Origin of the sequence: Pseudomonas sp. GD04058, from assembly GCF_029836855.1 — a bacterium.
Classification (GTDB): Bacteria; Pseudomonadota; Gammaproteobacteria; order Pseudomonadales; family Pseudomonadaceae; genus Aquipseudomonas; species Aquipseudomonas bharatica.
Genome location: NZ_JAOECN010000001.1, coordinates 56,628 through 405,836 on the forward strand (window position 1 = coordinate 56,628; position 349,209 = coordinate 405,836).

Below are 349,209 nucleotides of genomic sequence, written 5' to 3' on the forward strand. Positions count from 1 at the left end.
TAGGGCGGAGAATGACGAGGCTTTCTTGGCCACTTTTGATCCTCACGTTTGAGGACAAAAAACTGGTCGCCGGCCCGGGCGGGCCACGACCGCGAAGCCCCACTCTGGCAGGGGCAGCGCACCTGCCGGGAAGGACGCCCCCGGCAGGGTAAAAAGGCCGCGCAGTGTAACGGCAAATGTGCCGCTTGCTAAGTACAGAACTGCGCCAATTTGGACAAATTTCGCGACGTCAGGATTGGCGGTCGAGCGCCCTGGCGAGCGCGGCCAGGGAGTCAGGACAATACGGCAGCCTCAGGGACTCTTCCCAGACCACTTCCGGGTTGACGAAACGGGCTTCGCTGACCTCTTCGGGCTGCAGGTGCAAGGGGCCGTCCCACACCGCCGAGAACACCGCGCACCATAGGCGGTTGCCCGGTACATCGAAGAAGAAACGGTCGTGCGCACGCAGTGCAACGCCGCTGACGCCCAACTCCTCCGCCAACTCCCGCGCCGCCGATTCGGCGTACGCTTCTCCGGCCGCGACCATGCCACCCGCGGCGACGTCCCAGTAGCCGGGATACAGCGCCTTGCTCAGGGTGCGCTTGTGGATGCACAACTGCCCGGCGCTGTTGAACAGGAGGATGAAGGTGCAGCGCCCGATCAGGCCGCGCTCGCGCAGCTCGGCGCGCGGCAAGGCGCCGAGGAGGGTGTCGTCGGCATCGACCCAGGCGACCTGTTCCCGGTCGGAGGCCGCGCGATGCGCCGCCTCCTTCGCGCTGATGGTCATATCAGCCCTGCGACAGCAACTGGCGCAGGTCGATGACCGCCGCGTTGGCCCGGGAGATGTAGTTGGCCATGACCAGCGAGTGGTTGGCCCACATGCCGAAGCCGCTGCCGTTCAGCACCATCGGGCTCCACAGCGGCTCCTGGGAGGCTTCCAGTTCGCGAATGATCTGGCGCACGCTGACGGTGGCGTTCTTTTTCGCCAGCACGTCGGCGAAGTCCACCTCGATGGCGCGCAGCAGGTGCGACAGGGCCCAGGCCTGGCCACGGGCTTCATAGAAGACGTTGTCGATCTGCAGCCATGGGGTTTCCACCAGTTCCTCGTCGACCTGCGGCGCCTGGCCCGGTACCACCACTTCGGTCTTCAGGTTGCTGTTCAGCTTGACCCGGCCGACGCTGGCCGACAGCCGCTGCGACAACGAACCCAGGCGGGTGGCGACGTCGCCCAGCCAGTTGTTCAGGTTGTCGGCACGGGTGTAGAAAATGGCGCCCGAGTCGCCGGCGGCCAGGCGGGTCTGGTAGCGGTTGAGCGACTTGATGCCTTCCTCGAACTCGGATTCGCTCGATGGCAGGATCCAGCTCTTGTTGTCGAAGTTGAAGCGCGGCTCGGCCTTGGCCAGGTCGGCATCCTCGGTGGACTGCGACTGGGAACGGGCGAAGTCCTTGCGCAAGGCGCGGGACAGGTCACGGACCTGGACCAGCACGCCGTATTCCCAGCTCGGCATGTTGTCCATCCACAGGCCCGGCGGGAAACGGTCGTTGGAAATGTAGCCACCCGGCTTGTTGAGCAGGGTACCGGCGACGGTCTTGAGGGTTTCGATAGTGGTGTAGCCGACCACCATCTGCTGGCCGTTGCGCTCGGCGGCGGACTGGGCGTTCTGCTGGACCGGGAACAGGTCCGGCTCCTCGCTCCAGTACCAGCCCAGGGCGATGGTGACCACCAGGTAAAGGCCGACCAGCGCGCCCAGCGAACGGCTGAGCAGGCCACGGAAGTAACTGCCGCTCGCCGATTCGCGTTTGGCGCTGCGTTCCTCGCGCGCCTCGGCGCCGCCTTTACGGTTTTTCCAGTCCAGCATGGCGTTGTCCTTATTCAGTCAGGGGCATGTGCAGGGTTCGACCGCAGCGGCCGGGCATTGGTGCCAGCGCATCGCGAAACTCGGCGGATGCACTGCTGCCAGGGGCTGTCCGGGTGTCGGCCACTATAAAGCAAGGGCGCAGGATCGCATAAGCGACCATCGGGTCACGAACTGAATGAATCTCCGGCGTCAAAAAATTGATGCAGGGCACTCGATTGCTTCAAAAGTGGTGCTAGCATAGAGCCATCACTCGAACTGCCTCACCTTTTAATAAGAAGTAGTCAGGACATGACCGAGCCAGAAGACCCCAATCGTGAGCGACTGAAGCAACACTTTGCCCAGCGGGTCATCCATCAGGCCCGGCAGATCCTGGAAATCTGGCAACGCCTGCAGCGTAGCGAGTGGTCCACCGGCGACCTGGGCGAACTGTGCGAGGCCAACCTGCGCCTGCAGCGCTACGCCGAGCGCTTCGAGCAACCGGAACACACACAACTGGCCGAAGCCATCGGCCAGACCCTGGACGCGGTCGAGGCCAACAGCGCGCGCCTGAGCAGCAACCTGATCAGCGAACTCAACCGCTTGATGCAGCGCCTGTCGCGCACCGGCCTGCGCCAGGGCGACCGCCTGGAACAGACCACCCTGCCGCCGTTGCGCAAACCGGTCTACATCATGCTCCAGGACCACGACCGCGCCGAACGCCTGGCCAAGCAACTGGAGTTCTTCGGGCTGGGCGTCGAAGCGCTGCACACCGCCGATGCCTTCCGCGCCTCGATGGGCGAGCGCCTGCCGTCGGCCATCGTCATGGACGTGGACTTTGGCGGCCAGGGCCAGGGCCTGCTGCTCGCCGGACAGGCGCAACAGGGCCTGGAGCAGCGGGTACCGCTGCTGTTCTTCAGCCTCCATGAAACCGACACCCCGACCCGCCTGGCCGCCGTGCGCGCCGGCGGCCAGGAATTCCTCACCGGAACCCTGGAAGCCTCGAGCCTGCTGGAAAAGGTCGAACTGCTGACCAGCGTCACCCAGTACGAGCCCTTTCGCGTACTGATCATCGACGACTCCCGGGCCCAGGCACTGCACACCGAGCGCCTGCTGAACAATGCCGGGATCGTCACCCGCACCCTTACCGATCCGATCCAGACCATGGTCGAGCTGGCGGATTTCCAGCCCGACCTGATCATCCTCGACATGTACATGCCGGCCTGCACCGGCACCGAACTGGCCAAGGTGATCCGCCACAACGACCGCTATGTCAGCGTGCCGATCATCTACCTGTCCGCCGAGGACGACCTGGACAAGCAACTGGACGCCATGAGCGAAGGCGGCGACGACTTCCTGACCAAGCCGATCCGCTCGCGCCACCTCATCACCACCGTGCGCAATCGCGCCGCCAGGGCGCGCAACCTCAAGGCACGGATGGTCCGCGACAGCCTGACAGGGCTGTACAACCACACCCATATCCTTCAGTTGCTCGAGGATTGCAGCTTTCGCGCCCGCCGCGAGAACCGGCCGCTGAGCTTCGCCATGCTCGATATCGACCATTTCAAGAAGGTCAACGACAGCCACGGCCACCCCATGGGCGACCGGGTGATCAAGAGCCTGGCGCTGTTTCTCAAGCAGCGCCTGCGCAAGACCGACTTCATCGGGCGCTACGGCGGCGAGGAGTTCGCCATCGTCATGCCCAACACCGATCTGGACGCCGCGCACAAGGTCCTCGACGAGATCCGCAAGCGCTTTGCCGAAATCCACTATCCGGCCCAGCCGCAGGACCTGTTCTGCACCTTCAGCGCCGGGGTCGTGGCCCTTAGCGAGGCGCTCGACGCCCTGAGCATGGCCACCGCTGCCGACGAAGCGCTGTACCGCGCAAAAGGTGCCGGACGCAATCGGGTGGTGCGGGTCGAGCCGTGAAGTCAAATGGCCACTTTTTTTTGACCTGACCGACCGCGTCGTCATAACCGCGTCATAAAATCGCAATAACTTCAGTGCCTTGCCTTCCAGCCGTCGGTAGTCAAGCACATGCGCCTGAAGCTGCTCACCAATCTCAATACCCTGTTACTGGTCCTGGTCTGCCTGGCCCTCGGCGCCACCCTCTGGTGGTCGCAACAGGCTCTGGAGCGCCCCTACCTGTTGATGGAGCGCTACCTGGGCCTGTCCCAGCAATTCCAGAACCAGGTGGCACGCAACATCCAGACCTACCTCGGCAGTGGCGATGCACTGCAGCACGCTACCGCGCTGCAGGCCACCCAGGCTCTTCAGGAAGAGCTCAAGCACATGCCGGAAGACCTGGCCCAGCGCGTACGCCCGAGCCTGGACAGCCTGGCCTCCTTCACCAGCAACGAGTTGCTGGCCGCCGGCAAACTGGCGGGCGACCCGCAGGCCCTGCTGCTACAGGCCGAGCGCGAGCTGGGCGCCAACCTGGAGCAATGGCTGCGCTACGCGCAGAGCGGCAACAACCCGGAAGGGGCGCGCTACACCACCCCGCTGTTCGAAGCCGGGCTGCACCTGAGCCGGTTGTCCCTGGCCCGCGACAAGCTGGTCAGCAGCGGTCGTGCGGAACTGGCCGAGGAAGTCGAGCGCGAGCTGAACCTCATGGCCGAACAGGCCAGGATCCTCGATGCCCTGCCGTTGCTGGGGGTCAAACAGGCCAGCGCCTCCGGCTCCGACGATTTCGCCGCGATGATGGGCCTGGAAAGCCAAACCAAGAGCGAGGCCGAAGACACCGCCATCGGCCTGCGCCGCGAACTTAACAGCCTGATCGGCCGCTACCCGGCCGAGCTGCAACGCACCCGTGAACTGATCCAGCGTCGTGGCGAACTGGCGGCGACCACCAGTTCGCGCATTGCCGCCGTACAGCAGGCCATCGCCGACCTTGAGCCCGGCGTGCGCAGCCAGCATGGCCAGATCCAGAGCGAGGTGCGCCTGATGCAGGGGGTAATGATTGCCTTGATCCTGCTGATCGCGCTGCTGATCGATCGCCTGCAACGACGTCTGGCGCGGGTCCTTACGGCCCTCGACCCGGCGCTGTCGGCCTGGGCGGGCGGTGACTTCAGCAGCGCGATCGACCTGCCACCGAGCAACCGCGAAATGCACGATATCCAAAACTCGCTCAACCGCCTGCGCGATTACCTGGTGGAACTGGTCGGGACCATCCGCCACAACGCCGAGCAGGTTGCCGGCAGCAGCCACGCCCTGGCCGGCATGAGCAGTGCCCTGCACGATGGCGCCGAGCGCCAGGCCGGGGATACCGCGCAGATCCGCGATGCCCTTGGCGAACTGGAGGCCACCATCGTCCAGGTCGCCGGCGACGCCAGCCAGGCCGCCGACGCCAGCCGCCAGGCCGGTGAAGCGGTGCAACAAGGCCAGGCGGTGATCGGCCAAAGCCTGACCGGGCTGCGCAAGCTGGTGGACGAGGTACAGGGCAACGCCCAGGTGGTCGAGGAACTGGCCCGGGAGTCGGCGACCATTGGCGGGGTACTGACGGTGATCCGCGCGATTGCCGAGCAGACCAACCTGCTGGCCCTCAACGCGGCGATCGAGGCCGCGCGAGCCGGGGAAATGGGCCGCGGCTTCGCCGTGGTGGCCGAGGAAGTGCGCTCCCTGGCGCAACGCACCACCGGCGCCACGGGCGAGATCCAGACCCTGATCAGCCGCCTGCAACAAGCCGCCCAGGAGTCGGTGGAAGGCATGCGCGCCCAGCTGGAGCACGCCGAAGCCACGGCCAGCCAGGCCCAGGCAGCGGATGGTGCGCTGGATGAAATCGTCATGGCGATCCAGACCATCGCCGACACGGCGGAGCGCATCGCCGATGTCACGGCGCAGCAGAGCGGCGCAGTCAGCGAGATTCGCGACCACAGCGAACGGATTCATGGCCTGGGCGAGGACAACCTGCAGCGCATCGGCGAAGGGCGCGACCAGGGCGAGCAGTTGTTGCGCTTGGGTGGGGAACTGAATACAGCGGTTCGGGCTTTCCGTCTGTAGGTGCTCTTTCCGGCCTCATCGCTGGCAAGCCAGCTCCCACAGGGTCCGAGTCGCTGCAGAACCCTGTGGGAGCTGGCTTGCCAGCGATGAGGCCATCAGCAACGCAGCAAATCCCCGAGTCGGCTATGATGCGGGAATTTCCGCCCCACCCCGCGAGCCCACCATGCGTCGTCTGCTTTGCCTCCTGCTGCTGGCCCTTGCCCTGCCCGCCATGGGCGCCGGCCTGTTCGACAGCCGCCCCAGCGCCACCCTCGGCGCACCGTCCCTGAACAACAGCGCCGATTTCCTGCCGGTGCGCGAAGCCTTCAAGCTCAACCTGATCGACGGCGACAGCAAGACCATCAAGCTGCGCTTCGTCCCCGCCGAAGGCTATTACCTCTACCGCCACCGCTTCCAGTTCCGCACCGAGCCGGCCGATATCGCCCTGGGCGCACCGCAGTTGCCGCCCGGCGAAGCCAAGCACGACGAGTTCTTCGGTGATGTCGAGGTGTACCACGGCATCCTCGATATCGACCTGCCACGCACCGACGATCAACGCCCCTTCACCCTGGTGGTGACCTACCAGGGCTGCGCCGACAAGGGCCTTTGCTACCCACCGGAAACCGAACGGCTGAGCATTGCCGGCAGCGAAACCGCAACCCCACCGGCAGCGACCACCAAGCAAGCCTGGACCTGGAACAGCCTGCTGCTGTTCTTCCTTGCCGGGGTCGGCCTGACCTTCACCCCCTGCGTACTGCCGATGCTGCCGATCCTCTCCGGGGTGGTCCTGCGTGGCCAGGTCGGTGGCCTGCGCGGCCTGGCCCTGTCGCTGGCCTACGTGCTGCCGATGGCCGCGTGCTTCGCCCTGCTCGGTGCATTGATGGGCCTGTTCGGCGCCAGCCTGAACCTGCAGGCACGCCTGCAATCTGCCTGGGTGCTGGTGCCGTTCGCGATGTTCTTCGCCATCTTCGCCCTGGCCATGTTCGGCCTGTTCGAACTGAAACTGCCGCGCGCCCTAAACGACCGCCTGGACCGCGTCGCCGGTAACACCAAGGGCGGTTCGCTGCTCGGCGCCGCGATCCTTGGCGTGGTGTCCAGCCTACTGGTTTCGCCTTGCGTATCCGCGCCGCTGGCCGGGGCCCTGCTGTATATCAGCGCCAGCGGCGATGCCCTGGGCGGCGCGTTGAAGCTGTTCGCCCTGGGCCTGGGCATGGGCGCGCCGTTGCTGCTGGTGGCAACGGGCGGCGCAGCCTGGCTGCCGAAAAGCGGGCCATGGCTGGTAACGGTGAAGAACGCCATCGGCGTACTGCTGCTGGGCCTGGCCATCGGCCTGCTCAGCCGGGTGCTGCCGGGGCAGGTCACCCTGCTGCTGGTCGGCTTGCTGGCCGCCGGGGTGGCGCTGTTCCTCGGCGCCCTGGAATTCGGTTACAAGGCGCCGCGCCAGCGCCTGGCCCAGTTGCTCGGCCTGTTCCTGCTGGTCTACGCCGTGGCCTGCTGGTATGGCGCGCTGAGCGGGCAAAGCGATCCGCTGCGTCCCCTGCCCGCCGCAGGCAACGCCGGAGTCGCCAGCCAGGTGAAGAGCGACACCTGGCAGACCATCGACAGCCCTGCCGAACTCGACCGCGTCCTCGCCGAAGCCAAGGCTGCCGGCCAACCGCTGGTGCTCGACTGGTATGCCGACTGGTGCATCAGTTGCAAGGTAATCGAACGCGAGGTGCTTAATGCACCGAACGTGCTGCCATTGCTCGGGGAATACCGGCTGGTACGCTTCGATATCACCCGCAGCAGCGCCGAACAGCGTGCCCTGCTGGACCGCTACCAGCTGTTTGGCCCGCCGGCGCTGCTGTTCTTTGCCTCGAACGGCAGCGAAAACACCGCCGCACGCGTGGTAGGCGAGACCAACGCCGGCGAATTCGCCGAACATCTGCAGCGCATCCGTGGCGATCTGCGTCTATAACTTCCCGGGGCCGCGCAAACATGCGGCCAATGACCGGGATTAACAAAATAGTCACATATTTCGCGCGAACCTCGGACATCGTGCTGGCTATTGCAGTTAACTGGACAGTGCTCCGCTCTTTGCGGCATAGTCGCCGCGCTTGTATTCATGTCCTACAAAAATCAAAGGATGCGCAGATGGCGACCCTACTGGTGCTGCACGGCCCCAACCTGAACTTGCTCGGCACGCGCGAGCCCGGCGTCTACGGCGCCGTGACCCTGGCGCAGATCAACCAGGACCTGGAGCAGCGTGCCCGCGCCGCCGGCCACCATCTGCAGTACCTGCAAAGCAATGCCGAGTACGAACTGATCGACCGGATCCACGCCGCGCGTAACGAAGGCGTGGACTTCATCCTGATCAATCCGGCGGCTTTCACCCATACCAGCGTCGCATTACGTGACGCATTGCTGGCGGTGAGCATCCCATTCATCGAAGTGCACCTGTCCAACGTGCACAAGCGCGAGCCGTTCCGTCACCACTCCTACTTTTCCGATGTCGCGGTAGGAGTGATCTGCGGCCTGGGCGCCAGCGGTTATCGCCTGGCCCTGGAGTCCGCCCTGGAACACCTGGCCGCCAAATCCGAATAACGCGAGCCCGGCCATCGCCGGGCTTACCGGAACGTTTGAATCACGTTCATACGACCCTGACCAAATATTGGGAGTTGATGATTAATGGATATTCGTAAAGTCAAGAAACTGATCGAACTGCTGGAAGAGTCCGGCATCGACGAGCTGGAGATCAAGGAAGGCGAAGAGTCGGTGCGCATCAGCCGCCACAGCAAGACTCCAGCCCAGCAGTACTACGCGCCGGCCCCGGTTGCCGCCGCCGTCGCTCCAGCTGCCGCACCGGCTCCAGCCGCTGCTGCTGCCGCTGCTCCGGCTGCCGCTGCTGCTCCTGCGCTCAAAGGCACCGTGATCCGTTCGCCAATGGTCGGTACCTTCTACCGCAAGGCTTCGCCAACCTCGCCAGCCTTCGTCGAAGTCGGCCAGGCGGTGAAGAAGGGCGACACCCTGTGCATCGTCGAAGCCATGAAGATGATGAACCACATCGAAGCCGATATCGGCGGCGTCATCGACGCCATCCTGGTGGAAGACGGTCAGCCGGTTGAGTTCGACCAGCCGCTGTTCACCATCGTTTGAACCGCGGAGAGCCTGCGATGTTGGAAAAAGTTCTGATCGCCAACCGCGGCGAAATTGCCCTGCGTATCCTGCGTGCCTGCAAGGAACTGGGTATCAAGACCGTCGCCGTACACTCCACGGCCGACCGCGAGCTGATGCACCTGGGCCTGGCTGACGAGTCCGTGTGCATCGGCCCGGCCTCGTCGAAGGATTCCTATCTGCATATCCCGGCGATCATCGCCGCTGCCGAAGTCACCGGCGCCACGGCCATTCATCCTGGCTATGGCTTCCTCGCGGAAAACGCCGACTTCGCCGAGCAGGTCGAGAAATCCGGCTTCGCCTTCATCGGCCCGAACGCCGACACCATCCGCCTGATGGGCGACAAGGTGTCGGCCAAGGACGCCATGATCAAGGCCGGCGTACCAACCGTACCGGGCTCCGACGGCCCGCTGCCGGAAGACGAGGAAACCGCGCTGGCCATCGCCCGCGAGGTGGGCTACCCGGTGATCATCAAGGCCGCCGGTGGCGGCGGTGGTCGCGGCATGCGCGTGGTGCACAAGGAAGAGGACCTGATTTCCTCGGCCAAGCTGACCCGTACCGAAGCCGGTGCTGCGTTCGGCAACCCGATGGTGTACCTGGAGAAGTTCCTGACCAACCCACGCCACGTGGAAGTCCAGGTGCTCTCTGATGGCCAGGGCAACGCCGTGCACCTGGGCGACCGTGACTGCTCGCTGCAGCGCCGTCACCAGAAAGTGCTGGAAGAAGCCCCGGCCCCGGGCATCGATGAGAAGGCCCGCCAGGAAGTCTTCGCCCGTTGCGTCCAGGCGTGCGTCGAAATCGGCTACCGTGGCGCCGGTACCTTCGAGTTCCTCTACGAGAACGGTCGTTTCTACTTCATCGAGATGAACACTCGCGTGCAGGTAGAGCACCCGGTTTCGGAAATGGTCACCGGTATCGACATCGTCAAGGAGATGCTCAGCATCGCCGCAGGCAACAAGCTGTCGTTCACCCAGGACGACGTGGTGATCCGCGGTCACTCCCTGGAGTGCCGGATCAACGCCGAGGACCCGAAGAAGTTCATTCCGAGCCCTGGCACGGTCAAGCACTTCCACGCGCCGGGCGGCAACGGCGTTCGCGTCGATTCGCACCTGTACAGCGGCTACGCGGTTCCACCGAACTACGACTCGCTGATCGGCAAGCTGATCACCTACGGCAAGGACCGCGACGAAGCCATGGCACGCATGCGCAATGCCCTGGATGAAATCGTCGTCGACGGGATCAAGACCAACATCCCGCTGCACCGCGAGCTGGTCCGTGACGAAGCCTTCTGCAAGGGCGGCGTCAACATTCACTACCTGGAGCACAAGCTGGCCTCGGAGTAATCCGGACGGTTTTGCTTCACGGTGAATGCGAAAAGCCCCTAACCCAGGTTCGGGGCTTTTTTATTGGCCGCAAGACCGACTCCCACAGGGGCTTTGGGCCTGTGTGTCCGACGCGAACCCTGTGGGAGCTGGCTTGCCAGCGATGAGGCCGGCACGGGCAATGATGTTGTCTAGTCGGGCCAAATCGCTGGCAAGCCAGCTCCCACAGGGATCAGCGCCGCTTGCTAGAGGTTGGTTAATTGCAATGCCTGCGCCTCGATCTGCTGCGCTGTCGCCGGCCGGCCGGCCAGGGTGGTGACCTGCCCGTCACGCCGCTGCACCAGCACCTCCTGGCGGAACCGCTGCATGAAGCGCCGGGCACGCACGGCGATATCGCTGCTGCCGCCCAGCGAAGCCTCCAGCAGGATCGGATCGAGCACCTTCTGCACACTGGACCGGGTCGAGGTAAACACGCTGGTCGCGCCGTCCGCCAGGTCGAACCGTACGCCGTAGATATTGCCCAGGCACGACGAGTACGACCAATGATCCCACTGCGGCTGGATCCCCCGGCGCGCCAGGGCCGAACGCAGCGGTCCGCCGATATCCGACGCCGTGGACAACCAGTCACCGCCCACCAGCACCGCACTGATCCGCCCTTCTTCCCCGCCACGACGAATGCCGTGCAAGGCGGAATCCAGTGCGTCCTCAACCAGCCGGCCAATATTGTGGTCGACATGGATGAGTGCCCCGCCTCGGGTCGCCGGGTTGTACAGGCAGACCGCGACGCAGGACTCGATATTCAGCGAGTACAGGTAATTGTCGCTGCCCGTCGGATTGAACCGCGCGATCAGCCCCTCGCCCTGCAAGACGCCACGTTGCGGCAGTGGATTGGTCCGCGCGGCAAAGGCATCCGCCACGTCCCAGACTCGCCCGAGATACTGGCTCGGCGCCCCGCCGCGCAGCCCGACCCGCTCGTTGAACTGCCAGCGGTTGCCCGGCCCGAGGCGGATCGGCACGCGGTACTGGGCCCGCGGGTAGCGGGGATCGAGCAAACGCAGGGTATCCAGGTCGGAGTCGTGGATCACCTGGAAGTAGCGTCCGCGGTCATTGACGTAGAACGCTTCCCGTCCGTCTTCGCCGCCCCGGCTGTAGACCCCGCGCCAGATGCCGCCCCGCTCCATGCTGCGCAGGTTGTCCGGGACCTTCCTCAAGGCTCGTTGCTCGTCCATGACGCTGACCGCCGCCCGCTCGCCCTGGCGGATACCCGGCCGGGCCTGGTCGGTCAGTTGAGCCCAGCGGCTAGCCTCGCTGGCCTTGCGCAGGCCCGCCCGCGAGGCATGGGTCAGCGCTCCCCAGGCCCCCGGCAAGGCAATGCCCCACAAGGCGATCGCCACCCCCACCCAGTGGTTCAGTGCCGCCGAATCGTCATCGGCGATATGACTGGCAATAGCCTTGTAGCTGCCGATGGCGATGAATACGGCATCGAGGGCGAAGCCCAGCGGCGGAAACGCCAGGCTCAGGGGAAAGGCCGCGTATAGCAGGCCTTTTGTCACCTGTTCGACGATCACCTCGTGGCGACTGCGGGTCACCGCCTCGACATCGCTGGCATGACTCTCGAGGAACGCGTCGTACTCGGCCATGAAATCGACGATCCGGTTGCCCTCGCGCAGGGTGTCGCGGGTCCGCTCGCCCTTCGCCAGCTGCATCAGCCATTCGGAAACCTTTGGCCGGTCGACGAAGCGTACGTGCTGCAGGTACCAGTCGTGCAAAGCGCCGCGGCCGGCACCGACGAAGCCCCGGTACTTGCGCAAGGTCAGGCCGTCGGGTGCCTGCGGCGTATACAGCCAGTCCTGGGCCACGCCACCGACGATACGCCGGAACACATACAACCCGGTGCTCCTGCGCCCGTTGAGCGTGAAGCGGAACACCCCGCTGCCGGCAATATTGTCCGCCGACTCGCCCTGTGGCTCGCGCACCTCGCCCAGTTGCTCGACGACCTCGAGCAACCAGTCACGCTCGCCGTCATTGATCATTCGCTTGCCATGGGTGGCATGCACATCGCGCCGCAAGGTGGTCTGCGCCAGGGCGAAATGCAGGGCCCGCCTCTTGGCATATTCAGGATCGGCAGGGTCGAGGAACCGCGCACGAATCGAGTCTGCATAAGCCTGGCCGATATAGGCTCTGCGCACATAAGCCACCAGCTCGGCGGCGCGCACCCTGCCCAGGTCCTGGCCGACGGACGAGCGCACCGGCATCCGCGGATTGTCCAGGCCCCAATTGTCGTCATAGCCATAAATGGCCAGATCGAGCAGGGTGCGTGTGGTCTTTCCCGAGGCGATGAGCCCCGGGAAGAAATCGAAGAGGATGGTTTCCGGGTCGACCTCACCGGTGACGCCACATTGACGGAGGTAATCGGCGATCGCCGCCTTGACCGTGCGCCGGGAAAACGCCAGCAGGCTTTCCTGCTCGGAGACCTGCTGCTGCATCGCCAGGTCGAGCAGGCGCAGGTCCTCGTTGAGCCCGGCGATGACTTGGCGCTCTTTCAGCGTCAGCTCGGCGAACCAACGCGGCGCCTCGTACCAGGCGACCTGCTCCAGATGGTTGTCCCGCCCCAGCTCGATCAGGTAACGGCAGCATTGGGCATAGCCATGCTGCGGGCCACGATGGTCGCGGGTCAGGTCCCAGGCATCCGGCCGCTCACGCACCCCGGCGTAGAACTGCTCGGCCTTGCGCTGCCCGCGTACGTTGATCCGGTCCAGCAGGTAACGGGTTCCGGCCTCATCAGCCAGCCATTGCCCCAACTCCACGGCAAGGGCACGCAGCGAGGCCAGTTCTATCCATTCCTGGCCATCGGGCTTGCCGGGCGCATACAACACCAGCCCGGACAACTGGCCAGCGTCGTCCTGGTGATAGAACAGCATCAGTTGTGCCAGCGGTTCATCGGGAAACTGGGAGACCCCGGTAACCTTGTCACCGGGCTCGTCCCGCCCCACACCGTTTCCGGCACGCACCCGCAGCACCCGCGCATAGCTGTCGGCCCCCAGGTGGCCCTTGCACCGCGCGATGAAAGCGCTCTGCTGGAGACGCATGTCGTTCAGGTCGAGCAGGGCCGAGAACACGTCCGGATTGGCATAACGCTCGGCCAGTGCCTGGTGATAACCGGCGCGCGGATCGACATTCAGCAGCAACTCGTCGAGGAAACCGGCTGGCAGTACCTGGTTGAGCGCGCCGGGATCGCGCAGCAGGGTGCGGACCTTGTCCGGGCTGGCGGCGAAGGGACCTTCCGCCACCAGTGCGGCGAGACGCAGGGTGCGTGCCACCGGGTACCGGCGGTGCTCCACGCTGGTGCGGACCTGCATTTCGTCGGGGTCGATATCCAGGCCGTGGGCAAGCCGGCAGTAGTCGATGATCGCCAGGCGGGCATGGGCTTCCAGGGAGTCCACTCCGTACAGCAACAACCTGAGCTGCTCCCGCAGCAGGCCATGGTGGCGCTGGAAATGGCGCAGCACTTCCAACTCTTCAGCGCTCAGGGCGCCGAACCAATCGCCAAGCGCTACACGCACCAGCGCATCGATCTGCTGCCGCTCGGCCTCGGGCAGGCTGCCAGTACCGTCGAACAGCGAGCGCCAGCGGGCGTCCAGGTCCTGGATGTACTGCAGCAGGCTGTCGCCATCGAAGCGCTTGAGGGTTTCGGCACAGAACAGCGTCTTCAGCGCCGAGCAATGCGCTTCCAGTCGATCCAGGAAACGCTCGCCCACCGCACTGGCACCGTCCAGGCCGGCGGGGCGCTGCGTCCATTGCCGGCGCAATGCCTGGCAATAATCCTCCAGCACACCGGTCGCCGCACCTTCGATGATCTGCGCCACGGTCTGCTGGCGTTCGTTCCAGCCCTCCTGCGCGTCCTCAGGGTCCGCTTGCGCGAGCCAGCGCAAGGGACCGTGCAGGTCGGCGTCGAAATCCGGCAAATGCCCGTCGATCAGGCGCTGCAACAATGCTCGCAGCAGCGCCTGGGGGAAGCCGGGCGCGATATCACCTTCCGGGTAATAGGTGCGCAGGTGAACCATCAGCCGCTCAAGGGCGAAGTCTGCGAAATACGGCCGCCGGTCAAAAAAACCGTCGATCCATAGCTCCCAGCGTGTCAGTTGCAGCAGCGACAAGCGTGCCGCGCCATCCTCCAGCTTCATGCTCATCATCTGACTCCTTGTTGAATGAGGCAGCTCAGGTTGCACGAGCCTTGGCACGACGGGGTGATAGATAGTTAGCCGGGTTGTTATCCACTTTGCCGTGCGCCTGGCGTAAACTGGCGGGCTTTCGCAGCACTGCGCTGAATCCCCTGGTGAAGGTACCCCCATGCCCTGGTTACAAGTTCGTCTGGCCATCACTCCGGAACAGGCCGAAACCTATGAAGACGCCCTGCTGGAAGTGGGCGCGGTTTCCGTGACCTTCATGGACGCCGAAGACCAGCCGATCTTCGAGCCGGACCTGAACACCACGCCGTTGTGGTCCAATACCCACCTGCTGGCCCTGTTCGAGGCCGATGCCGAGCCCGAGGCGGTGTTCGCCCACCTGCAACTGCTGACCGGCGCCGAGCTGCCCGAGCACCATGCAGAAGTGATCGCCGACCAGGACTGGGAGCGCAGCTGGATGGACAACTTCCAGCCCATGCGCTTTGGCCAGCGCCTGTGGATCGTGCCGAGCTGGCACGCGGCGCCGGAGCCGGACGCCGTCAACCTGCTGCTCGACCCGGGCCTGGCCTTCGGCACCGGCACCCACCCGACCACCGCCCTGTGCCTGGAATGGCTGGACGGCCAGGACCTGAAGGGCGTCAACCTGCTGGACTTCGGCTGCGGCTCGGGCATCCTCGCCATCGCCGCCCTGCTGCTGGGCGCGCGCCGTGCCACCGGCACCGACATCGATGTCCAGGCCCTCGAAGCCTCCCGCGACAACGCCGGGCGCAATGGCATCGCCGAGGCTGACTTCGACCTGTACCTACCGGAGCAGATGCCAGCGATGCAGGCCGACGTGCTGGTCGCCAACATCCTCGCCGGCCCGCTGGTCTCGCTGGCACCGCAACTCAGCGGCCTGGTTCGCCCGGGCGGCCTGCTGGCGCTTTCGGGCATCCTTGCCGAGCAGGGCGAGGAAGTGGCTGCGGCCTACGCGGCGGACTTCGATCTGGACCCGATCGTTGTGCGCGATGGCTGGGTTCGCATCAGTGGTCGCCGCCGCTAACAGCACCTAGACTTCACCTCAGCCCACCCCGGATCTCCGCATGACCGACAGTTTCGTCACCCAGTGCCCGCATTGCCAGACCAGCTTTCGCGTCAGCCATAACCAGTTGAGCGTGGCGCGAGGGGTCGTGCGCTGCGGCAATTGCCTGCAGGTCTTCAATGCTGCCAAGCAATTGCTGGAGCAGAACGCGTCGCTGCAATCGGTGCTGATGCCGCCTGCCGGGACAGCACCGGCCGCGCCGCCCATCGAGACACCCGCGAGCGATCCGGTGCCCGCTGAAAAAGGCCCGGCGCTGCCGGCCTGGGGCGAGGTCGACCTGGACCAGCTCGACCTGGACAGCGAACTGGCCCGCCTGGAACAGCGCGAGATCCAGCCGAGCCTGTCGTTCAATGCCTCCCCGCGTCGTGACGACAGCCTCAGCGCCAAGCGCGACGAAGCCGACCCCGACGAGCGCCTGGAAGATGGCCTGTCCACCACCGAGGAGCACGATCCCCTGGCGCCGACGCTCGACGAACCGCCGCTGGAAGCGGAGGGTGACGATGTCGAGGAGCGGCAGGCCCGCACCGAACCTTCATTGTCCCTGGACCTGCCGGGGCCCGATGACACCCCGCCGGTGCGCTCGCTGGCGATCGAAGAAGAGCGCGACGAGCCTCTCGACAGCGGCGCCGGCCTGTCGGCCCGCGACGACGAGCCGGAAGAGGCAGGCCAGGACAGCAGCGACCGTCGCGAGCCGGAACTGGGCGCCCTGCCCCCGGCTGGCAGTACGCCACGCAAGGAATCCCTGGTCGACCTGGTCGACGACCCGATCCAGCTCGACTGGCAGAAACCGCAGGGCACCCTGGGCCGCAAACTGCTGTGGAGCCTGTTGATCCTGCTGGCTGCCGCAGGCCTGGCGGGCCAGTACATCTGGTATCACTTCGACGAGTTGGCCCGTCAGGACCAATACCGTCCGTGGTTCCAGCAGCTGTGCCCGAGCCTTGGATGCGAGGTGCCGTCCAAGGTGGATATCGCCCGGATCAAGAGCAGCAACCTGGTGGTACGCAGCCATCCGGACTTCAAGGGCGCATTGGTAGTGGACGCGATCATCTACAATCGTGCGCCGTTCTCCCAGCCTTTCCCTCTGCTGGAGCTGCGCTTCGCCGACCTCAACGGCCAGTTGATCGCCAGCCGGCGCTTCAAGCCCGCCGAGTATCTCGGCGGCGAGCTGGCGGGCAAGGACGAGATGCCCAGCCAGACGCCGATCCACATCGCCCTGGACATCCTCGATCCGGGCCCGAAAGCGGTCAACTACAGCCTGAGCTTCCGCTCTCCCGAGTGATTCCCGGCCTTCGGCGCCAGTGTTGTGGCGTCGGCGGCGGGTTGCCCGCGTCCCGTCCTCGCGTCGTAACTGTTCAGATTTTATCCAGATTCATCTTTATCCGGTCATCGAGAGCGGGTATCATGCCCACCCTTTTTCGAACTCTAATGATCCGGCCCCACAACAGGGAACTCCTATGTCGGCGGTACGCATCGGCCCTTACGAACTGCAGAACAACCTGATCCTGGCCCCCATGGCCGGCGTCACGGACCAGCCTTTTCGCCAGCTTTGCCGACGAATGGGCGCTGGCCTGGTGGTGTCCGAGATGGTCAGCAGCGACATGAGCCTGTGGAACAGTCGCAAGTCGCGCCTGCGCATGATCCACGCAGGCGATCCCGAGCCACGCTCGGTACAGATCGCCGGCGGCGACGCGCAGATGCTCGCGGCGGCGGCACGTGCCAACGTCGAGCTGGGCGCCCAGATCATCGACATCAACATGGGCTGCCCGGCAAAAAAAGTCTGCAACAAGGCCGCAGGCTCTGCTTTATTGAAAGATGAAGCGCTGGTCAGTGAAATCCTCCACGCGGTGGTCGCCGCGGTGGAGGTGCCGGTGACCCTGAAGATCCGTACCGGCTGGGACCGGGACAACAAGAACGGCCTGACCGTGGCGAAGATCGCCGAGCAGGCCGGGATCCAGGCCCTGGCCGTGCATGGCCGGACCCGCGCTGACCTGTACACCGGCGAAGCCGAGTACGAAACCATCGCGATGATCAAGCAAGCGGTGTCGATCCCGGTGTTCGCCAACGGTGACATCACTTCGCCGCAGAAGGCCCGCCAGGTACTCGACAGCACCGGCGCCGACGGCCTGCTGATCGGTCGGGCCGCCCAGGGGCGACCTTGGATCTTTCGCGAGATCGAGCATTACCTGCGCACCGGCGAAACCTTGCCGGCGCCACAGCTGGGCGAAGTGGAAGGGATTCTGCTGCAACACCTGGCAGCGCTGCATGCCTTCTACGGCGATGTAATGGGCGTGCGAATCGCCCGCAAGCACGTTGGCTGGTACCTGGCAACGTTACCGGGAGCCCGTGAATTCCGTGCCCGGTTCAATCGTTTGGAAGACACGCACGCGCAATGCGCCGACGTTCGCCAGTTCTTCCGCGAACGCGAACAGAGCCTTGAGACAGAGGACGGACAAGGGGTGGCCGCATGACGATGATGACCGAGACTTTAGTGAGTGGAACAACGCCCGTGAGCGACAACGTCAACCTGAAACAGCACCTCAATACCCCGAGCGAAGAGGGCCAGACCCTTCGCGGAAGCGTGGAGAAGGCGCTGCACAACTACTTCGCCCACCTCGAGGGCGCGGCCGTCACGGACGTGTACAACCTGGTGCTCTCGGAAGTCGAGGCGCCCCTGCTCGAAAGCGTGATGAACTACGTCAAGGGCAACCAGACCAAGGCCAGCGAGCTGCTTGGACTGAACCGCGGCACCTTGCGCAAGAAACTCAAGCAGTACGACCTGTTGTAAGCATGAACCCCAACCAGAAAAGGCGACTCCTCGTGAGGTCGCCTTTTTTGCTGACTCCACCGCGTTATGGAATCTGAAATGACCGACCAGACTACCCGCCTGCCGATCCGCCGTGCCTTGATCAGCGTTTCCGACAAGACCGGGATCATCGAATTCGCCCGTGAGCTGCAAGGCCTGGGCGTCGAGATCCTGTCTACCGGCGGCACCTTCAAGCTGCTCCAGGACAACGGCATCGCCGCGGTCGAAGTCGCCGACTACACCGGCTTCGCGGAAATGATGGACGGCCGGGTCAAGACCCTGCACCCGAAAATCCACGGTGGCATCCTCGGCCGTCGCGGCACCGACGACGCCATCATGCAGGAGCACGGGATCAAGCCGATCGACCTGGTCGCCGTCAACCTGTACCCGTTCGAAGCCACCATCTCCAAGCCGGGCTGCGACCTGCCGACCGCCATCGAGAATATCGACATCGGCGGCCCGACCATGGTCCGTTCCGCTGCGAAGAACCACAAGGACGTGGCCATCGTGGTCAACGCCAGCGACTACGCCAGCGTCCTGGAAAACCTCAAGGCCGGTGGCCTGACCTACGCCCAGCGCTTCGACCTGATGCTCAAGGCATTCGAGCACACCGCAGCCTACGACGGCATGATCGCCAACTACATGGGCACCGTGAACCAGGCCGCCGAAACCCTGGGCACCGAAGGCCGCAGCGAGTTCCCGCGCACCTTCAACAGCCAGTTCATCAAGGCCCAGGAAATGCGCTACGGCGAGAACCCGCACCAGAGCGCGGCGTTCTATGTCGAGGCCAAGCCGTCGGAAGCCGGCATTGCCACCGCCGTGCAACTGCAAGGCAAGGAACTGTCGTACAACAACGTGGCCGACACCGATGCTGCGCTGGAATGCGTGAAGAGCTTCGTCAAGCCGGCCTGCGTCATCGTCAAGCACGCCAACCCGTGCGGCGTTGCGGTCAGCCCTGAAGGCGGCATCCGCCAGGCTTACGAACTGGCCTACGCCACTGACACCGAATCGGCCTTCGGCGGCATCATCGCCTTCAACCGCGAGCTGGACGGCGAAACCGCCCGCGCCATCGTCGAGCGCCAGTTCGTCGAGGTCATCATCGCTCCGAGCGTCAGCGAGGAAGCCCGTGCCGTGGTCGCGGCCAAGGCCAACGTGCGCCTGCTGGCCTGCGGCGAATGGTCGGCCGAACGTGCCGCTGCCTGGGACTACAAGCGCGTCACCGGCGGCCTGCTGGTACAGAGCCGCGATATCGGCATGATCACCGAGGGCGACCTCAAGGTCGTGACCCGCCGCGCCCCGAGCGAGCAGGAAATCAACGACCTGATCTTCGCCTGGAAAGTGGCCAAGTTCGTCAAGTCCAACGCCATCGTCTACGCCAAGAACCGCCAGACCATCGGCGTCGGCGCCGGCCAGATGAGCCGCGTCAACTCCGCCCGCATCGCCGCGATCAAGGCCGAGCACGCCGGCCTGCAGGTGCAGGGTGCGGTCATGGCCTCGGATGCGTTCTTCCCGTTCCGTGACGGCATCGACAATGCCGCGAAAGTGGGCATTACCGCCGTGATCCAGCCAGGCGGCTCGATGCGCGACGCCGAAGTGATCGCAGCAGCCGACGAAGCCGGCATCGCCATGGTCTTCACCGGAATGCGCCATTTCCGCCATTGATTCGCCCCCTGTGGGAGCTGGCTTGCCAGCGATGAGGCCGGAGCAGACACCCTGCCCTCCGGCCTTTCCCATGAAAGCCAACAGCATTAGCGTCATCGAGGTTTGCACATGAACGTTTTGATCATCGGCAGCGGCGGCCGTGAGCACGCCCTGGCCTGGAAAGTCGCCCAGGACCAACGGGTCGAGAAAGTCTTCGTCGCCCCCGGCAACGCCGGCACCGCCACCGAAGCCAAGTGCGAGAACGTCGCTATCGACGTGCTGGCCCTGGAGCAACTGGCCGACTTCGCCGAGAAGAACGTCGCGCTGACCATCGTCGGCCCCGAGGCACCACTGGTCGCTGGTGTCGTCGACCTGTTCCGCAAGCGTGGCCTGGACTGCTTCGGCCCGACCGCCGGCGCCGCCCAGCTGGAAGGCTCGAAGGCCTTTACCAAGGACTTCCTGGCCCGCCACAGGATTCCGACCGCCGACTACCAGAACTTCACCGAGATCGAGCCGGCCCTGGCCTACCTGCGCGAAAAAGGCGCACCGATCGTGATCAAGGCCGACGGCCTGGCCGCCGGCAAGGGCGTGATCGTCGCCATGACCCTGGCCGAAGCCGAAGACGCCGTGCGCGACATGCTCGCCGGCAATGCCTTCGGTGAAGCCGGCTCGCGCGTGGTCATCGAGGAATTCCTCGACGGCGAGGAAGCCAGCTTCATCGTCATGGTCGACGGCGCCAACGTGCTGCCAATGGCCACCAGCCAGGACCACAAACGTGTCGGCGACGCCGATACCGGCCCGAACACCGGCGGCATGGGTGCCTACTCCCCTGCGCCGGTGGTCACCGCCGAGGTGCACCAGCGCGTCATGGACCAGGTGATCTACCCGACCGTGCGCGGCATGGCTGCCGAAGGCAACGTCTACACTGGCTTCCTTTATGCAGGCCTGATGATCGACAAAGCCGGCAACCCGAAGGTCATCGAGTTCAACTGCCGCTTCGGCGACCCGGAAACCCAACCGGTGATGCTGCGCCTGGAGTCGAGCCTGGTGCTGCTGGTCGAGGCCGCGCTGGCCAAGGCCCTGGACAAGGTCGAAGCGGTCTGGGATCCGCGTCCGAGCCTGGGCATCGTCCTGGCGGCCGGCGGCTATCCTGGCGATTACGCCAAGGGCGCGCCAATCAAGGGCCTGGGTGCCGCCGCCGCGCTGCAAGGCAAGGTGTTCCATGCCGGTACCGCCCTGAAGGACGGCCAGGTCGTCACCAGCGGCGGCCGCGTGCTCTGCGCTACCGCCCTGGGTGATACCGTCGAGGCCGCCCAGCAACAGGCTTACCGCCTGGCTGCGGAACTCGACTGGGAAGGCGCTTTCTACCGCAAGGACATTGGCTACCGTGCCATTGCCCGCGAGCGGGGCGAGCATCAGGAGTAATCCGTCGGCACGCAGGCGCAGCGCCTCTCTGGCGCGCCTTGCGGCCGGTCGGCAGGGCCCCGCCGGGGGCCTTGCCTTGGACTTGGCACGCCGCGCATAGTTGTGCACCGGCATCACGCTAGGAAGGGATATTTCGTGCGTTGGCTCAGGACTGCCATTGGAATCGTCGTCAGCTTGCTGACCCTGCTCTGCCTGCCACCGGCGTCCGCCGATTCCGGCAGCGGCTGGGCCGTTCTGCTCGATACCCAAGGCAATCTGCAACTTGGCGATATCCGCTCCGAGCGCTACCGCAACCAGTTCAGCCCCATAGAGCCCGCCCAGCTCAACGCCGCCGCGCCCAACCAGGCCCTGTGGCTGCACCTGCGCCTGCCCCCCGGGCAGCAGGAACAGGTCATTCGCATCTTCGCCCCCGATCTTTCCCGTCTGGATCTTTATGTCCTGGACGGCAACAACCTGCTCCAGCAAAGCCATGACGGCCGGCGCAGCGACAGCGGCCTGCTGACCCTGGGCAGCAGCGACCACCTGCTGTCCCTGCCCGCCAGCCCGGTGGCCCTGGACGTCTACCTGCGACTGGTTTCCGAACACCAGTTGCGCCCTGGCATCACCCTGCTGCCTGCCGTCGAAGCCGCCGCCGACCAGCGCCGGCCGCTACTGTTCGGCCTTCTGATCGGCTGCCTGGGCATGCTGGTCCTGCACAACCTGGCCCGCTTTGCCTATTCGCGCTCGGCCACCAGCCTGTGGCTGGCCGGCTACCATCTGCTGATGCTGCTCAGCGCCCTGATCCTGCTCAACCTGAGCGGCCCGTGGAGTCTCTGGCACAGCGCGCGGACCCCGGCGGCCTACCTTACGGTGATGCTCGCCACCCTCTGCGGCCTGGCCTTTACCCAGCGCTTCTTCGCCCCGCTGGGGCCGTCACCGGTCAATCGCCTGCTGCACGGCCAGATGTTGCTGGTGGTGTTCTGCGGCCTGTTGCTGCTGTTCGTCGATACCCTGCCGCTGAACCTGATGACCTATGTCCTGGTCGCCCTTGGCTGCCTGAGCATGCTGGTCATCGCCGCGTGGCATTGGTACAAGGGCTTCGCCCCGGCACGGCTGTTCGCCCTGGCCATGCTGATCTTCAATCTTGGCTGCCTGGTGGTGCTGCCGGCCCTGCTCGGCCTCACCCGCACACCGACCCAATGGTTGATGTTCATTCTCCTGGGCCTGAACGTGGTCAGCGGCCTGCTGCTCAACCTGTCGGTCAGCGAGCGCCTGCGCAGCATCAACGAGCAACGGGTCAGCGCGAGTCGCGAACAGGCGGCGAGCAACGCCGAGATCAACGCCAAGGCCGAGTTCCTGGCCAAGATCAGCCATGAAATCCGTACCCCGATGAACGGCGTGCTGGGCATGACCGAACTGCTCCTGGGCACGCCGTTGTCGGTCAAGCAGCGCGACTACGTGCAAACCATCCACAGCGCCGGCAACGAGTTGCTGACGCTGATCAACGAGATCCTCGACATCTCCAAGCTGGAGTCCGGGCAGATCGAGCTGGACGACGTGCAGTTCGATCTCAATGCGCTGATCGAAGACTGCCTGGGCATCTTCCGGGCCAAGGCCGAGCAGCAGAACATCGAGCTGATCAGCTTCACCCAGCCCCAGGTGCCGCGGGTCATCAGCGGCGACCCGACGCGCCTGCGCCAGGCCATGCTCAGCCTGCTGGACAACGCCCTGAAGAAGACCGACCACGGCGAGATCCTTCTGGTGGTGGCCCTCGACCAGCGCGGCGACAGCCCGCGCCTGCGCATTGCCGTACAGGACAACGGCGAAGCCATGCAGGCCGCCGAGCGCGATGCCTTGCTACAGGCCGAGCTGCACAGCAAGCATTTCCTTTCCAGCAACAAGCTGGGCGGTCATCTCGGCCTGGTCATCGCCAAGCAACTGGTCAACCTGATGCATGGCGAATTCGGCATCAAGACCAGCCACAACCAGGGCAACACCCTGTGGCTGACCCTGCCCCTCGACGCCCAGCGCCTGGAACAGCCGGCCACCGACCTGGACGCCTCGCTGCGTGGCGCGCGGGTGCTGGTAGTGGACGACAACGACACCTGCCGCAAGGTCCTGGTCCAGCAATGCGGCGCCTGGGGCATGAACGTCAGTGCCGTGCCCTCGGGCAAGGAAGCCCTGGCCCTGCTGCGCACCAAGGCGCACCTGCGCGACTACTTCGACGCGGTCCTGCTCGACCAGAACATGCCGGGCATGACCGGCATGCAACTGGCAGCGAAGATCAAGGAAGACCCGAGTCTCAACCACGACATCCTGCTGGTGATGCTCACCGGCATCAGCAACGCGCCGAGCAAGATCATCGCGCGCAATGCCGGGGTCAAGCGGATCCTCGCCAAGCCGGTGGCCGGCTACACCCTCAAGACCACCCTGGCCGAAGAACTGGCCCAGCGCAGCCTGGCCCCGCCGCCGAGCCTGGCGCCGCCGCCCAAGCCGATGCCGATCGAATTGCCAGCGGATTTCCGCATCCTTGTTGCCGAGGACAACAGCATCTCCACCAAGGTCATCCGCGGCATGCTCGGCAAGCTCAGCATCGAACCGGACACCGCCAGCAACGGCGAGGAAGCGCTGAAAGCGATGAAAGCCCGCCAATACGACCTGGTGCTGATGGATTGCGAGATGCCGATACTCGACGGTTTCTCGGCAACCCAGCAACTGCGTGCCTGGGAGGCGGCGAGCGGGCGGCCGCACACGCCGGTGGTAGCACTGACCGCCCACATCCTCGCCGAACACAAGGAGCGTGCACGCCAGGCGGGAATGGACGGGCACATGTCCAAGCCGGTGGAACTGTCGCAATTGCGCGAGCAGATCGAATACTGGGTGGCCCGTCGCGAACAGACACACCCACCGGCGGATGCGCCGCTGTCACACTGATACACTTGCCCGCCTCTGCCCTTTCGCGAGCCCCGACCATGCTCCATGAGTTGTTCAGCGTTTATCTGAAGATGCTCGTGCTCTACAGCCCGTTCTTCGTGCTGTCCTGCTTCATCAGCCTGACCCGCGGGTATTCCAGCAAGGAGCGCAAGCACCTGGCCTGGAAAGTGGCGATGGGCGTGCTGATCGCCAGCGTGTTGCTGTACCTGTTCGGGCGAGTGATCTTCGGCGTGTTCGGCATCACCCCGGACGCCTTCCGCATCGGCGCCGGCAGCGTACTGTTCATTTCGGCGCTGGGCATGGCCCAGGGCAAGTCGGCGGTGCAGACCGACAACGTGCAGCAGGATGTGACCATCGTGCCGCTGACCATTCCCCTCACGGTCGGCCCGGGTACCATCGGGGCCCTGCTGGTAATGGGGGTTAGCCAGCCGCACTGGGATGACAAGGCGCTGGCCATCGTCAGTATCGCCCTGGCCAGTGCCACCGTCGGCCTGGTGCTGTACCTCTCCAACCGCATCGAGAAGATCCTCGGCGACCAGGGCCTGCAGATCGTCAGCCGGTTGATGGGCCTGTTCGTCTGCGCCCTTGCGGCCCAGATCATCTTCACCGGGATCAAGGGTTACCTGGTGTCCTGATCACAGTTCGTAGATCTCTTCCTGCAAGGTCTTGAGCAGGCGTTGCCGGACCTTGTCGCCGAACTGCTGCTCGAAGAGCCTGGCATTGAACCGTACCAGTTCGGCACGTACCCGGCGGCTGGTGCGCTCGCGATAGAGAAAGCCGTTGCCCAGTTCCTCACGGTTGAGGTCCTCGTGGTACAGGACCATGTCGACGTATCCCGGCCGGTTCACCCGGCACGGCAGCAACTGGAACGAGGTCACCTCAAGCGAGCGCTGTTCGAAGCGGAAAAGCGCCGGCTGGACCAGCCCCAGAGCATCGATGGACCAGCGGGTGATCTCGGAGTACTCGGGGCCAGCGGCAGCGCCGATGCGTCCGAGCATGGCCTCGCGTACCGAGCGCCGCTCCAGGTCGGGGTCGAACGGCTCGCGCGGCGAGGTCGCGTCCCAACCCAGGAATTTCAGTTGCTGGCGATAGTAGTCATAGCCGTCGCTGACCTGCCCGCTGCCGACCACCTCCCGGGTTGCCCGCTGGGCGAATAGCATGGCGGTCTGCACACGTTCACGCATGTCTTTGTCGATATCCGGGAAAAAGGACATCAGGGCATTGCCGACCACGGCCGCCCGAAGTTGTTCTGTCATGCTTGGTATCCTCAATGAAGGGTATGGCCGGCCGACAGCCGGGCATAGCCGTCGCGCTCGCTGTCGCGCATCTCGGGTGCAGGCTCGGCCAGCAGGCTTTGGAAATAAAGGTCGCCGCGCAGGGTCGCACCGGCCAGCGGCGCCTTCAGCCACTGCTGGTCGAGGGTCGCACTGGTTTCCAGGGCGATGCTGCATAGGCTGAGCTGCGAACCGGGACGTAGCACGCCCAGTTCCAGCACCATCCGTGTGATACCGCCGCGCGCCTGCAAGGCGCTGCACGAAAGCTGTGCCAGCCCCGGCGGGTTCAGCAGCAGCGAATCGATGCCAAGTTCCAGCAACTCGCCCAATTCGCCATGCTGGCTGCCCAGCCACAGCAACAAGGGTTGGGTCGGCGACAGCAGGGTGCGGCCGCCGGCAGTTTCCACGCTCTGGCAACTGTGCGTAACCCGCCAGCCGCGTCGCCCGAAAGCATTGCGATAGGCGCGGTACCAGCGCCGATACTGGTCGAAACGCGATGCCATGACCCCGTCGGCAAGCAGTTGCGCGTGACGCAATGAGCCGAGTGCGTGGTTGCACTCCAGCTCGCTGACCTGCGGGGCGACCAAAACCAGGCTGCCCCCGGTGATCCACATCGTATAGCCGTCGACATCCATGTCCGTTCACTCCATAAAATCGCCGGGGGCAAGCCGGCCGGGTTAGATGTCGTAGTCCATGATCCGCGACACCGCCCGCTCACCCAGACGCTGCTCCACCAGGTCCCGTGCCTTGGCGTAGATCTGGGTGTTGAACGACAGGGCCGCCGTGCTGCGGTAGGTTGCCGAGGTGTTGCTGTCCCAGTCGAACAGCACGGTATCGAGGTCTTCCTTGCGTACGGTGCGCTGGATCGCACCCAGGGCCATGACTACCTCGCCATCCTTGGTCTCGATGCACGAGGCCACACCGACCATCACGTTGGATTGACGGTACAGGCTGCGCTTGAACAGGGTCAGCGCCTCTTCGTTCTTGCCCAGCCCGTCGATGGCCTTCTCCGCGAAAAGCCCCAGGGCCTGGACCACCGGCCCGCCGCCCAGCAGGCTGGAAGCCGCCACTTGCACGGCCTGGACCGCCACGTTGGAGAGCTTTAAGGACTGAGCGGTATCACTGGCCTTTTCGTGGGTGCGCCGGGCCACGGCCCAGCCGCAGTCGGTCATGGCTTCGAGGAAATAATCGAACCAGGCTTCGCTCAGGGTGAGCTGGTTATGTCGTTTATTGGCGACCAGGGAGGCGAACAGGTAGCTGTTCTTCACGTCCTGGCGGTTCTGCGCGGTCATGCCGGCGCCGAAGGCCAGCAGGGAACTTTCCACCACGGCGGCGGAGCTGAGGTCGAGGGGTTGGTTGGTGTCTTGGGTCATTGCAAAGTCCTTCTTGGCTGTGCCCTCCAGGTGGAGGGAAGGCCAAGGTACGTTGCAACGGGCGGGGGGTCAGGAACGAAGTCTTTCCCCTAAAGGCCTGGTCGCCGGGTCAATGAGCCAGCTCGTGCGACAGCTCGGGATGCCTGACGATAAGACGCATCAAGCAAAGCACTCCACCTGGCGGAACATGGCGCCCTTGCTCCCAGTCACGGAGCGTCGCTACCGGCGTAGCGATGCGCTTGGCGAACATAGCCTGCGTCAAGCCAGAACGCTCTCGCGCCTGACGCACCAGCATCTGTTCGGGAGTCGTGACTCGCCCTGCTCCGGCCTTGGCTTCCTGAAGGGCTTGGCGAAGGTCTGGAATGAGCTCGCCAGCATCGGCCTCGATGGCCTTGGCAACCGCCTCGATATCAATGTCACGCATATCACACCACCTTGCCGATTTCAGCGGGGCTCATGTTGGAACGCTCAGCCTTTGCATAGAGGGTGACCAGCAAAACGATTTCATCATCAGTCAGGTTGAAATAGATCACTCGGGTACCGCCAGACTTGCCGGAACCGTTCCTGGACCAGCGAACCTTGCGTGCGCCATCTGCTCCGGGAACGACATCACCAGCTAATGGATTCAGTGCTATCCAGTCGATGAATGCCACCCGCTCATCGTCAGACCACAGCTTGGCGGCATTTTTCTGAAACGTGGGTGTTTCTATGACTGTTCGCATCGCCGGAGAGTACGGGAGTCCCGTACTTTGCGGGAGTATGGCTGGCCCGGTCGTTCGTTTCAAGATGCGTCTGACCGGCACTCTTAATTGTCCACCGTAAGCAGACAGTCATACCGTTTCCACGTGATTTATCCCTTTTCGAGAAACCCCTAATCTGGCCACACCTAGCGGCAACCACCCAAAACACACTTCTCAAACAAAAGGATTTCCACCATGACCAACGCCACCTACAACCGCCTGAACAAAGACGACGCCGTAGTCCTGCTGGTTGACCACCAGACCGGCCTGATTTCCCTGGTGCAGGACTTCTCGCCGAACGAGTTCAAGAACAACGTGCTGGCGCTGGCCGACCTGGCGAAATTCTTCGAGCTGCCGACCATCCTCACCACCAGTTTCGAGCAGGGCCCGAACGGTCCGCTGGTGCCAGAGCTGAAAGAAATGTTCCCGGACGCCCCGTACATCCCGCGCCCAGGCCAGATCAACGCCTGGGACAACGAAGACTTCGTCAAGGCGATCAAGGCCACCGGCCGCAAGCAGCTGATCATTGCCGGCGTGGTAACCGATGTGTGCGTGGCTTTCCCGACCCTGTCGGCGCTGGCCGAAGGCTTCGACGTGTTCGTGGTGACCGACGCTTCCGGCACCTTCAACACCACCGTGCAACAAGCCGCATGGAACCGCATGACCCAGGCCGGTGCGCAGATGATGAACTGGTTCTCGGTGGCCTGTGAGCTGCACCGCGACTGGCGCAACGACATCGAAGGGCTGGGCAACCTGCTGTCGCAGCGGATTCCCAACTACCGCAACCTGATGAACAGCTACGCGGCATTGACTGCCAAGTGATCGCTGAATGAAGAAAGCCCGCTCGGTCAGAGCGGGCTTCTTCGTTTTTAGAGCAATTACGGTCAAGGAGCTGTTCTCGATTCCAGATCCATATCGGCAGGCCACTCGACCTTTGGTGCCAGCCGCATGGCGATGTTGCACCACAGCACATCGTTGTGATCCCAAGGCGGGCCGGGGGGCGGCAGCGCCTCGGGGCCTTGTTGCATGTAGGTGCAGACGTAGGCCCAGGCATGGGCGTCGGCGCCCATGGCGGTAAGGGGGAAGCGGTCGATTACTTCGTTGGTGCCGGGCTTGACGATGGAAAGCTCGACGCCCCACTGGAAGATGATGCCGCCTTGGGCGGTGGCATGACGCCTGCTCCAGCGTTCGGCGCGGACTTGGGACCAGTCGTAGGCTACTGGGGTTACTTGCCAGCGTTTGAAGGGATTCCACCAGCGGTATTTGAAGTTGTAGGCGTAGAGGCGCTGGCGGGTGCGGTTGAAGCGAAGGGGGAGATCTCGGGGAGGAGACACATCGAATTTCACGCATAAAAATAGTGACCAAACCGCTACAAAAATTCCCAAGCTCAATATGAACCATTCCTCAAGTTTGAGAGCACTCCAGTCCGATAAGAAGAGCCAAAGCAAGCTAAGTAGATTTATACATATGACTGGCGCAAACAAGATCACAACGCCCCTCAATAGACCTGACTTACGCGGCAACTCCAAAAAAATATCGTCTTGGTGGTTGGGCGTATCAAGCCCGAGGGCTGGAGCTAGATTTGGCGCCTCGTCAGGGCCAGGTAGATCCTCCTGCCATCCAAGGCAGGGAGGGGTGAGTCTGGGCTTCGTCATAAGAGGCTCCATACCCGCCAGATACTGTTCATGCGCTCCTTCACAATCAGCCGTACGAACTCAGCCCGATCCTGGTGCGTAAAACCAGTCAAGGTGCCGTCCTCGATTCAAGATCCATATCGGCCGGCCACTCGACCTGTGGTGCCAGCCGCATCGCTAGATTGCACCACAGCACATCGTTGTGGTCCCAAGGCGGGCCGGGGGGCGGCAGCGCCTCGGGACCTTGTTGCATGTAGGTGCAGACGTAGGCCCAGGCATGGGCGTCGGCGCCCATGGCGGTAAGGGGAAAACGGTCGATGACTTCGTTGGTGCCGGGCTTGACGATGGAAAGCTCGACGCCCCACTGGAAGATGATGCCGCCTTGGGCGGTGGCATGACGCCTGCTCCAGCGCTCGGCGCGGACTTGGGACCAGTCGTAGGCTACTGGGGTTACTTGCCAGCGTTCGAAGGGATTCCACCAGCGGTATTTGAAGTTGTAGGCGTAAATACGTTGACGGATACGGTTAAAGCGCAATGGCAAATCCCGGGGGGGAGAAACATCGAACTTCCAAAAGAACAAGATTGCACACACTGCTAATGGGCTGTAGAGCATCAATATCGCCCACTCTTCAAAGCTCACTACGCGCCTGTCCGATAACAAAAGCCACCACATGACAACCAAGTGAACAACCAGAATCGGCGTGAACCAAATCACAACACCTCTAATAAGCGCCGATGCCCTCGGCAACTCTAGAAAGACATTATCCTGATGATTGGGTGTATCCAACCCGAGCGCCGGGGCCAGAATAGGTGCCTCTTCAGGTCCAGGTAGATCCTCCTGCCAGCCGGGACATGGGGGGGCGAGCTTGGGTACTTTCATACTAGGCCCCATCCCCGCCAGGTACTGATCTTGTCTTCTTTTACAATCAGCCTAGCAACACCTGCTTCATCACTCTTGTCGGGCCAGTAAGACACTTCAAGCTCGAGAGCGCGAATACTGAGAGATCCGAAAAAGCTGATGGAGCCTTTGATTTCCAGGGTTTCAGCTTCCGCATCGTATCGAATGACCGGAGCCGAAGTTTCCGGGTGATAGTCCGGATGCTTCCACGAAGCCGGAGCCGGCAAGGGCTCATTCCCCCCTCCTTCTCGACCGCATGCGATGACTGCGCCCGAGGGGACTCCAATTGGAAATACCTGTAACGTCCACTCGTAGTTCGACGCGTCTGATTTGTAGCCAGGCAGGACTATTTTGTAGTCCAGGAAAATTCCGGCAGGAACTACATCTCCGACGGGAATTCCGCCGGTCTGCTCCGCATTGATGTTCAGCGCGGCGTCTGCGGTCAGTCCCAGTAATGCTGCATTCAGTGCTCCAGTCGCTGTGTCCATGTCCTCCGGTTTCATCCAGCGTCGGTGCTCGCCTGGAAGCCCCCACAGCGAGTGCCGTGCCCATAGCTCCATGGAGTCTGACTCCAGCTTTTTAGCCCAAACAGCTAGGCCATACGCTGCAAAACCAAACAATACGGCTATTGAAAGGGGGAGAAGAGCCGCTCCTGCCGGGGCAAGAGAGCCCACAACTCCACCTGCTGCCGATAGCATCGCTACGCCTGACGCGATGCCATAAAAAGTTCGCGCCGATTTGTCCCCAACCTTCCCCGCCCGCCCAGCCGCCAACGCATACTGCACCCCCTCCACCGCACTCGCCATCGCCACCAACGCCCCGCCGTACTGCACGATCCGCGCGCCCACCGCGAGCTGTTCCACCGTCCCTGTCACTCCAGTCACCCGGGTGGTCAGGTCAGGCCGCAGGATATGAACCGTTGCCCCGACAACCTCCACCCCGGCCCCCATCACTCCGACCGAAGCCGACATCACCGCCGCCGCGGCCTCGGCATCACCATCGCCCACCGACTTGAGCAGGCCTTCGTAACTTCTGAGCAGGGCATCCTGCTGGAACCACAGGCTGCCCAGGGCCAGGGCCAGATTCATCTTGCCGTTGCCGGTGGCTTTCGCGGCGTTGCGCAGGCTGTGCATCGAATCCCGCGCCAGCAAGCGGGCGACCTCGGCATTGACGGTCAGGTTGCGCGCCAGGTCATCCATCGTTCCGCTGAGTGCAGTGGTGCCAATGCTGACGTGGCGCAGGGCGTCGCCGATGCCATCACCCAGGCCGACCCGCACTGTATCCAGCCGCGATTGCAGCGACTCTGCGCTCTCCAGCGTCCAGACCTTGATATCGATCAGCCTGGAATGGCTGCTCGCCAGCGCTGGCGTGAACTGCCCTTTCAGCAGCATCGCCCGCACCTTGCGCTCGGCCGGCTTGCGGAATTGCCGGTCGAGCTGCGCGATGACACGCTCGGTCCCTTCGTACAACACCTCATTGAGCAAGGTGAGGTATTCGCCCACCTTGAGCGAAATGGTCAATTGCGTGACCTGCACACCGTTGAAACGCAGCAAGGCCTCCCGATGCAAGTGTCCCACCAGTGCCCTGGCCTCCTTCGACAGTTTCTCGCCGAGGGCATAGCTGGCCGTGGCACCGGCCGCGAGCAAGTCGCCGATGGCGTTCTGCACGGGCTCGACCATGAGCTGCCTGCCCTGCGGGGTGTCGATGTAGGTCTTGATGCTGTGGTAGATGCGGGTCCGCTCGTCCTTGAGCAAATCATCGGTCAGTTGCTCGAGCAGCACCGTGTCCTTGGCAAGCAGCGCCTGGTAGTAAAGGCTGTCGCGGTTCTCCAGCTGATTCTTCCACAGGCCCTGGGTGGGGCCGATCCTGCCATCTTCGACCAGATCGGTCGGGCCGCCGACCTGGCACGTGGCCAACATGCGGGTAAAGGCCTTGACCGATTCCTGGGTGGAAATGCTGTAGTCGTTGACCGCAGCCAGTTGGAAGGCGGCGCCATCGTGATGCTCGGCATAGGGCCGGCCGACGTCGTCGATGATTCGTTGCCAGTCCGCCAGGGTCTTTTGGTAGTGGTCCTGGAAATGCTTGCGGGCCGGTTCGTCGTAGCGGTCCCCGAGCCGCTCGCCTGCATCGGTCTGCGCCTCGGCGATCCGGTGTTGCTTTTCCTGCTCGAGATCGAGGGTCGGCAAGGGTGCCCTGTAGGACTGGGGCGAGGCGTTGTAGTGGTTACGTGCCTCGACGGCTGCTGTTGCCTCCTCGATGGCCCGCTCTTTAGCCCTTTCAAGCTGTACGTCACGGATCCCGAGCAACGCCTGGGAGGTGAAGAACTCCAGGTTGCGCTGCGGCTCGGCGCGCCACTCCTGCATGGCCTGGCAGCGGGCCAGGCGCTGGGCATTGAGCTCCTGCACCATGCCGACAGGATCGGGCAGGACCAGGGCCAGCACGCCGTTGGGCAGTTTCTCCCGCTGGATCAGCGTACGGATATAGCCCCTGAAGGCCCGCAGCCGTTGGTTGCGTCCGTAAAAGCCGTGCACGCTGCGAAAGTCCCCGGCTATCGACTGGGCGTATTCGAGGATCTTCTCGGTCTGCAGGTTGAGCTCGGTCATGGCGAAACCGACGCTGGCAGGGTCGTCCCGTGCGGTCTTGAGGTCGAGCTTGTAGAAGCGCTCGCCGAACTTCCTGCCGCCGGCCGCACCATCGCGCAAGTAGGCATCCAGCACCGTCTCGGGCCAGGGATCGTTGGCGATGGCGAGCCAGGCGGTGGAAAACTTGTCGGTGTCGATATTGATGAAGGCGGCGGGCATATCGTGGTCGGCCCGGATGCAGCGCAACGGAATCGGGGCTGGCTCCTCCCGGGGGATCTCGTACGGAGGGAATTGACGCAGCATGCCCTCCGGGGTGATCTGGTAGGCCTGCCACTCCCGTCGGTCGAGCAGCACATAGAGAAAACCGCGACGCAGGGTACGAGGCTGGCCGATATGCATGCGTACGGCCTTGACCTCGGAACCGCGGGTCAGCAGCAGTGCCTGGGTATGCCAAGGTTCCGGAGCATAGGCCGCACGCAGGGGCAGGATTGGCAGGCCCTGCCGCTCGCAGAGGCGGCAGCCCCCGCTGGACAAGGGATCGGCTTCCCGGGTCGATGCATCGAGATCGAGGCCGAAATTGAATTGAAGATCGAAACTCATGTGTAGTCCTCCGCACGGGGCAGGTCATAGACGATGCGCCGCCAGGTGGCCTCGCTGTAGCTTGCAAAATGACTTTGCAGGCCCAGGGTCCCGGCTCGCGCCTGGGCGATGTCGTGCTGGATGTCCGGGTGCTGGGGCAGATTCGGGTGGAAGAACACCCGGTGCAGGCTGAGGGAGATGAGATCGCTGCTGGCTTCAAGGCCAAGCCGGCGGGCGTCGCGGATCAGGCGAAAGCCATGAATGGCAGCCTGGGGTGGCAGGAGGCTGGGACCTTTCCAGAGCCAGGGGGCAAAGCGTGGAGGCTTGCGCAGGGCATGACGCCAGACGGCGAGGAACCTGTTGACCACCGGGGCCAGTTGCTGGCTTTGCCTGGCCGTTGGCGAGAGCTCCGGTTCGCCGCAACAGGCTCTCCCGGCGAGTGGGGTAAAACCACCCCAACTGAGCGGGAGCAGCCAGAATCCCACCGGGCTCAGCAGCTCACCGGCCCGGGTGTTCATGGCCGCAAACAGCAGTTCCAGTCTCAGCGGTTCGAACCAAGGTGAGGGGTCTTGATCGTCGCCAGCGGTAGTGTCGCAGCGGGTCGCGATATGCTTTGCGATGACGTCGAGAGGCTGGGGGCTGAGCAGCCAGCCACAGATGTAACGCTTGCGGTAAACGAGATCCCACTCGGCATAGTCGGCGCTGAGTTCAAGATAGCGCCGTGCCGCAGCCTCACCGGGTTTCGCCAGTTGGACAAGCGCGGGACAGTAGTCCGGGCTATGGGCCAGGTCGGGGCGCAGAACGCGCGTGACAGCGTCGGCACCCAGCGACTCGATCAGGGACGGGACACTGAGCGGATGATCCAGTGCGCACTCAGCCTGTCCGTCCACCAGCAAGTAAAGGTAGTCGTCCTGGGTACGGTACTGCTCGGCAAAATTGGCGACGAGTTCGATGCCGCTGGCCATGCGGATCTCCTGAGGAAGAAATTCCGTTGGGATCCTGAATGCTGGTCAACAGTGACGGATATAGGAAAAGTCCCAGGGCAAGGTGTGAAACTGCTGAGCATTTGCTGGTGGACTTTTCCGCAGAAGCCACGCCTCGAATTTGTTCCCGGACACCCCTACATCCCACGTCCAGAACTGATCATCGCCGGCGTGGTAACCGATGTGTGCGTGGCCTTCCCGACCCTGTTGTTGCTACTGACCTCATCGCTGGCAAGCCAGCTCCCACAAGTTCCACGGTGCATGCGGTTCCTGTGGGAGCTGGCTTGCCAGCGATGAGGCCGGAGCAGGCGACATCAATCCTGTGGATACCACCGCGGCGTATACACCCACTCGCCACCGTCAGCCCGGGCAAAAGTCCGGGTCGTCGAAGACCCCACCAGCACCATCGTGCGCATGTCCACCATCTCCGGCACAAGCTCGCCCAGGGACACCACCTTCAGCGACTGTCCCGGCCGGGCGATATCGCGGCCGAGCACCACCGGCGTGGCGGGGTCGCGATGCCGACGGACGATATCCAGCGCCTGCCCCAACTGCCACGGACGGGAACGGGAGATCGGGTTGTAGAAGGCCATCGCGAGGTCGGCCTGGGCGGCAAGGTCGAGGCGTTTCTCGATGATCGACCAGGGCTTGAGGTTGTCCGACAGCGAGATCACGCAGAAGTCATGCCCCAGCGGCGCTCCGGCCTGGGCTGCGGTCGCCAGCGACGCCGAGATCCCTGGCAGCATTTCCAGCTCGACCCGGTGCCAGGCCGGATCGTCCGACGCTTCCAGCGCTTCCAGCACCGCCGCGGCCATGGCGAACACGCCCGGGTCGCCGGACGACACCACCACCACCGAACGCCCTTGCGCCGCCAGTTCGAAGGCGTGGCGGGCACGCAGCAGTTCTTCGCGGTTGTCGGTGCAGTGCAGCACCTGGTCCTCACGAAACGGCCCGGCCATGCGCACGTAGGTTTCATAGCCCAGCACATCGTTGGCCCGGGCCAGTTCGGCCTTGACCGCCGGCGCCATCAGTTCGGCAGCGCCAGGGCCGAGGCCGATCACCGCCACCCGGCCACGGGCGCGGCCGATAGTCGCCGGATCGATGGGCTCGGCCGCCACGGCAAGCGCCAGGCCGTCGCCGATCACCTGCGGCGCGAGCAATTGCGGCAGGGCCCGGGCGGCCAGGTCGCTGGTCGAAGCCCCGGCAGCGAAACGCAACGGCACGCCCAGTTCGGCAGCCGCAGCGTGCAACGCCGCGTCGGCCATCTCCTCCTCGTTGGCCAGCAGGCAAGCCAACGACGCCTCGGCGATCTTCGCCTTGTGCAAGGCAGCCCGCACCGCGGCCGCCAGTTCCGGCACCACCGCCGATACTGCGACCAGCACGCAGCGCGGGTGGATCAGCAGTTCATTGGCCGCTGCCTCACGTTCGCCACATCCCACATGGATGGTTAACTGCGCCGCGTCGCTCTGCGGCAGACGGGCCTCGTCCAGCCAAGGTGCGGCACCTTCGATCCGCACGCTTTCCCCGGCCAGCAGGTCGGAGACAAAGCGCTTGCCCAGCTCCAGGTCCGCCAGCGCATAACCGCTCGGTGGATTGAGCAGGCAAGTGCCGAAACGCAGCTCGCCGCTGGTGGTGATCGCCGCGGCGACGCCCAGCCCGGCCGCGATCTCCCGCGCCATCACGTTCACTCCGCCCAGCCCGCCGAGCAGCGGCACCACCGCGCTGCCATCCTCAGCCACGGCCAGCACCGGCGGCTCGGCGCCTTTCTCCAGCAATACGCTGGCGAGGCTGCGGATGACGATGCCAGCAGCGCACAAGGCAATGATCGGCGTGTCCTGTTGGTAGAGCTGGCGCAGGGTCGTGCCGAACTTCTGGTAGCTACGGTCGACTTCCTCGACCCGGCCGGCCAGGCCATGGATCAGGGCGTCGGGATAGAAGCGCTGGATCTTCCGGGCGGTGCCCAGGCTGCCCTTGCCGAGCACGACAATGGCGGGTGCGCGTCGGGTCATCAGCCTTGCCACCTTTCACCGGGAACGATGATCAGCGAGAAGTAGGGCGAAGACTGCGGATCGACTTCATCCAGCGCGACGATCTTCTGGTTGGCCATGGTCGCCCGCTCGACGTACAGCGCGCGCCGGTCCAGCCCCAGTTCGGCAAGCACCGAGCGGACCTTGGGGAAATTGCGTCCCAGCTTCATGATCACTGCCGCATCGGCATCGGCCAGGCGGCGCTTGAGCTCGTTGTGCGGCAGCACGCCGGAAAGCACCGACAGGCTCTGGTTGCGATACACCAGCGGCGCGCCGAGCACCGAGGCGCCACCGAGCATCGAGCACACGCCCGGGATCACCTCGGCCTGGTAGCGCTCGGCGAGCCGGTCGTGCAGGTACATGTAGGAGCCGTAGAAGAACGGATCGCCCTCGCAGATCACCGCCACGTCGCGCCCGGCATCCAGGTGCGCGGCCACGGTCACGCTGGCTTCGTCGTAGAAATCGCTGATCACCTGCTCGTAGGACAGCGGCGCCGGCAGGGCTTCGGTCGTCACCGGGTAGACCAGCGGCAGCAGGGTCTGCTGGCTTTGCAGGTGCTGTTCGATGATGCCGAAGGCATTGCCGCGCTTGCCCTTGGCGACGAAGTACGCCACCACTGGCGACTCGCGCAGCAAGCGCAAGGCCTTGAGGGTGATGAGCTCGGGATCGCCGGGGCCGACGCCCAGGCCGAGCAGACGTCCGCGGGCCTGCATCATTCCACCTCCGTGGCGAGGGCGTTGACTGCGGCAGCGGCCATGGCGCTGCCACCCAGACGGCCTTCGACGATCACGAACGGCACGCCACGGCTGTCCGCTGCAAGCATCGCCTTGGATTCGGCGGCGCCGACGAAGCCCACCGGGAAGCCAAGGATGAGCGCCGGTTTCGGCGCGCCGGCATCGATCATTTCCAGCAGGTAGAACAGCGCGGTCGGGGCGTTGCCGATCACCACCACGCTGCCTTCCAGGTGTGGCCGCCACAGTTCGAGGGCCACGGCGGAACGGGTGTTGCCCAGCTCCCGGGCGAGGTCCGGCACGCTTTCGTCACGCAGGGTGCAGATCACTTCGTTGTTGGCCGGCAGGCGCGCGCGGGTAATGCCTTCGGCGACCATCCGTGCGTCGCAAAGAATCGGTGCGCCCTTGGCCAGGGCTTCGCGTCCGGCCTTGCCGGCGCCTTCGGAGAAGCGCAGCGAGTCCACCACCTCGACCATGCCGCAGGCATGGATCACCCGTACCGCGAGTTTTTCCAGGTCGGCCGGAATCCGCTCCAGGCGGGCCTCCTGGCGAATGATGGCGAAGGAGTTGCGATAGATCTCCTGGCCGTCGCGGATGTAATCAATCATCGAGGGTTGCTCCGTGGCGGGCGTCCAGGGTGGCGCCCGCTTCTTCCAATGTCAGGTTGCGCCCGGCAAGGGTGCCGGGGCCCGGCTGGGCCGGGTCGTGAAAATACAGGTCGTAGCGCCCGGGACCGACCGCCAGCAAGGTGCTCGGCGCAGTGTGGGCCATGGCGCAGGAACGTTTGCAGCCGCTCAGGTGGACGCCACCCACCGGGCCGCGCCGATGCAGCGCGTGGGCAAGCTGCACGGCATCCGCCTTGGTATCGGCCAGGCCCCTGGCGCAGCCGGCCGAGCCGGTGCAGGCGACCACCCCGGCCATCGGCGCGGCAGGATCGCCGACCAGCCCAAGGCAAGCCAGGTCTGCCAGAACCCGCTCGGCCTGCGCCGCTGCCACATTGGGCAGCAGCACGCTTTGCCACGGGGTCATGCGCAGGCTGCCGTCGCCCAGCTCGCGGGCCAGCGCGGCGATCCCACGCAGTTGTACGGCGTCCAGGCGTCCGAGTGGCGCCAGGGCACCGACGGCGACACGCCCGGGCTGTCGCTGCGGATAAATTCCCAGGTGCAGGGCACGGTCAAGCCCTTGGCGGCGCCAGCTGGTCACGGCGCTATCGCGGCGCAGCTCCAGCGCCAGGCCATCGAGGAATGGCTCCACGCCCAGGCTCGAAAGCAGCTGGCGCATTCGCGACTGCCCGGCGTCGGCCAGGTCGAGAAAACGCTCCAGCACCGCCCGCACCAGCGCAAGGCCATCGTCCAGGGGCACCGCCGCCAGCGGTGCGTCATGCCCGGGACAGCCAGCGAGGCCGAAGGCCAGCCACAACTGATCGTCCAGGAGCAGCGGCGATAGCCAGAGGTCGTGGGGATGCCAGAGCATCGCCAGGTTCTCGCCGCCGTCGAGCTGCACGGCGAACTTGGCCGACAGCTCATGGAAACGCGGCGTGGTCTGCAGCAGATCGAGGATCCGCGCCCCCAGCGGCCGGGTGTCCAGCAGCATCGCCGGGTCCAGGCCGGCGGCGGGGCTGAGCATCAGGTTGCGCACATCGTCGCCAGCCGCCTCCCGCGGGCCGAGGCCGGCGTCCAGCAAGCGGGCGACCAGGCCCTGATGATCGTGACCTACGCCGCGAATCTGCAGGTTGCTGCGGTTGGTCACCTCGATCACCCCACCAGCGAAGCGCTCGGCAGCTGCAGCGACGGCCTCGGCCTGGTCGGCCTCGAGGTGCCCGGCATCGAGCTTGATCCGCGAGATGCCGCCATCGAGCGCCTGGACGATGCGCCACAACCCCGGACAGGCCGAGGGGCGAAGGGCTGGGGTTGGGCTGGATGGGTTCAAGGGGTGGTCCGTCAATCGTGGAAAAGGCGCCGGGTGCCGGAAGGCGCGGTATTATGCCTGCTTTGCCCGGCGGCGGGCCAAGCCTGCCGGTCGGATTGCCCCGCAAACGAGGATCGGCATGGCGCCCTGGTTAACCGTAGTAGGAATTGGCGAAGACGGCTTCGGCGGCCTCGGCAAGCAGGCCCGACGGGCGTTGCTGGGCGCCGTGAAGGTGTTCGGCAGTGCGCGCCAGCTGGAACTGCTGCCGCACTGCCTGAAAGCCGAGCGCCTGCCGTGGCCCAGCCCGTTTTCCCTGACGCCGGTCCTGGCCCTGCGCGGCGAGCCGGTATGCGTACTGGCCAGTGGCGACCCGATGTTCTACGGTGTCGGCGCCAGCCTGGCGCGGCAGGTGCCGGCCGAAGAGCTGGACGTGATCAGCGCGCCTTCCTCCTGTTCCATCGCCGCCGCCCGGCTTGGCTGGCCGTTGCAGGAGGTGGTGATCGTCTCGGTGGTGGCCCGTCCACTCGCCCGGCTTGCCGCCCATCTCTACAGCGGCCAGCGCCTGCTGGTGCTGTGCAACGATGGCAGCAGCCCCGCCGCCATCGCCGCCTTGCTACGCGAACGGGGTTTCGGCCCGAGCCGGCTGACGGTGCTGGAACACCTGGGCGGCCCCGCCGAACGCCAGTTGCATGGCAGTGCCAACGACTGGAACCACGGACCGGTTGCCGACCTCAACCTCCTTGCCATCGAATGCCTGGCCGATGCCCGCGCGCCTCGCCTGTCGCCACTGGCCGGGCTGCCCGACAGCGCCTTCCGCCATGATGGCCAGATTACCAAGCGCGATGTCCGTGCCATCACCCTGGCCCGCCTCGCCCCGCGTCCGGGCGAACTGCTCTGGGATGTCGGTGCCGGCAGCGGCTCCATCGGCATCGAGTGGATGCGCGCCCACCCAGCGTGCCGGGCATTGGCCATCGAAGCCGACGAGGGCCGCCAGCAACTGATCGAACTCAACCGCGACGCCCTCGGCGTGCCTGGCCTGCAACTGATCCGCGGCCGCGCGCCGCAGGCGCTGCAGGGGCTGGAACAGCCGGACGCGATCTTCATCGGCGGCGGCGTCACCCTTCCCGGCGTGCTGGAACATTGCTGGGAGCAACTGCGCCCGGGCGGTCGCCTGGTAGCCAACGCCGTGACCCTGCAAAGCGAGGTACGCCTGATGGACTGGCGCGAGCGCCACGGCGGCGAGCTGACCCGCATCCACGTAGCCCAGGCCCAGCCCCTCGGCGCCTTCGATACCTGGCGCCAGGCCCTGCCGATCACCCTGCTCGAAGCCATCAAGGATGCGTGAAGAAAGCGCCGAACAACCGGCCCCGCTGCGCAGCGGACTGACCACCGGCAGCTGCGCAACCGCCACCAGCCTTGCCGCCGCGCGCCTGCTGCTGACCGGACAGGCCCACGATGCCGTGCAGATCACCTTGCCGAAGGGCAAGCAGGTGCAGATGCGCCTGGAGTTCTGCCGCCTGCATGACGATGGCGCCGAAGCAGGGACCTTGAAGGATGCCGGTGACGACCCGGACGTTACCCACGGTGCCCTGCTCTACAGCCGCGTGCGCCTGCTCGACCAGCCTGGCGTGCGCTTCGTCGCCGGCACGGGCGTCGGCACCGTGACCCGCCCCGGCCTGGTGCTGGCGGTGGGTGAGCCGGCGATCAATCCGGTGCCGCGCAGCATGATGAGCGGGCACCTGCAGCAGCTTGCCGATGAATGTGGCTACGCCGGTGGATTCGAGGTGACGGTGAACGTGCAGGACGGCGAAAGCCTGGCCCTGAAGACCATGAACCCGCGCCTGGGCATTCTCGGCGGGCTATCGATCCTCGGCACCAGCGGCATCGTCCGGCCCTTCTCCTGCGCGGCCTATATCGCCTCGATCCACCAGGGCATCGATGTGGCCAAGACCAACGGCTACGAACACATCGCCGCCTGTACCGGCAACGCCAGCGAAGACACCATGCGCCGGGTCTACAACCTGCCGGAAATCGCCCTGATCGAGATGGGCGACTTCGTCGGTGCGGTGCTCAAGCACCTGCGCAAGGTACCGGTGGCGCGGCTCAGCCTGTGCGGCGGCTTCGGCAAGATCAGCAAGCTGGCCGCCGGGCATATGGACCTGCACAGCCGGCATTCCAGCATCGACCTGCCGCAACTGGCCGGATGGGCCGCTGCGGTGGGCGCCGATGACCACCTGCAGGCTGCCATCATCCAGGCCAACACCAGCCAGCAGGCCCTGGCCCTGGCCCATGCCGCCGGAATAGCACTGGGCGATGCGGTCTGCGCCCACGCCCTGGCCTTCGCCCGCAGCGTAGTGCCGGCGCAGGTGCAGGTGGAAGTCTTCGCCATCGACCGCCAGGGCGGCATCGTCGGCAAGGCGGGCGTGCAATGAGCCGGCGCTTGCTGTTGCTGGGCGGCGTGGCCGAGGCGCTGCGGATCGCTCGTCGCCTGGGGCCACGGCATGTCTACAGCCTCGCCGGGATCGGCCGGGTACCAGACGATCTGGCCTGCCAGGTGCGGGTGGGTGGTTTTGGTGGAGCCGAGGGGCTGGCGGATTACCTGCGCAACGAGGGCATCGATCTGCTGGTCGACGCAACCCATCCCTACGCCGCGCAGATCAGCACCAATGCCGCCCGGGCGGCAACCCTCGCCGGGATTCCCTGCTGGGCCCTGCGCCGTCCGGCCTGGGAGGCGCAGCCGGGCGACGACTGGCGCGAAGTGCACGACTGGGCCGGACTGATCGACGCCCTGCGCCCGTTCCAACGTCCGCTGTTCACCCTCGGTCGCGAGCCACTGCAACACCTGGACGAAATCCCGCCGGAGCAGTTCTGGACCCTGCGTGCCCTGGACGCCTGCCCCGGCAACGAACGCTGCGAGGTGATCGGCGCCCGCGGGCCGTTCCACCTGGAGGACGAGCGAGCGCTGTTCGAGCGCCGTCGGATCGACGTGCTGATCAGCAAGAACAGCGGCAGCGGCGCCACCGAGCCGAAGTTGCAGGTGGCCCGGGAACGCGGGGTCCCGGTGCTGATCCTGGCCCGCCCGGCACTGCCCGTGGTCGACCGGCACTTTTCCGATCCCGCCAGCCTGCTGGCGGCGCTCGGCACAGAACACTTGCTGTAATCGCCCGGCTATTGCCAATACCCGGGCAAGCGTTTCCAATGCGGCATCCCCTCACAACGCAAGGCTGCGGACTATGGAATTGCAATGGTGGATCTGGCTGGTACTGGGCTTCGGCCTGATCCTGCTGGAACTGGTGCTGCCCACCTTCTTCATCATCTGGTTCGGCATCGGCGCGGTGGCCGTCGGGGTGATCGCCGGCCTGGTGCCGGGGCTGTCGCTGGCCAGCGAACTGGTGATCTGGGTGGTGCTCTCGTCGCTGACCGTGGCCCTCTGGTTCAAGGTGTTCAAGCCGCGCCGGGCCGACAGGCGCTGGACCGCCGACGAAGTGCTCGGCGAAGTCGGCCTGCTGACCACGGCGGTATCCGAGTTCCACAAGGGCCGCGTGCGCTTCCAGAAACCGATCCTGGGCAACGAGGAGTGGACATGCGTCGCCAGCAGCGACATTGCTGCCGGCGAGCGGGTGCGCATCGTCGCCATCGAGGGCAATACCGTGCGGGTCGCCAGGGCCTGACAGGGTTCAAGGACATCATCAAGGAGCAAGAATCGACATGACCAGCCTGATCATCACCGCAACCATCGCCCTGTTCGTGCTCGTCACGGTGTTCAAGGGCGTGCGCATCGTGCCACAGGGCGAGGAATGGATCGTCGAGCGCCTGGGGCGCTACCACACCACCCTCAAGCCCGGCCTGAACATCCTCGTTCCGTACATGGACGTGGTCGCCTACCGCCTGCCGACCAAGGACATCATCCTCGACGTGCAGCAGCAGGAAATCATCACCCGCGACAACGCGGTGATCGTCGCCAACGCCCTGTGCTTCGCCAAGGTGGTCGATCCCCAGAAAGCCTCCTACGGCGTGGTGAACTACGCCTATGCCGTCACCAGCCTGACCATGACCTCGCTGCGGGCCATCGTCGGGGCCATGGACCTGGACGAAGCGCTGTCCAGCCGCGAGCAGATCAAGGCGCGGCTGCGCGAAGCGATGTCGGAGCAGACAGAAGACTGGGGCATCACCGTGCGCTCGGTAGAAATCCAGGACATCAAGCCGTCGCCAAGCATGCAGGCGGCGATGGAACGCCAGGCGGCCGCCGAGCGTGAGCGAAAGGCCGACGTGACCCGTGCCGAAGGTGCCAAGCAGGCGGCGATCCTCGAAGCCCAGGCCCGCCAGGAATCGGCCAAGCTCGATGCCGCGGCCCAGGTTAACCTGGCGGAGGCTTCGGCCCAGGCCATCACCTTGGTGAAGAATGCCGTCGGCTCGGATGTGACCCCGGCCATGTACCTGCTGGGCGAGCGCTACATCAATGCCATGGAGAACCTGGCGGCAAGCGACAACGCCAAGATGGTGGTGCTGCCGGCGGATCTGCAGGAGGCTGTGCGAGGGATGCTCGGCCGGACCAAGTCCTGAGCCTCAATGGCCTCATCGCTGGCAAGCCAGCTCCCACAGGGTTTTGTGGTGCATCCAGACCTGTGGGAGCTGGCTTGCCAGCGATAGGGCCCTCAAGATCCACACCAAAGTGCGGCACTTCATCGCACCCCCGTTTTTTACTTCCCCCGGATCTTCTGGCTAAATAGCCATCATCCAAATCCAACCGGATCAACCCCATGCCCGCACACCGGCTTGCCCATGCCTGGATCGCCTGCTTCGCAGTGCTGTTCAATCTGCTGGCCATGCCGCTGTCCGCATCCGCCGCCAGGGCACCCGCCGAGCAATTGTTGTGGGGCGCCTTCTGTTCCACCGGTGGCACCAAGCTGGTCGCCGTGTCAATCGGCCAGCTCGACCCCAGCCAGAGCAACGATGACCACGCTGCCATGCAGCATTGCTGGTGCTGCTCCGGCGCCGCCCCGGCCCTGGCCCTGCCCGGTACCCCCGCCCAGCTGACGCTGCCCGAACATGCCGTGGCCAGCGCCCTCGATTCACGCCCTCCGGCCCAGCCAACGCCCCGCGAACGCTGGCCGTCGCTCAATCCCCGCGCCTCTCCTTCGGTCTGATTCACCTACGCTCTTTACGCGCACAATCTGAATCGACCGGAGAAGTCCCATGTTCAAGAACGCCCTGCTGCTGGCCGCCCTGTTGCTGCCCGCAGGTTTTGCCAGTGCCCACGAATACAACGTCGGCAACCTGCATATCGCCCATCCGTGGTCCCTGGCGCTGCCGCCGAACGCGCCCAATGTCGCGGCCTATTTCGTCATCGACAACAAGGGTGCCGAGGCCGACCGCCTGCTCAGCGTCGATACGCCGGTGAGCGACCGTTCCGAACTGCATGAGCACGTGATGAACGGCGATGTGATGCGCATGCAGCAGGTACCGAACGTCGCCGTGCCGGCCCACGGCCAGGTGACCTTCAGCCCCAGCGCCTATCACGTGATGATCATGCAGCCCAAGGATCGCAGCCTGCTGACCGACGGCAAGCGCTTCCCGCTGACCCTGCACTTCGAGAAGGCCGGCGACGTCACCGTGGAAGTCGCGGTGCAGAAACAGCCACCGGAAGGGGCTTCCGCGCACCAGCACTGATCGCTGATTGCCGCTCGCCATGAGCCTCGCCCGTAGCGAACAGCACCGGCCACTGCGCCCTGGAAACAGGCGCGCGGGCTGGCTGAGCCTGTTCGCCATGCTGATGATCTTCGTCGGTCCGCTGGTCTCCCAGTCGATGCCGATGGAGCACGGCACGTCCATGCCTATGGAAATGGATATGGGCGCGGGCATGCACATGGACGCCGGGCACCACGGCGACAGCCACGACGGCAGCGCCTCGCTGCATGTGATGTGGGAGAAATGCGGCTATTGCAGCCTGTTCTTCCACTGCCCGGCCTTGCCGCAGCAACTCAGCCTGCTCAACAGCGAACCTCTCGCGACCGGCAGTCTCCTGGTCGTCCAGCCGCGCCAGGGCCACCCGCGCCCGGCTTTCTTCCCCGGCGCCCGCAGCCGCGCGCCACCCGCCACATCGATCGCCTGACCCCCGACAACAACGTGCTTCGCGGACGGCAGCCTGCCGTGCCCGTGTGCACCTTCATGACCGATCGATGTTGGAAAACCTATGTCCAGCTCCACCCCTGTCTATCGTTTGTCCCTGCGCGGGACCATCGCGCTGCTCTGCGGCAGCCTGCTCGCCCCTGTCGCCCTGGCTGCGGAAACCGGCCATGAGGGCCATGACCACGAGCCGGCCGAACTCGGCCCCACCGTCATCACCGCCGTGGCGCCCAGCTCGCCGCTGACCATCGTCACCAACCCCAAGGACCCGCGCCAGCCGGTCCCGGCCAGCGATGGCGCCGATTACCTCAAGACCATCCCCGGCTTCTCGGCGATCCGCTCCGGCGGCACCAACGGCGACCCGGTGCTGCGCGGCATGTTCGGCTCGCGCCTGAACATCCTCACCAACGGCGGCGTGATGCTCGGTGCCTGCCCGAATCGCATGGACGCGCCGACCTCCTATATCTCCCCGGAAACCTACGATCGCCTGACCGTGATCAAGGGGCCGCAAACGGTGCAGTGGGGCCCGGGCGCATCGGCCGGGACCATCCTCTTCGAGCGAGAGCCGGAAAAGTTCGGTGAACTCGGCACCCGGGTCAACGCCAGCCTGCTGGCCGGCTCCAACGGGCGCTTCGACAAGGTGCTGGATGCGGCTGCAGGCGGCCAGGAAGGCTATGTACGCTTCGTCGGCAACCAGTCGCGCTCCGACGACTACGAGGACGGTCATGGCGACACCGTGCCGTCGAAGTGGGACAAGTGGAACGGCGATGTCGCCATCGGCTGGACCCCGGACAGCGACACCCTGCTCGAACTCACCGCCGGCCGCGGCGATGGTGAGGCCCGCTACGCCGGACGCGGCATGGATGGCTCGCAGTTCAAACGGGAGAGCCTCGGCCTGCGCTTCGAGAAGTCGAACATCGGCGAGGTCTTCGACAAGATCGAGGCCCAGGTCTACTACAACTACGCCGACCATGTGATGGACAACTACAGCCTGCGCACGCCGTCCGGCACCGGGATGATGGCCGGCCCGATGGCGGCCAACGTCGACCGCCGCACCCTGGGCGCACGGATCAAGGGCACCTGGCGCTGGGAGGACGTGACCCTGGTCAGCGGCATCGACGCGCAGACCAACGAGCACCGCCAGCGCAGCAGCATGGGGGTCAACACCTACGGCAACCTGCCCTGGACCAAGGACGCCGATTTCCACAACTACGGCGTGTTCGGCGAGCTGACCTGGGAGCTGAATAGCCAGGATCGCCTGGTCAGCGGTGCCCGCCTGGACCGCGCCTCGGCGAAGGACTTCCGCCAGCGCACCGGCTCGGGAATGATGAGCATGCCCAACCCGACCGCCGGCGATACCCGCGCCGATACCCTGCCCAGCGGATTCCTGCGCTACGAACATGACCTGGTCGATATTCCCGCCACCACCTATGTCGGCCTGGGGCATGCCCAGCGCTTCCCGGACTACTGGGAGCTGTTCTCGCCGACCTACGGCCCGACGGGTTCGGTCAATGCCTTCGATGCAATCAAGCCGGAGAAAACCACCCAGCTAGACTTCGGCATCCAGTACAAGACCGAGGTCCTCGAAGCCTGGGCCTCCGGCTACATCGGCCAGGTTCGCGATTACATCCTCTACGACTACAGCGGCGGCGCCAATGTCTCGCGTGCCGACAATATCGACGCGCGGATCATGGGCGGCGAGATGGGCGTGGCTTACCAGCTGACTTCCAACTGGAAGGCCGACGCCACCCTCGCCTACGCCTGGGGCAAGAACAGCAGCGACGGCTCGGCCCTGCCGCAGATGCCGCCCCTGGAAAGCCGCCTCGGCCTGACCTACAGCGAAAGCGCCTGGAGCGCCGGAGCCCTGTGGCGCCTGGTGTCGGCGCAGAACCGGGTGTCGGAGAACCAGGGCAACATCGTCGGCAAGGACTTCGACAAGTCCGGCGGCTTTGGCGTGTTCTCGCTCAACGGTGCCTACCGCGTGAGCAAGAACCTCAAGCTCAGTGCCGGTGTCGACAACCTGTTCGACAAGGCCTATGCCGAGCACCTGAACCTGGCGGGCAACGCCGGCTTCGGCTACTCCGGCACGGAAACGGTGAACGAGCCGGGACGCACCTTCTGGACCAATGTCGACCTGAGTTTCTGATCCAGCCCGGGCGCGGCCGCGTGCCGCGTCCCTCATTCGGGAGCGTTCCATGAGCAAGCCATCGTTTTCCTTCTACAACCTGGCGTGGCGCTGGCACTTCTATGCCGGCCTGTTCGTTGCGCCAGTGATGATCCTGCTGGCGATCACCGGGATCATCTACCTATTCAAGCCACAACTTGATCCGCTGATGTACCGCTCGCTGATGGTGGTCGAGGCCGGCCATCACCGGCATCCGGCCGATCACCTGCTGCAGCAGGTGCAGGCGGCCTACCCGGGCGGCCAGGTCAGCCAGTACCTGCCGGCACCCGCGGCCGACCGCAGCGCGCAGTTCGTGGTCAAGCGCGAAGGGCAGGAACTCAACGTGTTCGTCGATCCGTACAGCGGCCGGGTACTTGGCGAGCAGGACGCCAAAAGCAACCTGCAGGCCGTGGCCCGGGCCCTGCACGGCGAACTGATGGTCGGTACCGTCGGCGACCGGGTAGTGGAACTGGCGGCCGGCTGGGGCATCGTCCTGGTGGTGTCCGGCCTTTACCTATGGTGGCCACGCGGCGGACGCTTCGCCGGAGTCTTCTGGCCGCGGATGAATGCCCGCGGGCGGCTGCTGTGGCGCGACCTGCATGCGGTCAGCGGCTTCTGGGGTTCGCTGGTCCTGTTGCTGATGCTGCTCAGCGGCATGACCTGGACCGGGTTCTGGGGCAAGCAGTACGCCGACTTGTGGAACCGCTTTCCGGCAGCGATGTGGAATGACGTGCCGAAGTCCGACCAGGAAGCCCGCACGCTCAATACCGCTGCGCGGCAGACCGTGCCCTGGGCGGTGGAAAACACGCCGATGCCGCAGTCTGGCGGCGCCCATGCCGAACACCAGGGCCATATGCACATGGACAGCGGGCCGGCGGCGCCCGAGGTCAGCCTGCAGAAGGTCGAGGACATCGCCACTGAACGCGGCGTCGAGCCGGGCTACAGCATCACCCTGCCAAGCACCGGCAGCGGCGTGTTCACCATTGCCGTGTTCGCCGACGACCCGCGCAACGATGCCACCCTGCATATCGACCAGTACACCGGCAAGGTCCTGGTGGATGTGCGCTGGCAGGACTACAGCACCGTCGCCCGGGCCACGGAGCTGGGGGTGATGCTGCATGAAGGGAAGATGTTCGGTTGGCTCAACCAGATGCTGATCCTGCTGATCTGCGTGATGGTCCTGCTCGGCTCGGTGAGCGGGCTGGTCATGTGGTGGAAGCGTCGGCCCGAAGGTGGCCTCGGTGTTCCGCCGCTGCGTCATGACCTGCCGCGCTGGAAGGTGGCGACGGTGGTGATGATCGTGCTGGGCGTAGCGTTCCCGCTGGTGGGGCTGTCGATGCTGGTGGTGTGGGGACTGGACCGGGTGTTCGGCAAGCGCCTGCTGGTAGCCAGGGCCTGAACGCGGTGACCATGGGAGCTGGCTTGCCAGCGATTACTGTAGTGAATTCACCATGGCTATCGCTGGCAAGCCAGCTCCCACAAGGCGTCCGCCTAAAGTCGAGTCATCTTGTCGCGGCTGCCCCGCAGGCTAGCGTGTTAGCCTAGCCGCCGCTTCACATACAAGAAGACTGCGATTTATGGAATGCACGCAATGAATCAAGACATTACAAAGGACGCGCAGGAACATCACCTGCAACGCAACCTGACCAATCGACACATCCAGTTGATTGCCATCGGCGGTGCCATCGGGACCGGTCTGTTCATGGGCTCGGGCAAGACCATCAGTCTGGCCGGACCTTCGATCATCTTCGTCTACATGATCATCGGCTTCATGCTGTTCTTCGTCATGCGGGCAATGGGCGAGCTGCTGCTGTCGAACCTCAACTACAAATCCTTCATCGACTTCTCCGCCGACCTGCTGGGCCCCTGGGCCGGGTATTTCACCGGCTGGACCTACTGGTTCTGCTGGGTCATCACCGGCATCGCCGATGTGATCGCCATCGCCTCCTACTCGCAGTTCTGGTTTCCCGACCTGCCGCAGTGGATACCGGCGATCCTCTGCGTCGGCGTGCTGCTGTCGCTGAACCTGATCACCGTGAAGCTGTTCGGCGAGATCGAGTTCTGGTTCGCGATGATCAAGATCGTTGCCATTCTCAGCCTGATCGGCACCGGCCTGTATATGGTGGTCAGCGGCTTCCAGTCGCCCAATGGCGATACCGCCAGCCTGGGCAACCTGTGGAACGACCAGGGCATGTTCCCCCACGGCCTGATGGGCTTCTTCGCCGGCTTCCAGATCGCCGTGTTCGCCTTCGTCGGCATCGAGCTGGTCGGCACCACCGCCGCCGAAGCCAAGGACCCGGAGCGCACCCTGCCCCGGGCGATCAATTCGATCCCGCTGCGCATCATCATGTTCTACGTCTTCGCCCTGATCGCCATCATGGCCGTCACCCCGTGGCGCGACGTGGTACCGAACAAGAGCCCGTTCGTCGAGCTATTCGTCCTGGCCGGGCTGCCGGCTGCGGCGGCGGTGATCAACTTCGTGGTGCTGACCTCGGCCGCGTCCTCGGCCAACAGCGGCGTGTTCTCCACCAGCCGCATGCTCTTCGGCCTGGCCCAGGAAGGCGATGCACCGAAAGCCTTCGAGAAGCTGTCGAACCGTGACGTGCCGGCCAACGGCCTGTACTTCTCCTGCACCTGCCTGCTGCTGGGCGCGGCGTTGATGTACCTGATCCCCGACCTGGTCGAAGCCTTTACCCTGGTCACCACCGTGTCGGCGGTGCTGTTCATGTTCGTCTGGTCGCTGATCCTGCTGTCCTGGCTGACCTACCGCAAACAGCGCGCAGCACTGCACGCGGCGTCGAAGTACAAGATGCCCGGCGGCCGCTTCATGTGCTGGGCATGCCTGGTGTTCTTCGCCTTCATCCTGGTGCTGCTGAGCTTCGAGACCGACACCCGCCAGGCGCTGATGGTCACCCCGATCTGGTTCCTGATCCTCACCGTGACCTATCAGTTCGTCCGCAGCCGCCGCCACCCGCGCGGCCAGATCGACGCTCCCCGGGGTTGATCCTTCCCTTGCTGGCTATTGCGCACCATCTGGGCGCAACAGCCTGCACCGTGCCACCGCCTTGGGCTCCAGGGCGGTGCACCACTAGCGCACAATCCGCCGAAACCCTTGCTCCAGAGCCTGTACACAATCCGGCATAGCCTTTGCTATCGCTCTATCCGCGCAGTCGCCATTTGCCTTACCGCCAATACGAACTCAACGGAGAGAGCACCCATGAAGCGTCGCAGTCTGATCAAGGCCTTTACCCTCAGCGCATCCATCGCCGCGATGGGCCTGAGCTGGAGCATCCAGGCCGCCGAGACCATCAAGGTCGGCATCCTGCATTCCCTGTCCGGGACCATGGCGATTTCCGAGACCTCGCTCAAGGACATGGCGCTGATGACCATCGAGCAGATCAACGCCAAGGGCGGGGTCAACGGCAAGCTGCTGGAGCCGGTGGTGGTGGACCCGGCGTCGAACTGGCCGCTGTTCGCCGAGAAAAGCCGCCAGCTGCTGACCCAGGACAAGGTCGCGGTGGTGTTCGGCTGCTGGACCTCGGTGTCGCGCAAGTCGGTGCTGCCAGTGTTCGAGGAGCTCAACGGCCTGCTGTTCTACCCGGTGCAGTATGAAGGCGAGGAAATGTCGCCGAACGTGTTCTACACCGGTGCGGCGCCGAACCAGCAGGCGATCCCGGCCGTTGAGTACCTGATGAGCGAGGAAGGCGGCGCGGCCAAGCGCTACTTCCTGCTCGGTACCGACTACGTCTATCCGCGCACCACCAACAAGATCCTGCGCGCCTTCCTGCATTCGAAGGGCGTGGCGGACAAGGACATCGAAGAGGTCTACACCCCGTTCGGCCACAGCGACTACCAGACCATCGTCGCCAACATCAAGAAATTCTCCGCAGGCGGCAAGACCGCGGTCATCTCCACGGTCAACGGCGACTCCAACGTGCCGTTCTACAAGGAACTGGCCAACCAGGGCCTGAAGGCCACCGACGTACCGGTCGTGGCCTTCTCGGTGGGTGAAGAAGAGCTGCGCGGCATCGATACCAAGCCGCTGGTGGGTCACCTTGCCGCCTGGAACTACTTCGAGTCGGTAGACAACCCGGTCAACACCCAATTCGTTTCCGACTGGAAGGCCTACGCCAAGGCGAAGAACCTGCCAGGCGCCGACAAGGCGGTGACCAACGACCCGATGGAAGCTACCTACGTCGGCATCCACATGTGGGCGCAGGCCGTGGAGAAGGCCGGCAGCACCGATGTCGACAAGGTCCGCGAAGCCCTCGCCGGGCAGACCTTCAAGGCGCCGTCCGGCTTCACCCTGACCATGGACAAGACCAACCACCACCTGCACAAGCCGGTGATGATCGGCGAAATCCAGGATGACGGGCAGTTCAACGTGGTCTGGGAGACCGAGCAGCCACTGCGGGCGCAGCCGTGGAGTCCGTTCATCCAGGGCAATGACAAGCGGCCGGATTATGCCGTGAAGGGCAACTGATCCCCTGAGGTCCAATCGCTGGCAAGCCAGCTCCCACAGGGTCCTGCATGCACCGGACCTGTGGGAGCTGGCTTGCCAGCGATGAGGCCCGGAAGAACACCGCACCTCCCCCTACCAGAAAAGGGACCCCGCTCCATGCCCAAGGCCCTCTACCGACTCCTGCTTTCCCTGTGCCTGCTGCTGCCCTTGGCCGCGCACGCCAGCGAAGCCGAATACTTCGCCGCCGCCAAGCCCAACGACCAGGCCCGCCTGCTCCAGGACTGGGCGGCGCAACCCGATCCTGCCCGGCTGACCCTGCTTACCTCCCTGCAGCAAGGCCGCATCAGCCCCGACGACAACCGCAAGCTGCGCCTGAACAATCGCCTGCGCGGCCTGGTGGACAACGCCCTGGCCAGCCATCAGTTGCTCAGCGGCGACCCGGCTACCCGCCTGCAGGCCGCGCAGCAGCTGCAAAAAACCGCGCAACCGGCGCAGGTCGCCTTCCTCGACCGCCAGTACGCCACGGAAAAGGACGACAGCGTCCACGCCGCTCTCGGCCTGGCCCTGGCCAACCTGCAACTGGCCGCCGCCGAGCCTTCGGTGCGCCTCGCCGCCGTGCGCCTGCTCGGCGAGACCGGCGACCCCATGGCCCGCACCCGCCTCGAAGCCCTGCTCGACCCAGCCGTGGAAAGTGACGCCGGAGTGCGCACCGCCGCGGAAACCAGCCTGGCCCAGGTCAAGCGCAAGCTGCTGGTCGGCGAGATCCTCGGCCAGGCCTTCAGCGGGCTGTCCCTTGGTTCGATCCTGCTCCTCGCGGCCCTTGGCCTGGCGATCACCTTCGGCCTGCTCGGCGTGATCAACATGGCCCACGGCGAGATGCTGATGCTCGGTGCCTACACCACCTATGTGGTGCAGATCATGGTCCAGCGCTATGCCCCCGGCGCGCTGGAGTTCTATCCGCTGCTGGCGCTGCCGGTGGCCTTCGCCGTCAGCGCCGGGGTCGGCATGGCCCTTGAGCGCACGGTGATCCGCCATCTGTATGGCCGACCGCTGGAAACCCTGCTCGCCACCTGGGGCATCAGCCTGATCCTGATCCAGGCCATCCGCCTGGTCTTCGGCGCACAGAACGTGGAAGTCGCCAACCCGGCCTGGCTGTCCGGCGGCATTCAGGTGCTGCCGAACCTGGTCCTGCCGTGGAGCCGCATCGTCATCATCGGCTTCGCCCTGTTCGTGGTGCTGCTGACCTGGTTGCTGCTCAACCGCACGCGCCTGGGCCTCAACGTGCGTGCCGTGACCCAGAACCGCAACATGGCCGCCTGCTGCGGCGTACCGACCGGGCGCGTCGATATGCTCGCCTTCGGCCTCGGCTCGGGCATCGCCGGCCTGGGTGGCGTGGCCCTGAGCCAGATCGGCAACGTCGGCCCTGACCTCGGCCAGAGCTACATCATCGACTCCTTCCTGGTGGTGGTGCTCGGCGGCGTCGGGCAACTGGCGGGCAGCCTCTGGGCCGCATTCGGCCTGGGCATCGCCAACAAGCTGCTGGAACCGCAGATCGGTGCGGTGCTCGGCAAGATCCTCATCCTTGCGCTGATCATTCTGTTCATTCAGAAACGCCCGCAAGGCCTGTTCGCCCTCAAGGGACGGGTAATCGACTGATGAACCAGCCTCTGCTTGTCACCGCCACGCAAAAAGCCGGACCGAAACTGTCCCTGGCCATCGGCGCCGTCGTCCTGCTGGTACTGGTCGCGTTGCCGCTGCTTTCGCTGCTGCCGGACGGCCACACCCTGCAGGTCTCGGCCTACACCTTGACCCTGGTGGGCAAGATCCTCTGCTACGCCATCGTCGCCCTGGCCCTGGACCTGGTCTGGGGCTACGCCGGGCTGCTGTCCCTCGGCCACGGCCTGTTCTTCGCCCTCGGCGGCTACGCCATGGGCATGTACCTGATGCGCGAAGCCGCCGGCGACGGGCTGCCGGCGTTCATGAGCTTCCTGTCGTGGAGCGAGCTGCCCTGGTACTGGGCCGGCACCCAGCACTTCGCCTGGGCCATGTGCCTGGTGGTGCTGGCACCCGGGCTGCTGGCCCTGGTGTTCGGCTACTTCGCCTTCCGCTCGCGGATCAAGGGCGTGTACTTCTCGATCATGACCCAGGCCCTGACCTTCGCCGGGATGCTCCTGTTCTTCCGCAACGAGACCGGCTTCGGCGGCAACAACGGTTTCACCAACTTCCGTACCCTGCTCGGCTTCGATATCACCGCGCAGGGCACCCGGGCGGTGCTGTTCCTGCTTACCGTGGCGCTGCTGGTCGCCAGCCTCTACCTGGGCTGGCGCCTGGCCCGGAGCAAGTTCGGGCGGGTGCTGACCGCCCTGCGCGACGCCGAAAACCGCCTGATGTTCTGCGGCTACGATCCGCGCGGCTTCAAGCTGTTCATCTGGGTGCTGAGCGCCGTGCTTTGCGGCCTGGCCGGTGCGTTGTACGTGCCGCAGGTGGGCATCATCAACCCGAGCGAAATGTCGCCGACCAACTCCATCGAAGCGGCCGTATGGGTCGCGCTCGGCGGACGCGGCACCCTGATCGGCCCGCTGCTCGGCGCCGGCCTGGTCAATGGCATGAAGAGCTGGTTCACCGTGGCGTTTCCGGAATTCTGGCTGTTCTTCCTGGGTGCGCTGTTCATCCTGGTCACCCTGTACCTGCCCAAGGGCGTGGTCGGCCTGTTGAAGAAAAGGGGCGAACAATGAGATTCCCGTCGATCCATCCCGAATTCATGCTGGAGCCGATCATTGACGAAGGCAGCGGCCGCGACGCCATCGGCCTTGGCCAGGTGGTTTCGCCGGGCCTCGATGCCCGCCATGGCACGGTACTGACCCTGGAAGACATCAACGTCAGCTTCGACGGTTTCAAGGCCATCAACGGCCTCAACCTGTACATCGGCGTCGGTGAGCTGCGCTGCATCATCGGCCCCAATGGCGCCGGCAAGACCACCATGATGGACGTGATCACCGGCAAGACCCGCCCCACCAGCGGCAAGGCCTGGTTCGGCGACACCCTCGACCTGACCCGCATGAGCGAAGTGCAGATCGCCCAGGCGGGGATCGGCCGCAAGTTCCAGAAGCCCACGGTATTCGAGGCGCTGACGGTGTTCGAGAACCTGGAGCTGGCACAGAAGACCGACAAGTCGGTATGGGCCTGCCTCGGCGCGCGGCTCAGCGGCGAGCAGCGCACGCGGATCGACGAGGTGCTGGCCACCATTCGCCTGGAGCCTTCGCGCAATCGCCCGGCGGGGCTGCTGTCCCACGGGCAGAAGCAGTTCCTCGAGATCGGCATGCTGCTGATGCAGGACCCGCAATTGCTGCTGCTCGATGAGCCGGTGGCCGGCATGACCGACGCCGAGACCGAGTTCACCGCCGAACTGTTCAAGAGCCTTGCCGGCAAGCACTCGCTGATGGTGGTGGAGCACGACATGGGCTTCGTCGGCAGCATCGCCGACCACGTCACCGTGCTGCACCAGGGCAGTGTGCTGGCGGAAGGGTCGCTGGCACAGGTGCAGGCGGATGATCGGGTGATCGAGGTTTATCTAGGGCGGTGACCGGCTTTGGACCGAGTTGCCCCCAATCGCTGGCAAGCCAGCTCCCACAGGGTCCTGCATGCACCGGACCTGTGGGAGCTGGCTTGTCGGACCGCCGAACCGCAGCGATGGGTTCCACACAGTTCCCAAGGAATAACACATGCTGAAAATCGATTCCCTGCACCAGTACTACGGCGGCAGCCATATCCTGCGCGGCCTGTCGTTCGAGGCCAAGGTCGGTGAAGTCACCTGCCTGCTCGGGCGCAACGGCGTGGGCAAGACCACCCTGCTGCGCTGCCTGATGGGCCTGGTGCCGGCCCGCGACGGCAGCGTCAGCTGGGAAGGCCAGGCTATCACCCAGCTCAAGCCGCACCAGCGGGTCCAGGCCGGGATCGCCTACGTGCCCCAGGGCCGCGAGATCTTCCCGCGCCTCACCGTCGAGGAAAACCTGCTGATGGGCCTGTCGCGCTTCGGCGCCAGCGAGGCGAAGAAAGTGCCCGAGTTCATTTATGAGCTGTTCCCGGTGCTGCTGCAGATGAAACACCGGCGCGGCGGCGACCTCTCCGGCGGCCAGCAGCAACAGTTGGCCATCGGCCGGGCGCTGGCCAGTCGTCCGCGGCTGTTGATCCTCGACGAACCCACCGAAGGCATCCAGCCCTCGGTGATCAAGGAAATCGGCGCGGTGATCAGCAAACTGGCGGCCCGCGGCGACATGGCGATCCTGCTGGTGGAGCAGTTCTACGACTTCGCCGCCGAGCTGGCCGACCAGTACCTGGTGATGTCGCGGGGCGAGATCGTCCAGCAGGGCCGTGGCGAAAACATGGAAGCCGAAGGTGTGCGCGGGCTGGTAACCATTTAATCTGGCGCCCTGCCCTACCCTGTGGACAACTGCCATGCCTCACACCTTCCGCGACGCCAGCCCCGCCGATTTGCCGGGTATCCGCGCCATCTACAACGACGCCGTGCTCAACACCACGGCGATCTGGAACGAACAGCCGGTGGACCTGGCGAACCGGCAGGCCTGGTTCGACGGGCGACAGGCGCAGGGATACCCGGTCATCGTCGCCGTGGACGACGCGGGAGAAGTTGCTGGCTACGCCTCGTTCGGCGATTGGCGGCCTTTCGAAGGGTTCCGGCATACCGTGGAACATTCGGTGTATATCCGCGCCGACCAGCGTGGGCACGGATTGGGGCCGACGTTGATGGAAGCCCTGATCGAGCGGGCGCGCCAGTGTGGCAAGCATGTGATGGTGGCGGCGATCGAGAGCGGCAATGCTGCTTCGATCCGGCTGCATGAGCGGCTGGGATTCCGGGTGACCGGCGAGATGCCGCAGGTGGGGGTGAAGTTCGGGCGGTGGCTGGATCTGACCTTTATGCAGCTGGTGTTGAATCCGGGGGCTTTGCCGCCCAATTGATGGTGTTCTTCAGGGCCTCATCGCTGCGGTGCGGCGATCCGACAAGCCAGCTCCCACAGGGACCGCGTGCACCGCTGAACCTGTGGGAGCTGGCTTGCCAGCGATGAGGCCCGAAAGATCACTGCACGAACCGCCCCAGACGCTGGCGCAACATGACGTTCTCGCTGCGCAGTTGCTGCACTTCCTCCAGCAGCTCCAGCGCCAGCGCAACGCCTTCCCATTCCAGTTCCAGCTCCGCGTGCAACCGCGCGGCGCGCTTGGCCAGAACCGGCGAGCGGTCGTCGAACAGCCATTCCTCAGGCGTTCGCCCCGATGGTTCAACGATGCCGTGTTCGACGATTTGCATCACGCAATCGGCCGTAAGGTCGGCCTCCTGGCAAAAGGTACGCATGTCCAGCTGAACGATCAGGGTGCTACTCATGGTCACTTACTCCATTGAGTTCGCGGGTTGAACCCGGCCTTCTCCGACAGTTTGTTCCACAGTTCACGGGTGGCGGCATCCGATTGCGCCGGCATCACCACCTTGAGCTGCGCGTAAAGGTCGCCGCGCTGGCCCTGCTTGTTGGCCAGGCCCATGCCCTTGATCCGCAGGCGCTGGCCGCTTTGGCTGTCCGGGCGGATGGTGAGGTTGACCTTGCCGGTGAGGGTCGGCATTTCCACCTTGGTGCCCAGAGCCGCTTCCCACGGCGCCAGGGGCACGGTGATGATCAGGTCATGACCTTCGACATCGAACAGCGGGTGAGGTGCGAAGCGGATGACCAGGTACAGGTCGCCATTCGCCCCGCCTCCAACACCCGGCGCGCCCTGGCCCTTGAGGCGGATGCGCTCGCCGTCGGTCACCCCGGCGGGGATCTTGACGTTGAGGGTCTTGGTGGTGTCGGCGGTGCGCTGGCCCATGGCGTTGTACTGGGGCACCTGGAAGCTGATCTTCTTCGATTCGTTGGCCAGGGTTTCCTCAAGGAACACTGCAAGTTCCATTTCCACGTCCTGACCTCGCCGACCGCTGCTGCGCTGCTGTTGACCACGGCCGAACGGATTGCCGTTGCCACGACCGGCCGATCCGAAGATCGAGCTGAAGAAATCCGAGAAATCGCCACCACCGAAGCCACCGCCACCGGCGCCGCCACGGCTTTCCCAGCCGGGCGGGGCCTGGAACGGCCGGCCGTGCTGGCCGCCGTACTTGCGGATCTCGTCGTATTCGGCGCGCTTGTCCGGGCTGCCGAGCACTTCGTAGGCCTCGTTGGCCTCCTTGAACTTCTCTTCGGCGTCACGCTCTTTGCTGACGTCCGGGTGATACTTGCGGGCCAGCTTGCGGTAGGCGGTCTTGATCGCCTTGTCGTCCGCCGTCGGCTCGACGCCCAGTATCTTGTAATAGTCTTTGAAATCCATCGAAGGAATCACCGTCGGTTAAATGCACTGCCTCTGAAGATTGGGGTCAAGCATAGCCTTTCAAGGTGCCCGGGGTGTTGTCGCGCGGCAGATAATCGGTCTTGATTCTGTGCGCAACTGGCATACACTGCGCGGCCGTTTTTCCCCCGGAACCGTTTCCATGAATCACGCATCCCCGGCCCGTGCCTGTGGTATCGACTTCGGCACGTCAAACTCCACCGTCGGCTGGCATCGTCCCGGCGAAGAGACGCTGATCGTTCTCGAGGACGGCAAGATCACCCTGCCTTCGGTGGTGTTCTTCAATATCGAGGAACGCCGCCCGGTCTATGGTCGCCTGGCCCTGCACGAATACCTGGAAGGCTACGAGGGTCGTCTTATGCGATCGCTGAAGAGCCTGCTCGGTTCAAAGCTGATCAAGCATGACACCAGCGTGCTGGGCACCGCCCTGCCGTTCAAGGACCTGCTGGGGATGTTCATCGGCGAGCTGAAAAAGCGCGCCGAAGCCAATGCCGGCCGCGCGTTCGAGCAGGTGGTGCTGGGCCGTCCGGTGCATTTCGTCGATGACGATCAGGCTGCAGACCAGGAGGCCGAGGACACCCTGGCCGAAGTGGCACGCAAGATCGGCTTCAAGGACGTGTCCTTCCAGTACGAGCCCATCGCGGCGGCCTACGACTACGAGTCGGGGATCGAGCGCGAGGAACTGGTGCTGATCGTCGACATCGGCGGTGGTACCTCGGACTTTTCCTTGATTCGCCTGGCCCCTGAGCGTCATATGCTCGACGATCGCCACGACGACATCCTCGCTACCGGCGGCGTGCACATCGGCGGTACCGACTTCGACAAGCAGCTCAGCCTGCAAGGCGTGATGCCGCTGTTCGGCTATGGCAGCCGGATGAAAAGCCAGGCGCTGATGCCCACCAGCTACCACCTCAACCTGGCCACCTGGCACACCATCAACTCGGTGTACTCGCAGAAATCGCAACTGGCCCTGGGCAGCATGCGCTATGACATCGAGGACACCCTGGGCATCGATCGCCTGTTCAAGCTGATCGACCAGCGCGCCGGGCACTGGCTGGCAATGGAAGTGGAAGCGACCAAGATCGAGCTGACCCATGCCGACAATCGCTTGGTGGACCTGAGCCGGATCGAGAAGGACCTGCACGTGGACCTGACCCGGGCACTGTTCGAAGCATCGATCGACAACCTGCTGGAGCGCGTACGCGGCAGCGTCGACGAGCTGCTGCTCAAGGCCGGCGTGAGCGTGGGCCAGGTGGACACGGTGTTCTTCACCGGCGGTTCCAGCGGCATCCCGGCACTGCGCCAGAGCGTGGCGGCGATGCTGCCGAACGCGCGGCATGTGGAAGGCAACATCTTCGGCAGCATCGGCAGCGGGCTGGCGATCGAGGCGCGCAAGCGCTACGGCGCCTGACTCGAGGGCCTCATCGCTGGCAAGCCAGCTCCCACAGGCTGTGGGAGCTGGCTTGCCAGCGATAGGGCCGGGTCAGTCAGCACAAGGCTTCAGACCAGCTCCACCCGCTTCAACTCACTCTTCAGGTAGGCATAGTAGATCGGCCCCGCAACCACTCCGGGCAACCCGAACGCCGCCTCGAACACCAGCATCGCCAGCAGCAGCTCCCACGACTTGGCACTGATCTGCCCTCCGACGATCCGCGCGTTGAGGAAGTACTCGACCTTGTGGATGACGATCAGGTAGCCCAGCGCCGCCACCGCCACCCAGACCGACAGCGACAGGCCGACGATGGTGATCAGGGTGTTGGACATCAGGTTGCCGATCACCGGCAGCAGGCCAAGCAGGAAGGTCAGCACGATCAGGGTCTTGGTCAGCGGCAGATGCACGCCGAACAGTGGCAGCACCACGGCAAGGAACACCCCGGTGAATGCCGTGTTGAGCAAGGAAATCTTGATCTGCGCGAAGACGATGTTGCGAAACGCCTGCACCAGCAGCGCCAGGCGCTCGAACAGCGCCGCCGCCAGCGGTTTGCGCCGGGAGATATCGGGAATCCGCTGCAAGGCGACGATGGCGCCGAGGATCATGCCGATCAGCAGGGTGACGAACATATGCGCCGCCCCCTTGCCCACCAGTTGCAGTTCGCCCAGGTGAGTCTTGAGCCAGTCGCCGATGGCGACCTTGAACTCTGCGGCGCTCGCCGGCAGATAGGCGTCGATGAACGGCGGCAACTGGCCGCGAGCCTGGTCTACCAGGAGCATGAAGCGGTCCAGGGAGGCCCCGGGGTTTTCCGCCTCGTGCAAAAGGAAGCTGATGGCCCCGGCGAAGATCAGCGTAAGGGTGCTGACTACCAAGGTGCCAAGCAGGGCCACCGCCAGCCAGCGCGCACGCGGCCCGGCGATCACGTGCTGGAGCTTGGGCGTGAGCATGTTGACCAGCTCGAACACCAGCAATCCGGCCAGCAGGCTCGGCAATAACTTGAGTGGCAATACCAGCAGCAAGCCGGTGAATATGATGATCCAACTGGCCAGCACGACCTGACGCTGGGTAAAAGTCATACAACCTCAGACAGCCGAAGACGACAAAGGCGGCAGTCTGCCAGCCTTCTGTGAACAGGCATAGGGGGTGGGCGACGGCGAGCAGCGCGCCATTGCTCCAGAGCAATGGCGCGCGGGCGGGTCAGGTCATTTCTTTTTCAGGCAGTCGCTCATGTAGGTCTTGCGCTCATCGCCCTTGAGTGCCTTGGCGGTGGCGTCAGCGTTGCAGGTCTTCATCTTTTCCTGCTGGGTCGCAGGAGCCTTGGCCTTGAGGCAGTCGCTCATGAACGCCTTGCGTTCATCGCCCTTGAGCGCCTTGGCGGTCGCGTCGGCGTTGCAGGTCTTCATCTTTTCCTGCTGGGCGGTAGCGGCGAAGCCCTGTGACGCCATGAGCAGGCCCAGCAACAGCAACGGCACACGCAACATCTTCATGGTGACTCTCCTGATCGCCGCGATGGAGGCGCGGCCGTCAGTGGAGTTTAGACAAGATTTTTTACATCTCTCGCCAGGCCTAGCAGCCCGCCGCCTTGAGCCGTGCGGCGTGCTCAAGGAACAGCTTCACCGGCTGCGCGCCCTTGCCCACCGCACCGAGGGACTGGTTGACGATGTCCAGGTGGTCGAGGGGATAGTCGTCACCGATCACCTGCCCCAGATGTGAACTGAAGCGCCCGACCATACCGTCGCACTGCCCTCGTTCACGGACGAAGGTACGTGAGAACAGGCGGCAGAAACGGTTGCTGCCATCCAGGCGGTTCAGCCCGCGATCGGTGATGCCTGGCTTGAGTACCCCGGACCAGGAGTAATAACGCACGCCATTGACCTCGGCCGCGCCTTCGCCGCCCCAGCTATCCGGCAAACCCTGTGGATAAAGCTGGTTGAAACGGGCCACGCCGCTGGATGTCAGGGACAGGTGCGAGGCATGTACGTCGATGGGCAACCTGGGGCCCCTCCAGCCGGTTTCCAGGACGCCCATCAAGCAGGCCAGGCCATGCAGCACGGCCTTGAGCATGCGTCCTCGCGGCGAATCGCCCGGGTACTCGCGCTCGATATGGTCGGCCAGTTCCGAGCCATGGTTGGGCCCGGCGATGGAGGTCACCGAGGCCACCCACTCCGGGCGTTTCGCCGCTACATAGCGAGCAGTCAGGGCGCCCTGGCTGTGGCCGAGCAGATTAACCTTGTCCACCCCGGTACGCTGGCGTAGGTCCTCGATGATCGGCAGCAACTGCTCGCCGCGCACCTCGGTGCTGTGCAGCGGCGACACCTGGACCGGGTAGACCTGCGCCCCGCCGCGGCGCAAGGCCCTGACGATGCCGAACCAGTACGGATACAGCAGCAGGCGAACGAAGCCGAGCATGCCCGGCACCAGCACCAGGGGATAACGCGTGGCGAGCGCTTGCGACATGACGGCTCCCGGTTCGTGAAGTGATCGGCCAACCCTACAGGCGAAACGATGGCAATCGCAATCGAACTCCCGTCGCCGCTTGCGGTTCCAAACCGATATCGGCCCACGACGGCCCACCACGAGGATGCACGACCATGTACAAGCACGCCCTGGCAGCACTTCTGGCAAGCGCCACCCTGATCGGTTGCAGCAGCAATCCGGAAAATCCGGTGGATCACGTCACCTACCGTGACCAGCCGCTGGTCAAGCAAGTGGAAAACGGCATGACCATGCAGAAGGTCATCGCTATCGGCGGCAGCCCGTCCACGGTCATCGACCTGCCCAACGGCGGTACCTGCAATAACTACATCCTCAACAAGGAAGGTCATCAGCAGCCCTACTACGTGCGCTTCGACGCCACCGGGCATGTCGACGACAAGGGTTTCAAAACCTGCGAACAACGCGAACAAGACCGACGCGAAGGCCGCGGCTGATAAAACTTTTGCCGCTTCGCCGTACTCGTACCTGATGTAGCGACCGCGCCCCCAGAGCGCGGCGCGCCCGTTTTCCAGCCTGGAGAAAATCATGAGCACCGTAGAACTGACCGATGTCCAAACCCTTCGCGAACGCGCCCGCCAGCATGTGGAACAAGGCGCCGTGACCGAGGGCTACACCGCCGACCGCCAGACCATCCTGCGCCTGCTGAACGAATCATTGGCCACCGAGTGGGTCTGCACCTTGCGCTACAAGCGCCACTACTACATGGCCAGCGGGATCAAGGCGAGCGTCGCGGCGGCGGAGTTCCTGGAGCATGCCAACCAGGAGCAGGAGCATGCCGACAAGCTGGCCGAGCGCATCGTGCAACTGGGCGGCGAGCCGGACCTGAACCCGGACAACCTAAGCAAGAATTCCCATGCCCAGTACGTGGCGGGAACCACCCTGAAGGAAATGGTGCTGGAGGACCTGGTGGCCGAGCGGATCGCCATCGACAGCTACCGTGAGATCGTGCGCTTCATTGGCGACAGCGATCCGACTACGCGGCGCATCTTCGAGGACATCCTGGCTCAGGAAGAAGAGCATGCGGATGACATGGCGGACCTGCTGCAAGGCCTCTGATTCTCTATTGCCCTTGAGGGCCTCATCGCTGGCAAGCCAGCTCCCACAGGTACTGCATACACCGGACCTGTGGGAGCTGGCTTGCCAGCGATAGGGCCCTCGGTTACTTCACCGTCTTGGGCGCTTTCCCGGCGCGCATCTGCTCCAGCAACGGCGTACAACGGTTCGGCTCATCGCCACTGCTCGGGGCGATCAGCGCCAGCAACCCGGCCGCCGGCCCCGCCGCCACGCCCAGCGCCACCATTCCTGCCCCGCGCAAGGCCAGCGGCACGGCCTGCACGCCGGCCGATGGATTGGCGAACGAACCGCGTACGTACAGCGGCGAACGCAGCGAAAACAGGCGCAGGCCCTTGGATTCCGGATTGATCTTCAGGTCCAGTTGCTCGGTGGCGAAGTTGGCCGTGCCGGTGACGTAGATCACCGCGTTCTCGGTGTCGAATACGAATAGCCGGGTAGTCGCCAGGCCGTTCTTGATCCCCACATCGGTAGCGGCGCAGTTGATCTTCACTTCGTTATCACCGAACAGCTTGCCAACCACGTAATTGCCAACGTTAAGGCCGGCAATCTCCATCAGGCTGCGGCTCACCGCACCGTCGTTGATCAGCAGTTTCAGGTCACCATTCGCGGTACCCAGCAGGGCCGCCACCGAGTTGCCGCGACCACTGATATCGGCATCGCCATTCAGTGCACCGAAGCTGGTCTTCATGGGTTCGAAGGTCGGGAACAGTTGCTTGAGCTTGAGATCCCGCGCCGTGAGTTTCGCCCGGCCCTGCATGGGCGTGGTGCGTCCGTCGAGGCGCACCTGCATCGCCAGCTTGCCACCGGCAACACCGAACGACAGCGGCTCCAGGCGCAACAGGCCGTCGTCGAGGATTACATGGGTGTCGAGGTCGGTGAACGGCAGTTCCTCGGTCTGCACGATGCGCTTGCCGGTGAAGGCCACGTCGGCATCCATCGTCCGCCAGCGCTCGGTGCGGAATTCCTCGACCGGCAGCACCTTGTCACCCGGCTGCTTCGCCGCGCCGCCACGGGCTTTCTGCTGGGCGTTGGAATCGGCACCGATCAACGGCGCGAGATCCTTGAACAGCAGTTGATTCGACACCAGCTTGCCACTGAGCTTGGGCCGCGGCTGGCTGGAAACGAAGGCCAGATCACCATGGATGTCGCTGTCGCCGATCTTGCCATTGAAGCCTTCATAGCGGAACAGCGCTCCGCCCGGCTCGTGCAGCTTGGCAATCAGGTGCCCGTCGGTCTGGTACGGCGGGGTGTCCGGCAGGGTCACGCCGGTCAACGGATAGAGATTGGCGAGGCTGGCGCCGGAGAGCTTCAGGCGGAGATCGAGCGCCCCGAGATTACGTGGATCGGTCAGGGTACCGGCCACGATAGCGCGGGTTTTGGCGATGCTGACGTCCACCTGCACCGGGAACGGCTGGGTCGCATCCTGCAGGGCCAGCAGGCCGCCGATCTTGCCTTCGCCGGTCAACGCCTCGCCCTTGTAGGTGCCCTTGGCCTTGAAACCGAAGGCGTAGTCCTGGGCATTGCCGTGCTCCTTGGCGGTCTTCTCGGCGGCGCTTTTGCCGACGATGTCGCCGAACGGGATCGGCTTGCCCAAGGGATCGACCTGCACCTGGACATTGGTCTTCAAGGTGGCGTCATCGAAGGCCACCTGGCCCTTGTCGAAACCGATGGCACCGATATCCAGCACCCAACTGGATGGCTCGGCGTTTTCATCCTTGGGCCCGAAATCGAAGGTCCAGTTGGCCCGGCCATCAGCCAGGCGCTTGAGGCTGGCGGTGGGCAGCTTGAGGTCGATGCGCGGAATGACGATGCGCTGCGCCAGCAGCGGTAGCGGCGAGAGACGGAAATCCACCTGCTGCAGACCGACCATCTGCGGCTCCTTGAGCCACTCCGGGTTGCCCAGGGTCAGGTCCTGGGCAGTGAATTGCGGCCACGGCACCCAGGCCCGCCAGCCGTCCTCCTCGGGCTGGCGGCGCCAGTGCACGGAGAGATCGCCATTGATAGCGAAGGGCCTGTGCAAGGCCTCCGAGACCTTTTCGTTGAGAAACGGCTTGACCCGGTTCCAGTCGAAAGTGGCGATGAAGATCACCAGCAGCACCAGGATCAGCGCAAGGCTGGCCAGGATCCAGGTGGCGATTTTGGCGGGGCGCGTCATTGCACGGTTCTCCTGTGACAGCAAGGCAGGGGTGCGTGAACCACGCACTTGTACTTGGGACTGACGAAACGGCGAGGGGTTTCGCCCGAATGGCCTGGTCAATTCCTACTAACACACTCGGGAAAGGCGCGGGCTAGAGCGGCCGGGGGAATATATCAATGCCGTTGATTGTTACCATTATCTTTATGAACTTTTCTATCCAATTTCCAAGAGTAGCATTGGCCCCGTACCCACTTAGTTGCCCTCCCCAAGGAGATCCGAACCATGAAACGCCAATTGCTGCTCAGCCTTGCTCTCTCTGTCCTGGCCACCAGTGCCTTCGCCGTACCGGCCGCCGATCAACACCTGTCCGCCGAAGCCCGTTCCAGTTCGGCCACTGTTTCCCAGCCGTTGAACACCTTAGCTGAAGGCGGTTCGGACCGTGTGATCGAGCGTGCCAACCGGGTTGCCGAAGGCGGCTCCGACCGCGCCATCGAACGTGCCAACCGGGTTGCCGAAGGTGGTGGTGACCGTGTGATCGACCGCGCCAACCGTGTCGCCGAAGGCGGTTCCGACCGTGCCATCGAACGTGCCAACCGCGTTGCCGAAGGCGGTTCCGACCGAGTGATCGAACGCAACAACCGGGTGAGCTGATGCCTATGCGCGAAAACAACAGCTACCCGCGCGCAGTCCTCTCCCCTCCGAGGCCCGGTCAATTGACCGGGCTTTGTTTTTCCGGCCCCGGCCTTTAGAGTGCAGGGCCCGTTTCACACGAACGAACCCGCCATGCTGCCGCGCGCCGAACAGAAGCAACAGACCCGCCACGCACTGCTGGACGCAGCCCGCCAGTTGATGGAGAGCGGCCGTGGTTTCGGCAGCCTCAGCCTGCGCGAAGTGGCCCGCACCGCCGGCATCGTGCCCACCGGCTTCTACCGGCACTTCGAGGATATGGACCAACTGGGCCTGGCACTGGTCCGCGAGGTCAACGAAACCTTCCGCCAGACCATCCGCCGGGTTCGCTACAACGAAATCGAGCTGGGCGGCATCACCGATGCCTCGGTGCGCATCTTCCTCGACGTGGTCGCGGCCAACCGCGCGCAATTCCTGTTTCTCGCCCGTGAGCAGTACGGCGGTTCGCAGCCCGTACGCCAGGCCATTGCCCGCCTGCGCGAAGGCATCGCCTCCGACCTTGCCGCCGACCTCGGCAGCATGCAGCGCTGGCAGCACCTGGATGCGCCGGCCCTGGCCGTCATGGCTGACCTGGTGGTGAAAACCGTGTTCGCCACCCTGCCGGAGCTGATCGATCCACCTGCGGTCCTGGATGAGGGCCAGCTCAGCGCAGAGGCCAAGATCGTCCAGCAATTGCGCTTCATCTTCGTTGGCGCACGACACTGGCAAGGCCTGGGCAACCCGGCCTGACCCCGGCGCCACGGGGAAATTTCCTGCTACCATGCGCGCCAACGCAATGACGGCGACGAGCCTTTTCCATGTCCGAACTTTCCCCCGCCCTGTCTTCCCTGCTCGCTGAAGCCCAGCAACACTTCGACCGGCACATCGTGCCGCTTTGGGAAGGCCCGGGCTGGAACCCGGACATGGCCCTGCCCTTCGAGGCGCTCGACCCCGCACACCGGCCGATGCCGGTGCAGCGCTATCGGGCCATGGCCTGCGCCCGCCAGCTGTACCTGTTCAGCAGCCGTATCGACCAGCCCGGCGCCAGTGAACGCGCTGCGGCGCTGTTCCGTTCGCTGAACCGGCATTTCCACGACGCCGAGCATGGCGGCTGGTTCTATAGCGTCGATGCCCAGGGCAAGCCGCTGGACCGGCGCAAGGACCTGTACACCCACGCGTTCATCGTCTTCGCCTGTGCCCACTACTGGGACAAAAGCCGTGACAGCCTGGCGGAATCGACCCTGAACGCCGCCCTCAGTGTCGTGACCGAGCGCTTCACCAATAACGACGGGTTGTATGAGGCAAGCCTCGGCGAAGACTGGTCTGGCCTGGGCAGCGGCCCGTTGCAGAACCCGTTGATGCATCTGGCCGAGGCGTTCCTTGCCACCCTGGCCGTGCGTGAGGATGCGCAAGTGCAGGCCGCGCTGCTGGCCCTGGCCGATGGCATGCAGGCGCAGTTCATCGACCCGTCGCACGGGGTGATGCTAGAAAAGCCGCGCGGGGCTGTGGATAACTGGTTCGAACCGGGGCATCAGTTCGAATGGTACTGGTTGCTGGAAACTTCACCTTTGCTCAAGGGCACGGCGTTGCATGCTTCGCTGGAGCGGGCGTTTGCCTTTGCCGAGGAGCGTGGGGTGAAGGACGGTGCGGTGCTGGCGATGCTCGATGCGCAGGGCGAGGTGCGCGATGCCACCCAGCGGATCTGGGCCCAGGCTGAATATCTGCGGGCGCTGACCCTACGGGGCGACGCAGAGAAGCTGGTGGCCCAACTGGAGGTACTGCGCCAGCGGTTCCTGCATGAGGGGGGGTGGTATGAGTGTCGGGATGCCCGGGGTGAGGTGAGTCGGGAGGATATGCCTTCTACTACGCCCTATCATTTGGTGACTTGTCTGGAAGGCCTGCGTCGCCTGGGCTGACGCTATCGCTGGCAAGCCAGCTCCCACAGGGTTGGGGGAGCTGGCTTGCCAGCGATGAGGCCCTCAAGGGCAACTCAGTCCTTGCGGGTAATCGAGAACCCGGCCCAGTCCTGGCTCACTGGCATCAGCTCGAGGTTGTTGATGTTGATATGCGCCGGCTGGTTGAGAATCCAGAAGATGGTTTCGGCAATGTCCTGCGGCTGGATCGCTTCGGCGCCGGCGTAGGTGGCGTCGTAACGGCTCTGGTCGCCACCGAAGCGCACCAGCGAGAATTCGCTCTCGCACAGTCCCGGCTCGATATTGGTCACTCGCACCCCGGTGCCGCGCAGGTCGCAGCGCAGGCTCAACGAGAACTGCCCGACGAAAGCCTTGGTCCCGCCATACACATGGCTGCCCGGATACGGGTAATTGCCCGCCACCGAACCGACGTTGAGGATGGTCGCGCCACGGCCATGGGCGATCAGCCGCGGCAGCAGCAGGCGGGTGCTGTACATCAGGCCCTTGATGTTGGTGTCGACCATGGTTTCCCAGTCGTCCAGGTTGCACTGCGGCGCAGGGTCGGCGCCGAGGGCCAGGCCGGCGTTGTTGATAAGTCCGCGCAGCTTGGCGAAGGCCGGTGGCAGGCCGGCAATCGCCTCTTCCATGGCCTTGCGGTCACGCACATCCACGACCAGGCCATGCACCTGGGTCTTTTTCGAGAGCTCTGCGCACAGGGCGTCGAGACGCTCCTGGCGGCGACCGGTCAGCACCAGCGACCAGCCGGCCTCGGCGAAACGGCGGGCGCAGGCTTCGCCGAAGCCGGAAGTGGCACCGGTGATGAATACGGTGGAAGTCATGGGTATCTCCTTGGATCACGGCAAGAGGACGGCAGGCCATGCAGCATGCCCGGCCAATGGCCATGGAGCAAGTGATCCTGCCACTGCTCAAAAACTGAACAACGCCCGCAAAACCTTATGCCAGAAGGGTCCGGCGCGGCTATGCGCACCTTATCCACAGGGCCTTCCACACAGATTGGGGGCAACTGTGCAGCACTGCATCATCAGCGCGCATGGGAAACGCTGCTGCTGTGGGCAAAACCCTTCAGCGCTGGGACCCGGATGGGTCTTTCCAAGGCTTGTTCACAGAGTTATCCACAGGCTTTGGATAATAGCGAAATGCTCCTTCAATCTTCTGAAAACGCCTTGACAAAAGCCTGTTCAAGGTCTTGTCGCGCAACTGTACAAAAAACGAGCAATGCCGCACAGGCCTCGTTTTACAAGGCCTCCAGACGATCATCACCAAGTTACCCACAAGCACTTCCACACGAATCGTGGACAACTTCAATTGCAGTGAAAACAAGGGTTTGCCGCGCAGTTATGGCGTATCGCCACCCTCTGTCAGAGGGACTTTTCCACATTCCTTGGAAACCCTATTGCACCTTGCGGTTGGTGTCTTCCAGGCGCCGTTGCAGCTCGCCGATCTGCCGGGTCTGCTCGTCCACGGTGCGGCGCAGGTCCTGCAGGTCACTGGCGTTCTGGTTGAGGGTGTCGCGCATCTTCTTCAGGTCGGCCACGCTGACCCCGGAGTCGTGCAGTGAATGGGTCATGCCGGATTCGCGGTGGATCGCGGCGAGGTTGTCGGAAGACGAAGCGGAAGAATCGATCTGGACCTTGGCCGCTTCCTCGGCCTGCGCCGCCAGGCTGCCGAACAGCAGGCCGCAGGCGAGGATCGCGGGGAAAATCGGGGAACGGTGGGACATCGCATGGGTTCCTTGTGCAGCGTCGAAACGGTACACGGGGTACGACTGTCCGGGTTTGCCTTGAGTTCCTTGCATAACCTGAAGGCCCCATCGCCGGCAACGCCGGCTCCCACGAGGTTTGCGGTGCAGTCCAACCTGTGGGAGCCGGCGTTGCCGGCGATGGGGCCATCAAGAACGACACAGCACTATCAGTGCCCGCCGAGATAGGCGTTCCTCACCTCCTCGTTGACCAGCAACTCTTGTCCCGTGCCGCTCAGGCGGATCTGCCCGTTGACCATCACATAGGCCCGGTCCGACAGCTTCAGCGCATGGTTGGCGTTCTGCTCGACAAGGAAGATGGTCATGCCGCTCTTCGCCAGCTCGCGCAGGGTCGAGAAGATCTGCTTGACCACGATCGGCGCCAGCCCCAGCGATGGTTCGTCCAGCAACAAGAGCTTCGGCCGGCTCATCAGCGCCCGGGCGATGGCGAGCATTTGCTGCTCGCCGCCGGACATGGTCATGGCCCTCTGGTTGCGCCGCTCCTTGAGCCGCGGGAACAGTTCGTACATGCGCTGCATGTCTTCGTCGGCATGCTTGTCGCCGATGGGGATGGTGCCCATCATCAGGTTTTCCTCGACGGTCATGTCGGGGAACACCCGCCGTCCTTCCGGCGACTGGGCGATGCCATTGGACGCGATGTAGTGCGAAGACTTGTGGGTGATGTCGGTGCCGCGATAGAGGATCTTGCCGGCCGCCGCCCGCGGCTGGCCGAAGATCGACATCAGCAGGGTCGATTTGCCGGCGCCGTTGGAACCGATCAGGCTGACCGTCTCGCCCTCGTCGATGTGCAGCGAGACCTTTTTCAGGGCCTGGATCGGCCCGTAGAACACGTCCAGTTCCTGCAGTTCGAGAATGGGTGCACTCATACCAGCTCCTCTTCGTCAGCACCCAGGTAGGCGGCGATCACGGTCGGATTGTTGCGGATGTCATTCGGCTTGCCTTCGGCGATGACGTTGCCGTGGTCGAGCACGACGATATGGTCGGAAATGCTCATGACCATGCCCATGTCGTGTTCGATCAGCACCACGGTGATGTCATGTTCGTCGCGCAACACCCGGATCATCCGGCTTAGGGCCTCGGTTTCCTGCGGGTTGAGGCCGGCAGCCGGCTCGTCCAGGCAGATGATCTTCGGCCGCGTGCACATGGCCCGGGCGATTTCCAGGCGGCGCTGCTGGCCGTAGGACAGTTCGCCGGCGAGCCGGTTGGCGCAATCCACCAGGTCCACCACTTCCAGCCAGTAGAAGGCATGGTCGAGGGCGTCGCTTTCCGCCTTGCGATAGGCCTTGGTGTTGAGCACGCCGGCCAGCAGGTTGCGGTTGACCCACATGTGCTGCGCCACCAGCAGGTTTTCCACCACCGACATTTCCCGGAACAGGCGAATGTTCTGGAAGGTCCGCGCCAGGCCGGCGCGGTTGACCAGGTGGGTTCCGCCGAACATCTTGTAGCGCAGCCGGGTGAGGAAGCGGCTCGGCGAGACGAAGTCGCCCAACTGGAAACGCTCGCCAAGCAACTGGATCACGTTGGTGTGCGAGCCGCGCACGTTCAGTTCGATCCTGCCGCCACTGGCCTTGTAGAACCCGGTCAGGCAGTTGAACACGGTGGTCTTGCCCGCGCCGTTGGGGCCGATCAGGGCGAAGATATCGTTGCGCTTGACCTTCAGGCTGACATCGCTCAGCGCCTTGATCCCGCCGAACTGCATCATCAGGTTATCGACCGAGAGAATCACGTCGTCGCTCATGGCGCCACTCCTTTACGCGGGACCACACCGGTGCGGCTGATGCGGATCAGTCCGCGCGGTCGCCAGATCATCATCAGCACCATCAGTACGCCGAACAGCAGCACCCGGTATTCGGAGAAACTGCGCAGCAGTTCCGGGGCCACGGTCAGGACGAAGGCGGCGATCACCACGCCGACCGTCGAACCCATGCCGCCAAGCACCACGATCGCGAGGATCAGCGCCGACTCGAAGAAGGTGAACGAGGACGGGTTGACGAAGCCCTGGTAACTGGCGAAGAACACCCCGGCCAGCCCGGCGGTGGAGGCGCCGAGGGTGAAGGCCGAGAGCTTGACCAGCACATGGTTCAAGCCCATGGAACGGCAGGCGATTTCGTCTTCGCGCAGGGCTTCCCAGGCGCGGCCGACCGGCATGCGCGTCAGGCGGTGCTTGATGTACAGCACGGCCAGCACGACCATGAACAGCACGGCATAGATAAAGATGAACTTGAGGTTGGCGTTGTATTCGATACCGAGGAACTCGTGGATCGGTACTCCGCCATCCTTGGCCCGGCGCCCGAACTCCAGGCCGAGGAAGGTCGGCGAAGGCACCGGCATGCCGTTCGGGCCGCCGGTGAAGGACAGCCAGTTGTTCAGCACCAGCCGGATGATTTCGCCGAAGCCCAGGGTCACGATCGCCAGGTAGTCACCGTGCATCCGTAGCACCGGGAAGCCCAATATGCAGCCCGCCAGTGCCGCGGCAATGGCCGCCAGCGGCAACACGCTCCAGAAGCCCAGGCCGAGGTATTGATAGCCGAGGGCCAGGCCGTAGGCGCCGATGGCATAGAACGCCACGTAACCCAGGTCGAGCAGGCCGGCGAGGCCTACCACGATGTTCAACCCGAGCCCCAGCAGCACGTAGATCAGGCCGAGGATGACCACGGTCAGCAGGTACTTGTTGGCGAAGATCGGGAAGACAATGGCGATGACGATCAGCGCCGGGATGATGTAGCGCAGGCGCGACTTGTAGTCCGGCGCCAGCACATGCACCCCCGAGCCACCGCTTTCGAAGCCATGGGCCATGCGCTTGCCGGCGTCGGTCTGGAGGAACAGGCTGATCAGCAGGCGACCTGCCATCACTCCACCTACCAGCCAGGCCACGCGGCTCGGCTCGGCGTTGAAGCTGTAGCCATCGAGGACCACGCCCACCACCGGACCGAAGACGATCAGGGCAAGCAGGCCGGCAACGATGGTGTCGATCAAGGTGCGTTTGATATCGAAACCGGAAGAAGCAGTCTTGGCAGTGGACATGTTCACACCTTAGCCACGAGCGGGCGACCCAGCAGGCCCTGGGGACGGAAGATCAGGATCAGCACCAGCAGGGAGAAGCTGAACACATCCTTGTAGTCGGAGTTGACCAGGCCGGCGAACAGCGATTCCGAGATGCCCAGCACGATGCCGCCGAGCATGGCGCCTGGCAGCGAGCCGATACCGCCGAGTACCGCGGCGGTGAACGCCTTGATGCCGATGATGAAGCCGGCATAGAAGTCGAAGGTGCCGTAGTTCATGGTGATCAGCACCCCGGCCAGGGCAGCCATCACCGCACCGATGACGAATACGTAGGAAATCACCCGGTCGGTGTTGATCCCCAGGATCGAGGCCATCTTGCGATCCTGCTGGGTGGCACGGCACATGCGGCCGAGCTTGGTGTACTTGATCACATAGGTGAGCAGGGCCATGCCGGCGAACGCGGCGATGAGAATGAAGATCTTGGTGTAGGTCAGTTGCACGAAGCCGGTACCGACCTCGAAACGCCAGGCACCTTCGAGCAGGGTCGGCACGCCTTGCTGGCGGGCGCCCTGGCTGATCTGCGCGTAGTTCTGCAGGATCAGCGAGATACCGATGGCGCTGATCAGCGGCGCCAGCCGGGTGGAGTTGCGCAGGGGTTTGTAGGCGATGCGTTCGATGGTGAAGCCGTAGACCCCGGTGACGACGATGGTGAACAACAGCGTTCCCAGCATCAGCAGCGGGAAGGACTCGATACCGAAATAGGCCAGCAATGCCAGGCTGATCGCCGCCAGGTAGGCGGAAATCATATACACCTCGCCGTGCGCGAAGTTGATCATGCCGATGATGCCATAGACCATTGTGTAGCCGATGGCGATCAGACCATAGACGGACCCGAGGGTCAGTCCATTGATCAGTTGCTGCAGGAAAATTCCATCCATAACGCAATCTCACGTATTTGAGATTGCACAAGCGCCGACTACGGCGGGCCCCGGGCGAAGCGGCCCTCGCAGCGCAGGTTTGTGCAGATCTACGAGAAAAGACAGGTACGGCGCTGAACCGGGCAGCGGCCCGGGCAGGAGGCGCCCGGGCCGGTTGCCATTGTTATTTTTGTTTTTCCAGCTGGTGGTATTTGCCGTTGGCGTCCCACTGGTAGACCACGTAGTCGGAGACGGTCAGGTCGCCCTTGCTGTCCCACTTCTTCTCGCCCATCACGGTTTTCACCGGATTGGCCTTGAGCCATTTGGCGGCGTCTTCGCCCTTGTTCGACTTGGCGCCCTCGAAGCCGGCGGCCAGGGCCTGGATCGAGGCATAGGCGTACAGCGTGTAGCCTTCCGGCTCGGTGCCACCCTTGCGGAACTGCTCCACCACTTCCTTGCTGTCGGGCAGCAGGCGCGGGTCGGCGCCGAAGGTCATGTACACGCCGTTGGTGTATTGCGCGCCGCCGGCGGTGGCGACCAGTTCGTCGGTGACGATGCCGTCGTCGGACATGAACGCCACGTCTTTCAGACCCTGCTCACGCAGTTGGCGGACCAGCGGACCGGCTTCAGGGTGCAGGCCGCCGAAGTAGACGACATCGGCACCGGCGGCGCGGATCTTGGTGACCACGGCGCTGAAGTCTTTCTCGCCACGGGTCAGGCCTTCGTACAGCACGGGCTTGACGCCGCGTTTCTCCAGCTGTGCCTTGGTGGCATCGGCGAGGCCCTGGCCGTAGGTGTCCTTGTCGTGCAGGACCACGACTTTCTTGCCCTTGAGCACATCGATGATGTAGTCGCCGGCAACGATACCCTGCTGGTCGTCACGGCCGCACATGCGGAACATGGCACCCAGGCCGCGCTCGGTGACCTGCGGGTTGGTGGAGCCCGGGGTGATGGCGATCACGCCCGCTTCGTCGTAGACCTCCGAGGCCGGGATGGTCGAGGACGAGCAGAAGTGACCCACTACGCCAGCTACCTTGTCCTGGTCTACCAGACGGTTGGCCACGGCCACGGCCTGCTTGGGTTCGCAAGCATCGTCGCCCTTGACCAGGACGATCTTCTCGCCGTTGACGCCGCCCTTGGCATTGATTGCATCGGCCGCAGCCTGGGCACCTTTCATGTACTGCTCGCCGAAGGCTGCGTTGGCACCGGTCATGGGACCTGCGACACCAATCTTCAGATCGGCCTGGACATACGAAGAAACGCCCAGCGCCGCGGCCACGGCTAGGGCAAGAAAGCCTTTCTTGTAAAACGTCTGCGACATGTGGTGGTGCTCCTGATGTTTTTTTTGATTGGCGTGACTCTTTTCAAAGCAGACTTCAGCAACTTGTTTCAGCAATTTGCGTAGAGCAAGGGCCGTGCCATCGGTTTTTTATTCGAATAAAACGCGCAGTGCGGTTTTCCGGCTCGCGATCGCGTGCCTTCTTTCCGGGTCGTGCAACCGCTTGCCAGACACAAAGAGCTACCTTCCGGACAAGTAAGGCGCAACCACTTGATGCCATCATCGCAACCCCTGTGCGTGTTTACGTGCAACCGCCCTGTAACAGCCTGCGTAACGGAACTGCACATTCGTGGTGCGCAACTGCTACAGCAAGCACCATAAGAGGCTAGACCGCCCCGGGAAAAACGCTGCTATAGGTAGTGTGCTACCGAACGACCCGCGAATACGCAGCCACGCCCGACCCGATTCACTGGCACAATGGACAGCCTTGATGGCACCTGCCGGAACTGGAGCAAACCATGAGCGATAGCGCTTTCGCCGACCGTATCGTGCAAAGCCTGCTGGACACCGACTTCTACAAGCTGACCATGATGCAGGCAGTGCTGCACAACTACCCCAACGTCGATGTGGAATGGGAGTTCCGCTGCCGCAACGGCGAGGACCTGCGCCCTTATCTGGGGCAGATACGCGAACAGGTCGAGCGCCTCAGCGACCTGAGCATCAGCGACGCTCAGCTCGGCTTTCTCGAACAGATCAGCTTCATGAAGCCGGATTTCCTGCGTTTTCTCGGCCTGTTCCGCTTCAACCTGCGCTACCTGAAGATGGGCGTCGAAAACGACCAGTTCTTCCTTCGCCTCAAGGGCCCATGGCTGCATGTGATCCTCTTCGAGGTGCCGCTGCTGGCGATCATCAGCGAGGTGCGCAACCGCAACCGTTATCCACAGGTCCGGCTGGGCGAGGCCCGCGAGCAGTTGCTGCGCAAGTTCGACTGGCTGCGGGCCAATGCCGACGAGGACGAACTGGCCGAACTGCAGGTTGCCGACTTCGGCACCCGGCGGCGCTTCTCCTTCGGCGTGCAGGAGGAAGTGGTCAAGGTGCTCAAGGACGCGTTTCCGGCACGCTTCGTCGGCACCAGCAACGTTCACCTGGCATGGAAACTGGATATCAAGCCGCTGGGCACCATGGCCCATGAATGGATCATGGCCCACCAGCAACTGGGGCCGCGCCTGATCGACAGCCAGATCGCCGCCCTCGACTGCTGGGTCCGCGAATACCGTGGCCTGCTCGGCATCGCGCTGACCGACTGCATCACCATGGATGCCTTCCTGCGCGATTTCGACCTGTACTTCGCCAAGCTGTTCGACGGCCTGCGCCACGACTCCGGCGACCCGGTGCTCTGGGCGGAAAAGGCCATCGCCCACTATCGCAAGCTCGGGATCGATCCGATGACCAAGACCCTGGTGTTTTCCGATGGTCTGAACCTGCCCCGCTCCCTGGAAATCTTCCGGGCGCTGCGTGGACGAATAAATGTCAGCTTCGGCATCGGCACCAACCTGACCTGCGATATCCCCGGCGTCGCACCGATGAGCATCGTGCTGAAGATGACCGACTGCAACGGCCAGCCCGTCGCGAAGATTTCCGACGAAGCCGCCAAGACCCAGTGCCGCGACGCCAATTTCGTTTCCTACCTGCGTCACGTTTTCCAAGTTCCCAGCGAGGAGTAACCCATGCAAGCCGTCCAGCGAGAGATCGCGCAGCAGCTCAAGGTCCAGCCACCATTCGCCGACCGCGCCGCACTCGACGCCGAAGTCGCCCGGCGCGTCGCCTTCATCCAGCAATGCCTGAAGAACGCCGGGCTGAAAGTCCTGGTGCTGGGCATCAGCGGTGGCGTCGATTCGCTCACTGCCGCCCTGCTCGCCCAGCGTGCGGTCAATGAACTGCGCGAACAGACCGGCGACACGGCCTACCGCTTCATCGCCGTGCGCCTGCCTTACCATGTGCAGCACGACGAGCACGACGCCCAGGCCTGCCTCGACTTCATCAAGCCCGACGAACTGCACACGGTGGATATCGCACCGGCGGTGCGCGCCCTGGCGGCGGAGGTCAAGGCGCTGGAAGGTGGCAAGCCGGCCATGGTGGACTTCGTGGTGGGCAATACCAAGGCGCGGATGCGCATGGTCGCCCAGTACACCATCGCCGGTGCCCGTGGTGGCCTGGTGATCGGTACCGACCATGCCGCCGAGGCAGTGATGGGCTTCTTTACCAAGTTCGGCGATGGCTCCTGCGACCTGGCGCCGCTCAGCGGCCTGGTAAAGAACCAGGTGCGCTCCATCGCGCGCAGCTTTGGCGCGCCGGAATCACTGGTGGAGAAGGTCCCGACTGCGGACCTGGAAGATCTTGAGCCGGGCAAGCCGGACGAGGCTGCGCACGGCGTCACCTATGCGCAGATCGACGCCTTCCTGCACGGCGAGCCGGTAAGCGAGGAAGCGTTCGAAATCATCAAGCGGACGTACGAGAAGACGCAGCACAAGCGGGAAATGCCGTTCGCGCCCTGAAGAGAGCATCGCTGCGGTGCGGCGGTCCGACAAGCCAGCTCCCACAGGTTAGCGGTGCACGCGGACCTTGTGGGAGCTGGCTTGCCAGCGATGGGGCCCTGGAGGCCCCTGAATGAATTACTTCAGTACAACAGCGCCCTTCATCATGCTGATATGGCCTGGGAAGGTGCAGAAGAACTGATAGTCCTGGCCCGCTTCCAGCTTGGACACATCGAAGGTCACGGAGCTGGTTTCACCGGCGCCGATCAGCTTGGTGTGGGCAACGATGCGCGCATCGCTTTCATCCAGGTAACCGCCGTCCAGGCCCTTGCCCATGCTGGCAGTGGCGATGGCCTGGGCATCGGCAGTCTTGCTGATTACCAGGTTGTGGCCCATGACGTTCTTCGGCAGGTTGCCGGAGTGGGTCAGCTCGACGGTGAACTGCTTGCAGCTCTTGTCGATGGTGATTTCCTTGGTGTTATAGGACATCTGGTCGGTGGAATCGACGGTGACCTTGCAATCAGCGGCCATTACCTGGGCACTGGCGGCGAGGGTCAGCAGGGATACCGCAACGAACTTGGCAAACATCGTGAATCTCCATGGCAGGTTTTTTATTGAAATCAGACTGCCCCATCCAGCGCAACGGACCGGTGACATGGGTCAAGGGTTAAGACCCTGAATCGGCAGTGAAATTCTCTATGGTGTCCATCAAGACAATCAACGTGCGCCATCATGCCCCTATGACCGAGGATGGGACAACCTCTCATTTAGGAGTAGTCCGCCATGTCCCTCGGTAATTTCATGCAAAGTCTTCTGGCCGCCTACGCCTGCGGCGCTGCCGGCACCGCCTGCGAATTCTCCCGTCCGGAGTAGCTGCAAGGCTTGGAACCGCCGCTGCATGACCGTACCCTGTGGCCGTTTTCGACCCGGAGAAAGTCATGTCCCTACGTTCCGTTTGTGTTTTCTGTGGCGCCAGCACCGGGGCCAGCCCGGTCTATCGTGAAGCCGCCATCGCCCTCGGCCAGGCGATCGCCGGGCGCGGCCTGACGCTGGTCTACGGTGGTGGTGCGGTGGGCCTGATGGGGATCGTTGCCGATGCCGCCATGGCCGCCGGAGGCGAGGTGATCGGGATCATCCCGGTGAGCCTGCAACGCGCCGAAATCGCCCACCCTGGCCTCACGCGCCTGGAGGTTGTCGACGGCATGCACGCGCGCAAGGCGCGCATGGCCGAGCTGAGCGACGCCTTCATCGCCCTACCTGGCGGGCTCGGCACCTTCGAGGAGCTGTTCGAAGTCTGGACCTGGGGCCAGCTCGGCTACCACGGCAAACCGTTGGGCCTGCTCGAAGTCAACGGGTTCTACGAGAAGCTCAGCGGCTTCCTCGATCATGTCGTCGAACAGGGCTTCGTGCGCCCGCAGCACCGCTCGATGCTGCAGATGAACGAGGCACCGGACGCCCTGCTCGATGCGTTGGACGCCTGGGAGCCGGTGGTGCAGCCGAAGTGGGTCGATCAGCCGCCGAGCTGATCCTCCACGGGCAGCACCGTTACCCGGACCTCGGGGTCATGGCTGCCGCCGCCGAGAATCACTCCGCGCAACGGCGAGACATCGGCAAAGTCCCGGCCCCAGCCAAGAGTGATGTGCTCCAGCGCCGGCAGCAGGTTGTTGGTGGGATCGAAATCCACCCAGCCATTGGTCGGGCAGTACACCGAGACCCAGGCATGGGAAGCGTCGGCACCGATCAGCCGGGCCTGCCCGGGCGGCGGCCGGGTCAGCAGGTAACCACTGACGTAGCGCGCCGCCAGCCCCCGCGAGCGCAGGCAGGCAAGCATCAGGTGGGCGAAGTCCTGGCAGACCCCGCGACGTCGCGCCAGCACCTCCACCAGCGGCGTGGCGACCTGGGTAGCGCCGGCATCGAAGGTGAATTCCCGGTAGATCTTTTCCATCAGCGCCCGTACCGCCTCCAGCAGCGGTACGCCGGCGCCGAAGCAGGGTTCGGAGAATTCAACGAAGCGCCTTTTCAGGCGCACGAACGGTGACTCGAAGCGATAGCGGCTGGCCTCGAGAAACGCCGGCGATAGCGCCCTGCGCGAATAGGCCAGGGCATCCCGGGCCTGCTCCCAGGCGGGTGAGGCACACAGCGATGGCACCTTGCGCGGCAGCACTTCGATGCGCACGCGAGTGCTGACCTGCAACTCGTCATGCTGGTATTCCAGGCCGAGTCGGGTCAGCGGATTGCCGAACACATCCAGCTCGTCGCGGCGCCGTGTCGGCACCGGCGTCACCTCCAGAATACGTTCCTGGCAACGTTGCCAGGCACAGTCCCTCGGCCAGAGGTGCACCAATTGCTGGGCCAGGGAGACCGGGCTGGCATAGCGGTAATGGGTGTCGTGAAGAATCTGGTAATGCGCACTCATCAGGCGGACACCGTCTGCTGGCGGACATCGACATGGGCGAAATGGCGCAGGGCCAGGCGCTCGGCCGCCGCTTCGGCGCCTGCCGCGATCCGTTCGAGCATCGCCGCCAGCCCTTCCAGTACCGCAGTCAGGCTGGCTTCCCCGAACAACGACGCCTCCAGGCTGCGCAGATCGAAATGCTTCAGGCGCTCGGCCAGCTCGCCCAACTCGGCCTCTGCCGGGCTGCGCAGGCGTTCCAGCGACCGCAGCAGCGAACGCAACTGGAACAGCACGCCATGGGGGTTCTGCTCGTCCAACAGAAGCAGGTCCAGCGCCGGAACCAGCTGCGCCACCGCCAGATAGCGCGAACGGTAAGTGATGCTGCTGTTGGCCAGTTCCAGCAACCACTCCAGACCAGCCTGGTCGCTGGGCGCCGGCCCGCGCAGGAAGCCTGCAAGGCTGCTGCTCAACGCGTGCAGGCGCTCGATGCGGCGCCCGGTAAGCAGGAAGCGCCAGCCTTCGTCGCGGGTCATGTCGTCCATGGCGAAGCCGGACAATGCCGCCATGGACAGGATCAGGCGGTTGAGAAAGTCCAGCAGTTCGGTGAAATCGGCCGAGAGATCGTCAAGGCGCTGCGCCTCTCGTTGCAGTTCGCTCAGCGCCTGCCAGTTTTCCCGCGACAGCGTGCCACGCACCTGCGCGGCCGCCCATTGCAGACGCTGCAGATTGGCCCGCAGGCTGAAGCCCCAGTTGGGGTCCAGCAGTGCAGTGCGAAGACGGGTGTCGAGGGTGCCCTGCTTCGGCAGCAGCTCCAGCTCTTCGGCCAGTTGCACCGCCGCTTCCAGCGCTTGCGGCGAGTCGCCATCCAGGTAACGCCCCAGCAGGATCCGCAGCAGGCGCGCGCTGGTATCGCAACGCTCGCAATAACGGCCGAACCAGAACAGGTTTTCCACCACCCGCGATGGCAGGTAGGGGTCGGCGCGGACCAGGTCGGCGACGCCCAGGCTGCGGCTGACCTGCCATTGTTCGCCCCGGGCCGGGCGCTCGCCCAGGACCCAGGTGTCCTTGCTGGCACCGCCGCGCTGCATCGACACCACCTCGGCATCGGCCTGCGCCGCCACCCGTGTCAGCCCGCCCGGCAGGACCCGCCAGCCGTCGGCGTCGGCCACGGCGTAGACGCGCATGCCCACGGGCCGGTCTTCCAGCCTTGCACCCTGCCAGACCGGAGCCTGGGACAGCTGCGCCAGTTCCTGGGCAACATAGGCATAGGGCCGCGCGCGCAGGCGCTTGGCCAATGCCTGGCGCTGGGCGTCGTCGAGGTCGCGCCCCAGCAAGGGCTGGAAGCTTTGCGAGGGAAAGGCGGGCTTGAACAGCAGATCGGGCATCTTTTCCAGCGCCTGCTCCAGGGCGGCCGGTTCGCCGCACCACCAACTGGCGATGGACGGCAGGATCAATGGCTCACCCAGCAGCCGCTCACTGATCGCCGGCAGGAAGCCCGGCAGACCGGGAGATTCCAGCACGCCGCTGCCCAGGGCGTTGGCTACCAGGACCCGTCCCTGGCGCACGGCGTCCAGCAGGCCGGGGACGCCCAGCGCCGAGTCGGTGCGCAATTCCAGGGGGTCGCAGAAATCGTCGTCGAGCCGACGCAGGATCGCGTGGACCCGGCGCAGGCCGCTCAAGGTCTTCAGGTAGACCGTACCGTCGCGCACGGTCAGGTCGCTGCCCTCCACCAGCGGGTAGTCCAGCTGGCGGGCAAGGAACAGGTGTTCGAACCAGCTTTCGTTGAAGCGCCCGGGGGTCAGCAGCACCACCAGCGGCGTTTCCCGACCACTGGGAGCCAGGCGCGCCAGGCTCTGCTGGAGGGTACGGAAGAAGCCGGCCAGGTGTTGCACGTGCAGATCGCGATACAGCTCGGGGAAGGCGCGGGAGACCACGGTGCGGTTTTCCAGGGCGTATCCCGCACCGGAGGGAGCCTGGGTGCGGTCGGCAGTCACCCACCAGCGGCCGTCCGGGCCGCGGGCCAGGTCGGCGGCGTAGACATGCAGCCAGGTCTGTTGCGGCACTTCGATGCCTTGGCAAGGCCACAGGAAGTTGTTGTGGCCGAAGACCAGCTCGGCCGGCAGCAGACCCTCGGCGATCAGTTGCTGCGGCCCGTAGATATCCGCCAGCACGCCATTGAGCACCTGCGCGCGCTGGGCGATGCCCCGGGCCAGCAGGTCCCACTCGGCGGCGGGAATGACCTGGGGCAGCAGGTCCAGTTCCCAGGGGCGATCGGCACCGTCGGGATCGGCGTAAATGTTGTAGGTGACGCCGTTTTCCCGCAATTGTCGGTTAAGCAGGGCCTGGCGCTGGGTCAGTTGCTGCGGACCACTGCGTTGCAGGTGGGCCAGCAGTTCCTGCCAGTGCGGACGCACGCTGCCATCGACGGCGAGCATTTCATGCCAGGTCGCGGGGCTTGGGGTCAGGGCATCCAGCAGGTCGGGCATCGGGGCGCTCACAGGGGAGTGGTGGGCGGGATGCGGCAAGAGTTATGCCAGTGGCTTTCTGGTAGGAAATGATGGCGCCTGGTCTGGCCTCATCGCTGCGGTGCGGCGATCCGACAAGCCAGCTCCCACAGGGATCGGGTGCACCGCAAAACCTATGGGAGCTGGCTTGCCAGCGATGAGGGCCTCGGCTTCTTGCACCGAGGAGGTGCAACCAGGGGCTTCATGACGGGGCGCAAGCCCCGTCATGGGGCTTAGCGCGGCAGGACCGGCTGGCGCTTGGTCTTGCCCTTGCCCTTGCCACCCTTGGCCGCGTCCTTGCGTGCCTTGGCCGCCTCCTGGTTGCGGGCGAACGCGGCGGCCTTGGCCTCTTCGCGCTTGTCCCAGGGCTTGGCACCATTGCTGGCGCGCGGCGGCAGGCCGGTGTGCTGGGTGAGAATCTTCTGTTCCTTGGCCACCTTGTGGCTACCCGCAGGGGTGGAGTTCTTGCGTCGGGCGCTCTGGTAGCTGTCGGTCGCCGGCTGGTGCGCCGGAATCAGCTGATGCTTGCCCGGGCCGATCAGGTCGGCACGGCCCATGCGCTCAAGGGCCTCGCGCAGCATCGGCCAGCCCTTCGGATCGTGGTAGCGCAGGAAAGCCTTGTGCAGGCGGCGCTGCTCCTCGCTCTTGACGATGGTCACCCCTTCGCTCTTGTAGGTGACCTTGCGCAGCGGGTTCTTGCCCGAGTGGTACATGGCAGTGGCCGAGGCCATCGGCGACGGGTAGAACGCCTGCACCTGGTCGGCGCGGAAGCCGTTGCCCTTGAGCCACAGGGCCAGGTTCATCATGTCTTCGTCGGTGGTGCCCGGGTGCGCGGCGATGAAGTACGGAATCAGGTACTGCTCCTTGCCCGCTTCCTTCGAATATTTCTCGAACATGCGCTTGAAGCGGTCGTAGGTGCCGATACCAGGCTTCATCATCTGGTTAAGCGGGCCTTCCTCGGTGTGCTCCGGGGCGATCTTCAGGTAGCCACCAACGTGGTGGGTCACCAGCTCGCGCACGTACTCGGGCGACTCCACGGCAAGGTCGTAGCGCAGGCCGGAAGCAATCAGGATCTTCTTCACCCCCGGCAGGGCGCGGGCACTGCGGTATAGCTTGATCAGCGACGAGTGGTCGGTGTTCAGGTTCGGGCAGATCCCCGGGAACACACAGGACGGCTTGCGGCAGTGGGTCTCGATCTCGGTGCTCTTGCAGGCGATCCGGTACATGTTCGCGGTCGGGCCGCCGAGGTCGGAAATAACGCCGGTGAAGCCGGGGACCTTGTCGCGGATCTCCTCGATCTCGCGAATGATCGACTCGTGGGAACGGTTCTGGATGATCCGCCCTTCATGCTCGGTGATGGAGCAGAAGGTGCAGCCACCAAAGCAGCCGCGCATGATGTTCACCGAGAAACGGATCATTTCATACGCAGGGATGCGCTCCTTGCCGTAGGCCGGATGCGGGATCCGCGCGTAGGGCATGCCGAATACGTAGTCCATTTCCTCGGTGGTCATCGGAATGGGCGGCGGGTTGAACCAGACATCGACTTCACCGTGCTTCTGCACCATGGCCCGGGCGTTACCAGGGTTGGTTTCCAGGTGCAGCACGCGGTTGGCGTGGGCGTAGAGCACCGCGTCATTGCGCACCTTCTCGAAAGACGGCAGGCGGATCACGGTCTTTTCCCGGGTCATCCGCGGGCTGTCGAGCAGTTGCACGACCTTCGGCTCGTTCGGATCTTCCACCTCGCCCTTCTGCTGCTCGATGGCGCAGGCCTGGGTGTCCTGGGTGTTGACATAGGGGTTGATGATCTTGTCGACCTTGCCCGGACGGTCGATGCGGGTCGAGTCGATCTCGTACCAGCCCTGCGGGGTATCGCGGCGGACGAAGGCGGTACCGCGGATATCGGTGATGTCCTCGATGCGTTCGCCGGCAGCAAGGCGCTGGGCTATGTCGACCACGGCGCGTTCGGCGTTGCCGTACAGGAGGATGTCGGCGCAGGCGTCGATCAGGATCGAGTGGCGGACCTTGTCCTGCCAGTAGTCGTAGTGCGCGATGCGGCGCAACGACGCCTCGATGCCGCCGAGAACGATCGGCACGTGCTTGTAGGCTTCCTTGCAGCGCTGGCTGTAGACCAGGCTCGCACGGTCCGGGCGCTTGCCGGCCAGGCCACCCGGGGTATAGGCGTCATCGGAGCGGATCTTCTTGTCGGCGGTGTAGCGGTTGATCATCGAGTCCATGTTGCCGGCGGCGACGCCGAAGAACAGGTTGGGCTCGCCGAGCTTCATGAAGTCGTCCTTCGACTGCCAGTTCGGCTGGGCGATGATCCCGACGCGGAAGCCCTGGGCCTCCAACAGGCGGCCGATGATGGCCATGCCGAACGACGGATGGTCGACGTAGGCGTCGCCGGTCACGATGATGATGTCGCAGGAATCCCAGCCGAGCTGATCCATCTCCTCCCTGCTCATCGGCAGGAACGGCGCTGGTCCGAAGCATTCGGCCCAGTACTTGGGATAGTCGAAGAGTGGTTTGGCTGCTTGCATGTCAGTGACCGGTTTTTTTGAGTGCAGGAAAATCGCGGGCGCGGAATATAGCACAAAATTTAACCAATTCCGACGGCGAAGGTCGGAATTGGTCGGGCGCGGGCATTACTCGTCGTCGTCGAAGTTGTAGCTGCCCGGGGCAAGGTTCTCGAAGCGCGTGTACTTGCCGATGAAGGCCAGGCGGATAAAGCCGATCGGGCCGTTCCGCTGCTTGCCGATGATGATCTCGGCAATGCCCTTGTGCTCGGTCTCGGGGTGATACACCTCGTCGCGGTACACGAACATGATCACGTCGGCGTCCTGCTCGATCGCTCCCGATTCCCGCAAGTCGGAGTTCACCGGGCGCTTGTTCGGACGCTGCTCCAGGGAGCGGTTGAGCTGCGACAGGGCGATGACCGGGCAGTTGAATTCCTTGGCCAGGGCCTTGAGGGACCGGGAGATCTCGGAGATCTCGTTGGTCCGGTTGTCGCCGCTGGAACCGGGGATCTGCATCAGCTGGAGGTAGTCGATCATGATCATGGCGATATCGCCATGCTCGCGGACCAGGCGACGGGTCCGTGCACGCATTTCCGACGGGCTGATGCCGGCGGTATCGTCGATGAACAGCTTGCGGTCGTTGAGCAGGTTGACCGCCGAGGTCAGGCGCGGCCAGTCATCGTCGTCCAGCTGGCCGGAGCGTACCTTGGTCTGGTCGATGCGACCGAGGGACGAAAGCATACGCATGATCAGCGATTCGCCTGGCATCTCGAGGGAGTACACCAGCACCGCCTTGTCGCTGCGCAACACAGCGTTTTCCACCAGGTTCATGGCGAATGTGGTCTTGCCCATGGATGGACGGCCGGCGACGATGATCAGGTCGGCCGGCTGCAGGCCGCTGGTCTTCTCGTCGAGGTCGGTATAGCCGGTGGACAGGCCGGTGATCTCGCTGTCGGAGTTGAACAGCGTGTCGATGCGGTCGATGGCCTTGGTCAGCAGTTCATTGACGCCTACCGGGCCGCCGGTCTTCGGGCGAGCCTCGGCGATCTGGAAGATCTGCCGCTCGGCTTCGTCGAGGATCTCCTCGGCATTGCGGCCCTGCGGGTTGAAGGCGCTGTCGGCGATGTCGTTGCTGATGCTGATCAGCTGGCGCAAGGTCGCGCGCTCGCGAATGATCTGCGCATAGGCCTTGATGTTGGCCACCGACGGGGTGTTCTTCGCCAGCTCGCCGAGGTAGCCGAGGCCGCCGATCTGCGAGCTCAGGCCTTCCTTGTCCAGCTGTTCGTGCAGGGTGACCACGTCGAACGGGATGTTCAGGTCAACCAGCTTGTGGATGGCGCGGAAGATCAGGCGGTGGTCATGCCGGTAGAAGTCGCCGTCGGAGACTTGATCGAGCACACGCTCCCAGGCGTTGTTGTCCAGCATCAGGCCACCGAGCACGGCCTGTTCGGCCTCGATGGAATGTGGCGGCACCTTCAGCGCGGCAGTTTGCAGATCATATTGCTCGGGGGCGGTTATCTCGTTCATGGCCACCTGGGAAATCTGGAGGGTGAAAAAGACAAAGGGCACGACCTGCGATGCAGGATCGTGCCCGATGTTAACCGGCTGTTTCCAAAGGAACCAGCCGATCGATACAGCTTAGGCTGCTACGACGACCACGCGTACGGTGGCTTCGACGTCGCTGTGCAGGTGCACGGCTACGTCGTATTCGCCAACCTGACGGATGGTGCCGTTCGGCAGACGAACTTCAGCCTTGGCAACTTCAACGCCGGAGGCGGTCAGTGCGTCAGCGATGTCGTGGGTGCCGATCGAACCGAACAGTTTGCCTTCATCACCAGCGGTAGCGGTGATGGTGACTTCCAGTTCAGCCAGTTGGGCAGCGCGGCTTTCAGCCGAAGCTTTCTTGTCGGCAGCAGCTTTTTCCAGCTCGGCACGACGCTCTTCGAACGCAGCCAGGTTGGCGGCGTTGGCAACGGTGGCCTTGCCGAATGGCAGCAGGAAGTTACGACCGTAACCAGCCTTGACTTTAACTTTGTCGCCCAGGTTGCCCAGGTTGGCGACTTTTTCCAGCAGGATCAGTTCCATTTGGTATAAACCTCTTAACTTTTAACCTTCACCGTTCGCGGAGCCGTTACCGGCGTCCTTGGACGCCCCGCGTCCGCGAAAATCAATCAGGCTGTCGACAATGGCCAGGACCACGAGCAACGGATAAATCAGCTGCATGAACAGCAGCAGCGTTACGTACAACCCGACCAGCCAGAACTTCGCCAGTCGCTTCTGCGCCACCAGGCCATGGATCACGGCCAGTCCGGCGAAGACCAGCGGCACGGTGCACAGCGGTGTCAGCATGCCCAGCTCGGTACCGAAATTCGGCCCCACCAGCATCAACACCAGCAGCACCAGCGCCGCCGCCAACGGCAGTCTTACGGCACGAAACTCGTTGCCGAAGCCTCCCGGGTTATACAAGGCTGCCTGCCAGTAGCGCCCCAACATCAGGGACAACACACTGACCGCCTGCAGCAAGGCCGCAATCAGGCCGGTAAGCACCGGTGAGATCAGCCCTTCCAGCCGGCCCCGCTCTTCTACCGACAATTGTTGGTAGATCCCGTCGAGCATCTGCGGAAGGATCTTGGCGATCTCTTGCGCGAGGGTGTCGATCGGTTCGCGGAACACCGAACCCAGAACGGCGCCATACACCAGGCCCAGGGCGATGCTGGACAACAGCACCCGGTTCCAGGATTGTCCGGCGCGCAACAGCGCTGCCAGACCCAGCGTCCCCAGCAACACCATCAAGGTGCGCGGCTCGCCGAAGTACCACCAGGCCAACGCCGGCAGTACAGCCCAGGCAAGAACGCCGGAGGCGTCCTTGAAACCGCGCCGCAGGAACACCAGGCTCCCGGCGGCGGCACTCAACCAGAACAGCAGCGGCAATGCCGCACAACCCACCACTACCAGAGTGGCCTGCACGCGACCGCGCATGATGAAATCAGCCAGGGCCCGCATGCATTTTATCCTTTGCTACTTGTCGACGACCCGGTCTCAGCGGCCGTGGCTGTCGGTGTAGGGCAGCAGGGCCAGGAAGCGGGCGCGCTTGATAGCGGTAGCCAGCTGACGCTGATAACGAGCTTTGGTACCAGTGATACGGCTTGGAACGATCTTGCCGGTTTCGGATACGTAAGCTTTCAGGGTGTTGAGATCTTTGTAATCGATCTCTTTCACGTCTTCAGCAGTGAAGCGGCAGAATTTACGACGACGGAAGAAACGTGCCATGTAATAGGCTCCTCAAAAGATCCGTGGATTACTCGTCAGCGTTATCGCTGTTGTCGCTGTCATTGCTGTCGTCGCCTTCGGCGCTGTCAGCATGCTCAGGACGGTCACGACGCTCACGGCGCTCGCTGCGGTTTTCTTCAGCCTTGAGCATCTCGGACTGGCCAGTGACGGCTTCGTCGCGACGGATGACCAGGTTACGGATCACGGCATCGTTGTAACGGAAGTTGTCTTCCAGCTCGGCCAGGGCCTTGCCGGTGCACTCAACGTTCAGCATCACGTAGTGAGCCTTGTGAACATTGTTGATTGCGTAGGCCAGTTGACGACGGCCCCAGTCTTCCAGACGGTGGATCTTGCCGCCGTCTTCTTCGATCAGCTTGGTGTAACGCTCAACCATGCCGCCGACTTGCTCGCTCTGGTCCGGGTGAACCAAGAAGATGATTTCGTAATGACGCATGAATGCTCCTTACGGGTTGTAGTCTGCCGACAATGCGGTCAGACAAGGAGTGAATGACTCTTGTATGTCCTGTCCTGGATCGGGCACGCATGCCCGGGACAAGGCGCGCAATTGTAGAGAAGCGCGGTGGGACAAGCAAGGTAATTGGTGAAATATTGAGCAGTGCCGCTAAAAGCATCGCTGGCAAGCCAGCTCCCACAGGGTCAGCGGTGTGGGAGCTGGCTTGCCAGCGATTGGGTCCACCATTTACTTGCTGACGGAACGCTGCCGCACCACCTCGAACAGGCAAACGCCGGTTGCCACCGAGACGTTCAGGCTGCTGACGCTCCCCGCCATCGGCAATTTCACCAGGAAATCGCAGTGTTCGCGGGTCAGGCGGCGCATGCCCTTGCCTTCGGCGCCCATCACCAGCACGGTCGGCCCGGTCATGTCCTGCTGGTACAGCTCCTGCTCGGCTTCGCCGGCCGTGCCGACCACCCACAGGCCACGCTGCTGCAGCTTTTCCAGGGTCCGCGCCAGGTTGGTCACGGCCACCAGCGGAATCACCTCGGCAGCACCGCAGGCCACCTTACGCACCGCAGCGGTCAGCGTCGCCGACTTGTCCTTGGGCACGATCACCGCCAGCGCGCCGGCAGCATCGGCAGTACGCAGGCAGGCCCCGAGGTTGTGCGGGTCGGTGACGCCATCGAGAACCAGCAGCAGCGGAACCTTCTCGGTCCGCTCCAGCAGTTCCTCGAGCATTGCCTCGCCCCAGACCTGGCTCGGGCTGACCTCGGCGACCACGCCCTGGTGCACGCCTTCGACCCAGGCGTCCATTTCGCGGCGCTCGGCCTGGCCAACGCTGACCCGGTATTCCGCGGCCAGCGCCAACAGCGCCTGGACCCGCGGCTCGCTACGACCTTCCGACAGCCAGATCTGCTTCACCCGCTTGGGGTGAAAGCGCAACAGGGCTTCCACGGCATGCACGCCGTAGATCTTTTCCAACTGACTCATGACTTGCCTTTCGGTTTACGCGAAGTGGAACCGGACTTTGGCGGCCCCTTGCGGTGTTTGCTCGGTTTCTCCGATTTGCCCGCGGACTTGCCCGCCGGCTTGCCACTGGCATGGGCGTGCCGCGCCTCGGAAAGCAGGGCCTTCTTCATTTCCCGACTCTTGCGCACTTCGGCGTTGTTCGTCGCGGCATGGGAGGAGAAATAGGCTTCGGAGGTTTCGTCCTTCTTGCTGCGACGGGCAGGACGCTCTGCCTTGGCCGGAGCAGGTGCAGGATCTGCCGCCTTGCCTTTGGCATTCGGGCCGACGCCGATCTTCGCGCCGGTCGCCGCTGCCGGCTCGGCCGAACGCTGTTTGCGCCCGATCGGCGCCTTCAGGGCGTTCTCCGACATTTCGAAGTCGATCTTGCGCTGCTCCAGGTCGACGCGCATCACCCGCACTTCGACGGTGTCGCCGAGACGGAAGCTGCGGCCGGTGCGCTCGCCGGTCAGGCGGTGGTGCACCGGGTCGAAGTGGTAGTAGTCGCCTGGCAGCGCACTGACGTGGACCATGCCCTCGACATAGATGTCGGTCAGCTCGACGAACAGGCCGAAGCCGGTCACCGCGGTGATCACACCCGGGAAGGATTCGCCGACGCGGTCCTTCATGTATTCGCATTTGAGCCAGTTGACCACGTCGCGGGTCGCCTCGTCGGCGCGCCGTTCGCTCATCGAGCACTGTTCGCCCAGTTGCTCCAGGGTGTTCTCGTCGTACGGGTAGATCCGTGCCTTGGGAATGCTCATCGCCCCGGCACGCTTGACGTGCGGGGTTTCCACGCGGGAACGGATCACGCTGCGGATGGCGCGGTGTACCAGCAGGTCCGGATAACGACGGATCGGCGAAGTGAAGTGGGTGTAGGCCTCGTAGTTCAGGCCGAAGTGGCCGTTGTTCTCGGCGCTGTACACTGCCTGGCTCAGAGAACGCAGCATCACGGTCTGGATCAGGTGGAAGTCCGGGCGCCCGGCGATGCTCGCCAGCAGGGCCTGGTAGTCCTTCGGCGACGGGTCCTTGCCTTTATGCAGCGACAAGCCCAGTTCACCAAGGAAGGCGCGCAGTTTTTCCAGGCGCTCCGGCGGCGGACCGTCGTGAACCCGGTACAGGGCCGGAACCTCATGCTTCTTGAGGAATTCGGCGGTGGCCACGTTGGCCGCCAGCATGCATTCCTCGATCAGCTTGTGCGCGTCGTTGCGCACGGTCGGGCGGATCTCCGCGATCTTGCGCTCGGCGCCGAAGATGATGCGGGTTTCCTGGGTCTCGAAGTCAATCGCGCCGCGGGTGTGGCGGGCATCGAGCAGCACCTTGTACAGCGCATAGAGCTGCTTGAGGTGCGGCAGCACTTCGCTGTATTCCTCGCGCAGGGCACGGCCTTCGCGGGTGCGGGCATGTTCCAGCATGCTGCTGACCTTGTTGTAGGTCAGGCGCGCGTGGGAGTGGATCACCGCTTCATAGAACTGGTAATCGACCATCTGCCCGGACTTGTTGATGGTCATTTCGCAGACCATGGCCAGGCGATCGACGTGCGGGTTCAGCGAGCACAGGCCGTTGGACAGCTCTTCCGGCAGCATCGGGATCACCCGCTCGGGGAAATACACCGAGTTGCCACGGACCAGGGCTTCGGCATCGAGTGCCGAACCAAGACGGACATAGCTGGATACGTCGGCGATCGCCACGTACAGGCGCCAGCCACCGGAGAACAGGCGCAGCTTGCCAAGGCTTTCGCAATACACGGCATCGTCGAAGTCGCGGGCGTCTTCGCCGTCGATGGTGACGAACGGCAGGTGGCGCAGGTCGATGCGCTTTTCCTTGTCCTTCTCTTCCACGTCCGGCTTGAGCTTGCGGGCTTCCTTGATGACCGCTTCGGGCCATACATGCGGAATGTCGTAGCTGCGCAGGGCCACGTCGATTTCCATGCCCGGCGCCATGTAGTTGCCGATCACTTCGACCACATCGCCCTGCGGCTGGAAACGCGGGGTCGGCCAGTGGGTGATCTTCACCTCGACGAACTGGCCGATCTTGGCCCCGGCGTTGCGGCCCGGGGTCACCAGCACTTCCTGCTGGATCTTCGGGTTGTCGGCGGTGACGAAGCCGATGCCGCCTTCCTCGAAGTAGCGACCGACGATGCTCTCGTGGGCGCGGGAAATGATCTCTACCAGCACACCTTCCCGACGGCCACGGCGGTCGACGCCGGAAACCCGGGCCAGGGCGCGGTCGCCGTCGAACACCAGGCGCATCTGCGACGGGCTGAGGAACAGGTCTTCCGTGCCATCGTCGGGGATCAGGAAGCCGAAACCGTCGCGGTGGCCCGAGACACGGCCGAGGATGAGGTCCAGCTTGTCTACCGGGGCATAGGTGCCGCGCCGGGTGTAGATCAGCTGACCATCGCGCTCCATTGCCCGCAGGCGGCGGCGCAGGGCCTCGATCTGATCCTCGGTGTGCAAACCGAACTCCTCAACCAGTTGCTCGCGCGCAGCCGGCGAGCCTCGTTCGGCGAGGTGCTGGAGGATCAGCTCACGGCTAGGGATGGGGTTTTCGTATTTTTCCGCTTCACGAGCGGCCTCGGGATCGAGGGACTGCCAATCGGCCATTAGGAGGGGTTCACCTTGTCTATATAAGGGTTAGTTTGGCATAGCCGTATTGAAACCGGAAATTTCAACCTTGGACAGCCCCACCCGGGACGGCCTGTAAACGGGTTCTGGGCTTCGGTCGATCAACGGCTTGAATTTTTTAAGATTTTTTTCGAACGGGGGTTTACAGCCCCGGGGGCCATCCGTATAGTGCGCACCACAGCGACGGACACCGTCGTTATAGTTGAGAAGCCGCACGATGTAAAACACTACGTCGAAGCGCAATCAGCGAAATGCCCAGATGGTGAAATTGGTAGACACGCCAGCTTCAGGTGCTGGTGACCTTACGGTCGTGGAAGTTCGAGTCTTCTTCTGGGCACCAATTTCAAATTTCAGCCAACGAGTGACAAGGCTGGAATTTACGCGACACGCTACACCGAATTTGTTACAAATGCTTCAACCTTTGCCCAGATGGTGAAATTGGTAGACACGCCAGCTTCAGGTGCTGGTGACCTTACGGTCGTGGAAGTTCGAGTCTTCTTCTGGGCACCATATTTCTAAAGAAACCCGCGAAAGCGGGTTTTTTTATGCCTGGGATTCGGCAAATCCAGCCAATTGGGGCCGCTTCGCGACCCTGCCCCACTCTAGAAAGTCTTTTCGAACTTCAACGCCACCTCGGTCTGCCGGTACGAATAAGCCCAGTCGATGCTGCTGTCGGTCACCGTGCGCTTGGCATACAGGCTCGGCACGATGCCGGCGAAGGCCAGGCGCGGCACGCTCAGGTTGGCGATGTAGATCTGCTGGCGATCCTTGCGCAGGCCACCGAGAAAAACGTCCGGCGCGTCATAACGGGTGGTGCGATACAGACCGATCAGGCTCAGGTTCACCCCCGCATTGAAACCGTGATACGCCCCGAGGCTGCCCATGTACTCGCGATTGCTCGCGGTATCGGCTTCCTGGCTGCGCCGGGTGTAGGTCACGCCGCCAAATATCAGGGTCTGTGGATCAAGCAGATACGACAGCGACGTACCCACCTGACGCTCGTCGTAATCATCGAAATAGTCACGCTGATCGCCCTGGAAACGGAAATGCTTGTGCTGCGCCTGCAAGCCGACCTGCAAGCGATTGCTCAGGTTGTGCTTCCATTCCCCGCGCACGCCGCTGGCCTGGTACTTGGTGTGGTGGTCGCTGTAGTAGTTCTCGAACAGCGGGGTCAGCGACACATCGTCGAGCGCACTCTGGAAGCTGTAGCCGGCGTACAGCACGCTGGTGTTGTCGTCGTACCAGGTCTCGACGTCATCCTCCTCGCTGTGCCGGCTGTAGTCGTTGCCATAGCTGAGGCCACGCACCAGCACGTTGTGATTGCCGGCGATCTGGAAACGCCGCTCGGCCGCGACATCGTAGACCAGGCTTGAAGCGCTGATCTTCTTCGGCATCTGCCGCGTGTAGTCGAAGCAATCGAAGAACACCGAACACACCTGGGTCACCGTGGTCATGCCGTTGGCCTGGTTGATATTGCTGTTGTAGCCGAAGCCCAGGGATGCCGAGCCATGCCACTGGCGGCGCACATCGATGGCGTGGTGGTACTCGTCCAGCACGCTCAGCACCTGCTCGGGCACATCGGCGGCGGCGACCTCGCGGAACAGCGTTTCGGCCTCGCGGGTCTGGTTGTCCTCGAACAGGGTCCGCGCCAGCTCCAGGCGCGCTCGCACGAAACCCGGTTGCAACCTGTCGGCCCGACGCAGATGAGCAATCGCCTGCGTGTAGCGGCGCTCGCTGCGGTCGATTAGGCCCTCGGCCATTTCCACCAGCGCCGGCTCATGCCCGGGCAACCGCCGGTAGCGCTCGACGAACTGCCGCACCTTGCCCCACTGCCGCAGGTTGGTGGACACATAGATCGCCGGCCCGAGGTCTTCGAGGGTGTTCTGCACGTTGTACGTCTGCCCCTGGATGGTGATCAGCCCGTCGTTGTGCTCGGCCGGGTCCGGCGCGCCCAGGTTGGCCCGCTCGCGCGCTTCGGCGCCGCGCTCGATCCTGTTCAGGAGCAGGCGGGTGTCGTCATCGTCGGCCAGCAACACGTTGGACAACAGGGTCGAGCAACACAGCAGGGCGATGCGCACCCGCAGGAACGGCAGCATGGTGATCGGTCCGGGACAGAAAGGTACTGGAGGTCGGAAGGGGGAGCCGATGCTCCCTCCTCCAGTGACACACGTGTGTTATTGCTTGGCGCCGCCGAAGGCGACCTTGGTGGTGCTGGTGGTGTAGATACCTGCCAGGGCCTCGGCGTTGGCGCCGTAGAACTGCCCCTTGATGTTGGTGCCGCGAGCGAAGGAACCGTTCGAGGCGATGGTGGTGCCAGCGAAGCTAAGCCCGCCAACCGAACCGGCCAAGGTGCCGCTGCCGGCACCATAGTTGGCGGTCAGCACGCCCGAAGTGACGCCCGCGGCAGTGCCCGGGTTGTACTGGTTGACACCGACGACGTTGTACTTGGCATTGACCAGGGTCGGCATGCTGGTGGTCGGGTTTTCGCCGACGAACCAGACGGTGCGGTTGGCACTGGACAGGTTCAGGTCGGTGCTGTTGGTTGGCTGGGTGCCGGTTTTGGCCGGTGCCCATTCACCAAAGTACACCTCGGCGCCCGAGACCTTGGCAATTACCTCGCCACCGAATTGTGGATAGCCCGGCGAAGGCGCGGCGATCTGGCGATAGGCATGGATCTCGGTGTTGTAGGTAGCCAGGTTCTTCCAGGTTTCCGACGTGGTGACGCCATTGAGCGGGTTGACGATATGTGCCGAGGTGGTGCCATAACCGCTCAGCACCGCGCTGGTCTGGGCGATCGGGCCAGCCTTGAAACTGACGACTGCTGCCGAATTGGCAATGCCACCCGTGGTCGTCGGCATGACGATTCCCGCAGTACCTACCGCCATCATGTTCGAGGCAGCAGCCTGGACATAGGCGGAAGAGGAACCGCCGCTGACGGTGGCGGCAAATGCACCGGAAGTAACCAGCGACAACGCTGTCAATGCAAAGAGTTTCTTCACAACAAGCTCCTTATCATGAGTTGGAAACAACACTGTTTTTACGAAAACAGCAAAAAACTAGAAACGCGCAGTCAGTCCCAACTTCAGCGTGCGGCCAGGTGCAGGCATTACTGTTCGGGACAACGGATCGAGGTAGTAGCGGTTGGTGATGTTATTCACGCCAAGATCGACATCGACATGGTCGTTGACATGCAACGTCGCATAACTGTCGAACACCCAGATGGGATGCCACTCATAGGGCTGATTCACCCCTTGGACAAAGAGCAGGCCCTGGTCGATCCACTTCTGCTCTTCCTTGTTCCTGGCGCTGCTGTGGTAGACCATGCGCCCTCCGAGCTCGAGCTTTTCATCGAACAGCCGCATACCACCGTCAAGGTTGATGGAATATTGAGGCTGGAGGCTGGTGCGGGAAAACGTGGTCGGGAAACCGCCGGTGACGCACTCGTCGACAGCTTTCCCGTAATACGGATCCAGCGTGTTGGCCATGTCCTTGTCACAAAGTTTCTGATCGAGACGATAGCTGACGCCGAAGTTCGAGTAATAACGACCGGTATCGAACCTGGCCTGAAGTTCGATACCTGAAAGCATTTTCTTGTCGTATTGAATAATGTTGTAGGCGAAGTCCCTGTCTATGTAATCGTGGATCTCGTTCTTGTAGTAGTTGATCCGGAAGTCTGCATTGCGCCACTCCGGAACCCGGGAGTGCAGATCATGCACATAACCGAACTCCCAGTTATACGCGTGCTCCGGTCGCGGTGAACTTTGGATCATCCCGATTCCCGTAGCAGAAAAGGTCTGTGCCTCTTCATAAATGGTGGGAAAGCGTACGAACTCGGTGTACCGGGCGTAGACACGGGCATTATCCGTGACGCGCAAGGTAACGCCGGCCATCGGAGCCCATGCGCTGTCCTTGCTTTTCCTGGGCTTGGCCCATCGTTCAGCGTCGGTCGGCTGTTGGTAGATCGGCAGCGCTACGGTCTGGCCAATCAGGTAGCGCGGAGCGGTCGTGCCGGTACCCTGAGCATTGGCCACCTGCTCGCTCATGTTGATGGTGCCGTTGGTGAACGGGTTCTGCGAACTCACCAGGCGCTGGCCATTGGTAGCAATGTCCACGCTTTCCGAGGTGTAGCGAATACCGTTGACCAGCCCTTCTTGCAGATAGTCATTAATGAGGAACTCTGTCGTCTCCTCATCCAGGCCCCAGCTTTCAACCAACTCCCGCGCGCCAGCGATGTAGGCCTGGTTCTCAGCATCGGTCAGCATTCGCGAATAACTGTAGCGCTTGGCAACCACAGCGGCCTTGGCATCCCAGCCCGTTGCCTGCTCCTTCCTGTACTCATCCAGCGTCGTATCGAACGAGCTGTAGTCGCTGTAGCGAGCTCCCGCGTTGAACGTCAGCCAAGAGGTTGCCGCCCACTCGTTGTTGAAGGTGAAGTTGTACTGCTCACGGCGCCCGCCGCGAGGCCCCAGGTAGTTGGAGGCGAAAACGTAGGTACTGCCGATATCGTCGCTGGCGTTGTCGGTCTGCTTGAGCTTTTCCTTGCTGAAGTCCCCGGACAGGGTCAGCGCCCAGACATCGCTCAGCTCCATGCGGTTGGACAGGTTCAGCCCCCAGCGATCGTGGTCGGTCATCTGCAGGGCGCGGGAGAACAGGTTGAAGCGGCCATCGGTGTTGGGCAGCTTGTCCGGCATGGCCGTGTTGCCATTGCACTGGCCGACGTTGTACTTGCAGCGGACATAGTTGTCCCATGCTTTGTCGCTCAAGGTGGCGTCTGCAATGGAGAAGACCTGCTCGCCATTCTGGTAGCGCTTGGCGTCACTGCGGGTCATCCAGAACCCGGCCTGCATATCGACCCAGCGGTTGTCCTGCGGATTCCAGTTGTAGGTCAGCGACAGCGTGTCCTGGTCGACCTCGCTGTAGGGCAGCTGGAAGCCGATATTGCTGCCAGCGGCCACCAGCTTGGTGGTTTCGTTGATCAGGTACGGCATGGTTTCGCCGAACTCGAGATCACTGTGCATGTAGCTCAGCTTCAGGCTCTGGTCGTCCGCCAGATAGAAGGTGCCCTTGAGCAGCGTGGTGCGCATCTCGTTGGAGGTGCCGGATACCTCGGCCCCCGGCTTGTAGAAACTGGCCAGGTAGTTGCCGCTGGTGTCGCCAATGGTCGGCGAATTCACTTCCGCCGCCTGGGCCTTGTCGTACCAGCTCTCGGTCTCGTAGCGCTCGCTGCCCTGCTTGCCGCTGTAGTAATTGCCTTTCTTGCGGTAGCTGTAGGCGGCCAGCAGATCGAAGTTCTCCTGGCGGGTCGCCGCCGCGATACGGAAGGCGTTGTCCTCGAAGTCGAAATCGTTGGAACGGGAAGACTCGTGGGGGGTGTACATCGCTCCGCCACCGTTGGCGAAATAGACGTACTGGCCCGAGACGTAGGCCCCCTCGATGTCCCGGTAATCCCGCCCCAGGTTGTTCATCCCGTCTTCATTGGGCGCCACCGCGTTGCTGGCGGTCTCGGTCTTGATCTCCAGGCCGTAGCTCTCGCCCGGCCTGACGATATCCTCCGCGTCCAGGGTGCGGATCTCCACCGAGCCGCCGATGCCGCTCTTGACTCCCGGGGTCATGGACGGCCCCTTCTCCACCGAAATGCTGCCGATCATGTTGGGATCGACATAGTTGCGGTTGGAAACCCCGGCCGACCCGAGCCAGACCGAAGTGGCCTGCTCGGTGCCGTCGACGGTCACCGGTATTCGCCCTTCGCCCTGGATACCGCGGATATTGGGATCGAGCGCGCCGCTGTTGCGTGCTTCGCCGCTGTAGACGCCATTCATGCCCTTGAACAGGTCGGCTGCGTTGGCGCCTTTGTAGCGTTCGATATCGTCCTTGCCGGCGTAGACGTTGGACACATCCTTGCGATAGACGTCGCTGCGTCCCTTGTCGTCCTTCTCTTCCCACTCTTCTGCCGTGATCTCCTGGGCCTGGAGTTCCTGCGGCTGGTTGCCCGTTTTTTCCTCATAACCCGCCGGCAGTTCGATCTCCAGCGGTTCCATGTTCGGCGTTGAAGACTGCCGCGCCGGGCTTTCGTCTTCGGCCAGGGCGGTGGAGCTGAACAGCGCCAGCAGAATCGACCAGGCCAGCGGCTTGAGGCGCATCGGCTTGGGAGGGGTGATGAAGAAGGACATGGCGAGACTCGTGTTTATCGATGCATGGCAGTTTCATGACCGCTCTGCGGCGGCGGAGTGATACTATCGATAAACGCAAATGAATCTCGTTTGGATTAATATGCAGAAGGGTGAAAAATGTATGCGGTGAGGAGAACACCACAAACCCTGTGGGAGCTGGCTTTCCAGCTCCCACAGGGTTTTGTGTTGCAGCGCAGGAAGTGCGCTCAGCGTTTCCTGCCAAAGATCGACTTCGGCGCCCGCCCGAAATACCGGGTAAAGGCCACGGTGAAGTTGTTCGGGTATTTGTACCCCACCTGCCACGCTGCCTGGGCGACCTGCTGGCCGGATTCGAGCAGGGTCATGGCCTTGCGCATGCGCAAATCCAGCAGCATCCGCGCCGGAGTCGTGTCGTACAGATAGCGGAAACCTTCCTTGAGCTTGTGCTCGTTCATGCCGACGCAGGTGGCGAGATATTCCACGGTCAGCGGCGTATGCAACTGCTCGCAAAGAATGTTGCGCGCGCGCTCGATCCGTTCGATCTCGCTGGTACTCAAAGGCGATGCGCTGCCGTCCTGGGGCGCCAGCAAGTTGAACTGCTCGGACAGCAGGCTGAGGGTATGAATATGCAGGTCCAGTCGATTCGACGGATTCAGCCCCCCCGGTTGCAGATAGCGTAACAGTGCCGCCGCATGGGCCTGGGCCGCTTTCGAGCTGGCGCGAAAATCGATGCGTTGCAAGCGCCCGCTGCCCAGTACCTGGGCTGCGCGCGCCTCGCCGACGTACTTGCACAGGGTCGCCTGGTCGATCACCACCCGCAGTTGCGACGCTGTCTCGTTGGCCTGGTAACGCCGTTCGCCAGGCGTCGCGCGAAACGCGGTGATGGTGGTCTGCCCAGCCTCGAAGGCGAGGCTGCAGCCGTCCTTGCCAAGGAAGCCCGATTTCCCCTGCAAGCCGATGGTCACCACCATCACATGCCCGTCATGGGGCCCACAGGTTTCTTCGATCAGCGTGCGCGTCGGGTGATAGTGCAGACGCCCCAGCGACAACCCTTGCTCCAGTTGCAACAGCTCGGAGTAGCAATTGCCGACATCCTCGGCCAGTTGCATACGCAAACGCCCGTCGGCCTGTACCGACCGTTGCCGGGGGTGATCGAGGCCGATACGGCAGCTCCCTTTCATTGTGCTCATGACGACATCCCTGCGTGCGCGCGCCGTGCTTCGCATAGGAATGGCTCCGGCTCGCATACTTAACATAAATGATTCTCATTTAATGTATATCACTCTTTTCAGTGATTCGGCCACGGCTTGTTTCGTTAGGAACAAGGCAGCCAAGTACAGGGAGTTACCGTGCCTCATCGTGAAAATCTCCAGGACCTGACCAGCATCCACCCCCTGCAAGCCTGCTGGGACCTGCAATTGGCCGGGCTCGGCGCCGATGCCCTGCAGGTCGCCCTCGAATGTGCGCTGTTCGATCATCTCGGCACGCCCGCCAGTGCTGCCGCCCTCGCCAGGGTACTGCGACTGGATCCCGCCAGCACCGGCTACCTGCTGGAGCTGCTGTGGAGCCTCGGCCTGCTCGAACGCGATCAGCAGCGGCCACCGCACTACCGCAACCTTCCCCTGGCTGACCTTTATCTGCGCGCCGAGGCCCGCGCCTATTGCGGCGACGCCCTGCTGTTCCGCCACAAGGTACTGCGCCAGACCGGCACCCAGCTCGGCGACTACTTGCGCAACGGCGTACCGCGCACGCCCGTGACCAGCGCCTCGATCGCCAACGCATGGGCCAACGCCGCGCGCCTGCAGATCGCCCAGGAGCAACGCGCCGTGACCCGCGAAGTCGCCTGCGCTCTGCTCGACCGCTTGCCCGAGGCGCCTCATCTGAGGCGCATCCTCGATCTCGGCGGCGGCCCCGGCCTGGTCGCCATTGCCCTGGCCGAACATCTGCCCGCCATCGAAGGCGCCGTCTTCGAATACCCGCTGGCCGCCGAAGTAGCCCGGGAAAACATCGCCGCAGCCGGGCTCGGCAAACGCCTGCACGCCATCGGTGGCGATCTTGACCACGACGATATCGGCAGCGGCTACGACCTGATCTGGTGCTCCTCCGTTTTGCATTTCGTCCACGACCTGCCCGCCACCCTGCAGCGCCTGTACACCGCCCTGCGCCCGGGCGGCGTGCTGCTGGTGTGCCAGGCCGAAGTGCCGGAAGAGCGCGAGGCCGCCGCCCGGGTCGTGCCTTATTACCTGCACATGCGCCTGCAAGGCCGCCACGTGCTGGCCCAGGGCGAACTCGCCGGCAGGCTCGCAGCCCTCGGTTTCCGCACCGTGGAGCAGATCAACGGACTGCATTTTCCGGTTACCCCGGTCAACGCCGTCATCGCCCGCAAACCCAAGGGATGACTCGATGGAGCGCACGCGGATCGCCGGCCTGCAAATGCTGTTCGGCTGGCTCAACCTGGTGCTGGCGGTGCCCAGCATCTACCTGATGTTCGGCATGCCGCTGGTGATGCGCCAATACGGCTGGAGCGGCACCGAGATCGGACTGTTCCAGCTCGCCGGGCTGCCGGCGGTGTTCAAGTTCCTGCTCGCCGTGCCGGTGCAGCGGATACGCCTGGGCCGTGCTCACCTTGTGTCCTGGATGCTGCTGCTGAGCGCAGCGCTGCTGCTCCTGTACTGGTTGATCGGCCGGCAGAACCTGATCGAACAGCGCCTGCCGCTGTTCGCCATGACCTTCGCCATCAGCATCGTCGCCACCTGGATGGACATCCCGCTCAATGCCCTCGCGGTGCAGTGGCTGCCGCGCAGCCAGCAACTGCGCGCCGGCAGCATCCGCTCGGCGGCGCTGTTCCTCGGTGCCATCGTCGGCGGCGGGGCGATGCTGCTGATCCAGGCGCGCCTGGGTTGGCAGGCGCCGTTCCTGATCATGGGTGCCGGCCTGCTGCTCGGCGTATTGCCGCTTCTCGCCCTGCGCCGCACGGCCCGGCCGATCGAGACCGAACACACCGCACCAGGCGGGTTCGTTGCCGACTGGACGAGCTTCTTCAACCAGCCCGGCGCCCGGCAATGGACCGGGCTGCTGCTCACCGCCTTCCCGTTCATCGGCGCAGCCTGGCTGTACCTCAAGCCGCTGCTGCTCGACCAGGGCATGCCGATGCAGGACGTGGCGTGGATCGTCGGTATCGCCGGCGGCGTCACCGGCGTGGTGTCCAGCCTGATTGGCGGGCGCCTGATCGGCGTGCTCGGCACCTCCCGGGCGATCCTGGCCTACCTGCTCGCCGCCCTGCTTGCGTTGCTCCTGCTCACCCTCAGCGTGTGGCTGCAACTGGGCACCATCTGGTTGGTCGCCAGCGCCCTGTACCTGGCCGCGAGCATGGGCGCCGTCTCGGCGCTGATGTTCGGCCTGACCCTGTTCTTCAGCCGGCGCCAGCGCACCGCCAGCGACTACGGCCTGCAATCGAGTCTCTTCGTCGTCACCCGCCTGGCCGCCCCGGTGGCGGCCGGGTTGCTGCTCGATCGTCTCGGCCAGGCCGGCATGCTCGCCTGTCTCAGCACCGGCCTGTTGCTGGCCCTGCTGTTGGCCTGGCGAGTGCGCCACAGCATCGCCGGCAGCGCTGAAGCCCTGCTGAACCACGAACGTCACGCCGCTGCCGGAGTGACCCCCATCACTACCGAGGGCAAAGCATGAAGCCTCGTACCGTCGGCATCTGCCTGGTCAGCCGCGACAGCACGCTGCAGGAGGATGTGCAAGCCGTGCTCGACCGGCTCAATCACTGGCTGGGCCATGAAACCGCGATCGCCAGCCTGCACTGGCCGGACAGCGACTCACGCTGCCTGTACCGCCAGGTTGCCGGACAGGCCGAGGCCTATGTCCGCGAGCATGCCGGCAATCACCACCTGTACCTGGACATGCGCTGTTTCGACGACGCGGCTGCTGCCCGTGAAGCACTGGCCAGCGCCGACAGCGAAAGCGACTACGTGCTGTTCGACACCCGCCACCTGGCCGATCAACCCGAGAGCGACCCGCTGGTGGAACTGCTCGCCGCGCAACCCGAAGCCAAGCGCTCGCCCAGTTCCGCCCTGCTGCTCTGCAACGAAGAACACCTGCAGCACTGGCTCGGCCGCCTCGGCGGCAACCGCCTGGTACGGGTGCCCCACGAGCGCCAGCCACTGCGCCGCGCCGACCTGCTGCGGCTGTTCATCGATCATCTGGAACACGCCTACTTCAACCGCCTGCTGGCCCGCACCACCCTGCAATCCAGCGAACCGGTGGCCCTGGCCCGGGATATCGAGCAGCGCATGAACGCGCGCTGGGGCGAGCAGTGGGACTGCCACTTCTTCACCGGTTCCATGGTCGCCGGCTTCCTCGACTCCATGGGCGACCTGCTGCGCGACAGCGGCCGCGGCTTCCACACCGCCAGCAACGAGCACGCCCTGGCGGTCAGCGCCCTGGCCGGCTGGCAGCTGTATCGCCGGGCCTATGTGATCGTGATGACCTCGGGCATGCTCGACGAACTGCGCGGCACCCTGGCCAACCTCAAGCGCGCCGGCGCGCCGGGCCTGGTGATCTGCGCCGACTCGCCGGAGTCGGTGTGGTTCGCCTTCCAGGGCAGCCTCGACTGCGATAACGACGGCCATCAGGTGATCGCCGCACGCGGGCTCTGGCAGCACTTCATCCGTCGCCCGGAAGACGCCCGCGCCAGCGTCGAATCGGCCTTTGCCGCGCTGGACCAACGTCCGGCACCCACCTTCCTGTTCGCTACCCAGGCGGTGCTCGAGTCACGGGTGCAAGATCAAACGCCAGGCTCGGTGGCGCCTGCCCCGGCCACCGCCAGCGACCTCGACGACCGCCAGCGCGCCGCCCTCGACACCGTGGTGCAGGTGCTCAACAGCGAGCCTTCGCGGATCCTCTGGCAATGCGGCCGCCTCAGCGAGGAAGAACGCCAGCGCGTGCTGGCCCTGGCCCGCCGCAGCGGCATCGCCCTGGCCGACAGCATCATCGCCCCGGGCAGCGTTTGCGCCTACCAGGACCAGGAGCCGGTACTCAACTACCTCGGCCCGCTGTCCATGTACGGCTTCAGCCGGCGCATCCATGCCTTCCTCGAACAGCCGCAGGACGATGAAGGCAAGCCCTGGCTGTTCTTCGTCAAGAGCAAGATCGACCAGTCGGCCACGCCCTACTCCGAGGGCCGCCTCAAGCGCCTGTTCCATATCGTCCAGGTCAATCGCCAGCGCGCGCATATCGCGCCGTTCACCGAGGTGGCGGTAGAGCTTCCCTTGGGCAAGGTGCTCGACTACCTGGAGCCGCGCCTGGACGTGCCGCCCGCTTTGCTGCACGCCCGCCGCGAACGCCTGCAACGCCTGCAGCGTACCCGCGAGGCGCTGCCCAGCGACCAGATCGAAACCCTGCCGATGACCCCGAACTTCTTCTTCCATCGCCTCGGCCAGTTGCTTGGCGAACTGATCGAGCGCGATGGTTATCGCTACACCGGGGTCTACGATGTCGGCCGTTGCAGCATTTCGGCGATGCGCAACCTGCCACGCACCGATGCCGGGTTCTCCGGCTGGTATGGCCGGGCACTGATGGGCGATGCGCTGATGTCGCTGCCCTACATCGCCTTGAACAACTGCCGCCATGTGCTGGCGTTTATCGGCGACGGCGCCCGGGCACTGGTCCCGGATATCGAGCAGCGCCTGGCCATGAGCCTGGCCAGCGCCCAGGACGCCGCCTCCCGCAACGTCACCGTGCTCTACCTCTCCAACGGCGTGCTGTCGATGATCCAGACCTACCTGGACAAGCGCTACGCCTGCCACGGCGCAGCCCAGGTCAATGTGCCGCTGAACGACCGGCCGCAGCATGCCGAGCAACGCTTCGGGCCGATCAGCATCTGCCGCGCGCGCCTGCTCGCCTTCTGCCCCGACACCCTGCGCCAGGCCCTTACCGCCCCTGGCCGCCTCAACTTCTTCGACGTCTGGCTGGGCCACAACTCGGAAGGCGATGGCTTGAGCCTCGTTTCCGAAACGGCCTGGAGCCGCCTCAACGCAGAGAACCACTGATGAAATTCGGATTCATTGCCCACCCCACCTCCATCGGCCTGCTGCACCAGGTCAAATTGATCGACCTGCTCGACCGCACCCTGGAAGAACAGGCCTGGGGCTACGACCGCGAACGCTGGCGCCAGCGCAACCTGGTGCCCTTCGTCGATTTCGGGCGCATCGTCAGCGCCAGCGGCGCGGAGTGCTCGGGTGTCCTGCAATTCATGCCACTGACCGCCGAACAGATGCTGCGCCAGCCACGGGCCATCGCCGAACGCGTGCTCCAGGGTGTCAACGCGCTCAAGGCCGAAGGCGCCGAACTGGTCGGCCTAGGAGGCTTCACCGCCATCGTCGGCAACCGCGGGCTGGCGACCATGGAACAGGCCGAGGTCGCCGTGACCACCGGCAATTCCCTCACCGCCTTCGCCGCCTACGCCAACCTGCTGGACAGCCTCAGCCTGCTTGGCGTGGCGCCGGGGAATGCCGAAGTCGCCGTGCTCGGCTACCCCGGTTCGATCGCCCTGGCCGTCGCCCGCCTACTCGCCGAACAGGGCTGCCGCCTGCGCCTGGTCCATCGCGGCAACCAGCGCCAGGCCGAGGCGCAGCTGGAATACCTGCCGACGCAGTACCACCGCCAGGTCAGCCTGCACGACACCATCGAGGACTGTTACGCCAGCGTGCGTTTCTATGTCGCCGCCACTTCCAGCGGCGGCCTGATCGACCCGCGCCGCCTGCTGCCCGGCAGCGTGGTCATCGATGCGGCGCTGCCCAAGGATGTGATGGAGGTACCGCATACCCGCCGCGACATCCTGCTGGTGGACGGCGGCCTGGTCTCGGCCAGCCCGGCGGTGCACCTGGGCCTGCGCACCATGGGCCTGGAGCCCAAGCGCAGCATGAACGGCTGCCTCGCCGAAACCATGATCCTGGCCCTGGAGGGCCGCGCCGAACCCTTCTCCATCGGCCGCGAGTTGCCGGCGGACAAGGTCCTCGAAATCGGCGCCATCGCTGCTCGCCACGGCTTCACCCCTTCGCCCATGGCCAGCGCCGGCGAAACCCTCGGTGCCGATGATTTCGGCCGCCTGCACCGGCACCACCACGGCCAGCGCCCGGTGCAGGCCAGCGATGCGAGAAAGGCCCCGCAGGACCTGCGCCGCGAAGTGCTCAACAGCTTCGGCGAGCACATCAACCCGGTGCTGCGCGAGTTCTACCGGTTCAACCATATCGAGCGGGTCTTCAGCCATGGCGAAGGCTGCTGGCTGACCGACCTCGACGGGCGCCGCTACCTGGACTTCGTCGCCGGCTACGGCTGCCTCAACACCGGGCACAACCACCCGGCGATCAGCCAGGCCCTGCAACGCTACCTGCAAGAGCAGTTCCCGACCTTCATCCAGTACCTCTCCGCACCGCTGCACGCCAGCCTGCTGGCCAAGCGCCTGGCGGACCTGGCGCCGGGTGGATTGTCGCGGGTGTTTTTCAGCAACTCCGGGACCGAGGCGGTGGAAGCGGCGCTCAAGCTAGCCCTGGCCGCCAGCGACAAGACTAGTGTGCTGTACTGCGATAACGGTTACCACGGCAAGACCCTCGGCGCCCTTTCGGTGACCGGCCGGGCCAAGCACCGCAAGCCGTTCGAACCGCTGCTGCCGCGCTGCGACAGCCTGCCTTTCGGCGACCTCGATGCGCTGCGCCAGCGTCTGGAGAAGAACGATGTGGCAGCGCTGATCATCGAGCCGATCCAGGGCGAAGGCGGGGTGATCCTGCCGCCGCCGGGCTACCTCGCCGGAGTCCGGGCCCTGTGCGACGAATTCGATTGCCTGTGGATCCTCGACGAGATCCAGACCGGCCTGGGACGCACCGGCAAGTTGTTCGCCTGCGAATGGGACGACACCGCGCCAGACATCATGGTCTTGTCCAAATCGCTGTCTGGCGGACTGGTGCCGATTGGCGCGACGCTGTCCAAGGAGGCGGTGTGGCACCGTGCCTATGGCGATATCGACAGCTTCGCCCTGCACACCTCGACCTTCGGCGGTGGCAACTTCGCGGCGGCGGCGGCCCTCGCGGCACTGGACGTGCTGGAGCAGGATGGCCTGATGGACAACGCCGCGCGGGTCGGTGCGCACCTGCAGGAGGGCCTCCAGGCGATTGCCGCGCGCTACCCGTTCATCAAGGCAGTGCGCGGGCGCGGGCTGATGCTGGCGATCGAGTTCAGCAACAGCATGGCCGGGGGCATCGAGGCGCTGGTGCGAGAGATGGCCGGGCGCATTCCGGGACAGGCGGCGGCGACCTATCGCATGTTGTCGGGCAAGGCGCGGCGGCATCTGGAAGCGGCCATGGAAGAGCTGGAGCAGAGCCTGGAGGACATGTTCGTGCTGCGGCTGATGACCAAGCTGTCGGAGGAGCACGGGATCCTGACGTTCGTGACGGCCAACAACAACAGGGTGATGCGCATCCAGCCGCCGCTGGTATTGGGGATCGAGGAGGCTGATCGATTCCTCGGGGCGTTTGCGGCGGTCTGCGAGGATCTGGCCACTTTTGAATCCTGATTGACAGTTCCGGCCTCATCGCTGGCAAGCCAGCTCCCACAGGGATCGCGTGTACCGCTGAATCTGTGGGAGCTGGCTTGCCAGCGATGAGGCCGGTACAGCCACAACACTTCTCATACCTTTTCCACGCTTTCCCATACGAATCCCCTGCCCCACCCCATTGAATCCCCGCCCGTCACATTTGAAAATAATTCCAGTTCGTATCTACTGAATGGAAGAAAGCGATATGACCTTACCGCCGCTGGTTGAACCCGGTGCCGAGCTGAGTCGCGAGGAAGTGAACCGCTACAGCCGTCACCTGTTGATCCCGAACATGGGCGTAACCGGACAACGCCGCCTGAAGAACGCCAGGGTGCTGGTGATCGGCGCTGGCGGCCTGGGCTCGCCGACCCTGCTCTACCTCGCCGCCGCCGGCGTCGGCACCCTTGGGGTGATCGACTTCGACCGGGTCGACGAGTCCAATCTGCAACGCCAGGTGATCCACACCGTCGACAGCGTCGGCGAACTCAAGGTGGAAAGCGCCCGCCAGGCCATCGCCCGGCTAAACCCGCTGGTCAAGGTGATCACCCATAGCGATCGCCTGGAACCCGGAATCGCCGTGGAGCTGTTCTCGCGCTACGACCTGATCCTCGACGGCACCGACAACTTCGCCACCCGCTACCTGGTCAACGACGCCTGCATCCTTGCCAACAAGCCCTATGTCTGGGGCTCGATCTTCCGCTTCGAAGGCCAGGCCTCGGTGTTCTGGGAAAACGCTCCGGACGGACGCGGCCTCAACTACCGCGACCTGTATCCCGAGCCACCACCGCCGGAGCTGGCCCCGTCCTGCGCCGAAGGCGGCGTGCTGGGCGTGCTCTGCGCCGCCATCGCGTCGATCATGGCCACCGAGGCGATCAAGCTGCTGGTCGGTATCGGCGATCCGCTTCTTGGCCGCCTGATGGTCTACGACGCCCTGGACATGAATTACCGCGAGCTGCCGATCCGCCGCCTGCCGAAACGCGCGGCGATCACTGCGCTGTCCGACTACCAGAGCTTCTGCGGCCTCAACCGTCCTTCGCTGGCCGACGACAGCAGCGTGCCGCTGATCAGCGCGCTGCAACTGAAGTCGCTCAGGGACGGCGGCAAAGCCCCGGTGATCATCGATGTCCGCGAGCAGACCGAATGGGACATCGTGCGCATCGAAGGCGCGCTGCTGATGCCCAGGTCCGCCGATGTCGCGCAGCAGATTCTCGAACGCTTCGGCCACGACACCGAACTGGTCATCACCTGCAAGTCGGGCATGCGCTCCCAGGCCGTGTCCAGCGACCTGCGCAAGCTCGGCCTGGACAAGGTGCGCAACCTCGACGGCGGCGTGCTGGCCTGGGTCCGCGACGTCGAACCGGCGTTGCCGACCTACTGAGGACGCGGCCATGACCCTGCGCATCACCCGCGCGGCGCTGGAGCAGATCCAGCGCCAGGCGGCCCGGGAGCATCCCCTCGAAGCCTGCGGCGTGATCGCCGCGCCCTGTGCGCAGAAGCTCGCCAGCCGGGTGATCCCGATGCGCAACCAGGCTGCGTCGCCAATCTGGTTCAGCTTCGATCCGCGCGAGCAATTGGAAGTGTGGAACGAACTGGACGAGCGCGACGAGGAGTGCCGCGTGCTCTACCACTCGCACACCACGAGCGAGGCCTGGCCCAGTCGCGAGGACATCGCCCACGCCCAGGATCCGCAGGTGCATTACCTGATCCTGTCGACCTGGGCCGAGGCCAGGCACCGGGCCCGCAGCTTCCGCATCGTCGAAGGCCGGGTGTTCGAAGAACAGCTGTCCATCCAGGAATGAGACATCAACCAAAGGAGATTCACATGTCGGTTTCAGTCATGGTTCCAACCCTGCTGCGTCCACTCACCGACGGGCAGAAGAAAGTCGAGGCCCAGGGCGAGACGGTGCGCCACATCATCGACCACCTCGACAGCCGCTACCCGGGGATCAAGGCGCGACTGGTGCACCAGGACGAGGTGCACCGCTTCGTCAATATCTACGTCAACGACGATGACATCCGCTTCGCCGCCGGCCTCGCTACCAGCGTTGCTCCCGGCGCGAAGCTGACCGTACTGCCGGCCGTCGCTGGCGGCTGAGTCCCGCTAGACCGTGTCGCCGGCTCGCCTGCGACACGGTAGCACCGGTTTTCCGATTCACTGTTCCACCCAAGGTGCTTCCCCATGTCCCGACTCCTGGATGACGCCGGCCTGAGCTGGCGCAGCGGCCCCTGCCTGCCCGCGTGGCAGAGCCTGAGCGCCGCCCTGCAACGCCAGGGCGACTGCCTCGGCCTGCGCCATGCCGACGGCGCGCCCGATGGTCCGGCGCTGCAACTCATGCACCCCGATCTGCAACCGCTCCAGACCCGCTTCACCGGCTTGCCGGCGCTGCCCCTGGAGCTGTCCACCGAATTCACGCTCCAGGCCGCCTGCGGTCTCATGTCGGTGCACGGCCGCGCCAGTGGCAGGCTCCAGGCCCTGGGCGTGAACTATCTCGCCACCCTCAACGCCGCCCTCGCCTGGCAAGGCAGCCTCGCCGCTGCCGTCGGCCAATTGCGCGGCGGGCGCTTCCATGAGGTGGCCCTGCAACCCGCCGCCGGCGCGCTGCTGAGCATTGGCCAGTACCTGGCCGGGGCCACTGCGCCAGAAGATCCCGAACACCTGCTGCCCGGGGCTGACGATGCCCTGGCCCGGCCGCCATTCCTCTCTGCCGATGGCGTGTTGTTCGAGCTGGAAACCCTCGACAGTCACCCGTGGCGACAATTCTGGAATGCACTCGGGGTCAGCGACGCGATTGCCGGCAAGGCCTGGCAACGCTTCCTGCTGCGCTATGCCCGCGCCGTCGCCCCCATGCCTGCCGAGTGCCTCGACGCCCTGGCCGGCCTGCCGCTGGCGCGGATCCAGGCCATTGCCGCCGAGTGCGGCGTGGCCCTGGTGCCGGTGCGGGATGCGGCGCAGCGGCAAGGCGACAGCGACTACCCGGCCAGCGCTGCCAGCCCGTGGCAAATCCGCCGTGGCGTCGCCGCCCCTGCGCCGCACCGTGCAGCGCCCGTGCGCCTGCCGCTGGAAGGCATCCGCGTGCTGGAATCCTGCCGTCGCATCCAGGGCCCCCTGGCCGGGCACCTGTTGTCGTTGCTCGGTGCCGAAGTGATCCGCCTGGAGCCCCCGGGCGGCGACCCGCTGCGCAATATGCCGCCCTGCGCCGGCGGCTGCTCGGTGCGCTTCGATGCACTCAATCACCTGAAGGACGTGCGCGAGGTGGATATCAAGTCTGCCGCCGGTCGCGCCGAGATCCACGCGCTGTGCCGCGACGCCGATGTGTTCCTGCACAACTGGGCGCCAGGCAAGGCCGCCGAGCTGCACCTGGATGCCGCCGACCTGCACGCCACCCAGCCCTCGCTGATCCATGCCTATGCCAGCGGCTGGGGCGATGCCCGGGTCGCTGCGCCGGGGACCGATTTCACCGTGCAGGCCTGGTCCGGTGTCGCCTCGCGCATTGCCGCCGCGTCCGGTACTCGCGGCGGCACCCTGTTCACCGCCCTCGACGTACTCGGCGGCGTGGTCAGCACCCAGGGCATCTGCGCCGCCCTGCTCGACCGCGAGCTGCACGGCCACGGCGCGGCAGTGCACAGCTCGCTGCTGGGCGCCGCCGACCTGCTTCTCGACCGCCGTTGCGACGAGCCTTCGCCGTCCCTGCTGCAAGGCCTGTTCAGCACCGCCGACGGCGTCCTCGCCCTCGACTGCCAGACCCGCCAGCAGCACCAGGCCCTGATGCGCCTGCTCGGCGGCGAAGCCGACGCGACCAGCCTCGCCCGACAACCCAGCGCGCACTGGCTGGACGCCTGTCGCGCAGCCGGCATTCCCGCCAGCACCGCCCATGCAGACCTCGCCCTGCTCGCCGCCGATCCGCGCCTGGCCCCGAGCCTGTCCAAACGCGCCTACCGCGCTGTTCAATCTCCGTGGAGTTTCCTATGAATACTGCCGGCATCATTGACCTCGTCCCGCTGCATATCCGTCGTCGCTGGAGCGAAGACGGCAGCTATCCCAACCAGGATGTGTTCAGCCTGTTCCGCCAGCGCGCCGCCGAATCCCCGGACAAGGCCGCGGTGCTGTCGCCGGAAGGCAACGTCAGCTACGCCGGACTGCTCGACGCAGCCCTGCGCATGGCCGCCAGCCTGCGCCAGGCCGGTATCGTCGCCGGCGATGTGGTGGCCTACCAGTTGAGCAATACCTGGCGCTGCTGCGCCATCGACCTGGCAGTGGCAGCCCTCGGCGCCATCGTCGCGCCCTTCCCGCCGGGTCGCGGCAAGCTGGATATCCAGTCGCTGGTGCGGCGCTGCGATGCCCGGGCGGTGATCGTGCCGCAGGAGTACGCCGGCATCGACCTGTGCGAGGTGATCGAATCGCTGCGCCCGACCCTGCTGTCGCTGCGCATCCTCATCGTCGACGGCGAGCCCCGCGCCGGCTGGTCGACCCTCGACAGCCTGCTCGACGCTGCCCCCATCGATGCCGCCAGCCTGCCGCAGGTGTGCCCGGATTCGCCGGTACGTCTGCTGGTGTCCTCGGGTACCGAGTCCGAACCCAAGCTGGTGGCTTACTCGCATAACGCCCTGGTTGGCGGCCGCGGCCGCTTCCTGCAACGCATCAGCAACGACGGCGCCGAATTCCGCGGCCTGTACCTGGTGCCGCTGGGCTCGTCGTTCGGTTCCACCGCCACCTTCGGCGTGCTGTGCTGGCTCGGCGGCTCGCTGGTGGTGCTGCCGCGCTTCGACGTGGGCGAGGCGATCAAGGCCATCGAGACCCTGCGCCCGAGCTTCATCCTCGGCGTGCCGACCATGCTCCAGCGCATCGCCGCCGATCCGGCCCTGGCCGATGTCGACAAGTCCAGCCTGCGCGGCCTGATCTGCGGCGGTTCGCTGATCGACGAAGCCACCGTGCTGCGCTGCACCGAGCACTTCGGTTGCGGCTTCATCAGCCTCTACGGTTCGGCCGACGGGGTGAACTGCCACAACACACTGGACGATCCGCTCGACGTGGTGCTCAACAGCGTTGGCAAGCCGAACCCGGCGGTATGCGAAATCCGCATCGTCGACGACCTGGGCCGCGAGCTCCCCCATGGCGATGTCGGCGAGATCACCGCACGCGGGCCGTTGAGCCCGATGCAGTATGTCAACGCACCGGAGCTGGACGAGCGCTACCGCGACGGCGAAGGCTGGGTGAAGACCGGCGACCTCGGTTTCATCGACCCGCAGGGCTACCTGGTGCTGGCCGGACGCAAGAAGGACATCATCATTCGCGGCGGCGCCAATATCAGCCCGGTGCAGATCGAAGGCCTGATGATGGGCCACCCGGACGTGGTCACCGTGGCCTGCGTGCCGGTGCCGGATGCCGACCTCGGCCAGCGCGTATGCCTGTGCGTGACCCTGCGCGAAGGCGCGGCGAAGCTCGCCCTGGCGGATATCACCGCGTTCCTGCGCGAGCAGGGCCTGGAGGTCAACAAGCTGCCGGAATACCTGCGCTATTACCGTCACCTGCCGCTGACCCCGGCGGGCAAGATCGACAAGCGCGCCCTCGCCGCCGATGCCGCCGGGCTCGGTGAAACCGTACGCCAGGTGGGCTGAGCCATGAGCAACGCATCTCCTGAGGCAATCGACCTGGCATGGCGCGTTCGCGTCTTCGTCGACGACCACATCCTGCCCCATGAACTGGCGCTGGGCGCCTATGACCAGGCGGCCGCCGTGCTGGCCGCCGGGTTGCAGGCAAAGGCCCGGGCGGCCGGGCTGTTCGGCAGTTTCTATCCCGGCAGCCCGATCACCCGCCTGAGCGATTACCTGGCGGTGGCCGCCGAGGAAGGCCGCAGCGAATTCGCCCCGGCGATCCTCGGCTGCGACGCCACCCTCGACACCTGGATGCTGGATCGCCATGCCAGTCCGGAGCAGCGCGAGGCATTCCTGTTGCCGCTGCTGCGTGGCGAGTCGGTGCCCTGCTACGCCATGTCCGAGCCGGACAGCATCGGCTCGATCCCGGCGACCCTGCAGTGTCGTGCCGACTGGCAGGGCGATCACTGGTGCCTGAACGGGCGCAAGTGGTTTATCTGCCGCGCCGCCCGGGCCGACTTCGCCACGGTGATCACCCGCACCGGCGACGGCGCAGTCGGTGAAGCGCTGTCGATGCTGCTGGTGCCCACCGACAGCCCAGGCTTGCGCTTCATTCGGCCACTGGCCCTGCTGGGGCGCCAACAGGGCCAGGGCGAACTGCATTTCGATAATGTGCGGGTCGAGGCCTCGCAGGTGCTCGGCGAGCCCGGTCAGGGCATCGCCTTGATGCAGCGCCGTCTCGGCCTTGGCCGCCTGCTGCGGGCTGCGCACTGGCTAGGGCTGGCGCAGCGCTGCTTCGATGATCTGTGCGCGCGGGTGCATTCGCCTCGCGGCCAGCTGGCGCGGCTGGCCGACAAGCAACTGGTGCGCGGGCGGGTCTATCAGGTATATCGCGATATCGCCGCCGCCCGTGGCCTGCTGCGGGATGCGGCGGAGAAGTTCGACCTGGGCCTGCCCAACGCCATCGAGGTCAACCTGGCCAAGCTGGCGGCCTCGGATGCGCTGTCCGGCGCGGTGGACTCGGCGATGCAGATCATGGGCGCCGAGGGCCTGAGCGAGCTGTCGCCGCTGTCGGGCATCTACCGGCATGCGCGCACCACGCACATTCTCGACGGCACCGACGATGCGCTGATCAGCACCCTGGGTCGCGATCTGCTGGCCGCCACGGCACCGGGCAAGGTGAACCCATGAAAAAGCACGCCGCCCTGGCCGCCCTGCTGACCTGCGCGATGGGCCTGCCGATGATGATCTTCTACGCCCTCGGCGTGCTCGGCCCGCAACTGATCGCCGACCTCGGCATCGACCGCGAACACCTTGGCTGGCTGACCACCAGCGCCTTCGGCCTGGCGGCGCTGCTGTCGCCTTGGGCCGGCGCGCTGGTGGCGCGGATCGGCTCGCGCAACGGGCTCCTCGCGCTGTTTTTGCTGGTAGCGCTGTCGTTCAGCTTGATGGCGGTGCTGCCCGGCTTCGTCGGGGTGGTGATCGCCCTGTCGTTCTGCGGCGTGGCCCAGGCTCTGGCCAATCCGGCGACCAACCAGGCCATCGCGCAAACGGCCGATGCACCGAAGGCAGCATTGGTGGGGTTGAAGCAGGCGGGCGTGCAACTGTCGGCGTTGATTGCAGGGTTGGCGCTGCCTGCCTTGAGCGCGTGGCTGGGCTGGCGTCTGGCGCTGGCCTGCTGGGTGCCGGTGGCGCTAGTGCTGGCGCTGTGGGTGCCGGGGCGGGTCGCCGCGCCAGCGGCAGGCACCCGTGCGCCGCTGCGCGTGGTCTCGGCCAATGGCTGGCTGCGGCGGCTGATGGCAATCCAGGCTTGCGCCGGGTTGTGCCTGTCGTCGTTCATCACCTTCTTCGGCGTGTATGCCAGCAGCCTTGGGGCCAGCCCTTCCAGAATCGGCTTGATGGTCAGTTGCTTCGGCCTGATGGGCATCGCTTCGCGCCTGGTGCTGACCCCGCTGGGTGCGCGCCTGAAAGATGAAACCGTGCTGCTTGGCGGGCTGTTCCTGTTTGCCCTCGGGACCCTGCTGGTGATGCAGCAGGCGTCGGGCAGCAACCACTTGCCGTTGTGGCTGGGGGTGAGCGGCATGGGCCTGAGCCTGGTGGCGAGCAACGCCGTGGCCATGAGCATGCTGCTGCGCGATGCGCGGTTCGGTGGTGTTGCCGGCAGTGCGGGCATGCTGTCGCTGGGCTTCTTCGGCGGTATCGCCGTGGGGCCACCATTGTTCGGCGTGCTGCTGCGCCAGCCCGGCGGATTCGCAGTGGCCTGGACCCTGCTGCTGGTCGCCCTGTTGGTCGGCGCCGTGCTGTGCCGCAACCTGTATCGCACCCGTCGTACCGAGGAGGGCCGTTCCCATGCCGGCACAGCGTAAGCGCAAGGCGGTGGTCGACGCTCTGTTCAAGCAGCTCGACAGCATTTCCCGGCAGTGCGGCGAACAGTTCCCGCTCTACCGCCTGCCCCGCGAACGCAAATGGAAACTCTCGCGGCGCGGCTCGTGGCTGGGTGGTTTCTGGGCCGGGCTGTGGTGGCGGCGGGCGGCGTACACCGAGCTCAGCGAAGATCTGGACCAGGCCGCGTTCTGGAGTCGCCAACTGGTAGCGCAGCTGGACGAGCCGAGCCTGAACCGCAGTTTCGTGTTCTGGTACGGCGCCGCCTTTGGCGGGCGCCTGGCCCAGGATCAACCGGCACGGGAGCTTGCCTTGCGTGCTGCCGACACCCTGGCCCGGGATTACCGCCCGGATATCGGCGGCTGGCCGCTGGGCCCCGGCATGGGGGGTGGCGACCGCGGGGATGCGACCCTGAATATCGATGCGCTGGCGCCAACGTTGGCGTTGATGCATCTGCAGGCGGACAAGCGCGAGATGGCACGCAGTCATCTGGAGCTGTGTCTTCGCACCTTGCGCGGGGAAGGCGGGGCGTGGGCGAGCCATGCGCAGTTCAATGAAGACGGTCGCGTCAGCCGTGGTCCGGCTGGCCAATGGGCACGGGGGCAGGCCTGGGCAATGCTCGGGCTGGCTGAAGCGGTGAAGCTGTATGGCGGCGTCTATGCGGCGCCGGCCCGTGAAGCGTGTGCCTATTGGCTGGAACGCTGGGGCAAGGACATGGGCGATGCCGATCCCTGTGCCATGGCCATCGCCTCGCTGGCGTTGCTGCGCCTATGGCAATGCCTGCCGGGGATGAATGAATGGCGGGACCTCGCGTTCAAACAGCTTGAAGGGTTGATGTCGCTGGAGGTGCAGCAGGGGTGCTTTGTCGGGCATTACTACCGGACCGGGGCGGATCAGGAGCAAATGGTGGAATCGGCTTGTGCGACGTTCTTCCTGGTGGAGGCGTTGTTGACCCAGGACCAGGTGATGGCGGCGCAGGGCGGGATCGCCGGGTGGTAACACTCCCAAGACACCACAAAAACCCTGTGGAGCTGGCTTGCCGGCGATAAGGCCAGCAGGGGCAAAAGCGTTGTCAGATCCGGCCACATCGCTGGCAAGCCAGCTCCCACAGGGTATTGGGCACGCCTATATCACCTTGGATTGCCTCTACAGAATTTCCGCCAACCACTGAAACCAAGCCTGACCTGGACATTGTGGGAGCTGGCTTGCCAGCGATGAGGCCGGCAAGGGCAATGAGGTTTGCAGACCTGGCCAAATCGCTGGCAAGCCAGCTCCCACAGGGTATTGGGCACGCCTGTATCACCTTGGATTGCCCCTACAGAATTTCGGCCAACCACTGAAACCAAGCCTGACCTAAACATTGTGGGAGCTGGCTTGCCAGCGATGAGGCCGGCAAGGGCAATGAGGTTGGCAGACCTGGCCAAATCGCTGGCAAGCCAGCTCCCACAGGGTATTGGGCACGCCTATATCACCTTGGATTGCCTCTACAGAATTTCAGCCAACCACTGAAACCAAGCCTGACGTGGACATTGTGGGAGCTGGCTTGCCAGCGATGAGGCCGGCCAGGGCTATGAGGTTGGCAGACCTGGCCAAATCGCTGGCAAGCCAGCTCCCACAAGGGCCAGCAGTGTGCTTTCGATAAAGCGGAAATCCGATAGTCAGCTCATGAAATTCCCGCCATGCAGCCACTTGAGAAACGATTTCGTTTACCATTGTTTCCAAATATGTAGCCGCAAGCGAGGATTGACCCGCATGACGATTCGCAGTAACCCGATTTTGCGCGGCCTGGCCGTTTCCCTTCTCGGCCTGGTGCTCGCCGCACCCGCCGCGATGGCCGCTGATCCGGTGACCCTGACGCTCTACAACGGCCAGCACAAGGAAATCGGCGAAGCCATCGCCAAGGCCTACGAGGCCAAGACCGGCATCCATATCAAAATCCGCAAGGGCAGCAGCAACCAGCTGGCCAGCCAGATCATCGAGGAAGGCGAGCGTTCTCCAGCCGATGTGATCTACACCGAGGAATCCCCGCCGCTGAACAACCTCGGCGAGCTGGGCCTGCTGGCAACCATCGATCAATCGACCCTGGACGTCCTGCCCAAGGAATTCGTCGCCGCCAACGGTACCTGGATGGGCGTAACCGCACGCACCCGGGTCGTGGCCTTCAATCCCAAGGAAATCGACGAGAAGGACCTGCCGCAATCGGTGATGGACTTCGCCGATCCGGAGTGGGACGGCAAGATCGGCTTCGTGCCAACCAGCGGTGCCTTCCAGGAGCAGGCCGTGGCCATCCTGAAAATGCACGGCCGCGAAGCCGCCGAGGAATGGCTGACCGGCCTCAAGGCCTTCGGCAAGACCTACACCAACAACATGGTCGCCCTGAAGGCAGTGGAAAACGGTGAAGTGGCTGCGGTGCTGGTCAACAACTACTACTGGTATGCGCTGAAGAAGGAGCGCGGCCAGCTGGATTCCAAACTGTATTACCTGGCGGACGGCGATGTCGGTGGCCTGATGACCATTTCCGGCGCCGCCGCGGTCAAGGCCAGCAAGCATCCGAAGGAAGCCCAGGCCCTGCTCGCCTGGATGGCCAGTGAAGAAGGCCAGCGCGTCATCACCCAGACCACCGCCGAGTACCCGCTGCACAAGGGCATGGTCTCCGACCAGGGCCTGAAGCCGTTCGAAGACCTGCGTCCGCCGAAGATCACCCCGGCCGACCTGGGTAATGCCGAGGAAGCGCTGGAACTCGAACGCGAAGTCGGCCTGCTCTGATGAGCGCCGCGCTTCCCGTGGAGCTGAACAGCGGCTTCGTGCCGCGGCGCAAGCGCCCGTCGGTGTGGGTGGTGCTGCCGGTCCTGCTGCTGGTGGGGCTGAGCCTGCTGCCGCTGCTGTACGTAGCGATGAAGACCTGGGAAGCCGGCTGGCACGAGGCCCTGCGCCTGATCTGGCGGCCCTTCGTCTGGGGCCTGATGCGCAATACCTTGCTGCTGATGGTCGGGGTGACCGTCACCTGTGCGGTGGTCGGCCTGTCCCTGGCCTGGCTGCTGGAACGCAGCGACCTGCCCGGGCGGCGCCTGTGGGGCGTGGTGTTGTGCCTGCCGTTCGCCGTGCCGTCCTTCGTCAGTGGCTTTACCTGGGTGTCCCTGAGCCCGAAATTCGAAGGGCTGTGGGGCGCGATCCTGGTGATGAGCCTGTCCAAGTATCCCCTGGTGTTCCTGCCGGTGGCAGCGACCCTGCGCAACCTCGACACCTCGCTGGAAGAGTCGGCACGGACCATGGGCTGCAACCGCCGGGAGGTGTTCCGCCGGGTCACCCTGCCGCTGCTGTGGCCGTCGATCCTTGGCGGCTGCCTGCTGATCGCCCTGCACATGCTGGTGGAGTTCGGCGCCCTGTCGATCCTCAACCTGCAGACCTTCACCACGGCGATCTACCAGCAATTCGAGCTGGAGTTCAGCAATGCCAATGCGGCAATGCTGTCCGCCGCGCTGCTGCTGATGTGCCTGCTGATGTTGTGGCTGGAACTGCGAGTGCGCGGCAAGGCGCGGCATGTGCGGATCGGCCAGGGCGTGGCCCGGCGCGGTGCGCCGATCCGCCTGCGCGGCTGGATGCCGCTGGGCCAGGCTTATTGCCTGGGCCTGGCGATCCTCGGCAGCGGCATTCCACTGGGGATGCTGGCCTACTGGTTGAGCGTGGGTTCGTCGGCGGCCTTCCCGGTGGCGGACATCAGCCGCGCACTGCTGTCGTCGCTGTCGATCTCCTTGGGTGGTGCCGGCGTGAGCCTGCTGCTGGCCCTGCCGGTCAGCTTCCTGGTGGTGCGCTACAAGGGCCGGCTGGCGATCTGGGCCGAGCGCCTGCCGTACCTGTTGCACGCCCTGCCGGGGCTGGTGATTGCCCTGACCCTGGTGTATTTCGCCCTGCACTATGTGCCGGCGCTGTACCAGACCACCGGGCTGTTGCTGCTGGCCTATGCCTTGCTGTTCCTGCCGCTGGCCCAGGCGCCGGTGCGCACGGCCTTGACCAAGGCCGCACCACAGCTGGAAGAGGCGGCACGCACACTCGGCGCGACGCCGTTCATGGCGTTTTGCCGGATCACCCTGCCGATCATCTTCCCGGCCCTGGCCGCCGCCTTCGCCCTGGTGTTCCTCGACGCCATGAAGGAACTCACCGCGACCCTGCTGCTCAGCCCAACCGGCATGACCACCCTGGCCACCGAGGTGTGGGCGCATACCGCCAACGTCGAGTTCGCCGCGGCGGCGCCCTATGCGGCGCTGCTGATCCTGGTGTCCGGGTTGCCGGTGTACCTGCTGACCACCCGGATGTACCTGAACCGCGCCTGATCAGGCGCGGAACTGGCCCAGGCTGGCCTTGAGCTGGGCCGCCAGTTCATCGAGCACCTTGCTGCTGGCGGTGGTCTGCATGACTACCTGGGCCGCGCGTTCGGCCTGGGCATGGATGTTTTCCACCCTTCCTCTTACCGCCTGCGCGCCCTGGGCCTGTTGCTCGGCAGCGCGGGTGGCCAGGCCGATGGCCGCGTGCACCTGCTCCACCGAAGCCTGCACCGACTGTTGCAGACGGGCGTTGTCACGCAGCACCAGCAAACCTTCACTGGCCTGGCGCCCCGCCTGGCTGATCGCCGCCACGGCTTCCTTGGCGCCTTGCTGTAGCGCGCCGATATGGGCCTGGATATCGCCCGTCGAGCTTTGCGTCTTGCTCGCCAGTGCCCGCACTTCGTCGGCCACCACGGCAAAGCCGCGCCCGGTCTCCCCGGCCCGCGCCGCCTCGATCGCCGCGTTGAGCGCCAGCAGGTTGGTCTGCTCGGCGATGCCATGGATCACAGTCAGCACCACTTCGATCTGCTCGCTCTGCTCGGCCAGGCGCTCGATCACCTTGGAGCCGGTATCCACCTGGCCGGCCAGCGCCTCGATCAACTTGGCGACCTGGGCCGAGCTGCGGCTGTTCTCGTCGGTGGCCTGGCGGATATCCACCACCTGCTGCAAGGCCTCCTGCATGGCACGACTTTCCGCCTGGGCCTCATCGGCCATGCTCGACAGGGCACGCAGGCTTTCCGCCACCTCGTCACGCTGCAATGCGGCAGCAGAGTCGGCGCCGGCGCTGCGCTGGGCCATGCTGCTGATCTCCACACCGGTGCGCTGCGCCACTTCGCCGGCCTCGCGGACAATGGGTTGCAACTTGTCGACGAAGCGGTTGACCGCTGCGGCCATGTCGCCGATCTCGTCGCGGCTGTCGATGGCTACGCGCTTGGTCAGATCGCCGTCGCCGGCGGCCAGGTCATCGAGCGCGGCGATCAGCAGGCGCAGTTTGTTGACCACGCGCCGACCCAGAACGATCGCTACCACCAGCAGCACACCGCAACCGACCAGCGCCAGACCCGCACCGATGCGCCAACGCAGGGTGGCTGCGGCATCCTGCACGCTTTGCGAAGTGTTGGCCTTCATTTGCAAAGCGCTGCCCTGGGCGGTCTGCAGGCGGCTTTGCAGGGCCTTGGTGCTGTCGGCAGCGGCGCTGGTCAGGCTGTCGGCCACCAGCTGGTCGCCGCTGGCGATCAGGGCGGAGAAGCGCTTGTCCAGGGCTTGCAGTTCGGCGTCCACCGAGGCGGTGGAGATCCCCATCAGGACTTTGCCGATCTCGGCGCCATTGGGGTTGATCGAGGCCTCGACGAAGTACACCGACGGGTCGTTGCGCGCGGCATCCAGCACCTTGTCGAGGGCGCGCTCGCCCTTGCCCTTGTCGAGCAGGGCCTGGTTGATCGGGTTCTGGCGGTTCAGGTAGCGCGTAAGGTGCTCGCCCTGGGCGTCGTCATAGACGACGAAAAGCACGTTGGGATTGCGCTGGGCACGACGGGCGAACTCCGACAGGGTCGGCACGTCCACGTCCCAGATGGCCCGGGGTGCCACCGAGGCGAGCAGTTCGGCCATGTCGTTGGCCGAGTCGCGCAGGTTCTTCTCCAGGGTGGCGCGCAGTTGCGCCTGCTCTTCCTCCAGGCGCGACGACAAACCGGCGGTAAGACGCTGGCGGGTACTTTCGGAAAGGCTGCTCAGCCCCGAGCTGACTTCCTTGGCCGCCTGGTCGAGTTCGGTTGCCAGTTTCTGGCTGTCGGCGCCCAGGCGATCGCCCAGATCGGCCTCCAATGCCGTGACCGTGCTGCGGGTCAACACCACAGCGACGACCACCTGCACCAAAAGAGCGATACCAAGCGCCACAAAGACAGGCCGCAAGAGGCGGCTTCGTAACAATGAGATAACGGCAGACACAATGAATCCCTCTGCTATTTGGAGCCATTACAGTGATGGCAATCCTGAAGGCAATTTCACAGCAAGGCTTGTGCCGCAGCAGAGGGTCAAAAACGCCAAAGGCCCCTAAAAAGGGGCCTTTGGCTTTATCGCTTGGCTAAATCAGGCGAAAGGATGACGCAGGACAATAGTCTCGTTGCGGTCAGGACCGGTCGAGATGATGTCGATCGGCGCACCGACCAGCTCTTCCACGCGCTTGATGTAGGCACGGGCGTTGGCTGGCAGCTCGTCCAGGGTCTTGGCGCCCACGGTCGATTCGCTCCAGCCCGGCATTTCTTCGTACACCGGCTCCAGGCCGATGTAGCTGTCGGCGTCGGTCGGGGCGTCGATGACGGCACCGTTTTCGTTCTTGTAGCCCACGCAGATGCGGATGGTTTCCAGGCCGTCCAGCACGTCCAGCTTGGTCAGGCACAGGCCCGAGATGCTGTTGACGTCGATGGCGCGACGCAGGATGACGGCGTCGAACCAGCCGCAACGACGGGCACGGCCGGTAGTGGCACCGAACTCGTGGCCGCGCTTGGCCAGGTAGGCACCGACGTCATCGAACAGTTCGGTCGGGAACGGGCCGGAACCGACGCGGGTGGTGTAGGCCTTGGTGATGCCGAGGATGTAGTCGATGTACATCGGGCCAACGCCGGAACCGGTGGCGATGCCGCCAGCGGTGGTATTGGAGCTGGTGACGTACGGGTAGGTACCGTGGTCGATGTCCAGCAGCGAGCCTTGGGCGCCTTCGAACATGATGTCCTTGCCGGCGCGGCGCAGGGCATGCAGTTCGGCGGTGACGTCGAGCATCATCGGCTTCAGTTGCTCGGCGTAGGCCATGCACTGGTCCAGGGTTTCCTGGAAGTCGATGGCCGGCTCCTTGTAGTAATTGACCAGCTGGAAGTTGTGGTAGTCCAGCAGCTCGCCCAGCTTGGCGGCGAAACGCTCGCGGTGGAACAGGTCGCCGACACGCAGGCCACGACGGGCGACCTTGTCTTCGTAGGCCGGGCCGATGCCACGACCGGTGGTGCCGATCTTCTGCTCGCCACGGGCCTTCTCGCGTGCCTGGTCGAGAGCCACGTGGTAGGACAGGATCAGCGGGCAGGCCGGGCTGATACGCAGGCGATCGCGAACCGGGACGCCTTTTTCTTCCAGCTTGGTGATTTCACGCAGCAGGGCGTCGGGAGCGACGACCACGCCGTTGCCGATCAGGCACTGCACGCCTTCGCGCAGGACGCCCGAAGGAATCAGGTGCAGCACGGTTTTCTCACCGTCGATCACCAAGGTGTGACCTGCGTTGTGGCCACCCTGGTAGCGCACTACGGCGGCGGCATGTTCGGTCAGCAGATCGACGATCTTGCCTTTGCCCTCATCACCCCATTGGGTGCCCAGGACTACGACATTCTTACCCATAACACTTGTCCTCATTCGCGCAAACTTGGCGCCGGCGAGAAGGCCGGCGGCTAATCTCAGATGGCCAGTGGCAGAACCTGCCAGAGCCCGTTTTGCAGAATCAATTGCCGGTCGCAGTCCGCCTCGATGGCGGCAGCCAGCGGCTGGCCAGGCAATGCCTGCACAACCCGCTGACCGTCACTGCGCAACTGGCAGACCAACTGCCACAGAGCCGCATCCACACTGTCGGGCATCCAGATCCCGCCAGTGGGCAACACGACCTCTGCCCGCCCCAGTGTTACCAGGGTCTTCAAATCCGTGGAGAAACCGGTGGCCGGACGTGCCCGGCCGAAGTCAGCTCCGATATCGTCGTAGCGACCGCCCTGGGCGATCGACTGGCCGACACCCGGGACGAACGCGGCGAACACCACACCGGTGTGGTAGTGGTAGCCGCGCAGCTCGCCCAGGTCGAAATACAACGGCAGATCCGGATAACGCGCGGTCAGCCGGTCGGCGATGCTCATCAGGTCATCCAGCGCTGCCAGCACCGCGGCAGGGGCACGGCCCAGGCGCACGCGGGCGGCCTCCAGCACTTCGCGGCCGCCGCACAGCTCGGCCAGGGCGCGGAGCATTCCAGCCAGGTCGGCCGGCAGGTTGGCGGTCAGGGCGATGACTTCGTCGATGGCCTTGCGTTGCAGGGCATCGAACAGCTGTTGCTCGACCGCGCCGGACAGGCCGGCGGCACGGGCCAGGCCGCGGTAGATACCGACATGGCCGAGGTCCATGTGCACATCCGGCACGTCGGCCAGTTGCAGCATGGCCAGCATCAGGCTGATCACTTCCACGTCGCTGACCGGGCTGGCGTCGCCGTACAGCTCGGCACCGAGCTGGATCGGGCTGCGCGAGGTCGACAGGGCCCGTGGCTGAGCGTGCAGGACGCTGCCGGCGTAGCACAGGCGGCTCGGGCCTTCGCGGCGCAGGGTATGCGCATCGATGCGCGCGACCTGCGGCGTGATGTCGGCACGGAAGCCCATCTGCCGGCCGGATTGTGGATCGACCACCTTGAAGGTCCGCAGGTCCAGGTCCTGACCGGCACCGGTGAGCAGCGATTCCAGGTACTCGATATGGGGAGTCACGACGAACTCGTAACCCCAGCTCTGGAACAGATCCAACACCTGACGACGCGCGATCTCGATGCGTGTCGCTTCAGGTGGCAGTACTTCTTCGATGCCATCTGGCAGCAGCCAGCGGTCTACCGTTGCCATTACGCCATTTCCCCTGTGGTCCGGGCGGCCAGCCCGCGGGCGCGGCCGTGAGTGAAGCAGGTTCCGGCAAATCACGCGCGCAGCGCCGATTCCAGCGTTGCCGCAGTGCCGAGACCCTCGTGAATCATTGGTCGCGCCCCGGATCGCGGGCCTGTTCCGGCATTCGATCTCGCAGACGCAAAAAAGCCGGGAATTTCCCGGCTGCCGCATCATACACCCGTTGTCTTGCAGAAATCACCCCGCCCGACGCATTAGCCGCCCAGCGGGGTGATTCGACTTCAAGGTTTCGCTTTGTTCATGAAGCGGAAGAACTCGCTGCTCGGGTCAAGGACCAGAACATCGTCCTTGCTGCTGAAGCTCTCGCGGTAGGCATTCAGGCTACGGTAGAACGCGTAGAACTCCTGGTCCTGGCCGTAGGCCTTGGCGTAGATCGCCGCCGCCTGGGCATCACCGTCACCGCGGGTCTCTTCCGACTCGCGATAGGCTTCCGCCAGCAGTACCCGGCGCTGACGATCGGCGTCGGCACGGATGCCTTCGGCCAGCTCGTTACCCTTGGCGCGGTGCTCGCGGGCTTCACGCTCACGCTCGGTGCTCATCCGCTCGAACACGCTGCGGTTCACTTCCTTCGGCAGGTCGATGGCCTTGACGCGAACGTCCACCACCTCGATGCCCAGCTCCTTCTCCGCCATGCGGTTCAGGGAAGCGGTGATATCGGCCATCAGCGCATCGCGCTCACCGGAAACCACTTCATGCAGGGTGCGCTTGCCGAACTGGTCGCGCAGGCCGCTTTCCAGACGACGGGACAGCCGCTCGTCGGCGATCTGCTTCATGCCGGAGGTCGCGGTGTAGAAGCGCTCGGCGTCCTTGACCCGCCATTTGGCGTAGGCATCGACCATCACCGCTTTCTTCTCCAGGGTCAGGAACCGCTGGGTCGGAGCGTCGAGGGTCATCAGACGGGCGTCGAACTTGCGCACCTGGTTGACGTACGGGATCTTCAGTTGCAGGCCGGGCTGGACATCCGCCTGGACCACCTTGCCGAAGCGCAGGAGCACCGCGCGTTCGGTCTGGGCCACGATGTAGAAGCTGTTCCAGGCCACGATGGCCAGGACCACGCCGACAATCAGGGCGATCAGCGATTTATTGCTCATCAGCGGCTCTCCCTGGTGCGCACTTGCTGTTGCTGTTGCAGGTCCACGGCACGGGCGGCGTCGTTGACCGAAGTCGCAGGCGCGCTATTTACCGGTGCACCGGCACTGCGGCTACCACCGACCATCTTGTCCAGCGGCAGGTAGAGCAGGTTGTTCTGCCCGTCCTTGCCGGTGACGAGCACCTTGCTGGTGTTGCTGTAGACCTCTTGCATGGTCTCCAGGTACAGACGCTCGCGGGTGACCTCCGGTGCCTTGCGGTACTCGGCGACCAGCTTGGTGAAGCGGTCGGCCTCACCCTTGGCACGGGAGATGACTTCATCGCGGTAGCCGTTGGCATCCTCGATGATGCGCTGTGCCTGACCACGGGCTTCCGGCACCACGCCATTGGCGTAGGACTCGGCCTGGTTGCGGGCACGCTGCTCGTCTTCACGGGCACGGATCACGTCGTCGAAGGCTTCCTGTACTTCACGCGGGGCTGCCGCGCTCTGCACGTTGACCTGGGTGACGGTGATGCCGGTACGGTAGGTGTCGAGGAAGCGTTGCAGACGCTCCTTGATCTCCACGGCCATCTGCTCGCGGCCTTCGGTCAGCACCTTGTCCATCGCGGTCGAGCCGACCACGTGGCGCAGGGCGCTGTCGGTCGCGTGCTGCAGGCTGACTTCAGGCTGGTCGACGTTCAGGACGAAGTCCTGCAGGTTGCTGATCTTGTACTGCACGGTCAGCGGCACCTCGACGATGTTCTCGTCCTCGGTCAGCATCTGGCCCTGCTTGGTGTACGCACGCTCGCGCGTGACGTTTTCCATGTACTTGCGGTCCATCGGCGGGAAGTAGATGTTCAGGCCCGGCCCTACGGTCTCGTAGTACTTGCCGAAGCGCAGCACCACGGCCTGCTCCTGCTCGTCCACGACGTAGACCGCGCTGTACAGCCAGATGGCCGCCAGTACGGCAAGGCCGACGCCGAGCAGACCGAAGCCGCCACCTTTGGGAAGGCTGTCGCCACCACCACGTTTCTTGCCGCTGCCAAACATGCCGTTCAGGCTGTCCTGCAGCTTGCGGAAGGCCTCGTCGAGATCCGGAGGGCCTTTCTTGTCGCCGCCGCCGCCACCACTACCGCCGCGACGCCCACCCCAGGGATCCTGATTGTTCGAGTTGCCACCCGGCTCATTCCAAGCCATAGCGCTCTCCATCTGATAAAGCAAAGACGCGCCAAACGGCGCGCCGTCCAATGCTACAGAATGCCTGTGACGGCTGCCTGACCGCGTCGCCAGGCATTTATTGCAAAGTATGTTGTTCGATGAACTCGACCGGCTCCAGCCCTTCGCGCGCCACCAGGCGGTTGAAGTCGGCCCGCGGCAAACGCACGGCCAACAGGCTGCTGCCCTCCTCGTCGTGTTCTTCGTTCTGCACGGCCCCCGCCGCAAAGAATTGCGCACGCAAACGCGCGTAGCGCTGTTCCAGGCGAAGGGTGCCGATGAACAGGTCATCCCCCAGCAATTCGGCAATCGCCTGCCCCACCAACTCCAGACCGCGACCCTCGCGGGCCGAGACCCACACCCTTTCAGGCTTGCCGTCGGCATTGCGCTGGATATGTGGCTCAATGCCTTCAAGCAGGTCGAGTTTGTTATACACCTCGAGGATCGGCAAGCCTTCGGCACCGATCTCGCCGAGCACCGCCATCACCTGCTCGATCTGCGCCATGCGTTCGGGCTCGTGGGCATCGATCACATGCAGCAGCAGGTCGGAGTTGCTCGACTCTTCGAGCGTAGCCCGAAAAGCCTCGACCAGCTTGTGCGGCAGGTGACGAATGAAGCCCACGGTGTCCGCCAGCACGATCGGCCCGATGTCGCCCAGTTCGAGACGGCGCAAGGTCGGGTCGAGGGTGGCGAAGAGCTGGTCGGCGGCATAGACCTCGGACGAGGTCAGGGCATTGAACAGGGTCGATTTGCCGGCGTTGGTATAGCCCACCAGTGAAACCGAAGGTACGTCGGCCCGCTTGCGCCCGCGCCGCGCCTGTTCGCGCTGGCTGCGCACCTTCTCCAGGCGCGCCTTGATCTGGCGCAGGCGCACCCGCAGCAGGCGGCGGTCGGTTTCCAGCTGGGTTTCACCCGGACCGCGCAGACCGATACCGCCTTTCTGCCGTTCAAGGTGGGTCCAGCCGCGAACCAGGCGCGTGCTCATGTGCTCAAGCTGCGCCAGTTCGACCTGCAGCTTGCCTTCGTGGGTACGGGCACGCTGGGCGAAGATGTCGAGGATCAGCCCGGTACGGTCCAGCACGCGACACTCGAAGACACGCTCGAGGTTACGTTCCTGGCTGGGCGTAAGGGTGTGGTTGAAGATGACCAGGTCGGCCTCTTCGGCCTTGACCAGGTCGCGCAGTTCCTCGACCTTGCCGCTGCCGATCAGGAACTTGGCAGTTGGCTGGTGTCGCGCCACATTGGCAAGCGCAACGATATCGGCGCCGGCCGACAAGGCCAGCTCCTGGAACTCCTGCGGGTCTTCGCGCGCCTCAGGGCTCTGACCTTCCAGATGAACGAGAACGGCCCGTTCACCACCACCGTGGCGCTCAAAGAACAAAGCAGGCTCCTATCAGGCGTTACCTGGCTCAGCGTCGCCGTGATCGGCATCAGCTGCGCTAGGCAGACGAATCGGACGGACCGGAACGACGGTCGAGATTGCGTGTTTGTACACCATCTGGCTGACGGTGTTCTTCAGCAGGATAACGAATTGGTCGAAGGACTCGATGGTGCCTTGCAGCTTGATGCCGTTGACCAGATAGATCGAAACCCCGACTTTTTCCTTTCTCAAAGTATTCAAGTAAGGGTCTTGTAGCGAATGCCCTTTTGACATATGCCGCACTCCTGTAAGGATCAATAGTAAAAAAACAAGAAAACTGATGGCTCAAGCCGCCCCACCCCCAAGGATAGACGGCAATTTGCGGGATTCAGCCCAATATGGAGGCGCTCCCGAGGTATTTCAAGGTGCGAGACAGATTGTCGCAAGCCAGGCTGTCCAACCAATGAAGGCCGGCCCAACTGCGCAACCAGGTAAATTGCCGCTTCGCCAACTGGCGGGTGGCAATGATGCCGCGCTCCTGCATTTCAACTGAAGTCAGCTTGCCATCAAGGTGATCCCAGACCTGGCGATAACCAACTGCCCGTATAGACGGCAGTCCCGCGTGCAAGTCACTTCTCGCACGCAGCAATCGGACCTCGTCAATGAAGCCCTGTTCCAGCATTTGCGTGAATCTTGCTGCAATTCGCTCATGCAGAACCTGTCGGTCCTGCGGGGCGATGGCCAGGCTGGCGACAGTATAGGGCAATTGCCCTTGCCCAGAAGGGTCAGTGCTATTACTTTGCTCAGCTTGACGCAAACGATGTGACGTCATCGTTGAACCGCTCACCCGGTACACTTCGAGCGCACGGATCAGGCGCTGCGGATCATTCGGATGGATACGCGCCGCCGAGGCCGGATCGACCGCTGCCAGCTCGTCATGGAGTGCCTGCCAGCCCTGCCGCTGCGCCTGGGCTTCCAGGTCGGCGCGCACCTGCGGGTCGGCCGCCGGCATATCCGCCAGGCCTTCCAGCAGGGCCTTGTAATAAAGCATGGTGCCGCCCACCAGCAACGGAATCTTGCCCCTCGCGGTGATATCGGCCATGGCGTCGAGGGCATCGCGGCGGAAATCCGCAGCGGAATAGCTTTCTGCCGGGTCGAGGATGTCGATCAGACGATGGGGATGGGCCGCGAGGATGTCCTTCGACGGCTTGGCCGTGCCGATATCCATGCCGCGATAGATCAACGCCGAGTCGACGCTGATCAGTTCGCAGGGCAGCACCTTGGTCAGTTCGATGGCCAGGTCGGTCTTGCCCGCCGCGGTCGGGCCCATCAGGAATATCGCAGGAGGTTTCGACAACGCCATTCTTTCAACGACCGCGCAGGAACAGTTTGTCCAGGTCGTCCAGGCCCATCTGGGTCCAGGTCGGGCGACCATGGTTGCATTGGCCGCTGCGCTCGGTGTTTTCCATGTCGCGCAGCAGGCCGTTCATTTCCGGGATGGCCAGGCGCCGGTTGGCCCGCACCGCGCCGTGGCAGGCCATGGTGCCAAGCAATTCGTTCAGGTGCGCCTGGATCCGGTCGCTGGTGCCATATTCCATCAGGTCGGCGAGAACGTCCTGCACCAGGCGATTGGCCTCGGCCTGCTTGAGCAGCGCCGGGATCTGCCGGATCGCCAGGCTTTCCGGGCCCAGGCGCTGCAGTTCGAAGCCCAGGCGCTGGAACCACTGCGCATGCTCTTCGGCGCAATCCGCCTCGCGCTGGCTCAGGGCCAGGGACTCCGGCACCAGCAGCGGCTGGCCGCTCAGGCCTTCGCTGGCCATGGCGATCTTCAGGCGCTCGTACATGATCCGCTCATGGGCCGCGTGCATGTCCACCAGCACCAGGCCATGGGCGTTTTCGGCCAGGATATAGATGCCTTTCAGTTGCGCCAGGGCGTAGCCCAGCGGGGGAATGTCGCGCTCGCTTTCCGGCAGCGGCGTCGGTTGCGCGTTGGCCAGCGGCGAATAGAACTCGCGATAGACCTCGCGCGCCTCTTCGACCGGCACGCTGGCAGTCGGCCGCGGCGTGTAGTTGTATTGGTAACCGCTGCCGGCAGGGCTCGCCGAGGGCGCCGCGAGCGGCTGCTCCAGCACGGCAGCGGAAAGCCGCATCTCGCCCTGCGGCCCGAACTCCCCGGCCTGCAAGCCGGTAGCCCGGATGATTTCCTCGGTCGCCGCCGGTGCCGCCACCTGGTCGTCCGGCCGCACATCGGCCAGTGCTCGGTGCAGCGTGCCGTAGAGGAAGTCATGGACCATGCGTCCGTCGCGGAAGCGCACCTCATGCTTGGTCGGATGAACGTTGACATCGACGCCGGTCGGATCGAGTTCGAGGAACAGCACGAAAGTCGGGTGCCGACCATTGAACAGCACATCGCGGTACGCCTGGCGCACCGCGTGGGCGACCAGTTTGTCGCGCACCGCGCGGCCGTTCACGAAGAAATATTGCAGGTCCGCCTGGCTGCGCGAAAAGGTCGGCAACCCGACCCAGCCCCACAGGCGCAGGCCATTGCGTTCGATCTCGATCGGCAGCGCCTGCTCCAGGAACCCCGGCCCGCAGATCGCCCCGACACGCCGCGCCCGGGACAATTCGTCCGGCGCCTCGTGCAGGCTGAGAATGCTCTTGCCGTTATGACGCAGGTGGAACCCGACATCGAAGCGCGCCAGCGCCAGGCGCCGGATCACTTCCTGAAGATGGTCGAATTCGGTCTTCTCGGTCTTGAGGAACTTGCGTCGCGCCGGCGTATTGAAGAACAGGTCGCGCACTTCCACCGACGTGCCTACCGGATGGGCCGCGGGCTGCACCCGGGGCGCCATGTCGCGGCCTTCGGTTTCCACCTGCCAGGCTTGCTGGGCGTCGCGGGTGCGCGACGTCAGGGTCAGGCGCGCCACGGAACTGATCGACGCCAGGGCCTCGCCACGGAAGCCAAGGCTCATTACCCGCTCCAGGTCCTCGAGATCACGGATCTTGCTGGTGGCGTGACGCGCCAGTGCCAGCGGCAGGTCGTCGGAGGCGATACCGCTGCCGTCGTCGCGTACCTTGAGCAGCTTGACGCCGCCCTGCTCCACCTCGACATCGATGCGCCGGGCGCCGGAGTCGAGGCTGTTTTCCAGCAGTTCCTTGATCACCGAAGCCGGCCGCTCGACCACCTCGCCCGCGGCGATCTGGTTGGCAAGGCGCGGGCTGAGCAGCTCTATTCGCGAAGCGGAACTCATGGCTGGCCCGCCAGGGTAGTGGCGGGAATGTCGAGGTTCTGGCCGACCTTCAGCTCATCGCTCTTGAGGCTGTTGCTGCTGCGCAGGCTGGCGACGCTGACCTGGTAGCGCACGGCGATCATCGCCAGGGTCTCGCCCGGACGTACCGTGTGCTCGCGCGGGCCCTGGGCGATCTTGCCGTTGTCACGCAACCAGGCGATGTAGGTGCCTGGCGGCGGGTTCTGCTGGAAGAACTGCTTCACACCGCTGTGGATCGAGCGCGCCAGCGACTGCTGGTGGCTCGGCGTGGCCAGCTTGGCTGCTTCGGCGGCGTTGGAAATGAAGCCGGTTTCCACCAGGATCGACGGGATATCCGGCGACTTCAGCACCATGAATCCGGCCTGCTCGACCCGGCGCTTGTGCAGCGAGGTCACCCGGCCGATATTGCCCAGCACCTTCTGCCCCACGTTCAGGCTGGAGCTGAGGGACGCGGTCATCGACAGGTCGAGAAGCACGCCTGCGAGCATGCGGTCCTTGTCGTCGAGGCTGACGTTGCCGGCACCACCGATCAGGTCGGAGCGGTTCTCGCTGTCCGCCAGCCAGCGCGCGGTCTCGGACGTTGCGCCGCGATCGGACAGGGCGAATACCGACGCACCGAAGGCGGCCTTGGACGGCGCCGCATCGGCATGGATCGAGATGAACAGGTCGGCGCCCTTCTTGCGGGCGATCTCGGTGCGCTTGCGCAACGGGATGAAGTAGTCGCCGGTGCGGGTCAGTTCGGCGCGGAAGCCCTTCTCGGTATTGATCTGGCGCTGCAGTTCCTTGGCGATCTGCAGCACGATGTCTTTTTCGTGCTGGCCGCGGGAGCCCGAGGCACCCGGGTCTTCACCACCGTGACCGGCGTCGATGGCGATGACGATATCGCGCTTGCCGTTCGGCACGGGCGGCAGCTTGATCGCAGGCTGCGCCGGGGTAACCGGCACCGCAGGCGGCGTGGCGGCCGTGGCCGCCGGGGTCGGCGGCGTTGCCGGCGCCGACGCGGCGATGGCGTCGGCTTCCTGGTCGTACAGGTCTACCACCAGGCGGTTGCCATACTGTGCATTGGGCGCGAGCGTGAAGCTCTTCGGGGTGACCGCCTTGTTCAGGTCGATGACCACGCGCAGGTCGGTAGGCGTGCGCTGGGCCGAACGAACGGAAGTGATGGGGGTATTGGAAGTGGACGCGGTCAGCGGTGCGGCCAGGGTGGCGCCGTTGATATCGATGACCAGGCGATCCGGCGCGGTCAGGGTGAAGACGCTGTGTTCCACCGGACCGGACAGGTCGAAGACCAGCCGGGTGTTATCCGGCGCCCGCCACAGACGCATGCTCTTGACCTGCGAGGCCGCGAACGCCTCGGCGGTCACTGCCGTAAGCAGCAGTCCTACGACGGCAACCAGTGCGCGAAAGCGCATACCTTTCCCCATTTCTATTTGAATTCCACGGCCAGAGCGGCACACCAGGCTTCACCGCGAGCACCTTGCGGCGACAGGCTCAAGCACCGGCCGCCCGCTTGGGGGCTTATGGTAATGGTCAGGTCCGGCTTTGGCAAAATGCCCTCACCCTTGCCAGGCCACTCGAACAGGCACAGCGCGTCGCCCTCGAAATAGTCGCGAATCCCCATGAATTCCAGCTCTTCCGGATCGACCAGACGATAAAGGTCGAAGTGAAAAGCTCGGACTTCGCCAATCTCGTAGGGTTCCACAACTGTAAATGTAGGACTTTTCACCGCACCGGTATGTCCGAGGCCGCGAATGATGCCCCGGGACAGGGTGGTCTTGCCTGCGCCGAGGTCCCCTTCGAGAAAGATCACGCCATGACCTTGGGTCACCTGGGCGATACGCGCGCCGAAGTCGACCATGGCCTGCTCATCGGCCAGAAAAAGGGTTATGCCTGACACGCTGAATGCTCCTCCAACAACTGACGAATAGATGGCACCAGGTCGTGGGCCGCCAGCCCGCGCCCCTGGTCGCCAAGGCGCTCCCCGGCGCAAGCGTGCAACCAGACACCGAGGCAGGTGGCATCCCAGGCGCTCATTTCCTGGGCCAGCAGGGCACCGAGCACACCGCTCAGCACATCGCCCAGCCCCGCCCCTGCCATTGCCGGATGCCCGCGCTTGCACACGGCCAATTGGCCGTGTGGCTCGGCGATCAGGGTGCCGGCGCCCTTGAGCACGCACACCGCCGCATATTTGCGCGCCAGCTTGCGCGCCGCGCCGGGGCGGTCGGCCTGCACCGCCTCGGTGGAAATGCCCAGCAGGCGCGCGGCCTCGCCGGGATGCGGCGTGATGATGCTTCCGCGGACCAGGGCCATCGGCGACGAGGCCAACAGGTTCAGGGCATCGGCATCCCAGATCTGCGGCAGGCTCGAACTGGCTGCTGCCGACAGCAGGCTCCGCCCCCAGGCCGCCTGGCCGAGCCCGGGGCCGACCACCAGTACCGAAGCGCGCTCGATCGGTGCCATCAGTTGGTTCGCGGAATGCACGCCCAGGCTCATGACTTCGGGCAAACGGGCCAGGGCTGCCGGCACGTGTTCAGGACGGCTGGCCACGGAAACCAGCCCGGCACCGCAGCGCAACGCCGCTTCGGCGCCCAGCAGCACGGCGCCACCGGTGCCACGATCACCGCCAATCAGCAGGACATGGCCGAACTGCCCCTTGTGGGCATTGAAAGGGCGTGCAGGCAGGCTCGCCAGGACGTCTCGCGTCAGTACAAGCGGCTCGTGCGGGGGGTGTTTGGTCTGAGGCATGCGTCGTAGGGCTCCGATGTCTGGCAGAATTATACGCACCTGTCCTTTTATTGCCCTATTTCGCATGTCTGTCTCCTCCCTCGACCTCCCCGCCCTCGCCCGTTCGATCAAGGATTGGGGGCGTGAACTGGGCTTCGCCCACGTCGGCATCGCCGGCGTGGACCTGGCCGAGCACGAACAGCACCTCGAGCGCTGGCTGGCGGCCGGTTATCAGGGCGAAATGGACTACATGGGCGCACACGGCAGCAAGCGCTCCCATCCCGACGAACTGGTACCCGGCACCGTGCGGGTAGTCTCGCTACGCATGGACTACCTGCCCGGCGACACGCAGATGGCCCAGCGCCTGGCCCAGCCGGAACGGGCCTACATTTCCCGCTACGCCCTGGGCCGCGACTACCACAAGCTGGTGCGCAAGCGCGTGCAGCAACTGGCCGAGCGCATCCAGACGGCCATCGGCCCGTTCGGCTTCCGTGCCTTCGTCGACAGCGCGCCGGTACTGGAAAAGGCCATCGCCGAGCAGGCCGGCCTGGGCTGGATAGGCAAGAACACCCTGCTGCTCAACCGCAAGGCAGGCAGTTACTTCTTCCTCGCCGAGCTGTTCGTCGACCTCCCGCTGCCGGTGGACGAAGCCCAGGCCACCGAGCATTGCGGACGCTGCAGCGCCTGCCTGGACATCTGCCCGACCAACGCCTTCGTCGGCCCCTACGTGCTGGACGCGCGGCGCTGCATTTCCTACCTGACCATCGAGCTGAAAAACGCCATCCCCGAAGAACTGCGGTCGATGATCGGCAACCGTGTATTCGGTTGCGATGACTGCCAGATCGTCTGCCCCTGGAACCGCTTCGCCAAGGACACCGCGGAAAACGACTTCAAGCCGCGCCACGGCCTGGATAACGCCGGCCTGGCCGAGCTGTTCATGTGGGATGAGGAACGCTTCCTCGCCAGTACCGAGGGCTCGCCGCTCAGGCGCGCCGGCTACGAGCGCTGGCTACGCAACCTGGCGGTGGGCCTGGGCAATGCACCTTCGACCATACCGGTGCTGGAGGCCCTGAATGCACGCCGCGAGCATCCCTCGGAGCTGGTTCGCGAGCACGTGGAATGGGCGCTAAGGCAGCACGCCGAGCGTCAATGCTCGTCGTTGTAGTGGAACTTGGGCATTTCCCAGTGGAAGCGGATCGCCAGCAGGCGCAGGAGGAAGCCGCCGAAAAGGGTAATCAGGATCGATTGCTCGGCGGGCAGTTTCAGCCAGATGCAGCCCATGTAGCACCAGGCGGCAGCGAAGGAAACGCTGGCGTATAGCTCACGGCGGAACACCAGAGGGATGTCGTTGCAGAAAATGTCGCGCAGGATGCCGCCGAATACCCCGGTGACCACGCCACTGATGGACGCCACCAGCATGCCGTGCCCCAGCTCCAGGGCGGTCATGCAACCGATCAGGGTGAACGCCACCAGGCCCAGGGCGTCGAGTACCAGGAACAGCGAACGCAGATGGCGCATCAGCGGCGCGATGAAGATGGTCAGCAACGCGGCGACGCTGGTCAGCACCAGGTATTCCGGGTGCTTGACCCACGTCAGCGGATAATGGCCCAGCAACACATCGCGGACCGAACCACCGCCCAGCGCGGTAACGCAGGCAATCAGCACCACCCCGAACCAGTCCATACCGCGGCGGCCGGCGGACAGCGCGCCGGTCATGGCTTCGGCGGTGATCGCAATGAGGTAGAGCATCAGCAGCATGGTGCGGGTCCTGGCAGAAAGGCGCGCAGTCTAACCAGTTGCTGCTGGCACCAAAAGAGGGCACAAGACTTCTGTTGTTGCTGATGGCCTCATCGCTGGCAAGCCAGCTCCCACAGACACTGTGGGAGCTGGCTTGCCAGCGATGAGGCCGGATGCCACTACTCAGAACTTGATGAAGTGCTTGCGATAGTGCTGCAGCTCCGCAATCGACTCGCGAATATCATCCAGCGCCAGGTGCGTGCTGCCCTTCTTGAAGCCGTCCTTCACTTCCGGCGCCCAGCGGCCAGCCAGTTCCTTCAGGGTCGAGACATCCAGGTTGCGGTAGTGGAAGTAGTTTTCCAGCCCGCGCATATGGCGATACAGGAAGCGCCGATCCTGGCAGATGCTGTTGCCGCAGATCGGCGATTTGCCCTTCGGCACCCATTGTTCGAGGAAGGCGATGGTCCGGGCCTCGGCCTCGGCCATGTCGATCGTGCTCTCGCGCACGCGCTGAGTCAGGCCGGAAGCGCCGTGGGTCCGGGTATTCCAGTCGTCCATGCGTGCCAGGACTTCGTCGCTGTGGTGAATGGCGATCACCGGGCCTTCGGCCAGGGTGTTGAGATCGCTGTCGGTGACGATGGTCGCCATCTCGATGATGACGTCATGATCCGGGTCAAGACCGGTCATTTCCAAGTCGATCCAGATCAGGTTCTGTGGGTTTTGCATAAGTCGGGCTCCTCGGTAGCTGCGCAGTTTAGCCTAGTGGAGCGTGCTAAACTCGACGCCGTTTCAACATCCCCGCTTTAAATCGACGAGACCTTCATGGCCAAACGCCAGCTCAACCGTCGCCAGAATTGGCGCATCGAAAAAATCCAGGAAGAACGTGCCGCCCGCGCGGCCAAACGTGAGGAGCGCGCCCTGGAGGTGCTCGAAGGCGGGGATCTGGGGCCTGAACAGACGGGGCTGGTGATCGCCCACTTCGGTGTGCAGGTGGAGGTCGAGGCCGACGACGGCGCGGAGGCCGGCCAGGTCTTTCGCTGCCATCTGCGCGCCAACCTGCCAGCACTGGTGACCGGCGACCGCGTGGTCTGGCGCGCCGGCAACCAGGGTATCGGGGTGATCGTCGCGCAACTGCCGCGCAGCACCGAGCTGTGCCGCCCCGATAGCCGCGGCCAGCTCAAGCCGGTGGCGGCCAACGTCGATCTGATCGTTATCGTCTTCGCTCCGGCGCCGGAACCCCACGCCAACCTGATCGACCGCTACCTGGTGGCTGCCGAGCATGCCGGCATCCGGCCCCTGTTGCTGCTCAACAAGGCCGACCTGATCGATGAGCAGAATGCGCCGGCGCTCAACGCCCTGCTGGCCGTGTATCGCCAGTTGGGCTATCCGCTGCTGGAGGTTTCGGCCCATCACGGCAACGGCATGCAGCAGTTGCAGACGATGCTCGATAGCCATATCAGCGTGTTCGTCGGCCAGTCAGGGGTCGGCAAGTCGTCCTTGGTCAACAGCTTGCTGCCGGACGTGCAGACCCGGGTGGGCGAGCTCTCTGAATGGTCGGGCCAGGGCCAGCACACAACTACCACCGCGCGCCTGTACCACTTCCCCGGTGGTGGCGAATTGATCGACTCCCCTGGCATCCGTGAATTCGGCCTGGTGCACGTCAGCCGTGACGATGTCGAAGCGGGCTTCATCGAGTTCGCCGACCTGCTTGGCACCTGCCGCTTCCGCGACTGCAAGCACGACCGCGAACCTGGCTGTGCCCTGCTCAAGGCCCTGGAGGACGGGCGCATCCAGCAGCAGCGAATGAACAGCTACCGCTCGATCATCGCCAGTCTGCCCCAGGACACGTACTGATCGAACAAACGGCTTGTAGGCTTGATCTGTAGGACCGTTCATATGGAAACGTAGGACGGTTCTTTGTTTCAAGCCGTCTATTGCCGGGCTGAATGAATTCACTGATCGTCGCCGCTTTCACCAGAAAGGACGCCTCGTGATGCCTGTATTCATCAGCTACCGCCACCCGGATCGCCTCGACGCGTTCGTGATCAACGAACGGCTCAAGCTCGAAGGCATCAACACCTGCCTTGAATTGTTCGATCCGCAGGCCCGGCAGACCACCGATGACATCTGCACCCTGTTCAACACCAACATCAATGCCTGCACCCATATGATCACGGTCCTCGGCCAGGGCGGTACGGATGAGTGGTGGATCCCGTTCAGCCTCGGCAGCGCCACCCAGTTGAACCGGCGGCTGGCCTTCTACCAATGCGAAGGCAGCCTGCCAGGCTATCTGGAACGCTGGCCGATCCTGACGCGGCGCGAGCATATCGACCTGTTCGTCAGCGCCTACCACGACGAGCAGACGTTCCGCCGGGCCATCAGCAAGGATGCGGCCGAGACCAATCGCAACAATGCCGAGTTTTTCCATACCGACCTCAAGGCCCGCCTGCGCCGCGGTTTCTAAGGCAAACCGTGGCCGCTGCAAGAATTGGGCAACGATGGTGTCTGGACGGACCAATCGCTGGCAACGCCAGCTCCCACAAGGTCAGTGTCGAACACAAAATCTGCGGCTGGCTCGGAACCTGTGGGAGCTGGCTTGCCAGCGATGAGGCCGTCAGCCACTGCACCATGGAAAAGCCCGCCAGGATCGCTCCGGGCGGGCTTTTCATTACGGCCGGCCTACTGCTGCTTGCCGGGCTCATCCATCTTCAAGGTACCGTCCTCGAAAATGTTCAGCTTCTGCCGCAGTTCCTGCGGCTGCATCGGCTCCGGTTCAGCTGGCGCAGCAGCGCCCGGTGCCGTCGGCGTACCGTCCGGATTGGTCGCGGGGGCCTGCTGGCCATCAGGCGCCGACTGCTCACCCTCGATGGCGCGCTGGGCCTTCTTGGTCAGCACGACAATATCGATACGACGGTTCACCGGGTTCAGCGGGTGCTCGCGGTCGAACAGCGAGGACGAGGCATACCCCACCACCCGCGCCACCTGGCCGTCCGGGTAACCACCGGCGACCAGCGCGCGGCGGGCGGCATTGGCGCGGTTGGCCGAGAGTTCCCAGTTGCCGAACTCGCCGCTGCCGGAATAGGGCTTGGCATCGGTGTGGCCGCTGACACTGATCTTGTTCGGTACCGTCTTGATGGTGTCGGCCATGGCCAGCAGGATGTCCTCGAAATACGGTTTCAGCCGCGCACTGCCCAGGTCGAACATCGGCCGGTTCTCGGCATCGACGATCTGGATGCGCAAGCCGTCCTGGGTAATCTCGAAGAGAATCTGATCCTTGAACTTCTGCAATTCCGGGCTTTGCTCGACCTTGTTCTGCAGTTCCTGCAGGACCAGTTCGAGACGCTCGCGCTCCACCTGCTCGGCGAGGGTCTCGGCCTGTTCGGGGCTGACGATGCTGCTTTCAGGCGTCGTCTCGGCTTTTTGTTCCGGATTGATGGTCTTTTCCGGGGCCAGCTCGGGCGAGCCGCCCAGGTCGATGATGTAAGGCGTACCGCTCTCGGAGAACCCGATCGGATCCTTGAAGTAGCCGGCGATGGCTATCTTCTGTTCCGGCGTGGCCGTGGACAGCAGCCAGAGCACCAGGAAGAACGCCATCATCGCCGTGGCGAAGTCGGCGAAGGCGATCTTCCACGCACCGCCATGATGGCCGCCGCCGAAGCGCTTGACGCGCTTGATGATAATCGGCTGATTATTTTCCATGGATCAACGACCGCGGACCGCTTGTTCCAGCTCGACGAAGCTCGGGCGGTGCTTCGGATAGAGCACCTTGCGTCCGAACTCCACCGCCAGCGAAGGCGGCATGCCCGAGGCCGAAGCCACCAGGGAAGCCTTGATCGCTTCGTAGGTGTTCAACTCTTCCTTGGCATCGTGGGCCAGGGAGTTGGCCAGCGGGCCGAAGAAGCCGTAGGCCGCGAGAATACCGAAGAAGGTACCGACCAGCGCCGCACCTACGTGCAGGCCGATGGATTTCTGGTCGCCGTCACCAAGGGACGCCATGGTCACCACGATACCCAGTACCGCCGCCACGATACCGAAGCCGGGCATGCCGTCGGCGATGCCGGTCACGGCATGGGACGGGTGCTCCAGTTCTTCCTTCAGGCTCAGCAGTTCCATGTCGAACAGGCCTTCCAGCTCATGGGGTGCCATGTTGCCGGTGGACATGATGCGCAGGTAATCGCAGATGAACGCGGTCATGCGCTCGTCCTTCAGCACCGCCGGGTACTTGGCGAAGATCGGGCTGGCCGCGGCGTCCTCGATATCGCCCTCGATCGCCATCATGCCTTCGCGACGGCTCTTGTTGAGGATCTCGTAGACCAGGCCGAGCACTTCTATATAGAAGGCGTGGGAAAAGCGGCTGCTGAACATGCTCAGCGACTTTTTCACCACGTGCATGGTCATATAGCCAGGGTTGGCCTGCAGGAACGCACCGAAGGCAGCACCGCCGATGATCAGCACCTCGAAGGGCTGGATCAGGGCTGCGATCTTGCCGTGGGAGAGCACATATCCGCCTAGCACGCTCGCGAATACGACAATGATGCCGATAATTTTAGCCATAGATAGAAAGCACTTACTGTCGGGGTCTTGGGTGAGGACGGAAGTTAGTAAATCTCTTCTTCTACTTATCGGCAGTTCTGCGCCAGACTATAGCCAGTCAAGGCGAAAAGCCAGCTTGGCCCACTTCCAGCATGCTTAGTGAAACCATCGTGCCAACTACGAATCCGAAGACCCTCGACGCCTGGATCAAACTACTGGACGGTACCCATCTACCGGTCCCCTTCCACAACCATGACCGGGTGAAAACCGCCGTAGCGGACAGCCGCCGTTCGCTGCGCGATATTGCCGAAGTCATGCAGGATAGCCCGGCCCTGGTCCTTGGGGTGATGCGCGAGGCCAACCGGCACACCCACGCCACCATCGCCGAGCCGGCGGAGAACCTCGAGGTGGCCCTCAACCGCCTTGGCCTGGCCCGGGTCGATGCGTTGATGCAGCGCCTGACCGTCGCTCCCGTCGAGGAGATTCCCCTGGCCTTGCGCCAATTGCAGATGATCAGCCAGCACGCCAGCCAGCAGGCCAGTGGCCTGTTCGCCAGCCGTCTGGCGCGGCTCTGGCAGGACATCCACTGGGGCAGCCTGCTGTTTCTCTCGCCGTTGTGGCCGCTGGCCCTGACCCACCCGCAGTTGCTGGAAGAATGGGAAGTGCGCGTGGTCCATCGCGGCGAGTCGGCGCCGAAAGTCGAACGCGAGCTGTTCGGCGTGCGCCTGCTCGGCCTGTGCCAGGCACTCGCCGAATTCTGGCGCCTGCCCACCTGGGTCACCCAGGGCTATCGCCTGTTGCAGCAAGAGCGCCGCTCGCTGGCCAGGGTCATGCACATCGCCCGCGATCATAAAAGCCCGCTGCGCCAGCAACAGAAACTGGACGCCGACCCGGAGCTGCGCCGCTGGCTGAACCATCCGGCCAATACGGTGATGCTGGCCAACGGCGTGGCACTGGCAGCCCAGCACGCCTGGACCGGCGTACATATCCAGCGCTGGCAGCAGTTGATCAGCCTGTACCTGCAAGCGCCCGTGGAAGATGTCCAGGCGCAGAACCACCAGCAGGCCGCCGCCAGCGCGCGCAAGCACGCCCTGGAAGGGGTGTTCCATCCCGCGCAGATGCTGCTCTGGCCTGCCAATGCGCGCTACATTCCCCGTGGCATGCAGCAGGCAGCGACCCCGGACACCAAGGCCCTCGGCGATTGGCGCAAATACTGTGCCGAGCTGCTGACCGAACCGAGCCCGTTTTCCAACGCCATGCACCTGACCGGCTACGCCCGCGAAGCACTGCAGGCCTGCGGGATGAAGCGGGTGCTGCTGTTGATGAGCGACAAGACGCAAAGTTACCTGCGCGTCCATCAACTGGCCGGGCTGCCACAACAGGCGTCCAACCTCACCGTGGCGGTAGAACAGAGCAAATTGTTGCAACGCTTGCTGACCCGCTCGGCACAGTTGCGCCTGACTCCGCAGAACCATGCGCAATTCTCCGCCCTGCTCCCGGGTAGCCTGCGCGCGCTGTTCCGCGGCGAGCACCTGTTGCTGCGTTCGCTGTCGAACAACGGCAGGGTCATCATGGTGCTGATAGCCGACCAGGGCGGCGGCCCGTTCTCGGAAGTCAGCGTCGAGGCCTTCGCCAAAACCGCGCAATGCCTGGAGCGCGCCCTCGCCACCTTCAGCAACCGCAGCGCCTGACCCTGCGCTACAATCGCCACCCTCTGTTCCGCTCTGGAGTTCCTGGATGACTGACTTTTCCGGCTTGCCCCTGGTGATCGAACCGGCAGACCTGCAGCCGCGCCTCGCTTCGCCGGAGTTGATCCTGGTCGACCTGACCAGCGCCAACCGCTACGGCAGCGGCCATCTTCCCGGTGCCCGTTTCGTCGATCCCAAGCGCACGCAATTGGGTCAGCCACCGGCACCCGGCCTGGCTCCGGCCAAGGCCGAGCTGGAAAAGCTCTTTGCCGAGCTGGGCCATCGCGCCGACGCTACCTACGTGGTCTACGACGATGAAGGCGGCGGCTGGGCCGGGCGCTTCATCTGGCTGCTGGATGTGATCGGCCACAAGCGCTACCACTACCTCAATGGTGGCGTGCAGGCCTGGCCGGCCAATCTGCTCAGCACCGATGTCCCGGCCCCTGGCACCGCGCCGGTCAGCCTGGAACTGCACGACGAGCCCACCGCCACCCGCGAATACCTGCAAAGCCGCCTGGGCGCCGCCGACCTGGCGATCTGGGATGCGCGCAGCCCCGGCGAGTACCGCGGCGAGAAAGTCCTCGCCGCCAAGGGCGGGCACATCCCCGGCGCGGTCAACTTCGAGTGGACCGCCGGCATGGACCTGAACGACGCCCTGCGCATCCGCAAGGACATGCCGCAGATCCTCGAGCAGCTGGGTATCAGCAAGGACAAGGAAGTGGTCACCCACTGCCAGACTCACCACCGCTCGGGCTTCACCTACCTGGTGGCCAAGCACCTGGGCTACCCGAGGGTCAAGGCGTATGCCGGATCCTGGGGCGAATGGGGCAATCACCCGGACACGCCCGTCGAAGTTTAAGGAATCCCAATGAAATCCCGTTTGTTCATCATCAGCCAGTACCTGCTGCCCCACCACCTGCTCTCGCACCTGGCCGGCTGCGTCGCCGAGTGCCGCGTGCGCTGGTTCAAGAACGCCTTCACCGCCTGGTTCGCCAAGCGCTACCAGGTGGACATGTCCCAGGCCCTGGTGGAAGACCTCACCGCCTACGAGCACTTCAATGACTTCTTCACCCGCGCCCTGAAGCCTGGCGCGCGCCCGCTGGACCAAACCCCGGGGGCGATCCTCTGCCCCGCCGACGGCGCCATCAGCCAACTGGGCCCGATCGAGCACGGCCGCATCTTCCAGGCCAAGGGCCACAGCTACAGCGCCCAGGAACTGCTCGGCGGCGACCCGGCCAATGCCGCGCCGTTCATGGGTGGCGAGTTCGCCACCGTGTACCTGTCGCCGAAGGACTATCATCGCGTGCACATGCCGCTGGCCGGCACCCTGCGCGAGATGATCTACGTCCCCGGCCGCCTGTTCTCGGTGAACCAGACCACGGCGGAAAACGTCCCGGAACTGTTCGCCCGCAACGAGCGCGTGGTCTGCCTGTTCGATACCGAGCGCGGTCCGATGGCCGTGGTATTGGTGGGTGCGATGATCGTTGCCTCGATCGAAACGGTCTGGGCCGGCCTGGTAACGCCGCCGAAGCGCGAGCTGAAGACCTTCCGCTACGACGAGGCCTCGCGTACCCCGATCCACTTGGAGAAAGGTGCCGAACTGGGCCGCTTCAAACTGGGTTCGACCGCCATCGTGCTGTTCGGCCCCGATCAGGTGAAGTGGGCCGAGGGCCTTGGCGCCGGCTCGCCGGTGAGCATGGGCCAGGGCCTGGCCCTGCCGGCGGCTTCGCAAGCCTGAGACGCGTAACGCAAACCGCCCCCGATCAAGGGGGCGGTTGCTTTTAGGCTCTGTACGAAAAACCTTGAGACGAAGGTCAGGCGCCTTCGCGGTCGCGCATGCCCAGCAGGTAGAGCACGCCGTCGAGGCCAAGGGTGGAGATCGCCTGCCTGGCCGACTGGCGCACCAGCGGCTTGGCCCGGAACGCAACGCCCAGGCCGGCGATCGCCAGCATCGGCAGGTCGTTGGCGCCGTCGCCGACAGCGATGGTCTGCTCCATCTGCAGGCCTTCCTTGCGCGCCAGCTCGACCAGCAGATCGGCCTTGCGCTGGGCATCGACGATCGGCTCGATGGCAACGCCGGTCACTTTGCCGTCGACCACTTCCAGCTCGTTGGCGAACACGTAGTCGATGCCCAGCTTGGCCTGCAGTTGCTTGGCGAAATAGGTGAAGCCGCCGGAGAGGATGGCGGTCTTGTAGCCGAGGCGCTTGAGTTCGGCGAACAGGGTTTCGGCACCCTCGGTCAGGCGCAGCGAGGCGCCGATGTCGTCGAGCACCTTGACGTCCAGGCCCTTGAGCAACGCCAGGCGCTCCTTGAAGCTGGCGCGGAAGTCCAGTTCGCCGCGCATGGCGCGCTCGGTGATCTCCGACACCTGCTCGCCTACACCGGCCGCCTTGGCCAGTTCGTCGATCACCTCGGCCTCGATCAGCGTCGAGTCCATGTCGAACACCGCCAGGCGGCGGTTGCGGCGGAACAGCGAATCCTGCTGGAAGGCGATATCGACGTTGAGTTCCTGGGCCACGCTGAGGAACTCGGCACGCAGCGCCTGCGGATCGGCCGGCTCGCCACGCACGGAAAACTCGATGCAGCCCTTGCCCTGCTCCGCTGGCGTATCCAGCGCCACCCGGCCGGACAGGCGATCGATATGGTCGATGTTCAGGCCGTACCTGGCGGTGATCGAGCTGACACGCTGCAACTGCTCGGCGGTGACCTTGCGGGTGAGCAGGGTCACGATGTGCCGAGGCTTGCCCTGGTTGGCCACCCAGTTGCGGTAGTCGTCTTCCGACACCGGGGTGAAGCGCACCTGCTGGTTCAGTTCGTAACCGGTGAACAGCAGGTCCTTGAGCACCGAGGAAGCCTGCCCGGTGCCGGGAATCTCGACGAGAATACCGAACGACAGGGTGTCGTGGATCACCGCCTGGCCAATATCGAGGATGTTCACACCGCCACGGGCCAGAACGCCGGTAATGGCTGCGGTCAGGCCCGGACGGTCCTCACCGGTGATGTTGATCAAGACGATTTCGCGCAAGACGGGCTCCAGGACATGCAAAAAATGCGCATTCTACCGCCTTTTGCGGACCATCGGGCGCAGTCGATGCTTTGCCGTCTCAAGGCCGCTCGCTATACTGCGCAGCAATTTCTCCGTCATAAAGAGCCGCGCTCAGTGAACCGGCCCACGCCCGTCAAAACCGACAATTTCTTCCTGCTGATCTTCCGTGCCTTGCGTCAGCGTCGCGTGCCACTGGCACTGCGCATCGCCTGCCACAACATTTTCCTGGTTGCCCTGGCGCTGGTGATCTACGCCTGCGTGATGGGTTTGCAGTTCAAGGAAGCCATGCACGAGCAGGCCGATGCCCTGGGGCAGAGCCTGACCACCCAGACCGCGACCTCGGCCACCGAGTTGCTGGTGTCCAACGACATCCTCAGCCTCAACGTGCTGCTCGGCAACCTGGTGAAGAACCCGCTGGTGGCCCACGCCGCCATCTACAGCGTGGACAACCGCATCCTCGCCGAAGCCGGCCAGCGGCCGAAGAACAGCCTGCTGGGCGAGGCCGAAGGCCTGTACCAGACCAAGATCACATTCCAGGACGTCACTGCCGGGCAGTTGCGCATCAGCCTGGACATGAGCCAGTTCCAGCAGCCGATGACCATCAGCATGCAGAGCATGGGCATCCTTGCCGGTATCCTGCTGGCCCTGGCATTGACCATGAGCCTGCGTCTGGGGCGCTTCATCTCCACGCCTCTGCTGCAACTGCGGGTATGGCTGCGGGACCTGGACGAATACACGCCGGCCACCGAGCGCCAGGACGAGATCGGCGACCTTGCCCGCCAGCTGCATTCACGTTTCGCCCCGCCGCCGAAGCCGGTCGAGCCGGAGCCTGAAATCGAGGACGATTTCGAAGAGGAAGCCGAGCCGTTCGAGGTACGCGACCTGCGTGATCCGCACTTCGATGAAGCGCCCGCCGTGGTGCGTACGCCCAAGCGCGTGGTGGAAGCCGAAGAAGACGAGGACGACGACGCCTTTGCCGACCTGCGTGACGATGTCGCCCCGTCTCCCGGCCCGCTCGCCAACAAGTCCGCCGCCGCGCGCGAACCCGGCAAAAGCGCCGTGCTCGCCGTGCAGCTGGGCTCGCAGGAGCAACTCCGCCGCCTGCCCCGCGCACGCCTGACCGAGCTGCTGGAGCGCTACCGCGACTGCCTGGACCAGGCCGCCTCGCTGTACGAAGGCGAGGTGCAGACCCTCAACGATGGCAGCACCCTGTTGCTGTTCCACAGCCAGGACAGCGGCGACGACTACCTGACCAATGCCATCTGCTGCGGCGAGCTGCTCCGCGCCCTCGGCCATGCCTTGCAGGTGGAGGTGGCCGACAGCGGCATCACCCTGCAACTGCAACTGGGCCTCGCCCTGGGCGAAGACCTGCATGGCCTGAGCCAGATCGACCTGCTGCTGACCGAAAAGGCCCAGGATGCCCTGGCCCTTTCGCAGCACAGCCGCAACCTGCTGCTGGTGGAACGCAGGATCAGCGATGACGCGCTGATTCGCCAGCGTGCGCGGATTCGTCCGATTGCCAGTCCCGAGGGCGCCTGCTGCGTAGAGCGCTTGATGGAGCCTTATCCATCGATGCTGGAACGGCAACTGGCGCGCATGCATGAGCGCCAGGTGAAGAACTGATAGCTGCAATGCGGCCAGTGCGGGATCAAATCCCCGTACTGGCCTGTTGCAGCCCCGACTCCGGCACGCTCACCGCGGTTTCCGACCGCGGCGTACCTTCGGGCACCCAGTCGTAGTTCACCGGCAAGGCGCGGTACACCCAGTTGCTGATGGCCTCGCTGCCCGGTGCGTTGCCCAGGTAGGGGCTGACGTATTCCCAGACGATTTCGCCGCTGGCAGTGACCTGGAAGAAGCGCCCGTTCATGCCCTCGTCGATCAGCGTGTTGCCGTTGGGCAAACGCCGGGCGCTGCTGATGAACGAGCTGTAGAAGGCCCAACCCGGCTGCCGGGAATTGGCGGCGCTGTATTGCCAGACGATTTCATTCTTGATCGGGTCGATCTCCAGCACCCGGGAACCGGCGATCAGCCCCAGGGGCACCGAGGGGTACCCGGCGCTGCCCTGGTTGTCGAACACCAGCAGGTGGCCGGCCCCTGGCAAGCCGGCGGGAATGATGTGGGCGTCATGCTGGCCGACGAACTGGTCCACCGGGCGCGGCACCTTGGCTGCGGTCCTGGGGTTGATCGGCGCCAGGTTCGGCCCAAGGCGCCAGACCACCTTGCCGCTGTGCTTGTCGAGGATGGCGATGAAATTGGCGTTGCGCGAATCGATCAGCAGGTTGTCCGGGGCGAAGCGTTTGTCACCGCCGTCGAACCAGCGGTTGGGCCCCACTACGCTGAGGTTGTTGATGTGCAGGTAGTCCGGGTTGTCGGTGCCGTACACCAGCTTCAGTTGCGCCGGGGTAAAGCCGAACTCCCCGAGGTGCTCGGAGGCCAGCCACTGCCATTTGACCTGGCCGTCCGGGCTCACTTCATAGATTGCATCATCGATCACCTGTGGCACCTTGAACCCCGCCACCTTGTGCACCTTATTGGCCAGTACCAAGGTGTTGCCGTTGCTCAGGCGACGCTGGTCGTGGTGCTGCTGGGCAGCGCCACCCGGGGCCTGGTCGCCCCACTGCCAGAGCACCTTGCCGTTCCAGTCCAGCTCGCCGACGCTCTGGTTGCCCAGGCCGTTGCCGGCCGAGCCCAGGGGCCCGGGCTCCTTGTCCTTGAGTTGCAGCAGCACCCGGCCGCGCTCGCCGCCCACCAGTTGCGGATCGATGATCGCCGAGGGGAAACCGGCTTGCGGCCACTGCTTCACCTCGTTGCCGTTCATGTCGATCAGGTGGGTCTTTTTATCGGCGCCGCTGAAGATCACGTACTGGTTATAGGCCTTGGCCGGATCGTAGCGGGTCACGCCGGTGGGATAGACGCTGGGGGCGGCCTGCACCGCCGAAGCCAGCAGGGTGACGGTGATCAGCAAGGGTAAAGCGGATTTGACGCGCAGCATGGCGAGTACTCCTGTTCAGGTCGAAAGGCGCCGGCAGACCCGGCGCGAGGGGCGTGAAGCCGGGTTTCAGAAGTCGTAGCGGCCCGTTACGCCAAGCGTGCGCGGGGTGCCCGGCAGGCCTTCGTAACCGCCGTTGCCGGCGGTCCAGAGGGTGGTGTAGTAGGTCTTGTCGAAGGCGTTCTTCAGCCACAGCGAGACATCCCACTGGCCCTGTTCGTAGTTGCCGCGCAGGCCGGTGGAAAGGTTGACCACGGCGTAGCTGGGAATCTGCCCGTAGGCGGAATCTTCCACGGTGCCCACGGCCTTGGAACGGAAGGCGTAGCTGGCGGTGACGTACTCCTCCAGGCCGTTGTCCAGGTTCCATTTGTATTCGCCGTTGGCGTTGCCGATCCATTTCGAGGCGCCGACCACCTGGTGGCCGCTGAGGTCGCAGGAGGCCGGCGCTCCCGGACGCAGGCTGACTTCCGGCGGGCACGGCGCATCCTTGTAGGACAGGTAGCGCACGTCGTTATAGGAGCCGTTGATGTTCAGGGTCAGGCCGCGGATCGGCACCAGGGTGCTTTCCACTTCCACCCCGCGCGAGCGCACCGAACCGGCGTTGGTCAGGTATTGCACGCGGTTGGCGTTGTCGTAGGCATTGGTCTGGTAGCCGTTGACCTGGGTCCAGAACAGGTTGGCGTTGAGTTGCAGGCGACGATCCCAGAGGGTGCTCTTGAACCCCAGCTCGGCGTTGTTGGCGCGCTCGGTGCCGATCAGCAGCGAGTCGGCGCCGGCGGTCGGCGCCGAACCCACGACCAGGTTGACCCCGCCGGACTTCTCGCCGTGGGACAGGGTGGCGTAGCCCAGCAGGTCATCGGTGAAGCGGTAGCTGAGGTTGAGCAGGCCCGAAGGGCTGGTGCTGTACTGGTTGAGGTCGCCGGAATCATAGGCCCCGGCACGACCGCGACGGGCGTTGGCGGCGGCACCGGCCACCGCCGCGCCCCCCAGCGGCGCGTTGCGGCTGACCCAGGCGCTTTTTTCCTCGTAGGTGCCGCGCAGCCCGGCGGTGAAATCCAGGCGCTCGGTCAGGTGCCAGGTGCCCTGGCCGAACAGGGCGAAGCTGTTGGTCTGGATATGCCCGTTGCCGATGCTGGTGACGTTGCTCAGGGCACCGGCCGGGGTGCCGTTCCAGATATCCGCCTGGGGCCCGTAATAGGCGAAGGACTTGTTGTCCAGGTCGGAGCCGAAGTAGTAGGCCCCCAGCACGTAGTCGAAGGCGTCGCCAGTGGGCGAAGCCAGGCGGAATTCCTGCGACCACTGCTTGTCTTCCACCGAAACCCCGGCGTTGTAGGTAGCCGGCACATTGAGGCCGTCGTCGTTGCGCGGGGTGAAGTTCCACCAGCGGTAGGAACTGACCGAGGTCAGGGTGAAATCGCTAGGCAGAGTCCAGTTGGCCTCCAGGGACGTGCCGCCCTGGAACACCGTGACATGCTGGTCGTTGTCCAGGTTGACCTTGCGGTGCGAGCCGTTGACCAGTGTCGCACCGGCCGCCGCCGCGCGGGACTCGTAGACGTTGGTGCCGTTGATGGTCGGCCCGGTGCTGTACAGCACCCGGGTGCCGGCACTGGAGTCCTCTTCGTTGTAGTCACCGATCCAGCGCAGGTTGAAGCTTTCATTGGGCTTGTACAGCAGTTGCCCGCGAAAGCCCTGGCGCGATCCGCCGTTCAGGTCGTGGCCGTCGAACTCGTTCTTGATGTCGCCGTCACTGCGGGTGCGGTAGGCGGAAATACGCCCGGCCAGCTCATCACTCAGCGGCCCGGAAAGAGTGCCCTTGGTCTGGAAGTAGCCATCCTCGCCGAGGGAGGCCTCGATGCTGCGTTCCGGGGTAAAGCTCGGCGCGCGGGTGCTGATATTGATCACTCCGGCGGTGGTGTTCTTGCCGAACAGGGTGCCCTGGGGGCCGCGCAGCACTTCAAGTTGCTCGATGTCCATCAGGTCGAACACCGCCATGCCCGGCCGCCCCAGGTAGACGTTGTCGAGGTACAGCCCGACGCTGCCTTCCAGGCCATCGCTGGCCGGGTTGTTGCCCAGGCCGCGGATCGACACGCTGGACTGGCGCGCATGCATGTAGGCGACGTTGACGCTGGGCACCAACTGCTGCAGATCCTGAATGCGATACACCCGCTGGCTTTCCAGTGCCTGGCCGCCCACCACGCTCATGGGCGTAGGCACGTTCTGCGAGCTTTCCTCGCGGCGCCGCGCGGTCACGGTCACGGTCTGCAACTGACCATCGTCGGCCTTGGCCTTGCTGGCGCTGCTCTTGACCGGCGCGTTATCCGGCGCCTGGGCGTCTTCGGCCCAGGTCGGCGTCCAGCTTGCGCTGCCGGCCAACAACAGCGCCAGGGGCAGGCGTTTGAGCCGCCGGGGCGAGAGAGGTGAAGCGAGTGACAACGGGCTCATGAGCGGCTCCTGGCGGGAAAATATACGGCCCCGCATATTCCCTAAAGTTATTTATTTATGTTTTTACAAATATTTACTGCATAAGAGATTGCCTTTATAAGGAGTCGACCTAATGCATAGCCAATGCATTTCCCCGATATTTTTTTTGTGAAAAACGCATATCGACCTTCGCCAGCTCCGACACTTCATCGCCATCGCCGAACAGCGCAGCTTTGTTGCGGCTGCAGCGGCGGTAAACCTTTCGCAATCGGCCTTCAGCCGCAGCATCCAGGCCCTGGAACACAGCGTCGGTTGCCAGTTGGTGGATCGCGGACGCAAGGACCTGGCGCCAACCAAGCAGGGCCAGTTGCTGCTGGAGCACGCGCGCCGGCTGGTCAGCGGCGCCCAGCAGATGGCCAACGAGATCAGCCAGTTCAATGGCCTGGAGGCGGGGGAACTGCGTTTCGGCTGCGGCCCGGCGCCGGCCTCGGGATTGATCCCCCGGGCCATCGGCAGCTTTATCGGGCGCTACCCCAAGGCCCGGGTGCAGTTCCAGGTGGATGACTGGCAAAGCCTGAGCAAGCGCCTGCTCAGTGAAGAGTTCGAATTCTTCGTTGCCGACACCCGCCACTTCGAGGCCGACCCGGACTACCTGACCCAGCGCCTGCGCCCGCGCAAATGGCATTTCTGCTGCCGCGCCGGGCATCCGCTGGCCCAGCGCGACAGCGTCAGCGCCAGCGAACTGATGAGCTACCCGCTGGCGGTGACCATCCGCCCGCCGAATCTGCGCAAAGTCATCGTCGACCTGAGCGGCAAGCCGGACTTCACGCCCAATGTGGAGTGCGAGAACAGCTACAGCTTGCTGGGAGTGGTACTGCGCTCGGACGCCATCGGCATCGCCGGTTCCTACAGCGACGCGTTGCACAACGCCAAGGGCGAACTGGTGTGCCTGAAGGTCGATGGCCTGGCCGACGACCTGGAAGAGCTCTACACCCGCTACGGCATCGTCAGCCGCGCCGGCTACCGGCTGTCGCCCCTGGCAGCGGCAATGATCGACGAGATCAAGCGCACCGACGAGCAGGACGAGGAAGTACGCAGCCTGGACAACCTCGCGGTCTGAGCCGGCCTGCCAGCGCCGGCAGGCGCCGTGGAGCCACGGCCACGCATTGCATGAAACGCATCATGGCTATTCGGCAAATGCGCTTGCCGGAAGCCCCCGCCGAAGGCGAAAAACCTCGCCTGTCCTTCCTTCGGTGAATCTCATGTCCAATAGCCTTCCACCCGTGCGCAACGTGCTCTACATCATGTGCGACCAACTGCGTCGGGATTACCTCTCGTGCTACGGCCACCCGCACCTGCACACCCCGAACATCGATCGCCTGGCCGCAGCCGGGGTGCGCTTCAGCCGCGCCTATACCCAGGGCACCATCTGCGGCCCGTCGCGCATGTCGGCCTACACCGGGCGTTACGTCAGCAGCCATCAGGTGGCCTGGAACGCCGTGCCCCTGCCCCTGGAAGAACTGACCCTGGGCGACTACCTGCGGCCCCACGGCATCCGCACCGCGCTGGTGGGCAAGACCCACGCCACACCCAACCTCGACGCCCTGCAACGCCTGGCCATCGATCCCGACAGCGCCCAGGCCGAGGCGCTCAACGAGGTCGGCTTCGAACCCTACCTGCGTCACGACGGCATCTACCCCGACGACCCGATCTTCGACGATAAGCGCGATGCCGCGCCCTACACCCACTACCTGCGCGGGCTCGGCTACGACGGGGTCAACCCCTGGCACGACTGGGCCAACGCCGGGGCCGGCGAGCAGGGGCAGATCCTCAGCGGCTGGAAGATGCGCAACGCCCACCTGCCGGCCCGGGTCGCCGAGGAACACTCGGAAACCGTCTACACCACCGACCGCGCCATCGCGTTCATAAACGAGCAGGGCGAGCAGCCCTGGTGCCTGCACCTGTCCTACATCAAGCCGCACTGGCCCTACATCGCGCCGGCGCCTTACCACGCCCTGTATGGCCCCGACCAGGTCATCCCGGCGGTGCGCGCCGCACCCGGGCAGCTCAGCGACCACCCGGTCTACCACGCCTTCCGCCAGCATGAAGAGAGCCTGAATTTTTCCCGGGATGAAGTGCGCCTGAACGTGGTGCCGACCTACATGGGCCTGATCAAGCAGGTGGACGACCAACTGGGCCGGCTGCTGGATCTACTGCAGAGCAACGGCCGTTGGGACGACACCCTGATCGTCTTCACCAGCGACCACGGCGACTTCCTCGGCGACCACTACCTGGGAGAGAAGGAGTTCCTGCTGGAGCCGGCGGTGGGCGTGCCACTGATTGTCCGCGACCCGCGGGCGGCAGCGGACAACAGCCGTGGCAGTGTGGACGAGCGCCTGGTGGAAACCATCGACGCCCTGCCGACTTTCCTCGATGCCCTGGGCCTGCCGGGCGCCGAACACCGTCTGGAGGGCCGCTCGCTGATCCCGCTGCTGCACGGTGCGACACCGGACTGGCGCCGCTACGCCATCAGCGAATACGACTATGCCTTCCAGGCCCCGGCCCGGGAGCGCCTGGGCCAGCCCATCGACCGTTGCCGCATGACCATGGTGCGCAGCGAGCGCTGGAAGTACCTGGCCTATGACGGCTTGCGTCCACAGCTGTTCGACCTGGACAACGATCCCCATGAACTCCATGACCTGGGAGCCGACCCGGCCTATGCCGCCGTGCGTGAAGAGCACCTGGGGTATCTGCTGGAGTGGCTGCGCGGCCTGAAGCGCCGCACCACCATCAGCCATGAAGAGATCGACCTGCGCGGCCAGCGTTTCCGCTATGGCGAACCGGAAAGCGAAAAGCTGGTGCAGATCGGCGTGTGGTAAGCCGAACCGCCCTGTGGGGGTTCACCCGCGATTGCGGTGGTGACTTCATCATAGCAATCGCGGGTAAACCCACAGTGACCGTGTCGGGCACAAAACCTGCGGCTGGCCAAGGAACCTGCGGGACCGGGTTCACCCGCGATTACTCTCGTGGCCGCACCACCGCAATCGCTGGCTAGCTCCCACAGTGACCGTGTCGGGCACAAAACCTGCGGCTGGCCGAGGAACCTGTGGGAGCTGGCTTGCCAGCGATAGCAATAGTGGCCACACCACCGCAATCGCGGGTAAACCCCCACAGGGTACGCGTCGTGCCTTGAAACTGTTCTCTGCTCGACAGCGCAGCCTGAAGGCCGGGCGCCCCCCCCCACAAGCTCCTCACAAATCAAAGAGTCAAAGGGCTTCCGGGTCAAAGGCCCTTGATGGTCTGGCTGCGCTGGCCGTGGACACCCACCGGGACGTCGCCCTTGAGGGTCACGCGGCGTACGATACGGTCCTGGGTGCCATAGTCGTCCACGGCGTAATGCTGGGTCGAGCGGTTGTCCCAGATCGCCACGTCACCGGCGCTCCAGCGCCAGCGCACGGTGTTTTCCAGGCGGGTCACATGGCTTTGCAGCAGGTTGAACAGGTGCGCCGAATCGGCCTGGGAATAGCCCTTGATGCGCTTGACGAAATGCCCCAGCACCAGGCTCTTTTCGCCACTCTCCGGGTGCACCCGGACGATCGGGTGCTCGGTCTCGTACACCGTGGAGGTGAAGACCTTGCGGTAGCGCTCCAGCTTCTGCGCCGAAACGTCGGGCTTGGCCCCGGCGTAGTCGTACTCGTTGCTGTGCACCGCCCAGAGTCGATCCGCCAGCTCGCGCAGTTCTGCCGGGAGTTCGTTGTACGCCGTGGCGGTGTTGGCCCACACGGTGTCGCCACCGGAGGCCGGGGCCACCACCGAACGCAGGATCGAGGCTTTCGGGTAGGCATCGACGAAGGTCACGTCGGTGTGCCAGGAGTTGGCCCGCTGGCCTTCGGCACCGTCCAGCTCCAGCAGGTAGCGGGTGCCGTCACGCACCGGCACGGTGGGGTGGGCCACCGGCTCGCCCAGCAGTTGCGAGAAGGCTTCCTGGCTCTGGTCGTCGAGATGACCCTGGCCACGGAAGAAGATCACCTTGTATTGCACCAGCGCCTGCTGGATGGCGTCCACGGTGGCGGCGTCCAGTTCGCCGGACAGTTGCACGCCACGGATCTCGGCGCCGATGCGACCGGCCACCGGGTGGATATCAAGGGCATGGACAGCGGGTTCAACGGCTAGGACGGCATTGCTCATCAGATACACCCTCATCGACTGCTTGCGGTTGGAACCGCCGCGAAACACTGATCTATCCATATTCACTTTACGTCTAATTGGAAGATCGATGCTTCGCCTGCGGAATAAGAGTTTCCATTTAAGGCTTCAGCCCTGACTCGCCGCAAATACCTTCGGACTATTTTTCAGATGCCGGGAAAGCATGTCGAAACAGGCGTTCGGCCGGTGCTCAAAGACCGGCAGCCGCCAACTGCGGCGCCACCCAGGCATCGACCTTGAACGGCTTGCGGATCAAGCGTTCCTTGGCCGCCAGGTCCACCGAGTCCTGCAATTTGCCGAGGAACACCGGGTCGAGGGTCGAGGGGAAGATCTCGCTCAGGCGCTGGTCCTTGAGGTCTTCCTGCAGGATCACCGGCGGGTAGCTGGCCAGGCCCGACACCAGCTGGATATAGGCTTCCTTGTTGCTGTCCTGGGTCAGCCACGCTACGGCCTGCTGCTGTGCCTTGAGCAGTTTCGCCACGGCTTCGGGGTGCTCGTCGACAAACTTGCCGGCGCCCACCAGCACGCTCTGCACACTGCCGGCACCGCCCAGGTCCTTGGTGCTCAGGGGCAGTTCGGCCAGCCCCTTGCTGCGCAGGGCCGAAAGTCCGGTGCTGCCCCAGGAGGCGTCGATCTGCCTGGCCGCCAGGGCCGCAATCGCCGCGTTGAAGTCGAGGTTGACCACTTTCAGGTCCTTCTCGCTGAGGCCGCGGCTGGCCAGGGCCGCGTCGAACGACAGTTGCGTAGCGGTACCACGGAACACCGCCACGCGCTTGCCCTTGAGGTCTTCCAGGGTCTTGATCCCGGAGCCCGGCACCACGCCCAGGTAATGTTTGATTCCACGCGCCGAGGCGCTGAGCAAGCGCGTATCCAGGCCATTGGACTTGCCGATGATGGCCGCCAGGTCGCCGAGATAGGCCAGGTCCACCTGGCCGTTGGCGAAGGCCTCGTTGATCACCGGGCCTGCGCCCTTGAAGAAATTCCACTGGATCTTGATGCCTTGGTCGGCGAAGGCCTTTTCGTAGATCTGTTGCTGGCGCAGCACATCCACCACCCCGCCACCGCTGTGCTGGGTCCCGGCGCTGAGGTCGGGCACGGCGATGCGGATTTCCTTGAGTTCGGCAGCCTGGGCCAGCAGCGGCAGGCAACCCAGGAGCCCAGCCAGGGCCGGCGCGGCGAACAAGCTGATTACGCGTTTGAAGGGAAGGTTCATGGGTGCGGCTCCTGAAGACCAAGGCTGTGAGGAGCAGAAGGTAGGCACGAAATCGACGAACATTTAAATACTATAAATTCACATTTTAATAACCATATTGAATAAACCAGCTATCACGGACGCTTCCGAGGATATGCAGGAGACACATGAAAAATATTCTTCAAATGCATTGGATGCGTGTCGGTAAAGGAGCCTTAAATGGCTTTTCTTATCTCTTAATAGTATCGATAAGAACTTTACTAGAAGCATAACGAATAAACCGTAAGCGCCGCTTTGCTGGCCAGGAGGCCCGCAAGCCCAGCGCCTGCGCCATCGTTCCATGCCATGCAGAACCCGACGACGGAGGTCATCCATGGCCCGTGTTTCCCTGCTCAGCCTGCCCTTGGCGGCACCGTCCAACGGACGCCCGGGCTGGCCCGCCATCCATCAGCGCCTGCTGCCCTGGCTGCTGCCCCTGAGCCTGTTCGTTTTGTGGTGGCTGGCCAGCCGCAACCTGTGGATGAGCGAGCAGATCCTGCCGGCTCCGGCGCTGGTCTGGAGCAGCGCCCTGGAGCTGGGCCGGGGCGAGCTGTGGGGCCATTTGGCGATCAGCCTGCAGCGCCTGGCCTGGGGCGTCCTGGCCGGCATTGCCGCCGGCGCCCTGCTGGGTGGGGCGCTGGGCTTCAGCCGGCGCCTGGAGCGGCTGGTTTACCCCACCTTCGCCGCCCTGGCGCAGATTCCGACCCTGGCCTGGATTCCGCTGTTCATGGTGTTTTTCGGCATCGACGAAATGCTCAAGCTGGTCGTGCTGGTCAAGGCCGTGGTGGTTCCCGTGACCGTGCACACCCTGGTGGGCGTGCGCGACGCCCAGCCCAGGCTGCGGGAAGCTGCCGCAGTGCTGCGCCTGCCTCCCGCGCTGCTGATCCGGCGCCTGGTGTTACCCGCCGCGCTGCCGGCGTTCATGGCCGGCGTGCGCCTGGCCCTGGCCACCGGCTGGACCTCGCTGCTGGCGGTGGAACTGCTCGCCTCCAGCGAAGGCATCGGCTACCTGATGGTCTGGGCGCGCCAACTGTTCATGCTGGACATCGTGTTCGTGTGCATCCTGGTGATCGGCGTACTCGGCGTGGGCATGGACCGCGGTATCGGCTGGCTCGACCGCACACTGGTGCACTGGCCGCACCCGGCCACCGCCGCCCTGGGCCGTGGTCCGCGCTATCAGGGCTGGCAGCGCCTGCAACCCTGGCTGCTGCCCCTGGCCTTGCTGGCCCTGTGGCAGCTGGCAAGCGCAGGGCAGTGGGTGGACGCCAATATTCTGGTCAGTCCGCTGCTGGTACTAAGCACCACTGTCGACGGCCTGCGCGACGGCAGCCTGCTGGGGGGCATGGGGCTGAGCCTGGGGCGCGCCCTTGGCGGCCTTGCCCTCGGCGGCGGGCTGGGCCTGGCCCTGGGCTTGCTGCTGGGAATGTCGCGCCTCGCTGAACGGCTGCTGGGATCGACCCTGGCCGCCCTCCGCCAGATCGCCATTTTCGCCTGGGTACCGCTGCTCACCGCCTGGTTCGGCCTGGGGGAACTGGCCAAGTGGGTGTTCGTCGCCATGGCCGCGTTCTTCCCGCTGTTCATCGCCACCCAGCGCAGCGTCGCCCAGCTCTCGCCGCAACTGGCCGAAGCCGCCCAAGTATTGCGCCTGAACCTCTGGCAACGGCTGCGCCGGCTGGTGTTGCCCGGTGCGGCGCCGGGCATCTTCGCCGGCCTGCGCATCAGCCTGATCTACGCCTGGATGGGCACCATCGGCGCGGAATACTTCATGCCTTCCAATGGCGGCATCGGCAGTCAGATGATCAGCGCCCAGCAACTGCTGCGCATGGACCTGATCATGGCCGGCATGCTCCTGGTGGGCTTGACCGGGGCCCTGCTCAATCGCCTGGGCCTACAACTCGAAACCCGCGCTACCCGCTGGAGACACGCATGAACGCACCCCTGGTCAGTTTCAATCACGTGGGCAAGACCTTCGCCGTCGCCGGTGGCGAGGTGGAGGCGATCCGCGAATTCAACCTGGACATCGCCGAGGGCGAATTCGTCGCCATCGTCGGCTCCAGCGGCTGCGGCAAGTCCACCCTGCTGCGCCTGCTGATCGGCCTGGACACCGAGTTCCGCGGCGAAATCCGGGTCGACGGCCAACGGGTCAGCGGCATCGGCAGTGAACGCGGCATCGTGTTCCAGGAGCATCGCCTGTTTCCCTGGCTGACCGTGGCCGAGAACATCGGCCTGGGCCTGGTCAACGAGCCATTGAGCGCCGCCGAACGCCAGCGGCGGATCGGCGATTTCATCGAGCTGGTGGGGCTCAAGGACTTTGCCCGGGCCTATCCCCATCAGCTTTCCGGCGGCATGGCGCAGCGGGTGGCGATTGCCCGCGGGCTGGTGGCCAGCCCGCGCATCCTGCTGCTGGACGAGCCCTTCGGCGCCCTCGACGCCCTGACCCGCCAGCAGATGCAGGACGAACTGCTGGCAATTCGCGAGCGGGCCAGAATCACCACGGTGCTGGTGACCCACGATGTCGAGGAAGCGATTTTCCTGGCCGATCGGGTGGTGGTGATGGAGCCGCGCCCGGGACGGATCAAGCGCGTGGTTCAGGTGACCCTGCCGCACCCGCGCCAGCGCAGCGGTTTCGACTTTCACCAACTGCGCGAAGAACTGCTCCACGAACTGACCAGCGACGATCACTACCAGGCCCCGCCGCCGGTGCAGATCCGCGACCTGCCCTTGACCTTCATTGCCTGCTGAACAGGAGTGCCGCGATGCCGCAACGCCCCAACTTTCTGGTGATCCTGGCCGACGACCTGGGTTTCTCCGACCTCGGCGCCTTCGGTGGCGAGATCGCCACGCCGAACCTCGATGCCCTGGCCTTCAATGGCCTGCGCCTGACCGATTTCCATACGGCCCCGACTTGCTCGCCGACCCGCTCCATGCTGCTCACCGGCACCGACCACCACATTGCAGGGATCGGCACCATGGCCGAAGCCCTGACCCCGGAACTGATCGGCAAGCCGGGCTACGAGGGCTACCTCAACGACCGCGTGGTGGCCCTGCCAGAGCTATTGCGCGAAGCCGGCTACCAGACCCTGATGAGCGGCAAATGGCACCTGGGCCTGACCGCCGAGCGCGCGCCCCATGCCCGGGGTTTCGAGCGTTCGTTCTCGCTGCTGCCAGGGGCGGCCAACCACTACGGCTTCGAGCCGACCTACGACGAACACACGCCCGGGCTGCTGAAATCGACCCCGGCGCTGTACATCGAGGACGACCGTTTCATCGATGAACTGCCTGAGGATTTCTATTCCTCCGATGCGTTCGGCGACAAGCTCCTGCAGTACCTGAAAGAGCGCGACCAGAGCCGGCCGTTCTTTGCCTACCTGCCGTTCTCGGCACCTCATTGGCCGCTGCAGGCACCTGAGGAGATCGTCGCCAAATACCGCGGCCGCTATGACGCCGGCCCCGAGGTGCTGCGCCGCGAGCGCCTGGAAAAACTCAAGGCCCTGGGCCTGATCGATAGCGAAGTCGAGCCCCATCCACTGCTCAACCTCAACGCCGAGTGGGATGCTCTCAGCGATGAGCAACGGCAACTGTCGGCGCGGGCCATGGAGGTGTATGCGGCGATGGTCGAGCGCATGGACTGGAACATCGGCCGGGTGGTGGACTACCTGCGCCAGCAGGGCCAGCTGGACAACACCCTGATCCTGTTCATGTCAGACAACGGCGCCGAGGGCGCGCTGCTGGAAGCCTTCCCCAAGTTCGGCCCGGAGCTTTTGACCTACCTCAACCAGCACTACGACAACCGCCTGGAGAACATCGGCCGGGCCAACTCCTACGTCTGGTACGGCCCGGCCTGGGCCCAGGCGGCCACCGCGCCGTCGCGGCTGTTCAAGGCGTTCACCACCCAGGGCGGGATTCGCGTGCCGGCGCTGCTGCATTACCCGCAACTGCCGCTCAAGGGGCAGATCAGCCACGGTTTCGGCACGGTGATGGACATCACCCCGACCCTGCTCGACCTTGCCGGCGTGCGCCACCCCGGCAAGCGCTGGCACGGGCGCGATGTAGCGCCGCTGCGGGGCAAGTCCTGGCTGGGCTTTCTCTCGGGCGAAACCGCCCAGGTGCATGATCAGCACACCGTGACGGGCTGGGAGCTGTTCGGCCGCCGGGCGATTCGCCAGGGCCAATGGAAGGCGGTGTACATCCCGGGGCCGGTGGGCCCGGCAACCTGGCAGTTGTACGACCTGGGCCGGGACCCGGGAGAGATTCACGACCTCGCCCGGGAGCAGCCGGACAAGCTGCGCACCCTGCTGCAAGAGTGGCAGCGCTATGTGGATGAAACCGGAGTGATCCTCAGCGAATCGCCGTTTCAGCCAGACTGAGCCGGCGAACGCTGATCGCCGTGGCTTAGAAGCGGAAAACTTCCATATCGGTACGAATCGGCGAAGCCATGGGAATCTTTGGCTTCTCCGGCTCCTTGCGTACCTGAACAGGTGCAGCCGGTTTCTTCGCCGGCGCCTCTTCCGCCAGCGCCGGCTGGTTGGCCAATGGCTTGAGCGCAGTGCTCAGTTGCTCGGCCAGCTTCTGCAGCAACTGGCCCTGGGCCTGGACCTGCGCCGCCGAACTGCCCGCGTGCGGCTGTTCGAGGTGCACGATACGGTTGTCCCGCACCTGGCCACGACGGTCCAGCAAGCGCCATTGCGCATCGAGGACCGCCGGTTGGTTCGCCCCGGAATCCAGGCGGGTGATCGACAGCAATACCTGTACATCCGGGTTGAAGCCGGTGCTGGCCGGGGCCAGGACCACGCGCTGGCTGTCCAGGCGCCAGGCCAGCTGGCGAACCAGCAACTGATCGATATCCGCCGACAGGCTGCCTGCCCAGCGACCGTCCGTCGCCGCAGTCAGGCTGCCGTCGCTCTGACGTTGCAGCAGGGTCTCGCGTTGCAGGTAATCGGCGACCGATACCGGCCCCAGCACCACCGACATGCCGGCCGCCTGCTTAGGCTGGCCCGGCTCGCCGCTGTCGAGCTGATACAGCGCAACCGGCTGGTGCATGCTGCACCCTGCCAGGCCGAGCACGCCGGTCAGCAGAAGAACAAATGGAAGGCGCAGAAAAGTCATCATCCCATCCAGGCGGCCACCACACGGCACCGCAGTGATACTCATGATTTCAGTCGGGCACCCGGCCACGCCGGCGCCACAGGGGGGCTATCATCCGCGAAAACACGCTCTGACTCCAGTATTTACGCCCGGAACGTGTAGGAAATTACCGTATCCGGGCGTGTTTTCGTACTACTCGGGAGTCTCGACCAGCAACGCATCGACCCGCTGGAAGCCACGCGGCAGCTTGTTGCCCCGACGGCCGCGTTCACCCTTGTAGTGCTCCAGGTCCTCGCCCTTGAGTGACAGGGTACGCTTGCCGGCCTGCAATACAAGGGTCGCCCCGTCGGAGAGTACTGCCATGTCGGTGACATATTCTTCACGAGTGGCCACCCGATCACCGGGTATGCCGATGATCTTGTTGCCCTTGCCCTTGCCCAGTTGCGGCAGGTCGCTGATCTTGAACACCAGCAGGCGGCCTTCGGTGGTCACTGCGGCCAGCCAGTTCTGCTCGCGGTCGGAAACCGGCCGCGGCGCCAGCACCTTGGCGCCGTTGGGCAGGCTGAGCAGGGCTTTGCCGGCCGTCACCTTGGCCTGCAAATCCTCGCCCTTGACCACGAAACCGTAGCCTGCGTCGGAAGCGACCACGTACAGCGCCTCGTCGTCCGGCATCAGCACGCATTCAAAAACCGCGCCAGGTGGCGGTTTCAGATGACCGGTAAGCGGCTCGCCGTGGCCCCGTGCCCCTGGCAGCTTGTGAGCAGGAAGCGAATAGCTGCGCCCGGTGGAATCGATGAACACGGCGAACTGGTTGGATCGCCCTGCCGCTGCCACCTTGAAGCCATCACCCGCCTTGTAGGCCAGGCCGGTGGCATCGATATCGTGCCCCTTGGCACAGCGCACCCAGCCTTTTTCCGACAGAACGACAGTGACCGGCTCGGTCGGCATCAGCTCGTTTTCCGACAGGGCCTTGGCCTCGGCACGGGCGACGATCGGCGAACGACGGTCATCGCCGTAGGTTTCCGCATCCTTGATCAGCTCGCTACGCACCAGCTTGCGCAGCTTGCTGTCGCTGCCCAGCAGGGCCAGCAACCTGGCCTGCTCTTTCAGCAGTTCTTCCTGCTCGCTGCGGATCTTCATCTCTTCCAGTCGCGCCAACTGGCGCAGACGGGTTTCGAGGATGTAGTCAGCCTGGGTCTCGGTCAGCTCGAAGCGGGCGATCAGCGCCTGCTTGGGCTGGTCTTCGGTGCGGATGATGTGGATCACTTCGTCCAGGTTGAGGAAGGCGACCAGCAAGCCGTCCAACAGGTGCAGGCGGCGCTCGACCTTGTCGAGACGGAACTTCAGCCTCCGACGAACGGTAGCAATGCGGAACTCCAGCCACTCCAGCAGCAGTGCGCGCAGGTTCTTTAATTGCGGCCGGCCGTCGAGGCCGATGATGTTGACGTTGACCCGGTAGCTCGACTCAAGGTCGGTGGTGGCGAACAGGTGCTGCATCAGTTCGTCCAGATCGACCCGGTTGGAACGGGCGATGATGACGATGCGGCACGGGTTCTCGTGGTCGGACTCGTCACGCAGGTCGGCGACCATCGGCAGTTTCTTGGCCTGCATCTGTGCGGCGATCTGCTCCAGCACCTTGGCCCCGGAAACCTGGTGCGGCAGCGCGGTAACGACGATATCGCCGTCCTCGATGCGATAGACGGCACGCATGCGGATCGAGCCGCGACCGCTTTCGTAGATCTTCAGCAGTTCGGCGCGCGGGGTGATGATTTCCGCTTCGGTCGGATAGTCCGGGCCCTGGATGTGCTCGCACAGCTGCTCGATGGTGGCTTTAGGCTCGTCGAGCAGGCGCACGCAGGCGCTGGCGACTTCCCGCAGGTTGTGCGGCGGTACGTCGGTGGCCATGCCCACGGCGATACCGGTGGTGCCATTGAGGAGGATATTCGGCAATCGTGCGGGCAACACGGCTGGTTCTTCGAGGGTACCGTCGAAGTTCGGCACCCAGTCAGCCGTGCCCTGGCCCAGCTCGCTGAGCAGCACTTCGGAATAGCGCGATAGGCGCGCCTCGGTGTAGCGCATGGCCGCGAAGGACTTCGGGTCGTCCGGCGCACCCCAGTTACCCTGGCCATCGACCAGGGTGTAGCGATAGCTGAAGGGCTGTGCCATCAGCACCATGGCTTCATAGCAGGCCGAGTCGCCGTGGGGGTGGAATTTACCGAGCACGTCACCGACGGTACGCGCCGACTTCTTGTGCTTGGAGTCGGCATCCAGGCCCAGTTCGCTCATGGCATAGACGATGCGCCGCTGCACCGGCTTCAGGCCGTCGCCGATATGCGGCAGGGCCCGGTCCATGATCACGTACATGGAATAGTTGAGGTAGGCCTGTTCGGTGAAGTCGGCCAGTGACCGGCGCTCTACGCCATCGAGGCTCAGATCAAGGGAGTCGCTCATGCGGGCCTCATCAGTTCAAGGTCTGGCGCAGCAGCAAGGTGCCGCCGCGCTGGGTGAATTCAAGTTGTTTCAGGGCACTCATGCCCAGCAATACCTGGCTGTCATCGAGGCCGGGGACCACCAGGGCGCGGACATCGCGCAGCAGGATATCGCCCAGTTGCACGCTGTCCAGCCGCGTCCGGTAGCCCTCGGTGCGGCCATTGGCGGTGCTCAAGGTTACCGATGCTCCGCGCTGCAGGCCGAAGTCCCGCGCCAGGGCCTCGGGAATCGCGACATCGGTGGCCCCGGTATCCAGCAGGAAATGCACGGCCTGACCGTTGATCAGGCCGTCGGCGACGAAATGCCCCTGGCCATTGCTGGCCAGGCGCACCTCGACGAAACCGTCACCATGTTGCGAGGTGATCTGGCTGTTGGGATTGACCTGCCGGTCTTCCCACGCGCCGAAAAAGCGCGTGGCAAGGAACAGGCCAGCCGCCCAGGCCAGAACCATGAACACCCGCCCGATGCGCTGGCCAGGGGTCTGGCTCATTTCTTCGCGCTCCAGCCGCCTTTCGGCGCGGCGAAACGCCAGACGATCGGGCGGTCCTCGCCATCGGCGCGGGTGCCGTTGTTGTTGTCGATACCGATCCAGGCACCTTCGGCGTCGATCACCAGGGCCTCGGCCAGGCCGTAGGGCTGGCTGTATTGCCGCTGTTCGGTCAAGGCTTCGCCGGCAAATGACCAGCAGCGCTCCACCTGCCCGCCCTGGGCGTCACGACGGCAGATGCGGTAGGCGTTGCGTTCCAGGGTGAACAGCTTGCCCTCGAACAGTGCCAGGTCGGAAAAGTCCCGCGACACCTCGCGGGCCTTGGGAAACTGGTCCGGCTGCATCTCGGTGCCGGCCTCGCTAAGCAGGACGCAAGCGTCGCCACAGGTCCAGGTGCTCTGCTTGCGGTTGACCAGCAACAGGCCGCGGCGCTCGCGCTCGGCAGCCAGCCACAGGCGGTCGCCGGCCGGGCTGACGGCAAGGCCTTCGAACAAGGCGTTGAAGTGCAGGAGCATGCCGCTGGCCCGGGCCTGACGGATCATCGCCGGATCGATCTTCAGCCAGTTCGGCTCGCCTTGCACCGGCACCTCCAGCACCGCAGCGTAGGCTTCGCTGACGATGTAGCGGTTGCCGGCCGCATCACAGCTGATGCCCTCGAAGTCCAGATCGCCGCCACGCACCAGCGAAGCCGCCCACTGCCGCGAGCGCAGCCCCAGCGGGAAGCCGGGATCCGGCACGGCTGGCGCCGCCAGCGGCTCGCCCAGCGCCTGCCATACATGGCTGGTGGTATCGAGCCTGTAGACCAGGTCGTCATCGCGGTCGGAAATGGTCCACAAGGTCCCGTTGCACTGCGCCAGCCCCGAGAGGTTGCCGCCGCGCATGCCTTCGACCGGATGCTCGCCGAGCAGGGTCAGCTCCGGCCACGGGTCGGCCATGGCCGGCGCTGCGGACAGGGCCAGCAGCGCCACGAGCAAGCCACGGATCAAGCCATGACCTCGGCCAGGTTGCCGTTGCTTTCAAGCCAGGACTTGCGATCGCCCGCGCGCTTCTTGGCCAGGAGCATGTCCATGATTTCGCGGGTCTGCTCGAAGTCGTCGAGGGTCAGCTGGACCAGGCGCCGGGTGTTCGGGTCCATGGTGGTTTCGCGCAGTTGCGGCGGGTTCATCTCGCCGAGGCCCTTGAATCGGGTGACCTGCGGCTTGCCACGCTTCTTCTCGGCCACCAGGCGGTCGAGGATGCCGTCACGCTCGGCTTCATCCAGGGCGTAGTAGATTTCCTTGCCCAGGTCGATGCGGTACAGCGGCGGCATCGCCACATAAACGTGCCCGGCCTCGACCAGCGGACGGAAATGCTGGACGAACAGGGCGCAGAGCAAGGTGGCGATGTGCAGGCCGTCGGAGTCGGCGTCGGCGAGGATGCAGATCTTGCCGTAGCGCAGCTGGCTCAGGTCGGTGGCACCCGGGTCGACGCCGATGGCCACGGCGATGTTGTGCACTTCCTGGCTGGCGAGGACTTCGCCGCCATCCACTTCCCAGGTGTTGAGGATCTTGCCGCGCAGCGGCAGGATCGCCTGGTACTCCTTGTCCCGCGCCTGCTTGGCCGAACCACCGGCAGAGTCGCCCTCGACCAGGAACAGCTCGGCGCGCATCGGGTCCTGGCCCGCGCAATCCGCCAGCTTGCCTGGCAGCGCCGGGCCCTGGGTGACGCGCTTGCGCTCGACCTTCTTGCTTGCCTTGAGGCGACGGCCGGCGTTGCTGATGGCCAGCTCGGCCAGTTGCATGCCCAGCTCGGGATGGGCGTTGAGCCACAGGCTGAACGCGTCTTTCACCACACCGGAGACGAAGGCGGCGGCTTCGCGGGAGGACAGGCGTTCCTTGGTCTGCCCGGAGAATTGCGGCTCCTGCATCTTCATCGAAAGGACGAAGGTGATGCGCTCCCAGACGTCTTCCGGCGCCAGCTTGACGCCACGGGGCAACAGGTTGCGGAACTCGCAGAACTCGCGCATCGCGTCCAGCAGGCCCTGGCGCAGGCCGTTGACGTGGGTACCGCCCTGGGCGGTAGGAATCAGGTTGACGTAGCTTTCCTGGATGCTGTCGCCACCCTCGGGCAGCCACAGCAGGGCCCAGTCCACGGCCTCCTTGTTACCGGCCAGGCTGCCGCAGAACGGCTCGTCCGGCAGGCGCTGGAATTCGCTGACCGAGTCGACCAGGTAGGAGCGCAGGCCGTCTTCGTAATGCCATTCGACTTTCTCGCCGGTGCTCTTGTCCTCGAAGGTGACCGACAGGCCCGGGCACAGTACGGCCTTGGCCTTGAGCACGTGCTTGAGGCGGCTGACGGAGAACTTCGCGGAATCGAAATACTTCGGATCCGGGGAGAAATACACGCTGGTCCCGGTGTTGCGCTTGCCGACGCTGCCGATGACTTCCAGCTCGCTGGCCTTGAAGCCGTCGGCGAAGGTCATCTGGTACTCGTTGCCATCACGCTTGACCCGCACCCGGACCTGGGTCGACAGGGCGTTGACCACCGAGATGCCGACGCCGTGCAGACCGCCGGAAAACTGGTAGTTCTTGTTGGAGAACTTGCCGCCGGCGTGCAGCTTGGTGAGGATCAACTCGACCCCGGATACGCCCTCTTCGGGGTGGATATCCACCGGCATGCCGCGACCGTCGTCGCTTACTTCAAGGGAATGGTCGGCGTGAAGGATCACCTGGACCGAACGGGCATGGCCGGCCAGGGCTTCGTCGACACTGTTGTCGATGACTTCCTGGGCCAGGTGGTTGGGGCGGCTGGTGTCGGTGTACATGCCCGGACGCTTGCGTACCGGGTCAAGCCCCGAGAGGACTTCGATGGCGTCTGCGTTATAGGCGCTAGCGCTGGGATTGGCCATGGGTTCTCGTCGTCGTTCGTGGGTGAAAATAAGCAATCAAAATACAGAAAAATCCAGGTCCTGATACGCCTTCGCATCAATGCCTGCGTAGGACAACAGCGCTGGCAGATGCAGGGCGAAGCGCTGGAAGCTGTGGTCTCCACCGGCTTCGATACGCAGGGCACAGGCCCGGTAGAAACGTTCGGCGCGGCGATAATCAAGGGTTTCGTCGCCGGTCTGCAGCCATACCTGGTAACGCGCGGCATCCTGCGGCGGCGGTACTTCCAGCGCCGCCAGGGCCTCGACGTGATCGTGGGTCAGTTCCCAGGTCTCGCCGGTGTAGTGGTTGGTCTGGGTGCCCAGGTAGCCGTCGAACAACTGGTGCGGATTGACCGCCGGGTTGATCAGCAGCGCCTTCAATCCATGCCGTTCGGCCAGGTGAGTCGCATAGTAGCCGCCGAGGGAACTACCGACCAGCAATGGCCGGCCCAGTTCGGCAATGTCGGCTTCGAGCTGGGCGATGGCCTGGCGCGGATGGTGATGCAGCGCCGGGATCCGCAGTTGCCCGGCAAGCCCCATGCGCTGCATGACCGCCAGCAACTGGCTGGCCTTCATCGAGCCAGGCGAGCTGTTCAAACCATGGATATAAAGGATCGAGCCCGACATTCCGCCCCCGGATTTCCTGAAATGCCCGCGAGTGACGGGCACAAAGACGCGCAGTTTAGCCTGATAAGAGGGAAATGATTCAGCTTTAGAGATTACGCGGTGCTTCAGTAGCCGTTGCCGTAGTCCACATCGAAGGCGAAATCACCAAGGCGCGAGACGCCGGTTTCCAGGCGACCATCGTCATGCAGGGCCAGCCAGCGGTAGCCGGGCGTACGCTGTTCATCGACCTTGAAATCCTCGCTGCGCGGCTCGAACTGGATGCAGGTGGACGGCGAGGCCAATAGCCGGCGCCCGTCGAGATGCTGGTCCCACTCCTGGTGAATGTGCCCCCAAAGCAGCGCCCGCACCTGTGGATAAGGTGCGATGGCGGCGAACAGTGCCTCGGGATTGCGCAAGCCGATGGGCGCCATCCAGGCGCAGTCGATGGAGATGGGCTGATGATGCAGGCACACCAGGCAGTGACGGCCATCGGCGCTGCCGAGGGCCTGGTCGAGCAGTTGCAGTTGATCGGCTTCCAGACGCCCCGGCACGCTGCCGGGAATCGACGAGTCGAGCATGATCACGCGCCACTTGCCGATATCGGTGACCGCCTCCAGCAGATCGGTGCCTGCCGCCACCCGCTCCATCGGCAGTGGCTCGTCGTGGTTGCCAGCCAGCCAGCGTGTCGGTGCTCCGAGCACTGCGGTCATCTCGCGAAACTGCCGGTAGGACGCCTCGCTGCCATCCTGGGACAGATCACCGGTGGCCAGCACCAGGTCGATACGCGGCTGTTCGGTGAGCACCTGGTCGATGACCCGTTGCAGGCTGTCACGGGTATTCATGCCCAGCAGGGAACCCTCGCCATCGGCGAACAGATGACTGTCAGAAAGCTGCACCAGCCGGACCGGGGCACTGGATGAGAGGGTTGCGTGCGGCAAGGGACCGTCTCCTTGGGGGAATCTGCACGATTATGGTGGGGAAGGATCGGAGGATCAAACCGCCACCAAGACCCCCGTCACATTTCAGCGAACCGCTTCGAGTTCGTGACCGCAGGCCAGGCAGTGGCTCAGCCACTCGCCGAGGAACAGGTTGAGCTGGGCCTTTTCGTCCGGCTGATGCATCGCCGCATTGGGGTAGGGATAGACACTGCGGAACCGTCGGGCGTGCTCGGCGCTGACCACCTCGGCCATGCGCGCGTCGTGATAGACCTGCACTTCCAGTTGCGGTACCGGCAGCCACGGCAGGCTGTGCTCCTGGCGCACGCGCAGGGTGGTGGTGTAGGGGCAGGCCTGCAGCACTTCCAGGGTCAGCACGCCAAGCATCTGGTCGCCCTGGGTCATGCCGATGCGCCGTGACTCCAGGGAGGTGCGCATCGCCGGGAGCAAACGCATCAGGCGTGCATAGTTCGCCTCGCAGGCAGCCTGCAAGCCAACCAGATCGACCCGATAGCGTTCACGCACAAGATTCACGACCACATCCCCCTGACTTCATCGCGGTTCAAGGCCAGCCACTGCAAGGCGATGATCGACGCCGCATTGGCAATCAGCCCGTCGCGCACGGCTTGCAGGGCATCTTCGAATGCCCAGACCCGCACGCGGATATCCTCGCCCTCATCTTCCAGGCCATGCAGCCCGCCAGCCCCCTCGCTGCTGCAACGACCGAGGTACAAATGGACCAACTCGTCGCTGCCACCGGGTGACGGGAAATACCGGGTCATCGGCCACAGCGCGGAGAAGGTCAGCCCAGCTTCCTCCTGCGCCTCGCGGTGCGCAACTTCTTCCGGCTGTTCGTCCTTGTCGATCAGACCGGCGACCAGTTCCACCAGCCAGGGATTGGCGGTCTTGCCCAGGGCGCCGACGCGGAACTGCTCGATCAGCACCACTTCGTCGCGCTGCGGATCATAGGGCAGGACGCACACCGCATCGTGGCGCACGAACAGTTCCCGGCTGATCTCCCGGCCCATGCCACCGGCGAACAGCTCATGCCGCAGGCGTACCCGGTCGAGGCGATAGAAACCCTGGAAGCAGGTGTCGCGCTGGACGATCTCGACGGCGGCTGGAACGGTGCTGGAGTTGTCTGTCATGGAAATCCTCGATGCCTCTATCTACAACGTCACATTCGACTTCGGGCTTGTGGCTTCGCGCCATCCTACCCCGCGTACCCTCGGCTTTCACCCTCTTTCAAGTCAACCCAAGGACTGCGAGGATAGGCACCGTCTGTCTAATCAAGGTTAGCGGCGAACCGACTGCCATGCCGGCGGTCCAAGGCCGATTACCGTCGTTCCAGAAGGATCATCATGACGCTTGCGAAACTGACTACCGTGGCCGTACTGGCCCTGGCCCTCGGGGCCTGCCAGAGCGTTTTCCAGCCCAACATGCGCAAGCCGCTGGAGGTCAAGCGCGAAGCCTGGGAGCACATCAAGCCCGGTTGCAGCGCCAGCGATTGCCCGCTGGTGAACATCGACACCCTGCACTTCCCGGCCCAGCCGCAACTGGACGCGGTGATCGAGCGTCGCCTGCTGCAGTTCGCCGCCGCCGGCGGACCGCTGCCGACCTCGCTCAAGGCCTATGAAGAGAGTTTCCTGCGTTCGGCGCAGAGCCGTAACAGCAGCTATCTGCAAGCCAAGGTACGCGAGCAGCATGACGGACTGGTGATCATCGAGCTGTCCAGCTACCTGGATACCGGCGGCGCCCACGGCAACCCCGGCCGCGCCTTCATCAACTGGTCGCGCCAGCAGGAAAAGGTCCTGACCCTGCAGGACATGCTGGTTCCGGGCCAGGAAGAGACGTTCTGGAAAACCGCGCAAGAGGCCCATCGCGGCTGGCTGATCTCGACCAAGATGGACCAGGACCCGGAATTCGTGAAGAACTGGCCGTTCCAGAAAACCCCGAACATCGCCCTGACCTACGGCGCAGTGGTGCTCAAGTACGACGTGTACGCCATTGCGCCCTACGCCATGGGCCACGTCGAACTGAAGATCCCCTACCCGCGCCTCAATGGTGTGATCAAGCCGGAACTGTTCCCCGGCCGCGGCTGAAGCTGAACAGCCCGTGCAGCACCCCTGCCAGCAGCAAGGCCGGCAGGGTCGCACCGACCTCCGGCATATGGTTCGCCAGCAGATGGTAGGTTGCCACGCCGCCGGCCCATGCCAGCACGGCGCCGAAGTGCAGCGAACCGACCTGCGCCGGCAGGCGACGCCGGCGCAGCACGAAGTGGTCCACCAGCACCACGCCGAACAACGGCGCGAACACCGAGCCGATCAGCAGGAGGAAGTTCTGGTACTGCGCCAGCGGCGCGAAACAGGCGATCAGGGTGCAGACCACGCCGATCGCCAACGCCAGGTGCTCAACCTTCAGGCGTAGCAGCAGGCCGCTGGACACCGCCGCCGAATGGATATCGGCGAAGGCGTTTTCCGACTCGTCGAGCAGGATCAGCAGCAGCGGAATACCCAGGCCCGCACCCGCCAACGCCAGCAGCAAGGCGTTGACTTCACCGCTCGGGGCGAACGCCAGGGTGTACGCCACGCCCAGGCTCATCAGCCAGAAGTTACCGATGAAGAAGCCCAGCGCGGTACCGCCGAAAACCCGGCTGGCGCGCTTGCCGAAGCGCGAGTAGTCGGCTATCAGAGGCAGCCACGACAGCGGCATGGCAATGGCGATGTCGAAGCCCACCGCCAGCGACAGGGTGCCGTCACCCGCCTTCGTCCACAGAGCGGACAGGTCGGCCTTGGCGAACAGGTTCCAGGTCAGCCACAGGCAGGCGCCAAGCAGCAGCCAGATCCCCCATTTGCGCAGGATGCGGCGCACGAAGGTCAGCGGACCACTGACCGCCAGCAAGGTAGCGAGACCGCCGAAGAACAGGGTCCACAGCAGCGGGCTGTTCCAGACGCTGCCTTCGCCGAATGACTGCGCGCCAAGCAGGCTGGCGGCGTCGCGCATGACGATGATCTCGAAGGATCCCCAGCCGATCAGTTGCAGCAGGTTGAGCACCGCCGGCAGCGCCGCGCCGTGCCGGCCCAGGCTCAGGCGCAGGGCGGCCATGGCCGAAAGGCCGGTGTCGCTGCCGATCACCCCAACCGCGGCCAGCAGCAGAACGCCGACCAGGGTGCCCAGGGCGATGGCCAGGATCGACCCGGCCAGCCCCAGGCCCGGCGCCAGCAGCGCGCCGGTCTGCAGGACCATCAGGCCGATGCCGAGAGAGAACCACAGGGAGAACAGGTCACGGGCGCCGAAGATGCGCTGGTGGCCGGGGACGGGGGAATCGGGGGAGTAGTTGCTGGGTAGGGACACGATAGGGTCTCGGCGGGCGTTTTTTTGTTGGTTTCGAGGGCCTCATCGCTGGCTTGCCAGCGATCGGGGCCGCCTCGGCGGCCCCGGTTCACCTCAGACTTTCTTGTACAACTGGCTGCCTTCCTGGCGGAACCGCTCGGCCTGCTCGCGCATGCCGTCCTCGACCGCCACGTCCACCGCGTCGATGCGCTGGTTGGCGGCGTATTCGCGTACTTCCTGGGTGATCTTCATCGAGCAGAACTTCGGCCCGCACATGGAGCAGAAGTGCGCGACCTTGGCCGAGTCCTTCGGCAGGGTCTCGTCGTGGAACGAGCGCGCGGTGTCCGGGTCCAGGCCCAGGTTGAACTGGTCTTCCCAGCGGAATTCGAAACGTGCCTTGCTCAACGCGTTGTCACGGATCTGCGCCCCCGGATGCCCTTTCGCCAGGTCCGCCGCATGGGCGGCGATCTTGTAGGTGATGATCCCGGTCTTGACGTCATCCTTGTTCGGCAGGCCGAGGTGTTCCTTCGGCGTGACGTAGCAGAGCATGGCGCAGCCGAACCAACCGATCATCGCGGCACCGATGCCGGAGGTGATGTGGTCGTAGCCTGGCGCGATGTCGGTGGTCAGCGGGCCGAGGGTGTAGAACGGCGCCTCGTCGCAGCATTCCAGCTGCTTGTCCATGTTTTCCTTGATCAGTTGCATCGGCACGTGGCCGGGCCCTTCGATCATGCACTGCACGTCATGCTTCCAGGCGATCTTGGTCAGTTCGCCAAGGGTTTCCAGCTCGCCGAACTGCGCTTCGTCGTTGGCGTCGGCAATCGAGCCGGGACGCAGGCCGTCGCCCAGCGAGAAGCTGACGTCGTAGGCCTTCATGATTTCGCAGATTTCTTCGAAGTGGGTATAGAGGAAGTTCTCCTTGTGATGCGCCAGGCACCACTTGGCCATGATCGAACCGCCGCGGCTGACGATGCCGGTCACCCGCTTGGCCGTCAGCGGCACGTAGCGCAGCAGCACGCCGGCGTGGATGGTGAAGTAGTCCACGCCTTGCTCGGCCTGTTCGATCAGGGTGTCGCGGAACAATTCCCAGGTCAGGTCCTCGGCCACGCCATTGACCTTTTCCAGGGCCTGGTAGATCGGTACGGTGCCGATCGGCACCGGCGAGTTGCGGATGATCCACTCGCGGGTTTCATGGATGTGCTTGCCGGTGGACAGATCCATGACCGTGTCCGAGCCCCAGCGGATGCCCCAGGTCAACTTGGCCACTTCTTCCTCGATGGAAGAGCCCAGGGCGCTGTTGCCGATGTTGCCGTTGATCTTCACCAGGAAGTTGCGGCCGATGATCATCGGCTCCAGCTCCACGTGGTTGATGTTGGCCGGAATGATCGCGCGGCCGCGAGCGATTTCCTCGCGGACGAACTCGGGAGTGATCTCCTTCGGAATGCTCGCGCCGAAGCTGTGCCCGGCGTGCTGCTGATCGAGCAGGCCGGCTGCACGGGCTTCCTGCAGCTTCATGTTTTCGCGCAGCGCAACGTATTCCATCTCGGCGGTGATGATGCCCTTGCGCGCATAGTGCATCTGGCTGACGTTGGCCCCGGCCTTGGCCCGGCGCGGGTTGCGCACGTGGGCGAAGCGCAGCTTGGTCAGCTCGGGGTCGTTCAGGCGCTGCTGGCCGAAGTCGGAGGACAGGCCGTCGAGCCGTTCGGTGTCGCCGCGGTCGTCGATCCAGGCCGAACGTACGTCGCCCAGGCCCTTGCGCACGTCGATCACCACATTGGGGTCGGTGTACGGGCCGGAGGTGTCGTACACCAGCACCGGGGCGTTGGGCTCGCCGCCGAAGTCGGTGGGGGTATCGTCAAGGCTGATTTCCCGCATCGGCACGCGGATGTCCGGACGCGAGCCCTCGACATACACCTTGCGCGAACGGGTGAAGGGTTGCACGGACTGCTGATCGACCTGGGCGGACTCGCTCAGGTTGGACGGGTATTTTTCTTGTTTGCTCATCACAGGCTCTCCAGACGGGTTGGATGTCGGAGTGAACCTGATGGAGGCACGGAGAATGCACCTGGGGCGGTGCTGTGCAGAATGCGGGGGTGTCTGGCGGCCTGCTGCGGCTGACTCGACATTCCCGGACCCGGCACAAGAGGGCTCGCGGGAAGCGAGCAATCTTGTTCCCTACGCAGGCGCTAACCTGATCAGGTTCAACGGGATCCGGAATTTCCGATCTCAGCCTCAACGCAAGGCACCCCGACAAGAACTCGCGCAGTCTAGACCGGCGCGAGCACAAACGCCAACACTCCGGACACCAGCGTGACAAATGGCGCAATTGCCAGATTGTTGCAAACTGCCAGCGCAACTACACTCGCAAGTTCAGAATTACCTTCTTCGTTCAAGGACCGCCCTATGCTGCGCAAACTTTCACTGGCGCTTGCCGTGTCTTGTGCTTCCAACGGATTGGCCTGGGCAGCAGACTTGCCGCTGTCGAGCAAAACCGACCTGGTCAGCGTTTACAACGAGGCCGTCAGCAACAACGCCGACCTTGCCGCCGCCCGTGCCGACTATGGTGCCCGTCGCGAAGTGGTGCCCCAGGCCCGCGCTGGCCTGCTACCGAATCTGTCTGCCGGCGCCGAGATGATGAATACCCGGACCAGCATCGATCAGCCATCGATCACTGCCAGCCGCAGCGGCAACACCTGGAGCGCGACCCTGGCCCAGCCGATCTTCCGCGCCGACCGCTGGTTCCAGTTGCAGGCAGCCGAAGCGGTCAACGAGCAGGCGGCCCTGGAGCTGTCGGCCACCGAGCAGAACCTTATCCTGCAAAGCGCCGAGAATTACTTTGCGGTGCTGCGCGCCCAGGACAACCTGGCCTCGACCAAGGCCGAGGAAGCAGCCTTCAAGCGCCAGCTCGACCAGTCCAACGAGCGCTTCGACGTGGGCCTTTCGGACAAGACCGACGTACTGCAATCCCAGGCCAGCTACGACACCGCGCGGGCCAACCGGATCATCGCCGAGCGCCGCGTGGCCGACGCCTTCGAAGCCCTCGTGACCCTGACCAACCGCGACTACAACTCTATCCAGGGCATCGTCCATACACTTCCGGTGCAGGTGCCGATCCCCAACGATGCCAAGGCCTGGGTGGACACCGCGACCCAGCAGAACCTCAACCTGCAAGCGACCAACCACGCCGTTCAGGCCGCCGAGGAAACCCTGCGCCAGCGCAAGGCCGGGCATGCCCCGACCGTCGATGCGGTAGCGCGCTACGAAAAGGGTGACAACGACAGCCTCGGCTTCAGCAACCCGAACTACACCGGGCAGCGCTATGGCGGCGACGTGGAGCAGACCAGCATCGGCCTGCAGTTGAATATCCCGATCTACAGCGGCGGCCTGACCAGCTCGCAGGTGCGCGAGGCCTACCAGCGCTTGAGCCAGACCGAGCAGCAGCGCGAAAGCCTGCGCCGCCAGGTGGTGGAGAACACCCGCAACCTGCACCGCGCGGTAAACACCGATGTGGAACAGGTTCAGGCGCGCAAGCAGTCGATCATTTCCAACCAGAGCGCGCTGGAAGCCACGGAAATCGGGTACCAGGTGGGCACGCGCAACATCGTCGATGTACTTGACGCACAGCGCCAGCTGTACACCTCGGTGCGCGACTACAACAACACCCGCTACGACTACATCCTCGACAACCTGCGCTTGAAGCAGGCCGCCGGAACCTTGAGCCCGCAGGACCTGCAGGACCTGGGGCGCTACCTGAAGCCGGACTACAACCCGGACAAGGACTTCCTGCCGCCCGACCTGGCGGCGGCGGCCAAGGCCAATTTCGACAGCCGTCCTTGAGGCCCAGTGGGACCGCTTTGCGGTCCTTCGCGGGCAAGCCACGCTCCTACAGAGAATCGCGTACTTCTGTAGGAGCGTGGCTTGCCCGCGAAGGGCTGCAAAGCAGCCCCAGACCATCGAGCAAACGCTGCAAAGCCCCCTGATTGGCCCGCATCACAGCCACGCCCGCCTCGCCCATCTTCCGCGCATCCCGCGGCAACTCGATCAGCCTTCTCACCTCGGTCGCCAGGCCCTCGGCGTCATCGACCTGCTCCAACGCTCCCGCCTCGCGCAACATCGCGCTGATTTCCAGGAAGTTGAACACATGGGGCCCCATGATCACTGGTAAGGCTAGTGCCGCCGGCTCCAGCGGGTTGTGCCCACCGGTCGGCACCAGGCTGCCGCCGACGAAGGCGATATCGGCCAGGGCATACAGGAACAGCAATTCGCCCATGGTGTCGCCGAGCAGCACCCGGGTCTGCCCGTCCACCGCGGCGCCGGTGGAACGACGCACCGTGGCGAAGTGTTCGGCACACAATTGATGGACCGCGTTGAAACGCTCGGGATGCCGCGGCACCAGGATCAACAGCGCGTCGGCATGGGCGTCCAGCAATTGCTTGTGCGCAGCCAGGATCAGCGCGTCCTCGCCGTCGTGGGTGCTGGCGGCAATCCACACGGGACGCTGGGTCGCTCCCCACTGCCCGCGCAGCTCACGGGCGCGCGGCAGCAGGTGCTCGTCGATCTTCAGATCGAACTTGATCGAGCCGGTCACCTGCACCGTCGCCGGACGCGCGCCCAACTGGCGAAAGCGCTCGGCCTCGGCCTCGGTCTGCACGGCGAACAGGCTCATTTCCTCCAGCATCGGCCGGGTCAGCCCGGAAAAACGCGCGTAGCCCCGGGCCGAACGCTCGGATAGCCGGGCGTTGGCCAGGGCTATCGGAATCCCGCGCTTGGCGCATTGGTGGATATGGTTGGGCCACAACTCGGTTTCCATGATGATGCCCAACTGCGGTCGCGCCTTGTCGAGGAAACGCGCCGCCGCCCAGGGCAGGTCATACGGCAGGTAGCAGTGCTGGATGCGCGGTTCGCCGGCGAACATCGCGCGGATCCGTTCCGAGCCGGTGGGGGTCATGCAGGTTACCGTGATCGGCAACTGTGGATAACGCTCCAGCAGCCCACGGATCATCGGCGCCGCGGCGATGCTTTCGCCCACCGACACGGCGTGGACCCAGATACCGCCGGGCTTGAGCGGCGGCAGGCCGATGGCGAAGCGCTCGCCAATACGCTGGCGATAGGCCGGCGCCTTGCGCCCACGCAGGAACAGGCGCAGCGCAACCAGCGGCAGGCCCAGGTGAAACAGCAGGGTATAGAGAGTTCTGTTCATGGCGCGGGAGTTTACAAGGAAGCATCAGCCAGTGCCTCTTTGTTGTCCTTGAGGGCCTCATCGCTGGCAAGCCAGCTCCCACAGGGCCTGTGGGAGCTGGCTTGCCAGCGATGAGGCCCGAAAGCTCACCCCATTTCCCGCAGATGCACAGCAAACCTTTCCGCCAACCACTGCGCCGCCGGCCCCAGCGGCTCGTCCCGGCGCCAGGCCAGTTCCACCACCAGCGCCGGCGGACGCCACTCGCAATCCAGCTCGACCATCTGCTGTTGATAAGCCGGGTACTGCACCACATGCCTCGGCAACCAGGCCCATCCCAGGCCGCGCTGCAACAGTTCGGCCATCACATAGAAACTGTCCGCGCGCCAGACCAGCGGGCTGGCCGGCTCGCCCCCGGCATAGCCGCTGTCCCGCGGGTTGACCAGCAACTGCCGGTGCCGCGCCAGATGCTCGCAACTGACCCGCCCCACCGTCGCCAGCGGATGCCCCACGGGACACACCGTGACCATCTCGATACTGCCCAGCACACGACGCTCCAGCGCATCGGGCACCCGCTCGTGATGGAACATCAAGCCCAGGTCCGCGCGCCGTTCGACCAGTTGCCGCGCCACATCGCCCTGGGCGCTGCTGGCCAGTTGTACTTCCAGCAGCGGGAACTGCAGCGACAACTCGTCCAGGCTCTCGATCACCGGTGGATAAGGCATCGCCTCGTCCTGGGCCAGGCGCAGGCGCGGTTCCTGCCCGCGCATCAACGCCGAGGCCCGCCCTTCAAGGCGCTCGCACTGGCGCAGCAACTCCTTGGCATCCTCTAGCAGCGCCGCTCCCGCTTCGGTCAACTGTGGCTGACGCCCGCTGCTGCGCTCGAACAGGGTCAGCCCGAGGTCGGTCTCGAGCAGTGCGATGGCGTTGCTCACCGCCGACTGCGCCCGCCCCGCCGCCCGCGCCACGGCGGAAAACGAACGCTGCTCGGCCACTTCGACGAACAGGCGGACCTGCTCCAGACTCCATTGCGCTTGAATCATGCAACCTATCTCCACGGCAGATAGGAAATGACTTTACCGCATCTGGCCAGGTTCTAGAATGCGCGAGCCATCAGAGGAGTGCCCAGTCATGAATGCCTACACCTATCTCGCCATCGCCATCTGCGCCGAAGTCATCGCCACCGCTTCGATGAAAGCGGTCAAGGGCCTGAGCACCCCGTTGCCGTTGCTGCTGATGGTGTGCGGTTACGGCGTGGCGTTCTGGATGTTGACCCTCGTAGTGCGCAGCATTCCGGTGGGCATCGCCTACGCCATCTGGTCGGGCCTGGGCATCGTTCTGATCAGCATCGTCGCCCTGGTGATATACGGCCAGAAACTGGACCTGCCGGCCGTGCTGGGCATGGGCCTGATCGTCAGCGGCGTGGTGGTGATCCAGCTGTTCTCGAAAACCGCCGGGCATTGATGCCGGAAAAGCGCCCAACAGGCTTATACTTCCCCGCCTGTCCAGCTTGTTGAGGTAACTGCATGTCATCGGTCATTTCCACCGACGTCCTGATCGTCGGCGCGGGGGTTGCGGGTCTTTGGCTCAACGCCCGGCTGCGGCGCCTGGGCTACTCGACGGTGCTGGTGGAGCGCGCCAGCGTCGGTGGCGGGCAGACCCTCAAGTCCCAGGGCATCATCCATGGCGGCGCCAAGTACGCCTTGCATGGCGCCCTGACCGGCGCTTCGGAAGCCATCGCCGACATGCCGCGGCGCTGGCGCGAGGCGTTGGCCGGCAATGGCGAGCTGGACCTGTCCGGTGTGCGCCTGCTGTCGGACGCCCATTACCTGTGGTCCCCCGGCACCCTGGCCGGCAACCTCACCAGCTTCTTCGCCAGCAAGGCGGTACGTGGCCGGGTCGACCAGGTCAAGGGCGACCAGTTGCCGCCAGCCCTGCAGGATCGCGGCTTCAAGGGCAAGGTCTATCGCCTGGCGGAACTGGTGGTGGACGTGCCTAGCCTGCTGCAGCGCCTGGCGGAACTGGCCGGCGACAGCCTGCTCGCCGGCGAGCACATCGAGCCCCTGCGCGAAGGCAACGAACTGATCGGCCTGCGTGTCGATGAGCGGGAAATCCGCGCCAGGCGCATCGTCCTCAGTGCCGGCGCCGGCACTGCCGAACTGCTCGCCGACCTCGGTCTGAGCCAGCCGGCGATGCAGCGCAGGCCGCTGCATATGGTGATCGCCAAGGGCCCGAGCCTTAAGCCGCTGTACGCCCACTGCCTGGGCGGTGGCCCCAAGCCGCGCATTACCGTGACCACCCACCCGGCAGCCGACGGCCAGTGGGTCTGGTACCTCGGCGGCGACCTCGCCGAAGCCGATGGCGTGGCCCGCGAGCCGGAGGCGCAGATCGCCGCGGCAAGGAAGGAAGTCGCCAGCCTGCTGCCGTGGGTCGACATGAGCCAGGTCCGCTGGGCCACCCTGCGGGTCGATCGTGCCGAGCCGGCGCAATCCGGCCTGGTCCGTCCGGATAACGCCTTCCTCGCCGACCAGCACAATCTGCTGGTCGGCTGGCCGACCAAGCTGGCCCTCGCCCCGGATTTCGCCGACCGCGTGTTGCACGCCCTCGACCGCGACGGCATCAAGCCCGGCGGCTTCCCCGCCCTGCCCGACCTGCCCAGGCCACCCCTGGCCCAACCTGAATGGGATCGCCTGCTGCCATGACCCTGCCCACCCTGCATGACCTGCATCGCCCGCTGGGCAGTACCGGCCTTTCGGTTTCACCGCTGGGCCTGGGCACCGTCAAGCTGGGTCGCGACCAAGGGGTCAAGTACCCCAACGGTTTCACCATCCCCGACGATGAAAGCGCCCGCCTGCTGCTCGCCCAGGCCCGCGACCTGGGCATCAACCTGATCGACACGGCGCCTGCCTACGGTCGCAGTGAAGAGCGTCTCGGCCCCCTGCTGCGTGGCCAGCGCGATCAATGGGTGATCGTCAGCAAGGTGGGTGAAGAGTTCGAGGACGGCCAGTCCCGCTTCGATTTCAGCGCGGACCACACCCGCCGCTCCATCGAGCGCAGCCTGAAACGCCTTGAAACAGACTCCATCGACCTGGTCCTGGTCCACTCCAACGGCGACGACCTGCGCATCCTCGAACAGGAGGAGGTCTACCAGACCCTTGCCCTGCTCAAGCAGGAAGGCAAGATCCGCGGCTTCGGCTTTTCCGGAAAAACCGTGGAAGGCGGGCTGAAAGCCCTGGAACAGGGCGATTGCGCGATGGTCACCTACAATCTCAACGAACAGGCCGAGCGCCCGGTGCTCGACTATGCCGCGGCCCATGGCAAGGCGATCCTGGTGAAGAAGGCCCTGGCCAGCGGGCATGTCTGCCTGAGTCCGGGAGTCGATCCGGTGCGTGCCAGCTTCGAACTGCTGTTTGCCCACCCAGGCGTCGGCAGTGCTATTGTCGGAACCATCAATCCCGTGCACCTGGCCCACAACGTGGCGACCGTCGCCCAGGTGCTGCGCCAGCACTGAGCCGCCGCCGCGGCCGACCCCAACGCAAGAAGGAGCCGACATGCCGCGAACGTTGATCCGCAAGAACCCGAGCAACTTCAAGACCCTGCCGCTGCACGTCGAAGCCGGCGCGGACGGGCTGAGCTACCAGAGCATCGGCCGGCCGCTCAACTTTGCCCAGACCCTGCAACGACGCAAGGCGATCCAGTTGCCGGATCACGAACGCTTCGCCGTCGAACTGGCCAACCTCGGCGTCTCGGTACGCCTGACCCTGTGCTGGCAGCACCGCGACTACTGGGTGCTGGTGCGCCAGCGCCGGCAGGACCGCGGCGATGTGGTGCTCAAGCTGATCTCGGGCTATGTCCCGGCGCAGGAGCTCAACCTGCCGCTGCATACCGCCGTCCAGGAAGTTGCCGAGGAATGCCTGCTGGAAACCCCGGAAGGCTGGCTCGGCGGACGCTTCAACGACACCTGGCTGCCGGCGCCCTACGCCGCCGCCCTGCATTATCGCGAGGCACTGTCGTTCAACCTCTCCCCGCACACCGGCGCGGCGCGGCCGGTACGCTGCGGTAGCCAGCAACTGATCGAACGGCCGCGGGCCTACGTGCATCTGCCGACGGCATCGCTGCAACTGATCTACGACCTGCGCCTGCAGGTGCCGAAGGAGGCCAAGTCGCTGAGCCTGTTCCATGTCGACGAGCGCCTGGAGGGTGACCAGCTTGTCGCCCGCCTGGATCGCGCGCGCCCCGACCTGTACCTGATGCCGCTGGAAGACGGCAAACCATTGCCCGAGTTGTACACCCTGAAAAAGGACAGGCTGGTACCGGCCAGCACCCGCGGTCTTTACCTGGCCGAAAGTTTTGCCCAGCAGGAAGGCTGGGTGGTGAAGGACGAGCGGATTCGCTGGAAGGACTGGCTGCGCCAGCAAGGGCTGGCGCCGAACAGGCCCAGCGGCTTGCAGCGGATTACCGGAAAGGCGAAGGCGTTGTTGCAGATGGCGCGGGGCGGGTTGAGCAAATAGACGACACAGCTCCCACAGGGTCCGCGTAAACCAGAAGGGCCTGCAATGCAGGCCCTTCTTCATTTCAGTTCTTGCGGATCTTCTCGACGATCGCAGTGGTCGAGCTGTTTTCCACCAGGCCCAGCACCTTCACCGTGCCGCCGTAGGCCTTGACGATATCCGCGCCGACCACCTGGTCGATGCCATAGTCACCACCCTTGACCAGCACGTCCGGCTTGACCTGGCTCAGCAGGTTCTCCGGCGTGCCTTCGGCAAAGCTGATCACCCAGTCGACCGCACCCAGCCCCGCCAGCACCGCCATGCGCCGATCGACGCTGTTGATCGGACGCCCCGGCCCTTTCAGCCGGCTCACCGACGCATCGTCGTTGACCGCGACGATCAATCGGTCACCCTGGGCCCGCGCCTGCTCCAGGTAGGTCACGTGACCGGCATGGAGAATGTCGAAGCAGCCATTGGTGAAGACGATCTTCTCGTTGTGCGCGCGGGCATCGTCGATGGCCAGCAGCAATTGCTCCAGGCCCAGCACGCCGCGCTCGGAGCCTTCCTCGCGCTGGATCGCCCGACGCAGTTCCGGCGCGCTGATCGCCGCGGTACCCAGCTTGCCGACCACGATGCCGGCAGCCAGGTTGGCCAGGCCCACGGCATTGGGCAGGTCTTCGCCTGCGGCGATCGCCGCGGCCAGGGTGGAGATCACCGTGTCGCCGGCACCGGTGACATCGAAGACTTCACGGGCCCGGGCCGGCAGGTGCAGAGCCGGATGATCCGGACGCAGCAAGGTCATGCCGTGTTCGCCGCGGGTAACCAGCAAGGCCCCCAGTTCCAGCTCGCGCATCAGTTCGCCACCCTTGGCCACCAGCTCGGCCTCGTCGGCACAGCGACCGACGATGGTTTCGAATTCGCTGAGATTCGGGGTGATCAGGCTGGCGCCACGGTAGATGGAGAAGTCCTTGCCCTTGGGGTCGGCCAGTACCGGGATGCCGCGCTCGCGGGCCGCCTGGATCAGGCTCTGGTGGTTCCTCAGTGCGCCCTTGCCGTAGTCGGACAGCACCAGCACCCTGACCCCTTCCAGCAAGGCCTCGACCTCCGAGCCCAGGGACAGCGGGTCGGTGGCGAAGGGTTCTTCGAAATCGATACGCAGCAGTTGCTGGTGCCGGCTCATGACCCGCAGCTTGACGATGGTCGGTTGGTGGGCGATGCGCTGGAACACCGAACGCACGCCAGCCGCCTGCAGGCTGTTGGCCAGGCTGTCGGCCGCCTCGTCCTGGCCGGTGACGCCAACCAGTGCGGCAGGTGCGCCCAGTGCCGCGATGTTCAAGGCGACGTTGGCCGCGCCGCCGGGACGATCCTCGATCTGCTCGACCTTGACCACCGGCACCGGCGCTTCAGGCGAGATCCTCGAAGTACCGCCATGCCAGTAGCGGTCGAGCATGACATCGCCGACCACCAGAACCGGGGCTTGATCGAAACGCGGCATGGACAACTTCATGGATAACCCATCAGACAGAATGAACAGGGGCGGGATATTAGCACAGGGTTGGCGACAGCTCGCCTGTGCCCGCTAGCAGGCGCCCCGTTAACGCCAAGGCGCCGGGCCTGGATGGCCCGGCGCACTTGTTTCAGGTGATGTCGACCTTGCCCGGCTCGTCGAGGCCCATGGCGTGCAGGCGGGCATAGTAGCCGTTGGCAGCGAGCAGTTGCTCATGGGTACCGCGCTCGACGATCCGGCCCTGGTCCATGACCAGGATCAGGTCGGCCTTCTCGATGGTCGACAGCCGGTGGGCGATGACCAGGGTGGTACGCCCTTCCATGACATGGTCCAGCGCCGCCTGGATATGCCGCTCGGATTCGGTATCCAGGGCCGAGGTCGCCTCGTCGAGGATTAGCAGCGGCGCGTTCTTCAGCAACGCCCGGGCGATCGCCAGGCGCTGGCGCTGGCCACCGGACAGCAGCACGCCGTTCTCGCCGACCTGGGTATCGAAGCCCTGCGGCAACTGATCGACGAAGTCCTTGGCATAGGCCGCAGCTGCCGCCGCCTCGACATCGGCGCGCGGTGCACCGGCCAGGTCACCGTAGGCGATGTTGTTGGCCACGGTGTCGCTGAACAGGGTCACGTGCTGGGTCACTTGGGCGATGTGCCGGCGCAGGTTGAGCAGACGGTAGTCCTCGACCTCGATGCCGTCGAGCAGGATCTCGCCATGGCTGTGGTGGTAGAAGCGCGGGATCAGGCTGGCCAGGGTCGACTTGCCGCTGCCCGAGCGACCGACCAGGGCGATCATCTGGCCCGGCTCGGCCGAGAAGCTGATGTCGTCCAGCACCAGGCGATCGGTGCCGGGGTAGGTGAAGCTGAGGTTGCGCACGTCGAGACGACCGCTGACGCTCTCGCGCTCGACGGTGCCCTTGTCCAGTTCCGGCTCGACATCCAACTGCTCGAAGATGCTTTCCGCGCCGGCGACGCCCTTCTGGATGGTCGAGCTGACTTCCGACAACTGCCGAATGGGCTTGGGCAGCAGGCCGGCCAGGGTGATGTAGGCGACCATGTCACCGGCCGAGGCGTCACCGCGCAGGTACAGCACCAGGAACATGAGGATGGCCATGGCGGTATAGATCACCAGTTGCAGCAATGGCGTGTAGATCGCACCGGTGCGGGTCATGCGCAGTTGCTTGTCGGTATTGCTCTGGCTGGCGTCGAGGAAACGCTTCTGCTCGTAGACCTCGCCACCGAAGCTGCGCACCACGCGATAACCCTGGATGGTTTCCGAGGCCACATGGGTGACATCGCCCATCGCGACCTGAATCTTCTTGCTCTGCTTGCGGAATTTCTTGCTGGCCCGGCTGACCATGAAGGCGATCAGCGGCAGGATGGCGATCATCACCAGGGTCAGCCGCCAGTTCATCAGCAGCAGCGAGCCGAACAGGAAGATCACGGTCATGCCTTCGCGGATCACCACCTTGATCGCATCGGTGGCAGCACCGGTGACCATGGTCACGTTGAAGGTGATGCGCGAGATCAAGTGTCCGGAGTTGTGCTTGTCGAAGTACCGATTGGGCAGGGTCAGCAGGTTGTTGAACAACTGGACGCGCAGGTCATGCACCAGACCCAGGGAAACCTTGGCCAGGAAATAGTTGCCAAGGTAGGAGCCAAGGCCCTGCCAGGCCGCGATCAGGATGATCAGCAGCGGCACCGCCTGCAGCAATTGCAGGTCGCGCAGGTAGGGAACACTGGGGAAGAGCACGGCTTCGGGGTTGGACAGGCCATCGACGAAGTACTTGAGGATGTAGCCCAGCATCGGTTGGGTCGAGGCAAAGATCAGGAAGCCGACGATGCTCAGCAGGAACAGCCCGATATAGGGCCGGACGTAGCCAAGCAGGCGAAAGTAGATCTTTATGCTCGAGGGGCTGGCGGAGCCACTGGAATCGGTCATATCACGGAGGGAAGTGGAAATTGGGAGGCCGACTTTAACACAGCTTCATGACTGGGTAATTCGGGGCCTGCAGGCCAATCGCTATGTTTCGCAGCGCTCTGGCCATGGCTGGGTTAAGATTGCGTCCTTTCTCACTACGACAACCCGCCCAACGTATGTACCCAAGCATCCAGAACAGCGCCAATCGTGTTTTTGACGCCATAACCCTGTGGCTATTGCCGGTCGGTTATTTCCTTTTGCTGAGTGCGTTGTTCTTCCTGCCGGATCGCAGCCTCCACCACAAGCTCTACTACGCCCTGTTCAGCATCCCGACGCTGGTCGCCCTGTGCCTGCGGCCGGCCATCCTGAAGGAACTGATGCGCGAGCCGATCGTGCAGCTCTTTACCCTGTTCGTCCTGTTCGCCCTGCTGAGCATCCTGTGGAGCGCCTCCGACTCGGGCACCAGCGGGCTCATCAAGCGCCCGCTGCATATCTTCATGCTGTTTGCCGGCACCTGCCTGCTGGTACAGCATCGCCCCGAGATGGTCAAGCCGATCTTCTTCGGCGCAGCATTGCTGGCAGTGGCCGGCTCGCTCGACGATATCCATGCCTTTGCCCTGACCTATACCCAAGGTGAACGCCTGGTAGGCTCCGGTGCCATGGATAACCCGCTACTCAGCTCCCATCTGTTCGGGTTCTTCTGCACCTTCTGGCTCTGGGCCGCGCTCTACGGCAAGACCCTGCGCACCCTCGGCCTGTGCCTGGTCGGCCTGGTGATCATGTTCACCGCCGTTTTGGCGACCGGCTCCAGAACCCCGCTGGTCGCGCTGGCCATGGTGGTGGCCTGGATGACCCTGCTGCGCGCAGGGTGGCGCTCGCTCCTGCTGCTGCTGGTCATCCCGGTGGTCGGTATCATCCTGCTCATCGTCGCGCCGGAGATGATCACCGGACGCGGTGATTCGTACCGTTTCGAAATCTGGCGCTACACCCTCGACCAGATCCTCCGGCATCCATGGATCGGCAGTGGTTACGACGCCCCGCTGAGCATCGACCTCGGGATCGGCTACGTACTGAGCGAACCGCACAACTTCGCCCTTGGCGTCCTGTACAACCTGGGCATCATAGGCTTCCTGCCATGGGCCGGCATGATCGTCGTCGGCCTGTACAGCGGCTGGCGCAATCGCGGCCAGCAACTTTTCGTCCTGGCCTCGACACTCCTTGTCTTCGGTATCGGTGCAGGCCTGACCGAGGGCGGTGGCATCATGTCCCGGCCCAAGGAGCACTGGTTCCTGCTGTGGATCCCGCTCGCACTGATCGCTGCCCTTAGCATCGCCCAGCGCGCCGGGCGCCTGCCGCGGGTGGAAATGCGCAGGCTGTCGCGCAAGGACAACGAGCGCTTGCTCGGCGGGGCGACCATCATCGAAGAGGATGGCCTGGGTCCGAAGGTACTGCGCCTGCAGGACGGAAGTTTCCTCAAGCTGTTCCGCCGCCGACGCTGGTTCACTTCGGGCGGCCTGAATCCATACTCGCAACGTTTCGTCAGCAACAGCCAGCGCCTTGGCGCGCTGGGTTTCGTCACACCCCGGCCCCTGGATCTGCATATCACCGCGGACGGCAGCCAAGGGGTGCGCTACCAGCCTCTGCCGGGCCATACCGTGCGCCAGGCGTTCGACAGCGCAAGCTCGGCAGATGAACGCAAGCGCCTGGGCTATCGTCTAGGGCAGTTTGTCGCGCAACTGCACGGGCAAGGGGTGTATTTCCGCTCTCTGCACCTGGGCAATGTGCTGTTGCTGGACGACGATCGCTTTGGCCTGATCGACCTGGCCGACATGCGCATCCTGCCTTCGCCGCTGTCTCACGAACTGCGCCAGCGCAACCTGCGTCACATGCAGCGCTACCCCGAGGACCGGGCGTGGTTGTTCGAGGAGAATGTCGAAGCCCTCCTTGAAGGCTATGCCGAAGGCGCGTCCAGCCGCGACGTACATCTGATTCGAAAACAACTTCATCTAACAGATCAGTAAGCACCTCCTTAATGATGGCTACTCCCCTCCTACTGTCGATTGCCGTATACCTCCTGGCCTTGGGAAGCGCGGCGCTCTTGCTCAAAATCCCGGCGATAGCCGACAACCTGGGGCAACTGGAGGGGCGTGCAACGACCATCGACGGCCTGCGTGGCTATCTGGCTCTGGGCGTATTCATCCACCACGCCGCCATCGCCTGGCATTTCCACCAGAGCGGCCAGATCGGCATGCCCCCGGAGCGTTTATTCGCCCAGATCGGCCAGGTGGGGGTTGCCCTGTTCTTCATGATCACCGGATTCCTGTTCTGGGACCGGCTGATCAAGCAGAAGCGCCAACATGACTGGGGCGTCTTCGCGATCTCGCGGATTTTCCGTCTCTATCCGCTCTATCTGCCACTGCTCGCAGCGCTTCTCGCTACCGTTTTCTACCTCAGCGACTGGAACCTGCGAGAAAGCCCGGCCCAACTGCTCAAGCATGTGTCGCTATGGCTCATCTTCGATAGACCGGACCTCAACCTGGTCCAAGGCACCGGAAACCTGATCTCCAACGTCACCTGGACCCTGAGCTACGAGGTGTATTTCTATCTGGCCCTGCCTCTGCTCGGCATGGTCTTCCTGTACCGCGGCTCGCTTCTGAAAACCGTCGCCTGCCTGGTCGGCCTGTACCTGTTGGCGCAGGTCGTGGGCTGGGAACATTCGCTGAAGAAGAAATACCTGCTGAGCTTCGCCGGCGGTATCGCGGCGGCCTACTGGGTGCGCAGCCCGGCCCTGATGGCCTGGGGCCGCAGCCGGCTGGCGGCGATCATCGCAGTGGTGCTGCTGATAGTGGTGCTGACCCTGCTGCGCAAAACCTTCGCGGTGTTCCCGCTGCTGTTGCTGAGCGTGGTGTTCTTCGTGGTCGTTTCCGGCAACGACCTGTTCGGCGCACTGCGTCTGCCCAGCGCACGCTGGCTCGGTGAAGTCAGCTACAGCACCTACCTGCTGCACGGGTTCCTGCTGTGGTGGCTGGCTTACCACTACTATCCGCAGATGGGCTTTGCCATGGACGAGCCATTGCCGTTCATCGCCCTGATCGCCCTGTGCACGCCTTTGCTGGTAGTGGTGAGCAGCGCGACTTTCCTGCTCTTCGAAAAGCCGGGTATCGCCAAGGGCAAGGCCCTGGCCGCCAGGCTCAGGCGCAAACGGGAGGCACTGCAGGCCAATCCCGTCGAAAAGGCCTGAGCCGGATCAACGCTGGCGCGCGTATTCGAGGAAGGCCTGGATGTCATCGCTGCAAAGCTTGTCCAGGACTTGGCGAATCTCCGCCTCGGGCCAATCCCACCAGGCGGCCTGTAGCAGCTCGGCACGAACTTCCGGCGCAAAGCGCCAGTTGATCACCCTGGCCGGATTCCCACCGACGATCGCATAGGGCGGCACGTCGCGGGTGACCAAGGCCCCGGCGGCCACGATGGCACCATGGCCGACCGTTACACCCGAAAGGATGCTGCTGTTGGAACACAGCCAGACATCGTTGCCGATCACCACATCGCCGCGGGTGCCGTTGTAATCCTTGATATGCGCCGCTTCATCGAACATCGCCGGGAAGGGATAGGTCGTCACCCAGTCGGCCCGGTGATGCCCGCCCAGGAAAATCTCCACGCCCTCGGCAATCGAGCAGTAGGCGCCGATCCTGAGCGTCGAGCCCTCCTGCCAGTCATGCACCTCGGGCAGCCCGTAGCTGCCGATACCGAACTCGTACTGCGGGTAACGCGCCTTGAAACGCGCCCGGCCGCGCTCGCTGCGGGGCAGCTTGCGGATCTCGCGCTTGGCGCGCTTTTCCAGAAACCGTGCGATCCAGCCCATCGACGGTCAGCTCCGTTCCAGTGGTGAAAAGAACAAGCGCCCCAGGCCACGCCAGGTCTTGCGGGTAAATGCCCGCAGCGGAATCTGCGCCAACAGCTCGCGGGCCAGCTTGCGATCACGGTTCGCCACTTTGAGGAACATCGAGTTCAAGGCCTTGAACTTGACCTCCTCGTAGGCCGGATGATCGCTGAAATGCGCATAGATGCGCAGGATGCTCTCGATCATGAAGCGGTGATTCTTGTACGAGTTGGTCGCGTGCTTGCGGTACTGCGCCATGACCACGGGCAGGCCGTCGATGACATAGCCGGCATGGGTGATCTTCAGCTCGATATAGAGGTCTTCGAGGCGAATGCTCGGGTCGAAGCCACCGACCTTTTCCAGCGCCTCGCGGCGGAACAGCAAGGTGGGTGCCGGCGGGTAAGGTTTGCGCTCAAGGAACATGTCCTCGAAATCGGAGCGCCTGAACGGGGTATCACGGCGCTGGCGCTTCTCGGGAAAGAGGTCGCCATTGGAGTCGATCAGCTCGATATTGCCTGCACAAATACCCACTTCAGGCTTGTCGACCATATGCGCGACCTGGATGGCGATGCGGTCCGGCATCATGATGTCGTCTGAACCGAAGGTGGCGATCAGCTCACCATGGGAACGTGCGATACCGTCGTTCAGCGTACGGGTCAGCCCCTGGTTCTTCTGGACCTTGAAATCGAAACCATGCACGGCCTGCAGGCGCTGGATGCGCTCGACGCTGTCGTCGGTGGAACCATCGTCGATCACCAGCAGCTCGATGTGCGGGTAGGTCTGGTCGAGCACGCTCTGGATGCTCTTTTCAATGTACGGTCCGTGGTTGTACGAAGCGATGATCACGCTTACCAGGGGTTGCTTGTCGGTCATGCCGGTTCCTTGTTCGCCTGGGCCAGGCCGGACTCGATCAGGTCCAGGTACTGCTGGCGGAAGACATTGATGTCATGGTTGCCCTGCAGGTACTGGTAGGTCTGCTCGCCCTTGGCGCGCAGGGCCTGCTCGTCCAGGGCCAGGTAGCTGTCCAGCGCTGCGGTCAGTTGCGCTACGTTGCCCGGCTCCACGGCCAGCCCGCCGGCACCCTGGATCAGCGGCAGCATCGCCGGCACGCTGGAGGCGATCACCGGCAGCCGTCCGCTCATGCCTTCGAGCAGGGCCAGGCCCAGGCCTTCGGCCATCGACGGCATGGCCCAGATATCGAAGGCGCGTACATATTGCAGGGCGTTTTCCTTGAAACCCAGCAGGTGGGCGCGGCCACCCAGACCCAGTTGCTCGATCTCTGCCTGAAGGTTCTGCTGTTCACGGCCAGCGCCGATGATCGCCAGTTGCGCCTCTGGATACTTGTCCTTGAGGGCCGCGAACGCCTTGAGCAGGTGGGTGTGCCCCTTGACCCGCACCAGGCGGCCCAGCGCGCCGACCAGCCGCGCATCCGCCGACAGCCCCAGCAGCTCGCGGGCTTTCTCGCGGGAATGCTGCAGCGCTTCGGCCTGGGGGATATCGATGGCGTTGGTGATGGCGTGGGTGTTCCGCTCGGTAAAGCCGCACTTGCAATCGACCAGGTACTGCTTCACCGCAGGCGACACCCCGACGAACTGCCAGTGACGGTCCACCAGGCGCTGGGTCTGGCGACGCCGGTAGAAACGGTCGTATTCGCCGAAGCCATGGGAAATGCCGATGCACAGCGGGATCTTCAGCCAGCGGTTGAGCTGCAGCATCATGTTGACCGGCTTGAAGCGGTTACAGATCACCACGTCGAAGCCTTCCTTGCGGCAAAAGCGATAGAGCTTCCACAAGGCAAGCAAGCGCATGCCCTTGAGGGCCTTGTCGCTGAAGTCGAAATACACCGAATGATCGGAACGGCTCACCGGCTCGCCCGGACCCGGCTTGCCCTTGAGGAAAGCCATGGTGGTTTCGAAGCGCTCGGGCGGCAGCGCCTTGACGATCTGCTCGGCGAGATCGGCAAAATCATGACGTTTGATGTTGTAGTCAGGCTGCAATTGCAGAACCTTGAAACGTCGTGTCATAGGGCTTCCTGATGATCCTGTGTGGTGCCGGGACGTTTCACGACCCAGAGGAGCTCGTGACGCCGCACCGCCTTGCGGAAAAATTCGTTCTCGCCGAACGGCGACGCCTTGCGTCCCGCCAGTACCCGCTGAATCAGCCGGCGCACGCGGCGCTTGAAAGGCGGGCGTGGTTGCAGGTCGTGCATCATACCGAGCGCCATGGCCTTGTCGCACTGACGCCCGGCATCCAGGCCCAGGCTGCAGGGCAGCCACTGCTCGTCGCCTTCGGTGACCGGTGGCAGGGCTACGCCAGTCCCGGTGTCTCCCATGGGCCAACGGTCGTTGTCGTGCAGGTGATTGGCGTAGCCAAGCAGGGTCCCGGGTTGCCAGTCGAGACCTTGCAAAGCCTGTACCAGTGCCTGATGGGCGCACAGATGGTCGGGATGCGGGTCGAGCACCGGGTGCGGCAGTACGATCACTTCCGGGCGGGCGGTCTCGATCAGTGCGCGCAGGTCGGCGAGCAGGTTGTTCCAGCTTGGTACTCCGTCGTCCCCGGGCAAGGCCAGGCTGTTGAGCCGACGGAACGGCCGAGTATCAGTGGTATCGGCTTCACGGGAGCCAAGGGGCTCGCCAGGCGAAGCCTGCATCGCCGGCAATTGCAGGCAGAAGTAGCCCAACTGCACACAGTGCGCCTCGGGAACACCCGCCCAGCGCGGTACCGCGATACTGTCCCAGGCCCGCAGCCGCCCCTTGAGCCGGGCCGCCTCGACAGGGTTCAGCCCCATGCGCTGATAATGATCGGCCTCGATTTCACCGGCCGTCAGGGTGACGATCCACGCCTCCTCGGCCTGGCTGTACAGGCCGTAGGCAGCCAGTTCGGCATCGTCGGCATGTGGCGCGATGACCATGACGCGCTGCCGGCGGTAGTCCGGATGGCGGATAACCCACAGCTTCGGTTGCCCGAGCAGCCGGCAGAACTGCCCGCGCAAGGCCAGCCGGCCTTGTGCAAGTGCGCTGCCCATCCCGCCAAGATTGACGTAGCGCAGCCCCTTGGCACCCCGCTCGAAACCCTGCACGTCCTGTTCCCCGTCGCCAGCGATGATCACGCCGGGATCGAGGAAACGGCCCAGCCAGCCGCTTTTCAGTTGCACCTGGAGAATCAGGGTTTCATGACCATCGAGGGCCAAGGGCTGCTCGGGTTGCAGGCGGCCGTCACGCAGTTGCACCGGGTGTTCGCACTCATCCGGGAAGCGATAGCGATAATCCTGCGCCGGCGAATAGAACAGGTGATCGGCGAACCACGCCTCATGGGCCACCCAGCCAAGCACTGCCAGCAACAGCGGCAGCCACCAAGCCACAAGCACGCCGACAACCACCAGCAACAGCAGGCCAAGGAGCAGCGCCATGCGCTTGTTACGGCGATGGCGCTTGAGCAATTGCTGCTTGCGGTTCAAACCTGGAATACCGGCACGGGGTTGCACCATCGGTCCTTGTACTCGCGATCGGAACGCCCGAAGGAGAAGCGCAGCGCCTTGTTGCGGGCGCGGGCATCTTCCCAGGCGCTCTGGGTGTTGAGGAAGCTGAGCACACTGCCGGGGCTGAATTCGCGGGTCTGCGGGTCGACGCCACCGTTGACGTACTCGACACTGATCCACTCCGGCGCCTCGACCCGGTACACCAACTGGATGGCAATGGCAGCGTCATTGAGGAACACCACCGAGCCGATCAGCAGCGAACGCAGGCGCTCGACGGCCTCGGCCATGCGCTCGGCGCCGGTGGCGGGAAAATCCCAGCGACGCTGAAACAGATCGCAGTACATCGCCGCGATCTCTGCACTGTCGAAGTCCTGAATCGGCTTCACCACCCCGCCCGCCTCTTCCAGCAGGCGCAGTTCGCGACGCTGGTTGTAGCGGAACTTCTTCGATAGATCTTCCGGCTCGCGGGCCATTGCCAGCGACTCGGCCTGCGGCTTGAGCAGGCTGAAACGGCCCTGGTTCAGTGCGGACAGGTAACGCGCAGCATGACGCAGCGGGGCCTGCGCCCCGGCGGCAGCGGGCAGGATGATTTCGGCATTGCCCAGGTCGAACAGGCCTTTTTTGCCCTGGCGCTTGAGCACGTCCTTGGACAGGGCCAGGTAACGCCCCCAGGTGGGGATCGCCGCCTGGATTTCACCTGCCTGCTCCCAGCCCAGGTAGCGCACCGGGATGTCGGCCATTTCGGCAAGCTGCGCGACCACCAACGGATGGGTGGCGACGCTACCGCCGAAGCGGTTCCAGGCCTGTGCATACGTCTCGGCGTCAACGAGGCGCCAGCCGCGCTCGCGCCAGCCTTGCAGTCGATTGAGCATCAGGCCTCCGCAGTCAGGGCGACGACAGTCGGAAGCTGCCAGAACACCTGGCGTACCGCCTCGTCGGAGAAGCGCGCACGCAAGCGTTCCAGCATGCGCTGGCGGCATTCCTCGAGCTGCGCCTCGTCCATTGCGGCCAGTACCTGCAGGGACCTGGCCAGCGCGGCGGCGTCGCCCAGCGGGAACAGCACGCCAACCCCTTCCACCACTTCGGTGGCACCGCCACAAGCACTGGCCGCTACCGGCACCCCGGCGACCATGGCTTCCAGCAGGACCATGCCGAATGGTTCATGGTCGGAACTGAGGGCGAAGGCGTCGAACGCCGTGAAATAGCGCCTGGCATCAGCAACCTGCCCCACGAAATCAACTTGGGCGGTAATACCCAGTTCGGCGGCAAGCGCCTTGAGCGATGCCTCCAACCGGCCCTTGCCGAGGATCGCCAAGCGCGCACCGGCTGGCAGCGTCGGCAAGGCCTGGGCGAAACCGCGCAGCAGGGTGGCCTGGTCCTTGTCAGGGTGCAGGCGGCCGACGTTGCCGACGATCCAGGCCCCGGCGTCCAGCTTAAGCGCGGCACGGGCTTCGCCAGCCGGCACCAGGCGTGCTTGCAACGCCTCGATATCGACCCGGTTGTACAGGGTCTGGATACGCTCGGCAGGCCAGGCCTTCAGGCTCCGGCGCATATCGTCGCGTACCGCATCGGACACCCCGAGCAGGCTCAGGCGCTTGCTGAAGAAATTGGCGAAGAACTGGCGACTGCCGCGCTTGTAGTCGCCGAAGGCGTGATGCACGCCAATTACCGGCAGACGCGTAGCCAGCAAGGTGATGTAGATGGGCTTGAAGCGATGGGCGATGCAGAAGCTGAAATCCCGCGCTGCGGCAATCTTGCGCAGCGCCCGGATAGCCCCCAGCTTCAGGCCACGAATGGCGCTGGAGCTGAATTCGAGGAACAGCACCTCGTCGCTGGCGCAACCTTCGGCCACACGAGGATCGGCCTTGCCGGTGAGGAATACCGTGGTGACCTTGTAGCCGCTGCCGACGAACAGGCTGGCGTACTGACGGGCACAATCGAGGAAAGGCCCGTCATAGCCATGGCAGAACTGCAGGACGCGCTTGTCAGTCGAGCGAGTCATAGGCTTTCGCGCCGTCCTTCACTACCAGGATGTCTTCCATGATCAGGTATTGAAGATCGGAGCCGAAGAACATGTTCAGCGCGTCGGTCGGCGAGCAGATCATCGGCTCGCCACGGCGGTTGAGCGAGGTGTTCAGCGACACGCCGTTGCCGGTCAGGTTTTCCAGGGCCTTCATCATGTCGTAGTAGCGCGGGTTGTACTCGCGCTTGAGCACCTGGGCGCGGGAAGTCCCGTCCTCATGGACCACTTCCGGCACGCGGGTCTTCCATTCCTCGGCGACTTCGAAGGTGAAGGTCATGAACGGCGCCGGGTGATCGACCTTGATCATCTGCGGGCCGACGGTGTCCAGCATGGACGGGCAGAATGGCCTCCAGCGCTCGCGGAACTTGATCTGCTCGTTGATCCGGTTGGCCACGCCCGGCACGCTCGGGCAGCCGATGATCGAGCGACCGCCAAGGGCACGCGGGCCGAACTCCATGCGGCCCTGGAACCAGGCCACCGGGTTGCCGTCGACCATGATCTGCGCGATGCGCTCGGGCATGTCGTCGATCTTGCGCCACTTCGGCGCGCTCGGGTGACGGGCGCAGGCGGCGATCACGTCCTCGTTGGAGTACGCGGGGCCGAGGTAGACATGTTCCATCTTCTCGACCGGCACGCCGCGGGCATGGGAAACATAAGCCGCGGCGCCGACTGCGGTACCGGCGTCGCCGGAGGCGGGCTGCACGAACAGTTCGGTCACGTCCGGACGGGCGATGATCTTCTGGTTCAGCTTGACGTTCAGCGCGCAGCCGCCGGCGAAGGCCAGCTTGCCGGTTTCCTTGAGGATGTCGCCCAGGTAGTGGTCGATCATCTGCAGGGCCAGTTTCTCGAACAGCGCCTGCATGCTGGCGGCGTAGTGGATGTACGGCTCGTCGGCGATGTCGCCTTCGCGCTTCGGACCCAGCCACTCGATCAGCTTCGGCGAGAAGTAGAAGCCCTTGCCCTTCTCTTTATAGCGGCGCAGGCCGATGACGTTGGCGTACTCGGTGTTGATCACCAGTTCGCCGTTTTCGAAGCTGGCCAGGCGCGAGAAGTCGTACTTGCTGGCGTCGCCGTAGGGCGCCATCCCCATGACCTTGAACTCGCCATCGAGCATCTCGAAGCCGAGGAACTCGGTGATCGCGCCGTACAGGCCGCCCAGGGAGTCCGGATCGAAGAACTCCTTGATCTTGTGGATCTTGCCGTTCTCGCCATAGCCGAAGAAGGTCGTGGCGTATTCGCCCTTGCCGTCGATGCCGAGGATCGCGGTCTTTTCCTTGAAACCGGAGCAGTGATAGGCGCTGGATGCGTGGGCCAGGTGGTGCTCGACCGGTTCGATCTTGATTTTCTTCGGATCGAAGCCCAGTTGCTCCAGACACCAGACGATCTTCTTGCGGTAGCGCTTGTAGCGGCGGTTGCCCATCAGGATCGCGTCAAGGGCGCGGTCCGGGGCGTACCAGTAGCGCTTGGCATAGTGCCAGCGAGCCTCGCCGAACAGGCTGATCGGGGCGAACGGAATCGCCACCACATCGACGTCGGACGGCTTGATGCCGGCCTGTTCCAGGCAGAACTTCGCCGACTCGTAGGGCATGCGGTTCTTTGCATGTTTATCGCGCACGAAGCGCTCTTCTTCGGCGGCGGCGATCAGCTTGCCGTCGATGTACAGGGCCGCGGAAGGATCATGGCTAAGGGCGCCGGACAGGCCAAGAATCGTCAATGCCAAGGGTCTAGCCTCTTCATTCGGTAAAAATGCGCCCCGGCCTCGTGGGCGGGCGGCGGCGAAAGGGCGGGATTATAACGCAAAGCGGGTGGGCAGTAGGAGGTGCTGACCTCAAGGGCCTCATCGCTGGCAAGCCAGCTCCCACAGGGACCGCATGCACCGCGAACCCTGTGGGAGCTGGCTTGCCAGCGATGGCGCCCTCAAGATCAACACAAGAACCAGGATTACTCGGCGATCAACCAATCCATCCGCCAGTTCCCGCCCGTCTGCCCCAGGCATTCAGCCAGCCAAGGCAGGAACTCGCGCAGTTCTTCCTCCAGCCCCCACGGCGGGTTGGCAATCGCCAGGCCGGAGCCATTCAGGTTCTGCGGCGTGTCCTGTGGGTGCACATACAGCTCCACCCGCAACAGCTTCGGCGCGCCGGTACTGGTCAGGTCCTGGTAGAAGCGCACCAGCTGTTTCTGCTCCTTGATCGGATACCAGATCGCCGCGACGGTCTGGCGCATGCGACCGATCGCCTCCTTCATCGCGGTAGAGCAGCGCTTGAGCTCGTCCGGCTGCTCGAACGGCGGGTCGATCAGCATCACTGCGCGCTTTTCCTGCACCGGCAGCAGCGCCCGCGGCACATGCCAGCCCTCGCCGAGGTGCACGGCGACCCGCGGGTCCTTTTTCATGTTGTCCTTGAGCAGGCGCCCGTCCTCCGGGTGCTTCTCGTTGAGCAGCACGCGGTCCTGCTGGCGCGCCATGCGCCGTGCCAGTTCCGGCGAACCGGGGTAGTAGCGCAGCTCGCCATCGGCATTCAGGCGCTTGACGATGCGCAGGTAGTCCGCCGTGATCGCCGGCAGGTCTTCACGCTCCCAGAGCCGGCCGATGCCCTCGATCCACTCGCCGGTACGGGTCGCCTGGTCGCCCTGCAGGTCATACAGACCGAGGCCCGCATGGGTATCGATATAGGCGAACGGCTGCTCCTTGCGCGACATCAAGGCGATGAGGCGGGTGAGCACGATGTGCTTGAAGACGTCGGCGTGGTTGCCGGCGTGGAAGGCGTGACGATAGTTCATGGCGACTCCTGAGGGACCGGGAAGTTTACCCTGTCACGCCGCAGTCGTCAGGTTGCACCCGCTGAAACGACGGCGGCCCGCCTCTCTCGAAGAGGCGGGCCGCCGGCTCAAGCGCGATCAGCGATCACTTGTTGGCGTGATAGTCCGCGTCGGCCTTCTCGAAGCGCGCCACCATGGTGGACGACGCCCGGCCCATGCTGCTCACCAGCACGATGGCGAGGGTGGCGAAGATGAAGCCCGGGATGATCTCGTACAGGCTGGTGCCCGAATAGTTCTTCCACAGGATCACGGTCAGCGCGCCAACCACGATACCGGCCAGTGCGCCATTGCGGGTCATGCCTTTCCACAGCACGGAAAGCAGCACTACCGGACCGAAGGCGGCGCCGAAGCCGGCCCAGGCGTAGGCCACCAGGCCCAGCACGCGGTTGTCCGGATTGGCAGCCAGGGCGATGGCGATCAGCGCAACGGCCAGGACCATCAGGCGACCAATCCAGACCAGTTCCCCCTGCGAAGCTTTCGGACGCAGGAAGGTCTTGTAGAAGTCTTCGGTCAGGGCACTGGAGCAGACCAGCAGTTGGCAGCTCAAGGTACTCATGACCGCTGCCAGGATGGCCGACAGCAAGACACCGGCGACCCATGGGTTGAACAGGATCTTGGCCAACTCGATGAACACGCGCTCGTGGTTCTCGGTGACAGGGCCGGCCACTTCCGGGTGCGCCGAGAAGTAGGCGATACCGAAGAAGCCCACGGCGCAGGTACCGGCCAGGCACAGGATCATCCAGGTCATGGAGATGCGACGGGCATTGGCGATCGACTTCACCGAATCAGCCGCCATGAAACGCGCGAGGATGTGCGGCTGGCCGAAGTAGCCCAGGCCCCAGCCCATCAGCGAGATGATGCCGATGAAGCTGGCATTGCGGAACATGTCGAAGTTGGCCGGATTCTGCGCCTCGATGGCGAGGAAGGTGGTGTCCACGCCGCCGGTGGCGAGCAGCACGAAGATCGGCGTCAGCAGCAGGGCGAAGATCATCAGGCCGGCCTGCACGGTATCCGTCCAGCTAACCGCAAGGAAGCCGCCGACGAAGGTGTAGGCAATGGTCGCTGCGGCACCGGCCCACAGGGCGGTCTCGTAGGACATGCCGAAGGTGCTTTCGAACAGGCGGGCACCGGCGACGATGCCGGACGCGCAATAGATGGTGAAGAACACCAGGATCACCACTGCAGAGATGATCCGCAGCAGGCCGCTCTGGTCTTCGAAACGACTGGCGAAATAGTCCGGCAGGGTCAGCGCATCGCCGTTGTGCTCGGTCTGCACGCGCAGGCGGCCGGCAACGAACAGCCAGTTCAGGTAGGCACCCACGGTCAGGCCGATGGCGATCCAGGCTTCCGAAAGGCCCGACATGTAAATGGCGCCCGGCAGGCCCATCAGCAGCCAGCCGCTCATGTCCGAGGCGCCGGCGGAAAGTGCGGTCACCACGCTGCCGAGGCTACGGCCGCCGAGAATGTAGTCGGAAAGGTTCTTGGTGGAGCGATAGGCCATGAAGCCGATCAGCACCATTGCCGCGATGTAGATCACGAAGGTAATCGTGATGGGATTGCTTGCTGTCATGTATTGCGCCCTGGCGTTTGTTTTTATGTAGCAACAACCCTCGTGGGGTTGCACCCAGGCGGCGAACCCTATGTCACAACGCAAATTCGGTGCAACCTTTTTTACAAAGCTAGTTGCACCCTGTATGAAATTTTCCACTAAAGCGCCTTCTTGCTCCTTTTCGGCGCAAAAAACACCTTTTTCATAAGTAAACGCACCACTAAAAGCCGTTTCTGTCGTGGGGTTTTCGGCGGCCGGATGAGTTGCACCACCGTCCGCAAAAAATTGGGTTGCACTAGGTTGCACCCGGAAACGTGCCCGGCTAATCTTGGCGCCAGCTTAGCCACGGCCCAGTGGCAATAACGAGGATAAGAAATGGCGACGACCACCCTTGGGGTCAAACTCGACGACCCTACCCGTGAGCGACTGAAGGCCGCTGCGCAGTCCATCGACCGCACGCCGCACTGGCTCATCAAGCAAGCGATCTTCAACTACCTGGAGAAGCTGGAGGGTGGCGCCACCCTGACCGAGCTCAACGGTCAGGCCGGACATATCGGTGACGACGCGGGCGAAGTACAGCCCGACCACAGCCACCAGTGCTTCCTCGAATTCGCCGAAAGCATCCTGCCGCAATCGGTGCTGCGCGCGGCCATTACCGCCGCCTACCGCCGCCCTGAGCAGGAAGTGGTGCCGATGCTGCTGGAGCAGGCACGCCTGCCGGCCGCCCAGGCCGAAGCCACCAACAAGCTGGCCGCCGGCATCGCGGAAAAATTGCGTAATCAGAAGAGCGCCGGCGGTCGTGCCGGTATCGTCCAGGGCCTGCTGCAGGAATTCTCCCTGTCGTCCCAGGAAGGCGTGGCCCTGATGTGCCTGGCCGAGGCCCTGCTGCGCATCCCCGACAAAGGCACCCGCGACGCCCTGATCCGCGACAAGATCAGCACCGGCAACTGGCAGCCGCACCTGGGCAACAGCCCGTCGCTGTTCGTCAACGCCGCTACCTGGGGCCTGCTGCTGACCGGCAAGCTGGTCAGCACCCATAACGAATCCGGCCTCACCTCGTCCCTCAGCCGTATCATCGGCAAGAGCGGCGAACCGATGATCCGCAAGGGCGTCGATATGGCCATGCGCCTGATGGGCGAGCAGTTCGTCACCGGCGAGACCATCGCCGAGGCCCTGGCCAACGCGAGCAAGTTCGAATCCAAGGGCTTCCGCTATTCCTACGACATGCTCGGCGAAGCCGCATTGACCGAGCACGACGCGCAGAAGTACCTGGCTTCCTACGAGCAGGCCATCCACTCCATTGGCAAGGCCTCCCATGGTCGCGGCATCTATGAAGGCCCGGGCATCTCGATCAAGCTCTCGGCATTGCACCCGCGCTACAGCCGCGCTCAGTACGAGCGGGTGATGGAAGAGCTGTATCCGCGCCTGCTGTCCCTGACCCTGCTGGCCAAGCAATACGACATCGGCCTGAACATCGACGCCGAGGAAGCCGACCGCCTGGAGCTGTCGCTGGACCTGCTCGAACGCCTGTGCTTCGAACCGCAACTGACCGGCTGGAACGGCATCGGCTTCGTCATCCAGGCCTACCAGAAGCGCTGCCCGTATGTGATCGACTACGTCATCGACCTGGCCCGCCGCAGCCGCCATCGCCTGATGATCCGCCTGGTGAAGGGCGCCTACTGGGACAGCGAGATCAAGCGCGCCCAGATCGAGGGCCTGGAAGGTTATCCGGTCTACACCCGCAAGGTGTACACCGACGTGTCCTACATCGCCTGTGCGCGCAAGCTGCTGTCGGTGCCGGAAGCCATCTACCCCCAGTTCGCGACCCACAACGCCCATACCCTGTCGGCCATCTACCATATCGCCGGTCAGAACTACTACCCGGGCCAGTACGAATTCCAGTGCCTGCACGGCATGGGTGAGCCGCTGTACGAACAGGTCGTAGGCAAGGTCGCCGATGGCAAGCTGAACCGTCCGTGCCGGGTGTATGCCCCAGTCGGTACCCATGAAACGCTGCTGGCCTACCTGGTCCGCCGCCTTCTGGAAAACGGTGCCAACACCTCCTTCGTCAACCGTATCGCCGACCACTCGATCTCCATCCAGGAACTGGTCGCCGACCCGGTCGCCACCATCGAGCGCATGGCCACCCAGGAAGGCAACGTCGGCCTGCCCCACCCGCGCATTCCGCTGCCCCGTGACCTGTACGGCAGCGAGCGGGCCAACTCGGCCGGTATCGACATGGCCAACGAACATCGCCTGGCCTCGCTGTCCTGCGCGCTTCTCGCCACCGCGCACTCACCCTGGAAAGCAGAACCGCTGCTGGGCTGCGCGGCCAACCAGGAAGCTGCGGCACCGGTGCTCAATCCGGCGGACCATCGCGATGTGGTCGGCCATGTCCAGGAAGCCACGGTCGCCGACGTCGACAACGCCATCCAGTGCGCGCTGAATGCCGCACCGATCTGGCAGGCCACGCCACCGGCCGAGCGCGCCGCGATCCTCGAACGCGCCGCCGACCTGATGGAAGCCGAGATCCAGCCGCTGATGGGCCTGCTGGTCCGTGAAGCGGGCAAGACCTACGCCAACGCCATTGCCGAAGTCCGTGAAGCGGTCGACTTCCTGCGCTACTACGCGGTGCAGGCACGCAACGACTTCAGCAACGACGCCCACCGCCCATTGGGCCCGGTGGTGTGCATCAGCCCGTGGAACTTCCCGCTGGCGATCTTCAGCGGCCAGGTGGCTGCCGCACTCGCGGCCGGCAACCCGGTACTGGCCAAGCCCGCCGAACAGACCCCGCTGGTAGCGGCCCAGGCCGTGCGCCTGCTGCTCGAGGCCGGTATTCCGGAAGGCGTCGTGCAATTGCTTCCGGGCCGCGGCGAAACCGTCGGCGCCCGCCTGGTCGGCGACGATCGAGTGAAAGGCGTGATGTTCACCGGCTCCACCGAAGTCGCCCGCCTGCTGCAACGCAATATCGCCGGGCGCCTGGATAACCAGGGGCGTCCGATCCCGCTGATCGCCGAGACCGGCGGCCAGAACGCCATGATCGTCGACTCCTCGGCGCTGACCGAGCAGGTGGTGATCGACGTGGTCTCCTCGGCCTTCGACAGTGCCGGCCAGCGTTGCTCGGCCCTGCGTGTGCTGTGCCTGCAGGAAGATTCCGCCGACCGCGTGATCGAAATGCTCAAGGGCGCCATGGCCGAAAGCCGCCTGGGCAACCCGGAGCGCCTGTCGGTGGACATCGGCCCGGTGATCGATGCCGAAGCCAAGGCCGGCATCGAGAAGCACATCCAGGGCATGCGCGAGAAAGGTCGTCCGGTGTATCAGGTGGCCATCGCCGACAGCGCCGAATGCAAGCGCGGCACCTTCGTCATGCCGACCCTGATCGAGCTGGAAAACCTCGACGATCTCAAGCGCGAGATCTTCGGCCCGGTGCTGCACGTACTGCGCTACAACCGCAAGGACCTGGACCAGTTGATCGAGCAGATCAACGCCACCGGCTACGGCCTGACCCTCGGCGTGCACACCCGCATCGACGAGACCATCGCCAAGGTCATCGACAACGTCCATGCCGGTAACGTCTACGTCAACCGCAACATCGTCGGTGCCGTGGTCGGCGTACAGCCGTTCGGCGGCGAGGGCTTGTCCGGTACCGGTCCGAAGGCCGGCGGCCCGTTGTACCTGTACCGCCTGCTGTCGACCCGTCCGGCGGATGCCATCGAGCAGTCGTTCCAGCGTGGCGACGCCGGCAACAAACCGGACAGCCACCTGCGCGAAGTCCTGCTGAAGCCGTTCGAAGCCTTCAAGGCCTGGGCCTCCAGCGCCCAGCACAGCGACCTGGTGCAAACCTGCGAGCAATTCGCCCGCCAGTCCCAGAGCGGCCTCACCCGCCTGCTGGCCGGCCCGACCGGCGAACGCAACAGCTACAGCATCCTGCCGCGCGAGCACGTGCTGTGCCTGGCCGACAGCGAAGCCGACCTGCTGACCCAACTGGCAGCGGTGCTGGCCGTGGGCAGCTCGGCCGTGGTGCTGGAGGGCGAGCCGGGCAAATCGGTGCGTTCGCGCCTGCCGAAGGAAGTCCAGGCGCGGATCAAGCTGGTCAGCGACTGGAACAAGGAAGATGTGCAATTCGACGCCGTCCTGCACCACGGCGACTCCGACCAGTTGCGCGGCATCTGCGAGCAGATCGCCAAGCGTCCGGGCGCGATCGTTGGGGTGCATGGCCTGTCGTCGGGTGAGACTGCGGTAGCGCTGGAGCGCCTGGTGATCGAGCGGGCACTAAGCGTAAACACCGCTGCGGCGGGGGGTAATGCGAGCCTGATGACTATCGGCTGATAGTCGAAAGGAAAAAAGCGGGGCGGGTTTTGCGGACTTCGAGGTTCGCGGAGCCCGCCCCGTTTTGTTTGGTCGATTAAGCGCCGAACAATGCTGCCACCTCAGTAAGCGAGGGAAAACAACAACGCAACCGATATGAAGTACACCATCCAGATGGCAATGCCCAACCCGATCCAACAGTTGTTGGCTGCGCTGAAATGCGCGTTTGATTCTCCTTCCGGATCATCCTCAACGACGTTCACTACTCGCTGGATCTGACAAAGGACCCAAAGGACGGCTAACAACTGCAATACCGTCAGGATCAGGTTTAGCAAGTGCAGATTCGCAATAGTCTTCAACTGTTCCGTAGGTTCGGGGTTCACGAATGATGCGCCTACACTGACAACCAGAATGAGCCACATGCTCGAACTCAGGAATTTAGGCGACCACTCGTATTTGCAAGCTGACTGCATGAGCCTGTGATCGATACGTCGGAGTAACGGCCACACAAAAATCACCGGAATGATGCTGCGAAGCAACGGAATCAGACGCTCTCCCGTGGCATCCCTGTAGGTCGCCCAATTCTGATAGAACCAATACAAAATGTAGAGCCCTGTGGTCAGCATCGTCATATAGATCAGCTTGTTGACCGACACTACATAGAACATTGCCTTGCGCGATGCTTCTTCAGCGGTGACAGGGGTAACAGTCTCACTGGACATAAAAGCTCCTTTGAATTAAAGGCAGCAATCAGACACCCATCATCAAACGATTGATGTCAGGAAAATCCTGACATTCGATCGGAAACTTCGAATAGCTCAAACACGCAAATGCCCCTGGCAGCGCTCCTACAGGCCCCGTACGAAACCCACATCTGCGTTTCAATCCATGCTTCTACCCCACCATCACCCAAACCTATTTCCCTGTGCATCCCCCTCCCCGCCCTCCTAGACTCGCCCCACCCCCGACTCAAGGACCGCCGCCATGACCGAGACCCTGCTCAGCGCCCGCAACCTGGCGTTCGAACTCTATGAAGTGCTGGATGCCGAGGCCCTGACCCGCCGCGAGCGCTTTGCCGAACACAGCCGCGAGACCTTCGACGCCGCGCTGACCACGGCACGCACCATCGCCGAGAAGTACTTCGCCCCGCATAACCGCAAGGGCGACGAGAACGAGCCGCGCTACGAGAACGGCGAGGCGGTGCTGATCCCGGAGGTGAAACCGGCGGTGGATGCCTTCCTCGAAGCCGGCTTCCTGAATGCCAACCGCGACTTCGAGGCGGGTGGCATGCAGTTGCCGACCCTGCTGTCCCAGGCCTGCTTCGCCCATTTCCAGGCCGCCAACGCCGGAACCACGGCCTATCCCTTCCTGACCATGGGCGCCGCCAACCTGATCGAGAGCTTCGGCACCGAGGAACAGAAGCGCCTGTTCCTGCAGCCGATGATCGAGGGCCGCTTCTTCGGCACCATGGCCCTCACAGAACCCCATGCCGGCTCGTCCCTGGCGGACATTCGCACCCGCGCCGAACCCGCCGCCGATGGCAGCTACCGCCTGCGCGGGAACAAGATCTTCATCTCCGGCGGCGACCATCCGCTGTCGGAAAACATCGTGCATATGGTCCTGGCCAAGCTGCCGGATGCGCCGCCTGGCGTGAAGGGCATTTCCCTGTTCATCGTGCCCAAGTTCCTGGTCAACGCCGACGGCAGCCTCGGCCCGCGCAACGATGTGACGCTGGCCGGGCTGTTCCACAAGATGGGCTGGCGCGGCACCACCTCGACCGCGCTGAACTTCGGCGATAACGGCCAATGCGTCGGCTATCTGGTGGGCAAGCCGCACCAGGGCCTGGCCTGCATGTTCCAGATGATGAACGAGGCACGCATCGGTGTCGGCATGGGCGCGGTGATGCTGGGTTACGCCGGCTACCTGTACTCGCTCGACTACGCGCGCCAGCGGCCGCAGGGTCGCCCGCTCGATAACAAGGACCCGTCCACCCCCGCGGTGCCGATCATTGCCCACGCGGATGTGAAGCGCATGCTCCTGGCGCAGAAAGCCTATGTGGAAGGCGCCTTCGACCTGGGCCTATACGCCGCACGGCTGTTCGACGACACGCAAACCGCCGGAACGCCCGAGGCCCGCCAGCAGGCCCACGAACTGCTCGACCTGCTGACGCCCATCGTCAAGTCCTGGCCTTCGGAGTTCTGCCTGAAGGCCAACGAACTGGCGATCCAGATCCTCGGCGGCCATGGCTATACCCGTGAATATCCGGTGGAGCAGTACTACCGCGACAACCGCCTGAACCCGATCCATGAAGGTACCCACGGTATCCAGTCGCTCGACCTGCTCGGGCGCAAGCTGGCGCAGAACGGCGGCGCCGGCCTGAAGCAACTGGTGCGCCTGATTGCCGGGACCTGCGAGCGCGCCCACCAGCACCCGCAACTCGACGCCCTGCGCCAGCCGCTGGAGCAACTGCTGAACCGGCTGCAAGGCGTGACCCTGGGCCTGCTCGGCGATATGGCGACGGGCAAGGTCAACCTGGCCTTGGACAACTCGGCGCTGTACATGAAAGCCTTCGGGCATTGCGTGATCGGCTGGCGCTGGCTGGAACAGGCGATTCGCGCCGAACAGGGCCTGGCCACGGCCAGCGGGGCGGACCACGACTTCTATAAAGGCAAGTTGCAGGCAGCGCGATTCTTCCTCACCTGGGAAGTACCTCCCTGCCATAATGACCTTGCTTTGCTCGAAGCACGTGACGACACCTGCCCGGGCATGCAGGAAGGGTGGTTCTGAAGGAGAGCCGCCTGCACTTCAGGAGCTCTGCGCATGTTCGATTCCACCACGCTGTTGCGTCAGCGCTTCGCCGCGCTGCGCAGCGGCGGCGAGTTTTTCTCCCTGCGCCATGTGCGCCAGTCCAACCAGCACCTGTCAGTGCGCAAGAATGTCGCCGAACCGCCCAGCCTGGGGCGTGACGAAGGCGCCATGCTCACGGTGCGGGTCAGCGGCGTGGAAGCCTACGCGGCCACCGCCGACCTGTCGCAAAGCGGCCTGCAACAGGCGCTGGACCGCGCCGAAGCGCTGGCCCGGCAAATCGCCGCCCACGCCCTGCTGGACCTGCGCGACCAGCCCGTCGCCACGGCCCGCGCCGATTACCTCTCGCCGAACATGGACAGCGCCTTCCCGTCCCTTGCCGAGTGCTTCGAGCTGCTCAACCAGGAATCAGCGTCGGTGCCGGCGGACGAACGCCTGGTGAACTGGCAGGTCAGCCTCGGCCTGAGCACGGTCGAGCAGATCTACCTCAACAGTGCGGGCGCCGAATTGCGCCACGCCCAGCGCCTGGTCTTCCCGGGTTTCGGGGTTACCGCCTTCGACGGTAGCGACAGCCAGACCCGCACCCTGGGCCGGGACAACTTCGGCCAGCAGGGCGGCTTCGACGTGATCCAGCGTTGCGGCTTGCCGGGGGCCGGCAAACGCATCGCCGACGAGGCCCTGCAACTGCTGCTGGCGCCCAATACCCCGAGCGGCCAGCGCGACCTGCTGCTGATGCCGGACCAGATGATGCTGCAGATCCACGAATCCATCGGCCACCCGCTGGAACTGGACCGCATCCTCGGCGATGAGCGCAACTACGCCGGCACCAGCTTCGTCAAGGCCAGCGACTTCGGCCACCTGCAATACGGCTCGAAGCTGCTCAACGTGACCTTCGACCCGCAGATCCGCGAAGAACTGGCCAGCTACAGCCATGACGACGACGGCACCCCGGCGACCAGGCAGTTCCTGATCCGCGATGGCCTGCTGGTACGGCCCTTGGGCGGCGCACTGTCGCAGTTCCGCTCGGGCCTCGACGGCGTCGCCAACAGCCGTGCGTGCAGCTGGAACCGGGCGCCCATCGACCGCATGGCCAACCTCAATGTCGAGCCCGGGGACAAGTCCCTGGAGCAACTGATTGGCGGGATCGAGAAAGGCATCCTGATGCGCACCAACCGCTCCTGGTCCATCGACGATGCGCGCAACAAGTTCCAGTTCGGCTGCGAATGGGGCCAGCTGATCGAGAACGGCGAGCTCAAGGGCGTAGTGAAGAACCCCAACTACCGCGGCATTTCCTCGAACTTCTGGCGCAACCTCAGCGCGGTCGGTGATGCCAGCACCTTCCAGGTCCTCGGTACGCCGAACTGCGGCAAGGGCGAGCCGAACCAGGTGGTGCGGGTCGGCCATGCCTCGCCGGCCTGCGTGTTCAGCCAGATCGACGTATTCGGAGGAGACGCCTGATGGCTGACCATTTCCTGCACGGTTTCAACAGCCTGGTCGACTGGCTGCGCGCCAACGTGCGGCCCCCCGAGCAGTTCACCCTGAGCTATGCCGGCGAGCGTTCGCAGTTCATACGCCTCAACCACGCTAAGGTGCGGCAGGCGGGCGACGTCCAGCAGTCCTCGGCGAGCCTGAAACTGATCGCCGAGGGCCGCCAGGCCGATCTGCGCCTGACCCTCAGCGGCGACCACGAGATCGACTGCCAGCGCCTGGCCGAAGCCCTGGAGCAACTGCGCCAGACGCTGCCGCTGATCCCGCAGGATCCCTACCTGCAACTCAATGAACAGGCCTGGGACAGCCGGCACCAGCAACAGGCGCCGCTGCCGGACAACGCCGAGGTACTGGCCCGGATCGAGGCTGGAGCCGGCGATCTGGATCTGGTCGGCATCCTCGCTGCCGGGCCGATCTGCCGGGGTTTCGCCAGTTCCCATGGGGCATTCGGCTGGCACCAGGCCAATAGCTTCAACTTCGACTGGAGCCTGTTCCACGCCAATGGCCAGGCGGTGAAGGCCAACTACGCGGGCCTGATCTGGGACCCGCAGGAACTGGACCGGCGCCTGGCCCGCGCCCGCGAGCAACTGGAATACCTGGGGCGGCCGCTGAAAACCCTGGCCCCCGGCCAATACCGCGCCTATTTCGCCCCGTCGGCCATGGAAGAGATCGTCGACCTGCTCGGTTGGGGCGGTTTTTCGGCGCAGGCGGTGGCCAACAAGAACTGCCCGCTGCAGCGTCTCTATGCCGGCGAAGCGACCCTCAGCCCGCTGGTCAGCATTGCCGAGCAGGTCAGCGGCTCGATCAGCCCGGCGTTTTCCGGTGAGGGTTATCCGCGCAGCGACCTGCGCCTGATCGACCAGGGGCGGGCGCTGGAGCAACTGACAAGCGCCCGCAGCGCCGCCGAATTCCAGCGGCAGGCCAATGGCGCCGAGGCCTGGGAATCGCCCAGCGCACTGAGCATGGCGGCGGGTGACCTGGCCCAGGCTGATGTACTGAAGGCGCTGGGCACCGGGCTGTACATCAACAACCTCTGGTACCTGAACTACTCCGACCAGCCGGCGGCACGCATGACCGGGCTGACCCGCTTCGCCTGCTTCTGGGTGGAGAACGGCGAGATCCAGGCACCGGTCAGCACCATGCGCTTCGATGACAGCGTCTACAGTCTCCTGGGCTCGCAACTGGAAGCGCTGACCCGGGAACGGGAGATGCTGCTGTCGGCCAGCACCTACGGTCAACGGCAGACCGGATCGAGTCATTTGCCGGGGGCGCTGGTCAAACGGCTTACCCTAACGCTCTGAAAGCACCACCGTCCCAGTGGGAGCTGGCTTGCCAGCGATTTGGCCAGACCTGACAACATCATTGCCAGTGCCGACCCTATCGCTGGCAAGCCAGCTCCCACAGGGACCGCGCATGCAAGGACATTCCATGCCAGACCGTATCGCCCTCGACCCGACCACCGCCCGCTGGATCCCCTGGGTCGTGGCCATCGCCTTCTTCATGCAGTCACTCGACGGCACCATCCTCAACACTGCGCTGCCGGCCATGGCCCGGGACCTGGCGGAGGACCCGCTGCGCATGCAGTCGGTGATCATCGCCTACATGCTCACCGTGGCCCTGCTGATTCCCGCCTCGGGCTGGATCGCCGACCGCTTCGGCACCAAGCACATCTTCTTTGGCGCCATCCTGCTGTTCAGCATCGGCTCCTTGCTCTGCGCCGCAGCCAATACCCTGGGCATGCTGGTCGCTGCGCGGATCATCCAAGGCCTGGGCGGTGCACTGATGCTGCCGGTGGGCCGGCTGGTGGTGCTGCGTGCCTACCCGCGCTCGGAACTGGTACGGATCATGAGCTTCATCACCATTCCCGGCCTGCTCGGCCCGTTGATCGGCCCGACCATGGGCGGCTGGCTGGTGGAGATCCTCAGCTGGCACTGGATCTTCCTGCTCAACCTGCCGGTGGGTGTGCTCGGCTGCTATGCGGTATGGAAGTACATCCCGGACCTGCGCGGCTATTCGCGCACGCGCTTCGACGGCATCGGCTTCGTCCTGTTCGGCGCGGCGATGGTGCTGATCACCATCGCCATGGAGGGCCTGGGCGAACTGCACCTGCCACACCTGCGGGTGATGTTGCTGCTGTTCGCCGGCATGGCCTGCCTGGCCGCCTACTGGCTGCGCGCCGGAAGCATCGAGGCGCCACTGTTCTCGCCCAGCCTGTTCCGCGTGCGCACCTTCTCGGTGGGTATCCTCGGCAACCTGTTCGCCCGCCTTGGCAGCGGCGCCTTGCCCTTCCTCGTGCCACTGCTGTTGCAGGTGGCCCTGGGGTACTCGCCGGCCGAGGCCGGGATGAGCATGATTCCCCTGGCCGCCGCCGCGATGCTCGCCAAGTCCATCGCCCGGCCGCTGATCGAGCGCTTTGGCTACCGCACCATTCTCACCGGCAACACCCTGCTGCTGGGGATCATGCTCGCCAGCCTGGGCCTGGTGAACGAGAACACCCCGCACGCGGTGCTGCTGGTGCAATTGGGGATTCTCGGGGCGATCAACTCGATGCAGTTCACCGCGATGAACACCGTGACCCTGATCGACCTCGACGACGCCAGCGCCAGCAGCGGCAACAGCCTGTTGTCGGTGGTCGCGCAGCTGTCCCTGAGCCTTGGCGTGGCCTGCGCTGGCGCCCTGCTCGGCGGTTTCACCGCAGCGGGCAGCGCCGAAGGCGTGGAAACCACCCTCGGCGCGTTCCAGCTGACCTTCGTCACCATCGGCCTGATGGCCATGCTCGCGGCGGCGATCTTCCTGCAGCTGGCGAAGACCGATGGAAGGCGTGCACCTCGTCAGGAGGCCGACATCGAGCCTTAGGGCGAATGGCCATGAGGCTGGTACACTGCGCGACATTTTGTTTTGCAGGCCCGCCTCGTGACCACCAACGCCACCGCTTTCGCCACCTTGCCGCTGTCCGCCGCCATGCTGGCCAACCTGGACGCCCTCGGCTACGCCCAGATGACCCCGATCCAGGCCCAGAGCCTGCCGGTCATCCTCAAGGGCCAGGACCTGATCGCCCAGGCCAAGACCGGCAGCGGCAAGACCGCCGCCTTCGGCATCGGCCTGCTCAACCCGATCAACCCGCGCTACTTCGGTTGCCAGGCGCTGGTGCTGTGCCCGACCCGCGAGCTGGCCGACCAGGTCGCCAAGGAACTGCGCCGCCTGGCCCGCGCCGAGGACAACATCAAGATCCTCACCCTGTGCGGTGGCGTGTCCCTAGGCCCGCAGATCGCGTCGCTGGAGCACGGTGCGCATATCATCGTCGGCACCCCGGGCCGGGTGCAGCAGCATTTGAGCAAGGGCACCCTGGTGCTGGACGGGCTCAATACCCTGGTGCTCGATGAAGCCGACCGCATGCTCGACATGGGCTTTATCGATGCCATCAGCGATATCGTCGGGCAGACCCCGAAGCGCCGGCAGACCCTGCTGTTCTCCGCCACCTACCCGGCCGGCATCAAGCAACTGGCCTCGTCGATCATGCGCGATCCGCAGCAGGTCAAGGTCGAGGCGCTGCATGACGACAGCCAGATCGAGCAGCACTTCTACGAGATCGCCCCCGAAGAGCGCCTCAGCGCCGTGACCCGCGTGCTCGGCCATTTCCGCCCACAGTCCTGCGTGGCCTTCTGCTTTACCAAGCAGCAATGCCAGGAACTGGTGGACCACCTGAAAGCCAAGGGCATCGCCGCCGAGGCGCTGCATGGCGACCTGGAACAGCGTGATCGCGACCAGGTCCTGACCGTGTTCGCCAACCGCAGCCTATCCGTGCTGGTCGCCACCGATGTGGCCGCCCGCGGCCTGGATATCGATGCCCTGGACATGGTGATCAACGTCGAGCTGGCGCGGGATGCGGAGATCCATGTACACCGCGTCGGGCGTACCGGCCGGGCTGGCGAGAAGGGCCTGGCGGTGAGCCTGGTGGCCCCGGCCGAAGGCCATCGCGCCAAGGCCATCGAAGACCTGCAGAAGAAACCGCTGCGCTGGGAACAGCTGGACAGCCTGAAGAGCAAGGCCGGCGAACCGCTGGTGCCGGTGATGTCGACGCTGTGCATCGCGGCCGGGCGCAAGGACAAGCTGCGTCCCGGGGATATCCTCGGCGCACTGACCGGCGATGCCGGGATCGATGGCAAGAAGGTCGGCAAGATCGCCATCTTCGACTTCCAGGCCTTCGTCGCCGTGGAGCGGGCCCTGGCCAGGCAGGCCATGCAACGGCTCAACAGCGGCAAGATCAAGGGGCGCTCGCTCAAGGTCCGGATCATCTAAGAGCGACGCCTATCCTGTGGGAGCGGGTTTACCCGCGATTGCGTCGGTGGATTCACTACCGCAATCGCGGGTAAACCCGCTCCCACAGGGTCCCCGCCAACCCATCGAGAATATTCATGCACTCCACCGATGTGATCATCATCGGCGCCGGCGCCGCCGGCCTGATGTGCGCCCTGACCGCCGCGAACCGTGGTCGCCGGGTCGTGCTGCTGGACCACGCCAACAAACCGGGCAAGAAAATCCTGATGTCCGGCGGCGGCCGCTGCAATTTCACCAACATGTACACCGAGCCGGGCAATTTCCTCTCGCAGAATCCGCATTTCTGTAAATCCGCCCTGGCCCGCTATACCCAGTGGGATTTCATCGAGATGGTCGCCAGGCACGGCGTGCCCTATCACGAGAAGAAGCTTGGCCAGCTGTTTTGCGATAACAAGTCCAGCGACATCCTGCAGATGCTCCTCGACGAGTGCGCCAATGCCGGCGCCGACCTGCGCATGGACACCCGCATCGAGCAGATCGAAAAAACCGACTACGGCTACCAGTTGGCTACCAGCGCCGGTCCGTTCCAGTGCCAGTCGCTGGTGATCGCCACCGGCGGCCTGTCGATCCCGACCCTTGGCGCCACCGGTTTCGGCTACCAGGTCGCGCGCCAGTTCGGCCACAGCGTACTTGCCACCCGCGCCGGCCTGGTGCCCTTCACCATCACCGACCAGCTCAAGGCCCTGTGCACCGAGCTGTCCGGCACCTCGGTGGACTGCATCGCCAGCTGCAACGGCACCAGTTTCCGCGAGAACCTGCTGTTCACCCACCGCGGCCTGAGCGGCCCGGCGATCCTGCAGATCTCCTCGTTCTGGGAGGCCGGCGACACCGTTGAAATCAACCTGCTGCCGGACCACGACGCCCTGGCCTGGCTGCAACAGCAACAGGCCGAACGCCCCAACAGCGAACTGAAGACCCTGCTTGGCGAGATCTTCACCAAGAAGATGGCCAACCTGCTGGCGGAAACCTGGTTCGTGTCCAAGCCGATGAAGCAGTACACCCCGGCCGAACTGGGCCAGGTCGCCGACAAGCTGGGCAACTGGCAGTTGGTACCGGCCGGTACCGAAGGCTATCGCACCGCCGAGGTGACCCTGGGCGGGGTCGATACCCGCGAAGTGTCCTCGAAGACCATGGAGTCGCTGAAAAGCCCGGGCCTGTACTTCATCGGCGAGGTGCTGGACGTCAGCGGGCACCTGGGCGGCTTCAACTTCCAGTGGGCCTGGGCCTCTGCTTACGCGGCGGCGCAGTTCGTCTAGAATCAGCGGCAATCACGGAACGCATCTTGCTGTACGTGACCTGCGCGACAACTTTGCGTCGCGCTGACCGCTCAATCCAGAACCCCGCCCGGCAGGCCCGTCGTCGATCATGTCTTCCTCTTCGTTGCGTCAATCGTTGCGTCGTTTGTGGGCGCTGGACAAATTCAGCTACAGCATCCGGGTATTGATCGCCCTGACCGGCAGCATGGCGCTGTGCTGGTACCAGGACCAGATGAACCTGCTGATCCCGCTGTTCCTCGGCATCATCGCCAGCGCCCTGGCGGAAACCGACGATAGCTGGCAGGGCCGCCTCAATGCCCTGGCGGTGACCCTGGTGTGCTTTACCATCGCCGCGCTGTCGGTGGAACTGCTGTTCCCCTACCCGTGGATCTTCGTGATCTCCATGGCCCTGGCAGCCTTCAGCCTGACCATGCTCGGCGCCCTGGGCGAACGCTACGGGGCGATTGCCCAGGCCACGCTGATCCTCTCGGTCTACACCATGATCGGCGTCGACCAGCGCGGTGGCGAAGTCGCCGATTTCTGGCACGAACCGCTGCTGCTGGTGGCCGGCGCAGCCTGGTACGGGCTGCTCTCGGTGCTGTGGCAGGCCCTGTTCTCCAACCAGCCGGTACAACAGAGCCTGGCGCGGCTGTTCCGTGAACTGGGCACCTACCTGAAACTCAAGGCCACCCTGTTCGAGCCGATCCGCGGCCTGGACGTCGAGGCCCGCCGCCTGGAACTGGCGCAGCAAAATGGCAAGGTGGTGGCGGCGCTGAACAGCGCCAAGGAAATCATCCTGCACCGGGTCGGCAATGGCCGGCCCAGTTCGAAGGTCAGCCGCTACCTGAAGTTGTACTTCCTCGCCCAGGACATCCACGAGCGGGCCAGTTCTTCGCACTACCCGTACAACGCCCTGACCGAAGCCTTCTTCCACAGCGACGTGCTGTTCCGCTGCCAGCGCCTGCTGCGCCAGCAGGGCAGCGCCTGCCAGCAGTTGTCGACATCGATTCAATTGCGCCAGCCGTTCGTGTTCAACAGCAACTTCGCCGAAGCCCTGGAAGACCTGCATGCCTCGCTGGAACACCTGCGCATCCAGAGCAACCCGGCCTGGCGCGGCCTGCTCCGCTCGCTGCGGGCACTGGCAGCCAACCTGGCGACCCTGGACCGTCTGCTCAGCGATGCCAGCAATCCGGACAACCTGGCCGACAACACCGACTCCAGCCTGCTCGATCGCTCGCCACGCAACCTCAAGGACGTCTGGACCCGCCTGCGCCTGCAACTGACGCCCACCTCGCTGATCTTCCGCCATGCCCTGCGCCTGCCCCTGGCGCTGTCGATCGGCTACGGCATGGTGCACCTGATCCACCCGACGCAAGGCTACTGGATCATCCTCACCACCCTGTTCGTTTGCCAGCCCAACTACGGGGCGACACGGCGCAAACTGGTGCAGAGGATCATCGGTACGGCCATCGGCCTGACGGTAGGCTGGGCGCTGTTCGACCTGTTCCCCAGCGCGGTGATCCAGTCGTTGTTCGCGGTGGCGGCAGGGGTGGTGTTCTTCGTCAACCGGACCACCCGCTATACCCTCGCGACAGCGGCGATCACCCTGATGGTGCTGTTCTGCTTCAACCAGATCGGCGACGGCTACGGCCTGTTCCTGCCACGCCTGTTCGATACCCTGGTGGGCAGCCTGATCGCGATCCTGGCGGTATTCCTGTTCCTCCCGGACTGGCAGGGCCGGCGCCTGAACAAGGTGCTGGCCAATACCCTGACCTGCAACAGCCTGTACCTGCGCCAGATCATGCAGCAATACGCCCGGGGCAAGCAGGACGACCTCGCCTACCGCCTGGCCCGGCGCAACGCGCACAACGCCGATGCGGCGCTATCGACCACGCTGTCGAACATGCTCATGGAGCCCGGCCACTTCAGGAAGGAGGCCGATACCGGCTTCCGCTTCCTGGTGCTCTCCCATACCCTGCTCAGCTACCTCTCCGCCCTTGGCGCACACCGCGAAAGCACCCTGCCCGCCGAGGCCCACGCGCAATTGATCGATGGCGCAGCGGCGAAGCTGGCGGCGAGCCTCGACGAGATCGCCACGGGCCTGGCCGGCAAGCAACCCGTGGCGATCCATAGCGATGCCGAGGAAGCCCTGGCCACCGAGCTGGAACAAATGCCCGAGGAAATGGACGAAAACCTGCGTACGGTCCAGACCCAACTGGCGCTCATCGCCCGTCACCTCGGCCCCCTGCGCACCCTGGCCGCTCACCTGATCAAGGGGACTCCGGCCTGAAGGCAAAGTGCTCGAGGATCTTCGCGTAGCTGCCATCGGCCTTCATCGCGGCGATGGCCTTGTCGAACCCGGCAACGATCTGCTCGTGCCGCGGATGCTTGAGGCTGACCAGGATATGCAGGCTGTTCTCGCTGACCGGCTTGCCGAAGAATTCCACCAGGTCCTTGGCATTGCTGCGCTCCTGCTGCAGGAACCAGCTGGCGACATATTCGTCCTCAACCGCCAGCGACACCCGTCCTGCCGCCAGCATGCCGATGGCCACCGGGAAACTGCGCACCGGCACCTTCTGTAGACGCAGGTCGTTATCGAAATCGCTGGAATAGGCGTAGTCGCGGACCACGGCGATGGAATGCGGGTAGAGATCGGACAGATGCTCGTAGTGAATCGCGTCGGTCTTGCGCTTGAGCAGGCGGATGCGGTTGGCCAGGTAGCCGTCGGAAAACTGGCCGATGCGCGTTCGCGAGTCGTTGTACCAGGCATTGATCAGCACGTCGTAGCGTCCGTCGCCAATCCCCACCAGGGCCCGTGCCCAGGGCACCTGTTCGAAATCGCTGGCATAGCCGGCGCGTTCCAGCGCCGCCTTGACCAGCGCCGTGGCCAGCCCGCCCTGCTCCATGCTGGCATCGGTGAAGGGGGGCCAGGCGTCGGCGACGAGGCGGAGTTTTTCGGCATGAACCGGGGTAACTGACAACATTCCAAGCAAACACAAGACTCGGAGCAAGGGCATGCTCAAATCCTATAGCGGAGGGCTCCGCGTTGTGGTTTGACCGCTGGGAAGTGCAATGTCGCTAACTTACACAAACATCCATCCGGGTGGGAGAAGCAAATAATAGCCATGTGCCTCTATTCCTGCCGGTCTTGCGCACACTTTTACCTTCGACCGGATAGCACAACGGGCTATCCTCGGACGCGTACCCACTGAGAGATGCCTACATGTCCATCGACTGGCTTTGCAAACATCACACCGACCTTGGCAAGGAACAGCTCTACGCCGTGCTTCGGTTGCGCAACGAAGTGTTCGTGCTGGAACAGAAATGCCCATACCAGGACCTGGACGGGCAGGATCTGTCCGGAGACACCTGCCATTTGATGGCATGGCAGGATGATCAGTTGGTGGCGTACCTGCGCCTGCTCGACCCGACCTCACAGGGTGGCGATGTGGTGATCGGCCGTGTGGTGATCGCCGAAGCCGGGCGTGGCCAGGGGCTGGGGCATGAGCTGATGGTGCGGGCGCTTAAGGAAGCCCAGGAAAACTGGCCGGATGTGCCGGTCTACCTCTCGGCCCAGGCACATTTGCAGGGGTATTACCGCAAGCATGGGTTCGAGGTGGTGGGAGAGGCCTATCTGGAAGACGGGATTCCGCACATCGGTATGCGCAGAACCTGAAAAAATCACTGCAAAACCCTGTGGGAGCTGGCTTGCCAGCGATGAGGCCGGCACTGGCAAGGATGTTGTCAGATCTGACCAAATCGCTGGCAAGCCAGCTCTCACAGGGGTTATCCACAGGGCAGGGAAAGGGATGAATCAGGGATACCCCAACACCTCCCGAATCACCCGCAGGTTCTGGACGATCCAGCCCTTGTCGATCGCCCCCCAATCGCGGATCCGGTAATTCCCGGCATGATTGCGCGCCCCCACCTCCTGCTCGAATTCGCAGACGATATCCAGGTCCGCCAGCGCCGCGATGGTGTCCTGTGCGGTGCGCCGGGGCATGCCGGTGGCGGCCATCAGCGCGGGGACGCTGGCGGCAGTCTGGCTGTCGATCAGCCAGGCGACGTACAGCCGACGGTAGAAACTGCTCTTGGTCTTGCTCACTTCCATGCAAAGGCTTCCTTGACTCACTGATTGCCCGGCAGGTCGCGCCAGGTCAGGTAGACACGCAGGTCGAACTCCAGTTGATGGTAGCCGGGCTGCATGTATTCACAGAGCTGGTAGAAGGCCTTGTTGTGCTCGGCCTCCTTGAGGTGCGCCAGTTCGTGCACCACGATCATCCGCAGGAACTCCGGCGCCGCGTCGCGAAACAGCGAGGCGATGCGGATTTCCTTCTTTGCCTTGAGCTTGCCACCCTGCACCCGCGACACCGCGGTGTGCAGGCCAAGGGCGCGGTGGGTCAGGTCGAGGCGGTTGTCGAACAGCACCTTGTCGAGGTTCGGTGCGTTGCGCAGGTGCTCCTGCTTGAGGGCCTGGGCATAGCCGTACAGCGCCTTGTCGCTCTGCACCTCATGCCGGCCCGGGTAGCGTTTGTGCAGGTAATCGCCCAGCTGATCGCGGGCGATCAACTGGCGCACCTGGTCTTGCAGGGCGGGCGGGTAGGCTTGCAGGTACTTGAGGACGGTCATGGCTGCGGCGAACGACGGAACGAAGGCGGCAGTGTACCCAACTACAACGACTGCCAGTCAAAAAACACCGGGAAGCGCCCCGCTTCCTCGGCGGTGACCGGGCGGGCCACAAGGAACCCCTGCACATACTGGCAGCCGTGTTCGCGCAGCCAGTGCGCCTGCTCCAGGGTTTCCACGCCTTCGGCGATCACGCCGATGTTGTATTGCCGGCAAAGCTCGATGACGCAGCGCACCAGCGCCATGTTGGCTTCGGATTCGGGCAGCAGAGCCACCAGGTGGCGATCGAGCTTGAGCGTGTCGATGGGCAGGTCGCGCAACAGGCGCAGCGAGCAGTTGCCGGCACCGAAATCATCCAGCGCGACACGCACGCCCAGCTCACGCAATCTATGCAACTGGCGCAGGGCCATGTCGATATCGTCGGTCAGCGAGGTTTCGGCGATTTCCACCTCGAGCTGATGGGGAGCCAGTCCGGAAGCAGCGATGACCTGAGCCAGCTCCTCGACCAGGTTGGGCATGCCGAACTGCACCTTGCTGAGGCTGATGCCCAGGGTCAGTGCGTCGGGGAAATGCCCGCACCACAAGCGCCGCTGTTCCGCGCCCTGGCAGTAGATCCAGCTGGACAGGCGGTTGATCAGGCGTGCTTCTTCCAGCAGCGGCAGGAACAACCCCGGCGGCACGTCGCCGACACTCGGGTGGCGCCAGCGCAGCAGCGCCTCGAAACCACGCAGGCGACCATCGGCAAAGGCGACCTGGGGCTGGAACACCAAGGTGAAATCCTGGTTGTCGACAGCCGCTCGCACGCTGTCTTCGAGCATAAGCCGCGAGCGCGCGCGGCCGTTGAGGTCATCGTCGTAATAGCGGTATTGCTGGCGGCCGGCCTGCTTCGCCGCGTACATCGCCGTGTCGGCGGCACGCAACAGGTTGTCCAGGTTGGCGCCGCAATCGGGGTAGACGGCAATGCCGATGCTGACCCCAAGGATCACCTCCAGCCCGTCGATGTGCTGGCGGATGGACATGCGCTCGATGCACTTCTCGGCGAAGCGCGCCGCCTGCTCCGGGTAGTCGAGGTCGTCGAGCAGCGCGGTGAACTCGTCGCCTCCCATGCGCGCCAATATGCCGTGACCGCCCAGGCAGTCCTTCAGTTGCTCGGCGACCCAGTGCAGCACCTGGTCGCCGGTTTCATGGCCAAGGGAATCGTTGACCCGTTTGAAGCCGTCGAGGTCCAGATACATCAGCGCATGATGCTTTTCAGAATGTTCGCTGCGCACTAGCGCGCTTTCCGCCGCCTGGTAGAAGCCGCGGCGGTTGAGCAGACCGGTCAGCGGATCGGTGACCGCCTGCTGTTCGAGCTGCTGGTGCAGGCTGCGTACCACCGACATGTCCAGGACGGTGACCACCATGGCCCGCTGCTCCCCCGGCAACGCCGCGCACGACAGCGCTACCGACAGGGCCTGGCCATTGCTGGTACGCAGTACCGCGTCGTGCAGTCGATAGATGTCCCGCTCCAGGTAGGCCAGGTAGAAGGCCGAGTCCCGCCATTGGTTCGCCGTCGGCGAAAGCACGAAATCCAGCAGGCACGCTCCCTCCAGCTGGTCCACGGAAGCCATCAGCAGGCGGGAAATAGCCGGGTTGGCAAAGCGGATGGTGCCGTTCTCGGCCACCACGAGAATGCCTTCGGCAGCGTTTTCCAGGACCGAGGCATTGAAGGCACGGGCCACTTCCAGATCGCGGGTCAGGCGCTGCAAGGCGCGGCGATTGCGCTGCTGTTCGAGCAGGGCCTGCACCTTGGGCTTGAGAATCTGCGGATCGAAGGGCTTGAACAGATAATCCACGGCACCGCTGGCGTAGCCCTTGAGCACCGCAGCCTGGCTCTGTTCGTTGGCCGTGAGGAAGATGATCGGCGTCAGGCGGGTACGCTGGCTGCCACGCATCAGGCGCGCGACCTCGAAGCCGTCCATGCCCGGCATCTGCACATCGAGCAAGACCAGATCGACTTCATGTTCGAGCAAGGTACTCAGCGCCTCGATGCCCGAGCACGCCGTCAATACTTGCCAATCCTGACGGGCCAGCAAGGCACGCATGCTGGTCAGGTTTTCCGGGTAGTCATCAACCACCAACAGTGTTGACGCTTCCTCTTGTGCAGGGGTTTGAGCGCATTCCATGCTGCTTCTCTATGTGGCAACGAGCATCAGTCTTTCAATTGAAATTCTGCCGCTTTCCACTCTAGACCCGAGTGTTACAAATCTAAAGCTGGCACAAAGCCAATAGATCGTTCGCCGACTAACGGTCTTTTCGAGCAATTCCCGTAGGAGCGTTGAATAAAAAAGGGACTGCACAGGCAGTCCCTTTTCATCACGCAGGCCGAACTCAGTTGACCTTGGCGGCCAGCTCGCCCTTGGCATAGCGCAGGTACATTTCGTCCAGCGAGACCGGTTTGATCTTCGAGGCGTTACCGGCAGTGCCGAAGGCTTCATAACGGGCGATGCAGATGTCACGCATGGCTTCGACGGTCTTGGCGAAGTATTTACGCGGGTCGAACTCGGACTTGTTCTGCTCCAGGAAGCGACGGATCGCACCCGTGGAGGCCAAGCGCAGGTCGGTGTCGATGTTGACCTTGCGCACACCGTGCTTGATGCCTTCGACGATTTCCTCGACCGGTACGCCGTAGGTTTCCTTGATGTCGCCACCGAACTCGTTGATGATCGCCAGCCAGTCCTGTGGCACCGAGGACGAACCGTGCATGACCAGGTGGGTGTTCGGGATGCGCTGGTGGATCGCCTTGATACGGTCGATCGCCAGGATGTCGCCGGTCGGCGGCTTGGTGAACTTGTAGGCACCGTGGCTGGTGCCGATGGCGATGGCCAGGGCGTCGACCTGGGTTTTCTTGACGAAGTCGGCAGCTTCTTCAGGGTCGGTCAGCATCTGGCTGTGATCCAGGATGCCTTCGGCGCCGACGCCGTCTTCTTCACCGGCCTGGCCGGTTTCCAGGCTGCCCAGGCAACCCAGCTCACCTTCCACGGAAACGCCGCAGGCGTGGGCGAAAGCCACGGTCTGCTGGGTTACGCGGACGTTGTATTCGTAGTCGGACGGGGTCTTGCCGTCTTCACGCAGCGAGCCGTCCATCATCACCGAGCTGAAGCCCAGCTGGATCGAACGCTGGCACACGTCAGGGCTGGTGCCGTGGTCCTGGTGCATGCACACCGGGATGTGCGGGAATTCTTCGATGGCGGCCAGGATCAGGTGGCGCAGGAACGGCGCGCCGGCGTATTTGCGGGCACCGGCCGAAGCCTGGACGATCACCGGGGAGTCGGTCTTGTCGGCCGCTTCCATGATGGCGCGCATCTGCTCGAGGTTGTTGACGTTGAAAGCCGGAACGCCGTAACCGAATTCGGCGGCGTGGTCCAGCATCTGGCGCATGCTAATGAGTGCCATTGTGTATCTCTCTCCCGACAAGCGTCGTTATTTCGTGCAAGCCTGCCGCAGCGGCGGTTGCTGTTCAAGTAGTGTGGGCCGGCACGCAAGGCCGACCCGGCCAGTCACGGTGCCTTGCAGCCCCGCCCTATCAAATCGTCGGTCGCGACCCAGTACACCAGGCCCTCGTCGCCCTTGGTGTGGAAGGCCAGCACGCCGTCGCTGTACAGCGCCCCGGAAGCCGCCGGCTCGGGCTTGAGCCGGTAGACCTGGTCGCCGCCGCCAAGGCGTACGTCCATATCGTCGCCCACCGCACGCCAAAGCACCTGGGCCTTGCTGTCGCAGATCCAGGTGGTCCAGTTGTCGGCCACCGGGGGAGCGGACCTGAAGCTTGCGCATCCCGCGAGTAACGCCAAGGCCATCACGGCCGGAACGCCTTTCATTCCATTCCTCCAGCAGACCACAAAGCAAGCGACAGGTTGACGTCAGCCGATCAAGGGCAGCCCTTGGCCTGGCGCTGATGTTCTTCGTCGTATTTTTCCAGGCCGTCCGGACCGACGCGCTTGCTGATCACCGGTACGGTTTCGGCCTGCCATTCGGACTGGTAGCAGCCGCCCTTGACGGCGGCCGGCTTGTCGGAAGCGGACTCGGGCGCGCTGGAGCAGGCGCCCAGCGCGGCGGTCATGACCATCAGGGACAGTCGCTTGATCATCGGTTCGCTCCCTTTGCCAGTGCCCCGGCGACTCAGGCCTTGGCCCGCTGTTCCAGCACGTCCACGGCTGGCAGGACCTTGCCCTCGACGAATTCGAGGAACGCGCCGCCACCGGTAGAAATGTAGGAGATATCAGCGGCCACGCCATATTTGTCGATGGCTGCCAGGGTGTCGCCACCGCCGGCGATGGAGAACGCGGCGCTGTCGGCAATCGCCTTGGCCAGGGTCCGGGTGCCGTTGCCGAACTGGTCGAATTCGAACACGCCGACCGGGCCGTTCCACAGGATAGTCTTCGACGACTTCAACAGCTCGGCGAACTGCGCGGCAGTCTGCGGGCCGATGTCGAGGATCATGTCATCGTCGGCCACGTCGGCAACCGCTTTGACGGTGGCTTCGGCGTCTTCGGCGAAGGCCTTGGCGACTACCACGTCAACTGGCAGCGGCACGTTGACCTTGGCGGCGATGGCCTTGGCGGTCTCGACCAGGTCGGCTTCGTACAGCGACTTGCCGACCTTGTGGCCAGCAGCGGCGAGGAAGGTGTTGGCGATGCCGCCACCGACGATCAGCAGGTCGCAGACCTGGCTCAGGCTGTTCAGCACGTCCAGCTTGGTGGAAACCTTGGAACCGGCAACGATGGCGGCCATCGGCTTGGCCGGGGCCTTCAGGGCCTTGCCCAGGGCGTCCAGCTCGGCCGCCAGCAGCGGGCCGGCAGCAGCGACCTTGGCGAATTTCGCCACGCCATGGGTCGAACCCTCGGCGCGGTGCGCGGTGCCGAAGGCGTCCATGACGAATACATCGCACAGTGCGGCGTATTTCTGCGCCAGTTCGTCGGCGTTCTTCTTCTCGCCCTTGTTGAAGCGCACGTTCTCGAACAGCACGACGTCGCCGGCCTTGACCTCGACGCCGTCCAGGTAGTCGGCAACCAGCGGCACTTCACGGCCCAGCGCCTTGCTCAGGTAGTCGGCGACCGGCTTCAGGCTGTTCTCGGCGGAGAATTCACCCTCGGTCGGACGACCCAGGTGCGAGCAGATCATCACCGCCGCGCCCTTCTCCAGGGCCAGCCTGATGGTCGGCAGCGAAGCGAGGATGCGCGCGTCGCTGGCAACCACACCGTCCTTAACAGGGACGTTGAGGTCTTCGCGGATCAGTACGCGCTTACCTTGCAGGTCGAGGTCGGTCATCTTCAAAACGGTCATGAATGCAGTCCTTCAGGGCTGTTTGCTGGTGGTGCGTTGGCGGTTGTCCACGACGCGCAGAAAATGATCGGCAACGTCGAGCATACGGTTGGCGAACCCCCATTCGTTGTCGAACCAGGCCAGCAGGTTCACCAGACGGGGGCCGGAAACACGGGTCTGACTGGCATCGACGATGGCCGAATGCGGGTCATGGTTGAAATCGCAACTGGCGTGGGGCAGCTCGGTGTAGGCCAGGAGCCCCCGCAGCGGCCCGTCCAGGGCAGCTTCGCGAAGGGCCTGGTTGACCTCGGCAGCCGTGGTATCGCGCCTGGTCTGCAGGGTGATGTCCAGGCATGACACGTTCACCGTCGGTACACGCACGGCTTTGGCCTGAATTCGCCCGACAAGTTCCGGAAGCAGGCGCTCGATGCCGCGGGCAAGACCGGTGGACACCGGAATCACCGACTGGAAGGCCGAACGGGTGCGGCGCAGGTCTTCGTGGTGGTAGGCGTCGATCACCGGTTGGTCGTTCATCGCCGAGTGGATGGTGGTGATCGACACGTAGTCGATGCCGAACGCCTGGTCCAGCACCCGCAGCAGCGGCACGCCGCAGTTGGTGGTGCAGGAAGCGTTGGAAACCAGGGTTTCGCTGCCATCCAGGCAATCCTGGTTGATGCCGTAGACCACCGTGGCGTCGACATCCGCTTCGCTGGCCATGGGTTGCGAGAACAGTACCCGCGGCGCGCCGGCGTCGAGGAAGCGCTGGCCATCGGCACGGGTGTTGTAGGCCCCGGAGCATTCCAGCACCAGGTCGACGTCGAGCGACGCCCAGTCGATGCCCTCGGGGGTGGCACTGCGCAGCACCTTCACGCAGTCGCCATTGATGTGCAGGCAATCGCCATCGACCCTCACCTCGCCCGGGAAGCGGCCATGGGTGGAGTCGAAGCGCGTCAGGTATTCGAGGCTGGCCTGGTCGGCCAGGTCGTTCAGCGCGACGATCTCGAAGCCCGCCTTCGCCCCGCGCTCGACGAGTGCGCGCAAGACGCAACGGCCGATACGGCCATAACCATTGAGTGCAACTCTGTAAGGACGCGTTTGGGGCATTGGGGGCTCACGGAACGGATCTATCGACGCAACCCGCAGGACTGGTGTCGCCTCAATCGCGGGCAAGCCCGCTCCCACAGGGTTTTTCGGCCACCGTGGGAGCGGGCTTGCCCGCGATTGCGGGCGACAGCCCGCGGATACTTGTATCAGTCTTCCAGCAGCTCTTCGGCAGTGCCCAGAATGTTTTCCAGGGTGAAGCCGAACTCCTCGAACAGTGAGCCGGCCGGAGCCGATTCACCGTAGGTGGTCATGCCGATGATGCGACCTTCCAGGCCGACGTACTTGTACCAGAAGTCGGCATGGGCGGCCTCGATGGCGATACGCGCACCCACCTGCACCGGCAGTACCGATTGCTTGTAGGCGGCATCCTGGGCATCGAACACGCTGGTGCTCGGCATCGACACGACGCGGACCTTGCGGCCCTGCTCGCTCAGCTTGTCGAACGCCTGGACGGCCAGGCCCACTTCGGAACCGGTGGCGATCAGGATCAACTCGGGCTCGCCGGCGCAGTCCTTGAGGACGTAGCCACCACGGGCGATATCGGCGATCTGCTGGGCGTCGCGGTCCTGGTGCTGCAGGTTCTGGCGCGAGAAGACCAGCGCCGAAGGACCGTCCTTGCGCTCCAGGGCATGCTTCCAGGACACCGCCGATTCAACGGCGTCGGCCGGACGCCAGGTGTCCAGGTTCGGCGTGCCGCGCAGGCTGCTCAGTTGCTCGACCGGCTGGTGGGTCGGGCCGTCCTCGCCAAGGCCGATGGAGTCGTGGGTGTAGACATGAATGACGCGCTGCTTCATCAGGGCCGACATGCGTACCGCATTACGGGCGTATTCCATGAACATCAGGAAGGTCGCGCCGTACGGAACCAGGCCGCCGTGCAGGGCAACGCCGTTCATGATCGCGGTCATGCCGAACTCGCGCACGCCGTAGAACATGTAGTTGCCGTTGGCATCCTCGGCGCTGACGCCCTTGCAGCCTTTCCACAGGGTCAGGTTGGAACCGGCCAGGTCGGCGGAGCCGCCCAGCAGTTCAGGCAGCAGCGGGCCGAAGGCGTTCAGGGTGTTCTGGCTGGCCTTGCGGCTGGCGATGGTCTCGCCCTTGGCCGCGACTTCGGCGATGTAGGCAGCGGCTTTCTCGGCGAAGTCGGCAGGCAGGTCGCCGTTCAGGCGGCGCTTGAGCTCGCTGGCCAGCTCAGGGAAGGCCGCGGCGTAGGCGTCGAAACGCTGGTTCCATTCGGCTTCGGCCTTGGCACCGGCTTCGCGGGCGTTCCACTCGGCATAGATGTCGGCCGGGATTTCGAACGGACCGTGGTTCCAGTTCAGCTCCTTGCGGGCCAGGGCGATTTCGTCGTTGCCCAGCGGTGCGCCGTGGCAGTCTTCCTTGCCCTGCTTGTTCGGCGAGCCGAAACCGATGATGGTCTTGCAGCAGATCAGGGTCGGCTGCTCGCTCTTGCGGGCGGTCTCGATGGCGGTCTTGATCTCGTCGGCATCATGGCCGTTGACGTTGCGGATCACCTGCCAGTTGTAGGCTTCGAAACGCTTCGGCGTGTCGTCGGTGAACCAGCCTTCGACTTCGCCATCGATGGAGATGCCGTTGTCGTCGTAGAAGGCGATCAGCTTGCCCAGGCCCAGGGTGCCGGCCAGGGAAGCGACTTCATGGGAAATGCCTTCCATCATGCAGCCATCGCCGAGGAACACATAGGTGTTGTGGTCGACGACCTTGTGGCCTTCACGGTTGAACTGGGCACCCAGGACCTTTTCCGCGATGGCGAAGCCGACGGCGTTGGCCAGGCCTTGGCCCAGCGGGCCGGTGGTGGTCTCGACGCCCGGGGTGTAACCGAACTCCGGGTGCCCCGGGGTGCGGCTGTGCAACTGGCGGAAGCCTTTCAGGTCGTCGATCGACAGATCGTAGCCGGTCAGGTGTAACAGCGAATAGATCAGCATCGAGCCGTGGCCGTTGGACAGGACGAAACGGTCGCGGTCGGCGAAGGACGGGTTGGCCGGGTTGTGCTTCAGAAAATCACGCCACAGCACCTCGGCGATATCCGCCATGCCCATGGGGGCACCGGGGTGGCCGCTGTTGGCTTTTTGCACGGCATCCATGCTCAGTGCACGAATGGCGTTGGCACGCTCACGACGGCTCGGCATCGCTTGTCTCCTGGAACTTGAAAAGGAACTGACGGAAAAAAGGCGGCTATTTTCGCCCAGGCATACCTCCCGGGGCAATCACGGATGGTCGAACTGGAACGATTTTCCTGTGATCGACGGCCGATTCCCTGGTTTGACCGACGAAACAGCCGAAAACAGCAACCCGGTCGGGGCTTTTCCCTCCGCTCATCGCGCAATATCAAAACTTTTTGATATTGAACTTGCGACGCCCGCTGGCCCTGACTAGACTGCCGCCCCTATGAATAGCCCCGTAACCGTTCCCGATCAGCAGCAAAGCGAACGCCTGGCCGCCCTGTGCAAGGCCGGCGGCGATTCCCTGCGCCTGAACGTGTTGCGCGCCCTGGCCAACGATTCCTTCGGCGTGCTGGAGCTGGCGCAGATCTTCGCCATCGGCCAGTCCGGCATGAGCCACCATTTGAAGGTGCTTGCCCAGGCCGAACTGGTGGCGACCCGCCGAGAAGGCAACGCGATCTTCTACCGCCGCGCCCTGCCCGACAGCCTCGGCCTCGGCGGCAAGCTGCACGCCGCGCTGCTCGAGGAAGTCGACGGCCTGCCGCTGTCCGGCGAGATGCAGGCGCGGATCCACCAGGTCCAACAACGCCGCGCGGCCACCCGCCAGGACTTCTTCCTGCGCGTCGAAGAGAAATTCCGCGCCCAGCAGGACCTGATCGCCGGCCTGGCCCAGTACCGTGAAAGCCTCCTGGCCCTGCTCGACAAACTGAGCTTCGAGCCTGGTGCCACGGCCCTGGAAGTCGGCCCGGGCGACGGCGAGTTCCTGCCCGAGCTGGCCCGGCGCTTCGCCCGGGTCACCGCGCTGGACAACAGCCCGACCATGCTCGAACTGGCGCGCCAGGTGTGCCAGCGCGAGCGCCTGGCTAATGTAAACCTGCAATTGGCCGATGCCCTTGGCAATACCGAAGGCCAGGCCGATTGCGTCGTGCTGAACATGGTCCTGCACCACTTCAGCGATCCGGCCGCGGCCCTCGGGCAACTGGCCGAACGCGTCAAACCAGGCGGCAGCCTGTTGCTTACCGAGTTGTGCAGCCACGACCAGGGGTGGGCCCGCGAAGCCTGCGGCGACCTCTGGCTGGGCTTTGAACAGGACGACCTGCTTCGTTGGGCGTGCGCTGCGGGACTGGTTCCCGGAGACAGCCTCTATGTAGGCCTACGTAATGGTTTCCAGCTCCAGGTCCGCCATTTCCAGCGACCGGCTGGCAACACTCACCATCAGTAAATTCAGGAACCCGTCGAGATGAGCGAATACTCCCTTTTCACCTCCGAGTCCGTATCTGAAGGGCATCCGGACAAAATCGCCGACCAGATTTCGGACGCGGTGCTGGACGCCATCATCGCGCAAGACAAATACGCCCGCGTAGCCTGCGAAACCCTGGTGAAGACCGGTGTCGCAATCATCGCCGGCGAAGTCACCACCTCGGCATGGGTCGATCTGGAAGACATCGTCCGCAACGTCATCACCGACATCGGCTACAACAGCTCCGACGTCGGCTTCGACGGCGCCACCTGCGCAGTCATGAACATCATCGGCAAGCAGTCCGTGGACATCGCCCAAGGCGTCGACCGCAGCAAGCCGGAAGACCAGGGCGCCGGCGACCAGGGCCTGATGTTCGGCTACGCCAGCAACGAAACCGACGTACTGATGCCGGCGCCGATCTGCTTCTCCCACCGTCTGGTCGAGCGCCAGGCCGAAGCACGCAAGTCCGGCCTGCTGCCGTGGCTGCGTCCGGATGCCAAGTCCCAGGTCACCTGCCGCTACGAAGGCGGCAAGGTCGTGGGTATCGACGCGGTGGTGCTGTCCACCCAGCACAATCCTGAAGTCTCGCAGAAAGACCTGCAGGAAGCGGTGATGGAGCTGATCGTCAAGCACACCCTGCCAGCAGAACTGCTGCACAAGGGCACCCAGTTCCACATCAACCCGACCGGCCAGTTCATCATCGGCGGCCCGGTGGGCGACTGCGGCCTGACCGGGCGCAAGATCATCGTCGACAGCTATGGCGGCATGGCCCGTCACGGTGGCGGCGCGTTCTCCGGCAAGGACCCGTCCAAGGTTGACCGTTCGGCGGCCTACGCCGGTCGCTATGTGGCCAAGAACATCGTCGCCGCCGGCCTGGCCGAGCGTTGCGAAATCCAGGTCTCCTACGCCATCGGCGTGGCCCAGCCGACCTCGATCTCGCTGAACACCTTCGGCACCGGCAAGATCTCCGACGAGAAGATCGTCCAGCTGGTGCGCGAGTGCTTCGACCTGCGTCCTTACGCCATCACCACCATGCTCGACCTGCTCCACCCGATGTACCAGGAAACCGCGGCCTACGGTCACTTCGGCCGCACTCCGCAGCAGAAGACCGTCGGCGACGACACCTTCACCACCTTCACCTGGGAACGTACCGACCGCGTTGACGCGCTGCGCGCCGCCGCCGGCCTGTAATACCCGGTAATCGCTTCAGGAAAGCCCCGGCCAGTGCTCTGGCCGGGGCTTTTTGCTTTCTGCGAAACACGGGCTGACAAAACCGGGCGGGCCATCTCGCACCGAGCTTTCTAGGCTGGCGTGACCTTTCCGAAGAGCAAGGACGCTCCGCATGTCAAGAATCACTGCCCTGCTGATGCTGTGCTTCAGCCCTTTCGTGTTTGCCGGCCACTGTCCCGACTGGTCGGAGAGCATCGCCGCCTCGCGTATCGACCAGTTGCAGGCGCGCATCAGCGAATGGGATGCCGCCTACCATGGCGCTGGCGAATCGAAGGTCAGCGACGAAATCTACGATCAATACGCGGCGCGCCTGCAACGCCTGCGCGCATGTTTCCCGGGAAGCGGGGTGACGCCGGGCAACCCGCTGGCCTCCGCTACCGGGCCGCTGCGTCACCCGGTGCCGCACACCGGGCTCGACAAGCTCGCCGATGAACAGGCGGTCAGCGCCTGGCTCAAAGGCCGTGAAGACCTGTGGATCCAGCCCAAGGTGGATGGTGTAGCGGTCACCCTGGTCTATCGTCGGGGCCGGCTGCTGCAGATCATCAGCCGCGGCGACGGCATCCACGGGCATGACTGGAGCCGGCATATCCCGGCGCTGCCCGCCGGCCTGCGCGAACTGGCCAGCCCACGCGACCTGACGCTGCAAGGCGAACTGTTCTGGCGCGTGGACGGGCATATCCAGGCCCGGGCCGGCAGCCTCAACCTGCGCAGCCGGGTCGCCGGGCTGATGTCCCGGCAGCAGATCAGCAGCGAAGACGCTGCCGGGCTCGACCTGTTCATCTGGGCCTGGCCCAACGGCCCGCAGGATCCGCGCCAACGCTTCGCCCTGCTCGCCAGCTTCGGCCTGCCCAACAGCGAGCGCTTCAGCCAGCCGGTAAAAGACCTCGATGAAGCCGCACGCTGGCGCCAGCACTGGTATCGCTCGCCGCTGCCCTTCGCCAGCGACGGTGTGGTCCTGCAGCAGCGCCGGCAGCCGCCGGGCGCACGCTGGCAAGCGGGCTCCTCGCACTGGAGCGCAGCGTGGAAATATCCTTTCGCCCAGGCACTGGCCGAGGTTCGCGCGGTGGAGTTCCGCATAGGAAGGACCGGGCGTATCACGCCGGTGCTCCAGCTGGAACCGGTGCGCCTGGATGATCGCCTGGTCCGCCAGGTCAGTACCGGTTCGCTGCAACGCTGGAAAGAGCTGGATATCCAGGCGGGAGACCAGATTGTCCTGAGCCTGGCCGGGCTGACGATTCCGCAGGTCGATCGCGTCGCACAACGCGGCCCGCGCCTCGCCCCGGCGCAACCGCCGAAGGACGGCGAGTATCATGCCCTGAGCTGCTGGCAGCCGACGACGGGGTGTGAAGAGCAGTTCCTCGAACGCCTGCAATGGCTGGCCGGCAAACGTGGTCTGAACCTGGCAGGCGTCGGTCCCGGGACCTGGCGCAAACTGATGGAAGCCGGGCGATTGAGCGGCCTGGCGGACTGGATCATGCTGCAGCCAGAAGACCTGCGCCGTATAGACGGCATCGCCGGGCGCCGCAGCGAGCAACTGCATCGCACTTTCCGACAAGGTCGCGAGAAGTCCTTCCAGCAGTGGATACGCGCCTTGGGCGTACCCGCGCCCCGCGAGCTGGACCTGGGTGAGTCATGGGCGCAACTGACCGCGCGGGATGCAGTGCAATGGCAACGGGAAGCAGGCGTGGGGCCGACACGGGCCGCGCAACTGGTTGCGTTTTTCCAGCATCCGCAGGTCAGGCAGCTTGCTGCCAATCTGGGTGAAGAAGCGATCCAGGGTTTCTAAATCCCGTCGATCAGGGCAGCATCTCACTTTCTGCTTGCCCGACCACGGAGCTATTAATGAAACCGATTTCCCCACTGGCCCTCTTCACCCTGTGTGCCGTGCTGGCCGCGCCGGCCCTGGCGATCGAGGAACAGCCGGGCCTGACCGGCTGCGCCGCCAAACAGCAGAACATCAGCACCCAGATCGAACAGGCCCGCCTGCACGGCAACACCGAGCAGCAGGCGGGCCTGGAACGCGCCTTGAGCGAAGTGCAGGCCAACTGCACCGACGCCGGGCTGCGCAAGGAGCGCGAACAGAAAGTGCTGGATGCCCGCCATGAAGTCGCGCAGCGCAAGAAGGACCTGGACAAGGCCATGAAGAAAGGCGACGCGGAGAAGATCAACAAGCGCAAGGACAAGCTGGCCGAGGCGAACAAGGAGCTGCAGGCGGCGGTGGAAGAATTGGAGAAATAGGTTGGCCTTTAGGGCCCTATCGCTGGCAAGCCAGCTCCCACAGGTTCGGCGGTGCACGCGGTCCTGTGGGAGCTGGCTTGTCGGATCGCCGCACCGCAGCGATGAGGCACTCAGAAACACCAAATATCAATGATTCCTGAACTCGGTATGACAGGCTTTGCAAGCCGCCTCCACCTTGTCCATCGGACCTTGCACCGCAGCAGCCCGCAAAGGCTGGGCCCTGGTCGCTTCGACCAACTCCCCCGTCGCCGCTTCCAACTGCCGGGCCAGGACCTGGAAGCGCGCCTGTTTCTCCCAGACATCTGCCCGAGCGCTGGTATCATCCGCCTCCTTGACCTGTGGGAAATGTTTCCACGGTTCGTGGGATAACGCATCGAGCTTGACCGCCCCGTCCGCGAATTTCTGCCCGTCGAACGCCAGGCGCCCGCGCAGCATGCCCCCCATGTCCTCACTGGTCTTGAGCATCTGCTTGAAAATGGCCTTGCGCTGGCCCAGCGGCGAGTCCGGATCGACGCCGCCACAGGCGGTCAGGGTGAGACAGGCCAGCAGTACGACGGAACAACGTTTGAGCATCATGGTCATCGGCTCACGGGAAAAAGGCGGCCAGTATCCTCGCCTGACCGGTAAAGACCAATACCCCTAACAAAACCAAGGTTGTTCGCAAACGTCCATCAACGCGGCAACCGCCAAGGAAATACTGCATGACACTGCCCCTGCGCCGCTTAGGCTGGACCCTCTCCCTTTGCGCCCTGCTCGCCGGCTGCAACGGCGGCGCCCCGGAAAAGTCCAGGCCGCATCCAATCGCCACCTATACCCATGCCACCTGGAAAGACCTGCCGACCGTCAGCGACAGCGACCTGGTGGCCGGCTTCGAGGCCTGGCGCAGCGCCTGCGAGCGTCTCAAGCGCGATGCGGTCTGGGCCGAGACCTGCGGCGCCGCTGCGAGCGTACCGGCCGATGCCCGGCAGATCGGCGAATTCCTCGGCGCACGGCTTGAGGTGTATAGCCTGCGCAACGCCGAAAACAACGCAACCGGCCTGATCACCGGTTACTACGAACCGGTCTATCCAGGCAGCACCAGCCGGACCGAGCAGGCCCATGTACCGGTCTACGGCATCCCCGAGGACCTGGTGGTGGTGGATCTGGACAGCATCTACCCGGAACTCAAAGGCAAGCGCCTGCGCGGCCGCCTCGAAGGACGCGTGCTCAAGCCCTACGACACCGCCGAAGTGATCCAGCGCCAGGGCGCCAAGGCACCGGTGGTGGCCTGGTTGACCGACCCGATGGACCTGCAATTCCTGCAGATCCAGGGCTCGGGCCGGGTTCAACTGGAGGATGGCCGCCAACTGCGTCTTGGCTACGCCGACCAGAACGGACATCCGTATCGGCCAATCGGGCGCTGGCTGGTGGAACAAGGCCAATTGAAAAAGGAAGAAGTCACCATGGGCGCCATCCATGCCTGGGCCCAGGCCAATCCGGCGCGGGTTCCGGAACTGCTGGCGAGCAATCCGAGCTATGTATTCTTCGGCACCCGCCCGGACAGCAACGAAGGACCGCGTGGTTCGCTCAACGTGCCACTGACTGCGGGCTACAGCGTGGCGATCGATCGCAAGGTGATTCCCTTGGGCAGCCTGCTATGGCTGTCCACCACCCGTCCGGATGGCAGCCCGGTGGTGCGCCCCGTAGCGGCGCAGGATACCGGCGGAGCGATTACCGGGGAGGTCCGGGCGGACCTGTTCTGGGGTACGGGTGAAGCGGCGGGCACGCTGGCCGGGGATATGAAACAGGCGGGGCAGATTTGGTTGCTGTGGCCGAAGGGTGCGGCGTTGCCTGCTGTGCCTCAGACCGAAGCCAAGTAAGTGGTGGTGGTTGAGGGCCTCATCGCTGGCAAGCCAGCTCCCACAGGGTTCTATGGTGTACACAGACCTTGTGGGAGCTGGCTTGCCAGCGATGAGGCCCTCAAGATCACACAGAGGCTATGAAGAACCCTACAATCAGGCCAATCCCCACGAACCACACCAGCGAGCGCAGCGCCGCCCAGTCCGCCAGATAGCAAATGATGTAGAGCAACCGGCTGGTGATGAACAACACCGCCAGCACGTCCTGGGTCACCTGTTCGGCGTTGCCGACGATATCGGCGATCAGCACTGCGGCGATGAACGCCGGCAGCACCTCGAAACTGTTCATCTGCGCCGCGTTGGCGCGTGCGGGCAGCCCTTCCAGCCCGGAGAGGAAAGTCCGTGGATCATGGTTGTGGCGCAGATTGAAGCCACTGCTGAACTTGGCGATGCTGGTACAGACGTAAGGCAGCATCAGGGCGATCAGTACGCACCAGAAAGCGACGGTCATGGTTCAGGTCCTTGTCAGAATCGAAAAAAGTGCGCTCAGAGCTTCATCACCAGCATGCCGACCAGCACCAGCGCACAGGCTAAGAGCCTGGGCCCGCCAAAAGGTTCTTTGAGGTAGCGCATGCCCATCAGCACCACGAGGATCACGCTGATCTCGCGCAATGCCGCCGCCTCCGCCACCGAGCCCAGATGCATGGCCCACAGCACCAGAGCGTAGCTGAGCAATACGCAGACCCCGACCGCCAGCCCCAGCTTCCATTGCGTGCGCCAGAACTGCACGAACGGCGCGCGCCGGGCGACGCCGGCAATCAGCGGAAACGGCAGGGAAGAGGCCAGCGTCAACCACACCAGGTAATCCAGTGGCTGCGCCCAGCGCCGGATAGCCTGGCCGTCGAGCCAGGTGTAGCTGCCGATGCACAGGCCGATCAGCGCCACCACCGGCAACATGCTCCATGGCAGGCGCTCGCCGCCGCCTCCGCGCCAGAGCAGGCAGGCCATGCCACAGGGAATCAGGAGGATGCCGATGACCTGCCGGTTGCTGAGGTCTTCGCCGCCGAATAGCAGGGTCAACGCCAGCACCACCAAGGGCGACAGCCCGCGCATCAAGGGGTAGACCAAACCGAGATCGCCCACCCGGTAGGCCTGGATCAGCAGAAAGCGATAGATCAGTTCGCATAACGCCGAGGCCAGCAACCACGGCCAGATGTCCAGCGGCGGTGGCTGGACAAAACCCACCATGAGCAGGGCAAACACCAGTGCCACGCTGTCCATGCTGGCGATCACCAGCAGACGCTCGCCACTGAACTTGACCAGGGTATTCCAGGTTGCATGCAGCAGTGCCGCGACGAGCACCAGGGAAGTCGCTACCACGTCTCGATTCCTTCGCCTTTCACGGACCGGGTCCATTCATCGGACTGCGGAGTTTCAACCAGCCGCAACAAAACAGCCAGCACGTTGTCAATCGCGGCATTGAAAAAAACTGTGTCTTGAGGCGATCAAAAAGCCATCAAACCTTGTGCCCGATGCAAACGGGTACCGATATCGGAAGCTGTTACAGGAATCAGGATGCTCGAATTAGTTGCCGCGTTTATCTGCCTCACCACCCTCCTTACCTATGTGAACTACCGCTTCATCGGCCTGCCGCCGGCCATCGGCGTGATGGTCACCGCCCTGCTGTTCTCCCTGATCCTCCAGGGCCTGAGCCTGATCGGCTTCCCCGGCCTGGAAGAGCGGGTCGAAGGCCTGATGAACCAGATCGATTTCAATGACCTGCTGATGCACTGGATGCTGTCGTTCCTGCTGTTCGCCGGCGCCCTGCACGTCAACCTCGCTGACCTGCGCAGCTACCGCTGGCCGATCGGCCTGCTGGCCACCCTCGGCGTGCTGATCGCCACCGTGGTGATCGGCTACCTGGCCCACTGGGTCTTCGCGATGTTCGGCTGGAACGTCAGCCTGATCTACTGCCTGCTGTTCGGCGCGCTGATTTCGCCGACCGACCCGATCGCGGTGCTCGGTGCACTGCGTACCGCCAATGCCTCGAAACCCTTGAAAACCACCATCGTCGGCGAGTCGCTGTTCAACGACGGCACGGCGGTGGTGGTGTTCACCGTATTGCTGGGCATCATCCAGCTCGGCGAAACCCCGAGCGTCTCCGACACCGCCGTCCTGTTCGCCCGCGAGGCGGTCGGTGGGGTGATCTTCGGCGCCGTCATCGGCTACGCCACCTACCGCATGATCAAGAGCATCGAGCAGTACCAGGTGGAGGTGATGCTAACCCTGGCCCTGGTCATCGGTGGCTCGGCGATGTGCTACGAGCTGCACGTGTCGGCGCCGATCGCCATGGTCGTGGCCGGCCTGATCATCGGCAACCTGGGGCGCAACCTGGCGATGAACGACATGACCCGTCGCTACATGGACGGCTTCTGGGAACTGATCGACGACATGCTCAACGCCTTGCTGTTCGCCCTGATCGGCCTGGAGCTGTTGCTGCTGCCGTTCAACTGGCTGCACCTGGCGGCGGGCGGCGTGCTGGCGGTAGCGGTGCTGGCTTCGCGGCTGCTGACCGTGGCGCCAGCCATCGTCCTGCTGCGGCGCTGGCGCAGCGTGCCGAAAGGCACAATCCGGGTGCTGACCTGGGGTGGCTTGCGCGGGGGCGTGTCGGTGGCCCTGGCGCTGTCGCTGCCGGTGGGCGAGGAACGGGACCTGTTGCTGTCGATCACCTATATCGTGGTGCTGTCGTCGATCCTGGTGCAGGGGTTGACGGTGGGCCGGGTCGTGAAGGGTGTCAGCGAGCAATCTGCATCCTGATAGACCGCTATCGCTGCGGTGCGGCGGTCCGACAAGCCAGCTCCCACGGGGTCCGAGTCGCTGCAGAACCCTGTGGGAGCTGGCTTGCCAGCGATAAGGCCCTCACATCAGTCACTCAACGGCGCTGTCCGGAAACTGGTCCTGGATGTACTTGATCTCGGTCCGCCCATGGGGCGCCGGCAAGCCGTCCTCGCCCAGGTTGACGAAAACCATCTTGTCCACGGTGAGGATCGCCTTGCGGGTGATCTTGTTGCGCACCTCGCACTTCAAGGTGATGGAAGTGCGCCCGAACTCGGTGGCGGTAATGCCCAGCTCGATGATGTCTCCCTGGCGCGAGGCGCTGACGAAGTTGATCTCGGAGATGTACTTGGTCACCACACGCTGGTTGCCCAGCTGGACGATCGCGTAGATCGCCGCCTCTTCGTCGATCCAGCGCAGCAGGCTGCCGCCGAACAGGGTGCCATTGGGGTTGAGGTCTTCGGGTTTTACCCACTTGCGGGTGTGGAAATTCATGCGTGCTCCTAAAACGGCCTGGCATGTCAAGAATGGGCCTTGGCGGCCCCTCCCCTACATCCTAGACCCATTTGCCTGCCGCTTGGCCGTGACCTTTGTAGGCCAATTGTCCGTCACCGGTCGCACGCGCCGCTTTTGTCCTTGGGCCGACACGAAACCCCGGCTATAATCCCCGCGTTTTATCCGGTGGCGATCCTCTGCGGTCGTCGCTCCCGCCACCCGACCGAGGGGCGCTGCAGCAGGTTCGCTCCTGTCAGGCTCGGTCGGGGCGTTGTCCGCAGGCAGCCTTGCGGACTCTCAACGCACAACGGCGCCCATTCGCACACTACGAATGGAGGCTCTCGATGAGCGCTGTAAACACGCCTGCAGGTTTTAACGATTACAAGGTCGCCGATATTTCCCTGGCGGCCTGGGGCCGTCGCGAAGTCATCATCGCCGAATCGGAAATGCCCGCGCTGATGGGCCTGCGCCGCAAGTACCAGGAAGAGCAACCGCTCAAGGGCGCGAAAATCCTCGGCTGCATCCACATGACCATCCAGACCGCCGTGCTGATCGAAACCCTGGTTGCCCTGGGTGCCGAAGTGCGCTGGTCGTCCTGCAACATCTTCTCCACCCAGGACCAGGCCGCTGCCGCCATCGCCGCCGCCGGTATCCCGGTATTCGCCTGGAAAGGTGAAACCGAGCAGGAGTACGAGTGGTGCATCGAGCAGACCATCCTCAAGGACGGTCAGCCATGGGACGCCAACATGATCCTCGACGACGGCGGCGACCTGACCGAGATCCTGCACAAGAAATACCCGGCGATGCTGGACCGGATCCACGGCATCACCGAAGAGACCACCACCGGCGTGCACCGCCTGCTGGACATGCTGGCCAAGGGCGAGCTGAAGGTCCCGGCGATCAACGTCAACGACTCGGTCACCAAGAGCAAGAACGACAACAAGTACGGCTGCCGCCATAGCCTGAACGACGCCATCAAGCGCGGCACCGACCACTTGCTGTCCGGCAAGCAGGCCCTGGTGATCGGCTACGGCGACGTGGGCAAGGGCTCGGCCCAGTCGCTGCGCCAGGAAGGCATGATCGTCAAGGTCACCGAAGTCGACCCGATCTGCGCCATGCAGGCCTGCATGGACGGTTTCGAAGTGGTCTCGCCGTTCAAGAACGGTATCAACGACGGCACCGAAGCCAGCATCGACGCCGCCCTGCTGGGCAAGATCGACCTGATCGTGACCACCACCGGCAACGTCAACGTCTGCGATGCCAACATGCTCAAAGCGCTGAAGAAACGCGCCGTGGTCTGCAACATCGGTCACTTCGACAACGAGATCGACACTGCCTTCATGCGCAAGAACTGGGCATGGGAAGAGGTCAAGCCGCAGGTCCACAAGATCCACCGTACCGGTCACGGTGACTTCGATCCGCAGAACGATGACTACCTGATCCTGCTGGCTGAAGGCCGCCTGGTGAACCTGGGCAACGCCACCGGTCACCCGAGCCGGATCATGGACGGTTCCTTCGCCAACCAGGTGCTGGCACAGATCTTCCTGTTCGCGCAGAAGTTCGCCGACCTGAGCGCCGAGAAGAAGGCCGAGCGCCTGACCGTCGAAGTACTGCCGAAGAAACTCGACGAAGAAGTGGCCCTGGAAATGGTGCGCGGCTTCGGCGGCGTGATCACCCAGCTGACCCCGAAACAGGCCGAGTACATCGGCGTGGCCGTCGAAGGTCCGTTCAAGCCTCACGCCTACCGCTACTAACAGCAGCTGCAAGCGGCAGGCAGCAAGGTCAGGCAGAAGCGGTTCGCGCCGCTCCTGCCTTGTTCTTGCCGCCTGCCGCTTGAGGCTTGCGGCTGAAAGGAACGTCAAATGACTCAGGAACGCCGTTACAGCTTCGAGTTCTTCCCGACCAAGACCGACGCTGGACATGAAAAACTGCTCGCCACCGCTCGAACGCTGGCCAGCTACAACCCGGACTTCTTTTCCTGCACCTACGGGGCCGGCGGTTCGACCCGCGACCGCACCCTGAACACCGTGCTGCAACTGGAAAGCGAAGTGAAGGTCCCTGCCGCCCCGCACCTGTCCTGCGTCGGCGACAGCAAGGCAGAACTGCGCGCCCTGCTGGCCCAGTACAAGGCAGCCGGGATCAAGCGCATCGTCGCCCTGCGTGGCGACCTGCCGTCCGGCATGGGCATGGCCAGCGGTGAATTGCGCTACGCCAACGAGCTGGTGGAATTCATCCGCGAGGAGACCGCCGACCAGTTCCATATCGAAATTGCTGCCTATCCGGAGATGCACCCGCAGGCCCGTAACTTCGAGGACGACCTGGCGAACTTCGTGCGCAAGGCCAAGGCCGGTGCCGACAGCGCCATCACCCAGTACTTCTTCAACGCCGAGAGCTACTTCTACTTCGTCGAGCGCGTGCAGAAGCTGGGAGTGAAGATCCCCGTGGTACCGGGAATCATGCCAATCACCAACTACAGCAAGCTGGCGCGCTTCTCCGACGCCTGCGGCGCCGAGATCCCGCGCTGGATCCGCAAGCAACTGGAAGCCTACGGCGACGACGTCAAGAGCATCCAGGCCTTCGGCGAAGAGGTCATCACCCAGATGTGCGAGCAACTGCTGCAAGGCGGCGCACCGGGCCTGCACTTCTACACCCTGAACCAGGCCGAACCGAGCCTGGCGATCTGGAACAACCTCAAGCTGCCGCGTTGATCCAGATGGCGATGGTGCCCCTGCGTTGTGGCACCATCGCCTTCTTTTCGCCCCACCGATCCGCCCGCCTATGCCCAGATTCGTCCGCCTGCTGACCGCCCTGCTGCTGAGCTGCATGAGCCTGCTGGCCCGTGCCGAACAGTTGCGCATCGTCACCGACCCCTGGGCGCCCTACGTCTACGAGGAAAACGGCGAGACCAAGGGCATCGACTACGAAGTTACCGCCGAGGTATTCCGGCGCCTGGGCGTGGATGTGCGCTGGGAGTTCATGCCATGGAAGCGCTGCATGCTGATGGTCGACCAGGGCCTGGCCGACGGCGTGATCGACATTTTCCAGAATGAACTGCGCCGCAGCCAGTTGTACTACCCCAGCGAGCCGCTGTCGGTCGTCGAGTTCGTGCTGTTCCAGGCCAATGACCGGCCACACGCCGTCACCTCGCTGGACGATCTCCAGGACCTGACCGTCGGCACCTCCGCCGGCTACGACTATGGCGCCGAATTCCTGCAGTCGCCGCTGTTTCGCCGCGAAGCGGCACCGACCCAGGAAGCCAACTTCGGCAAGCTGCTGCGCGGCCGCATCGACCTGCTGATCACCGACCGCCGCGTCGGTCGCTACATGCTCGCGCAATTGGGCCTGCAGGACCGGATCAGCGAGCTGCCGCTGGTCGTCAGCCGGCAGAAACAGTACCTGGCGGTGCGTCGCAACGCCGGCATGGACCTGCTGACCCAGCGCTTCGCCGCCGAGTTGAGGCGTTTCAAGCAAGAACCGGCCTATGCCGAACTGCAGGCGCGCTATGGTCATGTAATAACCGCAAATACAGAAACCGTTGAGCAGCAGGAACGCAGCACTCCCTGATTGCTCTGTTATACTCGGGCCTTTCCGCCAGGCTTACGCCCGGACGCCGGCCCTGTAGAACGCATCCCGACCCCCGGATGCACAGGCAGACCAGCAGGACCGGACGCGACAGCATCGCCCTCGATGCCCTTCGCGCCAGGCAAGATTTCTCCATCAGGGCACAGCCCCCACTAGAACAGGATTTCTCATGTCCTTTGCATCCCTCGGTCTCTCCGAGGCTCTAGTCCGCGCTATCGAGGCGGCGGGCTACACCCAGCCTACTCCGGTGCAACAGCGGGCCATTCCCGCCGTGTTGCAAGGTCGCGACCTGATGGTCGCGGCACAGACAGGTACTGGTAAAACCGGCGGCTTCGCCCTGCCGATCCTGGAACGCCTGTTCCCCGGTGGTCATCCGGACAAGTCCCAGCGCCATGGCCCGCGCCAGCCACGGGTACTGGTCCTGACGCCAACCCGCGAACTGGCCGCCCAGGTCCACGACAGCTTCAAGATCTACGCCCGCGACCTGAAATTCGTCAGCGCCTGCATCTTCGGTGGCGTCGGCATGAATCCGCAGGTGCAGGCCATGGCCCGCGGCGTCGATGTACTCGTCGCCTGCCCGGGTCGCCTGCTCGACCTGGCCGGCCAGGGCAGCGTCGATCTCAGCCATGTCGAGATCCTGGTCCTGGACGAAGCCGACCGCATGCTCGACATGGGCTTCATCCACGATGTGAAGAAGGTCCTCGCCCGCCTCCCGGCCAAGCGCCAGAACCTGCTGTTCTCGGCGACCTTCTCCAAGGACATCACCGACCTTGCCGACAAGCTGCTGCATAACCCGGAACGCATCGAAGTCACGCCGCCGAACACCACGGTGGAGCGTATCGAACAGCGCGTGTTCCGCCTGCCGGCCAGCCACAAGCGCGCCCTGCTGGCGCACCTGATCACCGCCGGCGCGTGGGAACAGGTGCTGGTCTTCACCCGCACCAAGCACGGCGCCAACCGCCTGGCCGAATACCTGGAAAAGCACGGCCTGACCGCTGCCGCGATCCACGGCAACAAGAGCCAGAACGCTCGCACCAAGGCCCTGGCCGACTTCAAGTCGGGCGCCGTGCGGATCATGGTCGCCACCGATATCGCCGCCCGCGGCCTGGATATCGACCAGTTGCCTCACGTGGTCAACTTCGAACTGCCCAACGTCGAGGAAGACTACGTCCACCGTATCGGCCGTACCGGTCGTGCGGGCCGCTCCGGCGAGGCCATCTCGCTGGTTGCGCCGGATGAGGAGAAACTGCTCAAGAGCATCGAGCGCGTCACTCGCCAGAAGATCCCGGATGGCGACCTGATGGGCTTCGACTTTGCCGCGGTCGAGGCCGAGAAGCCGGAAGTGCGCGAACCGCGTCCGCAGAACAACCCGCGCCGTGGCCAGCGTGCCGACGGCAGCAATGCCGGTGGCCGCAAGGACAAGGGCAAGGACAAGGGCAAAGAGAAAGACAGCAACAAGGACGCCCGGCAGTCCGCTGACAAACCTGCGGAGAAGGCTGCCGGTAGCCGCCAGGAACCGCGCAAGCAACGGGACCGCAAGCCGCGCCAGCAGCAGAACGCCGCGCAAGGCGCGCCGGTCGTTCCAGCCGATCGTGATCCGGAAGAATTCCTGGACGACGACGTGGACAACTTCGGCAACCGCGCCGACTACGTCAGCCCTTACCAGAACAAGGGCGGCCAGGGCCGCAATCGTCGTCCTGGCGGTCAGGGCGGAGCCGGCAACGGTGGCGGCCAGGCTCGTGGCGGTCAACCGCGCAGCAATGGCGGTGGCGGTGGCGGTACCAATGGCGAGAAGCGTGGTGGTTCGCGCAATGGTGGCAGCGGTGCCGGCGGTCGTGATGGCCAGGCCCGTCGCGATGGCGGCAGCAACAACCGCAACCGCCGCCCGGCCCGCGACGACCGGCAGGAGCCGGCAGTGCGCAGCCCGCGTGAGGGCCAGCCGCAGCAGAACCAGCCGAAGATCATGCACAAGGAATCGAAGATCGATCGATTCCCGTCCATGGAACAGCTGGAGCAACTGCCGAGCCGTCCTCGCGGTGAAAAACCGGCGCTGCTGACCCGCAATCGCTGAGTTTTTATTGCCTGTCCTGGCCTCATCGCTGGCAAGCCAGCTCCCACAGGTTCAGCGGTGCACGCAATCCCTGTGGGAGCTGGCTTGCCAGCGATGAGGCCCTCAGGAACACAGCAAAACCCCAAACAAAAACGCCGCCCCTGAGGGCGGCGTTTTTGTTGGCGAGGCAGAAATTACTTCTGCTTGACGCCTTCCAGCGAGATATCCAGGTCCAGGGTCTGGGAAGTCGGGCCTGGGCCCTTGATGCCGAAATCGTTCAGGTTCAGGGTGGTGGTGGCATTGAAGCCGGCACGCTCGCCGCCCCATGGATCCTTGCCTTCACCGTTGAAGGTGGCCTTGAAGGTGACCGGCTTGGTCACGCCGTGCAGGGTCAGGTCGCCGGTGACGTCAGCGGTTTTCTCGCCGGTGGATTTCACTGCGGTGGAAACGAACTTGGCGTCCGGATATTTCTTCACGTCGAGGAAGTCGGCGCTGGCGATGTGCTTGTCACGCTCGGCGTGGTTGGACCACACGCTGGCGGTCTTCAGGTCGACGCTGATCTTGCTCGCTTCAGGCTTGGCGGCATCCCAGGAGAAGGAGCCGTCGAAGTCCTTGAAGGTACCGTGGATGAAGCTGTAGCCCAGGTGGCTGATCTTCCAGTCGACGAAAGCGTGCTGGCCTTCCTTGTCGATCTTGTAGTCGGCGGCCATGGCCTGACCAGCCGAGAGCAGAGCGGTACCCAGTGCCAGAGCGGCAAAAGTCTTTTTCAACATACTTTCGATTCCTTTGAGTTGAGGTTGAACATCAAGCCTTGCGGCCCAGCATGCGCGTCAGGGTCGCATCACGGTCGATAACATGGTGTTTGACAGCGGCCAGCCCGTGCAGGACGGCGAAAACCACCAGTCCCCAGGCCAGATAGAGGTGAACCACGCCAGCGATATCGGCCTGATCGGGCAGGCCGGAAACCAGTGCTGGCACCTCGAACAGGCCGAATACCGGAATCCCCGCGCCATCGGCGGTGGAGATCAGGTAACCGGCGATCAAGACAGCGAACAGCCCGACATACAGCAGCAGGTGCCCGGCCTTGGCGGCGACGCGGGTCAGCGCGCCGTGGCTGGCCGGAGCCGGTGGCGGCGGGCTGACGAAGCGCCAAACCACGCGCAGCAGCATCAGCGCCAGCACGGTCAGGCCAATACCCTTGTGCAACTCCGGCGCGGTGTGGCGCCAGCTGCTGTAGTAATCCAGGCCGACCATCCAGAGCCCCAGGCCGAACAGGCCGAACACCGCCAGCGCAATGCCCCAATGCAGGAACATGCTGACCAGACCATAGCGAGAAGATGAATTGCGAAGCTGCATTTGCCGGGATCCCCGTAAGAATTGCTGCCAAGACTAACCGGTTATTTATCGATATGAAGCGGAAAATTTCGCTGTTAACTATCGGAAAAATAGATGCTTAGTCTGGGCAAAGGGCGTTAAGGAAACATTAAGGCCGGGGGGAAGACTGTAGACGGGGTTTTGGGGGAATGCGAAGGGCTTGGGAAATGAGGTGTTGTTGAGGGCCTCATCGCTGGCAAGCCAGCTCCCACAGGGTCCGAGTCGCTGAAGAACCCTGTGGGAGCTGGCTTGAACCAGCGATAGCAGACTTCAGCCCGCCTTGGCCTGACTGTCAGCCACCGGTTTCTTGGCCGGCGCTGCTTTCGCTTCAGTCTTTTTGGCCGGCGCATGAGTGGCAGCGGGCTTCTTCGCCGGAGCCGGCTTGCTCTCGGCCTTCTTCACCGGAGCAGCCTTGGCCGGTGCCGGTTTGGCAGCCGGAGCGACCTTGGCCGGTTCTTCCTTCACCACCGGAGCCGGAGCGACTGGAGCAGCCGGGGCAGGTGCTGCCGGAGCCGGAGCCGGAGCTACGGCAGTCTCGGCGGCCTTGGCCGTTTCAGCCGCTGGCTTCTCGTCCCCGCCACCAAACAGCCGCGAGAAGAAACCGCCCTTCTCTTCCTTGCCCTTGCCCACCGCCGCAACCGCAGCGCCCGCCGCAGCGGCAGCTGCTACCGGCTTGGCATCGAACGACTTGCCTGCCGCCAGGTCCTGCACCTGGCCCGCCGCGCGCTGGCCGCTGCGCAGCGCGCCTTCCAGGGTGCCCGGGTACAGGGCGTCGGTGTGCTCGCCGGCAAAGGCGATGCGCTGCACCGGTTTCTCCCACAGGCGCCAGTATTTGCTGATCTGCCCTGGCCCGAAGGCGAGGTAGGAGCCACCCGTCCCGGCATCGGTGCTGTAGCGACGGATCTCATAGCCGCTGAACGCCCCGCGCGCCTGTGGATAGAAGGCGTGCAGGCGGATCAGCACCTGGTCGACCATCTGCTTGTCACCAAACGCCTGCATCACCCGGGCGTTATCCCCGGACAGGTTGACCACCACGTTGGCCCCGCCTTTCAGCGCCGGTTCGATCCACAGCATGCCAAGGCCGGCGTTGCTGTAGATCTCGCCGGACATGCGCGCGCGGCTTTCCCAGACCGGCGTCTTGAACTTCAGCATCAACTGGTCGCGCCAGCCGTAGTTGGTGCCCTTGAGCGCCGCCAGGTGCTGGTTGTCCAGGCCCGGGGTAAGCTGGATCTTGGCCAGCGCGCGCAGCGGCACCGCCAGCACGAGATAGTCGGCCTGATAACCGACGGCGCCGACCTTGACCGTAACGCCGTCCTTGTCCTGGCTGATCGCGGTGACCGGCGAACTGGTCTTGATGGTCTTCAGTTGCTTGACGAACGCCTGGGCCAGGACCGGGCTGCCGCCTGGCAGACGGGCGGCACGCAGGTCGCGGTCGTTGACGCCGCGGTAGACGCGGCTCTGCTGGGCGAAATACAGCAGCGACAGCCGCGAAGGCTCGTCGTAGCGGGTACGGATCTGCTGGTTGACCAGTTGTCGCGCGGTCGCGGGCAGTTGCAGCTTGTCCAGCCAGGCGGAGACGTTCATCTGGTCGAGGGCGAACAGGGTGCTGTTGGCCGCCGGGTTTTCCGGATCGCTGATGGATGCCGCCAGGTCGTCGAGGGTCTTCTCGTAGCGTTTCAGCGCCTCGGCGGTGGCCGGCTGCTTGGTCGCCAGGTCGGCGGCGCTGAAGTACTCGCCGTCGATCAGGTAGCTCGGGGTCCGCACGAATTCCGGCGCCGGCAGGGTGGTGAGCTTGAAGCTGTCCAGATAGTGGTTGAGCACCGGCTGGGCCTTGGTATTGCCGATCCACTCGCTGGTCGCCAGGCCCGAGCGCCCGCCGATGCCCGGCTTGGCTTCCAGCAAGGTCACCTGCCAGCCCTTGTTCTGCAGCTCATAGGCCGCAGTAAGCCCCGCCAGTCCACCGCCGACCACGATGGCCGTCGGGGCCTTGGCCGCCGCCATCGCCCCCGCGCTGAACAACCCGATAAACACCAGCGCGCAGCCGCGCAGCCAACCAGCAGACATTCGTCGAACTCCGGATCAAAGGCAGGATCGGGGAAATTATCCCCGGAAAAGAGTGGCTCGAAGGATACGTCAGGCCCAGCGGAGCCGCCAGCGGGGGCGGATGAAACAGCGGGAGTACCTGATATTTTTGTCAGTAGACGAGTGCCGGCAGCAGCGTGAGGATATTCACGAACAGCGGATGTAGTTATCGAGTGCAGTTACCAGTGATTTTTCAGGAGATGAATCATGTATCTGATCGGCAACGTTCATATTGAAACCTTCGACCGTGTAGAGGCCCAGAGCTTCAACTTCGGTGAAAAATATGATGTGTTCGAGTGCGGAGTGGTTGTCACAATGATCGAGCGCCCGAACAGGGCCGGTTTCACACCGAGCGGAATATACAGCGGTTATGTCGGCAAAGACGGCAATGCGCTGTGCCTGGGTGATTATTCCGAAATGAAAATTCACTTCAAGAATGAGAAGAACAAGCCCGCATTGATCGAGAATCTTAAATTCCAGTGGGTTGCATATGAAGACTTTACCGATGCGGATAAGGCCCTCGATACCGCGGACAAAGCCGCAAATCTGGTCACCTTCGAAGAGCCGATCCGCATGGAGATTCGTCGGGAAGGCAAAGCCTTTGCCTGGAACCAGTTCGTTCCCCCTTCAACCGAGCTGACCACCGTCGATCTAAAGAATGTCATCCTGGATGAGCTGCTCTTCACCACATCCAGAAAAGGCAGGGTGTACTTCGATAATTTCAACTGGACGATTGTCCCCTAATCGTTCCGCTTCGGTTCGGAAGCCTGTTACCTGAGCGCCCCACGTGCCGCCCAGTTGCGTCCAGGTGCAGGCAACCGACACGCCAACATTGTCCTCCCCCCATCCTTTGCTTAGGCTTGTCCGGGTTTTCCCAACCCGCGTTGCCAGGAGTACAAGCCGATGGGCCTCAATCAACAGTGGATGGACCGCGACCTCAAGGTCCTGTGGCATCCCTGCACCCAGATGAAAGACCACGAGCAGTTGCCGCTGATCCCGATCAAGCGCGGCGAGGGCGTGTGGCTGGAGGACTTCGAGGGCAAGCGCTACCTGGACGCGGTGAGCTCCTGGTGGGTGAATGTGTTCGGCCACGCCAATCCGCGCATCAACCAGCGCATCAAGGACCAGGTAGACCAGCTGGAGCACGTGATTCTCGCCGGTTTCAGCCACCAGCCGGTGATCGAGCTGTCCGAGCGCCTGGTGAAGATCACCCCGGACGGCCTGAACCGGGTGTTCTACGCCGATAACGGCTCGTCCTGCATCGAAGTGGCGCTGAAGATGAGCTTCCACTACTGGCTGAACAAGGGCCGGCCGGAGAAGAAGCGCTTCGTCACCCTGAGCAACAGCTACCACGGCGAGACCATCGCGGCGATGTCGGTGGGCGATGTGCCGCTGTTCACCGAAACCTACAAGGCCCTGCTGCTGGATACCTACAAGGTGCCGAGCCCGGACTGCTACCTGCGCCCCGAAGGCGTGAGCTGGGAAGAGCACTCGCGGACGATGTTCGCGGCCATGGAACAGACCCTGGCCGAACACCACGACAGCATCGCCGCCGTCATTGTCGAGCCGCTGATCCAGGGCGCCGGCGGCATGCGCATGTACCACCCGGTGTACCTCAAGCTGCTGCGCGAGGCCTGCGACCGCTACGAGGTGCACCTGATCCACGACGAGATCGCCGTGGGCTTCGGCCGCACCGGGACGATGTTCGCCTGCGAGCAGGCGGGGATCCGGCCGGACTTCCTGTGCCTGTCCAAGGCCCTCACCGGTGGCTACCTGCCGCTGGCCGCCTGCCTGACCACCGACAAGGTGTATGGCGCTTTCTACGATGACTACCCGACCCTGCGCGCCTTCCTGCATTCCCACAGCTACACCGGCAACCCGCTGGCCTGTGCCGCGGCGCTGGCGACCCTGGATATCTTCGAGCAGGACAAGGTGATCGAGGCCAACAAGGCCCTGAGCCAGCGCATGGCGACGGCGACGGCCCATCTGGTGGACCATCCGCACGTCGCCGAGGTGCGCCAGACCGGCATGGCCCTGGCCATCGAGATGGTCCAGGACAAGGCGAGCAAGACCGCTTACCCATGGCAGGAGCGTCGCGGCCTGAAGGTCTTCGAGCATGCCCTGACCCGCGGCGCGCTGTTGCGTCCACTGGGCAGCGTGGTGTATTTCCTGCCGCCTTATGTGATTACCCCCGAGCAGATCGATTTCCTCGCGCAAGTGGCCAGCGAAGGGATCGATATCGCGACCCGGGACAAGGTCAGTGTGGCGGTACCGGCGGATTTCCATCCGGATTTCCGGGATCCTGGCTGACAGCCCTGTATTGACATTGAGGGCCCTATCGCTGGCAAGCCAGCTCCCACAGGGATCGCGTAACCTGTGGGAGCTGGCTTGCCAGCGATGAGGCCCTCGAAAACACCCCAATATTCCATGTCGAGCCCCCAATGAGACTCTCCCGCTTTTTCATCGACGCCCCGCTGGGCCTCGGCGAGCACGATCTGCCTGAAGCCCAGGCCCATTACATCGGCCGCGTCCTGCGCATGAGCGCCGGCGATGCGGTGCAATTGTTCGACGGCAGCGGCCAGGAATACCTCGGCCAGTTGCTCGAAGTCGGCAAGAAAACCGTGCGCGTCAGCCTGGCCGAAGCCCTGCCCGGCCAGGCTGAATCGCCGCTGCACATCCACCTCGGCCAGGGCCTGTCCCGTGGCGAGCGGATGGATTGGGCAATCCAGAAAGCCACCGAGCTGGGCGTGAACGTGATCACGCCGATCGTCAGCGACCGCTGCGAAGTGCGGCTGAAGGACGAGCGCGCCGACAAGCGCCTGGCCCACTGGCGCCAGGTGGCGATCAGCGCCTGTGAACAATGCGGCCGCTCGACGGTTCCACGGATCAACCCTCCGCTGACCCTGGCCGAATGGCTGGCCGCCAGCGACGAAGCGCTGAAACTGGTCTTGCACCCGGTGGCCGAGCCGCTGGTCAGCCATGCCCGTCCGGCCAGCCTGGCGTTCCTGATCGGTCCGGAAGGCGGCCTGTCGGACGCCGAAGTGGAACAGGCCAGGGCCAGTGGCTTCCAGTCCGCCCGCCTCGGCCCGCGGGTGCTGCGTACGGAAACCGCGCCGGTGGTGGCGCTTGCGGTGGCCCAGCAGCTGTGGGGTGATTTCTAGCTTTCGGGCAGCAGCTTCTCCAGCGCCACCAGGTCCGGCACCCGGGCCACCTGCTCGCCCACCTGCACCGCCGCCAGTTCCAGGTCGGCCAGCGGCACATCGACGTAGTTGAGTTGGCTGTCGAGCTTGCAGGAACGCGGAATGCCCTGCACCAGCAGGGCAAAAAAGCTCCGCGAGGTACCGCCCAGGGCGTTGAGCACAACGATCCGTGCCCGCTCGCCCACCTGGGTCTGCCCGCCGCATGCGGCCTCGAAGCTCAGCAGCGGCAGGCGCTGGCTGCGCCAGTCGATCCAGCCCAGCAACCAGGCAGGCTGATCGGGCGCGGGGGTACAGGCCTGGTAACCGATCAGCTCGGCCACCGCCACGTTGGGCAGCACCAGGCTGCGGTCACTCAGTGGCAGCAGGAGCCCGGTGAGGCTGCTGCGACGTCCGCTGCGGGTTCCTTGCTCAAGCATTGACATGACTCCAGCGGGCGATGCTCTGCAACAGCACCGACTCCTGATAGGGCTTGCCCAGATAGTCGTTGACCCCGATGGCCATGGCGCGGTCGCGGTGCTTCTGCCCGGTGCGCGAGGTGATCATGATGATCGGCAGGTCCTTCAGCCGCGGATCCTGGCGCACCCGGGTCGCCACCTCGAAGCCGTCCATGCGCGGCATTTCGATATCCAGCAGCAACACGTCGGGCCGGTGCCCGGCCAGCACGGCCATGGCATCGACCCCGTCCTTGGCGGTCAGCACGTTCATGCCGTGGCGTTCCAGCAAACGACCGGTGACCTTGCGCACCGTGACCGAATCGTCCACTACCAGCACCAGCACAGGCCGCGCCGGACCGCCAGGCGGGCTTGCCGCGATCTCCCGCGATGCACGCCCGGCCTGTTGCGCCAGACGCAGATGCAAGCCGCGCAACTGCGCCAGCAGGTCGAGAATCAGCACCACCCGACCGTCGCCCAACAGGGTCGCCCCGGCCAGCCCCTGGACGGCGGCGAACTGCGGCCCCAGGCTCTTGACCACGATTTCCCGGCTGGCCGAGAGGCTGTCCACCTGCACCGCGAACTGCTGATCGTGGGCATGCACCAGCACCACCGGCAGCGGCAGGCTCTGGCCCAGCAGCCGCGGCTGGCGCTCGCCCTGCAGCAACTCGCCGAGATAGCGCAGTTCATAACCGCGCCCGGCATATTCGTAGCGCGGCGGATCGAGGTGATAGCAGGCCTCCAGTTCCGCCGGCGGCACCCGTACCACGCCGTCGATGGCATTGAGCGGCACGGCGTACTGTTCCTCGCCGCAATGCACCATCAAGGCACGGTTGACCGAAACGGTGAACGGCAGGCGAATCAGGAAGCGCGCGCCCTTGCCCTGCACCGAACTGATCACCATCGAGCCGCCCAGTTGCTTGACCTCTTCATGCACCACGTCCATCCCCAGACCGCGCCCGGAAATCTGGGTGATCTTCTCGGCGGTGGAAAAGCCCGGCTGGAGAATGAACTGCATGACCTCGTGATCGCTCAGCTCGCTGCGCGGGTCAAGCAGCCCGCGCTTGATCGCCTTGCTGCGCACCGCCTCCAGCGGCACACCGGCGCCGTCGTCGAACATCTCGATAACGATGTCGGCACCTTCGTGCAGCAGGTTCAGGGCGATCATGCCCTGCTCCGGCTTGCCCGCCGCCAGGCGCACTTCGCGGCTTTCCAGGCCATGGTCGACCGCGTTGCGCAGCATGTGCTCCAGCGGCGCCACCATGCGTTCGAGCACGCTGCGATCCATTTCGCCTTCGGCGTTGCCCACCACCAGTTCGACCTGCTTGCCCAGCTCGCTGGCGGTCTGCCGCACCACGCGCTGCAAACGCGGCACCAGGCGCTCGAACGGCACCATGCGGGTACGCATCAAGCCTTCCTGCAAGTCGCTGTTGACCCGCGCCTGCTGCGATAGCAGGCCCTGGGCCATCTGGGTACGGGCGGCCAGGGTTTCCTTGAGGTCGAGCAGGTCGGAAGCCGATTCGCTCAGCGCCCGGGACAGCTGCTGCAACTGGGAATGGCGATCCATTTCCAGCGGGTCGAAGTCCTCGTAGGCATCGGCGTCGGCCTGCAAGCGGCTGAGGCCGCCCTGGGTCTCGGTATCGAGGCGCCGCAACTGGTCGCGCATGCGCTCGAGGGTGGTTTCCATCTCGTTGAGGGCCACCTGCGCATCGTTGATCTGCTGCTCCAGGCGCCCGCGCAGGATCGAGGTTTCCGCCGCCTGGTTGCCGAGGTCATCGAGCAGCTCGGCATTGACCTTGACCATATCCAGCGCCGCGCGCTCCGGGGCCGGCGCCGGGGTTTCCGGCGGTACTTCGGCGGGCACCGCGGCCGCGCTGTCGCTGAGGGCGGCGCTGCTGAAGTTGCGGATGTAGTCGATCAGCGCCGTGGCCGCGTGCAGCGGCTGTTGCAGGCGCACGGCATCGAGCATGTGGGCGAGGCGGTCGTGGCAGTTCTGCAGCAGGCTGAACAGCGCCGGGCTGGCCTGCAACTGGCCGGCGGCGAGGTGCTCGTAGAGGAATTCCAGCTCGTGGGCCAGGTCGCCGATCGGGGCGATTTCCACCATGCGCGCACCGCCCTTGAGGGTGTGCAGGTCGCGCAGCAGGTTTTCCACCTCCACCGTATTGCGCGGTTCGGCCTGCCAGCGAGTAAGCGCCGCAGCAGCGCTTTCGACGATGTCCACGCCCTCTTCGAGGAAGATTTCCAGCAGTTCCTTGTCGCCCTCCTGGGCCGGATGCTCGGCCCTGGCCGGGCTACCCGGCGGCTGGGCGTGGTGGCGAAACTCCCGCAGCGAGGCAAGGTTCTCCACCACCGATTCCAGCGCCTGGCCCTGGCTCAGTTGCGCCAGCAACCTGGCCAGCAAGGCATGGCTGGCGCGCAACAGGCTGGCCAGTTCCGGCGACGGGCTGTAGCGGCGGTCCACCAGCCCTTCGTAAAGCAGCTCCAGCTCATGGGCGAGTACATCCAGCGCCCCGATCCCGGCCATCCGCGCACCGCCCTTGAGGGTATGCAGGTCGCGCTGCAACGAGGACAGCGCCGAGACGTTGTCGGGATCGTCGAGCCAGCGCCCGAGCGCCTGGTCGGCGCTGTCCAGCACATCGATGGCCTCTTCGAGGAAGATCGCCACCATTTCCTCGTCCGCTTCCTGCCCGGCGAGTTCCCGGGTGACGTCGTCCAGTTCGGCAATGCTCGAGGTGCCGTCGCCCTGGCGGCGCACCAGGCCCATGGCGCCCGGATCGAGCCCCTGTTCGAGCAGCCCGCGCAGGGCCAGCAAGCGCTCCGGACAGGGTTCGACATCCTGCCCTGCGGCAATCTGGTCGAGCATATTGATCAAGGCTTCATGGGCCTGCTGCGCTTCGTCGAAGAACCGCGCATCGGCAGCCAGGCTGCTTTCCTCCACGGCGCCGTAAAGATCGAGGAGAGCCTCGCACAGCTCATCCACCTGCCACAGGTTGGCGAGGTGAGCGCTCTGGCCCAGGGTGGTCAGCTCATCGAGCAGCGAATTCAGCTCGTGGCGCTCGCCCGGGTGCTCCTGCCAGCGCAGCAGCAGGGATTCGGCATCGAGCAGGATGTCCATGCCCTGTTCGAGGAAGCTGGCGATCAGTTGCGGATCGCGCTTGATACGCGGGCTCTGATCCGGGGAATCGAGAAGCGCCTGCAGACGCGCGGCAACCACCTGGTCGACCTGTTCGATCAGGATGTCCGCACCCTTGATCGACGCCAGCGGCGTAGTGCCAAGTTGCTCCAGACCGCGGCGCAAGAGCGGTTCGGCAGTCTGCAGCAGGTAGATTTCATCGAGATCGAAGCCCACCTGGTGAGCCTTGAACTCGCGGGCAAGCATATCCAGCGCAGCGGCCAGCTCGGCGATCGGCGTCACTCCGGCCATGGCCGCGCTGCCCTTGAGGGTATGCAGGGCGCGTTGCAGGTCGTCGCTGACCGGGGCCGGCAGGTAGACCTCGGCATCGGCCAGGAAGGCATCCAGCGTGGCGAGGTGGGTGTGCGCCTCGTTGCGGAAGATCTCCAGCAATTGCGGGTCCAGCGGAGCGCTCCTGTCGCCGTCGGCGTCGCCGGCATTCATGGCCAGCGCATGCAGGTGGCTGGCCAGATGCTCGACGTGGGCATGGGCATGGGCTTCGCCGGTAGCGAATTCCTCGACCAGCGGCGTCATCAGGGTCACGGCCTGGCCGATCGCCTTGAGCACTTCGGCGCCGCTGCCGACGCGGCCTTCGAGCATACGGTTGAGCAAGTGTTCGCCGGCCCAGGCCAGTTCGGCCAGGACCGTCGCACGGATCATGCGCCCGCTGCCCTTGAGGGTATGGAAGCCACGTCGCAATTCGATCAAGGCTTCGCGCGGATGCCCTTCGCCGCGCCAGCGCAGCCAGTATTCATCCATCTGGCTCAGCACTTCCTCGGCTTCTTCGAGAAAGACTTCGCGCAGTTCCTGGTCTACCGGCTCCGCCACGGCGACAGTCGCCGGTACCGGGTGCAGCGGTCGCGCCAGTACCGCAAATCCCAGGCCGGCCAGGGCGCGGCGCGCGCGGCTGAGCAATGGCTCGACCTCGGCCAGCAGGTCGATACTCAGGGCCTGCAGATAGAACTCGAGACTCCCGATGACCTCGGCAAGATGGTCCAGCGCCGCGCTATCGGGCAGGGTTTCGGCGTGCATTACCCTGGCCTGCAGGTAATCGGTGCAGCGCTGCACCACCGCCGCCGACTGCGGCAGCATCAACATGGCGAGGGCACCGCGGATCTGCCCGAGCAGGTCCGGCAACGGCTGCAGGCGAACCCGGTCCCAACCGGCTTCGAGGCAATCGGCGATCAGGTCGCGGGCCTGCAGCAGCACGCCATGGGCTTCGTCCAGCACCAACTGGCGGATCTCGTTGATATCGGTACCGGTGGGCGGGTTCTGGCTGGAGGTTTCGATGGCGCCGACCATGCCGCTCAGGGTCGCCTCCGCGTACTGCAAGGCGGCACCTACATCGATCAAGGGCGCCTCCTGCGACGAACCCTTGGCGTTGACCACGCCCTGCAGCACGGCCACCTGGTCGAGGATCACCCGCCGCGGCTGGTTGAAGCCGAGCACGGCAAGGGTATCGGCGATCTGCCGCAACGGCGCCAGCAACGGCTCCAGTGCCTGCTCGTCGCCACGCACATGTTGCTCGACACGCTCCTTGATGCGCAGCAGGTCTTCGCTGAGCGCCGCCACGACCGAGCGCATACCGTCACGATCGGGCAGGCGATCGCCCAGGGCATCCAGCGACAGTTCGAAACGTTCGCCGACGCTCGACGAATCCACGCCCAGCGCGCTGTCGCTCAAGGCTTCGACGCCACGGGCGGTACGCAACTGGTTGAGCAGCGGCAGGATCAGCAAGGGCAAGTCGCGGCGCGCGCTGCGCAGGCGCTGCAGATACAACGGCAACTGGCCCAGGGCGCGCAACAGCACGCCGTGCGCAGCCGCCTGGCCGTCCTGCACCGCACGGGCCAGCGCTTCCATCTCCTGCGCCAGCAACGCGGCGCCCTTGAACTCCAGGAGCACAAGGCATCCGTGCACCCGGTGCAACGCCTCGACACAGACGCCCGGCGCCTCGCCTTCGCCATTGGCGAACTGCTCGAGTGCCTGCCGCGCCTGGGCGAGGCTTTCTTCGATCGCCTCCCTGACCCAGGCCAGGGCGACGAAATCATGCCGGTCAGCCATGTCTACTTCCAACGCATAACTCATTGATTGTGCGCGGACCCTGTGGGAGCTGGCTTGCCAGCGATTGCAATAGTGAATTCACTGCCGCTATCGCTGGCAAGCCAGCTCCCACAGGGTCAGCGGGACTCTGGATTCGGCGGCAGGGTAAAGCCCGAAACCGACCGCCGCATCTCGCTGGCCATGCGCGCCAGGTTGCCGATGCTTTCGGCGGTGGCAGTGGAGCCGGACGAGGTCTGCGAGGTGATCTGCTGGATGATCGCCATGGTATGGGAGATCTGCCCGGCCGACGAGGTCTGCAACTGGGCGGCATCGGAAATGCTCAGGATCAGCTCGGCCAGCGTCTGCGACACCCCTTCGATCTCGGCCAGGGCCACGCCGGCGTCCTGTGCCAGGCGCGCGCCACGCACTACCTCGGCGGTAGTCTGCTCCATGGAAATGACCGCTTCGTTGGTATCGACCTGGATCGCCCGCACCAGCGCTTCGATCTGCCGGGTCGCCGAGGACGAGCGCTCTGCCAGGCGCTGCACTTCGTCGGCGACCACGGCGAAACCGCGCCCGGCCTCGCCGGCCATGGAGGCCTGGATGGCCGCATTGAGCGCCAGGATGTTGGTCTGGTCGGCAATGTCGTCGATCAGGTTGACGATATCGCCGATCTCCTGGGAAGACTCGCCCAGGCGCTTGATCCGCTTGGCGGTGTCCTGGATCTGCTCGCGAATGTTGTCCATCCCGTGGATGGTGTTGTGCACCACCTCGTTGCCCTTGTTGGCGATGGCCACCGAACGTTCGGCCACCTTGGCCGATTCGTAGGCGTGGCCGGATACCCGGTCGATGGACTCGGCCATGTCGCCCACCGCCATGGAGGCATCGGCGATCTGCTGGGCCTGATGCTCGGACGCCTTGGCCAGCAAGTGCGCGGTGTTCTGCGTGTCTTCCACGGCGGCGGCGACCTGCTCGGCGCTGAGGTTGATGGTCGCCACCAGGTCGCGTAGCTGGTCGATGGAATAGTTGATCGAGTCGGCGATGGCCCCGGTGAAATCCTCGGTAACCGACGCGGTGACGGTCAGGTCGCCATCGGCCAGGTCTTCGATTTCGTCGAGCAGGCGCATGATCGCCTGTTGGTTGCGCTCGTTCTTCTCGGCCGTTTCACTGAGCTGGCGGTGGGTTTCACGGACCATCACCGAACCGATCAGGATGATCGATGCCAGGGCCAGCAGGCCCAGCACATAGCCGCCGACGGTGTCGAGGGTGCGTCCACCGGCGAGGTTCTCGAAGCCGGTGGCCAGGCGCGAGGCTTCATCGAGCAAGGTCTGGGACAGGCTGAAAATATTCCCGGCCGCCTCGCGCACGCGGAACAGCTCGGGCGAGGTTTCCAGGATCTCGTCCACGGAGCCGGCGACGAACTGGAACAACTCGGCGATTTCACCGAGACGGGCGCGGGCGTCCGGGTCTTGCACGCGGGTAACCTGGATCGCCGGGTTGCCGCCGAGCATGCCCTCCAGGACCTGGCCGAAGCGATTGGCGTCACGACCGAAGGCGTCGGCGGCCTGCACCGAGGCGTCGTCGCCGGCCAGGACGGTATTCACCGAACCGAGGATGCGCTCGGCCAGCAATGCCTGGCGCTGGGCCACCGCCACCTGGGCGGCCGGCGCGCCGCTTTGCAGGAGGATTTCCACCACCTTCTCGTACTCGACCTGCAACTGCGGCGCCGTCTCGGCCAGGGTGGCGGCGACCTGGTGCAGGGACAGCACGGTCTGTTCGCTGGCAAGGATCACGTCGGTGTTCTTGCGCAACGTTTCCCAGTCGCGCTGCACGGCCTCCATCTCGCTGCGCACCGCCGCTGGCGCCGAGGGCAGGCCGGTGGCGGGGTCGCCTTTCTTCAGGTAGCTCCAGCGCTGCTCGAAATCGTTGCGCGCCTCGCTCAGCAGGCGGAACGCCACGGTCTTGCCGGACGCCGCTTCGGTGGCGTTCTTGGCGATGCGCTGCGACAACACGCGCAGTTCGCCGGCGTGCCCGATGTACTGCTTGTCGTGGTTGGCCTGGGTGTTGAGGTAGGCGAAGTTGGCGAACAGCAGGATGATCGACAGAATCAGCACGACGAACAACGCCGCGATCTGCGCGCTGCTGCGCGATCCTTTGAGCGAATTGACGGGCTTGGTCTGGCTCACGGTTCTGGCGTTCCTCTACTACAGCGCGACATCGAGAAAGCCCGGGGACTGGGCCAGGGCGAACGGGCTGAAAATCCCCCAGCAGTACTCGCGCTGGAAGTGCCCCTGGATAAAGGGAGCCGCGCTGCCCAGCAAGGGCGACGGCGGCGCCAGATCGAGACCGTCGAGGGCGAAATGCTGGAGACCAAGCACCTCATCCACCTGCAGGCCGGCGAGCAGTTCGTCGTGGTCCACCACCAATACCCGGCGCTGCTTGCGGCCCTGGTTCGCCTCCAGGCCGAGAAAACCGCCGAGGTCGGTGACTGGCAGCAACTGGCCACGCAGGTTGGTGACCCCGGCCACCCATGGCTTGACCCCGGGAATCCGGCTCAGGCGCGGGGCAGTCAGCACTTCGGCCACTTCGCCCATGGGGGCGACGAAACAGTGTTCGCCAAGCCGGAAACCGATACCGCTCCAGGTCTGCAGGCGGGTTTCCTGCAACGGCAGGTCGGCGGCCAGCAGGCGGCAGCGCCGGTCGATGTCCAGCAGCAGCTCGAAGGCGGTCAGCGATTCGCCCATGGTGATGCGGTTCAAGCCTTAAGGACGCTGTCGAGCACCCTGGCCAGGTCGTCTTCTTCCACCGGCTTGACCAGGTAGGCCTTGGCGCCCTGGCGCGTGCCCCAGACCTTGTCGGTTTCCTGGTCCTTGGTGGTGACGATGATCACCGGGATGTCCTTGGTCGCCGGGTCGTTGCTCAACCTGCGGGTAGCCTGGAAGCCGTTCATGGTGGGCATGACGACATCCATCAGCACCGCATCGGGTTTTTCCTGGGCCGCCAGGGCCACGCCGTCGGCGCCATTGGCCGCCTTGAGCACCTGGTGCCCTTGCTTCTCGAGCATCTGGGTGAATCTGTGGGTCTCGGTCGGCGAGTCGTCGACGATAAGAATTCGGGCCATGCTGTTCCTCGTATAAGGAAAGACGCCAGCGCTTGCGGGCCGGCGTCAGGGTGCGTGTTGTTCTTCCGCCGTGAAGCCCGGCACATGGGCGCGGATGGCTTCCAGCAGTTCTTCCTTGCCGAACGGTTTGGTCAGGAACTGATCGCAGCCGACGATCCGCCCGCGGGCCTTGTCGAACAGGCCGTCGCGGGACGACAGCATGATCACCGGAATGTCCTTGAAGGCGCTGTTGTGCTTGACCAGGGCACAGGTCTGGTACCCGTCCAGGCGCGGCATCAGGACGTCGACGAAGATGATGCCGGGGCGATGATCGACGATCTTGGCCAGGGCATCGAAACCGTCGATGGCCGTGATCACCTCGCATCCCGCTTCGGCGAGCAGCATCTCGGCGGTGCGGCGAATCGTCTTGGAGTCGTCGATCACCATCACTTTCAATGCCGCGTCGGGCTGAACCATATTCGCTCTACCATTGCTGTCGGATAGCGCCATGCCGGCCACATGCCCGCATTTTTAGCATACTCAAGGGGTGCATACCATCGAGCCACACCGGGCCCGGGCTGCGCTGCGTTTTTCCCTTGACCGCCAGCGTCCCGGGCGCCACCCTGAGCCACTTTTCCTTGCAACCACCGCGGCCCCGGGCCGCCGAGAGGATTTACCCCCCATGAGCGTTCGCCTCGGCATTGTCATGGACCCCATCGCGTCCATCTCCTACAAGAAGGACAGCTCGCTGGCCATGCTGCTGGCCGCACAGGAGCGCGGCTGGGAGCTGTTCTATATGGAACAGAAAGACCTTTACCTGGGCGCTGGCCAGGCCCGCGCTCAGATGCGTGCATTGAAAGTGTTCGCCAACCCCGAGCGCTGGTACGAACTGGACGCCGAGCAGGACGCACCGCTGGCCGACCTCGACGTAATCCTGATGCGCAAGGATCCGCCCTTCGACATGGAGTTCGTCTACAGCACCTACCTGCTGGAGCAGGCCGAGGCCGAAGGCGTGCTGGTGGTCAACCGCCCGCAAAGCCTGCGCGACTGCAACGAGAAGCTGTTCGCCACCCGTTTCCCGCAATGCATGGCACCGACCCTGGTCAGCCGCCGCGCGGATATCCTGCGTGAGTTCGCCGCGACCCATGGCGACGTGATCCTCAAGCCGCTCGACGGCATGGGCGGCGCCTCGGTGTTCCGCCACCGTCCGGGCGACCCGAACCTGTCGGTGATCCTCGAGACCCTGACCCAGCACGGCGCCCAGCAGATCATGGCGCAGGCCTTCCTGCCGGCGATCACTGACGGTGACAAGCGCATCCTGATGATCGACGGCGAGCCGGTGCCCTACTGCCTGGCGCGGATTCCGGCCAGTGGCGAGACCCGCGGCAACCTGGCGGCCGGCGGCCGTGGCGAAGCCCGCCCGCTGACCGACCGCGACCGCTGGATCGCCGCCCAGGTCGGCCCGACCCTGCGGGAAAAGGGCCTGCTGTTCGTCGGCCTCGACGTGATCGGCGACTACCTCACCGAGATCAACGTCACCAGCCCGACCTGCATCCGCGAGATCGACGCGGCGTACAACACCAACATCGGCGGGCAGTTGATGGACGCCATCGATCGCCAGCTCAAGGCACGCTGACCGACGACAAGAGGAAAGCCTGCGCAGTGGGTTATGATGCCGGTCCCTTTTCGACCTGGCTTCCCCGCTTCGCCGGCCTTCCCCGGCTGCTGGACTACCGATGACGCTTCCCGCCGATATCCCCGCAGACTTCGTCCCGCCCCGCGTCCGCCCGGCGGACCGCCTCGGCTTTACCCTGTTCGTGGCGGCGCTGCTGCACCTGGCGCTGATTCTCGGGGTGAGCTTCAGCTTCGCCAAACCGGAGGAAATCCGTCGTTCCATGGACATCACCCTGGCGATGTTCAAGAGCGAGGTGAAGCCGCAGAAGGCCGATTTCCTTGCCCAGGAAAACCAGCAGGGCAGCGGCACCCTGGACAAGGCGGCAGTACCGAAGACCACCGAAGTAGCGCCGTTCCAGGACAGCAAGGTCAACAAGGTCACGCCACCCCCGGTAGCGCGCAAGGAAGAGGTGCCGCCACCGCCGGCCAAGGCGGCGGTCACCACTGTCGCTCCCAAGCCGCAGAAAGTGCAGAACGCGCCGAAGGAAGCCAAGCCACAGCCGGCTTCCAAGGCCGAAACGCCGGATTTCGACAGCTCGCAACTGTCCAGCCAGATCGCCAGCCTCGAAGCGGAACTGGCCAACGAGCAGCAGCTGTACGCCAAGCGCCCGCGCATCCACCGCATCAGCGCCGCCTCGACCGCACGGGACAAGGGCGCCTGGTACAAGGACGAATGGCGCAAGAAGATCGAGCGCATCGGCAACCTGAATTATCCCGACGAAGCCCGCCGCCAGCAGATCTACGGTAGCCTGCGGCTGATGGTGTCGATCAATCGCGACGGCTCGCTCTACGAAGTGCTGGTGCTCGAGTCGTCCGGGCAACCGCTGCTGGACCAGGCAGCGCAGCGCATCGTGCGCCTGGCGGCGCCTTTCGCACCGCTCACGGGCGACCTTGCCGACGTCGACCGCCTGGAAATCGTCCGCACCTGGCGCTTTGCCCGCGGCGACCGCCTCTCCAGCAATTAACGACGCTGCAGCTTGTCAGCCCGGCCCCTCGCCGCCACACTAGCCGGTATGAAAAATTTCAGCCCGAGTTACCTCAAGCATCAGTTCCTGATCGCCATGCCCCACATGGCGGACCCGAATTTTGCCCAGACCCTGACCTATATCGTCGAGCACAACGAGAACGGTGCCATGGGCCTGGTGGTCAATCGCCCGCAGGAGCTGAACCTGGCCGATATCCTCGAACAACTGCGTCCCGAGGAAGAACCCTCGCCGCTCAGTGTCAACGTGCCGATCTACATCGGCGGGCCGGTGCAGACCGACCGGGGCTTCGTCCTGCACACCAACGACCGCACCTACCAGGCCACCATCCAGCTCGATGGCCTGGCCTTGTCCACCTCCCAGGACGTGCTGTTCGCCATCGCCGAGGGCAACGGTCCGCGGCAGAGCCTGATCACCCTGGGCTACGCCGGCTGGGAAGCCGGGCAACTGGAGGCGGAGCTGGCCGACAACGCCTGGCTCAACTGCCCGTTCGACGCGGAAATCCTCTTCGCTACCGATACCGAGCTGCGCCTGAACGCCGCCGCCACGCGCCTGGGCATCAACCTGAGCCTGCTGACCAGCCAGGCGGGGCACGCCTGATGGCCGAGCTTCGTCTGCTGCTGGGTTTCGACTACGGCAGCAAGCAGATCGGCGTCGCCGTGGGCCAGGTCATCACCGGCCAGGCCCGCGAGCTGTGCACGCTGAAGGCGCAGAACGGCGTGCCGGACTGGAACCAGGTGGAAAAGCTGATCAAGGAATGGAAGCCCGACGCCATTGTCGTTGGCCTGCCGCTGAACATGGATGGCAGCCCCAGCGAGATGAGCGAGCGTGCCGAGAAGTTCGCCCGGCGCCTGAATGGCCGCTTCAACCTGCCGGTACACACCCACGACGAACGCCTGACCACCTTCGAAGCCAAGGGCGAGCGCATGGCCCGCGGCGGCCAGCGTGGCAGCTATCGCGACAACCCGGTCGATGCCATCGCCGCCGCCCTGCTGCTGCAAGGCTGGCTGGAGGCCAACGCCGCACAGTCGTAACTCCCCGATCATCGGTTATGAACCGGCCCTTTCCAGGAGCAAGCATGAGCCTACCCAATCCCGCCGAACTGATCCGGCAGATGGCCGTCGACCTACGCGCCCATCTGAGCCGCCGCGCCATCACCGAGCCACGCTACATCGGCATCCGTACCGGTGGCGTCTGGGTGGCCCAGGCCCTGCTGGACGAGCTGGGCAGCCAGGAGCCCCTCGGCACCCTGGACGTATCCTTCTACCGTGACGACTTCAGCCAGAACGGCCTGCACCCGCAGGTGCGCCCGTCGGAGCTGCCGTTCGAGATCGAAGGCCAGCACCTGGTGCTGGTGGACGACGTGCTGATGAGCGGTCGCACCATCCGCGCCGCACTCAACGAGCTATTCGATTACGGCCGCCCGGCCAGCGTGACCCTGGTCTGCCTGCTCGACCTCGATGCTGGCGAACTGCCGATCCGCCCGAACGTGGTTGGCGCGACCCTGTCGCTGGCCGCCCACGAACGGGTAAAATTGACCGGCCCCGCGCCGCTCGCCCTCGAGCGCCAGGACCTCGCCCCCGCTTCCGCCCTTTAAGAGTCCCCCGCGATGACGCCAATCGACGCCAAGCGCCCGCTGCAGCTCAATGACCAGGGCCAGCTGCGCCACTTCCTCTCGCTCGACGGCCTGCCCCGCGAGCTGCTCACCGAAATCCTCGATACCGCCGACTCCTTCCTCGAAGTCGGCGCCCGGGCGGTGAAAAAAGTCCCGTTGCTGCGCGGCAAGACCGTGTGCAACGTGTTCTTCGAGAACTCCACCCGTACCCGCACCACCTTCGAACTGGCCGCCCAGCGGCTGTCGGCGGACGTGATCACCTTGAACGTGTCGACCTCCTCGACCAGCAAGGGCGAGACGCTGTTCGACACCCTGCGCAACCTCGAGGCCATGGCCGCCGACATGTTCGTGGTGCGCCATGCCGACTCCGGTGCCGCGCACTTCATCGCCGAGCACGTGTGCCCTGAGGTGGCGATCATCAACGGCGGCGACGGCCGTCACGCCCACCCGACCCAGGGCATGCTCGACATGCTGACCATTCGTCGGCACAAGGGCGGCTTCGAAAACCTCTCCGTAGCCATCGTCGGCGACATCCTGCACTCGCGGGTAGCGCGCTCGAACATGCTGGCACTGAAGGCCCTGGGGTGCCCGGACATCCGCGTGATCGGGCCGAAAACCCTGCTGCCGATCGGTATCGAGCAGTACGGCGTGAAGGTCTACACCGACCTCGCCCAGGGCCTGAAGGATGTCGATGTCGTCATCATGCTGCGCCTGCAACGCGAGCGCATGGCCGGCGGCCTGCTGCCGAGCGAAGGCGAATTCTATCGCCTGTTCGGCCTGACCACCGCGCGCCTGGCCGGAGCCAAGCCGGATGCCATCGTCATGCACCCAGGGCCGATCAACCGTGGCGTCGAGATCGAGTCGGCGGTGGCCGACGGTGCCCATTCGGTGATTCTCAACCAGGTCACCTACGGTATCGCCGTGCGCATGGCGGTGCTGTCCATGGCCATGAGCGGGCAGAACGCCCAACGTCAATTCGAGCAGGAGAACGCCCAGTGACCCTCAGTATCCTCGGCGCCCGGGTCATCGACCCCAACAGCGGCCTGGACCAGGTCACCGACCTGCACGTCGAAGGCGGCAGGATCGTCGCCATCGGCGCCGCCCCGGCCGGATTCAAGGCCACGCGCAGCATCGACGCCGCCGGCCTGGTGGCCGCTCCAGGCCTGGTCGACCTCAGCGTGGCCCTGCGCGAGCCGGGCTACAGCCGCAAGGGCACCATCGCCAGCGAAACCCGCGCCGCCGCTGCCGGTGGCGTGACCAGCCTGTGTTGCCCGCCCCGCACCAAGCCTGTGCTGGACACCTCGGCCGTGGCCGAACTGATCCTCGACCGTGCTCGTGCGGCCGGGCATGCCAAGGTGTTTCCGATCGGCGCCCTGAGCAAGGGCCTGGAAGGCGAGCAACTGGCCGAACTGGTGGCCCTGCGCGATGCGGGCTGTGTGGCCTTCGGCAATGGCCTGGAAAGCTTCGGCAACACCCGCACCCTGTGCCGGGCGCTGGAGTACGCGGCGACCTTCGACCTGACCGTGATCTTCCACTCCCAAGATCGCGACCTGGCCGCCGGCGGCCTGGCCCACGAAGGTGCCATGGCCAGCTTCCTCGGCCTGCCGGGCATCCCGGAAACCGCGGAAACCGTGGCCCTGGCCCGTGACCTGCTGCTGGTCGAGCAGACCGGCGTACGCGCCCACTTCAGCCAGTTGACCAGCGCCCGTGGCGCGCAACTGATCGCCCAGGCCCAGGCCCGCGGCCTGCCGGTAACCGCAGACGTTGCCTTGTACCAGCTGATTCTCACCGATGACGCGCTGGTGGACTTCTCCAGCCTGTACCACGTGCAACCGCCGCTGCGCACCCGCGCCGACCGCGACGGCCTGCGTGAAGCGGTGAAGTCCGGCGTGATCCAGGCGATTTCCAGCCATCACCAGCCGCATGAGCGGGATGCCAAGCTGGCCCCGTTCGGCGCCACCGAGCCGGGCATCAGCAGCGTGGAACTGCTGCTGCCGCTGGCGATGACCCTGGTTGCCGATGGCCTGCTGGACCTGCCGACCCTGGTCAAGCGCTTGTCGACCGGCCCTGCTGCGGCGCTGCGCCTGCCGGCAGGCGAGCTGAAGACCGGCGCCGCCGCCGACCTGGTGCTGTTCGACCCGCAAGCCTCCACCGTGGCGGGCGAGCAATGGCGCTCGAAGGGCGACAACTGCCCGTTCATCGGCCACTGCCTGCCGGGTGCCGTACGGTACACCGTGGTGGATGGGCATATCAGCCACGAAGGCTGAGACGCTAAAAGCATCGCTGGCAAGCCAGCTCCCACAGGTTCACTGCAAGGCTCAGGCCCGAGGTGATCCCTGTGGCAGGTTAACTGCAAGCTCAGGCCTGAGGTGGTCCCTGTGGCAGGTTTACTGCAAGTCTCAGGCCTGAGATGGTCTCTGTGGCAGGTTCACTGCAAGGCTCAAGCCTGAGGTGATCCCTGTGGCAGGTTCACTGCAAGGCTCAGGCCTGAGGTGGTCCCTGTGGGAGCTGGCTTGCCAGCGATTGAGGGCACTGCGGTCTCCGACCAAGGTCGCACCACCCGTCCCCCAAGGTTGAAATCCTTCCCTGCACCCCCATATGAGTCTGCACAGGCATTTTCGCCCCGCTGCGTGGAGACTCTCCCTTGACCACCATCGTTTCAGTTCGTCGCCACGGCAAAGTCGTCATGGGCGGCGACGGCCAGGTTTCCCTCGGCAACACCGTGATGAAAGGCAACGCCAAGAAGGTCCGTCGCCTGTACCACGGCCAGGTCATCGCCGGTTTCGCCGGTGCCACCGCCGACGCCTTCACCCTCTTCGAGCGCTTCGAAGGCCAACTGGAAAAACACCAGGGCCATCTGATCCGCGCCGCCGTCGAGCTGGCCAAGGAATGGCGTACCGACCGTTCCCTGAGCCGCCTGGAAGCCATGCTCGCGGTCGCCAACAAGGACGCCTCGCTGATCATCACCGGCAACGGTGACGTGGTCGAACCCGAGGACGGCCTGATCGCCATGGGTTCCGGTGGCGCCTACGCCCAGGCCGCCGCCCGCGCCCTGCTGAAAAAGACCGACCTGTCGGCCCGGGAAATCGCCGAGACCGCCCTGAACATCGCCGGCGACATCTGCGTGTTCACCAACCACAACCTGACCATCGAGGAGCAGGACCTGGCCGAGTGATTCAGCTGTTCTGGCGCCCGGATACACCGCCGGGCTTTTCCACGCTGACACCACCGCCACGGGACCACCACATACCATGTCCATGACCCCCCGCGAGATCGTCCACGAACTCAACCGCCACATCATCGGCCAGGACGACGCCAAGCGCGCCGTCGCCATTGCCCTGCGCAACCGCTGGCGGCGCATGCAGCTCCCTGCCGAGCTGCGTGCCGAAGTCACCCCGAAGAACATCCTGATGATCGGCCCGACCGGCGTCGGCAAGACCGAGATCGCCCGCCGCCTGGCCAAGCTGGCCAATGCGCCGTTCATCAAGGTCGAAGCGACCAAGTTCACCGAAGTCGGCTATGTCGGCCGTGACGTCGAATCGATCATCCGTGACCTCGCCGATGCGGCGATCAAGATGCTCCGCGAGCAGGAAATGATCCGCGTGCGCCACCGCGCCGAAGATGCCGCCGAGGACCGTATACTCGACGCCCTGCTGCCACCGGCCCGCGCCGGCTTCAACGAGGACGCCGCGCCAAGCGCCGACTCCAACACCCGCCAGCTGTTCCGCAAGCGCCTGCGCGAAGGCCAGCTGGACGACAAGGAAATCGAGATCGAAGTGGCCGAAGCCATGGGCGTCGATATCTCCGCGCCGCCGGGCATGGAAGAGATGACCAACCAGTTGCAGAGCCTGTTCGCCAACATGGGCAAGGGCAAGCGCAAGAGCCGCAAGCTCAAGGTCAAGGAAGCGCTCAAGCTGGTGCGTGACGAAGAAGCCGGACGCCTGGTCAACGAGGAAGAACTCAAGGCCAAGGCCCTGGAAGCGGTCGAGCAGCATGGCATCGTGTTCATCGACGAAATCGACAAGGTCGCCAAGCGCGGCAACGTCGGCGGCGCCGATGTCTCGCGCGAAGGCGTGCAGCGCGACCTGCTGCCGCTGATCGAAGGCTGCACCGTCAACACCAAGCTGGGCATGGTCAAGACCGACCACATCCTGTTCATCGCTTCCGGCGCGTTCCACCTGAGCAAGCCGAGCGACCTGGTTCCCGAGCTGCAAGGCCGCCTGCCGATCCGCGTCGAACTCAAGGCCCTGAGCCCGGAAGACTTCGAGCGCATCCTCAGCGAGCCGCACGCTTCGCTGACCCTGCAATACAGCGAGCTGCTCAAGACCGAAGGCCTGCATATCGAGTTCGCCCCGGAAGGCATCAAGCGCCTCGCCGAGATCGCCTGGCAGGTCAACGAGAAGACCGAGAACATCGGTGCCCGTCGCCTGCACACCCTGCTCGAACGCCTGCTCGAAGAAGTGTCGTTCAGCGCCGGCGACCTGGCCGCTGCCCACAGTGAAGCGCCGATCCGCATCGACGCCGACTACGTGAACAGCCATCTCGGTGAACTGGCACAGAACGAAGACCTGTCGCGCTACATTCTGTAAGCCTCGATACGCTGCGGGCTGGACGTCGCCGATGTCCAGCTTGTAGCGTGCGGCCCTGTAGCCAAGGAGCCCGACATGTCCCGCCTGCCCACCGCAATCAACCTGCACAAAGCCTCGAAGACCCTGAGCCTGACCTACGGCCCGGGCGAGGTCTATCACCTGCCCGCCGAGTTCCTGCGCGTACACTCCCCTTCCGCCGAGGTCCAGGGCCACGGCAATCCCATCCTGCAGTTCGGCAAGCTTGGCGTCGGCCTGGACAAGATCGAGCCCGCCGGCCAATACGCACTGAAATTGACCTTCGACGACGGCCACGACAGCGGACTGTTCACCTGGGAGTACCTCGAACAGCTGTGCCTGCGCCAGGACGAACTCTGGGCCGAATACCTCAAGGATCTCGCCGCTGCCGGCAAATCCCGCGACCCGTCCGAGTCTGTCATCAAGCTGATGCTCTAGCCCGGCACTCTGCTGTTTTAGAGCGCATTTTCTAAACCGATCTGCTTGAATGCCTGCGGCACCGGCCATCATCTGGCCGGCTTGCGCATTGATGGAAAGTCGGGTAACCAATGGACCTGGCAGGTTCCCTGCATCCTCTGCACGGAGCAAGGGAACGGGCCGGGATGCCGAGAAAGCGAGCGAAAGCAGGCAGTCTTCTCGATGCGGACATTACCCCGCAACGCTCAACGCCCCTCTCGGCCGGCCGCAGGATCGCAACTCGTTATCATTGGTCACCCGAGCAGCAGTACCGGCATTGGTCTGGTAGTCGCCAGTCGCCGAGCGGTACTCGTCTCAGGACAACGGAGCGTCGTAGATGAGCAACAAGAGTAACGATGACCTGCAGCGCCAAGCCTCGGAAAACACGCTGGGTCTGAACCCGGTCATAGGCTTGCGCCGCAAGGATCTGCTGACTTCTGCCCGCATGGTGCTGCGCCAGGCCATCCGGCAACCGCTGCACAGCGCCAAGCATGTCGCGCACTTCGGCATGGAGCTCAAGGACGTGATCTTCGGCAAATCCAGCCTGCAGCCGGAAAGCGACGACCGTCGCTTCAACGATCCGGCCTGGAGCCAGAACCCCCTTTACCGCCGCTACCTGCAGACCTACCTGGCCTGGCGCAAGGAGCTGCATGACTGGGTCGGCGCCAGCAACCTGTCCGATACCGATATCAGCCGCGCCCACTTCGTCATCAACCTGATGACCGAAGCCATGGCCCCGACCAACAGCATGGCCAACCCGGCGGCGGTCAAGCGCTTCTTCGAAACCGGTGGCAAGAGCCTGCTCGACGGCCTGGCCAACCTGGCCAAGGACATGGTCAACAACGGCGGCATGCCCAGCCAGGTGAACATGGAGGCCTTCGAGGTCGGCAAGAACCTCGGCACCAGCGAAGGCGCCGTGGTGTACCGCAACGATGTACTGGAACTCATTCAGTACGGCCCTATCACCGAGCAGGTCCACCAGCGTCCGCTGCTGGTGGTGCCGCCGCAGATCAACAAGTTCTACGTCTTCGACCTCAGCCCGGAAAAAAGCCTGGCGCGCTTCTGCCTGCGTTCCACGGTGCAGACCTTCATCATCAGCTGGCGCAACCCGACCAAGGCCCAGCGCGAGTGGGGCCTGTCGACCTATATCGACGCGCTCAAGGAAGCGGTCGACGTGGTGCTGGAAATCACCGGCAGCGACGACCTGAACATGCTCGGCGCCTGCTCCGGCGGTATCACCTGCACCGCGCTGGTCGGCCACTACGCCGCGCTGGGCGAGCGCAAGGTCAATGCCCTGACCCTGCTGGTCAGCGTGCTCGACACCACACTGGATACCCAGGTAGCGCTGTTCGTCGACGAGCAGACCCTCGAGGCGGCCAAGCGCCATTCCTACCAGGCCGGGGTGCTGGAAGGCCGCGACATGGCCAAGGTCTTCGCCTGGATGCGGCCCAACGACCTGATCTGGAACTATTGGGTCAACAACTACCTGCTGGGCAACGAGCCGCCGGTGTTCGACATCCTGTTCTGGAACAACGACACCACGCGCCTGCCGGCTGCCTTCCACGGCGACCTGATCGAGATGTTCAAGAACAACCCGCTGACCCGCCCCAATGCCCTTGAGGTATGCGGAACGCCGATCGACCTCAAGCAGGTCAGCACCGATATTTTCTGCGTCGCCGGAACCGCCGATCACATCACGCCGTGGCAGTCCTGCTACAGGTCGGCGCAACTGTTCGGGGGCAACGTCGAATTCGTGTTGTCCAACAGCGGACACATCCAGAGCATTCTCAACCCGCCGGGCAACCCCAAGGCACGCTACATGACCAGCAAGGAGATGCCTGCCGACCCCAACGCTTGGCAGGAAAACTCCAACAAGCACACCGATTCCTGGTGGCTGTACTGGCAGAACTGGCTGGGCGAGCGCTCCGGCGAACTGAAACCGGCGCCGACCGTGCTCGGCAACAAGGCCTATCCGGCGGGCGAGGCGTCGCCGGGCACCTACGTCCACGAGCGTTGAAACCGCCGCGCCGCCGGCCTGAAGCCGGCGGCGCCTTATTAGCAAACAGGGTCCGCGCATGCCGCAACCGTACGTTTTCCGAACCGTCGACCTGGATGGCCAGACCATCCGCACCGCGGTTCGCCCCGGCAAGCCGCACTTGACGCCGCTGCTGATCTTCAACGGCATCGGCGCCAACCTCGAGCTGGTATTTCCCTTTATCCAGGCCCTGGACCCGGACCTCGAAGTCATTGCCTTCGATGTGCCCGGGGTCGGGGGTTCGTCCACGCCCAGGCATCCCTATCGTTTCCCCGGCCTGGCCAAGCTGGCCGCGCGCATGCTCGACTACCTCGACTACGGCCAGGTCAACGCCATCGGCGTGTCGTGGGGCGGCGCCCTGGCCCAGCAGTTCGCCCATGACTATCCGGAGCGCTGCAAGAAGCTGGTACTGGCTGCCACGGCCGCTGGCGCAGTGATGGTGCCGGGCAAGCCCAAGGTGCTGTGGATGATGGCGAGCCCGCGGCGCTACGTGCAGCCTTCCCACGTGATCCGCATCGCCCCGCTGATCTACGGCGGCGCCTTCCGCCGCGATCCGGACCTGGCGCTGCACCATGCGTCCAAGGTGCGCTCGGGCGGCAAGCTCGGCTACTACTGGCAGCTGTTCGCCGGCCTCGGCTGGACCAGCGCCCACTGGCTGCACAAGATCCAGCAGCCGACCCTGGTGCTGGCCGGCGACGACGACCCGCTGATCCCGCTGATCAATATGCGTTTCCTGGCTTGGCGAATCCCCAATGCCCAGCTACACATAATCGACGATGGACATTTGTTTCTGATTACCCGTGCCGAGGCGGTGGCGCCGATCATCATGAAGTTCCTCCAGGAGGAACGCCAACGCGCCGTCATGCACCCCCGGCCCGCCCCGAGCGCCTGAACCGCACCTCATCGCCCGCACTTTCGACAGGAGCGTCGAAGCATGCGGGCGCGCTGGTCGAGGTGGAGTCGCTCATGAATCCTGGTTCAGTTTGTCGATGGCCCGACGACGGAGTGTTGCCCGATGAAAGACAAGCCCGTGAAGGCGGTAGCGCCTACCCCCTCCACCTATATCAATGTGCAGAGCGCGATCACAGGACTGCGCGGGCGCGACCTGGTCTCGACCCTGCGCAACGTCGGTCGCCATGGGCTGCGCCATCCGCTCTACACCGCACGTCACCTGCTCGAACTGGGCGGCCAACTGGGCCGCGTGCTGCTGGGCGATACCCTGCACCAGCCCGGTTCGCGGGACAATCGGTTCAAGGACCCGGCCTGGAGCCTCAACCCCTTCTATCGCCGAGGCCTGCAGGCCTACCTGGCCTGGCAGAAACAGACCCGCCAGTGGATCGATGAAAGCAGCCTGGACGAGGACGACCGCGCCCGCGCGCACTTCCTCTTCACCCTGCTCAACGATGCCGTGTCGCCGAGCAATACCCTGCTCAACCCCGAGGCGGTCAAGGAAGTCTTCAATTCCGGCGGGCTGAGCCTGGTACGCGGCATCGGCCATCTGCTGGACGATCTGCGCCACAACAACGGCATGCCGCGCCAGGTGGCGAAGGATGCCTTCGAGGTCGGGCGCAACCTCGCCACCACCCCGGGCGCTGTGGTGTTTCGCAACGAGCTGCTGGAGCTGATCCAGTACAAGTCGATGAGCGAAAAGCAGTACGCCCGGCCGTTGCTGATCGTGCCGCCGCAGATCAACAAGTTCTATGTGTTCGACCTCGGCCCCGGCAACAGCTACGTGCAGTACATGCTCAAGAACAACCTCCAGGTGTTCATGATCAGTTGGCGCAATCCCGACCCGCGTCATCGCGAATGGGGCCTGTCGAGCTATGTGGCGGCGCTGGAGGAAGCCTTGAACGTCTGTCGCTCCATCACCGGCAGCCGCGACGTCAACCTGATGGGCGCCTGTGCCGGCGGCCTGACCATGGCGGCGTTGCAGGGTCACTTGCAGGCCAAGCGGCAACTGCGCCGGGTACACAGCGCCACGTACCTGGTCAGCCTGCTGGACAGCCAGATGGAAAGCGCCGCCAGCCTGTTCGCCGACGAGCAGACCCTCGAGGCGGCCAAGCGTCGCTCGTACCAGCAAGGCGTGCTCGACGGTGGCGAGATGAGCCGGGTGTTCGCCTGGATGCGCCCCAACGACCTGGTGTGGAACTATTTCGTCAACAACTACCTGCTCGGCAAGACCCCGCCGCCGTTCGACATCCTCTATTGGAACAACGACACCACGCGCCTGCCCGCCGCCTTGCATGGCGACCTGCTGGACTTCTTCAAATACAACCCGCTGGCCCATCCCGCCGGGCTGGAGGTATGCGGCACGCCGATCGACCTGGGCAAGATCGGCGTCGACAGCTTTCATGTCGCCGGGCACAACGACCACATCACCCCGTGGGACGCGGTGTACCGCTCGGCCCTGCTGCTCGGCGGCGAGCGACGCTTCGTGCTGTCCAACAGCGGCCATGTGCAGAGCATCATCAACCCGCCGGGCAATCCCAAGGCGCACTATGTGCTCAACGCCAAGCTCAGCGGCGACCCGAGGGCCTGGTACTACGATGCCGAAAAGACCGAGGGCAGTTGGTGGCCATTGTGGCTGGAGTGGATCCAGGGGCGTTCCGGCGCCCTGCGGGAAACCGGCACCAGCCTGGGCAGCGCCAGCTACCCGGCCATGGATCCTGCACCGGGCCAGTACGTGCTGGTGCGCTGAGCAGAGGACCGGATGAAGACCCGCGACCGCATCCTTGAATGTGCCCTGCTGCTGTTCAACGAGCAGGGCGAACCTAACGTCTCGACCCTTGAGATCGCCAACGAACTGGGGATCAGCCCTGGCAACCTGTATTACCACTTCCACGGCAAGGAGCCGCTGGTGCTCGGCCTTTTCGAGCGTTTCGAGGAGGAACTGACGCCGCTGCTCGATCCGCCGCTGGAAGTGCGCCTGGATGCCGAGGATTACTGGCTGTTCCTGCACCTGATCGTCGAGCGCATGGCGCAGTACCGGTTCCTGTTCCAGGACCTGTCGAACCTGACCGGGCGCCTGCCCAAGCTGGCGCGGGGCATCAGGAACCTGCTCAACGGACTGAAACGCACCTTGGCCACGCTGCTGGCCAATCTCAAGGCGCAGGGGCAGGTGATCAGCGACACCCGGGCGCTGGGGCAACTGGTGGAACAGATCACCCTGACCTTGCTGTTTTCCCTGGATTACCAGCGGGTACTGGCCAAGGAAGCGGAGGTGGGTGTGGTGGTGTACCAGGTGATGATGCTGGTGGCACCGCACCTGGAATTGCCGTCGCGGCATGCGGCGGAGCAGTTGGCTTTGAGGTATCTGGAAGGCTGATGGCCCTATCGCTGGCAAGCCAGCTCCCACAGGTTCGCGCCGTTGCCGGAGGCATCTGCAAGGCTTGAGGCCCATCGCTGGCAAACCCCACACAGGGTCACCACTGCCCTTGAGAGCGGCACTGTACCTGTGGGAGCTGGCTTGCCAGCGATGAGGCCCGAAAGGACAAAACAAAACGCCCGGCACTGAGCCGGGCGTTTTGTTTGCTGCCGCCTGTGATCAGGTCTGGCTGGTGGGCGTGGCGGGTGCCGATGGCGCCGGAGCGCTGCTGGCGGCCGGTGCGGCGCTGGCTGCTGGAGCCGCGCTGGCAGCCGGAGCCGCAGGCTTGGCAGCAGCAGGCTTCGGCGCCGCAGCTTTCTTCACCGCCGGCTTCTTCGCCGCAGCCGGCTTGGCTGCCGGTTTGGCGGCAGCGGGTTTCGCTGCTGGCTTGGCCGCAGGCTTGGCAGCCGGTTTCGCAGCAGCGGTTTTCGCCGCCGCCGGTTTGGCTGCCGGCTTGGCCACCGCAGGTTTCGCCGCAGCTGCCTTGGCTGCAGGTTTGGCCGCCGCGGTTTTCGCCGCAGGCTTGGCCGCTGCCTTGGGTACAGCCTTGGCCAGCGGCTTCGCAGCAGTCGCCTTGGCCGCCGCAGGCTTGGCCGCGGAAACCGGCGTCACCGATTTGCCGGTCAGCTTCTCGATCTGCTTGGTCAGCGTATCGACCTTGCTGTGCAGCGCCTTGACCTCGTTGCGGCTCGGTACGCCGAGACGCGAGATGGCACTGTTCAGGCGCTTGTCGAACGCTTCCTCCAGTTCACTCCACTTGCCCAGCGCGCGGTCCTTCACATCACCGACACGGGAGGTCGCCGACTTTGCGGTCTCCTTGGCCGTGTCGACGCTGCTCTTGGCCTGCTTCTCGGCTTTCTCGCCATCCTTGACCAGATCGTCGAAGAGCTTGGTGCCGTCCTTGTCGATCTTCGAATAAATACCCAGGCCCGCCAGCCAGATCTTGCGGGAGTACTTCTCGATTCCCCCGATCCAGGAGCTGCCTTCTTTCTCAGTAGTCTTCTTGCCAGCCATCCCGCTCTCCTTATTGTTTGCCCGCGACACGTTCGAGCAATGCCGTCAGCTCATCGAGCTTGGCGGAAAGTGTCTCCACGTCATGTTTAGACGGAATGCCGATGCGATTCAAGGCGCTGGCGACCCGTGTGTCGAAAGCCTTTTCTATTTTGTCGAGCTGAACTTCGACTTTTCCCTTGACGCTGCGCAGCTCCTGCCTGGCCGAATCGATCTCGCCGTTGGCCGCGTCGAGCTCGCGATCGATGCGTTTCTTGCCGCGTTTTTCCACGGCTTCGCCGGCCTTGATCAGGTCCTTCACGTAATCAGCACTCTCCTGGCCGACCCGGGTGTAGGCGCCCAGGCCCGCCAGCCAGATCTTGCGCGCATAGCCGCGCACTTCACCCAGGCTGCCCTGGACATCGTCTTTTTTCTTCAGGATCACTTTGGCCATGTTCTGCACCTCGCACTCATTGAAAGGAATGGAAGAACTACCCACGGATCGGGGATTGCAGAGCACGTTACGGAGAAAAATTAGAATCGACACCCTAAAGACCGGGACGCATTGCACGCCCCGGTCGCAGGATTCAGGCCAGCGCCTTGTCCAGCGCCCGCTCGATCTCGGCCTTGATGGTGCCGCCCATGATCGACAGCATCATGCCCAGCTTGAGTTCCACACGGATGCTGTCGTCGCCGATCTCCACGCTGCCATTGGCGCCGCTGCGCTTGACCTCTACCCGGTCACCCTTCCATTGGGCCTTCAGGTCGTACTCGCGGGAGAGCTTCTCGACCAGGGCTTCGGCCTTCTGACGGGCGGCGTCGCGGCCGAGGCTGTGTTTACGTTCAACGCTGATCTGGGTCATTCATGAGGTCCTGGCTGCAAGGGCATACTGGCGCATTATGCCCCCGCCTACAGCCGCGACAACCCCGCCAAGACAAATGCAGTTCCACGCCCTAGAATGGCGAGTAATTTTTCCCGGTGAAGCGATATGAACGAGCAGCGCAAAGGCGATAACGCCGAACCCACCACTCATTTCGGTTACCAGAGCGTTCCTGAAAGCCAGAAAGCCGACAAGGTCGCCGAGGTCTTTCATTCGGTAGCCGCCAAATACGACCTGATGAACGACGTGCTTTCCGGCGGCATGCACCGCCTGTGGAAACGCTTCGCCATCGAGCTGTCCGGTGTGCGCAGCGGCAACCGGGTCCTGGACATCGCCGGCGGTACCGGCGACCTGACCCGCAAGTTCTCCCACCTGGTCGGCCCTACCGGCCAGGTCGTGCTGGCCGATATCAACGCCTCGATGCTCAAGGTCGGCCGTGACCGCCTGCTCGACCTGGGCGTGGCCGGCAACGTCGAGTTCGTCCAGGCCGATGCGGAAAAACTGCCATTCCCCGACAACCACTTCGACTGCGTGACCATCGCCTTCGGCCTGCGCAACGTGACGCACAAGGACGACGCCCTGCGCTCCATGCTGCGTGTACTCAAGCCCGGCGGTCGCCTGCTGGTGCTGGAGTTCTCCAAGCCGACCAGCAAGCTGATGTCCAAGGTCTACGACGCCTACTCCTTCGCCTTCATGCCGCTGGCCGGCAAGCTGATCACCAACGATTCGGAAAGCTACCGCTACCTGGCCGAGTCGATCCGCATGCACCCCGACCAGGAAACCCTCAAGGCCATGATGGTCGACGCCGGCTTCGACCGCGTCACCTACCACAACATGACCAACGGCATCGTCGCCCTGCATCGCGGTATCAAGCCCTGATGCTGGTCGCCGGCCTTCTCGCCAGCGTCGAACACGGCATCAACCGTGTCCTGCGCCTGGACAGCACCGCGCTGCCGCGCCTGGCGCCCCTCGATGGCAAGGTGATTGCCATCGACTGCCGCCAGCCGGCCCTGCAACTGTTCATCCTGCCCAGCGACGAAGGCCTGCTCCTGGCCAGCCAGTGGGCCAATGCTCCCGACTGCACCCTGCGCGCCCCGGCCAGCAGCCTGGTACAACTGGCCCTGAGCCAGGACAAGACCGCCGTATTGCACAGCCCGCAGGTCGAACTGGACGGCGACAGCACCGTATTGCTCGACCTGGTCGGCGTACTCCAGGACCTGGAGCTGGACTGGGAGTACGAAGTTTCCCGCTGGCTCGGCCCGGTCGCCACCCAGTTGCTCGGCAGCCACTTGCGCAGCCGCGCGCGCTGGACCTGCAGCAGCCTGTCGAGCCTGGGTCGCACCGCCTCGGAGTACCTGGCCGAGGAATCGCGCACCCTGGTCGGCCAGCGTGAAGCCGAAGCCCGCTTCGCCGAACTCGATACCCTCAAGCTCGACATTGAACGCCTCGAGGCGCGCATCGAGCGCCTTGCCCGATCCCTTGAATCCAGCGATAACGCATGAAGCTGCTCGCCGTACGCCGTCTGTTGCGCATCCAGCGCGTCGTCATCCGCTACCGTCTCGATGACCTGCTGTTCGACCTGCCCCTGCCCTGGTGGCTGGCCTCGCTACGCCTGCTCATGCCGTGGCGCTGGCTGCCGCGTCGCAAGTCCGCGCTGAGCCGTGGTGCGCGCCTGCGCCTGGCCCTGCAGGACCTCGGCCCGATCTTCATCAAGTTCGGCCAGTTGCTTTCCACCCGCCGCGACCTTTTGCCGGCGGACATCGCCGACGAGCTGATGCTGCTGCAGGACCGCGTCCCGCCTTTTGACCCGCAGAAAGCCGTGGCGCTGATCGAGGAACAACTGGGCGCCAAGGTCAGCGAGGTCTTCTCGCGCTTCGACGTCGAGCCGCTGGCCTCGGCCTCGGTGGCCCAGGTACATGCCGCGCGCCTGAAGAGCGGCGAGGAAGTGGTGGTCAAGGTGGTGCGTCCCGGCCTCAAGCCGGTGATCGCCCAGGACCTGGCCTGGCTGTTCCTGATCGCCCGCGGCGCCGAGCGGGTATCGGCCGACGCGCGCCTGCTGCACCCGGTGGACGTGGTCAGCGACTACGAGAAGACCATCTACGACGAACTCGACCTGCTCCGCGAGGCGGCCAATGCCAGCCAGTTGCGGCGCAATTTCGAGGGCTCGGACATGATGTACGTGCCCCAGGTCTATTGGGACTGGTGCCGGCCTAAAGTGCTGGTGATGGAGCGCATCTACGGCATCCAGGTCACCGACCTGGAAAGCCTGGCCGACCAGCGCACCGACATGAAGATGCTTGCCGAGCGTGGCGTGGAGATCTTCTTCACCCAGGTATTCCGCGACAGCTTCTTCCACGCCGACATGCACCCCGGCAACATCTTCGTCAGCACAGTGAAGCCGTGGAGCCCGCAGTACATCGCCATCGACTGCGGCATCGTCGGCAGCCTGACCCCGGAAGACCAGGACTACCTGGCCCGCAACCTGTTTGCGTTCTTCAAGCGCGACTACCGCCGCGTCGCGCAGTTGCACATCGATTCCGGCTGGGTGCCGACGCAGACCAAGCTCAACGAATTCGAAGCGGCGATCCGCACCGTGTGCGAGCCGATCTTCGAGAAGCCGCTCAAGGATATTTCCTTCGGCCAGGTGCTGATGCGCCTGTTCCAGACGGCGCGGCGCTTCAACATGGAAGTGCAGCCGCAACTGGTGCTGCTGCAGAAGACCCTGCTGAACATCGAAGGCCTGGGCCGCCAGCTTTACCCGGACCTGGACCTATGGACCACCGCCCAGCCGTTCCTGGAGCGCTGGATGCGCGAGCGGGTGAGCCCGAAGACCCTGCTGCAGAACCTGCACAGCCAGGTCGAGCAGGTGCCGCACTTGGCCAACATGACCCGCGACCTGCTCGAACGCATGTCGCAGCCGCACCTCAATGACCCGCCCGCCCCGTGGAAGCAGCAGGACCACTGGGCCCTGCGCCTGGTCGGGGCGGCCCTGCTCGCAGGCGGCGCAGTCGTCGCCAGCACGGCCGGCAACCTGGTCGCCACCAGCGTCTGGCCGGCCTGGCTGATGCTCGCCGCAGGGCTCTACCTGGTGGTGCGCCGATAGCCACGACGGCTCGCGGCTGGCACACTAGCCGCCGGCATCGGCGCGGGGCCGTGGCCTGACTTGGGAGTCGAACATGAAAGACTGGCTGGACGAGATCAAGTGGGACAGCAACGGCCTGGTACCGGCCATCGCCCAGGACCACAAGACCGGGCGCGTATTGATGATGGCCTGGATGAACCGCGAATCCCTGGCCCTGACCGCCGCCGAGCAGCGCGCCATCTACTGGTCGCGCTCGCGTGGCAAACTGTGGCGCAAGGGCGAGGAGTCCGGCCACGTGCAGAAGCTGCATGAACTGCGCCTGGACTGCGACGCCGACGTGATCATCCTGATGGTCGAGCAACTGGGCCACATCGCCTGCCACACCGGGCGCGAAAGCTGCTTCTACCGCGTCTTCGAAGACGGCCAGTGGAAAATCGTCGATCCGGTCCTGAAGGACCCGGACGCCATCTACAACGCAGGACACTGAACATGAGCGACACCCTGAGCCGCCTGGCCGAAGTACTGGAAGCGCGCAAGGGCGCGGCCCCCGACAGCTCCTACGTGGCCAGCCTGTACCACAAGGGCCTGAACAAGATCTTGGAGAAGGTCGGCGAGGAATCGGTGGAAACCATCATCGCCGCCAAGGACGCCGCCGTCAGCGGCGACTGCAGCGATGTGATCTATGAGACTGCCGACCTGTGGTTCCATAGCCTGGTCATGCTCAGTGCCCTGGGCCAGCACCCGCAGGCCGTGCTGGCCGAGCTGGAACGCCGCTTCGGCCTGTCCGGCCATGACGAAAAAGCCGCTCGCCAGCCATCGGCCTGACTGACATTCATTCGAGGAGAGCACCATGGGTATTTTTGACTGGAAACACTGGATCGTCCTGCTGGTCGTGGTCGTGCTGGTCTTCGGCACCAAGAAGCTCAAGAACTTCGGCAGCGACCTGGGCGAGTCCATCAAGGGCTTCCGCAAGGCCATGAACGAAGACGACAAGCCGGCCGACCCGAACGTCCAGGCCGCGCAACCCTCCCAGCCTGTACCACCGCAGGGCACCCCGCTGAACCAGCCGCAGACCATCGACGGCCAGGCGCAGAAGGTCCAGGAACCTGCAAGGAAAGAGTGATCCCATGTTCGGCATCAGCTTCAGCGAGTTGCTGCTCGTCGGCCTGGTCGCCCTGGTGGTGCTCGGCCCCGAGCGCCTGCCCGGCGCGGCGCGTACCGCCGGCCTGTGGATCGGGCGCCTCAAGCGCAGCTTCAATTCCATCAAGCAGGAAGTGGAGCGCGAGATCGGTGCCGACGAGATCCGTCGGCAGTTGCACAACGAGCACATCCTCTCGATGGAGCAGGAAGCCCGGCGCATTCTCAATCCGCAGAGCGTGACGCCGGATCCGGCTGCCCCCCCCGGCACCCCGCCAGCGGCGTCCGCAGTTGTCGAGCCCGTGCCAGTGGCGCCGGCAGCGCCCGCTGTCACGCCTGAAGCGGCACCCGCCACGGCGCCGTCCACCGAACCGACCCAACCGCCGCGAGCCCCATGAGCGAGATTCCGGAACACGACCAGCCCATGCCGCTGGTGTCGCACCTCACCGAACTGCGGACCCGCCTGCTGCGCTGCGTGGCGGCGGTCTTCCTGATCTTCGCCGGGCTGTTCTCCTTCGCCCAGCAGATCTACACCCTGGTCTCGGCGCCGCTGCGCGCGCACCTGCCGGCCAACGCGACGATGATCGCCACCGACGTCGCCTCGCCGTTCCTCACGCCGTTCAAGCTGACCATGATCGTTTCGCTGTTCCTGGCGATCCCGTTCATCCTGTTCCAGATCTGGGGGTTCATCGCACCGGGGCTGTACCGCCATGAAAAGCGCGTGGCGATCCCGCTGCTGGTTTCCAGCATCCTGCTGTTCTACGCCGGCATGGCCTTCGCCTACTTCCTGGTGTTCCCGCTGATCTTCGGCTTCTTCGCCAGCGCCACCCCCGAAGGCGTGTCGATGATGACCGACATCGCCAGTTACCTCGATTTCGTCATGACCCTGTTCTTCGCCTTCGGCGTGGCCTTCGAGATTCCGGTGGCGGTGGTGCTGCTGGTCTGGATCGGCGTGGTAGATGTGCAGTACCTGCGCAAGATCCGTCCGTACGTGATCATCGGCTGCTTCGTGGTCGGCATGATCCTGACCCCGCCGGACATCTTCTCGCAGACCTTGCTGGCCGTGCCGATGTGGATGCTGTTCGAGATCGGCGTGCTGTTCGGCGGCCTGGTGCGCAAGCGCCGCCAGGAAGAAGAAGCCAGCGACGATACCCCGGACGACCAGCCGCCAGCGACCCAGCCGTGAACCTGCTGCTGCTCGAGGAGGCCGATTTCATTGCGGCCGACCGCGCGGTCCTGAGCGACCGCCGTTTCATCCATATGCAGGAGATCCATCGCGTCGCGGTGGGCGACAGCCTGCGCGTCGGCCGGATCGGCGGGCTGATGGGCCAGGCGCGGGTCGAGCGCCTGGAAGGCCATGAAGCGGAACTGTCCCTGAGCTTCGACCAGGCGCCACCGGCCAAGCTGCCGCTGACCCTGGTACTGGCCCTGCCGCGCCCGAAGATGCTGCGCCGGGTGTTCCAGACCATCGCCACCATGGGCGTGGCGAAACTGGTGCTGGTCAACAGCTACCGGGTGGAAAAGAGCTTCTGGCAGACGCCCTTCCTCGAACCCGAAACCATCCGCGAAAACCTCATCCTCGGCCTGGAGCAGGCCCGCGATACGGTGCTGCCCGAGGTCGTGATCGAGAAGCGCTTCAAGCCTTTCGTCGAGGACCGCCTGCCGGCCATCACAGCCGGCACCCTGGGCCTGGTCGGTCATCCCGGCAACCATCCGCCCTGCCCGCGCGGGGTCGAGGGGCCGGTGACCCTGGCCATCGGCCCGGAAGGCGGCTGGATTCCCTACGAGGTCGATCTGCTGGGCAAGGCCGGGCTGGCCCCGGTGCAACTGGGCGAACGCATCCTGCGCGTGGAAACTGCGGTCACCGCCCTGCTGGCGCGTCTGTTCTAACAACGCTCATACGACTAACGGCTACCTCTTCGGCCCCCGTTTGGGCGCTTTTGCCTCCTTCAGTTTTGCCATCCCGGGCCGATTCAGACGAACAAGCAAAATAAATCTGCCTCGCCTGACAGAACCGGAGTTACCGCATGTACCGTTGGATGGCCCAGCACCTGGGGAATGTGAGCGTCAATCGCAAATTGGGGATCGGCTTCAGCATCGTGCTGCTGCTGACCCTCGCCATTACCTTCACCGGTTGGCAGGGCCTGAGTGGCGTGATCGGCCGGGGCGACAAGCTCGGCGAGATCTCCGAGGTGTACCAGGGCACCCAGGCCCTACGGATTGCCAGGCAGACCTACGAACACAACCGTGACGCGGCTTCCACCGCCCAGGTGGAAAAGGCCATGACGACGCTCGGCGCGACCCTGGAGCGGGTGAGCAAGGGCGTCAAGGAGCCCGAGGACAGCCAGCGCCTGGCCCAGCAAAGCCAGGCATTGCGCGGCTACGAGAGTGCCTTCGCCGACCTCAAGCGCGCCGCCGATGCCCGCGAAGCCGCCCGCGCCATTCTCGGCAGCAGCGCCGACAAGGCCGCCGCGCTGCTCGACCAAGTGCAGCAGGGCCTGCTGCAGAACGGCGACATCGTCATCTTCAACAACGCCGTGGAAACCGCGAAGCTGTTGCAGCAGGCGCGCTTCCAGGTGCGTGGCTACACCTACAGCGGCAAGGAAGAATTCCAGGCCACCGCACTGACCGCTATCGACGAGGCCCTGGCGCTGATAAAAGCGCTGCCCGGCAAGGTACCTGCGGACCATCAGGCCAACCTGGGCACGGCTGCCGAGGCGCTGGGCGCCTACCGGGGCGCTGTGGTCCAGATCGGCAACGCCCAGCAGGCCAGCGACAAATCCCTGGCCGAAATGGGCAAGCTGGGCAATCGCCTGCTCGACCTGAGCATGGAACTGACCCAATCCCAGACCCGGATTCGCGACAACGAGACGCAGCACGCCAAGTCCATGCTCGGCCTGGCCACGCTGCTGGCCCTGGCCTTCGGTATCCTCGCCTCCTGGGCCATCACCCGGCAGATCGTCGTGCCGCTACGGCAAACCCTGAGCGCCGTGGACCGTATCGCCAGCGGCGACCTCAGCCATGACCTCACCGACCAGCGCCGCGACGAGCTGGGCCAGTTGCAGCGCAGCATGCAACGCATGACGCTGAACCTGCGCGAGCTGATCGGCGGCATCGGCGACGGCGTCACCCAGATCGCCAGCGCTGCCGAAGAACTGTCGGCGGTCACCGAGCAGACCAGTGCCGGGGTCAACAACCAGAAGGTCGAGACCGATCAGGTTGCCACTGCCATGAACGAAATGGCGGCCACCGTGCATGAAGTCGCGCGCAATGCCGAAGAGGCTTCCGAGGCGGCGAAGATGGCCGACAACCAGGCCCGCGAGGGCGACCGCGTGGTGGCCGAGGCCATCGCCCAGATCGAGCGCCTGGCCAAGGAAGTGGACAACTCCAGCGCCGCGATGAATGACCTGAAGACGGAAAGCGCGAAAATCGGCAGCGTACTGGACGTGATCAAGTCGGTGGCCGAGCAGACCAACCTGCTGGCCCTCAATGCCGCCATCGAAGCGGCCCGTGCCGGCGAGGCCGGACGCGGCTTCGCCGTGGTCGCCGATGAAGTGCGCAGCCTGGCGCAGCGCACCCAGCAGTCCACCGAGGAAATCGAGGAACTGATCGCCGGCTTGCAGAACGGCACCCAGCAGGTGGCGACGGTGATGGACAACAGCCGCAGCCTGACCGACAGCAGTGTGCAACTGACCCGCAGCGCCGGGGTTTCGCTGGAAACCATTACCAGGACCGTGTCGTCGATCCAGGCGATGAACCAGCAGATTGCTGCGGCGGCAGAGCAGCAGAGTGCGGTAGCCGAAGAAATCAACCGCAGCGTGATGAACGTGCGGGATGTATCGGATCAGACGGCGGCGGCGAGTGAGGAAACGGCGGCGTCCAGCGTGGAGCTGGCGCGGTTGGGGACGCATTTGCAGTCGCTGGTATCGCGGTTCCGCCTGTAATCCATCGGTGTGGCTGATGGCCCTATCGCTGGCAAGCCAGCTCCCACAGGGTCCGCGGTGCACGCGATACCTGTGGGAGCGGAAGGCCCTCAGGTGGTTGGGGGCAGTGAAGAACTGCTACCCACAGGGTCACACTGCTCTCCAGAGCAACGAAGCACCTGTGGGAGCTGGCTTGCCAGCGATAGGGCCCGGAAGAGCGAAGAAGCTTAGAGAACCTGGCGGAGGAAGGCCTGGGCCCGCAGGTCCTTGGGGGCAGTAAAGAACTGCTCCGGCGGCGAATCCTCCAGCAGCTTGCCGTGATCGAAGAACAGCACACGGTCCGCCACTTCCCGGGCAAAGCCCATTTCATGGGTCACGCAGACCATGGTCATGCCTTCCTGGGCCAGGGTCTTCATCACGTCCAGTACCTCACCGACCATTTCCGGGTCGAGCGCCGAGGTCGGCTCATCGAACAGCATGACCTTCGGGTCCATCGCCAGCGCCCGGGCGATCGCCACCCGCTGCTGCTGGCCGCCCGAGAGCCGCGACGGGTATTCGTTGGCCTTCTGCCCGATCCCCACCTTCTCCAGCAAGGCTTTCGCCTTGGCTTCGCGCTCGGCCTTGCTGCGCTTGCGCACGACCTTCTGTGCCAGACACAGGTTCTCCAGCACGGTCATGTGCGGGAACAGGTTGAAGTGCTGGAACACCATGCCGACTTCACGGCGATAGGCGTTGATATCGGTCTTCGGGTCGGCCAGTTGCAGGCCGTCGATGGCGACGCTGCCGGCGTCGAAGGACTCCAGGCCGTTAAGGCAGCGCAGGAAGGTCGATTTGCCCGAGCCCGACGGGCCGAGCACCACCAGCACTTCGCCACGGGCGACCTGGGTGGTGACGTTATCCACGGCGCGCACCACCATGCCGCGCGTATCGAAGACTTTGGTCAGATCACGGACTTCAATCACTTTGCGCAAGCCTCCGCTCGAGCCGGCTGGCGAAGTGCGACAGCGGCAGGTTGATCAGCAGGTACAGCCCGGCGACGCAGAACCAGATCTCGAAGGTGGAGAACGAGGTAGTGATCGCTTCGCGGCCGCTCTTGGTCAGTTCGGTGATGGCGATCACCGAGACCAGCGAGGTGTCCTTGACCAGGCTGATGAATTGCCCGGCCAGCGGCGGCAACACGCGCTTGAATGCCTGCGGCAGGATCACGTGGCGCATCGACTGCGAAGCGTTCAGGCCCAGTGAACGTGCCGCCTCGCCCTGCCCCTTGGCGATGGACTGCACGCCGGCCCGGACGATCTCGGCCACATAGGCGCCGGTGAACAGCGCCAGCGCCGCCACCCCGGCGAACTCCCGGGACAGGTTGAGCACGGTGCCGATGAAGAAGTAGAAGATGAAGATCTGCACCAGCAGCGGCGTACCGCGAACCAGCTCGACATAGACGGTGGACAGGTCGCGCAGGGTCGGGTTGCTAGACAGCCGGCACAGCCCGGCGAACAGGCCGATCACCAGACCGGCGATGCCCGACGCCACGGAGATCCAGACGGTGGTCCACAGGCCCCAGGCCAGCGGGCCGGCGGCCCAATGGTGGGTCAGGCCGATCAGATCGCCTTCGGCCACATCATCGCCCTGGGACAGCTGCACGCTGGCCTGGTCGACTTCCAGCACCTGGTCGTTGCCGTCTTCGTCACGCAGGGTCACCACGGCGCTGTCGCCCTTGCGCACGATCTCCTGCACCGTGCCGTAGCCGGCAGCGCGATGGGCTTCTTCGGCCTGGTAGGCGAAGTACTGCGGTACACGGTTCCAGCGCCACTCGTAGGAAATCATCGAGGTAGCGAAATACAGACTCAGCGCCAGTCCGACCAGGACCAGCGCGGTCAGCCCGTGCCAGGGCCACTGGGCTTTCTTGTGTTTGATCACGTTGAGGGTTCCGTAAATGCGAACGCGCAGGACAAGCCTGCGCGTCGGGTTTCAAGCCTGGGCGTGGAGCCTGGGCCTTATTCCATGTCCTTCAGCCATTCGGTCTTCTTGAACCACTTGTCGTGGATCCGCTCGTAGGTGCCGTCGTGCTTGATCTGGTGCAGGAAGTTATCGATGAAGTTGATGCTGTCGTAGTCGCCCTTCTTCAGGCCGAAGGCCAGCGGCTCGTAGGTGAACGGCTCGTCCAGGTAGACCAGCTTGCCGTTGCCGACCTTGGTCAGGGCGACGACGTTGTAAGGCGCATCGTAGACGAAGGCGTCGGCCTTGCCGTTGACCACGTCCAGCACGCCTTCCTGCTCGTTGTCGTAGCCGTGGTACTGTGCCTTGCCGATCAGTTTCTTGGCGATCATTTCGCCGGTGGTGCCCAGCTTGGAGGTCAGGCGGTATTCGGCGCTGTTCAGGTCCTTGTACGACTTGATCTTGCCTTCCAGTTCCTTGCGGATCAGCAGGGTCTGGCCGACGACGATGAAGGGCTCGCTGAAGTTCAGCTTGAGGTTGCGCTCCTGGGTCAGGGTCATGCCGCTGCCGATCATGTCGAACTTGTTGGTCATCAGGGCCGGGATGATGCCGTCGTAGGCAGTGGACACCAGCTCCAGCTTGACGCCCATGGACTTGGCCATGGCCTTGAGGATGTCCACTTCGAAGCCGATGATCTCGCCACGCTTGTTGGTCATCTCGAAGGGCATGTAGGTCGGGTCCATGCCGACGCGCAGGGTGCCGCGCTTGACCGCGTCATCGATCGCACCGGCGTGTGCCGAGCCCACCGCCAAGGCGGCCGCGACGCCGGCCAGCAGCATCGACAGATACTTTTTGAACATCACCACTTCCCCCAAAACAGGAAACCGCTCGAATTTTATTGTGCGCGCGAAAAGTCCTACAGACGACGCGCCATAGTCGGGGTGGGATGCTAACGCATGAGCGGCACGGGACCTAGCGTCCGTGAAGACTTTGTTACTCATTGATACCAGAAAACGCAAACGGGGCGACGAATGTCGCCCCGTTGCGGGTCAGGCGTTGGCCAGGGCCGGCTGCGGCGCCGGCTCGGGATGCAGCGGCAGCAGCGGCGAGTGCGGATCGCTGGCGATCGACTTGCGCCATGGGTCCAGCCAGGCCGCGTTCTGCTCGGCCCAGACCTGCTCGTGCAGGCGCGCCAGGGCCACCGGATCGCTGAGCAGGGCCAGGCGGGTATTGCCGTCCAACCCGGACGGGCCGACCTGCAGGGCCTTGGCGATACGCTCGGCGCGCAGCGCCTCGATCGGTTCGACGGTGCGATGGCGGGCAGTCGCCAGGGCACAGGCCAGGGCGTTCTGCTTCGGATCGACCACGGCGCGGACGAAACCGTCCTTCAGTGCGTGCCAGCGGTTCTCGTGGGTGTACTGGTCGGTCGCCAGCAGTTCCTGGGGCGTCGAGTACTCCTCGGGAATCAGGAACAGCTTCTCGTCCTTGGCGCGCAGCCCCAGGTTGACCCGGCTGGAGATCACCGAGACCGGGATCGACAGGGTCAGCGAACCGACGATAGGCACCAGCCACCACAGGAAGCTCGGGTTCAGCCAGGCCACCAGCAGGGCCCAGGCCACGCCCAGCAGGGTCTGCGGGCCATGCCTGCGCACCGCTTCGCTCCACGGCGTGGAATCGTCGTCACGCTGCGGCGAGTTCCAGGTCGCGGCCCAGCCGAGGAACGCGGCGAGCACGAAACGGGTGTGGAAGATCATTCGCACCGGCGCCAGCAGCATGGAGAACAGCATCTCCAGGAGCATCGACAGGGTGACCTTGATGCGCCCGCCGAACTCGGTCGCGCCCTTGGCCCAGATCAGGATGACGCTGAGCAGCTTGGGCAGGAACAGCAGCACGATGGTGGTGGAGAACAGCGCGATGGCCTTCTCCGGATGCCATTGCGGCCACAGCGGGTACAACTGGCGTGGTTCGAGGAAGTACTGCGGCTCCATCAGGGTGTTGGTGGCCAGCAGTGCCGTCGACAGCACCAGGAAGAAGAACCACAACGGCGCCGACAGGTAGGACATCACCCCGGTCAGGAACACCGCGCGGTGCACCGGGTGCATGCCCTTGACCAGGAACAGGCGGAAGTTCATCAGGTTGCCGTGGCACCAGCGACGGTCACGCTTGAGCTCGTCGAGCAGGTTCGGCGGCAGTTCTTCGTAGCTGCCCGGCAGGTCGTAGGCGATCCACACGCCCCAACCGGCACGGCGCATCAGCGCGGCTTCGACGAAGTCGTGGGAGAGAATCGCACCGGCGAAGGCGCCCTTGCCCGGCAACGGCGCCAGGGCGCAGTGCTCGATGAAGGGCTTCATGCGGATGATCGCGTTGTGCCCCCAATAGTGCGACTCGCCCAGTTGCCAGAAGTGCAGGCCGGCGGTGAACAGCGGGCCGTACACGCGGGTAGCGAACTGCTGCATGCGCGCATACAGGGTGTCCATGCCCGAAGCCTTCGGCGCGGTCTGGATGATCCCGGCGTCCGGGTTGGCCTCCATCAGGCGCACCAGGCTGGTCAGGCATTCGCCGCTCATCACGCTGTCCGCGTCGAGTACCACCATGTAGCGGTAGTCGCTGCCCCAGCGACGGCAGAAGTCGTCGAGGTTGCCGCTCTTGCGCTTCACGCGGCGACGCCGGCGGCGGTAGAAGATCCGCCCGAAACCGTTGGTTTCGCGGCAGACATCCAGCCACGCCTGTTGCTCGGCCACGGCGATGTCGGTGTCGTTGGTGTCGCTGAGGACGAAGAAGTCGAAACGGTCCAGGTCACCGGTGGCGGCAACGGACTCGAAGGTGGCGCGCAGGCCGGCGAACACCCGTGGTACGTCTTCGTTGCAGATCGGCATGACCAGCGCGGTGCGCGCGCCCTTCTCGATCGGCTCGTTGCCGGCGCTGCTTCCGGAAATGCGGTACTTGTCGCGCCCGGTGAGCAGTTCGAGGAAGCCCATCAGCGCGGTCCAGAAACCGGCCGAGACCCAGCAGAACAGGATGCCGAACAGGATCAGGATGCTGGTCTGCAGGGCATACGGCCAGACCTGCGTTGCAGTCTGCAACAGCGGCTGGTGCATGACCTCTTCGAGATCGACGAAGGACCAGCCCTGGTACGGCAGGATGCCTTTCATGTACCAGCCGGCGACCAGCGTCTGGCCGATCATCAGGGCCAGCAGGATATAGCGGCGCACGGAGCCGACCCAGCGCCAGCGCGCCGCCGGCAGCTCGCGTTTTTCCGGGGCCGGGGCGTTGGTGCGCCCGGTCAGCCGGCGCCAGCCGCGCACGAGGATGTTGGTCCGCCACGGCTCGGGCACCACCCGGGTGCGCCGGATCGGCGGGGTCGCCTTGAGGCAGACCCGGCCGTTGGCGTCGAGGCCGAGCATCTCGACCTCTTCCATATCGGTAGCCGTGAGCAGGTTCAGCCGGCTGCCTACCGAACCCTGGGTGGGTTCGGCATTGGCAGGGGCCGGGTGCGCCGACAGGCGCTGGTGCAACTCGCTGAACGAGTTGCAGCTGGCGAGTTCCGCCCGCTGCTCGTCGCTCAGTGGAAGGTGGGCCAGATACTCGACGAGTGGTTCCGGCCGTGCTGAAGAGTTACTCATCGGCAGGCAACTGATAGCTCCAGGTCTCGGTCAGCACCTGTTCGGTGGTGGCCGGGGCCTCGGTGGTGGGCGCCGCTTCGGCGGCAGGCTGCTCGGCAGGTTGCTCGGCCTTGGCGGTTTTCGCCGCAGCCTTGTCATGCTTGGCAGGTTTTTCCTGTTTCTTCGGCTCTTCCTGCTTTTCAGGCTTGGCCGGCTCGACCGGTACATCACGAACCAGGGCAGCGCGCATTTCCACGGCCTTGCCCGGATCCTTGACCTTCATCCGCAGGGTCAGGCGCCAGCCCTTGATTTCAGGGTTATAGCGCAGGTTGTTTTCCACCAGCTCGGCGTTGTCGTCGAGACTGACCTGGCTGCGCACCGCGGTGTCTTCCGGGAGCTTGGCGAGGGCGGGGCCTTCGAAATCGACCAGGAAGGCCACGCTGCCGTCAGGCTGGCGAATCAGGTTGGATTGCTTGACGTCGCCGGTTGAACGCATGGTCTGCTTGACCCAGCCGAGGTCTGGCGAGTGGAACTCCGACTCGTCCATGGTCCAGTGCAGGCGGTATTCGTATTCGATCGGGGTGCCTGGCTCCGGCAGTTTTTCCGGGCTCCAGAAGGCCACGATGTTGTCGTTGGTCTCGTCGGCGGTCGGGATCTCGACCAGGTCGACGGTGCCCTTGCCCCAGTCGCCCTTCGGCTCGATCCAGGTGCTTGGACGCTTCTGGTAGTTGTCATCCAGGTCTTCGAAGAAGCTGAAAGCGCGATTGCGCTGCAGCAAACCGAAGCCACGCGGGTTTTCCACGCTGAAGTTGCTGACGGCCAGGTGTTTCGGGTTGTTCAGCGGACGCCACAGCCATTCGCCGTTGCCGGCATGGATCGACAGGCCTTCGGAGTCGTGCAGCGAAGGACGGTAGTTCGGCACGCGGGACGGCTGGTTGCTGCCGAACAGGTACATGCTGGTCAGCGGGGCGATGCCCAGGCGGCTGACGTGGTCACGCAGGAAGACTTTCGACTGCACATCGACGATGGTGTCGGATCCCGGACGCAGGATCAGCTTGTAGGCGCCGGTGGAGCGCGGCGAATCCAGCAGCGCGTAGATCACCAGGTGCTTGTCGTTGGCGTTCGGGCGCTCGACCCAGAACTCGGTGAAGCGCGGGAATTCTTCGCCGGACGGCAGCGCGGTGTCGATCGCCAGGCCGCGGGCCGACAGGCCATACACCTGGCCCTTGCCGACCACGCGGAAGTAGCTGGCGCCGAGCAGGGTCATGATCTCGTCCTGCTTGTCCGCCTTGTTGATCGGGTAGAGAACGCGGAAACCGGCGTAGCCCAGCTTCTCGGTGGCCTTGGCATCGAACTGCAGGTCGCCGAAGTCGAAGCGGCTCGGGTCGTACTTGATTTCTTCGACGGTGGTGGCGGTGACTTCGTTGATTTTCACCGGAGTGTCGAAGTGCATGCCCTGGTGGTAGAAGGACAGCTCGAACGGCGTCTTCTCCCCGGCCCACTCGGCCTTGTCGGCGCGGAAACGAATCTTCTGGTAGTCAGCGAACTTCATGTCGCGGAACACGGCCGGCAGATTGCTTTTCGGTGCTTCGTACTTTTGCCCGGCCAGGTCCTTCGCCTTGGCCGCGACATCGTCAAGGTTGAACGCCCAGAGCTGGCCGGAGCCGAGCAGGCACATCAGTGCCGAACCCGCGATCAGGGCCTTGCGCAGCCGGCTGGCAGGCGTTCTTGGAGCATCAAAGGGACTTACAATCACGAGCAACCCTCGCCGAATACTGATCTAAAGAACCAACGGCCAGCGACACATGCCGGGTTGGCGAGCACTGTTCGGACTCCGAAAGGGCTCAATGATTCCCCAAACGGTTCCGTACAGTTCTCGAGTCAAGGTTAAACAGGCCGTCGAATGCCGGCCCTGTGTAGCGCGCGATTATCTAGCAGGCGGCGTTACAACGCATCAGGGCCAGCCAACTATTTTTGCTGCCAAACCCCTTGTTTTCCTGCAAACAGGGGGAATTTTGTCTTCATATTTGTAACATAAATGTTACGGGGCCATCATTGACCAGATGAACCTGCATGTCGGCGCCGAATCGACCGCTGCCGACAGTGCCGTGCTTGAGCCTCGCCTGGGCCAGAAGGTAGTCGAACAGCTCGGCGCCGAGGGCCGGTGGCGCGGCAGTGGAGAAGCTCGGACGCAGGCCGCTGCGGGTATCGGCGGCGAGGGTGAACTGCGACACCAGCAGCAGGCCGCCGTCGATGTCCTTGAGGGAAAGGTTCATCTTGCCCTGCGGGTCGCTGAAGACCCGATAGTTGAGCAGCTTGTGCAGGAGCTTGTCGGCATGCTCCGGGGTGTCGCCGGGCTCCACCGCGACCAGCACCAGCAGGCCCTGGTCGATCGAACCGACGATTTCCCCTTCTACCTCCACCCGGGCGCCACGCACCCGTTGCAACAGGCCCTTCACGCTTCTTCCAGAGGCAGGTCGAGCAGGCGCCGGGCCATCTGGTCGGCGGCGCGCACCAGGGCATCGGTGATGCCCGGCTCGGAAGCGGCATGCCCGGCATCACGGATCACCTTCAGCTCACTGTTCGGCCAGGCCTGGTGCAGTTCCCAGGCGTTGTCCAGCGGGCAGATCACGTCGTAGCGGCCGTGCACGATCACCGCCGGCAGGTGAGCGATCTTCGGCATGTCGCGGATCAGCTGGTTTTCTTCGAGGAAGGCGTTGTTGACGAAGTAATGGCATTCGATACGGGCGATGGACAGCGCGCGCTGCGGCTCGGAGAAACGGTCGACCACCAGCGGGTTCGGACGCAGCGTCGCGGTGCGGCCCTCCCAGGTGGACCAGGCCTTGGCCGCATGCATCTGGGCGATCTGGTCATTGCCGGTAAGGCGCTTGTGGAAGGCCTGGACCAGGTTGTCGCGCTCTTCCAGGGGGATCGGCGCGATGTAGTCCTGCCAGTAGTCCGGGAACAGGCGGCTGGCGCCAGCCTGGTAGAACCATTCGATTTCCTGTGGGCGACACAGGAAGATGCCGCGCAGGATCAGGCCATGGACGCGCTCGGGGTGGGTCTGGGCGTAGGCCAGGGCCAGGGTCGAGCCCCAGGAGCCGCCGAACAGCACCCACTTCTCGATACCAAGGTGCTTGCGGATGCGCTCGAGGTCTTCGACCAGGTGCCAGGTGGTGTTGTTTTCCAGGCTGGCGTGGGGCGTGGAGCGGCCGCAGCCCCGCTGGTCGAAGGTAATGATGCGGTAGACGGTGGGATCGAAGTAGCAACGGCTCTGCGCATCGCAGCCGGCGCCGGGGCCACCGTGGATGAACACCACCGGCAGACCTTCCGGTGAACCACTTTCATCGACGTACAGCACATGCGGTGCTTCGACTGCCAGATCGTGCCGGGCGTAGGGTTTGATCTGTGGGTACAAGGTCTGCATTACGCACTCCGTGTGGGAATTGTTCGGCCGTTCGGCATCATAAACCCGAAATGCGCTTTGAGCATGCCCCGTTGGGTCAAGTGTTGTTCAGGTAATCATATGCTGCGCTCCGGGGCCTCATCGCTGGCAAGCCAGCTCCCACAGGGTTTTGCGGCGCTGCGGACACCGTGAAGCATGCCCCGGTGGTCAAGTGTTCTTCAGGTAATCATGTGTATCACTGGCAAAGCCACCCACAGGTTCACCACCTTCCTTGAAAGCGGCGCCGTACCTGTGGGAGCTGGCTTGCCAGCGATTGCGTCAGTTGTATCGCCGCTGAGCCCAGCCCAGAACCTCTTCCAGCAATCCGCGCAACACCCCCTGCGTCGGCTCCGCCAGATCCTCCCGATAGGTAAATGGCTCAACCTCCTCCATATATGTGCTCTGCGCCAGCTCCAGTTGCACTGCATGGATATCCTGCGCCGGATCGCCGTAATGCCGGGTGATATGCCCGCCCTTGAAGCGCCCGTTCAGCACATGGGTATAGCCCAGCGCCCCGGCACACACTGCCTTCAACCGCTCGGCCAGTTCAGCATCGCAGCTCGCGCCGTTGAACGTGCCCAGGTTGAAGTCCGGCAGTTTCCCGTCGAACAGATGCGGCACATGGGACCTGATCGAATGCGCATCCCACAGCAGCGCATAACCAAACTCCGCCTTCAACCGCGCCAGTTCGTTGCGCAAGGTGTCGTGATAGGGCCGCCAGATGCTTTCCAGATAACCCGCCCGCTCGGCCGCCGACGGCACCTTGCCGTGCTCGAACAGCGGCTCGCCGTCGAACAGCGTCGCTGGGAACAACCCGGTAGTCGCGCCGACATACAGCGGCTGGTCATCCTCGGGCCGGTTCAGGTCGATGACGAAGCGCGAATACTCCGCCGCCACCACGCTGGCGCCCATGCCGCGGACGAAGTCGTACAGCCGCGGGATGTGCCAGTCGGTATCCGGCAGGCTGCGGGCCGCCGGAACCAACCCGTCGCGTACCGCCGGGGTCAGCTTCAGGCCGGCGTGGGGCATGCTGACCAGCAGCGGCAGCCTGCCCTGGTGAAAACTCAGAACCTTGTCCATCGTCGTGCCTCAATCAGTCAGTTCGACGCCGTGGCGCACCACGCGCTTGTCCAGTTCACCGCCGAGCCAGTAGGCAAGGTCGGCTGGACGCTCGATATCCCAGGCAACGAAGTCGGCGACCTTGCCCACTTCCAGCGTGCCATGGCTGTCGCCCAGCCCCAGCGCCGTGGCGGCATGGGTGGTCACGCCAGCCAGTGCCTCTTCCGGGGTCATGCGGAACAGGGTGCAGGCCATGTTCAACATCAGCCGCAGCGACAGCGCCGGCGAGGTGCCGGGGTTGAGGTCGCTGGCGATGGCGATCTTTACCCCGTGCTTGCGCAGGGCATCCATCGGAGGCAGCTGGGTTTCCCGCAGGTAATAGAAGGCACCGGGCAGCAAAACGGCGACGGTGCCGGCGGCGGCCATGGCGATGCAGTCGCCCTCGGTCATGAACTCCAGGTGATCGGCGGACAGCCCGTGATACCGCGCCGCCAGGCTGGAACCCGCCAGGGACGACAACTGTTCGGCATGCAGCTTGATCGGCAGGCCCAGTTCCTGCGCCTTGATGAACACCCGCTCGACCTGCTCCGGCGAGAACGCCAGGTATTCACAGAAGGCGTCCACCGCATCCACCAGCCCCTCGGCGGCCAGGGCCGGGAGCATCACTTCGCAGATGTGGGCGATGTAGTCGTCGCTGCGGTCCTTGTATTCCGGCGGCAACGCGTGGGCCGCCAAGCAGGTGGCGCGCACGGTCAGCGGCAGGGTTTCGCCGAGGCGGCGGGCGACCCTGAGCATCTTGCGCTCGTTTTCCAGGTCGAGGCCGTAGCCGGACTTGATCTCCAGCGTCGTCACCCCGTCACGCATCAGCGCCCGCACCCGGCGCAGGGCGCTGGCATACAGTTCGTCTTCGCTGGCGGCGCGGGTTGCACGCACGGTGCTGGCGATACCGCCGCCCTGGGCGGCGATCTCGGCGTAGCTGACGCCCAGCAGGCGCTGTTCGAATTCGCCGCTGCGATTACCGCCAAACACCGTATGGGTGTGGCAGTCGATTAACCCGGGCGTGACCCAGGCGCCGCCCAGGTCCACCCGGCTTGCCTCGCCAATGTCCGGTAGCGAGCCGCGCGGCCCGATCCAGTCGATACGCCCGCCGAAAGTGACGATGGCCGCATCCTCGATGATCGAGTAGCTGCCGTTGGCCATGCTCGCCACATGGCAGTGCTGCCAGAGGGTCTTCATTGCTCGTGCCCCCGCTCAGTCCAGGCTCGGCAGCACGCCGCCCGGCAGCAGGCCGGTCAGGCGAGCTTCGGCCAGCAGTTCGACGGCAATCTCGATATCCGGGGCGAAGAAGCGGTCCTTGTCGTAGTGCGGTACGCGATCGCGCAGGGTCTTGCGCGCCTGCTCCAGCTTGACCGAGGTCTTCAGCCCGGTGCGCAGGTCCAGGCCCTGGCAGGCGCCGAGCCATTCGATGGCGAGGATGCCGCGGGTGTTCTCGGCCATCTCCCACAGGCGCTTGCCGGCCGCAGGGGCCATGGACACGTGGTCTTCCTGGTTGGCCGAAGTGGGCAGGCTGTCGACGCTGTGCGGGTGGGACAGCGCCTTGTTCTCACTGGCCAGGGCGGCAGCGGTGACCTGGGCAATCATGAAACCGGAGTTGACCCCGCCGTTTTCCACCAGGAACGGCGGCAACTGCGACATGTGCTTGTCCATCATCAGCGAGATGCGCCGCTCGCTCAGCGAGCCGATCTCGGCGATGGCCAGGGCCAGGTTGTCGGCGGCCATGGCCACCGGCTCGGCGTGGAAGTTGCCACCGGAAACCACATCGCCCTGCTCGGCGAACACCAACGGGTTGTCGGAAACGGCGTTGGCTTCGATGGCCAGCACTTCGGCGGCCTGGCGCAACTGGGTCAAGCAGGCGCCCATGACCTGCGGCTGGCAGCGCAGGGAGTACGGATCCTGGACCTTGCCGCAGTGTTCATGGGAAGCGGACACCTCGCTGCCTTCGCCGAGCAGGTCGCGGTAGCAGGCCGCCGCGTCGATCTGCCCGCGCTGGCCACGGGCGGCATGGATGCGGGCATCGAACGGCGAGCGCGAGCCGAGCACCGCTTCGACGGTCAGGCCGCCGCAGGCGATGGCAGCGGCGAACAGGTCTTCGGCTTCGAACAGGCCGCGCAGGGCATAGGCGGTCGAGGCCTGGGTGCCGTTAAGCAGCGCCAGCCCCTCTTTCGCCGCCAGGGTCAGCGGCTTGAGGCCGGCGATCGCCAGTGCATCCACGGCCGACAGCCATTCGCCCTTGTGCCGGGCCTTGCCTTCACCCAGCAACACCAACGACATATGCGCCAGCGGCGCCAGGTCGCCGGACGCACCCACCGAGCCTTTCAGCGGGATATGCGGGTAGACCTCGGCATTGACCAGGGCGATCAGCGCATCGATCACCACCCGGCGGATCCCCGAGAAGCCGCGGCTCAGGCTGTTGATCTTGAGCACCATGATCAGCCGGACCATGGCGTCGTCCAGCGGCGCGCCGATGCCCGCGGCATGGGACAGGACCAGCGAGCGCTGCAGGTTTTCCAGGTCGTGGCTGGCGATGCGGGTCGAAGCCAGCAGGCCGAAACCGGTATTGATGCCATAGGCGGTGCGATCCTCGGCGAGGATCCGCTCGACACAGGCGACGCTGGCCTCGATCTGCGCCGCAGCGCTGGCCACCAGGCTCAGGCGCGCGGGGGTTTTGTAGATGCCGCGCAGTTCGGCGAGGCTGACCTGGCCGGGAATCAGGTTGAAGACTTGCATGTTCAGGCTCCTTGTATGAGGTCAGAGCAGGGTCGGCAGCACGTGCCGAGGGCCCTGCGGCTGTTTGAGCAACGCGGCCGCACGGGCGATGTCCGGCGCCAGCCAGCGGTCCTGCTGGTAGGCCGGGACCTGTTCGCGCAGCAGTTGCCAGGCGCGTTGGGTACCGGCGCCAAAGCGCTGCTCCTTGAGAAATTCGAAGGCCTGGGCCGCCAGCAGGTACTCGATGGCGAGGATCTGCGTGCAGTTTTCCAGGGCTTTGTGCAGCTTGAGCGCGGCACTGGTGCCGAGGCTCAGATGGTCTTCCTGCAGGCCGGAGGTGACGTAGTTATCCACAACTGCCGGCTGGGCCAGCTGGCGGTTTTCCGCGCACAGCGAAGCGGCGACGTACTGGACGATCATCATCCCGGAATTGACTCCCGGTTCGCTGACGAGGAACGCCGGCAGCCCGCTGACATGCGGGTTGACCAGGCGATCGAGGCGGCGCTCGGCGATCGAGCCGGTCTCGGCCACGGCAATCGCCAGCAGGTCGGCGGCCATCGCCACCGACTGGCCGTGGGGGTTGGCCTGGGACATCACCCGGAAATTGTCCGGAGTGCCCAGCAGCAAGGGGTTGTCGGTAGCCGAGTTGAGTTCGGTTTCGATCTGCCGTGCGGCGTGGGCAAGCTGGTCGCGGGCAGCGCCGTGAACCTGGGGAATGGAACGGATGCTCAGGGCGTCCTGGGTGCGGATGCCCTTGCTGCTGGCGATCACTTCGCTGCCGTCGAGCAAGGCCCGCAGGTTGGCACCGACCTGCTGCATGCCCGGATGCGGCTTGAGCGCGATGATGTCGGCATCGAACGCGGCGATCTGCCCGCGCAGCGCCTCGAAGCTCATGGCCGAGACGATATCAGCCCATTGCAGCAGGTGGCCGGCATCGGCCAAAGCCAGGCAGCTCAAGCCAGTCATGCACGGCGTGCCGTTGACCAGGCACAGGCCGTCCTTCGCGCCAAGCACCACCGGTTTCAGGCCTTCCTCGGCCAACGCTTCGGCCGCCTCGACGATCTGCCCGCGATAACTGACCTTGCCCACGCCCAGCAGGCAGATGCCGACATGGGCCATATGGGTCAGGTAACCCACAGAGCCCTGGGACGGCACCTGCGGGGTGATACCGCGCTCCAGCAAGGCCAGGAGCATTTCCACTACCGGCCGCTGGATCCCGGACTTGCCGTGGCTGTAGTTGACGATGGCGGCGCAGATGATCGCCCGGGTCTGCTCGTCGGCGAGCACCGGCCCGACCCCGCAGGCATGGCTGAGCAAGGTGTTGCTCGACAGCCGGCGCAGTTGCTCGCCTTCCAGGGCGACGTTGCACAACGCGCCCAGGCCGGTATTGACGCCGTAGGCGCGCTCGCCGCTGTCGACGATGCGCCGGACGATGGCCTGGGCATTCTCGATCCGTGCCCAGGCACTATCGGCCAGGGCCAGGCGGGCACCGTGGCGGGCCACGGCGACGATGTCCTGCCAGCGCAGCGGGGCGTCGGCGATCACGACATTTTCGGGTTGCTGCATGACGGTCCTCATACGGTGGCGGCGCGGCGCTGGACGAAGCGGTCGACGTATTCGTCGGCCGGCGAATGGAGGATCTCCCGCGGCGTGCCGACCTGGATCAGGCGGCCGTCCTTGAGGATCGCGATGCGGTTGCCGATGCGCACGGCTTCATCGAGGTCGTGGGTGATGAAGACGATGGTCTTGTTCAGGGTCTTTTGCAGCTCCAGCAACTGGTCCTGCATCTCGGCGCGGATCAGCGGGTCGAGGGCGCTGAAGGCTTCGTCCATGAGGATGATGTCGGTATCCGCCGCCAGGGCCCGGGCCAGGCCCACGCGCTGGCGCATACCGCCGGACAACTGGTGTGGCCAGGACTTCTCGTAGCCCTTGAGGCCCACGGTGGTGATCCAGTGCTGGGCGCGCTCGGCGCACAGTTGCTTGCTCTCGCCACGCACCTTGAGCCCGTAGGCGACGTTTTCCAGCACGGTCTTGTGCGGCAGCAGGCCGAAGCTCTGGAACACCATGCTGATCTTGCGCCGGCGGAATTGGCGCAAGGCTTCCATGTCGTAGCCCATGATGTCCTCGCCATCCACCAGGATCGCCCCGCTGGTGGGGTCGATCAGGCGGTTGAAGTGGCGCACCAGGGTTGATTTGCCCGAGCCGGACAGGCCCATGATGACGAAGATCTCGCCAGCACCGATGGACAGCGACAGGTCGTTGACCCCGACCACGCAGCCGGTCTTGGCCAGCACCTGCTCCTTGCTGTGGGATTCGCGGATCAGTTGCAGCGCTTCGTCCGCGCGCTGGCCGAAGATCTTGAACACGTTCTTCACTTCGATCTTGTTCATCGCCGCCGTACTCATTTGCTCACCTCATGCCGCGCCCGGCCGTAGGCCTGGGTAATGCGGTCGATCACCACCGCGAGAATCACGATTGCCAGCCCGGCTTCCAGGCCACGACCGACGTTCAGGGTCTGGATGCCCACCAGCACGTCCTCGCCCAGACCACGGGCACCGATCATCGAAGCGATCACCACCATCGACAGGGCCATCATGGTGGTCTGGTTGATCCCGGCCATGATGCTCGGCAGCGCCAGCGGCAGCTGCACGCCGAACAACTGCTGCCAGCGGTTGGCACCGAAGGCGTTGATCGCTTCCATGACCTCGCCATCGACCTGGCGAATGCCCAGGTCGGTCAGGCGGATCAGCGGTGGCGCCGCGTAGATCACCGTAGCGAAGATCGCCGGCACCTTGCCCAGGCCGAACAGCATCAGCACCGGGATCAGGTACACGAAGCTGGGCATGGTCTGCATGATGTCGAGCAGCGGCATGAGGATCGAACGCAGGCGGTCGCTGCGCGCCGACAGGATGCCCAGGGGAATGCCGATCAGCACCGAGATCAGCGTCGCCACCAGCATCAGCGCCAGGGTCTGCATGAGCTTGTCCCACAGCCCCACGGCACCTACCAGGAACAGCAGGCCGACGATCACCAGGGTCGGCAGCGCACGGCGGGTGGCATGCCAGGCGATACCGGCGACGATCGCCAGCATCAGCCACCAGGGCGTGGCCCGCAGCAGGCCTTCGAGATTGACGATGGCCCACAGCAGGGTGTCGGAGATCTGCCGGAATACATCACCGTAGTTGGTCACCAGCGCATCGACCCAGCCGTTGACCCAGTCGGCGATGGAGAAGGTAAGTTTTTCGGGGAACATAGGGTTCACTCATCAGGTGGTCGGGTTTGCTCAGAGCGCTGCGTCGATCTTCTTCGCCGCGTCCTCGCTGACCCATGCATGCCAGACTTCAGGATGTTCCTTGAGGAAGGCCTTGGCCAGCTTCGGCGACTCGATGCGCTCCTTGCTCATGCGCGCCAGGTTCTGGTTGAGCAGGTCGAGGGGCAGGTTGACCTTCTGCAGCACCGCGACCAGTTCCGGAGCGCCTTCATGGAAGGCTTTCGACAGGCCGACCTTGATGCTCACGCTCTTGTCGACGCCGGGCTTTTCGTCCAGCTTGACCAGGTCGACCTGGCCCATCAGCGGAGTCGGGGTCCAGTAGTAGAAGAGGATCGGCTCGCCGCGCTTGTAGCTCGACAGCACCGCCGCATCCAGTGCCGGGCCGGTGCCCGGACGGAAATTGGTATAGCTGCTGTCCAGGCCGTAGTCCTTGAGCATTTCGGTATTGTCCAGCTCGCAGGTCCAGCCGGCCGGGCAATTGTAGAAGCGCCCCTTGGAAGGCTCCTCCGGGTCCTTGAACAGCGCCGCGTACTGGCCGAGATCGGCGATGGCCTTGAGGTTCGGCGCCTTGGCCTCCAGCTTGCGCTTGGCGTCGCCTTCGATCACATAGCGCGGCACGTACCAGCCTTCGATCGCCCCCACCACCGGCGCGCCGACGCCAACCACCTTGCCGGCGGCCTCGGCCTTCTTCCAGACCTCGCTGCGGCCCACCCACTCTTCGGCGAAGACCTGGATGTCATTGGTGCCCAGGGCGTTTTCCATGGTGATGGAGTTGCCCGGCAGGCTGTCGGTTTCGCAGCCGTAGCCGTTCTTCAGGACGAACTGCATGACATCGGTCAGCAGCATGCCGCTTTCCCAGTTCAGGCCGGCGAACTTCACCGGTTTGCCGGATTCGCACCAGCCGGCGGCCTGGCTCACGCCGGACAGGCTCAACAGGCCAAGGGCACACAGCGACGCAAGCAGGGTCTTGTTGGTTTTCATTGCATGACGCTCCCAATCAGGAAAGTGGATATCGGCAGTTCAGAGGCCTTCCGGTCGTCCCTTCCATGAAACGCCGCTGTGGCCGGGGCCGTGCATGGCGGCCCCGGCAACGCGGATCAGCCGGTGATCATCGGCAGGTTCAGGCCCTGCTCTTTGGCACACTCGATTGCAATGTCGTAACCGGCATCGGCGTGGCGCATCACGCCGGTGCCCGGGTCGTTGGTCAGCACGCGGGCGATACGCTCGGCCGCTTCATCGGTACCGTCGCAGACGATGACCATGCCCGAGTGCTGGGAGAAGCCCATGCCCACGCCACCGCCGTGGTGCAGCGAGACCCAGGTGGCACCGCTGGCGGTGTTCAGCAGGGCGTTGAGCAGCGGCCAGTCGGACACGGCATCGGAGCCGTCCTTCATGGCTTCGGTTTCACGGTTCGGGCTGGAAACCGAGCCGGAGTCCAGGTGATCGCGTCCGATAACGATAGGCGCCGACAGCTCGCCACGACGGACCATTTCGTTGAACGCCAGGCCGAGCCTGGCGCGCTGGCCCAGGCCGACCCAGCAGATACGCGCCGGCAGGCCCTGGAAACTGATGCGCTCGCGGGCCATGTCCAGCCAGTTGTGCAGGTGGGCGTCGTCGGGGATCAGTTCCTTGACCTTGGCGTCGGTCTTGTAGATGTCCTCGGCATTGCCGGACAGCGCGGCCCAGCGGAACGGGCCGATGCCGCGGCAGAACAGCGGACGGATATAGGCCGGGACGAAGCCGGGGAAGTCGAAGGCATTGGCCACGCCCTCTTCCTTGGCCATCTGACGGATGTTGTTGCCGTAGTCGAAGGTCGGGATGCCCTGTTTCTGGAACTCGAGCATGGCCTGGACGTGCACGGCCATGGATTGCTTGGCGGCCTTGACCACGGCGGCAGGCTCGGTTTTCGCGCGGTCGCGGTACTGCTCCCAGGTCCAGCCGGCAGGCAGGTAGCCGTTGAGCGGATCATGGGCGCTGGTCTGGTCGGTGACCATGTCCGGGCGCACGCCGCGCTTGATCAGCTCCGGGAGGATTTCCGCCGCGTTGCCCAGCAGGGCGATGGAGATGGCCTTGCCTTCGGCGGTGTACTTGGCGATGCGCGCCAGGGCGTCATCGAGGTCCTTGGCCTGTTCGTCGACGTAGCGGCTGGACAGGCGGAAGTCGATGCGGCTCTGCTGGCATTCGATGTTCAGCGAACAGGCACCGGCCAGGGTCGCGGCCAGTGGCTGGGCGCCGCCCATGCCGCCGAGGCCGGCGGTCAGTACCCATTTGCCCTTGAGGTTGCCGTTGTAGTGCTGGCGACCGGCTTCGACGAAGGTTTCGTAGGTGCCCTGGACGATGCCCTGGCTGCCGATGTAGATCCAGCTGCCGGCGGTCATCTGGCCATACATGGCCAGGCCCTTGGCATCCAGTTCGTTGAAGTGTTCCCAGTTGGCCCAGTGCGGCACCAGGTTGGAGTTGGCGATCAGTACACGAGGGGCGTTGGCGTGGGTCTTGAACACGCCGACCGGCTTGCCGGACTGCACCAGCAGGGTCTCGTCGTCATTCAGGTTGGTCAGGCTCTCGACGATCTTGTCGTAGCACGCCCAGTTGCGCGCCGCACGGCCGATACCACCGTACACCACCAGTTCCTTGGGGTTCTCCGCCACTTCCGGGTCGAGGTTGTTCATCAGCATCCGCAGCGGCGCTTCGGTCAGCCAGCTCTTGGCGGTCAGCCTGGTGCCGCGCGGGGCGCGGATTTCGACGTCACGGAATTTGTTCAGGTTGTTGTCAGTCACGAAAGGGCTCCTCGAGCGATCTATCCAGTCCAAACCCAGGCAGTGGGCCAGCGGTGATACCGGTTTGCTAACGGCGTCGAGGGGATGGCCTGTCCACTCATACGCACACATCTTTACTTGTACATACAAGCATATGCAATTGAATTGCCAATCCCGGGAAACGCTTAATGAAAAAATTCCGCACAGGGCTACAGCCCTTGTGCGACAAGGCCGGGAAATCTTGCAGAGGGAGAGGGAAAAAGCTGGAGGGCGGTGCGAGAAGCAAGGTGGCGTTGCGCCACCTTGGGGCATTCAGTAACAAAATGTGCGGCGCTGGTGCGTTACCCGGAAACAGCGATCAGTTCGATCAGGCAGCAGCGGCCGGTGATATCCAGTTCGCGCAGTTGCTGGTTGTCCTTGAGATAGAGGCAGTCGTACAGGCCGAGGGCCTGACCGGGTTGACCACTGATCCCGACCTGCAGCGCCGGCTGGGCGCTGAACAGCAGCACGGTGCTGGCCGAGGTGAATACACGGGCATAGCCGCTGAACCACTGCACCCGCGCGCGGTAACGCTGCGGTGCGTAGATCAGGTTGAAATCGCGGATCGGCCCGCCCAGCAGGCGGCAACTGACCTGGCTGGCACCACTGAACCCGTAGGCGTCGAACGGCAGCAGCACGCGGCTCGGCTGGCCGTCGACTTCCAGGACCATGCCATCGCCTTGCAGCACGGTGATGATCCGCTGGTAACCGGCGAAGCTGGAGAAATCCCCCGACTCACCGATATCGGCGATCGACAGGCGCCAGCCGAACCCATCCAGGCCCTGGCCGGCGTCGCGGGTGATTTCTTCGGTACTGCCGCCACCGTTCTTCCACGGCATGCGCGGATAATCGGCGGCGCGTAACAGGGTCAACTCGGTCATTTGCTGAAGCGTCCTTCGAGGCGATGGCGGGAGCCGGGGTGGATCAGGCGCGCGGCAGTCACCGGCTGGCGGCCCGACCAGGTGCGCCGGCGGATCAGCAGGCACGGCTCGCTGTGTTCGATCTGCAGCAGGCTGCATTCATAGGCATCGGCGAGAATCGCCTCGACCACGTGCTCGCCCTCGGTCAGCGGCGCGACCTGGGACAGATAGGCGTAGGGGGTCTGCCGGGTGAAGTCCTGCTTGAGGTAGTCCGGGGCGATCTGCGCATTGACGTAGCGGTCTTCGATCTGCACCGGCACGCCGTTTTCGTAATGCACGATCAACGAGTGGAAAACCCGCTGCCCCTCGCGCATGTCCAGGGCCAGGGCACGCTCGGAACCGGCGGCTTCCTCGGCCAGGGTCACCACCTTGCAACTGTGCTGGTGGCCGCGGGCGGAGATTTCGTCGGCGATGTTGTGCACATCGAACAATGCCGAATGGGTCTTGGGTTCCGCCACGAAGGTTCCGACGCCCTGCATGCGCACCAGCAGCCCTTCGGCGGTGAGTTCGCGCAGGGCACGGTTGATGGTCATGCGGCTGAAGCCCAGCTCGGCGACCAGTTCGCTTTCCGAAGGCACCCGATGATGGGGCGGCCAGGTGCCGCTCTCGATCTGCTGGACGATCATCTGCTTGACCCGGGCATACAGCGGCGCCGGCCCCTCGCCCATCTGGGCAACCAGCGTGGAGACAGGAGGTTTCGGCACTGGAAAAGTCCTTGTTCTATTGAATGAACGGTAGCTTGCCGGAGTTTACCGGGCAGGCAAACGTCTGTATATGTATATACAAATAACAGAACGGAGTGCCGTGTCGATGTCCGTGTACTTTGCCGAACGTGCGTTGCTGCCCAGCGGCTGGGCGAAACAGGTCCGAATCGAGGTTGACGCGAACGGCGTACTGACGTCGATCCAGGCCGGTGCTTCACCGGACGGCGCGGAAAAACTCGGCGGCCCGCTCCTGCCGGGAATGCCCAACCTGCATTCGCATGCCTTCCAGCGCGCGATGGCCGGGCTGGCGGAAGTGGCGGGCAACCCGAACGACAGCTTCTGGACCTGGCGCGAACTGATGTACCGGCTGGTGGGCAAGATCAGCCCGGAACAGCTCGAAATCATCGCGCGCCAGCTGTACATCGAGATGCTCAAGGCCGGGTATACCTCGGTGGCGGAATTCCACTATGTGCATCACGCCCCCCAGGGCCAGGCCTACGCCGATCCGCTGGAACTGTCGCGGCGAATCAGTGCAGCGGCGAGCCACAGCGGGATCGGCCTGACCCTGCTGCCGGTGCTCTACAGCCACTCCGGCTTCGGCGGCCAGGCGCCGAACGACGGGCAGCGGCGCTTTATCAACAGCACCGACCAATACCTTGAACTGCAATCGCGCCTGAAACCCGTGCTGGCCGCACAACCGGCCCAGGCACTGGGCCTGTGCTTCCACTCGCTGCGGGCGGTGACGCCAGAGCAGATCGCCACCGTCCTGGCCGCCAGCGACACGGCCTGCCCGGTGCATATCCATATCGCCGAGCAGCAGAAGGAAGTCGACGACTGCCTGGCCTGGAGCGGGCGGCGACCATTGCAGTGGCTGTATGAGAACGTCGCGGTGGACGAGCGTTGGTGCCTGGTGCATGCCACCCATGCCGAGGCAGATGAGGTGGCGGCGATGGCCCGGAGCCGGGCGATTGCCGGCCTGTGCCTGACCACCGAGGCGAACCTCGGCGACGGGATCTTCCCGGCCGTGGATTTCCTCGCCCAGGGCGGGCGCCTGGGCATCGGCTCGGACAGCCATGTGTCGCTGAGCGTGGTCGAGGAATTGCGCTGGCTGGAGTATGGCCAGCGTCTGCGGGATCAGCGGCGCAACCGCCTGTATGGCGCGGCGCAGCCGATGGTCGGGCGGACCTTGTTCGATGCAGCGCTCGATGGCGGCGCCCAGGCGCTGGGGCAGCCGATCGGCGAATTGGCGGTGGGCAAGCGGGCCGACTGGATCGTGCTGGACGGGCGGGATCCGTACCTGGCGGTGGCCGATGGCGACAGTATCTTGAACCGCTGGTTGTTCGCCGGTGGGGATCGGCAGGTTCGGGATGTGATGGTGAACGGGGTTTGGGTGGTGCAGCAGGGGCGGCATGCTGGTGAAGAGGACAGTGCCGAGGCGTTTGGCCGGGTACTGAGGGAATTGCTCGGTTGAACCTAAGGGCCCTATCGCTGGCAAGCCAGCTCCCACAAGGACCGCGTGCACTGCGAATTCAGGTTTGAATATCAGGGCCTCATCTCTGGCAAGCCAACTCTCATAGAACAAAACATAACTCTTTGATTTGCAGGGACCTTGTGGGAGCGGGTTCACCCGCGATTGCTATTGTGAATTCACTACCGCAATCGCGGGTGAACCCGCTCCCACAGGGTACGCGTCGTGCTTTGGAACTGTTCTCTGCGCGACAGCGCAGCCTGAAAGGCTGGGCGGACTCCCACAAATCAGCACAAATCTTGAGGTCTGTGCAGTACCTGTGGGAGCTGGCTTGCCAGCGATAGGGCCCGAAAGAACACCACAAAATCTCAGGGCTTGCGCGCGATGTCCCGGTCCGACACCCGCCATACCAGGCGGGTGGTGTCGTACCCCTGCTGCCGCGCCTTGGCCAGCAGGCTCTCGCGCTCTACCGCCGGCAAGGTCGGCGTACGCGACAACAGCCACAGGTACTTGCGATCCGGATTGCCCACCAGCGCCGTCTGGTAGTCGCTGCTGACATACAGTACCCAGTAGTTGCCCTTCGGCGCCCCGGGCAACTTCATGAACCAGTTATCGAACTGCACCCACAGCTTGTCGGTCTTGCCCGGCTCCTGTGGCGTGGCGCTGCCGCTGGCTTCCTGCCACTTGCCGTCCAGGGTCAGGCAACGATTGAGCACACCCACGCTGCCATCGGCACGCAGGTTGTAATGCGCTTCGGATTGCGCGCAGTCGCGCTGGAAGAACATCGGCAGCCGGGCCAGCTCGTACCACTTGCCCTGATACCGTTTCAAATCGACGTTTTCCACCGTCTTCGGCGGCATGGGCCCGACCTGCGGCGTGGCGCAACCCGCCAGCGCCAGGGCGGTACAGCATGCCAGCAAAGCGCGACGCATCATTTCAGGCCCTGCCCCGCGTACATCAGCACCTTGTCGCCAGCGTACTGGACACTGATGAAGGTCTTTTCATCCCCCCAGGTACAGCTGGACACACCCAGGGCGCCGGAACATTCGGTCGGGCTTCCCAGCAGTTGCTCGACCTCCGCCTTGGTCATACCGGTCTTGAGCTTGGAATAGTTCTCCTGGTTGAGCTTGCTGCAGGCAGCCAGCAACACGCACAGGGACAAGAGGGCGAGGGAACGCACGGACATGGGGGGTACTCCTGGGAATGAGGTGACAGGGGCCAGACCACTGCCGACAGCTTAGAAGGCAAAACCTCACTCCGGTTCCCGAAGGCGTGCGCTTTCGGTAAGCCGCAGGATCGATGGGCCTTGCAGAAGTTGACGGGCGCTAGATAGCAAAACGCCGGCTATGCCGGCGTTTTGCTTTGGGGAACCGCAGGAAACGGGGTCAGAACCGGGAGCCAGGTTCCAGGAGGAAATCCATTTCTTCGCTGGTACTGGGTCGCCCGAGCACCAGGTTGCGGTGCGGGAAGCGCCCGAAACGGGCGATCACGCGCTGATGCTGCTCGGCATAGTCGAGGAATCCCTCGAACAGGCGGCGATCCGCCGCCGGCTGTGCTGCCAGCAGGGTCTGGTAGCGCTCGACGCAGATGTTCTGCCAGTCCAGCACTTCGGCATGCTCCAGCACCAGCAGGATGAACACCCGCTGCAATGGCAGCAGCTGGTAGTCCCAGGCCCGGTCCAGGCCCTGCATCACCAGGACCTGGGCGCGCCGGTCGCCATCGAAGGCGCGCGGCGTGTCGCGGTAGATCATCCGCGGCAACTGGTCCAGCAACAGCACCAGCCCGAGCCAGCCCTGCGGGCTTTCCAGCCACTCCTCCAGGCCTCCGGCCAGCGCCTGCTCGACCAGCGGGCCGAAGCGCTCCTGCGCCTCGGCGTCATGCTGCTTGCCGAACCACAGCGTGCTCTTCTCGTCAGCGACGTCCTGCGGGCTGGTGCCCCATCCGAACCACCATTCCAGCAGCGGCTGCCAAGGTGCGAGCATGGCGGGTTACTCCTGGTGATAACCGGTGACGCGCTGGACTTCCTCTTTCGAACCGAGGAATACCGCAACGCGCTGGTGCAGGCTGTCCGGCTGGATGTCAAGGATACGCTGCTTGCCATCGGTGGACGCACCGCCGGCCTGCTCGATGATGAACGACATCGGGTTGGCTTCGTACATCAAACGCAGCTTGCCCGGCTTGGACGGCTCGCGCGCGTCACGCGGGTACATGAACAGGCCGCCACGGGTCAGGATGCGATGCACGTCGGCCACCATCGAGGCGATCCAGCGCATGTTGTAGTTCTTCTTCAGCGGGCCGGTCTCGCCTGCCAGCAGCTCGCCAACATAGCGGGTCACCGGTTCTTCCCAGTGACGCTGGTTGGACATGTTGATGGCGAATTCGGCGGTGCTTTCCGGAACCTTGATGTTCTCGTGGGTCAGGACGAAGCTGCCCAGCTCGCGATCCAGGGTGAAGCCCTTGACGCCGTTGCCCAAGGTCAGGATCAGCATGGTCTGCGGGCCGTAGATGGCATAGCCGGCGGCGACCTGCTTGGTGCCCGGCTGGAGGAAGGCCTTTTCGTTCAGGCTTTCGTTCTGGCTCAGGTATTCGTTAGGGCAGCGCAGTACCGAGAAGATGGTGCCGACCGAAACGTTGACGTCGATGTTCGACGAGCCGTCCAGCGGGTCGAAGACCAGCAGGTAGGCGCCTTTCGGATATTTGCCCGGAATCTGGTAGGCATTGTCCATTTCTTCCGAGGCCATGCCGGCCAGGTGACCGCCCCACTCGTTGGCTTCGAGCAGGATGTCGTTGGAAATCACGTCCAGTTTCTTCTGGACTTCGCCCTGCACGTTTTCCGTGCCCATGCTGCCCAGCACACCGCCGAGGGCGCCCTTGGACACGTTGTGGCTGATTTCCTTGCATGCACGCGCCACCACTTCGATCAGGAAGCGCAGATCGGCAGGGGTGCTGTTGCTACGGGTCTGCTCAATCAGATAGCGACTCAGGGTAACGCGGGACATGTATGGCTCCGGAGGAATGAGGGAGTAAGAAAAACCCACGCAGTTTACAGGGAGAGGCAGGCGCGGGCGAGCAGTAGGACAGCCCTGCCCGATCAGACGGCACATCCGGGATCTGGTTCCCGCCGTTCGCCGCGCCTTTCCCGACTATTCCAGCGCCGTCCAGATTTCCCGGGCGTATTCGCCAATGGTCCGGTCCGACGAGAACCAGCCCATGCGTGCGGTATTGAGCACCGCCGAGCGCCACCAGCGATCAGGCTCGTGCCAGAGCTCGTCGACCCGTCGCTGGGCCTCCCAATAGGCGTCGAAATCGGCGCAAAGCAGGAAGCGGTCGTAGGACACCAGCGAGTCCACCAGCCCGACGTATCGCGCCGGATCGTCAGGCGAGAACACCCCGCCACGGATCGCCTGGAGCACGTCGTTGAGCCGGTGCGAGGCCCCGATGATCGGGCTGGCATCGAAATCGCCGTTGCGCTTGCGGCCTTCGACCTGCTGGGCGGTGAGGCCGAAGATGAACATGTGCTCGGCCCCGACCTGTTCGCACATTTCCACGTTGGCGCCATCGAGGGTGCCGATGGTCAGCGCGCCGTTGAGGCCGAACTTCATGTTGCTGGTGCCCGAGGCTTCGTAGCCGGCGGTGGAGATCTGCTCGGAAAGGTCCGCCGCCGGGATGATGCTTTCCGCCAGGCTGACGTTGTAGTTGGGCAGGAACACCACCTTGAGCAGGCCGCGTACCGTCGGGTCGTTGTTGACGACCTGGGCGATATCGTTGGCCAGCTTGATGATCAGCTTGGCCTGGTGATAGCTGGCTGCGGCCTTGCCGGCGAAGATCTTCACCCGCGGCACCCAGTCGGTGCCCGGCTCGGCACGGATCGCCTGGTACAGGGCGACGGTATGCATCAGGTTGAGCAACTGGCGCTTGTACTCGTGGATACGCTTGACCTGAACGTCGAACATCGCCTCGGGATTGACGGTGATACCCAGGCGTTCCTGGATGATCGCCGCCAGTGCACGCTTGCTGTGCAGGCGCTGCTCGGCGAACTTCTTGCGGAACCCGGGCTTGTCGGCGAAGGGTTCCAGGTCTCGCAGCCTGGTTTCCGGGCTGTCCAGCAGGTCCTCGCCGAGGGCGTTGACCAGCATGGCGGTGAGCTGCGGATTGGACTGGTACAGCCAGCGGCGGAAGGTGATGCCGTTGGTTTTGTTGTTGATCCGCTCCGGGTAGAGCTTATGCAGCTCGGAAAACACCGTGCTGCGCATCAGCTTGGTGTGCAATGCCGAGACGCCGTTGACGCTGTGCGAACCGAGAAACGCCAGGTTGCCCATGCGCACCCGGCGGCCGTTGTCTTCCTCGATCAGCGACACCGCGCGCAGCACGTCGAAGTCGTGGATGCCCTTGGCCCGCAGCGAGTCGATGTGATACGCGTTGATCAGGTAGATGATCTGCATGTGCCGCGGCAGCATGCGCTCCATCAGGTTCACCGCCCAGGTCTCCAGCGCTTCCGGGAGCAGGGTGTGGTTAGTATAGGCGAGGGTATTGACGGTCAATTGCCAGGCGGTGTCCCACGGCACTTCATGCTGGTCGACCAGCAGACGCATCAGTTCGGCCACGGCGATCGACGGGTGGGTGTCGTTGAGCTGGATGGCTGCCTGTTCTGGCAGGTTGAGCAGGGTGTCATGCATGTTCAGGTGGCGGCGCAGCAGGTCCTGCAGCGATGCCGAAACGAAGAAGTATTCCTGGCGCAGGCGCAACTCCTGCCCGGCCTCGGTGCTATCAGCCGGGTAAAGCACCCGGGAAATGCTCTCGGCCCGGGCCACTTCCGCCACCGCGCCCAGGTGGTCGCCCGCATTGAAGCGTTCCAGGTGCAGCTCCTCCAGCGCCCTCGCCCGCCACAGGCGCAAGGTATTCACGCTCGCGCCACGCCAGCCCACCACCGGCGTGTCGTAGGCCACCGCACGTACGGTTTCCGCCGGCCACCACACCTGGCGCGGCTCGCCATCGCCACCGTGCACGGTCTCCACTCGCCCGCCGAAGCTGATCGGATAGATCACCTCGGCCCGCTCGAACTCCCAGGGGTTGCCGAAATCCAGCCAGTTCTCGGTCTGCTCCTGCTGCCAGCCATCCACCACCGCCTGGCGGAACAGCCCGTGCTCGTAGCGGATGCCATAGCCGTGGGCGGCGATACCGAGGGTCGACATGGATTCCATGAAACACGCGGCCAGGCGCCCGAGGCCGCCATTGCCCAGCGCCGCGTCGGGCTCCAGCAGGCGGATGCGCTCCAGGTCCACGTCGAGCCCCTGCAGGGCTTCGCGGGCCACCTCCAGCAGGCCGAGGTTGCTCAGGCTGTCGTAGAGCAGCCGGCCGATCAGGAATTCCAGGGAAAGGTAATAGACCCGCTTCTGGCTACTGCGGTAGATCTGCCGCGTGTGGTCCATCCAGTGATCGACCATATGGTCCCTGGCGGCCAGGGCGATGGCTTCGAACCAGTCATGGTCGAAGGCGTGTTCCGGGTCCTTGCCGACCGCATAGGTCAGTTTTTCCAATACAGCGGTGCGAAACGCGGCCACCTCTGCGTCACGAGCGTTCGATTCCTGAGACATGCGGGGTCCTCGAGCGGGTTTGACGATTGCCGATGGTGATCTGACAGCCTAGACGCTTCGACACAGAGCGTCGGCGCGGGTTCGCCAGGGCTCGTTGCAAACCTCTGCAAAAGCGGGACCGATTGCCAGGGATTTCGCAAATGGTTGTTCACATTTTGATCAACTCCGGTATGATCGCGCGCCTTCCTATACCTATATGCCTGACCCCTGATGAAACCGACCCTGATTGCCGCCGCCGAGCTCGACCGTCTCGAAACGTGGCAGAAATACGCCAGCCACATGTGCGGCGGCTGCATGTCCACCTGCTGCACCTTGCCGGTGGAAGTGAAGTTGAAAGACCTGATCCGTATCGGCGTGGTGGACGAATTCGAGGTGGGCGAGCCGCCGAAGAATATCGCCAAGCGGTTGCAGAAGGATGGCATCGTCGAGCGCTTCAACCAGAAGTCCGGGATCTTCACCCTGACCCGCATGAGCAACGACGACTGCCTCTATCTGGACCGCAAGACCCGCCTGTGCACCATTTACGACAAGCGTCCGGACACCTGCCGCAATCACCCACGGGTCGGGCCGCGGCCGGGATACTGTGCCTACAAGCCGAAGCCGGCGAGCCGCTAAAAGCATCGCTGGCAAGCCAGCTCCCACAGGTACGGCGCATGCAGACCCTGTGGGAGCTGGCTTGCCAGCGATGAGGCCCTGAAAAACACCACAAGAATTTCAGGCAAAAAAAAGCCCCCGGCCTTGCGACCAGGGGCTTTTTCATTTCAAGCCGGGCTTAGTTGGCCTTGGCTTTCTTGGCAGCGCGGGTACGCTCGCCTTCGTCGAGGATCTTCTTGCGCAGACGGATCGACTTAGGAGTAACTTCGCACAGCTCGTCGTCCTGGATGAATTCCAGGGCCTGTTCCAGGGTGAAACGAACCGGCGGAACCAGGGCGATGGTCTCGTCCTTGCCCGAAGCACGCATGTTGTCGAGCTTCTTGCCTTTGGTAGGGTTCACACCCAGGTCGTTGTCACGGCTGTTCAGACCAACGATCTGACCGTTGTAGATTTCCTGGCCGTGCTCGACGAACAGCTTGCCGCGCGCCTGCAGGGTTTCCAGGGAGTAGGTCAGGGCCTTGCCGGTCTCGACCGAAACCAGTACGCCGTTCAGGCGGCCGGACATGTGGCCGGATTTCATGGTGTCGTAGCGGTCGAAGATCGAGGTCAGGATGCCTGCACCGTTGGTCAGGGTCAGGAACTGGTTACGGAAACCGATCAGACCACGAGCTGGAATGTTGTATTCCAGACGTACACGGCCTTTGCCATCCGGCGCCATGTTGGTCAGGTCGCCCTTACGCAGGCCCATTTCTTCCATGACCTTGCCCTGGGATTCCTCAGGGATGTCGATGGTGACGTTCTCGAACGGCTCGTGCTTGACGCCATTGACTTCGCGAATGATCACTTCAGGACGGCCTACAGCCATCTCGAAGCCTTCGCGACGCATGGTTTCGATCAGGACCGACAGGTGCAGTTCACCACGGCCGGAAACCTTGAATTTATCAGCGGAGTCGCCTTCTTCAACGCGCAGTGCAACGTTGTACAGCAGTTCCTTGTCCAGACGCTCCTTGATGTTGCGGGAGGTCACGAACTTGCCTTCCTTGCCGCAGAACGGCGAGTCGTTCACCTGGAAGGTCATGGAAACGGTCGGCTCGTCGACGGTCAGCGGCTTCATCGCTTCGACTGCGTCCGGGGAGCACAGGGTGTCGGAGATGAACAGCTCGTCGAAACCGCTGATGCAGACGATGTCGCCAGCCTGGGCTTCTTCGACGTCAACGCGGTGCAGGCCGTGGTGGCCCATCAGCTTCAGGATACGACCGTTGCGGCGCTTGCCGTCGGTGTCGATGGCGACGACCGGGGTGTTCGGCTTGACGCGGCCACGGGCGATACGGCCAACGCCGATAACACCGAGGAAGCTGTTGTAGTCCAGAGCGGAGATCTGCATCTGGAACGGACCGTCACGGTCAACGGCAGGCGCTGGTACGTTGTCGACGATCGACTGGTACAGCGGGGTCATGTCTTCGGCCATTTCGGTGTGGTCCAGACCGGCGATGCCGTTCAGGGCCGAGGCGTAGACGACCTTGAAGTCCAGCTGTTCGTCGGTGGCACCGAGGTTGTCGAACAGGTCGAAGATCTGGTCCAGGACCCAGTCAGGACGCGCGCCCGGACGGTCGACCTTGTTGATCACGACGATCGGCTTCAGACCGGCTTCGAACGCCTTCTTGGTCACGAAGCGGGTTTGCGGCATAGGGCCGTCCTGGGCGTCGACCAGCAGCAGCACGGAGTCGACCATCGACATGACGCGCTCTACTTCACCACCGAAGTCGGCGTGGCCGGGGGTGTCGACGATGTTGATGTGGTAGCCATTCCAGTTGATGGCGGTGTTCTTCGCCAGAATGGTAATACCGCGCTCTTTTTCCTGGTCGTTGGAGTCCATGACGCGCTCGTCGTTGAGCTCGTTACGCTCCAGGGTGCCGGACTGGCGCAGGAGTTTGTCGACCAGGGTGGTTTTACCATGGTCAACGTGGGCGATGATGGCGATGTTGCGCAGATTCTCAATCACTGTGTGTATCTCGATCTCAGGTATTCGGTGCCGCCGCCAGGGCAGCGGGTTTCAGTAAACGGAGCAGGAAATCCGGTCGGGAGGACGATGGCGGGAACGATCGCCATCGTGCTTCCTAGGCGGGGCGATAAACGCGCACATTGGCGTGTCCCTCACTGAGCAGGTGATGAGCATGCAGGCGGCTCATGACACCTTTATCGCAATAGAGCAAATATTGGCGGTTGCCATCCAGGTGCTTGAAGCGGCTGTTCAGGGCATAGAACGGCACGGCCTGGACTTCGATGCCGTCGAGTTGCAGGGGCGCGTCTTCCTGGGCATCGGGGTGGCGGATATCGATGACGATCTGGCCCGGCAGGGCTTCGGCAAGCTCTTCGACCTGCACGTCCTGACCCAGTTCATCGATCACGTTGTCGATGGAGATGTAGCGGGCACGCTCCAGGGCGCGCTCCAGCACCTGCATGTCGAAATGCTTCTCTTCGTGATCGACGCGATGGCGCTTGGCGCAGGTGGTCGGGTTCACCGAGATCACACCGCAATATTCCGGCATATGCTTGGCGAACTCGGCGGTACCGATCTGGTAGGCCTGGTCGATGATGTCCTGCTTGTGGCTGGCCAGCAGCGGACGCAGCACCAGCTTGTCGGTGGCCGAGTCGATCACCGCAAGGTTCGGCAGGGTCTGGCTGGACACCTGGGAAATCGCCTCGCCGGTCACCAGCGCATCGATTTCCAGGCGGTCGGCAACGCGGGCGGCAGCGCGCAGCATCATGCGCTTGAGGGTCACGCCCATATAACTGTTGTCGACCTTGCCGAGGATCTCGCCGACCACTTCCTCGAACGGCACGCTGACGAACAGCACGCGCTGGCTGCTGCCGTATTTCTTCCACAGGTAGTGGGCGACTTCCATCACCCCCAGCTCGTGGGCACGGCCACCCAGGTTGAAGAAGCAGAAGTGGGTCATCAGGCCGCGGCGCATCATCTGGAAGGCCGCGACGGTAGAGTCGAACCCGCCGGACATCAGTACCAGGGTCTGCTCCAGCGCGCCCAGCGGGTAGCCGCCGATACCCTTGTGCTGGTTGTGGATCACGTAGAGGCGTTTGTCGCGGATCTCGATGCGCACCTCCACTTCGGGAGTGCGAAGGTCGATGCCGGCAGCACCGCACTGCTGGCGCAACTGGCTGCCCACGTAGCGATCGACGTCCATCGAGGTGAAATCATGGTGGCCGCCGCGCTTGCAGCGCACGGCGAAGCGCTTGCCGGCCAGCAGGTGGCCGAAGTGGGTTTTGCACTTGGCGACGATATCGTCGAAGTCGCCCAGCGGGTATTCGTCCACCTGGAGGAAATGCGCGATGCCCGGCATGCAGGTCAGGCGCTCGGTGATCTCGCGCAGCACTTTCTCGTCCTCGACGCGGGTGACCACTTCGAGGTTGTCCCAGACACCATCGACCTTGACCTCGGGGTCGAGCTCACGCAGCACGGCGCGGATATTGCGGCCGAGCTGACGGATGAACCGCTTGCGCACCGGGCGGCTCTTGATGGTGATTTCTGGAAAGACTTTGACGATCAGTTTCATGGAAAACAGCGCGCGAGCGGCCAGCCGAAAAAGGGGGGCGCGGATTATAGCGGAAATTGCTCAAGGTTTGACCAACTTTTGTCCGATCACCTCAATGCGCACCAAATTGGTTCATTTTCCCAAATTGCCGCATCTAAAGAGTGCAGAAAAAATCGACATTTCCTACAGAAACGGCTTAAACGCGAGAAAAGGGGGCATAAATCCCGTTTTCGGGCACTGGCATGCAATTTGCTCCCTTGTGAGGCAGGTTGCCTTGGTCGAGTATTCCGGCCCGGCATCACCCAAATTCAAGGGCTGCACAGGCAAGCTCTACCCCACCCGGAGGACACCATGTCGAAGTCGGTTCAACTCATCAAAGATCATGACGTTAAATGGATTGATCTGCGCTTCACTGACACCCGCGGCACCCAGCACCACGTCACCATGCCAGCCCGTGACGCGCTGGAAGACGACTTCTTCGAAGTCGGCAAGATGTTCGACGGTTCCTCCATCGCTGGCTGGAAAGGCATCGAAGCCTCCGACATGATCCTGATGCCGGTCGACGAAACCGCCGTCCTGGACCCGTTCACCGAAGAGCCGACCCTGATCCTGGTCTGCGACATCATCGAACCTTCGAGCATGCAAGGCTACGATCGCGACCCACGTGCGATCGCCAAGCGCGCCGAAGAGTACCTGAAGAGCACCGGCATCGGTGACACCGCCTTCGCAGGTCCGGAGCCTGAGTTCTTCATCTTCGACGAAGTGAAGTTCAAGTCCGACATCTCCGGCTCGATGTTCAAGATCTTCTCCGAGCAGGGCTCCTGGATGTCCGACCAGGACGTCGAAGGCGGCAACAAGGGCCACCGTCCAGGCGTCAAGGGCGGCTACTTCCCTGTTCCACCGTTCGACCACGACCACGAAATCCGTACCGCCATGTGCAACGCACTGGAAGAGATGGGCCAGACCGTCGAAGTCCACCACCACGAAGTGGCGACTGCCGGCCAGAACGAAATCGGCGTCAAGTTCAACACCCTGGTGAAGAAGGCCGACGAAGTCCAGACCCTGAAGTACGTCGTGCACAACGTTGCCGATGCCTACGGCCGCACCGCGACCTTCATGCCGAAGCCGCTGTACGGTGACAACGGCTCGGGCATGCACGTGCACATGTCGATCTGGAAAGAAGGCAAGAACACCTTCTCCGGCGAAGGCTATGCCGGCCTGTCCGACACCGCCCTGTACTTCATCGGCGGCATCATCAAGCACGGCAAGGCGCTGAACGGCTTCACCAACCCTTCGACCAACTCCTACAAGCGTCTGGTCCCAGGCTTCGAAGCCCCGGTCATGCTGGCCTACTCGGCTCGCAACCGTTCCGCCTCGATCCGCATTCCTTACGTCGGCAGCCCGAAAGCCCGCCGTATCGAAGCCCGCTTCCCGGATCCGGCTGCCAACCCGTACCTGGCCTTCGCTGCCCTGCTGATGGCCGGCCTGGACGGCATCCAGAACAAGATCCACCCAGGCGACGCAGCGGACAAGAACCTGTACGACCTGCCACCAGAAGAAGCCAAGGAAATCCCGCAAGTCTGCGGCAGCCTGAAAGAGGCCCTGGAAGAACTGGACAAAGGCCGTGCGTTCCTGACCAAGGGCGGCGTGTTCTCCGACGACTTCATCGATGCCTACATCGCTCTGAAATCCGAGGAAGAAATCAAGGTCCGTACCTTCGTACACCCACTGGAATACGACCTGTACTACAGCTGCTAATCCAGTGACGCACGCGCAAGCGGCGTAAGTACGTGAAAAGGCCTCCTTCGGGAGGCCTTTTTCTTACAGGCTTCAGCTCCAGAGCTGATAGTCCAGCGTTTCCCTCTCCACCATGCTGGTCCGCTCCCACTCAGCGAGACCCTGCCATGATCAAACGTCTCTTCCTTGTCGGTTCACTGGCCCTGATCGGCGCCTGCTCCAGTGCTCCCGCCACCAAGCCCGTCGATGCACAGCTCCTGCTGCGCACCAGCACCGCCTGGGACGGCTCGCCGTATCCCGACTACCCCGCAGGCAGCCCCGAACTCAGCCTGCTGAAGATCCGTATCGCTCCCGATACCTCCCTGGACTGGCATAGTCATCCTGCACCCAATGCTGGCTACCTGCTGGCGGGCGAGTTGCGCGTCGAAACCCGCGACGGTCGCGAAAAGCGCCTGCGCGCCGGCGAAGCCCTCGCGGAAGTCACCGGCGTAGTCCACCGCGGCCACGCCGGCAGCCGCGGCGCAGAGCTGGTCGTTTTCTATGCGGGTAGCCCGGGCCTGCCTCTTTCCGTGATCGCGGCGCAAGAGGAGCAGGCATTACCTGCACGTTGATCCCAGGCCAGCAACAAGCTTCAAGCGACAAGAAAAAGCAGTCGGCAGCACAGCTTTTTCTTGCGACTTGCAGCTTGAAACTTGGAATTAAGAAAAGGCCTCCCACGGGAGGCCTTTTTCGTACAAGCATCGGCGCTTCCACTGATGTGAAGTCTCTTCCCCTTCGCCCATGCTGGCCCGCTCACTCAAGCGAGGCTGCCCTATGCGATTTATCCTGTTACTCCCCCTTGTCGCCCTGATCGGATACAGCGCCCCATCAGTCGCTGGCGAACTGCTCTTTGACGACCTGACCCTCCACGAGGTCGCGCCTCCAGTCGACATACCACCGGAAGTGACCAGACTTATGCGCGTGATCGAGCAGCGAAACGACACCGCTCGCTTGGTGGCGATTTACAAATCGAAGGCTCGCTTGCCCCTCGAGGACCTCAAGCGTGAACAGGAAGTAATCGCCAGTGCCGTCGAGGCGGGCAAGCGTCATGGCTTGAGCGAGGACCGCGTGCGCACCTTCTTTGCCGATCAGATAAAAGCCAGCAAATTTGTCCAGTCCGCCGTCATGACCAACGGGCTATTCGAGAAGCTACCTGACCTCGCCCCCGGAGAAGATCTCGCTTCACTGCGTATCGTTCTCGACCAGATACAGGAAGAGCTGCTGTCCAGCCTCGCTGCCTTCGATAACGCCAACTACCGGGAGCGATGCCGCATCCTGGTTGGCACCGCACTGGAAAGCAAGAAAAGAGAAAAGGGATATCCGCTGATGATGATGGCCGCAACGGCCCAAGCCACCATCAGCCTGTGCAAAAGCGATTGAGTCCCGGTCAATGCTCTATATTGGTGCGCATAATCATGCGCACCTTCGAACTCCATCCCATTTTGGGTCACAAAATCTCCAGCAGCAGGGCTTTGTAGACTTTTTTCGGGCAAACCCAGGCGTATTACCGGGATTTCCGCTTCTTTTCGGAGCCTTGGTTTGCTTTTTGCATTTTCATCGGATCAGCGAATGACCAGCGTTCGCGCCCCTGGCCGGAGCCGGGTCCGACATGTGCCAAAAGAGGTCAAAGACGCCACATGACCATCAGCGATGCACTGCACCGATTACTACTGGACAACCTGACCACCGCTACCATCCTGCTCAACGCCGAACTGCGCCTTGAGTACATGAACCCGGCGGCGGAGATGCTGCTGGCGATCAGCGGCCAGCGTAGCCATGGCCAGTTCATCAGCGAACTCTTCACCGAGTCCAGCGAGGCCCTGAACTCGCTGCGCCAGGCGGTAGAGCACGCGCACCCCTTTACCAAGCGCGAGGCCCAGCTCACTTCGTTGACCGGGCAAAGCCTGACCGTCGACTACGCCGTTACGCCGATCCTCAGCAACGGGCGCACCCTGCTGCTGCTCGAAGTGCATCCCCGCGACCGTCTGCTGCGCATCACCAAGGAAGAGGCCCAGCTGTCCAAGCAGGAAACCACCAAGATGCTGGTGCGCGGCATGGCCCACGAGATCAAGAACCCGCTCGGCGGAATCCGCGGCGCCGCCCAGTTGCTGGCCCGCGAACTACCCGACGAAGGGCTCAAGGACTACACCAACGTCATCATCGAAGAGGCCGACCGCCTGCGTAACCTGGTAGACCGCATGCTCGGCTCGAACAAGCTGCCGATGCTGGCCCTGACCAACATCCACGAAGTGCTGGAACGGGTATGCAGCCTGGTCGAGGCGGAAAGCCAGGGTGGCATCACTTTGGTGCGCGACTACGACCCGAGCCTGCCGGACGTGCTGATCGACCGCGAACAGATGATCCAGGCGGTACTCAACATCGTCCGCAATGCCATGCAGGCCATCAGCGCGCAGAACGAACTGCGCCTGGGGCGCATCACCCTGCGCAGCCGGGCCATGCGCCAGTTCACCATCGGCCATGTGCGCCATCGCCTGGTGGCCAAGGTCGAGATCATCGACAACGGCCCCGGCATTCCTGCGGAACTGCAGGACACCCTCTTCTATCCCATGGTCAGCGGCCGCCCGGACGGTACCGGGCTGGGCCTGGCCATCACCCAGAACATCATCAGCCAGCACCAGGGCCTGATCGAGTGTGACAGCCACCCGGGCCACACCACCTTCTCGATCTTCCTGCCACTGGAACAAGGAGCCGCTTCCTCATGAGCCGTAGTGAAACTGTCTGGATCGTCGATGACGACCGCTCTATCCGCTGGGTCCTGGAAAAAGCCTTGCAACAGGAAGGCATGAATACCCAGAGCTTCGACAGTGCCGATGGCGTCATGAGCCGCCTGGCCCGCCAGCAGCCGGACGTGATCATCTCCGACATCCGCATGCCGGGCGCCAGTGGCCTCGACCTGCTGGCACAGATCCGCGAGCAGCACCCGCGCCTGCCGGTGATCATCATGACCGCACATTCCGACCTGGACAGCGCGGTGGCGTCCTACCAGGGCGGTGCATTCGAGTACCTGCCCAAGCCCTTCGACGTGGACGAAGCGGTGTCGCTGGTCAAGCGCGCCAACCAGCATGCCCAGGAACAACAGGGCATGGACGTCGCCCCGGCCCTGACCCGCACCCCGGAAATCATCGGCGAAGCGCCGGCGATGCAGGAGGTATTCCGTGCCATCGGGCGCCTGAGCCATTCCAACATCACCGTGCTGATCAACGGCGAATCCGGGACCGGCAAGGAGCTGGTGGCCCATGCCCTGCATCGCCACAGCCCACGCGCGAGCGCACCGTTCATCGCCCTGAACATGGCCGCGATTCCCAAGGACCTGATGGAATCCGAGCTGTTCGGCCACGAGAAAGGCGCCTTCACCGGCGCTGCCAACCTGCGCCGTGGCCGCTTCGAGCAGGCCGACGGCGGCACCCTGTTCCTCGACGAGATCGGCGACATGCCGGCCGACACCCAGACCCGCCTGCTGCGGGTTCTTGCCGACGGCGAGTTCTACCGGGTCGGCGGGCACACGCCGGTCAAGGTCGATGTGCGCATCATTGCAGCGACCCACCAGAACCTGGAAACGTTGGTACAGGCCGGCAAGTTCCGGGAAGACCTGTTCCACCGCCTCAACGTGATCCGCATCCATATTCCGCGCCTGGCCGATCGTCGCGAGGACATCCCGGCCCTGGCCCGTCACTTCCTCGGGCGCGCCGCCCAGGAACTGGCAGTGGAACCCAAGCTGCTCAAGCCGGAAACCGAGGAGTTCATCCGCAACCTTCCCTGGCCGGGCAACGTGCGCCAACTGGAGAATACCTGCCGCTGGATCACGGTCATGGCATCCGGCCGTGAAGTGCATGTCGGTGACCTGCCGCCGGAGCTGCTGAGCCTGCCACAGGACGCCGCCCCGGTAACCAACTGGGAACAGGCGCTGCGCCAGTGGGCGGACCAGGCGCTGTCGCGAGGCCAGTCGAGCCTGCTCGACAGCGCCGTGCCGAGCTTCGAGCGGATCATGATCGAGACCGCTCTCAAGCACACCGCCGGCCGCCGCCGGGATGCCGCCGTACTGCTGGGCTGGGGCCGCAATACCCTGACCCGGAAGATCAAGGAACTGGGCATGAAGGTGGACGGTGCCGACGATGGGGACGACGAAGAGTCCTGAACCGACGCAGCGAAATGATCGCGGGGCCGGCGCCTGACACGGAACATCGTGCCAGGCGCCGGCCCCGCGGTCGTTTCAGCCGGGGCACGGCGCGAATGCCCCATTCATGAACCGAAATTGCGCCGCGCGCACCGCCTGAAGGCAAAAATCATCAGCAATCTGCTGACAATCCCCCTGAATCTGCCCGAAACCCTTGATCCAAGGCGGTTTTGAAAAGTTGGCACAGCGCCTGCATTAGTACAGACATCTCCAGTTTTGGGGGCCTTGGTACAGGCAGGCCGGGGATTCCCCTCTTTTATTCGTGCAGTCTCACCTGCACACGCCAGCGGTCCTCCACTGACTCTCCCGCCCAGCGGGCCTGCAGTGGACGGGCCGCCACCAGGCTCAGCAACAGACCCTGATCGGTCTTGCGCAGCCGCCAGCTCACCGGCTTGTCGCCGAAGCTCAGCTGGCCCTTCCCCGCCTTTCCCTCCGCATCGAACAGCAGTGCCACGGTACCGTCGACGGTTTCGCCGTGCAGCCTGGGTTCCTCGTTGAACCAAAGGTCCAATCCGCCAGTAACCACTTCCACCTGTTCCAGCACCCGGGGCTCGGGCGCGGTCAGGCGGCCGATCATCAGGCCCACCAGCATGCCGAACAGGGCGAGGGAAAACAGGACCCGCGGCCAGGATTTCGAACGCGGGTCCGGCTCGTCGGGGGTAGAATGCGCGTCATCTTTATGCTCGGAGCCGTGCATGTTTCACGTGATCCTTTTTCAACCGGAAATTCCGCCCAATACCGGCAACATTATCAGGCTCTGCGCCAACAGCGGCTGCGACCTGCACCTGATCGAGCCGATCGGCTTCGAACTGGACGACAAGCGCCTGCGCCGGGCCGGCCTGGACTACCACGAGTACGCCACCCTGAAGCGCCATGCCGACCTCGCCTCGTGCCTGGAAAGCCTGGGCCAGCCGCGCTTGTTCGCCTTCACCACCAAGGGCTCGCAGCCCTTCCATGAAGTGGCGTTCGAGCCGGGCGATGCGTTTCTGTTCGGGCCGGAGAGCCGTGGCTTGCCGGCAGAAATACTGGATGCGCTGGAGAGCGGCCAGCGCCTGCGCCTGCCAATGCGCCCGGGGTGCCGCAGCCTGAACCTGTCCAACACCGTTGCCGTGGCCGTCTATGAGGCCTGGCGCCAGCAAGGTTTCGCCTGAAAGAGCATCGCTGGCAAGCCAGCTCCCACAGGGTTATGCGATCCCTGTGGGCTGGCTTGCCAGCGATGAGGCCCTCAACCCCACGACAAATCCCACCTGCATAAAAAAACGCCCCGAAGGGCGCTTTCTTGAACCACCATCGCTTACTGCAGCGAAGGCGCTTCGCCGGCTTCCTGCATGCGCTGCATTTCCTGCGCGTACAGGGCGTCGAAGTTGACAGGAGACAGCATCAGCGCCGGGAACGAACCGCGGGTGACCAGGCTGTCCAGTGCTTCGCGAGCGTACGGGAACAGGATGTTCGGGCAGAACGCGCCCAGGGTGTGGCTCATCGAGGCCGCATCCAGGTTCTTGATCAGGAAGATACCGGCCTGCTGGACTTCAGCGATGAAGGCCACTTCGTCACCGTTCTTCACGGTCACCGACAGGGTCAGGACAACCTCGTGGAAGTCGCCTTCCAGGCCTTTCTGCTTGGTGTTCAGGTCAAGGGAAACGCTCGGCTCCCACTGCTGACGGAAGATCGCCGGGCTTTTCGGCGCTTCGAACGACAGGTCACGCACGTAGATGCGCTGCAGGGAGAATTGCGGTGCGCTGTCTTCGGCAGCGCCGTTGTTTTGCTCGGTCATGACAGATCCTTCTTTGCAGGGTCTTTAGAGGGTTTGGGATTCACGCCTGGAGCAGGGCGTCGAGCTTGCCGGCGCGCTCCAGTGCATAAAGATCGTCGCAACCGCCGACGTGGGTTTCGCCGATCCAGATCTGCGGCACCGAGGTGCGCCCGGCCTTCCGGGTCATCTCTGCGCGAACCTGGGGCTTGCCGTCGACCTTGATCTCTTCGAAGGCAATGTTCTTGCTCGCCAGCAGTTGCTTGGCACGCATGCAGTACGGGCAGTAGTCGCTGGAATAGACGATGACCGGCTTCATGTCACTTCACCAGCGGCAGGTTGTCGGCTTTCCAACTGGACACACCGCCGGACAGCTTGGCAGCGGTGAAGCCGGCCTTGAGCAGGTCGCGGCAGATGGTGCCGGAATGCTGGCCCATGTTGTCGACGATGATCAGGGTCTTGCTGCCTTTGTGTTTTTCCAGCTCGCCGATGCGCGCTGCGAACTTGTCCTGCGGGATGTTGATCGCGCCAACGATGTGGCCTGCCGAGTAGTCCTTGCTGGGACGGATATCGATCACCACGGCCTTGTCGCCGTTGACCAGCGCGGTCAGCTCGCCGTTGCTCAGGCTGCGGCCGCCTTTGCGGGCTTCGTAGACGATCAGCAGAACCAGCAGAACCAGGAAAAGTGCAACCAGCAGGTAGTGATTTGTCGCGAATTCAATCAGATGAGCAACCATCGGAGGGTATTCCAGGTCATTAAAAATGGCGGCCAGTATACACAGCAGCAATGGGCCGCCAAAGCCTGCTGCGTGGGGTAAACGACAGTAATTCTCATCATGACGATACTGTCTGTCGGGACGACCGTCGCTCAAGGGACGCGGAATTCGTCAAGACTGGCCAATTTGCCCTAAAATGCGCACCTTTCTCATCTACAACCGTGAGTAGATTTTGATGACGAGCACGCCCAAGCCTTTGGTCCTGATCATCCTGGATGGTTTCGGTCACAGCGAAAGCCCCGAGTACAACGCCATCTTCGCCGCCAACACGCCGGTCTACGATCGCCTGCGCGCTACCCGGCCGCATGGCCTGATCTCCGGCTCCGGCATGGACGTCGGGCTGCCCGACGGGCAGATGGGCAACTCGGAAGTCGGCCACATGAACCTCGGCGCCGGCCGGGTCGTGTACCAGGACTTCACCCGCGTGACCAAGGCCATTCGCGACGGCGAGTTCTTCGAGAACCCGGTGCTGACCGGTGCCGTCGACAAAGCCGTGGGTGCCGGCAAGGCCGTGCACATCCTTGGCCTGCTCTCCGACGGTGGCGTGCACAGCCATCAGGATCACCTGGTGGCGATGGCCGAACTGGCCGCGCAGCGGGGTGCCGAGCGCATCTACCTGCACGCCTTCCTCGACGGCCGCGACACCCCGCCACGCAGCGCGCAATCGTCCATCGAACTGCTCGACGCCACCTTCGCCAAACTGGGCAAGGGCCGCATCGCCAGCATCATCGGCCGCTACTACGCAATGGACCGCGACAACCGCTGGGACCGCGTCAGCGCTGCCTACAACCTGATCGTCGACAGCATTGCCGACTACAGCGCCGACAGTGCCCTGGCCGGCCTCGAAGCCGCCTACGCCCGCGACGAGAGCGACGAATTCGTCAAGCCCACGCGCATCGGCGAAGCCGTGAAGGTCGAGGACGGCGACGCCGTGATCTTCATGAACTTCCGCGCCGACCGCGCCCGCGAGCTGTCCCGCGTGTTCGTCGAGCCGGACTTCAACGAATTCCCCCGTGCACGCCTGCCGAAGCTGGCGGCCTACATCGGCCTGACCCAGTACTCGGCGAAAATCCCGGCCCCGGCGGCCTTCGCCCCGGCCAGCCTGCACAACGTGCTTGGCGAGTACCTGGCCAACAACGGCAAGACCCAGCTGCGCATCGCCGAAACCGAGAAGTACGCCCACGTCACCTTCTTCTTCTCGGGCGGTCGCGAAGAGCCGTTCCCCGGCGAAGAACGCATCCTGATCCCGTCGCCGAAGGTCGCCACCTATGACCTGCAACCGGAAATGAGCGCGCCGGAAGTCACCGACCGCATCGTCGAGGCCATCGAGCAGCAGCGCTACGACGTGATCGTGGTCAACTACGCCAACGGCGACATGGTCGGCCATACCGGCGTGTTCTCGGCTGCGGTAAAGGCCGTCGAGGCCCTGGACGCCTGTATCGGTCGCATCACCGAGGCGCTGGACAAGGTCGGTGGCGAAGCACTGATCACCGCCGACCACGGTAACGTCGAGCAGATGGAAGACGAATCCACCGGCCAGGCGCACACGGCGCACACCACCGAGCCGGTGCCCTTCATCTATTACGGCAAGCGTGACCTGAAAGTCCGCGAGGGCGGCGTGCTGGCGGACGTGGCGCCGACCATGCTGACCCTGATGGGCATGGAGATTCCGGCGGAGATGACTGGTACCTCGATCCTCGTCAAAGCCTGATTTCGCCTGTTCCGGCCCCATCGCTGGCAAGCCAGCTCCCACAAGGTGAACCCTGTGGGAGCTGGCTTGCCAGCGATGGGGCCCGCAAGATCCCCGGAATTCCGGACAAACGCCCCCATGGGGCGTTTTTTTTGCCGCCAGCGGCGGGCATACTAGGCCGGTCTCCATCCCCTGGTTATCGCCATTCCATGCTTCGCGCCCTGATCCTCCTAGCCCTGACCTGCCTGCTCGGCCCGGCTTTCGCCGACGAGCGCGCGCAAACCCAGCAGCAACTGGACGCCACGCGCCAGGACATCGCCGAGCTGAAAAAGAAGCTCGGTGCGCTGCAGGAAGAAAAATCCGGCGTGCAGAAAGACCTGCGCAGCACCGAAACCGATATCGGCAAGCTCGAGAAGCAGGTAGAGGAGCTACAGAAAGAACTAAAAAAGACCGAGGGCGAACTGGAGCGCCTCGACACTGAAAAGAAGACTCTCCAGTCCGCCCGCATCGAACAGCAACGCCTGATCGCCATCCAGGCCCGCTCCGCCTATCAGAACAACGGTCGTGAGGAATACCTCAAGCTGCTGCTCAACCAGCAGAACCCGGAAAAGTTCGCCCGCACGCTCACCTATTACGATTACCTGAGCAAGGCTCGCCTGGAACAACTGCGCAGCTTCAACGAGACCCTGCGCCAGCTGGCCAACGTCGAGAAAGACATTGCCCAGCAGCAGGCCCAACTGCTGGTCCAGCAAGGCACCCTCGATGCCCAGCGCCAAGATCTGGAAAAGACCCGCGCCGAACGCCAGGAAATCCTCGCCAGGCTCAACAGCAACCTGAAGACCAACGACCAGAAGCTGGCTGCCCGCGAGCAGGAGCAGGCCGAGCTGGGGAAGGTGCTCAAGACCATCGAGGAAACCCTGGCGCGCCAGGCTCGCGAGGCCGAGGAAGCGCGCCAGCGCGCCCTTGCCGAGCAGGAAGCCGAGAAGAAACGCCAGCGCGAGGCCGCCCTCGCCGCCCGCGAATCGTCGCGCAGCACCCAGGACGACGAGCCGAAAAAGCCGCTGCGCACGCCCGGCCCGCTGGTGTCCAGCGACGGCGCGGTCTACGGCGGCGCATTTTCTGCAGCAAGGGGCAAACTTCCGTGGCCGGTCAATGGTCGATTGTTGGCGCGCTTCGGTGAAAGCCGCGGGGACGATGCCCGGGCCAAATGGGACGGGGTGATGATCAGCGCGTCGGCCGGCAGCCAGGTTCATGCGGTACACGGTGGCCGCGTGGTATTCGCCGACTGGTTGCGCGGGGCCGGACTTCTGGTCATTCTCGACCATGGTAACGGTTACCTCAGCCTCTACGGTCATAACCAGACCCTGCTCAAGGGCGCTGGCGACATCGTCAAGGCCGGCGAAGCGATCTCCACCGTTGGCAACAGCGGTGGCCAGAGCACGCCGGCGTTGTACTTCGCCATCCGCCAGCAGGGCCAGCCGACCGACCCGACGCAGTGGTGCCGCGGTCAAGGATAGGTTTACCTTTTTTCACGCGCCTGCCGCACAGCGCGGCGCGAGGCTCCTTTCGGGGCTCACACAGGATCAGGAGTTCGTTCGACATGCTGCATTCGCCTCGCCTTACCTCGCTGGCCCTGGCCGTCGCACTGGTCAGCGGCGCGTCACCGGCTTTCGCCGCCGAGCCGGCCAAGCCCGCGCCGGCGCTGGCGCCGACCACGGTCACCGGCAAGGCTCCGCTGCCGCTGGACGAGCTGCGCACCTTCGCCGAAGTCCTGGATCGGGTGAAAGCCGCCTACGTCGAGCCCGTGGATGACAAGACCCTGCTGGAAAACGCCATCAAGGGCATGCTCAGCAACCTCGACCCGCACTCCGCCTACCTCGGCCCGGAAGACTTCCAGGAACTGCAGGAAAGCACCAGCGGCGAATTCGGCGGCCTGGGTATCGAAGTCGGCCAGGAAGACGGCTTCGTCAAAGTCGTCTCGCCGATCGACGACACCCCGGCCTCCCGCGCCGGCATCGAGGCCGGCGACCTGATCGTCAAGATCAACGGCCAGCCGACCCGTGGCCAGACCATGACCGAAGCCGTGGACAAGATGCGCGGCAAGATCGGCGAGAAGATCACCCTGACCCTGGTCCGCGACGGCGGCAACCCGTTCGACGTGACCCTGGCCCGCGCCGTGATCCAGGTGAAGAGCGTGAAGAGCCAGTTGCTGGAATCCGGCTATGGCTACATCCGCATCACCCAGTTCCAGGTCAAGACCGGCGAAGAAGTCGGCAAGGCCCTGGCCAAACTGCGCAAGGACAACAACGGCAAGCTGCGCGGCATCGTTCTGGACCTGCGCAACAACCCGGGCGGCGTGCTGCAATCGGCGGTGGAAGTGGCCGACCACTTCCTGACCAAGGGCCTGATCGTCTACACCAAGGGCCGCATCGCCAACTCCGAGCTGCGCTTCTCCGCCGACCCGGCCGATGCCAGCGAAGGCGTACCGCTGGTGGTGCTGATCAACGGCGGCAGCGCCTCGGCCTCGGAGATTGTCGCCGGCGCCCTGCAGGACCAGAAACGTGGCGTGCTGATGGGTACCGACAGCTTCGGCAAGGGCTCGGTGCAGACCGTGCTGCCGCTGAACAACGACCGCGCCCTGAAGATCACCACTGCGCTGTACTACACCCCCAACGGCCGCTCGATCCAGGCCCAGGGCATCGTCCCGGACATCGAGGTGCGCCAGGCCAAGGTCACCAGCGAGCAGGACACCGAGAACTTCAAGGAAGCCGACCTGCAAGGCCACCTCGGCAATGGCAACGGCGGCGCCGACCGGCCGTCCGGCAGCAAGGCAGCGGGCAAGAAGGAACGTCCGCAAGACGGTGACTTCCAGCTCAGCCAGGCCCTCAGCCTGCTCAAGGGACTGAGCATCACCCGCGACAAGTGATGCAGGCGTTCTGTCTCGCCCTTCTCTGCCTGCTGGCCGGCGTCGCCCATGGTGCGCCGGCCCAGCAGCAGCGGGCCTACCTCAGCGTGATCATCGACGACCTCGGGCAGAATCCGGCCCGGGACTCACGCACCCTCGCCCTGCCCGGCCCGGTGACCATGGCGATCATGCCGGACACGCCCCACGCTACCGACTTCGCGCGCCAGGCGCACAAGGCCGGGCGCACGGTGATCCTGCACATGCCCATGGACCCGGCCACCGGCCCCTACGCCTGGCACCCCGGCACTCCGCTGCCGGAACTGGAACAGCGCCTGAACGCCGCGCTGGCGAAGGTTCCGTACGCTGCCGGGGTCAACAACCACATGGGCAGCCGCATGACCGCGCAGCCTGAGGCCATGGCCTGGCTGATGGGCGAGTTGCAGCGGCGTGAGCTGTTCTTCGTCGACAGCCGCACCAGCGCCGCTACCGTAGCGGCGGCCAAGGCCCAGGCGCTGGGTCTGGCGAGCCTGTCGCGGGATGTCTTCCTCGATGACGTGCGGACCCCCGAGGCCATTGCCGGGCAACTGCGCATTGCCGTGGAGCTGGCCCACAGGCAGGGCACCGCGGTGGTGATCGGCCACCCTTATCCACAGACCCTGGACGTGCTGGAGCGCGAACTGCCCAAGCTCAAGGCCCAGGGCATCGAACTGATCGGCCTGCGGCAGATGATCGGCGAACGTAGCAACCGCGCCATGCCCGCCCATGGCAAGGGCGGGATCTACAGGTAACGGGCGTAGGTGGCGTCGAGGAAGCCATCCTGGCGCATCTGTTCCAGGGCGTCCTGCAGGCGCTTCACCACCTCCTCCGGCACGCTCGGGTTGAGCGCCAGATACAGCTCGGTGCCATTGAAGCGCAACACCGTCCTGAAGTCGGTCATGCCTATCTGCCGGGCCAGGTAGCGGCCAGCCGGGTCGCCGGTGGCCCAGAGGTCGATCTCGCCGTTGGAGAGCTTCTTCGCATTGTCCTGGTCACGCAGCACCAATACCGGCTTCAACCCCTGCTGCTGCAGGTTCTCGGCGATGGCATCACCCTTGTAGGCACCGATGCGCAGGCCCTTGGCCTGTTGCAGGTTATCCAGCCGGATCCGGCTGCTGGCGGGGGCCAGCAACACCCAGTCATCCGGGCCCAGCGGGCCGACCCACTTGAACAGCTTCTCGCGCTCGGGCGAACGGGCAAGGACGAACACGCCATGGTTCGGCGTGTCCCGGGCCTGCTGGTAGACCCGGGTCCAGGGAAAGCGCAGGGTCATGCTGTAGGGGATGTCGGCGCGGCGGAACATCTCCCGCACCAGGTCGGCGGCGATGCCCTGGATATCCGCCTCGTGGGCGAAGCTCTTGCCGTCGCGGGACATGTTGTAGGGCGGGAAGTTTTCGGTCAGCAGGACCAGCGGCTCGCTGGCGTGGGCGGCGGTGGTCAGGGTGAGGAGGAAGAGGAGTCTGGCGAGCATTTGGTGGGACCTGAAGATTTTGGGCCTGCTTGCAGGCCTTCGCGGGCAAGCCACGCTCCTACAGGAGATCGCCTGCCTCTGTAGGAGCGTGGCTTGCCCGCGAAGGACCGCAAAGCGGTCCCAATTCACACGAAGTCAGCGCACAACGATCCCGCGCTGCGCCAAATAGGCCTTGGCCTCCGGCACGGTGTACTCGCCGAAGTGGAAGATGCTCGCCGCCAGCACGGCACTGGCGTGCCCTTCCAGGATCCCGTCGGCCAGATGCTGCAGGTTGCCCACGCCACCGGACGCGATCACCGGAATGCCCAGTGCGTCGCTGATCGCCCGGGTCACACCCAGGTCGAAGCCGCTCTTCATGCCGTCCTGGTCCATGCTGGTCAGGAGGATCTCGCCAGCACCCAGGCCTTCCATCTTCTTCGCCCACTCCACCGCATCCAGGCCGGTCGGCTTGCGCCCGCCGTGGGTGAAGATCTCCCAGCGCGGTTCTTCGCCCGGGCCGGAGACCTTCTTGGCGTCGATGGCCACAACGATGCACTGCGAACCGAAATGCGCCGCCGCTTCGCCGACGAACTCCGGATTGAACACCGCCGCGGTGTTGATCGACACCTTGTCGGCCCCGGCATTGAGCAGGTTGCGGATGTCCTGCACGGTGCGCACGCCACCGCCCACGGTCAGCGGGATGAACACCTGGCTGGCCATGCGCTCGACGGTGTGCAGCGTGGTGTCACGGCCATCGACGCTGGCGGTGATGTCGAGGAAGGTGATCTCGTCGGCACCCTGCTCGTCGTAGCGACGGGCAATTTCCACCGGGTCGCCGGCGTCACGGATGTTCTCGAACTTGACGCCCTTGACGACCCGGCCGTTATCCACGTCCAGGCAAGGGATGATGCGTTTGGCCAGGGCCATGGCGTTCTCCTCAGCCTTGGTAGCTGTCGCAGAAGGCCTGGGCCTCGGCGACGTCAAGGGTGCCTTCGTAGATGGCACGACCGGTGATGGCGCCGATGATGCCCGGTGCCCTGGCGTCCAGCAGGGCCTTGATGTCGCCCAGGTTGTGGATGCCGCCGGAGGCGATCACCGGGATCTTCGTGGCTTCGGCCAGGGCCTTGGTGAAGGGCACGTTGCAGCCCTGCATCATGCCGTCCTTGGCGATGTCGGTGTAGACGATCGCCGAGACGCCGTCGGCCTCGAAGCGCCTGGCCAGGTCGATGACCTGCACCGAGCTGACCTCGGCCCAGCCGTCGGTGGCGACGAAGCCGTCCTTGGCATCCAGGCCGACGATGACCTTGCCCGGGAAGGCCTTGCACGCCTCGGCGACGAATTCAGGCTGCTTGACCGCCTTGGTGCCGATGATCACGTAGCTGACGCCGGCCTTTACGTAGTGTTCGATGGTTTCCAGCGAGCGGATGCCGCCGCCGATCTGGATCGGCAGCTCCGGGTAGCGCCTGGCGATGGCGGTGACCACCTCGCCGTTGACCGGCTGGCCTTCGAAGGCGCCGTTCAGGTCGACCAGATGCAGACGACGGCAGCCACCTTCAACCCATTTGGCGGCCATGCTCACCGGGTCGTCGGAGAATACGGTGGAATCTTCCATGCGGCCCTGGCGCAGACGTACGCAGGCACCGTCCTTGAGATCGATAGCGGGGATAATCAGCATCTGGAAAACCTGTCTAATCGGTAAACGGTGAGCCCGGGAAGTCAGTTCTTCTCGAGCGCCCACAGGTCGACTTCAATGCTCTCGAAGCGCTCCTTGAGCTGCGTCTGAACATCGAAGATCGCCCGGTTGTAGTAGTGCGGCGCAATATCCCTGGCGAACAGCTCGAGCACCTCGGCCACTTCGAACGAGCCCAGTTGCAGCTCGAAACGGTCTTCGAGGAAGCGCTTGAGGGTGTCCAGCGCCTCGCGCTCCTGTTCGGGCGCGAGGGTGATGGCCGGGGTCTTGCTGCGCGAGCGGTTCATTACCAGCGTCCATCCCAGGCGGCGAAGTTCTGCAACAGTTGCAGGCCGTGGGTGTGGCTCTTTTCCGGGTGGAACTGGGTGGCGAAGCGCGAGCCTTCGGCCAGTACCGCAGCGAAATCGACGCCATAGTGACCGCGACCGACCACCTGGGACGGCTTGCCGGACTCGATGTAGTAGCTGTGCACGAAGTAGAAGCGCGCGCGGTCCGGGATATCGTGCCAGAGCGGGTGATCGATCACCTGGCTGACCTCGTTCCAGCCCATGTGCGGCACCTTCAGGTGCTCGCCGTCTTCATGCAGGTCCTTGCCGAACAGACGCACCTGGCCGGGGAACATGCCGATGCAGTCGACACCGTCGTTCTCCTCGCTGTGGTCCAGCAGGGCCTGCATGCCGACGCAGATACCGAGGAACGGGCGGTCCTGGCTGACTTCCTTGACCAGGCTGTCGAAGCCCAGGCGGCGGATCTCGGCCATGCAGTCGCGAATCGCGCCGACACCAGGGAAGACCACCCGGTCGGCTTCACGGATTACCGCAGCATCGCTGGTGATCAGCACCTTGCCGGCGCCGACGTGCTCCAGGGCCTTGGCCACCGAGTGCAGGTTGCCCATGCCATAGTCGATAACGGCGACGGTCTGCATTACAGGCATCCCTTGGTGGAAGGCATCTGCCCGGCCATCCGCTCGTCCAGCTCGACAGCCATGCGCAGCGCGCGACCGAAGGCCTTGAACACGGTCTCGATCTGGTGGTGGGTGTTATGCCCGCGCAGGTTGTCGATATGCAGCGTGACGTTGGCGTGGTTGACGAAGCCCTGGAAGAACTCCTGGAACAGGTCCACATCGAAACCGCCCACGGTGGCGCGGGTGTAGGGCACGTGCATCTGCAGGCCGGGACGGCCGGAGAAATCGATCACCACCCGCGACAGCGCTTCGTCCAGCGGCACGTAGGCGTGGCCGTAGCGACGGATGCCTTTCTTGTCGCCGATGGCCTGGCTGAACGCCTGGCCCAGGGTGATACCGACGTCTTCGACGGTATGGTGGTCGTCGATATGCAGGTCGCCCTTGCACTCGATGTCCAGATCGATCAATCCATGACGGGAAATCTGATCCAGCATGTGCTCCAGGAAAGGCACGCCGATATCGAATCGGGCCTTGCCAGTGCCATCCAGGTTGATCGAGGCTTTGATCTGGGTTTCCAGAGTATTGCGCTCGACGGACGCCTTACGTTCGACCATCACCAGCTCCGCAAATCATTGGGCGAAAAAGGCGGTCATTATAGGCGCAGAACGTCGCATCTTGAAACGAAGATGACGTGTGGTGTTGGGGTTTTGCGCCCGATTTTCGGGCTGATGGGGAATTCGGGGGCCCAATCGCTGGCAAGCCAGCTCCCACAGGGACCCTGTGGGAGCTGGCTTGCCAGCGATTGGGCCGCAAGAGCGACCCAAACCCCCGAATCAGTGGAACAGAACGGCCGTCTTCTGCAGCGTCGCCCACACACCCCAGGCCAGCGGAATGCCCACGGCCAGCCAGGCCGCGATCACCAGTGGCAGGGTGCCGTCGGCAGCTTTCCACTCCAGCACGGTGGTGTTGTCGGCGCCCTTGTCATGCCCCAGCGCCTGCTCGGCGGCCAGTTGTTCTTCGGTCATGAAGTACTTGTCGGCCACCGGACGCACCATCGCGTTGCAGATAAAGCCCAGCACCAGCAGGCCGGCGAGGATGTACAAGGTGATGTCGTAGGCCGCAGCCCGCTCCACGCCGATGCTCAGCTGGTACTCGCGCAGGTAGTTGACCAGCACCGGGCCGAGCACACCCGCCGCAGCCCAGGCCGTCAGCAGGCGACCATGGATCGCGCCGACCATCTGCGTGCCGAACAGGTCCGCCAGGTAGGCCGGCACGGTGGCGAAACCACCGCCGTACATCGACAGGATGATGCAGAACGCCGCCACGAACAGGGCGATGTTGCCCAGGTGGCCCATGTTCGGCACCAGCGCATACAGGGCGAAGCCCAGTGCGAAGAAGGCGAAGTAGGTGTTCTTGCGCCCGATGTAGTCGGAGAACGACGCCCAGAAGAAGCGCCCGCCGATGTTGAACAGGCTGAGCAGGCCGGTGAAGCCGGCGGCGATCGCGGCGATCTGCGCCAGTTGCCCGGCGTCCAGTTCGCTGAAGGTCAGGTTGTTGCCCAGCAGCTTGCCGGCGAACACTTCCTGCAGCAGTGGCGACGCCATGCCGAGGATACCGATACCAGCGGACACGTTCAGGCACAGGACCAGCCAGATCAGGGCGAACTGCGGGGTCTTCCAGGCCACGCTGACGTGCACGTGACGGTGGGTGATCATCGAGTTGCTGGCCTTCTTCGCCGGAGCAGTCCAGCCTTCGGGCTTCCAGCCGGTCGGCGGAACGCGGTACGACAATGCGCCGCCGATCATGAAGATGAAGTAGATCACCGCCATCACCACGAAGCTCTGCCACACGCCGACGCCTTCAGGGCTGGCGAAGTGATTCATCAGCGCTGCGGCCAATGGTGCACCGACCATCGCACCACCACCGAAGCCCATGATCGCCATGCCGGTGGCCATGCCGCGCTTGTCCGGGAACCACTTGATCAGGGTCGATACCGGCGAGATATAGCCCAGGCCCAGGCCGATACCACCGATCACCCCCGAGCCCAGCCACATCAGCCAGATCTGGTGGGTATACACGCCCAGCGCGGAAATCAGCAGGCCACCGCACCAGCACAGTGCCGAGACCACACCAGCCTTGCGCGGCCCGGCGTGTTCCAGCCAGCCGCCCCAGATAGCCGCCGAGCAGCCGAGGAAGATGAAGAACAGGGTGTAGATCCAGCCGAGCATGGAAATCGGCCAGTCGCAGGTCGAAGAGACCATCTGGGCGAAGAAGCCCATGTCCGGGGCGCAGGCCACCGGAGCGGTAATGCCGATCGCCTTCGACAGCGGCAGCCAGAACACCGAGAAGCCGTAGGCCATGCCGATGCACAGGTGGATGGCGAGCGCGGCCGGGGGTACCAGCCAGCGGTTGAAACCGGGTCGAGCGACGATGCGCTCCTTGGACAGGAAACCAGGCGCACTGGCGACGGCTCCCGCGGTGATGGTGCTCATTATTGTTTCCCTCGTAGATAGGTAGCCCCCGCAGGCCGAAACCGACGACCCCCGACTTTGGCGCACGCAGGCAACGAGTCGTTTTTTCGGGCAGCCGGCCCTGTCGCGACAATCCGTCGCAGCAAGACCCGGGAACGGCTGCAAGAGTAGCATTTAGCTAGCTAACAAAAACCAATCTGACATCATGGTTTTTGCTGTAACTGAGACTTTTTTCCGTGGAACCGCACGGTGCGGGAGTGTCAAACCGGCCATTCACGGCAATCGCAGTGGCGAAGGCCGCAAGGCTATACTCTGCGGCTGACTTTTCAGACATCGACTTCAAAGGACCCGCCCATGAAAGCGTTCGGCAAAATCCTGGGGCTGGTGGTTCTCGGGCTGTTGCTGATCGTGGTGGCCGGCGGCTTCGCCCTGACCCACCTCTTCGATCCCAACGACTATAAAGACGAGATCCGCCAACTGGCTCGCGACAAGGCTCATGTCGAGCTGACCCTGAACGGCGATATCGGCTGGAGCCTGTTCCCCTGGCTAGGCCTGGAGTTGCACGAGGCGAGCATTGCCACGTTGAACAAGCCGGCCGAGCCGATCGCCGACCTGCAGATGCTCGGCCTGTCGGTGCGCGTGCTGCCGCTGCTGCGCCGTGAAGTGCAGATGAGCGATGTGCGGGTCGAAGGCCTGAACCTGAACCTGGTCCGTGACGAAAGCGGCCACGGCAACTGGGAAGACATCGGCAAGCCGTTGCCAACCAAGGCCCCGGCCGGCAGCACCGGCGAAACCGCGCCGGCCACCACTGCGCCGGCCGAGGGCGAAAGCAAGCCGGCCGCCAGCGAGCGCCCGCTCAAGCTGGATATCGACAGCCTCACCGTCAACAACGCCCGGGTGCAGTACAACGACGTGCGCAGTGGCCAGAGCTTCAGTGCCGAGAGCATCCAGTTGAGCACCGAAGCCGTGCACGACGGCGTGAATATCCCGCTGAAACTCACCGCCTTCCTCGGTTCCGGCCAACCCGTGCTGCGCGCGCGCATCGAGCTGGCCGGCGAAGCCCGCTTCGACCGCGCACTGCGCCGCTATCAACTGGAAGATATGAAGCTGCACGGCGAACTCTCCGGCGAGCCGCTGCAACAGAAAAGCATGACGTTCTCGGCCCAGGGCCAATTGCTCGCCGACCTGGCGGCCAATGTCGCCGAATGGAACGGCCTGAAGCTTTCGGCCAACCAGTTGCGTGCCCTCGGCGAGCTGCACGTGCGTGACCTGAACAGCGAGCCGAAGGTCAGCGGCGGTATCTCCGTCGCCCAGTTCGACCTGCGCAAGTTCCTCGACAGCGTTGGCGTCGTCCTGCCGCCGATGAAGGACCCGACCACCCTCACCGGCGTCGAACTGGTCGGCCGCATCGAAGGCACGAAGAACAGCCTCGCCCTGGAAGACCTGGCGCTGAAGCTGGACGACAGCACCTTCACCGGTCGCCTCGCGGTGGAAGACTTCGCCAAACAGGCGCTGCGCATCCAGTTGAAGAACGACAGGTTCGATGCCGACCGCTACCTGCTGGCCAAAAGCGACGACGCGAAGAACGCCAATGCTGCACGCAAGGCCGAGGTTCAGAGCACGGAAGCCAGCGCCGTCGCCGGGCCGGGTACCTCGCCGCTGCCCGACGCACCGACCCAGGTCGCCTGGAGCAACGACAAGCTGTTGCCGGTGGACCGCCTGCGCGCCCTCGACCTGCAAGCCGACCTGAGTTTCGGCGTGCTCACCCTGGACCAGTTGCCGATCCAGAACGCCGAGCTCAAGGCCAGCGGCCAGGGTGGCCTGATTACCCTGCAAGCCCTGCGTGGCGGCCTTTACAACGGCACCTTCGATAGCCGTGGCACCCTCGACGTACGCCCGGCCGTGCCGCAGCTCGGCCTCACCGCGAAGATCAACCGGGTGCCGGTCGAGCATTTCATCAAGCACGACGGCAACACCCCGCCGGTGAAGGGCCTGCTCACTCTGGACAGCGACCTGACCGCCACCGGCAACAGCCAGAAAGCCCTGGTCGATACCCTCAACGGCAAGGCCAGCTTCGTTATCAACAACGGCGTGCTGGTCAACGCCAACCTCGAACAACAACTGTGCCAGGGCATCGCCACCCTCAACCGCAAGACCCTGAGCGGCGAGCCACGGGGCAAGGACACGCCGTTCGAAGAACTGAAAGGCAGCCTGGTGCTGAGCAACGGCGTGGCCAGCAACCCCGACCTGAGGGCGCGCATCCCTGGCCTGACCGTCAACGGCAATGGCGACATCGACCTGCGCGTGCTGGGCATGGACTACCGCGTCGGCGTCATCGTCGAAGGCGACACCCGCGAAATGCCGGACCCGGCCTGCCAGGTCAACCAGCGCTACGTCGGCCTGGAGTTCCCGCTGCGCTGCCGCGGGCCGCTGGAACTGGGCGCACGCGCCTGCCGCATCGACAAGGACGGCGTCGGCAAGCTGGCCGGCCAGGCGCTGGGCAACCGCATCAACGAAAAACTCGAAGAGAAGCTGGGCGACAAGGTGAGTCCCGAGCTGAAGGACGCACTGAAGGGCCTGTTCAAACGATGACCCCCGAGCAGTTTTCCACCGCGGTACTCGACTGGTTCGACCGCCACGGCCGCCACGACCTGCCCTGGCAACAGGGCATCACGCCCTACCGGGTGTGGGTCTCCGAGATCATGCTGCAGCAGACCCAGGTCAGCACCGTGCTCAATTACTTCGGACGCTTCATGGACGCCCTGCCGGATGTCCAGGCCCTGGCCGCGGCGCCTGAAGACGAAGTGCTGCACCTGTGGACCGGGCTCGGCTACTACACCCGCGCGCGCAATCTGCAGAAGGCCGCCAGGATCGTCGTCGAACAGTACGGTGGCGAATTCCCCCGCGACGTCGAAAAGCTCACCGATCTGCCCGGTATCGGCCTGTCCACCGCCGGCGCTATCGCCAGCATCAGCATGGGCCTGCGCGCGCCGATCCTCGACGGCAACGTCAAGCGCGTCCTGGCGCGCTATACCGCGCAGGAAGGCTATCCCGGCGAGCCCAAGGTGGCGAAGGCGCTGTGGGCAAGCGCCGAGCGCTTCACACCGCACCAGCGGGTCAACGACTACACCCAGGCGATGATGGATCTCGGCGCCACCCTCTGCACCCGCAGCAAGCCCAGTTGCCTGCTGTGTCCGCTGAAGCGTGGTTGCGAGGCCCACATGCTCGGCCAGGAGACGCGCTACCCGCTGCCCAAGCCGCGCAAGGCCCTGCCACAGAAACGCACGCTGATGCCGCTGCTGGCCAATGACGAAGGCGCCATCCTGCTTTATCGGCGCCCTTCCAGCGGCCTCTGGGGCGGGTTGTGGAGCCTGCCGGAACTGGACGACCTGGACGACCTGGAACACCTCGCCGACCAGCACCGCCTGAACATCGAGACCCGCCGCGAACTGACGGGCCTGACCCACACCTTCAGCCATTTCCAGCTGGCCATCGAGCCGTGGCTGGTGCGCGTCGGCCAGCACGGCGACCACGTGGCCGAGGCCGACTGGCTCTGGTATAACCTCGCCACCCCGCCGCGCCTGGGGCTCGCCGCCCCGGTGAAGAAGCTGCTCAAACGCGCGGCCGACGAATTGATTGCAGGAGACTCGCGATGACCCGCACCGTTATGTGCCGCAAGTACAAAGAACAACTGCCTGGCCTTGAGCGTCCGCCCTATCCGGGGCCAAAGGGCCTCGACATCTACGAGCACATCTCGCAGAAGGCCTGGGCCGACTGGCAGAAGGAGCAGACCATGCTCATCAACGAGAAGCGCCTGAACATGATGAACGCCGAGGACCGCAAGTTCATCCAGGGCGAAATGGACAAGTTCTTCTCCGGCGAGGAATTCGAAAAGGCCGAAGGCTACGTTCCACCTGCCCAGTGACCCCCGAAAACCGTAAGCGTCGGTATTAATTAAAAAAATTTTGAAATTGTTGTTGACGCAATCCTGAAAAACGCTTTTAATGCGCCCCGTTGCCCAGATAGCTCAGTCGGTAGAGCAGAGGATTGAAAATCCTCGTGTCGGCGGTTCGACTCCGTCTCTGGGCACCAAGACAACGCAAAGCCCCTGAATCGAAAGATTCAGGGGCTTTTTGTTTTGCCCGGGAAAAAACTACTTCACGGCCCTTGTGGGCGTCCGCCCAGCCTTCAGGCTGCGCTGTCGCGTAGAGAACAGTTCCAAAGCACGACGCGTACCCTGTGGGAGCGGGTTCACCCGCGATGGCGTCGGCGAATCCACTTACGTCATCGCGGGTGAACCCGCTCCCACAAGGGCCTTGCGCATTGACCACCATCAATACGCCATCACTCGATCTGTGTAAGTTGTGGAGCTGGACATTCGAAGGAACAGAAGGCCCTCCCCATGAGTGAAGAAACCCCCGTCCTGCCGCTCCCAGAGCCCGGGGTAATCCCGCATCACGTTACGCCTCCGCCAACCGCTACCCGCCCGCACCGTCGCCCACGCAAGCCCGCGCCGATCGTCGAGACCGGTGCAATCGCCGACAGCCCCACCGCCCTCGAAATCGCCCACGCACCCCACGGCACCAGCGAAGACAGCTCGTCGGCGAAGCTGCCGCACAACTACCCCTACAGCACCCGCATGCGCCGCGCCGAGTACGACAAGGCCAAGCACGCGCTGCAGATCGAGCTGCTGAAGGTGCAGAACTGGGTGAAGGAAACCGGCCAGCGCGTGGTCATCCTCTTCGAGGGCCGCGACGCGGCAGGCAAGGGCGGCACCATCAAGCGCTTCATGGAGCACCTCAACCCGCGTGGCGCGCGGATCGTCGCCCTGGAAAAGCCCTCGGAGCAGGAAAAGGGCCAGTGGTATTTCCAGCGCTATATCCAGCACCTGCCTACGGCGGGCGAAATGGTCTTCTTCGACCGCTCCTGGTACAACCGCGCCGGCGTCGAGCGGGTCATGGATTTCTGCTCGCCGCTGCAATACCTGGAATTCATGCGCCAGGCCCCGGAACTGGAGCGCATGCTGTGCAACAGCGGGATCCTGCTGTTCAAGTACTGGTTCTCGGTGAACCGCGAGGAACAGCTGCGCCGCTTCATCTCGCGCCGCGACGACCCGCTCAAGCACTGGAAACTCTCGCCCATCGACATCAAGTCGCTGGACAAGTGGGGCGAGTACACCGCGGCCAAGGAAGCCATGTTCTTCCACACAGACACTGCCGATGCGCCGTGGACGGTGATCAAGTCGGACGACAAGAAGCGCGCGCGGATCAACTGCATCCGCCACTTCCTCAACGCCCTCGATTACCCGGGCAAGGATTTCCGCGTCGCCCACGAACCCGACCCGCTGCTGGTGGGCCGCGCTTCGCGGGAAATCGAGGAAGACCTGCGTGACGAGGACGAAGTGGAGCTGCGTGGCCGGGTCAGCGCCCTGACGCTGCCGCGCTGACAGAACCTCACGCCGGTTCGGCCGGGTGACTGCCTGTCGCCCGTCGAGCTGGCGGCCCTCTCCCCGGCTTGGGTTTCCTGGTCAACTGCGTTTCAATACGCGTCTTTGACTGACTTCGCACCAAGGAACCCCCGATGGCCTCGAACACCAAGCAACAGAAACGCGCCAAGCGCGCCGCCGCCAAGGCCCGCGAAAACCGCATGGTGCGCAGCGGCCAGGCGGTCAAGAGCAGCGGAGAGGCTTCCAGCACCAGCGTCCAGCAGGTGTTCGACAAGGCCATGAACTCGGGCAGCTACAACACGATGTTCGAGAAAATGAAGACGGCCCAGGAAACCAGCCTGGAAGCGATGATCGCCGTGTTCATGGTCGATCCGCTGCTGACCCTTGTGCTCAAGGGCCACAGCGAAGACCACGCCACCGACTACATCTGCATGGTCTTCTGCGCCTATCGCAAATGGCTGGACGGCACCGAGGAAGCCGAGGCGATGGCCTGGCTGGAAAGCGAGGAGTTCCAGGACGCCTATGTGGCAGCCTCGGAGATGGTGTCCAAACAGAAGAAATTCGCCTGACTCACCCTGCCTTGGCAGACAACAAAAAACCCTGTGGGAGCTGGCTTGCCAGCTCCCACAGGGTCGGCGAGATGCTCTGGATGCTCAGTTATCCATCACCAGGCTTCCACCCTTCTCCGCCTTGCGCTTGCGCGCCACCAGCAGCCCGGCAGCCACCACGGCAATGCTCAGCAGCCCGGTGGAGATCACCTCGGCGCGATGGTCAGGACGGATCAGCATCAGCGTCAACACGCCGACGATGAAGAAGATGGTCACCCAGGTCAGCACCGGGAAGGCCCACATCTTGAAGGCGATCTTCTCGCCCCGCGCCATACGCTGGCGGCGCATGCGCAGTTGCGACACGGCGATCACCAGGTACACCAGCAGGGCGATCGCCCCCGAGCTGGCCAGCAGGAACTCGAACACCTGGGCCGGCGCCACATAGTTGGCGAATACGGTCAGGAACGCTGCCGCGGTAGACAGCAGCACCGCCCAGTGCGGCGTGCCGCTGGCGTTGGTGCGCTGGGCGACCGCCGGGGCGTCACCGCGCTTGCTCAGCGAGAACAGCATTCGCGACGAGGTGTACAGCGCCGAGTTGAGGCAACTGGTTACGGCGATCAGCACGACGATATCGACGATCAGCTTGGCGTGGGGGATGCCCATCAGTTGCAGCACGGTCTGGTATGAACCGACTTCCGCCAGCTCGCCGGCATTCCACGGCACCAGCGCAACGACGATGAAGATCGACACGAGGTAGAACAGGAAGATCCGCCAGATCACCGAGTTGGTCGCCTTGCTGATCTGCTTGCCCGGATCCTTCGATTCGGCGGCAGCGATGGTGACGATCTCGGTACCCATGAAGGAGAACATGGTGGTCAGCATGGCACCGAGCACCGCGCCGAGGCCGTTGGGCATGAAGCCCTGGGTGTCGAACAGATGGCTGACACCGCTGACCTGGCTGTTCGGCATGAACCCGAAGATGGCGGCCAGGCCAAGAATGATGAAGCCGATGATCGCCACGACCTTCAGCAGGGCGAACCAGAACTCGAACTCACCGTAGTTCTTCACGCTGAACAGGTTGGTCGCGGTCAGCAGCAGGGTAATGACCAGGGTGAAGACCCAGATCGCCACGTCGGGGAACCAGGCGTTGAGGATGGTCGCGGCGGCGTTGGCCTCCAGCGGGATGACCAGCACCCAGAACCACCAGTACAGCCAGCCGATGGTGAAACCGGCCCAGTGCCCGATGGCACGGTCGGCGTAGGTGGAGAAGGAACCGGTGTCCGGCGAGGCCACGGCCATTTCGCCGAGCATGCGCATCACCAGTACCACCAGCGTACCCGCAGCGGCGTAGGCCAGCAGCACGGCCGGGCCGGCGGCGGCGATGGCATGGCCGGAGCCGACGAACAGACCGGCGCCGATCACGCCTGCGATGGACAGCATGGTTACATGCCGTTGCTTGAGCCCCTGAGCGAGGTCATTGGAATTGTGCTTACCGCTCATAAAACTACCTATGCAAAGAATGGGAGATCGTCCCGCGATTGGAGCCGCATGCCCTTTTGAGGCACCCGCGTCCCGTGACAGGTGGATGGCAATAAGCGGGCCAGATCGATGACCGCTCATGTGCGCAACACCTTGAAACCACGACAGACGGGGCCTGCGGCGCTTTCCGCCAGCCATTGGCCGAAAGGTCGCCAAACTTGCCAGACTTTGCCGGATTACTGAAATACCCACTTACAATTAGAACTGGGTGCTCCATAACCGGGAGCGGGTAACACCTTGTGCAACTTTAGGGATCAAAAAGGTGCAACCCACTTAACCATCACGACGCGCCGAAGGCGCCACCGAAATGCACCGCGACCAAATACGCCTTTCCTCCAGCGGTCAAAACTGGCACCATCGCGCCTTTTTTCATCCTGGCTCCGGCCCGTAGAACGGAACCGGCGGACCGCGACGCGACATTCCACTGCAACGATGCGACACCCGCCCTTGCCCCGGCCGCCCACCCTGCTCGCCCTTCTTGGCTGCGATCCGAGCGCTATGCTAGCGTTGCGCCTCGCCAGGACGGCCGCCAACAGCAGAACGCACAGAACATATGAGGACCGCACATGGCCCAGGCCACGCCCGCGCTGGAAATCCGCAACCTGCACAAGCGCTACGGCGAGCAGGAAATTCTCAAGGGCATCTCCCTTACCGCCCGTGACGGCGACGTGATTTCCATCCTCGGCTCCTCCGGTTCCGGCAAATCGACCCTGCTGCGTTGCATCAACCTCCTGGAAAACCCGCACCAGGGCGAAATCCTCGTCGCCGGCGAAACCCTCAAGCTCAAGGCGGCGCGCAACGGCGAGCTGATCGCCGCCGACAACAGGCAGATCAACCGCCTGCGCAGCGAGATCGGCTTCGTCTTCCAGAACTTCAACCTCTGGCCGCACATGAGCATCCTCGACAACATCATCGAGGCGCCGCGCCGCGTCCTGGGGCAGAGCAAGGCCGAAGCCATCGAGCACGCCGAAGCGCTGCTGGACAAGGTCGGCATCCATAACAAGCGCCACAGCTACCCCACCGAGCTTTCCGGCGGGCAGCAGCAGCGCGCCGCCATCGCCCGGACCCTGGCGATGAAACCCAAGGTCATCCTGTTCGATGAACCGACCTCCGCGCTGGATCCGGAAATGGTCCAGGAAGTCCTCAGCGTCATCCGCGCCCTGGCCGACGAAGGCCGGACCATGCTGCTGGTGACCCACGAGATGAACTTCGCCCGGCAAGTCTCGAGCGAAGTCGTGTTCCTTCATCAAGGCCTCATCGAAGAGCAAGGATCGCCGCAGCAGGTTTTCGAAAACCCGACCTCGGCGCGTTGTAAGCAATTCATGTCCAGCAACCGCTAACGGAGCAACACGCATGCAGAACTACAAGAAGTACCTCCTGGCCGCTGCCGCCACGCTGGTGTTCTCGGCCAATGCCATGGCCGCGGAAAAACTGCGGATGGGTATCGAAGCCGCTTACCCTCCATTCAACAGCAAGGACGCCAGCGGCCAGGTGGTCGGCTTCGACAAGGACATCGGCGACGCCCTGTGCGCCAAGATGAAGGTCGAGTGCGAGGTGGTCACTTCCGACTGGGACGGCATCATCCCGGCCCTGAACGCCAAGAAGTTCGACTTCATCGTCTCCTCGCTGTCGATCACCGAAGAGCGCCAGAAGGCCGTCGATTTCACCGACCGCTACTACTCCAACAAGCTGCAGTTCATCGCGCCGAAGAACGTTGACTTCAAGACCGACAAGGCCTCGCTCAAGGGCAAGGTCATCGGCACCCAGCGCGCCACCCTGTCCGCCACCTGGCTGGAAGACACCTACGGCAGCGATGTGGATGTGAAGCTGTACGACACCCAGGAAAACGCCTACCTCGACCTGACCTCCGGCCGCGTCGACGCGCTGCTGGCGGACAAGTACGTGAACTATGACTGGCTGAAATCCGAGGCCGGCAAGAACTACGAGTTCAAGGGCGAGCCCGTGGTGGAAAGCGACCAGATCGGCATCGCCGTACGCAAGGGTGATCCGCTGAAGGACAAGCTGAACGCCGCGCTGAAGGAAATCATCGCCGACGGCACCTACAAGAAGATCAACGACAAGTACTTCCCGTTCGATATCTATTGATCCGCCCCGACCGGCATCGCCTTGCGCGGTGCTGGTCTCTTGAACCTGCCTGCCCATGAATATTGATCTACACGGATTCGGTCCGGCGCTGGCCGCTGGCACGCTGATGACCGTCAAGCTGGCGCTCGCGGCACTTTGCCTGGGCCTGTTGCTCGGCCTGCTTGGCGCCCTGGCCAAGACTTCGCCGTTCAAAGCGCTGCGCTGGATCGGCGGCACCTACTCGACCATCGTTCGCGGCGTGCCGGAACTGCTCTGGGTACTCTTCATCTATTTCGGTTCGGTCACCCTGATGAGCAAGCTGGGCGACCTGATCGGCGTTCCCGGCCTGGAACTCAGCGCCTTCGCCGCCGGCGTCATCGCCCTCGGCCTGTGCTTCGGCGCCTATGCCACGGAAGTGTTCCGCGGCGCGCTGCTCGCCATTCCCAAAGGGCACCGTGAAGCCGGCATGGCCCTGGGCCTGTCCAAGGGCCGGATCTTCTCGCGTCTGGTCCTCCCGCAGATGTGGCGTATCGCCCTGCCCGGCCTGGGCAACCTGTTCATGATCCTGATGAAGGACACCGCGCTGGTGTCGGTGATCGGCCTGGAAGAAATCATGCGCCAGGCGCAGAACGGCGTGACCACCACCAAGGAACCCTTCACCTTCTACGCGGTTGCCGCCTTTATCTACCTGGGGCTGACCATCGTTGCAATGACCGGCATGCACTTCCTGGAAAAACGTGCCGGGCGCGGCTTTGCGAGGGCCAACTCATGAATTGGGACGTCATCATCAAATGGCTGCCGCGTCTGGCCCAGGGCGCCACGCTGACCCTGGAACTGCTGGCCATCGCGGTCATCCTCGGCCTGATCGTCGCCATCCCGCTGGGTATCGCCCGCTCCTCGCAGCGCTGGTACGTGCGGGCGCTGCCGTATGGCTACATCTTCTTCTTCCGCGGTACGCCATTGCTGGTGCAGCTGTTCCTGGTCTACTACGGCCTGGCGCAGTTCGACGCGGTGCGCAGCAGCTCGCTGTGGCCCTACCTGCGTGACCCGTTCTGGTGTACCGCACTGACCATGACCTTGCACACCGCCGCCTACATCGCCGAGATCCTGCGCGGCTCGCTGCAGGCCATCCCGCGGGGCGAGATCGAAGCGGCGCGGGCGCTGGGCATGTCCCGGGCCACCGCGATGATCCACATCCTCCTGCCGCGCGCCGCGCGCATCGGCCTGCCGGCGTACAGCAACGAAGTGATTCTGATGCTCAAGGCCAGCGCCTTGGCCAGCACCGTCACCTTGCTGGACATCACCGGCATGGCCCGCACGATCATCGCCCGGACCTACATGCCGGTGGAGATCTTCTTCGCGGCAGGGGTGTTCTACCTGGTGATCTCGTTCGTCCTGGTGCAGGCGTTCAAGCTGCTGGAGCGCTGGCTGCGCGTGGATGCCGCGCACGGTCGCTGATATCAAGGTCCCCGCTCCCCCAATTGTAGGAGCGGGTTCACCCGCGATTGGCCGTGCCTGCCCCGTACACCTCTTCAAAAAACCCTGGCCCCCTGTGGGAGCTGGCTTGCCAGCGATAAGGCCCTAAACTTCCCCACACCCATCAGCTCCTGGCCTCAGTCCCATGCCCTACCTGGAAAACACCCAACTCCTCCCCCGCTTCCAGGCCCTGGACCAATTCCTCCGGGAACACCGCAATCTCTGGCACCCGCGCCCCTTCACCAGCCTGCAACTCCCCTGGGAGATCGATCACCCGGACCTGTCCGACTGGCTGCGCAACCAATCCCTGGACCACGCCGAATCCGCCCACAACGACCCTTGCAGCGTCCCGGCCCCGGCACCTTATCCACAACTGGCCGCCCGCGCCCGCGAGCTGGCGGCACTGGATGACTTATCCACAGTTCCCTTGCCGCCAGCCAACCCGCGCCTGAATGTCGATGTCCCTGGCCGCAAATGGCAGCAGATCGAAGCCTTTGCTGCCCACATCGACTTTGCCCGGCGTGCTGGGCACTGGCTGGACTGGTGTTCCGGCAAAGGCCACCTCGGCCGCCGCCTGCTGGGCTCCGGGCAACAGCTGACCTGCCTCGAATACGATCCGGCCCTGGTTGCCGCCGGAGAACAACTCAGCCAGCACCACCACCTCGCGGTCGAGCACCGTTTGCAGGACGTAATGGCTCCCAGCACCGCCGAGCAGATCACAGCCGCCCACACACCGGTGGCCTTGCACGCGTGCGGCGACCTCCACGTCCGCCTGATCCAGCTCGCCGCAGCCAAGGGCTGCGCACAACTGGCCATCGCCCCCTGCTGCTACAACCGCACCGCGGGCCCGCACTACCAAGCGTTATCCACAGCCGCTCGCGCTTCGACCTTGCAACTGGACCTCGACGACCTCGGCCTGCCGCTCAGCGAAACCGTCACCGCGGGCAACCGCGTCCGCCGCCAGCGTGATCAATCGATGGCCTGGCGCCTCGGCTTCGACCTGCTGCAACGGCAATTGCGCAACAGTGACGACTACCTCCCCACACCCTCGCTGCCCAGTGCCTGGCTGCAGAAGCCCTTCGCCGAGTACTGCCAGCACCTCGCCGCGCTCAAGGGCATTTCCATAAAAGAGGGGACCGACTGGCCCGCACTCGAAGCTGCCGGCTGGCAACGCCTGGCCCAGGTCCGCAACCTGGAACTGGTGCGCAACCTCTTCCGCCGCCCGCTGGAACTATGGCTGGTGCTCGATCGTGCGCTCTACCTGCACGAACAGGGTTACAACGTCCGGCTTGGCACCTTCTGCCCACACTCGCTCACCCCCCGCAACCTCATGCTGCTGGCCGAACAACCTGTGGATAAGTCTGTGAGCAACTTCTCGGTTTCCGCTTGATAGCGCGCCGTGTTTAAGCACCATCCTGAATTGCACGATTTTTCCGATCCCGCCAAACGCCTGAGAAAACAGCCGTTTGCGCCGGCGTCAATGCGGCGAGGTAGCGCAGCTGCATGGAAAGCCAGGAGTTGATGTGGTTTGTGCATAAGCGTTAAAGCGAATTAGGCGGTGGTTATTCAGATCGGGTTGGGCGGGAGGTCACCCAGCGCAGGCTGCGGTGTCGCGCAAAGCACAGTTCCAAGCCCGACGCGGACACTGTGGGAGCAACTGTCTTGCTCAATGTCCAAAAGCTGGCGCGTTCCCTGAGGGGGCTGGCTTGCCAGCGACTGCAATGCCGAATCCCCCACCAAGACCCCGCCAAACCAGCAACCCGCTTGCCCCGAGCCCAACCTCCACAACCACCTCAAACCAGGGTAGGAGCGAGGCTCGCCCGCGAAGGACCGCAAAGCGGTCCCCAAACCCAACACCCCCCGCACTGGAAACACCCACCCCAAAACGCCAAAAGCCCCGATCTACGGGGCTTCTGCCAGGATTTCGAGGAAGTGGTTTACAGAACCAAACCGATCGCTATAATAGCGCGCCTACTGCCGGTATAGCTCAGATGGTAGAGCAACTGACTTGTAATCAGTAGGTCCCGGGTTCGATTCCTGGTGCCGGCACCATTCAAGGTTCCATAGAAAGCTTTCAAAATCTCTGGAACCCCCGAAAAACCCGCCTTCTGGCGGGTTTTTTCGTTTTGGCGTTCCGTCGGATTCCGAGGGTAGCCAGCGCTAATAAGGGTACTTTTAAGGATACCTACCAATTCGACATTGGAAAGTACCCTTATGGCTCGCACAACGGCTCCCCTTACCGACAACGCCTGCCGCACTGCAAAGGCTCGCGAACGTGAGTACAAGCTTTTTGACGGCGATGGCCTTTACCTGCTCGTGAAGCCCAATGGTCGTAAAGGCTGGCGGCTCAGGTACGTGAAACCCGATGGCCGCGAGGGCTTGACCTCACTTGGCAACTATCCAGTGGTCGGGCTGGCTGACGCTCGCCACAAGCGCTTCGAGCTCAAACGGCAGCTCGCCAACGGCATTGACCCTATCCAGTCCAAGCAGCAAGCCAGGGTGCAAGCCGTGATCAATGGCCGAACCTTCGAAAGCGTTGCGCTCGATTGGTATGCCGGGATGGTGCCGAAGTGGGCGCCGGGCCACGCTAAGACTGTGCTCAGCCGGTTGAAGACTCACGTATTCCCTTTGTTAGGTGCCAGGGCAATCGTTGAGTTGGACACCCACGACCTCATGCAGCCACTGGAGGCTGTGACGAAGCGCGGCACCATCGACGTGGCGCTCAGGATCAAGAACTACCTGCAAAGCATCATGCGCGAAGCCAAACGGCTGCGACTGATCACGGCGAACCCGGCTCACGATCTCGATGGCTCGATCAAAACGCCACGGGTTACACATCGACCCGCACTACCCTTATCGCGGTTGCCTGAGCTACAGGCGCGTATCGACGGCTACAAAGGTCGTCCGCTCACGCGCCTCACAGTGATGCTATCGCTGCACGTGTTCGTGCGCTCCAGTGAACTGCGCTTCGCCCGCTGGAACGAGTTCGACCTCAAGCGCGGCATCTGGGAAATCCCCGATACTCGCCCGGCGCTGGATGGTGTGCCGTTTTCCACAAGGGGTACAAAGATGGCCGGGGACATCCACGTTGTACCCTTATCGCCGCAGGCAGTGGCCTTGCTTGAGCAGATCCACGCGATCACCGGCAAGTTCGAGCTGGTGTTCGCGGGGGATGCCAAACCGTGGAAGCCGATGTCCGAGAACACGGTGAATGCCGCGCTCAGGACGATGGGCTACGACACCAAGGTGGATATCTGCGGTCATGGGTTCCGAGCTATGGCGTGCAGTGCGCTGGTCGAGTCCGGGCTGTGGTCAGAGATAGCGATCGAGCGGCAGATGAGCCACAAGGAACGCAACAACGTTCGGGCCGCTTATACCCACAAGGCCGAGTTCCTCGAGGAGCGCCGGATGATCATGACCTGGTGGAGCCGGTTTCTGGAGGCGAACCGCGAGGACCATGTGACGCCGCATGAGTTTGCCAAGCAGACGGGCGAGAACGTCACTCGCCTTCGCAGTGCCAAGAGGACCGAGTAACCCGCCGCACCACCATCTCAACTAGCTGTGAAGTTACCCACAGCACCGCATGAAGCTCCTCCGCGCGGGTCCTTTCAAACGGGGCTGCAAAGCCGCCCCGTTTGAAAGGACCATACCTAAGAAAAAAACTGCTGGCACAGCTTACGTCTGTGGAAAACCACTGATGTCCACTGGGGGATAGTTTTATCCACAGGCGCTAAATCCCTGAAATCGCTTTGCTTGACGAACATTGTCCACAGGCGTAGACCGGGAGTTGCAAACGCTGTCGATGACAGCACCCCAGGTGACCCGAACCTTAAAGGTCACGCCGCTCCCGCGGTGGTTCAGCCCAAGTACGATTCGCATCCGGCAGCTCGTACGGTCACTACCCATGTGATGGATGCTCTTACACATATAGCGCTCGTGCGCCAGATACACCGTACCTCGCTGCCCTGCAGCAACCTATCCGCTTGGCCGAATACTGCGCCAACCTGTGCCCGTCTCTTTCTTCTGGAAAGAGACGGGCACTTCTACCACTGCTGCAGCCCTGATCGCACGTGGCTTTGCGGCATTCCCCCTCGTGACAATCGGCGTGACAAACGCCGATGTCACCAGCAACAGCCTTGTAGATGATAGTGCCGCAGACCACGGAATGGACTGCACCTGACTGACAGTCAGGCATGCCCCGGTCATCGCATTGCTGCTCGCACATGGCTCAGGATCTTCAGGCGCTGGTCTCGTCAGCCAGTGCTGCCTCCACCCGCCCACCGGTAACGGTGTTCAGGAGGCCAAATCATGAGATGCCCTTGCTCCCGGACGTAAGGAGCCGCCAGTCCCGCGTAGTGGACATTCCCCACAGGTCGCAGGGGCCTTTGATCCCTGATAACACTCAACATTCTTGGCGGGATGACGTGGGGAGAGGATCGGAGAACGGTAGATGAGGTGACTGACATGGCATTGGTAGGCAGACGCAATGGTCGCAATTTCGGTTATGGCAGGCAATTGAGCTACGCAGGACCACAGGCGCTGAAAGACATGTTTGGCGGTGGCCATTACGGCACGGTCAAAGCGCATTGTGATCGGTGGCAGTCATTCGTGAAGTGGTGCCGCTCAGAACAGGGGCCCGGTATCAATGACGCGCGGCAGATTGATCGAAAGGTGTTGGCCGACTACGCAGCGTATCTGCGTGACATGGCTAGGCGCGGTGACCTCGCTGTCAGCACCGCACAAAATCGGCTTTCCAGCGTTAACAGGACCATGGCGGCGCTTCGCGGTGATCAGTACGTGAAATTGCCAAGTCCGAGCAAGGAGTTGGGTATGCGGCGTAGCGGTGTCCGTCACTCGGTTCCGCAGGGCCAAGACCGCGAACAGGTTAAGCAGATCGTCGATGCGCTTTGCCGACATCATCAACAACGGGCAGCCGCGATTGTTCTGTTGGCGCGAGCCACCGGCATGCGCTTGCGTGAGGCCATATTGGCTGACCTGCCACGGCTGAACCGTGAAGCTAAGAACTTCGACAAGATCAATATCCAAGATGGTACGAAAGGTGGCCGCTCCGGCACCTCGGCGCCACGCTGGATTGCGGTTGATGACTATGTACTTGATGCGCTCGCATTGGCGGAGCAGGTGTCGCCTCTGGGTAGCCGCAACTTAATGACGCCAAATGAAAGCTACTTGAACGTGTTGCAGGAAGTCGTCCGCCCGGCGCGTGACATCCTTCATGCACAGAATCTTAAAGGCCCCCACGAGTTACGAGCAGCGTTCGCATGTGAAAGATATGAACGGATCACCCATCACCGCGCACCTATCAACGGAGGTGATTGCTCTCGGATAGATCGGCGCCTTCATTTTGAGGCTCTGAGGCAAATCAGCTATGAGCTGGGGCACGGTCGAATCGACGTGGTCGCCGCCTACATTGGGGGCAGGCATGGCTAAGCCATTCGATATGGAGACATTTTTAGCTGGGGTATTGATCGGGTCACACGCGACGCGGGAACGTCATTTGCGTCAGTCAAAAATTATCCAAGCAGAGATCGCAGAACGCTGGCAGCGGCTGACGCCATGGACTTGGCAGAGAAAGCATGTTGCGTGGTTTCTCGATCATCGGCTAGTTCGGCGCAGTGAGGCGACACGGT

299 protein-coding genes, 4 tRNA genes and 2 riboswitches (1 of these 305 cut by a window edge) are annotated in these 349,209 nt (G+C 64.2%); of the genes, 150 read left to right on the top strand and 153 right to left on the bottom strand.

What is annotated here, in order from left to right; all coding sequences use genetic code 11:
• From N7650_RS00250 to N7650_RS00260, 3 genes are all read right to left on the bottom strand, one after another.
• Positions 1–33: the beginning of a translation initiation factor Sui1 gene (locus tag N7650_RS00250; RefSeq protein WP_279896425.1), read on the bottom strand. 339 nt of this gene lie to the left of the window's left edge; only the first 33 of its 372 coding nucleotides appear in the window; the start codon lies at positions 31–33; its stop codon lies off the left edge, out of view.
• A 196-nt stretch (positions 34–229) separates the two neighbouring features.
• A complete protein-coding gene (locus tag N7650_RS00255) occupies positions 230–766 on the bottom strand; it encodes an NUDIX hydrolase (protein WP_279896426.1) in 537 nt (178 codons plus the stop codon).
• 1 nt (position 767) lies between these two features.
• The gene (locus N7650_RS00260) at positions 768–1,838 is read right to left on the bottom strand and encodes a DUF2333 family protein (protein WP_279896428.1); all 1,071 of its coding nucleotides are present in this window, start codon (positions 1,836–1,838) and stop codon (positions 768–770) included.
• Positions 1,839–2,126: 288 nt separating this feature from the next.
• On the opposite strand from N7650_RS00260, the gene N7650_RS00265 reads away from it, so the two are divergent.
• The 6 genes from N7650_RS00265 to accC all read left to right on the top strand — a co-directional run bounded on the left by N7650_RS00265 (position 2,127) and on the right by accC (position 10,288).
• Positions 2,127–3,743: a PleD family two-component system response regulator gene (locus tag N7650_RS00265; protein WP_009398730.1), complete on the top strand. Its 1,617-nt coding sequence runs from the start codon at positions 2,127–2,129 to the stop codon at positions 3,741–3,743.
• Positions 3,744–3,851: 108 nt separating this feature from the next.
• Positions 3,852–5,813, top strand: a complete 1,962-nt coding sequence (locus N7650_RS00270; RefSeq protein ID WP_009398728.1) for a methyl-accepting chemotaxis protein — start codon at positions 3,852–3,854, stop codon at positions 5,811–5,813.
• Positions 5,814–5,976: 163 nt separating this feature from the next.
• Positions 5,977–7,749, top strand: coding sequence for a protein-disulfide reductase DsbD (locus N7650_RS00275; protein WP_009398726.1), 1,773 nt, complete (start codon positions 5,977–5,979; stop codon positions 7,747–7,749).
• Between the two features lie 176 nt (positions 7,750–7,925).
• Positions 7,926–8,375, top strand: a complete 450-nt coding sequence (aroQ, locus tag N7650_RS00280; RefSeq protein ID WP_009398724.1) for a type II 3-dehydroquinate dehydratase — start codon at positions 7,926–7,928, stop codon at positions 8,373–8,375.
• A gap of 84 nt (positions 8,376–8,459) precedes the next feature.
• The gene (gene accB, locus N7650_RS00285; RefSeq protein ID WP_009398721.1) at positions 8,460–8,927 is read left to right on the top strand and encodes an acetyl-CoA carboxylase biotin carboxyl carrier protein; all 468 of its coding nucleotides are present in this window, start codon (positions 8,460–8,462) and stop codon (positions 8,925–8,927) included.
• A 17-nt stretch (positions 8,928–8,944) separates the two neighbouring features.
• Entirely contained in the window at positions 8,945–10,288 is a 1,344-nt protein-coding gene (gene accC, locus N7650_RS00290) for an acetyl-CoA carboxylase biotin carboxylase subunit (RefSeq protein ID WP_009398719.1), read from the top strand.
• Between the two features lie 224 nt (positions 10,289–10,512).
• Here the strand turns inward: accC and N7650_RS00295 are convergent, their stop codons facing one another.
• Entirely contained in the window at positions 10,513–14,457 is a 3,945-nt protein-coding gene (locus N7650_RS00295; RefSeq protein WP_279896434.1) for a type III effector 1, read from the bottom strand.
• A 160-nt stretch (positions 14,458–14,617) separates the two neighbouring features.
• Here N7650_RS00295 and prmA point away from each other — a divergent pair, with 160 nt between their 5' ends.
• The 8 genes from prmA to N7650_RS00335 all read left to right on the top strand — a co-directional run bounded on the left by prmA (position 14,618) and on the right by N7650_RS00335 (position 24,952).
• Complete coding sequence (prmA, locus tag N7650_RS00300; RefSeq protein WP_064301578.1) at positions 14,618–15,496, top strand: 50S ribosomal protein L11 methyltransferase; 879 nt, start codon at positions 14,618–14,620, stop codon at positions 15,494–15,496.
• 40 nt (positions 15,497–15,536) lie between these two features.
• Positions 15,537–16,814, top strand: coding sequence for a DUF3426 domain-containing protein (locus N7650_RS00305; protein WP_279896436.1), 1,278 nt, complete (start codon positions 15,537–15,539; stop codon positions 16,812–16,814).
• A 175-nt stretch (positions 16,815–16,989) separates the two neighbouring features.
• Positions 16,990–18,003, top strand: a complete 1,014-nt coding sequence (dusB, locus tag N7650_RS00310) for a tRNA dihydrouridine synthase DusB (protein WP_009398710.1) — start codon at positions 16,990–16,992, stop codon at positions 18,001–18,003.
• Positions 18,000–18,320 (top strand): DNA-binding transcriptional regulator Fis, encoded by a 321-nt coding sequence (fis, locus tag N7650_RS00315; RefSeq protein WP_003186237.1) that lies wholly within the window; start codon positions 18,000–18,002, stop codon positions 18,318–18,320. The genes dusB and fis overlap by 4 nt, the downstream gene beginning before the upstream one ends.
• 78 nt (positions 18,321–18,398) lie before the next feature.
• Complete coding sequence (gene purH, locus N7650_RS00320; RefSeq protein ID WP_279896438.1) at positions 18,399–20,000, top strand: bifunctional phosphoribosylaminoimidazolecarboxamide formyltransferase/IMP cyclohydrolase; 1,602 nt, start codon at positions 18,399–18,401, stop codon at positions 19,998–20,000.
• 108 nt (positions 20,001–20,108) lie between these two features.
• Positions 20,109–21,404: a phosphoribosylamine--glycine ligase gene (gene purD / locus N7650_RS00325; protein WP_009398704.1), complete on the top strand. Its 1,296-nt coding sequence runs from the start codon at positions 20,109–20,111 to the stop codon at positions 21,402–21,404.
• Between the two features lie 135 nt (positions 21,405–21,539).
• A complete protein-coding gene (locus N7650_RS00330; protein WP_037060011.1) occupies positions 21,540–24,317 on the top strand; it encodes a hybrid sensor histidine kinase/response regulator in 2,778 nt (925 codons plus the stop codon).
• A 38-nt stretch (positions 24,318–24,355) separates the two neighbouring features.
• Entirely contained in the window at positions 24,356–24,952 is a 597-nt protein-coding gene (locus tag N7650_RS00335; protein ID WP_009398700.1) for a MarC family protein, read from the top strand.
• Here N7650_RS00335 and N7650_RS00340 read toward each other — a convergent pair whose 3' ends face one another.
• The 5 genes from N7650_RS00340 to N7650_RS00360 form a co-directional block, all read right to left on the bottom strand.
• Positions 24,953–25,573, bottom strand: a complete 621-nt coding sequence (locus N7650_RS00340) for a hypothetical protein (RefSeq protein ID WP_279896442.1) — start codon at positions 25,571–25,573, stop codon at positions 24,953–24,955. It abuts the gene before it with no gap.
• 11 nt (positions 25,574–25,584) lie between these two features.
• Entirely contained in the window at positions 25,585–26,226 is a 642-nt protein-coding gene (locus N7650_RS00345; RefSeq protein ID WP_009398696.1) for a hypothetical protein, read from the bottom strand.
• Positions 26,227–26,268: 42 nt separating this feature from the next.
• Complete coding sequence (locus N7650_RS00350; protein WP_009398694.1) at positions 26,269–26,964, bottom strand: hypothetical protein; 696 nt, start codon at positions 26,962–26,964, stop codon at positions 26,269–26,271.
• Between the two features lie 109 nt (positions 26,965–27,073).
• Entirely contained in the window at positions 27,074–27,388 is a 315-nt protein-coding gene (locus N7650_RS00355) for a helix-turn-helix domain-containing protein (RefSeq protein WP_009398693.1), read from the bottom strand.
• Between the two features lies 1 nt (position 27,389).
• Positions 27,390–27,617 carry a type II toxin-antitoxin system RelE/ParE family toxin gene (locus N7650_RS00360; RefSeq protein ID WP_279896446.1) on the bottom strand — a complete coding sequence of 76 codons (228 nt, stop codon included), beginning with the start codon at positions 27,615–27,617 and terminating at the stop codon, positions 27,390–27,392.
• 282 nt (positions 27,618–27,899) lie between these two features.
• Between N7650_RS00360 and ycaC the strand changes: the two genes are divergently transcribed.
• A complete protein-coding gene (ycaC, locus tag N7650_RS00365; protein WP_009398691.1) occupies positions 27,900–28,526 on the top strand; it encodes an isochorismate family cysteine hydrolase YcaC in 627 nt (208 codons plus the stop codon).
• Between the two features lie 62 nt (positions 28,527–28,588).
• Here the strand turns inward: ycaC and N7650_RS00370 are convergent, their stop codons facing one another.
• The 8 genes from N7650_RS00370 to cobG all read right to left on the bottom strand — a co-directional run bounded on the left by N7650_RS00370 (position 28,589) and on the right by cobG (position 39,082).
• Positions 28,589–29,359: a DUF6708 domain-containing protein gene (locus N7650_RS00370; protein WP_279896448.1), complete on the bottom strand. Its 771-nt coding sequence runs from the start codon at positions 29,357–29,359 to the stop codon at positions 28,589–28,591.
• Positions 29,360–29,447: 88 nt separating this feature from the next.
• Positions 29,448–30,218, bottom strand: a complete 771-nt coding sequence (locus N7650_RS00375) for a DUF6708 domain-containing protein (RefSeq protein ID WP_279896450.1) — start codon at positions 30,216–30,218, stop codon at positions 29,448–29,450.
• Positions 30,215–33,418 carry a T6SS effector BTH_I2691 family protein gene (locus tag N7650_RS00380; RefSeq protein WP_279896452.1) on the bottom strand — a complete coding sequence of 1,068 codons (3,204 nt, stop codon included), beginning with the start codon at positions 33,416–33,418 and terminating at the stop codon, positions 30,215–30,217. The genes N7650_RS00375 and N7650_RS00380 overlap by 4 nt, the downstream gene beginning before the upstream one ends.
• On the bottom strand, positions 33,415–34,362 hold the full coding sequence (locus N7650_RS00385) for a hypothetical protein (protein WP_279896454.1): 948 nt from the start codon (positions 34,360–34,362) through the stop codon (positions 33,415–33,417). Before N7650_RS00385 ends, N7650_RS00380 begins: the two co-directional genes overlap by 4 nt.
• A 332-nt stretch (positions 34,363–34,694) precedes the next feature.
• Entirely contained in the window at positions 34,695–36,389 is a 1,695-nt protein-coding gene (gene cobJ, locus N7650_RS00390; RefSeq protein ID WP_279896456.1) for a precorrin-3B C(17)-methyltransferase, read from the bottom strand.
• The gene (locus N7650_RS00395) at positions 36,389–37,120 is read right to left on the bottom strand and encodes a precorrin-2 C(20)-methyltransferase (protein WP_279896783.1); all 732 of its coding nucleotides are present in this window, start codon (positions 37,118–37,120) and stop codon (positions 36,389–36,391) included. Before N7650_RS00395 ends, cobJ begins: the two co-directional genes overlap by 1 nt.
• Complete coding sequence (locus tag N7650_RS00400) at positions 37,120–37,746, bottom strand: precorrin-8X methylmutase (RefSeq protein ID WP_279896457.1); 627 nt, start codon at positions 37,744–37,746, stop codon at positions 37,120–37,122. The genes N7650_RS00395 and N7650_RS00400 overlap by 1 nt, the downstream gene beginning before the upstream one ends.
• The gene (gene cobG / locus N7650_RS00405; protein ID WP_279896459.1) at positions 37,739–39,082 is read right to left on the bottom strand and encodes a precorrin-3B synthase; all 1,344 of its coding nucleotides are present in this window, start codon (positions 39,080–39,082) and stop codon (positions 37,739–37,741) included. Before cobG ends, N7650_RS00400 begins: the two co-directional genes overlap by 8 nt.
• Before the next feature lie 103 nt (positions 39,083–39,185).
• Here cobG and cbiE point away from each other — a divergent pair, with 103 nt between their 5' ends.
• From cbiE to N7650_RS00490, 17 genes are all read left to right on the top strand, one after another.
• On the top strand, positions 39,186–40,391 hold the full coding sequence (gene cbiE, locus N7650_RS00410; protein ID WP_279896461.1) for a precorrin-6y C5,15-methyltransferase (decarboxylating) subunit CbiE: 1,206 nt from the start codon (positions 39,186–39,188) through the stop codon (positions 40,389–40,391).
• Complete coding sequence (locus N7650_RS00415; protein ID WP_279896463.1) at positions 40,384–41,478, top strand: cobalt-precorrin-5B (C(1))-methyltransferase; 1,095 nt, start codon at positions 40,384–40,386, stop codon at positions 41,476–41,478. Before cbiE ends, N7650_RS00415 begins: the two co-directional genes overlap by 8 nt.
• Complete coding sequence (locus N7650_RS00420; RefSeq protein WP_279896465.1) at positions 41,475–42,206, top strand: cobalt-precorrin-6A reductase; 732 nt, start codon at positions 41,475–41,477, stop codon at positions 42,204–42,206. The genes N7650_RS00415 and N7650_RS00420 overlap by 4 nt, the downstream gene beginning before the upstream one ends.
• A gap of 73 nt (positions 42,207–42,279) precedes the next feature.
• Entirely contained in the window at positions 42,280–42,717 is a 438-nt protein-coding gene (locus tag N7650_RS00425) for an NfeD family protein (RefSeq protein ID WP_064301562.1), read from the top strand.
• Between the two features lie 37 nt (positions 42,718–42,754).
• Positions 42,755–43,609 (top strand): SPFH domain-containing protein, encoded by an 855-nt coding sequence (locus N7650_RS00430; protein ID WP_009394300.1) that lies wholly within the window; start codon positions 42,755–42,757, stop codon positions 43,607–43,609.
• Between the two features lie 197 nt (positions 43,610–43,806).
• On the top strand, positions 43,807–44,193 hold the full coding sequence (locus N7650_RS00435; RefSeq protein WP_009394303.1) for a DUF2946 domain-containing protein: 387 nt from the start codon (positions 43,807–43,809) through the stop codon (positions 44,191–44,193).
• Positions 44,194–44,242: 49 nt separating this feature from the next.
• On the top strand, positions 44,243–44,716 hold the full coding sequence (locus N7650_RS00440) for a copper chaperone PCu(A)C (protein ID WP_279896468.1): 474 nt from the start codon (positions 44,243–44,245) through the stop codon (positions 44,714–44,716).
• Between the two features lie 19 nt (positions 44,717–44,735).
• A complete protein-coding gene (locus tag N7650_RS00445) occupies positions 44,736–45,158 on the top strand; it encodes a DUF2946 domain-containing protein (RefSeq protein WP_279896470.1) in 423 nt (140 codons plus the stop codon).
• A gap of 81 nt (positions 45,159–45,239) precedes the next feature.
• Positions 45,240–47,318 carry a TonB-dependent copper receptor gene (locus tag N7650_RS00450; protein ID WP_279896472.1) on the top strand — a complete coding sequence of 693 codons (2,079 nt, stop codon included), beginning with the start codon at positions 45,240–45,242 and terminating at the stop codon, positions 47,316–47,318.
• Positions 47,319–47,367: 49 nt separating this feature from the next.
• Positions 47,368–48,735: a PepSY domain-containing protein gene (locus N7650_RS00455; protein ID WP_279896474.1), complete on the top strand. Its 1,368-nt coding sequence runs from the start codon at positions 47,368–47,370 to the stop codon at positions 48,733–48,735.
• 192 nt (positions 48,736–48,927) lie between these two features.
• A complete protein-coding gene (cycA, locus tag N7650_RS00460; protein WP_279896475.1) occupies positions 48,928–50,340 on the top strand; it encodes a D-serine/D-alanine/glycine transporter in 1,413 nt (470 codons plus the stop codon).
• A gap of 213 nt (positions 50,341–50,553) precedes the next feature.
• On the top strand, positions 50,554–51,819 hold the full coding sequence (urtA, locus tag N7650_RS00465; RefSeq protein ID WP_064301555.1) for an urea ABC transporter substrate-binding protein: 1,266 nt from the start codon (positions 50,554–50,556) through the stop codon (positions 51,817–51,819).
• A gap of 135 nt (positions 51,820–51,954) precedes the next feature.
• Positions 51,955–53,454 carry an urea ABC transporter permease subunit UrtB gene (gene urtB, locus N7650_RS00470; RefSeq protein WP_279896477.1) on the top strand — a complete coding sequence of 500 codons (1,500 nt, stop codon included), beginning with the start codon at positions 51,955–51,957 and terminating at the stop codon, positions 53,452–53,454.
• Positions 53,454–54,533, top strand: a complete 1,080-nt coding sequence (gene urtC, locus N7650_RS00475; RefSeq protein WP_279896479.1) for an urea ABC transporter permease subunit UrtC — start codon at positions 53,454–53,456, stop codon at positions 54,531–54,533. Before urtB ends, urtC begins: the two co-directional genes overlap by 1 nt.
• Complete coding sequence (urtD, locus tag N7650_RS00480) at positions 54,530–55,381, top strand: urea ABC transporter ATP-binding protein UrtD (RefSeq protein WP_009394315.1); 852 nt, start codon at positions 54,530–54,532, stop codon at positions 55,379–55,381. Before urtC ends, urtD begins: the two co-directional genes overlap by 4 nt.
• A gap of 139 nt (positions 55,382–55,520) precedes the next feature.
• Positions 55,521–56,219 (top strand): urea ABC transporter ATP-binding subunit UrtE, encoded by a 699-nt coding sequence (gene urtE, locus N7650_RS00485; protein WP_009394316.1) that lies wholly within the window; start codon positions 55,521–55,523, stop codon positions 56,217–56,219.
• 34 nt (positions 56,220–56,253) lie between these two features.
• Positions 56,254–56,775 carry a GNAT family N-acetyltransferase gene (locus tag N7650_RS00490; protein ID WP_009394318.1) on the top strand — a complete coding sequence of 174 codons (522 nt, stop codon included), beginning with the start codon at positions 56,254–56,256 and terminating at the stop codon, positions 56,773–56,775.
• Positions 56,776–56,893: 118 nt separating this feature from the next.
• Here the strand turns inward: N7650_RS00490 and N7650_RS00495 are convergent, their stop codons facing one another.
• Both N7650_RS00495 and cbpA read right to left on the bottom strand, forming a co-directional pair.
• Positions 56,894–57,196, bottom strand: coding sequence for a chaperone modulator CbpM (locus tag N7650_RS00495; RefSeq protein ID WP_009394319.1), 303 nt, complete (start codon positions 57,194–57,196; stop codon positions 56,894–56,896).
• A 2-nt stretch (positions 57,197–57,198) separates the two neighbouring features.
• On the bottom strand, positions 57,199–58,164 hold the full coding sequence (gene cbpA, locus N7650_RS00500; RefSeq protein WP_279896484.1) for a curved DNA-binding protein: 966 nt from the start codon (positions 58,162–58,164) through the stop codon (positions 57,199–57,201).
• 160 nt (positions 58,165–58,324) lie between these two features.
• Here cbpA and N7650_RS00505 point away from each other — a divergent pair, with 160 nt between their 5' ends.
• On the top strand, positions 58,325–59,593 hold the full coding sequence (locus tag N7650_RS00505) for an Hsp70 family protein (protein WP_009394321.1): 1,269 nt from the start codon (positions 58,325–58,327) through the stop codon (positions 59,591–59,593).
• 89 nt (positions 59,594–59,682) lie between these two features.
• Here the strand turns inward: N7650_RS00505 and N7650_RS00510 are convergent, their stop codons facing one another.
• The 3 genes from N7650_RS00510 to N7650_RS00520 form a co-directional block, all read right to left on the bottom strand.
• Positions 59,683–60,690 (bottom strand): hypothetical protein, encoded by a 1,008-nt coding sequence (locus tag N7650_RS00510; RefSeq protein WP_009394322.1) that lies wholly within the window; start codon positions 60,688–60,690, stop codon positions 59,683–59,685.
• 126 nt (positions 60,691–60,816) lie between these two features.
• Entirely contained in the window at positions 60,817–61,101 is a 285-nt protein-coding gene (locus N7650_RS00515; RefSeq protein WP_009394323.1) for a PsiF family protein, read from the bottom strand.
• A gap of 79 nt (positions 61,102–61,180) precedes the next feature.
• A complete protein-coding gene (locus N7650_RS00520; protein WP_279896489.1) occupies positions 61,181–62,071 on the bottom strand; it encodes a triacylglycerol lipase in 891 nt (296 codons plus the stop codon).
• A gap of 134 nt (positions 62,072–62,205) precedes the next feature.
• On the opposite strand from N7650_RS00520, the gene osmE reads away from it, so the two are divergent.
• Both osmE and N7650_RS00530 read left to right on the top strand, forming a co-directional pair.
• The gene (gene osmE, locus N7650_RS00525; RefSeq protein ID WP_009394326.1) at positions 62,206–62,544 is read left to right on the top strand and encodes an osmotically-inducible lipoprotein OsmE; all 339 of its coding nucleotides are present in this window, start codon (positions 62,206–62,208) and stop codon (positions 62,542–62,544) included.
• A 91-nt stretch (positions 62,545–62,635) separates the two neighbouring features.
• A complete protein-coding gene (locus tag N7650_RS00530; protein ID WP_279896491.1) occupies positions 62,636–63,166 on the top strand; it encodes a ferritin-like domain-containing protein in 531 nt (176 codons plus the stop codon).
• 103 nt (positions 63,167–63,269) lie between these two features.
• Here N7650_RS00530 and N7650_RS00535 read toward each other — a convergent pair whose 3' ends face one another.
• Positions 63,270–65,339 carry an AsmA family protein gene (locus N7650_RS00535; RefSeq protein ID WP_279896492.1) on the bottom strand — a complete coding sequence of 690 codons (2,070 nt, stop codon included), beginning with the start codon at positions 65,337–65,339 and terminating at the stop codon, positions 63,270–63,272.
• A 264-nt stretch (positions 65,340–65,603) separates the two neighbouring features.
• On the opposite strand from N7650_RS00535, the gene N7650_RS00540 reads away from it, so the two are divergent.
• From N7650_RS00540 to N7650_RS00550, 3 genes are all read left to right on the top strand, one after another.
• The gene (locus N7650_RS00540) at positions 65,604–65,972 is read left to right on the top strand and encodes a hypothetical protein (protein WP_009395319.1); all 369 of its coding nucleotides are present in this window, start codon (positions 65,604–65,606) and stop codon (positions 65,970–65,972) included.
• Between the two features lie 132 nt (positions 65,973–66,104).
• Positions 66,105–66,737: a TetR family transcriptional regulator gene (locus N7650_RS00545; protein ID WP_009395320.1), complete on the top strand. Its 633-nt coding sequence runs from the start codon at positions 66,105–66,107 to the stop codon at positions 66,735–66,737.
• Positions 66,738–66,805: 68 nt separating this feature from the next.
• Positions 66,806–67,903 (top strand): AGE family epimerase/isomerase, encoded by a 1,098-nt coding sequence (locus N7650_RS00550; RefSeq protein ID WP_279896496.1) that lies wholly within the window; start codon positions 66,806–66,808, stop codon positions 67,901–67,903.
• A 74-nt stretch (positions 67,904–67,977) separates the two neighbouring features.
• Here the strand turns inward: N7650_RS00550 and N7650_RS00555 are convergent, their stop codons facing one another.
• The 7 genes from N7650_RS00555 to N7650_RS00585 form a co-directional block, all read right to left on the bottom strand.
• The gene (locus N7650_RS00555) at positions 67,978–68,739 is read right to left on the bottom strand and encodes an SDR family oxidoreductase (protein WP_009395324.1); all 762 of its coding nucleotides are present in this window, start codon (positions 68,737–68,739) and stop codon (positions 67,978–67,980) included.
• A gap of 572 nt (positions 68,740–69,311) precedes the next feature.
• Complete coding sequence (locus N7650_RS00560; RefSeq protein ID WP_009395328.1) at positions 69,312–69,641, bottom strand: hypothetical protein; 330 nt, start codon at positions 69,639–69,641, stop codon at positions 69,312–69,314.
• Positions 69,642–69,829: 188 nt separating this feature from the next.
• Positions 69,830–70,546 (bottom strand): ABC transporter ATP-binding protein, encoded by a 717-nt coding sequence (locus N7650_RS00565; protein WP_279896500.1) that lies wholly within the window; start codon positions 70,544–70,546, stop codon positions 69,830–69,832.
• Positions 70,543–71,418, bottom strand: a complete 876-nt coding sequence (locus N7650_RS00570) for an ATP-binding cassette domain-containing protein (RefSeq protein WP_279896502.1) — start codon at positions 71,416–71,418, stop codon at positions 70,543–70,545. The genes N7650_RS00565 and N7650_RS00570 overlap by 4 nt, the downstream gene beginning before the upstream one ends.
• A complete protein-coding gene (gene livM, locus N7650_RS00575; protein WP_009398627.1) occupies positions 71,415–72,704 on the bottom strand; it encodes a high-affinity branched-chain amino acid ABC transporter permease LivM in 1,290 nt (429 codons plus the stop codon). Before livM ends, N7650_RS00570 begins: the two co-directional genes overlap by 4 nt.
• A gap of 2 nt (positions 72,705–72,706) precedes the next feature.
• Complete coding sequence (locus N7650_RS00580) at positions 72,707–73,621, bottom strand: branched-chain amino acid ABC transporter permease (protein ID WP_042120264.1); 915 nt, start codon at positions 73,619–73,621, stop codon at positions 72,707–72,709.
• A 163-nt stretch (positions 73,622–73,784) separates the two neighbouring features.
• The gene (locus tag N7650_RS00585; RefSeq protein WP_009398624.1) at positions 73,785–74,921 is read right to left on the bottom strand and encodes a branched-chain amino acid ABC transporter substrate-binding protein; all 1,137 of its coding nucleotides are present in this window, start codon (positions 74,919–74,921) and stop codon (positions 73,785–73,787) included.
• A gap of 476 nt (positions 74,922–75,397) precedes the next feature.
• Here N7650_RS00585 and pncB point away from each other — a divergent pair, with 476 nt between their 5' ends.
• Together pncB and nadE are read left to right on the top strand one after the other, a co-directional pair.
• Positions 75,398–76,603, top strand: coding sequence for a nicotinate phosphoribosyltransferase (gene pncB, locus N7650_RS00590; protein ID WP_064301545.1), 1,206 nt, complete (start codon positions 75,398–75,400; stop codon positions 76,601–76,603).
• A gap of 3 nt (positions 76,604–76,606) precedes the next feature.
• Complete coding sequence (gene nadE / locus N7650_RS00595) at positions 76,607–77,434, top strand: ammonia-dependent NAD(+) synthetase (RefSeq protein ID WP_279896508.1); 828 nt, start codon at positions 76,607–76,609, stop codon at positions 77,432–77,434.
• A gap of 117 nt (positions 77,435–77,551) precedes the next feature.
• On the opposite strand, the gene azu is transcribed toward nadE, so the two are convergent.
• Positions 77,552–78,001, bottom strand: coding sequence for an azurin (gene azu / locus N7650_RS00600; RefSeq protein WP_279896510.1), 450 nt, complete (start codon positions 77,999–78,001; stop codon positions 77,552–77,554).
• A 350-nt stretch (positions 78,002–78,351) separates the two neighbouring features.
• Here azu and N7650_RS00605 point away from each other — a divergent pair, with 350 nt between their 5' ends.
• On the top strand, positions 78,352–78,939 hold the full coding sequence (locus N7650_RS00605; RefSeq protein WP_009403880.1) for a TIGR00730 family Rossman fold protein: 588 nt from the start codon (positions 78,352–78,354) through the stop codon (positions 78,937–78,939).
• On the opposite strand, the gene N7650_RS00610 is transcribed toward N7650_RS00605, so the two are convergent.
• The 10 genes from N7650_RS00610 to rnr form a co-directional block, all read right to left on the bottom strand.
• Positions 78,924–79,829, bottom strand: a complete 906-nt coding sequence (locus tag N7650_RS00610; RefSeq protein WP_279896513.1) for a transglutaminase family protein — start codon at positions 79,827–79,829, stop codon at positions 78,924–78,926. The genes N7650_RS00605 and N7650_RS00610 overlap by 16 nt on opposite strands.
• A complete protein-coding gene (locus tag N7650_RS00615; RefSeq protein WP_279896515.1) occupies positions 79,829–82,294 on the bottom strand; it encodes a circularly permuted type 2 ATP-grasp protein in 2,466 nt (821 codons plus the stop codon). Before N7650_RS00615 ends, N7650_RS00610 begins: the two co-directional genes overlap by 1 nt.
• 251 nt (positions 82,295–82,545) lie before the next feature.
• Positions 82,546–84,849, bottom strand: coding sequence for a YgiQ family radical SAM protein (locus tag N7650_RS00620; RefSeq protein ID WP_009403884.1), 2,304 nt, complete (start codon positions 84,847–84,849; stop codon positions 82,546–82,548).
• 105 nt (positions 84,850–84,954) lie between these two features.
• A complete protein-coding gene (dnaB, locus tag N7650_RS00625; RefSeq protein ID WP_009403885.1) occupies positions 84,955–86,352 on the bottom strand; it encodes a replicative DNA helicase in 1,398 nt (465 codons plus the stop codon).
• 111 nt (positions 86,353–86,463) lie between these two features.
• Entirely contained in the window at positions 86,464–86,910 is a 447-nt protein-coding gene (gene rplI, locus N7650_RS00630) for a 50S ribosomal protein L9 (protein ID WP_003249568.1), read from the bottom strand.
• A gap of 21 nt (positions 86,911–86,931) precedes the next feature.
• Complete coding sequence (locus N7650_RS00635; RefSeq protein ID WP_009403886.1) at positions 86,932–87,828, bottom strand: hypothetical protein; 897 nt, start codon at positions 87,826–87,828, stop codon at positions 86,932–86,934.
• A 36-nt stretch (positions 87,829–87,864) separates the two neighbouring features.
• The gene (rpsR, locus tag N7650_RS00640) at positions 87,865–88,095 is read right to left on the bottom strand and encodes a 30S ribosomal protein S18 (RefSeq protein WP_009403887.1); all 231 of its coding nucleotides are present in this window, start codon (positions 88,093–88,095) and stop codon (positions 87,865–87,867) included.
• Between the two features lie 28 nt (positions 88,096–88,123).
• Positions 88,124–88,549 carry a 30S ribosomal protein S6 gene (rpsF, locus tag N7650_RS00645; protein ID WP_009403888.1) on the bottom strand — a complete coding sequence of 142 codons (426 nt, stop codon included), beginning with the start codon at positions 88,547–88,549 and terminating at the stop codon, positions 88,124–88,126.
• Between the two features lie 246 nt (positions 88,550–88,795).
• A complete protein-coding gene (gene rlmB, locus N7650_RS00650; RefSeq protein WP_009403891.1) occupies positions 88,796–89,542 on the bottom strand; it encodes a 23S rRNA (guanosine(2251)-2'-O)-methyltransferase RlmB in 747 nt (248 codons plus the stop codon).
• Positions 89,539–92,163, bottom strand: a complete 2,625-nt coding sequence (gene rnr, locus N7650_RS00655) for a ribonuclease R (protein WP_279896519.1) — start codon at positions 92,161–92,163, stop codon at positions 89,539–89,541. Before rnr ends, rlmB begins: the two co-directional genes overlap by 4 nt.
• Positions 92,164–92,437: 274 nt before the next feature.
• Here rnr and N7650_RS00660 point away from each other — a divergent pair.
• Positions 92,438–92,524, top strand: a tRNA-Leu gene (locus tag N7650_RS00660).
• An 83-nt stretch (positions 92,525–92,607) separates the two neighbouring features.
• Positions 92,608–92,694: transfer RNA gene (locus N7650_RS00665), tRNA-Leu, on the top strand.
• A 92-nt stretch (positions 92,695–92,786) separates the two neighbouring features.
• On the opposite strand, the gene N7650_RS00670 is transcribed toward N7650_RS00665, so the two are convergent.
• The 4 genes from N7650_RS00670 to N7650_RS00685 form a co-directional block, all read right to left on the bottom strand.
• Positions 92,787–94,280, bottom strand: a complete 1,494-nt coding sequence (locus N7650_RS00670; RefSeq protein ID WP_279896521.1) for a porin family protein — start codon at positions 94,278–94,280, stop codon at positions 92,787–92,789.
• Between the two features lie 78 nt (positions 94,281–94,358).
• Positions 94,359–95,183 carry a Slam-dependent surface lipoprotein gene (locus N7650_RS00675; RefSeq protein WP_279896523.1) on the bottom strand — a complete coding sequence of 275 codons (825 nt, stop codon included), beginning with the start codon at positions 95,181–95,183 and terminating at the stop codon, positions 94,359–94,361.
• 57 nt (positions 95,184–95,240) lie between these two features.
• Positions 95,241–98,354 (bottom strand): TonB-dependent receptor, encoded by a 3,114-nt coding sequence (locus tag N7650_RS00680; RefSeq protein WP_279896525.1) that lies wholly within the window; start codon positions 98,352–98,354, stop codon positions 95,241–95,243.
• A 206-nt stretch (positions 98,355–98,560) separates the two neighbouring features.
• A complete protein-coding gene (locus tag N7650_RS00685) occupies positions 98,561–99,523 on the bottom strand; it encodes an AraC family transcriptional regulator (RefSeq protein ID WP_037059902.1) in 963 nt (320 codons plus the stop codon).
• Between the two features lie 159 nt (positions 99,524–99,682).
• Between N7650_RS00685 and N7650_RS00690 the strand changes: the two genes are divergently transcribed.
• The 14 genes from N7650_RS00690 to N7650_RS00755 all read left to right on the top strand — a co-directional run bounded on the left by N7650_RS00690 (position 99,683) and on the right by N7650_RS00755 (position 119,231).
• Positions 99,683–100,732, top strand: a complete 1,050-nt coding sequence (locus N7650_RS00690) for a methyltransferase domain-containing protein (RefSeq protein ID WP_279896528.1) — start codon at positions 99,683–99,685, stop codon at positions 100,730–100,732.
• Between the two features lie 4 nt (positions 100,733–100,736).
• Positions 100,737–102,017, top strand: coding sequence for an MFS transporter (locus N7650_RS00695; protein ID WP_279896530.1), 1,281 nt, complete (start codon positions 100,737–100,739; stop codon positions 102,015–102,017).
• Positions 102,014–104,386 (top strand): thiamine pyrophosphate-binding protein, encoded by a 2,373-nt coding sequence (locus N7650_RS00700; protein ID WP_009398059.1) that lies wholly within the window; start codon positions 102,014–102,016, stop codon positions 104,384–104,386. The genes N7650_RS00695 and N7650_RS00700 overlap by 4 nt, the downstream gene beginning before the upstream one ends.
• Positions 104,386–106,905, top strand: a complete 2,520-nt coding sequence (locus N7650_RS00705; RefSeq protein WP_279896534.1) for an aminotransferase class III-fold pyridoxal phosphate-dependent enzyme — start codon at positions 104,386–104,388, stop codon at positions 106,903–106,905. The genes N7650_RS00700 and N7650_RS00705 overlap by 1 nt, the downstream gene beginning before the upstream one ends.
• A gap of 226 nt (positions 106,906–107,131) precedes the next feature.
• Complete coding sequence (gene moeB, locus N7650_RS00710; protein ID WP_064301530.1) at positions 107,132–108,304, top strand: molybdopterin-synthase adenylyltransferase MoeB; 1,173 nt, start codon at positions 107,132–107,134, stop codon at positions 108,302–108,304.
• Between the two features lie 10 nt (positions 108,305–108,314).
• Entirely contained in the window at positions 108,315–108,725 is a 411-nt protein-coding gene (locus N7650_RS00715; RefSeq protein ID WP_009398054.1) for a M67 family metallopeptidase, read from the top strand.
• A gap of 23 nt (positions 108,726–108,748) precedes the next feature.
• Positions 108,749–109,021 carry a MoaD/ThiS family protein gene (locus N7650_RS00720; protein WP_064301529.1) on the top strand — a complete coding sequence of 91 codons (273 nt, stop codon included), beginning with the start codon at positions 108,749–108,751 and terminating at the stop codon, positions 109,019–109,021.
• An 84-nt stretch (positions 109,022–109,105) separates the two neighbouring features.
• Positions 109,106–110,896 carry a CoA transferase gene (locus tag N7650_RS00725; protein WP_279896537.1) on the top strand — a complete coding sequence of 597 codons (1,791 nt, stop codon included), beginning with the start codon at positions 109,106–109,108 and terminating at the stop codon, positions 110,894–110,896.
• On the top strand, positions 110,893–112,542 hold the full coding sequence (locus N7650_RS00730) for a class I adenylate-forming enzyme family protein (RefSeq protein WP_279896539.1): 1,650 nt from the start codon (positions 110,893–110,895) through the stop codon (positions 112,540–112,542). The genes N7650_RS00725 and N7650_RS00730 overlap by 4 nt, the downstream gene beginning before the upstream one ends.
• 3 nt (positions 112,543–112,545) lie before the next feature.
• Positions 112,546–113,709 carry an acyl-CoA dehydrogenase family protein gene (locus N7650_RS00735; protein WP_279896540.1) on the top strand — a complete coding sequence of 388 codons (1,164 nt, stop codon included), beginning with the start codon at positions 112,546–112,548 and terminating at the stop codon, positions 113,707–113,709.
• Entirely contained in the window at positions 113,706–114,884 is a 1,179-nt protein-coding gene (locus tag N7650_RS00740; RefSeq protein WP_064301525.1) for an MFS transporter, read from the top strand. Before N7650_RS00735 ends, N7650_RS00740 begins: the two co-directional genes overlap by 4 nt.
• Complete coding sequence (locus tag N7650_RS00745; protein ID WP_279896542.1) at positions 114,868–115,899, top strand: glucuronyl hydrolase; 1,032 nt, start codon at positions 114,868–114,870, stop codon at positions 115,897–115,899. The genes N7650_RS00740 and N7650_RS00745 overlap by 17 nt, the downstream gene beginning before the upstream one ends.
• Before the next feature lie 753 nt (positions 115,900–116,652).
• On the top strand, positions 116,653–117,666 hold the full coding sequence (locus N7650_RS00750) for an extracellular solute-binding protein (protein ID WP_009399557.1): 1,014 nt from the start codon (positions 116,653–116,655) through the stop codon (positions 117,664–117,666).
• Positions 117,666–119,231 (top strand): iron ABC transporter permease, encoded by a 1,566-nt coding sequence (locus N7650_RS00755; RefSeq protein ID WP_009399556.1) that lies wholly within the window; start codon positions 117,666–117,668, stop codon positions 119,229–119,231. The genes N7650_RS00750 and N7650_RS00755 overlap by 1 nt, the downstream gene beginning before the upstream one ends.
• Here N7650_RS00755 and N7650_RS00760 read toward each other — a convergent pair whose 3' ends face one another.
• The 12 genes from N7650_RS00760 to N7650_RS00815 form a co-directional block, all read right to left on the bottom strand.
• Positions 119,232–121,166: a methyl-accepting chemotaxis protein gene (locus N7650_RS00760; RefSeq protein ID WP_279896544.1), complete on the bottom strand. Its 1,935-nt coding sequence runs from the start codon at positions 121,164–121,166 to the stop codon at positions 119,232–119,234. It lies immediately after the preceding gene.
• A 141-nt stretch (positions 121,167–121,307) separates the two neighbouring features.
• Positions 121,308–122,600, bottom strand: a complete 1,293-nt coding sequence (locus N7650_RS00765; RefSeq protein ID WP_009399554.1) for an adenylosuccinate synthase — start codon at positions 122,598–122,600, stop codon at positions 121,308–121,310.
• A 56-nt stretch (positions 122,601–122,656) separates the two neighbouring features.
• On the bottom strand, positions 122,657–123,844 hold the full coding sequence (locus N7650_RS00770; protein ID WP_009399553.1) for an ATP phosphoribosyltransferase regulatory subunit: 1,188 nt from the start codon (positions 123,842–123,844) through the stop codon (positions 122,657–122,659).
• Positions 123,845–124,122: 278 nt separating this feature from the next.
• Complete coding sequence (hflC, locus tag N7650_RS00775; protein ID WP_009399552.1) at positions 124,123–124,992, bottom strand: protease modulator HflC; 870 nt, start codon at positions 124,990–124,992, stop codon at positions 124,123–124,125.
• Positions 124,992–126,167, bottom strand: coding sequence for an FtsH protease activity modulator HflK (gene hflK, locus N7650_RS00780; RefSeq protein ID WP_279896547.1), 1,176 nt, complete (start codon positions 126,165–126,167; stop codon positions 124,992–124,994). Before hflK ends, hflC begins: the two co-directional genes overlap by 1 nt.
• Positions 126,168–126,264: 97 nt before the next feature.
• Positions 126,265–127,566: a ribosome rescue GTPase HflX gene (gene hflX / locus N7650_RS00785; protein WP_064301518.1), complete on the bottom strand. Its 1,302-nt coding sequence runs from the start codon at positions 127,564–127,566 to the stop codon at positions 126,265–126,267.
• Positions 127,567–127,578: 12 nt separating this feature from the next.
• On the bottom strand, positions 127,579–127,839 hold the full coding sequence (gene hfq, locus N7650_RS00790; protein ID WP_009399549.1) for an RNA chaperone Hfq: 261 nt from the start codon (positions 127,837–127,839) through the stop codon (positions 127,579–127,581).
• Positions 127,840–127,933: 94 nt separating this feature from the next.
• Positions 127,934–128,908 (bottom strand): tRNA (adenosine(37)-N6)-dimethylallyltransferase MiaA, encoded by a 975-nt coding sequence (gene miaA / locus N7650_RS00795; RefSeq protein ID WP_279896550.1) that lies wholly within the window; start codon positions 128,906–128,908, stop codon positions 127,934–127,936.
• A gap of 4 nt (positions 128,909–128,912) precedes the next feature.
• A complete protein-coding gene (gene mutL, locus N7650_RS00800; RefSeq protein ID WP_279896553.1) occupies positions 128,913–130,796 on the bottom strand; it encodes a DNA mismatch repair endonuclease MutL in 1,884 nt (627 codons plus the stop codon).
• Complete coding sequence (locus N7650_RS00805; protein WP_279896555.1) at positions 130,793–132,238, bottom strand: N-acetylmuramoyl-L-alanine amidase; 1,446 nt, start codon at positions 132,236–132,238, stop codon at positions 130,793–130,795. The genes mutL and N7650_RS00805 overlap by 4 nt, the downstream gene beginning before the upstream one ends.
• Positions 132,239–132,240: 2 nt before the next feature.
• Complete coding sequence (gene tsaE / locus N7650_RS00810; protein WP_064301515.1) at positions 132,241–132,711, bottom strand: tRNA (adenosine(37)-N6)-threonylcarbamoyltransferase complex ATPase subunit type 1 TsaE; 471 nt, start codon at positions 132,709–132,711, stop codon at positions 132,241–132,243.
• Complete coding sequence (locus N7650_RS00815; RefSeq protein ID WP_279896557.1) at positions 132,699–133,559, bottom strand: NAD(P)H-hydrate dehydratase; 861 nt, start codon at positions 133,557–133,559, stop codon at positions 132,699–132,701. Before N7650_RS00815 ends, tsaE begins: the two co-directional genes overlap by 13 nt.
• A 64-nt stretch (positions 133,560–133,623) precedes the next feature.
• On the opposite strand from N7650_RS00815, the gene queG reads away from it, so the two are divergent.
• Complete coding sequence (queG, locus tag N7650_RS00820) at positions 133,624–134,703, top strand: tRNA epoxyqueuosine(34) reductase QueG (RefSeq protein WP_279896559.1); 1,080 nt, start codon at positions 133,624–133,626, stop codon at positions 134,701–134,703.
• On the opposite strand, the gene N7650_RS00825 is transcribed toward queG, so the two are convergent.
• On the bottom strand, positions 134,685–135,296 hold the full coding sequence (locus N7650_RS00825) for a trimeric intracellular cation channel family protein (protein ID WP_009399542.1): 612 nt from the start codon (positions 135,294–135,296) through the stop codon (positions 134,685–134,687). The two genes, queG and N7650_RS00825, sit on opposite strands and share 19 nt — an antisense overlap.
• 162 nt (positions 135,297–135,458) lie before the next feature.
• Complete coding sequence (gene orn / locus N7650_RS00830) at positions 135,459–136,001, bottom strand: oligoribonuclease (protein ID WP_009399541.1); 543 nt, start codon at positions 135,999–136,001, stop codon at positions 135,459–135,461.
• A 96-nt stretch (positions 136,002–136,097) separates the two neighbouring features.
• On the opposite strand from orn, the gene rsgA reads away from it, so the two are divergent.
• A complete protein-coding gene (gene rsgA, locus N7650_RS00835) occupies positions 136,098–137,129 on the top strand; it encodes a small ribosomal subunit biogenesis GTPase RsgA (RefSeq protein ID WP_279896562.1) in 1,032 nt (343 codons plus the stop codon).
• Between the two features lie 139 nt (positions 137,130–137,268).
• Entirely contained in the window at positions 137,269–137,739 is a 471-nt protein-coding gene (locus N7650_RS00840) for a TIR domain-containing protein (RefSeq protein ID WP_009399539.1), read from the top strand.
• A 215-nt stretch (positions 137,740–137,954) separates the two neighbouring features.
• On the opposite strand, the gene motB is transcribed toward N7650_RS00840, so the two are convergent.
• Entirely contained in the window at positions 137,955–138,974 is a 1,020-nt protein-coding gene (gene motB, locus N7650_RS00845; protein WP_279896565.1) for a flagellar motor protein MotB, read from the bottom strand.
• A gap of 3 nt (positions 138,975–138,977) precedes the next feature.
• Positions 138,978–139,829 (bottom strand): flagellar motor stator protein MotA, encoded by an 852-nt coding sequence (gene motA, locus N7650_RS00850; RefSeq protein ID WP_009399537.1) that lies wholly within the window; start codon positions 139,827–139,829, stop codon positions 138,978–138,980.
• 131 nt (positions 139,830–139,960) lie between these two features.
• Here motA and N7650_RS00855 point away from each other — a divergent pair, with 131 nt between their 5' ends.
• From N7650_RS00855 to asd, 3 genes are read left to right on the top strand one after another with little or no spacing between them, the layout of a single operon-like run.
• Positions 139,961–141,499, top strand: a complete 1,539-nt coding sequence (locus tag N7650_RS00855) for an HDOD domain-containing protein (RefSeq protein WP_279896568.1) — start codon at positions 139,961–139,963, stop codon at positions 141,497–141,499.
• Positions 141,500–141,545: 46 nt separating this feature from the next.
• Entirely contained in the window at positions 141,546–142,355 is an 810-nt protein-coding gene (locus N7650_RS00860; RefSeq protein ID WP_009399535.1) for a rhodanese-like domain-containing protein, read from the top strand.
• A 3-nt stretch (positions 142,356–142,358) separates the two neighbouring features.
• The gene (asd, locus tag N7650_RS00865; RefSeq protein ID WP_279896785.1) at positions 142,359–143,234 is read left to right on the top strand and encodes an archaetidylserine decarboxylase; all 876 of its coding nucleotides are present in this window, start codon (positions 142,359–142,361) and stop codon (positions 143,232–143,234) included.
• Positions 143,235–143,310: 76 nt separating this feature from the next.
• On the opposite strand, the gene serB is transcribed toward asd, so the two are convergent.
• Complete coding sequence (serB, locus tag N7650_RS00870; RefSeq protein WP_064301507.1) at positions 143,311–144,522, bottom strand: phosphoserine phosphatase SerB; 1,212 nt, start codon at positions 144,520–144,522, stop codon at positions 143,311–143,313.
• Positions 144,523–144,657: 135 nt separating this feature from the next.
• On the opposite strand from serB, the gene N7650_RS00875 reads away from it, so the two are divergent.
• A complete protein-coding gene (locus N7650_RS00875; protein WP_009399532.1) occupies positions 144,658–146,166 on the top strand; it encodes a HAMP domain-containing protein in 1,509 nt (502 codons plus the stop codon).
• Positions 146,167–146,191: 25 nt separating this feature from the next.
• Here the strand turns inward: N7650_RS00875 and N7650_RS00880 are convergent, their stop codons facing one another.
• Both N7650_RS00880 and N7650_RS00885 read right to left on the bottom strand, forming a co-directional pair.
• Complete coding sequence (locus tag N7650_RS00880; protein ID WP_279896573.1) at positions 146,192–147,535, bottom strand: aryl-sulfate sulfotransferase; 1,344 nt, start codon at positions 147,533–147,535, stop codon at positions 146,192–146,194.
• Positions 147,536–147,601: 66 nt separating this feature from the next.
• Positions 147,602–149,974, bottom strand: a complete 2,373-nt coding sequence (locus tag N7650_RS00885; RefSeq protein WP_279896574.1) for a TonB-dependent receptor — start codon at positions 149,972–149,974, stop codon at positions 147,602–147,604.
• A 160-nt stretch (positions 149,975–150,134) separates the two neighbouring features.
• On the opposite strand from N7650_RS00885, the gene N7650_RS00890 reads away from it, so the two are divergent.
• On the top strand, positions 150,135–151,073 hold the full coding sequence (locus N7650_RS00890) for a LysR family transcriptional regulator (RefSeq protein WP_279896787.1): 939 nt from the start codon (positions 150,135–150,137) through the stop codon (positions 151,071–151,073).
• Positions 151,074–151,215: 142 nt separating this feature from the next.
• On the top strand, positions 151,216–152,832 hold the full coding sequence (locus N7650_RS00895; RefSeq protein ID WP_279896576.1) for an alkaline phosphatase family protein: 1,617 nt from the start codon (positions 151,216–151,218) through the stop codon (positions 152,830–152,832).
• Between the two features lie 403 nt (positions 152,833–153,235).
• Here the strand turns inward: N7650_RS00895 and N7650_RS00900 are convergent, their stop codons facing one another.
• Together N7650_RS00900 and N7650_RS00905 are read right to left on the bottom strand one after the other, a co-directional pair.
• The gene (locus tag N7650_RS00900; protein WP_009399527.1) at positions 153,236–154,141 is read right to left on the bottom strand and encodes a TauD/TfdA family dioxygenase; all 906 of its coding nucleotides are present in this window, start codon (positions 154,139–154,141) and stop codon (positions 153,236–153,238) included.
• Positions 154,142–154,349: 208 nt separating this feature from the next.
• Entirely contained in the window at positions 154,350–155,372 is a 1,023-nt protein-coding gene (locus N7650_RS00905) for an ABC transporter substrate-binding protein (RefSeq protein ID WP_279896579.1), read from the bottom strand.
• Between the two features lie 352 nt (positions 155,373–155,724).
• On the opposite strand from N7650_RS00905, the gene N7650_RS00910 reads away from it, so the two are divergent.
• From N7650_RS00910 to N7650_RS00920, 3 genes are read left to right on the top strand one after another with little or no spacing between them, the layout of a single operon-like run.
• The gene (locus N7650_RS00910) at positions 155,725–157,320 is read left to right on the top strand and encodes an ABC transporter permease subunit (protein WP_279896581.1); all 1,596 of its coding nucleotides are present in this window, start codon (positions 155,725–155,727) and stop codon (positions 157,318–157,320) included.
• A complete protein-coding gene (locus N7650_RS00915) occupies positions 157,317–158,132 on the top strand; it encodes an ABC transporter ATP-binding protein (RefSeq protein WP_279896583.1) in 816 nt (271 codons plus the stop codon). Before N7650_RS00910 ends, N7650_RS00915 begins: the two co-directional genes overlap by 4 nt.
• A gap of 14 nt (positions 158,133–158,146) precedes the next feature.
• A complete protein-coding gene (locus N7650_RS00920; protein ID WP_279896585.1) occupies positions 158,147–159,757 on the top strand; it encodes an arylsulfatase in 1,611 nt (536 codons plus the stop codon).
• 25 nt (positions 159,758–159,782) lie between these two features.
• Here N7650_RS00920 and N7650_RS00925 read toward each other — a convergent pair whose 3' ends face one another.
• From N7650_RS00925 to N7650_RS00965, 9 genes are all read right to left on the bottom strand, one after another.
• Positions 159,783–160,496, bottom strand: coding sequence for a PqiC family protein (locus tag N7650_RS00925; RefSeq protein ID WP_009399522.1), 714 nt, complete (start codon positions 160,494–160,496; stop codon positions 159,783–159,785).
• Between the two features lie 171 nt (positions 160,497–160,667).
• Positions 160,668–162,926 (bottom strand): DNA topoisomerase IV subunit A, encoded by a 2,259-nt coding sequence (parC, locus tag N7650_RS00930; RefSeq protein WP_009399521.1) that lies wholly within the window; start codon positions 162,924–162,926, stop codon positions 160,668–160,670.
• A 10-nt stretch (positions 162,927–162,936) separates the two neighbouring features.
• On the bottom strand, positions 162,937–163,455 hold the full coding sequence (locus N7650_RS00935; RefSeq protein WP_009399520.1) for a TIGR02281 family clan AA aspartic protease: 519 nt from the start codon (positions 163,453–163,455) through the stop codon (positions 162,937–162,939).
• Positions 163,452–164,438: an esterase-like activity of phytase family protein gene (locus N7650_RS00940; protein WP_279896589.1), complete on the bottom strand. Its 987-nt coding sequence runs from the start codon at positions 164,436–164,438 to the stop codon at positions 163,452–163,454. Before N7650_RS00940 ends, N7650_RS00935 begins: the two co-directional genes overlap by 4 nt.
• Positions 164,435–166,339 carry a DNA topoisomerase IV subunit B gene (parE, locus tag N7650_RS00945; protein WP_009399518.1) on the bottom strand — a complete coding sequence of 635 codons (1,905 nt, stop codon included), beginning with the start codon at positions 166,337–166,339 and terminating at the stop codon, positions 164,435–164,437. Before parE ends, N7650_RS00940 begins: the two co-directional genes overlap by 4 nt.
• A gap of 36 nt (positions 166,340–166,375) precedes the next feature.
• Entirely contained in the window at positions 166,376–166,984 is a 609-nt protein-coding gene (locus tag N7650_RS00950) for a YqiA/YcfP family alpha/beta fold hydrolase (protein WP_279896591.1), read from the bottom strand.
• A 104-nt stretch (positions 166,985–167,088) separates the two neighbouring features.
• Positions 167,089–167,901, bottom strand: coding sequence for a 3',5'-cyclic-AMP phosphodiesterase (cpdA, locus tag N7650_RS00955; RefSeq protein WP_279896593.1), 813 nt, complete (start codon positions 167,899–167,901; stop codon positions 167,089–167,091).
• Positions 167,902–167,985: 84 nt separating this feature from the next.
• Positions 167,986–168,438: a DUF1249 domain-containing protein gene (locus tag N7650_RS00960; protein ID WP_009399515.1), complete on the bottom strand. Its 453-nt coding sequence runs from the start codon at positions 168,436–168,438 to the stop codon at positions 167,986–167,988.
• Positions 168,429–169,046: an NUDIX domain-containing protein gene (locus N7650_RS00965; RefSeq protein WP_279896596.1), complete on the bottom strand. Its 618-nt coding sequence runs from the start codon at positions 169,044–169,046 to the stop codon at positions 168,429–168,431. Before N7650_RS00965 ends, N7650_RS00960 begins: the two co-directional genes overlap by 10 nt.
• Before the next feature lie 213 nt (positions 169,047–169,259).
• Between N7650_RS00965 and N7650_RS00970 the strand changes: the two genes are divergently transcribed.
• Positions 169,260–170,000, top strand: a complete 741-nt coding sequence (locus N7650_RS00970) for an RsiV family protein (RefSeq protein ID WP_279896598.1) — start codon at positions 169,260–169,262, stop codon at positions 169,998–170,000.
• On the opposite strand, the gene cytX is transcribed toward N7650_RS00970, so the two are convergent.
• On the bottom strand, positions 169,969–171,252 hold the full coding sequence (gene cytX / locus N7650_RS00975) for a putative hydroxymethylpyrimidine transporter CytX (protein ID WP_009399512.1): 1,284 nt from the start codon (positions 171,250–171,252) through the stop codon (positions 169,969–169,971). The two genes, N7650_RS00970 and cytX, sit on opposite strands and share 32 nt — an antisense overlap.
• Before the next feature lie 93 nt (positions 171,253–171,345).
• Complete coding sequence (thiC, locus tag N7650_RS00980) at positions 171,346–173,235, bottom strand: phosphomethylpyrimidine synthase ThiC (RefSeq protein ID WP_064301489.1); 1,890 nt, start codon at positions 173,233–173,235, stop codon at positions 171,346–171,348.
• A 151-nt stretch (positions 173,236–173,386) separates the two neighbouring features.
• A riboswitch (TPP riboswitch) is annotated at positions 173,387–173,491 on the bottom strand.
• Between the two features lie 143 nt (positions 173,492–173,634).
• Between thiC and N7650_RS00985 the strand changes: the two genes are divergently transcribed.
• On the top strand, positions 173,635–175,068 hold the full coding sequence (locus N7650_RS00985; RefSeq protein ID WP_009399510.1) for a TolC family outer membrane protein: 1,434 nt from the start codon (positions 173,635–173,637) through the stop codon (positions 175,066–175,068).
• A gap of 46 nt (positions 175,069–175,114) precedes the next feature.
• On the opposite strand, the gene waaA is transcribed toward N7650_RS00985, so the two are convergent.
• Positions 175,115–176,431, bottom strand: a complete 1,317-nt coding sequence (waaA, locus tag N7650_RS00990) for a lipid IV(A) 3-deoxy-D-manno-octulosonic acid transferase (RefSeq protein ID WP_009399508.1) — start codon at positions 176,429–176,431, stop codon at positions 175,115–175,117.
• Positions 176,432–176,556: 125 nt separating this feature from the next.
• On the bottom strand, positions 176,557–177,447 hold the full coding sequence (locus tag N7650_RS00995) for a LysR family transcriptional regulator (RefSeq protein ID WP_085982843.1): 891 nt from the start codon (positions 177,445–177,447) through the stop codon (positions 176,557–176,559).
• A gap of 91 nt (positions 177,448–177,538) precedes the next feature.
• On the opposite strand from N7650_RS00995, the gene N7650_RS01000 reads away from it, so the two are divergent.
• From N7650_RS01000 to N7650_RS01015, 4 genes are all read left to right on the top strand, one after another.
• Positions 177,539–177,871 (top strand): SMR family transporter, encoded by a 333-nt coding sequence (locus N7650_RS01000; protein WP_009399408.1) that lies wholly within the window; start codon positions 177,539–177,541, stop codon positions 177,869–177,871.
• Positions 177,872–177,933: 62 nt separating this feature from the next.
• A complete protein-coding gene (locus N7650_RS01005; protein WP_279896605.1) occupies positions 177,934–179,109 on the top strand; it encodes an FAD-dependent oxidoreductase in 1,176 nt (391 codons plus the stop codon).
• Positions 179,106–179,918 carry an aldo/keto reductase gene (locus N7650_RS01010; RefSeq protein WP_009399403.1) on the top strand — a complete coding sequence of 271 codons (813 nt, stop codon included), beginning with the start codon at positions 179,106–179,108 and terminating at the stop codon, positions 179,916–179,918. Before N7650_RS01005 ends, N7650_RS01010 begins: the two co-directional genes overlap by 4 nt.
• A 40-nt stretch (positions 179,919–179,958) precedes the next feature.
• On the top strand, positions 179,959–180,918 hold the full coding sequence (locus N7650_RS01015) for a hypothetical protein (protein WP_009399401.1): 960 nt from the start codon (positions 179,959–179,961) through the stop codon (positions 180,916–180,918).
• Positions 180,919–180,982: 64 nt separating this feature from the next.
• Here the strand turns inward: N7650_RS01015 and hldE are convergent, their stop codons facing one another.
• Entirely contained in the window at positions 180,983–182,404 is a 1,422-nt protein-coding gene (hldE, locus tag N7650_RS01020) for a bifunctional D-glycero-beta-D-manno-heptose-7-phosphate kinase/D-glycero-beta-D-manno-heptose 1-phosphate adenylyltransferase HldE (protein WP_009399399.1), read from the bottom strand.
• A 130-nt stretch (positions 182,405–182,534) separates the two neighbouring features.
• Positions 182,535–184,340 (bottom strand): lipid A export permease/ATP-binding protein MsbA, encoded by a 1,806-nt coding sequence (gene msbA / locus N7650_RS01025; RefSeq protein WP_009399397.1) that lies wholly within the window; start codon positions 184,338–184,340, stop codon positions 182,535–182,537.
• Between the two features lie 155 nt (positions 184,341–184,495).
• Between msbA and N7650_RS01030 the strand changes: the two genes are divergently transcribed.
• Both N7650_RS01030 and N7650_RS01035 read left to right on the top strand, forming a co-directional pair.
• Complete coding sequence (locus N7650_RS01030) at positions 184,496–186,340, top strand: bifunctional O-antigen ligase/aminoglycoside phosphotransferase family protein (RefSeq protein ID WP_279896610.1); 1,845 nt, start codon at positions 184,496–184,498, stop codon at positions 186,338–186,340.
• 77 nt (positions 186,341–186,417) lie between these two features.
• On the top strand, positions 186,418–187,560 hold the full coding sequence (locus tag N7650_RS01035) for an acyltransferase (RefSeq protein ID WP_347815648.1): 1,143 nt from the start codon (positions 186,418–186,420) through the stop codon (positions 187,558–187,560).
• A 6-nt stretch (positions 187,561–187,566) separates the two neighbouring features.
• On the opposite strand, the gene N7650_RS01040 is transcribed toward N7650_RS01035, so the two are convergent.
• The 9 genes from N7650_RS01040 to putP form a co-directional block, all read right to left on the bottom strand.
• Positions 187,567–188,181: a CatB-related O-acetyltransferase gene (locus N7650_RS01040; RefSeq protein WP_009399393.1), complete on the bottom strand. Its 615-nt coding sequence runs from the start codon at positions 188,179–188,181 to the stop codon at positions 187,567–187,569.
• A gap of 6 nt (positions 188,182–188,187) precedes the next feature.
• On the bottom strand, positions 188,188–189,072 hold the full coding sequence (locus tag N7650_RS01045) for a glycosyltransferase (RefSeq protein ID WP_009399392.1): 885 nt from the start codon (positions 189,070–189,072) through the stop codon (positions 188,188–188,190).
• Complete coding sequence (locus N7650_RS01050; protein ID WP_279896614.1) at positions 189,069–190,223, bottom strand: glycosyltransferase; 1,155 nt, start codon at positions 190,221–190,223, stop codon at positions 189,069–189,071. Before N7650_RS01050 ends, N7650_RS01045 begins: the two co-directional genes overlap by 4 nt.
• A complete protein-coding gene (locus N7650_RS01055; RefSeq protein ID WP_037060253.1) occupies positions 190,220–191,656 on the bottom strand; it encodes a PIG-L family deacetylase in 1,437 nt (478 codons plus the stop codon). Before N7650_RS01055 ends, N7650_RS01050 begins: the two co-directional genes overlap by 4 nt.
• A complete protein-coding gene (locus N7650_RS01060) occupies positions 191,653–192,549 on the bottom strand; it encodes an antimicrobial resistance protein Mig-14 (protein ID WP_279896616.1) in 897 nt (298 codons plus the stop codon). Before N7650_RS01060 ends, N7650_RS01055 begins: the two co-directional genes overlap by 4 nt.
• Positions 192,549–193,679 carry a glycosyltransferase gene (locus N7650_RS01065; RefSeq protein WP_009399383.1) on the bottom strand — a complete coding sequence of 377 codons (1,131 nt, stop codon included), beginning with the start codon at positions 193,677–193,679 and terminating at the stop codon, positions 192,549–192,551. The genes N7650_RS01060 and N7650_RS01065 overlap by 1 nt, the downstream gene beginning before the upstream one ends.
• Positions 193,663–195,420, bottom strand: a complete 1,758-nt coding sequence (locus N7650_RS01070) for a carbamoyltransferase (RefSeq protein WP_009399381.1) — start codon at positions 195,418–195,420, stop codon at positions 193,663–193,665. The genes N7650_RS01065 and N7650_RS01070 overlap by 17 nt, the downstream gene beginning before the upstream one ends.
• A gap of 221 nt (positions 195,421–195,641) precedes the next feature.
• The gene (gene rlmJ, locus N7650_RS01075; RefSeq protein ID WP_279896620.1) at positions 195,642–196,478 is read right to left on the bottom strand and encodes a 23S rRNA (adenine(2030)-N(6))-methyltransferase RlmJ; all 837 of its coding nucleotides are present in this window, start codon (positions 196,476–196,478) and stop codon (positions 195,642–195,644) included.
• 124 nt (positions 196,479–196,602) lie between these two features.
• Entirely contained in the window at positions 196,603–198,087 is a 1,485-nt protein-coding gene (gene putP / locus N7650_RS01080) for a sodium/proline symporter PutP (protein ID WP_279896621.1), read from the bottom strand.
• Between the two features lie 354 nt (positions 198,088–198,441).
• On the opposite strand from putP, the gene putA reads away from it, so the two are divergent.
• Complete coding sequence (putA, locus tag N7650_RS01085) at positions 198,442–202,395, top strand: trifunctional transcriptional regulator/proline dehydrogenase/L-glutamate gamma-semialdehyde dehydrogenase (protein ID WP_279896623.1); 3,954 nt, start codon at positions 198,442–198,444, stop codon at positions 202,393–202,395.
• A gap of 101 nt (positions 202,396–202,496) precedes the next feature.
• Here the strand turns inward: putA and N7650_RS01090 are convergent, their stop codons facing one another.
• The gene (locus N7650_RS01090) at positions 202,497–203,096 is read right to left on the bottom strand and encodes a hypothetical protein (RefSeq protein WP_279896625.1); all 600 of its coding nucleotides are present in this window, start codon (positions 203,094–203,096) and stop codon (positions 202,497–202,499) included.
• A gap of 262 nt (positions 203,097–203,358) precedes the next feature.
• Here N7650_RS01090 and N7650_RS01095 point away from each other — a divergent pair, with 262 nt between their 5' ends.
• From N7650_RS01095 to yccS, 7 genes are all read left to right on the top strand, one after another.
• Positions 203,359–205,161, top strand: coding sequence for an acyl-CoA dehydrogenase (locus N7650_RS01095; protein ID WP_279896627.1), 1,803 nt, complete (start codon positions 203,359–203,361; stop codon positions 205,159–205,161).
• Between the two features lie 33 nt (positions 205,162–205,194).
• A complete protein-coding gene (locus tag N7650_RS01100; protein WP_279896629.1) occupies positions 205,195–206,637 on the top strand; it encodes a TldD/PmbA family protein in 1,443 nt (480 codons plus the stop codon).
• Positions 206,637–207,968 (top strand): TldD/PmbA family protein, encoded by a 1,332-nt coding sequence (locus tag N7650_RS01105; protein WP_279896631.1) that lies wholly within the window; start codon positions 206,637–206,639, stop codon positions 207,966–207,968. The genes N7650_RS01100 and N7650_RS01105 overlap by 1 nt, the downstream gene beginning before the upstream one ends.
• 127 nt (positions 207,969–208,095) lie before the next feature.
• Positions 208,096–209,523 carry a multidrug transporter subunit MdtD gene (gene mdtD / locus N7650_RS01110; protein ID WP_279896632.1) on the top strand — a complete coding sequence of 476 codons (1,428 nt, stop codon included), beginning with the start codon at positions 208,096–208,098 and terminating at the stop codon, positions 209,521–209,523.
• A gap of 105 nt (positions 209,524–209,628) precedes the next feature.
• Positions 209,629–210,966: an ATP-dependent RNA helicase DbpA gene (dbpA, locus tag N7650_RS01115; protein ID WP_240500666.1), complete on the top strand. Its 1,338-nt coding sequence runs from the start codon at positions 209,629–209,631 to the stop codon at positions 210,964–210,966.
• Positions 210,967–211,082: 116 nt separating this feature from the next.
• The gene (locus tag N7650_RS01120) at positions 211,083–212,261 is read left to right on the top strand and encodes an NAD(P)/FAD-dependent oxidoreductase (protein ID WP_279896634.1); all 1,179 of its coding nucleotides are present in this window, start codon (positions 211,083–211,085) and stop codon (positions 212,259–212,261) included.
• A gap of 109 nt (positions 212,262–212,370) precedes the next feature.
• The gene (gene yccS / locus N7650_RS01125; RefSeq protein WP_009399355.1) at positions 212,371–214,551 is read left to right on the top strand and encodes a YccS family putative transporter; all 2,181 of its coding nucleotides are present in this window, start codon (positions 212,371–212,373) and stop codon (positions 214,549–214,551) included.
• Here yccS and N7650_RS01130 read toward each other — a convergent pair.
• On the bottom strand, positions 214,532–215,278 hold the full coding sequence (locus tag N7650_RS01130) for a transporter substrate-binding domain-containing protein (RefSeq protein ID WP_064304404.1): 747 nt from the start codon (positions 215,276–215,278) through the stop codon (positions 214,532–214,534). The genes yccS and N7650_RS01130 overlap by 20 nt on opposite strands.
• A gap of 206 nt (positions 215,279–215,484) precedes the next feature.
• Between N7650_RS01130 and N7650_RS01135 the strand changes: the two genes are divergently transcribed.
• Positions 215,485–215,937, top strand: coding sequence for a GNAT family N-acetyltransferase (locus N7650_RS01135; RefSeq protein ID WP_009399351.1), 453 nt, complete (start codon positions 215,485–215,487; stop codon positions 215,935–215,937).
• Between the two features lie 138 nt (positions 215,938–216,075).
• On the opposite strand, the gene N7650_RS01140 is transcribed toward N7650_RS01135, so the two are convergent.
• From N7650_RS01140 to tkt, 9 genes are all read right to left on the bottom strand, one after another.
• The gene (locus N7650_RS01140; RefSeq protein ID WP_009399349.1) at positions 216,076–216,372 is read right to left on the bottom strand and encodes a winged helix-turn-helix domain-containing protein; all 297 of its coding nucleotides are present in this window, start codon (positions 216,370–216,372) and stop codon (positions 216,076–216,078) included.
• A gap of 17 nt (positions 216,373–216,389) precedes the next feature.
• Positions 216,390–216,890, bottom strand: a complete 501-nt coding sequence (locus N7650_RS01145; protein ID WP_279896640.1) for a M48 family metallopeptidase — start codon at positions 216,888–216,890, stop codon at positions 216,390–216,392.
• 41 nt (positions 216,891–216,931) lie between these two features.
• Positions 216,932–219,052, bottom strand: coding sequence for an EAL domain-containing protein (locus N7650_RS01150; protein ID WP_279896642.1), 2,121 nt, complete (start codon positions 219,050–219,052; stop codon positions 216,932–216,934).
• 205 nt (positions 219,053–219,257) lie between these two features.
• Positions 219,258–220,322 (bottom strand): class II fructose-bisphosphate aldolase, encoded by a 1,065-nt coding sequence (gene fba, locus N7650_RS01155; protein WP_009399343.1) that lies wholly within the window; start codon positions 220,320–220,322, stop codon positions 219,258–219,260.
• Between the two features lie 104 nt (positions 220,323–220,426).
• Entirely contained in the window at positions 220,427–220,744 is a 318-nt protein-coding gene (locus N7650_RS01160; protein ID WP_009399342.1) for an MliC family protein, read from the bottom strand.
• A gap of 50 nt (positions 220,745–220,794) precedes the next feature.
• Positions 220,795–221,013 carry a hypothetical protein gene (locus N7650_RS01165; protein ID WP_009399340.1) on the bottom strand — a complete coding sequence of 73 codons (219 nt, stop codon included), beginning with the start codon at positions 221,011–221,013 and terminating at the stop codon, positions 220,795–220,797.
• 32 nt (positions 221,014–221,045) lie between these two features.
• Entirely contained in the window at positions 221,046–222,209 is a 1,164-nt protein-coding gene (locus N7650_RS01170) for a phosphoglycerate kinase (protein ID WP_279896645.1), read from the bottom strand.
• 12 nt (positions 222,210–222,221) lie between these two features.
• Positions 222,222–223,292 carry an erythrose-4-phosphate dehydrogenase gene (epd, locus tag N7650_RS01175; RefSeq protein ID WP_279896647.1) on the bottom strand — a complete coding sequence of 357 codons (1,071 nt, stop codon included), beginning with the start codon at positions 223,290–223,292 and terminating at the stop codon, positions 222,222–222,224.
• 146 nt (positions 223,293–223,438) lie between these two features.
• Positions 223,439–225,436 carry a transketolase gene (gene tkt / locus N7650_RS01180; protein WP_279896649.1) on the bottom strand — a complete coding sequence of 666 codons (1,998 nt, stop codon included), beginning with the start codon at positions 225,434–225,436 and terminating at the stop codon, positions 223,439–223,441.
• Between the two features lie 259 nt (positions 225,437–225,695).
• Between tkt and N7650_RS01185 the strand changes: the two genes are divergently transcribed.
• The 4 genes from N7650_RS01185 (at position 225,696) to N7650_RS01200 (ending at position 230,177) form a co-directional block, all read left to right on the top strand.
• Entirely contained in the window at positions 225,696–226,691 is a 996-nt protein-coding gene (locus N7650_RS01185) for a metalloregulator ArsR/SmtB family transcription factor (protein WP_009399335.1), read from the top strand.
• A gap of 18 nt (positions 226,692–226,709) precedes the next feature.
• On the top strand, positions 226,710–227,900 hold the full coding sequence (metK, locus tag N7650_RS01190; protein WP_009399333.1) for a methionine adenosyltransferase: 1,191 nt from the start codon (positions 226,710–226,712) through the stop codon (positions 227,898–227,900).
• Positions 227,901–228,051: 151 nt separating this feature from the next.
• Positions 228,052–229,725, top strand: a complete 1,674-nt coding sequence (gene ligB, locus N7650_RS01195) for an NAD-dependent DNA ligase LigB (RefSeq protein ID WP_279896652.1) — start codon at positions 228,052–228,054, stop codon at positions 229,723–229,725.
• A gap of 56 nt (positions 229,726–229,781) precedes the next feature.
• Positions 229,782–230,177, top strand: a complete 396-nt coding sequence (locus N7650_RS01200) for a DUF1090 domain-containing protein (RefSeq protein ID WP_009399324.1) — start codon at positions 229,782–229,784, stop codon at positions 230,175–230,177.
• Positions 230,178–230,303: 126 nt separating this feature from the next.
• Here the strand turns inward: N7650_RS01200 and N7650_RS01205 are convergent, their stop codons facing one another.
• Positions 230,304–230,753 (bottom strand): cytochrome c, encoded by a 450-nt coding sequence (locus N7650_RS01205; protein ID WP_037060289.1) that lies wholly within the window; start codon positions 230,751–230,753, stop codon positions 230,304–230,306.
• Positions 230,754–230,878: 125 nt separating this feature from the next.
• Here N7650_RS01205 and N7650_RS01210 point away from each other — a divergent pair, with 125 nt between their 5' ends.
• Entirely contained in the window at positions 230,879–232,036 is a 1,158-nt protein-coding gene (locus N7650_RS01210) for an MltA domain-containing protein (RefSeq protein ID WP_009399320.1), read from the top strand.
• Between the two features lie 106 nt (positions 232,037–232,142).
• On the opposite strand, the gene N7650_RS01215 is transcribed toward N7650_RS01210, so the two are convergent.
• The gene (locus N7650_RS01215; protein ID WP_009399318.1) at positions 232,143–232,526 is read right to left on the bottom strand and encodes an MAPEG family protein; all 384 of its coding nucleotides are present in this window, start codon (positions 232,524–232,526) and stop codon (positions 232,143–232,145) included.
• Positions 232,527–232,561: 35 nt separating this feature from the next.
• A complete protein-coding gene (locus N7650_RS01220) occupies positions 232,562–233,395 on the bottom strand; it encodes an EamA family transporter (RefSeq protein WP_279896660.1) in 834 nt (277 codons plus the stop codon).
• Positions 233,396–233,590: 195 nt separating this feature from the next.
• Between N7650_RS01220 and N7650_RS01225 the strand changes: the two genes are divergently transcribed.
• Positions 233,591–234,832 carry a sodium:proton antiporter gene (locus N7650_RS01225; protein ID WP_009399314.1) on the top strand — a complete coding sequence of 414 codons (1,242 nt, stop codon included), beginning with the start codon at positions 233,591–233,593 and terminating at the stop codon, positions 234,830–234,832.
• A gap of 111 nt (positions 234,833–234,943) precedes the next feature.
• Here the strand turns inward: N7650_RS01225 and N7650_RS01230 are convergent, their stop codons facing one another.
• Positions 234,944–235,345, bottom strand: coding sequence for a hotdog domain-containing protein (locus N7650_RS01230; RefSeq protein ID WP_009399312.1), 402 nt, complete (start codon positions 235,343–235,345; stop codon positions 234,944–234,946).
• A gap of 219 nt (positions 235,346–235,564) precedes the next feature.
• Positions 235,565–235,668, top strand: a riboswitch (S-adenosyl-L-homocysteine riboswitch).
• 21 nt (positions 235,669–235,689) lie between these two features.
• Between N7650_RS01230 and ahcY the strand changes: the two genes are divergently transcribed.
• The 4 genes from ahcY to N7650_RS01250 all read left to right on the top strand — a co-directional run bounded on the left by ahcY (position 235,690) and on the right by N7650_RS01250 (position 240,998).
• Positions 235,690–237,099 carry an adenosylhomocysteinase gene (ahcY, locus tag N7650_RS01235; RefSeq protein WP_009399309.1) on the top strand — a complete coding sequence of 470 codons (1,410 nt, stop codon included), beginning with the start codon at positions 235,690–235,692 and terminating at the stop codon, positions 237,097–237,099.
• Positions 237,100–237,207: 108 nt separating this feature from the next.
• Positions 237,208–238,053 carry a methylenetetrahydrofolate reductase [NAD(P)H] gene (gene metF, locus N7650_RS01240; protein WP_064302583.1) on the top strand — a complete coding sequence of 282 codons (846 nt, stop codon included), beginning with the start codon at positions 237,208–237,210 and terminating at the stop codon, positions 238,051–238,053.
• A gap of 70 nt (positions 238,054–238,123) precedes the next feature.
• A complete protein-coding gene (locus N7650_RS01245) occupies positions 238,124–238,909 on the top strand; it encodes a transporter substrate-binding domain-containing protein (protein WP_279896668.1) in 786 nt (261 codons plus the stop codon).
• A gap of 187 nt (positions 238,910–239,096) precedes the next feature.
• Positions 239,097–240,998 (top strand): DEAD/DEAH box helicase, encoded by a 1,902-nt coding sequence (locus N7650_RS01250; protein ID WP_279896669.1) that lies wholly within the window; start codon positions 239,097–239,099, stop codon positions 240,996–240,998.
• A 173-nt stretch (positions 240,999–241,171) separates the two neighbouring features.
• On the opposite strand, the gene N7650_RS01255 is transcribed toward N7650_RS01250, so the two are convergent.
• The 3 genes from N7650_RS01255 to N7650_RS01265 form a co-directional block, all read right to left on the bottom strand.
• Complete coding sequence (locus N7650_RS01255) at positions 241,172–241,750, bottom strand: YceI family protein (protein WP_064302586.1); 579 nt, start codon at positions 241,748–241,750, stop codon at positions 241,172–241,174.
• A gap of 31 nt (positions 241,751–241,781) precedes the next feature.
• Complete coding sequence (locus N7650_RS01260) at positions 241,782–242,333, bottom strand: cytochrome b (RefSeq protein WP_037059831.1); 552 nt, start codon at positions 242,331–242,333, stop codon at positions 241,782–241,784.
• A 288-nt stretch (positions 242,334–242,621) separates the two neighbouring features.
• Entirely contained in the window at positions 242,622–244,415 is a 1,794-nt protein-coding gene (locus N7650_RS01265) for a flavin monoamine oxidase family protein (protein WP_279896672.1), read from the bottom strand.
• 225 nt (positions 244,416–244,640) lie between these two features.
• On the opposite strand from N7650_RS01265, the gene N7650_RS01270 reads away from it, so the two are divergent.
• From N7650_RS01270 to N7650_RS01280, 3 genes are all read left to right on the top strand, one after another.
• Entirely contained in the window at positions 244,641–245,177 is a 537-nt protein-coding gene (locus N7650_RS01270; protein WP_279896674.1) for a hypothetical protein, read from the top strand.
• A gap of 159 nt (positions 245,178–245,336) precedes the next feature.
• Positions 245,337–246,743: an adenosylmethionine--8-amino-7-oxononanoate transaminase gene (locus N7650_RS01275; protein ID WP_279896676.1), complete on the top strand. Its 1,407-nt coding sequence runs from the start codon at positions 245,337–245,339 to the stop codon at positions 246,741–246,743.
• A gap of 131 nt (positions 246,744–246,874) precedes the next feature.
• Positions 246,875–247,594, top strand: coding sequence for a 16S rRNA (uracil(1498)-N(3))-methyltransferase (locus N7650_RS01280; RefSeq protein ID WP_279896678.1), 720 nt, complete (start codon positions 246,875–246,877; stop codon positions 247,592–247,594).
• Here the strand turns inward: N7650_RS01280 and N7650_RS01285 are convergent.
• The 6 genes from N7650_RS01285 to pilG form a co-directional block, all read right to left on the bottom strand.
• Positions 247,591–248,049, bottom strand: coding sequence for a chemotaxis protein CheW (locus N7650_RS01285; protein ID WP_009397804.1), 459 nt, complete (start codon positions 248,047–248,049; stop codon positions 247,591–247,593). The genes N7650_RS01280 and N7650_RS01285 overlap by 4 nt on opposite strands.
• Positions 248,042–253,297 carry an Hpt domain-containing protein gene (locus N7650_RS01290; protein ID WP_279896682.1) on the bottom strand — a complete coding sequence of 1,752 codons (5,256 nt, stop codon included), beginning with the start codon at positions 253,295–253,297 and terminating at the stop codon, positions 248,042–248,044. The genes N7650_RS01285 and N7650_RS01290 overlap by 8 nt, the downstream gene beginning before the upstream one ends.
• Positions 253,298–253,413: 116 nt before the next feature.
• Positions 253,414–255,462: a methyl-accepting chemotaxis protein gene (locus tag N7650_RS01295; RefSeq protein ID WP_279896685.1), complete on the bottom strand. Its 2,049-nt coding sequence runs from the start codon at positions 255,460–255,462 to the stop codon at positions 253,414–253,416.
• An 18-nt stretch (positions 255,463–255,480) separates the two neighbouring features.
• The gene (locus N7650_RS01300) at positions 255,481–256,020 is read right to left on the bottom strand and encodes a chemotaxis protein CheW (RefSeq protein WP_279896793.1); all 540 of its coding nucleotides are present in this window, start codon (positions 256,018–256,020) and stop codon (positions 255,481–255,483) included.
• An 11-nt stretch (positions 256,021–256,031) separates the two neighbouring features.
• On the bottom strand, positions 256,032–256,397 hold the full coding sequence (pilH, locus tag N7650_RS01305) for a twitching motility response regulator PilH (protein WP_279896687.1): 366 nt from the start codon (positions 256,395–256,397) through the stop codon (positions 256,032–256,034).
• Between the two features lie 45 nt (positions 256,398–256,442).
• Positions 256,443–256,853, bottom strand: coding sequence for a twitching motility response regulator PilG (gene pilG, locus N7650_RS01310; protein WP_279896690.1), 411 nt, complete (start codon positions 256,851–256,853; stop codon positions 256,443–256,445).
• Between the two features lie 205 nt (positions 256,854–257,058).
• Here pilG and gshB point away from each other — a divergent pair, with 205 nt between their 5' ends.
• The 14 genes from gshB to N7650_RS01380 all read left to right on the top strand — a co-directional run bounded on the left by gshB (position 257,059) and on the right by N7650_RS01380 (position 271,068).
• Positions 257,059–258,012 (top strand): glutathione synthase, encoded by a 954-nt coding sequence (gshB, locus tag N7650_RS01315; RefSeq protein WP_279896692.1) that lies wholly within the window; start codon positions 257,059–257,061, stop codon positions 258,010–258,012.
• Between the two features lie 100 nt (positions 258,013–258,112).
• The gene (locus tag N7650_RS01320; RefSeq protein ID WP_279896693.1) at positions 258,113–259,015 is read left to right on the top strand and encodes an energy transducer TonB; all 903 of its coding nucleotides are present in this window, start codon (positions 258,113–258,115) and stop codon (positions 259,013–259,015) included.
• A gap of 48 nt (positions 259,016–259,063) precedes the next feature.
• The gene (locus tag N7650_RS01325) at positions 259,064–259,633 is read left to right on the top strand and encodes a YqgE/AlgH family protein (protein ID WP_064302598.1); all 570 of its coding nucleotides are present in this window, start codon (positions 259,064–259,066) and stop codon (positions 259,631–259,633) included.
• A complete protein-coding gene (ruvX, locus tag N7650_RS01330; RefSeq protein WP_279896695.1) occupies positions 259,633–260,067 on the top strand; it encodes a Holliday junction resolvase RuvX in 435 nt (144 codons plus the stop codon). Before N7650_RS01325 ends, ruvX begins: the two co-directional genes overlap by 1 nt.
• 44 nt (positions 260,068–260,111) lie before the next feature.
• On the top strand, positions 260,112–260,630 hold the full coding sequence (gene pyrR / locus N7650_RS01335) for a bifunctional pyr operon transcriptional regulator/uracil phosphoribosyltransferase PyrR (protein ID WP_009397791.1): 519 nt from the start codon (positions 260,112–260,114) through the stop codon (positions 260,628–260,630).
• Between the two features lie 12 nt (positions 260,631–260,642).
• A complete protein-coding gene (locus tag N7650_RS01340) occupies positions 260,643–261,647 on the top strand; it encodes an aspartate carbamoyltransferase catalytic subunit (protein WP_009397789.1) in 1,005 nt (334 codons plus the stop codon).
• Complete coding sequence (locus N7650_RS01345) at positions 261,644–262,915, top strand: dihydroorotase (RefSeq protein WP_279896698.1); 1,272 nt, start codon at positions 261,644–261,646, stop codon at positions 262,913–262,915. Before N7650_RS01340 ends, N7650_RS01345 begins: the two co-directional genes overlap by 4 nt.
• A gap of 377 nt (positions 262,916–263,292) precedes the next feature.
• Positions 263,293–263,823, top strand: coding sequence for an ATP-dependent protease subunit HslV (hslV, locus tag N7650_RS01350; protein WP_009397786.1), 531 nt, complete (start codon positions 263,293–263,295; stop codon positions 263,821–263,823).
• A 76-nt stretch (positions 263,824–263,899) separates the two neighbouring features.
• Positions 263,900–265,237: an ATP-dependent protease ATPase subunit HslU gene (gene hslU, locus N7650_RS01355; protein ID WP_279896700.1), complete on the top strand. Its 1,338-nt coding sequence runs from the start codon at positions 263,900–263,902 to the stop codon at positions 265,235–265,237.
• Positions 265,238–265,312: 75 nt separating this feature from the next.
• Positions 265,313–265,690, top strand: a complete 378-nt coding sequence (locus tag N7650_RS01360) for a DUF971 domain-containing protein (protein WP_009397784.1) — start codon at positions 265,313–265,315, stop codon at positions 265,688–265,690.
• A 355-nt stretch (positions 265,691–266,045) separates the two neighbouring features.
• Positions 266,046–267,725, top strand: coding sequence for a class II poly(R)-hydroxyalkanoic acid synthase (phaC, locus tag N7650_RS01365; RefSeq protein ID WP_279896703.1), 1,680 nt, complete (start codon positions 266,046–266,048; stop codon positions 267,723–267,725).
• A gap of 58 nt (positions 267,726–267,783) precedes the next feature.
• Entirely contained in the window at positions 267,784–268,635 is an 852-nt protein-coding gene (phaZ, locus tag N7650_RS01370) for a poly(3-hydroxyalkanoate) depolymerase (RefSeq protein ID WP_009397782.1), read from the top strand.
• Between the two features lie 123 nt (positions 268,636–268,758).
• Complete coding sequence (phaC, locus tag N7650_RS01375) at positions 268,759–270,441, top strand: class II poly(R)-hydroxyalkanoic acid synthase (protein WP_279896705.1); 1,683 nt, start codon at positions 268,759–268,761, stop codon at positions 270,439–270,441.
• A 12-nt stretch (positions 270,442–270,453) separates the two neighbouring features.
• Positions 270,454–271,068 carry a TetR/AcrR family transcriptional regulator gene (locus tag N7650_RS01380; protein ID WP_009397780.1) on the top strand — a complete coding sequence of 205 codons (615 nt, stop codon included), beginning with the start codon at positions 270,454–270,456 and terminating at the stop codon, positions 271,066–271,068.
• A 219-nt stretch (positions 271,069–271,287) separates the two neighbouring features.
• On the opposite strand, the gene N7650_RS01385 is transcribed toward N7650_RS01380, so the two are convergent.
• The 3 genes from N7650_RS01385 to N7650_RS01395 all read right to left on the bottom strand — a co-directional run bounded on the left by N7650_RS01385 (position 271,288) and on the right by N7650_RS01395 (position 272,960).
• Complete coding sequence (locus tag N7650_RS01385) at positions 271,288–272,121, bottom strand: phasin family protein (RefSeq protein WP_279896707.1); 834 nt, start codon at positions 272,119–272,121, stop codon at positions 271,288–271,290.
• A 10-nt stretch (positions 272,122–272,131) separates the two neighbouring features.
• Positions 272,132–272,551 carry a phasin family protein gene (locus tag N7650_RS01390; RefSeq protein WP_009397775.1) on the bottom strand — a complete coding sequence of 140 codons (420 nt, stop codon included), beginning with the start codon at positions 272,549–272,551 and terminating at the stop codon, positions 272,132–272,134.
• Positions 272,552–272,684: 133 nt separating this feature from the next.
• Positions 272,685–272,960 carry a polyhydroxyalkanoic acid system family protein gene (locus N7650_RS01395; protein ID WP_009397773.1) on the bottom strand — a complete coding sequence of 92 codons (276 nt, stop codon included), beginning with the start codon at positions 272,958–272,960 and terminating at the stop codon, positions 272,685–272,687.
• 126 nt (positions 272,961–273,086) lie between these two features.
• Between N7650_RS01395 and ubiE the strand changes: the two genes are divergently transcribed.
• The 10 genes from ubiE (at position 273,087) to N7650_RS01445 (ending at position 281,141) form a co-directional block, all read left to right on the top strand.
• Entirely contained in the window at positions 273,087–273,857 is a 771-nt protein-coding gene (ubiE, locus tag N7650_RS01400) for a bifunctional demethylmenaquinone methyltransferase/2-methoxy-6-polyprenyl-1,4-benzoquinol methylase UbiE (RefSeq protein ID WP_009397771.1), read from the top strand.
• On the top strand, positions 273,857–274,480 hold the full coding sequence (locus N7650_RS01405) for an SCP2 sterol-binding domain-containing protein (RefSeq protein ID WP_279896710.1): 624 nt from the start codon (positions 273,857–273,859) through the stop codon (positions 274,478–274,480). Before ubiE ends, N7650_RS01405 begins: the two co-directional genes overlap by 1 nt.
• A complete protein-coding gene (ubiB, locus tag N7650_RS01410; protein WP_279896712.1) occupies positions 274,477–276,081 on the top strand; it encodes a ubiquinone biosynthesis regulatory protein kinase UbiB in 1,605 nt (534 codons plus the stop codon). Before N7650_RS01405 ends, ubiB begins: the two co-directional genes overlap by 4 nt.
• A gap of 73 nt (positions 276,082–276,154) precedes the next feature.
• Entirely contained in the window at positions 276,155–276,547 is a 393-nt protein-coding gene (hisI, locus tag N7650_RS01415; protein WP_009397765.1) for a phosphoribosyl-AMP cyclohydrolase, read from the top strand.
• A 2-nt stretch (positions 276,548–276,549) separates the two neighbouring features.
• Positions 276,550–276,885, top strand: a complete 336-nt coding sequence (locus N7650_RS01420) for a phosphoribosyl-ATP diphosphatase (protein WP_009397764.1) — start codon at positions 276,550–276,552, stop codon at positions 276,883–276,885.
• Between the two features lie 25 nt (positions 276,886–276,910).
• The gene (locus N7650_RS01425; protein ID WP_009397756.1) at positions 276,911–277,183 is read left to right on the top strand and encodes a twin-arginine translocase TatA/TatE family subunit; all 273 of its coding nucleotides are present in this window, start codon (positions 276,911–276,913) and stop codon (positions 277,181–277,183) included.
• Between the two features lie 4 nt (positions 277,184–277,187).
• Complete coding sequence (tatB, locus tag N7650_RS01430) at positions 277,188–277,595, top strand: Sec-independent protein translocase protein TatB (RefSeq protein ID WP_279896715.1); 408 nt, start codon at positions 277,188–277,190, stop codon at positions 277,593–277,595.
• A complete protein-coding gene (gene tatC, locus N7650_RS01435; protein ID WP_009397754.1) occupies positions 277,592–278,383 on the top strand; it encodes a twin-arginine translocase subunit TatC in 792 nt (263 codons plus the stop codon). The genes tatB and tatC overlap by 4 nt, the downstream gene beginning before the upstream one ends.
• The gene (locus N7650_RS01440; protein WP_009397753.1) at positions 278,380–279,087 is read left to right on the top strand and encodes a 16S rRNA (uracil(1498)-N(3))-methyltransferase; all 708 of its coding nucleotides are present in this window, start codon (positions 278,380–278,382) and stop codon (positions 279,085–279,087) included. Before tatC ends, N7650_RS01440 begins: the two co-directional genes overlap by 4 nt.
• A 137-nt stretch (positions 279,088–279,224) precedes the next feature.
• Complete coding sequence (locus N7650_RS01445) at positions 279,225–281,141, top strand: methyl-accepting chemotaxis protein (RefSeq protein ID WP_279896719.1); 1,917 nt, start codon at positions 279,225–279,227, stop codon at positions 281,139–281,141.
• A 206-nt stretch (positions 281,142–281,347) separates the two neighbouring features.
• Here N7650_RS01445 and N7650_RS01450 read toward each other — a convergent pair whose 3' ends face one another.
• The 17 genes from N7650_RS01450 to hutC all read right to left on the bottom strand — a co-directional run bounded on the left by N7650_RS01450 (position 281,348) and on the right by hutC (position 301,581).
• Positions 281,348–282,082, bottom strand: coding sequence for an amino acid ABC transporter ATP-binding protein (locus N7650_RS01450; protein ID WP_279896796.1), 735 nt, complete (start codon positions 282,080–282,082; stop codon positions 281,348–281,350).
• Complete coding sequence (locus N7650_RS01455) at positions 282,075–283,037, bottom strand: amino acid ABC transporter permease (protein ID WP_009397750.1); 963 nt, start codon at positions 283,035–283,037, stop codon at positions 282,075–282,077. The genes N7650_RS01450 and N7650_RS01455 overlap by 8 nt, the downstream gene beginning before the upstream one ends.
• Positions 283,038–283,114: 77 nt before the next feature.
• Complete coding sequence (locus N7650_RS01460) at positions 283,115–283,915, bottom strand: transporter substrate-binding domain-containing protein (RefSeq protein ID WP_279896722.1); 801 nt, start codon at positions 283,913–283,915, stop codon at positions 283,115–283,117.
• A 189-nt stretch (positions 283,916–284,104) separates the two neighbouring features.
• Positions 284,105–286,678, bottom strand: a complete 2,574-nt coding sequence (mdoH, locus tag N7650_RS01465) for a glucans biosynthesis glucosyltransferase MdoH (RefSeq protein ID WP_279896724.1) — start codon at positions 286,676–286,678, stop codon at positions 284,105–284,107.
• Positions 286,671–288,413, bottom strand: coding sequence for a glucan biosynthesis protein G (locus N7650_RS01470; protein ID WP_279896726.1), 1,743 nt, complete (start codon positions 288,411–288,413; stop codon positions 286,671–286,673). Before N7650_RS01470 ends, mdoH begins: the two co-directional genes overlap by 8 nt.
• Before the next feature lie 265 nt (positions 288,414–288,678).
• Complete coding sequence (gene dtd / locus N7650_RS01475) at positions 288,679–289,116, bottom strand: D-aminoacyl-tRNA deacylase (RefSeq protein WP_064302615.1); 438 nt, start codon at positions 289,114–289,116, stop codon at positions 288,679–288,681.
• On the bottom strand, positions 289,113–290,084 hold the full coding sequence (pip, locus tag N7650_RS01480; RefSeq protein ID WP_009397744.1) for a prolyl aminopeptidase: 972 nt from the start codon (positions 290,082–290,084) through the stop codon (positions 289,113–289,115). The genes dtd and pip overlap by 4 nt, the downstream gene beginning before the upstream one ends.
• Positions 290,085–290,381: 297 nt before the next feature.
• The gene (gene hutG / locus N7650_RS01485; RefSeq protein WP_009397742.1) at positions 290,382–291,182 is read right to left on the bottom strand and encodes an N-formylglutamate deformylase; all 801 of its coding nucleotides are present in this window, start codon (positions 291,180–291,182) and stop codon (positions 290,382–290,384) included.
• Positions 291,183–291,191: 9 nt separating this feature from the next.
• Positions 291,192–292,397, bottom strand: a complete 1,206-nt coding sequence (gene hutI / locus N7650_RS01490; RefSeq protein WP_279896730.1) for an imidazolonepropionase — start codon at positions 292,395–292,397, stop codon at positions 291,192–291,194.
• A gap of 15 nt (positions 292,398–292,412) precedes the next feature.
• Complete coding sequence (gene hutH / locus N7650_RS01495) at positions 292,413–293,948, bottom strand: histidine ammonia-lyase (protein ID WP_009397738.1); 1,536 nt, start codon at positions 293,946–293,948, stop codon at positions 292,413–292,415.
• 21 nt (positions 293,949–293,969) lie between these two features.
• Entirely contained in the window at positions 293,970–295,493 is a 1,524-nt protein-coding gene (gene hutH, locus N7650_RS01500) for a histidine ammonia-lyase (RefSeq protein WP_279896733.1), read from the bottom strand.
• A gap of 8 nt (positions 295,494–295,501) precedes the next feature.
• A complete protein-coding gene (locus N7650_RS01505; protein WP_009397736.1) occupies positions 295,502–296,332 on the bottom strand; it encodes a glycine betaine/L-proline ABC transporter ATP-binding protein in 831 nt (276 codons plus the stop codon).
• Positions 296,329–297,180, bottom strand: a complete 852-nt coding sequence (locus N7650_RS01510) for a proline/glycine betaine ABC transporter permease (RefSeq protein WP_009397735.1) — start codon at positions 297,178–297,180, stop codon at positions 296,329–296,331. The genes N7650_RS01505 and N7650_RS01510 overlap by 4 nt, the downstream gene beginning before the upstream one ends.
• Positions 297,181–297,210: 30 nt before the next feature.
• On the bottom strand, positions 297,211–298,179 hold the full coding sequence (locus tag N7650_RS01515; RefSeq protein WP_279896735.1) for an ABC transporter substrate-binding protein: 969 nt from the start codon (positions 298,177–298,179) through the stop codon (positions 297,211–297,213).
• A gap of 116 nt (positions 298,180–298,295) precedes the next feature.
• On the bottom strand, positions 298,296–299,975 hold the full coding sequence (hutU, locus tag N7650_RS01520) for a urocanate hydratase (protein ID WP_009397732.1): 1,680 nt from the start codon (positions 299,973–299,975) through the stop codon (positions 298,296–298,298).
• A gap of 320 nt (positions 299,976–300,295) precedes the next feature.
• Positions 300,296–300,874, bottom strand: a complete 579-nt coding sequence (locus N7650_RS01525; protein WP_009397730.1) for a HutD family protein — start codon at positions 300,872–300,874, stop codon at positions 300,296–300,298.
• Positions 300,871–301,581: a histidine utilization repressor gene (gene hutC / locus N7650_RS01530; protein WP_167654034.1), complete on the bottom strand. Its 711-nt coding sequence runs from the start codon at positions 301,579–301,581 to the stop codon at positions 300,871–300,873. The genes N7650_RS01525 and hutC overlap by 4 nt, the downstream gene beginning before the upstream one ends.
• A 142-nt stretch (positions 301,582–301,723) precedes the next feature.
• On the opposite strand from hutC, the gene N7650_RS01535 reads away from it, so the two are divergent.
• On the top strand, positions 301,724–303,088 hold the full coding sequence (locus N7650_RS01535; protein ID WP_279896739.1) for a formimidoylglutamate deiminase: 1,365 nt from the start codon (positions 301,724–301,726) through the stop codon (positions 303,086–303,088).
• 365 nt (positions 303,089–303,453) lie between these two features.
• Here N7650_RS01535 and N7650_RS01540 read toward each other — a convergent pair whose 3' ends face one another.
• The 5 genes from N7650_RS01540 to N7650_RS01560 all read right to left on the bottom strand — a co-directional run bounded on the left by N7650_RS01540 (position 303,454) and on the right by N7650_RS01560 (position 308,679).
• Complete coding sequence (locus N7650_RS01540) at positions 303,454–304,017, bottom strand: lipocalin family protein (protein WP_009396125.1); 564 nt, start codon at positions 304,015–304,017, stop codon at positions 303,454–303,456.
• Positions 304,017–304,271, bottom strand: a complete 255-nt coding sequence (gene bamE, locus N7650_RS01545) for an outer membrane protein assembly factor BamE (protein ID WP_009396124.1) — start codon at positions 304,269–304,271, stop codon at positions 304,017–304,019. The genes N7650_RS01540 and bamE overlap by 1 nt, the downstream gene beginning before the upstream one ends.
• Before the next feature lie 199 nt (positions 304,272–304,470).
• Complete coding sequence (locus N7650_RS01550) at positions 304,471–305,067, bottom strand: DUF924 family protein (protein ID WP_009396123.1); 597 nt, start codon at positions 305,065–305,067, stop codon at positions 304,471–304,473.
• A gap of 6 nt (positions 305,068–305,073) precedes the next feature.
• Complete coding sequence (locus N7650_RS01555; RefSeq protein ID WP_009396122.1) at positions 305,074–306,084, bottom strand: class 1 fructose-bisphosphatase; 1,011 nt, start codon at positions 306,082–306,084, stop codon at positions 305,074–305,076.
• 144 nt (positions 306,085–306,228) lie between these two features.
• Complete coding sequence (locus N7650_RS01560) at positions 306,229–308,679, bottom strand: glycogen/starch/alpha-glucan phosphorylase (protein WP_279896744.1); 2,451 nt, start codon at positions 308,677–308,679, stop codon at positions 306,229–306,231.
• 210 nt (positions 308,680–308,889) lie between these two features.
• Here N7650_RS01560 and N7650_RS01565 point away from each other — a divergent pair, with 210 nt between their 5' ends.
• Positions 308,890–309,294, top strand: a complete 405-nt coding sequence (locus tag N7650_RS01565; RefSeq protein ID WP_009396120.1) for a YkgJ family cysteine cluster protein — start codon at positions 308,890–308,892, stop codon at positions 309,292–309,294.
• Positions 309,295–309,451: 157 nt separating this feature from the next.
• Here the strand turns inward: N7650_RS01565 and typA are convergent, their stop codons facing one another.
• Complete coding sequence (gene typA / locus N7650_RS01570; protein WP_009396119.1) at positions 309,452–311,275, bottom strand: translational GTPase TypA; 1,824 nt, start codon at positions 311,273–311,275, stop codon at positions 309,452–309,454.
• A 115-nt stretch (positions 311,276–311,390) separates the two neighbouring features.
• The gene (thiI, locus tag N7650_RS01575; RefSeq protein WP_279896745.1) at positions 311,391–312,845 is read right to left on the bottom strand and encodes a tRNA uracil 4-sulfurtransferase ThiI; all 1,455 of its coding nucleotides are present in this window, start codon (positions 312,843–312,845) and stop codon (positions 311,391–311,393) included.
• A gap of 330 nt (positions 312,846–313,175) precedes the next feature.
• Here thiI and glnA point away from each other — a divergent pair, with 330 nt between their 5' ends.
• The 5 genes from glnA (at position 313,176) to ntrC (ending at position 318,756) form a co-directional block, all read left to right on the top strand.
• A complete protein-coding gene (gene glnA / locus N7650_RS01580; RefSeq protein WP_009396117.1) occupies positions 313,176–314,582 on the top strand; it encodes a type I glutamate--ammonia ligase in 1,407 nt (468 codons plus the stop codon).
• Between the two features lie 146 nt (positions 314,583–314,728).
• Positions 314,729–315,172: a cupin domain-containing protein gene (locus N7650_RS01585; RefSeq protein ID WP_009396116.1), complete on the top strand. Its 444-nt coding sequence runs from the start codon at positions 314,729–314,731 to the stop codon at positions 315,170–315,172.
• Positions 315,173–315,374: 202 nt separating this feature from the next.
• The gene (gene aroQ / locus N7650_RS01590; protein ID WP_279896746.1) at positions 315,375–315,980 is read left to right on the top strand and encodes a gamma subclass chorismate mutase AroQ; all 606 of its coding nucleotides are present in this window, start codon (positions 315,375–315,377) and stop codon (positions 315,978–315,980) included.
• A gap of 257 nt (positions 315,981–316,237) precedes the next feature.
• On the top strand, positions 316,238–317,323 hold the full coding sequence (gene glnL / locus N7650_RS01595; protein WP_009396106.1) for a nitrogen regulation protein NR(II): 1,086 nt from the start codon (positions 316,238–316,240) through the stop codon (positions 317,321–317,323).
• Complete coding sequence (ntrC, locus tag N7650_RS01600) at positions 317,320–318,756, top strand: nitrogen regulation protein NR(I) (protein ID WP_009396104.1); 1,437 nt, start codon at positions 317,320–317,322, stop codon at positions 318,754–318,756. The genes glnL and ntrC overlap by 4 nt, the downstream gene beginning before the upstream one ends.
• A gap of 295 nt (positions 318,757–319,051) precedes the next feature.
• Here ntrC and N7650_RS01605 read toward each other — a convergent pair whose 3' ends face one another.
• Complete coding sequence (locus N7650_RS01605; RefSeq protein WP_009396102.1) at positions 319,052–319,492, bottom strand: hypothetical protein; 441 nt, start codon at positions 319,490–319,492, stop codon at positions 319,052–319,054.
• Between N7650_RS01605 and trmL the strand changes: the two genes are divergently transcribed.
• On the top strand, positions 319,491–319,946 hold the full coding sequence (trmL, locus tag N7650_RS01610) for a tRNA (uridine(34)/cytosine(34)/5-carboxymethylaminomethyluridine(34)-2'-O)-methyltransferase TrmL (RefSeq protein WP_279896750.1): 456 nt from the start codon (positions 319,491–319,493) through the stop codon (positions 319,944–319,946). The genes N7650_RS01605 and trmL overlap by 2 nt on opposite strands.
• 143 nt (positions 319,947–320,089) lie before the next feature.
• On the opposite strand, the gene secB is transcribed toward trmL, so the two are convergent.
• The 3 genes from secB to N7650_RS01625 are packed head-to-tail and all read right to left on the bottom strand — an operon-like array spanning position 320,090 to position 321,282.
• The gene (secB, locus tag N7650_RS01615) at positions 320,090–320,569 is read right to left on the bottom strand and encodes a protein-export chaperone SecB (protein ID WP_009396097.1); all 480 of its coding nucleotides are present in this window, start codon (positions 320,567–320,569) and stop codon (positions 320,090–320,092) included.
• Between the two features lie 40 nt (positions 320,570–320,609).
• Complete coding sequence (gene grxC / locus N7650_RS01620) at positions 320,610–320,864, bottom strand: glutaredoxin 3 (protein ID WP_009396096.1); 255 nt, start codon at positions 320,862–320,864, stop codon at positions 320,610–320,612.
• Between the two features lies 1 nt (position 320,865).
• Positions 320,866–321,282 (bottom strand): rhodanese-like domain-containing protein, encoded by a 417-nt coding sequence (locus N7650_RS01625; protein WP_009396095.1) that lies wholly within the window; start codon positions 321,280–321,282, stop codon positions 320,866–320,868.
• Between the two features lie 214 nt (positions 321,283–321,496).
• On the opposite strand from N7650_RS01625, the gene gpmI reads away from it, so the two are divergent.
• The 4 genes from gpmI to N7650_RS01645 all read left to right on the top strand — a co-directional run bounded on the left by gpmI (position 321,497) and on the right by N7650_RS01645 (position 326,704).
• Positions 321,497–323,032 (top strand): 2,3-bisphosphoglycerate-independent phosphoglycerate mutase, encoded by a 1,536-nt coding sequence (gene gpmI / locus N7650_RS01630; RefSeq protein WP_279896751.1) that lies wholly within the window; start codon positions 321,497–321,499, stop codon positions 323,030–323,032.
• A gap of 188 nt (positions 323,033–323,220) precedes the next feature.
• Positions 323,221–324,528 carry a murein hydrolase activator EnvC gene (locus N7650_RS01635; RefSeq protein ID WP_279896752.1) on the top strand — a complete coding sequence of 436 codons (1,308 nt, stop codon included), beginning with the start codon at positions 323,221–323,223 and terminating at the stop codon, positions 324,526–324,528.
• A gap of 83 nt (positions 324,529–324,611) precedes the next feature.
• A complete protein-coding gene (locus N7650_RS01640) occupies positions 324,612–325,937 on the top strand; it encodes a S41 family peptidase (RefSeq protein WP_064302629.1) in 1,326 nt (441 codons plus the stop codon).
• Positions 325,937–326,704: a divergent polysaccharide deacetylase family protein gene (locus N7650_RS01645; protein ID WP_009396087.1), complete on the top strand. Its 768-nt coding sequence runs from the start codon at positions 325,937–325,939 to the stop codon at positions 326,702–326,704. Before N7650_RS01640 ends, N7650_RS01645 begins: the two co-directional genes overlap by 1 nt.
• Here N7650_RS01645 and N7650_RS01650 read toward each other — a convergent pair.
• The 7 genes from N7650_RS01650 to N7650_RS01680 all read right to left on the bottom strand — a co-directional run bounded on the left by N7650_RS01650 (position 326,695) and on the right by N7650_RS01680 (position 332,488).
• Complete coding sequence (locus tag N7650_RS01650; protein ID WP_279896754.1) at positions 326,695–327,423, bottom strand: transporter substrate-binding domain-containing protein; 729 nt, start codon at positions 327,421–327,423, stop codon at positions 326,695–326,697. The two genes, N7650_RS01645 and N7650_RS01650, sit on opposite strands and share 10 nt — an antisense overlap.
• Positions 327,424–327,558: 135 nt before the next feature.
• Positions 327,559–328,329: an imidazole glycerol phosphate synthase subunit HisF gene (gene hisF / locus N7650_RS01655; RefSeq protein ID WP_279896755.1), complete on the bottom strand. Its 771-nt coding sequence runs from the start codon at positions 328,327–328,329 to the stop codon at positions 327,559–327,561.
• A 10-nt stretch (positions 328,330–328,339) separates the two neighbouring features.
• Positions 328,340–329,077, bottom strand: a complete 738-nt coding sequence (gene hisA / locus N7650_RS01660; protein ID WP_064302632.1) for a 1-(5-phosphoribosyl)-5-[(5-phosphoribosylamino)methylideneamino]imidazole-4-carboxamide isomerase — start codon at positions 329,075–329,077, stop codon at positions 328,340–328,342.
• A gap of 41 nt (positions 329,078–329,118) precedes the next feature.
• Positions 329,119–329,379, bottom strand: coding sequence for a DUF2164 domain-containing protein (locus N7650_RS01665; RefSeq protein ID WP_009396079.1), 261 nt, complete (start codon positions 329,377–329,379; stop codon positions 329,119–329,121).
• The gene (gene hisH, locus N7650_RS01670; RefSeq protein WP_064302633.1) at positions 329,379–330,017 is read right to left on the bottom strand and encodes an imidazole glycerol phosphate synthase subunit HisH; all 639 of its coding nucleotides are present in this window, start codon (positions 330,015–330,017) and stop codon (positions 329,379–329,381) included. Before hisH ends, N7650_RS01665 begins: the two co-directional genes overlap by 1 nt.
• Positions 330,017–330,610, bottom strand: coding sequence for an imidazoleglycerol-phosphate dehydratase HisB (gene hisB / locus N7650_RS01675; protein ID WP_009396076.1), 594 nt, complete (start codon positions 330,608–330,610; stop codon positions 330,017–330,019). The genes hisH and hisB overlap by 1 nt, the downstream gene beginning before the upstream one ends.
• Before the next feature lie 219 nt (positions 330,611–330,829).
• A complete protein-coding gene (locus N7650_RS01680) occupies positions 330,830–332,488 on the bottom strand; it encodes an OFA family MFS transporter (protein WP_279896760.1) in 1,659 nt (552 codons plus the stop codon).
• A gap of 333 nt (positions 332,489–332,821) precedes the next feature.
• On the opposite strand from N7650_RS01680, the gene N7650_RS01685 reads away from it, so the two are divergent.
• The 6 genes from N7650_RS01685 to N7650_RS01710 all read left to right on the top strand — a co-directional run bounded on the left by N7650_RS01685 (position 332,822) and on the right by N7650_RS01710 (position 338,482).
• Positions 332,822–335,059, top strand: a complete 2,238-nt coding sequence (locus tag N7650_RS01685; RefSeq protein ID WP_279896761.1) for an AsmA family protein — start codon at positions 332,822–332,824, stop codon at positions 335,057–335,059.
• Positions 335,056–336,123: an A/G-specific adenine glycosylase gene (gene mutY / locus N7650_RS01690; protein WP_009396073.1), complete on the top strand. Its 1,068-nt coding sequence runs from the start codon at positions 335,056–335,058 to the stop codon at positions 336,121–336,123. Before N7650_RS01685 ends, mutY begins: the two co-directional genes overlap by 4 nt.
• On the top strand, positions 336,120–336,392 hold the full coding sequence (locus N7650_RS01695; RefSeq protein WP_009396072.1) for an oxidative damage protection protein: 273 nt from the start codon (positions 336,120–336,122) through the stop codon (positions 336,390–336,392). The genes mutY and N7650_RS01695 overlap by 4 nt, the downstream gene beginning before the upstream one ends.
• 91 nt (positions 336,393–336,483) lie before the next feature.
• Positions 336,484–336,559 (top strand) — tRNA-Phe (locus tag N7650_RS01700).
• A gap of 310 nt (positions 336,560–336,869) precedes the next feature.
• On the top strand, positions 336,870–337,913 hold the full coding sequence (gene ppk2, locus N7650_RS01705; protein ID WP_279896763.1) for a polyphosphate kinase 2: 1,044 nt from the start codon (positions 336,870–336,872) through the stop codon (positions 337,911–337,913).
• 134 nt (positions 337,914–338,047) lie between these two features.
• A complete protein-coding gene (locus tag N7650_RS01710; RefSeq protein ID WP_279896765.1) occupies positions 338,048–338,482 on the top strand; it encodes a hypothetical protein in 435 nt (144 codons plus the stop codon).
• Positions 338,483–338,566: 84 nt separating this feature from the next.
• Here the strand turns inward: N7650_RS01710 and gabP are convergent, their stop codons facing one another.
• Positions 338,567–339,961, bottom strand: coding sequence for a GABA permease (gene gabP, locus N7650_RS01715; RefSeq protein ID WP_009396069.1), 1,395 nt, complete (start codon positions 339,959–339,961; stop codon positions 338,567–338,569).
• A gap of 605 nt (positions 339,962–340,566) precedes the next feature.
• On the opposite strand from gabP, the gene N7650_RS01720 reads away from it, so the two are divergent.
• From N7650_RS01720 to N7650_RS01760, 9 genes are all read left to right on the top strand, one after another.
• A complete protein-coding gene (locus tag N7650_RS01720; RefSeq protein WP_064302639.1) occupies positions 340,567–341,340 on the top strand; it encodes an ABC transporter ATP-binding protein in 774 nt (257 codons plus the stop codon).
• Between the two features lie 13 nt (positions 341,341–341,353).
• On the top strand, positions 341,354–342,106 hold the full coding sequence (locus N7650_RS01725) for an ABC transporter substrate-binding protein (RefSeq protein ID WP_279896769.1): 753 nt from the start codon (positions 341,354–341,356) through the stop codon (positions 342,104–342,106).
• A gap of 55 nt (positions 342,107–342,161) precedes the next feature.
• A complete protein-coding gene (locus N7650_RS01730; protein WP_279896771.1) occupies positions 342,162–342,857 on the top strand; it encodes an ABC transporter permease in 696 nt (231 codons plus the stop codon).
• Positions 342,854–343,543 (top strand): ABC transporter permease, encoded by a 690-nt coding sequence (locus N7650_RS01735; protein WP_009396062.1) that lies wholly within the window; start codon positions 342,854–342,856, stop codon positions 343,541–343,543. The genes N7650_RS01730 and N7650_RS01735 overlap by 4 nt, the downstream gene beginning before the upstream one ends.
• Before the next feature lie 163 nt (positions 343,544–343,706).
• Entirely contained in the window at positions 343,707–344,951 is a 1,245-nt protein-coding gene (locus N7650_RS01740) for a methyltransferase (RefSeq protein ID WP_279896774.1), read from the top strand.
• A gap of 586 nt (positions 344,952–345,537) precedes the next feature.
• Positions 345,538–345,613, top strand: a tRNA-Thr gene (locus N7650_RS01745).
• Positions 345,614–345,775: 162 nt separating this feature from the next.
• The gene (locus N7650_RS01750) at positions 345,776–347,095 is read left to right on the top strand and encodes an integrase arm-type DNA-binding domain-containing protein (RefSeq protein WP_279896776.1); all 1,320 of its coding nucleotides are present in this window, start codon (positions 345,776–345,778) and stop codon (positions 347,093–347,095) included.
• Between the two features lie 930 nt (positions 347,096–348,025).
• Entirely contained in the window at positions 348,026–349,009 is a 984-nt protein-coding gene (locus tag N7650_RS01755; protein WP_279896778.1) for an integrase domain-containing protein, read from the top strand.
• A partial coding sequence (locus N7650_RS01760) for a hypothetical protein (RefSeq protein WP_279896781.1) occupies positions 349,002–349,209 on the top strand: 208 nt, incomplete at its 3' end. The genes N7650_RS01755 and N7650_RS01760, both read left to right, overlap by 8 nt.

Excerpts from the sequence above, each read along its gene's own strand:
- N7650_RS00695 (WP_279896530.1), top strand. The coding sequence starts at position 100,737 with ATGGAGCGCACGCGGATCGCCGGCCTGCAAATGCTGTTCGGCTGGCTC.
- N7650_RS01245 (WP_279896668.1), top strand. The coding sequence starts at position 238,124 with ATGCCCAGATTCGTCCGCCTGCTGACCGCCCTGCTGCTGAGCTGCATG.
- phaC (WP_279896705.1), top strand. The coding sequence starts at position 268,759 with ATGAAAGACAAGCCCGTGAAGGCGGTAGCGCCTACCCCCTCCACCTAT.
- metF (WP_064302583.1), top strand. The coding sequence starts at position 237,208 with ATGACTCAGGAACGCCGTTACAGCTTCGAGTTCTTCCCGACCAAGACC.
- N7650_RS00905 (WP_279896579.1), bottom strand. The coding sequence starts at position 155,372 with ATGAACCTTCCCTTCAAACGCGTAATCAGCTTGTTCGCCGCGCCGGCC.
- mutL (WP_279896553.1), bottom strand. The coding sequence starts at position 130,796 with ATGAGTTCCGCTTCGCGAATAGAGCTGCTCAGCCCGCGCCTTGCCAAC.
- N7650_RS01300 (WP_279896793.1), bottom strand. The coding sequence starts at position 256,020 with ATGGGCGAATCGCTGACCGCCTTCGAGCTGCTGCTGGACATCGACCGG.
- phaC (WP_279896703.1), top strand. The coding sequence starts at position 266,046 with ATGAGCAACAAGAGTAACGATGACCTGCAGCGCCAAGCCTCGGAAAAC.
- N7650_RS01680 (WP_279896760.1), bottom strand. The coding sequence starts at position 332,488 with ATGAGCACCATCACCGCGGGAGCCGTCGCCAGTGCGCCTGGTTTCCTG.
- N7650_RS00950 (WP_279896591.1), bottom strand. The coding sequence starts at position 166,984 with ATGTCGGGCTCGATCCTTTATATCCATGGTTTGAACAGCTCGCCTGGC.
- N7650_RS01010 (WP_009399403.1), top strand. The coding sequence starts at position 179,106 with ATGACCCTGCCCACCCTGCATGACCTGCATCGCCCGCTGGGCAGTACC.
- N7650_RS00530 (WP_279896491.1), top strand. The coding sequence starts at position 62,636 with ATGAGCACCGTAGAACTGACCGATGTCCAAACCCTTCGCGAACGCGCC.
- N7650_RS00910 (WP_279896581.1), top strand. The coding sequence starts at position 155,725 with ATGGCCCGTGTTTCCCTGCTCAGCCTGCCCTTGGCGGCACCGTCCAAC.
- N7650_RS01540 (WP_009396125.1), bottom strand. The coding sequence starts at position 304,017 with ATGCGTCGCGCTTTGCTGGCATGCTGTACCGCCCTGGCGCTGGCGGGT.
- N7650_RS01200 (WP_009399324.1), top strand. The coding sequence starts at position 229,782 with ATGAAACCGATTTCCCCACTGGCCCTCTTCACCCTGTGTGCCGTGCTG.
- N7650_RS01165 (WP_009399340.1), bottom strand. The coding sequence starts at position 221,013 with ATGATCAAGCGACTGTCCCTGATGGTCATGACCGCCGCGCTGGGCGCC.
- N7650_RS01750 (WP_279896776.1), top strand. The coding sequence starts at position 345,776 with ATGGCTCGCACAACGGCTCCCCTTACCGACAACGCCTGCCGCACTGCA.
- N7650_RS00510 (WP_009394322.1), bottom strand. The coding sequence starts at position 60,690 with ATGACTTTTACCCAGCGTCAGGTCGTGCTGGCCAGTTGGATCATCATA.
- N7650_RS00370 (WP_279896448.1), bottom strand. The coding sequence starts at position 29,359 with ATGACGAAGCCCAGACTCACCCCTCCCTGCCTTGGATGGCAGGAGGAT.
- N7650_RS00385 (WP_279896454.1), bottom strand. The coding sequence starts at position 34,362 with ATGGCCAGCGGCATCGAACTCGTCGCCAATTTTGCCGAGCAGTACCGT.
- N7650_RS01320 (WP_279896693.1), top strand. The coding sequence starts at position 258,113 with ATGACGCTTCCCGCCGATATCCCCGCAGACTTCGTCCCGCCCCGCGTC.
- N7650_RS01015 (WP_009399401.1), top strand. The coding sequence starts at position 179,959 with ATGCCGCGAACGTTGATCCGCAAGAACCCGAGCAACTTCAAGACCCTG.
- N7650_RS01065 (WP_009399383.1), bottom strand. The coding sequence starts at position 193,679 with ATGACTCGCTCGACTGACAAGCGCGTCCTGCAGTTCTGCCATGGCTAT.
- rpsR (WP_009403887.1), bottom strand. The coding sequence starts at position 88,095 with ATGGCACGTTTCTTCCGTCGTCGTAAATTCTGCCGCTTCACTGCTGAA.
- N7650_RS01735 (WP_009396062.1), top strand. The coding sequence starts at position 342,854 with ATGAATTGGGACGTCATCATCAAATGGCTGCCGCGTCTGGCCCAGGGC.
- N7650_RS01140 (WP_009399349.1), bottom strand. The coding sequence starts at position 216,372 with ATGGAAGTGAGCAAGACCAAGAGCAGTTTCTACCGTCGGCTGTACGTC.
- N7650_RS00535 (WP_279896492.1), bottom strand. The coding sequence starts at position 65,339 with ATGACGCGCCCCGCCAAAATCGCCACCTGGATCCTGGCCAGCCTTGCG.
- N7650_RS01395 (WP_009397773.1), bottom strand. The coding sequence starts at position 272,960 with ATGACCCAGATCAGCGTTGAACGTAAACACAGCCTCGGCCGCGACGCC.
- fba (WP_009399343.1), bottom strand. The coding sequence starts at position 220,322 with ATGGCACTCATTAGCATGCGCCAGATGCTGGACCACGCCGCCGAATTC.
- parC (WP_009399521.1), bottom strand. The coding sequence starts at position 162,926 with ATGAGCGACTCCCTTGATCTGAGCCTCGATGGCGTAGAGCGCCGGTCA.
- N7650_RS01105 (WP_279896631.1), top strand. The coding sequence starts at position 206,637 with ATGGCTGACCATTTCCTGCACGGTTTCAACAGCCTGGTCGACTGGCTG.
- N7650_RS00550 (WP_279896496.1), top strand. The coding sequence starts at position 66,806 with ATGTCCGAACTTTCCCCCGCCCTGTCTTCCCTGCTCGCTGAAGCCCAG.
- miaA (WP_279896550.1), bottom strand. The coding sequence starts at position 128,908 with ATGGCGTTGTCGAAACCTCCTGCGATATTCCTGATGGGCCCGACCGCG.
- N7650_RS01290 (WP_279896682.1), bottom strand. The coding sequence starts at position 253,297 with ATGGCTGACCGGCATGATTTCGTCGCCCTGGCCTGGGTCAGGGAGGCG.
- N7650_RS00880 (WP_279896573.1), bottom strand. The coding sequence starts at position 147,535 with ATGCTGCGCGTCAAATCCGCTTTACCCTTGCTGATCACCGTCACCCTG.
- N7650_RS00860 (WP_009399535.1), top strand. The coding sequence starts at position 141,546 with ATGACTGACTTTTCCGGCTTGCCCCTGGTGATCGAACCGGCAGACCTG.
- N7650_RS01505 (WP_009397736.1), bottom strand. The coding sequence starts at position 296,332 with ATGAGTACGGCGGCGATGAACAAGATCGAAGTGAAGAACGTGTTCAAG.
- N7650_RS00915 (WP_279896583.1), top strand. The coding sequence starts at position 157,317 with ATGAACGCACCCCTGGTCAGTTTCAATCACGTGGGCAAGACCTTCGCC.
- N7650_RS00685 (WP_037059902.1), bottom strand. The coding sequence starts at position 99,523 with ATGAGCACAATGAAAGGGAGCTGCCGTATCGGCCTCGATCACCCCCGG.
- N7650_RS01360 (WP_009397784.1), top strand. The coding sequence starts at position 265,313 with ATGTCCCGCCTGCCCACCGCAATCAACCTGCACAAAGCCTCGAAGACC.
- livM (WP_009398627.1), bottom strand. The coding sequence starts at position 72,704 with ATGTCCACTGCCAAGACTGCTTCTTCCGGTTTCGATATCAAACGCACC.
- dnaB (WP_009403885.1), bottom strand. The coding sequence starts at position 86,352 with ATGAACGAGATAACCGCCCCCGAGCAATATGATCTGCAAACTGCCGCG.
- N7650_RS01645 (WP_009396087.1), top strand. The coding sequence starts at position 325,937 with ATGCAGGCGTTCTGTCTCGCCCTTCTCTGCCTGCTGGCCGGCGTCGCC.
- hisH (WP_064302633.1), bottom strand. The coding sequence starts at position 330,017 with ATGCAGACCGTCGCCGTTATCGACTATGGCATGGGCAACCTGCACTCG.
- phaZ (WP_009397782.1), top strand. The coding sequence starts at position 267,784 with ATGCCGCAACCGTACGTTTTCCGAACCGTCGACCTGGATGGCCAGACC.
- N7650_RS01535 (WP_279896739.1), top strand. The coding sequence starts at position 301,724 with ATGTCCGTGTACTTTGCCGAACGTGCGTTGCTGCCCAGCGGCTGGGCG.
- N7650_RS01005 (WP_279896605.1), top strand. The coding sequence starts at position 177,934 with ATGTCATCGGTCATTTCCACCGACGTCCTGATCGTCGGCGCGGGGGTT.
- N7650_RS01565 (WP_009396120.1), top strand. The coding sequence starts at position 308,890 with ATGAAACCGACCCTGATTGCCGCCGCCGAGCTCGACCGTCTCGAAACG.
- N7650_RS00580 (WP_042120264.1), bottom strand. The coding sequence starts at position 73,621 with ATGGATGGAATTTTCCTGCAGCAACTGATCAATGGACTGACCCTCGGG.
- N7650_RS00400 (WP_279896457.1), bottom strand. The coding sequence starts at position 37,746 with ATGATTGATTACATCCGCGACGGCCAGGAGATCTATCGCAACTCCTTC.
- rpsF (WP_009403888.1), bottom strand. The coding sequence starts at position 88,549 with ATGCGTCATTACGAAATCATCTTCTTGGTTCACCCGGACCAGAGCGAG.
- N7650_RS01255 (WP_064302586.1), bottom strand. The coding sequence starts at position 241,750 with ATGTTGAAAAAGACTTTTGCCGCTCTGGCACTGGGTACCGCTCTGCTC.
- accB (WP_009398721.1), top strand. The coding sequence starts at position 8,460 with ATGGATATTCGTAAAGTCAAGAAACTGATCGAACTGCTGGAAGAGTCC.
- N7650_RS01285 (WP_009397804.1), bottom strand. The coding sequence starts at position 248,049 with ATGCTTGAGCAAGGAACCCGCAGCGGACGTCGCAGCAGCCTCACCGGG.
- N7650_RS01605 (WP_009396102.1), bottom strand. The coding sequence starts at position 319,492 with ATGCACGGCTCCGAGCATAAAGATGACGCGCATTCTACCCCCGACGAG.
- N7650_RS00545 (WP_009395320.1), top strand. The coding sequence starts at position 66,105 with ATGCTGCCGCGCGCCGAACAGAAGCAACAGACCCGCCACGCACTGCTG.
- N7650_RS00375 (WP_279896450.1), bottom strand. The coding sequence starts at position 30,218 with ATGAAAGTACCCAAGCTCGCCCCCCCATGTCCCGGCTGGCAGGAGGAT.
- N7650_RS00965 (WP_279896596.1), bottom strand. The coding sequence starts at position 169,046 with ATGACAGACAACTCCAGCACCGTTCCAGCCGCCGTCGAGATCGTCCAG.
- N7650_RS00805 (WP_279896555.1), bottom strand. The coding sequence starts at position 132,238 with ATGGGGAAAGGTATGCGCTTTCGCGCACTGGTTGCCGTCGTAGGACTG.
- aroQ (WP_009398724.1), top strand. The coding sequence starts at position 7,926 with ATGGCGACCCTACTGGTGCTGCACGGCCCCAACCTGAACTTGCTCGGC.
- N7650_RS01445 (WP_279896719.1), top strand. The coding sequence starts at position 279,225 with ATGTACCGTTGGATGGCCCAGCACCTGGGGAATGTGAGCGTCAATCGC.
- bamE (WP_009396124.1), bottom strand. The coding sequence starts at position 304,271 with ATGTCCGTGCGTTCCCTCGCCCTCTTGTCCCTGTGCGTGTTGCTGGCT.
- N7650_RS01710 (WP_279896765.1), top strand. The coding sequence starts at position 338,048 with ATGGCCTCGAACACCAAGCAACAGAAACGCGCCAAGCGCGCCGCCGCC.
- hutH (WP_279896733.1), bottom strand. The coding sequence starts at position 295,493 with ATGCAGCAACCCGAAAATGTCGTGATCGCCGACGCCCCGCTGCGCTGG.
- queG (WP_279896559.1), top strand. The coding sequence starts at position 133,624 with ATGTCTGTCTCCTCCCTCGACCTCCCCGCCCTCGCCCGTTCGATCAAG.
- hutG (WP_009397742.1), bottom strand. The coding sequence starts at position 291,182 with ATGGACAAGGTTCTGAGTTTTCACCAGGGCAGGCTGCCGCTGCTGGTC.
- N7650_RS00620 (WP_009403884.1), bottom strand. The coding sequence starts at position 84,849 with ATGCAAGCAGCCAAACCACTCTTCGACTATCCCAAGTACTGGGCCGAA.
- hutH (WP_009397738.1), bottom strand. The coding sequence starts at position 293,948 with ATGCAAGTCTTCAACCTGATTCCCGGCCAGGTCAGCCTCGCCGAACTG.
- rlmJ (WP_279896620.1), bottom strand. The coding sequence starts at position 196,478 with ATGAACTATCGTCACGCCTTCCACGCCGGCAACCACGCCGACGTCTTC.
- N7650_RS00935 (WP_009399520.1), bottom strand. The coding sequence starts at position 163,455 with ATGAGCCAGACCCCTGGCCAGCGCATCGGGCGGGTGTTCATGGTTCTG.
- urtD (WP_009394315.1), top strand. The coding sequence starts at position 54,530 with ATGAGATTCCCGTCGATCCATCCCGAATTCATGCTGGAGCCGATCATT.
- gpmI (WP_279896751.1), top strand. The coding sequence starts at position 321,497 with ATGACGAGCACGCCCAAGCCTTTGGTCCTGATCATCCTGGATGGTTTC.
- mdoH (WP_279896724.1), bottom strand. The coding sequence starts at position 286,678 with ATGAGTAACTCTTCAGCACGGCCGGAACCACTCGTCGAGTATCTGGCC.
- N7650_RS00815 (WP_279896557.1), bottom strand. The coding sequence starts at position 133,559 with ATGCCTCAGACCAAACACCCCCCGCACGAGCCGCTTGTACTGACGCGA.
- N7650_RS00570 (WP_279896502.1), bottom strand. The coding sequence starts at position 71,418 with ATGAGCGACGACGTGATTCTCTCGGTCGATAACCTGATGATGCAGTTC.
- aroQ (WP_279896746.1), top strand. The coding sequence starts at position 315,375 with ATGCGATTTATCCTGTTACTCCCCCTTGTCGCCCTGATCGGATACAGC.
- cobJ (WP_279896456.1), bottom strand. The coding sequence starts at position 36,389 with ATGACCCGACGCGCACCCGCCATTGTCGTGCTCGGCAAGGGCAGCCTG.
- N7650_RS01145 (WP_279896640.1), bottom strand. The coding sequence starts at position 216,890 with ATGACCGTCCTCAAGTACCTGCAAGCCTACCCGCCCGCCCTGCAAGAC.
- N7650_RS00445 (WP_279896470.1), top strand. The coding sequence starts at position 44,736 with ATGAGCCTCGCCCGTAGCGAACAGCACCGGCCACTGCGCCCTGGAAAC.
- N7650_RS00265 (WP_009398730.1), top strand. The coding sequence starts at position 2,127 with ATGACCGAGCCAGAAGACCCCAATCGTGAGCGACTGAAGCAACACTTT.
- pyrR (WP_009397791.1), top strand. The coding sequence starts at position 260,112 with ATGAGCCTACCCAATCCCGCCGAACTGATCCGGCAGATGGCCGTCGAC.
- hutI (WP_279896730.1), bottom strand. The coding sequence starts at position 292,397 with ATGAAGACCCTCTGGCAGCACTGCCATGTGGCGAGCATGGCCAACGGC.
- grxC (WP_009396096.1), bottom strand. The coding sequence starts at position 320,864 with ATGAAGCCGGTCATCGTCTATTCCAGCGACTACTGCCCGTACTGCATG.
- glnA (WP_009396117.1), top strand. The coding sequence starts at position 313,176 with ATGTCGAAGTCGGTTCAACTCATCAAAGATCATGACGTTAAATGGATT.
- N7650_RS01225 (WP_009399314.1), top strand. The coding sequence starts at position 233,591 with ATGCTCGAATTAGTTGCCGCGTTTATCTGCCTCACCACCCTCCTTACC.
- N7650_RS00615 (WP_279896515.1), bottom strand. The coding sequence starts at position 82,294 with ATGCCCGACCTGCTGGATGCCCTGACCCCAAGCCCCGCGACCTGGCAT.
- orn (WP_009399541.1), bottom strand. The coding sequence starts at position 136,001 with ATGCAAAACCCACAGAACCTGATCTGGATCGACTTGGAAATGACCGGT.
- N7650_RS01095 (WP_279896627.1), top strand. The coding sequence starts at position 203,359 with ATGACCGAGACCCTGCTCAGCGCCCGCAACCTGGCGTTCGAACTCTAT.
- N7650_RS01725 (WP_279896769.1), top strand. The coding sequence starts at position 341,354 with ATGCAGAACTACAAGAAGTACCTCCTGGCCGCTGCCGCCACGCTGGTG.
- N7650_RS00490 (WP_009394318.1), top strand. The coding sequence starts at position 56,254 with ATGCCTCACACCTTCCGCGACGCCAGCCCCGCCGATTTGCCGGGTATC.
- cycA (WP_279896475.1), top strand. The coding sequence starts at position 48,928 with ATGAATCAAGACATTACAAAGGACGCGCAGGAACATCACCTGCAACGC.
- N7650_RS01665 (WP_009396079.1), bottom strand. The coding sequence starts at position 329,379 with ATGAACCGCTCGCGCAGCAAGACCCCGGCCATCACCCTCGCGCCCGAA.
- N7650_RS00505 (WP_009394321.1), top strand. The coding sequence starts at position 58,325 with ATGAATCACGCATCCCCGGCCCGTGCCTGTGGTATCGACTTCGGCACG.
- ycaC (WP_009398691.1), top strand. The coding sequence starts at position 27,900 with ATGACCAACGCCACCTACAACCGCCTGAACAAAGACGACGCCGTAGTC.
- tatC (WP_009397754.1), top strand. The coding sequence starts at position 277,592 with ATGAGCGAGATTCCGGAACACGACCAGCCCATGCCGCTGGTGTCGCAC.
- parE (WP_009399518.1), bottom strand. The coding sequence starts at position 166,339 with ATGGCCAATCCCAGCGCTAGCGCCTATAACGCAGACGCCATCGAAGTC.
- hutC (WP_167654034.1), bottom strand. The coding sequence starts at position 301,581 with ATGGGCGAGGGGCCGGCGCCGCTGTATGCCCGGGTCAAGCAGATGATC.
- mutY (WP_009396073.1), top strand. The coding sequence starts at position 335,056 with ATGACCCCCGAGCAGTTTTCCACCGCGGTACTCGACTGGTTCGACCGC.
- N7650_RS00705 (WP_279896534.1), top strand. The coding sequence starts at position 104,386 with ATGAAATTCGGATTCATTGCCCACCCCACCTCCATCGGCCTGCTGCAC.
- purH (WP_279896438.1), top strand. The coding sequence starts at position 18,399 with ATGACCGACCAGACTACCCGCCTGCCGATCCGCCGTGCCTTGATCAGC.
- glnL (WP_009396106.1), top strand. The coding sequence starts at position 316,238 with ATGACCATCAGCGATGCACTGCACCGATTACTACTGGACAACCTGACC.
- N7650_RS01560 (WP_279896744.1), bottom strand. The coding sequence starts at position 308,679 with ATGTCTCAGGAATCGAACGCTCGTGACGCAGAGGTGGCCGCGTTTCGC.
- yccS (WP_009399355.1), top strand. The coding sequence starts at position 212,371 with ATGTCTTCCTCTTCGTTGCGTCAATCGTTGCGTCGTTTGTGGGCGCTG.
- N7650_RS00925 (WP_009399522.1), bottom strand. The coding sequence starts at position 160,496 with ATGACTTTTCTGCGCCTTCCATTTGTTCTTCTGCTGACCGGCGTGCTC.
- N7650_RS00495 (WP_009394319.1), bottom strand. The coding sequence starts at position 57,196 with ATGAGTAGCACCCTGATCGTTCAGCTGGACATGCGTACCTTTTGCCAG.
- N7650_RS01030 (WP_279896610.1), top strand. The coding sequence starts at position 184,496 with ATGTACCCAAGCATCCAGAACAGCGCCAATCGTGTTTTTGACGCCATA.
- putP (WP_279896621.1), bottom strand. The coding sequence starts at position 198,087 with ATGACAGCAAGCAATCCCATCACGATTACCTTCGTGATCTACATCGCG.
- N7650_RS00515 (WP_009394323.1), bottom strand. The coding sequence starts at position 61,101 with ATGAAGATGTTGCGTGTGCCGTTGCTGTTGCTGGGCCTGCTCATGGCG.
- N7650_RS01685 (WP_279896761.1), top strand. The coding sequence starts at position 332,822 with ATGAAAGCGTTCGGCAAAATCCTGGGGCTGGTGGTTCTCGGGCTGTTG.
- N7650_RS00985 (WP_009399510.1), top strand. The coding sequence starts at position 173,635 with ATGCTGCGCAAACTTTCACTGGCGCTTGCCGTGTCTTGTGCTTCCAAC.
- pip (WP_009397744.1), bottom strand. The coding sequence starts at position 290,084 with ATGCAGACCTTGTACCCACAGATCAAACCCTACGCCCGGCACGATCTG.
- nadE (WP_279896508.1), top strand. The coding sequence starts at position 76,607 with ATGCAAGCCGTCCAGCGAGAGATCGCGCAGCAGCTCAAGGTCCAGCCA.
- N7650_RS01230 (WP_009399312.1), bottom strand. The coding sequence starts at position 235,345 with ATGAATTTCCACACCCGCAAGTGGGTAAAACCCGAAGACCTCAACCCC.
- trmL (WP_279896750.1), top strand. The coding sequence starts at position 319,491 with ATGTTTCACGTGATCCTTTTTCAACCGGAAATTCCGCCCAATACCGGC.
- N7650_RS00635 (WP_009403886.1), bottom strand. The coding sequence starts at position 87,828 with ATGCGGGCCCTGGCTGATTTCATCATGCGCGGTCGCGTGCAGGCCACT.
- thiC (WP_064301489.1), bottom strand. The coding sequence starts at position 173,235 with ATGAGCAAACAAGAAAAATACCCGTCCAACCTGAGCGAGTCCGCCCAG.
- N7650_RS00415 (WP_279896463.1), top strand. The coding sequence starts at position 40,384 with ATGCGTGAAGAAAGCGCCGAACAACCGGCCCCGCTGCGCAGCGGACTG.
- N7650_RS00335 (WP_009398700.1), top strand. The coding sequence starts at position 24,356 with ATGCTCCATGAGTTGTTCAGCGTTTATCTGAAGATGCTCGTGCTCTAC.
- urtE (WP_009394316.1), top strand. The coding sequence starts at position 55,521 with ATGCTGAAAATCGATTCCCTGCACCAGTACTACGGCGGCAGCCATATC.
- N7650_RS00745 (WP_279896542.1), top strand. The coding sequence starts at position 114,868 with ATGCCGGCACAGCGTAAGCGCAAGGCGGTGGTCGACGCTCTGTTCAAG.
- N7650_RS00305 (WP_279896436.1), top strand. The coding sequence starts at position 15,537 with ATGACCGACAGTTTCGTCACCCAGTGCCCGCATTGCCAGACCAGCTTT.
- N7650_RS01275 (WP_279896676.1), top strand. The coding sequence starts at position 245,337 with ATGGGCCTCAATCAACAGTGGATGGACCGCGACCTCAAGGTCCTGTGG.
- hisA (WP_064302632.1), bottom strand. The coding sequence starts at position 329,077 with ATGCTGATTATCCCCGCTATCGATCTCAAGGACGGTGCCTGCGTACGT.
- accC (WP_009398719.1), top strand. The coding sequence starts at position 8,945 with ATGTTGGAAAAAGTTCTGATCGCCAACCGCGGCGAAATTGCCCTGCGT.
- N7650_RS00395 (WP_279896783.1), bottom strand. The coding sequence starts at position 37,120 with ATGCAGGCCCGCGGACGTCTGCTCGGCCTGGGCGTCGGCCCCGGCGAT.
- N7650_RS01185 (WP_009399335.1), top strand. The coding sequence starts at position 225,696 with ATGAATAGCCCCGTAACCGTTCCCGATCAGCAGCAAAGCGAACGCCTG.
- hflC (WP_009399552.1), bottom strand. The coding sequence starts at position 124,992 with ATGAGCAATAAATCGCTGATCGCCCTGATTGTCGGCGTGGTCCTGGCC.
- ahcY (WP_009399309.1), top strand. The coding sequence starts at position 235,690 with ATGAGCGCTGTAAACACGCCTGCAGGTTTTAACGATTACAAGGTCGCC.
- N7650_RS01550 (WP_009396123.1), bottom strand. The coding sequence starts at position 305,067 with ATGCTCGCACCTTGGCAGCCGCTGCTGGAATGGTGGTTCGGATGGGGC.
- hfq (WP_009399549.1), bottom strand. The coding sequence starts at position 127,839 with ATGTCAAAAGGGCATTCGCTACAAGACCCTTACTTGAATACTTTGAGA.
- N7650_RS00725 (WP_279896537.1), top strand. The coding sequence starts at position 109,106 with ATGTCCCGACTCCTGGATGACGCCGGCCTGAGCTGGCGCAGCGGCCCC.
- N7650_RS01135 (WP_009399351.1), top strand. The coding sequence starts at position 215,485 with ATGTCCATCGACTGGCTTTGCAAACATCACACCGACCTTGGCAAGGAA.
- pncB (WP_064301545.1), top strand. The coding sequence starts at position 75,398 with ATGAGCGATAGCGCTTTCGCCGACCGTATCGTGCAAAGCCTGCTGGAC.
- N7650_RS01260 (WP_037059831.1), bottom strand. The coding sequence starts at position 242,333 with ATGCAGCTTCGCAATTCATCTTCTCGCTATGGTCTGGTCAGCATGTTC.
- thiI (WP_279896745.1), bottom strand. The coding sequence starts at position 312,845 with ATGAAACTGATCGTCAAAGTCTTTCCAGAAATCACCATCAAGAGCCGC.
- hldE (WP_009399399.1), bottom strand. The coding sequence starts at position 182,404 with ATGAAGTTGTCCATGCCGCGTTTCGATCAAGCCCCGGTTCTGGTGGTC.
- N7650_RS01060 (WP_279896616.1), bottom strand. The coding sequence starts at position 192,549 with ATGCTCAATCGACTGCAAGGCTGGCGCGAGCGCGGCTGGCGCCTCGTT.
- N7650_RS01160 (WP_009399342.1), bottom strand. The coding sequence starts at position 220,744 with ATGAAAGGCGTTCCGGCCGTGATGGCCTTGGCGTTACTCGCGGGATGC.
- N7650_RS00255 (WP_279896426.1), bottom strand. The coding sequence starts at position 766 with ATGACCATCAGCGCGAAGGAGGCGGCGCATCGCGCGGCCTCCGACCGG.
- N7650_RS01510 (WP_009397735.1), bottom strand. The coding sequence starts at position 297,180 with ATGTTCCCCGAAAAACTTACCTTCTCCATCGCCGACTGGGTCAACGGC.
- N7650_RS01270 (WP_279896674.1), top strand. The coding sequence starts at position 244,641 with ATGTATCTGATCGGCAACGTTCATATTGAAACCTTCGACCGTGTAGAG.
- moeB (WP_064301530.1), top strand. The coding sequence starts at position 107,132 with ATGACCTTACCGCCGCTGGTTGAACCCGGTGCCGAGCTGAGTCGCGAG.
- N7650_RS01000 (WP_009399408.1), top strand. The coding sequence starts at position 177,539 with ATGAATGCCTACACCTATCTCGCCATCGCCATCTGCGCCGAAGTCATC.
- N7650_RS01040 (WP_009399393.1), bottom strand. The coding sequence starts at position 188,181 with ATGGGCTGGATCGCACGGTTTCTGGAAAAGCGCGCCAAGCGCGAGATC.
- tatB (WP_279896715.1), top strand. The coding sequence starts at position 277,188 with ATGTTCGGCATCAGCTTCAGCGAGTTGCTGCTCGTCGGCCTGGTCGCC.
- motA (WP_009399537.1), bottom strand. The coding sequence starts at position 139,829 with ATGGCTAAAATTATCGGCATCATTGTCGTATTCGCGAGCGTGCTAGGC.
- N7650_RS00345 (WP_009398696.1), bottom strand. The coding sequence starts at position 26,226 with ATGGATGTCGACGGCTATACGATGTGGATCACCGGGGGCAGCCTGGTT.
- N7650_RS00750 (WP_009399557.1), top strand. The coding sequence starts at position 116,653 with ATGACGATTCGCAGTAACCCGATTTTGCGCGGCCTGGCCGTTTCCCTT.
- cbpA (WP_279896484.1), bottom strand. The coding sequence starts at position 58,164 with ATGGATTTCAAAGACTATTACAAGATACTGGGCGTCGAGCCGACGGCG.
- N7650_RS01740 (WP_279896774.1), top strand. The coding sequence starts at position 343,707 with ATGCCCTACCTGGAAAACACCCAACTCCTCCCCCGCTTCCAGGCCCTG.
- N7650_RS01045 (WP_009399392.1), bottom strand. The coding sequence starts at position 189,072 with ATGACCGACAAGCAACCCCTGGTAAGCGTGATCATCGCTTCGTACAAC.
- ruvX (WP_279896695.1), top strand. The coding sequence starts at position 259,633 with ATGGCCGAGCTTCGTCTGCTGCTGGGTTTCGACTACGGCAGCAAGCAG.
- N7650_RS00520 (WP_279896489.1), bottom strand. The coding sequence starts at position 62,071 with ATGTCGCAAGCGCTCGCCACGCGTTATCCCCTGGTGCTGGTGCCGGGC.
- N7650_RS00605 (WP_009403880.1), top strand. The coding sequence starts at position 78,352 with ATGTCCCTACGTTCCGTTTGTGTTTTCTGTGGCGCCAGCACCGGGGCC.
- N7650_RS01100 (WP_279896629.1), top strand. The coding sequence starts at position 205,195 with ATGTTCGATTCCACCACGCTGTTGCGTCAGCGCTTCGCCGCGCTGCGC.
- N7650_RS00260 (WP_279896428.1), bottom strand. The coding sequence starts at position 1,838 with ATGCTGGACTGGAAAAACCGTAAAGGCGGCGCCGAGGCGCGCGAGGAA.
- secB (WP_009396097.1), bottom strand. The coding sequence starts at position 320,569 with ATGACCGAGCAAAACAACGGCGCTGCCGAAGACAGCGCACCGCAATTC.
- waaA (WP_009399508.1), bottom strand. The coding sequence starts at position 176,431 with ATGAACAGAACTCTCTATACCCTGCTGTTTCACCTGGGCCTGCCGCTG.
- N7650_RS01050 (WP_279896614.1), bottom strand. The coding sequence starts at position 190,223 with ATGACACGACGTTTCAAGGTTCTGCAATTGCAGCCTGACTACAACATC.
- N7650_RS01380 (WP_009397780.1), top strand. The coding sequence starts at position 270,454 with ATGAAGACCCGCGACCGCATCCTTGAATGTGCCCTGCTGCTGTTCAAC.
- N7650_RS00885 (WP_279896574.1), bottom strand. The coding sequence starts at position 149,974 with ATGAGCCCGTTGTCACTCGCTTCACCTCTCTCGCCCCGGCGGCTCAAA.
- dbpA (WP_240500666.1), top strand. The coding sequence starts at position 209,629 with ATGCTGGCCAACCTGGACGCCCTCGGCTACGCCCAGATGACCCCGATC.
- hslU (WP_279896700.1), top strand. The coding sequence starts at position 263,900 with ATGTCCATGACCCCCCGCGAGATCGTCCACGAACTCAACCGCCACATC.
- N7650_RS01405 (WP_279896710.1), top strand. The coding sequence starts at position 273,857 with ATGCTGGTCGCCGGCCTTCTCGCCAGCGTCGAACACGGCATCAACCGT.
- N7650_RS01625 (WP_009396095.1), bottom strand. The coding sequence starts at position 321,282 with ATGGTTGCTCATCTGATTGAATTCGCGACAAATCACTACCTGCTGGTT.
- N7650_RS00610 (WP_279896513.1), bottom strand. The coding sequence starts at position 79,829 with ATGAGTGCGCATTACCAGATTCTTCACGACACCCATTACCGCTATGCC.
- N7650_RS00730 (WP_279896539.1), top strand. The coding sequence starts at position 110,893 with ATGAATACTGCCGGCATCATTGACCTCGTCCCGCTGCATATCCGTCGT.
- N7650_RS00735 (WP_279896540.1), top strand. The coding sequence starts at position 112,546 with ATGAGCAACGCATCTCCTGAGGCAATCGACCTGGCATGGCGCGTTCGC.
- N7650_RS01280 (WP_279896678.1), top strand. The coding sequence starts at position 246,875 with ATGAGACTCTCCCGCTTTTTCATCGACGCCCCGCTGGGCCTCGGCGAG.
- N7650_RS00380 (WP_279896452.1), bottom strand. The coding sequence starts at position 33,418 with ATGAGTTTCGATCTTCAATTCAATTTCGGCCTCGATCTCGATGCATCG.
- motB (WP_279896565.1), bottom strand. The coding sequence starts at position 138,974 with ATGGAAAATAATCAGCCGATTATCATCAAGCGCGTCAAGCGCTTCGGC.
- N7650_RS01120 (WP_279896634.1), top strand. The coding sequence starts at position 211,083 with ATGCACTCCACCGATGTGATCATCATCGGCGCCGGCGCCGCCGGCCTG.
- N7650_RS01635 (WP_279896752.1), top strand. The coding sequence starts at position 323,221 with ATGCTTCGCGCCCTGATCCTCCTAGCCCTGACCTGCCTGCTCGGCCCG.
- N7650_RS01720 (WP_064302639.1), top strand. The coding sequence starts at position 340,567 with ATGGCCCAGGCCACGCCCGCGCTGGAAATCCGCAACCTGCACAAGCGC.
- N7650_RS00565 (WP_279896500.1), bottom strand. The coding sequence starts at position 70,546 with ATGAGTGCACCCATTCTCGAACTGCAGGAACTGGACGTGTTCTACGGG.
- N7650_RS00350 (WP_009398694.1), bottom strand. The coding sequence starts at position 26,964 with ATGACCCAAGACACCAACCAACCCCTCGACCTCAGCTCCGCCGCCGTG.
- N7650_RS00560 (WP_009395328.1), bottom strand. The coding sequence starts at position 69,641 with ATGTCCCACCGTTCCCCGATTTTCCCCGCGATCCTCGCCTGCGGCCTG.
- N7650_RS00540 (WP_009395319.1), top strand. The coding sequence starts at position 65,604 with ATGAAACGCCAATTGCTGCTCAGCCTTGCTCTCTCTGTCCTGGCCACC.
- N7650_RS01385 (WP_279896707.1), bottom strand. The coding sequence starts at position 272,121 with ATGGCTGGCAAGAAGACTACTGAGAAAGAAGGCAGCTCCTGGATCGGG.
- N7650_RS01250 (WP_279896669.1), top strand. The coding sequence starts at position 239,097 with ATGTCCTTTGCATCCCTCGGTCTCTCCGAGGCTCTAGTCCGCGCTATC.
- N7650_RS00555 (WP_009395324.1), bottom strand. The coding sequence starts at position 68,739 with ATGACTTCCACCGTATTCATCACCGGTGCCACTTCCGGCTTCGGCGAA.
- N7650_RS01695 (WP_009396072.1), top strand. The coding sequence starts at position 336,120 with ATGACCCGCACCGTTATGTGCCGCAAGTACAAAGAACAACTGCCTGGC.
- N7650_RS00755 (WP_009399556.1), top strand. The coding sequence starts at position 117,666 with ATGAGCGCCGCGCTTCCCGTGGAGCTGAACAGCGGCTTCGTGCCGCGG.
- tkt (WP_279896649.1), bottom strand. The coding sequence starts at position 225,436 with ATGCCGAGCCGTCGTGAGCGTGCCAACGCCATTCGTGCACTGAGCATG.
- N7650_RS01650 (WP_279896754.1), bottom strand. The coding sequence starts at position 327,423 with ATGCTCGCCAGACTCCTCTTCCTCCTCACCCTGACCACCGCCGCCCAC.
- N7650_RS01555 (WP_009396122.1), bottom strand. The coding sequence starts at position 306,084 with ATGTCCCGCGTTACCCTGAGTCGCTATCTGATTGAGCAGACCCGTAGC.
- N7650_RS00355 (WP_009398693.1), bottom strand. The coding sequence starts at position 27,388 with ATGCGTGACATTGATATCGAGGCGGTTGCCAAGGCCATCGAGGCCGAT.
- N7650_RS00440 (WP_279896468.1), top strand. The coding sequence starts at position 44,243 with ATGTTCAAGAACGCCCTGCTGCTGGCCGCCCTGTTGCTGCCCGCAGGT.
- N7650_RS01150 (WP_279896642.1), bottom strand. The coding sequence starts at position 219,052 with ATGGAATGCGCTCAAACCCCTGCACAAGAGGAAGCGTCAACACTGTTG.
- putA (WP_279896623.1), top strand. The coding sequence starts at position 198,442 with ATGGCGACGACCACCCTTGGGGTCAAACTCGACGACCCTACCCGTGAG.
- gshB (WP_279896692.1), top strand. The coding sequence starts at position 257,059 with ATGAGCGTTCGCCTCGGCATTGTCATGGACCCCATCGCGTCCATCTCC.
- N7650_RS01325 (WP_064302598.1), top strand. The coding sequence starts at position 259,064 with ATGAAAAATTTCAGCCCGAGTTACCTCAAGCATCAGTTCCTGATCGCC.
- N7650_RS01265 (WP_279896672.1), bottom strand. The coding sequence starts at position 244,415 with ATGTCTGCTGGTTGGCTGCGCGGCTGCGCGCTGGTGTTTATCGGGTTG.
- N7650_RS01460 (WP_279896722.1), bottom strand. The coding sequence starts at position 283,915 with ATGTTCAAAAAGTATCTGTCGATGCTGCTGGCCGGCGTCGCGGCCGCC.
- ubiE (WP_009397771.1), top strand. The coding sequence starts at position 273,087 with ATGAACGAGCAGCGCAAAGGCGATAACGCCGAACCCACCACTCATTTC.
- N7650_RS00270 (WP_009398728.1), top strand. The coding sequence starts at position 3,852 with ATGCGCCTGAAGCTGCTCACCAATCTCAATACCCTGTTACTGGTCCTG.
- cbiE (WP_279896461.1), top strand. The coding sequence starts at position 39,186 with ATGGCGCCCTGGTTAACCGTAGTAGGAATTGGCGAAGACGGCTTCGGC.
- rsgA (WP_279896562.1), top strand. The coding sequence starts at position 136,098 with ATGGCCAAACGCCAGCTCAACCGTCGCCAGAATTGGCGCATCGAAAAA.
- N7650_RS01390 (WP_009397775.1), bottom strand. The coding sequence starts at position 272,551 with ATGGCCAAAGTGATCCTGAAGAAAAAAGACGATGTCCAGGGCAGCCTG.
- N7650_RS01205 (WP_037060289.1), bottom strand. The coding sequence starts at position 230,753 with ATGATGCTCAAACGTTGTTCCGTCGTACTGCTGGCCTGTCTCACCCTG.
- hisB (WP_009396076.1), bottom strand. The coding sequence starts at position 330,610 with ATGGTCGAACGTAAGGCGTCCGTCGAGCGCAATACTCTGGAAACCCAG.
- N7650_RS01585 (WP_009396116.1), top strand. The coding sequence starts at position 314,729 with ATGATCAAACGTCTCTTCCTTGTCGGTTCACTGGCCCTGATCGGCGCC.
- N7650_RS01170 (WP_279896645.1), bottom strand. The coding sequence starts at position 222,209 with ATGACCGTTTTGAAGATGACCGACCTCGACCTGCAAGGTAAGCGCGTA.
- N7650_RS01425 (WP_009397756.1), top strand. The coding sequence starts at position 276,911 with ATGGGTATTTTTGACTGGAAACACTGGATCGTCCTGCTGGTCGTGGTC.
- N7650_RS01755 (WP_279896778.1), top strand. The coding sequence starts at position 348,026 with ATGGCATTGGTAGGCAGACGCAATGGTCGCAATTTCGGTTATGGCAGG.
- N7650_RS01515 (WP_279896735.1), bottom strand. The coding sequence starts at position 298,179 with ATGAAAACCAACAAGACCCTGCTTGCGTCGCTGTGTGCCCTTGGCCTG.
- N7650_RS00970 (WP_279896598.1), top strand. The coding sequence starts at position 169,260 with ATGACGCTTGCGAAACTGACTACCGTGGCCGTACTGGCCCTGGCCCTC.
- N7650_RS00840 (WP_009399539.1), top strand. The coding sequence starts at position 137,269 with ATGCCTGTATTCATCAGCTACCGCCACCCGGATCGCCTCGACGCGTTC.
- N7650_RS00700 (WP_009398059.1), top strand. The coding sequence starts at position 102,014 with ATGAAGCCTCGTACCGTCGGCATCTGCCTGGTCAGCCGCGACAGCACG.
- N7650_RS01340 (WP_009397789.1), top strand. The coding sequence starts at position 260,643 with ATGACGCCAATCGACGCCAAGCGCCCGCTGCAGCTCAATGACCAGGGC.
- N7650_RS00900 (WP_009399527.1), bottom strand. The coding sequence starts at position 154,141 with ATGAGCAATGCCGTCCTAGCCGTTGAACCCGCTGTCCATGCCCTTGAT.
- urtA (WP_064301555.1), top strand. The coding sequence starts at position 50,554 with ATGAAGCGTCGCAGTCTGATCAAGGCCTTTACCCTCAGCGCATCCATC.
- N7650_RS01640 (WP_064302629.1), top strand. The coding sequence starts at position 324,612 with ATGCTGCATTCGCCTCGCCTTACCTCGCTGGCCCTGGCCGTCGCACTG.
- pilH (WP_279896687.1), bottom strand. The coding sequence starts at position 256,397 with ATGGCCCGAATTCTTATCGTCGACGACTCGCCGACCGAGACCCACAGA.
- N7650_RS01130 (WP_064304404.1), bottom strand. The coding sequence starts at position 215,278 with ATGCCCTTGCTCCGAGTCTTGTGTTTGCTTGGAATGTTGTCAGTTACC.
- hflK (WP_279896547.1), bottom strand. The coding sequence starts at position 126,167 with ATGGCTTGGAATGAGCCGGGTGGCAACTCGAACAATCAGGATCCCTGG.
- N7650_RS00895 (WP_279896576.1), top strand. The coding sequence starts at position 151,216 with ATGTCCAATAGCCTTCCACCCGTGCGCAACGTGCTCTACATCATGTGC.
- ligB (WP_279896652.1), top strand. The coding sequence starts at position 228,052 with ATGTCAAGAATCACTGCCCTGCTGATGCTGTGCTTCAGCCCTTTCGTG.
- N7650_RS00765 (WP_009399554.1), bottom strand. The coding sequence starts at position 122,600 with ATGGGTAAGAATGTCGTAGTCCTGGGCACCCAATGGGGTGATGAGGGC.
- N7650_RS00425 (WP_064301562.1), top strand. The coding sequence starts at position 42,280 with ATGGAATTGCAATGGTGGATCTGGCTGGTACTGGGCTTCGGCCTGATC.
- N7650_RS01210 (WP_009399320.1), top strand. The coding sequence starts at position 230,879 with ATGACACTGCCCCTGCGCCGCTTAGGCTGGACCCTCTCCCTTTGCGCC.
- N7650_RS01215 (WP_009399318.1), bottom strand. The coding sequence starts at position 232,526 with ATGACCGTCGCTTTCTGGTGCGTACTGATCGCCCTGATGCTGCCTTAC.
- osmE (WP_009394326.1), top strand. The coding sequence starts at position 62,206 with ATGTACAAGCACGCCCTGGCAGCACTTCTGGCAAGCGCCACCCTGATC.
- N7650_RS00340 (WP_279896442.1), bottom strand. The coding sequence starts at position 25,573 with ATGACAGAACAACTTCGGGCGGCCGTGGTCGGCAATGCCCTGATGTCC.
- N7650_RS01730 (WP_279896771.1), top strand. The coding sequence starts at position 342,162 with ATGAATATTGATCTACACGGATTCGGTCCGGCGCTGGCCGCTGGCACG.
- N7650_RS01525 (WP_009397730.1), bottom strand. The coding sequence starts at position 300,874 with ATGACCGAGTTGACCCTGTTACGCGCCGCCGATTATCCGCGCATGCCG.
- rnr (WP_279896519.1), bottom strand. The coding sequence starts at position 92,163 with ATGGCCGATTGGCAGTCCCTCGATCCCGAGGCCGCTCGTGAAGCGGAA.
- N7650_RS00920 (WP_279896585.1), top strand. The coding sequence starts at position 158,147 with ATGCCGCAACGCCCCAACTTTCTGGTGATCCTGGCCGACGACCTGGGT.
- hisF (WP_279896755.1), bottom strand. The coding sequence starts at position 328,329 with ATGGCCCTGGCCAAACGCATCATCCCTTGCCTGGACGTGGATAACGGC.
- urtB (WP_279896477.1), top strand. The coding sequence starts at position 51,955 with ATGCCCAAGGCCCTCTACCGACTCCTGCTTTCCCTGTGCCTGCTGCTG.
- hisI (WP_009397765.1), top strand. The coding sequence starts at position 276,155 with ATGAAAGACTGGCTGGACGAGATCAAGTGGGACAGCAACGGCCTGGTA.
- fis (WP_003186237.1), top strand. The coding sequence starts at position 18,000 with ATGACGATGATGACCGAGACTTTAGTGAGTGGAACAACGCCCGTGAGC.
- rplI (WP_003249568.1), bottom strand. The coding sequence starts at position 86,910 with ATGGAACTGATCCTGCTGGAAAAAGTCGCCAACCTGGGCAACCTGGGC.
- N7650_RS00435 (WP_009394303.1), top strand. The coding sequence starts at position 43,807 with ATGCCCGCACACCGGCTTGCCCATGCCTGGATCGCCTGCTTCGCAGTG.
- N7650_RS00715 (WP_009398054.1), top strand. The coding sequence starts at position 108,315 with ATGACCCTGCGCATCACCCGCGCGGCGCTGGAGCAGATCCAGCGCCAG.
- N7650_RS01090 (WP_279896625.1), bottom strand. The coding sequence starts at position 203,096 with ATGTCCAGTGAGACTGTTACCCCTGTCACCGCTGAAGAAGCATCGCGC.
- ntrC (WP_009396104.1), top strand. The coding sequence starts at position 317,320 with ATGAGCCGTAGTGAAACTGTCTGGATCGTCGATGACGACCGCTCTATC.
- epd (WP_279896647.1), bottom strand. The coding sequence starts at position 223,292 with ATGCCCCAAACGCGTCCTTACAGAGTTGCACTCAATGGTTATGGCCGT.
- N7650_RS00450 (WP_279896472.1), top strand. The coding sequence starts at position 45,240 with ATGTCCAGCTCCACCCCTGTCTATCGTTTGTCCCTGCGCGGGACCATC.
- urtC (WP_279896479.1), top strand. The coding sequence starts at position 53,454 with ATGAACCAGCCTCTGCTTGTCACCGCCACGCAAAAAGCCGGACCGAAA.
- N7650_RS00770 (WP_009399553.1), bottom strand. The coding sequence starts at position 123,844 with ATGGCAACGGTAGACCGCTGGCTGCTGCCAGATGGCATCGAAGAAGTA.
- mdtD (WP_279896632.1), top strand. The coding sequence starts at position 208,096 with ATGCCAGACCGTATCGCCCTCGACCCGACCACCGCCCGCTGGATCCCC.
- azu (WP_279896510.1), bottom strand. The coding sequence starts at position 78,001 with ATGTTTGCCAAGTTCGTTGCGGTATCCCTGCTGACCCTCGCCGCCAGT.
- ppk2 (WP_279896763.1), top strand. The coding sequence starts at position 336,870 with ATGAGTGAAGAAACCCCCGTCCTGCCGCTCCCAGAGCCCGGGGTAATC.
- N7650_RS00455 (WP_279896474.1), top strand. The coding sequence starts at position 47,368 with ATGAGCAAGCCATCGTTTTCCTTCTACAACCTGGCGTGGCGCTGGCAC.
- N7650_RS00420 (WP_279896465.1), top strand. The coding sequence starts at position 41,475 with ATGAGCCGGCGCTTGCTGTTGCTGGGCGGCGTGGCCGAGGCGCTGCGG.
- N7650_RS00430 (WP_009394300.1), top strand. The coding sequence starts at position 42,755 with ATGACCAGCCTGATCATCACCGCAACCATCGCCCTGTTCGTGCTCGTC.
- N7650_RS00275 (WP_009398726.1), top strand. The coding sequence starts at position 5,977 with ATGCGTCGTCTGCTTTGCCTCCTGCTGCTGGCCCTTGCCCTGCCCGCC.
- N7650_RS00720 (WP_064301529.1), top strand. The coding sequence starts at position 108,749 with ATGTCGGTTTCAGTCATGGTTCCAACCCTGCTGCGTCCACTCACCGAC.
- N7650_RS00825 (WP_009399542.1), bottom strand. The coding sequence starts at position 135,296 with ATGCTGCTGATGCTCTACCTCATTGCGATCACCGCCGAAGCCATGACC.
- prmA (WP_064301578.1), top strand. The coding sequence starts at position 14,618 with ATGCCCTGGTTACAAGTTCGTCTGGCCATCACTCCGGAACAGGCCGAA.
- N7650_RS00295 (WP_279896434.1), bottom strand. The coding sequence starts at position 14,457 with ATGAGCATGAAGCTGGAGGATGGCGCGGCACGCTTGTCGCTGCTGCAA.
- msbA (WP_009399397.1), bottom strand. The coding sequence starts at position 184,340 with ATGACCGATTCCAGTGGCTCCGCCAGCCCCTCGAGCATAAAGATCTAC.
- N7650_RS00740 (WP_064301525.1), top strand. The coding sequence starts at position 113,706 with ATGAAAAAGCACGCCGCCCTGGCCGCCCTGCTGACCTGCGCGATGGGC.
- gabP (WP_009396069.1), bottom strand. The coding sequence starts at position 339,961 with ATGAGCGGTAAGCACAATTCCAATGACCTCGCTCAGGGGCTCAAGCAA.
- N7650_RS00680 (WP_279896525.1), bottom strand. The coding sequence starts at position 98,354 with ATGTCCTTCTTCATCACCCCTCCCAAGCCGATGCGCCTCAAGCCGCTG.
- dusB (WP_009398710.1), top strand. The coding sequence starts at position 16,990 with ATGTCGGCGGTACGCATCGGCCCTTACGAACTGCAGAACAACCTGATC.
- N7650_RS00855 (WP_279896568.1), top strand. The coding sequence starts at position 139,961 with ATGCTTAGTGAAACCATCGTGCCAACTACGAATCCGAAGACCCTCGAC.
- N7650_RS00670 (WP_279896521.1), bottom strand. The coding sequence starts at position 94,280 with ATGCTGCCGTTCCTGCGGGTGCGCATCGCCCTGCTGTGTTGCTCGACC.
- N7650_RS01420 (WP_009397764.1), top strand. The coding sequence starts at position 276,550 with ATGAGCGACACCCTGAGCCGCCTGGCCGAAGTACTGGAAGCGCGCAAG.
- metK (WP_009399333.1), top strand. The coding sequence starts at position 226,710 with ATGAGCGAATACTCCCTTTTCACCTCCGAGTCCGTATCTGAAGGGCAT.
- purD (WP_009398704.1), top strand. The coding sequence starts at position 20,109 with ATGAACGTTTTGATCATCGGCAGCGGCGGCCGTGAGCACGCCCTGGCC.
- N7650_RS00585 (WP_009398624.1), bottom strand. The coding sequence starts at position 74,921 with ATGTCGCAGACGTTTTACAAGAAAGGCTTTCTTGCCCTAGCCGTGGCC.
- pilG (WP_279896690.1), bottom strand. The coding sequence starts at position 256,853 with ATGGTTCAGCCCGACGCGGCATTGAAAGTGATGGTGATCGACGACTCC.
- ubiB (WP_279896712.1), top strand. The coding sequence starts at position 274,477 with ATGAAGCTGCTCGCCGTACGCCGTCTGTTGCGCATCCAGCGCGTCGTC.
- rlmB (WP_009403891.1), bottom strand. The coding sequence starts at position 89,542 with ATGAGTCAGTTGGAAAAGATCTACGGCGTGCATGCCGTGGAAGCCCTG.